The following is a 461,373-nucleotide window of genomic DNA, read 5'->3' on the forward strand; positions in this document are numbered from 1 at the left end:
TTGGCCAGTTGCTACGCCGTAAAGTGTCCTTAATTCCGCTTTGTTTAATCGGTGTAGCGATTCTTTATTACACCATTTACCTTGGTAGTAGCATGCCGATTGCGTTACCTGATGAAATGTTCGGCTTAAGTGCTAATGCGAACTGGATCATTATCTTATTTATTTATGCGGCTATTGCTTCATTATTGCCGGTATGGATGCTGTTACAGCCACGTGACTTCATCAACGGTATGCAGTTATTAGTGGGATTAGTGCTGCTTTATGGTGCGGTATTTATTTCAATGCCTGATATCACAGCGCCTGCGTTTAATACCCAAACGGCGGTAGATACACCAAGTATTATTCCATTGCTATTCGTGACCATAGCCTGTGGTGCGGTATCTGGTTTCCACGGTATTGTGTCATCAGGTACTAGCTCTAAGCAGCTTAATAAAGAAACTGATGGTCGCTTTGTTGGTTACTTAGGTGCAGTAGGCGAAGGTATGCTTGCGCTTATTACATTGGTTGCAGTAAGTGGTGTTGCACTTGCGGTATCACCAGAAGAATGGCACGAAATATACAGTCACTTAGGTGCCGGTAGTGTGAGCGCCTTCATTAATGGTGGCGCTAACTTAATTGAAAATGGTTGGGGTATCTCACAAGAAGTGGCATCAACCTTACTTGCTGTAATGGTTGTGTTGTTTGCGGGCACTACGATGGACTCTGGCGTGCGTCTGCAGCGTTATATCATCCAAGAGTGGGGCGATATTTATAATATCAGTATCATTCGTAACGGTATTGTAGCTACGCTAGTTGCAGTACTTAGCTGTTTATTACTTGCCTTTGGTGCTGGTGGTGCTGACGGTAGCGGCGGTATGATCATTTGGCCGTTATTCGGTTCGACTAACCAAATCCTTGCAAGCTTAACCTTACTGGTTATCTCGGTAATGCTAATTAAAGCGAATCGTCCGGCTAAATACACCTTGATCCCAATGAGCTTCGTATTAGTTATGGCGTTCTTTGCTGGTGTTATCAAACTTGGTGAATACTACCAACAAAGTAACTGGTTACTGGTGACACTTGATTTGTTAGTACTGGTAGTGAGTGTTCTGGTTATGCTTGAAGCTTGGTCTGTGATTGTTAAACATCGTAAAGATTCAACACAGGTTACAGAGCAGTAAACTTAGCTTGCCAGCCTTATAGTTAGCTATCTTACTTGGCTGGCAATAGCGCTCTAAATCAATGATAATAAGGTCCTATGTTTCTAACAGCAGGACCTTTTTTATGGCATACCCTCATGCAGTTGCAGCCCCTCAATTAGCGGATGCAGATCACGATGCATTGATTATTATCGGTGATGATTTTTCTTCTTTAGCGGACGCAAGCTTAAGCCAAGCTATTAACACTCAACAAGCTGTAGACGCGCGTATTGGCAAACAAGTTACATTACTTGTAATTGACTCTAAACGCGTTATTTTAGCGCCTACAGGCCCTCTAAACCGTGATTATGATGATGTACGTCGTTACTTTGACGCGGCAAAGCAAGGTGTACTAGAAGCGAAAGCATCGGGTAGCACTCAGCCTGCTATTTTACTTGCAAATGTAAATCAAGACAGCCGTTACAAGCATGCCCTTGAAGTGGCGTATTTAGGTGCTTGCCAAGCGCTGTGGCAACCTCTTGAAGCACGTGAGTTCCACGGTCAGGCGATTGAACCAATCAGCCAAATTAGCTTAGTGGGCGCAGATGACGCGATGAGCAAAGCCCTTAATGCCATTGCAGCAGGTCAATACGCTGCACGTGACTTATGTGGTACAGAACCTGAGCGTATGGCACCACCTCGTTTTGCAGATTATTGCGTTGAGTTATTTGCAGGTAGTAAGGTGTCTGTAGAAGTGATTTCAGATATCAACACCATCGATAAAGATTACCCAATGATGAGCACCGTAGCACGCGCATCTTACGCTGTTGAGCGTCATCACCCAAGAGTTGTAAAACTAGAGTATGTTCCTGAAGGCGACGTTGAGCGCACCTTAATGTTTGTTGGTAAAGGTTTAGTTTACGATACCGGTGGTGCAGACCTTAAAGTGGGTGGCTTTATGGCAGGTATGAGCCGCGATAAAGGCGGTGCAGCTTCGGTTGCAGGTTTTATGAAATCAGTGGCTGACTTTGCTCCTAAAGGCGTAAAAGTAATTGCTTACTTAGCCGTAGTTCGTAACTCAATTGGTTCTGATTGTTTCGTACCGGATGAAATCATTACCAGCCGTGAAGGTGTTCGTGTTCGTATCGGTAACACAGATGCTGAAGGTCGTTTAGCAATGGGCGACTTACTAAGCGAAATGAAAGATCGCGCCCTAAACGAAGTGAACCCTGAGCTATTCACTGTTGCAACTCTAACAGGCCACGCAGCACGTGCTATGGGCCCTTACAGTGCGTATGTTGAAAATGGTCCTGCTCGTGCAGCTAAAATTTCTCGTCAAATTGCTGACCTAGGCGATTTATGGGCTGATGGTGCAGAAGTATCACGCAGCCGTCGTGAAGATTATGACTTCATTCGCCCTCGCACGTTAGCTGACGATGTATTATCAAGTAACAATGCAGCTTCTGCAGTGACAGCTCGTGGTCACCAATTCCCAATGGCATTCTTAGCGATTGTCGGTGGTTTAGATAAACATGGCACTGAATCAGCACAACCATTACCGTATGTTCATATGGACATCGCAGGCAGTGGTGTAGAAGGCGGTGATTGGCAACATGGTAAGCCTACCGCAGCAACAGTAAGCAGCTTATTCGCTCGTTATTGTTTATAAGCTAAAAGCTATAAGTTTGAAAAGCCCCGCACAGCTGTGCGGGGCTTTTTTTGTGGTGTTAGTCGAGCTTGAAACGGTTAACGACATCACTTAACGCTTGTGAGCTTTGCTTTAAGTTTTCACTGGCGTTTGAAAGCCCTTCGGTATTCGACAGTGATTGCTCAGTTGATTGCGAAAGCTCATTAATCCGTAAATTAACCTCATCTGCGGCGCTGGTTTGTTGCTCGGTAGCGCGGGCGATTTGGCTGTTCATATCTTTGATAATAGTGACAAGTCGCTCAATCTCACTCAGTGAACTATTTGCTTCACCTGCCTGTGAAACGGTTTCGCTTGATAATTGTTGGCTTGCCGATACAGCATCAACAGCAGCTTGTGCGCCGGTTTGTAGTTTACTGATCATGGCTTGAATTTCGTCAGTACTTTTACCTGTGCGACTTGCTAATGTACGTACTTCGTCAGCTACAACAGCAAAGCCTCGACCTTGCTCGCCAGCACGTGCTGCTTCAATGGCTGCATTGAGTGCCAGTAAGTTGGTTTGCTCTGCAATGCTGCGGATAACATCAAGTACTGAGCCTATGTTGTTACTCTCTGCAGCGAGGTCGGCTGTTACCTTACTAACTTGTTCAATATTATGCGACAGGGTCTCAATGGCGGTAATGGTCTTGTTAAGAACCTGCTTACCCGCTTCTGCATTTTGCGCGGCTTCATTAGCGGCATGCTCAGCTTGATCGGCATTTTGACTGACATCGTGAATTTGATGAGTCATTTGTTCCATTGCGGTTGCTACTTGAGTCGAGCTGTCGTTTTGTAGCTCAATAAAAGAGTGATTTGTTTTACTGGCATCATCAACGCTATGGGCAAACTGATTTACTTGATCTGCATTGTGGGCAACATGTTTCAGTGACTCACGCATTTTTGCGGTGTACAAATTAAAGTAGCGCGATAAACGAGATACTTCATCATTGCCATTTTCATCAAGCTTTTGGGTTAAGTCGCCTTCACCTTGTGATATGTCTTTCATCATGTCGGCAGCAAGTTGTGTCGGTCGAAGAATGCTATTGGCAATTAGGTAGCTTAGCGCAACTAGTAGGGCAATGATCACTAGCGCGGTAATAATCACATGATTACGTAGCGAAGAGAATGCCTCTTCAATGGTATCGATGTAGACACCAGAGCCTACAATCCATTGCCATTTATCAAAGCCTTTTACGTAGGCAATTTTATCAACTGGCTCGTCTTTACCTGGCTTTGGCCATTTATAGGGAATAAAACCTTCACCTTGTTTTTTGACAATATTAACCATGTTGACAAATAACGGCACGCCGTCTGGATCTTTACTGCCGGCTAGTGATTTACCATTTAATTCGGGCTTAAATGGGTGCATGACCATAACGGGTTGATAATCATTAATCCAAAAGTAATTGTTATCGTCGTAACGAAGTGCAGAAATTGTTTCGAGGGCTGCTTGTTTGGCTTGTTGTTCACTCAGCTTACCTTGCTCGAATAAAGCATAGTTATGCTCGATAATAGAGTGAGCAGACTCAACAAGGTTTTTGGTTTTTATGTATTGCTCTTGTTTTAGCGAGCTAAACTGCTGCATCAAACTTGAGACACTCAAAAATATTAAACCTATCACTACCACACTCACTAACATGGCGAGGCGCTGAAAGATCGTAAAACGGCGTAAGTAATTCATGTGTATTCCTTCGTCATGCTCTTAAGAGCAATGTATTAAGCGTAGCCAAAATAGGTCGAAAATCTAGTTAAATAGTAGAATACATTGAGACAAAAAAAAGGCTGATTTAACAATCAGCCTTTAGTCTAAGTTACCGAAATTAAAAGTGATTACTCAACGTTAAAGTGTCGGTTAAAGAAACTTGTGATAGTTTGGTGTAAGTGCGTTTGTACGCTTTTGCCACGTAAACTGTGTTTTGAGCCTGGGTAAGTCATCATTTCGAACTGCTTTTCTTGATCTTGCAGTTGTTTGAATAACTTAGTGGCATGAGTGAATAACACGTTATCATCAGCCATCCCGTGATAAATCATCAGCGGGCCTTTTAAACCTTCAGCATAAGGGAAAACAGCACTTGCTTCGTAACCTTTAGCATTCGTTGCAGGGTGACCTACATAACGCTCTGTGTAGTGAGTGTCGTAGAGTGCCCAATCAGTTACTGGCGCTCCAGAAACACCCGCTTTGAAGTAATCGCCCGCTTTAAACATGGTCATAAGCGCCATGTAACCACCGTAGCTGTGGCCATAAATGCCAATACGCTCAGGATCAACGTAATCAAGGGTACGTAAAAACTCAACGCCTTTGATTTGATCTGCTACTTCTGCAACACCTAAATGTTTATAAATTACGTCTTCAAACTTTTTACCACGGTTGTATGAACCACGGTTATCAAGTTGGAAAATAACATAGCCTTGTTGTGCCATGTACTGGAAGTACAAGTTTTTACTACGCCAGCTGTTCGTTACACGTTGGGCATGAGGACCGCCGTAAACGTTAACAATAACCGGGTGCTTTTTACCATCTTGGTAATTAGTTGGCTTGAATAAACGATAATGCATGATTTGCCCGTCTTCAGCCGTTAACGTGCCGTACTCTGGAGTGATTAAATCAGCTAGGTAAGGCGTTAATGGGTGTGATTTATCTAACTTGTTTTCTTCAAGCCAAGTGATAAATTCGCCATTAATTTTACGTAATGCCGCAGAGCCAGGCTTATTCACTGATGAGCTGTTATCGATAAAGGTTTTGTTATCTTTAGCAATTACTACATTGTGGTAAGCACCAAGCTCAGTTACGCGTTTAATTTCGCCTTTTTTGAATAGCGGTACGCTGTAAAGGTGGCTCTCGAGAGCTGTGTCTTTACGACCCGCAAAATAAACGATGCCTTTTTTCTCGTCGATACCTTTTAAGCTATCAACTACCCATTCACCTTGGGTGATTTGACGGATCATTTCACCGTTTGTGCGATATAAATAAAGGTGTTTAAAACCGTCGCGCTCAGATGCCCAAACAAAATGTTTTTTATCGTTTAAGAACTGCAAATCAAAGTGCAGGTTAATCCAAGTATCGCTGGTTTCTTTTAGGGCAACTGTTTGCTTTTTAGTTTCGCTATTATAAAAACGCAATTCTAAGTTATGTTGCGAGCGGTCTTGCCACTGGTAAGAAAGCGTTTTGTTATCCTTTAACCATTTAGCTCTGGCAATATAAATATCTTGCTCGTCGCCTAAATCAACCCAGTCGGTTTTTTGATTGTTGATGCTCACAACACCTAACTGGATTTTAACGTTGTCGGTACCAGTAAACGGGTAGCGTTGGTTGAAAAGCTTTACTTCATCAGCGTAAATTTCATTACGAATAGCTTCTTTTACTGGGCTCTCATCAACACGGGTATAAGCGATTTTAGATTCATCACCTGACCACCAGTAGCCAGTCATACGGCCCATTTCTTCTTGCGCAACAAACTCGGCCATACCATTTTTAATTACGCCGCCGCCATCTTTACTTAATTGGATTTCTTGACCCGTCTTTAAGTTAAGAGCGTACAGGTTTTGCTCACGAATAAATGACACATAGTGCCCTTTTGGTGAGAAACGCGCATCGGTTTCAAATGCTTCTGTGTCCGTTAATTTACGGCTTTTAGCTGAATTAAGCTCATAATAGTAAAGGTCGCCATTAAGCGGGAATAAAAGCGCTTTACCATCTTTTGACCATTTATATTCTAAAATCCCTTTGCCAAAAATACGCTGGCGCTCACGACGTGCTTTTTCTTCGTCAGATAAGTTTTCAGGGCCAGAAAATAGTGCTGCAGAATCAACTAATAGGCGGTTTTTGTTATCTTTTAAATTGTACTCCCATAAGTCGTAGCGGTTGTAATCATCCGTTTTACCTTGCAGGTAAGTTACACGACTGCCGTCTGGAGAAAATTTAAGTTGTACAGGGGCTTTGCCTGCTAAGCTTGGATCGTCAAAAATACGTTCAAGAGTGAGGGGGTCAGCGGTCACACTGAATGCTGTTGCCACGACTGGCAAAGCAAGTGAGAGAGATTTAATTTTTTTTAGCACAGGAGTACCTTCGCTCGAATAAAAACTGCAACGATGGTAATGGTAAGCTTAGTCAACTGCAACAAAATGCTATAAAGTAGGGTATGTTTACCCAATATCAAAGGATTTATTGATGAAAAATACTGACACGCCGTTTTCTTTGGCCCCAGAATTACAACGCGACTGCATCGAACTTGCTGATTGGCCACTGTGTAAAGTATTGCTGATGAATGATAGCCAATACCCTTGGTTTATTTTAGTGCCAAGAGTCGCTGGTGTTAAAGAAATTATTGATCTTTCTGAAGAACTACAAATTACCTTATTACAAGAATCGGGCAAACTCAGTAAACTATTACAACAGGTATTCAACCCAGACAAACTAAATGTGGCGGCATTGGGTAACATGGTGCCGCAATTACATGTTCATCATATTGCACGTTTTACAGCCGATGCGGCTTGGCCAACACCAGTTTGGGGAAAATTACCCGCAGTGCCTTACACTGATGAACAAATTTCCGCATTAAAAGCGCATTTTTAAACTATTTGTTCTAGTAAGATTGGACTAAGCTAAATGAGTGATGCGTAAAGGGGTACAGAATAAATGAAACACACAGTGTTTGCCATGTTGCTTATTCTGAGCTCTTTTTCGTGTTTAGCAAAAAGCTATTACTTTGTTGGTAGTCATTTTCCTGCGATTTTAGAACAAGATCAGCAGGGCACAGTGGTTGGCTTAGGTGCCGATATTGCCCACGAAATTTGCAGGCGTTTAGGGCACGAGTTGGTTATCGATATCATGCCACTAAAACGCGCTTTAAAAATGGTAGAGCAAGGTCAAGCTGATGCCATTATAGGTCCTTACAAATCTATTATACGTCAGCAGTATATGCAATTTAGTGACTTACCTTTTTACGAAGACCCGATTGTTTTATATACCAAAAAGAACAATGATGTGACTTGGGTTGGAAACTTTGCCAGTTTACGAAAAGATATTATTGGTACCATTCGAGGTTGGAACTATGGTCCTGAATTTAAACGTAACGAGGCAAATTTATCGCTATCTGAAGTGGGTAATGTGCGGGCTAGTTTTTTACAGTTGATGCATAACCGAGTTGATTTAATACTTACCCATCCTCGCGCAGCAATGCCTGTGATCGAAAGCTTAGGTATCGATGATAAAGTCATAATGTTATCGCCGCCGGTGACGGTTAATCAGGGCTACTACGGCTTTAGTAAGCAACGCGAACTCGATGAATTTATTGAAGCTTTTAATACTGAGTTTCAAAAGATGCTGATCAACGGGGATATTGTAGAGCTAAACTCCAAATATGGTTTGAACTTCATCGCACACTAGTCGTGTTTTACTAGGGGTCAGGCAATAAAAAACGCTGCAATTGCAGCGTTTTTAATATTAAAGAAGCATTAACCTTAAAGGCCTAATACTTCTTTACCTTGTTTGAAAGTAACATCAACAGGGATGTTAGCTTGGCTTAGTTTTTCTAAGTCTTTAGCTAGTTCAGCTTTGATATCGCCATGAGTTGCGATTAGCTGATCAACTTTTTGGTAATCACCGTCACCTTGAATAGTAAGGATTAGGTTAGATAGTTTCTCCATTGCTTGACTCATTTTCTCCATGTTAACGCTGTATAAGCCGTCAGCATTTTTAGAGAAGGCGCCTTCTTCAGCGAAGAAGTTAAAGCGGATCATGTTCGCTTTACCGTGTGCGCTTGATGCACCAAAACGCACTGAGCGGAAGATACCGGCCATAAAGGTGATGTAGTAATCTTCTAATGTGCCCTCTGTGATCTCACCTTTCTTAAGCAATTGCTCAACCATGTAAAGACCTAAGATATCCGCTTTACCTTCTTCAAGGGCACTTGCATGCTCTTGGAGTGATTGGCGAACAGTTCCTTTACCAGTGATCGTGTTTTTAATACCTAAACCGTGCGCTACTTCGTGGAACATAGTGTTTGCGAAGAAAGCATCAAAGGTAATGTGTTTACGTTGTTCAGGAACAATTAACTGCTCTGAAATTGGCACTAAGATTTTATCGAATTTAGCGCGCATTGCGTTTTTAAGCTGTAAACGACGTGTGCCTTTTTCTAGCTGTACTTGTTCATCATTTGGCAGGTTGATAGCAATTGTTTTACTACCTGCATTTGAGTGGCCTGCGTAATACACAACATCATAAGCATTTAGGTCAGCATCAGAGCCAGGGACTTCTTGTTTGTATTTTTCGTCTACAGGTAAACCTTTTTGTAGCTCAGGTAAGAAAGCGGCAAATTTAGCTAAGCGCTCGCTCCATGCTAAATCTTTAATAAGTACATAAGATTCATACGCTGCACGGTAACCGAATAGTTGATCTTCATAAGTTTCGATAGGACCAATAACCACGTCAATTGGATTATTCTTCATATCCATCCATGCAAAATCAGAAGGTTGGAAGTCATCACTTACTAGTGCTTCTGCGCGCATGCTAAGATAGTTAGCGAATTCTTTGTCATCAGCAAGCGTACTTGCTTCACGTAACAAGTTAGCTGCTTTTTCAAGTTCTTGTGCGTACTCAACTGAGTAAGCCACACTGTAAAGCTGGCCTTTTTCGTCACGTTTTATCACCGAATAAAGACCTGTTTTGTCATCAACCGTTGCGTTGTTTAACTCTTCTTTAGTGATATCGCTTGGATAAAATTCAGCACCTAGTGGTTTTTCTTCATAGCCCGATAAGAAAACTTGGTCGCCGTTTAAGCGATCCCAAGGGCCATAGTTGATATCTGCAAACTTCTGAACTTTTTCATCATTAATTTTTGCAAGGAAAGCGTCTTTGTTATCACCAAATGCTTGACGCCAGAATAGCTCATCCATAATTTTTGATGCATCAATTAATTTGCCAACCATTTGCTTTTGGTTGTCACTTAAATGGCTTAGGTCAGAAGTAAGCGTGAAGTCTGTGTATATGTCTAAACGGCTTTTCTCTGCATTGATTAGTTGTGGGTTGTTTTGTTCAGTACTTTGTTTTGTTTGCTCTGCAGCAGGCTTAGTTTGAGAAGTGCTAGCTTGCTCGTCAGAACATGCACCAAGAAAAACAGCACCTGATAAGATAAGTGCTTGGCTAATTTTATTTAATGTCATTTTTTTGCCCGTTAAAAAGTGAGAGTCATTGCTTAGAAAACGAAAAGTCTATGCATTAAAGCAAACCTGACATATATATGGCAAGTTTACTACGCTAGAAGCAATATTTATTTATGAGTTAGGAAGTTAAAAAATATAAAAAATAGATAATTTCTGTGAATTTCTTAACTTTAGCGCTAAGTTAGACAATACTAAAACTATAACTAATCTAATAATGTCAGTCATTAGTCTGTCTTTGTTTGGGCGGGCTAATCCAAGAGGGTGGCACACATATGTCAACAGAAAATGCATTACTGACCATATTGGTCGACAGAATAAATAACGACACTTTAGTGTTACCTACCTTACCGGAAGTTGCAGTAAAGGTTAGGCAAGCCGCGGATAACCCCGAGGTAAACTTGATGGATATGGCAGATGTCATTTCTCATGATCCAGCATTATCAGCACGAATGATCAAAGTTGCGAATAGTGCATTTATGGGGCGCTCAGTTAAAGTCACAAATCTACACCAAGCGGTAACACGAATTGGTCTTCGTCAAATCAAAAACATTGCTACCGCAATGGCAATGGAACAGCTGTTTGTATCGCACAATGAGCTGATCAAAGGCTATATGGACAAGGCATGGCAAAAAACGCTTAAAGTAGCGTGCCACTCAATTACCTTAATGGACTTCTTTTTACGCAGAAACAAGCAAACCTCGCTTAATCGCGACACAATCACCTTAGCGGCATTAGTTTATAACATTGGTGTACTGCCAATTTTAACTGAAGCCGAAAAGCACCCAGAGGTGTTCGCAAACCCAAGTTTCCTTGCACATGCTATCCAAAAATTAGGTGGTAAAGTAGGTGGTGCAATTATGCGTGCTTGGGGCTTTACTGATGAGTTTGTAGAAGTTGCTGAAAGTTGGGCAAATCCAAACTATCGTCCAGAACATATCTGCTATGTTGATTTCATTCGTATTGGCGCAATTTTAGAAGGGATTTTACAGGTTTCTGATAAGTCTGCAGCATTACAAACCTACATGGATAAAGGCGTGATTGAATCACTTGATATGTTCAGTGAAGATGAATATCACGATATGCTTAACGAAGTAAAAGCGATTTTTACTGACTAATTTAAACAAAAAGCGCGACTTAGTTAGTCGCGCTTTTAGTGTTAATTAACCTAAGAGTTAATTTTATAAATCTTCCTTGTCGCCTAAGCCTTGAGTCAGCTCTTCTAGCATTTGCTTAATTTCTTCTGACGCTAAGATAAAGTCAGCATCAAGTTTTACTGCCATATCTTCTTTTGGAATGTCAGCGTTTTCTTCTTTTAGTGTTTCTGAGTAGCTTAAACGTTTAATCGAGCCATCGTTTTGCAGCATGAATTTGACGCGCTCTTGCCAATCAAGAGCAAGCTTAGTTACACGCTTACCATTTTCTAAATGAGACTTAACTTCGTCACATGATAAATCATGGCCTTTTAATTTAACCTGAGCGCCACTGTCATCTGCTTCTTCAAGTTCTGCATCGTTACCGATTGAAAAGCCTTCAGGCGTACTGAAATTAGTTAACCAATCAGTTAAAAATACATCTAAATCATAATTAGCAAATGCAGGTACGACAGGAAGTGTGCCAAGTGATTTACGAAGTAGGGCTAAAAGCTCTTCTGCTTTATTAAAGCTTGCGCTGTTAACAACAACCCAGCCATTCTTTTGGTCGATAAACGCAAACTGTAGGCTCGATTTTTTGAATGCTTGAGGTAGTAACGTGTGTAGAATATTTTCTTTTAGTTCGTCTTTTTCTTTTTTCTTAACTGGGCGGTTTTCTTCCGCTTCTATTTGCTCAACTTTTTCTGCAACCATTTCATTGATAACGGCAGCTGGCAGCACTTTTTCTTCACGCTTTGCGCATACTAAAATGCTGTCTTGAGAGAAGTGAGACAGGGTTTGCCCATGCTTACCAAACGCTTTTGTCCAACCAAAAGTTGAAAGCTCTTGGCCGGTACATGAACGAAACAGGTCTTGCTCTAGGGCTTTGTCGAAGTCTTCTTGAGAGTATGAAACGTCTTGTTTAAAACGGTAACAGATAAGGTTACTAAACCACATAATTAGGCTAATCCTTTCAATAAATTTGCCCAATCATAGCAATAAAAAACTGATGCCGAAATGAATCATTTCGGCATCAGCTCTATTTGCTTATGAGTTAAACATTGAAAGAGGTTTTGGCATGTTTTTCGGAAAACTAATATGGTAGTGCAAGCCTTTACCGACTTCGCTTGATACCTCAATATCGCCACTTAGGGTTTGTTTAACGAGGTTAAAGGTAATATGTGTGCCCAAACCACTGCCGCCTTGGTCGCGTTTAGTAGTAAAGAATGGGTCGAAGAGCTTTTCTAATTGCTCTTTTGATACGCCATTACCATTGTCTTTAAAGTCGATGACAACTTCGTCATCTTCTTCTTTGATAACAATATCAATAACACCACTTTCAATACCTTCAAAACCATGAATGAGTGAGTTCATAATCAAGTTTGTGAAAATTTGGCTGATAGCACCCGCAGGTAGGTTAAGCGTTAAATCATCAGGGCAATCTAAATTAATGTGATGCGATGTTTTTTTGAGTTTTGGATGTAAAGAGCGGATCACTTCACCTAAATACTCTTTAAAATTAATTGTTCGTACCGCTTCACTGGCTTGGTCTACTGCAATTTGCTTGAAGCTTGCAACCAGCTCAGAAGCACGGTCTAAGTTACTGGTGAGTAAGCTGGTGCTTTGTTTAGCATCATTAATAAATTCTTCCAGTGCTTTTGGCGACAGAGTCTTATCTTTGTAAGCTGCTTCAATTTGGTCTAAGCGCTCTTGTAAAAAGGAAGTTGCAGTAACACCAATCCCAATAGGTGTATTAACATCATGAGTAATACCTGCAACTAAGCCACCTAATGCAGCCATTTTTTCTGAGCCTACTAAGCGCTCTTGTGCCATATTAAGTTCATCAAGGTAGCGTTGTAACTCAGTTTGCTTAGTTATTAGCTCTTGTTCAGTTTGCTTACGTAAATCGATTTCTTCAGTAAGTGTTAGCTTTTGTTTTTCAAGCTCGTATTTTTGTTGCTGCAAGTCCATCATAGCTTGGCTTAGGTTTGATGTTTTGCGTGCGACTTCTTGTTCTAACTGCAAGTTATGTTGGTCGAGCTTTTCATTACTTATCAAAAGTTCTTTTTGGGTATGTTCGAGCTCTTCACGGTAAAGTACCACTTTATCAATTAAGCGGTTGAAAGATTCTTCCATTACTTTTAATTCGTTATGCTCAACGGTTTTGATCTCGATATGGCGACCTTCTAAGTCGTTTAGTTCTAGATCTTCAATTTGTTCTGTGAACTGTGCCAATGGCTCGGTTAAGCGCTTTCTAAATGCGAGTAAGAAAAGAATGATCAAAAAGGTGGTTTTGATCATCGCATTTCCGATTAAAAAATAGATAGAAATCATGATGCGGCTAAATACCACTTCACGGCTTGAGAATAGGGTTACGTCGCCTACTTGGGTTGTTTTACCCGAGAATTCAAAAATAAGTGGGAATGTATAACCAAATAAACCCGACGGCGTATCTTCGATAATTGCTTCTTCTTGAACTAACTGTTGACTGTAAAGCTCATGAATATCTAACGAACGCCCTAATTGTGAGAGTACCTCACCACTATCATCACGCACAATAATGCCTTCGATCATAGGGATTGCCAGTAGGCCCTCAGCCGTCGTGATGGTTTGTTTATCGTTCAGTTCCCAAATTGCACGGGTTAAACTACGGCTAAATGTTTTTTGTAAAGTAGTTAACTCGTCGCGAATGTAATCTTTTGTATTAACGTACTCAGCAATAACCTGTCCACACGTCACCACGAAGGTTAGTAAAAAGTAGACAGAGAGCACATTTGTTAATAATTCTTTTGACAGGCTTTTTTGTAGCATGGAATATCCATAGCTCCTTGGTGACAATTGTAATACATTCAGCTAGTTCTAAAGTTAGCTAATAAATGGTTAAAAAGAAATAAATATATCCTTTTTTACTGGAACATTTATAAATTGTTAGTATTTTTTGAAAAAGCTTAGCCTTACTGCGCTTTAAAAATTGTGTTATAAATTTATTTCACCTTTAACTTTTTTAACATTAGCCTTTTTTAATGTTGTATTTGCTACAGCAAAGATTTTTATTTCATGAATAATCCTAATTTTTCAGTACTGGTCTGTGATGACTCAAATATTGCCCGCAAGCAGGTAGTGCGCTGTTTAGGGGATTGCTTGAATGCAGATATTCAACAAGCAACCAATGGGCGTGAAGCACTTGCGTTACTGCGCGAACATAATTTTGATCTACTCTGTTTAGATTTAACCATGCCTGAACTGGATGGAGTCGCTGTGCTTGAATCTATTAAAGCAGAGAAAATAGAATGCTTTGTAATAGTTATTTCGGCTGATATTCAGACTGAAATGAAGCAAAGAGTAGTAAAGTTGGGCGCCATTGATTTCATTGATAAGCCAATAGATCTTGTTCGTCTAAAAGCAACTTTGCATAAATTTGGTATTCATTAATCTTTTAAATAACACAAACGCATAATTTATCTTTTCTTTAAGGGTTGACAGCCTGACTACATTTAAGGCAGTCTAGAGTCTATGAAAACATTTAATCACGCAACGACCATTATTATTACAACCATCATCCTTACTGGATAGTGGCATAGGTCGGTGCAACAAATTTATAGGCCTGTGTTCACTAGAACACAGGCCTTTTTCGTTTATGGAATGAGGAAACATAAATAATGCGAGTATTAAAATTTGGTGGGTCGTCCTTGGCCGACTACGCATGTTTGCAACAGGTAGCTCAGTTAGTCAAAGAAGAATTACGCGATGAAATGCTGTTAGTGCTATCAGCTCCAGGTGGTATGACTGATTCATTAGTCGCGTTAGCAAGTACTGCAGAACATGGGCAGGACTTTAGTGAGCTATGGCAAGCATTGGTTGCGCGCTGTGAACAACTAAAAGCTGCTGTTGAAGCTGATTTTGGTCAGGTAGCAAGTTGGCCTAACTTGAATGAACTGAAGAATAAGCTTGATGGTGTTGCACTTTTAAAGTGCTGCCCAGACCAAGTACGTGCCTATACTATTAGCTTTGGTGAGCGCGTAAGTGTTGCTTTGATGGAGTGCATGCTTAAACAAAGCAATGCTCGCTATCTAGAAGCGACTGATTGTATTGCCTCTGTGGGCGGCTACATTGATGCTGAAGCTGACTTGGCTGCAAGTAAGTTGCGTTTTCAAGAAGCACTAAAAGCTGCACCAAGCACTATTTATATCATGCCGGGCTTTACTGCTGCTAACGAACAAGGTGAGCTAACAACACTTGGTCGAAATGGCTCAGACTACTCAGCGGCAATTGCTGCAGCATGTTTAGAAGCCGATGTATGTCAGATCTGGACTGATGTTGATGGCGTTTATAATGCTGATCCGCGTTATATCAAAAAAGCGTCTAAGGTTGATTCACTATCATATAAAGAAGCGATGGAGCTTTCTTATTTTGGGGCGAAGGTATTGCACCCGAAAACGATTTTACCTTGTGCCAAAGCGGGTGTGCCGTGTGAGATCAAAAATACACATAATCCACGTGCTGAAGGCTCAGTGATCAGTAACGACAGTGTATCTAACGAGCCTGTTAAAGCGCTATCAAGTCTACAAAACCTTGCTATGTTAACTGTTTCAGGCCCAGGTATGAAAGGTAAAGTGGGCATGGCATCAAAAGTATTTAATGCACTTGCTCATGACAATGTTTCAATTGTTTTAATCACTCAATCTTCATGTGAATTTAGCATCAGTTTTTGTGTTCATGAAAGCGACCTATCGCTTGCCCTTGAAGCACTTCAGACTGCTTTCGAATTAGAATCACAAGCTGGCCTAATCGAACCAGTTCAAGTGCAGCGTAACCTTGCTATTGTCACTTTAGTAGGCGATAACATGCGTGCTCACAAAGGGTTAGCGGCTAAGTTCTTTGCTTCGTTAGCACAAGCGCAGGTTAACATCGTTGCAATTGCACAAGATTCCACTGAAAGTGCAATTTCAGCGGTCATCGACGGTGAGTTTTGCAACGACGCTGTAAAAGTTTGCCATGAAAATTTCTTTACCCACATTCCTTCAATTGATGTTTTTTTACTTGGTTGTGGTTTGGTTGGTCAAGAGCTTATTCAGCAGTTACAACGCCAACAAGCGTGGCTTGAAAAGCGTAACATTAAGCTGAACTTATACGGTGTTGCTAACTCAAGACAGCTTTACCTTGATAGCGAAGGTATTGCTTTTAATGGCTGGCAAGACAAACTAGCCGAGTCAGAGCAAGCATTTGATTTAAGTTTGGTGGAGCAATTTGTAAAACAAAACCACTTAATCAACCCTGTGATAGTTGACTGTAGTTCGGCCGATAAGCTTGCTGCGCAATATGTGGATTTCTTGAATGCCGGTTTTCATGTTGTTGCTGCTAACAAAAAAGCCAATACTAGCTCATATGCTTACTACCAAGATTTAGTTGCAGCAACACAAAAGAATAATCGTAAATTTTTATACGAAACAAACGTAGGTGCAGGTTTACCGGTACTTGATAATCTTAAATCGCTATTTGGTGCGGGCGATGAACTCATTAAATTCAGCGGTATCTTATCGGGTTCATTATCGTATATGTTTGGTGCACTACAAGATGGTTTATCACTTAGTGAAGCAACATTAAAAGCAAAAGAAAGTGGATTTACAGAGCCTGATCCGCGTGATGATTTATCTGGAACTGATGTTGCTCGAAAACTACTGATCATTGCCCGTGAATCTGGTCTTGAATTAGAACTAAGCGATATCGAAGTTGAATCTGTTTTACCTTTAGGGTTTGCAGAAGATGATTCTGTAGCAGATTTCATGGCAAAACTGCCATCGCTTGATAGCGAGTTTAACGACCGCATCCAAAGTGCTGCAAGTGAAGGTAAAGTACTTCGTTATGTGGGCACTATTGAAAATGGTCAATGCAAAGTCGGTATAGAAGCCGTTGATAGCAGCCATGCTTTATACGATATTCGTGACGGTGAAAATGCACTGGCAATTTTAAGTCAGTATTATCAACCTCGTCCGTTTGTGATTCGTGGTTATGGCGCAGGTGCTGAAGTAACGGCTGCAGGCGTATTTGCTGATATCTTAAAAACGTTAACACGTTAGGAGCTGGTCATGATCCGTGTATATGCACCCGCTTCAATCGGGAATTTTGCTGTCGGCTTTGATGCACTCGGTGCCGCGCTCGCACCTATCGATGGTACTTTATTAGGCGATGTTGTAGAGGTTAGTGCCGCAGAGCAAGATACTTTTGTATGCTCTGGCGACTATGCCAGTAAATTGCCTGCAAATGCTGAAGAAAACTTAGCTTATCAATGTTTAATTCACTTTAAAGAGCACGTTGCGCCGACTATGTCAGCGGTAAAGCTTGAGCTTAAAAAGAATCTACCGATTGGCTCTGGTTTAGGTTCAAGTGCTTGTTCTGTAGTGGCTGCGTTCGCGGCCCTCGATAAGTTCGCCGAAACGAATTTATCCCAAGAGCAACTTATCGAGTTGATGGCTGACTTTGAAGCCATTGTTAGTGGCGGCCGTCATTACGATAACATCACGCCGTGTTATTTAGGTGGTTTGCAATTAACGGGTGAACTCATTCCGAACAAGTCAATTTCGTTACCTGTTGATAATCAATGGTATTACGTAGCGGCTTTCCCTGGTTTTTCACTGAATACCGCAAAAGCGCGTTCGGTCTTGCCAACGCAATTATCAATGCACGACAGTGTTGAATTTGCACAGCGGCTTTCTGCGTTTAGTAGCTTATTGCTCACTGGCCGTTTTGATGCTGCATTATCAATTATGTCTGATGAAATAGCCGAACCGTATCGTGCACCGCTTATTCAAGGCTTTGTCGAAGCGAAAAGTGCTTTACCAGAGCTTGGCGCTGAAATTGTCAGTATTTCAGGTGCTGGGCCAACATTATTTACCGTGTGTAAGAGTCTTGAAGCTGCACAAAAGTGTGCAGCGTGGCTGAATGATAATTACATTAATGAGCAGGGCTTCTGCCATATCTGCCAACTTGATCAACTTGGCACGCGACAGCTTTAAAGAATTTAAGGAATAAACATGCAATTACATAATTTAAAAGATGAAACACAACAGGTGTCGTTTGTTGAAGCGGTAAAAACGGGTTTAGGCCGTAATCAAGGTGTGTTCTTCCCTGATAGCCTATCGCCAATACAAGACATTGATTCTTTATTAGATTTGGACTTTGTTAGTCGGAGTAGTAAGATTTTATCGCACTTAATTGGTGATGAATTACCTGCTGATACCGTCGCACAGATGGTGCAAAACGCTTTTAACTTCGATGTGAAGTTGGTAGAAGTTGAAAAAGACATTTATTGTTTGGAGTTATTTCATGGCCCAACGCTTGCTTTTAAGGACTTTGGCGGTCGTTTTATGGCTGAGTGTCTTGCCCAATTTAACCAAGGCGAAAAAGTCACTATTTTAACGGCCACATCGGGCGATACTGGCGCAGCCGTTGCTCATGCATTTTATAACAAGCCAAATATAGATGTCGTGATCTTATACCCAAAAGGTAAAATATCATTAGCGCAGCAAAAACTATTCACTACTTTAGGTAATAACATTCACTGCTACGCCGTTGATGGTAGCTTTGATGACTGCCAAAGTATGGTAAAACAAGCTTTCTTAGACGATGAAATTAAACAAAAGCTAGGTTTAAACTCAGCGAATTCAATCAACATCAGTCGTTTAGTTGCGCAAGTATGCTATTACTTTGAAGCAATTGCGCAATTACCAAAAGAGCAGCGTAGTAAAGCGCATATCTCAGTACCTAGTGGTAACTTTGGTAATGTATGTGCGGCGATGATTGGTGCTGTACTTGGAATGCCTGTTGCTAAATTAAGTGCCACAACTAATCAAAACGACACTGTGCCACGCTTCTTGCGAAATAAAGAGTGGGCGCCAAATGACACACTTGAGTCTTTATCGAACGCAATGGATGTGAGTAAACCGAATAACTGGCCACGCGTTCAATTTATGCTAGATAACGAATGGTTTAGCTATGATGACTTTTATTCAAGCTGTGTTGGTGAAGAAGAAACAAAAGAGGTGATGAAAAAAATTCATCAGACTGGTTATATTGCAGAACCTCATACTGCAATTGCTTATCAAGGCTTGAAAGAAAATCTAGCCGACGGTAGTGCAGGTATATTTTTAGCGACCGCACACCCTGCTAAATTCAAAGACAGTGTAGAGCAAATTTTAGACATTGAACTGCCAATGCCAAAACCGCTTGCTGATGCATTGGCAAAGCAGTGTTTGGCCGAAGATATTAAGTTTGATTATCAATTGCTTCGAACAGAGTTGCTAAATAAATTAGCTTAATACTAAAAAAAGAGCGGCGAAGCCGCTCTTTTCTAATGAAGTAATGAATGACTATGACGGTTTAAAACTCGCATGCATAAAATGACCACCGCAGCAATACATAGCAAAATACTGATCACTGAGACTAATTCATTTTGTGTCCATTGCATCAAAGTGAAAGCCGAAATAAAAATAATAAATGGTTTAAATTCATAGTAGTAGTTGGATTTTTTTTGTTTAACTCGCTGGCTTATATGATCTGTTCTTCTAGCTTCTGAGCGCATTCGCCAAATGTTAGCGCCTAATAAAAATAAAGTTACACCAATTAATGTTGGTACATAATTATTTGCTAATGTGATGCAGCTCATGCCGAGAAAGAAGTATCCGTAGGGGACTAATTCATATATAGGTTTAGCTAACATGTACTTATACCATCCTTGATATTGACTAGGAATATAAGCTTAGTTCGCTTCTATTGAAACGCAATAAAGCGTTGATAATTTTATCTAGAGTGACATTTTAAAAATATATGTAATATTTTAAATCTATAATTTTTTTTTATGTATCAATAAAAAAATATCATTATTAAAACACTGTGAAATAAATTCAATCCCTGTTTAAATATGTTCATCTTTACAAGATAGGCAAAAGTGCGTTTTAAGCGTACAATACAGCCTTCAAAAAACACCATACACGTTGCCTTAGGAGACCCCATGTTAGAACGTAGCATGAATATTTCGGATTTCGATCCAGAGTTATTTGCAGCCATCACTAAAGAGACGGCTCGTCAAGAAGAGCACATCGAACTGATCGCGTCTGAAAACTACTGTAGCCCACGCGTACTTGAAGCGCAGGGTTCTCAGCTTACCAACAAATACGCTGAAGGTTACCCAGGCAAACGTTACTATGGCGGTTGTGAGCATGTTGACGTTGTTGAGCAACTAGCAATTGATCGTGCAAACGAATTATTCGGCACAGATTACGCTAACGTCCAACCGCATGCGGGTTCACAAGCAAACGCAGCTGTTTTCCAAGCTCTTCTTCAGCCGCATGATACAGTACTAGGTATGAGCTTAGCTCATGGTGGTCACTTAACTCACGGTTCACACGTTAACTTTTCTGGTAAAACGTATAATGCAATTCAATACGGCCTAAATGACGAAACTGGCGAAATTGATTACGCTCAAGTTGAAGCACTTGCATTAGAGCATAAGCCAAAAATGATCATCGCTGGTTTCTCTGCATACTCAGGCGTTGTTGACTGGGCTAAATTCCGTGAAATCGCTGATAAAGTTGGTGCATATTTATTCGTAGATATGGCTCACGTTGCTGGTCTTATCGCAGCGGGTGTATACCCTAGCCCAATTCCTCATGCACACGTTGTTACTACGACAACTCACAAAACATTAGCAGGCCCTCGTGGCGGTCTAATCGTTTCTGCATGTGGTGATGAAGAGATCTACAAAAAGCTAAACAGTGCTGTTTTCCCTGGTGGTCAAGGTGGTCCTTTATGCCACATCATCGCTGCTAAAGCGGTTGCTTTCAAAGAAGCATTACAGCCAGAGTTCAAAGCGTACCAAGCACAAGTTGTTAAGAACGCTCAAGCTATGGTTGAAGTACTTCAAGAGCGTGGCTATAAAGTTGTTTCTGGTAAAACAGACAACCACTTATTCCTTCTTGACCTAATTGACAAAGATATCACAGGTAAAGATGCTGACGCTGCACTAGGTAACGCTAACATCACTGTTAACAAAAACTCAGTACCAAACGACCCACGTTCACCGTTCGTAACGTCTGGTCTTCGTATTGGTTTCTCCGGCTATTACTCGCCGTGGTTTCAAAGAAGCTGAGTCAAAAGAGCTTGCAGGCTGGATCTGTGACGTACTAGACAACATCAACGATGAGTCTGTACAAGCAGAAGTAAAAGAGAAAGTTAAAGCTATCTGTAAAAAATTACCAGTTTACGCTTAATTACTGGTTAAACCGTAATTAAGATAACAATAGCGTTGTTTTTTGCTATTATAAAGGCCGCTTAGTAAGCGGCCTTTTTTTGTTTTTTATAAACGGAAGTTGAACCCTATGCATTGCCCTTTTTGCACCGCAAAAGATACCAAAGTAATTGATTCTCGACTTGTTGGCGGTGGTCACCAAGTTAGACGTCGACGTGAATGTAACGAATGCCATGAGCGCTTTACCACCTTTGAAGGCGCTGAACTTGTGATGCCAAGAGTGATTAAGCAAGACGGTAGTCGCGAACCATTTAACGAAGATAAGTTACTCAATGGCTTGCATCGAGCTTTAGAGAAACGCCCAGTTAGCACTGAGCAGGTCGACGAAGTCGTTAACATTATTAAATCTCAACTTCGTGCTACTGGTGAGCGTGAAATATCTAGCCATTTAATTGGCGAGTGCATCATGGAGTCACTGAAGAAACTCGACAAAGTGGCCTATGTGCGTTTTGCATCTGTATATCGTTCATTTGAAGATATTCGCGAGTTTGGTGAAGAAATCGCTCGTTTAGGTGATTAACTATGTCATTCACAGAGCTTGATACTGCTTATATGGCGCGTGCCATTGAGCTTGCTAAACAAGGGCGTTTTACCACGACTCCAAACCCTAATGTTGGCTGTGTACTGGTTAAAGATGGCGAAATAGTCGGTGAAGGGTTTCATCAACTAGCAGGGCAGGGCCATGCTGAAGTAAATGCCTTGGCTGTGGCTGGCGACAATGCGAAAGGCGCCACAGCATATGTAACTTTAGAGCCTTGTAGTCATTATGGACGCACTCCGCCTTGTGCCGAAGGTTTAAAAGCAGCTGGTGTCAGTAAGGTTATTGCTGCCATGGTCGATCCTAACCCTGCGGTGAGTGGTCGTGGTCTACAGATTTTAGCCGATGCTGGTATTTCAGTGGCATCCGGTTTACTTGAGCAACAAGCGCGTGACCTAAACAAAGGCTTTTTAAAGCGTATGGAAACAGGGGTACCATATGTGACTTGTAAAATGGCCTGTAGTTTAGATGGCAAAACCGCGCTAAATAATGGTCAAAGTAAATGGATTACTGGTCCTAAAGCGCGCCAAGATGTGCAAGCATATCGTGCGCAAAGTTGTGCTATCTTGACGGGGGCTGACACAGTCATTACTGATAATGCAAAACTCAATGTGCGCGTTGATGAACTGCCATTTGCTATGCCTACATCCTTGCCTTTGCGCCAGCCTACTCGAGTGATTATTGATTCACAAAATAGGTTAACGCCTGAACTTACATTATTTAGCATTGAAAGTCCGGTGATTATTTTCACTACATCGCTTGATAAACAACATCAATGGCCTCACTTTGTTAAACACGAAGTTGTACCAGCAGTTAATAATAAAGTTGATTTATCCGCGGTTTTAAAGCGTCTTGCTGAACTACAATTTAATCAGATATGGCTCGAAGCAGGAGCGACCCTTGCAGGGGTGTTTGCTGAGCAGGATTTAATTGACGAATACATCGTTTATATTGCCCCTAAGTTAATAGGTGATATGGGCAAAAGCTTACTAAACTTTGCAGAAGTTACCGTGATGAGTGATATCACTGAACTGACCTTTACTGATACAGTGATGATTGGCGACGATATTCGCTTAACAGCTACAAAGCAAAGCAAGCCACAAAAATTGAAAAATAAAGAGTAGCACTATGTTTACTGGAATTATTGAAGCAACAGGTAAAATTGTTGAACTAACACAAAAGCAAGGCGATCTGGCTATTCGTATTCAAAGCACTAATTTGGATATGAAAGACGTCAAGCTCGGTGACAGTATTGCCACTAATGGTGTGTGTTTAACGGTTGTCGCTAAACATAGCGATGGTTTTAGTGCTGACTTATCTAACGAAACAATCAGCTTAACTGGGTTTGCGCATTATAAAAAAGGACAAACAGTCAACCTCGAAAAAGCCATGCAACCCGTTTCTCGCCTAGGCGGGCATTTAGTATCAGGTCATGTTGATGGTATTGCGACTGTAGAAAGTATCAGTCCTAATGCCCGTGCAACAGAGTACTGGTTAAGTACAGACAATGATTTAATGAAATACATTCCGTACAAAGGTTCGGTATGTATTGATGGCATTAGCTTAACGGTCAATGAGGTCGAACAAAACCGCTTTAAGCTTACTATTGTTCCGCATACCGCTGAGCAAACAACGATTGCAGAATTTCAGGTGGGTACTCAGGTGAACTTAGAAGTTGACCAGATTGCTCGCTATTTAGAGCGCCTAATAAAAGGGGCCGAACAACCTTCCCGTTCAGACATATCAATGAGCTTGCTAGCACAAGCTGGCTTTATTAAATAAGCAAAGATAGTCACTATTAATAATACTCTCATGGGCATATTATGAATTTACACAGCGCGCAAGAAATTATCGATGACATTAAAGCCGGTAAAATGGTTATTTTAATGGACGATGAAGACAGAGAAAACGAAGGCGATTTAATCATCGCAGCAGAGCATATCAGTGCAGATGCCATCAACTTTATGGCAACGCATGGCCGTGGTTTAATTTGTTTAACTATGACACAAGAGCGTTGTCAACAGTTAGAGTTACCACTCATGGTTAAAAATAATGGTGCTGCTTTTTCGACTAACTTCACCATGTCTATTGAAGCGGCGAAAGGCGTAACGACAGGTATTTCTGCAGCTGATCGTGCTCGTACAGTACAAGCTGCTATTGCTAAAGGTGCCGTGCCAAGCGATATTGTTCAACCGGGGCATATCTTTCCTATTATGGCGCAGCCAGGTGGCGTGCTAACTCGAGCGGGTCATACCGAAGCGGGTTGTGATTTAGCGCGTTTAGCGGGCCTTGAGCCTTCATCAGTGATTGTTGAAATCTTAAATGCTGATGGCACTATGGCACGTCGCCCAGATCTTGAAATTTTTGCTAAAGAGCATGACTTAAAGATTGGCACTATTGCAGATTTAATCGAATACAGAAACCTAAACGAAACCACCATCGAGCGTGTTGCCAAGTGTAAATTGCCAACAGATCACGGCGAATTTGATTTAGTTACTTACAAAGACACCATTGATGGTCAACTTCACTATGTCCTACAAAAAGGTGAAGTATCTAAAGATGAGCCGACGTTAGTTCGTGTTCACTTACAAAGTACCTTCAATGACATCTTATTATCAGATAGAAGTGCTGATCGTAGCTGGGGCTTATCAGATGCTATGGCTTATATCGCTGAGCACAACGGCGTACTGGTTATTTTAGGTAAGCAAGAATCAACGGAAGACCTAGAAGCAACCGTTAAAGCATTTGCTGCACAAGATGCTGGCGAAAATGTTAGTCACCGTAAATTCCAAGGTACATCGCGTACTGTGGGGGTGGGTTCACAGATCCTTGCTGATTTAGGTATTGAAAAGATGCGCTTGATGAGCCGTCCTAAAAAGTACCATGCGTTATCTGGTTTCCACTTAGAAGTGGTTGACTACGTTGAGCCGCAGTCATAATTAGGCAAATTGTTGGAAAACAGATTTACTAGGCTACTTTTATATTTTTGTGGTATTATGCGCCGTAATTTTTGCGCAATCGCAACCGCTTAAACTTATTTTTTAGGGTTATTAAATGAAAATTATTGAAGGTAACAAATACGCACCGGGCAAAAAGTTTGCCATTGTCATTTCTCGCTTTAATGACTTTATTGGTAGCAGCCTATTAGCAGGTGCTGTTGATGAGCTTAAGCGCACAGGTGGCGTATCTGAAGACGACATTACTGTTGTTTACGTACCAGGTGCCGTTGAATTACCTTTAGCAGCGAAACGCGTTGCAGCAAAGAAAGAACACGATGCAATCATCGCTTTAGGCGTAGTGATCAGAGGTGGTACGCCACACTTTGATTTAGTCGCTGGCGAATCAAACAAAGGTCTTGCGCAAGTATCTCTTGAGTATGATATCCCGGTTGCATTTGGCGTATTAACCACTGAAAGCATTGAGCAAGCAATTGAGCGCGCAGGTACCAAAATGGGTAATAAAGGCGGCGAAGCTGCTTTAGGTGCGCTTGAAATGGTTAATGTGTTAGACAAAATTTAAGTTTAAGGAATCTCTGTGAAACCAGCAGCAAGACGTAAAGCACGTATCTTAGCACTTCAAGCCGTATACTCTTGGCAGTTAAGCGGTAACCCGATTGCTGATATTGAACAGCAAATGTTAATTGAAAATGATGTGACTAAGATCGACGTCGAATATTTCAAAGACCTAGCACGCGGTGTTGTTGTTAACTGTAAGCAATTAGATGAAATCGTTGCGCCACATTTAGCACGCCCAGCAGATGAGTTAGACATGGTCGAAAAAGCAATTTTACGTCTGTCTGGCTATGAGCTGAAATTCCGTGAAGACGTACCTTACAAAGTAGCAATCAATGAAGGCATTGAGCTTGCTAAGATGTTTGGTGCTGAAGACAGTCATAAGTTTGTCAACGGTGTACTTGATAAAGCAGTGAAAGAACTGCGTAAGTAAGTAGCACCGTAAAAGGAGAGCCGGCTTGGGCCGGCTTTTTTGTGTATGAAGGAATTTGAATTAATCAATCGTTACTTTAAAGGCCGTGGTATTATTCGCCATGATGTGAACCTAGGTATTGGTGACGATTGTGCCTTGGTATCTGTGCCTGAAAACTGCCAATTGGCAGTAACAACAGACACGTTAGTTGCGGGGGTACACTTTTTTGATGACATCTCTCCTCGTGCTCTTGGGCATCGAGCTTTAGCTGTTAACTTAAGTGATCTGGCGGCTATGGGTGCAGAACCAACGTGGATTTCGGTTGGCTTAACTTTGCCAGAAGTAAACATAGAATGGCTTGAAGAGTTCACCGAAGGTATGCATGAAATTGCAGAGTACTTCAATGTGCAGATCATTGGCGGTGATACCACCCAAGGCCCTTTAACTATTACAATTTGTGCTAAAGGCATCGTACCTGAAGGCAAAGCACTACGTCGTAGTGGTGCTAAAGTTGGCGATTGGATTTATGTAACAGGCCCATTAGGTGATGCTGGTGTGGCAATTGAAGCTCGTAAACAAGGACTTGATATTGCCCCTGAACATTTAAATTATTTAAATAATCGCTTTGATTACCCGACTCCGCGTGTTGCAGCGGGGCAGGTGTTACGAGGTGCAGCCTCTGCGGCGATTGATATATCTGATGGCTTATTAGCTGATTTAGGACATATTTTAGCGCTATCGCAAGTCAGTGCTGTGATCAATGTCGATAAAGTGCCAGTCTCTGATGCACTAAACTCTTCAATTCCACGTGCAGAGCAGTTTGATTATATCTTAAATTACGGTGACGATTATGAGTTGCTGTTTACTGTGCCTGAAAGTAATAAAAGCATGGTTGATATGAAGTTGCGCCAATATGGTGTTGAAGCAAGTTGTGTTGGGCAAATTAAAAGTGGCGAAAGTGACATTGAACTATTACTTGATGGTGAAAAATTTAACTATCAAGGCAAGGGTTTTCAGCACTTCACGAAGGAGCCGGTTTGAGCAATAACCGTTTATTCAATTTAAAACGCCCACACCAATTTTTTGGTTTGGGTTTTGGCTTAGGCCTTGCGCCTAAAGCTCCAGGCACCTTTGGTACCTTTGCTGCATTGCCGTTTATTTTTACCACAATGTACTTTCCGCTATGGTTACAGATTGTGTTTGCAATCGTGATCAGCGTATTTGGTATTTGGGCATGTGGTAAAACGGCAGATGACTTAGGGGTACACGATCATCCTGCCATTGTTTGGGATGAAGTTGCTGGTTATTATATCACCATGATTGGTGCTGCACTGAATTGGCAGTCACTGTTGGTTGGTTTTTTGTTGTTTCGTTTTTTTGATATCGCTAAACCAGGTCCTATCAGAATTCTCGATAGACGTTTACACGGTGGCTTGGGCATCATGGCTGATGATATTTTAGCAGGTATATTTTCATTAATTTGTGTTCAAGCCTTGTTTAAAGCTGGCTATTTGCCTTTTTAAACGATGAGTTAAGTGTTACTTGGTGGCAAGTATATGATGCGATTTCTAGTTGTCTGTTTGTTGATGCTTTGCAGCATGCCTGTGTTTGCATCTATTACTGACTATGTCGTTAAACAGTGGAACATCCAAAATGGCTTGCCATCACAATCTTTAAAAAGTATTGCTCAAGATGAGCAAGGCTATATGTGGCTAGGCACACAGTTTGGATTAAGCCGATTTGATGGTAATACTTTCACCAACTTCAATACGCAAAATAGCGACTTCCTGCCAAGTAACGGTATTAATAAGTTATTGGTTGATAGCACTGGATTACTTTGGGTAGGTACCAAAAATGGCTTGGTGACACTTGATCCTAAAACTATGATGTCGCAAACCTTTAATGTCAAAGGCCCTGTGCGGGATATTCTTGAAGACTCCAAAGGTAGTATCTGGATTGCCGCGAACGGCCTTTATTATGTTGCTCGAAATCAAGTCACACTAAATCAAAACTCAGCGTTAATCGTACCGGTATCTAATGCCACTGCAATTACGCAAATTGTTGGTTCAGTGAGTCAAATGGCTTTGTCGCCAGAAGGTATTTGGCTGGTTAATGAGCGTCACTTACTGCGCTTAACTAATACCTCTTCTGACTTTGCAAAATTACGATTAGAACTCACTGCAAAAGTGTCATTACCTGAACGATTAGCACAAACCATTATTCATGATATGGCTTGGCTTGAAGGTAACTTATACCTAGCCTCTGAGCTAGGTGCTTATTTTCTTGATTTAGATGATGAGCTGCGTCCATTCCCACTTCCAAATGCGAGTAACTCTGCTGTTTATAAGTTTATGAGTGACTCTGATGGGGCGTTATGGATTTCGACCTATGGCAGGCTGTTATTTCGTGATAACTCAGGTGATTGGCAATGGGTTGAGCCAAGTCAGCTAGATCAGAGTATTTGGTTTGCTGATATCTTTCGTGATAATCAAAATAATATTTGGCTGGCAAGCTTCAGTGAAGGTTTATGGCTTGCTCATGAGGGGCGTATTGAACGTCACTCTGCTATTTCAAATATGACAGAAGCGGTGATGGCTATTAGCCAAGCACCTGATGGCAAATTATGGGTGGCCAATCGAAGTGGTGTTGGCTACTTCGATTATAACAAAAATTTTGTAAATCAAATTCCGAGTAATCAATTTGGTCGAGCTGCGGTGCACGACTTACAATTTGATGGTGACCGTTTGTACATCGCAACTGGTCGCGGTGTGTTTTATTACGAAAACCAAAACTTATATACAGTCCCTGGGCGAGCGCTACGAGATAACCCTGTATTCGCAATTAGCCGTTCTAGCAAAGGCGGTTTTTGGCTTGGTACTGGCCGAGGTATGTATCGCTTAAGTTATGGTGGTTTAACACCATTTGCTTACAATGCATTCTTAAGCAGTAAATTTATAACCTATGTTCTTGATGAGCAAAACTTTGGCTTAATTGGTACCAGTAAAGGGGCTTATTACTTTACCGACCGAGGTATTGAGAAAATTGGCGACCAAACTAGTTTAGAAAGTGCTTACGTCACCAGTATTTTAAATATTGAAGGGGTGGGGATATTAATAGGCTCACTTAACGATGGTCTATTTTATCGCAGTACCAAAGGTCAGTGGCGTCAGTTAGATGCGACCGATGGTCTACCGTATGGGTCTATTTTTAGTCTCGTTTACGATAAGCAGTTAAAGCGTATTTGGGTAAGTACCATGAAAGGCGTATATCGCATGCCGGTAGAGCAGTTTGGTACTGACATTGAGAGCTTAAAAGTAGAACAAGTGATCTCATCGTTTGACCGTCAGCTCGATGGTAAAGCTAGTCAATGTTGTGCCGGTCTTGGCCATGATGCTGTGGCAGATACAGGTAACTCTATTTGGTACCCAAGCCTACAAGGTGTTGTTGAAATTCCAAAGAGTGTTGAGCTCTTTGGTGTGCAAGCTCTGAAACCTCGTATTGAAAGCCTGATCACGCCGCTTCGTCATTTAAGTACGGCAACCTTAGGTAATAAACCTGAGCTGCAAATTGATGAGCGTGATGTGACATTAAAATATACTGCGATTGATTATTATGCCCCTTCAAGTATTGAGTTCCGTTACCGCTTAAGTGGCTTGGACAGTGACTGGCGTTATGCTAATACTCGTCGTGAGGCAATTTATACCAACTTACCGCCGGGTTCTTTTTTATTCCAGCTTGAAGCAAAACGCCGTGGTGAAGATTGGCAAAAAGCACGTCGTACTGAGTATAGTTTTGTGGTGCCGCGTCGCTTTGACGAGACTATCTATTTCAGACTTTTGATCACCAGCAGCTTTATTTTATTGTTTTATCTTGTGTTCTGGGTATTTAGAGCGCAAGAGAAACGTAAACAATTAGCTCTTGAGAGCTTAGTAACAGAACGAACTGTTGAGCTTCGTGAAGCCAACGATAAGCTTAATCAAGTAAATTCACAGCTTAAGTTAGTTAGCCATTCTGATGAGCTTACTGGATTACGTAGCCGCCGTTTCTTGTTTGATCAACTACCAAAAGATATCGAGCACTTCCAGCGAAACTCGCAGTCATTACAAGCGCAGGGCAAATCATTGGTATTGTTGATCATTAACTTTGATAACTTTAGCCGAATTAATGATGCTTATGGGCCACTTGCAGGCGATAGCTGTTTACAGCAAATGGCAACCTTACTTAATAGCCGTACACAAGGTTCTGACTATGTCGCACGTTGGAGTGGTGATGAGTTTTTACTCTTACTACGTGATTTCAAACGTACAGCGATAGACAATTATGTTGCTGATTTATGTGAAGCAATTGCAGCAAATCCATTTAGATTACCAAATGGTGAGTCAACCACCATTACTGCGTCGATTGGCTGGTCTTTCTACCCATTACCTTTATTGGGTGGACAAGTTATTGGTTGGGAAACTTCAGTCAATCTTGCTGATATCGCATTACATCAAGTTAAAAAGCGTGGTGGTGATGGTGTTGCAAACATTACCTTTGATGAGCAATTAGATGCCTTTGAGTTCGAGCAAAGCAATAATGTTGATCAGCAGCTCAGTGCATTACAAGCTAATGGCTTAGCCGATATAAAAATTTGGATGCGATAGAGTTTCTATTGGTATTATACCAACCCGCAATAATACTTAATCATTTTGAGGGATTAAACCTGTCGCTAACTGCGTTAAAAATTTCTCATTTAGAACAACTAAAGAACGAAATTTTTGCCTTGTTATCAACGAGGTTTAATTGCCTCAAAATAGACTACTTAATTAAGCGGATTGGTATTAAAAAAGGAGCTTTAAAGCTCCTTTTTTGTGAATGCTGTTTGGCTTAAGCCATGAACTCTTTGATGCTAGCTAAGATGCCATTAGCATCTAAGCCCATTTCGGCGTGCATTTCATCTTGCGTGCCATGCTTAATGAATTCATCTGGAATACCTAAGTTTAAGATAGACACGTTAGCCTTAATTGCAGCTAGGTGCTCATTCACAGCAGAACCTGCACCGCCCGCAATGGCGTTGTCTTCTAAGGTAACAATCACATCATGGCTAGCTAGTAATTCGCTAATAGCATCAGTATCAAGAGGCTTAATAAAGCGCATATCAATCACTGTTGCGTTAAGTTCATCGGCGACTACTTTGGCGTTCTCTAATAGCGTACCAAACGACAAGATTGCCACTTTGCTACCTAGCTTGATGCTACGCGCTTTACCAATTTCAATCGCGCTCATTGTCGATTCAACGTCACAATTACCCGCACTACCTCGAGGGTAACGAACAGCAACAGGTTGATTGCATTGGTAACCTGTATACAACATTTGGCGACACTCATTAGTATCGCTTGGTGCCATGATAATCATGTTAGGAATACAGCGCATAAAGCTCAAGTCATAGGCTCCTTGGTGAGTTTCACCATCTGCACCTACAATTCCCGCACGGTCAATAGCAAATAAAACAGGTAAGTTTTGTAATGCCACATCGTGGATAAGTTGGTCGTAAGCGCGTTGCAAAAAGCTTGAATAAATAGCAACAACAGGTTTTAAGCCTTCACAGGCAAGGCCAGCTGCAAGCGTTACAGCATGTTGTTCAGCAATAGCTACATCAAAGTATTGCGCAGGGTACTCTTTAGAAAAGCGCACCATGCCAGAACCTTCACGCATCGCTGGGGTAATTGCCATCAGCTTGTCGTCTTGTGCTGCCATATCGCATAACCAGTCACCAAATACATTAGAAAATGTAGCCGCGCCAGGTTTTGATTTTGGTAATTTAGACATGCTAGGATCAAATTTTGGTACGCCATGGTAGCCAATTGGATCCGCTTCAGCAGGTTTATAACCTTTACCTTTTTGTGTTTTGATATGCAGTAATTGCGGACCTTTAAGGTTACGCATGTTACGTAAGGTATCGACCAACATATTAACATCATGACCATCGATTGGGCCGATGTAATTTAGGCCTAACTCTTCAAAGAAAGTACCTGGAATGACCATACCTTTTAAATGTTCTTCCATTCGGCTGGCAAGCTCTTTCACAGGTGGTAAGCCTGAAAGAAGTTTTTTGCTACCTTCACGAATATTGGTGTAGAAGCTACCAGACAAAATACGTGCAAAGTGATTGTTTAGTGCACCCACGTTTTCAGAGATCGACATTTCATTATCATTTAAGATAATTAGCACATTAGGGTTTACATCACCCATGTGGTTCATCGCTTCAAATGCCATACCTGCAGTAATCGCACCATCGCCAATAACAGCAACTGTTTTACGATCTTTACCTTCTTTTTCAGCAGCAATGGCCATACCTAGTGCAGCCGAAATTGAAGTGCTCGAATGACCTACACTGAAGGTGTCGTAAGGGCTTTCTTCACGGAATGGGAAAGGGTGTAAGCCGTCTTTTTGACGAATAGTATGCATTTGGTCACGACGACCAGTTAAGATTTTGTGTGGGTATGCTTGATGACCCACGTCCCATACTAAACGATCTTCAGGCGTGTTATAAACATAATGAAGCGCAACCGTTAGTTCAACAGTGCCTAAACCTGATGCTAAATGACCACTACTTTGCGAAACTGAGTTAAGTAGGTATTCGCGTAACTCTTTACTAAACGCAGGTAACTTGTCTTGCGCTAATTCACGCAGTTGTGCTGGTTCGTCAACCAAACTTAATAATGGATACTTGCTACTATCAAGTGTCATGATTTTATATACATCCTTCGCTAACCAGAGTGCATTATAGCCCATTGCTGCTCTGATTTTTTAGTTATTTTGTCTTTCTTTTTTAGGCATTAATAATTACGTTCAACGATATAGCTAGCAAGGCTTGCCAGTTCGCTGGTGTCGTAATCAATTGCCTCAAGAGCTTGATGAGCTTGAGCTAGTAAGTCTTGTGCTTTTTGCTTTGCACCTGCCATTCCCAATAAAGCAGGGTAAGTTGCTTTATTGGCGGCAATATCTGAACCTTGTGGCTTACCTAATGTTTCAGTATCAGCTTCTACATCTAGGATATCGTCTTGTACCTGAAAAGCCAGACCTATTGCTTGGCCGAATAAGTTCAACTGCTTTAGAGTATGCTCATCGCAGCTATTAGCACTTAATGCACCAAGTGTAATTGCACAGTTGAGTAAGGCGCCCGTTTTTAACTGATGAATACGCTCTAGCTGAGACACGCTAATTTCTTTATCAGTCGCTTCTATATCCAGTGCCTGTCCACCTACCATACCTTCAATACCTGAGGCTTTGCTTAACGAGGCTATCATTTTTACCTGCTGGCTCGCAGGAACTGAAAATCGGTGGTTGGCGATTAAATCAAATGCTAGTGTTTGTAATGCATCACCAGCGAGTATTGCTTGCGCTTCACCATAGACAATATGACAGGTGGGACGACCACGTCTTAAGTCATCGTCATCCATTGCAGGTAGGTCATCATGGACTAATGAGTAGCTATGAATACATTCAATGGCAGCAGCAAGAATATCGAGATCGGCCTTGTTAGCACCCATCATTCGGCCCGTCGCATATACAAGGTAAGGACGTAAGCGCTTACCACCATTTAAAACACCATAATGAGTAGCTTCTTTAATGTTCTTTTCGGTATTAAGTGGCTGTTCGAAATAGCGATTTAAATGTGCCTCAACGTCTTCTCGAGCGCGTTGTAATTGTTCTTTTAGTTGCACTTAATTAGTCCAAGTTTGAATCAAAATTGCTAAGAGGAGCTTGGCTATCGTTACCCATTAAGATGGCAACTTTTTGTTCGGCTTGTTGCAACTTACCGGATGAAGCATTCGCCAGCGCAATACCACGTTCAAATTGTTTTAGTGATTGTTCTAAAGACAATTCACCTTGCTCCATTTGTGCAACTATTTGAGATAATTCATCCAGCGCTTCTTCAAAGCTTAAGTTTTCTGGTTTCTTTGTTGCCATTGTGGCCTCGATAGCTGTTAGAAAGTGAGGCCAATTTTAGGGGGAATGCTAAACTAGGTCAAAGAATGATGTGTTTTTTTACGCATAATCCATTTTCAATATGTTATTTTTACGCTTTTACATACAGCTTAAACTTGTAGCTTAAAAATCTTACATTAAAATATAATTAATTCATTTAATGATTTAAGTATTTCAATTGCTTGCCGATAAGCAGTTAATAATAAAAATTTGATGCCTGAGGGTGTCGTGTAATTGTTCCTCTGGAGGGGTATGTGGATTTAGCAACCATAATAGGTATTCTTGGTGCCATAGGCTTAATTGCTATGTCGATGGTGTTAAGTAGTGACGGCCAAGTTGCAATGTTTTACAACACGCCTTCGGTGGTCATTGTATTTGGTGGTTCGATTTTTATCGTGTTATCGAATTTCACCATGGGGCAATTTTTGGGCATAGGTAAAGTGGCTGCTAAAGCCTTTATGTTCAAAATCGAATCTCCAGAAGAATTAATTGAAAAAGCAGTAGAATTAGCTGACTCAGCACGTAAAGGCGGTTTTCTAGCATTAGAAGAAGCCGAAATCCCCAACGGTTTTATGCGTAAAGGGGTGGATATGTTAGTGGATGGTCATGATGCTGATGTTGTTCGTGCCACGCTGCAAAAAGATATTTCTCTCACCGCTAATCGTCATGAACTTGGCGCAGGCTTATTCAAGTCACTTGCTGATATTGCCCCTGCGATGGGTATGATCGGTACGCTAATAGGTCTGGTTGCTATGCTATCAAACATGGATGACCCGAAAGCAATCGGTCCTGCGATGGCGGTTGCACTTTTAACAACATTATATGGTGCTTTCTTAGCAAACGTTGTAGCAATTCCTATTCAGGTAAAGCTAGAACTACGTAAAGATGAAGAAGCTCTTAACCAACGCTTAATTCTCGATGCAGTACTAGGTATTCAAGATGGCCAAAATCCGAAAGTCATTGAAGGTATATTGAAAAATTACCTAGCTGAATCAAAACGTAAAGTTGATACCGAGGAGTAGGGCATGTCCGATCAAGAGTGCAAATGTCCACCACCAGGTTTACCAGCCTGGATGGGAACCTTCGCAGATTTAATGTCATTATTAATGTGCTTCTTTGTACTCTTACTTGCTTTCTCGGAAATGGATGTACTGAAGTTTAAGCAAATTGCTGGTTCAATGAAGTTTGCATTTGGTGTGCAAAACAAAATTGAAGTAAAAGATATTCCAAAAGGGACCTCAGTAATAGCAATGGAGTTTACCCCTGGTAAACCTGAACCTACCCCTATCGAAACGATTCAACAACAAACTGTAGAAATGACTCAGCAAATGCTTGAGTTTCAAGCTGGTGATGAAAGCTCTGCCGGTGGTCGTCAAGAGCAACGTGGTAATAAGCGTGGTGGTGAATCGCAAAGCACGGCTCAGCAACAAGCATTGGAGCAGTCAATTTCTGCGGCTGACCAAGAACAGACTAATGAGCTTGTGAAGAAAATTGCCCAGCAGCTTGAACAGCAAATTATGGATGGTGCGATTGAACTTGAGTCATTAGGTCAACAAATTATTATTCGCATCCGTGAGAATGGCTCATTCCCATCTGGCAGCGCCTTTTTACAGCCTAAGTTTAAGCCTATTATTCGTGATATTGCGACACTATTAAAAGATGTGCCGGGTGAAATAACCGTGTCAGGACATACTGACGACTTCCAAGTATCAAATGAGCTTTATACTAATAATTGGGATTTATCTTCAAAACGTGCAGTTGCCGTTGCAAGCGAAATGGAAAAAGCCCCTGGTTTTGATAAATCTCGTATGATGGTTGTAGGTCACGCAGAAACTAGGCCTCTTGTACCGAATGTGACTGATGAAGATCGCAAGCGGAATCGTCGTGTCGAAATATCTATCATGCAAGGTAAAGCTCACGAATCTGACCCTATTGATGTAAGACAATAAATCAATTAAAGTGAAACTTCATTAACACATGTAATGGAGTATAAAAATGAAAAAAGTTGATAAGTACAGCTATATGCCAGGTAATGGCGGCGGTGGCGATGACAATGATGATGGTAAAACGCAAGGTGAGTAACTTTGCCTCATTGGATTGATTCTGTCATTGTGACATTAGATCATAGCTGGGTGTTCATTCTGAGCCCGGCTATTTTTGTATTTTATCTTCGTAAAGATTGGCCCGCACTTTACTTTGCTGTTATCACGGCAGCCTTCTTCTTGTTCGGAACTCTTATTTATTCTGCTCTAAAAGCATTTGATGATATTTATGTGTGGCGCTATGTTGTGTGGGCTTTTAATGATATTGCTTGGATGGCCTTAATTGCCTACTTGGGGATTAAAGACAAAGTCTATTTATGGCAAAGTGCTTTAGGGCAACTGGTCGTTATAATGGCTCCCATATTACAGTTGTTTCGTTTAGTCGATCGTCATCTTTGGGACTTATCGTACAGCACCTATATGTATAAAACCCTGTTACCTTTAATCAATGTTGGTACAGTGGTTGTGTGTTATCTACCTCTTATTTACCTTTTCACCCGACGCCGGCAGCAGGCGTAAGCCATTCCTAAGTTAAAATTCCTGTGCTAGAATACTGTTTATAAAAACAGTATTAGTGTTGCGTTATGAAACTTTACATTGCCGAAAAACCGTCATTGGCGCGAGCCATTGCGGATGCACTGCCTAAACCTCATAAAAAACAGGATGGTTATATAGAGCTTGGTAATGGTGATTGTGTCTCTTGGTGTATAGGGCATTTACTTGAACAAGCCGAGCCAGATGATTACGACACAAGTTTTAAAAAGTGGCGATTCGAGCATTTACCTATTGTGCCTGAGCAATGGCAATTAAAACCTAAAGCAAAAACACGTAAACAACTCACCGTATTAAAAAAGCTTATTAAGCAGGCAAGCGTAATTGTTCATGCTGGCGACCCTGACCGTGAAGGCCAGCTATTGGTTGATGAAGTGATCGAGCAGGTCAAACTGAGCAAAGCCAAAAAACAGCAAATTCAACGACTATTAATAAGCGATTTAAACTTAAGTGCAGTTAAAAAAGCACTTAATAATTTAAAGTCGAATCGCGATTTTATTCCCTTGAGTGTGTCTGCATTAGCTCGCTCACGTGCTGATTGGTTATTTGGCATGAATCTAACTCGGGCTTATACGCTTGCTGGGCAAAAAGCAGGGTTTGGTAATGTGTTATCTGTAGGTCGTGTTCAAACACCTATTTTAGGTCTTGTTGTAAATCGTGATAATGAAATAGCTAACTTTGTAGCGAAACCTTTTTACGAAGTATTAGCTCATCTTGAAACTGAGCAGCAGCAAACATTTTCAGCTAAGTGGCAACCAAGTAAAGCATGCGAACCTTATCAAGATGAGGAGGGGAGAGTATTACATAGAGGGCTTGCTGAAAATGTTGTATCACGTATAACTAATCAACCAGCTAAAGTGGTTGACCTTGAGCAAAAACAAAAAAAACAACAAGCACCGTTACCTTATAATTTATCAGCTTTACAAATCGATGCGGCAAAAGCGTTTTCAATGCCTGCACAAAAGGTGTTAGATACCTGCCAAAGCTTGTATGAGCGTCATAAGTTAATTACTTATCCTCGTTCAGATAATCGCTATTTACCAAAAGAGCATCATAAAGATGCAGCGAGTATTATTGCTGCTATTGCTAATAATGAAGGCCAAGCAAGTGAAGCTTGCAAGCAAGCTGACACCAGCAAGCGGAGTAAATGTTTTAATGACAGCAAAGTTGCGGCACACCACGCTATTGTTCCTACCGAAAAACAACTTCGCTCAGCATCATTAAATAGTGATGAACAAAAAATCTATCGGTTGATCTGTCGTCATTATTTAATCCAGTTTTATTCTGACTATGTCTTTAACGAAACCAAAGTAACAGTCGAGATTGCTGGTGGACTTTTTAAAGCCGCTGCTAAGCAAGATGTTAGCTTAGGCTTCAAAACATTAATGGGCAAAACAGAGTTAAAAGATGAGCAAACCTTACCTGCTCTTGAAAAAGGTAAGCAGCTGCATTGTAATCAGGGGGACGTGGTAGACAAAATGACTACACCGCCAGCGCATTTTACTGATGCTACCTTATTAAGTGCTATGACAGGCATCAGCCGCTATGTGAAAGACCCTGAGATTAAAAAGATCCTTAAAGAAACTGATGGACTAGGTACTGAGGCTACACGGGCAGGTATTCTCGAGCTTTTATTTAAGCGCCGCTTTTTAGAGCGTCAGGGTAAAAATATTTTAGCTACGGCAACAGGTAAAGCGCTTATTAGCACTTTACCTGAGCAGCTTGCTAGCCCTGACTTAACTGCTAAGTGGGAAGCATCATTAGGGAATATAGCTGAACAGCATATGAGTTATCAGCAATTTTTAACGCCATTACTGACTGAGTTACATGCTTTAGTTGATCAAGCCAAACAGTGCGACAGCCAAGTTTTTGCCCAATTACCAAAAACGCCGCAAAAGCGACGTTTTAAAAGAAAGGCTAAGCCTAGAGCTAGGTCAGCCTAAACTACTTTTTGTTAAATAGGGCAACCGCGGCATTACTCATTGCAGTTATCCCTGTAGGAAGCGCCTTTTTGTAATCAGGTGCAAACTTACTTGAATGTAAAGAAGGTAATGTTGCGCCAGATTGCATTGCAGCATCATATTGACTAGGTTCAACACCCCCTAACCAAAACAAAGTAATTGGTACATTTTGTTCTGTACGACCATAAAGGCCAAAGTCTTCACCAGCCATTACAGCTTCAGTTTCAAGTACATTGTCTTCACCAATCGCATTAGCAATCGCTGAACGTACTAAGTTGGTTTGAGTTGGATTATTGTATGTTGAAGGAATTGACTCATCTTCATGCACATATACTTCAGGTGCTAAACTTTTATCAAGTCCCGCACTTAATGCGATGCCTTTCGAAATTCGTTTGATCGCTGCAATTTGTTGTAAGCGAACTTCAGGGTTATAACTGCGCAGTGTAAGTTGTAGTTTTACTTCATCTGAAATGACATTGTGTTTGGAGCCACCGTGAATTGAGCCTACCGTGATCACTGATGGCTCTAGTGGTGACAATTCGCGACTAGTAATTGTTTGTAGTGCCAACACAATACGTGAAGCAATCACAACTGGATCTATTGTTGTGTGTGGATAGGCACCGTGACCCCCTTTACCTTTTACAGTAATATCAACAGAGTCAACACTAGCCATCGTGTATTCTGTTTTCATACTGACTTTACCAGCAGGAACACTGGCACTTACATGTAACCCAATAACATGATCTGGAGTAGGGTACTTAGTAAAAAGCCCTTCTTTAAGCATGGCTTTTGCACCACCACCTACTTCCTCTGCTGGTTGTGCGACCATCATTAAAGTACCTTGCCACTGATCTTTATGTGTCATTAACTGTTGAGCTGTGCCAATAAATGAACTCATGTGAATATCATGACCACAACCATGCATTACGCCAACGGTTGCACCAGCATCATTTGTTACAGTAACTTTAGAGGCATAGGGTTTACCAGTTTGCTCAACAATTGGTAATCCATCAGTATCAGTGCGGATCATTACTGTTGGGCCATCACCGTTTTTATAAATCCCAACAACGCCAAAACCACCCACGTTATCTGTAACAGTAAAGCCTAGTTGCTTTAATTTTTTTGCTAGCTTCTGGCCTGTTTGTTTTTCGTGGTAAGACAGCTCAGGAGATTGATGTAAATCTAAATAAAGCTTTTCAATCTCAGGCATGGTTTTTTGAAGGTTTAAATCTAGTGTTATTGCTTGCGCGAATGGACTAAGAAGTAACAAAGCTGCAGAAATAGTAGATAATTTCATAATGACCTCGACCCGTGGGGCTTGTAATTGTTATGTTTGCCACTATATAAAAACCTAAATACTTATATAGTGCAATCGATCAAATGAATAATATGATAAAACTTACCCAGCAAAATTTGCAGCAAGCATTGGGTGAAACGTCCGCTGAAAAATTAGTATTACTTACTTTTTACTCTTCGCAAAACCCAGAGTGTCATCAGCAAGCTACTATTTTAGAAAAAATCGCACATGAATATGGTGAGCATTTATTAGTAGCAACATTAGATTGTGATGTTGAGCAGGCACTTGCAGGACAACTTGCACAGCAAATCGGTTTACAAGCATTACCTACACTTGTGATGTTAAAAGATTCAGCGCCTGTAGATATGTTACCTGGCGCTCAAACAGAGCAGCAAATTCGCGATGCGCTAGCCAAACATTTACCAGCTCAACACGAGTTATTACTAGAGCAGGCTAAGCAAGCGTTAATTAATCAAGACTTAAACAATGCTTTTAACTATGCAAAGCAGGCTTATGAGCTTGATCCAAACCATACGCGTGTAAAGTTAGTTTTAGCTGATATCTGCATTCAAATTCATAAATTGGAAGATGCACAAGCATTATTAGATTCGGTTGCAGAAAGTGAACGAGATGCGTATTTCACAAATATTCAAGCAAAGTGTGAACAAGCATTAGCTGCAACAGATTCACCAGAAATAAAAGCACTGCAAGATAAAGTTGAAAAATATCCAAATGATTTAGAGATAAAAGTAGAACTAAGTAATGCTCTTAATAGTGCGGGCCGTAAAGAAGAAGCTTTAGAGATGTTATTTAATGTACTTAAAAAAGATCTTAACTACGCAGATGCAAAACCAACCTATCTAGAAATTATCGCTTCATTACCTGATGGTGATGCCTTGGCATCTAAGTATCGCCGTAAGTTATATAGTATCTTGTACTAATTCAGAGTTGATTGATAAAGGCGCCATTAAAATTAGTGGCGCTTTTTTTATTTAAAAACTTGCGTATTACCTAATATCGATAATACTTAAGATCCTCTCGAGAAAAGTTGGCTGTATTTTGTACAGTAAACTGTGTTTTTTACTGCCTTTAGCTTGTTTTTTGCGCGAAAGGTAAGTTTTTAGTAGTTTTCTACAAAAAGTGCTTGCGTTAATTCTTCGCATCCCTATAATGCGCATCCACTGACACGGCGGGCAGCAACGAAAGACGCTGAACAACGTAGCAGAGAGTTAAGTGAAACTTCGGTTTCAAATTATCGAAAGAAAGTTTGAAATTAAGTGTTGACTCGAAAAATTAAGGATGTATTATACGCATCCCTAGCGACAACGTCGCAACGTTCTTTAACAATATAAAGCAATCATCTGTGTGGGCACTCGTACAGATTGAGTTCTAACAGCCGATTCTAGTTCGCTAGATGACGCAAACAAATTTAGAGTCTCAATTGAACTGAGTGAACAACGGAAACAAGTTTACTTGTTTCAGCACAGTCAATTCGATTCGAAAGAATCAAAATCAGAATTCATTGAGCATGTCCTTCGGGACAGAAAAAACTTTTAATTGAAGAGTTTGATCATGGCTCAGATTGAACGCTGGCGGCAGGCCTAACACATGCAAGTCGAGCGGAAACGAAGAGGTGCTTGCACCTCTGGCGTCGAGCGGCGGACGGGTGAGTAATGCTTGGGAATATGCCTTATGGTGGGGGACAACAGTTGGAAACGACTGCTAATACCGCATGATGTCTACGGACCAAAGTGGGGGACCTTCGGGCCTCACGCCATAAGATTAGCCCAAGTGGGATTAGCTAGTTGGTGAGGTAATGGCTCACCAAGGCGACGATCCCTAGCTGGTTTGAGAGGATGATCAGCCACACTGGGACTGAGACACGGCCCAGACTCCTACGGGAGGCAGCAGTGGGGAATATTGCACAATGGGCGCAAGCCTGATGCAGCCATGCCGCGTGTGTGAAGAAGGCCTTCGGGTTGTAAAGCACTTTCAGTAAGGAGGAAAGGTTAAGTGTTAATAGCACTTAGCTGTGACGTTACTTACAGAAGAAGCACCGGCTAACTCCGTGCCAGCAGCCGCGGTAATACGGAGGGTGCGAGCGTTAATCGGAATTACTGGGCGTAAAGCGTACGCAGGCGGTTTGTTAAGCGAGATGTGAAAGCCCCGGGCTCAACCTGGGAACTGCATTTCGAACTGGCAAACTAGAGTGTGATAGAGGGTGGTAGAATTTCAGGTGTAGCGGTGAAATGCGTAGAGATCTGAAGGAATACCGATGGCGAAGGCAGCCACCTGGGTCAACACTGACGCTCATGTACGAAAGCGTGGGGAGCAAACAGGATTAGATACCCTGGTAGTCCACGCCGTAAACGATGTCTACTAGAAGCTCGGGTCTTCGGACTTGTTTTTCAAAGCTAACGCATTAAGTAGACCGCCTGGGGAGTACGGCCGCAAGGTTAAAACTCAAATGAATTGACGGGGGCCCGCACAAGCGGTGGAGCATGTGGTTTAATTCGATGCAACGCGAAGAACCTTACCTACACTTGACATACAGAGAACTTACCAGAGATGGTTTGGTGCCTTCGGGAACTCTGATACAGGTGCTGCATGGCTGTCGTCAGCTCGTGTTGTGAGATGTTGGGTTAAGTCCCGCAACGAGCGCAACCCCTATCCTTAGTTGCCAGCGATTCGGTCGGGAACTCTAAGGAGACTGCCGGTGATAAACCGGAGGAAGGTGGGGACGACGTCAAGTCATCATGGCCCTTACGTGTAGGGCTACACACGTGCTACAATGGCGCATACAGAGTGCTGCGAACCTGCGAGGGTAAGCGAATCACTTAAAGTGCGTCGTAGTCCGGATTGGAGTCTGCAACTCGACTCCATGAAGTCGGAATCGCTAGTAATCGCATATCAGAATGATGCGGTGAATACGTTCCCGGGCCTTGTACACACCGCCCGTCACACCATGGGAGTGGGTTGCTCCAGAAGTGGATAGTCTAACCTTCGGGAGGACGTTCACCACGGAGTGATTCATGACTGGGGTGAAGTCGTAACAAGGTAGCCCTAGGGGAACCTGGGGCTGGATCACCTCCTTATACGATTTAGAACTTATTTGTTCGTAGTGTCCACACAGATGATTGTTAGTTAGCTAAACCGCTTGGTTTAACTAATTAATATGCTCTTTAAAAATTTGGAAAGCTGATATTAAAATTCTTATAGATACTTGTATCTATAAAGAGTTTTCAAAAGTAAAAATATGCCATTAATCGAAAGATTAATTGGTATCTACTTTAGTATTCTCATCATTATTTGATGAATTAACTTCTGGCGAAGTTAACAGCTGTCACTAACAAAGACCCGTTTGGGTTGTATGGTTAAGTGACTAAGCGTACACGGTGGATGCCTTGGCAGTTGGAGGCGATGAAGGACGTATTAACTTGCGATAAGCCTAGTCAAGCTAGTAAAAAGCGCTTGAGACTAGGATTTCCGAATGGGGAAACCCACCTGCTTGCAGGTATCGTTAACTGAATACATAGGTTAACGAGGCGAACGCGGAGAACTGAAACATCTAAGTACCCGTAGGAACAGAAATCAACCGAGATTCCGGAAGTAGCGGCGAGCGAAACCGGACCAGCCCTTAAGCTTATTATGTGTTAGTGAAACATTCTGGAAAGTTTGACGATACAGGGTGATAGTCCCGTACACGAAAATGCATCTTAAGTGAAATCGAGTAGGTCGGAGCACGTGAAACTTTGACTGAATATAGGTGGACCATCATCTAAGGCTAAATACTCCCAACTGACCGATAGTGAACCAGTACCGTGAGGGAAAGGCGAAAAGAACCCCTGTGAGGGGAGTGAAATAGAACCTGAAACCGTGTACGTACAAGCAGTAGGAGCCCCTCGAGGGTGACTGCGTACCTTTTGTATAATGGGTCAGCGACTTATATTTTGTAGCGAGGTTAACCGATTAGGGTAGCCGTAGTGAAAGCGAGCGTTAACTGCGCGTTTAGTTGCAAGGTATAGACCCGAAACCCGGTGATCTAGCCATGGGCAGGTTGAAGGTTGAGTAACATCAACTGGAGGACCGAACCCACTAACGTTGAAAAGTTAGGGGATGACCTGTGGCTAGGAGTGAAAGGCTAATCAAACCGGGAGATAGCTGGTTCTCCCCGAAATCTATTTAGGTAGAGCCTCGGACGAATACTTACGGGGGTAGAGCACTGTTAAGGCTAGGGGGTCATCCCGACTTACCAACCCTTTGCAAACTCCGAATACCGTAAAGTACTATCCGGGAGACACACGGCGGGTGCTAACGTCCGTCGTGAAGAGGGAAACAACCCAGACCGCCAGCTAAGGTCCCAAAGTCATAGTTAAGTGGGAAACGATGTGGAAAGGCCCAGACAGCCAGGAGGTTGGCTTAGAAGCAGCCATCCTTTAAAGAAAGCGTAATAGCTCACTGGTCGAGTCGGTCTGCGCGGAAGATGTAACGGGGCTAAACTATGCACCGAAGCTGCGGATTCAAACTTTGTTTGAGTGGTAGGGGAGCGTTCTGTAAGCCGTTGAAGGTGTACCGGGAGGTATGCTGGAGGTATCAGAAGTGCGAATGCTGACATGAGTAACGATAATGCGGGTGAAAAACCCGCACGCCGGAAGACCAAGGGTTCCTATCCCATGTTAATCAGGGTAGGGTAAGTCGACCCCTAAGGCGAGGCCGAAAGGCGTAGTCGATGGGAAACGGGTTAATATTCCCGTACTTGGTATAATTGCGATGGGGGGACGGAGCAGGCTAAACAAGCATGGCGTTGGTTGTCCATGTGAAAGTGAGTAGGTTGAGAGTTTAGGAAAATCCGGACTCTTAAGACTGAGACACGAGACGAGCACCCAAGGGTGTGAAGTTGTTGATGCCATACTTCCAGGAAAAGCCTCTAAGCTTCAGATTATACCGAATCGTACCCCAAACCGACACAGGTGGTCAGGTAGAGAATACTAAGGCGCTTGAGAGAACTCGGGTGAAGGAACTAGGCAAAATCGTACCGTAACTTCGGGAGAAGGTACGCTCCTATCTGTGATGAGACTTGCTCTCTAAGCGGACGGGAGCCGCAGTGACCAGGTGGCTGGGACTGTTTATTAAAAACACAGCACTGTGCAAAATCGCAAGATGACGTATACGGTGTGACACCTGCCCGGTGCCGGAAGGTTAATTGATGGGGTTAGTTTTCGGACGAAGCTCTTGATCGAAGCCCCGGTAAACGGCGGCCGTAACTATAACGGTCCTAAGGTAGCGAAATTCCTTGTCGGGTAAGTTCCGACCTGCACGAATGGTGTAACCATGGCCACGCTGTCTCCACCCGAGACTCAGTGAAATTGAAATCGCAGTGAAGATGCTGTGTACCCGCGGCTAGACGGAAAGACCCCGTGAACCTTTACTACAGCTTGGCACTGAACATTGAACCTACATGTGTAGGATAGGTGGGAGGCTTTGAAGCAGAGACGCTAGTCTTTGTGGAGCCGTCCTTGAAATACCACCCTTGTAGTTTTGATGTTCTAACGTTGGTCCCTAATCGGGATTACGGACAGTGCCTGGTGGGTAGTTTGACTGGGGCGGTCTCCTCCCAAAGAGTAACGGAGGAGCACGAAGGTTGGCTAAGTACGGTCGGACATCGTACGGTTAGTGTAATGGTAGAAGCCAGCTTAACTGCGAGACAGACACGTCGAGCAGGTACGAAAGTAGGTCATAGTGATCCGGTGGTTCTGAATGGAAGGGCCATCGCTCAACGGATAAAAGGTACTCCGGGGATAACAGGCTGATACCGCCCAAGAGTTCATATCGACGGCGGTGTTTGGCACCTCGATGTCGGCTCATCACATCCTGGGGCTGAAGTCGGTCCCAAGGGTATGGCTGTTCGCCATTTAAAGTGGTACGCGAGCTGGGTTTAGAACGTCGTGAGACAGTTCGGTCCCTATCTGCCGTGGGCGTTTGAGAATTGAGAGGGGTTGCTCCTAGTACGAGAGGACCGGAGTGAACGAACCGCTGGTGTTCGGGTTGTCATGCCAATGGCACTGCCCGGTAGCTACGTTCGGAACTGATAAGCGCTGAAAGCATCTAAGCGCGAAGCAGGCCTCGAGATGAGTTCTCACTAGACTTTTAAAGTCTCTGAAGGGCCGTTGAAGACTACAACGTTGATAGGCAGGATGTGGAAGTGGTGCGAGCCATTAAGCTAACCTGTACTAATTACCCGTGAGGCTTAACCATACAACGCCAAACGCGTTTTATGACAGCGTAACAGACAGAAGTTAAGAAACTAAAGTAGACATTTACTGATATCAGAATTCCAGATTTATTAATTTGCTCAAAAGAGCGAATTAAAACCAAATTTGCTTGGTGACAATAGCGTTTTGGACCCACCTGACCCCATGCCGAACTCAGTAGTGAAACGAAACAGCGCCGATGATAGTGTGGCATTTGCCATGTGAAAGTAGGACATTGCCAGGCTCCAAATTCAGTCGTAAGACTTAAAATTTAAAATAATAAGAAAATTGAAAAGAATTTTCTTGGTGACAATAGCGTTTTGGACCCACCTGACCCCATGCCGAACTCAGTAGTGAAACGAAACAGCGCCGATGATAGTGTGGCATTTGCCATGTGAAAGTAGGACATTGCCAGGATCCTATTAAAGAAAGCCCGATTCGAAAGAGTCGGGCTTTTTTGCGTTTTAGCTGTCAGCTGAATGATCGCTGACGGCTGAAAGCTGATAGCTCTGTATTGGGTTTCGCTGAGCTCTACCCAACCTACGCCAGACCCTCAAACTTTCCCTTTTCTAACTCGTATCTTTCCCCTTTCTAGCTTGTAACTTTACTCTCGCTAACTCGCTACAGACGATACTTGTCCTTGCTTCACTGACTTTGTTATGCGATAAAGCGTTTTAAATTTGTAATACAATTAAGGTTTGATGTGTCTCGTAAGAAAACAACCAAGTCGAAAGGCTCTTCAGGTTTAAATCGTAAAAATAGTGAAGCATTTATTGCTAAGTTCTCATCTCATCCTGATACACATCTATGTTCGTCGGGTTTAATGTATAAAGTGATTGATGAGCTTGAAGGGGAGCGAATTACAGAGTTCGACACAGTAGTCATTAATCAGCGCATTATGCTTGCTGATGGCACTGTGATTGCCGACAGTTACAAAGCGGGTATGCCAGAGGTGTTTGCATTATCTGAAGCAATCGAAGGGTTAAAAGAAGGCTTGTTGCTAATGAATATTGGTTCTCGTTATGAATTTGTGATCCCTCCAGAGCTTGCCTGGGGTAAAAAAGGTAACGGTGGCAAGATTGGCGCAAATGCAGTGCTTCATTTTGACGTTCGATTAATGCGTTTAGCATGACTTCCTTAGCATAACTCGACAGAGTAATTAAAACGCGTTAACGTTCACTATTGGTTACTGAGGAACATTATGGACGCATTTGCTTCACGAGTTTACTTTCTTCGCCATGGCGAAATAGCTACGCCTGGAATTCTTTCTGGGCAAGTCGATGTTGATTTATCTGAACAAGGCTATAGACAAATGCGCCAAGCCTCAGCTGAACTCAAAAATTTAAATGCCATATATAGCTCACCGCTGAAGCGTTGCTCAGTTCATGCTGACTATTTAGCAAATCAACACAGATTGAACGTTCGGTATTATAACGCTCTGAAAGAGTTCAATTTTGGTGATTGGGATGGCCAAGACTACCAGCAGCTTTGGCAGCAAACAAGTAAACCTCATATCGGTGATTTTTGGCAGCATCCTTGGCAAGTAAAAGTACCGAATGGTGAAGCTATGGCTGATTTTTATACTCGAGTAGATACATGGTGGCAAACGTTTTTAGAATCATTGTGTGAATCTAAACATACTCAGTCACTAGTAATTAGCCACGCTGGTGTGATCAAACAAATTCTAGCTATTGTTTGTCAAATGCCTAAACAATCAGCTACACATTTAAATGTTTTCCATCTCCCATATGCTGGGCTTATAACACTCGATGTATATATTGATGAACAAGGACAGGCTTGGCCAAAAATTGTTTTTTAGCCATCTAGAGCGATATTCATTGAATTATTTACTTAGCCCGCCATAATACTCATATGCTATGGAATGGAGTGCAATTCTCCAGCTGTTCCCGCAACTGTAATCCATCTAAATAATGGTTAGCCAGATACTTAGCACTAACAATTAATCATCGAGCGGGTCAACTCACATCATTTTCTGGTACTTACCAGTGCTTTCTTGTGCGTTGCTATTACTCGCCAAGAGAGAATAAACTTGCAACAAAATAGCCTTAGCGCTGCGCCATTAATATCAGTTTCTGATTTAAGTTGGGGTACTGCGAATAAAACCATACTTAAATCAATTAGCCTTGAATTAAAAGCAGGGCAATTTATCGGTTTACTCGGCCCTAATGGTGCTGGTAAATCAAGTCTGCTGCGCTGTCTTTATCGTTACTTGAAACCTCAGCAAGGAGCCGTGCTGCTAAGCGGTGAAGATATTTGGCAAATCAGTGCTGATGAATATGCAAAGCAGGTTGCGGTGGTTTTACAAGAGTCTCCATCGCAGTTTAATTTGTCATTATTTGATGTTGTGAGTCTGGGCTTAACCCCTCATAAACGACTTTTCAGCGGTACCTCTGTCAAAGATAAGCAGCGAATATATCAAGCGATTAAGCAGGTTGGTTTGTCGCATCATAGTGAGCAAGCATTTGATTCTCTCTCTGGTGGCGAAAAGCAAAGAGCGCTCATTGCACGCTCTATCGTACAGCAGCCTAAGCTGTTGATCATGGATGAACCAACTAGCCACCTTGATGTTAAATACCAAATTCAAATAATGGAATTAGCAAAGTCCCTCGATGTGACTGTGCTTGCTTCTTTCCATGATTTAAATCTCGCAGCAAGTTTATGTGATGAATTACTGGTGATTGATGAAGGTCGCTTGATTTGTCAGGGACAACCAAAAGCGGTGCTAACAGAGCAGCTGTTAAGTGATGTATTTGGTGTATGCGCAACAGTATCTGCTCATCCCCAATCAAACAATGATAAGTATATTCCTCACATTACTTACTTCTATGGTTATCAGACTCAGGAGTATCAACGTGACTGATGCAATACGTTTAAGTGTCTGTATCCTAGTTGGGCTTATTAGTTGCTTTTTAGCTCTTAGCTTTGGTGCTGCAAATACACCACTGAGAGAAGTATTTGATGGCTTATTTAGCCAAGGTAGCGATGAGTTTGTGCAGCGTATTATTTGGCAGCTACGCATGCCAAGAACCGTACTGGCATTTTTAGCGGGATCTGGGCTTGCCCTTGCGGGATTAATTTTGCAGACCGTAACCCGAAACCCACTTGCTGATCCTTATTTGTTTGGAATTTCTTCGGGAGCTTCATTCGGTGTCGTGTGCTTTATAGCCCTAACAGGCGTGAGTTTTGGTTTTAGTATGTCAATTGCAGCATTTGCCGGAAGCTTACTCTCTATGCTGTTGCTCATTGCTATTGCAGGCCGTCGCCATGTTGGCCAAGTTGAAGCCATGTTACTTGCCGGCGTTGCTTTATCATTCTTATTTAGTGCTATGACTAGTTTGCTACTTTATTTTAGTGATCCTCAAGCCATTACAGCTATTTTATTTTGGACCATGGGCAGTTTTTCTCGTGCGCAGTGGGATACTCTTTGGATGCCATTTATAGTTATTACTGCCTGTATGGCACTGATGATTGCTTTTCGTCGTCAGCTTAATGCAATGCTACTTGGTGATGAAAGTGCCGCGACTTTGGGGATTCATGTACAGCGCTTTCGGATCATGATGCTACTGCTAAGTTCATTAATAACTGCAGTGCTTGTTGCTATGTGTGGTGGCGTCGGTTTTGTTGGCCTGATGATCCCACATATTGTGCGTTACTTTTCGCCACAAGGCAGCAGCCATAACTTAATCATGACTTCGCTAGTCGGCGGTATTTTTATGGTGTGGGTTGATGTGCTATGCCGAACCTTATTGAATAATCAAGAATTACCCGTTGGTGTGATCACAGCAGCTATCGGCAGCGTGTTTTTTTTATTCTTACTGTATTTTCGTAAACAGAGCAGGTAGTTAATGTTTAATATCATGCCAATTAACCAGCAGTTTTCAGCTATTATTCAACAAAAAATAGACCTTAAAACGAAGCCGCTTGGTGCGTTAGGTCAGCTTGAAAGCTGTGCTAAACAATTAACGCTTATTTTCTCAAAGCAGCTCGATAGAGAGCAGGCGCTTCTAGCCTTCAAACCGGTTATTTCTAGCCCTACTCTGGTTGTATTTGCTGGCGACCATGGTGTTGCAAGCCAAGGGGTGTCAATTGCTCCTAGCTGCGTTACATCACAAATGGTGGCAAACTTTGCAGCAGGAGGCGCAGCGATCAATGTATTTTGTCGTCAGCTAGGTTGGCAGCTCGAAATTGTTGATGCCGGAACCCTCAGTACTGCACATGGTAAAGGTGTGCATAACCAGCGTTTAGGTGAAATCACCGCACCTTTAAATACCGAAATGGCGATGTCTCTTAGCCAAGTTAAGAAAGGGGTTGAATTAGCAAAGCAGCGGGTTCATTCACTCTATGAGCAAGGCTGCAATACCATCGCGTTTGGTGAGATGGGCATTGGCAATACCACAAGTGCTGCGGCATTGATGGCTGCCTTGTTGTCGTTACCTGCCAGTCAATGTGTTGGTAAAGGCACAGGCGTGAGTGACGAGGTTGTTGCTAAAAAAATCAAGGTTGTCGAGCAAGCCCTTCAATTACACCAAGCTCATTTTAGCGATCCACTAATGACGCTTGCGGCATTAGGTGGTTTTGAAATTGTTCAGATCACCGGTGCTATTTTAGCTGCTGCCGAGCTTGGCATGGCTGTGATCGTTGATGGCTTTATTTGTACTGCAGCTGCACTTGTTGCAACTCGTATAAATGCAAATGCTCGCGATTACATGCTATTTGCCCATGCCTCTGATGAGCAAGGGCATAAAGCAATGCTCAATGCCTTGCACGCATCCCCTTTATTGCAGCTTGATTTACGTTTAGGAGAGGGCACCGGGGCTGCGCTTGCCTTACCTTTATTGCAAGCATCTTTGGCGTTTTACAATGACATGGCAAGTTTTGCCGATGCCAATGTTGAGCAAGTAGTTTAATATGAGCACTGAACTTAACACATCAAATACTACCTCAAGTCAGCTTCAGCTATTTTTACTGGCGCTTAGCTTTTTAACGCGCATACCCGTTAAATTAAACTTTGTAGTATCGAGCACGGCACTCAATCAGGCCAGCCGTTATTTTGCATTAGTCGGGGTGTTATTAGGTGTACTTTTAGCGCTAAGCTTTTTGTTGTTGAACTGGTTATTCCCCGCTGCTATAGCAATAGCGTTAGTTATGGCCTTTAGCTTGATAATTACAGGGGCATTTCATGAAGATGGCCTTGCTGATGTGTGGGATGGCTTTGGTGGTGGTTGGCAAGTTGCAGATAAACTCAGCATTATGAAAGATAGTCGCTTAGGGACGTATGGTGCAGCGGCGTTAGTGATGGTTTTATTAATTAAGTACCAAACACTCGTCGCACTCACCGAAGCAACCAGTATTCTTGTTATTGCACTTGTTCTAGGGCAAAGCCTAAGCCGAGTTGTAGCAACAAGCTTAATTGCAGATATGGATTATGTAAGTCAGGATGCCACATCTAAAGTAAAACCAATAGCGATGCATTTAAGCACACAAAGTTATCAAATACTGCTAGCAACTGGCGGCGCAGTCTTGGCAATAGCATGGTTGTTTTTTGGCTTCACTCTAGGGCAATTACTGATACTCATTAGCGTGCTTTTTGTTACTCGATTATTATTAAAGCGCTGGTTTGAAAAACAATTATCTGGCTATACCGGCGATTGCCTAGGTGCTGCCCAGCAAGTGTCAGAGCTTGTTACCTACCTTTGCTTGGTGAGTCTATTATGAACCAACAACATACTTTAATTTTAGGCGGTGCTCGCAGTGGTAAAAGTCGTTTTGCTGAGCAGTTGGCAACTAATTCAAACAAACCGCTTATCTACGTTGCTACCGCAAACGCTGGCGATGAGGAAATGGCTGCCCGAATTAGTAAACATCAAATAGAACGAAGTAAGCATTGGCAACTTGTTGAAGAGCCTTTGTATTTAGCCAAAGCATTACAACAGCTTAGCCAGACTGAAAACTGTATTTTAGTGGATTGTTTAACGCTGTGGTTAAGTAATTGCTTATGCCAGCATGGTGAGGCATTTTGGCTTGAGCAAAAAGCGGCCTTACTCGATGCGCTAGTGCAATTGCCGGGTGAGGTGATCTTGGTCAGCAATGAAGTGGGTCATGGTATCGTGCCGCTAGGTGAATTAAGCCGTCAGTTTGTTGATCATTCAGGTTGGTTGCATCAAGCCTTAGCACAGCAAGTTGCACGTGTTGAGTTTGTGATTGCAGGTCTTGCACAAACCTTAAAAAGAGAACAATGATGAAAACATTAATGGTGCAAGGCACGACCTCAGATGCAGGTAAAAGTACCCTTGTAGCAGCTCTTTGCCGGATCTTTGCAGAGCGAGGCATTAAGGTTGCCCCCTTTAAGCCACAAAATATGGCATTAAATAGCGCTGTAACCGCTGATGGTGGCGAGATAGGTCGAGCACAAGCTCTGCAGGCTATAGCAGCAAAAGTGCCCGCAGAAGTCGATTTTAACCCTATCTTGTTAAAGCCCAATAGCGATACAGGGGCGCAGGTTATCGTCCATGGCAAAGCGCTTTCGAATATGGAAGCGGGCAGTTACCACGATTACAAAAAAGTGGCTATGGATGCGGTTCTTACTTCGCAGCAGCGCTTAAGTGAGCGTTTTGAGTTATTGGTCGTTGAAGGAGCTGGCAGTCCTGCAGAAATCAACCTACGTGAAAATGACATTGCTAATATGGGTTACGCTGAAGCGGTGGACTGCCCGGTAATTATTATTGCTGATATCGACAAAGGCGGTGTGTTTGCTCACTTAGTTGGGACGTTAGCGTTATTGTCTGAGTCGGAGCAGGCGCGAGTTAAAGGCTTTGTAATTAACCGCTTTCGGGGTGATATTGCGTTATTGCAAGGCGGTTTAGATTGGTTAGAACAATATACAAATAAGCCCGTGCTTGGGGTTTTACCTTATTTACATGACTTAGCGTTAGATGCAGAGGATGCTGTTGCTATAAGTAATCAGGTCGATAAACCGCAATTACGGATAGCAGTTTTGTTATTGCCTCATATTAGTAATCATACCGACTTTGATGCACTGCGATTACAACCAGAAATCGATTTACAGTATGTACGTCATACTCAAGCTATTCCTAATGTCGATTTGATCATTATCCCTGGTAGCAAAAATGTTTTAAGTGACCTAGCCTTTTTAAAAAATGAAGGTTGGCATAAACAAATAACACGTCATTTACGCTATGGCGGTAAAATACTCGGTATATGTGGTGGACTACAAATGTTAGGCAATTACCTAGAAGATCCACATGCTGTTGAATCTAATTTAGGTAGTGCAGAAGGACTAGGGCTTGCTGACTTTAAAACGCAATTAGGGCAGCAAAAAGTACTAAGCCAAGTATCTGGCATACTTCATTTAAATAATAGCGATAACGCAATTTCAGGTTATGAAATTCACGCCGGGATAAGCCAAGGAGCAGCACTTAAAAAGCCATTTTTGAGTTTTAATAATCACCCGAGTGGATTTAAAGAGGATGGTTTTATTAGCGATGATAACCAAGTGGCGGGTACTTACTTACACGGCTTGTTCGATACGCCAGAGGGCGTGGGCGAGTTAACAACTTGGCTTGCTCCAAATAGCCAAATTAAGCCAATTGATATTAATTTAAACCGTGAACAACAGTTAAGCCGTTTAGCGAACGTGGTAGCAGAGAATCTCGATATTGAACAAATCATCAATATTTATGAGAACTTCAATTTAGAGCATAAGGAACAACAATGAGCGAACAGAATCAAGATAAGCACCAACAACGCCAGCAAAAAGTAAAAGAAAAAGTAGACGAACGTATTGCTGCGGCACAAAAAGAGCAGGGGATTTTTCAAGTTATAACTGGCAACGGTAAGGGCAAATCTACCTCTGGTTTTGGCACTGTAGCACGTGCGGTGGGTCACGGAATGAAAGCGGCTGTGTGCCAGTTTATTAAAGGCACATGGGAGTGTGGTGAACGTAACTTACTCGAAAAAGCAGGGGTTGAATTTGTCATTATGAACACAGGTTTTACCTGGGAAACACAAAATAAAGAGTCAGATACCGCGGCTGCGCAAGTGACGTGGCAAGAAGCAAAAAGAATGCTGAAGGATGAGTCGATTAACCTCGTTATGCTAGATGAAATAACCTACATGATCACCTACGGCTATATTGATTTAGACGAAGTGCTAGAGGCAATTAGCTCTCGCCCTGCTATGCAATCGGTGATTATTACAGGTCGTGGTGCGCACCGTAAACTAACCGACTTAGCTGATACAGTCAGTGAAGTCAGAAACGTAAAACATGCTTTTGATGCCGGTATCAAAGCGCAAAAAGGATTCGATTATTAACATGAAGGCCATTAAGTTTGCACTCTTAGGTTTTTTATTTTATTTACCGGCACTTACACAGGCCCATGAAATAAACAAGCCACAGCGCATTGTTGCTTTAGCGCCGCATATCGTTGAAAACCTGTTTGCGATTGGTGCAGGTGAGCGCATTGTTGGTACCGTTGACTATGCTGACTTTCCTTTGCAAGCGAATGATATTGAACGAGTAGGTGGCTATTACGGCATTAACATGGAAAAACTGTTGTCGTTAAAACCGGATCTTGTACTAGCTTGGAAAACGGGTAACAAAGCTGAAGATCTCGCTTATATTGAAAAGCTAGGTATTCCAGTTGCTTACAGTAATCCTAATCAGGTTGATAATGTTGCCGATGAACTACGTAAACTGGGTACGCTTACGCATTTGCAAACAAAGGCAAATAAAGTTGCCAAAGAGTTTGAAGATAAACTCAATGCTATTCGTACAGCTCAAAAGGGCAAACCGAAAGTTTCGGTGTTTTATCAATTATGGCCTGAACCTATGATGACAGTTGGTGGAAACACTTGGATCAATCAGTTATTAACCATTTGCCATGCCGACAATGTGTTTGCTAATAGTGATACCGACTATCCGCGTATTAGTATTGAAAATGTATTGGTTGCCAAACCTGAAGTGGTGATTATTCCAGATGAAAAATCGAAAAAGCCTCAGCCTAAAATTGATTGGCGCCAATGGCCCGAATTGCCAGCTGTGCAGCATAACCAGTTTATTAGTGTGAATGCTGACTTATTGCACCGTTTTACAACTCGTATGCTTGATGGCTTGACTGATATGTGTGGTAAAATAGACATTTCTCGTCAGCAAATACAGGCTTCAAAATGATCGACTGGCAAACATTTCTAGATACCGAACTTGCGAAACCTTACATGCAAGAAACCTTGCAATATGTGGCAGATAGGCGAGCAGAGGGTGTTACCGTTTATCCAAAAGATGAGCAGGTTTTCTCTGCTTTTGATGTCACACCACTAAATGAAATCAAAGTGGTTATTTTAGGGCAAGACCCATACCACGGAGAAGGTCAGGCCCATGGTCTTTGTTTTTCGGTATTGCCTGAAGTTAAAAAGTTACCTCCGTCATTGAAAAATATGTACAAAGAATTGGCGACAGATATTGAAGGTTTTGAGATACCACATCATGGTTATTTGCAAAGTTGGGCAGAACAAGGTGTGTTTTTACTCAACACTGTACTGACTGTTGAGCAAGGGCAGGCTCATTCTCATAAGCACCTTGGCTGGGAGCAATTTACCGATGCAGTGATTGCGCTTATCAACCAGCACTGTGACGGTGTGGTGTTTGTATTATGGGGCGCACATGCTCAGAAAAAAGGTAAACACATAGATACCTCGCGTCATCATGTGATTCAAGGTCCGCATCCATCACCGCTTTCTGCTCATCGTGGCTTTTTTGGTTGTCAGCATTTTTCAAAGGCAAACCAGCTACTTATTGATCAAAACAAAGTGCCGATCAATTGGTCGTTGCCACAAATTCTATAGCACAAATGCAAAAGGCCCTTGCGGGCCTTTAATTAAAAGTCTAATTCATCAAGCTCAACGCTGTCTGTGAAATAGTCTAACTCCTGTAGTTCTTTGCGAAGTCTATGCTTATCTTTTAGAGCTTCGATTTCGCGCCATTTTCTCTTTTTATTTTTTGTAGAGGTCTTTTTTGTTGTGCTAGGACCTTCTAATATTTCTAAAATATCGTCTAGGCTATCCATGAACTTCTCCTATTGATTTTTTGAACCTCGGAAATACCTATACCACAGGCTGCTCAAAAATAGAATAAAAAAGTGACAATACTGTTACGGAAGTGTGATTGATAGATGAATAGATCAAAGGTTTAGTTATTTTAGAAACAAAAACGCCACCTAGCGGTGGCGTTTCAAAAAATGCTGTAATTTAAATTACATTGCTTTAAAACGAGCTTCTAATTCAAGCTGCGCTTGTGCAAAAGAACGAATACCCTCAGCAAGCTTTTCTGTTGCCATCGCGTCTTGGTTATGTAACCAACGGAACTGGCTTTCAGTCAGTGGTGCTGGTTTTTCTTCAACAGCAAAGTCGCTTTCTAATAAGTACTCTTGTGCATCAGTTAATTGGCCAAGCTCTTCTAAAAGTGCAGGGCTGATAGTTAACTTATCACAGCCAGTAAGCGCGATGATCTCGCCTGTGTTACGGAAGCTTGCGCCCATAACTACAGTTTTGTAATCATGGCGTTTGTAGAACTCGTAAATGCTACGTACTGATTGCACGCCTGGATCGTTTAGCGGATCAGTTGGTTTTTCCATACCATTAGCAACATGCCAATCCAGGATACGGCCAACGAATGGTGAAATTAAAAATACATTCGCATCGGCACATGCGCGAGCTTGTGCTTCAGAGAATAACAGCGTTAAGTTACACTTAGTGCCTTCTTTTTCAAGCTGTTCAGCGGCTTTGATGCCTTCCCACGTTGATGCAACTTTGATTAGGATTTTATCTTTGCTAACACCTTCTTTTTCGTAAAGGCTCAGTAAAGTGTGGGCTTTATCGATAGTCGCTTGGGTATCAAATGATAAACGTGCGTCTACTTCTGTTGAGATATAGCCCGGTACGATTTCGCTAATTTCTTTACCAATTAATACAGCAAAGTAATCACATGCTAACTCAAGTTGTTTAGCTGCATCTTGCTCGGTTTCTTTGGCATATTGCCACGCTTTATCTAAATAAGGCTTATACGCTTCAATTTCACTGGCTTTTAAAAGTAGAGATGGGTTTGTTGTTGCATCTTCTGGTTGGTGCTTTTTGATAGCTTCGATATCACCCGTATCTGCAACAATAGATGAATGTTGTTTAAGCCTTTGTAGTGCTGAAGTCATTTGCTTTCCTCATTCCAAGCAAGTTAAAAGAAAATCCATTATAGCGGCCTTTATGCTGCAACACTATGACAGTGTTTAATAGGTCAAATGTCCTTAATACAGAAAACTAGAACATTATGTATGAAAGAACAGCGGATAAAGGCAGGACGAAACAAAACGTGCATTTTGATTCAATTAATGTTGAAATTGACATCAAACAAATTACAAGTCAATAGCTAAGTATGATCACTGTTATTTCACCTGCAAAAAATTTAGATTATGAAACACCAGCCACGACCGATAAATTCACTCAACCTGAATTACTCGAGCACAGCGAAGAGTTAATGTCAGTTTGCCGTGATTTAACCCCAGCGCAAATTGGCACCCTAATGAAAATCAGCGATAAACTAGCGGGTTTGAATGCGGCACGTTTCGCCGAGTGGTCACAGCCATTTACGCAACATAACGCAAAACAAGCAGTGCTAGCCTTTAATGGCGATGTGTACGGTGGATTAGATGCACAAACTCTTAGTGATACCGACCTAGATTACGCACAGTCGCACTTACGTATTTTGTCAGGCCTTTATGGCGTACTGAAGCCACTCGATTTAATGCAAGCTTACCGCCTTGAAATGGGCACTAAACTAGAAAACCCTCGTGGTAAAAACTTATACCAGTTTTGGGGCAGTGTTATCGCCGAAAAGCTTAATACAGTGCTTGCTGAACAAGATAGCAAATATTTGGTAAACCTTGCTTCGAATGAGTATTTTAAAGCGGTTGATAAAAAAGCCTTAAACGCTCAAATTATTACTCCACATTTTAAAGACTGTAAAAACGGCCAATATAAAGTGATCAGCTTTTATGCGAAAAAAGCTCGCGGCATGATGGCACGTTACATCATTGAAAATAAAATTACCCAATTAAGTGATTTAAAAGATTTCACCGTTGCAGGATATTACTTTAGCAGCGATGCAACAGCAAAAGAATTAGAGCCTGTTTTCTTACGGGAAGAGCAGAACTAATTTTTTAGTAAAATGAATTAGAAGAGCCGTGCTAAGCACGGCTTTTTTGTGCCTGTATGAAACTGGCGCTTATTTTGCAGACCACTCGCTATGTTTCTTAAATGATCAGGTAATCGTATGTTAAAAATACCAACCGTAGGTGAGGCCGAAAAACTTATAGAAGAAAAACTCGGTGGCTGGGTTGATATCATTATAAGCCATATTCCAAACTTTATTGTCGCAGTAGTCATCACTATCGTATTTTCATTACTGGCGCGTATCGTTGGCTCAATGCTTAGAAAGCTATTACGCCGCTCGTTAGAGTCTTCGCAAATAGCAGACTTAATGTCATCGATAGCCAAGGTTATTGTGTTATGTGTAGGCTTATTCGTAGCTCTTGATTTCCTGGGCCTCAGAGGCACGGTCACCTCATTACTTGCCGGTGCTGGTATTGTTGGTCTTGCGATTGGTTTTGCCTTTCAGGATATGACAGAGAATCTTATAGCTGGTATTGCTATGGGGATCCGCAAACCATTTAAAACAGGTGATGTAATTCGCACCGAAAGCGTGTTCGGTACAGTACGGGCGATTAATCTTAGAAACACCCTCATTGAGAACTTTTATGGGCAACTTATCTTAGTGCCTAACAAGATTCTATTTAGAAATATACTCAGTAATTACAGCACGTTAGGTGTGCGTCGTATTGAGGTGCCAGTGGGTATTTCGTATGCTGACGACCCAGAACAAGCCGCAGAAGTGATTGTTAAAAAAATCAATGAGTTTGATTTTGTTATTAAACAAGAAGAAACCGCCGTTTACGCCGAAAGCTTTGGTGATAGCAGCGTTAACCTACTGGTTTGGTTTTGGATTAAATACCCTGGCGAAGCGGATTTCATGACCGTTCGTCACAAGGCTGTTGTGGCAGTAAGAAACGCGCTAAGTGAAGCTGACATGACCATTCCATTCCCAATCCGCACGTTAGATTTTGGTATCAAAGGCGGTGAGAAATTAAACGCCATGATAAGCGAAAAACACCAAGATAAAGACGCAGAACCACAAGCGACTGATGAGTAAAATTTACTGACTCATCGGCGTGATTTACACAGGGAAGTGTGGCTGAGGAGGGGGGGGAGTTTATTTTCGCCGACATAGAGTGAATCGTTTTTGCCTCTAAAAACTTTTTGTCCAAATACAAGCTTGTTCTCATTTTTACTGTTTTTTAGAAATGATTGGTGTTTTATTTGTTAGAAATAAGCCTTCGCGCGAAATAAATTTCACGCCTACGGTGAGCTATTTTTGACTTAGAGCTTAAAATTTAAGGCTTAAAGCTAGGTTCTTGTGTTTGGTTTCGCTGCGCTCAAACCAACGGGCTTTCAGCTTAGCTCTACAAACAAAAAAAGCGCAAGCAGTTTAACTGTTTGCGCTTTTTATTTATTCGATATGCCAATGATTAGTGAAGGATACGTGCTCTGATTGTCCCTTCAACAGCACTTAGCTCTTTAAGAGCTACTTCTGATTGATCTGTATCTACATCAATTACTACGTAACCAATCGCTTCGTCTGTTTGTAAGTACTGGGCTGCGATGTTGATTCCGTGCTGTGCAAACGCTTGGTTAATTTGCGTTAGAACACCTGGGCGGTTGTGGTGTACGTGTAATAAACGGCTGCGGTTTGCAAGCTCAGGTAATGATACTTCAGGGAAGTTAACTGCTGTAATAGTTGAACCATTATCTGAGTACTTAGCAAGTTTGCCTGCTACTTCAATACCAATATTTTCTTGTGCTTCTTGTGTTGAACCACCAATGTGTGGAGTCAAAATCACGTTATCGAACTCGCGCAGCGGTGATACGAACTCTTCATCATTTGATTTTGGTTCTACAGGGAACACGTCGATTGCTGCGCCGCTCAGCTTTTTATCACGCAGTGATTCTGCTAGAGCATCAATATCAACAACAGTACCGCGAGAAGCATTGATCAAGATGGCGCCTTGCTTCATTACTTCAAGCTCTGCCATACCAATTAGGTTCTTCGTTTGCGGTGTTTCTGGTACGTGTAAGCTAATAACATCGGCACGTTGTAATAACTGAGTTAGGTTATGAACTTGCGTTGCATTACCCAGTGTTAGTTTGTCTTCGATATCGTAAAACTCAACGTTCATACCGATATTTTCAGCCATGATACCTAGTTGTGTACCAATGTGGCCGTAACCAATAATACCTAACGTTTTACCACGTGCTTCGAATGAACCGTTGGCTGATTTTAACCAACCACCGCGGTGCGCTAGGGCATTACGCTCTGGAATACCACGGAGTAATAATAAGATTTCACCAAGTACTAATTCTGCCACAGAGCGTGTGTTTGAGAATGGCGCGTTAAATACCGCAATACCACGTTCACGGGCACCTTGCAGGTCGACTTGGTTAGTCCCGATACAGAAGCAGCCGATTGCGACTAGCTTTTCAGCTGCTTCTAATACCGCTTCATTAATATGAGTGCGAGAGCGAAGGCCTACAAAATGCACATCTTTAATGCGCTCAATGAGCTCGTCTTCAGGTAAGGATGTTTTTACGTAATCAATATTACTGTAGCCATTACGCTTAAGCGTTTCTACAGCACTTTGGTGCACGCCTTCCAGCAAGAGAATTTTAATTTTGTCTTTTGCTAACGATACCTTACTCATATCCTCATTCCTATTTACTTTATTTGCGGCCCATTTTTGGTGCCGATAATGACTTTATCTGCGCCACGATGGGCAAATAAGCCGTTTGTTACTACGCCAACAATCTGGTTGATTGTTAGTTCTAATTCTTTGGCGTTGCTGATATCTAAATTGTGCACGTCTAAAATGACGTTACCGTTATCTGTTACAACACCTTCACGGTAAACAGGGTCACCGCCTAGTTTTACTAGTTCACGAGCTACATAGCTGCGTGCCATTGGGATCACTTCAACCGGTAGTGGAAATGCGCCTAATGTTGTAACTTCTTTAGATTCATCAACAATACAAACAAATTGTTTTGCTACCGCTGAAACGATTTTCTCGCGTGTCAGCGCTGCACCACCGCCTTTGATCATTTCATTTTGTGGGTTGATTTCGTCTGCGCCATCAACATACACATCAAGGCTTGATACATCGTTTAGCTCGAATACTTCTATACCCAGTGCTTTTAACTTTTCAGTTGAAGCCTCAGAGCTAGAAACCGCACCAGTAATGGTGTCTTTTACTGTATCAAGTGCATCAATAAAGTGATTCACTGTAGAGCCTGTACCTACACCAACAATGGTATTTTCGTTTACAAACTCAAGGGCTGCCCAGGCAGCGGCTTTTTTTAATTCATCTTGCGTCATAATTATGTGCTCAGTTAGCTGTCAGAGAGGGTCTATAGTATACAAACAGTTTGCTTACCATTGGTAGATTTTCTCTGGGGTTATAATGTGTTTTAACGGTACATCCCACGATTCAATAGGCAATGCTGGAACATGCTGACATTGATGGGCAAGGCCTATCAATATCGGTTTTTGCCAGTTTTCTTGGTAATACCGAGCCAACGTTTTGTCATAAAACCCGCCGCCCATTCCTAAACGGTTACCTTGATCATCAAATGCCACTAATGGCATAAGTAAAATATCAAGCTTGTCTAGAGGACATATTTGACTGCAATTTAACTTGGGTTCCAAGATACCATAGCGGTTTGCAGTCATGGGTGAATTTTCTTCATACCTTTGAAAGTATAAAGTTGCACCATTGAAGGGGTGGATTATAGGCAGGTATAAATGCTGTCCTTGCACCCATAATTCTTTAATTAACAATGAGGTGTCTAACTCTCCGTCATTACTAAAATAAATGCCGATATGGGCGTTTTTAGGTGTTTTTAACGATTTTAAGTGTTGAGTAAAATTCACTTTTAGCGCAATCGCTGCATTTTTTTGTTGTTCAACAGTCAGTGAATTGCGCTTTTTTCGAATGGATTGTCTGATTTCTGCTCGTGTGTTGCTCATGTCAATATTAGTGTTAACTTTCTCAAAAGGAGAAAAGTTCAGGAAAAAGCTCCACTACACCCAAAATGATTAATAATAAAATGACCATCGCAATAAGCGAATAGAGTAGTGTGTTTGAGCGTTTTTTAACGGGCTCTGTTAATTCGTCTTCAAGCAGCAGAGCATCTTCTTGCCAGCTATCGTCGCTATCAGCAACACTATTATTTTCTGGCTCAGGTAAACGTTGCTCTAGGTCATCTAGCTTTTCTTCTAGGCGAATAAGGCTACTGGTAATGTAATCGAGGGCATCGAAAATACGTTCTTCACGCTCTTTGGCTTGTGCGGCTAAATTTGTTGATTGGCTGCTGGTGGCTGTTTGATTAACGCTTTGGAGTTTAGCTTTAATGCCTACACTGGCAAGCAACTTAGCTTGTTTAAGTGCTTTATCTTGCTCGCTCGGCGCAAATAATGGCTTATGCTCAAACAGGGTCGCTACTTTGTCTGTTGTTGTTTTTAGTTTTGCGGCTAGTTGTTCTGTTGCTTGTGTTTGGTCGACACCGGCTTCAAGGCCTGCAAACATCACACGAAATTTTTCTGCCATTTGCTGATTATCCAAATCCTTAAATCAATGACTTGAGTATATACCCAAATAGATTGGTGGAAAAACAAAAGCCCGCATAAAACGGGCTTTTTCTATTATGGGTTTGCAAATACGCTGTTTAGTATTTTGCTGATTTGCTTTCGGCTGGTAGAGATTTAAGGATAAAATCACGTAAGTCATTATTTGATGACTCTAAATCAGCATGACGTAAATACATCATGTGACCACTACGATAGCCTTTAAAGCTTAAGCGATCTTTCATTTTGCCACTTGGATCTAACTGCCACATTGTGTATTTAGCATCAAAGTAGTTTGTTGCACCGTCATAGTAGCCAGATTGGATCATCACGTTTAAGTATGGGTTTTGTGCCATTGCTAAACGTAAGTTTTCACCTGTGTTGTTGCCTGAGCGGTCCCAAGGGTGAACATTACCAAATAGGTTATATTTGATATCTGTTTTGTAGTTAAGCTCTTCACGAAGATAATAGTTAATTGCAGGCGTGAATGAGTGTAACCAAGAAGTCAGTTCTGCCCAGTAATCAGGAGACTCACCTGCATCACGTTTGTCGATACCTAGGTAACGAGAATCTAAACGACCCACTGTTTGGCCGCGCTCACGTAATAACTCTTTCCAAAAGAAATTAGTAGGAATATCAAGGTTGTTTTGCTCAACAAACTTCTCAGATAAGCCTGCGTATTTTGCTGCTTGCTTAATGATTGCTCGCTTTTCATCTGCAGGTAAAAAACCACCTTTAGCAATTGCTGGTAAAAACTTATTAACGGTGAACTGTTCAACTTCAGGTAGTAACTCGTCTAAGTCTTTTGCTTGTAAGTCTGCGCTGAGGGCTTTGTGGTACCAAGCTGTCGCTGCAAAGTAAGGTAGGCGATTAGCTGCTTCTACCGGGCCTTCTCGTTTAATACCAATTTCAGTTGGTGATACTAAAATAACGCCGTTGATATACATCCATTGGCGATTTTGTAATTCGTGAGCAAGACCAGATACACGCGTTGTACCATAGCTCTCACCAATTAAGAACTTAGGCGAACGCCAGCGCTCATTGCGAGAAACAAAAGTATTTAACCACTCTGCTAAGTATTTGATGTCAGCGTTAACACCAAAGAACATTTTTTGTTGGTCTGATTTACTCGGCAGCTCACCTTTTTCGTTTTCAAGAACACGTGAGTAACCCGTGTTAACTGGGTTGATATAAACAATATCAGCCACGTCTAAAATTGAGTAAGGGTTATCTTTTACGCCATAAGGTTGAACTGGGTAGCCTTCGTCATCAATTTTTAATACACGTGGTCCAGTATAGGCAAGGTGCATCCATACTGATGCAGAGCCTGGGCCACCATTGAAAGAAAAGACCAAAGGACGTTTTGTTCTATCGTCTACTTTATCACGGGTATAATAAGTATATTGCAGCGTTGCTACGGCATCACCTTGTTCATTCCAAACCGGTTGTGTGCCAGTGGTTGCGGTATATGAAAAGCGCTCACCATTAATGCGAGCTTTATGCTCTGTCACTACTTTGCTGTCAACGTCAATACGACGTCCATTATCTGCAAAGCTTGGAGTACTGAAGGTCAGTGTTAGTGCTGTCACTGACAAGCCAATAAAACTAACTAGTTTCATGTTGATTCCTTATTATTCGAATTGCAGCTATTAAAAAGTAAAGCCAACTCGATGACAAACTAATGAGACTAGTGACCAATATTAGCTGTTAAACAGAAAAATAACCGGAAATGCTGAACGATTACAAAAAAGTGCATTTTTTTAGCAAAGATATTTTGCTTAATTATTTAGCTAGATTAAAAAATGACGTATATTTAGCGTGTTTATAATCTGTGTACACGTGCTTAGAAAAGAGAAGTTGCAATGCAAAGAGTATTAGTCGTCGAAGACAGTAAAGTAGTACAGCAAGTGTTACGTCATCTCGCTGCTCACTATTTAGATGTAGCTGTTGACTTTGCGTGGTCTTTAAAAGAGGGCGTCTCTTTAATATCAGAGCACGATTACACCTTAGCCTTAGTCGATTTAACGCTACCTGATGCGATGAATGGCGAAGTAGCTAAATACACCTTATCAAAAAATATTCCAACCGTGGTCCTGACATCAAAGATTGATGAATATATTCGCCAGCAAATGTTAGAGCTTGGTGTAGTAGATTACGTGGTTAAAGATAACCGTGATTCATATCATTATGCGATAAAGCTTGTTGCGCAACTACTTAGAAATGATGGGAGTAAAGCGCTAGTAGCCGATGACTCAGTACTAAGCCGCACTTTAATGAAGCAAATGCTCGAAAAGCAATTATTTGATGTACGCGATGCCCAAGATGGTGAGCAAGCATTGCAAATGTTAAAAGACGACCCTGAGATTAAGTTGTTACTTACAGACTATGCAATGCCAACAATGGACGGTTTTGAGCTAGTTAAAGCGGTACGAAATTTCCGTGGTCGTGATGATTTAGCAATTATCGGTTTATCAGGTGCCGGTAAGCATGGTTTATCGGCGCGATTTATTAAATACGGCGCTAACGACTTTTTAACTAAGCCGTTTATGAATGAAGAATTTCATTGCCGTGTTATGCAAACCATGGAGCAGCTTGCTTTAATAGCCGATATAAAAGAAAGCGCCTACCGCGACCATTTAACTGGCTTGCATAATCGTCGCTATTTTTATCAATACGCAGAAAAATTACTTAAAAATGTTGAGCAAGAAAACGTACTGGCCTTGCTTGATATCGACTTCTTTAAAAATGTGAATGACCAGTTTGGTCATGAAGCAGGTGATCAGGCTCTAAAACAAGTGTCTTCATTTTTAAAGACTAAATTTGATGACTTCACTATCGCTAGAATTGGCGGCGAAGAATTTGCAGTGGTTCTGCACAATATGAATTTAGCTAACGCAGAATCTAAACTCAATATTTTCAGAGAGCAGTTAGCGAGTCATGCTTTTTCAATTAACGGTGAGCCTTATTCATTAACGATGAGCATCGGTATGACCCTATTCCAAAAAGTATCACTTACAGCTGCGATGCGCATTGCTGACAAAGCCTTATATCAAGCCAAACAGCAAGATCGGAACTGCTTAGTTCAGTTATAGTTGTGCTTACTGCACCAGCGCTGGCTAATTGTTAAAAAAATGCACCATTAGGGTGCATTTTTTTTGTGCAAAAACTAGTTTTTATTCATAATCAATTGAAATTAAAGAATAAAAAATAATGGCACAAAGGTTGGATTGTATAAACCAACAGGATAACAATAAGCGTCCGAAGGGGGCCACTATGAAAATGATTAGTGCAATAATAAAGCCATTCAAACTTGATGATGTACGTGAAGCATTGGCTGATTTAGGCATTGAGGGGATGACAGTTGTTGATGTAAAAGGCTTTGGTCGTCAACGCGGTCATACTGAACTATATCGTGGAGCTGAATACCAAGTCGATTTTATTCCAAAAATCAAACTTGAAATTGCAACTCGTAGCGAAAATTGTCAACGCGTAGTTGAAACCATCACAAAAATTGCTTCAACAGGCAAAATTGGTGACGGCAAAATTTTTGTTTACGACTTAGACCAAATCGTTCGTATTCGTACGGGCGAACTAGATGAAGAAGCAATTTAAGGGGGAATTATGGAAAACACTATCGTAGAGTTGAAGTTCTCACTCGACACTTTTTACTTTTTAATGTCGGGTGTTTTAGTAATGTGGATGGCGGCTGGTTTCGCTATGCTGGAAGCAGGTTTAGTGCGTGCAAAAAATACAACAGAAATCCTAACTAAAAACGTTGCACTATTTTCTATTGCCTGCACTATGTTTTTATTAGTGGGTTACAACATCATGTATGTTGATAATGCAGAAGGCGGTTTCATTCCTTCATTTGGCGCATTAATTGGCACTCAAGCTGCTGATGCGGACCACTCTTTAGAGTCTGATTTCTTCTTCCAAGTTGTGTTCGTAGCAACGGCTATGTCAATCGTATCTGGCGCGGTGGCTGAGCGTATGAAGTTATGGGCATTCTTAGTTTTTACTGTTGTTTTAACTGGTTTTATCTACCCAATCGAAGGTTACTGGACTTGGGGCGCAGGCTTCTTATCTGAAATGGGCTTTGTTGATTTCGCTGGTTCTGCAATCGTTCATGGTGCAGGTGCTGCGGCAGCGCTAGCTGGTGTACTTTTCCTAGGTGCTCGTAAAGGTAAATACGGTAAAAACGGTGAAATCTATCCAATTCCTGGTTCTAACTTACCGTTAGCAACACTTGGCACACTAATCCTTTGGATGGGGTGGTTTGGTTTTAACGGTGGTTCACAACTACTTGTTTCTGACGCCGAAAATGCAACAGCAGTAGGTAAAATCTTCTTAAACACTAATGCAGCAGCAGCGTGCGGCGCTATTGCAGCACTATTCGTATGTAAAGTGTTATGGGGTAAAGCTGATTTAACTATGGTTCTAAATGGTGCATTAGCAGGTCTTGTAACAATTACTGCTGAGCCAGCATCACCAACTCCATTACTTGCTTGTTTACTTGGTCTATTAGGTGGCTCACTGGTTGTGTTTAGTATTGTTGCGCTTGATAAAGCAAAAATTGATGATCCAGTGGGTGCTATCTCTGTACATGGTGTGTGTGGTTCATTAGGTATCATGCTAGTACCACTTTCAAACTCAGATGCAACCTTTGTTAATCAATTAATTGGCTTAGTATGTATCTTAGGGTTTGTGTTCATCGCATCATCAATCGTGTGGGCAATTCTGAAAAATACCATGGGTATCCGTGTTACCGAAGAAGAAGAGTTGAACGGTATGGATCAACATGACTGTGGTATTGATGCTTACCCTGAGTTTGTATCAGTTCGCAGTAACTAATCTCAGTGCGTGCAGTAGCACGTACCTAACAATATCATTGTGTGTTCAAATCAAAGCTCTACTTAGGTAGGGCTTTTTTGCATTTAAATAACTTTTTTCTAATAAGCGAAATAGTTATTTTTGAACTATGCTTTAAATTCCAAACTAATAAGGAAAAACTATGGATAACAAACTCTTACTTATAATCATTTCACTATTTTTACCGCCTGTGGCAGTATTTTTAAAAGCAGGTGCAGGCAAAGACTTAGTGATTAACATTATTTTATGCTTCATCTTTTTTATACCAGCAGTGATCCACTCGCTATGGCTGTGTACACGCTAAACGAGTTTAAGTGACTGTTAATTTTACAGGTGTTAACATTGCGCTGTTCAAGGTGTATTCCTGTAAAATTAACTGACCAATAGCGAACTCAATGGCTGATAAAAAAACTCCTGCAAAAAAATCGTCTAGCAAACCTAAGGCGACATCAAAGAAAAATACCACTAAGCGCTCACGCGCATCCAAAGGCCCAGCTAAAGCCAGTGTAACAAGAAAACTTTGGTCAATCTTTTGGAAGCTTTCGCTCGCATTGATTATTGCTATGGTGCTGTATCTAATTTATTTAGATGCCAAAATTACCCGTCAGTTTGAAGGCAATAAATGGCAGTTACCAGCACAAGTTTATGCCCGTGCAATGAGCTTTTATCCTGGGCAATACTTGTCTCAGCAAGAGGTTATTTGGGAATTGAACCGCTTAAATTACTCATCTGTAAATAAGCTAAGCCGTACCGGTCAGTATGTTAAATCAGCCAATAGTATTAAAGTGTATCGCCGTGAGTTTGAGTTTTATGATGGCCTAGAAGATTCACAAGTAATTGAGCTGCGCTTTTCGGGGCAAAAGTTAGCAACAATCAAAGATAAGTTTGGTCGTCGTTTAAACAGCGCGCGATTAGAGCCGGTACAAATTGCCCGAATTGGTAATGACTCAAAACAAGATCGTGAGTTTGTACCGCTTGATAAATTTCCACCGATGCTAAAAGACACCTTGCTGGTGGTTGAGGACCGTAATTTTTATCAACACCACGGCGTATCTGTGTGGTCAATTATGCGCGCTCTATACAGTAATATTAAAGCTGGTAGAACAGTGCAAGGCGGTAGTACCTTAACTCAGCAATTAGCAAAGAATATTTATTTAACCCGTGAGCGATCGCTGGTGCGTAAGTTTAATGAAGCTCTTATCGCTTTAATATTAGATTATCGCTACAGCAAAGATGAAATATTAGAAGCCTACCTCAATGAAGTGTATTTGGGTCAGTCTTACAATCAAGGTGTTCACGGTATGGGTCTTGCCGCTGAGTTTTATTTCTCAAAACCTGTGGATGAACTTGAATACGATCAAATTGCACTGCTTGTGGCTATGGTCAAAGGTCCCTCGTATTACAACCCGCGTCGTTATAGCGAACGTGCAATGGAGCGCCGTGATCTCGTACTTCGTTTAATGGTTGAAAATAAGCTTATTGATACTCGAGAATACCGCGCGGCGTTAAAGCGTCCTATTGATATTGCACCGATGAAAGACAGCCTGCAAAAGTCATATCCGGGTTACTTAGAGTTGGTTAATCGCGAATTAAAACGTTTGTTACCAGATCAGCAGGTGTTAGATGCTGGGGTACGTGTCTTCACCTATTTTGACTTACAAAAGCAAACAGCAATGGAAGAGTCTATTGAAGCAAGTTTACCTTACCTAGAAAGACGCCCAAAAACAGAAGAGCTTGAGGCGGCGATGATCTCTGTTAATGTTGAAAAGGGTGGGGTCTCAGCATTAGTTGCAGGTCGTGACGTACGTTATTTTGGTTTTAACCGAGTGCTAGATACTAAGCGTAACATTGGCTCATTAGTTAAGCCCGCAGTTTATTTAACTGCATTTGAAAGTGGCAAATTTAATGTTGCCACTTTAGTGGATGACTCGCCGCTGCAAGTGACTAATGAGCAAGGTAAAGTATGGCAACCTGAGAACTTCGACAAGCAGTTCCGCGGATATATGCCATTATATAAAGCATTTAGTAATAGTATTAATATTCCTGCAGTTAATACTGGTCTTGATGTTGGTGTAGATAAAGTGGCCGATACCTTGAAGCGTTTAGGTGTAGAAGGGCGTATTGATCAATACCCATCATTGCTTTTAGGTGCACTTGAGCTTTCTAGTTTTGAAGTGGCACAGCTTTATACTACCCTTGCCGCAGATGGCCAGTATCGCGAGTTAACATCTATTTCAGCGCTGACAGATTCAGTCGGTAAAGTACTTTATAAACATGAAGTGGCTTCGCAAAAACGCTTCGACGATGCATCAATTTACATGACTAAGTACGCAATGAAACGGGTGACCAAAGACGGCACAGCTAAACGTTTAAATGCTCATTTTCCATCAATTCAGCTTGCTGGTAAAACAGGCACCAGTAATGACTTACGCGACAGTTGGTTTGCAGGTTTTGACCAAAACACAGTTACTGTTGCATGGATTGGTCGCGACGATAACAAGAGCACAGGTTTAACAGGCAGTGTTGGTGCACTAGAAGCCTATATTCGCTACCTTAAACCACTCAACCCTGAAGCCATAGCGGATACTCGTCCTGCTTCTATTCGTTGGGCATTCATTAATGAAGAAACCGGTTTACAAGCACCTCCTGGGTGCGGCAAAGTGGTGCAGCTCCCAATTCGAGCCAGCGAGTTTGAGCCGAGACCTAGTTGTCAGCGTTAAACTTGGTCCTTCAAGTATTTAGCTCAATGTATAATTGAGCTAAATTTGTATGTTGTAGATTGCAATGAATGTACTTTTTTCAGTGCTTCTGGCAAGCGAAATGACGTTTATAGAGCTTGAATTGCAGTACTTTATTGAATGATTTGTACAATAATTTGTTATTCTTGTATGCCTAAATCAGACATTAATGCCGCGAAAACTATTAACCTACCATTAGTATGGTTTTATTTTGAAGCCTTGTTCCTTCCTCATGCTTTCACTTGTATTTTATAAGGTTGCTTGATTCACTTTAAATAAATATCGACCAATTATTGCAGCACTATTTAGTTGTAAATATTAAAAAATAAAAGCCTCATAATGAGGCTTTTAGAATCGTTGCTTATCTTACTAATTTAATCGAAATTAAAAGTCGTAAGAAGCAGATAGTTGGACTCTACGAGGAGATTGATAACTTTCAGCTAAACCAAATGTTGCACTGTCATCACCAGCCGCTATTTCAGCAACTTCGTCATAACGAGTTGCTGTAGCTGCATCAAATATATTGAAAAAATCTAATGCGAAGCGTACTTTTTGGTCATTAAAGTGCAAGTTGTACGTAAAGTTAAGATCTAATCGCGCTGTCCAGGGAGTTGTTCCCATACTGCCGCGAGGATAGCGTTTATCACCTACATAATAAGTATCGCCATAATCATATAAGTCTGGGTTTGGTGTATAGCCCGCACCTAGTGCTGTCCAAGGACGACCAGAAGCAATATTTAGATTTGCGCCTACTAAGAAGTTTTCAGTAACTGCGTATGCACCGTAAACTTTAATATTGTGACGACGGTCTGCTGGTAAGTTACCGTTAGCACCATCCATAAGATAAGGGTAATCCCAGTCTTGTGTTAAACCAGCATCATCTTGACCATTATCAGATTTAACAAAACCTTCTGTGTTACCGTAGTTATGTGACCAAGTGTATAGTGCTTTTAAAGACCACACCTCATCCCAACTTTTCTCAATTGAAAGGTCAACTGCAGCGTAACGACGTTTAGCTTCAGGATAACCTAGCTCTTCAGCTGTGAAGCTATACTCTTCAGTTACACCGTCCCCATCTAAGTCAAAATTAAATGTTGCGCCATTACCTGGGTTAAATAGGAACCAGTTTTCACCAATTTTTTCACCATTTTCATCAGTAAAGATGTATGAGCCATCATCAATTTGATTACCAAGTGTGCGGTATGTACCTTTGATGCTCCAAGACCAGTCATCATTAATCGCTGCTTGATAACCTACAATGATTTCATCATTGTACATAGGCTCAAGATCTTTATCTGCTAGGGTGTTTGAAGGTTTTGCTGTGCCATCACCACCATTTGAAATAGCGATATCACCTAATTGATTGCTCAAACCAACAGGAGTACCATCAGCATTAAGGCCTTCATACTCGTACCAAGTGTGAATATAAGTTTCGGCACCTGCAAGGCGAATGTTCGTATTTGCAGCAACAGGTAAGTAATATCGACCTGCTGTAATAAATAATTTACTGTCACCGTCACCATTGATATCCCAAGATGCACCTAATCTTGGCGCAATTTGGTTATCAATAGATACAAATTCATCGCCATCAGCATTGTAGTTTGTGAAACTGTCATTACGTAGACCTAAAGTTAACGTTAAGTTATCTGTAACAGCCCATTGATCTTCGATATAAATCGCCCAGTTTTCAACTTCGAATGCACCACCATTCTTATAGTTACGTACACGAGTTGTTTTCATTTCTTCTGGAAGAATATAACCGTTTGGAAGGCGAGCACCTTCTTCGTATGTTCTGTAGTAGTAGTAAATACCACCAGAGTTAATCGTAGTTGCATCTGATGTATTGGTTTCTGAGTCATAACCAAATCTTAATGTATGCTCATCATTTAAGTACCAATCAAAGTCAACGCGCAATTGCTCGCGCTTATCTTCATTGGCGCCTACAGTGAAGTTTACATAACAGGTAGTATCAACACCTAAGTCTGCGTCATAGCCAGTAGGGCAGTCATCAAAGTCAGAATAATCAGTTTCTGAGAATTTAACTTCACCATACATAGCAGACATGCTTAAGTCATCAGTCAGGTTACCTGTATAACGTACTGCAAAACTTTCACCACCGCGTTTGTGATAAGCTGTACCGCCATCTACTGTGTAGTTGCCAACGCCATTAGGATCTTCGATTGTGCTTTCTGAGTATGTGCGTTCATCGCTAAAACCCCAAAGCATTAATTGATGATCATCATTGATGTTCCAGTCAATACGCGCTAGATAGTAAGGGTCATCATCTTTTTCTTTTGTTAGAGAGGTTTGAGAAGCATTACCGTACTCTTGTTCGATATCACGGAATGTATAAATTCCGTAGAAGAAAAGCGTATCTTCAATTAGTGCACCTGAAGCATAAATATTTGTTTCAAATGAGTTTACATAGTCATCTTGGTTGTTAACAAATAAATCACCAATACAGTGACCATCAGCAGCCTCACAACGATCATTTTGTAAGTAAACTGAATTTGGTGCTTGTTCTCTTAATGAATCAGGAGAGTAAATTGACTCAACACCAAAGTGAAAGTTATTTGTACCTGATTTTGTTACTGCAGAGATTAGGCCACCAGTTGTTCGACCAAACTCAGACGAATAACCACCAGTCTTAATTTGGAAGCTATCATATGCTGAGAATGGGATGGTTGCGCCACCTAAACCGTTACGGAAGTTAGTCATATTAAGACCATTTACGTAATATGCGTTTTCTGCGACAGATGAGCCACCGAATGATGCTTGATCACCAAAGCGACTATCACCTTCAGTTGCACCAGGAGCTAGTAAAGCAACTGATGTTAATGAACGAGCAACCGGTAATAATTCAAGTTCTTCTGAACTAATGTTCAATGATGATTCCGTAACCGAAACGTCAACAGCACGAACTGCGCCACCAACAACTGCAATACGTTCTATATTACCTTCAACCAATGGAATCTCGAGTAGTGCAGTTTTACCAACACCGATAATTACATCGTTGATCTGTGCTTTTTCAAAACCAGCCTGTGACACTGTTACATTATATTTACCAACAGGTACTTGGTTAAGATTAAACTGGCCATTTGCATCTGCAATGAGAGTTTTTTCATAACCTTTTGACTTATCGGTAATGGTGATTGTTGCACCAGCTAAAGAAACGCCAGTCTGAGTAACGATGTTACCTTTGATTGCACCATTAACATTGTCAGCCATAGCAGGCATTGCTGCACTTAAGGTCATAGCAACAGCTGCAGCTGTGAATGAACGCTTAAATGTTTTTGAAAAGTTGTTTTTCATTGAGCTTTCCCTGTGAAATTTTAGATTTTGATTTGTTATTGTTTGTTAATAACTACCACGCTTTGTTTTTTATTTATTTGGGGTTTTAACTATTAAATAAAGCGTGAAACAAATTGGTAACACATTGGGGACATACAGATCAATTTTTTATATTATAAATACGATAAACTTACAAAAAAACGCCTTGGAACGATCTAAAATTGACTTTTTTTGCTTGTTTATACAAAAAATACACAGATGTAATTTGATGTAATTGCGTTAAGTAAATTTTAATTCTACTTTTAATTCTTATAAAACAGTTTGTTGGGTTTTTTATGTCGCTTTCGTTATATTTTAAAATATAAATGCAGGGAAAAATCATTTGGTTTGTATAAATGATGTTTTAATTATAATATTTTTGGTTTTTAATTTTCGAAAATAATCTTATCTATTATTTTCTGATGGGGTAAACGTTTGGAAGTATAGGCCACCGATTAAAAGTGACCTATATTATTTTCGGTTTAAAGCTTCGCGAATGCGCGCTCTGCTGCTGCAATAGTATCGTTGATCTCTTTTTCAGAGTGTTCAGCACATACAAAGCCAGCTTCGAAAGCTGAAGGAGCAAGGTAAACGCCTTCTTCAAGCATTAAGTGGAAGAACTTTTTAAAGCGCTCTAAATCACACTCAGTCGCTTGTTGGTAGCTAGTTACTTTTTCTTTGTCAGTAAAGAAGAAGCCGTACATGCCACCTGCGTAGTTTGTTGTAAGTGGAATACCTGCTTTTTTCGCTGCGGCTTCAAAGCCTTCACAAATTGCTTTGCTCTTAGCTTCTAGTTCATCGTGTAGACCTTCAGCGCATAATAACTCAAGCGACTTTAAGCCTGCAGCCATGGCAATTGGGTTACCTGATAATGTACCTGCTTGATAAACTGGGCCGACAGGTGCGATGAAATCCATGATTTCTTTCTTACCGCCAAATGCACCCACTGGCATACCGCCACCGATTACTTTACCTAGGCAAGTAAGGTCTGGTTTGATGTTGTAGTAAGCTTGTGCGCCACCTAAAGCAACACGGAAACCTGTCATTACTTCATCAAAAATAAGCACTGATTTGTATTCATCACACACTTCACGTAGACCTTCTAAGAAGCCAGGTACAGGTGGAATACAGTTCATGTTGCCAGCAACTGGCTCAACGATGATACAGGCAATGTCATCAGCGTATTTTTCGAAAATTGCTTTGACTTCATCAAGGTTATTAAACGACACCGTTAATGTGTGCTTAGCAAAATCTTCAGGGATGCCCGGTGAATTAGGAAACGCCCATTGTAAGCGCGCCTGAGCCTGCTTTTACTAGTAGTGAGTCGGCATGACCGTGGTAACAGCCTTCAAACTTTAAGATTTTGTCACGGCCAGTGAAGCCACGCGCTAAGCGAATTGCACTCATGGTTGCTTCAGTGCCTGAGCTCACCATACGTACTTTTTCGATTGATGGTACGAGCTCTTTTACTTTCTCGGCCATTAAGATTTCAGTTTCGGTTGGCGCACCATAGCTTAAGCCATTTTCAACGGCTTCTAATACCGCTTGTTTAATAGCTGGGTGGTTGTGACCCATGATCATTGGTCCCCATGAACCAACGTAATCGATATAACGGTTACCATCAGCATCAAAGGTAAAAGGACCTTCAGCTTTAGTGATGAATAAAGGAGTACCGCCAACGCCATTGAAGGCACGAACTGGTGAGTTAACACCGCCTGGGATTGATTCTTGTGCGCGATTAAAAAGATCTTGGCTAATTGTCATGAATAGTCCTATTGGGTTGTCACGTTAAATGAGTTGGTTTGCAAGGGCTCAAAGAACCCAAAACGAAGCGTGTTAGCTATTACGTTTACGGCTGAACCAAGGCACGTCGACTTCATATTGCTCAACTTTGTCGGCAACATCTAAGGTTAGAGCAAACAACGCCATGCGAATTAACACGCCATTTTGTACTTGGCGAAAAATTGCTAGGTTGTCGTTGCTATTTAAATCGTTATCTAGCTCGTTTGCTTCTAAACGGCTATCTCTAGGAAGTGGGTGCATCAGTACTGAGTTGGGCTTACAGTGTGCGTTGTAAATTGCTTGGCTGATACGGAAACCACCACGGTATTTGTTAGCTTCTTCTTGTGAAGGGAAGCGTTCCTCTTGGATACGGGTTTGATACACAATATCTGCCGCCAAGTTGCCTTCCATTTTATCCACTACTTGTATTTTATGACCAGCGTTATCAACAGCATCCAAAATGTAGTCTGGCATTTGCAAGCCACCAGGTGCCACCATAGAGAATTTTACGTCTTTATAATGACAAAGTAGTTTAGATAGAGAATGTACAGTACGGCCATATTTTAAATCACCTACAAGGGCAATGTGCATACCGTCGATACCTTGGTCGAAACGACCAAGTTCACGTTCGATGGTTAGTAAGTCAAGCAAGGCTTGTGTCGGGTGCTCATTCGAACCGTCACCGCCATTGATAACAGGTACATCGCAACCTGTGGCAAATTCAGAAACAGAGCCTGCGTCTGGGTGGCGCATTGCAACTGCATCTGCATACGCTGAGATTACGCGAGCTGTATCATATAAAGACTCACCTTTTGCTAACGCAGAGCTTTGCATGCCCGTGGTTTCACGAACTAAGCCACCAAGTAAGTTAAATGCAGTGCCGAAGCTTACACGGGTACGTGTACTTGGCTCAAAGAACAAGTTCGCTAAAATTGCGCCTTCTAAAACATTGGTGCGCTTTTGCTTTTTAGCATAAGGCTCCATTTTCTTAGCAACTGCAAAAATACGTTCAATACAATCTCGATCAAGCTGATTGACCGACAGGATATTTTCACCTTGGAAACTTAGCATGGGGTTTGTTCCTAATTACATTTATTGGGCGCTGGCGCTCGGTATGGGAGGCCGCATAAATTTGCGCAGTACTATAGCAAATTTTTAGCGTACACAGCAGCAAATTATAAGTTAGGTTTAATAATTGCCAGTGCCACTATAGCTAAAAGGATGAGTACTGGAACTTCATTAAAAATACGGTAAAAGCGATCGCTTCGTGTATTACGGTCATGCTTAAAGTCAGCCAGTAATTTAAAGCAGTAGCCATGGTAGATGTAAAGAATAATTACTAACACAAGTTTGTAGTGCAGCCACATGCTATATCTAAACCAATCACGGCCATATTCAAAAATAGTGAGTACGCCAAACACCAGTGTTAAAACGGCAAACGGTGTAACAAAATAAAGTAAACGACGCTCCATTACTTTAAGCATTGAGTTGCAGGCTTTTTCTTCACTCATTGCATGGTATACAAATAGTCTTGGCAGGTAAAAAATACCTGCAAACCAAGCAATCATAAAAAATACGTGGAAAGTTTTATAAACTAATAGTGCAGTCATTTAAGCATCCATTTTAATTGTTATAACAAGCTGTTACGTATGGTAAGGATATGTCTGATTTGGTCCCAACGCAAAAGTCCCATAATTTGTTGGTTATCAAGCAGGTTGTAAATATACACTGCACCGCTGCGCTTATCTTTTAGTAAGTCAAAGGCATCGGCTAAAGTGGCTTGGCTACTTAAGCCCGCAAGGCTAACATATTTGATATTACTTTCTTGGTCAGACATCAAACTTAAATCATACTCTGCGAGGCGGTAGCCATTTTCTTCATCATGAACAATAAGAGGGGTTTGGCTATCAAGGGCATCCAGCGACTCTTTGATTTGTTGTTTGTCGTCACTGTAGAGTAGCTTGAATTGTTCATCCATTTCATCCATCACCCCGACTTTTTGCAATGCTTCGGTGGCTGGTGATATTTGATATTCAAGCCCTTGGAAATCGAGTTGTTGCATAAAAATAGAGCGGTTACCAAAAAACTGCAGTGCAGTGACATAGGCCGTTGAGATCACAATCATCGCAGGCACAATAATCTCAGGACTTGAAGTTAACTCCATAACCGTGGTTAAAGCTGCAAGTGGTGCGTGTAATGTCGCGGCCAATAACCCTGCCATGCCAAGCATGCTATAGGTACCTGTGATATCAACGCCTGGGCTAATAAACTGTGCAAAAAAGGCCATTAAGGTGCCCATCAAAACTCCTAGCCCAATAACAGGGCCGATGATTCCGCCGGGGATACCTAAACCAATAGCAAACAAGGTGGCGAGTAATTTGGCAATCAAGATGGTTGTTAAAAACTGCACATCGTCAGGTGATTCAATAGCAATAGTAATAGCACTCATACCAGAGCCCATTGCATGAGGGACCATATAAGCAATCAAGCCCGCGATAAATCCTGCCAGTAATAGGCGAGGAAACATGCTAAGTGGTTTAAATGTGCGAATTATGAGCATTAAGTTTTGGTTAAACGCATAAGCAACAGCGCCAAGTGCCATACCAAAAATGATTAAAAATGGATAATGCCAACCACTCAATGGGTTTCATGGTGATAAGCGCAAGCTCTGAAGCATCACCGAAGACAAATTGAGTTGCTAATGCCCCTGTAACCGCTGCAAGCATGATGGGCACGAAAATATGCACTTTATATTCCCTGAGCACCACCTCCATTACAAATATGACGGCTGCTAGTGGTGTATTAAACGATGCGGCAATACCAGCCGCGACACCACAACCCGTAAGAGTGCGCATTGCATTATGGGGAAGGTGTAACTTGTCGGCGAGTAAACTGGCACCTGTTGCGCCCATATGTACTGATGGACCTTCTCGACCAACTGAAAAACCACTAATTAGAGCTAGTGCACCACCGACAAATTGGTTGACCGTGTTATAGAGCGGCATATGACCATAATGTTTTTTAATGCGGTGTATTACGAATGGGATGCCAAGGCGATAATGCTTAAAGCCTGTTAAGGCGGCAAATAAGGCAATTAATAAGGCTGCACCAACAGGCATTATCACCCGTTCGTAAGTTGGTAAAGTGGTAAAATCGTCGGGCTTATCTAAAAATAAGCTTTGAAAAAACATGATGGTGAGGCGAAAAAGTATGATCAACACTGCCGCAATTAACCCTGCACTTACACCAAGTAAGCACAATTGCACAGATGTTTTAGGCTTTGCTAGGCGACGTCTTAGTCTCTCAAGCCACATGCATATTTCCTCACAGCACTTTTGAGCCGCATTTTAGCAAATCAAATTCACTAAGTCGTTGGGATTTTATAATTTATCCGCATTTTGGGTAAATTTAGCTAATCTGTGCTGTTGTTAATTTGCTTCGTTAATTCAGGTAAGCGAGCGGTAATTGCTTTAGATAATTCATCTACAAGCGGTGCGTGTTTTTTATGAATAACTGTGTTTATAGCCAATTGTCTTAAGATAACCACAGAGAAGTCATTTTGAAAAATGTTGATATCGCTATTCAGTGCAGGGTAGAGCGCATAATCTAGACGGCCTTTTTTTAACATTTTAAGGGTATGGCTTAAGTCTTCGTTATTAATAATTTCTGCCTTTATATCAAACTCGCTGAGAATCTCGGTATCACCAATAGAACTAATAATTCGATTATTTGGTTTAGCTAAAATATCCCGGTCACATGGCCTTGATTTTCGACACAAAAGTACCAAGTTTATAATGCCAAGACTTGGCTCAACGACAATCACGTTGTCGAACTTTTTTAGGTTGCTTTTTGAACGCACAATATCACCGTCAACCACGCCTGCGTTCAATAGCAATACGCCTCTTCTAGCCGGGGTTGCTTGCATCTGAACCTTGATATTTAAATCACTATAAACATCAGCCATTATTTCTTTAAAAGGCGTGATGCGAGGTATATCTATATAGGTTAACAACAATTTTTTTGGCCGAGAGTAGTTTGTTGCTAAAGAACTAGTGCCAGCAAATAAATCATTGAGTAAAGTGATTTTAGCCTGATTCTCCGCATTATCTCTCATACCAATCACTAACGGGAAGTCTGGAAACTGAGTCACTATTTTTGGCTCTGGGAAGTTCTGCTGCCTTGCAAAGTAATTAAGAACTTTTGGCGCACTAATCGCAAAATTAATTTGCTTAGTTTGCATTAAGTGAAACAACTCTTTATCGTTTGTTGTTTTTACTATGCTGTCTTCATAGGATTTGATTACTTTTTTGATAACATCAGGGTAGGTGTAGGGCCCAACAACTCCTACTTTATTTTCACTAAAAAGCTGTTCAATATTTTCAAAATCCTGTGGGTTTGACTGGGTAGTAATAACCGCTATTTGGGAGTTTAAGATAGTTGGTGAGGCAATAAAACCAGGCATTACTTCTGAAGGCCAAGCAGGATAATAACCAAGGTAGCCTGTTAACTCGGCTTTTTTTATAGCATCCTGCCAAGGTAAGTATTCAACCTCAAGACTTATAGATTGTTTAGCAAGCGAGCTTCTTAAAAAAGCGATGGCATCTCCGCCATTTTCCATTTCACTGCTAGCATATGGAGGGAATTCTAGTGAGGTTATTTTCCAAGTTTCTTGTAACCTTGTACTAGCAGCTGAAGATGAGCTGAAAACAAGTATAATAAGAGCATAAAAACAAGTGCGCATGGTAAAAAGTTATTATTAATTGTTTAATAAGTATACGTCTAAATTAGATTTATTATCAGTATTTATTTGCTTATTTACAGCTCATAACATTACAGCTAAAGCAGTGATGCTTTTGGTTATACATGCGTTTGTCGGCCATGCTTAGCAATTCATCAAATGATTGAGCATCGTCGGGGTATAGTGCAAAACCAACACTCGCTTCAACTTGCAAATCACCAAACTCAGATTTTATAGGCGCTTTAATTGCACATATCAAGCGTGATAGCGCACGGTTTATTTGTGCTTGGCTCTCTATGTCGGTAACAATAACCACAAACTCATCTCCACCAATGCGTGCAACGCAATCGGTCTTGCTAGCTGTATCTTGTAAGCGTTTGGCAACCTCTACCAAAACTTTATCCCCCATAGCATGGCCATGGCTATCGTTAATCGGCTTAAACTTATCAAGATCAAAGTACAAGCAACCTACTTTAGAGCCTGTCTTTTCAACCCGAGCAAATTCTTGTTTGATGAAACGCTCAAGCGCATTTCGGTTCGCTAAACCAGTAAGATGGTCTGTTTGTGCCAGCTGTCGTATTTTTTTCTCTGCCATAACTCGTTTCGTAATATCGAAATTAACGCCAATCATACGGTTGCCGTATATTCTGCCATCAGCATTGATATAGCGGGTTTTGCCAGAAGGCAGAACTATTTGAAACTCTGCGTGGAACTCTTCGCCATTTAAGATCGCGAGTTTTAGCTTGTTGGTCACGTCTTCATATTCATCTGGATGCAGGCTATTTGCCCAAGCTGAATAGTCCCCTTTAAATTCTGATTTTGGGATCTCGAATAAGGTATGCATCCAGTCATCCCAAATCAGTTCGTTAGTATCAAAGTTCCATTCCCATATGCCAATATGTGCGGCATCAGCTGCCATAGACATACGCTGGTGTAAGCTTTCAAGCTCGCTTTTAGCTTGTTTTAATTCAGTCACATCTTCAGATACATCCAGTAAATATTGTGCTTTACCGTTGCTGTCTTTTATTGCGAGTTTACGGGTTTTTAGGTAGTGAGTATTGCCATCGATAGTGATTGGATTTTCATCGATAGTAAGGGTGTCATCTCCTTTTAATACATCGCGATCGGTTTGCACGAAGCTGACTGCTTGTTCATTACTAAAAATATCAAAGTCATTTAAGCCGATTAGTTGATTCTTACTTTTACCAAGTAGTTGCTCACCGGCCTTATTTACATGGCTAAATGTTAAATGCCCAGCTTCTTTCACAAACAACATAATTGGCAAATTATCGAAAATAGTTTGCGTAAAGGCTTCTTGATTTCGAATATCAGAGAGATCTTTTATGGTTGCAACATAAGGTCCGGACTCTTTTTTACCAATTGAACTGATTGCTAAAGTTATAGGAAACCGCTTTTTGTTCACTCGTTGTCCTTTTAAAAGTCGGCTGGTCCCTTTACCAGCACTTTTTTTGCTAAGCTGTGAGTCTCGTAAAATTTCATCAAGTTCTATAGAATTTTCCGGTATGAGAGTGCGAATATGTTTACCAATTAAGTCGTGTGGTTGGTAACCAAAAATGTGGATAACAGCAGGGTTGGCAAATTCAATTCTCCCTTCATTATTAAAGCTAATAACCGCATCTTTTACCGTACTAAGCACAGCTTTTAATTTTGCCGATAACAAGCTCCTTGCTCTGAGCTCAACAACACCCAGTACAAGCAGGCTTAATGCTGCAAGAATAAAAATAATAAGTTGAGCTAACGTTGAGTAGTCATGGTTCGTAACATAAGTGGTATATTCAGTTTCAAAAACCGACATCGATATCATGCCGATGTAATGCATCCCCGAGATTGCACTGCCCATTATCAAGGCAACGACCAGATTCATTCGTGTTTTATGAACGCCTTTGGCAAGTCGAAAATCATTAATCTTTAGTGCGATACCTGATAAAACAATAGCTACGAGAATAGACAAAGAGAACAGCCAAGGTTCATAGGCCATTTTTGCAGGTATAACCATCGCCATCATACCAACAAAATGCATACAACCGATTCCTGCACCCATTAAAATACTTCTGAAGAATAATCCTTTATCCGTTTGTAAGGCAGGGGATAGTACGATGTAACTGGCAAATACACTTGGTAAAATTGAGACCAAGGTGATGCTAATATTGTATTCAATAGGGATGGGTAAGTTATATGCAAGCATACCAACAAAGTGCATTCCCCAAATCCCTATTCCTAAAAAGCAAGAAGCCATGATGGTCCAGACCTGACTTTCATTTTTTAGATAAGAGTGCTTGATACGGGCAGATAATAAAAAAGAAATATAGGAAGCGAATATGGCTATGAGGATTGAAGCAGAAACGAGTAGTAAATCGTAGTCTGCCGGAATGACCTGTGCACTGTTTAAGTGATCAGTTATAAAGTGAAGCTTGAAGTGCTCTATCACAATTACCTTTCCTCAGTGCAAAATATCGCCAGCTAAAATGTAGTACAAATTAACTTTAGTCCAATACAAATAGGTTAGCCAATTGTCCCGCTAAATTGAGTTGCCCCATGTGGATACTTGATTAAAACACTCGGGTATTAGATAATTGCAACCATTATAGGTTTTGAGGGTTTTGGTATGTCAGATGAGTTGCCAATCAAGTTCAGCGATGCAGCGGCTGTTCGTGTTAAACAGTTAATCGAAGAAGAAGAGAATCCAGATCTTAAACTGCGTGTTTACGTAACGGGCGGTGGTTGCTCAGGATTTCAATATGGTTTTACTTTTGATGAAAAAGCTAACCCTGGCGATTTAGAAATTGTAAAAAATGGTGTGACACTAGTTGTTGATCCCATGAGTATTCAATATCTGGTTGATGGTACTGTTGATTACACTGAAGGGCTTGAAGGTGCACGCTTTTTTGTGAATAACCCGAATGCAACAACTACCTGTGGTTGCGGAGCCAGCTTCAGCGTTTAATTAGGTATTTATGAAAGCCACTTGATGTGGCTTTTTTATTGCTTTAACTTCTCATAAAACCCCGTCTCAGCTAAATATTACGTATTATTAGCAGGATTTTTTGCGTAGCCACGCTTACAGACATAGTTAGAGCAGCAAGGGCTCATTCCTCGTGTGACAAGTAAAGTGTGTGGTGAAACGCAAGAGCGAGATGTGTAAGAAGCCTTTATTGAGCATGCATTTGTGTCTGCGCTGTTCGTGATGGGTATCATATTGTGAAGGCAATTTAACAGCTTTTATCAGGCGTTTTTGATTTTAAGTGCCATGCTATTTTCAACTGTGGTTTGATCTTAGTTTAATTGTATTAAAGCAACCTTTTGGTATTGTGATAAATAACAATATAGTATTGATTAATACTCATAATGTTTAACACAACCTAGGTCTAGCAACAAAAGAGGCGATTTAGCGAACCGGTGCCCAGCGTTTGCATCCGGTACTGTTAACTACCTTTTTGTGACTACTGCCGATGGTGAGTGCATTGGCAACGGTTGTTGCCAGTGAGTTAACATTTGTCACAGAGTACTTTCGCCATTTTGTTGATGCTCAGAGATCGTCATTAGTTATCGGTAAATTCGTTACTGTTTAATTAAAAATGAGTGACCCTAGTGTTGGGTCACTTTAATCATCAGTAAAAAGAAGCCTAAAACTAACGCAGATGCGATTAAAATATATACAAATCCTTTCTTGCCTTGCTTAATTGGTACGCCATTTTGTTTTAAAAACAGGTACCATACCGCACACAGTACAATTGGCAACAAAAATAATATACGAAACATTTCCTAGCCTTTTTCAGTATTTACATACACTTTAAGCATAAATATGCAGAATTTAAAGCGATACTTTCATCTTGTTACGCTTCCAATTGATCAATTTTTTGGTACAGTTAACCAGTTAACTATAGAGCACTTGCTTTTATTTTAGCTACACTTTGACTTGTGTACAAAAACGGTTCATACCTAAAAGGTAGACATTTGTATCATTAATTACTCAAAGTGAAAGTTATTAGTATATAATGTATCCAAGAGTGAGACGGGCAAATTTCGCTCTTAAATTATTAACTTGAATCATCTAGTAGGAGATGTATTTTATGATGGGTAAAACTGTTTCTTCTGAAGAAAACTCGAAATTAACGAAATGGCTTAAAACTAAACGTCACGAAAAAGGTCACACAATGCGTAGCCTTGCTCAGGTTTTAGGTACACCACATTCTTTCATTGGTAAAATTGAAAACCAAGAACGTCGTTTAGATGTTATTGAATTCATGCGTTATTGTGATGCTCTAGAAGTTGACCCATATGAAGGTCTTAACTTGCTAAAAGACGCTTAATTATTCATTACTAAAAGCGAAACGCCGCTTTTAAAGTAATATAAATAGTGCAAGGAAGCACTGTTTAATCCCCTCCCTTGCACTTTTTCAAATTAATCACATTCGTATAAAATATGTTAATTACTCTGATGATAGTTGTTTTCTAACGCATAAAGCTTATGGCGAATTAAGAATAAAAATACGAGTGATGGGATCACCATTAGTGCTGTTAGTACAAAGAACATCGCCCAATTACCCGCTAACCAGTCGTCAATAACCACGCCGCTATAGCTTGAAAGCAAGGTTCTTCCTAAATTACCTAATGAAGCAAGTAACGCATAGTGAGTGGCACTAAAAGCTCTGTCGCAAAGCATAGATATGAATGCCACCATGGCAACCAGAGACCAAGCTTGGGTAAAACCATCAACGATAATAGCAAACGCGTATAGGCTTAGTTTAGGACCAGCAATTGCAATCCAAGCAAAGGCAAGATTTGAGGCTGCCATCGCAATACCACTAATAAATAAGCCTTTAACAATGCCATAGCGTTGATTGAATAAGCTACCTAAAAAGGTAAAGGCGATGGTGAGAACAGCAGTGCCAACTTTAGAGAAGGTTGCAATATCGCTATTTGAAAAGCCCACTTCTTTATAAAACACGATAGACATTCGACCCAAAAAGGCTTCACCGATTTTAAATAAGAAGATAAAGGCCAATAATGCCAATGCTGTTTTTACGCCATTACGGGCGAAGAAGGTTCTAAACGGATCAAAAACGGTTACAGCAAGCCAGGCAACGATTTTAGCAAAGCGAGTTTGTGTACTGCCAGCAAGCTTTTGTTGATATGTTTGTTCAAGCTCAGCTTGAACTGCTTCGCGATTTGATTCTGGCTCTTTTGCCCACAATACGCTGCTCATCAATAGCAACATAACTCCAGACAAGAAAAAATAGACTTGCGGCCAATCAATCGAAGGAATGTCAGCCATATAAAATGGCAGGGCGCCTAATAAGGCATAGCCGCTCCACCATCCTGAAGTGGCCATTGCTGCAGCTGCGGTGGTTTTATGGCTCTCATTTTCGGCCAAAGTATCGATACGAAACGCATCAATAGCAATATCTTGAGTCGCTGAGGCAATCGCAATAACAAAACACAATGCGGCTGCGAACCAGAGGTTGGTTTTGATATCGAGCCCTGCAAGCGAAAAGGTACCAATAAAAATGACCGACTGACAGAGTAAAATCCAGCTGCGTCGCTGGCCTAGCCAATTATATAAAAAAGGTAACTTTATACGGTCAACGAGCGGTGACCATAAAAAGTTAATGCTATACGCACCAAACACGATGCCGAATAAACCAATCATGCTACGGCTCAGGCCTTCATCTTTTAACCAAGCCGACATGACAGAGCCAATCAATACCCAAGGAAAGCCGCTACTAATACCAAAAATAAAAATATTTATTAAACGTTTGTCTTTGAAGTACGAGAAATACTCTGAAATAGAAAGGGTTTTTGTCATAGTGTTGCCAGTTTTAAGGGGCTTGCGCCCCTATTTATTATTGATTAGCGTCTAGCACTTTTACGTTTAAGATAACAACCGGTGTTTTTGGTACAAAGCTGTAACCAATTTTTTCGTTGAATGCAGTTTCGACACGCATGATTTTATCTAATGTGTCATAGCCATCCATTACCATACCAAATACAGCAAAACCCCAATCACGGCCTGGGTTAAGGTGATCGTTATCGTCCATGTTGAAGAAAAACTGACGCGTACCTGAGTGTGGTTTTCGGTCTTGGTATGCCATAGCGATACTATACATATCATTTTTTAAACCGTTGCCGCTTTCATTAAAAATAGGGTCGTTTTCGTGCAGACCATCGTAATCTTTATCGTAACCACCGCCTTGAATAACAAAATCACGTTCGTTGTCTTCATCACGCTCAACACGGTGAAATACACTCCCCTGATAACTGCCATCCGCAACGTAAGTTAAAAAATTATTTACTGTAATTGGCGCTCTTGAGCGATCCATTTCGACCACAATACTGCCAAGCGTGGTGACAATTTCAACGCGTGGAAACATGTTGTCTTTTTGAATAAATTTACCCTCAGTCGCTGCGAATGAACTGTGAGCAAACAACAATACAAAACTAAGTAAAAAAATACGCTTCATAGTTAACCTTCTAAGTAGGCGATTAATTCTGGGTCAGATACAATGCGGGTAATTATTTGTTCAGTCAACTTATTAAGCTGACCTTCTATTTTTGCGCGATCATGTCTGAGCGGCCCTTCAAGAGTCGCATTACCTTGGTAAATTTTATTGAAAGTGCTCGCATTTTTGACCACTCGTACCCCAAATTCTATTGTTGCATTGCTGCTATGGGACATCATTTTTTCTGTAACAACCGCTTGTAGCTTGTGAATATCTAATTCAAAACGCGTTGTTGATAAGTTTGAAATGTTTGCACCATTTCGGCTTAAAGCACTGTCTAAGGTGCTTTTTACAGAATCAGTAATTCCTGGGCTTGCAAGAGTTTTAATCTTGTCAGATTCAATTATTTTTAGGGTTACGTTGTCACCACGTAAGTCAATCACGCTAGTACTAACATTGGCACTAATATTTGAAATTTTCCCGCCTTGATATACTGGGTTAAAAATTAATTGATTAGGCTGGTTGCTACACGCAGTAAGTGCGGCTAACAAACATAAAGGAAGTAATTTTTTCATGAAGTAAGCTCCATTAATTATTTTTTGTAGCACTCAGTACTACAAACTTCTTGTTTGACCCAAGTAACTTACAATTGCCGAACATGCGTTTTAATTTTTCATGGTAGTCAAGGTGACGATTACCAATTATTCTTAATTCACCGCCTTGTTTTAATGTTTGTTTTGCCTGTTTAAACATTTGCCAAGCAATGTGATCCGTGACGGCTTGTGCTTGGTGGAATGGTGGGTTACATAATACAAGGTCAGTACTATTCGGCTTAAAATCGGTTAAACAGTCGTTTTGGACAAATTCACACTGCGCTAATTGCTCTGGTAAATTGTGAGTGACGTTTAATTTAGCTGATTCAACGGCCATATACGACTCATCAACGAACGTTATATGGGCGTTAGGGCAACGATTTAAGGTCATCAAGCCAACAACACCGTTACCACAGCCTAAATCAATGATACTGCGTGTTTTGCTTGTTTGCGGTAAATAGTTAAAGAAAAAACGCGCGCCAATATCTAATGAATCTCGTGAAAAAACATTTGCATGGTTTTGTATTTCAAATTCACTACCTTCTAGAGGCCAGTTAACAGGGTAGGGAGCTACTTTATTAAGACCACTGGTTTTACTGATGACTAAACGAGATTTTTTTACCGCTAAACTCGTCGATGTTTCACCAATATACTGGCTAAAGGCTTTGATGGTTGAATTATGGATATCTTTCGTTTTACCAGCAGCAATAACATCGATGTCACTAGGCAAAGCTGCACTAATTGCAGCAAGTTGATGCTGAAGATAGCCTAAATTGCGTGGCACTTTTAAAATCACTAAATCAACCTGATTAGGTAACGCTGCTAATGAGTCCAATTGTGTTAAAGATTCTGTTGATAGCTCATTGGCTTGTAAATTATAACGAGTAGCTTGGTGGGCAATATACGAGTCGTTAACTGAATGAACTGTTAATGTATTTAAAGCACAGGCTAACGCGCCAAAGCTGTCATTGAGTATTAGGATTGAATTTGCATGTGGATAGTGCTCTTGTACATAATTGACAAGGTACTCATCGCCTGAGTCCCACGCTTGAAGACTGCGATTTTTTTGATCTAACGGAAAGCGTTCTAGGGTATAGGTGTTATCACCGAGCTGTGCTTGGGTGGTCATCATGATTTTACGAAAGTATTAATGTATAGGTAAATTCTAACATGCAACAGCCAAACGCCAACCCTAATCATTTGCCTGAGGGGTTTTATTATCAAGCTAATGCATTAAGTGCACAAAAAAGCCTCGAGTTATTTTACTATCTACAGCAGCACCTAAATTGGCAGCAACCAACGATAAAGGTATATGGAAAAAGCCATGTGATCCCGCGTTTGCAATGCTTTATTGCTGATCCGAATGTTAACTATGGCTATTCAGGGTCACAGCTAATTGTTGAACCGTGGCCAGAGGTGCTTGATGCTATGCGTGCGCGTTTATCTAAAGCAATGCATATTCCATTTAATGCATTATTGGTAAATTTATACCGTGATGGGCAAGATTGTATGGGCTGGCATAGTGATGATGAGAAAGAACTTGGTGAGCAACCAACAATCGCTTCTGTATCACTAGGGGCCGAACGGATATTTAAAATAAAACATAAACACAATAATGAACAACATAGTGTTGTGCTGCAAAGTGGTAGTTGTTTAATTATGAATGGATTTAGCCAGCGAGATTACCAACATAGTTTACCAAAGCAGCAAAAACTTAAACACCCTCGAATTAACCTTACCTTTCGTTCAATCGTATAAAATCATTGGCAAAATGAGTCATGCCCTTGATATAGTAGCTAACAATTATTTTGCTATTAAAGGTTCATGACACATGTCAATGCAACAACAAATTGAGGAAAAGCTCGCGGCAGGTATCGAATGTAAACACCTAAATGTTGTCAACGAAAGTCATATGCATAGCCGTGGAACCGAATCGCACTTTAAAGTGGTTGTTGTGAGTGAAGAGTTTGCTGGTAAACGTTTGCTTGCCCGTCATCGTCAAATAAATGAGCTATTAAAAGATGAATTAGCAAACCATATTCATGCATTAGCAATTCACACTTTTACTCCAGAAGAGTTCAGTGAACAACATGGACAGGCACCTGAGTCACCGAAATGCTTAGGTGGCTCAAAGTTCGATTAAATTAGCAGGACAGTCACCTAAAATTAGATGGACAGTCACTGTAACTAGCTTGTTACTTGGGTATTTTAAGCTCGAAAGATTTAAGTGGGTCTGAAAAGTTTTTACTGATCAGACCTGTATTTTAACTATTAGCCTTTAAACTAGCGCTAATTTTTATTGTGATAGATATAGGATGATCAATGGTCATTAAGCCGAAAATTCGTGGATTTATCTGCACTAACGCGCATCCAGTAGGGTGTGCTGAGCACGTACAAGAACAAATTAATTATGTGAAAGCGCAAGGACCACTAAGCAATGCACCTAAAAATGTATTAGTGATTGGTGCGTCTACAGGTTACGGCCTAGCATCACGTATCACAGCTGCATTTGGTGGCGGTGCTAAAACGCTAGGTATTTTCTTTGAAAAAGAAGGTAGCGAACGCAAAACAGGTTCTGCAGGTTGGTACAACACTGCGGCATTCCAAGCAGCTGCTGAAGAAGCCGGTTTATGGTCTAAGAATATCAATGGTGATGCGTTTTCTAACGAAATTAAGCAAAAAGCAATTGATACAATCAAAGCTGATTTAGGTAAAATTGATTTAGTTATCTACAGCCTTGCGTCACCTCGTCGTACTGATCCAAATACAGGTGAAACTTACTCATCAACACTTAAGCCAATCGGCTCTGATATCACAACGAAGAACTTAAATACTTCAAAGCGCGTGATTGATGAAGTAACCGTTGAAGCGGCAAGCCAAGAAGACATCGACAATACAATTAAAGTAATGGGCGGTGAAGATTGGGAAATGTGGATTGACGCGCTTAAAGAAGCAGATGTTCTTGCTGATAATTTTAAAACAACAGCTTACACTTATATCGGTAAAGAGTTAACATGGCCAATTTACGGTCATGCGACAATTGGTAAAGCGAAAGAAGATCTTGACCGTGCAACACAAGCAATCAAAGAGTCTACAAAAGACTTAAATGGCGAAGCGTATGTTTCTTCATTAAATGCGGTTGTGACACAAGCAAGCTCAGCAATTCCAATTATGCCTTTATATATCTCTGCTTTATTCAAAGTAATGAAAGCAGACGGCACATACGAAGGTACCATTGAGCAAATTCATTCGCTATTTACTGAGAACCTTTACGGTGAAACGCCACGTTTTGACGAAGGTGGTCATTTATTCCAAAACTACAAAGAGTTAGGAGATGATGTTCAAGCTCGTGTACAACATGTTTGGGATACAGTAGATACAGATACAATCGACGAATTAACGGATTACGTGGGTTACCACAATGAGTTTTTACGTTTATTCGGTTTTGGTATCGACAGTGTAGATTACGAGCAAGATGTGAATCCTGATGTTGCGATTTCACAACTAATCGATTAATTGCTAAACAAACTGATTTTGAAAAGTCGCTTTTTTAAGCGACTTTTTTGTTTCTGGGTGAAAATAAAACACCATCAATAGCACTTTGGTCTATATTGAATTTTATTCAAATGGTTTTTGTAGTCTAAATAACCGTATCTGTCGTATAAATTTCATATTTGCTCTCGCATAGTCACCCTGATTGATGTTAAAATTCGGGCAATATATGTGAGGAGTTTACTGCGTTGCTTGTTTGGGGTGTTAAACAGGCTATTCTTTGATATTTAGAGTTTAACTTGAGCATATCAAATGGCGACGTGGTTGGTACGATTTTTCAGTTTCTTTCCGTTAATGTAATGCAAGTGCGTATGATCAACATAAAAAAAGGTCTGGATTTACCGATAGAGGGCGCACCTCAGCAAGTTATTCATGATGGTTCTGCCGTCAAACGTGTAGCTGTGCTAGGTGAAGAATATATTGGTATGCGTCCAACCATGCATGTTCGCGTGGATGACCAAGTCAAAAAAGGCCAGGTACTTTTTGAAGACAAAAAGAACCCAGGCGTCTTATTTACTGCACCAGCTTCTGGGGTAGTAAAAGAAATTAATCGTGGTGCTAAACGTGTGCTGCAATCTGTTGTTATTGAAGTTAATGGCAGTGAGCAAATCACCTTTGACTCTTTCAAGGCCGACGAGCTTTCGAGCTTAGACCGTGAAAAAGTTAAAGAAGTACTAGTTCAGTCAGGTCAATGGACAGCACTTCGTGCTCGCCCATTTAGCAGAGTAGCTGCTTTGGATGCAAATCCTAGCTCTATCTTTGTTACGGCTATCGACACTAACCCGCTAGCTGCAGATCCTGCAGTAATCATTGCTGAGAATACTCAAGCATTTGAAGCTGGATTAGCTGTGGTATCTCGTTTAACTGACGGTAAAGTATTTGTTTGTAAACAAGCTGGTAGCCAAGTGCCTAGTTCATCAATCCCTCAAGTAGAAGTACATGAGTTTGGTGGCAAGCATCCGGCTGGTCTTGTTGGTACACACATTCATAACTTAGACCCAGTTTCTGCAAGCAAGCAGGTTTGGCACTTAGGTTACCAAGACGTAATTGCGTTTGGTAATTTATTCCTAACAGGTGAAATTTTCACAGACCGTGTAGTTTCTCTTGCAGGTCCTCGTGTTAAAAACCCACGCTTAGTGAAAACTCAGTTAGGTGCATCTTTAGATGATTTAGTTGCTGGCGAATTAGAAGACGGTGATAACCGTGTAATTTCTGGTTCTGTATTATCTGGCGCTATTTCTCAAGGTCCACACGCGTTCTTAGGTCGTTATCATGTTCAAGTATCTGTATTACTTGAAGGTCGCGAAAAAGAGCTGTTCGGTTGGATTGCACCAGGTGCTAACAAGTTCTCAGTAACACGTACCTTCTTATCTCACCTTGCTCCTAGCCGTCTATTTAACATGACGACTTCAACAGGTGGTTCGAAGCGTGCCATGGTTCCAATTGGTAGCTATGAGCGTGTTATGCCTTTAGACATCCTACCTACACTATTATTACGTGATCTAATCGCACGTGATCTTGATGGTGCAATTTCGTTAGGTGCGCTAGAGCTTGATGAAGAAGATTTAGCATTATGTACCTTCGTTTGTCCAGGTAAATACGAGTACGGTTCAATCCTACGCGATTGCTTGACTACGATCGAGAAGGAAGGCTAGAGAGATGGGTTTAAAGAAATTTCTAGAAGATATTGAGCCGCATTTTGAACCGGGTGGTAAACACGAAAAATGGTATGCGCTTTACGAAGCAGCTGCGACTATTTTCTACACGCCAGGTTACGTAAATAAAGGCAAAACACACGTTCGTGATAACATCGACCTAAAACGTATGATGATTTTAGTGTGGATGGCGACGTTCCCTGCAATGTTTTTTGGTATGTTCAACATCGGCCATCAGGCTGCAGGTGCTTTAGCGCAAGGTTTTGAACTAGCAAATACATGGCAAGTTGGTCTGTTCCAATTATTCGGTGGTGAATTAACTGCTGACTCTGGTTGGGGCGCGAAAATGTTTTACGGTGCCTGCTTCTTCCTACCTATCTACGCAGTAACGTTTGCTGTAGGTGGTTTCTGGGAAGTACTATTTGCTTCAGTGCGTAAGCACGAAGTAAATGAAGGTTTCTTCGTAACATCTGTACTATTCGCACTAATCCTGCCTGCAACGATTCCTTTATGGCAAGTTGCACTAGGTATTACGTTTGGTGTTGTAATCGCTAAAGAAATCTTTGGTGGTACAGGTCGTAACTTCCTTAACCCTGCTCTTGCCGGTCGTGCGTTCTTATTCTTCGCATACCCAGCGCAAATTTCAGGTGACACAGTATGGACAGCCGTAGATTCATTCTCTGGTGCGACTATGCTAGGTCAAGCAGTGGTTGGTTCACTTGATTACAGCAACATGGAACTATGGTGGAATGCGTTCTACGGTTTCATTCAAGGTTCTGTAGGTGAAACGTCAACACTAGCACTATTAATCGGTGGTTTATTCCTAATTTATGTGCGTATCGCTTCTTGGCGTATCGTTCTAGGTGTATTCCTAGGTATGGTTGCAACGGCATTCTTACTAAATACAGTTGGTTCTGAAACTAACGCAGTATTTGCTATGCCTTGGCACTGGCACTTAGTTCTTGGTGGTTTTGCATTTGGTATGTTCTTCATGGCAACAGACCCAGTATCTGCATCATTCACAGACAAAGGTAAGTTCGCTTACGGTGCGTTAATCGGCTTTATGGTTGTAATGATCCGTGTTGTTAACCCGGCATTCCCAGAAGGTATGATGCTAGCAATCTTATTTGCTAACTTATTTGCACCATTATTCGATCACTTTGTAGTGCAAGCTAATATCAAGCGGAGGTTGGCACGTAATGTCTAGTAATAACGAATCAATCGGCAAAACGCTAACCGTTGTTGTTGCACTATGTTTAGTGTGTGCAATCATCGTATCGTTTGCTTCAGTTCAGCTTCGTCCTTTACAGCAAGCTAACAAAACACAAGATATTCAACGTAATATCTTAGCGGCTGCAGGCATTGAAGTATCAGGTACTGTGTCAGATACCTTTAACTCAAAAATTGAAGCTCGTGTTGTAGACATGAACACAGGTGAGTTTGTTGAAGGTGCTGATCCTAACTCATTTGACTTCGAGAAAACAAAATTCGACCAAGCTCGTAGCTTTGCGTTGAAAGCAGAAGGAATTAAAGACATCGCTGGTATTCAGCGTATGACAAAAAATTCACCTGTTTATATTTCGAAGAAACCTGATGGTTCTACAGATGCAATCATTCTACCAATCCAAGGTTATGGCCTTTGGGGTGTAATGTACGGCTTCTTAGCGCTTGAAAGCGATGGTGAAACAGTTAAAAACATCAACTTCTTCAAGCACAACGAAACGCCAGGTCTAGGTGGTGAAATCCAAAATCCACAATGGACTGCTAAATGGCAAGGTAAAGAGTTACCAATCAATATCATGAAGAGCGGTGCAAAGAATGAACATCAAATCGATGGTCTTTCTGGTGCAACATTAACTTCAAACGGTGTTGATCACACAGTTGACTTCTGGACTGGCGAGCATGGCTTTGGTCCATTCCTTGCGAAAGTACGTGAAGGAGCGTTGAAATAATGGCTGATACTAAAGAAATGAAGTCGGTCCTATTTGGCCCGGTATTCGCAAATAACCCGATCGCATTACAAGTACTAGGTATTTGTTCTGCGCTAGCGGTAACATCAAGCTTAAAAAATGCACTAATCATGTCAATCGCATTGACACTAGTAACAGCGTTTTCTAGCTTGTTTATTTCGTCAATTCGTAATCACATCCCATCATCTGTACGTATCATCGTGCAAATGACGATCATCGCATCACTTGTAATCGTTGTTGACCAAGTACTGCAAGCGTTCTCTTATGCAACAGCTAAAGAGCTTTCAGTATTCGTTGGTCTAATCATTACAAACTGTATCGTAATGGGTCGTGCTGAAGCATACGCAATGAAGTCACCACCGTTAATGTCTTTCCTAGACGGTATCGGTAACGGTTTAGGCTACTCAGTAGTACTATTAACTGTTGGTTTCATCCGTGAGTTATTCGGTAAAGGTTCACTATTCGGTGTTGATATTATTCCACTTGTACAAAATGGTGGCTGGTATCAACCAATGGGTCTATTGATTTTACCACCGAGTGCATTCTTCATTATTGGTTTATTCATCTGGGTACTTCGTACCTTTAAGAAAGACCAAGTAGAAGCAAAAGCGTAAGGGGCGAGCAGTGGAACATTATATTAGTTTATTTGTAAAAGCGGTTTTCATTGAAAACTTAGCTTTAGCCTTCTTCCTAGGTATGTGTACTTTCCTTGCTGTATCGAAGAAAGTAACAACATCAATCGGCCTAGGTGTGGCAGTTATCGTGGTACTAGGTATCTCAGTACCTGTAAATAACTTGGTTTATCATGCTGTTCTTGCACCAGGTGCATTAGAGTGGCTTGGCTACCCAGAGGCAGACCTTAGCTTCTTACGTTTCTTGACTTTCATCGGTGTTATTGCAGCACTTGTACAAATTCTTGAAATGGCATTAGATAAGTTCTTCCCTGCACTTTATAACGCGTTAGGTATCTTCTTACCATTGATCACAGTTAACTGTGCGATCTTCGGTGCGGTATCTTTCATGGTTGAGCGTAACTATAACTTCGGCGAGTCTGTTGTTTATGGTATCGGTTCAGGTGTGGGCTGGGCACTAGCAATTACTTTACTTGCTGGTATCCGTGAAAAAATGAAGTACTCAGACGTTCCTGATGGCTTACGTGGTTTAGGTATTACTTTCATCACTGTTGGTCTGATGGGTCTTGGCTTTATGTCATTCTCTGGTATTTCACTTTAAAAGGTAGCGAGGATAAATCATGAATGAGATTTTCTTAGGCGTTGGTGTTTTCATCGCTATCGTTGTTATTTTAGTTTTAGTTATCATTGGTGCTAAATCTAAATTAGTAGCAAGCGGCGATATCATCATCGGAATTAATGGCGACCCAGAAAAAGCTATTAAAACATCTGCAGGTAGCAAGCTATTAGGTGCGCTAGCTGATTCAGGTATCTTCGTTTCATCTGCATGTGGTGGCGGTGGCTCTTGTGGTCAGTGTCGTGTTCACATCAAAGAAGGTGGCGGCGATATCCTACCAACAGAACTTGATCACATCTCTAAAGGTGAAGCTCGTGAAGGCTGCCGTTTAGCGTGTCAGGTAAATGTTAAGAACGACATGGAAATTGAGCTTGAAGAGTCAATTTTCGGTGTTAAAAAGTGGGACTGTACAGTTATCTCTAACGATAACAAAGCAACTTTCATCAAGGAGCTTAAGTTACAAATTCCTGATGGCGAGTCAGTACCGTTCCGTGCCGGTGGTTATATTCAAATTGAAGCGCCAGCACACCACGTTAAATACGCTGACTTCGATATTCCAGAAGAGTATCGTGGCGACTGGAACCACTTCGGTTTCTTCGATCTGGAGTCTAAAGTAGACGACGAAACAATTCGTGCATACTCAATGGCTAACTACCCAGAAGAAGAAGGCATCATCATGCTTAACGTGCGTATCGCTACGCCGCCGCCAAGAGACCTAAGCCTTCCATGTGGTAAAATGTCTTCGTACATTTGGTCACTAAAAGAAGGTGATAAAGTGACTATTTCTGGCCCATTCGGTGAGTTCTTCGCGAAAGACACTGATGCAGAAATGGTATTCGTAGGTGGTGGTGCAGGTATGGCACCAATGCGTTCACATATCTTTGACCAACTTAAGCGTTTACAATCTAAGCGTAAGATGAGCTTCTGGTATGGTGCGCGTTCTAAGCGTGAAATGTTCTACGTAGAAGATTTCGACGGCTTAGCTGCAGAAAACGATAACTTTGTATGGCACACAGCACTGTCTGATCCACAACCAGAAGATAACTGGGAAGGTTATACAGGCTTCATCCATAACGTACTTTATGAAAACTACTTGAAAGATCATGAAGCGCCGGAAGATTGTGAGTTCTACATGTGTGGTCCTCCAATGATGAACGCGGCTGTTATCAACATGCTTAAAGATCTTGGTGTAGAAGACGAAAACATCTTATTAGATGACTTCGGTGGCTAACACCATACACAAAACAATAAGTTTTGGTTAGAATACAGGCCTCGTAGCACATAGTGTTACGAGGCTTTTTTATTTCTATACCTAACCCTGTGGTATCTAAAAGGTGAATGCTATGAATAGAGTGTTTTATCGCCAAGGCTTGATGGCCTTTTTTCTATTAACTATGACTTTACTCATGGCTGGCTGCAGCCAAGCAGATAAGGCAGAAGAGCTTTATTTTGAAGGTAAGACAATGGGCACCACTTATCACATTAAGGTGTTTGCAGAGTCTTCAAAGGTTGCAGGTGTTGATTTACATCCTGAGATTAAGCAAGTGCTTAAAGACGTAAATCAGTCAATGTCGACATACATTCCAGATTCAGAAATTAATCAGTTTAACAATTTACCTGCGGGGCAGGTGATGCCAATTAGCGCTGATTTCAGAAACGTAGTAGCTGAATCAATCCGCCTTGGCGAATCAACGAAAACCTTAGATGTCACTATGGGACCACTTATTGATTTATGGGGCTTTGGCCCAGATAAAAAGCCGACTAAACGCCCAAGCGATGAAGCTTTGGCAGCAATGGTTGCAAAGATAGGAGTTGATAAGCTTAAACTTACTGATGCGGGTTTAATGAAAACAATTGATGGTTTAGAACTCTCGTTTTCTGCAACCGCAAAAGGCTATGGTATCGATAGAGTCGCACAAGTGATAGAAAGTCATGGCTTGAAGAATTATATGGTAGAAATTGGTGGCGAGTTGCGTGTATCGGGTATTAAGCCAGACAACATCACTTGGAAAATCGCTATTGAGCAGCCTGATGCTGAGCCTGGCGTTCGTAAAGTGCATAAAGTGATTGAGCCTGGTACCAATGGTATTGCAACATCAGGTGATTACCGCATTTTTTACGAAATGGATGGTGTTACGTATAGTCATCTAATTGACCCAGAAACAGGTATGCCTAGTCGCCATGATTTGGTATCTGTTACAGTTTTGCACCCATCAGCGATGACTGCTGATGGCTTAGCGACAGCGCTTACTGTGATGGGCATGGAACGTGCGCAGCAATACGCTGAGCAGCATGATCTTCCAGTTTATTTAATTGGTAAGTCAGACAATGGCTTAGTAACTTATTCAAGCCCTGCTTTCAAACCTTATTTGTAGCAGGGCAAGAAGCAGTGCATACCCAAGCCACCTCAAGATGCAGAATTCAGCGTTTCACAGGTGCTTAATATCAAGGCGTTACTTTGCAACAATGGCAGTCCCTTTTAAGAAGTAATAACGATGAGAGTAAGCGCCTGTGAAGCGCCCAACGGGTTGGTTTAAAAGCGATTTATACTGCGTTATTGATTTTAACAATAGAACCACTATTGCTTGCAATCAATGCCTTGCCTAAATCGCTTTTAATTCCAACTGAAACTCGCACCTTGAGGTGGTTTGGGTATATAATACACGCAGCCTAATAAATTAGGCTCGATTTAATTGCTGACGATAGGGGCAAAGCAATGTCACTTTTTCTTCTTACATTTGGTCTACTTATTTTAATTGTGGCAGCGATGGCTGTCGGCATGATTGTGCAAAAGAAATCAATGGCCAGTAGTTGCGGTGGCTTAGGCGCTGTTGGTATAGACAAAGCCTGCGACTGTGACGACCCATGTGACAAGCGTAAAAAGCGCATGGCAAAAGAACAAGCCTGGAAAGAGAATCAAATTCTCTAATCAGAAAAAAGCGCCCAAAGGCGCTTTTTTAATACCTACCTTTATGTAGACAGTCACTGTAATTTCTTATCACAATCTTGCGGCAGAATATATCTTGTCTAAACTTTAGTTACAGCCCATGCATTTTAAATTATCAGTTCAAGGAGTGGACGATGGCTTTAGCAAGGAAGCGGCAAATCTGTTTGTCGAATACTAAATACTATCACTGTGTATCCCGATGCGTTAGACGCGCCTACCTTTGCGGAGAAGACACTCTTACAGGTAAATCATATGAACACCGCCGAGGGTGGGTTGAAGATCGTCTGCTTGTTCTTGCGAAGGTATTTTGTATTGATGTGTGTGCTTATGCAGTGATGAGTAATCATACTCATATTGTGCTTTATGTAGATGATAAAAAAGCAAATAGGTTAACCGATAAGGCCGTTCTTTTACGCTGGAATAAGCTCAGTAAAATGACGCCTTTAGGTCAAAACTTCCTCCGTGGTGAGCAATTGAGTGACGTTCAACAGGCCTTTTTAAATAAAGAGGTTGTAGAATACAGAGCGCGCCTTTCTAGTATTAGTTGGTTCATGCGAATGAGTATATTGCCAGGCGTGCAAATAAAGAAGACGAATGTACCGGGCATTTTTGGGAAGGGCGCTTCAAGAGCCAAGCACTACTTGATGAATCTGCTCTTTTATCGTGCATGGCCTATGTTGATTTAAACCCTGTTCGTGCAGAGGTTGCGAGGACCCCAGAGCAATCTAACTATACAAGTTTTAAAAAGCGAAGCCAAAGTGTGAAGAATTCAAAACAACCTAAGCTACTAGCTCGTTTTGTTGGTGGTATGAACAAGAATAAATCAAAGGGGATACCTTTTGAGTTAAAGTCATACCTGTTACTTGTAGAGCAAACAGGCCGCTGTATTAGCACGGATAAACGCGGATATATAGATCATCATTTACCTCCTGTCCTTGAGAGGCTTAATCTCGAGCCAGCAAGTTGGCTAACATTAACAACACAGTTTGAACATTTATTTCACGGTGCTGTAGGACGAATACAAGCTATTGAAAACTACTGTAGTAAAACTGCTCGAAAGCGGCGAAGTAATATAACAAGTTGTAAGTTATTACTTGCTAGCTAATCTTAAATTTCTCTCAACTTTTATTTTTTGCAAAACATTGCAGCTAACTCGTACTTTCAATTTTCAGAAAGCTAAATCTTTTATCTTGGTTTTTACTAGTGGATTAAGCTAATAGGGAGGTTGCCTACAAAACGAGTATTTTAGGTTAAAAAATCTAAAGTATTTGAAGATTTAGTAGGCACTTTTAAGAGTGCCTGTCTTTCAAAGCGTGTTTTTAATTATGGGTGACTGTCTTTTGTTATTAACTTTCTAGATTAATTAACTCAGTCCCCAAAATAGCATACTTATTTATGCCGTCGGCTTGTAAGAAAAAAGCAGCAGGGGCGTGAAGAGATGGTATTGATGTAAATATACTTTTGCACGCGTAAACTGGCCATTTTGAGGTGTTTTTTAATTTGTTCATATCACCCGAAAAACAGCTATAGCCTTGTTTTAAAATATTTTTATAGCTACTTTCTGTAAGCGTTAACGATTTATTTAAAACAAAGCTGTTACCTGCCTTAAAGCTTAGGCTGCTTGCATCTAAACTCGTATAACCTTGGCGGATACTACTTATATCACCTAGCTCTTTGATTACAGGTGACTGTCCTTTATTGTTAATTGCAATATCTATCTGGTAATCACCTAGCTCACTATTTACGATTATGTCGTCTATTAGTAAGTCGACCCAATTGTCTTTAGCGTTAAATGGAATAGCGTGATATTGCGATATCCTCGCGTCTTTCCACTCCCCCGAAGTTAACGAATCAATCGTCTTTTTGTATAAAACACGGTTAACCTTGCGTGCTATTTGTCGGTTTGGATCATTAGGGTACGCTCCTGATTCAATTAATATTGTTCTAATACCCTTTTCCGAAAAAGTATCCCCAAAGCTACGGTATGAGTAACTGTCGTTGTACTTTCCTAAGTGGCCTGGGATTATTGTTTCAACCGTTTTAGCTAAGTGGGCTATAAACTGCATAGCCTCGCCGCGACTTTTATTTACTTCTCTCGCTTCGTTATAGGCTGGCGCTAGCACTGAAATGGTGGCTTGTTTACCTTTTTTTCCTGCTCCGTAATATGCGTTCTGATCATGTAAATTAAAGCCAAAGTCAGGTTTAAACTGATTTGCGGCAGCCATTAGTATTTGCCCTTCTTTTGTGCGAAGAGCTTTAGCATCGCGATTTAAATCAATTCCTTGAGCATTATAACGGGTTTGTACGGCCGCGCCGTCAGGGTTCACCATAGGGATTATGAGAAGGGATATTTTCTGTCGCCAGCTTTTTAGCCATTGTGCGTTTTCATCAGCTGTTATGAAGCTTAAAAAGTCCATAAGTGCGGCAGTTGCAGTGTTTTCGTCGCCGTGCATTTGGCTCCACATCATCACTTTGATTGGGCCTGTGCCAATTTTAAGAGAATTGAGTGCCTGTCCTTGAAATGAGGTACCAATTTGTTCTAGTTTGACGCTAGGATGCTTTGCTACTTTTTTTAAGTGTGGCTCAATATCGGTGTAATAAATCGCGGGTTTATTTAATCCATTCACTACGGTGTCTTCAATCGTATTTGCGAGTACGCTGTTACTTAATGCTAAAATGGCTGCAGCGAGTGCATATTGACGCATAACTATCTCTTTTATTCTTTATTTTTGGTTTTGTTAGAATATTATATTTTAATGGGTTTGGCTAATCCTTGCTCAGTATTTAATCTTCAGTTATTACTGACTTAGTATGCTTAAAACGGTATTTATGCTTTAAAACGTTATTAATATGCTATTTTCATTTTCTTCATTGCTTTTAGCTATATAAAATAAAGTATTAATTTTAAATACTTAGCTTTAATTAAATCGGTTTTTTACACATTGATAGCGTGTGGTTAAACAATACTTAACTTTGTGCTGCCAAATTCTACTTGTACCGTCTGTTGACTTTGTTATACTCCACACCGAAATTTCAGTAATTACTGAAACTTTATTGATGAAGATCATATTACCGCATTTAAAAATAGGGTAAGCCACTTACCTAAAATGCAGTAAAAGCGATAAAAAGGCGTGGGTTTTGCGAGCAATTAATCAGTCACAAGGTGCCAAACAGTCTAGCTTAGCTAGGTTGCAACTGGCTGCGCGTGCATTTTTTGCTGGTAAAGAACTAATGTCAGTTTTAGCCTTGTTGCTGATTAATTCAGCCATGCTAATCAACGGTACATTAGAAGATGCTCAAGGGCTAAGAAGCTTATTAAGTGAAGGTGCTTTATACGAAATCCCACTACTTAATGTGTTGAGTTTTTTAGCTTACCCTGTGGTGTCTTGCCAATTACTTATTGGTTTATGCTGGTTGGTCTTCCATTTCTTTCCTGCGCGTCGTGCAGGTGTCATTTTACGTAAAGCGGCCTTCGCTGCGCGTGAAACGATAAAGTCTTTAGTAGTACACAGTGCTCATGGCTGTCGTGCTCCTCCTCGTGTAAGTGGTTGTCTGTAAATAAGCTTTGTTGCTTAAGTTCAGCCATTTTAGTCGTTTTCTAAGTTGTCTTTACTAAAGCACCTAGTGGGTTTTTTACGCCCAAATTTCAGTCAGCCAACCTAAATTCCCTTACTTTTTAGCGTGTCGATTTGTCGTGCTCGTTATTCAGCCGAGGGATATCTGTAGCATCTGTTGCAGAAAAGCGTCGTGTACTTATTTCGACAAGTGTTAACTTTTAGGTTGTAGGATATTCCTTTGTCAATTCGAAACCTTTGTAATATTGCTCTAGCGTCTTTAGTGCTGGCTTTGTCTGGCTGTAAAGGCGGGGTACTCGATCCAAAAGGTCAAATTGGTGTCGACGAGAAGTATTTAATTATCGTAGCTACGGTATTAATGCTGATTGTTGTAATTCCAGTTATTGCCATGACAATTTATTTTGCATGGAAATACCGTGATGGACGAGATCAAGAAATTTACGCTCCAAAATGGGCGCACTCAAACAAGATTGAAGCTGTAGTTTGGACCATTCCTATCATTATCGTTGCGATTTTAGGTGTGATCACATGGCAGTCAACGCAACAACTTGACCCATATAAACCACTTGAAGGTAAAGGTGAGCACCTTACTGTTGAAGTTGTTTCTTTGAACTGGAAATGGTTATTCATTTATCCAGAGCAAGGCATCGCCACAGTGAATGAGCTTGTTTTTCCTGCCAATGTGCCTGTGCAGTACAAGATCACCTCAGAAAGCACCATGAATTCGTTTTTCATTCCACAGCTTGGTAGCCAAATTTATTCAATGGCAGGTATGGAAACAAAGCTTCACTTAATAGCTGATGAACCGGGTACTTTTAAAGGCTTCTCTGCTAACTACAGTGGTGCAGGTTTCACCGGTATGAAGTTCGATGCCATTGCAACAGCTACTGAAGCTGATTTCGATGAATGGGTAAACAAAGTAAAAAATACCGGTTCTGCACTGACTAAGCAAAGCTATGTTGAACTAGCAAAACCAAGTGAATACGACCCAGTTAAATACTATGCCAGCGTAGATAAAGATATGTTCCATTCAATCGTAATGAAATATATGCAAGCGCATGGCTCTCACGGTGCAATGCAACACGCTATGCCAGAGCACTCAGCTCATAAGAAGCACAGCGAGGACGAGGAATAATCATGTCGTTGTTAGGTAAATTAACATTAGACGCAATCCCGTTTCATGAACCAATTATCATGGTTACCATGACGGTTGTTGCTGTCTTAGGTCTGTTAGTGGCAGGCTTAGTAACAAAATATAAAAAGTGGGGCGTGATTTGGCACGACTGGATCACCTCAATTGACCATAAGCGTTTAGGTGTTATGTACATCATTCTTGCGCTTATCATGCTTTTCCGTGGTTTCGCGGATGCCATTATGATGCGACTGCAATTAGCAATGGCTACCGGCGGTGCAAGTGGTTACTTACCACCAGAGCACTATGACCAAATCTTTACGGCGCACGGGGTGATCATGATCATCTTTATGGCGATGCCGTTTATGATTGGTTTAATGAACATCATTTTACCTTTGCAAATTGGTGCCCGTGATGTTGCATTCCCATTCTTAAATAACCTTAGCTTTTGGTTAACTGCTGGCGGTGCAATCCTGATTAATATCTCACTATTCTTTGGTGAGTTTGCGAAAACAGGTTGGGTTGCATATCCACCGCTGTCTGAGCTGTCATTTAGTCCAGGTGTCGGGGTCGACTATTATATATGGGCCTTGCAGATATCCGGCTTGGGTACCTTATTAACATCGGTAAACTTCTTAGCGACTGTATTTAAAATGCGTGCACCAGGCATGACATTAATGAAAATGCCTATTTTTACTTGGGCATGTACGTGGGCGAATATCTTAATTGCCGCATCGTTCCCAATTTTAACTGCGGTACTGGCAATGCTAACGCTTGACCGTTATCTCGATTTCCACTTTTTCACCAATGAATTAGGTGGTAACGCGATGATGTACATCAACTTATTTTGGGCATGGGGTCACCCTGAAGTTTACATTTTGATCTTACCTGCGTTTGGTATTTTCTCAGAAGTTATCTCAACTTTTGCTGGTAAACGCCTGTTTGGTTATAAGTCGATGGTTTATGCAAGCGGTGCGATTTCTATTTTAGGTTTTATCGTTTGGCTTCATCATTTCTTTACTATGGGCTCAAGCGCTAACGTTAATGCCTTCTTTGGTGTTATGACCATGGTTATTGCGGTACCGACCGGGGTTAAGTTGTTTAACTGGTTATTCACTATGTACCGTGGTCGTTTACGTATTACTGTGCCTGTCCTTTGGACTTTAGGTTTCATGGTGACTTTCACTATCGGTGGTATGACCGGTGTGTTACTTGCTATTCCTGGTGCTGACTACGTATTACATAACAGCTTATTCTTAATTGCTCACTTCCATAACACCATTATTGGTGGTGCGGTATTTGGTTATTTAGCTGGTTTTGCGTTTTGGTTCCCTAAAGCAATGGGCTTCAAACTTGACGAGAGCTGGGGCAGAAGATCTTTCTGGTGTTGGTTAATAGGTTTCTTCGTTGCATTCATGCCGTTATATGTACTTGGTTTCTTAGGTATGACACGTCGCTTAAATCACACTAACAACCCTGATTGGAATATTTGGTTATACATTGCAGCTGGCGGTGCGGTAATCATTATGTTCGGTATCTTGTTCCAAGTTGTGCAACTTGTAGTGAGCTTCAAAAATCGCGAGCAACTTGATGATACAACGGGCGATCCGTGGAATGGTCATACCCTTGAGTGGGCATCTGCTTCACCTCCGCAGTACTACAACTTTGCGAAAATTCCACATGTTGATGACATTGATGCGTGGACAGATATGAAAGAAAAAGGCTTAGCTTACAAACAAGAAGCCTCTTATAGCCCAATTCATATGCCAAAAAATACATCGGCAGGTGTATTAATGAGCGCAGCTTTAACAACCTTCTGTTTTGCCATGATCTGGCACATTTGGTGGCTTGCAGCCTTTGGATTACTGGGTGCTATCGTGGTGTTCATCAAACGTTGTTACACCAGCGATGTTGATTACTACGTGCAACCAGATGAAATTGTTGAACTAGAAACGGCTCACAATACAGCCGCTACGAAGGAGGTGAATGCATGAGTACCATTTCTGCAGGGCTCGACACCTTAAACAGCGCACACGGTCATGTCGATGCACATGACCATGAGCACCACGATACAGGTGGTAACACCGTATTTGGTTTCTGGCTTTACCTAATGACTGACTGCCTGTTGTTTGCATCATTCTTTGCAACCTATGCAGTATTGTTCATGAATACTGCTGGCGGTGTGTCCGGTAAAGACATTTTTGAACTTGATTTTGTTGCGGTTGAAACCGCAGCACTACTACTCAGTAGTATCACTTTTGGTTTTGCGATGATCTCTGCTCACGGGCAGAAAAAGGCGGCTACTTTAACTTGGTTGCTGGTTACCTTTGCCTTTGGTGCTGTGTTTATTGGTATGGAAGTATATGAATTCCATCACCTAATTGCGCATGGCAATGGCCCTCAGCAAAGTGCCTTTTTAACATCGTTCTTCTCTTTAGTGGGCTTACACGGTCTTCACGTTACAGCAGGTCTTATTTGGATGACTGTCCTGATGATTGAAGTTGTGCGCCGTGGTTTAAACCCACAAACAGTGACACGCCTAAGTTGTTTAAGCTTATTCTGGCACTTCTTAGATGTGGTGTGGATCTGTGTATTTACCGTTGTTTATTTAATGGGAGCAATGTAATGAGTCACAGTGAATCACATGTAATTAATAACTTAGAAGTTCATGCACATAATGATCAATCACATGGCAGCGTTAAAGACTATTTAATTGGTTTTGTATTGTCAGTGGTTTTAACGGCTATTCCATTTTGGGCTGTGATGAGTGGCTCGTTTTCTAAAACGACCACTGCATGGTGCATCGTGAGCATGGCGATTGTGCAAATTTGGGTGCATTTGAAATATTTCTTACACCTAAACTTCAAAACAGAAGACGGCAAAGCAAGTTCATTGTCGTTTATCTTTAGTGCTTTAATCATCGTGATGGTGGTTGGTTTGTCGGTGTGGATCATCTACGAATCGAACGCCATGATGATGTACTAATAACAATTACTTTGTAATTGGTAAAAAGATTTACGAAAGGAGCTGGTTAGTCTGAGGTTGTGTCTCCAGTTCTTACAGTCTGTTACTAACTAGTTTCTTTCGTAATATTGCGTTTGTGCTGAAAATTAGAGGAGTCGAGGAAGTGTTTCGACGTTATTTAAATGTCACTAAACCTGGCATTATCATGGGCAATTTGATCTCTGTCGCGGGGGGATTCTTGCTAGCCTCTCGCGGTGATATTGACCCATGGTTAATGATCGCAACCTTACTAGGGTTATCTTTAGTAGTGGCATCAGGATGCGCGATCAATAACGTAATTGATCGTGATATTGATGTTGCTATGGCGCGCACTCGCAAACGCGTCACAGTAACTGGCGAAATGTCAGCAAAGGCAGCTATGGCACATGGCATCGTGCTTGGTGTTATTGGTTTCGGCTTATTAGCTGTGTATACCAACGTAGTGGCACTCTTATTTGCTACTTTTGGTTACGTCATCTACGTAGGTGTGTACAGCTTATATATGAAACGTCGTTCTGTGTACGGCACCTTTGTAGGAAGTTTATCTGGCGCAGTACCGCCTGTAGTGGGGTATTGTGCCGTGACTGGGCAGTTTGATGCTGGTGCTGTGATTTTATTGGTTATGTTTAGTCTATGGCAAATGCCTCATTCATATGCAATTGCAATCTTTCGTTATAACGACTACCAAGCGGCCAGAATTCCTGTGTTACCTGTAGCGCAGGGGATCGAGAAGGCAAAGCATCACATTGTTTTATATATCGCCGTGTATGCGTTGGTTGTGATGTTATTAACCATTAGTGGTTATACAGGTTTAGCCTTTATGGCTGTAGCTTGTACAACGAGTTTTTGGTGGTTGCTAATGGCGCTTCGTGGCTATCGTCGCAATATTGATGTAAGCGGCTGGGCGCGCCAAGTGTTTGCTTTTTCAATTGTAAACATCACGGTTTTGAGCATAGCTATGGCTTTAGATTACCATTCGGTAGCTCCACAGCTACTTGTTTTAACTTAGAAAAAAGTTGCTAACATATCCCAATGTTACAGTAGCAAAGGCCCGGTTTTTTTCTCCACCGGGCCTTTTTTCTTTGTCGTTATTAAAAGCGAGCCGCTTGTTCAACTACAATGCCGTGACGAGCCGCTAAACGGCGATGATCTTTATCATAACCCCCACCAATTACTGTTGCGACAGGTACATTGCGCTCAAGGCAGCGCTTGAAGACTAAATGGTCGCGTTGCTCTATCCCTTGCCAGCTTATATCAAGTTTACCTAAACCATCTTGCTGCCATACATCAACACCTGCATCATAAAGTACTAAATCTGGGTTTAAGGTGTTTAATAAATAACTCAGAGTATCGTCAACAACGCCTAGGTATTCACTGTCAGCGACATTCGGTGCTAAACCTATGTCTAAGTCGCTGGCTGATTTTCGAAACGGAAAATTCTTTTCACAGTGAATAGAGCAGGTATAGGCGTAGGGCTGATGTTCCAGCATTGCTGCGGTACCATCACCTTGATGAACATCTAAATCAAAAATAAGTATATTGGTCACTTCGCCACTTTTTATCAGGGTTTCGCTGGTGAAAGCTAAGTCGTTTACCATGCAATAGCCTGAGCCAAAGTCAGTATGAGCATGGTGAGTGCCACCGGCTAAGTGACAAGCGATGCCATGTTTAAGTGCTAAGCGTGCTGCTTGTAAGGTGCCAAGTGGGGCGGTAAAAGTACGTGCCATCAGCTCTTTTGACCAAGGTAAGCCAATGCGGCGCATCGCCTTTTCATCTAATCTATTATGCCAAAGGTCGTTGATGTAATTTTCACAGTGCACTAATTCAAGGGGCTCTGGGGTGCCAAGCACCGGCTGTGTTAGGTTGTCATTTATTAATCCAAGGCTTTGTACATGCTCATATAAATAAGCAAACTTACTCATCACAAAGCGATGGTTAGGATCGAAACTAAACGAGTAATTTGGGTGATACACCAAGGGTAAGTGGGGATTTAACTGCATAGCTCATTGGATAGCTGAATTTGCTACAGCATAACGAATCTACTGGCAAATGTTTACTCTGGTGCGTGAATTAAATGGCCTAACTCGCGATGTAATAATGCTTCATCACCCAAGTTTAGCTCAATCAGTCGTTTTAAGTGAGTAATACTATCAATATCTATATGTTCACAGCGAAGGCCTGCATGCTGATGCTCAATATGGCACAGCTCCACTTGCATTTTTATCTCGATATTTGACTCTGGCAGGGTAAAGATTAAGTCTGCCTTACTATGAATAGGCACTAAAAATGAATCACTTTTAGTAATAAGCGCACCTTGCAAAGATAGATCAAGTAACTGACAGTGGTAGTCGTTATCTTCGATGCGAAGAATCGCAGGGCAAGAAAATAATACCCGCGAAAACTCTCTGCGTTCATTCATAACTTTATCTCCACCTATATTAACTTAATGAGTATAGATCATTATGAAATTAGTGAGAGAAATGATTATAGCAACAAAAAAGCCCCTAAATCGGGGCTTTTTGAGTATCAGCTAATTAGCCAATTTTTTTGTATTTAATACGCTTAGGTTGTGCCGCTTCTGCGCCTAAGGTTTTCTTCAGCCACTCTTCGTATTCTGTGTAGTTACCATCGAAGAAGTTAATTTGGCCTTCGTCACGGTAATCAAGAATATGTGTAGCAATACGGTCAAGGAACCAACGGTCATGCGAGATACACATTACACAGCCTGGGAACTCTAAAATAGCGTTCTCAAGTGCACGTAATGTTTCAACGTCTAGGTCATTGGTAGGCTCATCCAGTAGTAACACGTTACCACCTGCTTTTAATAACTTAGCTAGATGTAAACGGTTGCGCTCACCACCTGATAAGTCTTTAACGAATTTTTGTTGGTCGTTACCTTTGAAGTTAAAGCGGCCAACATAGGCACGGCTTGGGAATTCAAAGTTACCAATTTTTAATACGTCTTGGCCGTTTGAGATTTCTTGGAAAACGGTGTTGCTTTCGTCCATGTCACCACGGAACTGATCAACGGTTGCAAGCTCAACAGTATCACCAACAAGGATCTCACCGCTATCTGGCGTTTCTTCACCACTTAGCATTTTGAACAGGGTTGATTTACCCGCACCATTAGCGCCGATAATACCTACGATAGCGCCTTTTGGCATTGCAAAGTTTAAGTCATCGATTAATACGCGATCGCCAAAGCTTTTCTTCAGACCTTTCACTTCGATAACTTGGTCACCTAAGCGTGGACCCGGTGGAATGAATAGTTCATTCGTTTCGTTACGCTTTTGGTAATCGTTTTGCTGTAGCTCAGAGAACTGTGCCATACGTGCTTTAGACTTAGCTTGACGGCCTTTCGGGTTTGAACGAACCCATTCAAGTTCTTGCGCGATTGATTTTTGACGTGCTTTTTCAGATTTCTGTTCTTGTTGTAAACGTAAATCTTTTTGCTCAAGCCACGATGAGTAGTTACCTTCCCAAGGAATACCTTCACCACGGTCAAGTTCTAAAATCCAACCTGCTACGTTATCTAAGAAGTAACGGTCGTGGGTTACAGCAACCACGGTACCTTCGTAATCGTGTAAGAAGCGCTCTAACCAAGCAACTGACTCAGCATCTAAGTGGTTGGTTGGCTCGTCAAGAATAAGCATATCTGGTTTTTCAAGTAGTAAACGACAGATCGCAACACGGCGACGCTCACCACCCGAAAGGTGTTCAATTTTTGCATCCCAAGGTGGAAGACGTAATGCATCAGCTGCACGCTCTAACACGTTGTCGATATTGTGACCGTCGTGCGCTTGGATGATAGCTTCAAGTTCACCTTGCTCTTTAGCAAGTGCATCGAAGTCAGCACCGTCCATTGCATACTCGTTGTATACTTCATCAAGGCGGTTTAGTGCATTTTTAACTTCGCTTACTGCTTCTTCTACTGTTTCGCGAACTGTTTTGCTTTCGTCAAGCACTGGCTCTTGCGGTAAGTAACCGATTTTAGTGCCAGGTTGAGGGCGAGCTTCACCTTCAAAGTCTTGATCAACACCAGCCATAATGCGAAGTAACGTTGATTTACCTGCACCGTTTAGACCTAGCACACCAATTTTTGCGCCTGGGAAAAAGTGTAAAGAAATATCTTTTAAGATAGTGCGCTTAGGTGGCACAACCTTAGAAACTCGACTCATCGAGAATATAAACTTATCTGGTAACACCATGAAAGGAGCCTTCAATTTATAAGAAAAATTAACAGCGTATATTGTAGAGGCTCTGTCGCGTATACGTCAACGAAACAGGCTTTTATGGGCTTTGCTTTCAAACAAATAAAATTCATTTGGACATCTAAACATCTAGAGGTTGAAATTTCTAACTATCCGTTCATAATTAGCAGTCAGATAAGTATGCTCGGAGCCAGCTATGCCCATTACAGTAAAAGATGAATTGCCAGCCATTGCAAAATTACGTCAAGAGAACGTGTTTGTAATGCCAAAAAGTCGTGCTAAAACGCAAGAGATTCGTCCAATGCGTTTGGCTATCTTAAACTTAATGCCAAACAAAGTTGAAACCGAAGTGCAATTTATTCGATTATTAGCTAACTCACCGTTACAAGTTAATGTTGAGTTGCTGAGGTTGGATACTCATCGCACGAGTAGTAACTCTGAGCAGCATATGGATACTTTCTATCGTTATTTTTCAGAAGTGAAAGATAATAACTACGATGCCATGATCATAACAGGCGCGCCGCTTGCTCATTTAGAGTATGACGAAGTTGCTTACTGGGATGAACTAAAAGTTATTTTAGATTGGGCAGAGCAGCATGTTACGTCTACGTTGTTTTCGTGTTGGGCGGCCCATGCTGGGCTTTATCATCACTATGGTCTGAAACGTGAGCTGAAACCAAATAAACTCAGTGGCGTATTTACCCATAAAAGTTATTTTGATCATGCGGCACTTACCCGAGGCTTTGATGACACCTTTTTAGTGCCACATTCTCGCTATGGTCATATTGATATCGAGAAGATCAATGCCTGCGATGAGCTGGTTGTGTTAGCAGGCTCTGAGCGAGTAGGTGCCTATTTAATTAAAAATAAATCAGGTAGCCAAGTATATATTACGGGCCATCCAGAGTACGATGCCCATACCCTAAAAGGGGAGTATTTGCGTGACCAAGAAAAATCAGCTGATGCGCCTAAGCCAGAAAACTACTTCCCTTACGATAACCCAGATAACGAACCGTCGAAAACGTGGCAAAGCCATGCCTTTTTATTGTTTTCGAATTGGTTAAACTATTATGTGTACCAAACTACACCGTATGATATTAACTTAGTTAGCCAAGATGTAAGGACTAACAACTATGCCGAGTAATGCAGTGAATAAACGCGAACAATTAACCGAGGCGCTAAAACAGCGAATTTTAATCCTCGATGGCGCGATGGGCACCATGATCCAAGAACATAAATTAGAAGAACAGGATTATCGCGGTGAGCGCTTTAAAGACTGGCATGTACTTATTAAAGGCAATAACGACTTATTAAGCCTGACTCAGCCAAAAATCATTGCTGATATTCACCGTGCTTACTTAGAAGCCGGTGCCGATATCATCGAAACCAATACTTTTAATGCCACGACTATTTCGATGGAAGATTACGACATGGCTAGCCTTAGCCGCGAAATCAACCTAGAGTCAGCTAAGCTTGCACGCAGCGTATGTGATGAGTTTGAAGCAAAAGATCCAAGCAAGCCTCGTTATGTTGCAGGCGTACTTGGACCAACATCAAAAACCTGTTCTATTTCGCCAGATGTAAACGATCCAGGTTATCGAAATATCAACTTTGATAAGCTGGTGGCCGCGTATGTTGAGTCAACACTTGCACTTATGGAAGGCGGTGCAGACCTCATTTTGATTGAAACTATCTTTGATACGCTTAATGCAAAAGCTGCTTCGTTCGCTGTGGAAGAAGCATTCGAACAGGCTGGTCGTAGTTTACCTGTGATGATCTCAGGCACCATTACCGATGCCTCAGGCCGTACTTTATCAGGCCAAACAACAGAAGCATTTTATAACTCAATTCGCCATATTAAGCCGCTATCAATCGGCCTTAACTGCGCCCTTGGCCCTGACTTACTGCGCCAGTATGTTGAAGAGTTATCCCGTGTTTGTGAAACCTTTACCTCGGTGCATCCAAATGCAGGTTTACCGAACGAGTTTGGCGAATATGATTTAGAAGCCCCTGAAATGGCAAAAGAAATTATTGATTGGGGCAAGTCTGGCTTTATCAACATTGTAGGTGGTTGTTGCGGCACCACACCGGCTCATATAAAGGCGTTTGCGAAAGGCCTTGAAGGTGTTAAACCTCGCCAATTACCTGAGCTTGAAGTGCGTATGCGCTTATCGGGCCTTGAAGCGTGTAACTTAAACTAGGAAACCGACATGACTGACCAAATTGCTGTATTTACTAACGTCGGTGAGCGTACCAATGTAACAGGCTCGGCTAAGTTTAAACGCTTAATCATGGAAGAAGATTACGAGACTGCCCTCGATGTTGCCCGTGAACAAGTAGAAAATGGTGCGCAAGTGATTGATATCAATATGGATGAAGCCATGTTGGATTCGAAAGCTGCGATGGTAAAGTTTTTAAATTTAATTGCATCAGAGCCTGATATCTCAAAAGTACCTATCATGGTCGACTCATCGAAATGGGACGTTATTGAAGCAGGCTTAAAATGTATTCAAGGTAAAGCCATTGTTAATTCAATTTCACTTAAAGAAGGTGAAGAACCGTTCATACGGCAAGCCAAAATAATAAAACGTTTTGGTGCCGCTGCGGTTGTTATGGCGTTTGATGAAGCCGGTCAAGCTGAAACCGCTGATCGTAAGTTCGAGATTTGTCAGCGTAGCTACAAAATACTTGTTGATGATATTGGCTTCCCGCCAGAAGATATTATTTTTGATCCAAATATTTTTGCTGTAGCAACGGGCATTGAAGAGCACGATAATTACGCTGTTGAATTTATTGAAGGTACGCGTCGAATCAAGCAAGGCTTACCGCATTGTAAAGTGTCGGGCGGTGTATCGAATGTATCGTTTTCGTTCCGTGGTAACAACCCGGTACGCGAAGCTATCCACTCAGTGTTTTTATACCATGCGATTAAAGCGGGTATGGATATGGGTATTGTAAATGCTGGCCAATTAGCGGTTTACGACGATATCCCCGAAGAGCTGCGTAAAGCAGTGGAAGATGTGATCCTCAATACCGACCCCGGTGCAGGTGAGCGACTTGTTGAACTTGCACCAAAATACTCAGGTATGGCCCAAGCAGAAAAAGTTGAAGATTTAGAATGGCGTACATGGCCTGTTGAAAAGCGCCTTGAACACGCGCTAGTAAAAGGCATTACTGAGTATATCGACGAAGATACTGAAGAGTGCCGTAAGAGCAAAGCTAAGCCAATTGAAGTTATCGAAGGCCCGCTTATGGATGGCATGAACGTAGTAGGTGACTTATTCGGTGCGGGTAAAATGTTCTTACCTCAGGTTGTTAAATCTGCCCGTGTGATGAAGCGTGCCGTTGCCTATCTTGACCCTTTCATTGAAGCTGAAAAAGAAGAAGGCGCAACGAACGGTAAAGTGGTTATGGCAACCGTTAAGGGCGACGTGCACGATATTGGTAAGAATATCGTAGGCGTAGTACTGCAATGTAATAACTACGAGGTCATTGATCTTGGTGTGATGGTGCCGGCAGAGAAAATTTTGCAAACTGCTATTGACGAGAAAGCCGATATTATTGGTTTATCAGGGCTTATTACCCCTTCGCTAGATGAAATGGTGCATGTTGCTAAAGAAATGACTCGCCGTGGTTTTGAATTACCGCTACTGATTGGTGGTGCAACAACCTCTAAAGCGCATACCGCGGTTAAAATTGAGCCGCAGTATGATAAAGGTGTGGTTTACGTAAATAATGCTAGCCGTGCTGTGGGTGTGGTCTCTAATTTATTGTCTAAAGAATTAAAGCCAGCTTTTTTAGAGAAAACTAAAACTGAGTATGAAAAAGTACGTGAACAACAAGCACGTAAAAAGCCGCGCTCAAAACCAGTTACTTTACAGCGTGCTCGCGACAACGCAGCTAAACTCGATTGGGACAACTACACGCCACCTGTACCGAAAAAGCTGGGTGTGACTGAGTTTAAAAATGTTTCGATTGCGACGTTAAGACAGTACATCGACTGGACACCTTATTTCATGACGTGGTCAATCGCTGGTAAGTACCCACGTATTCTTGAAGATGAAATTGTTGGTGAACAAGCTAAAAGCTTATTCGCTGATGCCAACGCAATGCTTGATGAGCTTGAGCAGTCAGGTGCGCTACAACCTCTAGGTGTCATTGGGTTATTCCCTGCAAACCGAGTAGGGGATGACATTGAGATTTATACCGATGAGTCACGTACAACGCTTTTAACTACATCGTGTCATTTGCGTCAGCAAACGGAAAAAACCGACTTTGCTAACTACTGCTTAGCTGATTATATTGCGCCAAAAGGCACCCCCGATTACTTCGGGGCCTTTGCGGTAACTGGTGGTCTTGAAGAAGATGACCTTGCCGATGCCTTCGATGCTAAGCAAGATGATTACAATAAGATCATGGTTAAAGCAGTTGCAGACCGTTTAGCAGAAGCCTTTGCTGAGTATTTGCATGAGCAAGTGCGTAAAGAGTATTGGGGCTATGCGGTAGATGAGAATCTATCGAATGACGAACTTATCCGTGAAAACTACCAAGGTATTCGCCCAGCGCCAGGTTACCCTGCCTGTCCTGAGCATACAGAGAAGAAGAAAATTTGGCAGTTACTCGATACCGAGCAGCGTATTGGTATGAAGCTAACCAGTTCATACGCAATGTGGCCGGGAGCTGCTGTATCTGGCTGGTATTTTTCTCATCCTGAAGCTAAGTACTATGCTGTGGCGCAAATTCAAAAGGATCAGGTTGAAGATTATGCCAAGCGGACCAACATGACACTTGCAGAAGCTGAGCGTTGGTTGTCGCCTAATTTAGGCTATGAACCTGAATAGTAGTTAGTTATTAGCTTTAAATTTTAAATGAAACGAGCCAAATCTGGCTCGTTTTTTTACTGCTATATTGCCATTATTTTGTGCCCATTTTTTGATCATACTTTTTTATCTTTAATGCATTTTCATAGCTTAATTATTGGTAATTTCCTTCTAATTTAAATATTTGTGTTAAAGTTATTGAGGTTGAGCAAGGAGTCTAAGGTGGAATTGTGATTGATACTGTGAATGCAAGCGAGAGAGATAAAGCGCGATTCTTACGCGTATTTGCATTTATTGGTGCAGTGACCTCTTTGTTGATGTCGGTCACAAGTTATCAAGATGGCTACATCGCGTTAAGTTATTTATTAATTGTTGGCGTTGTAATTTTTGCTTTGCCTTTTTTAATAAAGGGGCGTGATCAATTTATCTCAGTACTCATGCTATACGCACTTTATGCAATGATGTGCTTCTTAACTGTCTCGGGTGGCAGCAATGGCACAGGGCCGTTATGGCTATTTATTGTATCTCCCGTGACCTTTTTTATTCGTGGCTTAAAGCGCGGTGCCTTTGATCTTATATTACTCGCCATTATTATCTCGGTGCTTTTCTACTTTACCGATCAATTAGGTTATTACAGTTATCCGAGCTACTACTTTCCTACACGGGTCATGCTGTGTTTCTCGATTTTATGTATTTTGGCCGGCTTCTACGAATATTACCGTAATAAATACAGTTTGCAGTTAATGGAGCAACTTAAGCTTAATCAAAAGCTTGCTCGCACAGACGCGATGACAGAACTCGCTAATCGTCGCTATGCAACAGAATGTTTGCAAGATGAGCGCTTTGGTGAAGGGTCAGTGTTTTTACTGATGGATGTAGATAACTTTAAGCAGATAAACGATACCTACGGACATCAAGTGGGCGATGAGGTGCTGATATTTTTTGCTGATGTATTTAAAAAAGTGTGCGAAGAAGGAGATGTTATTTCCCGTTGGGGGGGCGAAGAGTTTTTAATTGTGATCCCGACAGGCTATGAACTTAGGGCCAGAAAAGTAGCTGAAAAAATACATAAAAAACTCGCTGAAAAGCCATTTAAGAGTGGCCAGCATCGTTTTCATGTCACCTTAAGTATTGGCTTGTACGTGCGCGTTGCTGGTGAGAGCATGGATCATTGTTTAAACATTGCCGACAAACGGCTATACCGTGCTAAATCACAAGGTAAAAATCAAACGGTCGCTGAAGTAGATTTAGCAAAGCATGAGCCAGCTTAAAATATAAAGCCGCAATAAGCGGCTTTATTGATTGCTCAAATTAATGGCCTTTTTCAAAGTCGCTGACTTCACGCTCAGCTTCTTCTTTCGATTTACCGTATTTTTGCTGAAGCTTACCAACCAGCTCTTTACGGCTACCTTCAATTTTATCTAAATCATCATTGGTAAGGTCACCCCATTTACGTTGTGCTTTACCTTTAAGCTCTTTCCAATTGCCTTCTAAACGATCGCTGTTCATCATAATCTCCTTACTTTGTTAAACATTCACTTTAATAAAAGCAATCGCTGTACCATATGTTTTATTTGGTTAACTTGTTGATTAGTAGTTGTTTTATTTTTTATGATAGTAAGAAGGGAGGATAGAAAGTTGCAATTACTACGTAGTTTTTAAAGAAAGTCTGTAAAATTTTCTGTTCCGGTAGTGCTTTATGCTGCTCAGTGACTTTTAGATGTATAGCGATTTATTATACGTATATATTCTTCAGTTGATTTGAGCTTACGTAAGCTCTCGTTAAATAGGTCTCTTAAGGCTTCGTCACGAAATAAAAAGCCGTTCGAATTCTTGCCAAATAATGCAAATCGTTGCACTGGTTCAGAGACATCAATTTCCCCCTTGATGTTAATTAATGCTCGGTAATAGTCAAAAATTTTACCGTCCATCTGGATCACCTCATAGCGCTTTCGATACAAAAGTTGAACTTGTGCTAATTGATCATAAGTTTCTGCGTATTGTGGATTTTCTCTGGCCATTACTTGATATTCTGGCGAGAGTAATTCTTTAGCACCTTGCCATGAAAGAACACTAAAGTGTTTTAATTGGCCAATAGAATTAAGCTGAAGGTTTTGTTTGGTTAGGCTAAAAGCAAAGTTCTCATAGCTGTAAGCAATATCTGAAAAGTAGCCGCTCATTCTATGAGTCTCGATAACTTTTTCATTTATATCATAAACAACATCAACTAAGTTTTCATTGTATAAAGTGATCCGTCTTGCATAGGGGACGTAGACGAATTGTATTTGATAACCATGTGCACCGAGTGTCGCGCGAAGCAAGTCCGGAATAATGCCGGAGTTGTCTTCAACCATTACCCAAGGCGGCATGGTATTTCCAAGTGCTACCGTAATTTTTTGCTGACTAAACGCATTTTGAAACGGCAAAACCAAAAGTAGCAAGGTGATTAAAATGTGAAAGTAAATCCTGAACAAGTTAATTCCTTATCCTGATTTTTGTTTGGTTGCTTAATCAAGAATAAGCCTAAACAGGCAGAATGCAATGTTTTCACTTGTAAAACTCGATACAGAAAATAAGCCTCTATTCATCGCAACTTTTGATTTTTTGATACAATGCGCGAAAAGAAAGTAAGAGATACCTAACGTGCTGCCAGTTCAAGATATTTATCAATCCCTGTTAACCACATTACAGAGTAACCCTATGGCCTTATTGCAAGCGCCACCGGGAGCGGGTAAATCAACATGGCTGCCTCTTACCTTGATGCGCGAAGGGCACTTTAAACGCATTGTAATGTTAGAGCCAAGACGACTCGCCGCTCGCAATATTGCTCAGTACTTGGCAAGTCAGCAAAATGAAAAAGTCGGCGGAAGTGTCGGCTTACGTATTCGTGGCGAATCAAAAGTAAGCGCTGCAACAAAGCTCGAAATAGTCACCGAAGGCATGCTGACGCGTATGTTACAAAATGACCCAGAGCTAAGTGATGTTGATTTACTTATATTTGATGAATTTCACGAGCGCTCAATTGCTGCAGATACAGCTTTGGCATTTGCCCTCGAAACACAGGCGGCACTTCGCGATGATTTAAAAATCTTACTGATGTCGGCAACCTTAGACGGCGATCGTTACAGTGACTTTTTTAGCTGCCCTATTATCTCATCTCAAGGGCGAAGCTACCCCATTGATGAAGTGTATATTCCACGTAAAGACGAAAGCCGCTGGCTTGATGATATACCCGCCGTGATAAAACAGGCGCTTAGTGAGCAAACGGGTAGTGCTTTAGTATTCTTACCAGGACAGCGTGAAATCATACGCGTTCAGCAATCTCTAAACGATTTAGCTGATAGTGTCGAAGTATTTAGCTTGTATGGTGAGCAAAATAAAAACGAGCAACAAGCTGCTATAGCGCCAGCTAAAAATGGCAAACGCAAAGTGGTATTAACCACCAATGTGGCTGAAACCAGTTTGACCATTGAAGGAATACGCATTGTGGTTGATAGCGGCAAACGCCGTGCTGCTAATTTCAATTTAAAAACCGGTGTCACTGAACTTGTTACTCAAAGTATCTCTCGTTCTTCAGCTATACAGCGCGGTGGTCGTGCTGGACGTATTGAGCCGGGGGTTGTGTATCGATTAGGCTCTAAGCAAACCTTTGAGCGCCGTAACAGCCATGATACGCCAGAAATTCTTACCAGTGATATTAGTCAGTTGTTATTAGAGACAAAACAGTGGGGGGCATCACTTGCTGAGCTAAGCTTACTCGACCCACCAAGTAGCCAGCAAATTAAGCAGGCAACGGCACTTTTGAAAATGCTCGAAGCTATTGATGAAAATGAAAAGCTGACCTCGCTTGGCAGCCAAATGCTGAGCTATGGAGCCGATATTCGCCTCTCGCACATGCTTATTAAAGCAAAGCAACTAGAGCAGCGCATGCCTGGTATTTATATATTAGCGGGGTATTTAACAGCGTTGCTTGAAAGCCGAATTAGTATGCCTTCTGATCTTAATTTGGCATTACATAGTCAGCACAGCAAACCGCACCCAGTATTTAAGCAGCAATTAACTTATTGGCTATCACGCTTGCAGCTCAAGCCGGTTGATGAGCTTAAAACAGAGTATTTAGCGGTGCTGGTGGCGCTTGCTTTTCCTGACCGGCTAGCAAAAAAGCGCGGTAATGGTTATTTACTTGCCAATGGTGCGGGCGCAGACTTAAGTGAGGAGTTTTGGCATAACGATGATTATATTGCCATTGCTCACATGGGCGGTCATAAGGGAAACCGTGTTTTCGCTGCTGTTGCCTTTATGCCAAGTGAGCTTGAAGATGAGCTTTCGCATTTATTTACTGAGCAAACTCGCTGCGAATACGATGAGAAAGCAGGGCGCTTTATCCATCAAGATGAGCTCAAGCTTGGTGCTATCACAATAGCGAGTCAGCCAAGTAAACACCCCTTAGATAAGAGCGAGCGCACTAAAGCGTGGTTAAACTTATTTAGTAAGCAGGGTTTTTCGTTATTTAATGAACAGCCCGACAGTGAGCAGTTACTGATTCGAATGAGCTTAGCAAGTAAGCTATTACCCGAATCATTCCCACTTTTTAATCGTGATGAATTAATCGTTGATAACCAATGGCTTGCACCTTATTTTGATGATATTAAAAACCTTGAGCAGTTAAAAAAGTTTAACTACAGCGAAGCGATTAAAAGCTGTTTTGATTGGCAGCAGCAAAGCTTATTAAATGAATTACTGCCCTTACGATTAATCGTGCCAAGTGGTTCAAATGTAAAAGTGACTTATCAGCTTGATGGCCCTGCAAAGCTAAGTGTTCGTATGCAAGAAGTGTATGGCATGACCAGTACGCCTTTACTTGCGCAAGGTAAGTTGCCGTTATTAATGGAGTTATTATCGCCAGCTCGGCGACCGCTGCAGCTAACCCAAGACTTAGCTAACTTTTGGCAAACAAGTTACCGCGACGTGCAAAAAGAAATGAAAGGGCGTTACCCAAAACATTTTTGGCCAGACAACCCTGCCATCAGTCAAGCGACCAACAAAGTGAAAAGTAAAATGTGACTGTAATGAAGTGAGCGCTTAGCTCAGCTTTATTGCCTACCTTAGAGCTGCTCACTTCATAAACCGTTACAATTTCTAGCCTTGTTTTGGTTTCTCTTTTACTGGTTGTTTAGTAGTCTGAATTAGTCATTAGTAAAAAAGAGAAAGTCGGTGTCTGCTGCTATAACCCTTACTCAATACGTTAAAAAACGCACAGGTGTGCCCATTGGCCATAAAGATTCGCTGCGCAATATGCTGACACGTTCGCTGGGGGCTAGCTCATTTTATTTATTTTGGCGATATTGGAATCCGGTGTGGAGCTATTATTTATCTCGTTATGTGATGAAGCCTTGCAATGACATTATGCCGGTTTGGTGTGCCGTTGTTGTGACCTTTGCCGTAAGCGGAGCGCTGCACGATTTAGCCGTGAGTTTAGTGAAGTTAAAGCCAATATTCTTTTTTACTCCTTGGTTTACTGTGATGGGCGCTTTGGTATTGCTAAGCAAGTACAGCCAACTTCAGTTTGGCTCTGCTCCTTGGTGGTTAAGAGCGCTCGCCAACATCTGCTTTATTGTGCTGGGCTATTGGTTGACGAGCTTACTTTTTTAGCGTGTTATTACGTTGCTAAAGGGTAGTCGGTGTAGCCTTTAGCACCGCCTCCAAATAAGGTATCTGGATCATGCTGAGCAAGCTCAATACCTTGTTCAATACGAGCTGGCAGATCTGGGTTGGCAACAAACGGACGACCAAAGCCAATTAAATCAGCCCAACCTGCGGCTAATGCTTGCTCTGCTTTATCGCCAGTGTACTTGCCTGCATAAATCATTAATCCGGCATAGTTTTCACGTAGTGCTTGCTTAAAGCTTTGCTCCATTAGTGGCGCGTCATCCCAATCAGCTTCGGCAATGTGCAAGTAAGCAACGTTTAGGTCATTGAGTACTTTTGCTGCGCCAATATAGGTTTCAAAGGGGTTATCATCAACCGTACCATTGAGTGTTGTGAGTGGTGCAAGGCGCACGCCTACACGCTCAGCGCCAATTTCATCGCAAACCGCTTGTGTCACTTGTTGTAAAAAACGTAAGCGGTTTTCTAAACTGCCGCCGTATTCATCAGTGCGTTGGTTCGACTCTGAATCAATAAATTGATTAATTAAATAACCATTAGCAGCATGTAGTTCAATACCATCAAACCCTGCATCAACTGCATTACGGGCAGCTTGGCGGTATTCGTTTATAACCTGTTTGATGTCGTCATGGCTCATTGCGAGTGGCAGTGATGTGGCAACAAAGTCGGGTTTGTCATCTTCATCAATAAAAACTTTTACGTCCTTGGCTGCAATAGCTGATGGCGCAATGGGTTGCTCGCCACCCGTGTTACTTGGGTGAGACACTCGGCCAACATGCCAAAGCTGAGCGAACATAATGCCACCAGCTTGATGAACTTTGTCGGTTACTTTCTTCCAACCGACAATTTGCTCGGGAGTATAAATACCCGGCGTCCAAGCATAGCCCTTACCTAGTGCTGATATTTGTGTACCTTCGCTAATGATTAAGCCTGCGCTGGCACGTTGGGCATAGTAGTCGGCCATTAACTCATTGGCGATATCACCCGGTTGTGATGAGCGAGAGCGTGTCATTGGTGGCATAACAATGCGGTTTTTTAATGTATGACCGGCAAGTTGTACGGTTTCGAATAATTTGTTCATTACGGCTCCTTAAAAGCGAATATGCTTTCAGCATAACGAAAGTTATTTATGAAATTAATGCCAGTAATCACAAAACACTTTTGCTAAAAATGAAAAAACTATAGCGTTAACCTTGGTGCTATAAAGTCTAAAAATGCTAATACTCGTGATGACACACCGCTGTTTTGATAATACACCGCATGCACTTTTTCGCGGCGATTAGGGCTCAGCACTTCGCCTTCGAGCACTTTTACTAAACGGCCTGCTTTTAAATCTTCATTGATCATAAATTCCGACAACAAGGTAATGCCGTGACCTTGAATACAAAGCTGGCGAACAGTTTCACCACTTGAAGCACTGATTGAAAATTTAAGCTCTAAAGGCGTGGTTAGCGGCCAGTGGTTTAAATGCGGTGCATCGGTAAAACCAATAAGTTGTTGTGAGGCTAAATCGGTTAGCTCATTTAATGGTGGTGCAGCTTGTAAATAATCAGGGCTTGCTACTAGCTGTAGTTTGCTTATGCCCAAAGTGCGCGCATGCAAGTTTGAGTCAGCAAGTTCGCCAATACGAATGGCAATATCGGTTTTATGTTCAAGCAAATCGATAATGTTGTCGTGGCTGGTGATCTCGAGCTTTATATCAGGATAAGCGTGATTAAAGGCTTTTAAATGTGGCGCTAATTGGTGAAACACAAAGGGGCTCGCGGCATCGACTCTTAACTTTCCTGATGGGGCACTGTGTAGGAGTTTTAAGGCTTCTTCGCCTTGTGCAAGCTGACTCAGTGCTTCTCTAGCATAGCCTAAAAATAACTCGCCTTCTTCGGTCAGCTCAATGCGCCTTGTGGTGCGATTGAATAAAGTAACGTTTAAGGATTTTTCGAGCCGAGTCACCGCCCGTGATATTTTTGCTACTTGCTCATCTAAGGCATTGGCTGCACTTGAGAACCCGCCGGTATCAACCACGCTAATAAATGCTTCTAAATCTTGGGTATTGGAGACCACACTCATGGCTTTACCTTTTCATTTTTGACAAAAGTATTTTGTCACTACCGCTATTTTTTGCAAATTTAATTTTAGCCACAATAGTCGCACTTTCAAAAATTAATAGAGGATATGTGATGCCAATAGCATTACTTGCGTTAACTCTCAGTGCGTTTGCCATAGGCACCACTGAGTTTGTGATTGTCGGCTTAGTACCAACTATCGCTGATGATTTGATGGTTTCGTTACCGAGTGCTGGGTTACTTGTTAGCTTGTATGCATTAGGGGTTGCGGTGGGGGCGCCAGTACTAACTGCGCTTACCGGGCGCTGGAATCGAAAACATGTATTACTTAGTTTAATGAGTCTTTTTGTTATCGGTAACTTACTGGCTTGGCAAGCACCTAGTTATGGTAGTTTGATCACCGCAAGGGTTCTAACAGGCCTTGCTCATGGGGTATTTTTCTCGATTGGTTCAACCATCGCTACCGGGCTTGTCAGTAAAGATAAAGAAGCCAGTGCTATCGCGATTATGTTTACTGGTTTAACGGTTGCATTAGTAACTGGTGTGCCATTAGGGACTTGGATTGGTCAACATTTTGGCTGGCGAGCGACCTTTTTAGTGGTGTCTTTGTTGGGTTTAATAGCACTTATTGGCAGTGCATTTTTAATTCCAAGCAACTTAAAGCAAAGTAAAGCAGCCACGTTGGGTGAGCAATTAAAGGTAATGGTGCAACCTAGGCTTTTACTGGTGTATTTGATGACCATACTTGGTTATGGTGGGACATTTACTGCCTTCACTTATTTAGCGCCTATTTTAGAGCAGCAAACTGGTTTTGCATCTGCCACCATTAGCTTAATCATGCTGGTTTACGGGGTATCGGTTGCTGTTGGGAATATATACGGTGGTAAGTTAGCCGATAAAAAGGGCCCGATTAGTGCGCTTACTATTATCTTTAGTGCTTTAAGTATTGTGCTATTAGTACTGACCTTTACTATGCAATCTAAAGTAGCAGCGGTACTAACCATACTCGTATGGGGTGCATTTGCATTTGGTAATGTTCCTGGGCTGCAAGTTTATGTGGTTAAACTTGCTGAAAAATTCACACCCAATGCCGTTGATGTGGCCTCTGGGTTAAACATTGCAGCGTTTAATATCGGTATTGCGCTAGGTTCAGTGTTAGGAGGCGTTGTCGTTGAAAACTACTCATTACAAGACACTGCTTGGATTGGTGCTATTATTAGTTTAGCGGCGTTAATTGCAACAAGATACAGCGGTTATTTAGATAAACGAGCGCTTATAAAGCCACAAACAGCTTAAAAATAAACTATTGATAGTTAGGGGTTTTGTCGTTATTTTAGGTTCGTAATTTGATTCTTAGTCAATAACTAAAACCACAAGGAATAACGATGAAGCACCTTTATTTTCTGGCTATTTGTTTGCTAAGCGCATTTAGCAGCCATGCAAAGCAAGCTAACCCAGAGCTGACAGCATTAGCACAGCAGTACTTCAATACCATGGTTGCAACACAAGCACCTAATGCCACCAAAAAAGAGTTAGAAGCCTTTTTAGCTTTATTAACTGACGACGTAGCAAACCAACACTTACCTTATCAAACTGATGATTCAAGAGAACCAGATGGTAAAGCCATGATGCGCAAAGGCATGACTTTTTACCTTGGGGCGCACACTGAATATCAAGCAAACTTACTCGATACCTTTATTTTTAATGATTCGGCCATTGCTTTACGTTATACCCATCACGCTAAAGGTATACACCCACAAAACCAGCAAGAAATTGAATACACGCAAACCATTATGGATGTGCTCGAAATAGAAGATGGCAAGATAGCGGTTATTCGTAAATACCACGAATGAATCCATCAATTTTGAATTAGGCTACTTTTCTACGATCCTTTTTCATATAAATAACCTAAACTTAATGATGATAAATTTAGTTCGTATCAATGACATTGGCTTAAATTTAGACTGAGTAAAATTTTATTTGTGCGGTGATGTAATTTAAGTGCATCCCAAAAATGATGTTTTATCTGTAATTGAGAATGATGCTAAACATAACTGCATTAAGTTTAGGAAACCAACATGACAACAAGACAAACAGTATTAGCGGCAGCGTTGCCATTGGCATTACTATCGACATCAGCAATGGCTGACTTATCGGCTACGGTTACATTGGCGTCAGATTACACCTTTAACGGTGTGAGCCAAACCATGAATGATCCAGCGATTCAAGGCAGCTTAGATTATGCCTTTGCGGATTCAGGTATGTATGTGGGGACTTGGGCTTCAAATGTAGATTTTGGCGATGGTACTGACATTGAGTGGGATGCGTATTTCGGTAATTATGTTGAGATAAACGACGCCCTTAGTGTTGATTATGGTATTGCTTACTATTCATACCATGGTGAAGATTACTCAAGCGACGGTAACTATTTTGAGACTTATGCAAAGTTTGGCTATACCAATAGCCTAGGTTTCACAGAACTTAACTTTTGGTACGCTTGGGATTACTTTGGTACCGATGCAGGGCATGTGATTTCTATGGTTGCCCATACCTTTGAAATTGCACCAAATCATGCAATTCGTGCCAGCTTTGATATTTCTAATTCTCTCGATGGTAATAAGTTTGCCTGGGATGGCAACGATAAATCATACAATCATTATCGTTTAGCTTATCAAACAAGCTTTGCAGGTTTTGATTTCGAGCTTGCTGGCGAAAACACCAGCCTTGACTGGGATACCGCAGATGAGCGAATTGTAGCGTCTATTTCACGCAGCTTTGATTTATAAGCTCTGCTTTAATAAACGAAACGGCTAACCTTGGTTAGCCGTTTTTTATGCTTAGAGTATCTTAATGGATGAGGATTAAATCTCTTCGCCTTCGTGCTGCATCGCTAAATCATCAAGCTCAGCAAGGGTGTAATCAAAGTCACTCGTATCGACTTCGTAACGTATTTTCACGCCATAACCACCTTGGCAAAGTGTCGCAGTGACTTTAGCCACTGACCAATGTTTAAGCTTGTTTAAAAACCGATTGGCGGTTTGCTGTGAGTCAAAGCGATAACTGACTTGCGATTCCATCTCTTTTCTAGCCTAAAATTTTTTCGAGAGTGTATGAAATTGCTCTGTTTAAATCAATTGCTCATTGAAAAAAGCCAATGTGCGTTGCCATGAAAGCTCCGCCTGCTTTTCATCATAACGCGATGTGGAGTCGTTATGAAAACCATGATTTGCTTGTTCATACATATGCATAGTGTAAGGCACTTGATGGGCTTTTAAGTCGCTCTCGTATTCTGGCCATGTTGCATTAACGCGGTTATCAAACTCAGCTAAATGCACTAGTAGAGGGGCTTTGATGTTTTGTCTGAGCTCTTTGACTGCGGGTGTTCCGTAGTAGGGTACGCCTGCATTAATTAGTTTGCTATCAACTGCTGCTAGGTAGTTGACCATATAACCACCAAAGCAAAAGCCTACCGCACCGAGTTTGTCATTACTATTTGGGTGTCTTTTTATATATTCAGCTGCGGCGATAAAATCTTGTTGGATTTTTTGTTTATCCATAGAGCGCTGCATTGCACGCCCTTCATCATCGTTGCCAGGGTAGCCACCAAGAGGGTGTAATGCATCTGGCGCAAAGGCAATAAAACCGGCTTTGGCAAGGCGACGAGCAACATCTTTAATATAAGGGTTTAAGCCTCTGTTTTCGTGGATCACTAAGACTAATGGGTGCTTACCGGTTAAATTAGCGGGTTCGACTAAATAACCTTTTCCTTCGCCATGACCTTTAAACGAATCAAAGGTTTTATAGCTGGCTTTAATATCAGGGTCATTAAAGGATACTTGCTCAGCTAATGCGTAGTTTGGCAGTAAAGCGCTACTTAGCATTGCCATTGAATAACCAAGGGCTGCTAAGCCACCAAGCTTTTTCATAAAGGTGCGGCGATCCATTAAGCCATGGGCGTATTCATCGTACCAATCGAAAGCTTCTTGGGGAATGTGGTTATGGCGTTGCTCAGTCATACTTATATCCTTTAAAAACGAGTTAGGTTTATAACTTTAGCTGAAATATCAGCGATTAACAGCCAATTGCTTTGTTTGCATTAGTACATCCATAAAGCGGCGCTGCCAAATAGCCTTAAAGGCTTTGTTAAATAGGAATAAAAATATTAGCGGCATTAGCAACAGCTTTAAAATCAGCAGTGACAAGATATTCAAAAAGTCGATAAATAAGTCTTCGACGGCAGCCACCATGTTGCTAATGCCAGAGGTAACGGTATCAATAATTTTACTCACCTGTGACGATTGGTTTTGATTGAGTGATGCGTTAAGGTTTTCTAGTTGCTCGTTTAAGGCGTCTTTGTCTAGGTTAAGCGCTCTTTGTTGCGCGAGTACAGCATTAAATTGCTTTGTTAATTGCTGCTTTTTATCAAGTAGTGGCTTGGCTTGTTCAAGCTCAGTAAAAGTGAGTCTTTCAGACAAGCTGCGGGTTGCTTGAATCGCTTCTATTTGTGTTTCGATCTCTGCCAAATCACCTTTGAGCTCTGTGGCTCGCTGGTGGTTTTTAATTTGCTGTTCATTTAATAGCGATAACTTGTCGAAGATAGTTTGTTTTTCACTATCGACCTCAGCTTTTAGCTTAGCCGATAGGGCAGAGGCATTATTTGCACTGCTATTAACAGTCTCTACTTTTTCGCTCACAATTTCACTTTGCTGGTTTATTTGCTCATCTAAGAATATCTGGCTAACGAGGCCTGTTGTAAGCACCACCGCAGGTACTAAAAAGCGAATTAAAATCAAGCTTGCCATAATCTTATGACGTACGTTAGGCAAATAATTACGCCATTCACAAATAAAGTAAGCGACAACTGAAACTGTAAATACACCGCTAAAAATAACTCCAGAAGAAATGGTGTATAAAATGCGCTGTAAGAATAACGAGCCTATCGCAAGGCGCATGGCATCCGACATGTATTCTGCTAAGTCATTTACTGGGTCAAGAAGCTGTGCAGGTTGAATACTGGCAATACCAATGCCCACTTCGGCTGATTGCAACAGCGATATAGCAGCATTGACTGTTCGAGATGAAGCATAGACAAGTGTTGATTGCACAAGGGCGCTGTCGATAAAGCGCATGATGAAATGGTTATAATGCTCTAGCCAACAAAAAAGTAGCAGTATTGAAAGAGATAAATACTTGATAAGATGTTGCTTAGTTAGCATAACGCCCCCCGACAGTTTTTACGCTTACTCACGCTACACTATTCATAGTCGTAGAAGCAATCTAATAGGATTGAATTATTTTGCCGCTTAACTGTCTATGAATTGCTATTAATCGTTTTAGAGGAAATATGAAAGAACCTGCATCAATTGGTCAGTGCTGTATTGAAGATTTAGATCCCGTGCAAGACTTAGGTCGCTTAGTCTCTTATTTACGTTCAAACCTCGTTACTCACCTTGATGATGCTTTAGAGGATAAAGAGCTAACGTCGGCCCAATATATTGTGGTTGTGCTACTTGCGCGTGGTAAGGTAAATACCTTGGCTGAGCTTTGTGAGCACATGATGTATGACCGTGGCGCTATGAGTCGGTTACTTTCTCGTTTAGAAGACAAGGGCTTGGTTGCTAAAAAGCAGTCAGTTGAAGATCGCCGTTCAACTCTTTTATGCCTCACAAAAAAGGGCCAACAACTCTATCCTGAAATTTTACCAACCGTAAATGATATCTATCGCAAAGCACTTACAGGCTTCTCTGATGATGAGCAAAAGCAACTCGCAAGCTTGCTGTTTAGAGCAATTCATAATTTAAAAGCATAAATTTCTCTAAGCGGTACATTGTCGCTGTTAGAGCATTTTGATAATATAGTTGCCTAGGCATTTAATTTTAACAAGTCCGGGTTGTTATGTTTGAATCATCTTTGCTCGCGCAGCTTCACGCGCAATTTCCAGCTCATCAATTTAGCCCAGAAGGTTTGTCGGTTGTTCATACAGGCCGCTTTGCTAATGCCATTGTTTATCGTTACAAAGATGCGAAATTTGATTTAATTATTAAAGACTTTCAGCACAGCCCATGGTGGGTGAGAAAAACTATCGCGCCGCTTTTTATCAATCAGGAGTACAAGGGGCTGGCACGCCTGCAAGACGTAGACGGAGTGGTCGATAACTTTTGTCGTTTGTCATCTATTGCCATTGTTTACGATTTTATAGAAGGCACGCCACTTCGCCAGCTTGCCTTGCAACAGCAGCACTTACCGAGTGATTTCTTTAAAGAGTTTGAGCGTTTAGTTGCAAAAATGCACCGCCGCGGCGTGGTGCATCTGGATTTACGTAATTTGGGAAATGTGATTTGTTCAAAAGACGGTAAGCCTTACATCATTGATTTTCAGTCAGCGATTCGCTTTGCACGCTTTCCGCGCTGGTTACAGCGTTTTATGCGTGGTGCTGATATGAGTGGGGTTTATAAAGCGTGGCAGAAGTTAGCCAATGATTCATTACCACAAACGAAGGCTGATTATTTACACGACTTTAATCATGTTCGTAAGCGTTGGATTTTTAAAGGTTATCCCATACAACGCGCCTACTTATGGTGTAGTGGGGCAGTGACTCAGATACTCAACTCTGACTTTATTCGCAGTATATTAGATAGATTATAAAAAGCGCGCTTGCACGCGCTTAATGGGGAGAACTAGTATTTAGGCCAGCCATTAGCATCCCAATTAAGGGTGCTTATGAGCAATTTTGGCGTGCCATTATCACCTGCATCATAGGCATGACGAACAATCACATCGGTATTTAAAATGTCTTGTCCTCCTGGGCCTACCCATTGGCTATTACCCGCATCAAGAATGCTGCCGCCGCTGGCTAACATGTTGATGCCATTTTTATCTAGATATGGACCACGAATGTCAGTAGAGCGACCGTAAGCAATGCGGTATGTACTATTGGTACCATCACAGCATTTGCCAACCGAAACAAACAAATAGTAGTAGCCCTGGCGATACACTATGGTAGGTGCTTCGATCCCACCTGAGCGACTAGCTAACGAATAGATTTGGCCAAATGGTTTCATGGTCATCGGGTTAATACGTGTGAGTTTAATGCCCGAATTCCATGAGCCAAAGGCAAGCCATGGTGCACCATCTTTTGCCACTACAAGATCTGGGTCGATGGCGTTGTAATTATTGCTATTGGTGGTATTGATTACTAAACCATCATCACGCCAATCACCTGTTGCCACACTACTTGCAGAAGTAAGGCCAATAGCACTAACACGTGAACCAAAGGTCGAAATAGAATAATAAAGCCAGCTGCGGCCATTGTAGCTTTTTAATTCAGGCGCCCAGACATCAATTCCATCATGATCTGGCACGTAGTTACTCCACCAGCTTAAACCATTTGAGAAAATCGGTTGCGCATCATTCCAATCTACACCGTTGCTTGAATACTTACCGTAGATACCTGGGCCCGTTTGAAAAACCCACCAGGTGCCATTTTCATAGCCAAGGGTTGGATCGTGGGTGACTAAATTACCTGTAAGTGGCCAGTGATCTGCAGTGCCATTTGTCGTTGATGGATCAAATGGTGTTGATTCAACATTAGCAAGCTTGGTTAGTTGCCATTGCTGCGCATCGCTGCCGTTGTAGCTCCACTGGCTAATATTCGCTCCATCGTTGCCATCAAAAGCATATAAGTCGAGTGCTTTACCACTGTGTTCATTTATGAAGCTGTAGTAGCCGCTACCTTCATCATTAATTTGCCAATGTTGACTGGCAAGATTAGCGTATTCATATTGCACAACATTGCCACCATCGGCAGTTGAGAAGTCAAACACTTCGAGGGCTTTACCACTATTTAGATTAATAACCGAATAGTTGCTGCCACCTATGTTGGTAATTAACCAGCGCTGAGTATCGTGATTAGTGTTAGCCCATTGACTGACATTCGCACCATCATTGGTTTGTGCGCTGGCAACTTCAACAAACTTAGCACTGTACTTTGATTTAATCGTGTATACGCCATTATCAATCGCATAGGCACAGGGAAGTATCAGTGTTGATGCAAAGCTAAGCGCAGCGAGCGCTTTTTTTGAAAGTATCATTGTGTCTCCAAATCATTGTTATTGAGCTTTCCTTGTGTGTTCTGCTCCTTGGATGAGTTTTGATCAACACCAATCAATTAATAGCAGTGGTGCAGATTAAAACTATTTATAATACTTTATTATATTATTACCTTTGTAAAGGTTTTAGTGGGAATAATTAACAAAAAATTTACTTTCAACTGTTTTAGAGGGGGCGAAAGTGTTTTAAAGAGATACAAAAAAACCACTCAGTGAGTGGCTTTTCGGATGTTATTGAGTAATAAACTGACTGGGAATATCCCATTTCAGGGTATGTAGTTGACCTTGCCAAGTTTGAATGGTGATCCATAGTTTATCGTCTGCTGAGATGGTTTTTGGGGCAATAGCATGGGCATGCTGACCATGATTTGTACCATGCATTATGCCTTCTTCATCTTTGGCAAACTCAGTCAGTGACAAAGGCGCTTTACCAATATTTAGGTAAGCCTGGCGGATATTGCTGATGTCACCTTGATTAAAAGCAATAAAAAAATCTTTTACGTATTCATTGTGGTGTGAGTAAGGAGCATCTTCATTGAGCGGCATCGGCGCGATTTTAAATTCACCCGCTTGTTGCTCTTGCCAAAGAGCAGGAAACTGGGGATTTAATGATTGATAAATAAACCATACAGGCAAAGCTAGTATTACAGCATGCAAAATGTACTTTTTACGTTGCCACCAAGTTGCTTGTAAACGAGCCATTAGTTTGCCTCCTGAACATTATTTACTGGCGCAGCTTGGCGCGCTTTTACCGATTTGCTATTAACTAATTTAGCGGCATACATCATAAAACCTGTGATTGACATTCCACTTAAAATTAAACCAAAAATAAACCAAATAACTTTTGTCCAAAGACCGCCAATACTACCGTAATGCAGTGGATCGGCGATATGCGACAGGGTTTGTAAAGCGTTCATCGTCTCAGGGCTTTTGCTTACTGCAATTTCACCAGTCCATGGATTGACTGATGTTGAGTAGGCGTAGTTATCATAGAAAATAGTATCGCCACTTCCCATGATGTTAAACATGCCACGGTTATGCTCAGGGAGCATCACATAGCTTGCTTTGAAATCTGGGTATTTCTCTTTGGTAATCGCTAATGCCGCTTTTAAGTCTGTAGGCGGTGTTTGTTTATCTGCAGGTAAGGCTGACACAGCCACTAGCGGTGCGTGCTCTTCTATGTCTATTTCGTTATGCCACATGATGGCTTGTACTAAATACCACAGTCCAGTTAAAGCCATCACAGCCATAAACCAAATTGACCAAACGCCACTTAGGGTATGTAAATCTTTTAGAAAGGTTTTTTTACCTTGGTTAAAACGTAGTTTTGGCTGACTAAATGCACGCCAAAAGTTTTTATAAATCACTAAGCCTGTTACTAGCGCACCTAAAATGACAAAAGCCATGGCGCTGACTAGGTAGTAACCTACGCTGTAACCTTCTTGCCAAGGGAAGAATAGCCAGCCGTGTAGGGTACGCATAAATTCAATAAAAGAGATCGTGTCATTAACCGCTTGTACTTCGCCTGTATATTGATTGACGTAGGCCACAGCATAAGGTTTGTCAGTATCGGTGAAAATAACAGCATTCACCAGATAAGGCTCATAAGTGAGAACACTCATCACATCAGCTGTAGGGTAGGCTTTTTCAACGCTACTAATAACTTGATCAACACCTAGTGCTGGTAAGTCATTTGGGTTGTTTGCACGTGCTTCACTGTTAGTGAGCCAAGTAAGCTCATGGCTTATCACAGACACAGTACCTGTGATACAGATAAAGCAAAATAGCACCCACAAAGGGAGCGAAAACCAACCATGTAGTTGGAACCAAAGACGTTTACTCATGGTAAAAATAGCTCGACGTTAATTGATGATAGTAATTGTTATCATTTAAATTGTACTACAATGTTTTAAACAAACACAATCACTGTCGTCGAACTAGTAAAAAGGCTATTAAGCGCCTTTTTCGGAATTTTGATTCAGGGTAACAATCCGTTGTGGGAAAGGAATTTCGATATCCGCCCCCTGAATTGCTTTAAATACATTGCGGTTAACCGCTAATTTAGTCTCTATAATTTTGGTGGTTGGCACCCAAAAGCGATAGCTCAAGGTAACACCGCTTTGTGCAAAGCGCTCAATACCTACTTGTGCGTGAGGAGAGTCACTAACTAGCTCATGATCGTTTAAGACTTTTTCGATAAGCTCAATAGCTAGGTCAGCATTTGCATCATAAGCTATGTCTATTTCGCCTTTGACTAGTGAATAGCTAAACGAGTTATGTAAAATCTCGCCAACAATATGTTTGTTAGGAATGGTGATTTCGACTTTTTCTTCGTTAATAAGAATCGTGTGGCCAAGCTCAATGGTTTTAACTTGTCCGCTTACTCCTTTCACTTCGATAGTATCGCCAACGACAAATGGCCTTGTTGCAATGATCGCAAGACCAGCGCCGTAGTTTGAGAGCATGCCTTGCATTGCTAAACCTGCACCTAATGATGCGGCACCAATCGCTGCCACAAAAGGCGTGACGCTAATGCCTATTTTACCAAGGGCAATAACTAAGAACATGATGATCAGCAATACTTTTATGACATTACTGACAAAGTTGGTGAGGGTGATATCGATATTATGACGCTGCATGAGGCCAGCCACCATATTCGATACTTTTTGCGCAATCCATAAGCCAAAAAATAGAATTAAGATGGCACCTACAATTTGCATGCTATAGGTGACTAAATATTCCATTATCAGATTGTAGTATTTTTCGACTTGTTGTATTTCTGAGTCAATCATGTGTTTTCCTAACAAGGTTACTGCGAGCGTTGACTATACCAGAATATGCTGAATAACAGGATAGAGTATTGGCACTATAATAGCGCTTAGTAGTGCGCTTAATGCCATAGCTACAGAGGCAAAGGCGCCAGCTTTTGGCTGATCAGCAATCAATGACGCTGTACCAATGGCGTGACATGCAGTGCCAATGGCAACGCCTTTTGCTTGAGCGTTGCGAATATTTATCAGCGAGAAAATCAAATTACCAAAAATAGCCCCTAATACGCCAATAAAGATCACCATTGCTGCGGCCAAAGAGGGAATGCCCCCCAGTGATTCTGTCACTAATAAAGTGATCGGTGTCGTTACTGACAAGCTGGCAAGTGATGCACTTAACTGCGTGGGTGCGTCAAAAATATAGCATATTAGCGATGCTACCAGCGTCGCATTGAATACCCCTAAACTACAACTTATAAGAATTAATAGTAGGTTCTTTTTTACATGTATAAATTGCTGATAAAGCGGTAAAGCTAAAGCCACAATCGCAGGCTCAAGTAACCAACTTAAAATTTTACTGTGTTCGGCAAAAGGTGCATAAGGGAGTTTAAATATCACTAACAGCGCCGCAATTAAGACAATTGCCCAGCACACAGGGTTGCTAAGTGCTTTAGGAATGGCATGGTGTGCTTTAGAGTTCAAAAAGCGTAACACTAAGAAAAGAGCAATAATAAAAGGAACGCTTAGCCACCATAAACTAACTGTCATTTTCACGTCCTTTAAAGTAAGCAATAACAGAGCCTATTAGTAAAACACTGGTCAGTGGCACTACAAAAAAAATAGTCAGTAATAAAGGCCAATTCTGTGTAATTAAACCTAGGTGCTCAATAATGCCAACCCCAGCTGGGATGAAAAATAACGGCATATAATTAAGTAAAGGGCTGGCTGTCGGTTTTAAGTGTTGTTCTTTCACTAGGCCCGTTAACAGTAATACAAGCAGTAACACCATACCTAGCAATGGGGCAGGGAAAGAGCTTTCAAGCAAAGCCGTCAAATATTTAGCAACGGCTAAACAGCCAAGAATAATGATACTACTGATGAGGTATTTCATGAGTCAGGATGATTGCGAATAAAGTACAACTACATCATACCCTTGTCAGTTGTACTATGCGACTTTAGCTTACCATGATTTTGCATTATTAAATTTGATGTCTTCAGCGCCTTTCGCCTTCGCAATAGCCTTTTTGGTATTAGGGTTCATCAGTAAACGAATTTGACTCCATGTTTCTTTAGCGAGAATTTTGCGCTGCTGTGAGCGATAGCTTTGCTGAGTAATTCGTTTAATTGCAGCAAGGGTATCCGGCGAGCGGGCCATCAGTGTTTCGAGTACAGCGTCTGTTTGTTTATCAATGTCATCAGTTAGTTGCGTAACTAAGCCATATTCTTTTGCGTCTTCAGCCGAGATAGGGCCTGCATGACTTGCCAACCAAAGAGCTTGGTCGCGTTTCATCAAGCCAGCAAGTACCACGTTAGCCCCCATATCTGGGCAAAGGCCCCAACGCGCTTCCATTATGGCTAATTTGGCATTTTTATCGACGATGCGGTAATCAGCACCGAGTGCGATTTGCATGCCGCCACCAAAGCAATGTCCGTTAATTTTAGCAATCACTGGAATACTTAAATCTTGCCAACCTAACACGACTTTCTGCGCTAGGTTTTGGTTTCCTGGTAACCATTTGAATAAGAGTTTGACGATATTACTCGGCTTTTTCATCACCGCAGCAACATCTAGCCCAGAGCAAAAGTGTCCACCTTCGCCAGATATAACGACAGCGCGTAAATTGCGATCGCGTTTAATTTTTTTTATTGCGTTTGAAAGCTCAACAAACATAGCAAAACTTAGTGCATTTTGTTTCTCGGGACGAACAAGGCTAACCCATGCGACTTGTTGTTTTATTTCTAGTTTTATCATGGTAACTCCTCTGACCTGTTTGCTAGAGCTTACGAGTTAATTACAACTAAGTAAAGAATTGCTGATGTGTCGCAAGGAATCACTATATTTTCCAAAAATGGGTAACCTTGTCATATATTTAGTTACAAATTGATGTATATTTTTAAAACAAAGATGCTAGTTCATAGCTAGTTTGGTTTTGTGAATAGTTAGATACTTTCACAAAATCCCATGACACGACTAGACTTAGCTTTAAGTCGCGCTACAAGGAGTAAAAATATGCTGATGCGCAACACAGCTCGCATAACTAAACAATCATCTCGTTCTTTGGCTTTTGCTGCTTTTTCAGTAGCTTTAACAACCACAATGGTTGGCTGTTCAGATGATAAAGCACAACAACAAGCTACGCCGCTACCGGCCGTATCAGTATTTAATGTCGTCACACAAGAAGTTGGTAATTACCGAGAATTTGTTGCGCGTACTGAAGCATTCCAAGAGGTCGCAATTAGAGCCCGAGTTGAGGGGGAGTTAATAGAACGTCACTTTAATGAAGGCTCGTCTGTTGAAAAAGATCAGCTTTTACTAAGGATTGACCCATCTGAATATCGCTCAACGGTCGCAGAAGTTGAAGCTGACCTGAAAAGTAAAATTGCTGCAGCGGATGCTGCTGAACGTGATTTAAAGCGCGGAAGAGATGTGGCCGCACAAGGTTTTATTTCACAATCAGACCTCGATAAACTCACTACTAACTTTGAGCAAACGGCTGCAGCTGTAAAAGCGGCTGAGGCAGAGCTTGAAAAAGCAAAGCTTAATTTAAGTTATACAGATATTCGTGCACCGTTTGCAGGGCGTATTGGTAAAGTAAATTATGATGTTGGCAATATTGTTGGTCCATCATCAAATGAACTCGCAGAGCTTACCGATGTTGACCCAATTTACGTGAGCTTTCAGGTTGAAGAAGCAGATTACATCTCTTATCGCCAGCAACATCAAGCACCTTCAGATAAAGACCCTCGTGATGTGCCCATTGACTTAACTTTGCGTTTACCGAATAACTCGACATTTCCTGACAAAGGTGTACTGGATTTCGCAGATACTAAAATTAATCGAAACACAGGTACGGTTGAGCTTAGAGCTGAATTTGATAACCCTGATGGCATAGTTATGCCTGGCTTATTTGTTACCTTAATCGTTGAAAGTACCAATAAACAGGAGCTGGCACTCATTCCTCAAGTAGCGGTACAAGAAAACCAGCAAGGTAAGTTTGTACTTGTTGTTGATGATGAAAATAAAGTTGCTATGCGTATCGTCAAACTTGGTCGTCGCATTAATGCTATGTGGGTGGTTGAGTCAGGCTTAGAAGCTGGTGAAAAAGTCATAATCGAAGGTTTACAAAAAGTTCGCCAAGGTGCTGAAGTGAAAGCGGTTGAAAAAAACGTCGATGAGACAACTGGCACTATTTCTAGCAAAGCTAACTCTTAGGATTGAGATATGATCAGTAAAACTTTTATATCTCGCCCAAAGTTTGCCTTGGTAATATCGATTGTTATTACTATTGCGGGTTTAATTTCAATGGCATTGTTGCCAGTGAATATGTACCCGCAAATTACACCTCCGCAAGTTCAAATTAGTGCCAGTTACCCAGGTGCAAGTGCACAAATAGTTGAAGAGTCGGTGATCAGGCCCATAGAAGAGCAGGTTAATGGTGTTGAAGATATGATGTATATCGAATCAACATCTTCTAATAACGGTACGGCTAATATAACCGTGTACTTTAAGGTCGGAACAGACACAGATATAGCCCAAGTTAACGTACAAAACCGCGTCGCACTCGCTGAAGCAGGCTTACCTGAAGAGGTGAAACGTCAAGGTGTGTCGGTTAAGAAAAAATCGAGCTCGATGCTACTGGGTATTAACTTATATTCGAACCAAGAAAATATCGACGCAATTTTCTTGAGTAATTATGCGACAAACTATTTAACAGAGCCATTAGGGCGTATTAATGGAGTTGCATCTGCTGAAGTAATGGGCGAGCAAACTTATTCTATGCGCTTGTGGTTACGCCCTGATCGGATGGCATCACTTGGATTAACGGTGTCAGAGGTTCGAGCTGCGTTGCAAGAGCAAAATACCATAGTCGCTGCGGGTAAGCTTGGTGCTGCGCCTTCTGAACCGAGTCAGCAGTTTGAATATTCAATTCAAGCTAAAGGGCGCTTAAAAACCCCTGAAGAATTTGGTCAAACCATTATTCGCTCAAGCAAAGATGGCAACTTTGTACGCTTAAACGATATTGCACGTATTGAATTAGGTGCAGCAAGTTACAGTACAACAGCAAAGCTAAACCAGCAAGACACTGCGTTTATTGTTATTTATCAGCTGACAGAAGCGAATGCGACTCAAGTTGCTGCTGATGTAAAAGCACGTATGGCAGAGCTTGCTAAACAGCTACCGGATGGTGTTGAGTACTCAATCCCTTACGACACAACAGAGTTCATCAATCGTTCTATTGACGAAGTGGTTATTACTCTTGTTCAAGCGGTCGGCTTGGTTATTTTAGTCGTGTTTTTATTCTTACAAAATTGGCGCGCTACGCTTATTCCAACGGTTGCTATTCCAGTATCGTTAGTGGGGACTTTCGCGTTTATGATGATGATGGATTACTCCATCAACTTGATCACTTTATTCGGTTTAGTCCTTGCAATAGGTATTGTTGTGGATGATGCCATTATTGTAATTGAAAACGTTGAGCGAATACTTAAAGAAGAAAAATTGCCAATTAAAGAAGCGGTCACAAAAGCGATGGAGCAGGTATCGGGGCCGATAGTGGCAACGACCTTAGTATTGCTTGCGGTGTTTGTGCCTGTTGGCTTTATGCCCGGAATAACAGGGGAGCTTTATAAACAGTTCTCGGTGACTATTTCGTTTGCGGTACTCATTTCTTCTTTAAACGCACTGACATTAAGCCCAGCTTTGTGTGCTTTATTGTTAAATGAAAAGGCCATGAAGCCGATTAAATGGTTAGCGCCTTTCGAAAATATTATTACTCGCTCGACCAGTGGCTACAGTAAGGTTATTCAATTTATCTTAAAACGCACAGCAAGAATGGCGCTGTTTGCAGTGGTTATTTTTGCTGCGGCAGGGTGGTTGGTGAAAACAGTTCCTACGGGCTTTGTTCCAGCAGAAGACCAAGGATTTCTTTTTGTTGATGTGCAATTACCTGATGCCGCAGCAAGCGGTCGTACTAAAGAAGTGATGCACAAACTGGGTGATATAGTGAAAAATGAACCTGCCGCAACCGATTTTATTGCGGTATCTGGCTTTTCATTACTAGGTGGTGCAGGTTCTAATAATGCTTTGGGTATCGTCGTGCTCAAAGATTGGGAAGAGCGTACAAGTCCGGAGCTTGGATTACGCGCGGTACTGACGCGTTTAATGGGTCAGTTTTGGGCTATGCCAGATGCGCAAATCATGGCATTTAATCCTCCTTCAATACCGGGTCTTGGCACGAGTGCTGGCTTTGAGTTTAGATTACAAGACAGCGAAGGGCGTGAGCCTGCTGAGCTTGCACAAGTGTTAAATGGCCTGATTTATGAAGCCAACCAGCGTCCAGAGCTTTCTAATGTTTACAGTACATTTAGAGCGAACGTTCCACAGTATTTTCTTGAAATTGACCGTAATAAGGCAAAAGCTCAAGGGGTAGCGCTTAGTGATATTTTCTTAACTTTACAGGCGCAATTAGGGTCGTTATACATTAATGACTTTAACCAATTTAGCCGTACTTACCGCGTTATCATGCAGGCGGAAAGCCGTTTTCGTCAAAACCCTGCAGACTTGCAGTACTACTATGTACGAAATGATGAGGGGGCAATGGTGCCGCTCACCACTTTAGCTAAACTTGAGCCAATTCTTGGTCCAACAAGTTTGACCCATTTTAATTTATATCGCAGCGCCAGTATTAGCGGACAGCCAGCAGCGGGTTATGCCAGTGGTGATGCTATTAAAGCAATGCAAGAGTTGGCTGAGCAGCTACCAACGGGCTATGTCTATGAGTGGGCTGGGCAATCGAAACAAGAGATTGAAGCCGGAAATATGGCGCCCATCTTGTTTGGCTTAGCGGTGGTGTTTGTTTATCTATTCTTAGTAGCGCAATACGAAAGTTGGACAATTCCGTTCTCGGTAATTGCAGCGGTACCGCTGGCGTTATTTGGCGCCATGCTTGCGCTATATGTGATTGGTATGGAAAACAACATCTATGCGCAGGTTGGTTTAGTGCTCCTGATTGGTCTATCCACCAAGACCGCTATTTTAATTGTTGAATTTGCTATGGAAGAGCGCGCGGCAGGTAAAAGTATTTTTGAAGCGGCTCTTAACGCTGCAAGATTACGCTTTAGGGCTGTATTAATGACGGCACTCTCGTTTGTGCTTGGTGTATTACCGCTGGTGTTTGCAAGTGGCGCAGGGGCAGGTAGTCGTATATCGCTCGGTATTACCGTGTTATTTGGGATGCTAGCTGCAACCATCTTTGGCACCTTGTTAGTTCCGCTATTTTATACATTAGTGCAATCAATGCGTGAAAAAATAAAAGGCACAGCGAGTTCAGAGTAAAAATTCTTAAAATTACAAAAAAGTCAGGGTAACCTGGCTTTTTTTTTGGTAAAACTCAAAAGAGGTTTGTTATCATAGCCGAATTCAAAGCGATACACATGTGCAGAGGTTTAAGGAATGGCTGGTCCACGCTTATACAGTGAAGAAGAAGTAACTCATCAGGCTTATGATATCTTTTTAGAGTTAGCGCCTGATAACTTAAGCGAGCAAGATATTGCTTATTTTAACGAGCACAGAGAAGAGCTTGGCTTTATTGAAGAAGGTGAGCCTGACGAGCAGTGGCAAGATTTTGTTGCACTAGAAATTGAACCTGAGCTGTTTGTGCAAGTCTTAGTAGGGCTTGAATTCGACAATCAAGATATTTTATTTGCGAAAATATTAATTAGCCGAGACAAAGATGCACCGTTTTGCCACATCCTATGGAAAGATAGCGAATAACTCTCCAGCCGATGTTTGACTCTACTTTTAGTTGTTTTAATTCAATAAAACGAATTATTTTGCCCGCCCTGCTCGTATGCAGTTGGCAGGCTTTTGCTGTTGATCCGTTTGAAGACTTTCATGAATACGGACAATTATCAGAAGAAGAAATTCATAAAATTCATAAAGGCGAGTTGCTGTATGGAGATATGGAGTTTGGCTTTATGGTAAGTCGTGGCAATACCAACTCAACTAGTTTCAAACTCAAAGGTAATCTCTACCAAGACTTTGAAAAATGGCGCAACCAATTTAAGCTCGATACTTTATACAAACGTGACCGCAATGAAGAAACCGGTGATGAAGAAGTCTCAGCTGATCGAATATTTGTATCAGGCCAAGGCAACTATAAGTTAAATGTGAAAAATGAGTCGTTTTTCATTTATGGTGACTACGAGCGAGATAAATTTAGTGGTCTTGAGTTTAAGAGCACAGTAGCGACTGGTTACGGTAATCGCATTTATCAAGGCAGTAAGAATAAAGTCGATATCGATGTTGGCCCTGGTTTATATCGATCGGTGGCTGATCAAGATACGGCTACAGAAGAAGATCAAACAAAAACGGGTTATCTACTTCGTTTAGCGCTGCAGTGGGAGCGTACGGTCTCTGCGCGAACTCGCTTTAATCAAGACGTTAGTTATGAGCAATCGTTGTCAGGGTTAAACTCGCGTTTAAAATCAGAAACCTCATTGATCAGCAAAATCATGGGTGATGTTTCACTCAAATTTACCTATATGTATCGCTATAACTCAAAACCAGAGGAAGATAAGCTTAAGTACGATTCTGAGCTGAGTGCGACCTTTGTTTATAGCTTTTAAGAGAATACCTCACTATGTATCAACATAAGCAGTACGCTATTTTTATTTTTGTTATATTAGGCTGGATTGGCGGCTTCATCGCCTTAGCTTGGAATTTAATTGGTGCAGATATTCCGCTCATGGTGTTTAGCGCTATTTTGGTGCTGGTGGCCTTTTTATTCCATGGTTTAACCATCAAGGTCAACGATAAAACCGTAAGCTGGGCATTTGGACCTGGTGTATTTGGTAAAACAGTAGCTTTTGATGAGATTGAGTCTGTTCGAGCGGTAAGTAACTCATTTCGACATGGCATAGGCCTTCGTATTACTCATGATGGTTGGGTTTATAGTGTATCAGGATTCAGTGCTGTAGAACTGGCAATGAAAGACGGTACTCACTATCGCTTAGGAACCAACGACCAAGATGGTTTACTTGCTGCACTTAAATTGCATATTACTGAAGCTGTACCAGAAATTAGCAAAGAGGCTACGTCAGAAGCAGAGTAAATGATCAGCTATTTGACAGCAGTATATAGACATAAAAAAAGCGCCATAGGCGCTTTTTTTATGTCTATATTTTAATGGCTGTGACCACAACCACCTTCACCGTGCACATGACCATGTGCTAACTCTTCTTCAGTTGCATCGCGTACTTCAAGTACTTCAACATCAAAATGTAGCGTAATACCTGAAAGAGGGTGGTTACCATCTACAATGACGTCTTCGTCTTGAATTTCGATGATCATCACTGATTGGTCGCCAGCATCTGTCGTAGCGCGGAACTGCATACCAACTTCAATTTCCATACCTTCAAACATTGATTTTGGTACTGCTTGCATTAGGTCATCGTGACGCTCACCATAGCCTTGCTCTGGTTCAACGGTTACGCTGAATGTGTCGCCTGCTTCTTTACCTAATAGCGCATTTTCGAGGCCTGGAATTAAGTAACCTGTGCCAACGATGAACACTAGTGGCTCACCATCGAAAGAGTTGTCGATGGTGTTTTTGTTATTATCCAATACTGAATAATGCATTTTTACCACTTTGTTTGCTGCTACGATCATAGTCATTCCTATTTATTCATCTTCGAGAGAGTAAGGCAGAGCTTGAATTGATAACTCTACCTGAGGGAGGTGTTTTGCCCGCAAAATTTGGCCTGCTTCATTATCGTTAGGAAGCACAACCAGACCCATTAAGGTTTGCGTTTGTTGATTATAACTTTGGCTGATAAGCTTGCCGGCACGGCGCCAGTTTTCGCCCATTTGTGTTTCAAGCTCAAGCTCATCAAGTAAGCCTTCAGCTTTGCCTGACACGATATACATAGCACGTTTATTTTTGCCTAGGTATTTCATACGGGCTACGGTTTCTTGCCCTGTGTAGCAGCCTTTTCTGAAACTGATACCACCGAGCGCTTGCAAGTTAACCATTTGCGGTACGTATTCACCAATAGCATCGCTATTTAATGATGGCTCACCAGCAGCAATAGCTGCTTGTTGCCATGGAGCGTCATCTTCAAGCGCTATTACGTTATCAGGTAAGCTAAACTCATCATTGACCATAAGTAATACGCGGTTATTTGCAAGCTTGAGGGCTTTACCGTCAGCAAAATCGACTGCGTTATGCTCATCATCAAAAGTAATTGCTAAGGTTTCTAAAGCCGCTGTTAGGTCATCACCTAATAAGCCAATTAGCTGTTTTTCAGATTGCTGAATTTCTACTTGCGAAAATACAGCATATTTTTTTAACTCGACTAGAGATTGTTCTACCTCAGGCTTTGAACCTGCCAGGTAATAGCTGTCAAGGTGAGAAAACAACCTAAACACACCCCAAAGCTTGCCTTTTGCATTACAGTGGCCAGCCCAAAGGAAGTTGTCATTGCTTAACTTGTTGATATCTTGCGTGATTTGTCCGTGAAGGTAAGATAACTTATCTTTGCCTGTCAGGCTGATAAGTGAATAAGATAAAGGACATGCGTAAACAGTCGACATAAAAACCTTCTTTACGATATGAGTGAGCGCTAATGATAACTTAGTTAGGGTAGCAATTTAAATAGCTGTTTATTCGATAGCAATTTGGTAAACTGCAGACAAATAAGTACGAGGTTTAAAATGACTGAAATTCACAGTAAAGAACGTATTCGTTGGGCATGCCGTCGCGGTATGTTAGAACTAGATGTTTTATTTATGCCATTCGTTGAAGAAGCGTTTGACTCACTATCAAAAGAACAGCAAGCTGTTTTTCAACGCTTACTTGAGTGCGATGATCCTGATTTATTCGCATGGTTTATGGGTCACGAAGAGTGTAAGGACCCAGAGTTAAACGGTATGGTCGCGTTAATTTTAGACCGAGTTCGTGTATAGATTTACCGTTACAAATAACACCACAGACCACAAACCCTTTGTGGTCTTTTTTTGCTTGATAGCCATCATATTATGCTTTGCTTACCAGCATGTTATTGCTCAGCTTTTGGCGTGTTTAGCTTGTCTTTTTCTAGCCATTCTGTGTTTTAAAAAAGCCCAACATGCGCAGCCTGAAAATGGCGTTATTATTTTAGAGCAAGCAGAGCTTAGGTTCGTGAACGACAATCTTAAAATTCAAGGCCAGATAATGGCTAAAAGTTATGTGTTTGCTAATTTTGTAGTGCTAAGGCTGGCGGGGTTTTATAAATCACACTGGCTGATAATTAATGCAGCCAGTGTTGATGAAATGAGTTATTCGCGGTTAAAGCGTGCGATTATTGCAGTGCAGCAACCGTCTTAGGGGTTAAAATTGTTGGTGAGGGATTCTCGTTTTGCTCAGGATAATCAATAGTGTAATGAAGGCCACGGCTTTCTTTGCGCTCAAGTGCGCTGCGAATAATAAGCTCTGCGACCTGCACTAAGTTTCGAAGTTCTAACAAATTATTTGTAACCCTAAAGTTAGCGTAGTAATCATGAATTTCTTGCTGTAGTAACTCTACTCGGTGAAGCGCGCGCTCTAAGCGTTTTGTAGAACGGACAATACCGACGTAATCCCACATAAATAATCTTAGCTCATGCCAATTATGGGTAATAACAATTTCTTCGTCTGAGTTAGTTACACGACTTTCATCCCATAGTGGTAAAGCTTCAAGGGCTGGGCTTGAATCTATTTTGCTTAAAATATCCTTTGCGGCAGCATGAGCAAATACAATACATTCAAGTAGTGAGTTACTGGCCATGCGATTAGCACCATGTAAGCCTGTGTAAGCTACTTCGCCAACCGCATAAAGGTTGTCTAAATCTGTGCGGCCATTGAAGTCGGTCATAACACCACCGCAGGTATAGTGTGCAGCGGGTACTACCGGAATGGCTTCTTTGGTAATGTCGAGACCAACACTTAAGCATTTTGCGTAGATAGTCGGGAAATGCTCAATGATAAAATCTTTTTCTTTATGACTAATATCAAGGTATACACAGTTCGCGCCAAGGCGTTTCATTTCAAAATCGATAGCGCGAGCAACGATATCGCGAGGAGCAAGTTCTCCGCGTTCGTCAAAATCTTTCATAAAGCGGGTGCCGTCAGGGCGTTTTAAGTAAGCTCCCTCACCTCGCATTGCTTCTGTGATTAAAAAGTTTTGCAGTTCTGGGTGATATAAACTAGTTGGGTGGAATTGATTAAACTCCATATTAGCGACACGACACCCAGCGCGCCATGCCATAGCGATACCATCACCACTGGATACATCAGGGTTAGAGGTATATAAGTACACTTTACTTGCACCACCTGTTGCAAGTGAAACGAACTTTGCTTTAATTGTTTCAACTTTTTTATCGACACAGTTCCAAACATATAAGCCATGAACATGTTTGCCTTTTTTAGCTAGGCTTTTATCAGTGATTAAATCAATGGCATTGTAGTTTTCTAATAGGGTGATATTAGGGTGTGCTTGAACTTGGCTAATTAAGGTCGTTTGTACTGCACGACCTGTAGCATCAGCAGCATGTAATATGCGACGATGACTGTGACCGCCTTCGCGGGTTAAATGGAAACGTTCTTTACCTTTTGAATCAAATTCCATATCAAAAGGCACGCCTTGTTCAATGAGCCACTTTAAACACTTTTTAGCATTGCTAGCGGTGTAGTGGACTGCGTCGCGGTCACATAATCCGCCACCTGCATCCAACGTGTCTTCAACATGAGATTCAATGCTGTCATTCTTTTTGTCAAATACTGCTGCAATACCACCTTGAGCATATAAGGTAGAACCTTCGGTTAACGCTCCTTTACTAAGTACTGTCACTTTACAGTGATTAGCTAGAGATAAAGCAAGAGAAAGGCCAGCGGCGCCGCTGCCAATGATAGCGACATCAGTAATGTGATGTTTATTTTGGTTCATGTCTGTGGTCTTTGCGGTTACAATGCTCGGCTAGTAGTGCCAAAAGTTTGAGCAAATAAATTTTTATGTGGTATACGTATATGTACCATATTTGCTTTAACACTATTAGTCATTTTAATACGTTATACCAATCTTATTAGTTTTATCGTCACATAAACAGTTTATTGTTAACTGTTTTGAATTGTGAATTTAATATAGATAACCGTTGATTTTTAGGCAGTTATTAGGATTTCCGTGTAATAAGATTGGTATGACTCAATTTATTTGCGTGCTATTTTATAAAAAAATCATTTTAAACTGAACTTTTATATTCATGGTGCAGTCAGAGTTTGTGTAAACAATGGCGAGTATATGAATAGCAAGCAAGAATCAAACAGAGGAGTACCGGCTCGAATGAGCGAGCAGGATTTGGATTTAGCGCTAGTTAAAAGGGTCCAGCAAGGAGATAAAAACGCCTTCAACCTATTAGTTAGAAAATATCAGAATAAAATTGCAGGTTTGATTTCACGTTATGTATCAAACCAAGGTGATGTTGCTGATGTCGCACAAGAAGCCTTTATTAAAGCCTACCGTGCATTGCCTAACTTTAGAGGGGATAGCGCCTTTTATACTTGGTTATACCGTATCGCCGTAAATTGTGCTAAAAATTACTTAGTTGCTCAGGGCCGTAAGCCCCCAGCTAACGATGTTGATGCCGAAGAGGCAGAGTTTTATGACAGTGCTGATGCTATGCGTTCAAACGCATCGCCAGAAAACCTGTTATTAAGTGACGAAGTACGTGCTGTAATTTTTAATACGATTGATAGTTTGCCTGAAGATCTTAAAACCGCGATTACCCTTCGTGAAATTGAAGGTATGAGCTATGAAGAAATAGCCGTGGTTATGGATTGTCCTGTGGGAACGGTACGTTCACGTATTTTCCGTGCCCGTGAGGCGATTGATAATAAATTGAATCCATTAATAGGTGAGTCTTAGTATGACAAAAGCAGACGTTAACAAGTTGGATAATGAGCAGTTATCCGCGTTACTTGACGGCGAGCAGCAATTAACTGATCAAGCGATCACAAACGACGATGTGTCTACATTTGGTCGTTACGCAATGATTGGTGATGTAATGCGTGCTGAGGCAAATAATAACGCTTTTAACTTTGACATTGCAGATGCAGTGGCTGAAGCACTTGAGCAAGAACCTGTATACGCTGATTTCGCGAATAAAACAACGGTACCAAAAAGCGAAGAAATCGTGGCGGCAACAGGCACAGATAACGTAGTAGCATTTAATTGGCGTCGTCCATTTGCCCAAGTGGCAATTGCTGCCAGTGTTGCTATGTTTGCGATTGTGGGCGTACAAACTTTGCCACAAAACACCGAAGTACCACAAAATGACATTCCAACCTTACAAACAGTACCGTTAACCGGTATGGCTTCTCCGGTAAGTTACTCATCTGAGCAACCTGCGTTAGAGAATGCTCAGCAAGGTTTACGTGAATTACAACAGCAACGTATTGGTGCATTAGTTCTTGAACATCAACGTCAAGCGCGTGTTGCATATTCGCTAGAAGAATCGCAAACTGCAGAAAATGCAGAAGAGGAAAAAAACTAATTAAATGAAAGTTTTTACTTTTATTTTGTCGCTGGTATTAACGGCCCCTGCCATTGCTAGCGACGAAAATCCCGCCAAAACATTATTACATGATATGGCTACGGCCGTTCATACTCGCAATTTTGATGCATCGTTTGTAGTTGTAAAAGGCCAAGCGATGGAACCGTATCGATGGTTACATGCAAAACAAAATGATATCGAACTTGAGCATTTAAGTTTGCTTAACGGTGCTGGTCTTGAAATGGTGCGTGTTGATGATCAAGTTACTTATTTTGAACCGCATTCTGAGCCTTATTCAGTCAAAACAGACTCTATAGCTGGACCTATTCCCGAAGTGCTTTTTAAAGACATAGATAGACTAAGTGCTCATTATGACTTTGTTCTTGGCGGAAAAGGTCGTATTGCTGGTCGTTCTGCACAGTTAGTGCGCATCGAATCTAAAGATGAATACAAATACAACTATTGGATCTGGCTTGATACAGAGTCTTCGTTGTTACTTAAATCAGCCTATGTAAATCACAAAGGTGAAATGCTAGAGCAATTACAACTAACTCATATTAGCGTTACAGAGCAACCTGCGCCGATGTTAGTTGAAATGCAAAACCGTGAGTTTCCTGCTGTGCTTTCAACGAATGATATTGCCAGTGATAGCGACGGCGCAGCGAATGATTGGAAAATTGGCTGGCTCCCTGATGGCTTTAAGCTGTTAAAATCAGACCGTCATAAACTCGACTTAAACAATGAACTTGCTGACTATTATTTATATTCAGATGGGTTTGTTGAAGTATCTGTTTTTATTCAAAGACCCTTACCCGGTAAACGTGCAAGTGGTGCTTTAACATCAGGTGCGACGACGGTCTATGTTCACAATGGTGGTAGCTTTGATGTATCGGTTGTTGGTAATATCCCAGCTATGACAGCCAAAGCTATAGCAGAGTCGGTAGCGCGACCTCTTTAAATTATGATTGAACAAACACTCTCTGTCGTGTCAGTTAAAGGCACGACAGCGAATTTAGAAGCAGAGCAAAAGCAAGCTTGCGCAGGCTGTAATGGTCGCTGCGGTTCGCAGATCTTTGCTAAGCTGTTCGGAACAGCAAAAAAAACCTTTCCGTATACATTCGAAAAAGAGCTACAGGTAGGGCAAAAAGTAACCTTGGCACTCGATGATAGCCACTTGGTCAAACATGCAATGGCTGTTTATATGCTACCACTTTTGTTTAGTTTAGGGTTTGCTTTAATCGCATTTGCGGCTTTTTCGCTTGCTGAGGGCTGGCAAATTTTAGCAGCCGCCATTGGTGGCTTAACGGGCTATGTGATAGCTAAATCAAGGGTTAAGAGCCTAAAGCATGATATTAAAGTAATAAAAATTCACCCAATTGCTATTCCTTTCACTCAAATAGATGGTGATTAAAGCCAATTAAATGTAAAATTGCCGCTTTATACACTTAGTCCATTTTATATAGAAGTTTAGAATCCAGTTTATGAAGCATATCCGTAATTTTTCGATCATCGCCCATATTGACCATGGTAAATCGACTCTCTCTGACCGTCTTATCCAAGTTTGTGGTGGTTTAACAGACCGTGAAATGCAGCAGCAGGTGTTAGATTCAATGGACATTGAGCGTGAGCGTGGTATTACCATCAAAGCGCAAAGTGTAACGCTAAATTATAAAGCTAAAGACGGCGAAACATACCAGTTAAACTTTATCGACACGCCAGGACACGTTGACTTCACATACGAAGTATCACGCTCACTTGCAGCCTGTGAAGGTGCACTTTTAGTTGTTGATGCGGGTCAAGGTGTAGAAGCACAAACCTTAGCTAACTGCTACACAGCAATTGAAATGGACTTAGAAGTTATTCCAGTTCTAAATAAGATCGACTTACCACAAGCTGATCCACTTCGTGTAGCAGAAGAAATAGAAGACATCATTGGTATCGATGCCCTAGATGCTGTGCAATGTAGTGCTAAAACAGGTATTGGTATTGAAGAAGTACTCGAAATCATTGTTAAAGATATCCCGCCACCAGAAGGCGACAAAGATAAGCCACTACAAGCGCTTATCATTGACTCATGGTTTGACCCATACCAAGGTGTTGTATCATTAGTACGTATTAAACACGGTGAACTACGCTCAGGCGATAAAATTAAGATCATGTCGAATGATCAAGTTCATATCGCAGATAAAGTAGGTATTTTTACACCAAAGCAAACTAACACGGGCATCTTGAAAACCGGTGAAGTTGGCTTCGTAATTGCGGGTATTAAAGAAATTCATGGTGCACCAGTAGGTGATACTATTACTTTACAGCGTAACTCTGCTCCAGAGCGCTTACCAGGCTTCCAGCGTATTAAACCACAGGTTTACGCAGGTATGTTCCCAATTTCATCTGATGACTATGAATCATTCCGTGATGCGCTTGATAAACTGAGTTTGAACGATGCTTCGTTATTCTTCGAGCCAGAAAACTCAACAGCACTAGGCTTTGGTTTCCGATGTGGCTTCTTAGGTATGCTTCACATGGAAATCATCCAAGAGCGTCTTGAGCGTGAATACGACATTGATCTTATTACAACTGCACCAACAGTAATTTACGAAGTAGAGACTAAAGACGGAACTAAACAGATAGATAACCCGTCTGACTTACCGCCGGTGAATAATATTCTTGAAATCCGTGAGCCAATTGTTGAAGCTAACATATTAGTACCGCAAGAATTTTTAGGTAACGTAATTACGCTTTGTGTTGAAAAGCGTGGTATGCAAACTAAAATGAGCTACCATGGTAAGCAAGTTGCGGTGACGTACGAATTACCGATGGCTGAAGTAGTAATGGACTTCTTCGATAAGTTAAAATCAACAAGCCGTGGTTTTGCATCACTTGATTATAACTTTAAACATTTCCAAGCTTCAGACATGGTACGTGTTGACGTATTGATTAATGGTGAGCGTGTTGATGCGTTAGCTATTATTGTACACCGCGATATTGCACAATCACGTGGTCGTCAGTTAGCTGAAGCACTGAAAGACTTAATTCCACGTCAGCAGTTTGATATTGCGATTCAAGCAGCGATTGGGCAGCATGTTATTGCGCGTACAACAGTTAAGCAATTACGTAAAAACGTAATCGCGAAATGTTACGGTGGTGACGTGAGTCGTAAGAAAAAACTGCTACAAAAACAAAAAGAAGGTAAAAAGCGAATGAAGCAACTAGGTAACGTTGAAGTACCTCAAGATGCATTCTTAGCTATCCTTAAAGTTGGTAAATAATTAGAAGTAAATAAAGGAATTAATGCATGGCGGGTTACTTTTCTATTTTCTTAGTGTTGTTAACGCTAGGCTCAGGATTAATTTGGTTAATTGACCACTTTATGTTTGCGCCAAAGCGTCAGCAACGCATTGCCCTTGCTCAAAACGCGGCAGGTGGTGAGTTAGACGAAGAAACTGCTGCATTAATTGCGCCTGAGCCAAGTATCACTGAAACGGCTAAATCAATTTTTCCAATGATTGCGGCAATTACTATTTTCCGCTCTTTCATTTTTGAACCGTTTCAAATTCCATCGGGCTCAATGATGCCAACCTTATTGGTGGGTGACTTCATTTTGGTACAGAAGTACTCATATGGCATCAAAGATCCAATTTGGCGTAGTCAGTTAGTTGACGTTGATGAACCTGAACGTGGTGATATTGTGGTATTTAAATACCCATTAGACGAGCGTGTGGATTACATTAAACGTACGATTGGTTTACCAGGCGATAAAATTGTATATCGCAATAAGCACCTTTATATTCAGCCGAAATGCGCCGAAGGTGTGACTCAGCAAGGTGATTTGCTGTGTAATGAATACAACAAAATTGATATGGAAATCCTCAATAGTGACGAGTTCAAGCAGGGTTCTATGAATTTAGTGCGTTTAGAAGAAAACCTAAGCACAGTAAATCATAATATTTTGATTAACCCGCAAGCTCCTGAAATGAAAGGCCGTTATTATCAACAACCAGGTACACGCTCAGACGAGTGGGTTGTTCCTGCCGATCATTATTTCATGATGGGTGATAACCGTGATAATAGCCAAGATAGTCGCTTTTGGGGCTTTGTACCTAAAGAAAACTTGGTAGGTAAAGCCGTCTTTATATGGATGAGTTTTGAATTTGAAAATGGCCCAGATGACTTTTTACCAGGCTGGGTTCCAACTGGTGTTCGCTTTGAACGCCTAGGTAATATTCAGTAACGATGAAAAAAAACGTAACAGAGTTATACAACAGAATAGGTTATACATTTACTGATCAAGCTTTGCTTGAGCAGGCAATGACGCACCGTAGTCATAAAGGCCAACATAACGAGCGCTTAGAGTTTCTTGGCGACTCAATTTTGAGCTTTGTGATTGCAAATGCGCTATATACTAAATTTCCAAAAGCACGCGAAGGTGATTTAAGCCGTATGCGTTCGACCTTAGTTCGTGGTCAAACATTAGCTGAATTCGGCCTTGAATTTGGCTTAGGCGATTACTTACGCTTAGGTCCAGGTGAGCTTAAAAGCGGTGGTTTTCGCCGTGAATCAACCCTAGCTGATGCCGTTGAGGCGATTATTGGGGCAGTGTTCTTAGACTCAAACATTGAACAATGTGGTGAGTTAATTTTAAGCTGGTACGAGTCGCGTCTTGACGCAATTTCGCCGGGCTTAAATCAAAAAGATCCTAAAACATTACTTCAAGAATACTTACAAGCGCGCAAATTATCGTTACCTGGCTACACTGTAATAGATACAAAAGGCCAAGCGCACAATCAAACATTCACGGTTGAATGTATTGTTGAAGGGATGGATAGCATTATCTCAGTAGGTAGCTCTCGTCGTAAAGCTGAGCAAAAAGCCGCTGAAAAAGCCTTAAAGATACTTAAAAATGAATCTTGATGATTTAATTAGCAAAGAACCTGCAGAGCTAGACACGCACTGCGGGATGGTTGCCATTGTTGGCCGCCCAAATGTAGGTAAATCAACCTTACTTAACTATATTGTTGAGCAGAAGGTGTCGATTACTTCTCGTAAGCCACAAACTACACGTCACCGTATCATGGGTATTCATACCGAAGGTAAATACCAAGCTGTTTATGTGGATACACCTGGCTTACACGTTGAAGAAAAACGCGCTATTAACCGATTAATGAATCGTGCTGCATCAAGCTCAATTGGCGATGTAGAACTTATAATCTTTGTGGTTGAAGGCACACACTGGAATGAAGATGATGAGATGGTGCTAAACAAAGTACGTCAAAGTGGTCGTCCAGTGTTATTAGTTATGAATAAAATTGACCAAGTTAAAGACCGTGATTTAGTGCTTCCGCACATGCAGTTTTTGGGTGGTAAATTTGATTTTGTGGCTATTATTCCAGTCTCTGCAAAGCAGGGTAAAAATATTGATTTAATCAAAGATGAAGTGAAAAAGCGTTTACCGCTTTGTGAGTTTTACTTTCCTGAAGACTACGTAACAGACCGTTCAATGCGCTTTATGGCGGCAGAAGTTATTCGTGAAAAGCTGATGCGTTTTATGGGTGATGAGCTTCCATATTCAGTCACCGTTGAAATCGAGCAGTTTAAATGGCTAGAAAACGGTGTTTGGCAAATTAATGGCTTGATCCTTGTTGAGCGTGAAACGCAAAAACGCATGGTGATCGGCAATAAAGGCGAAAAGTTGAAAGTGATTGGCCGTGAAGCTCGTAAAGACCTTGAAGACATGCTGGATAACAAAGTCTTTTTAGAACTTTGGGTAAAAGTGAAGTCTGGCTGGGCTGACGATGAGCGTGCGCTACGTAGCCTTGGCTATGGTGAAGACTAAGTAAAGTCTTACACGCCATGGACAGCGAATTCTACACAGCATACTTGCTGCACCGACGTCCTTTTAGTGACTCGCAAGTAATGCTTGATATGCTGGTAGAAGGCGTAGGTCAGCTGAGAATGCTGGCGCGCATTAGTGGTCGCCAGGCCACTAAACATAAAGCACAACTACAACCTTTTCAATCTCTGCTCGTGCAATACAGCGGTAAGTCAGATTTAAAATACATCAATCGTTTTGAGCCCCATGGCGGGCAAACCGTACTGTCGGGTACTCAACTCTATTGCGGTTTTTATTTGAACGAATTAACCAACCGTATCGTACCTATCAATGAGCCGATGGAAAGTGTTTATCATCTTTATAAGAAGCATCTCGACGAATTATCAACGACTAAAAACCTACAAGCTGTACTACGCTCTTATGAGTTTCAACTGTTAGAGATGCTTGGATATGGCGTAGATTTTAGTGTTGATGCTGAAGGTGATGTAATTAACGATGCAGCAAATTATCAGTACTTTGCTGAATACGGTTTCTTGCTGCATGACGACCCCCATAGTGGCTTTTCAGGGAAGCAATTAAATGCCATAGCAGCTCATGACTTTAGCGCCCCTGATGTGTTATATATGGCAAAGCAATTAAGTCGATACTTACTCAAGCCTTTACTTGGCAAAAAGCCATTAAAAAGCCGTGAGTTATTTATTAAGTAGGCTGATGAGCAGCCTTGAATCGTTGTTTTAAACAGGTAAAAAAATGAAAGATATTCTTCTTGGTGTAAACGTTGATCACATTGCCACTTTACGCCAAGCGCGTGGCACGAGTTACCCAGATCCTGCGCATGCCGCAGCTGTTGCAGAGCATGCTGGTGCAGATGGTATCACCATCCATTTGCGGGAAGACCGTCGTCATATTCAAGACCGTGATGTATATGTGATGGCAAAAACGATTCAAACACGTATGAATCTTGAAATTGCAGTCACTGATGAAATGATCGGCATCGCCCTTGAAGTAAAACCTGCTTATGTTTGTTTAGTGCCTGAAAAACGTGAAGAGCTAACTACTGAGGGTGGTCTTGACGTTGTGGGTAATTTTGAAAAGGTAAAAGCAGCAACAGAAAAACTGACAGCTGCGGGAATTAAGGTTTCGTTATTTATTGATGCTGACAATGCACAACTTGACGCTGCAAAAGCTTGTAATGCACCATACGTTGAAATTCACACAGGTGCTTATGCCGATGCAGAGAATGACGAAGAACTTCACACAGAACTTGAACGTATTCGTAACGGCGTACAATATGCCAATAGCTTGGGTTTAATTGTTAATGCAGGCCATGGTCTTCATTATCACAATGTAAAACCAATTGCTGCAATGCCAGAAATTTACGAATTAAACATTGGTCATGCGATTATTGCGCGTGCAGCGATTGATGGCTTAGAAAAAGCAGTAAGCGATATGAAGCGCCTGATGATTGAAGCGCGTTTGTAAACATACGCTTTAATCTGTCAGCCCTTTATTGGCGCTGGCAAGTTTTGAATCGAGAGCGCGATGGATGCGATATCCACCGCGCTTTTTATTTACTTAAGTAAACTATCAATTGTGCAAGCAATGAAGCTAGCCAAGGTGAAAGGCAAAGTAGGGCGACTAAATACTGATGTTTTTTCTTAAAATTTTTTAAAACACCATCATCTATTGCCGACAATTCGCCTTTCTTGATTGAATGAAACACAATTGAGTTAGGTTTTGCTTTCATTAAGCGGGCTTGGCTTTCGTATGTTTGCCACTGCTCTGTGTAATTGGTTTTTACGTAATTATTAGCTTCAATACTTAGTTTTTTATAGCGGAGAAAAAACCAAGTGAGTGAAATAGCACTAAAGACGATAAGTAAGATAAAGTACAAAGCAAGTTACCTCGTATATTTAACAACGCGTGTACCCGTAGAATAAATAATATCGTTACTAGGGCATGAATAGTTAGGCTTGAGTGCTTTGCAAGATTGCTCAGGTGTATCAAAACAAAAATCAAAGCGGGTTTGGGTTTTCACAGCTTTATCAGTAATATTTTTCGCAAGCTCATTCCAATGCCAATCAGTGACAACATCTTTTGCCGCACTGGCAAATACAGGGTTTGTAGAGGCTATTACTTGAATATCTTTAATCTCATTTTTTGGCGTAATGACATACTCAATGGTCGCGCAGCCTTCTGCTGCTTGGAGCACCGCTTTTTTCGGATATCTGGCAGGAAAACGCTCAAGTTGCTGCCATTTTGTTGCTTTTAATTCATCATAGCTAACAGCTAAATCCGCATACTCTAGTTCCATTGGTTTATTTGTAGTTGAAGTACAGCCAAACACAAGTAAACAGCCAGCTAGAATTAGATAGTTTTTCATTAATATACTCCTTTATATCTTTTTTTGAGTGCTTTTTATCGTTGCGGCTCAACCATACCTGCATCACTTAACAAATTATTTAGCTCATCAATCAGCTCAAACAATTCAGGTTCAATGTAATTTAAATCGCAATCGCTTTTTAGTGATGTTTCGAGTGTTTCGGCAAGTGATTTTAGTTTTGGTACGCCGGTGTAACAACACGCGCCATGGAATTTGTGCACTATGCTAAGTACATGTTCACAATCTTCTTTTTCTATAGCTTCATTAAGTAGGCGTAAGGTTTCAGGTACACTGAGTAACAACATGTTGAGCATTTCTAGTGCTAACTCTTCTTTACCGCCAGCGCGTTGTAGCGCTAATTGCCAATCAAGGCGGGCACTTTCAAATGGAGGTTCTGAGTCAACTGTGGCAGCTTTGCTTCGTTCGCGATTAATCGGCGATTGTGGGCTATGATCGCTAATTATTTGTTTTAGCATATCTTCATCAATAGGCTTAGTTAAGTAACCTTTAAAACCATCTTTAAGCAGCTGTTCTTTTTCACCCGCTAATGCGTGAGCAGTAACTGCAATGATTGGCGTATCTTCATTGAGAGATGACTCGCGGATAAGTTTACATGCGGTAATACCATCCATAATTGGCATTTGGATGTCCATGAAGATCAAGTCATACTTATGGCTTTTACTTAGACTGTAGGCTTGTGAGCCGTTGTGTGCCGTATCAATTAGCTCAATCTGTTCTTCAAGTAAGGTGCAAATAAGCTTTAGGTTGGCATCATTATCGTCTACAACTAGTACTTTTAGAGGTAATAACTTTTCAGTGCCTTGTTCAATGTTATGCACTGGATGGTCAAGACGATAAGGGGCAGCAAGTACTTCACATAATTTACGATGGTTAAGTGGTTTGCTTAAGCAAGCATCTGCGCCACTACCCACAAAGGCTTCGCGCATATTGTGCGAGACCGTATTGAGCATAATATATAAATAATCAGTGACTGGGCGCACTGCTTTTACATAACTCTTAAGTTGCTGCATATCGTCAATTGTGGCGGTATGACCAATGATACAAATATCGTAACTGAAGTCTTTATTGATCTCATTTAAGAAGCTTTCTTCATCTATACAAGCGGTAACGCGAGTTTGCCATTCATGTAAAAGCGATAAGGTTGCTTGATGTGTATGCTCATGAGGCTCAAGGTAAAGAATACGTTTATTAATCAATGATTGGGTCGGTAAGTCACTAGTAATTGAGTTACTTGGCGTTCTGAATACGGCATTGAATGTAAAGCAGGTGCCATTACCAGGTGCTGAGTTCAGGGTAATACGACCATTCATCGCTTCAACAATGTGTTTGGTGATGATTAAACCAAGACCTGTGCCACCAAATTTACGGGTGATACTTGAGTCTGCTTGGCCAAATGGTGTAAACAAGGCATCTTGTTTATCCATTGGGATGCCCACACCAGTATCGGTGACAGACACTAAAATAGAGGCGCGCTCTTCATCTAATAAGCGGTAGCCAACATCAACCTTGATTGAGCCTTTTTCAGTAAATTTAACGGCATTACTTATAAGATTTATCAAAATTTGTTTAAAGCGGGTCGGGTCGCCAGTTAGATTGTCAGGTACTTGTGGATGGATAAATATCGATAGCTCAAGTTGTTTTTCGTGTGCACTTGGTGCTAACAAGGTCATAACTTCATTAATATTGTCACGGAGCTGGAATTGCATTGACTCAAGCTCCATGGCACCGGCTTCTAATTTAGAAAAGTCTAAAATGTCACTGATAATCGTTAATAAGCTATTTGCAGATAGCTCAATAGTATCGAGGTAATCTTTTTGATGCTTATTAAGCGGGGTTTTATAAAGCTGACGCGTAAAGCCAATTACACCATTTAAAGGCGTACGTAATTCGTGACTCATTTTGGCTAAAAAGTCTGATTTAACACGGTTAGCGTCTTGCGCGTCTTTTTTGGCAATACTTAACTGAATATTCTGAGTTTCGTATTGTTCTAAGGTCTCGCGGTAATCAGAGGTTGCCTGATCAATATGCTTTTGCATCTCATCACGTTGCACTACCATGGTTTCTGAAATGGTATTTAAGCCTGTGCGTAATAACTCAAACTCACCAAACATTTTTTTATCAAGACCTGTATCTACTTTCCCTTCAATTAATTTGTCGGTAGCTAGTACTAACTTATTAAGTGGTTGAATAAACATGCGGGTCAACCTAAATGCTAATACGCTCGCAAGTACTAGTGCTATGAGTATCACCACGCCACTGACCAGTAAGGCGCGTTGCTGGCCGATAATGGCTTGTTGTTTATTAAGCATGATCACCACATTACCTAGTGATGCTTGATAGCTATTATGATTCCAAATCGTGTCTTGACGGCTATGATTAATAATGGCGGTAGAAAATGTTAGATAGTGATCAGAGTTGTGTACTTGAATCCCATCCATACTGTTAACATTGCTTTTAACAATTTCTTTGAATTCACTTTGATATTTACTAAAAATCACTAACTCATTGTTTTCATCGAAAATAGCAATTGATTGGATCGCAGGGGAGTGTTTGTTATGAGTATGGCTAACTAAGCGGGTTAGTAAGGCTTTATCACGCTTTAGTAATGGTTGTTCAACAGCAATGGCTAAGGGCTCAATAATAGTAACGCCCTGCTGATATAAAATTTCATCGAGCTCAATGTAACGATTTATTGTAAAATAACCGCCCAGCAACAAGCCTATGATCACAGTCGGTATAAGTGTAAGTATTAAGACTGAGTCACGTAAGCCAAATTTAGTCATAAAGAATGTTGTTATCATTATAATCGTTGTTTAAGAGTATATACTTAATCCCGCTTTATCAATAATTAAGGTGTTGCCCAATGGCACAGATTTTCAAAGCAAAAAAGAAATCCGTTTCGCAAAAAATGCTAATCCTAAATGTCACTGCTATGGACCATCAAGGACGAGGCGTTGCTAAGCAGGGAAGTAAAGTCTGTTTTGTTAATGGTGCTTTGCCGGGTGAAGAAGTAAAAGCGTTATTGATTGAAGATAAGGCACGCTTTGCCAGTGCTGATTGTAAAAAAGTACTATCAGCCTCAGCGCATAGGGTTACTCCTTTTTGTCAGCATTATCAGATTTGTGGTGGTTGTCAGTTACAGCACCTTAATGCAGAACAACAATTGGTTGAAAAGCAAGCTGCGGTTAGTCAGCTGTTTAGCAAGTTTGCCAAAGTTGATGACTTAAATTGGCAAGCACCTCTGCTTAGTGAAGAGCGCCATTACCGTCGCTCTGCGCGTATTGCTGTAATGCATGACAAAGCCGCAAAGAAAATGCGCGTAGGGTATCGAGCTCAAGGGTCTAAACAATTGGTGAGCATTGAAAGCTGTGATGTGCTGAGCAGTACTTTTAAAGACGTTTTTTCAGTTTTTGATGTTCTTATCAACAGCCATTCAGGTCTTAGTAGTATTAGTCACCTACAATTATGTGAAGCTGATAATGCGGCCTTTGTGGTTATTAGGCATACCAAAGCTATTAATGCAGAGTTAAAAGCCATTGTCGTAACGGCGTGTGATGAATATAGCTGGCGTGTTGTGTGGCAATCACACAGTGGTGAAATTGATCACAGTGACCATCCAATGCCGTACTACCAGATACCAGCTTATGATTTACGCTTTGAATTTGGCCTTGAAAACTTTATTCAAGTTAACCCCCAAGTGAACCAAGCTATGCTTCATCAAGCAAAACAGTGGCTTGATTTACAAGGTCATGAGCAGGTATTAGATTTATTTTGTGGTATTGGTAACTTTTCATTATTGATTGCAAAGTATGCTAAATATGTTATTGGTGTTGAAGGGGTCGATTCTGCGGTTGCATTAGCAAAACAAAATGCGCAAACTAACTCATTGTCGAATACCGATTTTTATTGTTTTGATTTAACAAAATCAATGCAATCAGCTGCTTGGTTTAGTGCCGAACTTGATGTGTTAGTGCTTGATCCATCACGTACTGGCGCAATGGCAATTTTAGAGCAGTTACCACTTACTCAGTTTAAAACGATTTTATACGTCTCTTGTGATCCTGTTACTTTAGCCCGTGACAGTGCACTTATTTTACAAGCAGGCTTTAGCATTGAAAAAATTGGGCTTATGAATATGTTCCCGCATACTGGGCATATTGAAACGATGGCGTTATTTCACAGGAGGTAAAGCGCACATGGTAGCCACTAGACAGTCACATCAGCTTACAAAGCCGAGTGATTTTGCCAGCCGTATCGAGCTGTTAGCGCTAACAGAAGACAAACATACCTTATTAGAGCAAGCTCACCAATTGTGTCTGCATTGCGATGATGCAAAACGTGAAAACACAGCCATTGAAATGGTAGAGATTTTAGCCGAGCTAAATTTAGATGCAGATTCACTTGCCACGGCTTTTTTAACACCTTATTTCCTAGCCGAAAAAATCTCGATTGAAACTGTGACCGACAAGCTTGGTGATCACGTGGCGTTATTACTAACAGGTGTAAGCCAAATGGCTACCATCAGCACCTTAGCCCATCAAGGCAAGGGCACTGTTCAAATTGATAATATCCGCCGTATGCTGCTAGCCATGGTTGAAGATGTGCGTGCAGTGGTGATAAAACTCGCTGAACAAGTATGCCATTTGCGTGATGTTAAAGACGCCAGTGAAGAAGAGCGTGTAATTGCCGCTAAAGAAACACGTGACATTTTTGCACCCCTTGCTAACCGCTTAGGAATAGGTCAGCTTAAATGGGAACTTGAAGATCTTTCGTTTCGTTACCTGCACCCCGACACCTATAAAAATATCGCAAAACAGCTCGATGATAAGCGACTTGCTCGTGAAGCCTATATGGAAAATATGGTTGCTTTAGTAAAAGCACGCTTGGCCGAAGCGGGTATTGAGGGTGAAGTGTATGGCCGCCCGAAGCATATCTACAGTATCTACAAAAAAATGGCGCAGAAGAATTACGAATTCGATCAGCTGTTTGATATTCGTGCTATGCGCATTGTGGTGGAACGCCTGCAAGATTGTTACGCAGCATTAGGTATCGTGCATACCAATTGGCGGCATTTAAATAAAGAATTTGATGATTACATCGCAACACCTAAACAAAACGGCTATCAGTCAATTCATACAGTGGTATTTGGCCCTGAAGGTAAAACCGTTGAAATCCAAATTCGTACTAGCGAAATGCATCAAGATGCTGAGTTAGGTGTTGCTGCGCATTGGATGTATAAAGAAGGTGCATTGCCAGGACGTGGTTCTGGCTATGAGCAAAAAATTAGTTGGTTACGTAAGTTACTACAATGGCAAGAAGAAGTAGTTGATGGTAGTGACTTAGCTGAAGAGCTCAAAAATCAAGTAGTTGAAGACCGAGTTTATGTGTTTACACCAAAAGGTGATATTTTCGATTTACCACTGGGTGCGACGCCACTTGATTTTGCTTATTACATTCACTCAAACGTTGGTCACCGTTGTATTGGTGCAAAAGTGTTTGGCAAAATCGTGCCCTTTACTCATCAGCTCAGTACTGGTGATCAGGTTGAAATTTTAACTCAAAAGCAACCTAACCCAAGTCGTGATTGGTTGAACCCATCGCTAGGTTATATTAAGTCATCGCGAGCACGCTCTAAAATCCATCATTGGTTTAAACAGCTTGATCGCGATAAAAACTTGAGCGCCGGTAAAGAAATATTAGAGAACGAGCTGCAAAAACTAGACTTAACAACCAAAGACCTTGCGCCAGCAATTGAGCGATTCAATCTTAAAGGCATTGATGACCTGATGGTTGCGGTAGGCGCAGGTGATGTTCGCTTAAACCAATTATTAAACTTTATTAGTGACCGTGATGATGACGAACCACAAATTAAGTTTAAAAAACCAAAAAGTGTCACAGGTGATAAAAACGGCATTGTTGTTGATGGGGTAGGTAGCTTAATGAGCCATGTTGCTAAATGCTGCCGACCTGTGCCGGGCGATGAAATCATTGGCTATATTACTCAAGGCCGTGGGATTGCAGTTCACCGTGAGGATTGTGATTCGTTTGAAAAACTTCGTGATAAACATCCTGAGCGGGTGATATCAGTAAGTTGGTCAGACGATGTAAATGGCTCTTACTCACTAACTATTAAAGTAGAAGCCACAGATCGCTCAGGCCTTATTAGAGATATCAGCTCTGTCCTTGCAAACGAAAAGGTGAATGTGCTTAACATGAATGTCAACACCGTTGAAGATAAGCAGCTTGCGCTGTTTTCAATGCAGGTTGAAGTACATGACTTATCGAGTACTAACCGATTATTGTCTAAGTTACACCAAATCGAAGGTGTACATGATGCAAAGCGTGGTCATTCGTAATGAGTGATAAACATGCCATTGAGCAGTCGTTATCAATTATGGCCAAACTACGGGACCCAGAATCTGGGTGCCCGTGGGATCTAAAACAAGACTTTAAATCGATAGTGCCGCATACCCTCGAAGAAGCTTACGAAGTAGCAGACTGCATTGAAAAAGGTGAACTCACTGAGCTTAAAAGTGAGCTTGGCGATTTACTTTTTCAAATCATCTTTTATGCCCAACTTGCTAAAGAGCAGGGCTTATTTGATTTTGCAGATGTGGCAAATACACTAAACGATAAATTAATTCGTCGGCATCCGCATGTCTTTGCAAAGCAAAGTGAGCTGTCGGACGCAGAGCTTTCGGCGCAGTGGCAGGCTATTAAAGCGCAAGAACGAGCAGAAAAATCTACTTCACCTCAAATGAGTCTTTGGCAGGATATTCCTGATGCGATGCCAGGTCTTTCAAAAGCTAAGAAAATTCAACAGCGCGTAGCAAGCCTAGGTTTTGATTGGCCAAGTTATCATGGGGCCCTCGATAAAGTCGCTGAAGAAGTCGACGAAGTAAAAGAAGCGCTGGCTCATGACCCTTATTCAGAACACAGTGCAGAAGAGCTTGGCGATTTACTGTTTGCAACGGTAAATGTAGCCCGTCATATTAAACGCGATCCTGAGCAATTATTACGAAGTGCCAATGCTAAATTCGCGTCACGCTTTGAAAAAGTGGCTGTCTACTTAGATGAACGTGGCCAAAGTTTAGAAACGGCCAGTCTCGAAGAAATGGACAACGCATGGGAAGCCATTAAAAAGCAGGCCAAGTGAGCCTGTTTTGATACAGCTTGGGTACAGTGTAACCAAGCTCGTTTTTTGTGCACTTATTTGCTAATTTTATCTGGATTGATAGCAGCCCCTTTGCTATAATTTCGCCCCGTCTTGATTCTATATTATTCCTTTTAATTCCTGATATTCTAGGGTTCGCATGAGTACAAAATTTATCTTCGTAACTGGCGGGGTTGTTTCTTCGTTGGGTAAGGGTATTGCAGCAGCGTCATTAGCCGCTATTTTAGAAGCACGTGGTCTTAACGTGACTATTTTAAAGCTGGATCCTTACATTAACGTTGACCCAGGCACTATGAGCCCAATTCAGCACGGTGAAGTATTTGTAACTGAAGACGGTGCAGAGACTGACCTTGACTTAGGTCACTATGAGCGTTTCATCCGTACCAAAATGACTAGCCGCAACAACTTCACACAAGGTCGTGTTTATGAAGATGTATTACGACGTGAGCGTCGTGGTGAGTACCTTGGTGCAACAATTCAGGTTATTCCACACATCACAAACGACATTAAGCAACGTGTATATGACGGTGCTGAAGGTCGCGATGTAGCAATCGTTGAAATTGGCGGTACAGTTGGTGACATCGAGTCACAACCATTCTTAGAAGCAATTCGTCAGCTTGGCACTGAAATTGGCCGTGAGCGCGCATTGTTTATCCACCTAACGCTAGTGCCATTCTTAGGCCCTGCAGGTGAAGTTAAAACTAAGCCAACACAACATTCAGTAAAAGAATTACGTTCGATTGGTATCCAACCAGATATCTTAATCTGTCGTTCTGATCGTAAACTTCCAAATAACGAGCGCGCGAAGATCGCACTTTTCACTAATGTTGAAGAGAAAGCTGTTATTTCATTACCAGACGTAGAAAGCATCTATAAGATCCCTGCGTTACTTAAATCACAAGAACTAGATAACTTCGTATGTCGTCGTTTCTACCTTGAATGCCCAGAAGCAGATTTATCTGAGTGGGAACAAGTGTTATATCAAGAGTCTAACCCAACGGGTGAAGTGACGATTGGTATGGTTGGTAAGTACATCGAACTACCAGATGCTTATAAATCAGTAAACGAAGCATTAAAGCACGCAGGTCTGAAAAACCGTCTAACCGTGAACATCGAATATGTTGATTCACAAGACTTAGAAAGCAAAGGTACAGAGTTACTCTCTCACCTTGATGCTATCTTAGTACCAGGCGGCTTCGGAGGCCGTGGTGTTGAAGGTAAGATTTTAGCGGCTAAATATGCACGTGAAAACAAAGTTCCTTACTTAGGCATTTGTTTAGGTATGCAAGTAGCGCTTATTGAATATGCGCGTAACGTTGCAGGCCTTGAAGATGCAAACTCAACTGAGTTTAACGCAAAATCAGCACATCCAGTTGTTGGTTTAATCACTGAATGGCAAGATGCTGACGGTAACGTTGAAATCCGTGATGAGCAATCTGATCTAGGTGGTACTATGCGTTTAGGTGCTCAGAAATGTCACTTAACACCTGGCTCTAAAGTAAGTGAAGTATACGGTAGTGACGAAATTGTTGAACGTCACCGTCACCGTTACGAAGTGAATAACCACTTTGTAGAGCAGCTTGAAAAAGCAGGCTTAAGTTTCACAGGCTTATCTGAAGATAAGAAACTAGTCGAAATTATCGAGAATAAAGATCACCCTTGGTTCATTGCCGCGCAATTCCACCCGGAATTCACGTCAACACCACGTGATGGTCACCCGCTATTTGAAGGGTTTGTTGCAGCAGCACACACTCACCAAAAAGCGTCATCGTAATTTAAGTAGGCCGTGCTATATGCACGGCTTATTTGTTTTAAAAGCCAGCAGCAATAAAGCTGGCACTAACTCACCATTTTCGGGAAAAGAGGAATCAAGATGTCAGAAATCGTAAAAGTGATTGGTCGCGAAATCATGGACTCGCGTGGTAACCCAACTGTTGAAGCTGATGTACATTTAGCTGATGGTTCATGGGGCCGTGCTGCAGCACCATCTGGTGCATCAACAGGTACTCGCGAAGCGCTTGAATTACGTGATGGTGATAAAGCACGCTACCTAGGTAAAGGTGTTTTAAAAGCAGTAGGCTATATCAATAACGAAATCGCTGAAGCTCTTAAAGGTCAAAACGCAGTTGATCAAAAAGCTGTTGACCAAGTTATGCTTGACTTAGATGGTACTGAAAACAAAGAGAAACTAGGTGCGAATGCTATCTTAGCTGTGTCTTTAGCAACAGCTAAAGCGGCTGCAAACTCAAAAGGCGTAGAGCTTTATGAGCACATTGCAGATCTAAACGGCACACCAGGTGTTTACTCAATGCCATTACCTATGATGAACATCATCAATGGTGGTGAGCACGCTGATAACTCTGTAGATATTCAAGAGTTCATGATCCAGCCAGTTGGCGCGACAAACTTCCGTGAAGCGTTACGTATGGGCGCTGAAGTATTCCACAGCTTAGCAAAAGTACTTAAAGCTGAAGGTCACTCTACATCAGTAGGTGATGAAGGTGGTTTTGCTCCTAACCTTGAATCAAACGAAGCGGCACTTGCTGCAATCAAGGTAGCTGTTGCAAATGCAGGTTATGAGCTTGGTAAAGATATCACTCTAGCTCTAGACTGTGCGGCATCAGAGTTCTACGACAAAGAAGCAAATATCTACGACCTTAAAGGTGAAGGTAAAAAATTCACTTCTGAAGAATTCAACCACTTCCTTAAGGGCCTTACTGAGCAATACCCAATTGTTTCAATTGAAGACGGCTTAGACGAGTCTGATTGGGATGGTTTCGCACACCAAACACAACTAATTGGCGACAAAGTACAATTAGTAGGTGACGATCTGTTCGTAACTAACACGAAGATCTTAAAGCGTGGTATTGATAACGGTATTGCTAACTCAATCCTTATCAAGTTCAACCAAATCGGTTCATTAACTGAAACGCTTGCAGCTATTAAAATGGCTAAAGATGCTGGCTTCACAGCTGTTATCTCTCACCGTTCAGGTGAAACAGAAGATGCAACAATTGCTGATTTAGCAGTGGGTACTGCGGCAGGTCAAATCAAAACGGGTTCATTAAGCCGTTCTGACCGTATTGCTAAGTACAACCAATTACTTCGCATTGAAGAAGTATTAGGTGAGAAAGCACCTTACAATGGTCTTAAAGAAGTTAAAGGTCAGTAATCAGCCCTAACTATTTAGACTTTAAAAGCCTCCTTCGGGAGGTTTTTTTATATTTTAATTAAAGCTGAAATTGCTGTTTTAGGATCTCGCCGGTGAAGCTGGTTTTTAGATAAAAACCGCGAGGCAAGGTTTGTATTATTTGACCATTCGGGCCAATTGCATCAGTCAGCGCTTTGCTATTGGCTGCTTTTGGCCTTATTTGCATAACATCGCCTAAGTGGCCCGAAATCTCATCCACTCGACCTAGAGCTATTAGCTCCATTTGTTCTTCCCAATCACGTTGTAAGAGTGCGTCTTGCTCGGCCGTTGGCTGCCACAAAAAGCCGCTGCCTATGGTGCGGTGAAAAGGTAGAATTTCGCGTTCGCCTAAAATAGGTAACCATAAAACATGATTCAACTTTTTACGAACCGTACTTTGCTGCCATTTCATCCCAGTTACATTCAGTAGTGGTGTTACAGAAACAAACGTCGTTTCGAGTGGTTTGCCTTTAAATGAAATGGGCAGAGTTTTTAACTCAATTCCTAATTCTTCAAAATCAGGCGTTGGCTTTGAGCCTGCAGTTGCGCCAAGCACATATTCGATAAGTTGCCCGGTCCAGCCTTTTTCACGTAGCAAGTCTTCAGGTGTTTTAAAATGATATTGCTCGGCTAATTGCCCTAAAGTAAGGCCTGCTATAGCATCAACACGTTGCATTAATTCATTTATAGAAGCGGGTTTTATCGGTCGCATAAGGCGTTTATTTGATTGTCTAATTAACCGGATCATGATAGCAAATGTGCGCCTTAGTGGATATCTTTGTGTTTGAGTGTTTTTTGCGCACGTTAAGTGTGAGCTAAAAATAACCAATTAATTTTTTGGATATCCAGGCCTAAGTATATGATATTTAATTTAATTATTGTTTTTGTGTGTTGTTTCTATTTCATTAATTAGACAGTTGTTTGTATAAATACAGATATATAAACATGTTTATCCACAGTTTCTGTGGAGAAAGTGGATATTTTAACTGTGGATTGTGGATTTGTTTGCAATTTAGGCATGGTTTACAAAAGTTATGCACAAGCTGTGGGTAAGGTGATAAAAATGCGGTTGTAAATAGTTATTTTAATCAAATAGGGTATTTTTATAATAATTACATCGTAACGCCTTGATTAAACATGTTTGTTAAAAAATAAATTTTCAATCTAATTTAGGCTTAGGTGTAAAGTGTTTGCTGTATCGCAGGTTATGTGGAACAATCAATAAAAATCGACTTACAAATGAGGCACTAAGGTGATTGATGCCGAAGGTTTTCGTGCCAATGTCGGAATTGTAATTTGCAATAATCAGGGACAAGTATTTTGGGCTCGTCGCTATGGTCAACACTCTTGGCAATTTCCCCAAGGTGGTGTTGATGACGGTGAAACAGCAGAGCAAACCATGTACAGAGAATTACACGAAGAAGTGGGCTTGCTTCCTGAAGACGTTGAGATCGTCGCAAGTTCTAAACATTGGTTACGCTATAAATTACCCAAGCGTTTAATTCGCAGAGACTCAAGTCCTGTGTGTATTGGGCAAAAACAAAAATGGTTTTTACTGAAACTTCGTTGTAAAGATGAAGATGTAAATTTACTTAAAACTCATCACCCTGAATTTGATGATTGGCGATGGGTGAGTTATTGGTATCCGGTTAGGCAAGTTGTTTCGTTTAAGCGCGATGTATATCGTAGAGTAATGAAAGAGTTTGCCCCGTTTGCAATGCCGTTTAATAAACGAGAGCAACACAAAGATCATTGGCGACATAAACGATAAGGGTAACCTTATTTAAATTAAAGGAGCAGCATCATGTTAGCCACGCTCAGATCAATTGCTGAGGCAGTGTCGCAACAGGCGGACTTAACTAGTGCGCTAGCGTGTTTTGTGCAAATGGTAAAAGATGCCATGCAAACACAGTGCTGCTCGATTTATTTTGCAGATTATAGTCAAGACAATTTTGTACTGATGGCAACTCAAGGCTTAAACCCTGATGCGGTCGGTAAATTTCGTATAGGCTTTACTGAAGGTCTTGTAGGTCTCGTTGCGCAGCGCGAAGAGCCTATCAATATTGCTTTTGCAAAGTCTCATCCACGTTTCAAACTCTCACCCGAAGTTAATGAAGAAGGCTACAACGCGTTTTTGTCAGTACCAGTGGTGCACCAGAAAAAGGTTTTGGGTGTTATCGTTGTTCAGCAGAAGCTGGCGCGAGTATTTAGCCCTGATGAAGAATCGTTTTTAATTACTTTATCGGCGCAGCTTGCCTCTCAGTTAGCCCATGCAGAAATAAAAGAGCTGTTAAGGGTAGATGAGTTTTCTCATCAAACTTCTGTTTTAAAAGGTGTTTCTGGTGCTCCCGGTATAGCAATCGGCGAAGCTTTTGTAGTAATTCCAAAGCTAGACTTTACTTCTATTGAGTTGCAAAAAGATGAAGACATCACCACTCAACGTAAGTTATTTACTCAAGCGGTTGCTGCCACTAGAAATGAGTTTAGCACTTTATCAATGACCCTCAGTGATTCGATACCGCAAGAAGCCCTTGCTGTGTTTGATGTTTACCAACAGTTACTGGATGCAAAAAGCTTAGGGCAAAATGTAGAAGCGCAACTTCAGCAGGGCTGGAGCGCTAAAAGTGCACTTAAAATAGTCATCGAAAAACTAATTTCACAGTTTAATGCTATGCAAGACCCATACATCAAAGAGCGTGCAGTTGATGTTAAAGATATTGGGTTGAGGGTTTTGCATCACTTAGTCAATACAGAGCATGCAGCAAAGCCTTATCCTAAAGAGACTATTTTAATTGCCAGTACACTCACACCAGCCATGCTCGCAGAAGTGCCAAAAGGTCATTTAGCTGGGGTGGTGAGTGTCAATGGAGCTGCAAACAGTCATGCATCAATTTTAACGCGTGCAATGGGGATCCCTGCAATATGGGGTATAGAAGATTTACCTTTACTGCAATTTGAAGGTAAACCAATGATTCTAGACGCTTATGCAGGGCGTTTATATATTTCACCTTCGCAAGTGTTACATCAGGAATATAGCCAACTTAAATACCAAGAAACGCTATTGAATGATCGCTTTTTTGCAGAGCAAAGTTTAGATGCTGTTACATGTGATGGCGAACATATAAGCTTGTTAGTTAATGCTGGACTTGAGTTAAATATAGAGCATGACAATAAACCTTTCTGTGATGGCGTTGGACTTTATCGTACTGAAGCTTGGTTTATGCAAAAAGGTCAGTTTCCTTCACAGTCAGAACAAGAAAATTGGTATCGTGAAGTGCTTACTAGTTATCACCCCAATCCAGTGGTGATGCGTACACTCGATATTGGTGGCGATAAAGTTTTAGATTACTTCAATATAACCGAAGAAAATCCATTTTTAGGTTGGCGTGGTATTCGCGTGACCTTAGACCACCCTGAGCTATTTTTAGATCAACTCAAGGCGATGCTTAAAGCCAATATTGGTTTAGGTAATCTAAAAATTATGCTGCCGATGATCAGTGGCTCAGAAGAAGTGGATGAATCATTAAAACTGCTCGAACAAGCCTATTTTGAACTAAGTGAGCAATATCCTGAGCAGGCAATTGAACGACCAGAAATCGGTGTAATGTTGGAAGTTCCTTCGAGCGTATTTATGCTTGAAGAGTGGTCGCAAAAAGTCGATTTTTGTTCTGTAGGTAGTAACGATTTAACTCAGTATATGCTTGCAGTTGACCGATCAAATGCGCGTGTTGCAGAGCTGTTTAATCCTTATCACCCAAGTGTACTTCGGGTGCTGTTAAAAATTGCCCAAGAGTGTCAGCAGCATGAGCTGCCATTTAGTTTATGTGGTGAGTTAGGCGGCGACCCAGAAGGTGCATTACTGCTTATTGCTATGGGTTATCGAAGCTTGAGTATGAACTATTCTTCGATTAGTAAAATTAAGTTTGTGCTTAGACGTTTAAATGTTAGCGATATGGAAAAGTTACTTGCCGAGTGTTTATTACAACCCACTGCAAAACATGTACTTAGGTTAACGCGTAACTTTATGATTGAACATCAGCTCGGTGAGCTATTTTACACCCCAAGCCAAGGTCAATCATGAGGGAAAATTGTGCTGTGAAACGCCCAAAGGGTTGGTTTAAAAGCGATTTATACTGCGTTATTGATTTTAACAATAGAACCACTATTACTTGCAATCAATGCCTTGCCTAAATCGCTTTTAATTCCAACTGAAACTCGCATCTTGAGGTGGTTTGGGTATATATATTAGTTTAGTATATGTATATAACAAATTGAATATATGAGTGTGCTATGCATGACGTAATACTTTTAATGGTGTACTGCGCAATTTTGGGCTGTGTGGTTGGATTTTTAGCAGGTTTATTAGGCATTGGTGGCGGTCTTATTATCGTACCGGTACTTAGTGCGCTACTGGTTTCGTTTGATGTTGCAGACCCAAGCCATGTATTAGTTATCGCGATAGCGACATCGTTAGCATCCATTATTTTTACCTCGACATCTTCAGCCCTTGCTCATCATCGTAATGCTAACGTACCGTGGGAAATTGCTCCTTGGGTCATGACTGGGGTTGGACTGGGTGCATTAATAAGCGGATTTGCAGCAAGCTTTATTCCTGAACAACTATTGCGCTTTGTTTTTGCTGGTAGCGTTGTGTTTATAGCCTTGAGAATGGTGTTATCAACACGCACCAAAGCTGCCAGTGAAAAGCCGCTTCCTTCAGGACCTATTCTTGGCTTTTTATGTGCCATAATGGGGGCGTTGTCAGGACTAATAGGTATTGGTGGTGGAGCGCTGATTGTGCCGCTACTGCATTATTTTTCTGTTGATATTAAAAAGGCCATTGGTTGTGCTGCTGCATGTGGTATTGTCATTGCGCTGTTTGGCTCGGTGGGTTATGTATCTGCTGGGTGGCAATTAACATCGTTCAGTGATGGATTTGCCGGATTTGTGTATTTACCTGCTTTAGTCGGGATTGTGGTTACCTCGTCGCTAATTGCGCCTATAGGTGCCAAAGCCACGCATTACTTGCCAGTGGCAACAATAAAAAAAGTATTCGCGCTATTACTTGTAATAATTGCGCTTAAAATGGTGTTTAGTTAAAGGTTTTTAATTTTATGGCTCTTCAATTTCCAGATATCGATCCGGTTATTTTTTCGGTAGGCCCGCTCAGCGTACGTTGGTACGGTTTGATGTATTTAATTGGTTTTGCTTTAGCAATGTGGCTTGCTAATCGTCAAGCTGAAAAACCAAACTCAGGTTGGACAAAAGAACAAGTAAGCGACTTGTTATTTTACGGCATGCTCGGTGTGATACTCGGTGGTCGTATTGGTTATGTGTTGTTTTATCAGTTCAGTTATTTTATTGAAAACCCACTGTATTTATTCAGAATTGACCAAGGTGGTATGTCGTTCCATGGCGGTACCTTAGGTGTGATTACCGCAATCGCCATATTTGCTTGGACACGTAAAAAGTCATTATTTGAAGTAGGTGACTTTGTGGTGCCATTAGTGCCACTCGGTTTATTAGCAGGACGTATTGGTAACTTTATTAATGGTGAGCTGTGGGGCCGAGTAACTGACGTACCTTGGGCGTTTATCTTCCCTACTGGTGGGCCAGAGCCTCGTCATCCATCTCAACTGTACGAAGCCTTTTTAGAAGGTCTGGTGCTGTTTTTAATTTTACAATGGTTTATTAAAAAGCCTCGTCCAGCGGGAAGTGTTGCTGGGGTGTTCTTGCTTGGCTATGGTGTGTTTAGATTTATTGTTGAATATTTCCGAGAGCCAGATGCCCATTTAGGTTTATTCGCAGGCGTTATTTCAATGGGGCAAATACTGTCATTGCCGATGGTAATTGGTGGTCTTGGTTTGTTAATATGGGCCTATAAAAAGCCGCAACACAGCGTGGCAAGCAAAGCATAATATGAGCTAATCAATGAAACAGTATTTAGATTTATGTCAGCGCATAGTTGACGAAGGTGTGTGGGTTGAGAATAAACGCACAGGTACCAAATGTTTAACCGTTATTAACGCTGATCTTGAGTATGATGTAGCGAATAACAAGTTTCCGCTAATTACAACACGCAAAAGCTTTTACAAAGCCGCCATAGCTGAATTACTTGGTTATTTACGAGGTTACGATAGTGCTGCACAGTTTCGTGATATCGGCTGTATGACTTGGAATGCAAACGCAAACGAAAACAAAGCTTGGCTTGAAAACCCACATCGTCGTGGTGAAGATGATATGGGGCGTGTCTATGGTGTTCAAGGCCGCAGCTGGCAGCGCCCTGACGGTAGTCACCTAGACCAACTTAAAAAAGTTATCGATAACTTATCTAAAGGCATAGATGATCGCGGTGAAATAGTCACTTTTTATAACCCAGGTGAGTTTGAGCTAGGCTGTTTACGCCCTTGTATGCACACGCACACCTTTTCTTTGTTAGGTGATACTCTATACTTAACTTCATACCAACGCAGCTGCGATGTGCCGCTAGGTTTAAACTTTAATCAGATACAATGTTTTGTGCTACTTGCTTTAGTTGCACAAATTACCGGACATAAACCAGGTAAGGCGTATCATAAGATAGCCAATGCACATATTTACGAAAACCAACTTGAGTTGATGCGTGATGTGCAGCTAAAGCGTGAGCCTTTCGCGTCGCCAGAATTAAAAATAAACCCAAACATTAAATCACTTGAAGACATTGAAACCTGGGTTACAAAAGACGATTTTGAAGTAGTAGGTTATCAGTGTCACGATGCAATTAAGTATCCGTTTTCAGTGTAAGAACAATAAAATTTAAGGAGAAATCAATGAAAGCTGTGATCCCAGTTGCTGGTCTTGGCACGCGTATGTTACCTGCGACAAAAGCAATTCCTAAAGAAATGCTTCCTATTGTTGACCGACCACTGATTCAATACGTTGTAAATGAAGCAATTTCTGCAGGAATTAAAGAAATTGTTTTAGTGACGCATTCAAGTAAAAACTCAATAGAAAACCACTTTGATACCAGTTTTGAGTTAGAAGCAACGCTTGAAAAGCGTGTTAAGCGTCAGTTACTTGCAGAAGTACAATCAATCTGCCCGAAAGATGTAACGATTATTCAAGTTCGTCAGGGTGAAGCTAAAGGCCTTGGCCATGCTATCAACTGCGCAGCACCTATCATAGGTAATGAACCATTTGTAGTTATCTTACCGGATGTGATCATTGATGATGTGGCCAGCGACCTTAAAAAAGATAACTTAGCCGAAATGATCCAGCGCTTTGAAAGCACAGGTGAGAGCCAAATTATGGTGGAGCCTGTTCCGCAAAATGAAGTAGATAAATTTGGTGTAGTGGACTTAGGTGATGTAAAAATCCAGCAAGGTGAAAGTGCTGCAATTTTAAACATGGTTGAGAAGCCTCCGATTGAGCAAGCACCTTCAAATCTTGCTGTTGTTGGCCGTTATGTATTGAGCAAAAATATTTGGCCATTACTTGCAAAAACTCCTGCAGGCGCAGGCGATGAAATCCAATTAACAGATGCGATTGCTATGCTAATGGAAAAAGAAACTGTCGATGCCTACTCAATGAAAGGTAAAAGCCATGACTGCGGCAGTAAAATTGGTTATTTAAAAGCGATTGTTGAGTTTGCACTGCGTCGTGATGAATTCAAAGGTGAGCTTACAGACTTCATAAAGTCGCTGGTAAAATAAGCAATTTAGATTTCTAGTCAAAAATTACTTCATAAAAGTGCCTATATGGCACTTTTTTATTATTTACATAAACCTTACAATTGTCGATCATTACCCAATAAAGGATTTTTCTGATATACCTTTGTCTTAACGCATTGTTACCATTGAATGTAAATGAATAGTTTCGTTTATGGCTGTTTTCCAAAAATAACTAACACAAAGGTTATAGTCGAAACGTTAATACGTTAGTGGTTACGTTTTATATCTCAAATTATCTTTTAAGTGTTGATGTACAGGTAAGTACTAACAATATGCTCTTCTTTTAATAAGAAGCTAATTTTAATGGTACTTTAAAGAATCCTGATTATGAAATGTTACTTAAAGTCTTTGCGTTACAGTTTATACCTGATGGTGTTACTAGCTGTAGCTGGCTGTAGTAATAACCCATTGCCTTCTATTCTTAAAAATAAAAATATTAATATTACTTACCTTTTTAACAAAGCGTTTAAGCAATCAGATACTTTTAGTGTACTAATTCAAACGAGCCCAGATAAAGCAGCAATAAACTATAAATCAGTTGAAAATGTTAAGCAGATTCAAGATAACGATCTCAACTCTGTCTCTGAGCCATCAAACAAAACGGAGTTTCCTGAGCACAATTACAGTTTTGCTTTACAGCTTATGTCTGTTGAATCAGAACAAAGCCTTGCCTATTCATTTAAAAAAATGGTTAAGCGTGCGCCGAATATCTTCCAAGGAAAACCGATACTTAATATCGAAGTTGCTAAAGTAAATGAGCATACTTATTATCGCCTTAAGTTTGGCCGTTATAAGTACTTTAAAAATGCCAAAGCCGATTGTGAGGCTATTAAGCGGCAAGGAATTGATTGCTGGGTTGGTAACTACACTGACAACCGAATATATTTTTAGGGTCAAAGTTCATTCTAAAGGTGGCATTTTTATTGCTAAGTTTTAAGTCTGTTTTTGAGAATCGACGTAATCATGCATTTTTCTATTTTTTCTAAATACCTATTGATAGCCATCAGCTTAACTGTTTTAACAGCCTGTATGATGAGCCAAGAGCATAGCCAGCCTGAGCAACCATTTACGCATTCACAAAGCGCAGCTATTGCAGCAGCCAAAGCAGTAGAACCGGCCGTGCAATTAGGTTTATATTTAACACCGACAAAAGTAAGTCACCGTGTATTAGAGCTAAAGCGAGACTACCCTGATGTTTTGCATGGCCTGGATTTTCGTTTTAAAAAGCGTGAGCACAAAGGCGTAACCGTGTATGGACTAAGAGCTGGTCCATTTACAAACTATACTCAAGCTACTGCATTTTGTGAAATAGTAAAAAAGCTAGGGCAAACTTGTGTGACAGCTCCTTTTGTTGGACAGGTGCTGTAGCTACTGCTTTTGCGTCAACTAACTTTGCTATTCCTGTTTTAACAACCTCACATACTCAGTCTGAGTAGCGATTAATAACTTAAAACAGATCCATTACAAAGCGGCTTACTTCCTTTAATCACAGAGTTTCTTGCTTCACTATTATCTAGCTATATCTAGCAAATAATAATACTTAGGCATAATTATTGCTTTGTACTTACTAAGTTTAGTGAGGATGGCAATTATGCGCCTGTTATTTTATTCAGTTTTTTTAGTGTTGGTGGGTTGTAGCTTAACTGAAGAGCCACAAAGTGCGCCCCCTAGAGAAACCCCAAAATCGCCAATGGCACCATATACGGTGCATCAATACGTTGCTGATTTAAGCAGTCAGTTGAGCCGTATTCAAGGCCCTTATAAAGGTAATGCTCGTATTGCTGTTACCAGTTTTTATATGGCTGATGGCTTAGGAACTGATTTAGCAGAAGATCAGGGCAGTGGCTTAAGTCAGCAAATTCAAGAAAGTTTATTAACGCAATTTACTCAACTTGGTTTTCATACTATCGAGTATCGGTTAGAAAATACTTTAAATTTGCAGCAATCGGCCGATAGTGTACTTAGTCGTGATGTAAATACCTTACGTCAACGTCAGAATATTGACTTTGTTATTACCGGCACACTGACGCGGCAACAACATGCCTACATAGTTAACGCCCGATTGGTAAATACCAAAGATCTGCGAATAGTGTCAGCAGCAAGCACCGAGATCCCCATTAATGTCATGTGGGGAGCTGAAAAAGTTCAGCAGCGTGATGGCCAGTTGTATCGAAGCGAATATTAAGAGGAACTCATTTAATGAAACGTTTAATTTTAACTTTATGTTTGCCTTTAGGCTTTGGTTGCTCTTCGATGTTATCAGGTGATGCAACACAGCAAGATAATGAGCCTCAGTTAGCTGCGCAAAGAGAAGTCGCCGCGCCGCATAGTAACGACAGTGTGTTCCAAACTAATAAGGCGGTGATGAACAACAGCACTTTTACCGCTGCACCAACGCGTAAAAATATTAATCATTATGTGCGTGGCATCATGCAAGACTTAGTTGAAAATTTGCAATATGTTAGCGATACCACGCCGGTTGCTGTTTCAAGTTTTGTGTACCTTGATGCTGATTACAACTCAACGAATTTGCTAGGTAATCAAATTGCCGAAAGTTTCATTCATGAACTGCACGCATTTGGTGTACCTGTCATTGACTTTAAAACTACTGATTATATGCGTGTCACGCCAAGTGGTGACTATGTTTTCAGTCGTGATTATTTAGAGCTAAGCCAAGATCAAAATTTTAATTATGTATTGGCAGGTACCTTGGTTAATCATCAAAGTGGTGTGCTCGTTAATGCCCGTATTGTTGGCTTAGCAAGTAAAGCGGTTGTAGGGTCAGCGCAGGGTTTTATCCCGCAATCAGTGGTTGATGCCCTTGATAGCACCAACCGTAGTGATGGTATTACACTAAAACAAGCAAGTGAGTAAGCTATGAAAGGTTTTATCTTAGCATCGTTAACGCTCGCGCTATCCGGCTGCCAATTGCTGCCAGAGCAATCAGCAGAGCCGAAAAACGCACAGGCTTCAGCAAATGGTCAGTTAGATTACGTTGCTATGCTGCAAGCAGTTGAACAAAACGACATGCAGCAGGATAACGCTAACCATCGTCTATTTGTGCCATATCAACATCATAAAACAGTTGTCAATTATGTCGAGCAAATGGCGCTTGAGTTAGTTGATACTATGCAACAAGAAAGTGAGTTAGGAATTGCTATTACTTCTTTTGTCGATTTAGATGCAAGCTTAAAAACCAGCTCTCAACTTGGTAATCAACTATCGGAAACAATGCTGCACCAGCTGCAGAAATTTGGCTTTGGGGTTGTTGATTTTAAAGCGATGGATGTAATTAGTGTGACCTCACGTGGTGATTTTGTGATGTCGCGTGATATAGAAGAGTTAGCCGAGCGTCGCATTGCCAGCCATGTACTTACAGGCACGCTTATATATCGCCCTAACGGCGTTGAAGTGAATGCTCGAGTGATTAATTTAAACTCAAAACTTGTTATTGCCAGCGCACAAAAAGTGATCCCGTATTTTGTGCTAAAAAATGAGTCAATCCAATCTGCAACAGCTAGCGTTAATTAGCTCTTGCATTACACCAATCGGCTATTCTCGAGTCGATTGGTTTATTCTCCTTGATTAGCAAAGCCTTAGACCGTTATAATTTTAGTTACAAGTTACAAGTTACAAGTTACAAGTTACAAGTTACAAGTTACAAGTTACAAGTTACAAGTTACAAGTTACAAGTTACAAGCAATCCCTCAGCTTTTGAGTGGCCTCTTAGTTAAATGGATATAACGGCCCCCTCCTAAGGGGCAGTTACAGGTTCGATTCCTGTAGGGGCTACCAAGTTACCTCAGCACCCCTTAAGCTTAATTAACCCGTTACTTTTTCAAGCTCACCTGTGCGCCATGGTTCAATGATGATTTTGATATGGTCGTTTGGTTTAAACAAGGTATCAAAGGCACCTTGTACGCCGTCGATGCCGACTTTTCCTGTGCGCATTTTTTGCCATGCAATTTTACCTGAAGCGATGTTCTCGAGTGATTGAGCAAATTCTTCTGGTTGATAGTAATAAGAGAAAATAAGGTCTAACTCTTTGACAGTTGCATAGGCAAAATTAACGTTAAGTGGTGCAGTATGTACACCTGTTACAACGATTTTTGCTTTTGCTGGCGCACGTAAAATGTAGTCGTTTAATAAGCAGCTGACACCGGCGCATTCAAAAATAACGACCTTGTTGCTACCTGCAAGCACAGCGGCTTTAGCGACTTCATCATCCGCCATAGGGTTAACATATTCAGTAGCGCCAAATTCAAGGGCAATTTGTTTTTTGCTTTCTTGCGGATCAGAGGCAACGATGTGTTTTACGCCTTGTAACTTTAATGCGGCAATCGCGGCAAGGCCAATTGGGCCACAACCAACTACGATTGCAACATCATCATTATGCATTTGTGCGCGGTTCACTGCATGCAGGCCAACAGCAAGTGGTTCTGTAATGGCTGCCGCTTCTGATGGAACTGCATCAGGAATAGGTAATAGCAAGGCTTCATCAACAATAAAGTATTCAGAATAGGCACCATACAGCCCTGGAGTTACACCTACGCCAGCACCGCCAGCAGAGAGTAAGATTGGCACTGAGGTTACACGGGTTCCTTTAGCAAGTTCGCCTTTGGTATTTGGGCCGTAGCTGACGATTTCTGCCGCGTACTCATGACCTAATAATATTTCTTGGTCGTCACCTGCATCATTAGCCATTATGCCAAGGTTTTTATAGATATCGAATACATCACTGGTGTGGCGTGTAATATGAATATCTGAACCGCAAATACCGCAAGCTAGGCTTTTTACTAATACTTGGCCGGGTCCAGGAGTGGGAATATCAATTTGTTTTACATGCAACTTGCCATTTTGCATGGCAACAGAATTCATTTGGCTCATATGTGTGTCCTCAATTCACCTTATTTGTGAATTATTAGACTAAAGTAAAGTACCTGCCTTAATCTTGACTTTTTGCGACAAAAACACCGCTTATTGCGACATTGCTGTTTATAAACCGCTCATTGTGGAGTGTTTAAAGTTAAAACCCTAAAAACGATTAGGGTTTTAACTTTAACATTACAGAGGCTTAGCTGAAGTAGGCAGTATTGAGATATAAGTGAGTTAATACACCTGCAAAGTAACCGAGTAAAATAACCGGTGACCATTTTAAGTGGCTATTAAAGGTGTAGATCCCTCGCGCTTGACCCATTAGTGCAACCCCTGCCGCAGAGCCAATTGATAACAGGCTGCCACCTATACCTGCTGTTAAGGTGATAAGCAGCCATTGACCATGCGACATATCTGGCATCATTTGTAACACCGCAAACATCACAGGAATGTTATCTACAACGGCTGACATTAAACCAAGAATAATGTTCGCACCGGTAGCAGACCAGTTGTTATAAAGTAAATCAGAAAGCAGCGCTAAGTAGCCGATAAACCCTAAGCCACCAACACAAATTACAATGCCATAGAAGAACAAGAGCGTGTCCCATTCTGCTCTTGATACACGGCTAAATACATCAAAAGGAACAACGTTACCTAAGCGAGATAAGCGCTCTTTATCACCTTCGCGCTCTGCCATAGCGCGTTTTCTGGCAAGGGAGCCGGGTAGGGTGACGCGTAAGAAGTAGCCAAAAAACTGTAAATAGCCAAGGCCCATCATCATGCCTACAACTGGAGGTAAACCAAAGGCGGTTTTTAACACCACGGCGGTTAGTATTGTCAGTAAGAATAAGCACAATATGCGAAGCGCACCACGTTTAAGTTCAATCTCTTCGCCTACGATATCAGGGTGTTGATTATTGATATATAAAGACATAATAAATGCTGGAATAATATAACTTACTAAAGCAGGTAGGAATAAAACAAAGAACTCGGTAAAGGCGACAACATCGGCTTGCCAAACCATGAGTGTCGTGATGTCACCAAATGGGCTGAAGGCGCCCCCTGCATTTGCGGCTATTACAATGTTTACGCATGACATAGCAATAAAGCGGTTATCATTTGCTGCAACTTTCATTACTACGGCACATAGAAGTAATGCGGTTGTTAAGTTATCGGCTACAGGTGAAATACAAAATGCCAGTACACCGCTTATCCAAAATAATTGTTTGTAGCTAAAGCCCCTCGCAACCAGCCAGCTTCTTAGGCCATCAAATAAACGGCGCTCTTCTAGTGCATTGATGTAGGTCATCGCAACGAGCAAAAATAGCATTAACTCTGAAAATTCTAACAGGGCGTGACGAAACGCGTTAGTGCTCAGAACAGATAAGTTTTGTGCACTGTACTGCCAAGCAATAAGGGTCCAAATAATCCCGGCTGCAACCAATACGGGTTTTGATTTGCGTAAGTGAATTTTTTCTTCGAGTATGACGAGCACATAAGCAAAGATAAAAATAACAAGGCATATAATGCCAACAGGGTGGGTGAGTAAATCGATCGTACCAGTGGACGCAGCATGAGCTTGGCCACCGAAACATAGCAAGGAAAGGAGCAGTCCTTGTATTAGTTTTTTCATTTTATATTCCAATTAAATCATCTTAATTTCGTTACGGTTTGAGTAAATGTAGCTGCAGACATTTTAGGTTCATTCTTTGCTTTATGTAATAAATTGGTAACTAAGATGTTGGTATTTTGAATATAAATATCGGTGATGGTGAGAGCAGACCAGTTGGTTAATTTGTTTTTTAATCAATAGGTTGTAGGTGTTTAAATAATGTAAGGGCTGCATTCAGCAGCCCCAACTTGAAAATTATGCAAAGTGTTTTTCTAAATCGTCAGAGCCACCAATGTGCTCACCGCCTATGAATACTTGCGGTACTGTCTCACGACCTGAAATAGCTTTTAAGCTGGTTAATGATGCGTGTTGACCTAATATAATTTCTTCGTACACATAACCCTTTGCTTCTAATAGTGCTTTAGCTTTTGTACAGAATGGGCAATTAGGTTTCGTAATAATGCTCACTGACTCTGGTTTTATTTGCGCAGGGTTAATGTATTCAAGCATGGTATCAGCGTCAGATACTTCAAATGGGTCGCCTGGCTTTTGCGGTTCAATAAACATTTTTTCGATAACACCGTCTTTTACAAGCATAGAATAACGCCAGCTGCGCTTACCAAAGCCTAAGTCGTTTTTATCAACTAACATACCCATGCCATCAGTAAACTCACCGTTGCCGTCGGGCAGTAGGGTAATATTTTGGGCTTCTTGGTTTTGCGCCCAAGCATTCATCACGAATGTATCGTTTACAGAAATACAGACAATGTCATCAACCCCGTTTTGTTTAAATACAGCAGCAAGCTCGTTATAACGTGGTAAATGTGTTGATGAACAAGTAGGTGTAAATGCGCCAGGTAATGCAAATAGCACAACCGTTTTATCTTTAAAGATTTCGTCAGTAGTAACGGATTTCCACTGCTCGTCTACACGTGTTGCGAATGTAACGTTTGGTACTTTTTGGCCTTCAATATTGTTTAACATGTTTTTGATTCCTCTTGATTTGTTGAGTGCTATTATGCGGTTTGATTTTTGATAGTTCCAATCGTTTGTTTGTATTAATATGATAGATAAAAGCTATTAAAGGTGCGGTTATGAATTTAAAAGACTTCGAATATGTAAAAGCGGTTGCACAGTACAAGCACTTTAGAAAAGCAGCAGATGCCTGCTATATCAGCCAACCTACGCTAAGCGGGCAAGTTAAAAAGCTTGAACAAGAATTGGGTGTTGTTATTTTTGACCGTTCAACTAAGCAGGTCACAATCACCGCTCAAGGTGAGCAATTACTTAAACAGATCACACTTATTCTTGAGCAAACGCAAGTGCTCAAAGAAATTGCCGCCAGCTCACACGATCCACTAAAAGGTAAAATAAATGTAGGGATTATTCCTACCATCGCACCTTATTTACTGCCAACGCTATTAACATCAATGAAGCAAGCTTTCAGTGAAACCCAATTTTCATTTACTGAAATGCAAACAGCACAAACGCTGCTGGCCCTTGATAATGGAGAGATTGATATTGCAATTGTTGCTGATGTAGCCGATTTAGCGCCTTATCATGTTTCACCGCTTTATAAAGAAGATTTTTTGGTCGCGGTGTCAGAGCAACACGTATTGGCAAAACACACTGAAGTCGCTTTAGCTCAATTACAGGATTGTGATTTATTAATGTTAAATGAAGGTCATTGCTTTAAAGAACAAGCAGAACAATTTTGTTTTTCAGCAGGGGTCGAGGTGTCAAATCAATATAAAGGTAACAGTATTGAAACCTTACTCGCGCTGGTGGCAATGGATGATGGTGTCACTTTTGTTCCTAAGCTTGCATGTACACCACGTGAAGGAGTGAAGTACTTAGCTATAACACCAAACCAGCAACGCCAAATTGTCATTGCAACTCGTAAGCACTACCCGCACATAGCAGGTGTTGAGCAATTAGCTAACTGGCTAAATGCTCATGAAGGCCTACAAGCTCATTTACTCGCTAGCAGCTAATTCAACAATATCATTAATTTGAATGTTAGGCAGAGGTTGCTGATCAATACTCACGGCAACCGCTGATTGCTGATAAAGCTGAGTCACTTTTACCTGATTAAGTGTCGTGATTTTATGCGGGAGTTTATTACCCTGTGCATCCGTTAGGTAATTATGATGGGCAATATTTAAAACTTGCCCTTGCTCGAGACCATGAGCCTTACCAAGGTTTATAATCAGCCTATCGTTTTCGATATGCAGTATTTTACCTTGCGTGGGCAAACAGGCCATGGCTGCTTGTAAGTCATAGGTTAGAGTTTGGTTTATATCACTAATAGCTTGGCCATAGTCGGTTGCCCAAAATCGGTCACTATAAACATCGATGATCTCAGTCTTTTTATACGGCCAAATGCCTTCAGTTTGGTAGCTTTTTTGCCAAAGTTTTTCGTAAGTTGTGCCATCAAAGAGCACATAATCAACTTTATATGCACGCTTAAAACTGTCATCCTGCCAAAATGCATAGTCGTTATTAATTTTATGGTTGACCGACAAATCACGAATACGACTTAGTAACACATATTGCGAGTTACTTCGGCTAGTGATTTCCTCAAGTAGTGCATTACTATAATCGTATTGCTGAGTGAAAAAGTGATCTACCCTTAGCGGCATGTTGTAATAAGCCGTTGGCTTAGCTGCCATTTGTGTATTGCTTAAGCTATTATATAGGTGTTCGCTTATTGCTTTGTTTACGTCAAAAATTTGGCCCATACGAGCTTGCTCGCGATTGGCAAGTTGGCTTTGTGTAACAGCAATAAATTTAGTGTATTGGTTTGCAGGGCACTCTTCTGCTTGAGCAAAGATGTCTAAGCGAAGCGTAATAGCATAGGTGTCGTTATGACGATCTTCGCTGATTAATTCTATTTTCTGGATTTCACCGTGGCTACTTATTTTCAGCTGATCTTGCGTCAAAACCCCGTCAACTAGAGTCTGTACAGAGCTTACTCGAGCGCCAGAAAACACTAACGCCTGAGTAATGGCATCTTTAATGGCGGCAGATTTGGCTTGGCTAGTATCGCCATTTTTTACAACTGCATGGCCTGTAGATTCAAACCATTGCGCTAAACTATTGTTAGAAAACAAAATTGTAAAAGCTAAGCCAAGGCTTTTTAAGCAGGCTATTGTTTTATTGTTCATGCTGACACCTAGCATTAAAACTATTGAATAACCTAAATGAGCAAGGACTGTACCACAGTGGCATTAAACGTGCATATTTGTAGACAAGAGTTTTAAGCGGAAGCAAATTATGCGAGTACTTCTATTAGGTGGGCTAGTTGCCTGCGCAGCATTAACAGGCTGCAGTAGTATTTTTGATAAACATGTAGAATACACTTACATTGAGCCAGATAGCTACCCGGTGCTAAAAGCTGTGGGTTATGCGCCAATAAGTGCTCAGCCTGGCAGTAATGAATCGCAACGTACTCTACTTGCGATTAAAGCCTCAAAGCTTGAAGCTTACCGCGAGCTTGCTGAGCAAGTTTACGGGCAAAGAATTTCCGCAGGCACTACAGTGCAAAACAGCATTGCTCATAATGATCAATTACAAAGCCAAGTACAAGGTGTGATCAAAGGTGCACAGGTTATTAAAACCTATGCAGTAGGGGACACCTACGCAACTGAATTACAGCTCGATATGAAACGAGTGCACGATTTATACATCGGCGAAGTAAAACCGCGCCAAGTGAAAAAAGTAACATATTATTAGGTGCAACTTAGTCTAGTTGTAACCTATTGGCTTGCCGCATAAGTCCAGCAAATTCTGCAAGCATAAAAAAACGCGATAACTTAGTTATCGCGCTTTTTTAATGGAATAGTATTTAGGCTTTCAAGTTGTGAACGATTTTCTTATCGCCTTGAATAACACTTCCGCCTTGGTCGTAGGTCATCGATGATGGCGCACCGATTAAAATATCCTTAAGTTGTTTAACACTCAGCTGTGCTTGATGGGCTGCATGGGCATTAACATCGTTTTTCTTTTTGCAGCTTGATAGTAAAGTGTTAACTTGCTTGATAAGTGAACTCACTTCGTCATCTTGCGAATCATTGTGCGCAACAAGCTTTTGAACTTCTTTATCAATTGTTTGGATTTGTTGTAACAGAGAGATTTTTTGTTGGGCAATACTCTTTAATCCATCGCCACGTTTTGCAGCAATGGCTGTCAATTCATCATCTAACAGCGCAGCAATAGACTCTAAGCACGAAACTTGTTGTGTTAGTTTACTGGCAATTAAATGATTATGATCAGCCATAGACATCAAACTCGAATGCAGCAATGTTCTTTGCTAACTTCTCAGCATCAATTTGGTATTTACCTTCGCTGATTGCTTTTTTCAGCTCAGCTACTTTATTGCTGTCAAAGCCAGATGATTGCTCAGCTTTTTCTTGCAAAGACTTAAGCTGTTTAGCTTGAGGTGTTAAGCTCACAGAATCTGCACTTGCTTTAGGTGCGGCTGACTTTGCAGCAGCTGCATTAGCATTATCTTTTTGTAAATCAAGCTTCTTTTGCTTGGTATTTGTCAACACAGAAGGCTGTTGTTGACCATTATTGACATTGCTTACCATAATTTTGACCTATACATTACCCAACATATGCCTTTATATCGGCGGGCACAGCGGATACTTTAGCATAAATATAAAAAATTAAATATTTACTTGTACAGACTCGACCCCATCCACACGTGCATTTAATACTTTACCTGATTTTTTGTTTTTTACACGTACTAATTCGTCTAACGTGCCATCTTCTAAAGCAATCCCAGTGGTCTTAATTCTTAAACCGCGTAATGAGGCATAAATAGTGACATTATCGCCTTTGCAAACCATACACACCTGACGCATTACAATAGGGCTGCCATCACGCAAGTTACGTTTGCTACGGCTGCCAATAAGTATAGACTCATCTTGTACGTATTGCGTTCTAACAAACTGCTTTGGTTTCATTTCAACACGTAAATGCTCTGGACGGATGACTTCACCACGAGCAAGGTTGGTTGTTACAACAACCACAGGTTCGAGCTCAATTATGCGGACATGGACGTATTGAGTCCAACTATTTAGGTCTTGGCACTTAAGTTGTACAGTTACCTGCCGATTAAAAGGAGGTTCTGTTGGTAACTCTTTGTTTATTGGCGACTCACAAAACCTCTCTGGAATGCGACCATCTAATGGTAAAGCACTTATTTGTGGTTTGGTGTCCAGATCAGGGAGCTGTTCGCTAACAAAATCGATAGCGATTTGTTGAAGTTGCTCGTTATTATAAACTTCTGCCTGCAGTTGTGTTGCAAACAACAGGCTAGTAAGAAAATAAAAAACACTGTATCTTCGGCTTTTTTTTAACAAACTCATATTGTTTCGACTATGCTTATGGTTGAAAACAAGGTATAAATATTTTGCGTCAAAAAACAGACGCTTCGTAACCTTATGTAGCTTTAACACAAAGAAGGCAATTATTGTTCCAGCTCTGATTGTTTATCTTTAGGAGATTGAAATGGCAGGCATTTTAGACTCAGTTAACCAGCGTACTCAGTTGGTTGGGCAAAACCGCCTTGAATTACTATTATTCAAACTCAGAGGGCGACAACGCTTTGGTATCAACGTGTTTAAAGTAAGAGAGGTTTTGCAATGCCCACCACTTACTAACATGCCAAAATCAAATGCGTATATTCGCGGCGTTGCGCACATTCGTGGCCAAACTATCTCTGTTATTGATTTATCGATGGCCGTAGGTGGTCCGGCAATTGAAAATATCAAAGACAGTTTTATCATCATTGCTGAGTACAACCGTTCTGTGCAAGGGTTCTTGGTTGGCGGAGTTGAGCGCATCGTTAATATGAACTGGGAAAAAATAATGCCACCGCCTTCAGGTGCGGGACGTTATTCATACTTAACAGCGGTCACTGAGATTGAAAATGAGTTAGTTGAGATACTTGATGTAGAAAAGATCTTAAACGAAATTTGTCCAGTTAACACTGAAGTGAGTGCTGAAGTGGTTGGTGAGGGTGAAATTCAGCGTGATTTAGGTGAGCGTATTGTCTTTATTGCTGACGATTCAGCGGTAGCTCGAAACCAAGTTAAACGTGCGCTTGAACCTTTAGGTGTACAAACTGAGTTAGCTAAAAACGGCAAAGAAGCATTATTACGTTTACGTGAGATTGCTCAGCTTGATTGTAAAAATGATATTACTGAGCGCGTTGGCTTATTGATATCTGACGTAGAGATGCCGGAAATGGATGGTTATACCTTAACCGCCGAAATTAAAGCAGATCCAAAATTATCACCTCTTCATGTGATCTTGCATACCTCTTTAAGTGGGGTATTTAACCAGGCAATGATTGAAAAAGTAGGTGCCGATGATTTTATTGCAAAATTTAACCCAGATGAATTAGCAACAGCTGTGAAAAAGTGGGTTCATTGTGATTAATTATTTATAGGTGGTATTACTTTGGAAAATAAGCATTTACAACAAAGCGAATACGATCAATTCCGCTCTTTCTTAGAACAACAATGTGGCATCGTGCTTGGTGATAACAAACTTTACTTAGTAAAAAGTCGCCTAGCGCCGCTTATGGCACGTTTTAATGTCGAGTCTTTATCACAGTTGGTAAGTAAAACCTTAAGTCCTCATGAGAGGCAGCTTCGTGCCGCTGTGGTTGATGCGATGACCACCAATGAGACGCTTTGGTTTCGAGACCAATACCCATTTGAGCTATTGAAAACGAAGCTATTCCCTGAACTTAAAGATGTTCGTCGACCATTGAAAATATGGTCAGCGGCAAGTTCATCAGGGCAGGAGCCATACTCTATTGCCATGTCGGTCGCTGAGTTTCAGGCTAAAAACCCTGGCGTATTAAAGATGGGAGCGCAAATAATTGGCACAGACATTTCTAATACCATGCTTGATATGTGTAAGAACGCTGAGTACGACTCGTTAGCCCTTGCTCGTGGTTTGTCGATGGAACGACGTCAGAAGTTCTTTAAGGACAGCGGTAATGGAATGGCTCAGGTTGTTGAACCTATTCGCAAAATGGTGAGCTTTAGACATTTAAACTTACTAGATTCATACGCCTTAATGGGCAAGTTTGACATTATATTTTGTCGTAATGTGTTAATTTACTTCTCACCAGAAGTAAAAGCTAAAATCATTTCGCAATTTGCTCAAGCTTTAAACCCTAAAGGTTATCTATTTTTAGGTGCATCTGAATCAATGGCGGGCCTTAGTGACAGCTTTGATATGGTTCGTTGTAACCCTGGTATTATCTATCAAAAAAAGTAAACTCTCCTTAGCAACCTAGTCCTTAGGTTGCTAAATTTATCTATTTTTCAGTCTGTTATACAAATAAAGCTTACTCCTTATTTTTGGCTTATCTTTTGCATTGTTCACTGCAGAGTCAATTTTTTGGAGATGGTTATGGCTATCAGTTTTGATAAAGCATTTGGAGTTCATCCGCATGCGATGTTGATCCGTTCACAACGCGCTGAGTTATTAGCGACAAATATCGCTAATGCTGATACGCCGGGCTATAAAGCGAAAGACATCGATTTTGCCTCGGCATTAAAAGCGGCAAAAAGCAACCAGCAAGGTGGCAATAGTATGGTAAGAACCGATGCTAAACATATTGCCGGAGGCAGTCGTTTTGTTGGTAATGCAGAAATGTTTCGTACGCCAAATCAAGCAGATACAGGTGATGGCAACTCAGTTGATATACAAGTGGAACGAAACTTGTATGTACAGAACTCATTAGAGTATCAGGCAAGCCTGCAATTTATGAGTAGTAAAATTAAAGGCCTTAAAAAAGCCCTCGGTAGTCAAGGAGCATAATCATGAGTTTGTATAATGTTTTTGATATTTCAGCAACCGGTATGAGCGCGCAAAATGTCCGCTTAAATACTACTGCCAGTAATATCTCGAATGCGAATTCGATTAGTTCTAGCCAAGATCAGACGTATCGAGCGCGCCATCCTGTTTTTGCTGCAGAGTTGACTAAAGCGTCAGCATCACAAAGCAATCCTCAGGGCTCTTCTGTTGGCGTTAAAGTACTAGGCATTGTAGAGAGTGATAAGCCTCTGCAAATTGAATATAACCCAAACCATCCAAGTGCGGATGAAAATGGTTACATCTATAAGCCTAACGTTAATGTTGTAGAAGAAATGGCAAATATGATTTCTGCCTCTCGCTCTTACCAAACAAATGTGCAAGTTGCTGATGCAGCTAAGCAAATGTTAAGTAAAACACTGTTGCTTGGGCAGCGGTAACCGAGGATAAGTTATGAGTAACGACATCAGCAGTGCGTCATCCACGTATTTAGATAATTTACGTTGGCAAGACAATCAAAATAAAACAGAAGAGAAAGATGATACTTTAACGCAAGAAGACTTCTTCTCACTTTTAACACAACAGTTGTCGTTTCAAGACCCAAGCAAGCCAGCTGATAATGATCAAATGATTGCGCAGATGACGAACTTCACTATGGCTGAGGGTATTTCAAACTTAAATGAGAAGTTTGAATCACTGACTGCTTCAATGACATCAAATTCTGCGTTACAGGCTTCTACCCTTGTTGGTAAGCAAGCATTACTTGAGTCTGACACGATTGATTTTGATGGTGAAAATCTCGCTAAAGGGTCGGTAGTTGCAGAAACTGCCGTTGAGTCTCTAACGTTAAGAATAACAGATTCATCGGGCCAGTTAGTGCGCACGATTGAATTAGGTTCGCAGTCAGCGGGTGCTCTTCGTTTTGAATGGGATGGTAAAGATAACGATGGCAATGTACTCCCTGAAGGTGAGTATGACATTAGTGCTGAAGGCTTCGTAAATGGAGACTACAGCAGTATGCCAATGGCGACCTTTAAGAATATTGAAAGTGTCAATATTAATGGCGCCAGCGGCATTATCGTAAATACAAAAGAGGGTGCGGTTAGGCTAACTGATATAGCTGAAATCGCATAAGTAAAAAAGGTTTGGGTTAGCTTAGGCTAAGAGATAGGTTAGAGGTGAGTTATGAGCTTCAATATTGCATTAACAGGCTTAGCAGCCGCGCAAAAAGATTTAGACGTTACAGCAAATAATATTGCTAACGTCAATACCACGGGCTTTAAGGAGTCTCGTGCAGAGTTCGCTGATGTGTACGCATCATCAGTATTTAGTTCTGGTAAAACAAAAAATGGTGACGGTGTAAGAACAACAATGGTGGCACAGCAATTCCACCAAGGTTCATTATCTTTCACTAATAACTCACTGGACTTAGCAATTACTGGTGAAGGTTACTTTGCCATGGCAAATGACCTAGGTGCACAAGATTTTACATATACTCGTGCTGGTGCGTTCAAACTTAATAAAGACAACTTTATTGTGGATGCTAGCGGAAACTACTTACAAGGTTTCCCTGTTGATGAAGCAACGGGTGATACAACTTCTGTTAGTTTAAGCACATCTTCTGCGCTACAAATTCCTGATGCATCAGGTTCTCCACGCGCTACGACCAATGTTTATTCGTCGTTTAACTTAGATTCGCGTGCATTAACGCCAGCAGTTACACCATTTGACCCAGAGACAAGTGCATCGTACAACAGTTCAACATCAACAACGGTGTATGATTCTTTAGGTGAGCCACACATTTTACAGTTCTTCTTTGTTAAAACTGACGCAGCAGTGACTGGTAATGACAATGAATGGCAAGTGTTTGCAACGCTTGATGAAAAGCCGTTTGCTGCTAATGGTACTGAGCAAACTGCGTCGCCATATACACCTATTTCAACTTTTCAGTTTGACTCAAGTGGTTTACCACAAAGCACAGATGGGACTGCAAATACGGATGCTACGTTTAATCCATTAACAATACCTTCAGGCGGTATATCTGGTTTACTGTCTAATGGTGCGAGTTTCCCTGATGATGTAAACATTAACTGGCGCGATGAAGCTGGTACAACGAATAAAATACCGACTCAATATGCAAGTAACTTTGAAGTGAAAGCGCTTGAGCAAGATGGTGCGACTGTAGGTCGTCTATCAGGTATCGATATTGGTACCGATGGTAAAATTGTTGCTTCATACAGTAATGGTGATACTTCTTTCCTTGGCCAAGTTGCGATGGTACGTTTTTCGAACTCACAAGGCTTGCAACAAGTAGGTAATACTGCTTGGAAGAAGAGTTTAACATCAGGTGAGCCGATTGCTGGCGAACCAGGTTCAGGTACTTTAGGTTCAATTAACTCATCTGCGCTTGAGCAGTCGAATGTTAACTTAACTAGTGAACTTGTTGATTTGATCAGTGCGCAGCGTAACTTCCAGGCAAATTCACGTGCGCTTGAGGTTAACTCAACACTACAACAAAATATCCTACAGATCCGTTAATTTTAGCGGCTCTAAGCTAAATCCGACACGAAGGCTGCTCCCTCTATTGGCAGCCTTTTTTCATTTTACCGACCTCATTTTTCTTTCCTATTTTAGCGTCAATTTTACTTTGGCACTTTTATTGCATTTCTTAGTTATCGTATTTTTAGTGAGTCAATGTTATGGACAAAATGGTCTACATTGCCATGTCGGGTGCAAAGCAAAGTTTGCGAGGTCTTGAACTCAAGGCCAACAATCTTGCTAATGCTAACACCACTGGCTTTAAAGCTGATTTTGCACAAGCTCGCTCTATGCAAGCCTTCGGTGAAGGTTTGCCATCTAGGGTGTTTGCAATGCAAGAACGCCCTGGATCTAATATGGAATCGGGTGGCTTTGTTGAAACTGGCCGCGAGCTTGATATCGCGATGAGTGACCGTGGTTGGTTGAGTGTACAAGATGCATCAGGCAATGAGGCGTACACCAAAACTGGCACATTAAACATTACTCCAGATGGCGCGTTGATCACTAGCCACGGCCGTCAAGTAATTGGCGAAGGTGGTCCAATTATTTTGCCGTTACCTATCGAGAAAGTTGAGTTTAGTGAAGATGGCGCTATTCAGGTTCGCCCACAAGGTGCGCCTGCTAACTTTTTAGAAGTAGTTGATCGGCTGAAAGTGATTGAGGCTGATAACACCATGCTCGAAAAAGGCAATGACGGATTATTCCGACCAAAAGAAGATATGTTGGTAAATGATCTATGTGGTTTTTGTGATATTTCACCTAACGTGAAAGTACTGTCGGGAACGCTTGAGATGTCGAATGTAAACCCAGTGCATGAAATGGTCGACATGATCAGCAATCAACGCCAATTTGAATTACAAGTTAAATTGATGAAAACAGCCGAAGAGCTCGATGAGCGTCAAGATCAGCTGTTACGCATTGTTTAAGATGACTGAGAGGGTAGAGTTATGAATCCTGCATTATGGATCAGTAAAACCGGGCTTGACGCCCAGCAAACCGATATTTCGGTGATCTCAAATAATCTCGCGAATGCCAGCACGGTCGGTTACAAAAAAAGCCGCGCCGTATTTGAAGATTTACTATATCAAAACATTAACCAACCAGGTGGTCGTTCGTCACAAGACACTGAAATGCCATCGGGCTTAATGCTAGGTGCCGGTGCCAAAGTGGTTGCTAACCAAAAGAACTTTTCACAAGGTAACATGCTTACCACAGAAAATTCATTGGATTGGATGATTTCAGGTCCTGGTTTTTTTGAAGTGCAATTACCTGATGGCAATATTGCCTATTCACGTAATGGTCAATTCACGACTGACGAAGATGGTCGAATTGTGACATCGGGAGCGGGTTTTCCGTTGCAGCCTGAAATGAATGTTCCAGATGATGCACAATCAATCACTGTTTCGCAAGACGGTGAAGTGTCAGTTTCGTATCGCAGGGCAACCAGACAATGTGGTAATTGGTCAGCTAACTATTAGTGATTTTATTAATCCATCGGGTCTTGAGCCCATGGGGCAAAACTTATACACAGAAACCGCTGTTAGTGGTGCGCCTGTGCAAGGTAACCCAGGTATCGATGGTTTAGGCAGTGTGGTTCAAGGTTCTCTTGAAACGTCTAACGTGAATGTGACAGAAGAGCTCGTTAACTTGATTGAAACACAACGAATTTATGAAATGAATTCAAAAGTGATTTCAGCGGTTGATGAAATGCTTAGTTACATTAATCAGCAGCTTTAATGGGTAGGAGGCAGCATGCGTAATATTATCTTAGTCACATCGGCAGCATTAATGCTGGGTGGTTGTATGACAACGCAAAATCATCATGTGGTTCAGGATGACCCTTACTATGCGCCTATGTACCCGGAGCCTACAACAGAGCCTATGGTACCAACGGGGTCGTTGTTTGATAGTTATTCATCAAATGACTTGTACTCAGATAAAAAGGCTCTACGCGCTGGCGATATCATCACTGTTAAATTGCAAGAGTCTACTCAAGCGACCAAAGCAGCTAAAACCGAAACAGATAAAGAAACGGATGCGAGTTTAGATCCAGTAATTGGTCTGGGAGGTAATCCAGTTAACATTGGTGGTGATAGTATTCAATTTGGTATTGGCTCGGGGGCATCGTTTAAAGGTGACTCAAAGTCTAATCAATCAAACAGCTTATTTGGTGATATTTCTGTCAACGTGATGCGTGTTTTACCCAATGGAAACTTAGTTATTCGCGGTGAAAAATGGCTTACGTTGAACACTGGCGAAGAGTTTATTCGCCTTGAAGGCTTAGTTCGTCCAGAAGATGTTTCAGCTAGTAATACAGTAACATCAAACCGAATTGCCAATGCGCGAATTCAATATTCAGGTAAAGGGCAAATTCAAGAAACACAAAGCGCAGGTTGGCTGTCTCGTTTCTTTAGTAGTTCGCTTTTCCCATTTTAGAGGAACAAAGTCATGAATGGGTTTAAATACATCATCGCTCTTTGCTTAATTAGCCTGCAGTTTTCTGCACAGGCTGAGCGAGTCAAAGATGTATCTATGGTTGAAGGTGTTCGTGCAAACCAATTAGTCGGTTATGGTTTGGTTGTAGGTTTGCCAGGCACAGGTGAACAAAGCAGATTTACTCAACAGAGCTTTAAAGCCATGTTAAATGGCTTTGGTATTACTTTACCAGATAGCTTAAAACCTAAAATTAAAAATGTTGCAGCCGTTGCTGTTCATGCAGAGCTACCAGCATTCAGAAAACCAGGGCAAACCATAGATATTACGGTTTCGTCTATCGGGAGTGCAGGTAGTTTACGCGGTGGTACCTTATTACAAACCTTTTTAAAAGGGGTTGATGGTAATACGTATGCGATTGCACAAGGCAGCTTAGTTGTTGGTGGTCTAGGTGCTGAAGGAGCTGATGGTAGCCGGGTCATTATTAACACGCCAACGGTAGGTCGTATTCCAAACGGTGCCATTGTAGAGCGTGCTATTAAGAGCCCGTTTATGCAAGGTGACTACATTACCTTTAATTTAAACCGCCCTGATTTCACAACGGCAAAACGCTTAGAGCAAACAATTAATGATTTAGTTGGCCCTGATAGCGCGCAGGCAATCGATGCAGCCTCAGTTCGTGTATTGGCACCGCGTGATGCATCTCAACGTGTTGCGTATTTGTCTACTCTTGAAAACTTAGAGTTTAAGCCGGCAGACACCGCTGCAAAAATTATTGTTAACTCGCGCACTGGTACAATTGTGATTGGTAAAAATGTGAAGCTGCAGCCTGCGGCTATTACGCACGGTGGTTTGACGGTCACTATTGCTGAGCAGCAAAATGTGTCACAACCAAATGCCTTAAGTGAAGGTGAAACAGCTGTCACAAATCAAAGCATTATTGATGTTAATGAAGATGACTCACGTGCTTTTGTATTTAACCCAGGTGTTAATCTTGATGATCTCGTTCGAGCCATCAATGAGGTTGGAGCCGCACCGGGTGATTTAATGGCGATTCTAGAAGCTTTAAAAGAAGCGGGGGCGATAAACGGGCAACTGGTTATCATTTAAATTAAAGCGCGCTTTCGAGCGCGTTTTTGTTTCTAGTAGTTATTAAATCATTTAGCTCACAGATATCAGTCAAATCTTTGTTCTGAAGTTACTTCATTCCACTATCAGTTATTAGCTATTCATTTATAAAGTTTTTTATTGGCGCAATTTTTGCATTTTATTTTTCATTATTAACTATTGTGTCAAAAAGCTGATGGATACTAATCATCTCGACAAGCAAAACTTTTTTGATTTAGGTAACTTAGACTCATTACGTCAAAGTGCTTTGAAAAGTGATGCCTCTAGCGATGCGTCAAAAGAGGCGCTGAAAAAAGCGGCGGCACAATTCGAGTCTATCTTCACTCAAATGCTTCTTAAAAGTATGCGTAAAGCAAATGAAGCGTTTGAAGATAAAGACAGCCCATTTAACTCAAGCGGCGTTAAGTTTTTTGAAGAGATGCATGATCAACAAATGTCGGTTGAGCTTTCATCTAATGGCTCGCTCGGTCTAGCTGATTTGATAGTGCAGCAGCTTTCGCCTGACGGTAAGAAATTTACTCCTGGTTCTGTGCTTAGAACTACTGCTGACTTTGATAGTGATAAACGGGCAAGCGGTGTGGTTGATAGCAAAACTGATGTTAAGGCTGAACCGCAAGCTGTCGCAGATACAACAGCAAACGAGCAAACAGAAAACCGCTTTGAAGATGTGGAGTCTTTTATTAGCTCTGTTTGGGAGCACGCAAAAAATGCTGCACAGAAGATTGGTTTAAATCCTGCTGTGATGGTTGCTCAAGCAGCCCTTGAAACAGGTTGGGGTAAACACATTATCAGTAAAGCTGATGGCACAAGTAGTAACAACTTATTCAATATTAAATCGGATACGAGCTGGCAAGGTGATAAAGCGAGCAAAGTCACGCTTGAGTTTGAACAAGGCGTGCCAGTTAAAAAGCAAGCAAGTTTCCGTTCTTATCAATCGATTAAAGACAGTGTTAACGACTTTGTGGATTTCTTAAATGAAAACCCACGTTATCAAGAAGCACTCAATAATACTGCAGAGCCTGCAGCCTTTTTAGATTCGTTACAAAAAGCAGGTTATGCAACTGATCCAAATTATGCCGATAAAATTAAGCAGGTATTGAAGCGTGTTGAGCTTCAAAGTGTCGCTGCTTCATTGGTACGTTAAGGAGTAGACCCTGATGTCATTTAGCTTATATGACATAGCAAATGCCGGTGTAAGAGCTAACTCTGAGCTTTTACAAACCACCAGTAAAAACATCGCCAACGTTAATACCGAGGGTTATGTGCGTGAGCGTACTGAGTTCACAACCATGATCGACAACCAAGTGGGTCGTGGTGAAACGTATCGCTTACTGAATGAATTTGCGCAAAAGCAATTAAATAGAGATACCTCTAATAAAACATTCTTTGATCAGTTTGTAACTGAAGCAAGCCGTGTAGATAGCTTGTTTTCTGAAGAGTCAAACAGCTTATCAACGAGTGTCAATTCGTTTTTTAACAATGTACAAGAAAGCTTAAATCAACCGTCATCAACAGTAGCTCGTTCACTGGTAATGACTGATGCACAAAACTTAATTGATCAAATGGACAGATTATCGAGCATTGTGGTTGACCAAAAAGCAGTGGTAAATGAGCAACTAGAGATTTTTTCTGAAGAAGCAAATAACCTGATCCAAAATATCAGTGATTTGAATACTAAGATTGCGTCGGTTCATGGTACTGATCGTGAGTCAGTATCAAGTGGTTTATACAATGAACGCGATAAAGCGATTCGTGACTTATCTGAGCTGATTGATATTGAAACCCTTGATGGTAATAACGGCGAAAAGCAAGTGTATTTAGGCTCAGGCCAAGCTCTTGTCATGCAAAGTGGTACATTTAACTTGTTTTCATTCAGTGGCGATCCTGATCCGAACTTTAAAGAGCTGAAACTTGATGTAAACGGTGGCAAAGCTGTGCCGCTTGAAGTTGATGTGAGTAAGTTGAAAGGCAAAATAGGCGGATTATTGGCATTTCGTGACGACATTTTAGTGCCAGCGCAAAACCAGCTAGGTCAAATGGGGTTAGCGTTAGCTGATGCCTTTAACCAACAAAATAGCTTAGGTATGGACGCTAATGGTGAAATTGGTGGTGATATTTTTGCTATTCCAACCGTTGATGCGTTCGGTTATCAAGCCAACACGGGCACATCAACAATGACGGCAACTCTTGAGCCAGGTAAAGGCAGCGAATTGCCAGCAAGTGATTTTATCGTTACTTATACCAGTGCTACGACTGTTGAGATTCAGGCAATCGATAATAAAGGCGAACCAATTGGCACCGCGTCAACAGCGAATGTGACAGCAGGTGTGATTGATTCATCAACCATCACTGGCGGCGAAGCGTTTGGTTTACAGCTCAATGTATCGGGTGCTGCCAATACCGGTGACCAATTTATGGTTAAGTTGAACTCTCAGGCTTCTACGAGCCTAGAGCTTGCGACGGAACGCCCTGAAGACTTAGCATTAGCATCACCTATTCGAACTGCGAACGATATTAATAACACCAGTGACGCAAGTATTTCTGCTGGTACAGTCTCAGATATTGATAACTCAACGGGTATTACCGTAGGCCCACCACCTAGTTTGGCGAATGGCGATATCACGTTAGTGAAAACGGCGAATGCTAACGAATATCAAATCACAGATGGCAACGGCACATCAACGTTTACTATTACACCACCTGCTGAGAATATTCTTGCTCAAGCGGGAGCTCCTTATGATGCTTATGGCTTCGATTTTAATATCGAAGGCTCTCCAGCTACAGGCGACACTTTCACACTTGAGTTTAACACTGGTGGTTTTGATGATAACCGTAATGGTTTGCTATTGGCTGATTTACAAAATGGTGAACTAGTTCGTCAAAATGTTGAAGCAAGTAGTACTGCTGATAATCATAAAACCTTTAATCAAGCATATTCTGGAATTGTTACTGATATTGGTGTTGTGACTAGTCAAGCTCAAACCAATGGTGCAGCCTTTACAGCATTGGCTGATCAATCAGAAGCTTGGTATGAATCACTCTCAGGTGTAAACCTTGATGAAGAGGCGGCAAACTTACTGCGTTTTCAACAATCGTATGCGGCATCTGCACAGGTACTTTCAACAGCACGTACTATTTTTGACACCTTATTAAGTGCGGCGAGGTAATTATGCGTATTTCAAATAACATGATGTATAAGAATAACCTTAATTCTATTCTTAACTCACAGCAAAACGTTAATAAAGCACAAGAGCAGGTTAATACTCAAAAGCGTGTATTGACTGCTGCTGACGATCCTTCAGCAACGGCTCGCGCTTTACTTTATAACGATCGCATTCAGGGTAATGAACAGTTCACAAAAAATATCACTATGTTGAATAGCCGCCTGACGACAGAAGAAAGTGTGCTGCAAAATATTAAAGGTGCACTTGAGTCTGCTTATACTTTATCTATTCAAGCGGGTAATGGTGCCTATAGTGATATCGACCGTGAAGGTATTGCTGAAGAAGTTAAGGCACTACAAAGCACCGTTCTTGATTTAATGAATGCAAAAACCGAAGACGGTAAGTTTATCTTTTCGGGCTATCAAGATAATACCCCTTCTTATAGTTACAATAGTACGTCTGGTCGCTATGAATATGGCGGCGATCAGGGGCAACACAAAATCAAAGTGGCTGAAGGTGTAGAAATAAAGTCGAGTGACAATGGTTTTGATACGTTCGAAAAAGTTGATGCGCGCCTAAATGTGGCCTCAAACGACGGCACAGTTTCGGGCGGGATAACAAGCTCAAAAGTTTATGTTACTGAACAAGCTGATTTTGATAAATTCCATCAGGCAAATTACAACGCTGATCCTGCCGCCGCTGCAAATGCCAATACACTAAGCTTTATTACTACAACAGGGACACCTAATACATTTGTTGTGCAGCAAGCGGGTGTAACGATTGACAGTGGCAGCTTTGAAGACGGCAAAATTGAATATCAAGGTATGGAAATTTCTGTTTCGCCTGTTGCAAACGGCCAAATCGATGTTGACCTTGAAGCGCCACAAAAAGAGAATGCGTTAAATACTTTGGATGATCTGATAGCAGGACTAACCAATCCTGATTTAACTCAGGAAGAGTTTGATCAAGTTTTAGCGGATGCCATTGTACAACTCGATAATGCTAAAAATCAGGTTTCACTTGTACAGGCAGGTTTGGGTGGTCGCTTAAATACAGCCAAGAAAATTGAACAATCAAACGGTGACTTAGATACCAGTAATAAAGCAGCGAAAGCTGAGCTTGTTGAGCTTGATATGGCTGAAGCGATTACTGAACTTACCAAACAGGAAACATCACTGCAAGCTGCACAAGCAACATTTGGCCGTTTGGCTAACCTTTCCTTATTTGATTATTTATAATTTTTGTAGGTTAAGCTTAATTAATAAGCTTAACCTACAAAACCTACCTTAAGCTTCCTACTTTAAAAGTGCTTTTAGCTCACTCTTTATTTTGTTTTTACCCTCATTAACACATCGTGATAGCGGCTTTTATGGTAACCAGAAGCCATATTTAGTTAAAAGGTTAAAATATTTCTTATTTAAATACAGTGGTTTGTATAAAATTTTAAAAATTGTTTAAAAATTCACTAAAGGATTTTTTGAGCGGACCGATAACTTAATTAACCAAGCAGAGTAACAAATAACAGTTACCGCTTAATTAGAGTAAGTTTGAGAGTAAATGATAAGTTTACTTCGGGAGAAATATCATGGCACTTTATGTAAATACAAATGTTAGTTCATTAAACGCACAAAGACAATTAATGAATTCTGGTAACTCACTAGATACTTCATTCCAACGTTTATCATCAGGTCTGCGTATCAATAGCGCAAAAGATGATGCGGCAGGTCTACAAATTACAGACCGTTTATCATCGCAAATTAATGGTCTAAATCAAGGTAACCGTAACGCAAACGATGCGATCTCACTTGCACAAACAGCGGAAGGTGCACTAGACGAAGTTACGTCAATGTTTCAGCGTGTACGTACACTTTCTCAACAAGCGGCAAATGGTTCAAATACAGATGAAGACCGTTTAGCGATTCAAGAAGAGATTCGCTCGTTGATGAGTGAAGCGAACCGTGTGGCTCAAGATACTACCTTTGGTGGACAGAACCTTCTTGATGGAACTTATTCGGCTAGCTTCCAGGTAGGTGCTGATGCGGTGCAAACTATTGGCTTTAGTATGAAAACAGTGGGTGATACTGCTAATGGTGCAAATAGCCTTGCTGCAAATGGCGGGTTTACGTTGTCAGGCTTAGCAAACGTAGCTTCTGCAGTTACAGGAAAAGCTTTTGTAGCAGCAGCTTCTGGGAGTTCAGCAGCGGCTGTTAAGGGATTGCTTGATACTGAAGCTTTATCTGCTTTATCTGCACTTGATAGCTCATTTGCAACTTCTGATGCCGCATTTTCAGTTGTGTTTACTGAAACAGGTATCTCAGTATCAAGTCAGGTGGGTGCACAGCTAGTACTTGCTGGTATGGACTCACTAATAGCAGTAGTTGATAAAAAACGCGCAGAGTTAGGTGCGGTACAAAATCGTTTCCAATCAACAATTCGTAACCAATCGAATATTGCTGAGAACCTTAGCGCTGCTAAATCACGTATTAAAGATACTGACTTTGCTCAAGAAACAGCGAACTTAACTAAGATGCAAATCTTACAACAAGCTAGCCAAACAATCTTGAGTCAAGCTAACCAACGTCCTCAAGCGGCTTTAAGCTTACTAGGTTAATAGTTGGGGATTTGAGTTAAAATGAAGTCAAAACTTTGACTCAAAAGAAAAGCGCCTTTGTCTAATGGGGTATTAACAAAGGCGCTAAGATAGGATTATAAAGCGGAGGCGCTAAAAATCCTGACAGTAGTGTTCTAACATTTGTAAGAACATAAAGTTTATAGCACAAATTATGCCATAATTTGTGAAAAAGAACCCACTCTTAAACTTATCTCTTCCAAGGCTCCTGTTATAGGAGCCTTTTCTCATTCTTTAGTGTTTATTTAATAGTTGGCCTATTAATTGCTCTAGTTCTTTTAAGTTAATCAACTAATCAGCAAAGTGGCAGTTTTTTGCCCCAAGGCGACTTAGATTTGCCGCTGTAAGGGTCACTTTGTCAAGTTCACTTTTAAAAGTGACTTAACTTTGACAGATAAGAAGAGAGTAAATTATGGCTTTATATGTAAATACTAATGTTAGTGCACTAAATGCACAAAGACAGTTGGATAGAACAGGTACGGATTTAGATACTTCTTTTAAACGTCTTTCATCAGGCTTGCGTATTAATAGTGCAGCTGATGATGCTGCAGGTTTGCAAATTTCTGACCGCTTACAATCGCAAATCCTTGGACTAAGCCAAGGTAATCGAAATGCTAATGATGCTATATCACTTGCACAAACTGCCGAGGGTGCGATGGATGAGTTAACGAGCAACTTTCAACGTGTAAGAACATTAGCTCAACAAGCTGCGAATGGATCAAATACAGATGAAGATCGACTTGCGATTCAAGAAGAAATCAGACAGCTAATGGCTGAAGCAAACAGAATTGCTTCTGACACTACTTTTGGTGGGCAAAACTTACTAGATGGTACTTATGCCGCAAGTTTTCAAGTTGGTGCCGATGCTGTGCAGACAATTGGGTTTAGTATGCAAGAGGTGGGTGAGTCAACTAACGGTAATAATAGCTTAGCAGCTAACAATGGCTTTACTCTTTCAGGGATTGCCTCTGTTGCTTCAGCTGTTACAGGAAAAGCTTTTGTAGCAGCAGCTTCTGGAAGTTCAGCTGCGGCTGTTGCTGGCTTACTCGATGCGGATGCACTAGCAACATTATCAGCGCTGGATACAGCTTTTGCTAGTTCAGATGCTGCTTTCTCTGTTGTTTTTACGGAAACAGGTATTTCGGTATCAAGCCAAGTAGGTGCGCAACTTGTAATGGCTGGTATGGATTCACTAATAGCGGTAGTAGATAAAAAACGTGCGGAGCTTGGTGCTGTGCAGAACCGTTTTCAATCTACAATTCGTAACCAAGCAAATGTATCTGAAAACTTAAGTGCGGCAAAATCACGAATTAAAGATGCTGATTTTGCAGCTGAAACAGCAATACTAACTAAAAATCAAATCTTACAACAAGCAAGCCAAACAATCCTAGGTCAGGCAAATCAACGACCTCAAGCTGCTTTAAGCTTGTTACAAGGCTAAAATTTAAAAATTATTAAAAAATTTACAAATAAAGCTAAAGCTTTCGCTTAATCAGACGATAACTGATTTAGAGAACTATAAATCTAGGACTCTAAGTCGGTTAAATAGCAGGGTAGGGGTATCCCGCTGTTTAGCTATAAAATGATAAAGCGGAGGCTAATATGGCTTTATATGTAAACACAAATGTGAGTTCTTTGAACGCACAGCGCCAGTTAATGAAATCTGGCAACTCACTGGATACTTCATTCCAACGATTATCATCAGGTTTGCGCATTAATAGTGCTAAAGATGATGCTGCTGGTATGCAAATCTCTAACCGTTTGACAGGCCAACTTAATGGTTTGAATCAAGGTAATCGTAATGCTAACGATGCAATTTCACTGGCGCAAACCGCTGAAGGTGCACTAGACGAAGTTACATCAATGTTCCAGCGTGTACGTACGCTAGCTCAACAAGCATCAAATGGTTCAAATACTGATGAAGACCGTTTAGCGATTCAAGAAGAAATACGCTCTTTGATGAGTGAAGCAAATCGTGTTGCAGAAGATACTTCATTTGGTGGACAAAACCTCCTTGATGGTACTTACTCAGCAAGTTTCCAAGTGGGTGCTGATGCCGTTCAGACGATCGGCTTTAGTATGAAAACAGTGGGTGATACTGCTAATGGTGCAAACAGTATAGCTGCTAATGGCGGCTTTACATTATCAGGTCTTGCTAACGTAGCTTCTGCAGTTACAGGAAAAGCTTTTGTAGCAGCAGCTTCTGGGAGTTCAGCAGCGGCTGTTAAGGGATTACTAGATACTGAAGCTTTATCTGCTTTATCTGCACTTGATAGCTCATTTGCAACTTCTGATGCCGCATTTTCAGTTGTGTTTACTGAAACAGGTATCTCAGTATCAAGTCAGGTGGGTGCTCAGCTTGTACTAGCAGGAATGGATTCATTAATTGCTGTTGTTGACAAGAAACGTGCGGAGCTTGGTGCGGTACAAAATCGCTTTCAATCTACGATACGTAATCAGTCAAATGTCGCTGAAAATTTATCAGCTGCTCGTTCTCGTATTCAAGATACTGACTTTGCGACAGAAACAGCGAACTTAACTAAGATGCAAATCTTACAACAAGCTAGCCAGTCCATTTTAAGTCAAGCAAATCAACGCCCTCAAGTAGCGCTTTCATTACTAGGTTAATGTTTGTTTTATAAGTCACTTCAGAGCTCAGGAAATTTGCCCCGAAGTGGCTTATACTGACAGAGTAAGATATTAAGAGGTGCTACAATGATAGATCTTAATTCAATGCAAAGGTTGAATGATAACCACGCTACTAGTGGGAACTCTGCAAATTTAAATGCTGAAATAGTTGATACCAAAGCAGATAAAGGCACAGAACTTGCTGGCAGAGAGGCTGTAGACATTGAGCTGGATTCTAAACAGAATGAGCAAAAAGACAAAAAAGATCTGATTGCTGAAGTAAAGCAGAACTTAGAAAAGCTTAATAATTACATACCCGTCACTTCAACAAATTTAATTTTTGAATTTGATGAAAAAGGTGATCCGCCAATAATAAAAGTTTTAGATAGAGAAAACGATGAAGTTATTAGGGAGATCCCAACTGAAGAGTTTCGTGAAGTAGCTAAAGCTTTGGAAGAATTTGCCGATAAATTAACCAATAAAGGTTTGTTGTTCGATAGAACTGCATAAAGTTTAGTATTTAGGAGTATTAGAATGGCATTAATTACATCAGCAGGAGTTGGCTCAGGGCTCGATCTCGAAAGCATTATCAGTGCAACACTATCAGCTGAGAATACCCCTAAAATACAAGCATTTGCTGAAAAGCAAGAGTCGCTACAAGTGGAACTATCTTCGTTAGGCGAAGTTAAGTCTGCAATGTCTAAGCTGCAGGATACAATAGAAAAACTAGCCGATATTGATAATTTCAATAAACGTATTGCAAACATCAAGCAGCCGGCAAGTGATGATGGCGATCTGATATCAGTGACACCAACATCTGATATTTCACCTGGGGACTTCAACATTGAAGTGGTTGAGCTTGCGCAGGGTAGCCGGGCGACATCTAATGCCGGGCTATTTACCTCAACAGATGATGTTGTTACAGCTTCAGGTGGTACATTATCATTCGCTGCGGGTGATAAAAGCTTTGACTTAACTCTGGATGCAGGAGCTACGCTTGCTGACTTACGCGATGCAATCAATGATTCTGACGATAACTTTGGTGTAACAGCAAATATAATAAATACAGGTACCGAATCAAAATTAGTACTTACATCAAATGTGTCAGGTGAAGGTAATGACTTAGTTATTACTAATGACACTGCTGAACTAGATAATGTTTCGACACTTGCCAACGATGGTGTTAGTGCAGGTGGTATTGCTATTGCTGCAGGTGATGAAGCCAAAAGTGCAGAAATCAAAGTTGATGGTATTTCTATTGTTAATGATACCAATACATTTAAAGATGCTGTTCAAGATATGACTATTGTCGCTAAGCGTCAGAGTGTTGACAATGAAACAGCTAAACTTTCAGTTGAAGTAGATACTGCAAGTGTGACGAAATTGGTCGATGAGTTTATCTCTAATTATAACAATTTAATTGGTCAGATAGGCTTACAAACTAGGATCGGGAAGCCTTTAAATAGTGATGCGACCTTACGTTCATTTGATTCTCAATTAGTTAATGCTTTATCTACAGAGATAACTGATGCGGGCCCCTTCACGAGTATATTTGATATTGGTTTGGGTGTTAATAAGGAAGGCTATATTGAGAAATCTAGCCTAGTTCGTAGTTTGAATGAGGCAATGGATGAGAATTACGATGATATTGGTAAAGCATTCGCGGGTGAGGGCGGAATAGCTAAGCAGTTAGAGTCACTTCTTGAAAATTATGTTGAGAATGATGGTATTATGAAGCAGCGAGAAAATAGCTTAAACTCTCAACTAGAAGATCTAGAGGATGATGTTGCAAACCACGAATATAGAATGGAGTCTCTAGAGGCTCGATTAAGGCAGCAGTATGCAGGGCTAGATGTATTGCTAGCGCAAATGCAATCTACTCAAACTTATTTAAGTTCACAACTTTCAAGTTTACCTGGTTTCACGAAATCAAGTTCTTAACAAATTAATTAGGTGATTTATGTATAACGCTAAAGTGAAAAATTATCAAAAGGAAGCACTTAAAACTCGATTGGCTGGTGCTGATCGATATGAAGTGATTCAAATGTTATTTGCTGGGGTACTCGAAAAGTTGGTGCATGCTAAAGTATCAATAGAATCTAAAAATTATGAAGCAAAAGCTGAGCACATATCAAAAGCTACCGCAATAATTGAAGCCCTACGAGGTTGTTTGGATTTTAAACAAGGTGGAGAAGTAACTGAAAATTTATATGCATTATATAGCTATATGATTGATCGCTTAGTTGACGCAACTATGAATAATGATGCATCAATTTTAGAAGAAGTTGGTAACCTGATAAAAGAGATTAAATCGGCTTGGGATGCAATTCCTGTTGATGTAAGAATGCAAGCCCTTGATGAGCAGAGAGAAAGTCAAGTTGGATAAAGTTTTAGAGCTCAACACTGCTCTTGTGGGTATCAAGGCTAAACTCGCAGATAAAAGTAATTTAGATTTTGAGCTACTAACTCTTAAGTTTAAACAATTAGATAGTTTAGTGAGAGAATTCTCAGATAAAGAGTTAATTGAGAATAAGATTCAAATAGAAAGCTCGCTAAACGAAATGATAGAACTTATTAACTTGTTAGAAAGCAATAAAGAAACCGTTAAAATTGAATTAGGTGAGTTTATGAGAAATAATAATAAGTTAAGAGCATACAAAACCCCTAAGTAGAACTTAACATCTGACTAAGTTTTAGTACCTAGGCATAAAACTTGCTCTTTAAATGCTGATAGAGAAAATACTAGGTAATAAGATGAAAAACTATAGTAGTGAAATTAAAGAGCTCGAAGAGCTCTTGGTAGAAAAAGAACTGTTATTAAAAAGAGAGAGGATATTAGCTGACAAAGCCAATATTTTATTTTCAAATAACAAATCTATGTTCGAAGAGTATTACCCCGATATTGGAAAATTTATTTCGGGATACCAGCCTAGAGAAGATTTTTGTCTGCATGCAACAGCCGATGGTGCAGCTAACTTTGTACCATCAGGAAGTTCAATACCATTATATGGAAACACGCCTATAGAACAAGCCCAAAAACAGGTTGAATATTACACTAAAAATGCAAACTATAGCCGAAGAAATTATTTCTTGGGAAATGAAGTTAAAATTAATGACGAGCGTATTCATATTCAATACGTTGCCAAGTTATATAATAGTTTTTTAGAGTGTTCAGGGTTGGAAGTGCTTAAAGAGCTTCCTGAACATTATCCTACTTGTTTAGTTTTTGGGATTGGCCTTGGGTATCACTTACCAGCGCTTTTAGAAAAACATACGTTTGATTATTTATTTATTTGTGAACCAGATGAAGAGCTGTTTTATGCCAGTTTGTTTTGTATTGACTGGTCTAAAATAGTAAAAGATATTGATGATCAAGGTGGGTGTTTATTTTTAAATATAGGTATTGGTTATAATGAATTTTTCAATAGTGTTTCCGCAATTAGTGAAGATATAGGCGCCTTTTCACTCATAAACAGTTTTTGCTATCAGCATTATCCGTCTGATGAAATTAATAAAGCAATTAAAGAGTATTTTGATAATTACTACCATCTTCACCATGGCTATGGATTTTATAATGATGCAATTACAGGGTTGTCACACGCGATTCATAATATAGAAAATAATATTCCCTGCTTTATTCCTAATAGGCAAGGTCTACAATCAATGAAAAACGTTCCTATCTTTGTAATAGGGAATGGTCCTTCACTTGATGAAAGTCTTACTATTTTAAAGAAGTACCAAGGTAAAGCGATAATTTTGGCTGGTGGTACGGCACTACAAACTTTGGAAAAAGCGGGTATTGATTGCGACTTTCATATTTTAGTTGAAAGAACAAAGTTAACGCTTGATATTCAAAAGGCGATAAAGCCAGAGTCAGGATATCAACAGAAAAATTTATTGGCTGTAGATGTGATGTACCCAGATGTTTATGATTTATATAACTGGGGAGGAATGGGTATGAAGGGCCCTGAAGCTGCATCTTCTTTTGTTCGCTTACAAATTTTAAAGAATTTTAATGTGAATGTTCGCCCATTACCTGGAGCTGGACCCCTTGTTTGTAATACAGCACTATCTTATGCGTTAAATTTTGGCTCAAAGGATATTTATTTATTTGGTGTCGATAACGGAGCTGTCGACGTTAAGCAAAGTCATTCAAAGCTGAGCATATATAAAGATAAGAATTTTTCAGATAAGTTTAAACCATTAGAAGGTGCATCTATTAAGCTTAAAGGTAATTTAGACTCTGATGTTTACGCTACTACTTTTATGAGCACAGCAAAAAGAAATATGGATATTTTATTGTCTAACTTAAAAGACGTAAATGTATACAATGTTGGAGAAGGTGCCGAAATTGAAAATGCTTATCCAACGAGAGAAAATGAGTTGTTGTTGTCCAATTTACCAGATTTAGATAAGACAAAGGTAATTGCAGATATCAAAAAGAACTTTTTTAAAGCGATACCGAAGAATGACTTAGAAGCAGATTTAGCTTTTGATATGTTTGATGAGCTATGCGATCACCTTATTTCTATTGGTAAACGAGAGTTTAATTCTCGAAATGAAGCTCATGAACTTATGAAGGCACAGCAACGCGTTATTTATTCGTATCGCAAAACTAAATATGAACACCTTTTCCATATGCTTAAAGGATCTCTACTGTATATTCATTGTCCTTTAGTTACTTTGCTCTATTATTACAAGGATGAGAAAGAAACTTTAAAAGTATTTAGAAAAGCTTTTGATGTTTGGTTAGATTTTTTAGAAACAGTAAAAGTAGATTTTAGACTTAATTTTAAAACGAAATGTAATTGGTCAAGACCTGAATTCCTCGAAGAACAATGTGAAAATAATGAAGTTACTACATCTGCTTAATCGCAACGAAAATTTGTTTGATGATGACCTGGCTAGTTTTGACGACTATTTAAGTGACTTAGTTTCACAGTCTCGTTTTTTAGTTTTAGGAGGTGCAGGAACTATTGGTCAATCTGTCACTAAAGAACTATTCAAAAGACGACCACAAGTTCTACACGTTGTAGATATAAGTGAAAACAACTTAGTTGAGTTGGTGCGAGATATTCGTTCTTCATATGGATATATAGGAGGAGAATTTAAAACATTTTCACTCGATATTGGTTCGCTTGAGTTTGAGTCATTTATGGCTTATCAATCTGGCTATGATTATGTTTTGAATCTCTCAGCACTTAAACATGTTCGCAGTGAAAAAGACCCATTTACGCTCATGCGTATGGTTGAGACCAATATTTTTAATACGCAAAAATCTCTCTTCCAAGCGATAAATAAAAGCGCTAAGAAGTATTTCAGTGTATCAACAGATAAAGCAGCAAACCCGGTCAATATGATGGGGGCCAGTAAGCGTATTATGGAATTATTCTTAATGCAGGAAAGCAGGAGATTGCCAGTTTCCATGGCCCGGTTTGCAAATGTTGCATTTAGTGATGGTTCTTTAATGCATAGTTTTGATATGCGTATAATGAAAGAACAGCCGCTAGTTGCCCCAACTGACGTGCTTCGTTACTTTGTTACTCCAGAAGAATCAGGACAGTTATGTTTGCTATCGTGTCTATTGGGTAATAATTTAGAAATATTTTTTCCAAAACTAAACGATGCGTTACATTTACAAAGCTTTTCAAATTTAGCAAGCCGTTACTTAAAACTAAGGGGCTTTGAGCCTTACTTATGTGAATCTGAAGAACAGGCTAGGCAACTATCAAAAACCCTTCCAAAAAAAGGTAAGTGGCCTTGCTTATTTTCAAGCTCAGATACTTCTGGAGAAAAGCCTCAAGAGGAGTTTTACACAGAGCAAGAGATAATTGATTGGCACCGCTTTTCAAATGTGGGAGTTATTAAGCAGAGCCCTGTTTATGATGAGGAGCAGTTGCGCATTTTTTCTGAAGGTATTTCCGATCTAAGGCATTCTGGAAAATGGACATCTCAAGATATAGTGTATTTGTTTGAGAGTTTATTGCCTGAGTTTCAGCATTTGAATCTAGGTAAGTCATTAGAGGAAAAAATGTAGTGTTTTCCAGCAATGATTTAATTTCTTTTATTCGTAGTTACTATAATGATGATTCGTTTATTCCTTTACATAGACCTACATTTGATCACCACGAGAAAGAAAATGTATTGGACACAATTGAAAGCAGTTTTGTTTCAAGCGTTGGAGGTTATGTTAATGAGTTCGAAAAGCTTCTAGAGTCTTATACGGGAGCTACAAAGGCGGTTGCTATGGTTAATGGAACCGCTGCTTTACACTGTGCTCTGTATTCCGCAGGAGTAGAGCCAGGTGATATTGTAATTACTCAAGCTGTTACTTTTGTAGCTACATGTAATGTTATTCATTACTTGCATGCTACTCCTTTATTTATTGATGTGAACAAGTATAGCTTAGGGTTATGTCCAGATGCTCTTTCTCAGTACCTTGAAGAGAATGCTTTAATTGACATTGATGGACAATGTAGGCACAGAAAAACGAGTCAAATTATTCGTGCAATTGTGCCCATGCATACATTTGGCCATCCTGTTCAACTTTTTGAGTTAAACAATGTTTGTCAAAAATGGAATATAGTATTAGTTGAGGATGCTGCAGAGAGTCTAGGTTCATTGTATAAAGGTAAACATACAGGTACATTTGGTAAACTTGCAGCTTTAAGCTTTAATGGCAACAAAATTATTACGACTGGCGGAGGTGGGGCTACGTTATGCATGGACGAGAATTTAGGCAAACATGTAAAGCATTTATCTACAACAGCTAAAGTGCCACATCCTTTTGAATACTATCATGATGAAATGGGCTTTAACTATAGAATGCCTAACCTAAACGCTGCGCTTGGATGTGCTCAAGTTGGTAAACTCGACCAGTTTGTATTATCGAAAAGAGAACTTGCTAGAAAGTATCAATGCTTTTTTGATGGTTCCAAATTTTCGTTTGTTACAGAGCCAGAGTATGCGCGTTCAAATTACTGGTTGAATGCAATTATATGCCCATCTAAGATAGAAAAAGAACATCTATTAAAAGAAACAAACGCTAATGGTGTAATGACAAGGCCATTATGGCAATTGGCAAATACATTACCTATGTTCGAAGGGGCATTACGTGGAGCTCTACCTAATAGTGAATGGTTGATAGATCGAGTAGTTAACTTGCCTAGCACACCATTAGAAAAGAGTTGTATTTAATGTTTTGTAAATATGTCCTGATAGACGGTCATGTTGTCAGAAATGAAGATGCAAAGATAAATGTTACCGATATGGCTGTATTGTTTGGCTTTGGTGTCTTTGAATCAATACATGTTTCTAATCGACAACCAGTGTCAATTGTTAAGCATTTAGAAAGATTTACAAAAGCATTAGCTAAATGCAATTTTCAAAAATTGTTAAACCTACCTATTAGTGATTATGTTAGAGAATGTATCGAACATAATGATTTGGTTGATGGACAAATTTTAATTGTGGCTACAGCTGGTGTCGATGGTGAAGGGGGGAGAATTGTAATACTTGCTAAAGCATTTACGCTGCCAAAAAGTGAATTGAGGCTTGTAAAAGCGAAAGTGTTACCTGAATTTCGAAGTGCTCATTCGGATATGAAACTCACTAGTTGTGCTTCTACCCTGCTTACAAGAAATGACTTATTGAAATCAGGCTTTGATGAAGCAATTGCTTACCGGGGAGATTGTATTACAGAAGGTTTGTCATCTGCAATTTGTGTAGTATTCAAAGATAAAATTGTTGTGGTATCTAGCACACATCCTATTTTACCAAGTGTAAGTCTCAAAAATCTTTGCCAAGTATTTGATAGAAATCAACTTAATTATGTTTCACATGAAGTAAAACTAGATGATCTTAAAGATTGCGAAGAGATTTGGATGGTCTCTTCAACTTGGGGAATTCGTGCAGTAAAAATGTTTTTTTGGGATGGAATTGAACAAGAACTTCAATTCAATTTGGCCCAAAAAGTGCATGGTTACTATCAATTAATGTTAAATAATCAAGAATTTGATTAATAACATAATAAAGTTTTAGGTGAGTGTATGAATAATAGTTTTGATGATGTAATCGTCGGTGCTGGCATTGCAGGTATTGTTGCAGGTTTAGTGAAAGCTAAACAGGGGCGAAGAGTTTTATTGGTTGATAGTGCACATGTTGCTGGTGGTCTGATGAAGTCGATGCATACTGAAGAGGGGTATGTGTTTGACTACGGGACTCACCTTCTTAGCGAGCTTGCGATAGACGAACTTGATGATTTATTGTTTAGTGAAGTTAGAAAAGGTGACTGGCTGCAGTTCGATTATTTAAAATCTGGGCATTACATTAAGGGGGTGCTCGGAGAAAAATCCCCAGTAGTTGATGCAGGTACTATGGATTTAGCCAACTATTATAAGGGGCTTTATGAATTAGTAGAGACTGTTTCTCAACGCTCATCCAGTTACGAAAATCTTATCGAGCATCTTAACTGTACATTTGGTTCGACCATAACAAATCAGCTCATAGCACCTGCAGTAGAAAAGCTATTTTATGAACCTGCATCTAACTTAGCCCCCGACTCGCACCTACTCTTTGGATTGGCTAGAGTGCAGGGGTTTAGCGCTGAATCAGTTCGAATACTTAAACAATTTGAGCCATTAAATGAGGCTTTAGCGTTTCGATCGCATCATGAGGGAAAAACCGGGCAAACTCGTTTCTATCCAAGAACAGGTGGCATTGGTCAATGGGTGAATATTCTCCTTGAAAAACTTAGTGGTTTTGGAGCTCAGGTTTTACTTGGTACTCAAATTGAAAGTCTAGGCGTAGAAAATGGCATTGTTAACAAATTAACACTTTCAAATGGTGAACAAATTCAATGTAACTCTTTGACTTGGACTGTTCCTTTGTTTGGCTTGCTGCGATTACTCCCAATTGAGCTTACAAAACCCATTGAGCCACTAAAGTTCTTGGACTCTTATCTTGTACACCTGATTGTTGATAGAGCACCCATTACAGATTTACACTATTACTGTAATTATGATCCCGCTTTTAGTCACTTCAGAACAACTTTGTATTCGAATATGCAGAGTAAAGGAGATGAATTAGGTTATCGTGCAACTGTGGAAGTGTTTCGACCTAATGATTCTGACTCTTCAAAACCAACTGGGGATAGAATATTAAAAGAGCTCATTGATTGCGGTGTTTTCCCTTCTAATAGTAAAGTAGTGTATGAAAAAGCTGAACTACTTAAAAATAGTTTCCCTATACCGACGATTAACTTTAGAAAAATGCAAAGTGATCAGCTTTATATAGCTAAAAAGTACATCAAAAATATAGAGTTGTTTGGTAAAGCTAGGGGTGACATTTTCTTTATGAACGATGTAATTGTTGATGTATATGAAAATGCAACAAGATAATAAAAAATGTCCTGGTATGAAACGTTCATTTGAACGATGTGAGCGCTTTCTCGCTGATAATAATAAGTCAGCGGCATTCTTTGTCGCTGCACTTGCATTTCGTGATAGGCTTGAAGCAGTTTATGCGGTTTACCTACTCCAATGTGGGCATGAACTTTGCCGTTCATTTGGAGTTAAAGCAAAACTTAATGAGTTACAGCGATTGAATTTACTCTGCTCGCATGATTTAGAATTATTTTCTCGAGCATTAAGCGCCATAGAAAAATTTGAAAATGACGTTTTATGGACAGTTACGGATGTTGATTGTTCTTCTTTAGATTTAGTACTGGAAGCTGCGAAAATCGCAGACAGGCTAAGAAAATCAAATCTTGAAGGTTAAAATGAGCCTTATGGAGAACAAACAAATCCAGGCGCTACCCAAAGTTATGCTAGTGACGACTTCACGAGCTGAGTTTGGTCTGTTTTATTGGCTCATAAAAGAGCTAGAATCAAGTGATTCAGTAGAATTTCAACTTGTCGTTACAGGTAATCATCTGGTACCGGAACAAGGTTATACAGTCGCTGAAATTGAGTCTGAAGGTTTACCAATCGCAGAAAAAATTGACATCATTATTGCTGGGAGCAGTGCTGCTGCTAAAGCTAAATCATCAGCTTTAGGGATGATGAGCTTTACTGATATATTTTCTCGTAGGCAGCCAGATTTGGTAATCGTAATGGGTGATAGATATGAGCTATTAGGAATAGTATCTGCTGCGGCATTGATGTCAATTCCTGTAGCGCACTTTTCTGGTGGTGAAATTACAGCAGGTGTTGTTGATGATATTGTTAGGCACGCACTAACAAAGCTTTCGTACCTCCACTTTGTGACTCATGAAAGGCATCGGAAAAGAGTCATTCAACTAGGGGAGAGTCCAGAAAGAGTCTTTAACGTTGGTGAACCGGGGTTAGAGCACCTCTTTAAAACACCATTACTCAATAGAGAAGAATTATCGAAAAGTATAGGTTACTCATTAACTGAAAAGTTTATGCTCTTTACTTTTCATCCTGTTTCTTCAGATTGTTCTTTAAATCCTGCTGAGCAACTTCGAGAAGTTCTAAAAGCACTAGCACATCATGATAATTATCAAGTTTTGATGACATATCCTAATACGGATGAGGGAAGTGATTGCTTATTACCTCTACTTAGAGATTTTGAATCAAAAAATGCTAATAGGGTTAAGCTTGTCCCATCGCTTGGCTTTAGGCGATACCTTTCGGCTCTAAAGCATTGTCAGCTTGTTATTGGTAATTCATCCAGTGGACTTGTTGAAGCCCCATGTTATGGAAAAGCTACAGTCAATATAGGTTCAAGACAGGATGGAAGGCTGAGAGGGGTAAACGTTATTGATTGTGATGTATATTATAGAGAAATTGTTGACGCAGTTGCTAAAGCTTTGACTCCACAGCATCAATTAATCGCAAGAAATGGCAGTAACCCATATGGTGATGGTAAAACGGTTGGTAAAGTAATTGAAATAATTAATAAACTTAAGTTCCCATTGCCGAAAATTAAAAGTTTTTATGATCTTGAGGATTTATGAATAGTGTCAAAATAATTGCAGAGATAGGTGTAAATCACAATGGTAGCTTGGAGCTAGCTAAACAATTGATTGATCTTGCAGTTGAAGCAAAAGTTGACTTTGTTAAGTTTCAAACTTTTAAATCAGAAGCCGTTATCTGTAAAAATGCAGAAAAAGCTGAATACCAGAAAAATAATACTGGGTGTGGAGATAGTCAGTTAGACATGGTGAAGAAGTTAGAGTTAACTTTTGAACAGCATAGAGAGCTCAAAAAGTATGCCGAATCTAAAGGAAGCCAATACCTAAGTACACCTTTTGATCTTGAAAGCTTGAGTTTTTTACTGGATCTTGGCCTTAAAACAATAAAGATTCCTTCAGGGGAAATCACGAATTATTTTTTATTGACGGAAGTTGCTAAGCATGAAGTTAATATTATTTTATCTACTGGGATGTCAACAATAGATGAGATATGTCATGCTGTTAGGATTCTGAAATTTAATAATAAAATAAAAGAAATTACAGTGTTGCATTGTAACACTCAATACCCAACTCCTTATCATGATGTTAATCTAGCAGCAATGAAAACTATGGCAGATAAGCTTGGTTGTAAAGTGGGTTATTCTGACCATACTTTGGGCACGGAAGTGTCAGTAGCAGCTGTCGCTCTTGGGGCTTGTGTTATAGAAAAGCATTTTACATTATCACGCTTGTTACCTGGGCCAGATCATTCTGCATCAATTGAACCGTGCGAGTTAAGGAGTATGGTAAAGGAAATTCGAAATATCGAGAAGGCAATTGGTAAGCCTGAAAAAGTAATTACATCTAGCGAAGTGAATAACATAAACATCGCACGCAAATTCCTTGTAGCGTCTAGGTCAATTTTAGCTGGACAAGAGTTTAGCTTAGAAGATTTTAGCGCTAAGCGTACTGGAGTTGGTGGTATATCCCCCATGTTGGTAAAAAATCTAGTGGGTAAGATAGCAAAACATAACTATAAAATTGATGATGTTATCCAACACTCTGAGAACGATTCAAAGTGAAAATATTTGGGGGAGAGATAGGCATTCCTGAGCAGCATACAGAGATTTTCGCTTCAGGACGGAGTTCTTTGAGGCGTATTTTAAGCTGTTTTGAACAAGGTAGGAAAATTTTACTACCAGATTTTTTGTGCCCTATCGTTTTTGATGAGTGCAATCGTTTTGCTGCTTCAATTGAGTTTTATTCAGTCTTACCTGAATATAAAGTCGATTGGCAAAACTTGCCCTTGGAGAATTTCGATATTTTGTATGTGGTGCACTATTTTGGGTTCGTTACAGAACTTCCCAGTGATTTACCAGAAGACTTAGTTATTATTCATGACTGTGTTTTTTTACCTTGGATTGATCCTGTATTTTCTTCATTACCAAACCACCAGATAGGATTTACTAGCTTTCGCAAAATTCTCCCAATTGTAGAAGGGAGCTTATTAGTTTCGACAAGAGCTTTACCGGCTTTTGATAGTGATACGCGATTCTCAGTAAATGAGTTTAGTAAAGCCAAGTTTGAGGGAGCAAAGTATAAGGCACATTATCAAGCTTCAAAACAAAAAAATTCTGAGAGTGAGGAGCTATATTTAAGTCTACTAGCAGAAGGTGAGAGTCTGATTAATGGGGGAAGAGATATTGAGACTGTTTCAAAAAGTTATGTTGCAAATATCTCCAATTGTATGGGCTTAAGTCTAAAAGGTTTAAATGATAGGCAGCATAGATTTACAAAGGTTCAAACTATTCTAGAGCAAACTAAACAAAGCCCCATTTTTCCTAGCTTTTATCCTGTGAAAGTTCTTAATGCAGCGTCAGTCCGCATGAAATTAGCCTCTCAACGTATATATCTACCGCACTTTTGGCCATTAAATGATAGTTATTTAGGGGTTGGGATGAAACAATTTAATAATTTATTGTTTATTCCTCTCGCGCCGGAGCATGATATTGGCTTGTTTAATCAATTATTAGAGGTCGTCTCAGAGCATGTTTGTTAATTTTTATGTCGCTAAAAATTGGTTTGAGGGGCTCTCAGGTGAATATAGGTATCCAACTATTGATCCTGAATATATCCAGCTAGAAACAATATTTAATCCCAAACGAGAAGCAATTTATTATTTAGTTGAAAGCGGAGATAAGTTTTATTACGTCGCTGGATACTTGACTTACAGTGATAATGGAATTATTGATTTTGAGACCCCTAGAGGATATGGGGGGGTAGTAACAAACATTAAAGAGATGACTGAGCTTGAAAAGTTGCAAAGTAAGTGTGGGTTAAGCTTTAAAGAGCGAGGAGTGTTATGTGGTTTTATTAGAAATATTCCTATCTTAAACAACCATACAAAAACGTCTCTCAGGAGTTGGCGCGATAGGTCTACACTTCTTATTGACCTTGAGAACCCTGATTTATTGCAAAGCTATAAAGTTAGAGCCAGAACTGCAGTAAAGAAAGCGAAAAAGTCAGGTGTTGTTATTCATGAAGCTAACAGCACAGCGCAATGGCAAGAATTTGCTTCTCTTTATGCAAATCGTATGGCAGAGCTAAATGCTAGCAGCGAATACTGTTATGACATAGATTATTTCTCGGAATTAGAAAAGCTTAGCAGTGCATCTTTAATATTAGCGTACCTTGACGGTAAACTGATAAGCGGCTGTGTAATACTCAAGTGTGGAAATTATTCAGAATATTATTTATCTGCATCGAGTAAATGTGGAATGAAATATGCTTCAACTCAGGCGTGTTTGCACTATTCGGCACAAATGAGCCGGGAGAATGGAGCTAAATTCATGCATTTAGGTGGCGGATTAAGTGATAGCGAAAATGATTCTCTCTATTTTTTTAAATCTGGGTTTACAGATAAGCATTTGGACTTTTTTGTGAGTAGTTGGATATTCGATGGTGAAAGCTATCGGGTTCTAAAAGAGAAGTATAAAGCGCAAGTAAAAACTGTTAACAGGGTAATTTTTTACAGGTGATATATGGCTTGGAATAATGTTTGGGAGCAAGTGTTTTCTTCTCAAGAGTGGGGTAAATACCCAGGAGAAGATGTTATACGTTTTGTAGCGCGCAATTTTTATAATTTAAAAGATAGGCGAAGTGTTAAAATACTTGAAATTGGCAGCGGACCTGGTGCCAATTTATGGTTTTTGGCCCGAGAAGGGTTTAACGTATATGCAATAGAAGGCTCTGAAACTGCTGTAAAGCAATCTAAAAATCGTCTCAACAATGAGGTTCCTGGGTGGGCTGGAGAGATAACAGTTGGTGATTTCTCATCCCTACCGTATGAATCTGATTTTTTTGATGCAGTAATTGATATTGAAGCTGTAACCCACAACCCATTTATCGAGTCTAAGCAAATATACAAAGAAGTGCACCGAGTACTTAAAGCCGGCGGAAAGTTATATTCTCGTACATTTGCTAAGGGAACGATAGGTGATGGTTTCTGGTGAATTAATTAGTAAAGATTGTTATTTACCCGAGGAAGGTCCGATGGCAGGGAAAGGGCCAACTCGATTTACCCATGAAGATGATATAAAAGTGTTATTAAGCCCTTTTTCTAATGTGAGTTATGGTGCAATAAGTCGCGAAGAGGAGGGAGTATTAATCACTAAAGAATGGTGTATTACAGCAATAAAGTAAGGGGTATCAATTATGAATGATGGTTGGACCAAGTCTATTTTACCACTTCCAGCAACAATGCAAGATGCTATAAAAACATTAAATGAATCGTCTATTAAGTTAGTTTGCTTGACGAATGCTCATGGAGAGTTGAAGGGAGTAATTACTGATGGTGATATCCGTCGTGCAATTGTTTCCGGTAAAGGGTTAAGTACACCAGTTGTTGAGTTTATGTGCGAAACACCTATCACAATAAGTCCACAAGACAGCAGAATGTCTAGGAAAAAGGCATTCGAACACCACAAGTTACTATATATTCCAATAATCAGTTCACAAAATAAGGTGATCGATATTGAAATTTCTCAGTCAGTTACCACTTTAACACAAAGCAATACAGTGTTTTTGATGGCTGGGGGTTATGGTACTAGATTACGGCCGCTAACAGAAGAATGTCCTAAGCCGCTGCTCAAAGTTGGCTCTAAACCTATATTGGAAACGATAATCGAAAGTTTTGTGAATTACGGTTTCCAAGAATTTAAAGTATCGGTCCACTACTTAGCTGACCAGATCAAAGATTATTTTCAGGATGGTCTTAAGTTTGGCGTGGATATTGGTTACGTTGAGGAATCTAAACCATTAGGTACTGCAGGTGCATTAAGTTTGTTGCCAACACAAACGGATCCATTAATTCTAATGAATGGTGATTTGTTGACTAAAGTTGATTTCAAAGAACTGCTAACTTATCACCTAAATGAACAAGCTCAAATCACTATGTGTGTTCGAGAATATGAATATCAAGTGCCTTATGGTGTTATTAACGTAGAAAATAATCAGGTAAAAGAGATAATTGAAAAGCCTATTGAGAAGTACTTCGTAAACGCGGGGATATATGTGCTCTCTCCAGAGGTTGTCAATTCGTTAGAAAAAGGATTTTATAAGGATATGCCAGATCTTATTAATGAATACTTAGACAAGGGAGAAAAGGTAGCACTATTCCCTATACATGAATACTGGCTTGATATTGGTCGAATGGCTGATTTTGAGCGAGCTCAAATTGATTTTTTACATAACTTCTAGGGATTATTTTGAAAGTTTTAGTCTCTGGATATGGTGGTATAGCAAAACGTCATATCAAAAATTTAATGTCTCTAGTTAATGTTGAACTCATGGTAGTAGTTCGTCAAAGTGAAATGGATTTGGAACAAGAATACGGCGTCCCTATTTTTGTCTATCAAAGCTTTGAACAGGCATTGGAAGAACACATATTTGACCTTGCACTAATTTGTTCGCCAGCTTCAGAGCACTTTAAACAAGCCTGTATGCTTTTTCAGCTAGGTGTTCCTTGTTTTATTGAAAAACCTGTGTGTTTAAATTCAAAAGAAGCAAAAGAGCTATTGAAGTCATATAAATTGAACCCCGTTCCAGCATTGATTGGCTATGATTTGAGATACACTGAAGGTTATCTAAAGGTTAGCAAAATTTTGTCTGAATTGCGGCTAGGAACTATTTGGCGTTTATCAGTAGATGTGGGGCAATACTTACCTGATTGGCGACCCAATAAACCGTACCAAACTTGCGTATCTGCACAAAAAAAATTAGGCGGTGGTGTCTTAAGAGAGCTTAGTCATGAACTAGATTATTTAGTAGGTTTATTTGGATTAAAGCTAGATGATTTGAGTGTTCTTAAACGTAATCATTCTAATCTTGAGATGGATTGTGAGAATGAAGTAATAATTTTGAGTTTGGCATCAATCGAAAGTCAATTCCCTAAGGTTAGCTTAAACCTCAAAATGGACATGCTTTCCAGAAAACCTTTTCGTGTTTTGAAAGTAAGTGGAACTGAGGGGGAGTTAGTATGGGATTTGATAGCCCAGCAGATCATTGTTTTTCAGGCAGGAGTTGAGGAGACAATATCTACTTTTGATTCCACTGATCAGCCATATTTGCGTATGCTAAAAGACTTTATTGACAGAGTTGTTAACTCAAAATGTGATTCAGGTACCTTAAAACAAGGTATAAGAGTTATGGAATTGATTGAACAGGTTGAAAAAGAGGGAATACAGATCAGTGGCTAGAATCTTTGTAATAACATTTGCTAGAGAGGGATCAAAAGGCATAAAGGGAAAAAATATCAAGCACATGAATGGTAAACCATTACTTGCATATAGTATTGACTTGGCAAAAAAGATACCAACAGTACACGATATTTTTGTTTCTACAGATGGTACGGAAATTGCTGAAATTGCACGTGAATATGGTGCTGAAGTTATAATCAGGCCTGCTGAATTAGCAAGTGATAGTGCTAACGAATGGGATGCATGGCAACATGCCATTAAATATTTGAAGGCGAACTTTGGCATGCATGATGATGATCTATTGTTAAGTTTACCATGTACGTCTCCTCTAAGAAGTTTGCCAGATATTAATAAATTAATAGAAGAGTTCAAAGATTCTTCTAGTGATCTTGCGTTGTGCATCACAGAATCTGCAAGAAACCCTTATTTTAACATGGTTAATGCTGATAATAATGGAATTGTTAACTTGGTTTGTGATGCAGGAAAGTTTCACCGCAGGCAAGATGTACCGAAAGTCTATGATATTACAACCGTGGGTTATTTGACGACAGCTAGGTTTATATCATCAGCAAATGGAGTCCTTTCAGGTAAAACGCTGGGTGTCGTTGTTCCTCGAGCGAGCAGTATTGACATAGATGAACAATTGGACTTTGATTTTGCAGAATTATTGCTAAAAAAGCGGGAACAAATATGAGAGCTATTTCACAGTTGTTAGATTTGCATAAAACTTGGACACTAATTACTGGCGGTGCGGGGCATGTAGGTAGAGCTTCGGCAGAAACTATTTTGGAGTTAGGTGGAAATGTTATTTTAGCAGATCGCGATATAACTTCCTTAAATGAATTAGTTGAACATGAGTTCAACAAACCTTTTGCTACAGGTCGCTTATTTATATTACAAGTTGATCTAGCTGACCAAAATCAAATCCGTCATATGATGGATGAGGTGTCGAAAATCACTGGTGGTATACTTAATGGTTTAATAAATAATGCTGCCTTTGTTGGTACCGATAGATTGGATGGTTGGTGTGTACCTTTTGAGGAACAATCTACCAATACATTTAATGATTGTTTAGGCGTTAATTTATCTGCTCCATTTTTGTTAAGTCAACAAGCTTATGAGTTGATGAAGAATCAAACTCATGGCCCAAAGAGTATTATAAATATTTCCTCTATCTATGGGGTGGTAGGACCGAAAATGGAACTTTACGAAGGTACAGAAATGGGGAATCCTGCAGCATATGCTGCAAGTAAAGCTGGTTTAATGCAATTGACGCGCTGGATGTCAGCGAATGTAGCACCTGCAGTTAGAGTTAACAATATTGTTTTAGGTGGTATTGAAAGAGGTCAGCCTGAGAGCTTTTTAGAGAAATACAATGCTAATGTTCCAATGGGAAGGATGGCAAAAGAAGAAGATATTAAAGGTGCTATTGCATATCTAAGCTCTGAGCTTTCAAATTATATGACAGGGCAAAGTTTATTTTTAGATGGTGGTTGGACTGCTGTATAAATAGTCTATACTTCAAAATGACTATAATTTTTGGAGTTAGACATGAAAATAGATAACTCAAATTCCTACCTTAACCAAACTCAGCAAACGGGCAATAAGCTTGCTGAGCAATTAGCGTCAGGTAAAAAAGTAAACTCAGCGGCAGATGATGCTGCTGCACTACAAATTATTGATAGATTAACATCACAGCAAGATGGCTACAGTCAAGCAATTAACAATGCGTACGATGGCATCTCTTACTCGCAAGTAACGGAGTCAAACCTATCAGGTGTAAATGATGCCGTCTCGCGTATACGAGAGCTGTCCATTCAAGCGGGTAATGGTGCGCTTACAGACAGTGACAGGGCTGCACTTCAAGAAGAAGTGTCGCAATTGCAAACACAAGTTTCAGAAACATTCGAAAATGCCTCATTCGGTGGTAAACCTTTATTTGATGGTGAACAAGTGTCTTTTCAGGTTGGCCCAGATGCTAATACCACACAATCAGTGACGCCATCGGATGGTAGTATTGCTTCAGTTATTGCGGGAATCGATATTTCAACGCAAGCAGGGGCACAAGCTGCCATAGATATTAGCGACCAAGCAGCAGAGGAAATTAACGCTCAAAGAGCTGAGCTAGGCGCTTTTCAAAACACCTTAGCGAGTACGATAAAAGGTTTAGGTAACCAGCGAGAGAATATTGCTGCGAGCCAAAGCCGAATAGAAGATACTGACTATGCAAAATCAGTGTCTGATCAAGTAGCTAATGATATTTTGTCACAAGCATCTGTTACTTTGCGTGGTCAAGCAAATCGTTCAGCTGAATCCATTTTAGGTTTACTTTAATTCTTTAGTATTAAATTCAGGGGCTAAGTGACTATTTTTTGGCGTTGATGTCAATAAATTGCCGCTTAGCGCTTGCATCCCTCCTAAACTCGCTTACAATTTAGAAATTAACTAACCTCGTGGTAACTGTGGTTCGCCAATAATGATCTTAATTTTAGACAATAATAATAATCGTGCGATAGGTTTACATGCAGCACTTACCTTCATTGGTGAAACTGCACAATTAGTTGATGAGACTTCGTTACAGCCTTTTTGTGAAAAACATCAACAGCAAGAATGCATGGTCATTCTTGGTGCTTTACAGCAGCTAAATCACGAGGCTGTGATCAAACAGTTTCCTGCCATTCCGTTTTTATTAATTGGTGAAACACTCAAACCGTTACTAAGCATTGCTAATGTTGTTGGTTTAATTTGTGAGCCGTTTAACCATGACGTAACTACTCAGCTATTGCATGATTGTCAGCAATATCAGCGCATGCTACCGGGTGACCATAAACAAGCTAAATCCAATAAGTCATTTGATGGTTTAGTCGGTGAAACCGAAGCTGTAAAAGATGTGCGCTTTTTAATTGAGCAAGTAGCAAAAACCGATGCAAATGTGTTGATCTTAGGTGAGTCAGGCACAGGTAAAGAAGTTGTTGCACGTAACGTTCATTTACTCTCTAAACGCAATACAGGGCCATTCGTGCCGGTAAACTGTGGTGCTATCCCTGGCGAGCTTCTAGAAAGTGAGCTATTTGGCCATGAAAAGGGTGCTTTTACGGGCGCTATTTCTGCACGAAAAGGGCGCTTTGAATTAGCGCAAGGCGGCACGCTGTTTTTAGATGAAATTGGTGATATGCCTTTGCAAATGCAGGTTAAACTACTACGTGTGTTGCAAGAGCGTAGCTATGAGCGAGTAGGGGGTACTAAGCCTATTCAAGCTGACGTACGAATTATTGCTGCAACTCACCGTAACCTTGAAGAAATGATTGAAAAGGGCGACTTCCGTGAAGACCTTTTTTATCGCTTAAACGTGTTTCCAATTGAAAACCCTTCGCTAAGTGAGCGTGCTGACGATATTCCTCTACTTTTAAAAGAGTTAATGCGTCGTGTTAACGAGCAAAGTGGCACAACGGCCAAATTTACTGAGCGTGCGATTCAAAGCTTAAAAGAGCATGCGTGGCCGGGGAATATTCGTGAGCTTGCTAATTTAGTTGAGCGTATGGTGATCATGTTTCCTGATAAAGTGGTTGATGTGCCAGACCTTCCAGCTAAATATCGTTATATCGAAGTTGAGGCTTATGAACCTGAGTACCCTGAAGAGTTGATGGAGCGAGATGCGTTCAACGATATTTTCAGCACTGGCTTTAGTGATTATGATGATGAAGAACCTGATGTACCAGCAACAACGGTTGACTCAGGTTTACTCCCTGATGAAGGCATTGAGCTGAAAGAGTATCTTGCTGAGCTAGAAATCAGCTTAATCAGCCAAGCATTAGAGCGCTACGATTATGTTGTTGCACGTGCAGCAGAAATTTTAGGTGTTCGCCGTACCACACTGGTCGAAAAAATGAAGAAATATAACCTAACGCGCGACTAAGCCGCGTTAGGTGACTTCCTCGATTTTATCTATTCGTACTCACTGATTATCTCAGCCTTTCTAAAGCAATCATTGCTATGATCATTTACCATGCCGCAGGCTTGCATATGCGCATACACAGTGGTTGGACCTAAAAACTTAAAGCCGCGCTTTTTTAAATCTTTGGCAAATGCTCTTGAGGCTTCAGTAATAGCCGGATAGTCTTCTAATTTATCAAGGTTGTTTACCAAAGGCTTGCCATCGACAAACTGCCATTGGTAGTTTGAGAAGCTGCCAAACTCTTTTTGAATTTCAATAAAACGTTGTGCGTTATTGATAGTCGCAGCTATTTTGGCGCGATTACGAATAATGCCTTCAAACTGCATTAACCGTTCGACGTCGTCTTCGGTCATTTGGGCAACCTCTTCAACTACAAAGTTTTTGAAGGCACTGCGATAGCCATCACGCTTTTTAAGTATGGTATACCAACTCAGTCCCGCTTGTGCTGACTCTAGGGTTATAAACTCAAATAAACGGTGATCATCATATAATGGCACCCCCCATTCTTGGTCATGATAGGCCACATAATCTTCTTTGCTGGTATCGAGCCATGGGCAACGACAATGGTGTTCTTTTTGCATTATTTCCTCGCGATTGTCATTTTTTTGTCAGTGTTGTTTTTGTCTTTAATTTATTGAAATAAAACAAAAATAAATTTGGTACGAATTGTGCATTTAGCTAGGTAGACACGATTTTTTGAGTATTGATTATGGCCTTAGCAAATGTCCTAAAACCACAATTTATCACAGCCAAACAATATAACCCATGCTTACTACAAGAAGAGTATGTGGGTGAGTTGAGCGAGTTGCGCCAACAAGCCAGCTGGTTGGGTCATTTGGTGGATACTATGCCCGCAGGTGTAGTTGTTTTAGATGGCCGAGGTATGATCGCGAAAGCAAATCAAATTGCCATTGATATGCTAGGTGAGCCCCTTGAAGGTGAAAAGTGGTTTAGCGTTATTCAACGTTCATTTCGACCACAACAAGATGATGGGCATGAAGTATCACTCAAAGATGGTCGTTTAATTAAGCTTGATATTACTGCGCTTGCCCCAGAGCCAGGACAGTTAATTTTAATGACAGATTTAACTGAAACCAGACGTTTACAAAAGCGGATGGCACATATGCAGCGCTTAAGTGCGCTTGGCAAAATGGTTGCTTCGCTTGCTCATCAAGTCAGGACGCCGCTATCTGCTGCCATGTTATATGCCGCAAATTTAGGCTCAAAGCGTCTCCCAGAAAGTTCTCGTGGTAATTTTCATACAAAGCTAATGTCGCGTTTAAAAGATTTAGAAACCCAAGTGAATGACATGCTGTTATTTGCCAAAAGTGGCGAGCAACAAGTGGTCGAAAGTGTGTCGATGCAGCAGTTACTTAATGAAGTAAAAGCGGGTGCTGATGCTATGGTTGCTCAAAATAACAGTGAACTTAGCGTGAACTTACCAGAGCCAGATATTGAAATTGTGGGTAATAAAAGCGCTCTGGCGAGCGCTATTCAAAACCTGATCCATAACAGTATTCAAATCATTGGCTCTGAGGCTGTGGTAACACTGAGTGCTGAGCGTGACGAAACTAGCGAAAACTGTGTTCGCATCAGTGTCAGTGATAATGGCCCAGGTGTTGATTTACGCCATGCCAATAAATTATTCGAACCTTTTTACACTACCAAAAGCCAAGGCACGGGGCTTGGACTTGCAGTTGTAAGTTCAGTCGCCAATGCGCACCAAGGACGGGTTGAAGTGACTAATAATGCTCATGGGGGAGCATGTTTTAGTTTGATCTTGCCAATTAGTGCAGAACCAATGTCAGCGGAGGCAAAATGAATACTAACTCTATTTTAGTCGTTGAAGACGACGCAGGCTTACGAGAAGCGCTAATCGATACCCTTGAAATGTCGGGTATTGATTGCGTTGCTGCAGATAGCGCTGAACAAGCGATGATCTTGCTTAAGCAAAATAGCTATTCATTGGTTGTTAGCGACGTGCAAATGGGCGCTATGAGCGGCCTTGACCTACTACGTAGCATTAAACTTAATTATCCTGAGCTGCCGGTATTAATGATGACGGCCTATGCCACCATTGATGATGCTGTAGAAGCAATGCGTCTAGGCGCGATTGATTACATGGCTAAACCGTTTGCCCCAGAAGTGCTTCTTAACATGGTGAGCCGTTATTTGCCTGAAAAGGAAAAAGAAACTGATGGCCCAATTGTTGCCGATCCATCGAGCATTAAGCTATTAGAACTTGCGAGTAAAGTTGCGCGCTCCGATGCCAGTGTTATGGTACTCGGCCCAAGTGGCTCGGGTAAAGAAGTGTTGGCTCGTTTTATCCACGACAAATCAAATCGTAGCGATGCCCCCTTTGTTGCTATTAACTGCGCGGCTATTCCGGAAAATATGCTTGAAGCAACCTTATTTGGTTACGAAAAAGGGGCGTTTACCGGCGCTATTCAAGCCTGTCCTGGTAAATTTGAACAAGCTCAAGGTGGTACCATCTTACTTGATGAAATTACTGAGATGGATTTAGGCTTACAAGCTAAATTACTGCGTGTACTTCAAGAGCGCGAAGTAGAGCGCTTAGGCGGACGTAAAACTATTGAACTTGATGTTCGCGTACTCGCCACAAGTAACCGAGATTTAAAAGAAGCGGTGAGCGAAAATCTATTTAGAGAAGATTTATATTATCGCTTAAATGTGTTCCCGCTAATGTGGAAACCACTGGCTGAGCGTCCTGGCGATATTATTGTATTGGCTGAGCATTTGATAGAGCGTCATTGCCTTAAAAGTAAAGAGCCTATCGCTCAACTAAGTGAGAGTGCGAAACAAAAGCTACTATCGCATGCTTGGCCAGGTAACGTACGAGAGCTTGATAACGTTATTCAACGGGCGTTGATATTATGTGATGGTAATAGTATTCATCAAGACGATGTTTTTATTGAAGAGTTGTTATCTGCCGATATCAAGCCAGTCGCTACGCCATCACACAATGCACCGGCTTATCAAGAGCAGCCTGTAGAGGTTAATATAGATACCGTGCCACAAGTAAGCGAGCAAGGTAATTACAAAGACGAGCTGAAAGATAAAGAGCATCGTATTATTTTAGAAACCTTAGCGCGCTGTAATGGTAAGCGTAAAGAGGTTGCAGAAACCTTAGGTATTAGTCCACGCACTTTACGTTATAAACTGGCGCAAATGCGAGACTTAGGTATAGCCTTACCTGCATAGATTCCTTCCAAAAAGTTAAGCAAACAAGCTCACATTTTTGTGAGCTTGTTTGCTGTCAAAACTCTGACAAACCAAGATTGCTGCTTAAGCTATTGAAATTGCAGTTTTTATTTTGTGGCACGGTTTATGCTTTATCAGTTCATAAGTAAACTGCATTGTCAGAGAGTATTATGAAAGTTCAAAACAGCGCATTATTTCAAGAAATGCAATCTATGGCCTTAGAAGCAGGCCGTAGCAACTCAATTAATAATTTACCAACACAAACTCAGCCAACATCGTCGGCACAGTTTGGTGATTTACTTACTAATGCACTTGATACAGTGAATGGCTTACAACAAGACGCTAAGCAAAAAGTAACGGCAATGGAAATGGGTGACCGCAGTGTTTCTTTAGCTGATGTGATGATTGCTTCGCAAAAGTCATCAGTGGCATTTGAAGCAACGGTTCAGGTTCGAAACAAACTTGTTGAAGCTTATAAAGAAATCATGAACATGCCTGTGTAACTAGGTAGTGGAGAATTATTGTGGCGCAATCTAATCAATCAACTGATCTAGCCTTAGCAGGCGGTGGTATCGATTCAACCGATACCGATGATCAACAAGAGCAAAAGTCAGGCTACCTAAGTGCCTTAAACGGAGTAGACGTTTTACGTCAGGTTACCTTAGTGATTGCTTTGGCAATCTGTTTGGCTATCGCAATTTTCATTATTATTTGGGCTCGTCAGCCAGATATGCGTCCGCTTGGTAAAATGCCAACGGAAGAGCTTATTCAAACGTTGGACTTTTTAGACGCTCAAAAGATTGATTACGAACTCGATGGTAACGTCATCTCTGTTGAAGAAGGTGAATACCAAAACATAAAGCTATTGATGGCTCGTGAAGGCCTAGAGCAAGCGCCAAGCTCAGGTACTGACATCATCATGCAAGACATGGGATTTGGTGTAAGCCAACGCCTTGAACGTGAACGTTTAAAACATGGTCGTGAGCAACAGCTTGCGCGTACCATCGAAGAGCTAAAAAATGTTACTCGCGCCAAAGTACTTTTAGCTATTCCAAAAGAAAACGTATTCGCTCGTCGCGAAAAACAGCCCTCAGCTACAGTAGTGCTAACCTTAAAACGTGGCCGTTCGCTTGATGGTGAAGAAGTTGACTCAGTGGTTGATATTGTTGCCTCAGCGGTACAAGGTTTATCGCCAGAGCGTGTTACCGTGACTGATCAAAATGGTCGCTTACTTAATTCTGGTTCACAAAACTCACTCGCGGCACGCTCTCGTAAAGAGTATGAAATTGAGCGTAAGCGTGAAGAAGAGTACTTAAATAAAATCGATAGTATTCTAATTCCTGTAGTGGGCCTAGGTAACTATACTGCACAAGTCGATTTAAACATGGATTTCAGCGCAGTCGAAGAAACACAAAAACGTTATAACCCAGATTTACCGGCAGTGCGCAGTGAAACAACTTTCGAAGAAAATAACATAGGTGGCCTCGCTGTCGGCATTCCTGGTGCGCTAACTAATCAGCCGCCAGTAAACTCTAATATTCCTGAAATTGCTGGCCAAGGTAGTGCGGGTTCAGCAACGAATCCTAGCCGTTCGCATAAAGAAGCAACACGCAACTACGAGCTTGATACAACTATTTCGCATAAGCGTCAGCAAACCGGTGTTATCCGTCGCATAAGCGTTTCAGTTGCCGTTGATTATGTGCCGCAAGTGGGTGAAAACGGTGAAACAACCATGGTTCCTCGCTCTGTAGAAGCATTGTCAAATATTCGTCGCTTACTACAAGGTGGTGTTGGTTTTGATATGCAACGTGGTGATGCACTTGAAGTTGTAACAGTACCATTTGTTCGTGAAGATGTTGGGGAAGCAATTGAAGTTCCGCTTTGGGAGCAAGATTGGTTCATGAAGATGCTACGCTTAGCATTAGGTGCTCTGGTTATCATTGTATTGATTGTCTTTGTAGTAAGACCTATGTTGAAACGTCTAATTTACCCAGACGATACACTAGAGGAATATGATGAAGATGCATTAAGTGCTGGTGTAGATATTGGTGATAGCACGCTAGATATGCTAAATAAAGACTTTGACTCTGCTGCTGTAGGATTCTCAAGTGATGGTACACTACAGCTGCCAGACTTACATGGCGATGAAGATTTACTCAAAGCAGTTCGTGCATTGGTTGCAAATGAACCAGAACTGTCTTCTCAAGTAGTGAAAGCGTGGTTAACAGAAGATGACTGATCAAGAACAAAAACAATTACCACCGGCGTTTGATGTTGATAAATTAGACGGCGTTGATAAGGCGGCAATCTTATTGCTGAGCTTATCAGAAGAAGATGCTGCGCAAATCCTTAAACACTTAGAGCCTAAGCAAGTGCAAAAAGTGGGGATGGCAATGGCTGCGCTTGATGATTTATCGCAAGCGAAAATTAGTGCAGTCCATAATTTGTTTATTGAGCAAATTCAAAGCTTCAGTACCATTGGCTTCCAGTCTGAAGACTTTATCAAAAAAGCGCTTACCGCAGCGCTTGGTGAAGATAAAGCCGCCAGCCTTATTGACCAAATTGTCATGGGGTCAGGTGCGAAAGGTCTTGATTCACTGAAGTGGATGGACTCAAAACAAGTGGCGAATATTATTCGCAATGAGCACCCTCAGATTCAAACCATTGTTTTATCTTATTTAGAACCAGAGCAATCAGCAGAAATTTTGTCGCAATTCCCAGAGAAAGTGCGTTTAGATTTAACTATGCGTATTGCTAATCTTGAAGAAGTTCAACCGGCAGCATTACAAGAGTTGAATGAAATCATGGAGAAACAATTCGCCGGTCAAGCTGGTGCGCAAGCTGCGAAAATGGGCGGCTTGAAAGCTGCTGCTGATATCATGAACTACCTAGATACCAATGTTGAAGGTCAGTTAATGGATTCAATCCGTGAACACGATGAAGAGATGTCGCAGCAAATCCAAGACCTTATGTTTGTCTTTGAGAACTTAATGGATGTTGAAGACCGTGGTATTCAAGCGATTCTTCGTGAAGTACAGCAAGATGTATTAATGAAAGCAATTAAAGGCACAGATGAAGCATTGAAAGAGAAAATTTTAAGTAACATGTCAAAACGTGCCGCTGAATTACTCGCTGATGATCTTGAGGCGATGGGCCCTGTTCGTATTAGTGAAGTTGAAGCTGCACAGAAAGAAATTCTTTCTACGGCACGTCGTTTGGCTGACTCAGGCGAGATTATGCTTGGTGGCGGTGGTGGTGAGGAGTTCCTGTAAGCCATGAGTAAGTCTTCTTTTCATACCGGACGTCCAGTGCATGCCAGCGAAGCTGCTGATGAATTACTTGAAAACTGGCCAATCCCTGAAGTTACGCAAGATACAAAAAAACTTGCTGGGCGCTCAACTGCATACGGCACGCCTCTAGCTGATTTATATCGTAAAGAACAGCAAAAACAACAAGCTGACGAACAACCAGAAGAGCCTGAAATCCCGTCATTGACTATGGCTGAACTTGAAAAAATCCGTCAAGATGCCTTTGAAGAGGGACTAAAGCAAGGCCATGAGCAAGGTTACATAGACGGTTTTGAAAAAGGCGCTCATGAAGGTAAAGAAGCGGGGTTTAAAGAAGGTGTTGAGCTTGGTAAGGAGCAAGGCCAAGAAGAAATTAAGCCTATTTTAGAAGAGCAGCTCACTAACTTGAGAAGCTTGCTCGATAGCCTTTCTCAGCCTTTATCTAAAGTAGATGAAAGTGCAGAAAAGCAGTTAGTGCAGCTAGCGGTCATGTTAACTGAAGTATTAGTTTATCAAGAAATTAAAACTTCACCAGAAGTCATTTTGCATGCTTTAAAGCAGGCTATTGACGCTTTGGGTGAAGAACAAGCGAAAGTACGTATTCACTTACACCCTGATGATATCGATTTAATTACCCAAAGTTATGGCGAGCAAACCATCGCAGATAATCATTGGCAGTTAATCGCAGAACCCACATTAGATCGTGGTGGCTGTGAAATTAAAACCCCACAATCATCCTTAGATATGACAATTAAGACCCGCGTCAAAGAAACGTTGGAAAACTTTTTGCATAGCAGTGGTATCTAACACTTTTTAGGCTCATTATGAGTGCTCAATCTATGACTCTAAGCGAACGCTTACAGCGCTATGAAAAACATATCAAGGCTCCCAAACCTGCTGTTGCTGGTATTCTGACGCGTGTCGTTGGTTTAACACTTGAAGCAAAAGGGCTTAGAGCACCGGTTGGCAGTCAATGTAAAATTGAGACCATCAATGGATTTGTTGATGCTGAAGTGGTTGGTTTTAATGACCAAACACTTTACTTGATGCCGAATGATCATATCTCTGGTGTACTGCCAGGTGCGCGAGTTATTCCAAAAGTAAACGAAACAGGGTTGCCTGTAGGAATGAGCTTACTTGGCCGAGTGGTGGATGGTCTCGGTCGGCCGCTTGATGGCTTAGGTGCCATAAATGCTGAGCATCATCTAAAGTTTGCACAAAGTCCAATAAACCCGCTGGCAAGACGTCCTATTAGTCAGCCTATGGATGTAGGTGTTCGAGCCATCAACTCCGTTATTACTGTAGGTCAAGGCCAGCGTATGGGTCTGTTTGCAGGCTCAGGTGTCGGTAAATCAGTGCTACTAGGTATGATGACTCGCGGCTCTGAAGCTGATGTAATCGTTGTTGGCCTTGTGGGGGAACGTGGTCGTGAGGTAAAAGAGTTCATTGAAGAAATTTTAGGTGTTGAAGGTCGCAAGCGCTCGGTGGTAGTTGCCGCTCCAGCCGATGCCTCGCCATTAATGCGTTTAAAAGGTTGTGAAAGTGCAGTGACCATTGCTGAATATTTTCGTGATCAAGGTCTTAACGTGTTGTTATTACTTGACTCTGTTACCCGTTATGCCATGGCGCAACGTGAAATTGCCTTAGCGGTTGGTGAGCCTCCAGCTACGAAGGGTTATCCGCCTTCAGTATTTGCTAAACTGCCTGCGCTGGTGGAGCGTGCCGGTAATGGTGGTGAAGGGCAAGGTGCGATCACCGCGTTTTTCACTGTGCTTAGTGAAGGGGATGATATGCAAGACCCAATTGCTGACTCTGCCCGTGCTATTTTAGACGGCCACATTGTTTTATCTCGAGATTTAGCCGACAGTGGTCATTATCCTGCTATTGATATTGAAAAATCGATTTCTCGTGTTATGCCACAGGTTGTATCTGAAGCGCATATGCAACAAGCTCGCGTGCTAAAACAAGTGTATTCAATGTATCAACAGAACAAAGATATGATCACACTCGGTGCGTATCAAAAAGGCACCGACCCTATGCTTGACCAAGCAATTAATATGATGCCACGTGTGAATCAATTCCTTCAGCAAGGCATGAAAGATGTGATCAGTTATGATGATGGTCTACAAGGTCTTGCGCAGTTATTAGGACAAGGTTAATGGCAAAAAGTAAACTTGATTTATTGTTAAAGCTTGAGAGCGATAAAGAAGAGTCTCTACGCATGGATTACTTAAAAGCGCAGCAGCACTTACAAAGTAACCAACAAAAACTGCAAGGGCTGAATAACTTTCGCATGGAGTATTCTCAGCAGTTACATTTGAAAGGTCGCTCTGGTTTGTCTAGTGCCGGGTTTAGTCAATATCATGCCTTTATCGCAAAAATTGAAGAAGCGATACGTCAGCAAGCAAGCACTGTGAATACCGCAAAGCAAGTTGTTACGCAGCGAAAAGCACTGTGGTTAAAACAGCAAGTGAAAGCTAAAGCAGTTGCGAAGTTAATCGAAAAGCAAGCTGAAAAACAAGCGATGCAAGTGGCTAAAGCGGAGCAAAAAATGCTGGATGAGTTCGCTTCAAATCAGTTTTATCAACGTCAACTTAAAAACGCACTTCTCTAAAATACGACCTTTTTTAGGCATGTTAATTGCATTTACCTAACCAGTAGCATTAATTTTGGCACTTGCGGCGGCAAATTGCCTCTTTAGTTTTAGGTGAATTATGGCGATCAGTGATATCAATTTGCAGGTTAAAACTGAGCAAGGTACTGGTTTTTCAGGCAAAGAATCAGAGTCTAGCGACAAAGCATCGGGCTTAAGTTTTTTAACTTCACTAACACAAGCAAGTGAAGCGGCAAACGCGCAAGCAAAAAGTGATGCAGGTGCTGACTCAGTTGATGAAACTAAAGCTATCAGTACTTCTGAAGAGCCTAAATCAGGTGCTAAACCTGGTGATGAAAGCACAGCTGCTGATGCTAAAGCTGCAACTGCTACCACCTCTTCAGAACAGCAATCTAAAACAAGTCCAGATGTTCGTAATGAAGCTGTAACTAAAGAACAAAGCGATGAACTTGCTCTTGTAGAAGATGAGGAAAACTCACTGCTTTCGCAAATTAATGCGGCTCAAGCTATGAGTACGCGTGTTAATAAATTGATTGAAAATAATGATGTTAGCCCTGTAGTTGTTGATAAAAAACCATCCCCAATCGATACCATTACACCTGTTATACCTTCACCGATGACAGACGTTGCACAAACCGATGATTCAAAAGCCGACGCGGAAGGCGATAATTCAATAGCAAGCTTATTACATAAGTCTAAAGTTGCGACTGCGGTAGATAGCCAGCTAAAAGCGATGGGTGATTTACCACCAAAAGATAGCATAACCCCAGTTATTGACAGCCCATTAACCGATAAAGGAAAGCAGGGTGTTTCAGCTGTTAATACCCCTGATACAAAACCTCAGGTAAGTAATCTTAATAATGCAACTGAACAAACAGGCGGTAAAAAGGCTGATGTTGAATTAGATGCTCTGTTGAAATCTACTCAAAAACAGCAGACTGCGGATTTAGAAGGTAAAACGAGCGAAGTTAGTTCAAAACAAACTCAAAGCCACGTTGATAAATCTGCAGCAAGCATCATCGACAAGAAAGTGACAGATAACTCAATTGTTGGCCTATTCGCTAAGGTACAAAGTGGTGATGGAGAGGCTGTGAGTGAGTTCGCTAAAGGTTTGTCGCTAACCTCTGAACAGCAAAAGCAACTTGAGCAACAAATAAATCAACTGAAAGCTGATAATAAACTCAGCGCTGATGAGGTGGCAACAATCAAGTCGCTATTGTCTGAATTAAGCAATAGCAAGTCAGCAGCACAAAGCCCTGTATCACAATTTGCTGTAGAACAAGACATTGCTAATGAAAATCAGGCAAAACAAGATACTAAATTAGCTGACAATAAGGCTCTAGATAACAAGTTACCTACAGGCGTCGAAAAGCAAATCACGGCGTTGACTAAGGATGAACAGCAAGCGCTTTTAAATAAAGTGAATACTCAACTGCAAACGTTAACGCCGGGCACTGCTCAGTACGAAAAGCTCTCTGCGGCACAAACCTTGCTCACAGAGGCTATTAATGCTCCAGCCAAAGTAAATACAGCCACAGCAATGCCTGTTCCCGCAGCAACAGTCACAGCTGAACATAGCAAGGCGAAACAAAATAGCTCAGCGCAAGTTACAGCTGATGCAAGCAAAGCAATGATTGGTGATGACGTCACAACAGAACTGGATACAAAACTCAATACCGAACGCACACAAGAAGCTGTTACCCCGCGCGTAGCTCAGTTATTTACTCAGATTACGGCTCAAGCAAATGCAACAGTACAACCAGGTGCTTATGAAATGGCTCATCAACAATACGAGCAAGCGCTTGAAGTACAAACAATGCATACGCAAACAACAGCACAAACCCAGGCTCAATCTAAATCAGTGGCCCTTGACCCTGGAGTAATGCAAGCGATTAACATTATAAAAAGTGATGCAGCAAAAATGCTTCAAGAGCGTGTTAGTGCATTATTAAATATCAATAATAAAGAAGCTGAAATTCGCTTAGACCCGCCAGAAATGGGCAGTATGCAAATTCGTATACGTAGCGATGCAGAGCAAGCTCAAATTAATTTTGTTGTACAAAATCAGCAAGCAAAAGAAGCTTTAGAGCAGTCAATGCCACGTTTACGAGAGATGCTAGCGCAGCAAGGTATTGAACTTGGTGAGAGTAGTATTCAGCAGGGTAACCCTGAGCAACAACAAGAGCAGTCAGGGCAAGGGCAGTTCGCTGGAAAACAACAAACACAAGAGCAGCAACAAGAAGTAACAGCGCAAAGCTCAGAAACTTCTCGACAACAATCTTCATCATCAATAGATTACTATGCATAAGTCCTGCTATTATAAGAAATAAAATAGTTACAGCCTGATGAACAGATTGCTGTAACTTTGAGGGAAGTGACAATGGCCGAAGAAGCAAATTTAGAAATAGAAGATACGGGTAAAGGCAAAAAGAAACTAATAATCATCATTGCTGCTGTAGTGTTGATAGTTGGTGCAGCTGCAGGGTACTTTTTATTTATGGGCGATGATGCCCCTGAAGAAAGCCTAGCAGATGAAACCACAGTGACTGAGTCCGCTGCACCATCGAGCTCCGCACAAATTGGTTCGGCTTTATATGTCGCAATGCCACGTCCATTTGTATTTAATGTGCCCGGTGCTAGTCGAGACCGTATCGTACAGATAAAAGTTCAGCTACTAGTGCGCGGTGAAGTAAACGAAGAAACTGCCAAAAAACACATTCCACTTATCGAAAGTACCTTACTTGGCGTTCTTTCAACAACGACCGCAGATGAATTAGGTACTAGCGAAGGTAAAGAGTCAGTGCGTGTCGCTGCACTTGAAAAAGTACAATCAGCATTAAGTGATGTTGAAGGTAGCAAAGTGATAGAGCGGGTATTATTTACCGGCTTTGTGATGCAATAAGGGGTCAGCGTGAGCGATTTATTATCTCAAGACGAAATTGATGCGCTCTTACATGGCGTCGACGAAGTCGAAGAGGAAGATATTCACGAAGGTGATGACTTAGACAGTAATACCTTACAGTATGACTTCTCATCACAAGATCGTATTGTCCGTGGTCGTATGCCGACCCTGGAGATCGTGAATGAACGTTTTGCCCGTCATATGCGAATTAGCTTATTTAACATGATGCGCCGCACCGCAGAGGTGTCGATTAACGGCGTGCAAATGATTAAATTTGGCGAATATATTCACACCTTATTCGTGCCAACCAGTTTGAACATGGTACGTTTTCGTCCTTTGAAGGGCACAGGCCTAATTACCATGGAAGCCCGATTAGTATTCATTTTAGTGGATAACTTTTTTGGTGGAGATGGTCGCTATCATGCAAAAATTGAAGGCCGAGAATTTACCCCTACAGAGCGTCGTATCGTTCAAATGCTGCTTAAAATTATCTTTGAAGATTATAAAGAAGCATGGGCACCGGTAATGGATGTATCTTTTGAGTACCTTGACTCAGAAGTTAACCCTGCGATGGCTAACATCGTAAGTCCAACTGAAGTCGTTGTTATTAGCTCTTTCCATATTGAGCTAGATGGTGGTGGTGGTGATTTCCATATTGCACTGCCGTACTCTATGCTTGAGCCTATTCGTGAATTACTCGATGCCGGTGTGCAATCAGACACCGAAGACACTGACCTACGTTGGAGTAAAGCATTGCGTGATGAGATCATGGATGTTGAAGTGGATTTGTCGACTCAATTACTTGAGGTCGATTTAACACTACAACAAATCATGGAGCTTAAAGCTGGCGATATTATCCCTGTGGAAATGCCAGAACATATCACCGTCTTTGTAGAAGAATTGCCGACCTTTAGAGCAAAAATGGGTCGTTCTCGTGACAATGTTGCACTACAAATTAGCGAAAAAATTAAACGCCCTGAATCAGTTAAGTCAGAACTACATGTGTTCACAAAAGGTGGCAAAAAACTGGATTCAGATGCAGAATTAGCAGAACTAGAAGAAGATCTACATCTATCAGAAGGTGTGGATTTAGACTGGTAGTCGATTTATAAGGTTAAACATAATGAGTGATGATCAAGATACAATGGACGAATGGGCTGCGGCATTGGCCGAAGCTGAAGAAGCCGAAGGTGGTTCAGGTGATGCGGCTGTGGCTGAACTTGATGAACTAAAAGATGAAAGACATGAGCTGTCTGGCGACGAAAAACGTAAACTTGATACTATCTTGGACATTCCTGTTACTATTTCGATGGAAGTGGGTCGTTCAAAAATCAACATTCGTAATCTATTACAGCTCAACCAAGGTTCAGTGGTCGAACTAGATCGAGTAGCTGGTGAGCCACTTGATGTATTGGTTAATGGCACCCTGATTGCGCATGGTGAAGTAGTCGTAGTAAATGATAAGTTCGGTATTCGTTTAACTGACGTTATTAGCCAAGTTGAACGTATTAAAAAGTTACGATGAATGCTTTAGTTGTTTTAACAAGTGCGTCGAGCACTGTATTTCCCACGGCATCACCAACGGCAGATTTATTGTCTATGGTGATGTCTTTGCTTTTAGTGCTTGTGGTTATTATTGCCTTGGCTTTTTTGGTAAAAAAATTAAACCCAAACCTTGCCAACAGTGATGAGTTTAAAGTAGTGCGTAGCTTGCCCTTAGGCTCCCGTGAACGTTTGATGGTTATTGAAATTGATAACGCTCAACACTTAATTGGTGTTACCCCGCATAGTATTAATTACTTGCATAAGCTAGAGACACCTTTACAAGAAAAAGAACTCCCAGAACTTGCCAAGAAGTTTGGTAAGCTACTGAACCCACAATCACCTTCAAATAAAAAGAATTAACGCTATGATCAAGTGGATACTTATTTTAGCAAGTTTGCTGTTTTTGCCGTCGGTTAACGCTGAGGGTATAGAAGCCCTGACTATTACCACTAACCCTGATGGTTCTCAAGATTACTCTGTGACGCTACAAGTGTTAGCGATCATGACTGCGCTGAGCTTCATTCCAGCGGCAGTGATTATGATGACCTCATTTACACGGATTATTGTGGTTTTGGCGATATTACGCCAAGCAATAGGCTTACAACAGACGCCATCGAATCAGATTTTGTTAGGTATGTCGCTGTTTTTAAGTATTTTTATTATGGCGCCAATTTATCAGCAGGTGAATGAGCGCGCTATTGAGCCATACTTGAATGAGCAAGTTACCTCAGTACAAGCACTTGAGCTTGCCAAAGAGCCAATGAAAGCTTTTATGCTCTCGCAAGTTCGTATAAAAGATTTAGAGACCTTTGCGAAAATAGCTGGTTATGAGCAATTAGACTCGCCAGAAGACACCCCACTGATTGTTTTAATCCCAGCCTTTGTTACCAGTGAACTGCAAACGGCCTTTATCATTGGTTTTATGTTTTTCATTCCCTTTTTGATTGTGGATTTGGTTGTGGCCTCCGTATTAATGGCCATGGGTATGATGATGCTTTCGCCGATGATTGTATCTTTACCATTTAAGATCATGCTATTCGTGTTAGTTGATGGCTGGGGTCTTGTTATGGGCACACTTGCTAAGAGTTTCGGGCTCGGGGTGTAACAATGCACTTCAAGGCACATAATTAGTTAGGAGAGACAAAATGGAACCGGAAATTTTTGTCGATATTCTGAGTGATGCACTATTTTTAGTCATTAAATTGGTATCGGCAATTGTGGTGCCAGGCTTGTTAGTCGGTCTTGTGGTGGCAGTTTTTCAAGCGGCAACATCCATCAATGAGCAAACATTAAGCTTTTTACCCCGTTTGTTAATTACAATTAGTGCATTAATTTTAGGCGGTCACTGGTTCACTCAAGAGCTTATGGACTATTTTACTCGTTTAGTGATGTCGATACCGGAGATTGCAGGCTAAATGGAATTTCCATTTGCTGTCATTATTCAATGGCTCAGCGATTTTTTGCTACCATTGGTGCGTATTAGCTCCATGATCATGATTATGGCAGGCCTTGGTGCGAAGAATGTACCCACTCGAATTAAACTTGGTTTAGCGGTAGTCGTTACCTTTGTTGCTGTGCCTATGCTGCCACAAGCGACCTTCAATAACCTATTCTCCTTTGAAATGATCCTTGTCGTTATTCAGCAAATGCTTATTGGTGTGGCGATAGGCTTTGCTTCAGTACTATTACTAAACACTTTTGTACTAGCTGGGCAAATACTTGCAATGCAAACTGGTCTTGGTTTTGCGTCAGTTGTTGATCCATCTAACGGCATGAATGTCCCCGCGGTTGGTCAGTTCTATTTAATTTTGGCTACCTTGCTATTCTTCGTATTTAACGGTCATTTAATGATGATTCAAATGGTCATTCATAGCTTTGAGGTACTACCAATCGATGGAACTTGGTGGTCCGTTGATCATTACTGGGATATCGTCACATGGGGCGGTTGGATGTTTACTACTGCCTTGGTGCTTGCTTTAGCGCCACTGACGGCGATGCTTGTTATTAATATGTCATTTGGTGTAATGACCCGTGCGGCACCGCAATTAAATATTTTTTCGATAGGTTTTCCGTTTACCTTGGTGGCTGGTCTTGTGATTATTTGGGCTACTCTAGGTAACTTTATGACTCAATTTGAGTTTCAGTGGTTAAAAATGGTTGAGTTAATGTGCAGCCTAGTTGGTTGTACACCTTAGGAGCGCGCCATGGCTGAAGATTCAGGTCAAGAAAAAACCGAAGAACCCACAGGAAAAAAAATAGAAGACGCCAAGAAAAAAGGCCAGGTTGCTCGCTCAAAAGAGTTAGGCACTATGTTTGTGCTTATCTTCTCGGCAATTTCTTTATTATTGTATGGTCCTGAAATTGGTAAGGGACTTTATAATGTCATGGGGCGCTTATTAAGTCTTAATCGAAATGAAACCTACGACACCACTAAAATGTTCTCTGTGTGGGGAATAGTTGCGGATGCTTTACTATTCCCTATGGCAATGTTTGTTTTTATTATTGTAATTGCAGCTTTTATAGGCAATACACTATTAGGAGGATTTAACTTTAGTTGGCAAGCGGCGGCACCAAAAGCGAGTAAAATGTCACCAGCTAAAGGCATAAAACGTATGCTTGGCCCTCAAGCTGGGGTAGAGCTGGTCAAGTCTATTTTAAAGTTTGCTGTCGTTGCCGGTTTTGCGGTGTTTTTAATCAATACCTTCTTTGATGAAATACTACATTTAAGCCAAGAAAGCGCCCCTAGTAATTTTATTCATGCGCTTGAAATTTTATCTTGGATGTTCCTTGGGCTAACTTGTACATTAATTATTATTGCCGCCATTGACGCTCCTTACCAAAGTCATAAACACCATAAAGAGCTAAAAATGACCCTGCAAGAAGTGAAAGACGAATACAAAAACTCTGAGGGTGACCCGCAAATTAAAGCGCGTATTCGTCGAACCCAGCGGGAAATGTCGCAAAGGCGGATGATGCAAGATGTTCCTGATGCAGACGTTATTGTAACCAACCCGACTCACTATTCTGTTGCACTAAAATACGACACAGCTAAAGCTGGTGCGCCTATTGTTCTTGCCAAAGGCGTGGACGAGCTTGCTATGCAAATTCGTAAAGTGGGAAAGGGTAATGACGTGCCAATTGTCGAATCGCCAATGCTTACTCGTGCGTTGTATCACACTACCGATGTTGGTCAGCAAATACCTGATCAACTATTTACCGCAGTAGCGCAAGTGCTAGCTTATGTTTTCCAGTTAAAACGCTTCCAAAAAGGGCGCGGAAAACGTCCTGTTCCGCTCAATAAAAAGCTACCAATACCAGATGCTTACAAATATTAATTAATACCTTTATAACTTGGAATAGTTATTGCAAATTCCGTGTAGTGTCAATTTTTTGAAATTGTTGAATTATGGAATTTAAAGCGGTATTACAACAACTTAACAGAGATAAAAAAGAATATGCTAAGGGTATCGGTACGCCGTTAATGGTACTTGCTGCGCTGGGTATGGTGATATTACCTCTGCCTCCGTTTCTTTTAGATATTCTTTTTTCGTTTAATATTGCTTTAGCACTCGTGGTGTTACTGGTTACGGTTTATACCATGAAGCCCCTTGAATTTGGTATGTTCCCGGCGGTTCTACTGATTGCAACTATCATGCGCTTAGCGCTGAATGTTGCCAGTACCCGTGTGGTATTGCTAGAAGGTCATAATGGTGGAGATGCAGCTGGTAAAGTTATCGAGGCCTTTGGCTCGGTTGTTATCGGCGGTAACTATGCTGTTGGTTTAGTGGTCTTCCTTATTTTAATCATTATTAACTTTGTGGTTATCACCAAAGGTGCTGGCCGTATTTCTGAAGTATCAGCTCGCTTTACTCTTGACGCAATGCCTGGTAAACAAATGGCGATTGATGCTGACTTAAACGCAGGTTTTATCAGTGCAGAGCAAGCCCGTGAACGCCGTGAAGAAGTCACCCGTGAAGCCGACTTCTATGGTTCAATGGATGGTGCGAGTAAGTTCGTAAAAGGCGATGCAATAGCAGGTATCGTCATTCTAGTGATCAATATCGTTGGTGGTTTATTCGTCGGTATGATCCAACATGACTTATCTTTCAGCCGTGCGATGGAAGTATACACCTTGCTAACCATTGGTGATGGTCTAGTTGCACAGCTGCCTTCACTATTACTGTCTATCGGTACCGCAATCGTTGTTACTCGTCAGAATGAGTCGCACAATATGGGCGACCAAGTTAAGACACAGCTAGGTAACGAAAAGTCACTTTATATTGCATCAGGTATTCTGATCATCATGGGTCTAGTACCAGGTATGCCGCACATCGCATTTTTAAGCTTAGGTGCTTTACTTGGTTACCTTGCTTATTTCACACAACAACAAAAAGCGAAAGCAGAAGCTGAAAAAGCCGAGCAAGAAGCAAATGGTGGCGCACCAGGTACAGGGGTTGCCAACAAACAAGAGCAAAAAGAACTGGGTTGGGATGACGTTCAGCAAGTTGATGTTATTGGCTTAGAAGTAGGTTATCGCTTAATTCCACTCGTTGACCAATCTCAAGGTGGTGAACTGTTAAATCGTATTAAAGGTGTGCGTAAGAAACTGTCTCAGGAGCTTGGTTTCTTGGTGCCTCCTGTGCATATTCGCGATAACTTAGAACTTGACCCTAATGCATACAGAATCACTATGATGGGTGTTTCAAGTGGTGAGGGTGAGCTTAAACATGGTGATGAGCTAGCGATTAATCCAGGCCAAGTATTTGGTCCAATCAAAGGGGTTGCCACAAAAGACCCTGCATTTGGATTAGATGCGGTTTGGATCAAACCTGACCAAAAAGATGAAGCACAATCACTTGGCTATACCGTCGTTGATTCAGCAACGGTAGTTGCAACTCATATTAGTCAGTTACTCACGAACAGTGCTGCTTTACTACTTGGTCATGAAGAAGTACAAAACTTATTAGATATGTTAGCGAAGAGTCATCCTCGCCTTGTTGAAGGACTGGTTCCTGACGTATTACCACTTACTACTATCGTAAAAGTGCTACAAAACTTACTCAATGAAGGGGTGGCAATTCGCGATATGCGCTCGATTGTTCAAACCCTTGTTGAGTATGGTCCACGTAGCCAAGACCCTGATGTACTAACGGCTGCAGTGCGAATTTCACTTCGCAGACTTATCGTTCAAGACGCTGTTGGTATGTCTTCTGAGATCCCTGTCATTACCTTGGCGCCTGAGTTGGAACAGATGTTGCATCAGTCACTTCAGAATGCAGGTGACGAAGGTGCCGGAATAGAGCCAAGCCTTGCAGAGCGACTTCAACAATCATTGAATGAAGCGCATCAAAACCAAGAAATGGCCGGTGAACCTTCGATACTGTTAACGTCAGGAATGTTACGTACTGTGTTATCTCGTTTCGTTAAGTACACAATCCCAGGTTTAAGGGTGATGTCTTATCAAGAGGTACCAGACGAAAGACAGATTAAGATTGTCAGCTCAGTAGGCCAACAATAGGATAGTAAAGGGGTTGAACCATGAAAATTAAACGTTTTTTTGCTAAAGATATGCGCACTGCACTGAAAGAAGTGAAAGATGAGTTAGGTGTTGATGCGGTTATTATGTCGAACAAAAAGCTTGCTAACGGCGTTGAAATCGTTGCAGCTGTTGATTACGACAAAGCAGCCCCGAAAGCCGAAGCTAAACCTGCAGTGGCACAATCAGCACCTGCACCACAGCATAATTTTGTTAAGCCTGAGCCAATGCGTGCTAAACCTGAGCCGCAAGCGAAAGTTGCTGATAGCCTACAAGCGTTACTTGAGCGTCAAGCCCCACGCCCTCGTTCGCCAGAGCTGGCGTCAATGTTTAGTCAATCTGGTATTGATACGAGTGAACATTATCAACCAAAAGAACCAAGCTTTGAGCAGCAACAGCCTGAATATAAGCAAGCTCCTCGTTATCAGCAGCAAGCAGCACCTCGTGTACAAACTCAAGCTCATAGCCTAGGGTTTGATGACGATTTAGACGCAGGTTTTGATGATTTAGACTCACCCGCTGAGCATAAAAACTCAGCCCCAGCTAATCAATCAGAAATGACGACTATGCGCGAAGAAATGAATGCGATTCGTCAATTACTTGAACACCAAGTATCTGGATTAATGCAACAAGATATGGCGCGCCGTGATCCAACACGCGCTTGTATGATTGATCGTTTAGCTGGTATGGGGATTGAGCGTGATGTTGCTGAGCAAATGGCGTGTTTTATTCCTGATGATGTATCTCGCCAACAAGCATGGCAAGCGCTGCTGCAAATGGTTGAAAACCAAATGCATACAACTAACAACGAAATCCTACGCCAAGGTGGAGTTTTTGCACTAGTTGGTCCAACGGGCGTTGGTAAAACAACCACAGTTGCGAAATTAGCAGCACTTGGAGCACAAAAATATGGTGCTGATAAAGTTGCACTGATCACCACTGATACATACAGAATTGGTGCCTACGAACAATTGGCTACTTATGGTCGTATTATTGGTTGTGGTGTAAAGCAAGTAAAAGATGCGAATGAATTAGCTGAAGTGTTATACCATTTACGTAATAAGCGTCTAGTATTAATAGACACTGCGGGTATGAGCCAACGAGATTTACGCTTAACTGAACAATTAAACACCTTAATGCGTAATCAGCGCGTTGATATTCGTAGTTATTTAGTATTAAGTGCTACAGCGCAGATAAATGTTTTGCAAGAAACCGTAAGACACTTTAAAAAGGTTCACCTAAGTGGCTGTATCTTCACTAAATTGGATGAATCTTTAAGTTTAGGTGAGATTATTAGCATAGCGATTCAAAATCGTCTGCCAATAGGGTATCTTACTAACGGTCAGCGCGTTCCTGAGGATATTCGCGTAGCGAATGCTGAAAAACTAGTGAAAAAAGCTGAACAATTGTATTTAAAACGAGCAAAAGCACAACATTCAAGACGTCAAGCAGTAGCGTCGAACACAGTAGGGATGTATGATTAACACAGTATTAGATCAAGCAAGCGGCCTGCGCAAAATGAATCAAAATAATAATAGTGGCGTTAAAGTTATCGCTGTTACTGGCGGTAAAGGTGGAGTGGGTAAAACCAACGTCTCACTCAACACCGCAATCGCATTAGGCCAGCAAGGAAATCGTGTATTAGTATTAGATGCCGATTTAGGTTTGGCAAACTGTGACGTGATGCTTGGCCTTCGTGTTGAACGTAACTTATCTCATGTTTTGTCGGGCGAGTGTGAGCTTGATGAAATTCTCGTCGAAGGCCCTGCAGGAATCAAAATTGTACCAGCAACGTCTGGTTCTCAAAGTATGGTTGAATTATCGCCATCTGAGCATGCAGGTCTTATACGTGCATTTAGCGAGTTAAACACTGAGTTTGATATTTTAATTGTTGATACCGCCGCAGGTATTTCAGACATGGTATTAAGCTTTTCTCGTGCAGCCCAAGACGTTGTTGTAGTTGTATGTGATGAACCCACCTCAATTACTGATGCTTACGCACTTATAAAAGTACTTAGCCGTGAGCATGGCGTATATAAATTTAAAATTGTTGCCAATATGGTGCGCAGTTTGCGTGAAGGGCAAGAATTATTTGCTAAACTTTCAAAAGTAACGGATCGTTTTTTAGATGTTTCGATGGAGTTAGTAGCAACCATTCCTTATGACGAGAACATGCGTAAGTCTACGCGCCGTCAAAAAGTAATCGTTGAATTATTCCCGAATTCACCAGCAGCGGTGGCGTTTAAAACATTAGCAACAAAAGCAGTTAAATGGCCGATCCCTAATCAACCGTCTGGCCATTTAGAATTTTTTATTGAAAAACTAGTAAACGGCTAACTATGACAACATCGGTGAATAAAGCGATGGGATATCAATCAGCACAAAATTTAAATGCGATTGTTGAAAAACATGCCTCTTTAGTGAAAAAAGTGGCGTGCCATCTAATTGCTCGTTTACCTGCCAGTGTGCAACTCGATGATTTAATTCAATCAGGCATGATAGGCCTGATTGAAGCGTCAAAAAACTTTGATGCTAGCAAAGGTGCTAGTTTTGAAACCTTCGCAGGTATTCGTATTCGTGGTGCTATGCTGGATGAAATTCGCCGAGGTGACTGGGCTCCACGTTCAGTTCACCGAAATGCCCGCCTAGTGGCAGAAACCATTGCCGAATTAGAGAGCACGTTAAATCGTGAACCAAAAGACACTGAAGTAGCTGAAAAACTTGATATTACACTGGATGAGTACCATCATATTCTACATGATGTAAATTCTAGTAAAGTATTAGGCATTGAAGACTTAGGCGTGGATGAAGATGTCATCACACCAGTAGGTCAGGATTTAGGACTAGACAAACCGTTTAATAACGTTAAAAATGAGCGGTTTAACCAGTCTCTATTAACGGCTATCCAATCGTTACCAGAAAGAGATGCTCTCGTTTTGTCTTTGTACTACAACGACGAAATGAACTTAAAAGAAATAGGACACATACTCGATGTTAGCGAGTCGCGTGTGAGTCAAATACATGGTCAGGCGATGATTAAGCTCAAAGCAAAAATCAATGACTGGATTAATTAGTAGTAAGTAAATAAAGGTTCAAACCTCACCGGAGGATGTTTTGGATAAAAACATGAAAATTCTTGTTGTTGATGATTTTTCTACAATGAGACGTATCATTAAAAATCTATTAAGGGATTTAGGTTTTACCAATGTGCAGGAAGCTGACGACGGTTCAACAGCATTGCCAATGCTACAAAATCAAGAATTTGATTTTGTTGTAACAGATTGGAACATGCCTGGTATGCAAGGTATTGATTTGTTACGCGCAATTCGTGCTGATGATAGCCTTAAGCATATTCCTGTGTTAATGGTGACAGCTGAAGCGAAAAAAGAACAAATTGTTGCTGCTGCTCAAGCAGGTGTTAATGGCTATATCGTTAAACCATTCACTGCTGCGACACTTAAAACCAAATTGGAAAAAGTGTTTGAACGTTTAGGTTAATCTAAGGGGAGAGGCTTATGTCAGCACTTGCTGCGCCTCAAATAAGTTTAGAGCAAGCTCGTCAACTTGTTGAGTATCTTGAAAATGGTGAACAAGAAAAAGCTGATAAGCTAATTCTTGATGCTGCGTCAAAAGAGCAATCAGAGTTGTTTGCTGAAGTCGGTAAATTGACGCGTCAACTTCATGAAGCGTTAAAAAACTTTGACCTAGATACTCGTCTCGCTGATTTAACTACCGACGCTATCCCAGATGCTAAGCAGCGCTTAAATTATGTTATGGAAATGACAGAAAGTGCCGCCAATAAAACTATGGATGCAGTTGAAGCAAGTTTACCGATAGCGCAACAACTTGCTGATGAAATTGCTGCAATTAAGCCTACTTGGGATCGTTTAATGAACCGAGAAATTGAACTCGGTGAATTTAAATCGTTATGTCATAGCCTAGATAAGTTCATGAATAACTCGCACACAAAAACCGATGAGCTTCAAGGCTTGATGACCAATGTGCTGATGGCGCAGGATTATCAAGATTTAACTGGACAAGTTATTCGTCGTGTCATTGAACTAGTGCGAGAAGTAGAAGACAGTTTAATTAATCTCTTAACTGTGTTTGGCAGTCAAGAAGATGGTCATCAACAACAAGAAAAACAGGCCATAGAAAAAGCACCTGCACCAAGTGACACACTAGCAGGTCCTGAAGGGCCGATTATTGATAAAGAGTCTCGCGATGATGTTGTTTCAGGACAAGATGAAGTCGATGATCTATTATCAAGTCTGGGCTTCTAAGAGGAGAGTAGCTGCATGAGCTTTGAAGTCGATGAAGATATATTACAGGATTTCCTTGTTGAAGCAGGAGAAATCTTAGAGCTATTGTCGGAGCAATTAGTTGAGCTTGAAAACAACCCAGAAGACAAAGATCTATTAAACGCCATTTTTAGGGGCTTCCACACTGTTAAAGGTGGTGCAGGTTTCTTAAGTATGACTGAACTTGTTGATGCTTGTCATGGCGCAGAGAATGTTTTCGATTTATTACGCCAAGGTGTACGCACTGTTACGCCTGAGTTAATGGACGTAATATTACAAGCCCTTGATACTATTAATGAAATGTTCGCCACGATTCAAAATCGCGAACAACCAGAGCCTGCAGATCCAGCCCTATTAGAAGTCCTTCATAAATTAAGTCAGCCGCCTACTGCAGAAGAGCTTGCAGGTGAAGATTTATCTGTAGCAGAGGACGTTGCAGTTGCACCTGAAGAACCAGCAGTTGAAGAGGTTGTTGTTGATACGCCTGAAGTCACAGCAGATACAGCAACAGACAACATCGATGAAGATGACCCATTTGCGTTCGATATGTTATTTGATGGCGGCGGTCTTGCTGATAGCAGCGCTGAGTCTCAAAATATTGACGAAATCACTGAAGATGAATTCGAAAGCTTGTTAGATGAGCTGCATGGAAAAGGCCAAGGACCAGCAGCATCTGCTCCTGAGTCAAATAGCAGTGACAGTGATGATATTACCGATGATGAATTTGATAGTTTATTAGATGAATTGCACGGTGTTGGTAATTTTGGGGAAGTAAAACAAGATAATACTGCCAAGCCTGAAGCTACAAGTTCTATTGAGCCAGCCTCTGCCACCCCAACTGCGGAGGCAGCAAGCAGCGATTCAGACGATGAAATTAGTGATGATGAGTTTGAGGCACTTCTTGACGAGTTACATGGCAAAGGCACAGCTCCTCAATCATTGGAAAGTTCAACCGCGGAAAAAGCACCTGAGCCACCAAAAGCTGAACCAGCAAAACCTGCTCAGCCTGCAGCCTCTAAACCGGCACCTGCACCGAAACCTGCAGCTGCAGCTAGTAAACCTGCTCCAGCTCCTGCAAAAGCGCCAGCAGCTTCAGCGGCACCGAAAAAGGCTCCGCCTCCACAGGCAGAAACAACGGTTCGTGTTGATACCAAACGTCTTGACGAAATCATGAACATGGTTGGTGAGCTTGTATTGGTTCGTAACCGCTTGGTAAGTCTTGCGAATAACAGCAACAGTGAGTCAATGGGTAAAGCCATCTCGAACCTAGACGTGGTAACCGCAGACTTACAAGGTGCGGTAATGAAAACCCGGATGCAGCCAATTAAGAAAGTATTTGGTCGTTTCCCACGCGTAGTTCGTGACTTAGCTCGTAGCTTGAAAAAAGACATTAATCTGCAGCTAGTAGGTGAAGAAACCGATTTAGATAAAAACCTTGTTGAAGCACTTGCTGATCCATTGGTGCACTTAGTGCGTAACTCTGTAGACCATGGTATTGAAATGCCAGATGTGCGTGAAGCTGCAGGTAAACCGCGTACAGGTACAGTCACGCTCTCAGCATCACAAGAAGGTGATCATATTCTGCTTACCATTCGTGATGATGGTGCTGGTATGGATGCTGATAAGCTGAAAAAAATCGCAATCAGCAAGGGTGTAATTGATCATGATCAAGCAAGCCGTTTGTCGGATACAGAAGCATACAACCTAATATTTGCTCCTGGTTTCTCAACGAAAGAAGAGATCTCTGATATTTCAGGGCGCGGTGTCGGCATGGATGTGGTTAAAACTAAAATAACCCAGTTAAATGGTTCGGTTAACATCCAGTCGGAATTGGGCGTAGGTACTGCACTAGAAATTAAGGTGCCATTAACGCTTGCTATCTTACCAACTCTAATGGTTGTTGTAGGTGAGCAAACCTTTGCTCTACCGCTTGCTGGCGTAAGCGAAATTTTCCACCTTGATTTAACTAAAACTAACGTAGTTGATGGCCAACTGACAATAATAGTTCGTCAAAAAGCGATTCCGCTTTTCTATTTACAACATTGGTTAGTAAAAGGTGCCAACCGCCAAGAGCGTAAAGCAGAAGGTCACGTGGTGATTGTACAAATAGGTACTAAACAAGTGGGCTTTGTTGTTGACTCATTAATTGGTCAAGAAGAGGTGGTTATCAAACCTTTAGATGCCTTATTACAAGGCACGCCAGGAATGGCAGGTGCGACAATTACTTCTGATGGTGGGATTGCATTGATCCTTGATGTACCTAGTATGCTTAAACATTACGTTGGCTAATAATAAATAATAAAGTGCAGTGTTTAGCTGCACTTTAAATGATATAAAACAAGAGAGTGCCAATGGCAGTCAAAGTATTAGTTGTTGATGATTCAAGCTTTTTTCGCCGCAGAGTAAGCGAAATTTTAGAGCAAGACAGCAATATTCAGGTAATTGGTTTTGCCGTTAATGGTCGTGAGGCGGTAGATAAAACCCGTGAATTAAGACCTGATGTAATTACTATGGATGTTGAGATGCCAGTTCTTGATGGCATTAGTGCTGTGAAAGAAATAATGGCAGCAACACCGACTCCTATTTTAATGTTCTCATCACTCACCCGTGATGGTGCAACAGCAACCCTCGATGCACTTGATGCTGGTGCTTTAGATTTTTTACCGAAAAAATTCGAAGACATTGCACGTAATAATGAAGATGCAATCGCGCTTTTACAAAATAAAGTAAAAGAAATTGGTCGTCGTCGCCTCTCTCGTTTTTCGCGCCCAGCACCTATTTCGAGACCAACTCCGGCTCCTGCACCAAGGGGCAGTAGCGCTACAAGTACTAGCAGCGGTATTGTTCAGCCTGATCGCAGCTTTAGCCGTTCAGCTCCTGCTAGTTCGCCTGCGGAATCGTCATCGAGTACAAGTAAAATTCGAGCTTCGGGCAAGCAATATCAGTTGGTTGCTATTGGTACATCAACTGGTGGGCCGGTTGCGCTACAGACCATTTTAACTCAGCTGCCTGCTAACTTTCCGCATCCTATTTTGCTTATTCAACATATGCCAGCTGCGTTTACTCCTGCTTTTGCAGCACGCCTCAATGGTTTATGCAGAATCAATGTGAAAGAAGCGCAAAATGGTGACCGCTTAATGCCAGGTACAGCCTATTTAGCGCCAGGTGGTCAACAAATGTTGATTGAAGGGCGCAGCGGCTCTCGTACATTACGTGTGTTTGAAGATGATAGCCCACGTATTACTTATAAGCCAAGTGTTGATGTCACCTTTGCGAGTGCAGCAAAAACCTATGGCGGTGATGTTCTAGCCGTGGTGTTAACGGGTATGGGTGCTGATGGTCGTGATGGAGCGCGTATGCTTAAGCAAGTCGGTGCAACCATTTGGGCGCAAGATGAAAAAACCAGTGTAGTGTATGGTATGCCACAAGCCGTTGCGAATGCTGGTTTGGCTAGTGAAAGCTTAGCGCTCACAGATGTTGCAGCCCGCCTAACGCGTGAGACTGGCTGTGGATAAGCTGTCTTTTCTCGGCTTAATTATCGCAATTAGTGCTATTGCATTTGGTTATGCATTAGAAGGCGGCGTTGTCACAGCTTTGTTCAATGGACCTGCGCTGATTATTGTTCTTGGCGGTACGCTTGGGGCTGTTATGCTCCAGACCCCTGGTAGTGTTTTTGCAAAAACACTCAAAATTAGTCATTGGGTGTTCTTTCCGCCATATCATGATATTGATGCAGCTATCGAACAAGTAAAGCGCTGGTCGCACAAAGCACGCCAAGAAGGTTACTTAGCGCTTGAATCTGAGGCACTTACTCATACAGACCCATACGCGGCAAAAGGGTTGAGTCTACTCGTTGATGGTATCGATGAGCAAAAGCTTAGAGATACCCTTGAAATTGACTTAATGCTTGAACGAGAGCGCTTGTTAGAGGTTAGCCGAGTTTATGAAGCGATGGGGGGTTATAGTCCAACAATTGGTATTTTAGGTGCGGTACTTGGTTTGATTCAGGCAATGCAATTTATAACAGATCCTGAAAAATTGGGTGCGGGTGTCGCCACCGCTTTTATCGCTACCATCTACGGTGTAGGTTTAGCTAATTTATTATTCTTACCTATGGCCAATAAGTTAAAGCAGCAAATTGAACAAAAGATGCTGTATCATGAATTACTTGCTGAAGGCATTATTGCTATCTCGCAAGGTGAAAGCCCACTGAATATAGAACTAAAACTTGAGGCGTACCGTGTTGAGCGTCCAAGCTTAGTTGAAGAGTAATTTATTATGATGCGCCGTCGTCTGCGTCATAACACGTCAAAAAACCAACATACCGAGCGTTGGCTTGTTTCTTATGCCGATTACATGACTATCATGTTTGCTTTTTTTGTGGTCATGTATGCCATAGCAATTAATAAAAATGAAGACTTTCAAATTCTCTCCGATTCGCTTGAGCAGGTTTTCGAGAAATCAGCTCGTGAGCAACAGCAAGTTGGAACCGGAGTGAACGGCACCGGAATTTTAACAGACAGAGTCAGTCCAGAAAAAGACATCCTTTACGGTGAAAGTATCCGAAAGGATGAGCAAGGGCCTGAATTACTTGATGGGCAAAGTGAAACGAGTAATATTGATAAAAAGCATCTAGGCAAGCCCCTTGATAGTTTGCTAACTAAACTACAATCTGCACTAATTGATGAAATTCGTGATGGTGAAGCAAGTTTAGAGCTTCATCAAGACTGGCTTATTATTGAACTAAGCTCAGGTATGTTGTTTTCTTCGGGCAGTGCTGTTGCACAGCAACGTGCAAAGGAAGTTGTAGGTTTAGTTAGAGATATTATAGCGCCTGTTGATAACTATATCCGCGTGCGTGGTTATACTGATAACGAAGGTATTCGTAATGAAATGTTTCGCTCTAACTGGGAGTTATCGGTAGCCCGTGCAACATCAATACTTGTTGAACTTGAGAGTTTAGGTATTAATCCTGCTCGAATGGCTATTGAAGGTTATGGTGAATATTCACCTTTCGCTAGTAATGACACTGAGCAAGGTCGCGCGGAGAACCGTAAAGTGGTCGTAGCGTTATCGAAGTATGGTTTACCCCCCGAAGAGCCGCAAAGTACTGAACAAGAATCACAAAATCAACCGGAAAAGACGACAGAAATTGAGTTGCCAAGTGATGATAACAGCATTAAAGTGATTCAATTACCGCACGGTGGCATTAGGATTACCACGCGCAATGAACAATAATAAGGTGTGATGTGAAAGTTTGGACCGTAGCGAATCAAAAAGGTGGGGTAGGGAAAACAACAACAGCTGTTAGCCTTGCTGGCATTCTTGCTTTACAAGGAAAACGAGTGTTACTTATTGACACTGATCCGCACGCATCATTAACTTATTATTTTGGCATTGATTCTGAAGAGCTTGAAGTCAGCGTGTATGATATCTTTGCACGCGGCAATAGTATGGCCAGTGAAGAAGTTTTACAGGCTCTGTGCCCATCTACGCTAGAGAATCTTGACATTTTACCGGCGACAATGGCAATTGCTACGCTAGATAGAAGCATGGGCAATAAAAATGGTATGGGTCTGATACTTAAAAAAGCACTAGCTAAAATTAGTGACCATTACGATTATGCAATTATTGATTGCCCACCTGTTTTAGGTGTTTTAATGGTGAATGCACTTGCCGCGAGCGAACGGATATTAGTACCAGTACAAACAGAGTTTTTGGCCTTGAAAGGTCTTGACCGTATGATGCGTACGATGGAGCTAATGCAAACATCGCAAGCAAAACAGTACCAATATACGATTATTCCAACAATGTACGACAAACGTACTAAAGCATCACTTGAAGCTTATAAGACTCTGCAGGATAATTACAAAGATAAAGTATGGTCAGGCGTGGTGCCCGTCGATACAAAATTTCGAGATGCTAGTTTAGCACAACAGGTGCCGATTCAATTTTGCCCACGCTCACGTGGCGTGTTTGCATATCGCGCACTGCTTGATTACTTAATTGCACAGGGTTAAAGATGAGTAAGCATTTATTTGCCAATGAAAAAGTGATGACCCAATATTTGGGCGCTTTGTTGTGTGAAGATGAGCCTACTGAAGAAAATCTAGAGCCGGTTGCAAAGTTACTGGAGCAGGTTAAAGAGCCTGAAACTAAGACAGAAGAAAAGCTGACAGAGGTTCAGCCTACCCCAAAATCTGCTTTACCGACCCCTGAACCGACTAAAGAGCTTGAGAAAACCGAGAACCAAGCTAATATCAAAGATATAGTTGCAGAACCTAAAGCTGGACTGGTTGCAAAAACTTCGTCTGATCGTCAAGAAGACTATTTTGATGGTGAGTTTCAGGCGTTGTTCTTTGAAGTGGCGGGTTTAACTCTTGCTGTACCTTTAAAAGCATTAGGGGGAATTCATCAGCTGGGAGAGGTTAATCAATTATTTGGCAAGCCTAAATGGTTTAAAGGTGTAATGCTTAACCGAGAAGAAAAGCTTAATGTTGTTGACACAGCACGCTGGGTAATGCCAGAAAAATATGATGAAAAATTAGAACAATCACTAAATTATCAGTATTTAATCACCTTAGGCGACAGTCAATGGGGATTATTGGCTGAAAAGCTCGTAAATAATATTACGCTTCGTAAAGAAGATGTAAAATGGCGAGCGAAATCAGGTAAGCGGCCTTGGCTTGCAGGTGTCATCAAAGAGAAAATGTGCGCCTTGATTGACGTTGAAAATTTAAATCAATTGCTAGAGCAGGGCTTAGACAGCCGTGAGCAGTAACTATTTTTACGGAGTAATAGCATGAGTGAAGAAAGACTACTGTCAGCAAATAAAAACGCTGATAGCAACGATGAAGTGTTACAGTGGGTAACCTTTAAACTTGAAGAAGAAACGTACGGCATTAACGTAATGCAAGTACAAGAAGTACTTCGCTATACAGAAATTGCTCCTGTGCCAGGTGCGCCTTCTTATGTGTTAGGTATCATCAACTTACGCGGTAATGTTGTTACTGTTATCGATACTCGTGCGCGTTTTGGTCTGATGGGCGCAGAGGTAACTGATAATTCACGTATCGTCATCATCGAAGCAGAAAAGCAAGTGATCGGTATTTTAGTCGACAGTGTTGCTGAAGTGGTTTACCTACGTAGCTCTGAAATTGATAGTGCGCCAAATATTGGCACTGAAGAGAGTGCTAAGTTTATCCAAGGCGTATCAAACCGTGATGGTGAGTTATTGATCTTGGTTGATCTTAATAAATTATTAAATGACGATGAGTGGGACGAGCTAAGCGCACTATAAGCGTTTGGAAATTATATGCTGTTATACTCTTTGTTTGGTGCCTCAATCTTGCTTGTATTAGTGTGTTTGGGGCTTATTTTTGTCAATAACAATAAGCAAGCGCTGGCGATTCAAGCCAAGCAAAAACAGCTACAAGAAGCTCAGCAACAGTTGAGTATTTTGCGTAGCGAAGTGGCTGAAATGCGTGCCGGAATGCTTAGTATTGGCAAACGAGTTGTCGCTGTTGAAGAGAAAAGTAAAGAGCTTGAGCAGCTGCAAGATGCACAAAAATATGATGATCCGAATGCGAAAATTTATTCGCGAGCGGTAAAAATGGTTGAGCTAGGTGCTGATTTAGAAGAAATAATTCGTGAATGTGAATTACCCAGAGCCGAAGCAGAGCTGCTCATGTCACTTCATAAACAAAAAGGCGCCCAATGAGGCGCTTTTTTATTTGAGTTTTTGAACCCTAAGCTTGAATGTTGAGCTTACCCTGAAAATCTTGCCAACCCGGTGGAAATTTACCACGTAATACATATGAAAAAGCAATTAACTCAGCAATCACGTAGTAAAGCTCTTTTGGAATTTCTTCACCTAACTCAAGATGCGATAAGGTTTGTGCTAAGTCAGCATCTTGGTGTATCAAAATACCTTTTTGCTCAGCAAGTTTAACGATTTCTTCAGCCAATTCACCAAAGCCTTTACTGGTTACTCGTGGCGAGCTGCCTGCTTCATATAGTAGGCCAATTGCTGATTTATGCACCGATTGTTCACTCATAAATATTACACCTTAATATTAATAATCGCATGCGATTTATAAAAAGCTTGGTGGCTTGATGTACCTTGCTGCAAGTTTAGCTCGCCTACATTTAAGCCATGGCCAGCTAATTTATGACGCAGTGTTTCTAAGTGCGGATGAGCAAGTGCGGTTACTTCTTGTGAAGAAGCGAGTAACTGACAATCAACTGCTTTATCCATCACCTCTGCGGTAATTTGTAACTTGCCAAGCTGGGCATAATCAAAGTTCAACCGCACAAACCAGACATTCTTAGCTTCGAGTTTATTTTTACTTGGCTTTTTATACTGCCCTAAGCTGATTTCTGTTTGCCCAGTATCAGGAGGTAACTTCATCGGCAAGAAAAACTGCGCCAAAGCACTGTTATCTTGTTGCTGATTGATGGGCGTTGTTTGCACCTGAGCCAAAGTGTTTTTTAGTTGTGAAGCTTCAGCTGCCATAGCTTGCATCGCAGGCTGCTGTAGCTGTTCTAGTAACTTACTGCCGTTAACGGCTTTAAAGTTGGGCACTAACACTTGCAGTAAGGCATCAAGACCTGTCTGATTATTAAAACTAAGGTTGGTTGGTGCTTGGTTAATAATTGGTGCGGCAAGTGTAGCCACTGCTAATTGTTCTAACCCTTGGCTAAAGCTTGCTTGCTGAGTTTGGCTAGGCAGCGCTGTTGGCCTGAGGATACTTAAAAGTTCTCGTTCAATCGTTGTAGGGTGCATGTTTTGACTCGAGATCATGCGATTAAATGCTTGATTAACGAGTCGATTTAAATCTACTGAAGATAATGTATTTTGTTCACTCAGTGCTACAAGTTTTTCTGTTAATTGCACCGGTAGAGGTATGCTTGCTATAGGCTTGCTTTCAGGGAGCGGTAATAGTTTCGAAATCAGTGCCGCTTCAATCGGTCTTATCGGCAATAATGGCTGACTCAAGTTCGGTTCTTTCAAAGCTAAAAAAGGGGCGTGTAATTGAGTTTGCTGCTGAGCAACTTTTTGTAACCCTGCGGTTTGCTCACTAAGTGCTCGAGTCGCTGAGTTTAATGTCGCTTGTTTAGTTTGTATAACCTGCTCACTGCTATTTTTAACTACTGAATTTGCAAGATTACTTTTAACTTGAGCAAGCTGTTCAGGTACAGGCTTACCAGAACTCAGTGTATTAACAGCTTTGTTGTCTGTAGGCGCTGTTTGCAAAGTATTATCTGTGCTCAGCAAAGAAGGTTGTGTTTTGCTACTGTTTGTTGATGATTGACTCGCCTGAGTTTGTGCATTAACAAGCGGCTCTAAACTGACTTTTATTCGCTGCAATAGTTGTATTAAAGGTGCCGCCTTGTTATAGCTTACGGGTAAACTAACTTGCTTTGCAGACTGACTTTCGGTTAATGATTCTGTCTGTTTAGACGTAGGTAATGGCGTATTAGCTGTAACTGGCCCACTGGCTTTTTGCGCTACTTGGAACGCAGCGTGTTGTGGCGCGGTTTGTTGAACAGCGGCAAACTTTATTATATTGATTTTATTAGCATTAAAGCCTAGCTGGCTAATCATGTTTTTGCTTTCAATCAGCTGATGCGTTGACTGGTTAACAGCAGCTTTTGTGGTAGCAGGGAGTTTTTCAAAATAGCGCACTGCATCACTAATACGCGTTTTTAAATCAGCAAAACTGTCTTTTAGCCAAGAGCTAATTGGTGAATTTGAGCTGCTCGATGGTGCTAACAACGTATTCTTAGGTTCAACAGCTTGGCTTTTTAATGCTTGGTTAAATGTTTCAGACAGCGAATTCTTTAACAGTATTTGTTGCACAGGTGCTTTATTTATCAGTTCAACAGTATTTTTAACTTGCTGGGGGATTAGTTTTAATGCATGCGGGTGAAATTGCCACTGGGCTTGAATCTGTTTGGCTTGCTTTGGCGACATTCTTGAAAGAGGTAGAATTAATTCGTTTTGTTGTTTGTTAGCAACACTCAGTTGCACTTGCTGCCCAGCTAGTTTTAAGTTCATTTCAGGGGTTAGCTTAGCCACCAACTCGGCTACTTTTTGTTGGTTAACACTTTGTTGATGCAATGAATCGCCAAAGCGATTAATAATATTTAAGTTAAAGCTGTTTTGTTGATTGGTAGCAGGCAGCAAAATGGCTTTAAGTGGTGCTTCAGCTTTTAAAAGAGCAACGAGGCTATTGTTAAGAGTAAACTCTGTTTTTAATGTCGGTAGTTGTAGTAAAGGTTTGCTTGGTGCAATCTGAGCTGGGTGTGGCAGATTTGTATTTGCACTCCCTTGCGTTAGCAAGTTCAGTAGTGCTTGTAACTGCTGGCTTTTGCCAAGTGTAATCGTCAGCGGTGATGGTGTGATAGTCAGCTGTTTACCATCACTACTTAATTGAATGTTGGCCGCTAAAAAGCGCTCAGTTTTGAGATTCTCTTGCTCTGTTGATAAGCGTAATGTTTGCCATGAGTTATTGATTAGCACGTCCATTTGCACGCTGTGCTTACCAATCACAATATTACGGGCAGTTAGGCTCTGCTCAGCCAGCATTTTTAAGGCATCATTTGGTGAGTGTTCTGATGCACTGCTGATTGCTTTTGGGTCTAGATTAAGCTGAGTGCTGAGAGTCAACTGGCTTTGTTTATTCATTATTTTAGATCAAATATAAGTTAATCGTTTTAAAGCAATATTCGTATTACCCTATCATTATGGTAGACTAACGCCTAATTTTGGGTATAGAGAATCGTCATCTTGTTACACATTAAGGCCGTCACCTGCATCAAGCAAGATCGTTGTTTGTTTGCGGATCTTAATTTCAGCTTGAAATCGGGGCAAATTATGCAGTTAGCTGGTCCGAATGGGGCTGGTAAAACATCATTATTGCGCATTATCGCGGGTTTCGCTATGCCAGATGAAGGCGATGTTTTTTACCAAGAGCGTTCGATTACAAAATACTATGATGAATATGCACAAGAGCTAATGTTCATCGGCCATAAAACCGGTGTAAATACGCAACTCACTGCCCTTGAGAATGTTGCATTTTGGCTAAAAATTAATGGTTATGATTGCAAGCAAGACTTATATCCGATCCTAGCAAAAATAGGTTTAGTTGGCCTTGAAGATGTGCCTGTTCGCATGTTGTCAGCAGGACAGCAGCGCCGTGTAGCCTTAGTAAGGTTGTGGTTAAATAGTGCCAAGCTATGGATCCTTGATGAGCCATTTACGGCTCTTGATAAAAGCGGTGTAGCATTTTTGCAAGAACGCTTTGTTGAGCATTTAAATGCTGGCGGCGCAATTCTATTAACCACCCACCAAGATTTAACGACACAATTTAGTGACCTAAAAACAGTGACTTTGGAGTATCGCCACTGATGGTAAAGCAGCATTCGTATTGGCAATTATTCTCTGCGGTTTTTTCTAAAGATCTGAAATTAGCGTTTCGTCAGCGTGCTGAAATCGTTAACCCCATCTTGTTTTTTCTTATTGTTATTACACTTTTTCCGTTAGCAATTGGCCCTGAGCCTGGACTGCTAGCTCGCATGGCTCCGGGTATTATTTGGGTTGCTGCGTTACTATCGACAATGTTAGGCCTAGATAAACTATTTCGTGATGATTATCACGACGGAACATTAGAGCAATTAATTGCCTCTTCGTATCCATTACCGTTGACAGTGCTTGCAAAAGTTGCGGCTCATTGGGTTATTACGGGGCTGCCTTTAGTGTTAATGACACCGGTATTTGCTTTGTTATTGAATTTAGAAAGTTCAGCGCTTTTAGCAACTGTTCTCACGTTATTGTTGGGGACACCATTGCTTAGCTTCATTGGCGCAATTGGCGCTGGACTTACTGTGGGACTGCAAAAAGGCGGCATTCTAATGAGTTTGCTTGTTTTGCCTTTGTATATCCCTGTACTAATCTTTGCAACCTCTGCTATTGATACCAGCTCTATGGAGCTTGCCTATAGCGGACAGCTTGCAATTCTTGGTGCCATGCTAATCGTAGCGATTATAGCGGCGCCAATTGCCATATCGTCAGCATTGAAAGTGAGTGTAAGTTAATATGTGGAAGTGGTTACATCCCTACGCAAAAGCAGATCGTGCTTACCAATTGTGTAACACCTTACTGCCTTATTTCGCCGTCGTTACGGTGGTCTGTATGATTGTTGGATGGGTCTGGGGGCTTGCTTATGCTCCAGCCGATTACCAACAAAAAGATAGCTACCGAATTATTTTTATCCATGTGCCTTCAGCAATTTTATCAATGGGCGCTTATTCTTCTATGGCGATTGCAGCAGTGATCGCACTAGTATGGCAATTACGTAATGCTGAACTTGCTGTAATTGCAATTGCACCAGTTGGGGCATGTGTGACAGCGATAGCACTAATTACCGGCGCAGCATGGGGTAAACCTATGTGGGGCGCATGGTGGGTGTGGGATGCGCGTCTTACCTCTGAGCTCATTCTGTTATTTTTATACTTGGGTGTGTTATCGCTTTATCATGCTTTTGAAGATAAAAAAGCAGCGGGTCGTGCCGCCTGTATTTTAGCGATTGTTGGAGTTATCAACTTACCGATTATTCACTTCTCGGTAGAGTGGTGGAATACCTTGCACCAAGGTGCAACCATTACAAAGTTTGATACTAAAGCCATTGATCCAAGCATGTTTTGGCCATTAATGGTGAACATAGTTGCGTTTGCAGGTTTTGTTGGGGTTGTGACTTTAATCCGCCTTAAAAACGAAATTTTACAACGTGAAAAGCACCGCCCTTGGGTGCGTGATATGCTTAAGCGAGGTTAATCATGCAGTTTGATTCTTTTTCAGATTTTATTGCCATGGGTGGCTATGGCTTTTATGTGTGGTTGTCTTTTGGCAGCTGTGCATTGATTTTACTCGGTATTTTATTTAGTTCGTTAAACGATACAAAGCGTATTTTCTCTTCAGTTAGGCAGCAAGCACAACGTGAAGAGCGCATTAAGAAAGCGAAGCAAGAGGCAGGGCAATGAATCCAAGACGTAAAAAACGTTTATTAGCTGTTGTAGCCATTATTTTTGGTGTGGGTGCAACCATTGGTTTAGTGCTTTATGCACTGCAAGAAAACATCAATCTATTCTATACCCCAAGTGAACTTGTTGAGGGTAAAGGACCAAATAAAGAAAAACCGCACATCGGTCAGAAGCTACGTATAGGTGGCATGGTTGTTCCAGGCTCAGTTGTTCGAGATGAATCAAGCTTAAAGGTAAGCTTTAAGTTAATAGATAAAGGCCCTATGGTGACCATTAATTATCAAGGGATTTTGCCAGACTTATTTCGTGAAGGCCAAGGGATTGTGGCGCAGGGCGTGTTAGTAAAAGCGAATGAAATTGATGCCTTTGAAGTTCTTGCAAAGCATGATGAAGAGTATATGCCAGCAGAAGTTGCAGAAGCAGTGAAAGGTATTAAACACGAAAAACCGACGTATAACTTAGAGAACGGTAATTAATATGATCCCAGAACTCGGTTATTTTTCTTTAACACTGGCTATGGTGCTCAGTGTTTTACTGTGTATTTTTCCTTTGTGGGGGGCGCATACCGGCAATTTACGTTTAATGCGCGCAGCTCCATCATTAGCAATTGGGCAGTTCGTATTTGTACTTTTATCATTTGCAGCACTTATTTATGCCAGTTTAACCGACGACTTTACCGTATCGTACGTTGCTTATCACTCAAGTAGCACCTTACCTTGGTACTACAAAATCACTTCGACATGGGGTGGTCATGAAGGAGCAATTTTACTTTGGTTAGTGATGCAAGCAGGTTGGACAGCCGTTGTTGCTATGCGCTCGCAATCATTGCCTTGGGTTTTACGTGCCCGAGTGCTTGGTGTGTTAGGCTTTTTAGGTGTCGGCTTTATGCTGTATACCTTGTTAATGTCGAGCCCATTTGAACGTCTATTGCCGTATTTCCCAGTTGAAGGTCGCGATTTAAATCCATTACTGCAAGACCCAGGTATGATTATTCACCCGCCATTGCTTTATATGGGTTACGTAGGTCTATCAGTGTCTTTCTCATTCGCAATCGCTGCGCTACTTACTGGTAAACTCGATAATACTTGGGCCAAGTGGTCTCGTCCTTGGACTATGGCTGCATGGGGGTTTTTAACTTTAGGTATTACCATCGGTAGTTGGTGGGCATACTCAGAACTAGGCTGGGGCGGCTGGTGGTTCTGGGATCCCGTTGAAAACGCTTCTTTAATGCCATGGCTTGTGGCAACAGCGCTATTACACTCACTCTCAACCACAGAAAAACGTGGTGTATTTAAGTCATGGACAGTGTTACTGGCTATTGCGGCATTCTCTCTAAGCTTACTTGGTACTTTTATTGTTCGATCGGGCATTATTGTATCTGTGCATGCCTTTGCGTCAGATCCTAATCGCGGTATGTTCATTTTAGCTTTCTTAGCCATTGTTGTGGGTGGAGGTTTATCGCTGTATGCACTGCGTGTTTCACAGGTGAAAAGTGAGGGCCGTTATAAGTTTGCCTCACGTGAAGTTGCCCTTTGGTTAAACAATATATTTTTAGTTGTGGCAACGCTGATTGTACTTCTAGGTACTTTACTGCCAATGATCCACAAAGAGCTTGGCTTAGGCAGTATTTCGATTGGTGAGCCTTTCTTCAACAAGATGTTTGCTATTCTACTAGTGCCATTTGCCATTTTAATGGGTATGGGTCCACTGTTACGTTGGAAACAAAACAAATGGTCAATGCTGCAGAACAAACTTGTTCTGTCGGCAGCAGTAAGTTTAGTTGCAACGGCGGCATGGTTGTATTCAAGCTACGACGTGATTGCGCCAATTACTTTTATTGCAACAGCATTGGCGGTATGGATTTTTGTTACCACTCTTGTTGATTTAGCTGCAAAAGTGACTATTCATAGCTCTCTAGGCGAAGGCTTTAAACGACTAGGGCTAAGTTACTGGGCGATGGTTTTAGGTCACATTGGTTTAGCATTCGTGATTGCAGGTGTAACGTTAACTTCTGCTTACTCAGTTGAGCGTGATGTATCAATGAAGCCTGGCGAAACCGTGGCTTTAAATGAATACCAGTACCGATTTGACGGTGTTAAAACAATTCGTGGCGCAAACTATAGTGGTCATGCAGGTGTCGTCACTGTACTGAAAAATGATAAAAAAGTGACCGTTTTACATGCTGAAAAGCGTCGTTATGACATTGGTATGCAATTTATGACAGAAGCGGCTGTTGATGCCGGTTTTACACGAGACTTATACCTAGCACTGGGTGAGCAATTAAGCCAAGGTGCTTGGTCGTTACGTATTTATCATAAACCTTATGTTCGTTGGATGTGGCTCGGTGGTATCTTGATTTCACTGGCAGGCTTTTTAGTGCTTGGTGATAAACGCTATCGCCAGAAGTCGACTAAGCAGGAGGCTTTAGTATGAATCGCAAACTCATCGCACTAGCGCCTTTATTGGTGTTCGTTTTACTGTGTGTGTTTTTATATCAAGGTTTGTTTGCTAATCCTCGTGAGTTACAAACAGGGCGTATTGGGCAGGCTATGCCTACTTTTAACTTGCCAGATTTGATGGATGAGTCAAAGCGTTGGACTAACGCCGATTTAAAAGGTGAAGTTTACCTACTTAATGTATGGGGTACTTGGTGTCCGACTTGTTTAGCTGAGTTAGGTTACTTGACTGAGCTTAGAGAGCAGGGCGTTAAGATAGTTGGTTTATACTATGAACAAGGCTATGACCCTGATTTCGATGGTCAGTTTGATATTAACGCACTACGTGAAGACGTAACTAGCATGCTTAATCGTGCCGGCGACCCGTATCAATTTAATATCTTAGATTTAAAGCGCACTTTAGCTCTTGATTTAGGGGTTTCTGGTGCGCCAGAAACCTTCTTAGTCGATAAGCAAGGCACTATTTTGCTGCACCATACAGGCGATATTAATCCGCGTGTATGGCGTGCTAAATTCGCACCGTTAATGCAGGAGTTACAGTAATGAGACTCGTGATCTTTTTAGTAAGTTTGTTTATCACGTTTACAGCATTTGCAGAGCAAGACAAGTATCAATTTGATGATAAAGAACAAGCCGTTCGCTTTAGTGAGCTAACCAAAGAGCTGCGCTGTCCAAAATGTCAAAACCAAAATATAGCTGACTCAGACGCGGTTGTAGCCAAAGACTTACGCGATAAGGTGTTAGCGCTGGTAAAAGATGGCAAAAGCAAAGATGAAGTCATTGATTACATGATTGACCGTTATGGTTACTTCGTACACTACGATCCACCAGTCACACCAGCAACCTTGGTATTGTGGGTATTGCCTGTATTGATTGTGGTTCTTGGCTTTGGCTTTATTGTTTTACGCCAACGCAAGGCATCAGTGAAACAAACATGGACAGAGCAAGACGAAGCATTACTTGCAAAATTAATTGAACAAAATCAACGTCAGGAGCAAAGCTAGATGGCATTAATGTGGGCTTCTTTTGTTTTACTCACACTGATTGCATTGCTATTTGTTGTCGTACCGTTTTTTAAACGTGAGCGTATTCAACGTCTTGATCACAATGCAAACTCGGAGTTAATCCGAATTTATCATCAACGTTTAGATGAACTTAAAACTGAACTCGATAACCAACGTATTGATGCACAAATGCACGATGAGTCAGTTATCGAACAAAAACGTCGTTTACTCAATGAGTTGTCGCCTGAAAAAGCGTTGAACAGTAAAGGTAATAACCGTATTTTTGCCCTTACTGGCGCAGGCTTTTTGATTGTTTTAACAGCTATCTTTTATGGTTATACCGGTAGTCAGCAGCAAATTAAAGGCTGGCATGACGCGATGGCTAATCTTAAGTCATACGGTGAGCGTGCCGTTATGCAAGAAGGTGAGCCTTTAACACCGAATGAGCTACAAGCTTTTGCTTTAGCACTGCGTACTAAGCTTGATCAAAGTGGTGACGATGAAGTGGCGTGGATGCTACTAGGTCGTGTTGCTATGTCATTAAATGAATTTGATATGGCAATGCAGTCATTTGATAAAGTGCTTAAAATGAATCCTGATAACAAACAAGTGCTGATCAGCTACTCGCAAGTTTTGCTAATGGAAGGCAGTGATGCGAATATGTCTCGAGCAGCGACTATGTTATCAAGAGTGCTAAAAGCAGAGCCAACTAATATTGATGCAATCTCATTATTAGCATTGATTGCTTATGAGCGTAAAGATTGGCTTCAAGCTAAAACAGCATTTGAAGTATTGCTTGCAAGTATGCAGCAAAGCGACCCGCGTTATAGCATGATTGCAGAGCGTATTGCCGAAATCGATGCCCATTTAAGTAATGATCAGCAAGTCAAAAAGACTGAATTAGCAGAGGCTACAAGCAGTGAAATTAGCATCACAGTTGATTTAGACCCTGCACTTGCCGATTCACAGCCGCAAAACGGTACATTGTTTATTTTTGCTAAAGCGGCAAGTGGCCCGCAAATGCCATTGGCTGTAGTTAAAATGACAGAGTATAGTTTTCCGTTAACAGTGATGTTAAGTGATACTAATGCGATGGTTGAAGGTCTGAATCTATCTAGTGTCGATAAAATTATTTTAACTGCGCGTTTATCAAAAGATGCAACTGTGGTAACTTCAAGCGGCGAGTTGGAAGGCAAGTCGGATGTCTTAGAGCGTGCAAACGTTAAAGAATATTCACTGCTAATTAATGAGTTAATACCGTAAGGATAGCCGATGTTTAGGCACAGTATATTTTTTATCTTTTTTTTAGTACTTGCAGGATGCGCACAGATACCTGAAGAAAAAGTGGATGAGCGAGACCCATTACAGTCGTTTAACCGTCCTATGTATGATTTTAATATGGACGTGCTTGATGCCTATATTCTTCGTCCAGCAGCCGTTGGTTATGTTACAGTGACACCAACCCCTGTTAGACGCAGTATTGTTAATTTTACTGATAACATTACAGCGCCGACAGATATGGTCAATGCTGGTCTGCAGGGTAAACCAGGTAATATGGGTATTAGTTTAGCGCGCTTTCTAGTGAACTCTACGGTAGGTCTACTTGGCTTATTTGATGTAGCCTCATCGCTTGGTTTAGAAATTGTCGATGAAGATTTTGGTCAAACCCTAGGTGTATGGGGAGTCGGTGATGGTGCTTATTTAATGATCCCAGGTATGGGGCCAAGTACAGCACGAAATCTAACTGGTGATGTGGTAGATAACTTCGTTCTACCTGAAATTACACTAACCACACCACAAACTATTCTGGTATTTGCGCTAAAAGCCGTTGAAGCACGTGCCTCGTTGATGCCGCAAGAGAGCTTATTAAATGAGTCGTTAGACCCTTACATTTTTATGAAGGATATCTACTTCCAGCGTCAATTATATGAGCTACATGATGGTAATCCACCAGTAGAAAAAGAACCCGATGATTTTGATGAAGATTTCCTAGAAAATCTCTAACCTAAAAAATCAAACCAATAAAAATGCCAGCAATTGCTGGCATTTTTATGTTTATATGGGGGAAGTTAATCTCCAAATACACCCATTTGTTCATTAGACCAGCTTAATGCATCGTGGTAAGCATCAGGTACTTCTTCGGGTTTAAGACCCAGTTCTTCTTGAATATCCTTTGCTTTATCCCACTCAGCTTGTTCATAAAATTTTACTAAGCGTAAATAAGTCGCTAGTAATCCTTCACCATGAAGCAAAGCACCCTTGATTTCATTTGTAAGAGGAAGTTTACCCATTACGCTTGGCATATCTTCATCGAGGATAGCGTCCATTAACGACATCATACCAGTTAAAAATGCCATACCCGTATCACGTAACTTGCCATGGCTTATTGCTAATAACTCAGCAAAACGGGCGCGGGTTAGTGATAAACGTATCAGCTCTGCAGGTTTATCTGCCGCAACTTGTGCTGCAAATAAAAGTGATAAGAAACGTTTGATTTCTTCACTGCCTAAAACAATCAGCGCTTGTTTTATCGTGCTAATTTCAGCTCTGCGTTTGAAAGCTGCTGAGTTTGAATAGCGTAATAACTTGTAAGATAAGTTAACGTCTCGTTCAAACACCTCGGTGATTTTTCTGAGATTTAAATCAATACTTGAGGTTTCGTATAAAAGCTCGGCAAGAGCCATCTCAGAAGGAGGTAAAGTTTTACTTTGCACCATTTCAGGCTTTGAAAAGAAAAAGCCTTGAAAATAGCTAAACCCCATGTCCAAAGCAAGTTGGTATTTTTCGTATGTTTCAACTTTCTCGGCGAGTAACTTGATGTGCGGGTGAGGTTTGATTGCCTCAACGACGGATTCAATAGACTCTTTATCACAGGTTAAAAAGTCAATTTTGATAATATCGATATACGGATAAAAATGGCGCCAAACAGGTTGGTGTATGTAATCATCAAGGGCAAGCGTATATCCGCGCTCTTTTAAATCTTGAACCATTGCTAGTAAACGTTTACCCGGTTGAATCGTTTCAAGAATTTCGACAACTACTTGCTCTTTACCCAGTAAAAGTGGGTAGCCTTTTTGGAGTGTCTCTAAAGTGAAATTAATGTAGGCTGGTTTGTTATCCGTTAAATCTTCTAAACCAAAATTGAACTGACTACCTTCAATGAGTCGAGATGTCGCTTCATCACCGTCAATATCAGGAAAAACGTTATCTACGCCATCCCTAAACAAGAGTTCGTAGCCGACAAGTTTCTTTTCCTTATCTAAAATAGGTTGGCGTGCAGCGTAAAAATACATAGTCCTAGCAAGTCCACTTCGGTTAATTCATTTATCCATGAGCAATATAAGTCATCGTGCCTAAAATAGCATTAATTAAATATTCATTTTTGAGGATAAATACTGATTTTCTGTGATCCTAAGACTAGGATAAATTGTAATGAAATTCTATAACTAGCGATTAAATATCACATTTTTGTTATGAAAAGGTTGTAATTGTAAACCCTGCCACTGAACGGCTTGATTGGAGTTGTAGGGTAGAAGCATGTTATAGTCATGAGTGATATCGGTTTTTACCCCAATAATGTCTTAAAATTAAGTAACTTGCGAGTCATTATTCGGATTAAAAGCCAACATTAAACAATTATTGGAGGCTAATTTGGAAACAGGAATGATAATTTCGTTAGCATTGTACTTCATCGTAATGTTGGGGATTGGGCTATACGCTTATAAGCAATCCACAGACGATGTATCAGGTTATATGCTAGGTGGTCGTAATTTATCACCAAGTGTTGCTGCGCTTTCAGCAGGTGCATCAGATATGAGTGGTTGGCTGCTAATGGGCTTACCAGGTGCAATGTATCTGTTCGGCTTAAGCAAAGTTTGGATTGCTATAGGTCTAGTACTCGGTGCTTGGGCTAACTATTTCTTGGTAGCGCCTCGTTTACGTGTTTATACTGAGAAAGCGAATGACTCAATCACCATTCCAGATTATTTCGCAAACCGCTTTGATGATAATAAAAATATACTGCGTGTTATTTCTGCGATAGTAATCATTGTTTTCTTCACCTTGTATACTTCATCAGGTGTTGTCGCGGGTGGTAAGTTATTCGAAAACTCATTTAATATGAGCTATGAAATGGGTCTGTATATCACAACTGGCGTTGTGGTGTTATATACCTTGTTTGGTGGCTTCTTAGCAGTAAGCCTTACAGACTTTGTTCAAGGCTGTATCATGTTTATCTCGCTGCTTGCAGTACCAATTGCGACATATACTATGCTTGATCAACCATTCATGGATACACTCGCCAATGCACGCTATGATTTATTGTTAAGCTCACCAAAAGAAACTGAAATTCATGCACTTAATATGATGGACTGGTTTGCTGGTGGTTCGACGATTGCTATTATCTCTGCAATGGCATGGGGTCTTGGTTATTTTGGACAGCCGCATATTATTGTTCGTTTTATGTCTGTGCGTTCAGTTAAAGATATGCCAACTATGCGACGTGTGGGGATGTCGTGGATGACACTTTCAGCAATTGGTGCTGTGTTAACAGGTTTATTTGGTGCTGCTTATATGCTTGAAAACCAAATGCCAATTGATGATAAAGAAACTATTTTCTTGGTATTGTCTGAACTTATCTTCCATCCTCTAATTGCTGGTTTCTTATTGGCTGCTATTTTAGCTGCGATTATGAGTACCATCTCATCGCAATTACTAGTGTGTTCAAGCTCTCTAACAGAAGACTTCTATAAGATTTATTTAAACCGAAGTGCTTCTCAAAAAGAGCTAGTATTAGTCGGTCGTATTAGTGTTATCTTGGTTGCTCTATTTGCTATTTACCTAGCATATGACCGCGATAGCTCTATTTTGGATTTAGTAAGTAATGCATGGGCTGGTTTCGGTGCTGCATTTGGTCCATTAGTACTACTTAGCCTTTACTGGAAGCGCATGAACTTACAAGGCGCTATCAGTGGTATGGTTGTCGGTGCTGCAACAGTACTGTTTTGGATTTACGCGCCAATTAAGATCGATGGCCAATCGCTAAGTGCAATTATTTATGAGATTGTCCCTGGCTTTATTTTATCAACGATTGCCATTATTGTTGTGAGCCTAATGACGACTGAGCCGAAAAAAGAAATTACAGATTTATTTGATGAAGTTGAGTCATCACTTTAGTTTTGAGTAAGCACAAAAAAGGGCAACATTTGTTGCCCTTTTTTAATTTTATAACCAATGCTTAGCTTGCAGCTTTTTCTTTTATATCTGCAACGTTATCGTCTGATTTTGATTTTTTAGGCTTCGCAGGAACCTCTTTTGCACCTTTAAGTACAGCCATAAATTGGTCTTTTTCTTTTGCCATTTCAAGCGCTAGTGATTCAATTTGTTGCTCGCTTAATGGTACATCAACTTTTTCAAGCATTAATTCTAATGACTCAGCAATGTCGAGCATTTTGTCATACGCATCAGCTTCTTTCTTAGTAGTAAACGTCATGCGCTCGACTCCGTTTCTTTCTACAACATATTTAACAACAACAGCCATGATTTCTCCTGCATTTAAGCGTGGCATTTGCAGCGTAAAATCGCCACTTTGATTACTGTTTTTATATACAGTAATGCTTCGGGCCTTACTTTGCAAGTATCTAAAGAAATTTTTTATGGAACAAATTTGACAATAATAGGGGCATTAGCTTTATTTATATTGTTACCCAAAGTTAAACACAAGCGATGGAGTGAGTGTTGGGTAATAGCTAACTACCTGTCCAAGAGGGACATCACGGAGGAAATTATGAAATTACTATCAAGTCTTTTACTTGCCACGAGTATTGCGTTACTGCCTACAACACCGGCATTCGCCGTAAAACCAACCGAAGCAACACAAGTTAAAATGCAAAAGCTCAGTATTAACAAAGCTAGCATCGATCAACTTACTCAATTACCGGGTATTGGTGAGTCTAAAGCTAAAGCGATTGTTGAGCATCGCAATAAGCAAGGTCCGTTTAAGTCGGTAGAGCAATTAAAAGAAGTAAAAGGAATAGGCGATAAGGTATTTGCTAAACTTGAGGGGAAAATTACGCTTTAAAAGACTAGGGCGTGTTGACCTATTGTGATTAATTTTGCAGCAGTATGTTTGGTATTTAAGCAAGGCAGAGCCTATGTCGTGTGGTTGTTCAACATAAATAGGCGATAACGCAGCATCCATACCAAACACGCGCTACCTTTTGGGTTCTTCCTAGGGGCGATTATCTTTTTATTACTTAAATAGATGAAGCTAGAGGCCGTGGGCAGAACGCGGTAGCTTTGCTCGATTTTTACTTAGTCCACTAGGTTACAAATCTCGCGCCGCGATTAAATTGCCCCTAGAGTGAACAAACTTTAATCCACAAAGGTCAACACGCCCTAAACAGGGCGTTATTCGCCCTGTTTAAATTCATTGATAGCTTTGTCTAAATGCGCTAGTGCGAACAAATTTTCGATAGGTGTTGTGATAAGTGGGTAACTTAAGCCTGCTAATAATAACCAAGGTAACAGCATCCAGCCTTCAAAGTAGGCTAAACCTAAAAATAATGGCGCAAGAAAGGCAAGCTTACACACCGATAAAATAATCTTTTTACTTGGGCTTAAATGAGCCAGAGCAAGTGCAATTATTTGCTGGCGCTGCCTTACTTTAAAAGTTTTTAAAGCAGGGATTTGACTAGTAAAAAAATAAATCATTATAACGACTTTTTAGTTACTAAACGGCTAAATAAAACGGCTACAAAGACTATTGAAAACGCAGCGAAAATAATCTCCATCCATGCAGGCATACTCATTGATGCAAATTGCCAATCAATATTGCCGCAATCGCCAGTGGCTGCAAAAAAGCTAGGGATCCATTCATGCAGTGGCATAAAGCTTGGGAAATTAGGCTCAAATGCGCAGCTAAATGCAAAAGGGTCGGTATTGTTTTGCATTGCAATGTGTTCTTTAGCAATAAAGTAACCCCAGATTGCAGAGATACCCCAAGTAGCAAATGCAACAAGGCGAACAACCATATTTTGTGGGTTAATCGCTCCAATCACACCTGCTGCAAGTAAGCCTAAAACAGCGGTACGTTGATAAATGCACATAATACATGGTTCAAGTCCCATGCTGTATTGAAAAAACAACGCAGTGACTTCAAACGCTAGTGAAATAAATGCTAATAATAACCAAGGTGTTCTTTTAGTTGCTAATTCTGCTAACCAATTCATGAATGATCCAATTTGAAATTGTTTTCAAGATTATGCTTAGACGGGGCTGTGGGTGCAAGTATCTAAGATGAAATTATACGAAAAAGGAGCCAAGCGGCTCCTTTCATTAATCAGTAATGATCGTCAGTTAAACACTTACAGCTTGCAAAGACTCACTTTGATAACAACCAAGTACACGGGTGTACTGAGTATGTTCTTTTAGCTCTTCTAGTGCCTGTTTAACATGTAAGTCATCAAGGTTTGCTTCGAGATCTACATAAAACACTTCTTCCCAAGGGTTTCCAGGTACTGGACGTGACTCTAGTTTTACAAGGTTAATTTTGTGATGTTTAAAAATCATTAAGGCGTCAGCTAACGAACCCGCTTGTTGCTTGGTGGCCATAATTAAACTCGTTTTGGTTGGGATTTGTTTCGACACTTGAAGAGGTTTACGGGCTACTACAATGAAGCGGCTATGGTTTTCACTTTGATTGGCCAAGCCTGATTTAACCACTTCTAAACCGACGTTTTTCCCTGCTTGTGCAGAGCCGATAGCGGCACTGTTTGCGGTTTCAACTGCTGATTGCAATGCATGGAAAGTTGAATCACAGGTTTCATGTTGAATGTCACCTAAGCCCTGAATGAAACGGCTACATTGAGCAAAAGGCTGTGGGTGAGCAAATATTTTATTGATATGAGATAACTCAGTACCAGGCATCGCTAATAAACAGTGTTCAACGCTGTGCGTCACTTCACCAACAATTGATACTTGAGCGTGCTGTAATAAATCGAATACTTCATTGATACTACCAGAACTGGTGTTTTCAATGGGTAATAAACCAAAATCAGCTTGGCCACTTTCTACTTTACCGGTGATTTGGTCAAAGCTAGAACAACCCATTTCAATTACTTTACCCGGGCGGCGGCTGAAATATTTATGACAGGCTAATTGACTGTATGAACCTTGACCACCCAAATAAGCAACACGATGACTTTCGCTCATGGCTTCTGGGTTAAGGTTTTTTTGCAACATCGCTTGTTGGTTTAGAACAGAATCTTCAAGAATGGTTTGGAACACGTTATTAATGTAGTACGCATCAAGGCCTAATGATTTTCCATAACTAATGAGCTTTTCGAGTAATGCTTGTTCGCGAGCCTCATCGCGAATTGGTTTGTTATTGGCTATCTTGTACTCAACCACGCTGTGGCTGATACGACGTCTTTTTGCCAGTAAGACAAGTAAGTCGGAATCTATTTCATTAATATCGTGTCGTAACGCATTTAATGTATCAATGCTCATGTTGGTTTCCTCATTCCAAAACAGTGCGCAAACAAAAAAGCCTCCCAAGTGGGAGGCTTTAGCTATTCGGTGAATTTATCTCGCAAACAGTTAAGCCTCCTCTATTTAAAGAAGCTAAAAAACGAAAAGTAAGTGCGAGAGATAATTTGTTTCATTGAGTTAATGTAAAAACACTTGTATGTAAAGTCAACCGCCTATCGAGGCTAATTTTGAAATCATATGTGTTTATTCAGAAAATTCATTAATCTTCATAAAAAATTTATAAATATAAAAATGAATCTGGTATATTTGTTTTTGCACAATAAATAATAACAATTATTAATAAGGTAGTCCTGTGGTGTATCGACGACCGCCATCACGTTTTGGTGTGAATTCATTAAGTATGAAATTGTCGCTGCTGATCTCTGCGATTTGTTTGATTGCAGGTATATGTGCTGCGGCTTTGATGCTTAAATCTGAAGAAAAACAGCTTGTTTTTGAAGAGCATGAACTTTTAAAACACTCGAGTGAACGCTTGAGTCGTCAATTTAACCGCCTGATTAAAACTAAAATAAATATCGCTGAGCAGGCTAATAATGTTGTAAGCAGCCAACTGCTTCACAATGAGTCTCACTTACAAAGCAAACGAAGCGCCGATATTAAATTTTCCGTTGATGGCAGTATCCGCAGTACTTCAGAAAATGGTTTATCTGCAGCGTTTATCCCTCAAGATAAATATTCTGAATTTTATAAGCAGCTTATAAACGATTCTGAATCATTGTGGAAAATCGTTTCACCTACTTTAATTCAAGATTTCTTTAATTTTTACTTAGTTACGAAAGACAACTTTATTCGTATAGCGCCACCAAACTGGGCGCTAAATGTACCTGGCGACTTTGACTTCACCAAAGACGAAGCCTTCAATTATGCCCAAGCTGCAACTAATCCAAGCCGAGAAGCGGTATGGTCAAAAGTGTATTACGACACTATTTGGCATAAATGGGTCGTTAGTGTACTTGTGCCAATCTACCTTGATAACGAATTTTTTGGTGTAACAGGTAGCGATATTGCTCTTGAAACTTTATTGGCACAACTGCCTATTGGTGATCGTGAGCAACATCTATTTGTTTTCGATGCAAAAGGTCAGTTATTAGCTCACCCTGATTTAGATAGGACAACTTTAGAGCAATATGGACGAGAAGGTAAAAAATTACTGACAGAAGATTTTGTTAATCCCGATCTGCAAAAGCTAGTGTCTGAAACGATTCGCTTAAAATTACCTGAGTCTGCAAATTCATTTGTCCAAGATGGCGAAACTCACATTATCAATATTCGTAAAGTTGAGAACCTAAATTGGTATATTGGTATTTATAAAAAGCGTTCGTCGGCACTTTCAGCACTAGAAGAGCTAAAAGTAAAATTCTTTGGCTTGTTTATCTTGTACGCTATTTTAGTTGCCTTGTTATTGCATCAAGCACTTTACCAATTAGTACTGCGTCGTATTCACTCATTAGTTAACGCGGTGGTGAGTTTTGGCAAAGGGCAATTACAAACAGAGTTTCCAAAAGCCAATAAAGATGAAATTGGTACCTTAAATGGCTCTTTCAGAGACATGGCTATTGAAATTCGTAAATTAATTGATGGGCTAAACCAGCGCATTAGCGAAAAAGAAATAGCTGAAAAGGCAGCTAACCGCTTATCTAAAGCTGTGGCTTTCTCGGGCACCGGTGTAGTGATCACGAACCAAGATTTTGAGATCAAATACGTGAATCCGAAAATGGTTGAAATGACCGGTTTCGAAGAGCGTCATTTCATTGGTTCGCCGCTGTTAAATATCATCTCTCAAGAAATGGCTATTTTAGTTGATGATATTGATATTGACTTACGTAGCCGTAATTACTGGCGAGGGGATACCTTATTACAAGCTAATGAACGCCAATCTGTTTGGGTTTCGCTAAGTATTTCACCAATTCGTGAAGATGGTGGTGAGATCACCAGTTATGTGGCATCTGCGCAAGATATTTCGTTTGTGAAAGAAAGCCAACGTAAAATGGAACAACTGGCTTACTTTGATACTTTAACTGGACTTGCTAACCGCACTTTCTTCAGAATGCAGCTGCGCAAGTCAATGGCACTTGCTGAGCGTGGTCATTATGCATTTGCCTTATTCTATTTTGACTTAGACGAATTTAAACGTATCAACGATACGCTAGGTCATGATGCGGGTGATCAGTTGCTAGTAGAAGTTGCTAATCGCCTGAAAAAGCGTCTGCGTACAGAAGATACGATTGCGCGTTTAGGCGGCGATGAATTCGCGGTATTATTAAGTGGTATTGAGCATCAAACACACGCCATGGAAGTCGCAAATACGATTCAACGCACTCTCAATGAGCCTATCAAATTAGGTAATAATGAAGTGATCATTAGTGCCAGTATTGGTATCACTATGGCGCCATTTGATAGTCAAGAAGAAGATCAATTACTTAAACATGCTGACCTTGCGATGTATGAAGCAAAAGCCAAAGGGCGCAATACCTTCCACTTCTATAGCCAAGAATTAAATGCAGCTGCGAACGAGCGCTTATTTATTGAAAATGAGTTACGTACTGGTATCCGTGAAGGGCAGTTTAGAGTTTATTATCAGCCACAAGTGGATTGTCGCAATAATCAGGTAGTTGGGTACGAAGCGCTTATTCGTTGGTTCCACCCTGAAGAAGGAATGATCCCACCGACGAAATTTATTCCAATTGCTGAAGCAACCGGTTTAATTGTTGAGTTAGGTGCATGGATATTACGAGAAGCCTGTGAATTTGCGGCTCGTTTAGCAAGCCAAGATTTGAAGAATAATATTTCAATCAATCTATCGGCTCGCCAGTTTAAAGATGCCAACCTAGTGACGACTCTTGATACGATAATCAAGCAAACAGGGGTTGAGCCTAAACGCTTACACCTTGAGTTAACAGAAAGTATGCTGATGGGGCATGTTGAAGCCGCTATTTTACAACTGCATCAATTAAAAGCCTTGGGGGTATCAATTTCAATCGACGACTTTGGTACTGGCTACTCTTCATTAAGTTACCTAAAACGTTTCCCTGTGGATATCTTGAAAGTTGACCGCTCGTTTGTGAAAGATATCCCTGAGGATACTAATGATATGGAAATTACCGCTGCGATTATTGCTATGGCGCAAAAGTTGAAACTTAATGTTGTTGCCGAAGGGGTTGAGACCATTGAACAAATTGAGTTTTTACAAAACAACAACTGTTATATTGTGCAAGGTTACTACTATAGCAAGCCTATCCCTGAAGATGAGTTGCCTGCACTTTATGAACAGCTCAACTCGTTGAATTCATAAAATACAGAACTCAAAAATATAGGGGGCGACTAGCCCCCTGCAATTTTAACTTTAAATTTTAGTCCTTCGAGAATCGCTTTTAGCTTATCTCTGTCATCACCTTGAACTTCGATGATACCGTCTTTTACTGCACCGCCTTGGCCCATTTTACTTTTAATGGTCTTAGCTAATTTTTTTAAGTCGTGCTGTTCGCTGTCGATCCCAACAACTAACATGACACCCTTACCTTTGCGGCCTTTGGTTTGACGTTCAATACGCAAAAAGCCGTCTTTAAAAATTTTACCTTGGGTTGGTTTGCTTTCTTTAGGTTGCTCAATGCGACCCGTAGCAGTTGAATAAACTAGATTATTATCGCTCATAGTGGATCTCGTAGTAGAAGCTTGGCTAAATGATAACAAATTTCATCCTAAGTGTTTTAATTTTTGGCTTATTTGTTCTAAGCGGTTATATTTAATTAGGTATCAGGAAAGATTTGTTTATTAGGAGTTTATTATGAGTTTATCGCGCAGCACTTCTGCTGATGGCGCTATATTAACCGTACAAATCAAAGGAAAATTTGATTTTAATTTGGTGCAATCTTTTCGTCAGGCGTACGCCGATCTTAACGACAATATCGATAAAGTGGTTATTGACCTCAGAGAAACAGATTACATGGACAGCTCAGCGTTAGGCATGTTGCTGAACATGAAAAAAAACCTAACAGGCAAAGTTGAAACAATTCAAATTAGCAATTGCCAACCGCAACTGAAAAAAATCCTGCAAATCTCACGTTTTGATAAAAAGTTCGATATTGATTGATGCTTAATATTCTGGTTGTAGACGATCTAGCCTTAAATCGTCGCTTATTAACCGTGATGTTAGAGCAGCAGGGCTACCGTGTTTATACCGCTGAAAACGGGCTTGTTGCTTTAAACCTGCTCGAAGAACACACCATTGATATTGTGTTACTCGATGTCATTATGCCTGTGATGGACGGCTTTGAAACCGCAGCGATTATCAAAGAGCGCTTTAGCCAAGTTTACTTACCGATTATATTTATTACCTCTTTAGAAGATGAAGCGAGTTTTGAGCGTTGCTTAGCGGTTGGCGGCGATGACTTTTTACATAAGCCATTTCAAGAGGTCATTCTTAACGCGAAAATTAAAGCGCATAGCCGGATCCGTAATTTAAGCCAAAAGGCAAGAGAGCAAAATCTACAACTTGAATATCATCAAAATCAAGTCGAGCGCGAACATGAAATCGTCGAACATATTTTTAATAACGCCCTCGAAAACCAACAGTCATTTCCGTCGCATTTAGACTTTCATTTATCACCTGCCGCTATGTTTAATGGCGATATGTTTTTGGTAGCACAAAGCCCAATTGGCAGCTTGTACTGCATGCTTGGTGATTTTACCGGCCATGGTTTAGCTGCTGCGGTCGGAGCACTTCCTGCTTCAAGGGTATTTTATACAATGGTAAGTAAGGGGATGTCAGTCAGTGATATTGCTGCAGAAATTAATTCAGTACTAGGTAAATTACTGCCAGGACATATGTTTTGTGCTGCTACCATTCTAGAGCTCAGTAACACCGGGAAAAGTGTTTCGGCTTGGCTTGGAGGATTACCTGATACGTATATCATCGACCAAAATGGAGAACTCATTCGCACTCTTGAATCTCAACACATGGCACTGGGTATTTTAGAAGAGGATGAATTTGAACGTGCACTTATTCACATAGAGGTAGAAGATACTTCTCGTATCGTGATGGCGACCGATGGCATTATTGAAACGACTAGCCCAAATGATGAATATTTTGGTGAGCAGCGTTTTAAAAAGGTGCTTGGCTCAAAGCCAAATATTTCTTCAAATCAAGTATTAGAACGAGTAAACAAATTTGCCCGCGGCAATAAACAACAAGACGACTTAAGCTTAGTATTATTAAATTGTTTACCTATGGATGAGTCTGAGCAAAAGTCTGAACAGCTATCTGCATTACCCTTTAATTTTTCATTGAGCTTAAATTCAAAGCAAATCAAAAGCACAGATCCTGTGTTGGAAGTAGTTGATGTAATAAGTAAAGTGGCGGGGTTAAATGCCCATCGCGCAAATATCTTTTTGATACTCTCAGAGGCCTATAATAATGCCTTAGATCACGGTGTGTTAGGTCTCGACTCAGAGATTAAGAATCAAGAAGATGGCTTTTTAATTTATTATCAACAACGAGAAGAGGCCCTCGCAAATTTAACAGATGCTTTAATCATTATTGATATCCGTTATTGCCCCGAAGAGTGTGCTCTATATTTTACCGTTTGTGACTCAGGAAACGGTTTTAGTAAAGAGCAAACAAATCAACAAAGCCTTGCAAGGGAGCATGGTAGAGGCTTGTGCTTACTTAGAGAAGTTGCCTCAAAAGTGACATTTAATAGTGCTGGTAATCAAGTCGAAATTTATTATCAATTAACAGCAAGCAGTACTAGCTCACACTAAAATCGCATGTTATCATTCTGGCATTATAGATGTTTGGATGGCTAAATGATTTCTAACTACTTATCTACTGCACAGCTTGAATTACCAGAAAACTTGGTTGCTGAGCAATTATCGAACCTTGAACAATATCTTGCAGAGTCCGCTTCACCAGCAGTGCGTTGGGAGTATCAAATTCCTGAGCTAGGCGAGGGGGGGTCGTGTAGCTTATTTGGTTATTTGCAAGATGAACCATTCAAATTAAACGATTATGTTGCAGATGATGCTACAAATACTGAAAAGCTGACTAAGCTTCAACAAATCATCGATTTTGTCGTTGCTCAGACTCAAGTTGATTGGTTTGGTATTTATCAAGCAACAAATACTGACGAAGGCCCTCAGTTATTAAAACTGGTTTATCACGGGGCACCTAGCCGACCATTATTCCCGCTTACAGAAGCGTTTGCTAAAGGTAGTAACAATGTTCAAGTCGCGCTTTCTAAGCAAGGTCGCGTGATCAATAACGTTGCTGATTATCTTGCAAAAGGTGGTGAGTATTATACCTGCGATCCAAAGGTGAAAGCTGAAACCTGTTTACCCTTACTATCAGCTAAAAATGAATGCTTAGGTATTATAGATGCAGAAGCATTTAGTAATGATTTCTTTGATCAGCAGACCCTTGCATTACTTGTGGCTTGTTGTATTAAAATTCCTCAACTCTTGGTCTAATTTTACTAGTAATCAGGCTGGGTTTTTATGTTAAGCTAGTGGCAACGCTAACCCCTATAAAAAGAGATAGTCAATGTTCTCAGAATTAAAACCATTACCAACAGATCCTATTCTTGGCCTAATGGCGGCCTTTAAACAAGATACAAACCCAAAGAAAATTGATTTGGGTGTAGGTGTTTATAAGGATGAGCAAGGCAATACGCCTGTATTAAAAGCGGTTAAAAAAGCGGAAGCGTTTCGTTTAGAAAACGAAACCAGTAAATCGTACATTGGCTTGGCTGGTAACTTAGATTACTGTCAAAAAATGGAAAACTTATTACTGGGTGAGCATCCAGCACTTTTAGCTAACCGTGTTCGCACTGCACAAGCACCAGGTGGTACAGGTGCGCTACGTGTTGCTGCCGAATTCATTAAGCGTTGCAACAAAGATGCGACGGTATGGGTAACTACGCCAACGTGGGCAAACCACATCAGCTTATTTGAAGCGGCGGGCTTAACAGTAAAAGAATACCCTTACTACGATTACGAAAATAAAGACCTTTTATTTGATGACATGATTAATACCCTTAAGCAAGTGCCTAAAGGTGATGTTGTGTTATTCCACGCATGTTGTCACAACCCAAGCGGTATGGATTTAAATGCTGAGCAATGGAGCACAGTTGCTGATCTTGCTGTTGAAGTTGGTTTCACGCCACTGGTTGATATTGCTTACCAAGGGTTTGGTTCAAGCCTTGAAGAAGACGCAGCGGGTCTTCGTAAATTAGCAGCAGCGGTAGATGAGCTAATCATCTGTTCTTCTTGCTCGAAAAACTTCGGTTTATACCGCGAGCGTATCGGTGCATGTTCAATCATTGCTAAAGATGCAGCGACTGCTGATATCTCTAACTCTGTATTATTAAGTGTTGTACGTAGTATCTATTCTATGCCGCCTGCGCATGGTGCTGATATTGTTAGCACGATTTTAGGTAGCACTGAGCTGACGCAAATGTGGCATGACGAGCTTGATGAAATGCGTAATCGTATTAATGGCTTACGTACTTTAATCAAAGAAAGCTTAGCAGCGAAAGGCATTGAGCAAGACTTCTCATTTATTGATCGTCAAAATGGTATGTTCTCATTCCTAGGTATTAATAAAGAGCAAATCGAACGTTTACAAAAAGAGTACTCAATCTACATTGTTGGTTCTAGCCGTGTAAACGTTGCTGGTATCAGCGATGCAAACATTGACTACTTCGCAAATGCAGTAGCAGACGTTTGTAAGTAACCTGCTTTATAGTGATAAAAAAACCGCAGTGTGTGAAGTGACTGCGGTTTTTTTATGCCTGTAATATGTGTTACTACGAGTAGGTATTAATGCAGCCAGCGAATGGCGTCATTGATCATACTGTTGTAGCTATCAAGTGGAGCGCCAATACTCGCTATTAAGATAGTATCCGCTCGCTCACCGCGGTTGATGTGGCCAGCGAAACGCTCATCATTGAAATCGTCAGAGCCAGTGCCAAATGGTTGCTCGTCAGAAGGTACAATGAATACCGTCATCGGGCCAAAATCAGACTCAAATACCAAGTGCAGGCCTTTTTTGCCTTGAAAGTCACAAAACATCAAATAGGTTACTTTACCTGGTAGCTCATCTAGGTGTCCGCCAATAGTAGCAAACTTTTCATTTACATAAGCAAGGTCTATCGCTTCATGCTTATCTAACGCGCCAATCTCATGATAAAGGTGTGTAAAGGCATGCTCACCCACACTGTATAAAGTATGTTGTTTGTTAATGACAAAGAACACACTAATTGCCACTAAAAACGATGCTGCGGCGGCTAAATACAGGCGATTGAAGGCAAAGCGCGACTTAGCCTCAATAATAGTGTCTAGCGGCTGCTCATGGTTTTCTTCACAAGCATAGGTGTTATCAATAATTCGCTTTGCCAAATTTTCAGGCACGGGTACGTTAAGCGCTTTGCTTAGTTCATCATCGAGGGCACGTACATCATCAATAAACGCCTGTTTATCAGTGTCCTGCTCGGCAAACGCTTCAAGTTCCTTATCAATAGTGCTTGGCTCGGCGAGGATGCGGCGGCGAAACTCGAGTTCATCCATTAATTTGATGCTCCTCTAAGTTGATCATCATCACTGCTTAAAGCCTCTTTAAGCTGGTTTCTGGCACGAAAAAGTCGTGTCATGACAGTATTTTTATTTAAATCGAGGATCTGGGCAATCTCGTCGCCAGAGCAACCCATTACCACCTGCAGCAGTAATGGTTCTCGATACTCTTGTGATAACTTTCCAATTTGTCGTTGAATCACTGTTTGTTCCATTTCAGCATCAAGGGTTGTACTTTTTTCATCTACAAGGGTGTCGTTTTCAACATCGGCGTAATCAAATTGTTTACGTTCAAAGCGACGTGCATTCTCGCGACGTAAGATAGTTAACAACCAAGGTTTTACCGCTTGTTGATCTTGCAGTGAATCCAAGGCACGCCAAGCCCTCAGGAAAGTTTCCTGCACTAAGTCTTCAGCAATGTTCTGATCACGACACAACCAATACGCAAAGCGAAAAAGCTCACTGTGGTAGACATGAACCAGCGCTTCATATCGCTTTTGTTTTTCTGTCATAGTAACTAAGACCTGCCTATCAGAAAAAATCTTTCTGAGATTATTATTTTTTTCTTAAAAAAACGGCTAATTCAAGATTAGCCGTTTATATTCAATCTATTAGATTAATCGTTAATCGTAAAGATTTTTTAATTCAGTGTCATTACTTGTCGATTGAGTGTGCTTTGTTGCTTGGCTTAGCAAGTTTACAATTAAACTTAAATCAACTTGTTCATCTGCTGAACTATAAAGTTTAGTGCGTAATTTAGCAATTTCATCATTAAGTTGTGTGTTTTTGAGTGATGCGAGTAAATACTCAATGGCCGCTACATTCTTACCTGTGTACTGTTTTGCATAGAGGTTTAATGCGTTATAAAACGCTGAGCTATTGTTCTGTTTTGCAAACAGCTTTAACTCATTTAATGACACGGATGTAACACTCTTAGATAATGCTTTAGGCGTTGATTGTTGAGGGCGCTTTTTAATGTAAAGCACTAAGGTGACTAACCAAAGTCCATAGCCGACAACTGCCACGACAATAAGCCACATTGGCGTCGTGACTTGCGTAACGGTTTGCACATTAGTTGGCGTATGACTCAGCTCATTAGAGCTTGCTGTTTGCGGCTCTGCGATAGCAGGGGCTGTTGGTGTGAGTGGATTTGTACTTGGCACAACTGTTAATGTTCGAGCAGGTATTGTCGCGTAGCTAATACGATTGATTTTGGTATTAAACCAAGGCAGCTTTATTTCAGGCAATGTATAAGTGCCTGGTGTTTGCGGTAATAAAGCATAAGAAGCCGTTTGTTGTGAAATAACACGGCCATCACGTACCAGATGATTACTCTCTTTTTCATCAGGGTAACTTCTAAAACCTTGCACCTGCGGCATATCGATATCAGGAAGTTGCTCTTTAGTAACCCCCAATGCGGTTAAGGTGATAGTTCGAGTGATCGGCGTACCGACTTCCACGGTGTCATCTTTTGGTTGCCATTGCTCATCAAGGTTAACCAATTCACTCGGTAACCAAGCACCTGAGTAGTTTTCTGGAATTGGCTTGATTTCAATATCGACATCTTCGCCCATTGCTGAAACAGCCATTTGTCGGTAATTTTGACGAATACGGCCATTGAATACTGGGGCTGTGATGGTATTCACGCCACTTTTTTGTGGTTGCACTAAATACTCACGGGTGATCACTAAATAGCGTTTTCCATCAATTAACTCATAGTCTTCAGATTGCTTGTTAATTGGAGTTAGCTCAGCGTTTTCCATTTCTGGTGTGGTTAAGTTGCCATCAAGCAGTTCTTTGTTGTTGTCTAAATACAATTTAACCGTATAAACACCGGCTTCTTGCACGTATAAGCTAGTTGGCTTGATGCTTGTTTTAATGAAGGCTTCTTTATTTTGCTCAGAGGTTTGGCTGCGCTTAGCCACCGTTAGCTCAATCGGTTTTGAACTGACACCAGCAACGGTAAAAGCAGGAATGGTATAAGTGCCTTCTTTGCGGGTCATCAGTTTTACAGACCAGTTAGTTTGCTTACTGATTTCACCATTAATAATGTTGGTACGCGAGCTTACACTGGTAGGCCCTACAACAAAGTCTTTTAATAACACTGAAGTGTCGGGTTGTTCGCTGTTAATAGAGTCGTCTGCTGAGATGGTTAAAACAAAAAACTCACCGGCAAGGACTGGGTTTTTATCAACACTTGCCTGTAGCTGGGTGGCAGCCCAAAGCGGCGCTGCCGCGATTAGCAATAAACAACATAATAATCGCATTACCATGATTTTTCGGCTCCTCGTGGACGACGTTGATAGTTTCGTTTTTGTGCTTCTAATTGCATTTTATTTCTTAATAAGATCGCAGGATCATCGGGAACTTTACGCAGCAATTGATTAAGTTGCTGGGCTTTTTCTTTCTCTTCATTAGTCAGCTCAGCAGCTTGTGCCTGCATAGCCTGTTGCTCTGCTTGCTGTTTAGCTTGTTCATCGCTTTGCGATGGCTCTGGCTGGGCATCTTGTTGCTCAGGAGATTGCTCTGGCTTTTGCTCACCTGATTGTGGCGACTTTTCTGATTCAGATTGCATTTCAGGTTTGTTTTGTTGATCACTTTCAGAGTCACTTTGCTCACCTTTTTGATCTGACTGTTCGCCTTGCTCTGAGGGTTGTTGGCCATCTTGCTGCTCACTTTGCTCAGAGTTATCGCCTTGCTGGGAGTTTTCACCCTGTTGCTTTTGCTGGTTATCTTGCTGACCATCGGAGTTTTGTTGATCAGTGTTTTGCTGTTGATCTTGTTGCTGCTGTTGCTCTTGCTGCTGCATTAACTGTTCAACAAGGGCTTGGTTTTCTTTTGCTTCAGTGAAGTCATTTTTAAGCTGTTGGGCTTTCTTATAAGCTTCTATTGCTTGCTCTAGTTCACCTGCCTTTGCAAGGGCATTGCCATAGTTGTACAAACCCGTCGCAGATTTATCTTCACTAAACGCATCCATGGCAGCTTGGTAATTACCTTGCTGATAAAGGGCTGCGCCTTTTAATTGCGTGTTTTCAGCTTGGGCGGCTTGTTCAAATTGATTTTGCTGATAGGCATCGAGAGCGCGTTGGTCTTGGTTTTTAAACACCTCTGGTAACTCGGCGGCGTAAACCTGTTGCTGAGGTAATAGCATAACGAACAAAAAGCCAAGTACTAGGCTGCTTCGGCGAATTAAAAAGAGCGCTAATGGTAGTAAAATAACAAGACCGTATATACCAGCATCAACACGCCATAACGCTTGGCTTTGTTTCTCGTCTTTGAGTACTTCAGCATTGGCTGTTGGGGCAAATGTTTGAATATCTTGATTACTGGTTTGATAAAGTGCAAATTTGCCACCGCTGTTGCGCGCTAAAGCACTTAAGCGACTGATATTTAGCGTCGGAATAACAATCTGTCCTTGCGAATCTTTTAAAAAGCCACCTTCAGGTAACTTAATAGGCGCACCTTGCTCCGTGCCGACGCCATAGACATTCAAGCGATAACTCGACTGAGCGGTAAAGCGACTAATATCTTCTTGATCAAGGCTATCAACCCCATCGGTAACTAAAATAATATCACCATCTAAATAGCCTGCTTGTTTAAGTAAATCGTCGGCTTTTTCTAGGCCTTCAATAACATTTGAACCTTTGCTCGGCATGATATCTGGGCTTAGGCTTGGGATGAGGTTAGCTAAGGTGCTGGCGTCATTGGTTAGCGGTGAAATGGTAAATGCAGAACCTGCATAAGCAACCAATGCCGTATCACCTTCTTTGAAAAGTTCAATCATATCAAGTGCTTTAAAGCGAGCTTGAACTAATCTATTTGGTGCGATGTCGGTACTGAACATTGAGTACGACATATCCATCACAATAACCCGTGCGTTTTTCGCTTGAAACACTGGGACTTGTTTTTTCTCGAAGCTTGGACCTGCTGCAAACACAATGGCTAGCAAGGTAAAAATAGCAACTAGCCAAAGCGGTTGGCTTTGCTTTTTATGATTGTCGCTCATTACAAACTGCGCCAAATGGGGGGCAATTAAATCAGCTGGGGCGTTCTTTTTATTGCGTACTAACAACACACTAAAAATAATCAGTGCGGGGAGCAATAACCAAAGTAGTGCAGGGCGAATAAATTCAAAATCCATACTAGCTCTCCTGCTTAAGTTGGCGAATAAAACTTACTAATATTGTTAAGCTGATTAAGCCTAGCGCCACAAGCAGTGGAATATAAAACAATGAAATTTGTGGACGGAACGTCTGCTCATCGCTACTGATAGGCTCAAGTTTATCGAGCTCCTGATAAATTTGCTGCAAGCCAGCCACATCTTTTGCACGAAAATATAAGCCGCCAGTTTGTTCTGCAATACGTTTTAGTAAGCTTTCATCTAAGTTACCGCCACTCATTCCACCCATATTGAATAAGCTAAAACCACGCGGGTTATCGGAGCCAACACCTATGGTATAAACCTTGATGCCTTCTTCACGTGCTAACAGTAGTGCATCTTCTGGGTCAAGGTTACCTGCGGTGTTTTGACCATCAGTTAATAGCACTACGATACGGTTACTTTCATCTTTGTTAGCAAAGCGTTTTACTGACAAACCTAATGCATCTCCGATAGCTGTTGCTCGACCAACTAGACCGATTTGCGCCTCGCTCAGCATTTGGCTCACGGTTTTAACATCACGCGTAAGAGGTGTTTGTAAAAATGCGGTGTCGCCAAATAAAATGAGACCAAGGCGGTCGCCTTGACGTTGCTCAATAAAGTCACTCAGTACCGCTTTTACCATAGTTAGCCTGTCGACATACTGGTTTTGATAGGCCATATCTTGTTCTGTCATAGAACCAGATAAATCTACTGCAAGCATGATATCGCGGCCTTCATTGGGCAAGGTGATGGGGTCATCAAGCCAAGTCGGGTTTGCGATAGCAATAACTAATAATCCCCATACTGCCCATTCGAGCAAAGATACTTTACGACTATGTTGCTGCACCGCTTGATTATTCAAACCAAGCTTAGCAAAGCCAGGAATACGCAACCGTAATTGCCCTTGTTGCTTTAACGGCATAAAGCGACTTAAAAGCCAAGGTAGGGGTAAAAGCACAAAACACCATGGCCAACTAAACTCAAACATTAATTGGCTCCTTGAGTTTAAAGTTGCGAATGGCACTGCGTAATTTAGCTGCAAGTTCAGCATTATTACTTTGCTGCTGATAAAGCGGCATCAACTCGTCGTAACTAAAGTTATCGCCACTTAGCTTAGATAAATTTTCAGACCACTTTGCCAAAGGCTGAGAGGCAAGTTGACTGCTGTAATAATGACGGGTTAAACGTTTTAAAATAATGTGTAGCTCTTGTGCATCATCATCACTAAGGGTTTTACTTAATTTAATGGCTTGTTTCTTGGCTTTTTTGAACTGTTTGTTTTTATATAAAAGCACTAAGCCGATAATTAATAACGAACCAACTAAGGCGATGATCAGCCACCAAATTGGAGCAAGTGGCCACCATGCAACCTCGGTCGGTGCAATGACATCATGTAAGCCATCTAGCGGATTTTTTTGCATTGTTACTTTCTCACTAATTGCAGCTCAAGTGGAGTGGCTGCACTGAATGAAATTAAACTAAGCCCAGATTTTTGTAGGCGCTTTAACCTATTAGAAAAAGACTCTTCAGCAGATTTAGCGAAGCGCTCGCGAAATTGCTTGTCCATTAATGGTAAAGCAAGATCTTGTCCATTTGCAGACACAGTTACTGTTTGTTTAAAAGCAGGTAACTGATGTTCAAATGGGTCACTAATATGGCAACCAACCAACTCACAGTGTCTGCTCAGCATTTCAAGTTGTTTAAAGCTCGCTTCATCAAGGGCACTAAAATCAGAAACGATATAAACTAGGCTACCGGGTTTAGCCAAATGGTTAAGGCGTTTTAGGTTTTCACTAAATAGGCTGTTGGTTGTTTTGTCGATATTATTGAGCGCTTGGTTGTGAATATCACATAAGTTGTGACAGAGCTTTAACACCGCCTTTTCGCGTGACGTAGGCTTTAATTCGTGATGACTATGTTGATTAAACACCAGACCACCAATGCGGTCACCTCTTTGACACGCCGACCAAGCAACTAATGCGCTAATATGCGCTGCTTGCACCGATTTTAACAGTAACTTTGAGCCAAACAGCATCGAGTTAGAAAAGTCGGTAAATACAAAAACAGGGCGTTCTTTTTCTTCTTGAAACAGTTTAGTGTGGGTTTCGCCTGTACGGGCGGTAACACGCCAGTCGATAGAGCGTATGTCATCACCAGCTTGATAATGACGCACTTCAGCAAACTCCATCCCGCGACCTTTATGTGGCGCAAGGTATTGCCCAGCTAAACTGTTTTTGATTTTTACTTTGGGCGCAAGTTCTAGTAAACGAGCTTTGGCTTTGTAATACATCAACTCTTTGAGTGATAAATTGACGCCTTGACTATGGCTCGTTGCTAACCACGCCGCTGTATCAAATTGGCTCGACATAGCTTATGGCACTGCTACCAATTCTAAAATACGGCTGATCACGTCATCTTTACTGATGCCATCGGCCTGCGCTTCGTAGCTTAAAATGATACGGTGACGTAACACATTATGCAGCACCGCTTGGATATCATCTGGGGCTACAAAATCACGGCCTTCAAGCCAAGCATGAGCTCGTGCGCATTTATCAAGGGCAATGGTTGCACGCGGGCTTGCGCCATATTCAATCCAGCGGCCAAGTTGCTCATCAAGCTCTGAAGCTTCACGGGTTGCAACAATTAATTGCACTAGGTACTTTTCAAGTGGCTCAGCTAAGTACAAGCCTAAAATAGCTTTACGCGCAGCAAAAAGTTCACTTTGACTAATTTGTTGTGTCTCTGCTTGCTTATCAGAAATAGCCTCGCCACGGGTTAGGCGTAGGATATCTAATTCGTGTTCAGCACCCGGGTAATCAATGCTCAAATGCAATAAGAAGCGGTCAAGCTGTGCTTCTGGTAGTGGATAAGTGCCTTCTTGCTCTAGCGGGTTTTGGGTTGCCATAACCATAAATAGATCAGACAGTGGATAAGTGTTTTTACCAACCGTTACTTGGCGTTCAGCCATGGCTTCGAGTAGCGCAGATTGTACTTTAGCAGGGGCACGGTTAATTTCGTCAGCCAAAATTAGGTTATGAAATAACGGTCCTTTTTCAAATACAAATTCACTGGTTTGCTGACGATATATATCGGTACCTGTGACATCCGCAGGTAATAAGTCTGGGGTAAACTGAACACGTTGGAAGCTACCTTCAACCCCTTTTGCTAAGGCATTGACTGCACGGGTCTTTGCAAGACCTGGAGGGCCTTCTACTAATAAATGGCCATCTGCCAAAATCGCGATTAACAGTGCTTGGGTTAATTGTGGTTGGCCGATAATTTGCGTGTCTAAGTATGATTTTAATTGTGAAAATGCGTTAACTGCCATAATAAAAAGACTGTCCTAAAAGCGTGAGTCAAAAATTGTTTTTGCTATGCGCCAATGCGTTATATTCAGTACCGATAAATTCTTTACGCGGTACCGTGGTGGGGCGCTATTAACAAGTTATAAGGATTCAAAAGTTATAACACAAGTGTTAGACACAAAATCCTCAAATAGTTCGTTATTTTTTAAGGATTTTTAGCCTACCATATAAATACAGTGTTTTTTTGTAAATAGGCCAAAAAAAGCCTATGGTTGAAAACTTAATATTGGCATTCGTACACGGGTTGTTTTAGAATCAGGAAAAACAAACAGGTCAGACCTGTCAGCGGGAGAGCATAAATGTCTGAGCAAAATATACTTAAAACAGCAAAAGGCGATCGTATCGCTATCGTTAGCGGCCTGCGAACGCCATTCGCAAAGCAAGCCACAGCATTTCATCATGTACCAGCCCTTGATATGGGTAAGTTAGTTGTCAACGAAATGCTTGAACGACTTAACTTTAATAAATCTGAAATTGATCAACTTGTATTTGGTCAAGTAGTGCAAATGCCAGAAGCCCCAAATATTGCCCGTGAAATCGTATTAGGTACGGGCATGCCTGTTTCTGTTGATGCTTATTCTGTTTCGCGTGCGTGTGCGACAAGTTTCCAAGCCATTGCTAACGTAGCCGAGTCAATTATGGCAGGCTCAGTGCAAGTGGGTATCGCTGGTGGTGCTGACTCATCGTCTGTATTACCTATTGGTGTCAGCAAAAAATTAGCGGGTAGCCTTGTTGATTTAAACAAAGCACGCACGCTTGGTCAGCGATTAAAGATTTTCTCAAAACTACGTCTAAAAGATTTACTTCCTGTGCCGCCAGCGGTAGCTGAGTACTCTACAGGCTTATCTATGGGTCAAACGGCAGAGCAAATGGCTAAAACGCATAGTATTAGCCGTGAAGACCAAGATGCTTTAGCACATCGTTCTCATACTCTTGCAAGCCAAGCATGGGCTGATGGCAAACTTAAAGACGAAGTGATGACTGCGCATGTAGCGCCTTATAAGAGTTTTATTGAGCAAGATAATAACATTCGCCATAACTCGACTGTTGAAGGCTATGCGAAATTAAAACCAGTATTTGACCGTCAACACGGTTCAGTTACAGCCGCTAATGCTACGCCACTAACTGATGGTGCTGCTGCGGTATTAATGATGAGTGAAAGTAAAGCAAAAGCATTGGGTTACAATATCTTAGGTTATGTACGTAGCTTTGCTTTCTCGGCAATCGGTGTCCATGAGGACATGCTAATGGGTCCGGCTCACTCTACGCCAATTGCTCTTGACCGTGCAGGTATTACATTAGCAGATTTAGATTTAATCGAAATGCACGAAGCATTTGCAGCGCAAACACTGGCTAATATGAAGATGTTTGCGTCAGACAAATTTGCACAAGAAAAGCTTGGTCGCAGTAAAGCGATCGGCGAAATTAACATGGACAAGTTCAATGTATTAGGTGGCTCACTAGCATACGGTCACCCATTTGCGGCAACAGGTGCACGCCTGATCACGCAAAGCTTAAATGAACTTAATCGTCGCGGTGGCGGCTTAGCGCTTACGACTGCGTGTGCAGCGGGTGGCTTAGGCGCAGCCTTTGTATTGGAGAGTGCGTAATGACAGATTCAGTATTTAGTTTATCAGTGGCTGATGACGGCGTAGCCGTTGTAACCATTGATGTGCCGGGTGAGAAAATGAACACCCTGCGCAGCAGTTTCGCAGAAGATTTAAAAACCTTACTCAAAGACGCACAAGCGCAAGCTGTAAAAGGTATGGTATTTATTAGTGGTAAAAGCGATAACTTTATCGCTGGTGCTGATATTAAAATGCTTGATAGCGCGAATAGCCGTGAAGATGCATTAGCGTTAAGCGAAATGTGCCAACAAGCCTTTTTCGATATGAAAAAGCTACCTTTCCCAACAGTAAGTGCTATTCATGGTGCAGCGTTAGGCGGTGGTTTAGAGTTTGCTTTAGCATGTGATTATCGAGTGTGTTCTGACAGCGATATCACTAAGCTTGGTTTGCCAGAAGTACAGTTAGGCTTATTACCTGGTGGTGGCGGTACTCAACGTTTACCAAAATTAGTTGGCTTGCAAAAAGCACTTGAGTGGATGCTTACAGGTAAGCAAGTGCGTGCTAAGCAAGCGAAGAAAACAGGCTTAGTAAATGACTGTGTACCACACAGTGTATTACTTGACGTTGCTAAAGAGTTTGCTCTGAAAGGTAAGGCGAAGGCTACTAAACCTAAGCTAGACCGTTTGAGTCAATTACTTGAGTCAAACCCATTTGGTCGCAATATTATTTTCAAAAAAGCACAAGAAAACGTGCTGAAGAAAACAGGCGGTCACTACCCAGCACCTTTAGCCATTATTAAAGCGGTTCGTGCAAGTGTTGAGCTTGATCAGTTAAAAGCATACAAAACTGAAGCAGAAGGCTTTGCCACGCTGGTAATGAGTGATGAGTCAAAAGCATTGCGCGGTATTTTCTTTGCAACCACTGAAATGAAAAAAGAGTGGCGTAATGATGATGCACCAGCAATCGCTAAAGCGGCAGTATTAGGTGGCGGCCTCATGGGCGCGGGTATTGCCCATGTTAGTGCTGTAAAAGCGGGTGTTCCAGTGCGCATTAAAGATGTGGCTGAAAAGGGCATCAGCAATGCAATGAACTACAGCTATAAGATTTTAGATAAAAAGCAAAAGCGTCGTATTTTATCTAAAGCTGATTTACAACAAACCATGAACCGCATTACCGGTACAACCGATTACAGCGGTTTTAAACACATTGATATCGTTATCGAAGCAGTGTTTGAAGATCTTGCTTTAAAGCAAGGTATGGTGGCTGATGTTGAACGTGAATGCCAAGACAACACTATTTTTGCAAGTAATACCTCATCATTACCGATTGCACAAATCGCTGCTGATGCAGCACGCCCAGAAAATGTAATTGGTCTGCATTACTTCTCTCCAGTTGAAAAGATGCCACTTGTTGAGATCATTCCACACGCCGGTACGTCTGAAGAAACTATCGCACGCGTTGTTAACTTTGCCCGTAAGCAAGGTAAAACCCCGATTGTGGTTAAAGACATGGCTGGTTTTTATGTAAACCGTATCTTAGCGCCTTATGTTAATGAAGCGGCTAATTTACTGCTTGCAGGTGAGCCAATTGAAAAGATTGACCAAGCATTGGTTGAGTTTGGTTTCCCGGTAGGGCCTTTAGCGTTACTTGATGAAGTAGGGATTGATATAGGTTCTAAAATTGCGCCAATCCTTGAAAAAGAGTTGGGCGAGCGCTTTAAAGCACCTGACGCCTTTAATCGCTTAATCGATTCTAAGCGTTTAGGTCGTAAGACTGGCCGTGGTTTTTACCTTTACGACAAGAAAGATAAAAAAGTGGATGAGTCAGTATACGAGCTACTTGGTGTTACGCCATCACCTCGTTTAAACAAGAGCGAAATTGCTAAACGTTGTGTTGCGCAAATGCTTAACGAAGCGGTACGCTGTTTAGATGATGGCATTATTGCAAGCCCGCGTGACGGTGATATTGGTGCTATTTTTGGTATCGGTTTCCCACCATTCTTAGGCGGTCCATTTAGCTATATGGATAAACTGGGTGCAGCACAAGTGAGCTCAGAAATGGCGACTTTTGCTAACTACAACCCTATTTTCACACCTTGCGATACGTTAAAAGCAATGGCTGAAAAGGGGGGGCGTTTTTACCAAGCAGAAAGCGAAGAGCTGGCAATAGCTGAAGCTACGCCTGTCGATCCGGTTGAAGTAACCAAAGAAGTGGTTGAAGACGAGCAAGCGTCAGAAGAAGCTAATACAGAAACGACTAAAAGCTAATTCTTTAAATTAATTAGTTAATTTTAAAAGCCCTGCTTATTGAGCGGGGCTTTTTACTTATATATTGGCCATAAGTGGTATTTAATTCTCGAAATCAGTTTGTTATAACTAGGTTTATTTACTAAGCGATTAATCACCATGACTCTCACCACTTCGCGATTAACACTACGGCTGTTAAATGCCGATGACTGGCCATTGTTTTATACTTTGCATAATGATGCCCAAGTGATAGAGAAATGCTTCGATAAGCCCTCAGAGGCGCAGCTACGAGCAAAGTTTAATGAACGCTTAAAGCCTTGGCAGCCAAATTCGAATTCACCACTGTGCTTAGTTATTGTTGAAACCAGTACAGGTAAAGAGGTGGGTGTAACTGGGTTTACTTCATCAACAGTGCCTGATAGTCAAGAAGTCGGTTATTTGCTGCTGCCTAATTTTCATGGTCGTGGCTATGCCACAGAGTCTTTGCAAGCAGTGCTTGATTACGCCAAATCAGAACATGCTGTGCGGGAATTTAAAGCGGTTGTCACCGAAGGTAATATCGGTTCAGAAAAAGTACTTGAGAAATGTGGTTTTCAGTTAGTCGATAAGCAGCTAGATGCGTATGCTATTGGCGGTGTTTTGTATACCGATCATCATTTTTATTTAGGTTGCACTGATCACAGAGCGTGATCAGTGCGCAATTTTACAGATGAAGCTCAATCGCTTTTCTGTCTTTTTCTGGCATATTCGCAACCACTAAATCAAACGAATTATCAATCATCCGCTCAATCTCTCCTTGTGGTACGGTACCATCTAAAATAACCGTATTCCATAAACGTTTGTTCATGTGATAACCCGGGATCACCGACGGGAAAATATCACGCAATGCTTGGGCTTCATCTGGCTCGCATTTCAGATTTAGCCACCATACAAGATTACCTTCATCGTCTGTTTGGCCTTCTTTGCCCTCAGCAAGGGTGGCAAACATTTTATGATTCACCTTGTAAACGTCGACATCTTGGCCAAATGGTTGGGTGATCATCACCAATGGCTTTTTCATTAAATATTCGTGTACTGTGTGTTGATTCATGATCCAATCCTTGAAGTCATTTTTCGTAGTTATAAACATAGCAGCTTTTTCTTAGTTTTGAGACAACTAATATTATAATTTGCTGAAAAATCGAATAAATAACGGCTGTGAGTTAAAACTGCAAATTTTTATTGAACAATAGCCATTACGTGGTAAATTTCTGTCAACAAAAAACGATAGGAATACACCCATGCCTAAGGCAAGTGAAGTTAAAAAAGGCGCCGCTATCGAGCATAACGGCCGTGTTTTAGTAGTTAAAGATATTCAACGTTCTGTACCACAAGGTCGTGCTGGTGGCAGTTTATACCGTATGCGTTTATACGATGTGGTAACTGGTGGCAAAGTTGATGAAACATTCAAAGACAGCGACATGCTAAAGCTTGCTGATCTCATTCGTCGTGAAGCAATGTTCTCTTACATTGACGGTGAAGAGTATGTATTCATGGATAATGAAGACTACACGCCTTATAACTTAAATAAAGAAGCGATTAGCGAAGAGATTTTATTCGTAAATGAAGAAACTCAAGGTCTTCACGTAATTGTAATCGATGGCGCTCCGGTTGGCTTAGATTTGCCATCAAGTGTTGAGCTTGTTGTTGAAGAAACCGATCCTTCAATTAAGGGTGCTTCAGCAAGTGCACGTTCAAAGCCTGCACGTTTGACAACCGGTTTAACGATTCAGGTACCTGAGCATATTTCTACAGGCGATCGCATTCGTATCAACACGGTTGAACATAAGTTTATGGGCCGCGCAGAAAAATAACTTTGTGGCTCTTCAAAAACCGGCTTTTAGCCGGTTTTTTTGTTTTATTTGTAAGGCGCTTATAACAAAATGCATTGAAAAAGGGACTAAAAACGCGCATTATTATTGGCTTACGAAAACAACAATAAATACCAGTAGTAGATTAATGTTGAACCACGGATTGGAAAACAGAGAATACATCAAACTCCCCGAAGGCGTTAATATCGCTATCACTCCTGCAGGTGTTGTCGCCCGAAGCTATGCCTACACCATCGATTTTATTATCCGTAGTTTGGTTTTACTTGCTGTAGGCACTGTACTTGCCTTTTTTGGCGATGCAGGGCAAGGACTTATATTAATTGCTTACTTTTTAATTTCATGGGGCTATAACATCCTGTTTGAAATGGAAAGTGGCCAAACCCCAGGTAAAAAACGACTTAATATTCGTGTTGTGCAAGACAATGGCTTACCAGCGAGCTTTTCGCAAATAGTTGTGCGTAACTTGCTACGCCCCGCAGATATGCTACCGATAGGCTATTTTTTGGGCCTTGTAGTTATGTTGTTTAACAACCGCTTTAAACGCATTGGTGATTGGGCGGCAGGCACCATGGTTATTTACGACGATGAGTTCGCAGAGCGGCCTGAAATAGCTCAAGGTGAAGTGCATATTCCTTCAATTAGCTTAACTACCGAAGAGCAATTAGCTGTACTTGCTTTTGCTGAGCGCCATGGTGAATTATCTGATGCAAGGCGTCGTGAGTTGGCAGCTATTTTAGCTGCACCGTTTTCTACAGCAGAGCACGAGATTGAAGCGCAGCTCGTTAGTTACGCACGCCACTTCGCTGGGCAAGTTCAACACGATAACGATTACCCGCAGCAGGAGGGTAAACAATGAAGCAAACTCAATTTGTAAAATCAAATAGCGTAAGTTGGGATGAGTTCGAAGCCCTTTGTGAGCAAAATAATGCTGAGTCTTTACCTGTTAATTTTCCTAATTTATATCGCAAAGTTTGTAATGATTTAGCCATTGCCCAAAGTCGTCAATACAGCCCTGTGTTGATTGAGCAAATAAATAGGCTTGTGCAGTTAGGGCAAAAGCGCCTTTATTTGTCTCGAAGCAATCAATTCTCTGAAATATGGCATGTGGCGCGAACTGCATTTCCACGCGCACTGTATGAAAACCGTTTAATGCTGGCTGTAAACTTAATCGCGTTTTGGGGATTGGCCCTTATCGCTTTTATTTGGGTGACAATTGACCCTGATGCCGTTTATACATTTTTAGGGCAAGGCACAGTGCTTAATATCGAACAAATGTATAACCCCAGTGGCAGCGTTCAATCGGCTGAGCGCGGTGCACCGCAAGACTTAATGATGTTCGGTGTCTACATTTACAATAACATAGGAATTGCATTTCAGATGTTTGCAGGTGGTGTGCTGTTCTGTGTTGGCGCTGCTTTTTTCCTATTATTTAATAGTTTTTACTTTGGTGCAGTTGCTGCTCATATTGTTAATGTAGGTTTTGAAGGGCCATTTTTTTCGTTTGTTATCACTCATGGCTCGTTTGAGTTGACTGCTATCATCATTGCCTCAGCTGCAGGATGTCAGATTGGTTACGGCATATTAAGCCCTGGGCAGTATACCCGTGCATATGCAATGAAACAGGCTGCACAAAAGGCACTTCCGCTCATTGTTGGTGCTTTTTTAATGTTAGTAATTGCTGCTTTTATTGAAGCGTTTTGGTCACCTCGTGATATTGCTTACGAAATTAAATATATAGTTGGCAGCGGCTGTTGGTGTTATGTCATTTTCCGTTTGTACAAGGGAATGCGCTATGGAGCTTAATCGTCTTAGCTTCACACCCCGCAAGCGCAGTGCTTACGAGACCTTTGATTTAACTGTGTTGTTAGTTAAGCAGCATATTGTGGCGCTGATCACTTTGTATTTGATGATGGCTGTTCCAGTATTTTTAATTGTCGGCTTTTTATTAAATTGGGGCATAGGCGGATTTGTTGTTTGGTGGCTTAAACCTGTATTTGAACGACCTTTACTCGATTACATGTCAAAGGCGGTATTCAATCAACCGGTCAAAATAAGTAGTAGCTTAAAGTCACTTAAACAGTTAAAAGTTGCCGATATGCTAGCGCATTTAACCATTTTCAGGCTTAGCCCAAATAGAGCATTTTTAGCGCCCGTTGAGCAACTTGAGCGGCTATCAGGCGAGCGAAAAACAAAGCGCAAGCAGGTTTTATTTGCCTCAACGAAGCCAAAGCAAACGTTGTGGATGCTATTTTGTGTGCATTTTGAGTTTATCTTATTAATGGGGATTTCTGCGCTGACAATTGCACTTGTGCCCCATTCATTTTCAGCACAAGAAGCCATGTATCAAATTTTCGAAGCGCCAATCTGGGTTGAGATAGCGTTTAATTTTATATACATCCTTAGTATTTCCTTAGTGGCGCCGCTTTTCGTCACTGGCGGTTTCCTTGCTTATTTACATCGCCGTGTTGAACTTGAGGGCTGGGATATAGAGCTCGCATTCAAAAACATTCGTACCCGCCTTGCAGGCGTAGTCAGTGCTGTAGCACTACTTATACTTACAACGTTCACGCTGCAACCATCAACTAGCTATGCAGAGCAAATCGATAAGCAAGCGGTAAAAGAGCAAGTTACAGCTCTTTATAATGAGCCTAATGTCATTGAAACTGAGACTACCTGGCTGCCAAATATTGAAGCGAAAGCGAGTTCATCAGATAGTGATTGGTCGTGGCTTATCGATGTGTTTACAGCCATTGGTCAGATGTTTGGTATGTTGGTTTGGGTATTGGTAGGTTTATTAGTCATTTGGCTAGTTTATTACCTGATGCAAAAGCGCGGTTTTTTTGCCAATTTAAGCTTGCCTGAGCGTAGTAAAGTGAATGAAGAGTCGGTGATCCCGACCTTATTTGCAGAAATTAAAAGTAAAGATTTACCTACTGATTTAATTGCCGCTGCAAAGCAATGCTTTGAGCAAGGTCAGCATCGCTTGGCGCTAGCGTACTTGCTTCATCATGCGCTGACTTGGGCGCAGCAGCGACATGAAGTTCGCTTGCACCGCTCGATGACTGAGCGCGAATGTAAAGGTGCAATTGATGCAAAGGTACCTAGCCAAGGGCAAGCGATTTTTGCCCGCTTATTTTCTGCATGGGTCACAGTTGCTTGGGGCCATAAAACCCCTGATATCGACTTTATCGAGCTGACTGAGCAAATTACAGCAATGACAGCAGAGACTAAGGAGCAAGCCCGTGAAGCTTAAATATGTGCTGATTGCGGCGCTAGTGGTGTTTAGCATATTTGCTATTGCTGGTATTGCTTCTTTAGATTGGCAGAAAAAAGAAATCGAAATTGGTTTTCATAGTGATGTGGCAAAAGACAATTTCACGATGGCTCAACGACTACTCAAAGCCAATGGCATCGATTGGCAGAAGAATAAGCGCTTGGTAGAACAAGTACAAAGTGATGAGTTAAACATAGACCCGCAAAGTATCTTAATTTTGGATGAAGCAGTGCTTGCTGATTCTTACCAGTTAGATGTACAACTTGCTGATTGGGTCGCTGATGGCGGGCGTTTAATTTATGTATTAAATAGGCAACGCGATGAACTGGCGATTGATAACACGGTGTTTTTTAGTCAGCTTGGCATCAATGTGCAAAGCCAAGAAGATGTCTTTGAATATGACTTTGCGATGCTTAAAGAAGGGAATAAAAACAGTACGCTATCTATCGATGAAAACACTCAGCTCGATCTTGAGTTAAGTCGCGCGTTTTATATAGAAAATTGCCCCGGTGTTAGCACCAATAGTGAAAATAGTGACACCCTGATGTGTGACTTTGCATTTGGTCAAGGTCGGGTCATCGTTATGCCGTCACTGTTACCTTTTACCAATTACCGACTTCGCCATCTTGATCATGGCAGCTTATTACTTTGGCTAAGTAAAGGAGCTGATAAAGTCACTTATGTACCTTACCTAACTTACCCAAATTGGTTTGCCAAATTATGGCACTGGAGCTGGCAATTTGTGGTGACGTTGCTGTTATTAATTGTGCTTGCAGTGTGGCATATAAGTAGTCGCATTGGCCGCTCTTATACTCCTGAATTCGATATAAAAACTAGCTTTAATCAGCATATTCGTGCAGTAGCAAATTTCTATACAGAGCATGGTCACGAAGCCGTATTATTTACCGCACTAGAAAAAGATTTTTACGCCAAAGTAGAGTCGCGAGTGCCTAACTTTAAAATGCTCAGTGCTGAAAAACAGGCGCAGATCATCGCTAATTTAACTCATTTTGAAAAACAACATGTGGCTCAGTTACTTGCTAGCAAGTTGCCTGAGTCAAAAGAACAACGAACAGAATATATAAAACGATTCAAACAATTAAGGAATGCCTTATGAGCACGGAATTGGATACTAATCGCATGAGCTTAATTGAGGCAGCTGATGCAGTAAAACAAGTAAAGCATAACATTTCACGTGTGTTAGTTGGTCAAGATGCCATTGTTGAAGATGTACTTACCGTTCTATTTGCGGGTGGTCATGTGTTACTTGAAGGGGTTCCTGGACTTGGTAAAACGCTACTGGTTAGAGCCCTAGCAAAGAGCTTAAATGTAGATTTCTCGCGAGTGCAGTTTACGCCGGATCTAATGCCGTCAGATGTTGTTGGTCATAGTTTGTATGATATGAAATCAGGTGAATTTAATATCAAAAAAGGCCCAGCATTTACTAATATTTTGCTGGCTGATGAAATTAACCGTGCACCAGCTAAAACGCAATCAGCACTACTTGAGGTAATGCAAGAGCAACAAATCACCATTGATGGTGAGTCATTATCTATTGATTCACCGTTTATGGTACTCGCTACTCAAAACCCGTTAGATCAAGAAGGGACTTACCCACTGCCAGAGGCTGAATTAGACCGCTTTATGATGAAGGTCGAGCTTGGTTTTCCTTCACATGAATCGGAAGTTGAGCTTTTAAAACTGAATACACAAATAGTTTCTAATGAAACCAAAGTAGAGCAGCTCCCTACAGTATTGGATGCTAAGCGTATTGCTGAAATTAAACAGCTTTGTGCAGATATCTTAGTGGACGAACAAATACTTAATTATGCTGTTGATATTGTGCGAAGTTCACGAACTTGGCAGGGTGTGCTGCACGGCGCAGGGTTACGGGCCTCAATTAACATCATTAAAGCTGCAAAAGTAATGGCATTGATGAATGGCCGTGACTTTGTAACCCCAGATGACGTGAAGTCAGTGTCAGTGAATATTTTAAGGCACCGTTTAATTTTATCCGCTGATCTGGAGCTTGAAGGGGTATCATTTGATGAAGTGATCAGTGCCATTTTAGCCAGTGTTGAAGCGCCGCGCTCATGAATCGCATCAAGCATAGACCTGCAAAACGCTTAGTACAATTAACAGCTTTGCTGCTGTTATTGTTGCTTGTCTGTGCTATTGCATCGGTTGACAGCTTAGTGCTAACGGCCTTGTTATTAGTGCCCTTATTGGTGGTATTTGTAGATTATATGGCAGCGAAGTCAGAGCCTTTACTTGAAGTGAGTGCACAAACTAATCTCAACATGGCCTTATATCGACGCCAAGCATTAAATGTAGTCATTAAAAATAAAGCTAAGCATGCGACTATGTTAGATGTTAGTGTTCATTTAAGTAATGCGATTGAGCTGCAAAAACCACAGCAAACTGTGTTTATTGATGCGATGCAACAAGCTAAGCAGAGCTTTAATTTACGTGCTCACAAACGAGGCGATGCAGAGATTAGTGCGATTGAGCTTAGAGTTGGGTCCGCACTGGGTCTTTGGCAAACAAACTGGTTAACTGCTCAAGCTATCCAATTAAAGGTTTACCCAGATTTTAGCCGTGTTACTTCAAAGCAGCATTTAAATGGGGTGGTGAATAAGCCAATTTCAGGTTTAAAACTCTCTAAAAAGCGCGGTGATGGTATTGAGTTTCAGCAGTTACGTGAATATCGCCAAGGTGATAGCGTCAGGCAGATTGATTGGCAGGCGACTAGTAAGCGTCGAAAACTCATTTCTCGTGAGTATCAAGAAGAACAAAACCAACACGTCATAGTGATGCTAGACGCCTCTAAAAAAATGGCCATAGAAGCCAATGAAGGCAGTCACTTTGATCATGCTTTAAATGCATTATTATTGCTGTCACACACGGTTTTAAAGCAAGGTGACTGGTTTAGCATGCAAAGCTTTAACCAAAATTTGCGTTGGTTACCCGATGTAAAAGGCGCACAAAATGTATCAAGGGTGATGAATCACTTTTATGATCTATACCCAGATAAAAGCAGTAGTGACTATTTAGTGGCTGTGAACCAATTAATTGCCAAGCGCAGTAAACGCTCTCTAGTTTTATTAGTCACCACGCTCGATGAGCAAAGTATTGATGAATTAATGCCTGCAATTAAGCTATTACAAAAGCATCACTTAGTCGCACTTATTAATATTAACAATCGTGCAGTGAATGAAGTACTCGAAGAGCCTATAGAAAAGTACGAAGATGCAACCAGCTATTGTGCAGCATTAGCACTATTAAATTCACACAAAGCCAATATGGCTAAGCTTAAAAAACAAGGGGTGATAGCCATAGACTGTAACCCTGAGCAGCTACTACCGCATGTGCTTAACACCTATTTAAATGTGAAGCACTCAGGGGCATTGTAATACCAACCGGCAATAAAAAAGGCATTGAATTCAATGCCTTTTTTATTAGATAACGAAATGGTTATTTCTGATTATCAATAGCTTCATTAATTTTGTATTGGAAATAAATAGCATAAAAGAAAAATGTAAGTATGCCACTTAAGTGCACAGGTTCATTGCTGCCTTCATTAATAAGCTCTTGAAGTGAAGTTCTTAACGAGAAAATGAATACTAGACCAACAATAAAAGTAATGATTGAAAAGATAGAAGATATTACTTCTGGAATAGCTGTAAATGCTAAAGCAAAGTTGATTACATAAAGTACAATATAACCATAAACTAAGTTTTGGTTTACTTTATGTTTAGCAAGCATGTTTGCCTTATTTGTTCGGCTTACAAGCCAATATATTGAGTAAATTCCCAATGTGATAAGACTTAAAAAAAACACGCCCCAAGCTGAGAAACGATCAAAATTCAAAATTGGTTTATTTCCGCCATTATTTTGTTGAGTAAGTTCGGCTTCTGGCGCTGCATAAATGTTAGCTGATTCTTCAGACATAACGATTCCTCATGATTATTTTTGTATATTCCTTTGTGCTAACCGCACGTCCCTATAATAGCAAAATGGTTGGTTTTTGTACATTGTTTCAATAACCTAGATGACAAAGCTAAAGAGTATTAAAGCGAGCATAAATAGGCCTTATAGAGGCTATAGCATGCGTGAAGTTTCAATGCTTGATGAAATTATGTACACTGCCGCTGATTTTAATGAGGTGCTTTGTGCTATTTATATTTTTGAGCTGTATTTTTATAGTGGTTATGTATTTAGAGTCTCTTTCTAAAGGGATGCCAGTGAAACGTTGGATGCTGTTAGGTGGTGTGCTGGGGCCCGTAGCTTGGTGTTTGTTTAATGTGCACTATCGCCGCGCATTTGTACGCCATGTTGGCCGCAAGTCATGTGGCTGGCGACCTTAAGCTTTTACGGTTTTTAATAGACTCGGCGCTGACTTATCAAGTTGCTTTTGCAAGAATGCGGTAAATTCTGGCTGAGATAATGGCTTAGAATAATAGTAGCCTTGTATTGTTTGACACTTTAACTGTTCTAACATAGCTATTTGTTCAGCTTGTTCTACACCTTCTGCAACCACATGTAAATCAAGGTTATGAGCAATTGTCACAATAGAGTCGACCATATTGCGGCCTCGTTCAGATTGCATATCGTCAATAAAGGCTTTATCGACTTTCAAGGTATTAAGCGGAAACTGTTTTAGATACGCTAATGATGAATAACCCGTACCAAAGTCATCCATTGCAAGGTGTATACCACGGGCGCTGAGTGAACGCATTACGGCAATAGCTTCGTTTGGATCATCCATTACGGTGCCTTCTGTGATCTCAAGCTCAAGGAAGTAAGAGGGCAGTTCATTCTTTTGTAATATTACATCAATACGGGTGGTTAAATCAGGCAAGCTAAACTGTTTAGCCGATAAATTCACCGCGACACGACCATTAAATAAGCCTTGATCAATCCATGCTTTTACGTCTCGGCATGCCTTGTTTAAGACAACTTCACCAATTTCGATAATTTGCCCAGTTTCTTCAGCAATCGGTATAAACACACCTGGACTGATCACGCCTTTTTTTGGGGTAATGAAACGCACCAGTGCTTCCATACCATCTAGCTTACCTGTGCGAATGTTCATTTTCGGTTGATAGTAGACTTCGAAGTGATCTTCTTTTAGGCCGTAGCGCATCAAGTTTTCGATTTGTAGGCGTTTAACTGCTTCACGGTTCATAGTGTCATTGAAAAACAGGTAGCTATTACCTTTTTTCTTAGCGTGATACATGGCTGTATCGGCATTTTTAAGCAATAACTCTGGGGTATTCCCATCCTCAGGAAACAGCACAATACCCACACTTGAGGTGATCACAAGTTCATGGCCAGCCATATTAAACGGTGTGGCAATTGCCGCTAAAAAAAGTTTAGCCATACGAGTAATGGTATGAATATCGTTAGTTTCCGGACATTACCAGTGCAAATTCGTCTCCCCCTAGGCGATAGAACACATCTTTTTCACGGGTTAACTTATTCAAACGCATCGCAAGCTTAGATAGCAAACTATCACCGAGCTGATGACCGAGTGAGTCGTTGATCTTTTTGAAGTTATCTAAGTCGAAGACTAATAAAGCGTGATGATTATCTTGCTTAGCGAGCTTCTTCAAGTTTGTGAAAAACAAGTTTCTGTTTGGTAAGCCCGTTGTGCGGTCACGGTTCGATAAATTATGTAATTGTGATTCGGCTTTTTTACGCTCAGTTTGATCTGAAAAAACAACTACATAGTTGCAAATTTGATTGTGCTCATTTTTAATCTCATCAATTGAAATTTCAATCGGTAACAGCTGCCTCTTCGCATTGCGAAGTTTTACCTCTTGCTGCCAGTGTTCTGTCGCTTTTACAGTGGCTTTAATTTCATCTACATAGCTTTGATCGTAGCCATTTAGGGTAAATTCTTTCTTTAAGTATTGTTCGCGGCTACCACCAAACAAAGTTAAGAAGCTTGGATTTAAGTCAACCAGCTTGAAGTTTTTATCGTAAATAGCGATAGCATCAGTTAATGACTCAACGCATTTAGCAAATAGGTTTAATCGTGCTTCCGTTGATTTGAGCTGAGAAATATCTCGCACAGTTCCTGTCATTCGCAAAGGGTTTAGGTTTGCGTCTTTTTCTATGATCTTGCCGCGATCTAGAACCCAATGCCAACGACCTAGGGTGTCTTTAATGCGATAACTCGCTTCAAAAAAGGCGGTATGTTCGGCAAAGTGTTTTTTAAGAGCTTTTTCGACGTGTTGTAAATCGTGAGGGTGGATATGTTCGCGGTTAGGGGGGAAGCCACTGCTATTATTAGTATCTGAAGTGTATTTATCATTAATTCGTAACACTTCTCCGGTTTTAATATTCCAATCCCAGAGGGTGTCGCCACTGCCTTCTACGGTACTTTTTAAGCGATGTTCTGAAATACGCAGTTGCTTTCGAGAGCGCTTCAATTTAAAAATGACAAATAATAGGTACGGCAATAATAGCATCATAATAGCGCTTGGGATAAGCAGCAATGTGCTCTGTTCAAGCTCTATAGGACTAGCGGATGCTGAAAAAATCCCAGTCATAGTTATTGTTAAAAAAGCAGAAATCATTTTTATTATTTTTATCATTAATGCATTACCGTAATTCGCAACAATTAATCTAATCTAAGCTCGCGTTCGAGTCAAAGAGAATGCGAAGAAAGTGTTGCTTTTGGCTGTTTTTTGTCCTTAGGTTCGCTTAAAAGTTCTATTCTTGGCCTGTTGTCACTAAACGTTACGGCAATATATTGCTGCATTTGGGTTAGGCTTAACTTATCAAGCGCCTCTAAAAGCTGCTGTTGCATATTAAACTCTGTATCGCGATTGCCTATAGCTAGCCATAGACGCTGCGAACGTAAGCGTAAATTTTTATCTTTTTCAGCGATGTGAGTGACAAGACCTGCTTTGGTGTCGAGCCACTGCTGCTCAGATATGTTATTTATTTGCGACACATAATTATTAATAAATTGTTGGTGACGTTGAAGAATCTCATCAGCACTATGTTTAGGTGACTGAACATAAAAAGCGATACCAGCGCGTGTGTTAAAAGGTGCATAGCCAGCACCGACTAAATAGCCTAGTTGTTGCTTGGTTCTTAATTCATTAAAGTAGTCTTGATTTATCAGGTGATTAAGTACCATCATTTGCACTTTTTCGGTGGTGTTATCAGTTTGAGCTTGATAGTAAAGTACCATCGCATGATCACTACAATTTAACGTGAAGCGCTGTTGCTCCACTTCGGTAATATTATTAAGTGGTCGCGTTAAATCAATGATAGTGGTGCTACCAGACAAGTGTTCAGTAATTTGCTTTTGAAACTTAAGCGCATCACTTCGTTGCCAGTTACCATGTAAAAAACATTCAACATGCAAAGCTTTAAAAAACTCATTTCTAAAGCAATTGAATTGATGAAAGCTAGTATCCTTTAAAGCCTGTGCGAGCGCGTTAGGCTCTGGGTTCCACGGCATAACTTGCGCACCCAAAATACTAAATAATTCACTAACAGGCTTGTTTTGATTGCTGTTTCGCCAGTGTCTAACTAGTTGTTTTTTATATTCAGCAAAGCGTTTTGCACATATCTCAACATTAAATAGAGCTTCAAGTAATTCGTTAACTAGCTCTAACTGGCTCGATGAAAGACCTGCGGTATGCAAGGTCAAGCCGCCTTGGTGAGATGTTAAGTGATAACTAAGGCCTGCCAGTTCTGCCGGATAAAATTGCTCAGCAACACTGTCCATAAACAAGTCTGCAAACAAACGAGTGAGGGCCATATGTTTAACATCTTTAATGGCAAAGGTTGAGTCCATCGCTAAGTAAAAATGCCCTTTAGCCACTCGAAAAGTAGCATCTTGTTTAAACCAAAAGTCAAAGCCTTCTTTTTTGACTAACAATTCAGGCGATCTAGTTGGTTTCTCTAATGGCAGTAGTTCAACATCTTTAGTGAGGTATGGATTAGCACTTGGTAAGCACATCTGTGGCAATGGCGTGTTAATTTCACTGAGTGCTTCTAACCAACTTGTCGAGATATCTTCCACTTTATAGGGGGTGTTGTACCAAGCTGTGGTGTGCTCTGGTTCTACACCTGGATGAATTAAGACCAAGCGCATATTGTCAGGTGTGAGCCATTGCATGGCAATTTCGTGAGCGCAACGGTTAAAGCCGTCCATTAAATAATCGCCTTGTACATAATTAGCTTCATCGTAATGCTGCATATTTATGCTTAAATTACTAACCCAATCAATTAAGCGAGCTTTTTCTTGGTTATCAAAGGCAATTTGTAAGAGATTCTTTTTATCTTGATAAAGACGTGGCAATTTATCGCAGTTTTGGTTTATTAAACAGATATACTCAAACACCACCTCTACGATATCTTCATAGTACTCAATACCTTCATCAGTTAAAGCCATGCTGATGTTAAAGTCTTTAAAGTTACTACCGTTAATGCCCCCACCTGCAGAAAGGGCATTTATCCAGCCTTGCTCTTTTAAAATAGAGTACAGTGATCCTTTGCCTTCGTAACCGAGTAGGTGAGCAATAAAACTAACGGTTTTGTGACGATAAAAGTCGTCAATATTAGGCATTGCAAAGCTAATGATCAGCTTTTGCATATGTTTATGTGGTTCAATGTGTAACACCTTACCTAAGTCTTGTTTACGGTAAAGTGGCTGTTCTATGATCTCTTTGCTTTTTGGTTGACCTTTAATTTCGCTGAAAAACTGTTTTACCCAAGCAGTCATTGTCGCAATATCTTCATTGCTACATATCACAAGTGTCATCCACTGAGCTTGATAATGGCTATCGAAAAAAGCACGTAACTCATCACTTATGCAGCCTTCACGATCAGCGAGGGTTTGCTGGTTACCGACCGAGAACTTTGCAAAAGGGTGGGCTGGATTGACTGTTTCTTTGTGAGCCTGATAGATGCGTCGGCCATCATCTTTTATTTTTAGCTTAAACTCAGCATCTATGGCATTACGCTCTTTAGTTGTTTCTTTAGGGTTTAGTAACGGTGCTATGAAGAAACGGCTAAATTGTGCTAATGCTTCAGCAAACTGTTGGTTTTTAATATCAAAGAAGTAGCATGTGTGCTCTGTGCCTGTCCACGCGTTAGTGTTGCCACCAGATTGTGATACAAAATTAGAAAAACCACCCGACTCCGGGTACAGGTCTGTGCCTAAAAAAAGCATATGTTCCAAAAAATGTGCAAGGCCTTGTCTATCAAGAGGATCGTCAAAATGGCCTGCGTTGATAGCCATAGAAGCCGCTGATTTTGTTGATTCTAAGTCTTGCACTAAAAGTACTTTTAGACCATTGTCCAGTGTTAGGGGTTGATATGTTCTGTTATCATTGCGGCTGATATTCAAAAGATGCTCCTGAAAGAGTGCGTTAATGTCCTAACAACAGATGATATTTTCAGGAAAGCTAAAAAAGACAGAGCTACGAAAATCTACCTGAATATCATAAGCGGATGTTTAATGTATCTAGTGATGATATTCTAATATAGCGGACAATCAAGCAAACTGGCTACTGTTTTATATTCTTTAATCGGTTGATTTTTTATGAAAACAATCTTAATCATGCGCCATGGCGAAGCTACGCCAATGCAAGCAGATGATGCAGCAAGACAACTTACCGAGACCGGTCACTATGAAGCCAGTCGTATGGGGCAGTGGTTAGCAACCTATCATAAACCCGATGCCTTGTTGGTGAGTCCTTACATTCGTGCACAACAAACGGCTGCTGATGCTACACAACATATTTCGTTAAAATTTAATGAAACTTGCAGCGATATTACCCCTGATGGTGTTCCACAAATTGCTGCTGATTACTTGGAAACTCTGATTGCTATGCATCCACAATGCAACACCTGGTTAATCGTTGCCCATATGCCAATTGTTAGCTATTTAGTTGATCAGTTAAGTCCAGGTCATATGCCTATTTTCAATACAGGCGCGGTTGCAGTTATCGAATATGATGAACACAAACAGCGCAGCCACTACCTCAGTATTCACTCGCCAAATAACGTCGAAATCTAACAGTGGATTTGCTAAATTAGCGCCACTGTTAATTTTTCAAGTTCTTACTATGACAATCGAACGTTTACAAACCGGTGCGCGTATGAGCCGCATCGTCAAGCATAACGGCACAGTATACCTATGCGGACAAGTTTGTGCTGATGCTGAAAAAGATATCACCGAACAAACTCAAACTATGCTCGATAAGGTAGAAGCTTTACTTACTGAAGCGGGTAGTAGCAAAGAGCATATGCTAAGCGCCACCATCTATTTAAAAAGCATGGAAGACTTTGCAGCGATGAATGCAGTTTGGGATGCATGGGTACCTCAAGGGCATGCTCCAGCTCGCGCTTGTGTTGAGGCAAAAATGGCGCGTGATGTTCTGCTCGTAGAGATTTCTGTTGTTGCAGCAGTTAAGTAACGAACGGCGTAAAGCGCATTTGATTGCTCGATTTAACGAGCAATCAGGACGCGCAATTATTGAACTACCGAGTTGGCATTTTTGCGATAATGAGCAAGATGCCAATGACTGCGCATTGCTGGTTTTAAGTGGCGAAAAGCAAGCAACAACCCCTTCATTATATTGGTTCGAAGCAAATAATGAGGCTCTTCCTGAGGTCGGTGATTTAGCCATTTTTACCAATTGGCACGGACAGCCCTTAGGCATTATTGAAACTGTCTCAGTGACCATCATCCCATATAATCAAATAAGTGCAGATTACGCTGCATTAGAAGGCGAGGGCGACAAAAGTCTTGCATACTGGCAGCGTGTGCATTGGGATTATTATCAGCGAGAGCTAGCAGGTACGGATTATCAATGTCATCCTGATATGCCATTGGTGTGTGAGCAGTTTAAGTTAGTTTTCAAGGAATCAGAATGAGTTCGAATCCTGTGGTTTTTATTACCGGGGGCGGCCGTGGTATAGGCGCAGCAACGGCAAAGTTATTTGCCAAGCATGGTTATGATGTATGTATCAACTATAAGTCGGATCAGCACAGTGCTTTGCAAGTTGCCAAAGAAATAGAAAAACTGGGCGTTAAAGCGTTTACTATACAAGCCGATGTTGCTGATGAGCAGCAAGTGAAGGCAATGTTTGCGAAGCTTGATACTTGGGCACCACGTTTAGATGTACTGGTTAACAATGCAGCAATGATGATGCCGCAAATGCCGCTTTTAGAGATGGATGCAAAGCGCATTAACGCCATTTTAAGTTGCAATGTTACAGGCGCATTTTTGTGTGCACGAGAAGCAATTAAGCGTATGAATAAAGGCAGTATTGTGAATGTTTCATCAGGTGCGTCGCGCACAGGCTCGCCAAATGAATATTTAGATTATGCTGCATCTAAAGGAGCGCTTGATACTTTCACGATCGGCCTTGCTAAAGAAGTCGCCAGTAAAGCTATTCGGGTAAACGCGGTAAGGCCAGGCCTTATTTATACCGATATGCACCGCGATGGCGGTGAAGCAAACCGAGTTAATAGGTTAAAATCTAAGTTACCGCTAGGGCGAGGTGGTGAAGCTGACGAGGTCGCCTCAGCAATTTACTTTTTGGCAAGTGAGCAAGCATCATTCACAACGGGCAGTTTTATAGATGTATCAGGTGGCTTATAAAACTAAAGTAAAATACTTAACCAAACACTAAAGCTTACAACACTTAATACCGTTGAGAGCACCACAGCACTTGCGAGTGTTGCTTGATGTTGCTTAATTTGATTAGCGATTAGATAGGCGTTTACACCTAAAGGAGAAGCGCTCAAAAGTACCAGCACGTTTAGTAACGATTGTTCTAGATGAAAGACGTAGTTGGCAAAAAAGTAGACTCCACACGGTAACACGGCAAGCTTGATGATGGTTGCGATGAGTGATGCTTGTAAGTTGTCTGACACCTTATAAAACGCAAGGTTTGCTCCTAATACGAATAACGCACAGGCAATGGCAGGTTTGGCAAGTAGGGTGAGGCCATTTGCTAAATCATCAAAAAGTGTAAAACCAAGTAAGTTAACAGCAAGGCCGCTACTGATACTTAACACCACAGGGTTCAGCAGCATGTTTTTAGCAAATGCTCGCCAAGAAAAAGACTGCTGCGATTTAGCACTAAGTAAAAAGGTTAGGGTAAACAAAAGTGCACTATGAAAAGTAATGATCATAAACACAATACCGACCATTTGCTCGCCAAGTGCCGCAATAATAATTGGCAAACCTACCAGCACTGTATTTGAATAACTACTGCCAAGGGCAAAAACTGCGTGATGTGATGCTGCAGATTGTTTCTTAATGAAATAGCGGTCAATAACATAGCCAAGGGCGTAAATAGCCAATACCGGAAAGTAAAAACTTAAAAAGCCCGCAACAGAAACACTACTTTGTAAATCGGCTTGTGCCATATTTAAAAATAGAAACGCTGGCACGCTAATATAAAAAGTGAACTTACTTAACCCTGCTATATGTTCTTTCGATAAAAACCTGCTACGAGAACTGATATAACCACTTAACACGATAAAAATCAGTGGAAAGATAATCGAAAAAATATGCACATTAAGCCTTATGACAAGAAGACGTTAGCGTCTGAATTCATCACTTTGTGGAAGGTTAATTAAAATAAGCACAGCACCTTTACCGCCAAATTCAAGAGGTGCTTGGTGCATAGCAATCACATCAGGGTGTTGTACTAAATATTGCGGCACTTTGTGTTTGAGTATGCGTTCACCAATGCCATGCACGACACAGGCACAATAGTAATGCTGCTTTTTACACTCATGAATTAAACCAGCCAGCTCATCTTTGGCTAATTCTTTATTTAAGCCATGTAAATCAAGGGTTAAATCAGGTGGGTAATCTCCACGACGAAGTTGTTTTGCCAAATAGCTATCATGACCAGGTTTGACATAACTCACAGTTTCCATGAGTATCTATGTCTGGTACATATTCATCAGAAAAGAAAAATTCTGCCTGATGTTGCTTTTTTTGCTGGGAAAATTGTTTCGCTTGTGACACTTTAGGCTTATTGGTGAATCGAATAGTGTCTTGTTTAAATGCTTTGGCACCACTAATACTCTGACGAAATAAGTCAATATCGTCAGTGCTAATGTGATTGTTGGCGTGGGGATCTTTTTTCATGGCGGCAGTCTAAACAAAAAAACGCTAAAAATCGAGTAAAAACCAACTGAAAAGACGGTACAATACGCGTCAGAACAGACTTTGAAAGTTAAGGAACATACATGAACCATTTCCAGATAGAAGACGCAATTTTAGACGAGGCAATTGCAGAACTTTCAACGTTGCATGATTGGTTACGTTGGACAACCAGTCAATTCGCCAGCAGTGGTATTTTCTTTGGGCACGGCACAGACAACGCATGGGATGAAGCAGTTAGCCTTTTATTACCTGCACTTAGCTTGCCAATCGATGCACCTAAAGAGCTAATGCATGCGCGTTTAACCAGCACCGAGAAAAGCCGTTTAGCTGAACTAATTGCAGAGCGTATTAATGATTGTACGCCAGTACCATACCTGACCAACACCGCGTGGTTTGCAGGTATGCCGTTTTATGTTGATGAGCGTGTGTTAATCCCTCGCTCACCATTTGCAGAGCTAATTAATAATCGTTTTGCTCCTTGGTTAGAAGAGCCAGAGTCGGTAACGCGCATTCTTGATTTATGCACTGGCTCAGCATGTATTGCCATTGCCCTTGCACAAGCATTTGAAGATGCACAGGTTGATGCGGTTGATATTTCTTACGAGGCGCTAGAAGTTGCTGATATTAATATTAGCGATTACATGCTGAATGACCGCGTACTGCCAATTCAGTCAGACGTGTTTAGTGGTGTTCCGGGTCAAAAGTACGATCTGATCGTAGCTAACCCACCTTATGTTGATGCTGAAGATATGGCTGATTTACCACGTGAATTCCATCACGAGCCAGAGCTTGGTTTAGCATCGGGACATGATGGTCTTGATGTGACTCGTACCATTTTAGCGGAAGCCGCAGAGCATCTAACTGATAACGGTTTGTTATTTGTCGAAGTTGGTAACTCTATGGTACATATGGAAGCGCTGTACCCGGGTGCACCATTTGAGTGGGTTGAATTCGAACAAGGTGGCCTTGGCGTGTTTGTAATCAGCAAACAGCAGCTTGTGAAGTATTTCGCAGATTAACAGCATATTTTAAAAGCCGAGCCTGAGGGCTCGGTCTCAGTAGTCATTAGGAATGAGGAAAGTTAATGGCAGGTAATAGCATCGGACAACTATTTAAAGTGTCCACCTTTGGTGAGAGCCACGGCGTTGCATTAGGCGGCGTTGTAGATGGCACACCAGCAGGTCTTGAAATTAGCGAGGCCGATTTACAAATTGATTTAGACCGTCGCAAGCCGGGGCAAAGTCGTTATACAACACAGCGCCGCGAAAGTGATGAAGTAAAAATTCTTTCTGGTGTATTCGAAGGTAAAACCACAGGTACTAGCATTGGTTTACTGATTGAAAACACCGATCAGCGTTCAAAAGACTACGGCAAAATCGCTGAAGTGTTTCGCCCAGGTCATGGCGATTATACCTATTGGCATAAATACGGTATCCGTGATTATCGAGGTGGTGGTCGCTCCTCAGCCCGTGAAACGGCTATTCGTGTAGCGGCAGGTGCAATTGCGAAAAAATACTTAAAACAGTTTCATGGTATTGAAATTCGAGCATGTTTGAGCCAACTAGGGCCAATCAAAGCCGAAGACTATAACTGGGATGAGGTGGAAAACAATGCATTTTTCTTTCCAGACACCAGCAAGCTAGAAGCGCTTGATGAATACATGCGTGACCTAAAAAAACAAGGCGATTCGGTAGGCGCTAAAGTTAAAGTGGTTGCTAAAAATGTTCCTGTAGGTCTTGGTGAGCCAGTATTTGATCGCCTTGATGCAGAGCTTGCACACTCATTAATGAGTATTAATGCGGTAAAAGGCGTTGAGATTGGTGATGGCTTTGATGTGGTTGAGCAAAAAGGCTCTGAGCACCGTGATGAGTTAACCCCAGATGGTTTTACATCAAATCACGCAGGTGGTGTACTTGCAGGTATCTCGACAGGGCAAGATATCATTGCCTCAATCGCCCTTAAGCCAACTTCAAGCATCACCATACCGGGCAACAGCATTAATACTAGTAACGAAGCGGTAGAGATGATCACTAAAGGACGTCATGACCCATGTGTAGGTATTCGTGCCATTCCTATCGCTGAGGCGATGATGGCGATTACCTTAATGGATCACTTATTGCGCCAACGTGGCCAAAACCCACATGTTAGCCATGAACATGGACCAATCAAAGGTTCGATTTAAGCGCAGCTTTAAATAAAGTAAACGCAGTTAATAAGCGCGATAATATCATCGCGCTTTTTTTATGCCTGTTAGAATTTTAATAAGGGAAGTAGGCTGTGTTTGCTATCAGTCCACATTGCCAGCTCGTTATGTGGGTAGCGTTTAATGGGCGACAAATCACTGATAGATACACGATTTAAAAAAGCCTGATTATCAGTTAGCACCACCCAGTCTGAGCCTATGTCTGATGGGGTATGGCCTTGATAGCTAAACTTTAACATAGCCTTATTGAAGTGTTGGCTATGTGCCTGTAATACAGGCAGTAAGTCGATATGATTATTTGAAATATGCACAATCAATACGCCATTTTCATTGAGCCTCTGCCAATAAAGTGACATTGCTTCTTGGGTTAGCAAATGCGCAGGAATTACATCACTTGAAAACGCATCAATTATTAAGACATCAAATATTTCGTTTGCATTATTTTTTAGCGTAATACGACCATCCCCTAAGCTGACTGTGAGCTTGGCTTCACTGTTTTCAAGATATGAGAAATAACGTTTTGCCATCTCGTATACAGCAGGGTTTAACTCAAAAAAGTGAATACTATCCTGTTGGTCTGCAAACCGAGCTAATACGCCTGCACCTAAACCAATCACGCCAATGTTTAGTGCGCTGTGTTGCTTTAGTATGGCAAGTGATTTAGCGACACCAGTATGCTGGTGGTAATAACTTTGCCCAAACTGTTGGCTTGGATTTAGTGGCTCTGAGCCATGAATCGTGGTGCCGTCAATTAAGCGCCTTTCTTTTATTGATTGAGTGTTTATATCTTTAACCGCTAAATAGCCATAAAAGTTGCGGCTAGTCGCAACGTTATATTGGTTAAAGTTTACCGCTAAAAAACAATAGCATGCTAACCAAGTAACTGAGCTGGTTGCGAGAGTGAATTTGAGCTGTTTTGTCTTTGTTTTAGCTTTTATTTGGTAGTAACACACAAAACTAAAAATAACCGCTAATGTAAGTAAATACTCGTCAATCTGGACAAATAGCAATGGGGCAATGAGTGTACTGAAAAGCGAACCTAACACACCGCCAAGGGCGATATAAAAATAAAAAACGGTAAATTGCTCGTTTTCAGGGGCTTTGTTTCTCAGCTCACCATGACAGACCATACCGGCGGTTAATAGAATCATGCTGTAAATTATAAGCTGGGCTAGGGCATTGAATAAGCTGCCAAAATAAAACATCAGCAGGCCTGCAAAAGCCGAAAATATAAACGCATATGCCCAGACATGACGCTGATATTTTGCTTTGTTGGCAAACGTATAACTAAAGGTGAGCAAGTAAATTACAAGAGGTAACGACCAAAGTAATGGCATGGGGGGAATATTAGTGCTGATCATATGCGTGGTAGATACCAACATGGCTGAGCTTAAGGCACTTAATAACAGCCATTGACCTTTACCTTTTAATAGTGCGACAGGCCTAGTCTGAATAGACTCTCTTGATAAATCGGGTGCTTTTTTTAGTAAAAATATTACTAGAAGTGCTAATAACAAGCAGTAGCTGATAAGTCCAAATAGCCAGTAGGTAGTTTGCTGCTCTAAAGAAAATAGTAATTCATAAACGAGCGGGTAGCTCATTAACGCCAGTAAAGAACCCAAGTTTGAGATGGAATACCAATGGTAAGGCACCTGTGCTGAAGCAGTTTGCACATACCATCTTTGTAAAAGTACGCTGGTAGCGCTCAGTAGAGTAAATATTGGACCAATTTCTATAAATAAATTAACAAACACCGCAAGCGCAGGCGGCCAATTTGTGAGATTTGGGGCTGCAAATTCTGTCACAACAATGAGTGTGGCAAAGGTGACTAAAACTATATGGATGACTACCTGCAACTTAATATGAAAACGACCCATGTTATGCGCATAGAAATAGCCAATAAGTAACATGACTTGATAAAACACTAAACTCGCTGACCAGATAGAGGCACCACCACCAAATTGTGGTAGCAGTTGCTTTGAAAGCATCGGTTGGATTTGAAAAATTAAAAAAGCACTGATGAAAATAGTGAGCGTTGATAAATATTTATACATTGTTTTTATTACCTATTTTGAGATAGCAAAAACAATCCAATAGCCAGAGCAAAGTGACAATGGAGTAACCCTTGAGTTTCTCTTAAGAAAACCTTAATCTTTGATTCGTAAATATTTATTGGAGAAGTAAGTGGCGCGTTATCGAATCGGCAAGTTTGCAATTGATGAGAGTCGATGTTTAATTTCATCGCAAGATTATAAGCAAATAGTCGAGCCAAAGGTCATGGATGTATTACATACCCTTTATTTAAATAAAGGTGAAGTTGTAAGCCAAGAAGTAATCTTTGCAAAAGTGTGGCCTAATGCTACCTATAACCCCAGTTCGGTACAGCGTTGTATAGCATTGCTACGAAAAGCACTCCAAGAAGATGCCAAGAACCCACAGTTTATAATTACACACCCTAAGCGCGGTTATAGCCTTGAGAAAGTAACACAGGGGCCAGGCAAAAAATTAAAAGCGCAACATGTTCTGTTGCTGTTTGTTTTACTAGTTAGCTTTATTGCTATTGCGTGGCAACTAGTGCCTAAACAACAAGATACTGCTCACTTTACTCAGTTGATGCCACTCACTTCGAGTGAACTAAATGAAGCTAATTTGTCACTTTCACATAGTGGTAAGTACCTTGCTTTTGTTCGAGGTAATAAAGGAAGTCAGCAGATTTGGATTAAAGAGCTTGAGACTGAGCGAGAGGTGAGGCTGACTGAAGATGCTGCAAGCTACTTCGCTTTGGGGTGGTCGACCTCCGATAATGCGATTGCATTTGTGAAAAGTACAGAGCAGAAACAACATCTAAACACTATAAGCATTGATTTATCTAAATTTCAGCCATTAGAACAAGCGACTGTGAGTGTTTTTAATGACACCGTTTTAACCAGTCACCACATCGATTGGCATGTTGATAAGCTGCTCTATTACATAGAAAAAGATAAACTAAACAACGATACTCGACTCGTTTCACTTAACTTAGAATCTAAACAAAAGACACAGTTACTAGCTGCTACACAGCAAGATTGGTTGCTCGTTAATGCGTTATCGAAAGATGGTAGTAAAGTCGCGATGGGGATTGAGGCTGGGCAAAATAAATACCGTATTGATGTACTCGACCTTGCCAGTAAAAAAATACAAACTATTGCTATCATAGAAAACGGTATTCAAGGGTTAAGTTGGCACCCGAATAATCAAGCGCTATTAATTAGCCAACGAAATCAGCTTGTAAATCTAGATCTTGATGGTGAGCTTCAGTTAATTTCATTTAATAATTATCAAATAATTCGTGATGCACAGTACACACCAGACGCTGAAGCCATTTTGATGGAGTTAGTGAATGTTGATGTAGATATTGTTAGCCAAACACGGGCCAACCCTGACAAATTGACTAAACTCGTTGATACCTCATCAATCGACTTTCTACCCGTGTTTTCGCCAGACTCAACGAAATTTGTTTTTGAGTCTCATCGTTTTGGATTAAAACAATTATTTTTATACGATAGTGGCAAGCAAACGCGCATTTTTGCTAACCCTGATAACCATGAGTTATTTGGCATTGTTTGGAGCCAAGACGCACGGCTGGTTTACACCGCAAGTAAAGATACACTGTTTAAAATTGATTTAAACAGTGGCACTTATGAAACAATACCTCATGGAAATCACTCTTTTTATTTGAGAGAAATGTATCACAATGAAGACGCGATTTTAGTTTCGTATCGAGCAGAGGATGGACAGACGTTTCATCCAGCAAAATTCGATTTAACAAGCTTAACGTTGACACCATTCACAGGCTCAGGGAAACGTTTAAGCTGTTATGGTATGGATTTAGATGAGCAAGATCAGATCTACTTCTCAAATAGCAATGAAGTGTTTCGAGTTAATACCCGTGGAGATATAGAAACTGTTTGGCAAGCAGCTAGCAATGACATTATTGGTATATCTGTTAGTAACCAGCAATTAGCAGTAACAATGGAGCATGCAGATACAATTAATTTCCAGCGTATCGATTTGGCAACTGCTGAAACAGAAAGTTGGCAGTTAACACAACCTAAGCAACATATGTTGATCAACAGTGCTCATGATTTAAAAGAGTTTTTATATCTTACAGAACCTTATAGAACTCGTAAGTTAGTAAAACTTCAGTAGCTTGATATGTTCTTTACGTCTTAATCAACTCCACAAGCTGCTTAAGCTGTTCATGATTGAGTGGATTGTGGGCATGATTACCGTACAACAGTACGATATCAATCATAGGCAGTACTGGTAACGAATTATCGCTGATTTCTTCCAAACCTTTTTGCATGCTTATTCGCGCCATGCTGCCGATTGCCAACCCTTGTTCAATTAAGCCATGTAATGCACCTGCTGATCCACAGCAGGCAATAATATTAAAACGACGCTCGGTTTTTAAGAGACCTTCAATACTGGCTTGGTGAAACTTACAGTCTCGTTGAAACAGGGCAATAGGAAGTGGGGTTGAATCTTCAATCTCAAAAGCGGGGCTTTTCACCCATACGCCTTGGCTTGATTGCAATAAGTAACCTTCTTCGCTGTCTGGTGAGCGAGTGGCAACAACTAAATCGAGCATACCTTGGTCTAGTTTGGCTCTAAGCTCAGAACTTGGGGCGCAGCTTATCTGTATATCTAAGGCATCAAACTGTTGGTGTAGGGCACAAACAAGCTGTGGTAGCAAAGAGTGGACATAGTCGTCAGGACAGCCGATGCGCACACGTAAATTGCCAGTACCTGCTTTTAATTGTTTAAAGGCTTCATCATGAAGGGCTATCAGTTGCTTCGCATAACTTGCTAGCTGGTGGCCTTGATGGGTTAGCACCAGCTGACGACCTTGCTTTTCAAATAGTGAACTTGCGAGGTCCTGTTCAAGCTTTTTCATTTGCATACTTACCGCAGATTGGGTTCTGGAAATTTGTGCTGCAGCACGGGTGAAACTACCTGTATCGACGAAGGCGCAAAATGTTCTAAGGGCATCAATATCCATAATGTATCAGCTTTTCTTATAGGTACTATAAAAACAATTGGCGAGTAATTGCCCAATTGCTGTTTTATAGTGAGCCTAATCTAAACGTTAAAGGAAGTACAATGCAATTATTTATTGGCAATAAAAACTACTCAACTTGGTCATTGCGAGCGTGGTATTTACTAAGTAAATTCAATGTTTCTTTTAAAGAGCAACAATTGGTTTTAGATACGCCTGAATTTTATGAAGCATTAAAAAATAAGTTTCCCGTGCAAAAAGTGCCGGCACTTATTGATGCTGAGTTAACCGTGTGGGACTCACTCGCTATTTGTGAATACATCAATGATGCTTATCTAAATGGTGCCGCTTGGCCTAGTGAAATAGCCCAAAGAGCAAAAGCGCGCAGTTTAGCTGCCGAGATGCACTCTGGTTTTGCTGCACTTCGTAATGAAATGCCAATGAATATTCGTGCTAAAAGGCATGTTGAATTATCAGAACAAGCTAAAAAAGATATCGCTCGTATCGATGAGATATTTTCTTCTCAGCAACAAAGTTATCCTAATATGTGGTTATTTGGCGATTTCTCTATTGTTGATGCGATGTTCGCACCTGTAGTACTTCGTTTTAAAACGTATCAAGTTGAGCTATCGTGTGCTGCACAAACTTATTGCCAGCATCTACTTGCTTGCCCGGTTATCAAAATCTGGATTAGCGAAGCTCTTAAGGAAACAGATATCGTTGACTGTGATGAAGCAGGTGAGGAAATTAACTAGCCGATATTGAGAATTTCTAACTATTAATTTTATTGCCTATTATACTTTTGCGTGGGATTTTTTGGCATATTTTTATACAAAAATACTAGTTCAATTAATGAGCACACACACTATACTAGAGTAGTTGCTCTTTAATCGAACATCCCACATTTCCTTTCGTAGTAGGCATTTATTTATGGGCGCTTTTGCAGCAAAATTATTAAATCAAGATATGACAATTGAGCGCTATGCCTGTCAATTTAAGTCGCTTGAGGTAGAGCATGTCTTTTTACAAAGTAAATTCGGTCAAGATAAAAAAATAGCACAATTTTTGTGCTGTACAATTGCATTAGTCACTGCGCTTGTAACCTTCTTCGATAAGATGATTATACAGGCTTCATTTTGGCCAGAAACCGCTTTAATCGGCCGAGCTATTATGGTCTCAGTTTGTATTCTTAGTGCTTTTGCTCTGAATTATATTAAAAGCATCCAGTCATTTCGTTTGGTGATATCTGTGTTTATGCTGTTTTTATTTTTGAACATGCAATTTATGGCTATCACTTATGAGCGTTTCTATATTTTGCATATGTTTTTTGATGTGATCATCTTGATCACATTTTATTTCTCGACCTTGGTTTCAATTAAGTTATCGGTATTTTTAAGTATTTCATATAGTGCTCTTGCTATCTCTGTTATCTATTTCAGTAAAGAAATATCTAACCACTCTTTTTACATGGTGGTTTTAGCGCATGTGGCAGCAAACTTAGCAGGTATGATCATGGCTGCTCATGAACATATTATCCGTAGAGAACTTTTTGTAAGGAACACCCAGCTTGCTCAGCTTGCCCATGAGATGAAAAGCCAAGCCCTTAAAGATGCCCTTACTCAGTTACCTAACCGTCGTGCTTTTGATAATGCCTATGAAGAATATCAGCGGATGGTTAAACAGCAGCAAGGTGAGTCCAAGCAAGTATGTGTTATTTTAGCTGATATTGATTACTTCAAACGTGTTAACGATACCCATGGTCACGAGGTAGGTGATGTTGTATTGCAGCGTTTTTCTGCTTTTTTAACTGACTCATTACGTTCCTCTGATGATGTATATCGATTTGGCGGTGAAGAATTTGTTATTGTGCTACCACTATGCTCAGTGTCAGATGCAACTGTTATTATTAATACTATGATCGCAAGGATGAATAGTGAAATGTGCGAGGTTGGTGAGTTATCTTTAGCAATACGTGCAAGTTTTGGCTTAACCGTAATGAAAGAAGAGGAGCAAAAGTCAGTTATCTCCAGAGCTGATGCTGCACTTTATCAGGCTAAAGATGCAGGACGGAATCAATTAGTTATTAAATTTTAATAGCCTAAATATAAGTACAAAATATGTACCTTATGCTCGTTTAAGTATAATCTTTATACATTCTTTTCTATTAATTTAATCTGAATTATTAGCAAGCAAGGAGTCGCGAATGCTAACACGCCAGGCGGAAGGCTATAAAATTTCAATTAGGGCAAGTGTATTGCTGGTTTTTGCCCTTGCTAGCTTACTCACCGGTATCGTGGCGATAAGTTTGCATTATTACTTTAGTGAAAAGTTATTACTGCAATCTAAATCAGAACAGTTCAAACAAACTAGTCAGCAAATAGCCGATCACATAACAAGAATCAATCAGCGTGCTGATAATACCTTAAGCGTGATGATCCACGACACTAGGCTATTATCAGAGAGCCAAAATAACAAAGAAATTTTACAGCAAGTGCTGATCGAAATTTTAACGCGTCATCCAGACTTTTATTCGCTAATTCTTGGTCATGCTAATGGTGACTTATTACAGGTTATTAATTTAAAAGGGTATGCAAAGCTTCCCCCATCAATCCAGCTCGATGAAGACGATCATTGGTTAGTGTATCAAATTTCTGGGCAGGGGGGGGAGCGTAAGCAGGTAACCACGTATTTAGATGAGTCGTTGGTCATTCGTAAAAGAGACACCCAAACTACGGATTACGACCCACGGAATAGAGTTTGGTTTCTGGATGCAACGAGTGACTCTGTAACGAAAACCGAGCTGTATGTGTTTAAAGTACTTGAGGTACCAGGTTACACCTATGCAATAAAGTCAGCGCAAACAGGCGATGTATTAGCGATTGATATAGCCAGTGCAAGTTTGAATCACTTTTTAACCGACCAACAATCTAAAATGAAGCACCTTGTTGAAAGCGAAATGTATGTTTATCGGGGGAATGGTGAAATTATCGCAAGCAGTAAAAATCAAAGTCATCAGCATAGTTTTGCTGACCTATCTAAGTTAGTTAAATTGGATGAACAAAAATCAGGGCTTGCTAACAAAGAACATCAATTCGGCAAAATGTTAAATGTGCATGAAAAGGGCATAGAAAAATACATGTTTGTATTGCCGCTGCCGCTTAGTAGCGATATGCAATCAGATGAAGTTGATTATTTCACGGTGCTGGTATCTAAAGATGACGTGCTGGCGGTTATAAGAGATAAAATTCGTATTTCAATTTTAGTGACTGGTTTATTTTTAATTTTGCTGCTGCCAGTCTCTTGGTTTTTTGCCTCTTCAATCGTCAACCCGATTCTCAAATTAGTAGGTGAAAATAAAAAAATTCAGCAGCGAGATTATAATGAAGTTTCAACACTCTCTAGCCACATTTTAGAAATCCATTATTTGGCAAGTTCGATGGTGGATATGAGCCGCTCTATTGAGCAACATGAAAACTCACAAAAAGCCCTGATGGAGTCATTTGTAGAGCTTATCGCCCAAGCGATTGATGACAAATCACCATATACGGCAGGGCACTGTGAGCGGGTCCCTGAGCTGGGTATTTGGCTTGCTGATGCTGCGTCAGACTCAAAAAATGAGGCGTTTTCTGAGTTCAGCTTTAAAACGTCTGATGAACGACGAGAGTTTCGCTTAGCTGCGTGGTTGCACGACTGTGGTAAAATTACTACGCCTGAGCATATCGTTGATAAAGGCACTAAGCTTGAAACCATTTATAACCGTATTCATGAAGTACGTACTCGATTTGAGGTGCTGCTACGTGATGCAAAAATTACTTATTATGAGCAGTTATTAGCCCATCCTGAGCAACAATCTAAGCTCCAGCAAACGCTTGACCAACGAACCAAAAAGTTACACGCAGACTTTAGCTTTATTGCTGCCTGTAATGTTGGTGGTGAGTTTATGGATGAAGTGCAGCTGTCTCGTTTACATGAGGTTGCTAGCATTAAGTGGCAGCGCCATTTTGACGCAAGTTTAGGTTTATCGCCCCTTGAAGAAATGCGTATGGCTGATTTGAAGAATCAGCATTTACCTGTCGAAGAGTCACTCCTGAGCGATAAGCTAAGTGATTTAATTCCACACGAAAAAGCCGTTGAGTACCCAGAAAGTTTGGGCATTAATATGGCGATTCCGGAGTATAAATATAACCTTGGCGAAGTGTATAACTTGTCGGTGGCGCGGGGCACGCTTACAGCGGAAGACCGGTTTAAGATCAATGAGCATGTGATCAGTACAATTCGTATGCTTGGTAGTGTGCCATTCCCGAAAGAATTAGCGAAAGTTCCGCGTTATGCATCAACCCACCACGAAACCTTAAAAGGGACTGGCTACCCACGAAAATTAACCGCGGAACAATTATCAATACCTGAACGTGTGTTAGTACTTGCTGATATCTTCGAAGCATTAACCGCGGCAGACCGCCCATATAAAAAAGCCAAACCTTTGAGTGTTGCTATTGATATTTTAGCGAAAATGGTTGATGACGATCATATTGACCGTGACGTATTTGAGCTCTTTTTAACTTCCGGCATTTACCTAAAATATGCAAAACAGTTTTTACATGAGTCGCAAATTGATTCTGTCAATTTAACAAAATATCTAAGGTAATTATTTGCTTATGCTTTAGGATAAAATTGCAGAGTTTTGTTTGTAATACAAAATTATTGGTGTATAAAAGATATACAAGCTAATATTACTAACGAACAAAGCATTGCAAGGAGATGCATAAGTGCTGGTATCTGCTTTTCAAAAACTTAAATCGAGAATTCGTTTTTCGATTCGCCTTACCGTTGTTGCCGTGTTCGTTTTAGCAACTTCACTAACAGCTCTCATTGCAATTAGTCTGCAATATTATTTCAGCGAAAAAATGGCTATAGAGGCCAGTGTCAAAAACTTTAATTTAGCCACAGGTTCAGTGGTTGATTACCTTGCAAGGGTGAATGAAAAGTCAGAAAACACGCTAAGTGTAATGGTTCAAAATAGTAGCTTGATCAGTGCCAACAGCGAAGATAAAAGTGAGCTGAGAAATGTCATGAGTGAAATCATGCAGCTCAATCCATTGTTTTATGCGTTGTATGTAGGCTATGAAAATGGTGACTTTTATGAATTAATTAATTTAGAAAGCAGTGAAATAGTGCGTCAGCAGTTGCAGGCCATTGAAGCAGACCGTTGGGTGGTGATCCACATTAGCGGTGAAGGGGCAGAGCGTGTTCAGCATACTCATTATTTTGACCAGCAATTTAATTTACGTATCTCGCAAACCAAAGGCACCAGCTATGATCCGCGAGAGCGCTTGTGGTTTAAGCAAGCAAACTCAACACGCGTGAAAAAAACAAAGCCATATTTCTTTACTCACCTGCAAGCACCTGGGCAAACCTACTCAATAAAGTCAGCAAATGAAAATAGTGTGTTGGCGTTAGACGTTAGCTTGTCGAGTATTTCTGAATATTTGAGTCAACAGCAAAGTAAAATGAGCAGCCAGTATTTAAGTGAGCTATACATTTACAATAAAGAAGGTGAAATTGTTGCCTCTAACCAACAAAAAAATAGCTTACTTTTGCCAAGGCTTGAAAAACTTCCCTTAACAGAACAGCAGCAAAGTGTATTGGCGAAGTACCCTTATTTGAGCGTTTCTAACGAAACTAATTGGCCACCAATGGACTTTAGTGTCGGCGGTAACCCGAAAGGCTATAGCATTGATTATATTAATGCCTTGGCTGAGTTACTCGGAATTAAGGTAACTTTTATTAACGGTTTTACATGGACTGAGTTTTTAACTCAATTTGCAAAAGATGAAATAGATATTGTACAGCCTATTTTTAAAACCCCAGCAAATGAGTCGCTCGGTCTTATGAGCCAAACAATGGCAACTTTGCCGTTCAGTATCATTACTGCAAAAGGTTCAACACCGGTCGTTAGCATGAAGCAGTTAGCGGGCAAACAGTTAGCAATTGGTGAAGGCTGGTCGGTAATTAAAGTGATTAAAGAGCACTTTCCTGATATCGACATTGTTGAGCTGCCAAGTACCAAAGCGGTGCTCGATGCGGTAAGCCAAGGACGTGTGTATGCAGGGTTAGATAACGAAGCAGTGTTCAAATACACTCAAAATCAGTTTTTTATTGAAGGGATTCAATATAATCAGCTTGATAGTTATAGTCATGATCTCCTACCAGATACTCTGCATTTATTGTTTCATCCTGATGATGCAGAGCTAAAAGATTTAATTAATATGGCGATAGAGCAGCTCCCAAATTCGTATATTGCTGCACTAGAGCGTAAATGGTTAGGGAGCGATCCTAGTCAGCAATCACAAGTGATTGGCACAGTGCCATACCCTGAATTTCTTACTCTAATTACAGATCGGGCAAACTTCGCCCATTTACGTTTAATGACTCTAAATGGCGTTGAGAAGTACGTGTATATTACCCCTGTTTCAGAAGGGGGGAGCAATAGCGATTACTTAGCGATAGTGGTGCCCAAAGAGGGCGTATTGAGCTCTACCCGTGAAAAAATTAAGCTGTCTATTTTTATCACCGCGGCCTGTTTGATTATGGTACTGCCTGTATCATGGTTTTTTGCCTCACCAATTGTTTCGCCAATTAAGACCTTAGAGGGTGAAAATTTAAAAATTAAACACCGTCAGTTTGATCAGGTTTCAACGCTAAAAAGCAGTATTAAAGAAATCAATAATTTAGCCAACTCCATGGTGCAAATGAGCCAATCAATTCAGCAGCATGAGCAAAAGCAAAAAGCCTTAATGGAGTCATTTATTGAGCTTATAGCTCAGGCTATCGATGATAAGTCTCCTTATACAGCAGGACATTGTGAACGGGTACCTGAACTTGGGATCATGCTGGCCAAAGCAGCTTCAAACTCAAATGAGGATGCGTTTAAACAGTTTGCGTTTAAAAATAAAGACGAACTAAGGGAATTTAGCCTCGCAGCTTGGTTACATGACTGCGGCAAAATCACTACTCCAGAGCATATCGTAGACAAGGGCACAAAGTTAGAAACTATTTATAACCGTATCCACGAAGTGAGAACGCGTTTTGAGGTACTTTGGCGGGATGCAGAAATTGCTTATTTAAAAGACGTGCTAGTGTCACCTGAAAAGCAACCAGAGCTTGAGGCTGAACTTATTAAACGCCAAGCAGAGTTACGTAGTGATTTTTCGTTTATAGCAGCCTGTAATGTTGGCGGTGAGTTTATGGATGAAGCAAGCCTTGGACGTTTAGAGGCGCTTAGCAACATCACTTGGCAGCGAAATTTTGATGATAAAATAGGCCTTTCACCAGTTGAAGAGTTAAGGGTTCAAAGCAATGATGAGCAATTGCCTGTCACTGAAAAGCTACTTTCAGATAAGCCTGAGCATTTGATTGCCCACGATAAACCTATACAGTATGACGAGCGTTTAGGGATAAAAGTAACCATTCCAGAATACAAGTATAATCTTGGCGAACTGTATAACTTACAAATTCAGCGCGGTACTTTAACAAACGAAGATCGATTTAAAATTAATGAGCATATTATCAGTACTATTCGGATGCTAGATAACGTCCCATTTCCTGATGAATTAGCCCGTGTGCCGCGTTATGCCTCGACCCATCACGAAACATTAAAAGGCACGGGTTATCCCCGTAAATTGTCTGCAGATGATTTATCGATACCTGAGCGTGTGTTAGTGCTGGCCGATATATTTGAAGCATTGACCGCAGCCGATAGACCTTATAAAAAAGCCAAACCATTGAGTGTTGCGATTGATATTTTAGCGAAGATGGTTGCCGATCAACATGTAGATGAAGATGTGTTCAAATTGTTCTTAACGTCAGGTATCTATCTTGAGTATGCAAAACGCTATTTAAATCCAGATCAAATCGATGATGTAGATATTGCGAAATACCTGTGATTGGAAGCGCTTGCTTTTACTTTAGAGGGAAAAGTCCGTACAATTCGCCTCGTTTTTAGTGACGCTTTTAACGAGATAAATTCAAGCCGTATGCATCAGATTGCTGACTTAATCGCTATTTTTGAAAACACCTTTTATCAAAGCCATAATACGCGTTTGATAAAGGGTGATGATGAACCTATATACCTGCCTGCTGATGAGCAAACGTCTTATCATCAAATTGTGTTTGCCCACGGTTTTTATGCCAGTGCCTTACATGAGATTGCTCACTGGTTAGTTGCTGGAGAGGCACGTAGATTAAAAGAAGATTATGGCTATTGGTATTGTCCTGATGGTCGTGATAAACACCAACAAGCTGAATTTGAAGCGGTTGAAGTAAAGCCTCAAGCTATTGAATGGGCGCTAAGTACAGCAGCTGGTTTCGATTTTAATGTATCGGTTGATAATTTAAATGGTGAACAAACCTGTCGATTTGATTTTCAGGCTCGGGTTCACCAGCAAGTGTTGAGTTTTTTAGCAACAGGTTTTAATCAGCGCACTACAGCACTCCTCAAAGCATTGAGCGATTTTTATAATACCCCATGGCCATTAACGGCTACACAGTTTTCATGGCAGCGCGATTTTCAAAGCAACCCAGGAGCTTTATCTGATGCAGTTTAAATTAGGTTTGATTGTAAATCCGGTTGCCGGCTTAGGTGGCAGTGTGGCACTGAAGGGAAGTGATGGCGCAGATACCGCTGCAAGGGCGATGCAACTTGGCGCAGAGCCAAAAGCAAACTTACGCACCCGAGCAGCTCTTGAAGTTCTGCTTGCACATCAAGGCGACTTAACCATTTACACAGTAGACGGTGAAATGGGCGAGCAGACGGCGCGCCAGCTTGGTTTTAAAACTCAAGTGATTTACCAAACAAATGAAATCACCACCCCCGATGACACTGAGCAGGCTGCCAAGTTATTAGTTGAGCAAGGTGTCGACCTTATTTTATTTGCTGGTGGTGATGGTACTGCACGTAATATTTGTCATGCGGTTGGTGATAGCACCCCTGTGTTAGGTATTCCTGCAGGCTGTAAAATACATTCTGGCGTTTACGCTATTACTCCTAAAGCAGCAGGTCGCGTTGTCGAGATGCTAGTCAAAGGTGAACTCGTCAGCCTTGGCGATGCCGATGTTATGGATATCGATGAAGATGCATTTCGTGAAGGTACAGTAAAAGCTAAGCGCTATGGTGAAATGCAAGTTCCGAGTGAAGTGCGATATGTGCAAGCAGTTAAAAATGGCGGTAAAGAAACCAATGAATTAGTGCTTGCTGACATTGCTGCCTATGTTGTCAGTGAAATGGACGAAGACTGCTTATATGTAATGGGCAGTGGTTCAACCGTGGCTGCAATAATGGAAGAGATGGGTCTTGAAAATACCTTATTAGGTGTTGATTTAGTAGCAGACCAAGAGCTAGTTGCGCAGGATTTAACTGCACAGCAATTACTTGAGCTCACACAAGGTAAAGATACTAAGTTGGTGATCACCTTAATTGGTGGACAAGGGCATATATTCGGCCGAGGAAATCAACAATTGAGTCCTGCACTTATCCGTGCGATTGGTCGCGACAACATTATTGTAGTGGCAACTAAAACTAAATTACAGGCCTTAAATGGCCGACCATTGATTGCCGATACAGGTGATAGTGAGTTAGACGATGAATTAAGTGGTTATATTCGCGTAACCACAGGTTTTAATGACCATATTATGTATGCAGTGGGTCATCAAGATGGGCTGCACCCAGAGGAGAAGTAACAATGATTTTAGTAAGTTATATTGATGCAGCGCAGCAATATTTTGATGATTTAGTCGATAAAGCAACTGACGACGAGCTATTTGCTGGTGGCTATTTGCGTGGTCACTTTGACTTAGCGGTAGGCTACGCACAAGTAGAAGAATTAAATTTATCGATTGATGAACTTAATAATCAAGTTGAATCAAGTCTGGTTAAAGCTTATCGCAATGGTGAGCTAAACGAAGAAGATAAAGAGCTTGTTGTGCGCCTTTGGGATGAGGTTAAAGCACTAGCGGTTTAGTTGAGTATTAAAATGAGTACTGTAAAGCGACCTGTGTCGCTTTTTTTACATCAAGTAATTACCTTTATTAGGGAATTCTATTAACTTAAAATTTACCTTAGAACTTAGATACGTTAAGGTTAACGAGATATTTTTCCAGGGAATTTGAAAATGAATAACAATAATGATGTGCAGGCACCAAGTGGTGCAATCGCACGTTTTCTGAATACGATTGAAAGGGTGGGCAACAAGCTCCCTGATCCTGCGATTATCTTCTTAGTCGCAATGCTGCTTATTTGGTTCTTATCTTGGCTCTTCTCGGGCACCACATTTGATGCAATCGACCCGCGAACAGGCGAAGCCATAGTTGTAAATAATCTATTAGCAGGGGATTCCCTTGCTACTTTCTTGTCTTCGATGGTGAAAACTTTTACCAGTTTTGCGCCACTTGGCGTGGTGCTTGTTGCCATGTTAGGTGTTGGTGTTGCTGAGCACTCTGGCTTTATCAACACTGGCCTTAAATTAATGCTAAAAGTAACACCTAAGCAGCTTTTAACACCCTCTATTATCTTAGTGGCGATTGTCAGCCATACGGCAACTGATGCCGGTTATGTATTAGTCATCCCTCTGGCTGGGGTCATTTTTTATGCTATGGGTCGTCATCCGCTTGCTGGTATTGCTGCGGCGTTTGCTGGGGTAAGTGGTGGCTTTAGCGCAAACTTTATTCCGTCAGGGATTGATCCGTTACTGCAAAGCTTTACCCAAAGTGCAGCACAAATTATTAATCCTGATATGGCGATTAATCCGCTTAATAACTGGTTTTTCACTTCTGCTTCAAGCTTATTTATTATCTTATTAGGCTGGTATATCACAGATAAAATTATCGAGCCGCGTTTACAAAACACGCCACTTGATGGTGATACAGAAGATTTACCTGCTTTTGATGAAGCGCGCAGTGATGAAAAACGTGCATTCTATATCGCAAGCACAGTGATGATTGTTGGCCTTGTATTACTTTGGTTTGTCTCTGCTCCAGCTGACTCAGCAATGCGAAGTAGTGATGGTTCTTTAACTAATTTCCGCTCACCGTTAATGCAATCAATTGTTCCACTTATATTCTTACTGTTTTGGATCCCAGGTGCAGTTTACGGTTTTGTAGTTGGTACATTCAAAAGTTCTAAAGATATGATCGATGCCATGAGTAAAGCCATGAGCGGTATGGCTTACTACATTGTTATGGCGTTCTTCTGCGCGTTATTTATTGCCGCATTTAGTAAATCAAATCTAGGTGCATTACTTGCTATTGAAGGTGCACAGCTACTTAAAGCGATGGCATTACCAAGTTCGGTGACTGTGGTAGGTATTATCTTCTTAACGGCGTTTGTGAATCTATTTGTAGGTTCAAGTTCAGCAAAATGGGCGCTGTTAGGGCCAATCTTTGTACCAATGCTGATGCAACTAGGTATTTCACCTGATTTGACTCAAGCTGCGTACCGTGTAGGTGACTCAAGCTCTAATATCATTACCCCACTGATGCCATACTTCCCACTGGTTGTGGTGTACTGCCAGAAGTATGTTAAAGGCACAGGTATTGGTACGTTAATCGCCATGATGTTGCCGTATTCAATCGCCTTCTTAATCGGTTGGAGTATCTTCTTACTCGCGTACTGGGGCTTAGGCATCCCACTTGGCCTACAATCAAGCTACGCATACCCAGCCATTGGCTCATAACGATTTAAGTAATAAAGCCTCAGCCACCCAGCTGAGGCTTTAAAAACTTTAGGCTGATAGCCTAACTTCAGACACAAAAAAACCTTGTCACTTTCATGACAAGGTTTTTTTATTGCTTACAGCTTTGATTAGTTCGCAGTGAAGCTCACTGGGCGACGCTCTTTACGTGGGCCGCCACGTTTTTCACCACGATCTTTGTCTTTGAAGCTACGCTTTTTGTCACCACGATCACCGCTTGGGCGTTCAGAGCGAGGAGCCGCAGGACCTTGGTCTTGCGTTAGCGTCATATTCATCGGACGTTTACAGATGAACACCTTTTGGAAGTGATCAAGCACATCTTTTGGCATGTTCTGTGGTAACTGTACCGTACTGTGACTGTCGTGTAAGCGGATATCACCAATGAATTTGCTTGAGATATCAGCTTCGTTAGCAATCGCACCAACGATATTTTTAACTTGTACACCGTGCTCACGACCAACTTCGATACGGTAAGTATCCATAGGGCCCATGCTGCGGCTATTGCGCTCACGTGGCTCGCGAGGTTTACGCTCACGTCCTTGACGGTCGCCACGCTCAGCACGATCACCTCGTTCGTTACGACGACGCTCGTTACGTTCGCCACGCGGTTGAACTTTAACTTCTTCAACCTTGATTGGTGATTGTTGCTGCGCTAAACAAAGTAATGCACCGGCTAAATCTTCAGCACTTAGCTCAAGCTTTTCTGCCATGTCAGCAGCTACTTGGTTAAAGAAAGTGATATCTTTGTTTTCAAGAGCAATAGTTAATTTGTCTTGAAGAGCTTTAATACGTTTTTCTTCAACTACTTTTGCTGTTGGTAAATCAACTTGTGCGATCTCTGACTTCGTATGACGAATGATATTTTTAAGTAAATAACGCTCGTTATGTTTTACGAAAAGAATCGCTTTACCTGTACGACCCGCACGACCAGTACGACCAATACGGTGAACGTAGGCTTCTGAGTCTTGTGGAATATCGTAGTTGATTACTAAGCTTAAACGGTCTACATCAAGACCACGTGCAGCAACGTCTGTTGCAATAACGATATCAACTAGGCCGTTTTTCAAACGGTCTACTGTTCGCTCACGTGCTTGTTGGTTCATATCACCATTAAGTGGTGCGGCAGAGAAACCTTCGCGCTCAAGTAATTCAGCTAACTGTACAGTGTCGTTACGTGTACGTACGAAAACAATTGCACCATCGTATTGTTCAGCTTCTAAGAAGCGAACGATAGCTTTGTTTTTGTGTACATGTGCATTCCAAAATACTTGCTCAACAGTAGATACAGTTGAGTTACGAGCAGAGATATGAACTTGCTCAGGCTCATTCATGTACTTGCTGCTGATATTTTGAATTTGCTTAGGCATGGTCGCAGAGAAAAGACATGTTTGCTTTTCACGTGGCGTTTTCTCCATGATGCTTTCTACATCATCAATGAAGCCCATGCGTAACATTTCGTCTGCTTCATCAAGAACAAGGGCTTGTAAGCTCTCAAACTTGATTGTGCCACGGTTAATGTGGTCAATTAAGCGACCTGGCGTTGCAACAATGATTTGCGCGCCACGACGAAGTGCACTTAGTTGGATGCTGTAGCTTTGGCCACCATAAAGGGCTAAAACTTCAACACCACGAGTATGCTTAGCATATTGTTCGAATGCCTCAGCTACTTGGATCGCAAGTTCACGCGTAGGCGTTAAAACAAGGATCTGTGGCTGCTTCACAGACGGGTCAATATTATTTAGTAACGGCAGTGCAAATGCTGCTGTTTTACCTGTACCCGTTTGCGCTAGTCCCAGTACGTCCTTTCTTTCTAGCAATAACGGTATACATTGAGCTTGGATTTCAGATGGAGTCTTGTAACCCAACTCTTCAACTGCTTTAAGGATTGCAGGAGAAAGATTTAGAGATTCAAACGTGACTGGTTCTGACATTAATACGCCTCAACGAATTTAAAGAGGCGCGCATTGTATAGGAAATACGAGGCAATTGCTTGTATAAATTACAACTAATTTGTATGTGGTTGATGTTGGTCATAATTTAATCAGTTTGAATTTGCCAAAATCAACCACGTTTACAATTTATTGATATAACCCTAAATTTTCTTTAGCGTATGCTTCGAATTCAGTGAAGCCACCAATGTGAGCTTGGTCAATAAAAATCTGTGGTACAGTTGGGCAAGGTTTGCCAGCAGACTGCTCTAGATCCGCTTTGCTGATGCCTTCTTTGATTATGTCAATATAACGATATTTAAAATCGTCACGCTCATTTGCAAGTTTTTCAGCAACATCTTTTGCACGAACACAGTATGGGCAGCCTTCACGGCCAAAAATTACAGTTAACATATCGCTCTCCTCGATGTGAATGTGTTTATCTAGTTGTTATCTTAACGAATAAAATGAATAAAAACAGCGCATAAAATCGATTGTACTATTCTGTTTTTCTCATCATAGTAATTTAGCTAATCAAGTGTCCGCATCCTAAGACCAAGTTCTGTTGAGTAACCCATAGAGTGAGCAGTAATAGCCAACTGTTCATCAATAACATAATAAGTTGGATAGGCACTTACTTTATAATCTTGACCCGTACTTTTACTGCCAAGTAACACTGGCATGGTCAGTTCCAGTGAATCGGTAAACTGTTTAACTTCAGCAATGTTTTGGTAATCGAGGGCAATTGCTATGGCATTTAACTTACCTTGCTGATGGGACTTTTCTAAATTTGGCATGCTGTAGCGACAAATTGAGCACCAAGGCGCAAAGAAATACACCACTGTTTGCTTTCCTTGTAATTGTGCGATGGTCATCCGCTCTGTCGGGTCATTTAGCGTGGCTAAATTAAAATAGGGGGCAGGAGTTTTATCAGTTGAGAGTAAATTACGTTGCTGAAATGCGGTCACGGCATACACAACGACAGCCATTAACACGACATTTTTTAGCACACTGATAAATTTTTTTAAAAAAGTTGGATTTTTTTTCATTGTTATTTTGTACGTGTTTAGCCCTTTAAAATCAACTTATTCAGACCCGTTTGCGATGGTATAAATTTCATTTAATTTAAAAAAGTTGTAATTTTTTTTGCTAAAAATCTTGAAAAGATTTTGCCCGCCCATAGATAGTTTAGTGAGGACGCCTGATGGGTCCCAAACAAACTAAAGTAATTGAAATATATAATATTAATTTAACTTTGTTAGCGCTGGTTCTATAGAAGAGCACTAACAAAATATCGCTTAAATATGAGGATATAATTATGCGTACAGTAGACTTATCACCACTTTATCGTTCATTCATCGGTTTCGATCACTTAGCATCATTAATGGATGCGGCAGCGCGTACAGACAAGCAGCCAAGTTTTCCTCCATATAACATCGAAGCACTCGATAAAGACAAATATCGTATCACTATGGCTGTAGCAGGTTTTAGTGACAGTGAATTGACCATTGAGTCAGAAAATAACACTTTAAAAGTCAGCGGTACGAAAGCTGATAAAGAAGATAATGCTGAACGTAAGTTCATACATCAAGGCATTGCGGAGCGTAACTTTGAGCGTAAGTTCCAATTAGGTGACCACGTTAAAGTACTTGGCGCAGACCTTGAAAATGGCTTACTAAGTATCGATTTAGAGCGTGAGATTCCAGAAGCATTAAAACCACGCAAAATTGAAATTGGTAATGGTAAATTACTCGAAAACAAGTAATTCCCAACAGCATTGTTTCCCCTAGTTAGTTTTGCCGCCTCATTTGAGGCGGCTTTTTTGTTGTTAAAGCTTTTCTAAATTATCCAAGCACCAGTTAGCCCGTTTGAGTGTGGCTTGCCTAACAGATTCATCTTGCTTATACCAGTTGTTATAAATCATACCAATCCGTGGGTTTTGTGATAGTTGCTGTTTATGCTCTAACATAAAATGCCAATATAAACTGTTAAACGGACATGCATCATCAGTCGCTTTTTCTTTAATGTTGTAGTGACAGTGTTTGCAATAATCACTCATTTTGTTGATGTAATTACCACTGGCAGCGTAAGGCTTAGTGGCAATTAAGCCACCATCAGCAAATTGACTCATGCCACGAGTGTTTGGCATTTCAACCCATTCTATGGCATCGATATAAATGCCTAGATACCATTCATCTACTTCGCTTGGCTCAATAGCGGTTAATAAGCAAAAGTTACCGGTTATCATTAAACGTTGTATGTGGTGTGCATAAGCCGTTTGCAGGCTTTGTGAAATAGCATGGTGCATACAATTCATGTTCGTTTTGCCGTGCCAAAAGTAATCGGGTAGGGCACGCTTGGCATTTAAGGCATTTTTGCTTGCGTAATCAGGCATATTTTGCCAATAAATCCCACGTACATATTCACGCCAGCCGAGAATTTGCCGAATAAAGCCTTCCACTTGCGCAATATCAATATGTTGCTTTTCAAAGCTCGTTAACACTTGTTCTATGACCTGCATTGGGTGCAACATTTTAGTATTGAGGGCAAACGATAAACGGCTGTGATACAAAGACCATTGATACTTTGACTGGCATGTCATGGCATCTTGAAATTGACCAAAATTAACAAGCAAATGTTCACAGAAAAAATCGAGCAATTGTTTTGCTTCAGAACGAGTGGTTGGCCAAATGAGAGTATTGCTACACTCGCCAAAGGTGTTTACTTTGTGCTTTTCTATCCGTTTGAGGGTTTGGCTAATATCATGACCAAAACACAAAGGTTCTGGGATTTCTTTAAGATCACTCGGTTTTAACTTATTTCTGTTTTGCTGATCAAAATTCCATTTCCCACCACGAGGTTGGTTATTATCGTCCATTAATATATTAAATCGCTTACGCATAGCACGATAAAAAAACTCCATTTTAACTGGCTTATCTTGCTTAAAATACTGGTCAATATCATCGAAAGGTAGTAGAAAATGCTCCGAGTCAACGGCATTAACATTAAATTCGCTCTGCTTTGAAAATTCTACAAGTTGCTTTTTGAGGCGGTATTCGTCTGGATATTGATACTCAATATTTTGGCATCGATAGTGCTTTGCTAAACGGGTGAGTAGATCAGGTAATGTAGCATCATTTTTTGTGTCATCAAGTGTTAGATGTAGGCAGTTTAAATTTGCTTTTGTAAGTGCATTAGCAAAGTTTTCCATTGCAGCAAAGAAAGCGGCCACTTTTTGTAGGTGATGTTTTACATAGTCGGTTTCTTGTTTTAATTCGGCGATGACATACAGTGTGTCTGGTTGTGATTTATCTTTAAACCAACTGTGGCTTGCATTAAGTTGGTCGCCAAAAATAAATCTTAAGGTGGTGTATTGCACTTTTAATTACCTTTGCAGCAAGTAATCTAAGGTGTTACGAAACAAACACTAAGATAGATCGATTAATATAGTCTATAAAAAAGGTATATTAATGGCATAATTAATGAGTAATAAACTAGGGATGGTACGACATGAAAATTAACTTACATTTACTATTTATAAGCCTACTAGTTTGCCCTTTGGCGCACAGCACTGTTTATCACTGTGAGAAAAATGGTGTTGCTGAGTTTAGCCAACAACCTTGTGGCAAAGATGCAAAGTTGATTACTATTAAAGAGCAAAGGCCACACCTTTCGTATACTTCAAATAATGATGCACAAACATCAACAGATAAAGATTCCGCGGAAGTCGAGCGTTATATCCGCTTAAAGCAAATTGATGCGAAAATTGCAGAACATAACAATAAAATTGATACATTTAAGCTCAAAATGAACAGGGAAATTGCGGCCTTATCTGAGCAATCTGATTCTCAGCTGCGTAACTTGGTGGGTGCTAAGAAACAGGCAGCCATTGCCAAACAGATGAGCGCCGCATCTGAGCGTTACGGCCTACTTATTAACGGCGAGCAGCGTAGTATTGATAGGCTCATGGCTGAAAAGTACACCTTAACATCATATGCTAACAAGGTTGCCAATAATGAGGTCGCTAGTTTTATTCGCTCAAAACAGATTATGCGTAAAATTTCAGAGCACGAGAATAAAATAGATACCTATCAAGCTGAGCTTAACATGCAAATGTCAGAGCTTGAGCAACAACTAAGTAGCCGCCCTCGCAATTTAGCTGATGCAAATAGCGACAATGCATTAGCAGACAAAATGACAGCTCTAACTAGTCGCTTTAATACTCTTATCGCTATTGAGCAAAAACAAATCGACAGACTCAACAGCGAGTTAACGAAGCTATGAACTTAATCGTGCGGGACAATACGCGCTAAAAGACACCACATTTGAATAAGAAAACAAGTAACTTTTGACAATATTTGCAAACACTCTCGTAGCTTGCAGCCAAGCGCGATGCAATTGAGAGTCAATTGGGTGAATGTATGATTTGCGGGTTTCGATAAAGGCTCTGCAAAGCGAATCGATATCGTTAAAGGATACTTTTAAAAAGCTTAGGTTATTTGCTAAGTAATGGATAAATGGTGTGACTTGATGTAAGTCATCAAGATGACTGATTATCTTATTCAAAGCACAATACAAGATATAACTGCGCTTAGTTATGCTTTCATGATCTGGCACCACCATAGTTAACTTATATGAACTAAGATTGCGATGATAGGCGCTTGTATACTGATGAAAATCAGGTTTTAGCAATTCAATGTCTTGTAGTAACAGTCTTTTTTGAAATGAAGATAGACTCATAGTACATCGCTTAATAGCCGAGGCTATAGGTTGTTCTTATTATTTGATTAAATATAGACAAGAATTTCCAGTTTTGGAAAATTTATGATAAGGTTGTCATAAATTTTTTAGGCAAAAAATAGTCTAACTAATTCATGCTGGAAGGTTGCTAATTGAGCGCTACATGCTTATAATGGCCGCCATTGAATTGAGGTGTTTTGCACTCGATTAGATGATATTAAGTTACTTTTAATATCTATTGGCGCGGGATGGAGCAGCCTGGTAGCTCGTCGGGCTCATAACCCGAAGGTCGTCGGTTCAAATCCGGCTCCCGCAACCAAATACATGCTAAGGCATTGTAAGTGTACTTAGTATGCACAGTAATTTTTACTGTATGAAGTCGCGCATTCTGGTAATGCGCGTTTTGCGTTTAGGCTATCTAGTTTAATTTGGTCAGGTAATTGACTCGCAACCAAGCTTGGCCCTAGGCCACACAGTTTTATGCTTTAGGTGTGACGCCCCGCTTGGTTCGGGGCGTTGTTGTATCTGCTTGGCGGTGATTTTAAATCATTATTAAACTCAGTATTTCAGGGCTATATGCCCTTTTTTTGTTTGTATGGAGGATTTTCGTGACAAAACTTGAGCAAGATTTAGTAGCCATGCTCTCACCGGCCGTTGAAATGTTAGGCTTTGAGTTACATGGTCTTGAGTTTGTGCAAGCTGGTCGCCACTCTACATTACGTGTTTATATCGATCACGATGCAGGGATTACGGTTGACAATTGTGCCGACGTTAGTCGTCAAGTTAGCGCAATTTTAGATGTCGAAGACCCAATTACAAATGAATATGATTTGGAAGTTTCGTCTCCTGGTGTTGATCGTCCATTATTCAAACAAGATCACTACGAGAAGGCGCAAGGAGAAGAAGTACGCGTGCGTACTAAGCTTCCGCAAGATGGTCGTCGTAACTTTAAAGGCGATTTAGTATCAGTTAGCAGTGATATGATCACACTTTCAGCAGATGGCACTGAGCATATGATTATGATCAGTAACATTGAACGTGCGAACATCATCGCAAAGTTTTAATTCGAGTGCGAAGGAATAGGGCAAGCGAGGCATAACCCATGGCAAAAGAAATATTATTGGTTGCTGAAGCCGTCTCCAATGAGAAAGCGGTTCCAAAAGAAAAGATTTTTGAAGCGTTAGAGTTCGCATTAGCGACTGCAACAAAGAAAAAACACGATGGCGAAATTGACGTTCGCGTATCAATCGATCGTAAAACTGGTGATTACGACACGTTCCGTCGCTGGAAAATCGCTGAAGTTCTTGAAGATGGTTCTTTAGAACATCCATACAGCGAAATCACGCTTGAAGCAGCACAAGTTGAAGACGAAAACTTACAACTAGGTGATTACGTCGAAGAACAAATTGAGTCAATCAAGTTCGACCGTATTACGACACAAATGGCAAAGCAAGTTATCGTACAAAAAGTACGTGAAGCTGAGCGTGCTTTAGTTGTTGAAGAATATAAAGATCAACAAGGCGAATTGGTAACTGGTGTTGTTAAAAAAGCAACACGTGATGCAATCGTACTTGACCTTGGTAACAATGCTGAAGCGGTTATCTACCGTGATGATATGTTACCACGTGAGAACTTCCGTCCAGGTGACCGTATCCGTGGTTTACTTTACGAAGTTAAGCCGGAAGCTCGTGGCGCGCAATTATTTGTAACGCGTTCTAAACCTGAAATGCTAATGGAGTTATTCCGCATTGAGGTACCTGAAATTGGCGAAGAGATGATTGAATTACGTGCTGCAGCACGTGATCCAGGTTCTCGTGCAAAAATCGCAGTAAAATCTAACGATAAACGTATCGACCCAGTGGGTGCGTGTGTTGGTATGCGTGGTGCTCGAGTACAAGCTGTTTCAACTGAGCTTGGTGGTGAGCGTGTTGATATCGTTCTTTACGATGATAACCCAGCACAATTCGTTATCAATGCAATGGCGCCAGCAGAAGTTGCGTCAATCGTAATGGACGAAGATACTCATTCAATGGATATTGCTGTTGAAGCAGATAATCTAGCACAAGCAATTGGTCGTAACGGTCAAAATGTTCGTCTTGCTAGCCAGTTAACTGGTTGGGAATTAAACGTAATGACAGTTGATGACATGCGTGCGAAGAACGAAGCTGAATCAGACAAGCTAATTAACTTATTCACTGAATACCTAGATATCGATGATGAGTTTGCAACATTACTTATCAACGAAGGTTTCTCAACACTTGAAGAAGTTGCTTACGTTCCTGCATCGGAATTCCTAGAAATCGACGGTTTAGATGAAGAAACAGTTGATATCTTACGTTCACGTGCAAAAGACGCATTAACAACTAAAGCGCTTAAAACGGAAGAAAGTTTAGAAGGTGCTGAACCTGCAGAAGACCTACTAGCACTTGAGGGCTTAGAGCGTCATCTTGCATTTGTTATGGCAAGCAAAGGTGTAGTAACACTTGAAGACTTAGCTGAGCAAGGTATTGATGAGTTAGTAGACATCACTGAGCTATCAGAAGAAGAAGCTGGTAAGCTAATTATGGCTGCGCGTAACATTTGTTGGTTCGCAGACGAGTAATTTATTAACGGAGGTATTACACACTATGGCAGAAGTAAATGTTGAAAAACTAGCCGGAGATATTGGTACAACTGTTGATAAGTTATTACAGCAGCTTGAGCAAGCCGGTATATCTAAAAAAGCAGGTGATATGGTAACGGAGGCTGAAAAGTCAACATTACTTGATCACTTAAGCAAGCAGCACGGCGGTACAGGGTCTGAAGGCCCTGCTCGCATGACTTTGCAACGTAAAAGCAAGAGCACTCTAAGTGTGACTGGCTCAACAGGTAAAGCAAAGTCTGTGCAAGTTGAAGTACGTAAAACACGTACTTACGTCAAGAAAAGCGCCATTGAGCAACAGCAAGAAGAAGAGCGTTTAGCTGCAGAAGAAGCTGCACGTAAAGCAGCAGAGCTTAAAGCCCAGCAAGAAGCTGAAGAGCTAAAAGCGAAACAAGAGGCAGAACGCAAAGCGAAAGAAGAAGCTGAGCGTAAAGCCAAAGAAGAGGCTAAACGTAAAGCTGAAGCTGAGCGTAAAGCGAAACAGAAGCAGATGACCCCAGAGCAAAGTGCTAAGTCTGAACAAGATCGCGCCGAAGCTGAGCGTCTGCAAAAAGAAGCAGAAGAGGCCGCATTGAGAAAAGCTGAAGAAGAAGCGAAACGTCAAGCAGAAGAGGCAAGAAAGCTAGCTGAAGAAAATGAAGCTCGCTGGAAAAAGGAAGAAGAAGAGCGTAAGAAGCGTGAAGAAAGCGCTGATCACCACCTTACGACTTCAACTTACGCACGTGAAGCAGAAGATGAATCTGACGCACGTGAAGAGCATAGCGCTCGTCGTAAGAAAAAGAAAAAAGGACCTCAAAAAGATAAACAGGCTGCCGGTCCTAAAGGTAAGAAAGGCAAGCTAAAAGCACCAACTTCTTTACAACATGGTTTCCAAAAACCAACCGCTGACGTGAAAAATGAAGTTCGTATCAGTGAAACAATCACTGTTGCTGAGCTTGCATCACGTATGGCAGTTAAAGGTGCTGAAGTTGTTAAAACAATGATGAAGATGGGTGACATGGTTACCATTAACCAAGTGATTGACCAAGAAACAGCACAGCTTGTTGCTGAAGAAATGGGTCACAAGGTTATCATTGTTAAAGAAAATGAATTAGAAGAGAAAGTACTAAACGACCGTAGCGAAGAAGGTAAAGCCATTCCTCGTGCACCGGTTGTGACAGTAATGGGTCACGTTGACCACGGTAAAACGTCAACACTTGATTACATTCGTTCAGCAAAAGTTGCTTCTGGTGAAGCCGGTGGTATTACTCAGCACATTGGTGCATATCACGTTGAAACAAATGGTCATATGATCACATTCTTAGATACGCCAGGTCACGCCGCGTTTACATCAATGCGTGCTCGTGGTGCTAAAGCTACGGATATTGTAATTCTTGTTGTTGCAGCCGATGATGGTGTAATGCCACAGACTAAAGAAGCGGTTCAGCACGCCCGTGCTGCAGGCGTTCCTTTAATCATCGCAGTAAACAAGATGGATAAAGAAGGCATCGACCCAGATCGCGTTAAGAACGAGCTAGCACAATTAGATGTTATCCCAGAAGAGTGGGGTGGTGAAACACAGTTTGTGCATATCTCTGCGAAAACAGGTTTAGGTATTGATGACCTACTTGAAGCAGTATTAATGCAAGCTGAGCTACTTGAGCTAACTGCGCCAGCTGAAGGTATGGCTGCAGGTGTTGTAATTGAATCGCGTCTTGATAAAGGTCGTGGTCCAGTTGCTTCAATCCTAGTTCAGTCTGGTACGCTTAACCAAGGTGATATCGTACTTTGTGGTCTTGAATATGGCCGTGTACGTGCGATGAAAGATGAGAACGGACAAGACATTAAGTCTGCTGGTCCATCTATTCCAGTAGAGATTTTAGGTCTATCTGGTATCCCTGCTGCTGGTGATGAAGCAACAGTAGTTAAAGATGAGCGTAAAGCGCGTGAAGTAGCACTTTACCGTCAAGGTAAATTCCGTGAAGTGAAGCTTGCTCGTCAACAAAAAGCGAAGCTTGAAAACATGTTTACGAACATGGCTGAAGGTGATGTATCAGAAGTTAACATCGTTCTTAAAGCTGACGTACAAGGTTCAATCGAAGCAATCGCTGATTCATTAACTAAGCTTTCTACTGATGAAGTTAAAGTGAAGATTGTAGGTTCAGGTGTAGGTGGTATCACTGAAACTGATGCAACTCTTGCAGCAGCGTCTAACGCGATTGTTGTTGGCTTTAACGTACGTGCTGATGCATCAGCTCGTAAAGTGATTGAGTCAGAAAACCTAGACTTACGTTACTACAGCGTAATCTACAGCCTGATTGAAGAAGTTAAACAAGCGATGTCAGGTATGCTTGCTCCAGAATTCAAGCAAGAGATCATTGGTCTTGCTGAAGTTCGTGACGTGTTCAAGTCACCTAAGATTGGTGCAATCGCAGGTTGTATGGTTACTGAAGGTATCGTTAAGCGTAGCGCACCTATCCGTGTACTTCGTGATAACGTGGTTATCTACGAAGGTGAACTTGAGTCACTACGTCGCTTTAAAGACGACGTTCAAGAAGTTCGTAACGGTATGGAGTGTGGTATCGGCGTTAAGAACTACAACGATGTTAAAGTTGGCGACCAAATCGAGGTATTCGAGACGGTTGAAGTACAACGTTCACTTTAATTTCGTTTAAGTTATTGCTTTAAATGGGGGCCTAGCCCCCATTTGTGCATTCGTAATTAAATTAACTTATTCTTTAACATCAATAAGTTATTATTTTAGAGTGAAATGAAATGAGAGAATTTTCTCGCACTGATCGTGTTGCTCAGCAAATTCAAAAAGAGATTGCTGTTATTCTTCAACGCGAAATCAAAGATCCACGCCTAGGCATGGTAACAGTGTCTGCGGTTGAGGTATCTCGCGACTTATCTTACGCAAAAGTATTTATCACGGTATTCAACACGGATGATGAAGATAAAGCCAAGCAAAGCGCTAAAATCTTAAATGAAGCAACGGGTTATATTCGTTCTTTATTAGGTAAACGCATTCGTGCGCGCATCATGCCAGAGTTACGTTTTGTAATCGATAACTCACTGATGGAAGGTATGCGTATTTCAAACTTGGTTGATTCTGTTATTCGTGAAGACAATGCTAAGCATGTAGACGAAGACGACGGCGAAGAAGGCACTAAAGGCTAATGGCTAGACGCAGTAAAGGTCGTGCTATTGACGGCATCTTATTACTTAATAAGCCGCAAGGTATTTCATCAAACAAAGCATTGCAGCAAGCAAAGGGAATATACTTTGCTCAAAAAGCAGGCCACACCGGTGCGCTTGATCCGCTCGCGACGGGTATGCTGCCTATTTGTTTTGGTGAGGCGACTAAGTTTACCCAGTTTTTGCTCGATACAGACAAAACCTATATTGTTCGTGCCAAACTTGGTGAGCGAACTACAACGTCTGATTCAGATGGTGAAGTGGTTGAAACGCGTGAAGTATCGGTAACACCTGAGCAATTAGCTGAGCAAATTGCCAGTTTCTTAGGTGAGTCGGATCAATACCCTTCGATGTACTCTGCGCTTAAATACCAAGGTCAGCCTTTGTATAAATATGCCCGCGAAGGCATTGAAGTGCCGCGTAAGTGTCGAAAAATTAATGTATTTAGTTTAACGCTTGATGAGTTTGATGAAGCTAATAACGAAGTACAAATGACGGCACATGTATCTAAAGGCACTTATATTCGTACTATTGTTGACGACTTAGGTGAAAAGCTTGGCTGTGGTGCTCATGTTATCATGTTACACCGCAGTGCAGTTGGCCATTATCCAAGTGAGAAAATGGTCACTCTTGAGCAACTTGAAGAAAAGCTACAGCAAGCAAAAGCAGACGATGTTGCGCCTTCAAGCTACCTCGATGAGCTACTATTGCCAATGGGTACTGCTTTGGTTGACTTACCTGTGATTGAGATTACCCAAGAGCAGGGCGTGGCATTTAGTCATGGTCAAACAGTAGTGATTGGTAGGCCTGTACCAGATGGGGTAGTTAAGGTAATGGCTGATGGGGTGTTCATTGGTACCGGTGAGCGCCATAAAGATGGTCACTTAAAATCAAAGCGTGGCTTATCAAATCAGCTGCCTGAGTAAAGATTACCTTGTAGTTATAAGCAAAGCTGGGTAGAATACGCCCCGCTCAATCGTTTTGGCTGAATTAGTGATCGGCTAAAACACAATTTAAATTAATTTTTGGAGTTACTATGTCACTAAGCAATCAAGAAAAAGTTGAGATCATCGGTAAATTTGCACGCGCTGAAGGCGACACTGGTTCACCTGAAGTACAAGTTGCACTTCTAACTTTCGATATCAACAAGCTTCAAGGTCACTTTGCTAGCCACAAGCACGACTTCCACTCACGTCGTGGTCTTCTTCGCAAAGTAAGCCAACGCCGTAAACTGCTTGACTACCTTAAAGGTAAAGACATTGCACGTTACACTGCGTTAATCCAAGAGCTTGGCCTACGTCGCTAAGAACTAGATTACGAGAAAAGGGGCTATTTAGCCCCTTTTTTTGTGCGCGCATGAAAGGTATACTAGCGCACATCTTAGTAGGTGAATCTACTAAGTAATTGAAAAAACATCATTGCCAATTGTAGTACTTAATCGTGTTTTCATAAGCACAATTAAGTACTGTAATTGGTACTTTGATGGACTATTTTTTACCAATTCGGAGCACTGCTCTGAGTTGCTTTTACATTTAAAGGATATTTTTAAGTGCAAGCAATTATTAAAGAATTTCAACTAGGTCAACACACTGTGACTCTAGAAACTGGTGCTATCGCTCGTCAAGCTGACGGCGCAGTACTAGCAAGCATTGGCGATACTTCAGTATTAGTTACTGTTGTAGGCAAGCGCGATGCACAACCAGGTCAAGACTTCTTTCCACTAACAGTTAACTACCAAGAGCGTATGTACGCTGCGGGTCGTATCCCTGGTGGTTTCCTTAAGCGTGAAGGTCGTCCTAACGATGGCGAAACGCTTATCGCTCGTTTAATCGACCGTCCAATCCGTCCACTTTTCCCAGACGGTTTCGTAAACGAAGTACAAGTAATTGCGACAGTTGTTTCTGTTAATCCAGAAATCCAACCTGACATGGTTGCTATGATTGGTACTTCAGCAGCTCTTGCTATCTCTGGTATCCCATTCAATGGTCCTATCGGTGCATCACGCGTTGGTTTCATCAACGGCGAATATGTACTTAACCCAACACTAGCTGAGCTTGAAGAGAGCCAATTAGACCTAGTTGTTGCAGGTACTGATAACGCAGTACTTATGGTTGAATCAGAAGCTGAAACACTATCTGAAGAAGTAATGTTAGGTGCGGTTGTTTATGGTCATGAGCAATCTCAAGCTATCATCAACGCAATCAACGAATTCAAAGCTGAAGCAGGTAAACCAGCTTGGGATTGGACTGCACCAGAGAAAAACGTAACACTTGCTGAGAAAATCTCTGCAATCGCTGCTGAAAAAGTAGGTGAAGCATACCGCATCACTGACAAAGTAGCGCGTAAAGAAGCACTAGGTGTAGCGAAAGAAGAAGTTGTTGCTACTTTAACTGCAGAGCTTGCTGAAGGCGAAGAGCTAGATACACAAGAAGTTGGTAAACTATTTGGTTCTTTAGAAAAAGAAATCGTTCGTGGCCGTATCATCGCAGGTGAGAAGCGTATCGATGGTCGTGAACCAGATATGATCCGTGCACTAGACGTAATGACAGGGGTTTTACCTCGTACTCACGGTTCTGCAATCTTTACTCGTGGTGAGACGCAAGCGCTTGTTACTGCAACACTTGGTACAGAGCGTGATTCACAGTTAATCGATGATTTAACTGGTACTAACAAAAACCACTTTATGCTGCACTATAACTTCCCTCCGTTCTGCGTAGGTGAAACTGGTTTTGTTGGCTCACCTAAGCGTCGTGAGATCGGTCACGGTAACTTAGCTAAGCGTGGTATTGCAGCTGTATTACCAACGTTAACTGACTTCCCATACTCAATCCGTGTTGTTTCAGAAATCACTGAATCAAATGGTTCATCGTCTATGGCATCAGTATGTGGTACGTCATTAGCTCTTATGAATGCTGGTGTACCAATTAAAGCATCTGTTGCTGGTATTGCGATGGGTCTAGTTAAAGAAGGCGAAGATTTCGTTGTTCTTTCTGACATCTTAGGTGATGAAGATCACTTAGGTGACATGGACTTTAAAGTAGCGGGTACTTCTAATGGTATCACTGCATTACAAATGGATATCAAGATCGAAGGTATCACTAAAGAAATCATGCAAATCGCTCTTAAACAGGCGAAAGCAGCACGTTTACACATCTTAGGTGTTATGGACGAAGCGATTTCAGCACCTTCTGAAGAGTTATCTCAGTTCGCGCCACGCATTTACACAATGCAAATCCCTGCGAAGAAAATTGCTGAAGTTATCGGTAAAGGTGGCGCAACTATCCGTCAACTTACAGAAGAAACTGGTACTACGATTGAAATCGAAGATGACGGTACAATCAAGATCGCAGCAACTGATGGCATCAGCGCCAACGATGCTATTAAGCGTATCGAGCAATTAACTGCTGAGCTAGAAGTAGGTACTATCTACACTGGTAAAGTTGTTCGTATCGTTGATTTTGGTGCGTTCGTTAATATTCTTCCAGGTAAAGATGGTCTAGTGCACATTTCACAAATCAGCACTGAGCGTGTTAACAACGTGACTGACCACCTGAGCGAAGGCCAAGAAGTTAAAGTTAAAGTTCTTGAAGTAGATCGCCAAGGTCGTGTACGTCTAAGCATCAAAGAAGCTATGGAATCAGCTGCTGAAGAAAAAGCAGAAGAGTCTAAAGACGCTTAATCATGATTGAATAACCAGTTATTTGCTGGATATAAGAAAAAGGGGCTGTTTAGCCCCTTTTTTTATGCTTTAATGAAACCTATCCGCTTCGATTTTGTCTACAGAGAATTCAGGTATTAAGGAATTTAATGATTTTTAAACACTTAGCATTGACCGCTGTGGCTATTTTTTCTTTAAGTGCATGCCAAACCACCACACAATCTGAGTCAGTCCCTATTGTTAATGTGCCTTTTACCGCACCATTGGCGCCTGATTTTCGTAATGAAATTACGATTGCTCGTTACTCTGAGTTGTTAAACCGTGCAGATTTAAGTGCTGAGCAACAGGCTAAGCTTTATTACGATCGCGGCGTGTTATTTGACAGCTTAGGTATGTCGACGTTAGCGCGAATAGACTTTAACCGTGCGATTAAGCTCAAACCAGATTTGGCTGAGGTATATAACTTTTTAGGTATTCACCACACACTGATGCAGCAGTATGAACAAGCCTACGAATTTTTTGATTCTGCACTTGAGCTTAATGAGCAGCATGAGTACGCCTATTTAAATCGTGGGATTGCACTTTACTATGGTGAGCGCCCATTACTTGCACAAGATGATTTACAACAGTTTTTAAATCGTTCACCCAGCGATCCTTATCGTGTGTTATGGCTTTATTTAGCGCAATCAGAAGCTGATAAAAAGCAAGCCTTAATTGATTTAAAAGCTAACTCACAAGGTGTAGATGAGTCACAGTGGGGTTACCAACTCTTGGCACTTTACTTAGGTGACATTAGTGAGTTTGAATTTTTATCTGGCATTATTGAAGGCGTTACTTCAGAGCAAGAGTATGCACATCGATTATGTGAAGCTTATTTCTATCTAGCTAAAATGCATCAAGCAGCTGGTGATAACTACCTTGCTGCTGACTATTTTAGGCTTGCCCTTGCCACCAATGTACATGAATTTGTTGAATACAAATATGCCCGTTTAGAGCTTGAGTTAATGGCTGGTGAAAACGCAAGCTAAGGTTTCTTTAATTGTGATTCTATTACTGAGCTTGGGTCTTGTTTCAAGCTCAGTGTCTCGTTTTATTCCCGCTTATTTTTATTACGCAAATACCAGCCCTTCACAAGTGACAGCTATCTATCATTTAGCGCCGAGTGCTATTAATTTGCAGCATTTAGTGTTGAGTAACTCGCAACTTCGCCAGCTGGCAAAGCTCGATGATAGCAATGCCGTGTATCAGCTTGCGCTTAGGTTTTTGCAGCAACAAGACTACACTGCAGCAAAATTATGGTGGCAGCCTTACTTTGCTGAATTTACTTTATTGCAGCAGCAAGCCTTAGCGGATCAGCTAGTCCAAACGCAACAGTGGCACGATATAAGCAGTTTAGGCCAAGCTGGCAAGTTACCCGAGGGGAATGCTAAGCAAGCTTGGCTATTGCAACAACAAATGCCGGTAGCTCAAATTGCCCCTGCTTATGCGAAGCAACAGCAATTTGCTTTATCAACAGCGACTTTACAAGCAAGCAGCCAGTGCAAATTTAATGTTTTAATGATGACAGATCACTACAAAGGGATTCAGGCTTTAAACCAGTATAAGCAGCAATACAGCAAAGCTCCTGAGCCCGCCAAAGACAGCTTTTGCTTCACTGAGGTTGTTTATGTAGCCGATAAATTTAAGTGTGATGCAAGTGGTGGGGCGCTTAGTTGTAATTGGCAAAATGCTGCAGAGCAAAAATGGCCTGAAGGTTTTGACTTTATTGTGATGATGTCGAATCAAGGGGCAGCAAATGTTCAAGGCGGTATTATGCATATTAACTCATCGCAACCTTATGCGGTGTTTTTACATGAATTAATGCACTTTAGTGGTTTTGAAGATGAATATGCTTTAGCAGAGAAAAAACAGCAGTGGCTGTGCAAGCAGCAAGGGTTAGTCGCTCCAAATTTATTTATCGCAAATGGCGTTCTTCCACCAAAAAGCTGGCAAAAAAGTGTCGCTTGCGACAATGAAAAGGCCTATAAACCTAGCCCTAATTGGTCGATTATGCAGTACCAAACTATGGGGTTATCTGAGCAATACAGAGCGCTTTGGCAAAAACAAATTAACCAGCCCTTAACAAAGCCGGTTCGGTTTTCTGAATATTTTGCCTTTTTAGGCTTAAAGCCAGTGTTTACAACAGCTTCCAAAGAGCAGAATTTTTCTGACTAATCGACTATTTATTGCTATTTTAGTATGCAAAGCGGTTAAATATTGTGCAAATAGGAGTGTCTCCTATAGACAAAATAGCACCTGATCAGTATAACTATACGCATTGTAAGCTTTTTTTGAAGCCAACTTTTAACCATCCAAATGAACAGTACGCAACTAATTAAAACTAGAGCGGTATTGATATTCTTATGACACTAAAAGGCTCCTAATTATGACTTTGCTCTGGATACCCCTGTTATCCTTAATCGGCAGTGTTATTTCATCCTGCACTTCAAAACTAACACGTAACCAAAGCACTGCTTTGACCATGTTAGCGCCTTTGATTGCCCTTGGAATTGTATTTTCGTATACCCCTGCAGTCTTTTCTGGTGAAACAATTCGCTACACTGCTGAGTGGATCCCGCTTTTAAACATGCAAGTCTCGTTTCGACTTGATGGTTTAACGTTACTCTTTTTATATATGATCTTGGGTATTGGTACCCTAGTGATTTTTTATGCGCGTTATTACTTGAGTAATAGCGACTCAATGCCAAAGCTATACTGCTATTTAATGCTATTTATGACCGCAATGGTCGGCATCGTGATGTCGAACAATGTGATTCAGCTTTGGTTTTTCTGGGAGCTCACCAGTATTAGCTCGTTCTTATTGATTAGCTATTGGTGGCATAAATCAGAAGCTCGAAAAGGCGCGCGCATGGCGCTTGCTATTACCGGTGCCGGTGGTCTTGCATTACTAGCTGGTTTATTACTTATTGGTGATATTGTTGGTAGTTATAATCTTGACGTTATTTTAGCAAGCAAAGCGCTTATTCAATCTCATGAACTCTATGAAGTTGCGCTGGTATTAGTGCTATTAGGTGCTTTTACCAAATCTGCGCAATTTCCATTTCATTTCTGGTTACCACATGCGATGGCGGCACCGACACCAGTCAGTGCCTACTTACACTCTGCAACCATGGTTAAAGCGGGTATCTTTCTATTAGCGCGTTTTTATCCAGCGCTATCAGGCACAGATACTTGGTTTATCTTAGTGGCGATGACGGGTCTGGCGACTTTATTGGTCGGCGCTTATATCGCGTTGTTTAAGCATGATTTAAAAGGCTTGTTGGCTTATTCAACAATCAGCCATTTAGGTTTAATTACATTACTCTTAGGTTTAGACACTGAGCTTGCTACAGTGGCTGCTATTTTCCACATTATTAACCACGCTACGTTTAAAGCGTCGTTATTTATGGCAACGGGTATCATTGATCATGAAACTGGCACCCGTGATATGCGTAAACTTAATGGTATGTGGCGATTTATGCCGTATACCGCCACACTTGCTATGGTGGCAGCTGCAGCCATGGCGGGCGTGCCACTGTTAAATGGTTTCTTGTCGAAAGAAATGTTCTTTGCCGAAACACTACATCAACAAGTGCTTGGCTCTATGTCGTGGTTAATTCCAGTGTTAGCAACGATTGCTGGTGCACTATCTGTGGCGTATTCAGCGCGCTTTATTCATGACGTGTTTTTCAATGGCGACCCAATTGATTTGCCAAAACAGCCCCATGAGCCACCACGCTATATGCGTGTACCAATCGAAATTTTGGTTGTGCTGTGTTTACTCGTTGGTATGTTCCCGCACTTTGCAGTAAGCGATATTTTAGCTTCGGCATCTTTCGCAGTGCTTGGTAATGTAGCCCCGGATTATAAGCTATCAGTATGGCATGGCTTTAACTTACCTCTGTTAATGAGCTTTATTGCAACAAGCGTTGGTGTGATGATTTATGTGCAGCGTAAGCACCTGTTCCACTTCCAAGCGTCATTACCAACTTTGAATGCTAAAAAAGGCTTTGAGCGTGGCTTATATAGCTTGATTAAGTGGTCACAAGAAAAGATTAAACGTATCGAAAATGGCTCCTTACAGCGTTATGCCTTTGTGATGATTGCGGTGGTGCTCATGTGTGCGGGTTGGCCTTTATTTGAAATGCGCCAGTTAGCAGGAGCAAGCGAGTTAACCCCAATCGATTTCCATAATGCAATAGGTGCAGGCTTACTAATAATTGGTGCGTTGGCAACGGTTATTTGGCACCGCTCACGAATGATATCTTTGATTATGATTTCAATTGTAGGCCTGATGGTATCTGTTGCTTTCACTCGATTCTCTGCGCCAGATTTAGCACTGACTCAGTTAACGGTTGAAGTTGTCACCGTGATGCTACTGATGCTTGCACTGTTCTTTTTACCGCAGCGTACTCCGAAAGAATCGAGCTCACTGCGTATTCTGCGTGACTTGGGTATCTCATCGGCAATTGGTGTGGTTGTGGCAAGTATTTGTTATGCGCTTCTGACAAGACCACTTGAGTCAATTTCTGACTTCTTTGTTGCCAATGCAAAAACTGGCGGTGGTGGTACTAACGTTGTAAACGTTATTCTCGTTGACTTTAGGGGTTTTGATACCCTAGGTGAAATTACCGTATTGGGTATTGCTGCATTAGGTATTTATAAACTGCTTATTAACTTGCCGCTGTTTATGCCAGCAAGTGATAGCGAAGGGCGTCCATGGGCAAGAGAGCGTTACCCAATTCTACTCTCGAGTATTTCACAAAGCTTGTTACCACTTGCATTACTTGTGTCTGCGTATATTTTCTTACGTGGTCATAACTTACCAGGTGGTGGCTTTATTGCAGGACTCGTTACCGCGATTGCATTTATTTTGCAATATATGGCCAATGGTTCGCATTGGATTGCAGACAGATTTGACGTGAATTATCGTAAGATTATTGCGTCAGGTATTGCTATTGCATTGTTTACAGGTATTGGAAGTTGGTTCTTCGAACGTTCATTCCTAACAACCTGGTTTGATTATTTTGATATTCCGTTAGTCGGCAAAACAGAACTTGCTAGTGCTATCGTATTTGATTTAGGTGTGTATTTAACTGTTGTAGGTGCAACGCTGATGATTTTAGCAAGTTTAGGTAAATTAACTGCTGATACACCCAAGCAAGAGGTAAATATTTAATGGAAGTATTGTACGCATCGTGCGTCGGCGTGCTGGTTGCATGCGGAATTTACTTAATATTGCGGGCTCGTACCTTCCCTGTGGTACTCGGCCTGACTATGTTGTCGTATGCAGTTAACCTGTTTTTATTCTCTTCAGGTCGCTTAACAATTAACAAAGCGGCTGTACTTGGTACAGGCAGTGAGTATGCCGACCCACTCCCTCAAGCGTTGGTTTTAACAGCAATTGTAATTGGCTTTGCGATGACCGCTTTTGTGGTTATTTTAGCGATTCGTGGTCGTGCAGATTTGGGTAATGACCATGTTGATGGTCACCTTGTTAAATCATCGAAGGAGCAAAAATGATTCAGCATTTAGCTTCTTTACCGATTCTAATTCCGATGTTGGCAGGTGTTATTTTACTCATGCCGCCATGTGGTAAAAACTTACATATCCGTCGTGTTTCGTCGGTTATTTTGTCGATTGTCACATTATCAGTAAGTGCTTACTTATTATACCACGTTAATAGTACAGCACCGCTTGTTTACGCAATCGGTGACTGGTCTGCACCATTTGGTATTGTGCTGGTTGCCGATAGACTAGCAACACTACTGGTGTTACTTACCAGTTTCCTTGGTGCGGTTGTAGTGCTCTATAGCTGTGCAGGTGATGATAAAAAAGGGAGCTTTTTCCACCCATTAGTGCACTTTTTAGTGTTAGGTGTTAATGGTGCCTTTTTGACTGGCGATGTGTTTAACTTATTCGTATTCTTTGAAGTCTTGTTAATTGCCTCATACTCATTATTGATGCATGCAGGTAACAAACACAGTACACGTGCTGCACTGCAATATGTGATTTTAAACTTAATTGGTTCAAGTGTGTTCTTGATTGCGCTAGGTGTACTTTATGGTGTACTAGGCACATTGAATATTGCTGATTTAGCGCAAAAAGTCCCGCAATTGACGGGTGACGATGTTTACCTCGCTAAAATTGGTGGTTTGTTATTAATTGTGGTATTTGCTTTAAAAGGCGCGTTATTACCATTGCATTTATGGTTACCGAATACCTACGCAAGTGCAATGCCATTGGTGGCTGCATTATTTGCGATTATGACCAAGGTAGGTGTTTATGCCATGCTACGTGTGTATACCGTAATATTTGGTGATAATGCTGGCGAGCTTGCTCACATGGCACAACCTTGGTTATGGGGCTTAGCACTAGCGACCATAGTTATGGGTGGTATTGGTGTATTAGCGAGTCAAGACCTTAGAAAGCTTGTTGCGAATCTGGTTGTTGTATCTGTAGGTACTTTAGTGGCATTGGTTGCGATTCAAAATGTCTCTGCAACAGCTGCATTACTTTACTACTTAGTGCATTCAACTATTATTTGCGCAGCACTATTTTTAATTGCAGATTTAATTGCTCAACAACGCGGTAAAGTTGCCGACCGATTAGTAGCAGGTCGTGCCGTTGCACAGCCATACTTGCTTGGTGCTTGTTTCATAGTTGCTGCTCTTGCCGTTGTTGGTATGCCGCCGTTATCTGGCTTTGTAGGTAAAGTATGGATTTTAAAGAGCACGCTAGATAGTGAAAAAGCCATGTTGTTTTGGCCAATTTACCTAGTATCTAGTTTGGCGTTATTAGTGGCGGTTTCACGCGCTGGTACAAGCTTATTCTGGGATCATACTCATAAAGACAGTGAAGCAATTGAAGGCACCAAAGCACATCCTCTTAAAGTGATTTCAGTAGTTGCGCTACTTGCATGTTCACCTTTAATGGTTGTATTTGCAGGACCTATTTCAGACTATATGCTAGCAACATCAGAGCAGTTGTTTGATATCAACACTAGCATCAACACTGTATTACAAGGAGGCCATTGATGCGTTTAGAAGCTCGCTTTCGTTGGTTGCCAACACCATTTCGCAGTGTTTTATTATTTATTGTATGGCTGTTGTTAAATAACAGTGTGTCGCCTGGACACCTGTTTTTAGCTGCATTTTTCGCAATTACCATTCCGTGGATAACTTTCCCATTTCGTGATCCTCAGCCGCTAATTGTAAGGCCGGGTCTTGCGTTTAGGCACTTATTGTTGGTGCTTTATGATATTGTGACTGCCAATTTACAAGTGGCACTGTTGATTCTCGGGCCCACTAAAAAATTGCGCCCAGGTTTTATAAAAGTGCCTTTGGATTTAAGCCACGAAATGCCAATTACTATTTTGGCAAGTACAGTGTCGTTAACGCCGGGTACTGTGAGCGCAGAGGTTTACCCTATTCCTGAGTCCCTCGAAGAGGGGGCAGAGATTGAGCAGCGCTATTTATTAATCCATGTGCTCGATTTAGCTGATGAACAAGCGTTAATTAAAACGATTAAGCAGCGCTATGAAGCACCGCTTAAGGAGATTTTTCGATGCTAGATACTGTTTTTTTAATAGTTTACGCCATGATAGCTATATCTTTATTACTAAACGTGTGGCGGTTAATTGTAGGGCCGTCGGTACCTGATCGTATTTTGGCTTTAGATACTATGTTTATTAACACCATCGCTTTAATTATTCTGTATGGCATGAGCATGGGAACAGATTTATATTTTGAAGCCGCATTATTAATCGCTATGCTTGGCTTTGTTAGCACGGTAGCTGTATGTAAGTATTTGCTACGTGGCGATATTATTGAATAGGGTAGCAAATGATGAGTGAATGGATTGTATCAATCTTACTATTAATTGGTGGTTGCTTTATTCTAATAGGCTCAATAGGCCTTGTGAAAATGCCTGATTTTTTTATGCGTTTACACGGTCCAACTAAAGCAACAACCCTAGGAATGGCATCGTTATTGATTGCTGCGATGGTGTATTTTAGCTATACCAATGAAGGGATGAGCGTAAAAGAAATTCTCATTTCAATTTTCTTACTGATCACCGCGCCTATTAGCGGCTATATGCTGATTAAGTCAGCAATCCATCATAAGCTTCGTGCTAAAGATGGCACTAAGGGCCTCGATAACATCGAAGAAGATTAATACCAGCTCGCAATAATACTTAAGGAATTGGTGTGATATCTGAGTAACAGAACAATGTGATCTACTCGAGTGGCTTTTATTGAGCTCGTAGATCGCATAAAATGCCCCGTCATTTAGTACAGTAGGTAAATAGAGCATTATGCGAGTAGCACTTGGAGTAGAATACAACGGCGCGCGTTACAGTGGTTGGCAACGTCAATCACACGTCAATAGCGTACAACAAGAAGTAGAAACGGCGTTGTCGCGTATTTGTAATCATCCAGTCGAAATTGTTTGTGCAGGCCGCACCGATGCGGGTGTACATGGCACCGGGCAAGTGATCCATTTTGATACTCACGCTGAGCGTGAAATGGTCGCGTTCACTATGGGTATGAATACCTTACTGCCAAAAGATATTGCTATTCGCTTTGCCCAGCCTGTAAGCGAAGACTTTCACGCTCGTTTTAGTGCTACAGCTCGTCGCTACCGCTATGTGATTTATAATTACACCTATCGCGGCGCTATCATGAGTGAAGGGGTGACACACTTTCATCACCCATTAGACGAAACTAAAATGCAAGAAGCCTGTCAGTATTTAATAGGCGAGCATGACTTTACTTCGTTTAGAGCACTACATTGCCAAGCAAATACAGCAAATCGTACTATTCACCACCTGTCGGTAAAACGCCAAGGTGATTATGTGATTATTGATATTAAAGCCAATGCGTTTTTACATCACATGGTACGAAACATCACAGGGTGTTTGATGGACATTGGTCTTCATAAGCATGAACCCGTGTGGTTAAAAGAATTACTCGATTTAAAAGAGCGCGCTAAGGCAAGTGCGACAGCGAAAGCTGCTGGCCTTTACTTAGTTGACGTGGATTACCCAGAACATTTTGGCATTCCTAAAACACCATTAGGGCCTTTGTTTTTACCTGATTCAGACAGTTAGACTTTAGTAGACTACTACTAAGACCAGTTTTTTATATCGTCTGCGGGTAATTCATGTTTTAATTGAAAAAATCTGTCTGTTTATTTGTTATCAGAAACACAAGTGAGTGTTTCCAATTAAACAGACTGCGACACAGAACAGCATTAAGAGAGTTGCAAATGAGTTGGTTAGAAAAAATCTTACCTAAAACGACTAAATCGTCAGGTCGTAAAGAAATCCCTGAAGGGGTTTGGGCTAAGTGTACAGACTGTGATTCAATTTTATATAAAGCAGAATTAGAAAAAGCACTCAACGTGTGTCCTAAGTGTGATCACCACATGCGTTTAAGTGGCCGTAAACGTCTTGAAAACTTTTTAGACGATGCTGATCGTCAAGAACTTGGTGCAGAGCACGAACCAAAAGACGTATTAAAGTTTAAAGATTCTAAAAAATACTCTGACCGTATTACCCAAGCACAAAAAGCAAGCGGCGAAAAAGACGCACTTGTGGCAATGAAAGGCCGTTTAAAAGGCATTCCTGTTGCTGCTGTTGCTTTTGAGTTCTCGTTTATGGGTGGTTCAATGGCGTCAGTAGTAGGTGCTCGTTTTGTTGAAGCTGTAGACCAATGTTTAGAGCACGACATGCCACTTATTTGTTTCTCTGCATCAGGCGGTGCACGTATGCAAGAAGCACTTATGTCATTAATGCAAATGGCTAAAACAAGTGCTGCGCTTGCGAAAATGAGCGAAAAAGGCTTACCGTTTATTTCAGTATTAACTGATCCGACAATGGGTGGTGTATCTGCATCACTGGCAATGCTTGGTGATGTAAACGTTGCTGAACCTAAAGCGCTTATCGGTTTTGCGGGTCCTCGCGTAATCGAGCAAACAGTACGTGAAACGCTTCCTGAAGGTTTCCAACGCAGTGAATTCTTGCTAGAGCACGGTGCAATCGACATGATTGTTGACCGTCGTGAAATGCGTGACACCCTTGCACGTATCTTAGCGAAATTTATGAACTTGCCTTCTACTGAACAAGAGCATAGAGTAGCGTAAATTTCAGCTTAACTGATTAAACGCTATGACAGAAATCCTTCCTAGCCAATCATCAAGCCTTGATGATTGGCTTTGTTATTTAGAAAATGTCCATCCTGCCAATATCGAAATGGGTTTAGAGCGCGTAGAACGCGTGGCAAACCAAGTCGGTTTACTTGATACATCAAGCAAAATAATCCTTATTGCAGGCACTAACGGTAAAGGGACCACTGCCCGTTGCCTAGAAAGCTTATTACTTGCACAGGGTTTTAGTGTGGGTACTTATGCTTCGCCGCATCTTATTCGTTACAACGAGCGCGTACGTATTAATGGCCAAGAGCTTGATGATCAATTCCATGTTGATGCTTTTGATATGCTAGAAAAAGGCCGTGCTGACACGCAACTAACTTATTTTGAGTACGGTACCTTAGGTGCACTGGCTATTTTTAAACGTCACGCCGTTGATTATGTACTGTTAGAAGTCGGCCTTGGTGGTCGTTACGATGCCACTAATATCGTTAAACCACATGCTTGTGTGATCACCACCATAGATTTAGACCATAAAGAATATCTAGGTGATACCCGTGAACTTGTTGGTTACGATAAAGCTGGCATTTTCCGTACCAATACGCCTGCTATTGTTGGCGATTTAGCCATTCCACACACAGTAACTGATTATGGCAACGAAATTAACGCTGATATGGTGCTATCAGGTCGTGACTTCATATTCACAGAAGACAGTGAAGGCTTTAAATGGCAGTACCAAGATAAAGACTGGCGCTTAGCTAAGCCTGCGATCCCTTGTCAAAATGCAGCAACCGCGTTGACCTTACTAGCAAAACTTGACCTACTGCCAAGCGAGCAACAAGTGCGTGACTGCTTAGCTAACCTTATTGTCGAAGGTCGCTTTCAGCAGTTAAGTGAGCAACCGCTTATTTTTACCGATGTTGCGCATAATCCTGAATCTGCTCGATATTTGGCACGCAAATTAAGCGTGTATAAAGATCAAGGGTTTAAAATTCATGCATTAGTCGCTATGCTTGCAGATAAAGATAAGGTGGCTGCTATGTCGGCCATGGCGAATGTTGTTGATCAGTGGTCGTTAGCAAGCTTAGATTGTTTCCGTGGAGACAAGGTTGAGAATCTTGCTAAAGCATTAGCCGAAACCGCATCAACAGCGCCAAGCACGCACTATGCGAGTGTTGAAACTGCGCTAGATACGTTATTACCAAATGTCGATGAAAACACGTTAGTGATTGTGTTTGGTTCATTTATAACTGTGGCTGCAGCCATCAATTACTTTAAAAAATAGAGAGGAAATCGGTGAACGCAGGGTTTATTAATCGCTTAGTAGGAACCACGATTGTGGTTGTGGCGGCTATTGTCTTCATCCCAAACATTTTGGATGGTGAAAAGGTTCATTATAAAGAAGGCTTTAAAGCAATTCCTGAACGTCCTGAGTTCACTACCATTGACTTGCAAGAGGCGATTGATAATAAAGTATCTTCAGCGGAGCAACCTTCGCAAATTTCGGTTGAAGATATTCAAGCAAACGATACTGAACTTGTTACTAATGAAACCCAGCAAATTGATGATGCGCCGAAAATGGTTGAAGCCTCAACAGATGAGCCTGTCATTACCAAAGCTGAGCCAAAAGTTGTAGTGCAAGAACCAGCAAAGCCAATCGCTAAAACCCCAGAGCCAACTCGTAAGCCAGAAGAGAACCTCACACAAATGGCTTATGTCATTCAGCTGGGGAGTTTTTCCCACGCACCTAATGTGAAATCTCTACAGGAAAAATTAAAAGCGAATGGTTTCAAAACCTTCACTCGGCCAGTCAAAACCCCGAACGGCACACTTACAAAAGTCTTTGTAGGCCCTTCACTTAGCAAGAAAGAGTTAGAGAGTAAGCTTACTGAGTTAAAGCAGTTAACCAAGTTAAATGGCAAAGTTACTCAGTTTGAAATTACAAAATGATCTGGCAAAGGATACCCAAACTACCTGTGGATCCAAGTTTCAGCACTATTACAGGGATTAAAACTCAGGGCTTGGCATTCAAGTAGTAGGTACCTTGCTACAACGCAGTAGTGGAAGCCCTGTGAAGCGCCCGAAGGGCATGGCTAAAACGCATTTATTCTGCGTTATTGATTTTGACAAGGGGACACCATTCCCTACAATCAATGCCTTGCCTAAATGCGTTTTATCTCATGCTGAATTCTTGGATCCACAGGTGGTTCAAATACCCAAACCACCTGTGGATCCATGATTCAGCGCTATCACAGGGTTTTCAATACAAGGCGTGGCGATGCAGGAATGTAGGTACCTTTCAAATTGCTACAACGCAGTAGTGGAAGCCCTGTGAAGCGCCCGAAGGGCATGGCTAAAACGCATTTATTCTGCGTTATTGATTTTGACAAGGGGACACCATTCCCTACAATCAATGCCTTGCCTAAATGCGTTTTATCTCATGCTGAATTCTTGCATCCACAGGTGGTTTGGGTATAGAATGCGCCCCAAATTAACGACTAGTTGGTTCTTATGATCTGGGTTGATTACGCCGTACTTGGTATTATTGCACTATCCACTATCATCGGCTTAATACGTGGCTTTGTAAAAGAAGCAATGTCATTAGCTGTATGGGCTGGCGCATTTATCATCTCTAGCTTGTTTTACCAATATTTAGCATCCTTCCTAACAAGTATTTCAGAACCCCTTTTAAGAAATGCAGCCGCAATAGCCATATTATTCTTTGCGACACTCCTGTTGGGTGGGTTACTAAACTATATTTTAGGTGAACTTGTACAACGTACTGGTTTATCTGGCACAGACCGTGTGTTCGGCATAGTGTTTGGTGCTCTTCGTGGCGTGTTGGTCGTAAGCGCGTTACTCTTCTTTCTTGATGCTTTTACCGGTGCACCTAATACGCATTGGTGGGGCAACTCTATTTTGATTCCAGAATTTGGCTTTGTTGTTGAGTGGTTCTTCTCGTACCTCGAAAACAACTCGAGCTTTTTAAATTCTGTAAACCGTTAATCGGCGAGGATAAATTTAATGTGTGGTATCGTTGGCATAGTCGGAACTTCTCCTGTTAATCAGGCGTTATATGACGGCTTAACTGTTTTGCAACACCGCGGTCAAGATGCAGCTGGCATCATTACCATTGAAAACAACACGTTTAGCTTACGTAAAGCCAATGGCCTAGTAAAAGACGTATTTCATACCCGTCATATGAAACGTCTGCAAGGTACAATTGGTATTGGCCATGTTCGCTACCCGACAGCTGGTTCTTCTAGCTCGTCAGAAGCGCAACCTTTCTATGTTAACTCGCCATTTGGTATCGCACTTGCGCACAATGGTAACTTAACAAACGCAGAAGCATTAAAGCAGCAACTATTTTCAGAAGCTCGCCGTCATGTTAATACAACGTCTGACTCTGAAATTTTACTTAACATCATGGCGCATGAGTTAAGTAAATCAAACAAGCTGAAACTTGATGCGGAAGATATCTTCACTGCGGTAACTGAAGTTAATAATAAAGTAACAGGTGGCTATGCAACGATTGCGATGATCATTGGTCATGGTATTGTTGCATTTCGTGACCCTAACGGCATTCGCCCACTGGTTTTTGGTAAGCGCGAAACAGCAAACGGTACTGAGTACATGTTTGCATCAGAAAGCGTTGCTTTAAAAACCGACGGCTTTGAGTTTGTTCGTGATGTTGCACCAGGTGAAGCAATTTACGTAACTGAAGATGGTCAGCTGTTCTCACAATCGTGTGCTGAAAAAGCAACTTACGCACCGTGTATCTTTGAATTCGTTTACTTTGCGCGCCCAGATTCAACGATTGACCGTATGTCTGTTTATGCAACACGTGTAAACATGGGAACTAAGTTAGGTGAAAAAATTGCACGTGAATGGGCTGATAAAGACATCGACGTTGTCATTCCTATCCCTGAAACATCATGTGATGTAGCGCTTGAGATTGCCTCTGCTCTTAACCTGCCATACCGCCAAGGTTTCGTTAAAAATCGCTACATTGGTCGTACGTTCATCATGCCAGGCCAAGAAATGCGTAAGAAGTCAGTACGTCAAAAACTGAATGCCATTGACCGCGAGTTCAAGGGTAAAAACGTATTGCTTGTTGATGATTCAATTGTGCGTGGTACAACGTCAGCACAAATCGTTGAGATGGCTCGTGAGTCAGGTGCGAAGAACGTTTACTTCGCTTCAGCTGCGCCAGAGATTCGTTTCCCGAACGTTTATGGTATCGACATGCCATCGGCAGCTGAGCTAATTGCTCATGGCCGTGAAGTTGAAGATATTAACGCAAGCATTGGTGCAGATGGTCTTATCTATCAATCGCTAGATGACTTAATCTCGGCAGTAAGCCAAGAAAATCCAGAAATCACCCGTTTTGAAACATCAGTATTTGATGGTCAATATATCACTGGTGATATCGACCAAGACTACCTGAACCACATTGACCGTTTACGTAATGATTCAGCGAAATCAACGCGTGAAAATGCGATGTCTGCGAGTTTAGAGTTACACAATCAAGAAGAAAACAGCGCTGATTAATCAGTCCTGATTTGATTGATATAAAAAAGGAGCTAAACAGCTCCTTTTTTGTTTTATATTTGAGAGTGTTGCATTTTTTTCAGCTTAAGTGCTAATAGTACCATCATTATGCCAAACACGATGGCGTAGCTGGCAACGAGCCAAAGCAGGGTGATTATGCCCGCGCCAGGGTTAAATATCAGATATCCACCAAAGATAATCGAAATAATACCGCTGCCAATTAACAGCCACTCATTAGTGATTTCTTTGCGTAGTTTACTGGCAATAACAATCTCAATCACACCAATAGCAATAGCCCATGCGGCAATAAAGTACAGCATTAAGATAGCCGTTACGTTGGGAGCAAACAGGGTCACAAGTGCAGCTGCAATTGAAATTAGACCACCAACTAATAGCATCCACCAAAGTGGGTTTTCATTTTTTGAAGCAATAGCTAACCAAGTTCTAATGGCACCATCGACAAAAAAGTAAGCGGCGAAAATAAACATCAAAATCGCTAATGAGGCTTCTGGGGCAAACCAACCACAAATACCAAAAATGATAGCGATGACACCGTGGATCATTAATGATGACCAATGGGGGATTAGTGAACTTGAAATCTGCATTATCGTTTTCCTTTGCTTTAGTCTCTATATAACTAACATCTCAGCGCTTACTTGCAAAGATTTTTAATTATTTTTTGTACAGTTACACAAACCGTGCTCTAATTTAATTAGCTGATTATTTCAGCGATTTAATGTTTATAAGACAAGGAACAAAGTGTGAGCCGTTGTAATACAAAGTTTTCATTACAATTTAGTAAGTTATTAGTGTGCTTTTTACTGTTGTTCAATGCGCCATTATGGGCAACAACCACACCTGAAGTTACCGTTAAGTCCTTAATAGATAAAGACAACAAGGAAGAGCAAAGTGAACAAAAAGCAGCTAAGCAAGAGCCTGAAGTCAGTTCTCCTGCAGCCAGCGAAGAAAAAGAAACGGCTTTAGAGGATGATTTACCTTTCGACACATTTGGTCGTATGACACCAAGAAGTTCAATGCAGGGTTACTTGATAGCGGCCAGAGCTCGTGACTTTGAACGGGCTGCTCAGTATCTTGATTTTCGAAATTTACCTAAGGATGTGTCTATTATAGGGCAGCTTCAACTAGCTGAGAACTTATCTGTAGTACTTGATCGTACACTCTGGATCGACATTGATAACTTAAGTAATAAACCCGAAGGAAAACAAAAAGAAAGTGTGCCAAGTTATCGTGATTTAGTGGGGGAAATCTCAACCTCACAAGGTACTGTGCAAATCTTATTACAGTTGATTCCAGACCCAGAAAGTGGCAATCGCATCTGGAAAATATCGAATGCGACGGTAAGCCAAATTCCCTTATTGACGAAAGAGTATGGCTATAGCCATGTCGGCGAGTGGTTATATAAAAACTTGCCAGATGTTGAGTTTTTAGGTGTGCTACTTTGGCAATGGGTATATTTTGTTTTTAGTTTTTTGCTTTTCCTTGCAATAGCAATCATCTTGACGCGTATTATTACTTTTATACTTGCCCATTTAAAAGTGCCAGTCGAAAAAGATGTGATAGCGTTCATCAATGGGCCAGTTTGCTTATTGCTGGCTGTATTAATGTCGCGTTCTTTGAGTGATCAGTCGAATGTAACGATTGCTGTACTCGCTTTATTTCATGGTGCAACAGTACTTTTGATTGCATGGGGTTGGATATGCCTTCGTACAGTTGACATAGTGAAGCATAGACTTGGTCAGCGCTTCATTAAGCAAGATAGGCCCCAAGTGGTTTTTTTACTTCGCCCAATTAGTAACGTTGTAAAAACCTCAATAGTAATTATTTTGCTATTTATGTGGTTTGAAAACTTAGGATTCAATGCCACAACGCTATTAGCTGGTTTAGGGATCGGTGGTTTAGCCATCGCGCTGGCTGCGCAAAAAACGGTGGAAAATATTATAGCGGCCATCACACTTTATATTTCAGCACCAGTTAAAATTGGCAGTTTATGTAAATTTGGTAGCCAGCTAGGCACAATTGAAGAAATAGGACTGAGAGCAACTCGAATTCGCACTCTTGACCGCTCTGTAATATATGTGGCGAATGCAAAGTTCGTTGATATGCAGCTTGAGAATGTTTCTGAAAGAGAGCGTATTTCTTATAGGCCGAAATTGATGCTCAGTGCGAATACCAAGCAACAAAATCTAATCTCGTTTATGCAAGCGGTAAGAGAGCTTTTAGAACAACATAAACATATCGCCTTTGAGCCTTGCAGGGTTCGTTTCAAAGCTTTCTCGCCTTGGGCTTTACAAGTGGATGTACTAAGCTACGTAGAGACTGTCGACTTTGCATTTTATATGGAAGTAATAGAAGAATTAAACTTAGCAATTTTAGGCTTATTAAATGAGCATGAGTGCGAATTAGCTAATCCAGAATTCGCACGTGTAACTGATTAGTTGCTAAAAAAGGGGTAAATGAAAGTGGCTCTCATTTGCGTGTGATGTCTACACATTGTCGTAATTAGATGGACAGGACATATGTCCGCTTTGGTTAAAAATAATTGCATAAAATCTTCTAAATGCGGCGATGTTGCCGCTAATTGTTGTAAAATAATTGTATATTTATAATTTTTAATGCAGTAAAAGTGTCATAAAGTGTTATAATCATCAGCGTTCGTTCAGCCTCTTTACTTCGTTTTGCACTCTCGATTAAGAGGTCCGCGCAGCTTATTACAAGGCGCGAAAAATTGGCCGAGCCCGTCAAATGAATTGACGCAACATCATCACCGTTGAATAAGAGTGCATAAAAAAGGTTAAAACCCGACATGAAAGCAATGAAAAGATCTACGTTAGCAACACTTATCAATGCAACGTTGTTCTCTGCCGTAGCAGGTACTTCATTTTCAACTCTTGCTGCAGACGAAGCCTCAGCAGCAAAAAACAACCAATTAGAAGTTATTCAAATCACCGCTCGTAAACGTGTAGAAAACGCACAGGAAGTACCTGTAGCTGTATCCGCTTTACAAGGTGACAGCTTAGATGCATACAGCTCAGCTGGTATGGATATTCGTTTCATGAACGCGAAGATCCCAAGCTTATCAATTGAATCTTCGTTTGGTCGTTCATTCCCACGCTTTTATGTTCGTGGTCTAGGTAATACTGACTTTGACCTAAATGCTTCACAACCTGTTTCTTTAGTGGTAGATGAAGTAGTTCAAGAGAACGCTATCTTAAAAGGTTTCCCTGTATTTGACGTAGCACGCGTAGAAGTTCTTCGTGGCCCACAAGGTACTTTATTCGGCCGTAATACACCGGCTGGTCTTGTTAAATTTGATACAGTTAAACCATCACAAGAATTTGAAGGCTATGGCTCAGTATCTTACGGTAGCCGTGGCGCAGTTGATTTTGAAGGTGCTGTTGGCGGTGGCTTAACAGATCGTTTATCAACACGTGTTTCTGTTCTTTGGCAAGAAAAAGATGATTATATTGATAATCGTGCACCAGGTTTTGAACAAGATGACGTATTAGGTGGTTACACTGAGAAAGCGGCACGTGTTCAATTCTTATATGAAGGCGACGACTTCACTGGTCTTTTCAATTACCATGTACGTGATATGGATGGTACGCCAATCGCATTCCGTGGTAATGCTATCAAAGCTGGTACTAACGATTTAGTAGATAATTTTGAGCACGACGTGGTTTACCACGATGCTGCTTCTCGTGCGACTCAGCAAGTTGAATCTCAAGGTGCAAGCTTAAAGCTTGAGTGGGATATCAACGATTTAACACTTACGTCAATCTCTGCATGGGAAAGTGCTGAAATCTATTCTCGCGCTGATATCGACGGCGGTTACGGTGCTAGCTACTTACCAGATATGGGTCCTGGTTTTATTCCATTCTATTCTGAAAGTGCTGACGGTATTCCAGATCAAGACCAGTACACGCAAGAACTTCGTTTATCTAGCAACTATGCTGGCGACGTAAATTTCCAAGTAGGTGTATTCTACTTTGATGAAGCGCTAACGATCGAAAACTTCAGCTACGACACTTATGGTTCAACGCCAGGTGAGTTAAACGGCTATGTTATCCAGCAACAAGATACCAAAGCATGGGCGGTATTCGGCTCATTAGATTACACAATCACTGATGATCTAAAAATCACTGCGGGTCTTCGTTACTCAGATGACGAGAAAGAATTCTCTGCGAACCGTACTTTAAGCCCTGCTGGTGGCGGTGCGCTTTTCCTTACAGAAAACCCAAGTGACGATCACGTTAGCTGGGATCTATCTGCTAACTATAAGATCAACGACGACGTAAACTGGTACGCACGTGTTGCGAACAGCTTCCGTGCACCAAGTATTCAGGGTCGTATCTTATTCGGTGATGAAGTAACTGTTGCTGAGTCTGAAACTGTGACGTCTTTCGAGACAGGTATCAAATCAGACGTTCTTGACGGCCAAGGTCGTGTAAATGCCACTGTGTTCTATTACACAATGGATGACCAACAATTAACAGCTGTAGGTGGTGGTGCAAACTTCAACCGTTTAGTTAATGCTGATAAGACAACTGGTTACGGTTTTGAGTTAGACACTGAGTGGGTATTAACTGACAACCTAAACGCAACATTTAACTTAAGCTACAACAATACTGAGCTTGACGATAAAGACTTAGCCGTTGACGTATGTGCTCAGTGTACTGTTACAAATTCTTTAAACAGCGCAGGTCAAGCTATTCTTGATGGTAATAGTTTACCGCACGCACCTGAGTGGATCTCTAACCTAACATTACGTTATAGCCGCGAAGTAGCTGACGGTGAATTTTTCACATACGCTGACGTGTCTTACCGTAGCGAAATCAATTACTTCTTATACGAGTCAGTTGAATTTGAAGGTAAGCCATTAACTGAAGTTGGTTTACGTGCCGGTTACGCTTGGGCTGAAGGCGACAACGAATATGAAGTATCAGCATTCGTTCGTAACATGTTCGACGAGCAACAATCAATCGGCGCTATCGATTTTAATAACAACACAGCAATGGTGAACGAAGAGCGTTACATCGGTGCTGAGTTCAAAGTAAGCTTCTTCTAAGCTGAAAGAATAAGTCCTATCAAAACCCGCTGTATAGCGGGTTTTTTCGTTTATAATCGTGTTTGTAACTGCTAAAGTGGCAGCATTAAATTTTGAGAAAGAGAAGAAGTATGGCTGGATTTTGGAACTACCGTGTAATTTTTTGTGAAGCAACAAAAGATGAAGCGGCACAATATCAAATACATGAAGTTGAATATAACTTAAATGGCAAAGTGACTAACTGGTCAGAAACCGGTGCAGCGCCATTTGGTAATACAGTCGAAGAACTTGAAGCAGACGCTGATCGTTTAAAAACAGCGTTTTCTAAGCCAGTATTAAAAGTGGTAAGAAAACAACGCGGTTACGAGCTGGTTGATGTAGAAACAGGCGAAGAAGCGTTTGCTGAGCCACCTGCGGGTTTAACTGAGTAACAAATTATATTTATCGAAGGTGCCACATGGCACCTTTTATTTTTTAGACTGTAAAAGGAATGAGGATGACTTTAAAAGCAGTATTGTTTGATATGGATGGCACACTTGTCGACTCTGAAAGTGTGCATTTTAATATTTGGAATGATTTACTAGCCCCTTTTGGCGTGCAGTATGATGAGGCCACGTTTTGTCAGCGCTTTTCTGGTAGACCAACTCTTGAAGCTGCAAAGGAAGTTGTTGAAAATTATGGGCTTAGTATCACTCCACAGCAGCTAACCGATGATAAATATGCTGCATTTGGGCGCTTTGTTAGTACTAATTTACCCGCCTATATGCCTCATGCAAAAGCAGTGCTTGAGCAAGTAAAAGCCAGTGGTTTAAAAATGGCATTAGTAACAGGCAGTGCAAAAGATGAAGCCTATCCTATTTTAAAAGGCTATGGCATTTTTGATTGGTTTGATTGTGTGGTTACCAAAGATGATGTTAACAATCCTAAACCATCTGGCGACCCATACCAATTGGCACTTGATACGTTAAATATAACCGCTAATGAAGCCGTTGCAGTCGAAGATACCTTTACCGGTGTCACCGCCGCAAGTAATGCCGCTGTTGCTGTGTATGCGGTGCCAAATCATTTCACTTTAGAACATGACTTTAGTAAAGCGGCGGGGGTGTTTGCTGATTTGGGCGAATTTTTCAAATGGCTACAAACTAACCTATAATTAAACGGCTATTACTAAGCAGCATTTATTAAGTCGTGAAAGCTACTTAAAACTTACAAATTTGCAAGGAAGCAATGATGGTTATGATCACTCGTGCGCTGATGTGCGCAATCACTTTATTATTAAGCCTCTCGGTCGAAGCTCAACAAGCCCCTTCAGTACTTTTAGCAAACGTCTATGAAGCTGACAAGGTCAATGTAAGCGAGTATTTAGTTAGTGAAAAATATGATGGCGTTCGGGCCATCTGGACTGGTAGTCAATTAGTAACCCGAAACGGTAACCCAATTTATGCCCCTGACTGGTTTACTGAGCCACTTCCTAGGGTTTGGCTTGATGGAGAACTTTGGACTAAGCGCCAAGATTTTGCCACTTTGAGCGGTATCGTTCGAAAAGCCATTCCTATTGATACTGAATGGCAAACAGTAAGCTATATGATATTTGATATGCCTGATGCGACAAAACCATTTAGTCAGCGCTTTGAGGACTACTCGCGGTTAGTAAATCAGCTGCAAAGTGAACATATTAAAGCAGTGGAGCAAACGCACTTTAACGATAACAAGCAACTTAGTTTGTTTATGGATGAGCTAATAGCGCAAGGTGCTGAGGGCGTGATGCTGCATCTAGCGGCTGCTAAGCATAGTGCGGGACGCAGTGATGCATTGTTAAAGTTAAAACCCTATTTTGACGCTGAAGCGGTTGTAATCGGTTATGTTGCAGGAAAAGGTAAGTATAAAAATATGCTTGGCGCACTCAAGGTGCGCAACAGTGATGGTACTGAATTTAAAATTGGCTCGGGGTTTTCTGATCAGCAAAGAAAGTCACCGCCAGCTATAGGTAGTACTATTACCTACAAATATCATGGTTTTACTAAAAATGGTTTGCCACGATTTGCAAGCTTTTTACATGAAACACCTTAGCGTCATTCAAAAATGGCTGCGACTATGGTAAATTTCGCGGCCTTTTTATTGATGTATAGGTGCTAGAATGTTTGCAGGCTTTGATTACGGTAGCTCAAATTGTGCAATCGGTGTAATGGATAACGAGCAACAAGTGTCATTAGTGCCGCTTGAACAAGGTAAGCAGTATTTACCCTCAACACTTTATACTCATCACAGTGCTTTAGTTGTCGATTTTGTGGCAAAGCACCTCACTGGTAGCCCATTTGAGCATGACTTTAAAACTGAGCGCAATGCGCTTTTAAATACCATTCCTCGCATTAAATCAGATTTAGATATTCAAGCTGGTGATGAGACCTTATTCATCGGTCGTGAAGCAATTAGCGAGTATGTGCAATTTCCTGAAGAAGGTTACTTTGTAAAATCACCTAAATCATTCTTTGGTGCTGTGGGCTTAAAGCAAGGTCAAATAAACTTCTTTGAAGACATTGCTACGGCGATGATCTTAAAAATTAAGCAGCGTGCAGAGCAGTCACTGCAAGAGTCATTAACAGAAACGGTAATCGGACGACCGGTAAACTTTCAATCAGTTGGTGGTGAAGAATCTAATCAGCAAGCACTGGGAATTTTAGAACGAGCAGCAAAGCGCGCAGGCTTTAAAGAGGTGTCGTTTTTATATGAGCCGCTAGCGGCAGGGATTGATTATGAAACTTCATTACAGCAAGACCAAAAAGTATTGGTTGTAGATATTGGCGGGGGTACTAGTGATTGTTCATTCGTACAAATGGGGCCGAGCTTCCGTGAAAAGCAGTGTCGTGATAATGATTTCTTAGCCCACAGTGGCAAGCGTGTGGGTGGAAATGATTTAGATATTGCCCTGAGCTTTCATGGTTTAATGCCATTATTAGGTTTAGGTACTGAGTTTAAATCGGGTCTTCCGCTGCCGAACCAACCGTTTTGGCAAGCGTGTAAAATCAATGATGTAAACCTGCAAAGCCAGTTTTATAGCGATGCCCATCATCGTGAGTTATTGACTCAAGTTCGTGAAGTTAAAGAGCCTGCGCTTTTTAAACGCTTAATTCAATTGCAGCAAAATAAGCAGGGTCATCAATTAGTGCAGCAAGGCGAAGCGGCAAAAATTGCACTCTCGTCAGCGAACGAATTTACCACAGACTTGCGTTTCTTAGATTCAGATTTAATGCAATGCTTAACGCTAAAAGACTTAGCTTTAGCTGTTGATGACTCAATAAGCCAGATAGTGAGCTTAGCTAAACAAGCGATTCAAGAGGCAGGCATAACACCGGATGTAATTTACTTAACGGGTGGTAGTGCGCAATCACCGCTGATCAAGGCTGCGTTAAAATCACATTTAGGTGATATTAATATGCTGAACGGGGATCACTTTGGTAGTGTTACTGCAGGTTTAACTAAGTGGGCGCACAAGCTTTATAGCTAATCGCCCCACTTAGGTATACAACTTTAATAATTTTAGGTATACAACTTTAATAATTAAAGAGTCACTTGGCGCGTTGCGAGGTATTTTTCGTAATCTGGCAACGTGCGGCAAAGCTCTGTCTCCATCATAGGGGAGCTTAATAGCATATCGGCACTAACTTCATTACAGGCAACAGGAATATTCCAAACAGCAGCTAAACGAAGTAATGCTTTTACATCAGGGTCGTGGGGCTGCGATGCAAGTGGATCCCAGAAAAAAACTAACACATGCACCTCATGTTCAGCAATTTTAGCACCTAATTGTTGATCGCCACCCATAGGACCACTTAATAGCTTTATCACTTCAAGCCCTGTTGTGCGCTCGATTAAATGACCCGTTGTGCCTGTACCATATAGCGTGTGCTTACTTAAAATATCCAGGTGCTTTTCACACCATGCCTGAAGGGCAGCTTTTTTGCCATCATGGGCTACGAGGGCAATATTCTTTTTGGCGGGTAAAGCTTGTTGTTTTTGTTCCATAAGTGCTCTTATATCAATAGGTTAATTGCTAACGTAATAAAAACTAGTCCCGTGATCCGATCAATCCAAATTTGGGCTTGTGGATGTTCACGAAAATAACTGGCTATCTTATCGCCGAAATAAATATACGTGCAGTCGATTGGAAAAGCAAAAAGCGGGTAGAGTAATCCAAAGAAAGCGAGTTGAAATGTCGTTGAAGACAAGCTCGGATCGACGAACTGAGGAATAAAAGCAATAAAGAATAAGGCAACTTTCGGATTGAGTACCTCGGTCATCATGGCTTGAAACATCACATTTTGTTTTTTACTGGTGCTAACATGAGGCTTTTCGCTGCAGTCTGGCTCAGGCCCTGTGAAGGTATCCTTTAAGGTCATTATACCTAGGTAGCAAAGGTAGGCCGCGCCTAAATACTGAACTGTGGTATATGCTACCGTGGATGCTTTTAAAATTGCCGTTAAACCTACTACTGCCAAAATAGTATGCACCACACCACCTAAGGCAAAACCAAAGGCACTTTGCATTCCGGCTTTACGGCCATTTGCAAAGGTTTGCGCCATTAAAAATGCATTAGAAGGGCCGGGAGCTACGGCAATTAAAAAACTGGCGCCTAAAAACGACAGTAACGATTCTGGATTGATCATTGGCACAAAGTTAAAAAGCTAGGTATTTGATCTTAACAAGCTTTTAGAAAAAGAAAAAGCGGGCAATCAATGCCCGCTGATTTGGGTTGGGGAAAGTATTAGAAGGTCACTGAGCTATTGTTTGAACAAACAGTTGTGCTTTGTGCTTCACATACTTGGTAAGTGTAAGTACCACCGCCTTTCGATGTGATAGTGTCAGTATAGCTGTTAGTGTTTGCCACTGAGCCTACCTTGCTACCATTACGGTATACATCAACTGTGCTTGTTGCTGCGCCATTCCAGCTTAAATCAACATACGCAGTGCCTTTTGATTTATAACCTGACGTAGAAAGGCTAATATCATCGCTACCAGGAGTTGTGCCGCCGCCATTATTGCCACCTGCACAGCCATTTGCCATTAGGTATGCATCTGCATCAGCGGCTTTAACAATACCGTGACCGAAGTAAACATCGTGACCAGAAGCGCCTTGGTCTTGTGCTGTCGCTTTTAAGGCATCACGAATTTCTGTCCCAGTACACTCAGGATGGTTTGACCAAACTAGTGCTGCAATACCAGATACAGCAGGCGTCGCCATTGATGTACCGCTCATGAAACCATAATCACTGGTACCAATTGCGATATCAATTGTTGTACTTGAAAGAAGTGCTGAACGGTCTTCAAGTGCTGCACCTACAGCAGGAATTGTTGTATCGTTAGTATCGCCTAATGTAGCGTATAACATGCCTGCTTCGTTATTAATGATAACAGCGCCGATACCACCTGAGTTTTCACAGTTATTCACTTTGTCATAGAACGAGATATTACCGCGGTCAATCATACAGATTTTGCCAGCTGCGCCAGAATCTACACTTTCAGCAGTACCCATGTAATAAGCCGTGCCTGATGCATTTCCTGAGTTCTCCATTGATGAAGTTGCAAAGCCCGCACCATCTGCTGCTAAGCTAGCCGAAGTGGCCATACCTGCAGGGTAAGTAGAAAGAGTATCAACACCACCTGCTGTTACTTCAACACAGATAGTTTCATCTGTAGTAGCGCGTTTACCACGACCAGACGTACAGCTAGGGAACTGCGAGAAATCTGCAATTTGGTTGTTCGCATCATTTGCACCTACCATCATTACTGATGGATAGCCTGCAGGGTATGAACGTACGTTATTACCATCATTACCTGCCGCAGCAACGACTAAGCCGCCTGCACTTGTGAAGTTAGCAAACGCGTTAGACTCGGTGCTATTTGAACCACCGCCACCTAGGCTCATGCTAATAATATTTGCACCTGCTTGAGAGCATAAGTCCGCTGCGTGTGCTAAATCTGAAGAGTAACCCCAGCCTTCAGCATTAAATACTTTGATGATGTGCATTGCAACGCCAGGAGCCATACCAACCACACCTACATTATTATCTGCTGCGCCAATTGTTCCGGCGACGTGAGTACCATGAGGACCACCATTATCGAACCAGTTACCAGTACCACTGTCGTTGTCACCAGTAATATTACCCCAAATGAAATCAGGATTCGAAGCATCTAGACCTGAGTCAATTACACACACTTTCATGCCAGCATTTGCATCAAAAGTAACTTGGTCTGCTTGTGATTGGTAAACTGCGTAAGGGGTCAGCTGCTGCTGCATAGCATTACCCGCGTCATCGTTATAAAGCGCCATTGGCACACGTTTTTGGTCTTCTTCAATCAGTTTTATGTGAGGGTTGTTTAATAAGCCTTTCACGCTCGCTAGGTCATGACCTGAGAATTGCGCTGCAATGAAGCCATTACCATCAACTTTAATATCACCACCGAGCTTTTTAGCGAGTGCTTTAACTACGCCTTTTTTATTGTTGTCTACTTGGATGATGTAACGGTCATTTGCTGCGTTTGCAGTTCCTGCTGCACATAGTCCACTGATGATCAGTGCTAATGCTAATTTATTCTTTTTCATAATTCGTATCCCAAACATGTCATTTAGTTAACCAATTGTTAACGTGGGTAAACAATAGTTTAATATGTGGTTGGGTACAAGAAAAATAATCCGCAAAAACGGAACAAATTATTCTAGAAAGGTGATTTTTATAACTGTGAGATATAAAAGGATGGCTAAATGGGCAAATGAAGTATAACGATTCTCATTTACCCATATTAGCTAAAAGTATGGTAAAACTTTTTTATGACAAGCGCTTATGTTTAAGTAATAAGTAAGTAAAAGGAGTGAGCATCAAAAAATGTACGCCAATTAATACAGGTGTCGTTAAATTTAAAAATTGCGTTATAAACACTAATAAACTTGCGCCACTCATTTGCATCAAGCCGATAAGTGCAGAAGCTGTGCCTGCTTGTTTAGGAAACATACTCAATGCACGACCTGCCGATGAGCCAAGTGTTAAGGCATAACCAAAAGCTGCCAAGAACATAGGAAACATTAAAGCTAAAACTGAATTTTGCTGACTAAAAGCCAGCATTATGCAGCCAGACAATACTAACAACATAAGTCCTGCTTTTAAGGCTCGTTTGGGCTGGCGCTTTATATATATGGGCATGACGAAGCTTGCAAAAATGCTCAGGGCGGCATTACAGGTAAACCAAAAAGTAAAGTCGGTGACACTGCCACCAAGCTCTGTGATTATCCAACCCGGAGCAAGGGTTACAAAGACTAAAATAGCGGACATAGTCACTAAACAAATTAAGCTATGAAATAGAAAGAGTGGTGTGGAGATAATAGGTATAAAGCGCCTTAAGTCGAGAATATGACCACTGTAAACACTGTCTTTAGGGCGGGTTTCTTTATAGAGAAACAAAACTATAAATAGGCCAACAAGTGCAAAACTGACCATGAATAAAAAGTTCATGCGCCAACCAAATTGTACGGTTAACCAAGCACCAAGAATAGGCGCAAGGGCAGGAATAAAGCAGACAATGCCATTTAAGTAAGTAATGATTTGTCCGCTACGCTCACTACCAAATTTGTCTCTAACTATTGCAAAAGCGACGACAAAAGTTGCGCATGCTCCTAAGCCTTGTAATGCTCTTGCTATCATTAAGGTGGTAAAGTCTGGCGCCAAATATGCCCAGAATGCAGCTAGCCCATAAATCGTAACACCGCTAATCGCAACAGGTTTACGGCCAAATTTATCTGCAAGTGGTCCCGCAATAAGCTGCCCAAGACCGACTGTAAGCAAAAAAATAGCCACGGTTTGCTGAAGTTGCTTTTCTGACGCATTCAATTGTTCAGCGATAGTAGGAAATGCTGGAAGATAAATATCAATACCTAATGGGCAAAAAACAACCAGAAGGCCGAGGATAAATAATAAACTGAGGTTTTTGTGCTGGCGTGACTGCATTCGCTCTCCTTTAAAACGGTATTTTATGTGCCCCTAAAGGAAAAGAAAAGCATTCACTTAGCTAAAAGTGTAATCTTTAAAACTGCTTACAAAAATTTTCCATTTCGCTATCTGGTCTGATGTGTTAGTTTTTTATCTCACATCATAAAAATAATGGATAAACGTCGTGAGCTCACAATCATCATTATTAAAAATTTGGACTAAATGTCAGTCACTGCCAAAAGGTAATTGGTTATTTAGTAAAGCTGTCTGTTTTAAAGCTCCTTATTTCGGCTCAATAAAGCCATTGATCACAGGTTTAACAGCAGGGCATTGCAGTGCAACCGTTAAAAACCGCCGAGCAATCCATAATCACATTGGTACTATCCATGCTATTGCCCAGTGTAATATAGCTGAGTTGTGCGCAGGTTTAATGGTCGATGCGACGGTGCCGGCAAAAACACACCGCTGGATCCCAAAAGGCATGACAGTGAATTATATAGCAAAAATTGACACAGACATGCGTGCAGTTGCAGATATAGAAGTACCGAGTGAGTGGTTAGAAAAGCAAGATTTGTTAGTACCGGTGAAGGTTTTTAACAGCCGCGATGAATTGGTGTTTACAGCAGATATCACAATGTATGTAACTGCTAAAAAACGTTAAGACTTATCAGCGGCTTGTTTGTTTACAAACGACAAGTCGTTGTCATCATCGGGGAGTAATGATGAACTGGTTTGTTCTTCAGGCTTAATAGGCGCCACATTATCTTCTTCATGACGATGTTTTAAGCTGCCTTCAATGATTGCTCCCGCTTCAATGCTAAGGGTGTCATGAAATACGTCACCATGGACTTCTGCGGTGCTTTCAATTACCACTTGATTGGCGATGAGTGTTCCGAAGATTTTACCTTTGACAGTTACACTATCAGCCTCAATCACGCCTTCAATCACACCAGTATGACCAATCACTAGGTGTTTAACATGTAAATCACCATCGACCCGACCATCAAGTTGGACTTCACCTTGGCAAGTAAGGCTACCAGTTAAACGGACGTCTTCAGAAATAATTGAAGGAGTATGGTTGGTTCTTTTTAAAGATGAGCCAGACGAGCTAGCTGCTGGTTGCTTTTTTCTACCGAACACGAGAAAGGGCCTTTGTTATTTTAACTGGATTGACATGTTTGCCATTCACTAAAACTTCGTAATGTAAGTGCGTACTGGTGCTACGGCCAGTACTTCCCATTAAGCCAATGACATCATCTTTTGTTACCGTTTGGCCTTTTTTTACTTTAATTTTATTTAGGTGGCCAAAGCGAGTGATGAAACCATTTTTGTGTTGTAGTTCGATAAAATTACCATAACCACCATTACGACCAGCACGAAGAACCGTACCATTAGCGGGCGCAAAAATTTCGGTTTTATGCCAACCAGCTAAATCAACCCCTTTATGAAATGCACGACGACCATTCAATGGGTCTTTACGAAGGCCAAAACTACTTGAAATGTAGTAATCGGCAGCAGGGAGCGTTTGTGGCAATTCACTCAGCAAACTTTCTAGGTTGTTTAATGCTAATAAGTTATCTGCAATCGCTAAAAATTCAGCCGGTATTTTTGATTCATCAAATAAATCGAGTGGACCACCTTGAGCTGTATCTGAACTTTCTAGCGTCGAGGCATTGGCAAGGCTGCTATCAAGGCCTGCACCCTCTAATATGGCAACGATTTCTTGATGGCGAAGTTTTATTTGCTCATCCAATACCACAAAGCTGTTGTTATAAGCGGCATCAAGGCGCACTAAGCGTTCAGGAATACTTTCTAAGCGTTTAACTTGTTTTGGCTGCTGTTCACCTTCTAAAGGAGCATGAAATTCCTCAGAGTGTTCCTTAACAGGTAAAAGCAATGGCTCTGCATTAGTTGGTAGTGCAGGTTTGTTCATTGATTCTGGTAGCGACTCAATCATGCTTTGCAATAACGCTTGTTTTTGCTCAAGAATAGCCAACTGCTCTAATTGTTTTTCATAGGCAGCTTGTTGCTGGTAGCGTTGTTTTTGCCACTGTTGTTGTTTGCTGAGTTGGTTTTGTTCGATGCTGATGATTTGGTCGGCTTGTGACATGATCTGGAGCGTTGAAATACTTAACCAAGCAATAGCTGTTAAAATGACCAGAAGTGTTGTTAATTGTAACCAAGGCGCTAACACTAAGTGCTTTACTTCGCCATTTTGACGGATCAACAGCTGTCTAGCTGGAAAAATCGTGCGGTAAAAAGACTTAAGTTTAACTAACATGGCGTACAAAATTTAACTAATAACCGAGTTAAGATAGCAATCTGATTTAAAAAAGCCAGAAAAAAATTGTAACTCAAGAGAGAAATGGCAAATAAAAAAGGGCAAATAATGCCCTTAATACTTGTTTTGTAAATGAAAATAGCGAGTTATTTTCATTTGGCAGGTAGCACTGTACCCTCAACTGAACCAAAACCAATGCGTGCAAAACCGTCTTTTTCACACCAACCACGCATGATTACGTTGTCGCCATCTTCTAAGAAAGTACGTTGCTCGCCATTAGCAAGGGTGATTTTTTCTTTACCGCCGCGTGATAGCTCTAACAATGAACCTGCTTCTTCGTGCTCTGGGCCTGATTGAGTGCCAGAACCTAACATGTCGCCAGGTTGGAAGTTACAGCCATTTACAGTGTGGTGAGTCACCATTTGCGCCACAGTCCAGTAAGAGTGTTTGAAGCTAGATTTAGATACTTGTGTTGGCGCTTCGCCAGCTGCACGCATCTTTTCAGTTTCGATTTGTACATCCATTTTGATATCGAATGCACCAAACTCACGGTTATGAGAAGACTCTAAATAGTCCATTGGTTGCGGGTCATTTTCATCACGTGTCCAGTTTGTTCTAAATGGCGCCAGTGCTTCTGTAGTAACAATCCAAGGAGATACAGTCGATGCGAAGTTTTTCGCAAGGAACGGACCAAGTGGTTGGTATTCCCATGCTTGTAAGTCACGTGCAGACCAGTCATTGAATACACAGAAACCAAATACGTGGTTTTCAGCATTCTCAATGGCAATTGCATCGCCTAATTCATTACCTTTACCAAGGTAAATACCTAATTCAAGTTCATAGTCTAGGCGTTTACAAGGGCCGAATGACGGTACTTCAGCATCTGGTGCTTTAGTTTGACCGTTAGGACGGTGGAACGTTTGACCTGATACATCAATTGACGATGAACGGCCATGATAACCAATTGGTACCCATTTGTAGTTAGGTAAAAGTGGGTTATCAGGGCGGAATAGGCTGCCTACTGCTGTTGCGTGGTAAATAGAGGTATAGAAGTCAGTGTAATCACCAATGCGACAAGGCAGCGCAAATTCGATATCTGCTTGAGCAATAAGTGCTTCGCTTAATTGCGCTTGCTCACTGGCACCTTCACGGAGTGCTTTTGATAACGCAAGACGAAGTGCTGACCAATATTGCTGACCAAGGCCCATAAATTCATTTAATGTAGCTTGGCTCGCTGCTTTAACGGCAACTTGTGCATCACCTGAGAATAAACCAAGGTCGTTTACTTTCGCTAAATCGATAACTTGATCACCAATTGCTACAGCGCCACGGAACGCTTCGTCTGAATTTTTACGACGTACTTCTGCAAAAGGAAGGTTTTGAATTGGGAAGTCACAGTTCGCTTCGTTAGCAGATGCAACCCAGCTTTTTAGATTAATATCGTGGGTTTCGTTAATTAGGCTCATACTCTTTCCTTATTTGTTCGCGCTGATGTGTTAGTTATCTATATGGAGGCAATCAACGCAATTTAAACAGTTAGTTTAAAACAGAATTTAAAACGACAAAAAGCAGCGTGTGAATATAGCCAAACCACACGCTGCTTTTTATTCATAATGATGATTTAGATTACACCACGACGCTCTTGATCTCGTTCGATTGATTCGAAAAGCGCTTGGAAGTTACCTTCACCGAAACCGCCGTCATCTACACGTTGGATCATCTCGATAAAGATTGGACCAAATAGGTTCTTCGAGAAGATTTGTAGTAGGTAACAATTTTCGCTTTGGCTATCTACTAGAATTTGATGCTTACGGATCTTCTCTTTGTCTTCTTTAACCCAAGGCACACGGTCAAAAATTGTATCGTAGTACTCAGGGATGATATCAAGCGTAGCAATCGTTGATTGGTCAAGCTTATCAAGTGAGCTTACTAGGTCATTAGTAAGGAATGCTAAATGTTGTACACCCGGACCATTGTACTCATTTAAGTACTCATCGATTTGGTTGTTGTTGTTATCTTTGCCTTCGTTGATTGGAATCGAGAAAGTACCGCATGGAGATTTAAGTGCGTAAGATAATAACGCTGTTTTTTGGCCTTTAATGTCGAAGTAACGTACTTCAGTAAAACCAAATACGTCTTTGTAGAAGTTAGCCCATGTTTCCATAGTGCCTTTATAAACGTTATTAGTTAAATGGTCGATACGGATGAAGCCTTTGTCTTCAACAATGTTTTGCTCACTTAAATCTTCGAAGTCTGACTCATAGATAGAACCTTTGTCACCAAATTGCTCGATGAAATAGATTAAGCTGTCGCCGATACCGTAGATAGCTGGGTAAGGTAAATCTTTGTGTGTTGAGTCTGTCGCAGGTTTTGCACCGCGCTCAACAGCAACATCGAATGCTTTTTGCGCATTTTCTACACGCCAACCCATAGAACAGATTGCTGGACCGTGGCTTTTAGCAAATTCAGCAGAGAAACCATCACGCTCATTATTTAGTAAGAAATGAATGTCATGTTGGTTGTAGTAAACAATGTCTTTACCTTTGAATTTTTTTAGCTTTGAAAAGCCAAAATCAGTAAACACTTTGTCCATGTAATCTGCATCAGGTGTTGCGTATTCAGTGAATTCAATGCCCATTAGGCCTAATGGATTATTTACTTCGCTCATTGTCATTACTCCCGCAATTATAAGCACTGCGCTAAAAAAGAATTATTGTTCTGTAATGAGCGGATGATTAACCAGAAATTCGATAAGGGGAAGATCCCAGCACTATTTAGCTAAAGCCTTCTTTGTAAATTAAATGGGACAATGATTTTAATTTCAGCAATTGCCCTAACAAAGGCAGTGAGTAAGCCACTAGGTTGACTAAAAGAGGTTAACCATCTTTATGGTTATCTATATGTATTTAATAGTAAATTTCAGCGTTTTTCAGGCAATAAAAAAGGCCTGAAACGGCCTTTTTTATTAAGGCGATTGTATAGTTTAGTTTACGGTTTGGCGCGCTTTGTTAAAAAACTTGCTGCGTTGTTGTAACCAAGGGTTATTCATAATTTGTGGTGCAGCTTGATAATGACGCTCAACTACTTGATTTAAGGTACGGGTTGATTGCGTAAAATTAAGTTGTTGCTGGGCAGCACCCATATTGGCAATCTCGGCATCAGTCATCGCACGACCTGCAAATAACAAGGCGTTTAAGTAACCCGACTTAGTTTCGTAGTCATTATCGGTTAAAAGTAAGGCCGCATTGTTTATTGCCCAGCGCTCATTGATTTCACCTTCATCTTTAATACCAATTAGCTCGCCATCAAGATAAATTTTTAGTGCACCATTGTTTGGAGCAGCATAAAACACAAAAGCAATACGGTGCCAGCTGTTTGCTGTAAGCTCGCCAAAGTAACCGCTATCACTGGTGGCAATACCGATGGCGTTATCTCGGCTGACGTAAAGGTCTGCGTCATCACTATTAGTGATATCGGTTTGTAGTAATGAGCGCCACTCATTGGTGCTTTGTTCTGGCCACATAATATCCATCACTAAGGTGTAATCAGCGATAAGGCCTTCTGTTTGATAATCACCATTAGCAGCACTATTAGCCGTTAAGGTTAAGCCTTGTGTTGGGCTATGACGAGCAAAGGACAACACGCCAGAGGCTCCACTTGGTAAATCAGTAATTTCAAGTTCAGTGGTGGTCGCAAATTGGCTATTCTCTGGCCCCCAGTTTTTGTCTTCAGGGTCATAAAAGCTGAGTGTTGCAGGGCCAAAGTCACTGCTAAACCCTTGCTTAGGATTATTAAAATTCCATACTGTGACTGCATCATCCGTTTTACACGCATTAAGCGTGTTATCGGTATCGAGATATAAACATTGGCTGGTGCGTGCTCGTGCGTAATTATGAAGCAGCCACCAACTTTCAGCGACCAATTGCGCTTCTAAGTTTGGCAGAGCTGGAAAGAATAATTCGCTATTAAGCGCTGGGCCTTTAAATAGAGCTACGTGGTAATTACTTGCATCATTAATGTTATCAGGCACTAAAGAGACCCATTCAGGTCGGCTTTCGAGCATGTTTTTTAATTGGCTGCCTGTCACCGCGACTTGATAAATTGAATTAAAGCCCGGGGTATTCGATGGTTGGCGTTCAACCTTAAACGCGGCATGGAAGTCTTCTTGGGTTAACGTTCCTGGTAGCCAGCGATCTTGTACTTGGCTTGCATCAAGCAAGGCCGCATCAATAGCAGGGAACTGCTGCATGGCAGCTTTGGCAGTAATCGTCGTGAGTTCTTCTGCAGTGGGGTAATTTTCTGAAACGGCAATTTCGGTATTTGCATCTGGGGCATAGCGACCCATGATTTCATCAATGGCGGCTTTAGTGCTTTCATCTCGGGTCGTAATGCTGGTTGTTGCTACGGTATTGTAATCAACATCTGCAAGCGTTTTGTCATCAAGGTTAAAGGTTAAGGTAAGATCAGTTAGCCCTTGAGCAAAAAAGTTTGGCTGAATGACAATGCTGCCGTTATCTAAGGTTTGATAGCTTTCACCGCCATGGGTATGTCCACCAAGTACTAAATCAATTCCTGCAACATTTTGTGCAATACGGGTGTCAGTGCCTTCACCTAAGTGACTCACCATGACCATGTAATCAACATCTTGACGGTATTGGTTAACAATCTGCTCAGCCACTTCTTGCCACTGCCAATTCATTTTGAAATTAGCGATAAAATCAGGGATCGGTTCCTCTTCGATAGGATCATCAAGTTCATTCCAAGGCACTGAAGTCATACCAAAAAAGCCAATTCGAAGACAACCAACTTGGACAACTGAAAAATCGACACCGGCAAATGGCGTTTCGCTGCTACCATCATATTCGGTATTACTTGAAAGCACGATGGCATTATCGTCATCGGCAAAGTCCAGCAGTTGCTCAGGTCCCCACGCATAGTCGTGGTTACCAATCACTCGTACGTCAAAGGCCATAGCTTTTATTGCTTCGACTGTGGCTAACCCTTGTGAGGTTTGTTCAGCTACAGTGCCTTTTTCATAATCGTCACCGCCATTGGTGAATAAGGTGTTAGGGTTTTCAAGTTTTGCATTGTCGTAGTAACTGCGAATACGGCTGAATAATTGCTCTTTAAAGCCAAAGCGCGCGTGTAAATCAGCAACATGAATAAAGCGTACAGTTTGGTTACTGGCTGTGTCATTACATTGCTCGCCAATGGTTTTACTAACCGAAGGAATGGTGCGAGAAATTAAAGCAAAGCTACCAAATTCTGTGATAGCACTGACTGCAAATCCATCATCGCTTTGTTCAGTAGTGAGAGTTTGCCATTGCTCATCGACTAACTGCACTATGCTAAAGGCAAGGTTGGTTTGTTCATTTGGTAACTTAATCGCTAAACTTAATGGCTCAGCAAATATCAGGTTATTGGGGCGAAAGGTATGAATGCTCGAGACAATACCTTGCTCTATATCTGTGCTTGAAGCGCTTGTCTCAGTGTAAGTAAATGTGGTGTCTGTTGTAACCGTGTTACTTATTGCATTAAGTGTGACATCGCCCTGTGCAAATTCAGCCGATAAACCATTTTCAACAGAAATAATTAAACCAGACTGATCAGGAGCTGCTGCGACTTCTTTTGTTGTTTTATCGCCACCACATGCTGTCAGTAATAAGCTAGTCAGAATAATGACCAGTAGTTGAGTGTTAGAGCGCACTTACTCAGTTCCTTTGCCATACCAAATTAGTATAAGAATATAGTATCAGTTTTAAGGGCACAGAGGGAATAGGGGAGAGAGAAATTCCCCGCAGCGGGCGCTACGGGGAATAAATATTATTGCTTCTCAGCTGTCACTTCTAGCTCTTCAGCTAGGATGTGCTCAGTAGTTTGTGGCTCGTGTTGGCCTTCAGCACCGTGCATCCAAGCTACAAGTTTGTCGCTTAGTAAGTACATGATAACAGCAGAAAGAACCGCAGTTGCGCCTAAACCAATGAAGATACCCATCGCGTTGTCTAACGCTTCTTCACCTTCACCTAGGAATGAACCTACGAAACCAGCAATTTTGTTTGCAACGGCTGTACATAGGAACCAGATACCCATAAGCATTGAAGCTAAACGTAGTGGTGCAAGTTTACTCACCATAGATAAGCCAATTGGAGATAAACACAACTCACCTAGCGTGTGGAATAAGTAGAATAATACTAACCACATCATGCTGATTTGTAGGTGCTCACCTTGACCTTGTGTCATAAGCGCCAGGATCATAGTAATGAAACCAAGTGCTAAGAAAATAAGTGCAATAGCAAACTTAACTGGTGAATTTGGTTCACGTTTATCAAGCTTTAACCAAATAATGGCAACTAAAGGTGCAAATACAATGATGAAAATTGAGTTTAATGACTGGAACCAAGAAGCAGGCACTTCAAAACCAAGTAACATACGGTCAGTGTAATCGTTAGCGAAAAGGTTCATTAAACCACCCGCTTGTTCAAAGCCCATCCAGAAGATGATGCTGAATACACTCATAGTGAAGATAACTTTAATACGGTCAGTTTCAACTTTAGTTAATGGCTCTTTAGTATTTGATTCAGACTGCGCTTGAGAAAGCTTAGCTGAAGGTACAACACCGATGTTGCCTAAGTATTTGTTGCTTAATGCAAGCTGTAAAAGTACAGATAAAACCATACCTACACCAGCTACGATGAAACCCCATTGCCAGCCCATTGCTGCAGCAGCATAACCCGCAACTAGAGGACCTAATGCACCACCTAAGTTGATACCCATGTAAAAGATAGTAAATGCGCCATCACGACGTTGGTCACCTTCTTTATATAAATCGCCAACCATGGTTGAGATGTTTGGCTTGAATAAACCGTTACCAATACAAAGAAGGGTTAAACCAATATAGAATACGTTTTCTTCTTGGCCAGCTAAGTAGCTGTGCGGAATACCCATAGTGAAGTGGCCAGCAGCCATTAATAAACCACCAAGGATAATTGCTTTACGTTGCCCCAATACGTTATCGGCTAACCAACCACCAAACAGTGGTGTAATGTATACAGCCATTGTGAAGGTACCATAAAGGCTTAATGCATCTGCATTTGACCAACCAAAACCACCTTCTTGAACAAGCGCTACTAAGTATAAAACTAAGATGGCGCGCATGCCGTAATAACCGAAACGTTCCCACATTTCTGTGCCGAACAACAGGAACAACCCTTTAGGATGCCCTAAAAAGTCACCTGCTTTTGGTAATGAACTCATATTTACTTCCTAACTCTAAGTTTTTATTTGAGGCCTTATTGTTTTTGCTTTGGTCGTTCTATGTATTTATTTAGTGAACGGGCGGCCATGTTTTTTGATGCAGCTAAGATAATGGTTTGTTGCTCAAGTTTTATACTTGAAGGTAAGAGACACACCCTTATCCTAGCTACAAGTGCGCTACAGTATACATAGACCTTATGGTGAGGGGAAGATCTTGCGACACTTGCCCCTCGGGATGCGATGGTTAGTAGCTTGCATAAGGCACAACAGGTTTCCCAGGGAATGCCAGCTCGCTATACACCGGATTAAAGTAATAACGGAAGTACAGCTGAGCGTAATTCGGTTCGTAAAAATCGGCTCTATCTAGGTTGAAGTAACCACCAAAGAACCAATGAGGAGTGAATCGATACTCAAAACTTGCCCCTAAGTTATACGATAAGCCGCTGCTGGTATCGCCCTCAAAGTATGGCACAACACCTGTTACGGCTGTTTGAGCTTCTGCTTGGCCTTGCAAAATAGGGTCGTTCGGGAAAAATGCGATGTCGTCAGTGGTAGTGGTAGACCAAGATACCCCAGCACGAAGCCTATAAATAAAATTATGACCAACCCGTTTATCAAAAATAACAGGTAAAGAAGCACCCAAGTAGTTTTGCGGACTGTAATAGCCACCATGTCCCCAGGTTTCTTCACTTAAATTATACTTATATGACCAGTGTAATAAGTTAAGACCTAGGCTTAATTCGGCGTTTCTTTCGCGAATATAGCGATAGTAACTACCACCCATTAGGCTGTAGCTTTGGTTGTCTTTTACATTTTTACCTTGCAAGATTTGATAGTTGGTGCTGCCCCAAAAACCCCAGTCTAGGCCTAGGTCATGGGATAGGCTAAGTTGTAATTGCGTTGCTCTAACGCCACCCCATACTTGGTTGGTAAAGACATCTTCAAGTCCGGCGTAAGATAATACAGAGCTAGTTACTGGGCGTTTATTAAACGTGACGCCATAACCAAAGTCGCCTAAATCACCTTTGTAATTAACGCCCCACACGATATCTTCGACTAGAAAGCCAAGTGGAGTAGTACCAACATCAATGCGCCATTGCTCGTTTTGCCAAGCAAGGCCAATATCCATACCTTGTTGCTTTGGTTTTATACTTAAAAGTGGGCAATCAAAAATACAGAGGGCCCCTTGACCATAGCGACTACCAGCAAAGGTTTCATCAAAGCGGGTTTCTTGGCTTGATATTGTCATCGGGTCTAATTTCACAATCCCTGTGCCACCCCACAAAGGGAAACCTGCTTCAATAGGGCTTGCACCAGCGCCGAGGGTTGACTCATTTTGCGTACTGGTTTGGCTACTTAAGTTGATTGCGGCGGTAATATACGCTTGCTCATCTCGCTCGATGCCTTGCAATTGGCGCTTAGCATTATTGACATACCACGCTTCATTTTCATCAAGGGCATAAAGCTCATAGTTCTGCTCATCACTTAAGTTGCTCGTAGCAGCGTATGGGTCAACTGCCGCACGGTACCAGCTTTGAGCAAGCTTATTCTGGTGCTTAGCTTGTGCAACCGCAGCAGCTTGATAATAGAGCTCTTGGTTATTGTTGGATTTAGCCAGCAATTGCTCAGCTAGATTTATTGCGCTCTGAGTATCTTCAAATGGTTCAAGTGCAGCCATTAATTGCTGCTGACGATAGCTTTGCTCACTCGAAACTTGATTAATTTGCCCAGCAATGATGCGATCAGCTAGATCATCTCTTTGCTGCTGACGAGCAAGTGTTGCAATAGCCAAAGCGGTATCCGTTGACACTGTTTGATCTTTTGCGATGTGCTGCTCAAAGCGAGTAATGGCTTCGTTACTATTGCCTTGCTCGATATGAGCATTGATTAACGCTTCTGACAGTTCTGAGTTATCAGGGTATTGTGATGCAAGGGCAGACAGCTTGGTAACTCTTTGGTTACTATCGCTAAAGCGATTAATATAGTTTATTTGCAGTGCTAGCCATTGTGACTGCTCAGCATCGGTTGCGTTACTCGGCAGTTGATAGTCAGCAAACCAGATATCAGAGGCATTTTTATCGTCGCTTTCAATAAGCCAAGCTGCATAGGTCATATGCCAATAAGGGCTCAAGCTTGGATCACGAATTAGGGCTTTTTTCAGCTGCCTAATCGCATATTGTTGCTCATTAATTTGTTGCCATTGGCTGGCAAGCTCTGCTTGCATTAAAGGCGTTAATGGTTGTGCTTCTAACTCGGTGAGCTTATAAATCACCGTGGCCTTATTAGTGGCTGTATTATTGGCAGAGAGTCTTTCAAGCTTGGTATTAATGCTCAATTGCTCTGTGAGTACATTGATTTGTTCAGTACGCGCGTTATTTGGAATGTAATCTAAGGTTGCCAATGCTCCTTGAAAATCATTCAACGAACGTAAAAATAAAGCATGGCTATAGCGTAGCTCTGCATCTAACGGAAATTGCCACAAGGTTTTTTTATAAAGAGCTTTGGCATGATCAACCAAACCTTGTTGTTGGTATAAATTTGCAAGGTCATAATAGAGCCAACTTTGACGAGGGCTTTGTTTGATTGCCAAAAGTAACACATCAACTGCTTCATCTAGCTTACCTTTGGCAGTAAGGTCATCAGCGCGGGCTCGCAATTGTTGTGTTTGTAATAGCGTGTAATCTTCAGTAATCAATGCCCGTTGTTGTTGATTTAAGCGGTTATAAAAACGATGACTACGAGCATAATTACCATCTGAGGCAGTTAATTCGAGCATGGCGCTCAAGGTAGCCTGTTGCAAGGGATCGTCTTTTAGCACTTGCTTATAGAAATTCATCGCGTTTTGGTATTGCCCAGCTTGCTTGGCAAGTTCTGCGCGGTAAAACAGCACGGTATTCGGGTCTTCATTTAAGGTATCAGCTAAATCAAGTTTGAGATCTGCACGTTTCAATTCATTGCTATTGATGGCCGATTTAGCTTCATCTATGTATTGCCAAAAACGTGCGGTATTGGCCAAACCTATAAATACAGTAATACGATTTGTATCGATACTATATTGTTGGGCTTTTTTAAAGTACTGGTACGCTTTGGCATTTCTACCTTGTCTAAGATTTAATAACCCAAGACTATTGTATATTTCAGGGTCTTGAGGTCGGCCTTGTAGAGCTTTTTTAAATAGTTTTTCAGCTGTATTAAAATGGCGTTTTTCAAGCTCTGTGCTGCCTTTAAGCCATGTTTGGTAAGCTGGATCGGCTTGTTTCTTTTGCTCAGCTAAATGTGCTTTTTTAAAGTCACTAAATTGCAACTGACCTTTACTGCTTTTTGGGTAAGCAGCAAAGTAACGCTGATATTCGCGTTCAGTTTGTTTATTAAGCGGCATATTTTCAAGTGCCGCAAGCCAAGCAAATTCAGCTTCAACACCGTATTGGTTACTGTGTGCATAATGGCTCAGTAATGCAATGGCTTCTTTATTTGTTGGGTTTTGCTTTAATAAGTGACGTGCATAGGCAAGCTCAAAACGGCCGCTATTTGGGTAGCGTTTTAGTAAAGAACGATAACCACGTAATGCTTGCTGATATTGATTTGGATCTTGAGCAAGCCAGTTTATGTGCTCCAGCTCATATTCAATATTAGGGTAGGCGGATTTAAATAGCCGATTGTAGATTTTTACCGCGTCACTGTATTGTCCGGCCCTGGCACGAAGTCTGGCTTGTTGAACCGCTTCTTTGTCTTGATTATTGACGCGTGCAAGTAGGGTTAAGCTTGTTACGCACGGATGCGACAGATTACTAAGCTCTGCTAACCGAGCATTGGCTTTGTCATTTTCTTTTAGACTATATAAAACGCGCACCTCGGCGCATTGCACTTGAGTATTTTTAGGTGCAATGCTTTGCAGTTTTTCTAAGCTGTCGCTCATTAATTGATTATCGCGCTCAATTTCACCAAGTTGTATTTGGCTAATTAACCAATCAATTGATTGACTATTAAGGTCCTTGTTATTTGCTGCGGATGCACTGGAGCTCGCTAAAACTGCTGCAAGTAGCCACTTTATCGGCATTCATTGCTCCAGTTAGTTGTTAATGTTCCTTTTTTATCAATACTAAAACGCTTATTCAGGGCGCTATTAGCAAATAAATACAATACGCTGTCGTAATAGCGGCTGGTGGTAAAGCGTTTATCCATCATGATTTGCTGCTGTAGCGCAGTGACAGTTTGTGAAGCATTATCTTCTGCAAGCAGTGGTAGTAATGCCGCAATAAAGCCACTTGGGGCATTGCCTGATGTTTTTCCCGTTAGCGCATTGGTTTCAAGTGGCACTTTGCCTGAAGAGACGATGCTATCAACAAAAGGTTTAAACTGTTCAGTGAGGTTTTTTTTATATGCAGCATTATTAGCCATCATGCTAGCCCAAAGGTAGACACGAATCGCATTATAACTGCCGGTTGCTGGAGCTTTTTTATCATGATAAAAGCCTTTTTCAACACTGTAATTAACCCAGTCAGGGCTAACACCTTTAGGTGCTGTATCTATTAATAACTGCGCAGAGTTATCGTGTAATGTTTGCCAAGGTGAATGCGGGTATAGGTGCGCAAATTGCGCAAATATAAATAGCGGTGCATAGCTTGGGTTTAACTTCCAGTGACTGTCTTTTTTAAAGCCTGTTGGCCCAGGTAATAGAGTCAGGCCAAGGCTTGGTATCTGCGCTGTTTCTTCGCGAATGATGCGCTCAGCAAGTACTGAGCTGAGCACTGCATAGCGTCTTTCATTCCATAATATTGCAGCTTGTGAAAGGCTATAAGCAATCCATAAATCTGAATCAGACGCTGGATTTGAATCAAGGATTTGTCCTTGGTTTTGCTTTATTCCCCATTGCCATGCTGGTAAACGGGTGCTTAAATCACCTTCAGAAAGGTGCACTTCGGTCCATTCAAGTAATTTATCAAAGCTGGCTTTATCATTTGCAAGTAAAGCAAAGAATAGCGCATAAGATTGCCCCTCTGAAGTGGTGATGCTGTATTCACTGCCTAAATCAATCACTCGTCCTTCGGGTGTAATGAAGTGAGTTTTAAAGTTATTCCACTGCGGCCATGTACTACAACTTAACTGAGCCAATGCATTGGTAGAATAAATAAAAACGAATAATAAAGAAGCGATAGTTTTCATTATGCTTTATCTCCTTCAGATAAACGTTTTTTGGTTAGTAGTGCGAGCACTCGCCACAACATAAATGAAATAAGTAATAGTGTTAGTAGCGATAAAATCGCTAACAGTACTGGACGGTCTGAAAAGTGAAACCAAATGAGCGTATGAATAGGCACGTGACCGACAAAATACTGCTCATCGGTTTTAATCGTTTTGATGCCTTGGCTATTAATAATTGCTGAACTACCTGTAATTTGAACCGTTTTTTCTTCATTTAATAGGGCATCAGTTAGTAGTGCATAAGCACTTTCATTACTGGCAATCAAAGAAACAACTGAGCGGTCTGAATCGAACGGTGACTGGAATCCTGACATCACGGCTAAACGACCAATGCTACTTATGTTTACTTTAATTTTTTCAGCGCCTTTGGTGTCATATGCACCATTGTAGATAGCTTGATCGACAATGCGTTGGTTGTTGTTGAACAGCACACTTAACGCGCTGTCTTTGGCAAGCGATGTTAAGAAAGAATCAGGCTTACCAATGATAATAATGTCTTTATCTTTTAGCGCAAATTGGTTGCTTGGAAATTGAATGTCTAAACGGTGCGCAGGATAGCCAGTAATAGCGCCTAAATGACCTGTGAAGTTAAGTAATAAGCTAATCGCATTAACTGAGCTGTTAGCTTCCATTACTAAAGTACTTTGGTGTAAATCGGCATATTTGGTGAATGGAAAACCACCATTTGCAAAAGCGCGTAAGTTTGGCATGGCAATGTAGTGATGGAAGTCACTTACATCAATCGTTGAGCTGCCATCAATTGCACCAAACTCACCACCGGCAGGAATGGCACTACACTCACCTGTTTTTACTACTGCAAAATTAAAATCATAAGTTAGTTGATTCTTAGTTGTTAAATCAAGGCCTGTTAATTCAAAGTCTTGGCGAGTTTTTGTTGGGTTGTAATCTGAAAGTAGAGGCAATAAGGTATTGGTTGTAATAGTCTTACCACCTTCATTATCAAGAATAAAGCCATCCACAAATTTATCGTTTATCAGCATATTTAAACGCGACAACATGTTTTTCTCAACTGGTGTGTTGCGGTAATTCAAAGTAATAGGAATACCGTTTTCACGCCAAGTGAATAAATCGGGTGCAAAGCGTAAATCTAAACGAACTGGCAGACCGCGATAACCCTCTGACTGAAGTTGGGTTGGGTATTCAATAAACTCATCAAAACTCACTGCGCGATCAGAACGCACCCACAGTGGCGCATCATAAGCTTCTCTAAGTGGTAAGTTGCTAATTGCATCAATAGTCGCACTGCGACCTGTCATCACTTTATAGCCAAAGACTAAACCAACAACGGCTTCTTTTAATTGTGCTGTGTCTTTACCTAAAACCAGAAGTATTTTGGCGTAGCGCTGAGTCGGGCTGCTGATAATTTCTACGGTAGGCTTTTCAACATCTGGGTAATTCAATAAAAAATCAGGTTTGTTGTCGTTTGTTGCAAAGACGACACTATGCTCTGTTGGTGTTGCATTGATTTGTACAGGGAATTGCGCTTTGCGCCATTTTGCTTGTGCGCCAAAAAAGCTTGATAGCGCTGCAGCTGCTTCTAGCGTATTTTCATCCGGTTGTGATGCAAAAACAAATGGTAAGGTTAGTCTGCTGTAATCACGTGAATCAAAAAATGGCGCAGGGAAATACTCAAGTAAGCTTTCTAGAGCTAGTGACTGGCGGTCAATTGAAATACGGCTACTTTTACTTAGCTCTGCCCAAATTGTGTCACTGTAGCCATCTTGACAAACCATGTCGTAATAACCTACTAGCTCAAAACGTATTTGGTTGAAGTCTTTAATCAACTTAGGATTAAGTACAACACTCTGCTCAGACACTTTGCCAATTGGAGAGTCTTTCTTATCAAAAGGTAACACTGTTACTAAGTTTTCATTTAAGAAAATCTTTAAATGTGACACTCGGGCAAGAAGTGATGGTGACGATGTGTATGAAAAGTCTAGGGTTAGCTTTTTACCTAGCTTATCTAAGCGATTCGTAAAATCAACACGCGTACTGTTGCTAATACCATCAAGTTTAAACTTGCTTAAACCAAGCTTTTCAAAGCTTAATGTCATGGTTTCAATTGGCGCTTGTTCAGGGTAACCATCATCAAAAATAGCTTTATTAGGGAGAGGCTCAGCACTTATCGCCCAGCTAGATGTGCTGAGTGTGGCAACAGCTAATAACAAGGTCAAAATAGTTTTTATCATGATATTTTTAGTACTTTTGTTGGTTTTTTAGGTAATAATGACGCCACAAAGTACAAGACCCTGGATACAAAGGAAATCACTGGTCTTAATTCATTTGGAGCATGGAAAATCAAGTTCTTAAAGCCTTTTAGGCTGGTATAAAAAACGTGAGAAAAACTGTATGAAGGCTTATCGTGTTTAAAGTTCTCTTGCCAATCAAGCCAAGCATCGGCACGTGAGAAAGTGCATTGAATAAAGGCTTTTTGTTTTTCTAAATCTAAATCTCTTAGGGTAAGACCCAGCTGCTTATCGCGGGTGTTACAGATATAAGTTGGAAATGAAAACTGCTTTAAGCCACGACTCATTAACAGCTCTACCTTATCGTTTACACGGCAAAGATGGGTATGTTCAGTTTCCAGACCAACACCATTGTTTGAGTAATCAGTAATTTTAACTTTAATGGTACGGCCATTAGCCAGACGAATGGCTGCAGGGAAGTTTGCTTTTATACGATGTGAGCTGCGCACTTGTTTTGCTTCAGCGGCAACGGCCACAGCTGCACCTAGAATTATCACGTTATAGCTTGCCCATAACATGCTAATGACCAGTACACCTATTTGTGAGCTGTCACCAAAGAACAATCTGAACACGCCATAGGCCATACCCAACACGTTAACAAGTAACAAGATGATATAGGGCTTTGAAATCGTCCAGTCGTAGTGATCTTGTTTGTTTAAACCACCTTTTTCAGTCACGTTAAATTTGCCCTTATTCGGGTTGATAAGCGCAACTGTGGTGGGTTTTAAGATATACCAAGCAAGTACTGACTCATAAACTTCGCCCCAAAATGAATAGCGGTACTTACCTTGAATTCGGGAATTGGTTATTTTTACTTGCAATAAGGTCGGTACAATATAAAGAAAGATGGCAACAAACGGTGCATAGATAATTTGCGCATTAAAATAAATTAATGCCAGTGGCGCTGTTAAGAACACAATACGCGGGATACCCGATAAAAAGTGCAGCATGGCGTTTAAGTAGCATAACCGCTGGGCAATATTTAAGCCTTTACCAAGCAGTGGGTTATCTAATCGGAATATTTGTGCCATGCCGCGTGCCCAGCGAATACGCTGACCAACGTGGGCAGATAAACTGTCAGTGGCAAGGCCGGCAGCTTGCGGAATATTAATATACGTTGTTTTGTAACCAGCGCGCTGCATTCTCAAAGCAGTGTGGGCATCTTCTGTGACGGTTTCTACGGCAAAACCACCAATTTCTTCAAGGGCACTGCGCCTTAAAACAGCACACGAACCACAAAAGAAGGTCGCATCCCACATATCGTTGCCATCTTGAATTAAGCCATAGAACAACATATTTTCATTTGGGATTTTCCGATGGTTTTTGAGGTTGCGCTCAAATGGATCGGCAGAAAAAAAGTGGTGAGGTGTTTGTACTAAACACACTTTACTGTCATTGATGAATTGTCCCATAGTCATTTGTAAAAATGAGCGAGCAGGGATATGGTCACAGTCAAAAATAGCAATGTAGTCGCCATTAGTTACTTTCATCGCATGGTTCATGTTACCGGCTTTGGCATGGTTGTTATCAGGGCGAGTTAAATAACCAACACCAATTTGCTTTGCGAATTCGGCAAATTCAGGGCGCTTACCATCATCTAAAATATAAATGTTAAGCTTATCTGCAGGCCAATCAATACTTTGCGCGGCGATTGTAGTCGGTTTAACAACATCAAGCGGCTCATTATAAGTAGGAATATAAATATCAACTGTTGGCCAGTTTGCTGTGTCTTTTCCTAACGCGATTGGTTTACGGTTTAATGGATTGATGGTTTGGAAAAAGCCTAATATTAGTACTAACCAAGCGTAACTTTCAGCAAGCAGCAAACCAATCCCTAGGGTAAGGGCTAAAGGGTCACCCCAGTTAAGAGTGTCAGTGTAGCGCCACCATAGATAACGTGTAGAGGTTGTCACAGAAAGGGTGATCATCACAATAGTGGCTATTTTCCCTTCAACGCGTCTAAGTGAGTAAGCAACAATTAAAATTAAACTAATAAACACCGCTTGTGCTTCAATACTAAATGGTACAGTCACAAATATAGCTACGGCAAAAACAATGAAAGTGAAAAACGCGACTTTTAATGTGCTGTTTTTCCAAAGTGAAGAGCGGGTTAGTGTTTTATATGAGTTAGTATTTGTTTGATCTCTTGCAATTAACCAAAGCCCTTTAAAAGAGCGAACTAACTTATTATCTGCAAGTCTTAATAAGCGGGCTGATCGCGTGATTTTACGCCAAGATTTACGCTGCTCCGCGGCTATTTGTTGTTGTGAGGTTGTGGTGGTGTTGAAAAGCGCAAGGTACACACTTTGCAATACGATCCGAATGCAGTTAGTCGGTGTCAAAACAGGTTGTGAAACATGAGGGTATAAGCGTTTAAGTTTAAGCTTTAGTTCACGTTTTTTATTGTTATCTAATTTAATAAATAATGACAAAAAAAGTACAAAGAAAGGAAGTAAAAACGCACCCAACAAGCTCATTTTATGCTGATTGTAATAACTATAAAATTTAATAAATACAAAGCGCACAAGTTGTTTCGTTAAAAACAAACTTAAAAGGCCCTTGAGCAGGCGATGCGAAACCCCGTTTGAACTTGTATTATTACTCATTCTGACTCGCACGGCTTACAAGCCAACCAGCTAGCGTTTCAAAATCGTCATTGGCAACGCTATATGGCGCACAATTAATTGCCACATTACGAAACGCAGTGGCTTCTTTGATAACTTCATCTCTATTGATATATAAAGGTGCAATTAATGGTAATTCAGTTTGCCAAAGCTGCAATAAATCTGATTCAAGCTCAGAGGCTGAATTATATTTATTGGTTAAAAAATAATGCTGCCATGATGATTCAGCCTGCTTTAGAGTGTTTAAACGTTTGAAAGCAAAACTGTGACAAATTGCATCACAATTAATAATCTCAAGGAATATATCGTCTTCATTTAGCGAATAGCGGTGCACATCAACATGGGCTGGGCAGTCAAATAAAAACCAGCTGTCATCGCTGTCATTAAGCTGCTGACAACTCTCTATAATACATGAAAAGTCTAACCCTAAGTTCGAACGGCTGCCATAGGGTAAAAACTTTACGCCATCGTTATCTTGGTGAAACTGCTCACATGCAGAGGCAAAGTTTGGGTAATCACTCCAGCCTAGCTGATGCTCCCACGCAAGACCAAGATGTAGGCCTAAGTCGCTCTTTGGGTCTAAATCGATGGCATACACAGGCACATTTGATTTTCTCAAAGCACAAGCAAGGTTGGCCACAATAGATGTTGTACCTGTTCCACCCTTAATACCTTTCAAGAAAACTCGTTTCATTTATGATTCTTTATTGCGTTTTTGTTAATTTTTTCTGTGCGCAGGGCTTCTTTGGTCGCTAGTGCAATATCGTTAAGCAAAGGGTACTTTTCAATCGTTTTGCGATTTTTTTCAACATCAACAATTTCAACATAATCCGTTTCCTTGCCGCCAAATTGTCGTAACAGCTTTTCAATATCGTATTGAGTTAAGGTGTGTGAATTTTTTACTGCAAAGTCATTCATCTAAAAAACCGTTATGAGAAAAATTAGCTTAAAAATGTTCACGATCCATGGACATAATCTGCATTATATATAGAATAGCGTTTAAAACTAGTACTAAAGTATCTTTTTTAAGGGTTTGTTGGTGCCTCATTTAAATATTACAGGACTAAACGGAGCTTTCTCTGAGCTAAAGCGAGGCGCAAACTATGCTTTACTTGCCCCGCTAGATAATCAGCTATTAGAGTTAACAAGGCATCTTTTAACCAATCATAAAGACTCTGTTTTTTTGCTTTCTGAACAAGTCGAATTATTTTTCGAAGGAGAGGGAAGCGAGTTATTATTTACTTTGTTCGAACAAAAGGTGCTGCACCCATTCCATTTACATCATAATGAGAATGTATCAAAAAGTTTGCATTTTTCCCGTGGTGTTATTAACGAAATAAAACAGTATGAGCAACTGAAAAACAGTACGGTTATCGTGCATGTCGATTCAGAACATTTAGTCTCTTTGAACGAACAGCAGCTTGGTGAAAAACTCAAGCTCTATGTTGCTTTGTCACAATCAAAAAATGTCACTTTAGTGTTTTTAATGTCAGGTGCTTATGTCAGTGAATTGAGACGTCAGTTATTAGCCTTAAACCGTTTCTTTGATGGCCTTATTTATATAACTCAAGAGGCATCAATTCGCACTCTTGAGTATGATTATTGGTGTCATAAAGAAGGAGTTATCGCTGGGCGTTCGGTTAATTTACAGCTTCATGATGGTCAACTTGCATTAGTTGAGGTAGAGCAAGAGGCTGATGATAAGTCGCAAGCAACGGAGCAAGACTTTGATGAAGACGAGGTATGGCTAACTCAGAGTGCTGTACCTGAGGGTACAAAGCTACCCGTGTTTTATAAAATAATTGATGATAATGATGCTCTTTTTTCTAAAGGGCTTACCAAAAAATCAGCGACGTTAGTTTTTGCAGTTACCCGATACACTGATTTAAAAGCGTTAGCCAAAGATTGTTTCTCTCTTCGAAAGAAATGTGGTCGCCGACTGAAATTAGTAATTCAAAATGTTGATGGCATAATTCGTCATCAGGACGAGTGCTTATTTTTAACTTTAGGGGTTAACCTTATTTTATATAGTTATTCTGAGCCTTCGCGTTTGCTATCACAAATTCAGTCAATTCAAGGATTTCAATTTTCAAGACCACTCCCTAAATCAATTGATGATGTTCTGAAATACAGTGAAAATACCTTAGCAAAAGGCTATCTACCAATCACCAAGTTTGCACAGCAGGTTACCAAGCATAGCGATTCTGCGGCAAATCTTGGTGTAAGTGGGGTGCTTGTTATGCTAGAGCTTTTACCTCGCATTGATGCTATACACCCATTGCATTTATTTCATGTGAAACGTGAAGGAGATATTTTTAGTTTTGCAGATGGCTCGATTTATCTATATCTGCATGCTTGTCGAGAGCATGATGTAGAAAGTGCGATTAAGCATTTATTTAAATTACAGGTGAGTGACTTTTTTATGTCTAAAAATGTCATTGCCGATCATTTTTATATTCAGCAAGAATGTCGCCGTATACAACGTAATTTTGCAAATGTTGAAATAACTGATTTTACTCAACAATTACAAGAAAATGTGAGTTATATTTTTGATGCAAAAGGTTCAGATATAGCGACTTTAAATACAGAGACACCGGAATTCAAAAAAGTGATTCGACCAATATCCGAGCCAGTAAAAGTGACCTTAAAAGGTGATCTATCATGAGCTTAAATCAGTTTTTTATCACTTTTATTGTTGCAATGCTTATCGGTATTTTATTGAGTAATATAGGTAAGGCATTGTTTAATAAAGCAGTAGTGCTCTACCGAAAACTAACATTTAGGCATGTATTATTAACCCCTTATACGCCAAAACGACACAAGAAGGATAACAAGTGAGGCTTTCAGGATTAGGTGTTTGGAATTTATACTTTTTAGTTAAGTTTGTTCTGTATAGCCGAGGTGACATTTCTTTTGATTTAATTGCAAACTTAGCATTTTTTGCTTTTCTAGCTATCTCTTTTCAACATATATGGTTGTCTCGTTTTAAACACGCTGTGAGTGTGGTGGTAGGTGCGGCCTTGTTATATTACGATTCGTGGTTACCTCCAATTTCTCGGCTCACTAAGCAAGCCGGTAATGTACAAGATTTCAGTATTGACTATTTTTTTGAAATTACAGCGCGTGTCATCAGTCTTGATATGGTGTTGGCACTTTTCACTTTGGTGGTTTTTTATTGGTTAACTGTAAAATGGTTGCGCTATACCAGTATATCAATCATCGGCTTTGTTTATGCGTATTGGTTAGGGGGAGTCGCTACCGGTAATGAGGTTATGCCTCAAGTGGCAACTAATAGCCAAACTACAAAAAAACAAGTACCCGTTTTAGTTTCTGATACAGCAAAACAAAAGACACCGGATCAACAGTTACAAGACTTTTACCAGCAACAGAATTTACTACAAAGCCAGTTTCCTGACGTATTTAATGGCCAGCCATTTGATGTTGTTGTGCTAAATATTTGCTCTTTAGCGACGGCTGATTTAAAAGCGATAGGTGTTGAGCCACGTAACTTATTTGCTGATTTTGATATTCTGTTTAGCCAATTTAACTCAGCAACGTCGTACAGTGGCCCTGCGGCAATTCGTTTATTACGAGCAAGTTGCGGGCAAACAAGTCAAGAGCAACTATTTAAACCTGTTGATGAGCAATGTCAGCTATTCACTAACCTTGCTGAGCTTGGCTATAAAACCAGTGTGGCTCTTAACCACGATGGACATTTTGATGACTTTATAGGTTTGATCAGGCAATACGGTGGTGTCTCTGTGCCAAAACTGGATTTTAGCAAATTTAGTGCTGCGCAATATGGCTTCGATGGTAAACCGATTTATTCTGATGCGGATATACTCACTAATTGGTTGAAAAAGCAAGGTTCGAGTGAGCAGCCTAGGGCTCTTTATTACAACACCATTAGCTTACACGATGGCAATCAACTTGCTGGTCGTGAACGTATGAATAGCTTTGAAAGCTATCCGCTTAGACAACAGCGCTTATTTAATGACATCGATAAGTTTATAACTGAGTTAAAAGCGCAAGGTCGAAATGTAATGCTGGTGGTTGTGCCGGAACATGGGGCTGCCTTACAGGGTGATAAACTACAATTCTCTGGTTTGCGCGAAATTCCGAGCCCTTCAATAGTTTCAGTGCCAACTGCGGTTAAATTCATCGGTCCTGATATAAAGCATGATGGGCTGAATGTCGTTGATGAAACAATGAGTTATTTTTCACTGTCAGAGTTAATCAACAATACGATGAAGCTTGACTTGTTCACAGGTACGGTACCCATTAACCGAGTGCTTGATAATTTACCAACTTCAGCCAAGGTCGCCGAGAATGAAGATACGGTAATGATGTATATAAAAGGGCAGCCTTACATCCAATTAGATGGTGGAGAATGGACCAAGTACCCGACTAATTAAGTTATTTGTCCAAAATTGTTTACAATAGACTACCCAGTTGCAGGGAGTTAGCGTATCATTCTCATACTATAGGTTCCCGTTTTTTGAGGATGTAATGCGTTTAGATATCCACTGTGCTGACCGAATTGGTATCGCACAAGAGATTCTCAATATCTTGGTGAGTTACCAAGTTGATTTAAAAGGCATCGAAGTAGATTCGATTAATTGTCGAATGTATGTCAGCTTTCCGCCTATTGAATTTGAACAATTCCAAAAAATTATGCCATCTATCCGCTTGATAGATGGTGTGAAAGACGTTCGTACGACTGCATTCTTACCTTCTGAGCGAGAGCATAATGAGTTAAATACATTACTGCGTGCATTACCTGATGGTGTTATATCTATTGATGCTAAAGGGTGGGTGCGTTTATGTAATGATGCTGCTTGTCGCGACTTACAACTATCCGAAAGTGAAGTTATTGGCGCTAATATAAATAACTTGCTTAAAGGCTTTAACTTTACTCGCTGGTTAGAAGGTAAAGAAGTACTTGGCCAAACAACCCGAGTTGAAGTAGCTGGCGAAGACTTTATTGCTGATATTCTGCCAATTTCAGTACCACAAGGTGCAGAAGGGGATGTGTTAGCCGGTGCAGTTATCAATATCAAATCACAAAGTAGACTAGGTCAGCAAGTAAGTGCGTTTCGCCGTTATGGCCAAGAAAGCTTTGCAACTATACATAATTTTAGTACTGCAATGCGTCGTGTTGTTCGTGAAGCACGCAAAATGGCACAGCTTGAAGCGCCGATCCTCATTACTGGTGAAACAGGCACAGGTAAAGAGTTACTCGCCCGTGCTTGCCACTACGCATCAAACCGTTCAGTAAAACCATTTATCGCTTTATCATGTGCTTCTTTGCCAGATGATGTCGCTGAGTCAGAATTATTTGGTTATGCAGGCTATGAAGAGAATGCAGCACCTAAACGTGGTGTGCTAGAGCAAGCTGATGGTGGTACAGTGTTTTTAGATGAAGTCGGTGAAATGTCGACTCAGCTGCAAACTAAGTTACTACGTTTTTTACAAGACGGTACCTTCCGTAAGGTCGGTGATGAAAACGAAGTTAAAGTTAATGTGAGGATTATTGCAGCAACACAAAAAGACTTACCTGCAATGGTCCAAGAAGGAACATTTCGAGAAGATCTTTACTATCGAATTAACGTGTTAACCCTTGAAATTGCGCCATTACGTGATAGAAAAGCAGATATTGGCCCTTTGGCTGAGCACTTTATTCAAAAGTATGCCCAGCAAAATGGTCATTCTGTGCCTGTAATGTCTGAAGATTGTTTACGCTTTTTACAAGATTACCCATGGCCAGGTAATGTACGCCAATTAGAAAATGCGATTTATCGAGCAGTATCATTATTAGATGATAATGAATTGCGCATTGAGCATCTGCAGTTACCAACGTTTACCCATGATTTAGGTTATCTAGAGTCTGACTTTGAAGGAACCTTAGACCAAGCGGTAAAACGCTTTGAAGCGACTTTACTTCGCAAGCTTTACCCTGCTTATCCAAGCTCTCGTCAGCTTGCAAAGCGGTTAGGTTTAAGTCATACAGCAGTAGCAAATAAGCTTCGAGATTATGGGATTAATCGTAAGACTGTAAAGGTTTAATGATACTAACTTAATTTATTAAATAAAAAAGGCTTGGGTGAAAACTCAAGCCTTTTTCTTTGTTGTTCAATATCATACCAATCCGCAATAATACTTGACCATTTTGAGGTATTATAGCTGTCGCTACCTGCGTTAAAAATTTCTGATTTAGAACTACTAAATAACAAATTTTTTTGAAATCAACGAGGTTTTATTGCCTAAAAATAGACCAATTAATTAAGCGAATGGTATTACTGTTTGGTACCCATATCTTTGGTGACACCATCAATGGCGATATTCTTAATACCATCATTGTCGAATTTAATAACAATACTGATGTTATTGCGAGAAAAAAAGTAATCTCGGTTATCCAGGCTAATAACATAATCGCCTTTTACAGTATCGCTAAATTTGCGCTTTTCGAGTTTTAGGGTGTGATCGGCAATTTGCCAAGTGAATCCCTCAATAAAGCCATTATTAAACTCCTGCACCCATACTTGTTCCTCGTCTTTGCTAAGTGTAATTGCCACTGAATATGACTCTGGCAGAGACATGTCATAGCTTTTATCACCAATCGAGAATTTTTCAGCATCTTGTTGCCACGCAAAGCCAAAATTAAAGGCCTTTTCTACACCCGTTGGGTACTTTAAAGTACCTTCACCAGGAAAGTTAAAGTCAGCAAATGCTGAAGTGGTGAATAAACTCGCACTAAATAAAGTTACCAAACTAAAAAATTTCATTAGGTTATTCTTTTTTTATACTAATATATGCACAGATTAGAGCAGAATATTCGCCTTAGCAATATGCTGTGATACACTTTGTGCATCATCAACTGGTTAGACCTTTGCCGTGAACCTCTATTTTCGACTAATACTACTGTTTTTTAAAATTAAACGTAATCGTGATTATCAACAACTGTTAGACACAATTGATATTGAATTCAAAGCGTTACCAACGGATTGCGATATTAATTTCCATCTGACTAATTCTCGTTATTTAGCGATGATGGATCTTGCCCGTACCTGGATGACTGAGCGAGTAGGTTTATTAAAGCACATTATGAAACGCCGTTGGTTTCCAATCGTTAACGCAACTGCAATTACCTATATTCGCGATATTAAACCAATGCAAAGGTACACGGTTAGTACACGTTTGGTTGGCTGGGATCATAAATACTTTTATATTGAGCAAAAGTTTCATTCTGATCGTGGCCTGCACGCGATTGCTTATGTGCGCGGTGTTTTTAAACGCAAAAAAGGCGTTGTAAGTGTCGAAGAGATGCTTGAGGTTGCTGGTTTTAATGGTGTAGCACCTATTCTGCCTGCAGAAGTAATGCACTGGAAAGAAATGTTAGAACAAAAGAAACTCACAAATAAGTGATGCCAAAGGTCAGTAAAAAAATGCCAGCTAAGCTGGCATTTTATGGCTTTAAACACAGTTTACTCTGCTGCGCAAACTGCTTCACTAACAAACGTTAAGTCGTTTACGTGGGCTGGGCCATCCATTACGAATGTCGCTTCAGCGGTGTTTTGATCTAAGGTGTAGATTTTTGCATTTTCGCCGCTTTCTCTACCTGAGATATAAATTGTCCCGTTATCTGCAATTGCAAGGCCTGATGCCCAGTTTATACCGTGCTCACCGATTAGTGTTAACTCTAGGCTACCTTCATCTAGAGTATATAGCGCCTTTCCTGTTAACACGTAAAGTACGTTGTAGTCACTTGAGTATGCGATGTCGCCGTCTGCAAATGTGTCACCTTCATACGAAAGCTTACCTAATACTGTTTTCTCACCTGTAGTTAGATCAAAGTCATACAAATACGTTTTGCTTGTCGCACGTAAAAACAGGCCATCTGCAGTTACCGTTGAGCGGTAAATAGGGAATGATGTCGCATCTACAACTTCAGCTTGTGTGTTAGTGGCTAAATTTAGGCTATAGATTTTTGATGCTTTGCTATTCTTATCAAGTTGCTCCATGAAATACAGCATACCGTCTTTGTTGGCAATATTTGATGCTGTATTGTTAAGGCCTGCAACAACAGTTACAGCGCTTGATTCTGGGTTAAAGTGGTATACATAGCCTTCAGTCTCAGAGCCAAAGTTATTAATACCATATAAACCTGTTGCAACAGCACATGGTTCAGCAACTTCAGTGACTACTACGTTATCGATGAATGCACCTACTGAATCAGATGTACCAGTACCTGCAAAGCTTAATACCGAGCTTGTGCTATCAGCTTCAACGATGAAGCTATATTTTGTCCAGCCTTTACTTGAGCTATTAACAACAGCTAAAGAGCTACCATTCCAAAAAACTTCAGCTTTATTTGTTGTTTCATTACCTTCCTTACGGGCAGAATAGTAAAAGGTTAACTCGTACTGTTTGCCTGGTTGTGTAGTAATATTTTGAGAAATACTGTAATTGGCTGTTGAGTCAAGCTCTAGATATTGGTTACCTTCTTGTGCAGTCACGATCCCTAGTTTATTTGTTTGAATTTCGAATTTAGCATGAGTACTTCTTGTCCAGCCAGGAATCTCGTTAAATAACTGCCATTGACCATTGTGATCGGTCACTGTATCTGTGTTTTCGAATGATCCGTTTTCTACTAAATTTGTGCCAGCCATTGCAATACCCGATACAATAGTTAGAGGTAAAACAGCCAGTTTAGTAACAAAGTTTTTCATGAATTTCTCCATTATTTTTTAATATTAAAATTTTAATGTTATTAATTTAAATATCAAATATTTATATTTTATATTTTTTATTTTAATTGTTTTTTGTGTTTAAGTGCTTGAATCTTAATATTGTTTTTTAGGGTAGGAAATTTCTTATTTTACTTTTATGTTTTTTTATAATTTTTTGTCTGATATTTTTTTATTGCTTTAAGATTTTTTATTGATATTTTGTTTTTATTTTTTGAGAGCGTTAGCTGAGTGTTTCGTGTTGAAGTTTTTATAGTTATAAATGCCAGTATTTAACTGGCATTTATAATATTAAAAGTTTACTGTGTTGAGCAAGTTGACCCACTAATAAATGTTAGATCATTTAGATTAGCTGGACCTCGCATTATATATGTTGCTTCAGCAGTGTTTTGATCTAGCGTATAAAGCTTCGCGCTTTGACCACTCTTTCTTCCAGTAACATAGATCGTACCATCATCGGCAACTGCAAGGCCTGATGCCCAGTTAACTCCATGCTCACCTACTAATGTAAGTTCTAAAGTATCTTGATCAACTGTGTATAGTGCTTGTTCAGTTAATGCATAAAGTACGTTATTGTCACTTGAGTATGCAATATCACCACCTATGAACTCTTCACCTTCGTAGCTTAGTTTTCCTAGAACTGTCTTTTCACCAGTTTCAAGGTTGAAGTCATACATGTAGGTTTTGCTTGTTGCACGTAAGTTAAGACCATCAGGAGAAACTGTAGAACGAATAATAGTATAAGAGTTAGTATCTGCGACTTCGCTTTGCGTATTTGATGCTAAATCTAGACTGTAAATTTTTGAGTCTCTAGTCTCACTATCTAGCTTTTCCATAAAGTATAGCTTACCGTCCATACCTGCTATGTTTGCAGCTGTATTAGTAACACCAGCAACTTTTGTTACAGCTGATGTTTCAGGGTCTAAGTGGTAAATATAGCCTTCTGAATCAGAACCATATTTATTAATTGCATACAAACCCGCTTGGACTGAGCAGTATTCTGTAGCTTCACTTACAGAAACATTATCGATGAAGCCACCCACACTACTTCTGCTACCAACGCCAGCTAATGTAATCTCTGAACTTGTGCCAGTTGCCTCTACAGTAAAGCTGTACTTAGTCCAACCTTTAAATTTAGCATTAACAACACCTAAGGATTCACCATTCCACAGCACTTCAACTGTACTCGCTGTATCATCACCAGACACACGTGCTGAGTAATAGAAGCTAATTTCATACATTTTACCAGCTGTTGTAGCTACGGCTTGAGACACGCTATATTGCTGCGTAGAGCCAAGTTCTAGATATTTTTGGCCTTCTTTCGCTTTGAGAATTCCTAGACTACTCGTTTGTATTTCAAAAGGTGCGTTTTCGCTGCGTGTCCAACCAGTGATTTCATTGAATAATTGCCATTGGCCATTATGATCAGTGACAACCTCGGCTTCGAATGATCCATTTTCAATCAAATTTGTGTTAGCCACGGCAAGTGCAGAGGTAATAGCAAGTGGTAATACAGCTAACTTATAAAATAAACTTTTCATATAACTATCCTTTGTATTAGATAAAATGTTTTATCAGTTATATTTTTATCTTTTATAAAGTTATTTTCAATTTAGGTACGATGTTTTATTTTGTTTTATTTTTAATTTGCACATAATATATTGATGATGCTGGTTATTTTTGTTTGTAGGAAATTTCTTATTTTTGTTTTTGTTTTATTTGTGTTTTCTTTTTTGAATTTATTTTTATTATTTTTCATTATTTTTTTATTTTTATTGATAATAAAGTTCTCTTATTTTTTGTCGTAAAGTTTTCGTTTATTTGTGAACCAACCTGACTTTTGGTTACGGTTCATCTCGCTAAGTAATTTAATTGCTTTTTCTAATGTTATGCGCTGTTCTGCTATATCATTGTATATTTGAATAGCACGTTTTTTACGTTTTACAGCAGCACCTGCATCTAAAAATGATTCGATCACTTGGTTAAAGTAACGAGTAGGGCGAGATTGCGAATTTTCTTCGTCTACTTTTAAATACTCCTCATTAACTTTTTCTTGAAGAGTCGTTATTTCTGCTTGGCAGAACTCATTTTGAGCAAGCTGACTTTTCTTCAATATATCTAACTTTTGTTTTAAGTAGTCAGTTTCAAGTAAGTTAAATGACACTATCATATTTAAACTAGTTAATGCCGTTCTGAACTCTTTAGCTGTGCAGTGCTTACTCAGCATATTCGTAATAGTTTGTGATATTTTTTGCCATTGCTGCCAGGCATAAACGTAATTTAACCCTGCCCCTTTAATGTTTTGCATACCAACAACGACCTGATGAGTATTGGGCAAAGCTAAATCCGCAATCGAATTGGTTATTTCATCTGCAGATATATTGCTATCGTCAAGTAATGTGACTTTAGATTGGAGGATGGAAATCAAGCGTTCTTTTATTTCTTTACTATTCTTTGCGATATCACTTTTTAGGTAATCCAGGTGCATACGCTGATAATAAATACGCAGGGTATAGAGAATTGTGGTTAGTTCTTGATCAGGGATCTCTCCTGTGATCTCTTTTATGTAAGATTTATTAACAACCCCCTCGCTAAGTGTAAGTAAATTCTCAGCTGCTACACTGCCATATGCAATTCTAAACCTTGCTCTAACTTCAGCTCTGGTGAGTAAATTAAATTGCTCTAGAAGCTTATCTAGGCTTTCGAGATCATTAATTTCAATTAACTTTTCTACTCTTTCTATAAATGCATCGAGAAAGTAACTGTAGAATCCCTCTACATTACTTCCTATTACCACAACACGGTCAAAACGTAGGTCATTACTGAGCATCGCAGCAAAAACTTTTGAGCGCGCGACACGGTCGTTACGATTATTTATAAGCGCGATTACCTGGTTTTTTGGGTCGTTATTTAATCTTTCAAGCTTAAGGCGCTGCCAGTTTTCTAATGTAGCTAAGCGTTCGTTTGCAGACATGCTATTGACGAACGATTGACTAATTTTTCCGATAGGCGCTTCAGTAAAGTGCTTTAATACGCCAATATCAGGCACTATTCGTGCGGATGTTTCTTTGAATACATAATCTTTATTTAAGCCGATATGTTCCGCCATTTTGCACACGAGTGCTATATTGGATGGATGTTCCTGGTAGGGGTATAAAGAGCGAATGTCATCAGTTATTTGCAAACCATCGGCCCAGTGAACTTGAATTAAGTTAGCGTTTTTTTGTTTTGCATTTAATTCAAGAATTGGGTTCATATTTTGTTCGCTGGTGAACACTAAACTATTCTCACCGATAAAATGGCTTGTTTCATTTGCAACATCAATTCCTGTTGGACCTAATGTATCCTCATGGTCTGGGTAAGCATTGGTAATAGTTGAAAAGTTATCATCCATCCAATTCCTTAATATTTTTACATAGCGCGGGGTCAATCCCATACATTCCCAAAGAAATACATCGGCTTTTACTTTTGTTGCAAAATGCAAAACATCGCTTTGTTCCCAAATACTCGCTTTATCAAAAGGTCTGAATAATGGAATTTCGAATTGCTCTCCACTTGCTCTTGCATAAATAAGAGTTGCTTCACAACCTGTTGTTTTACTAATCACTTTAAGAGTTAAACTACTAAATAATGCTGCTTTTAATCGTTCAGTTCCTGACTTTCCTCGTGTTCCCCAACCCCCGATTGAAACGGGAATTTTGGCTCTATCTGACTTTATTTGCCTACTTATTTTTATGTGGCGAGCCCAAAAGTAGGCTGAGAAAGCCATAACGAAAAAGATCAGTTGACCAATACTATTTTGATAAAGCGAATAGGCATATTCTTTAAAGCTTGACCACATATTAAACAAGAAGGGCGTGAGGGATAGTTTTTGATATAAGTTGGCAATACTCGGCTCAACAGGGAATTCGGCATTAAGCACGGATCCATATTGTTGGAAATCAAGTATGAAGCCTCTTGCTTTTATTAACTCTAGAAAGTCTTGTTGTTCGTGGTCAGAACCATTTCGTAAATCATCTAATTTTTCAAAGTTGAAAGAAATCCAGCTATACGCAAACATGCGTTGGAGTACGTTACAGGGAGGGGTGACGATTAAAATACCATCAGGAGTGAACGATTTAGCTGGCGTTTTCAGATTGTCTTGTGACAATGTACTCAGTAGAAAATCTAACATAGGTAAATGAGGTCGAGCACTAAACTGTTTAGCATCAAACCGGGGCTCTCCAGGTACCTCCGTTTGGCTAATCTCCGCGACGGTGCAGCTCGGCACATGCATAAATGCACTTGGTTTTCTGGCTTGTACATGATTAAAGCTTTGGCGTTTACCTGTACTTGGATTTTTAAATTCATGCCATAGCCGCCAAAAACGAAAGCCCCGCCTGTAACCTCGTTGTATGTGCCAGCCTTTATTTTTCATTGCTACATTAAAGGCTACATTATTCTGCGCTTGCTTACTCAAAAGTCGGCCTAATAAATCTTGCTCAACCCATTCAGAGTTTAAATTAATGGTAAAGTTTGAGTTTAAGTTAAACTCGAGCTCAGCGACTTGTTGCTGGTACACAAAGCTGACAAGCTGCTCTCTGACACGGCTAATAATTCGCTTTACGGCAGTATCTTTCTCATTTTCAAGCTGCGTATTTAAGACATTGATAAAAGACTTAAACAATATATCTGCTTGGCTTTGCTGATCATAATCAACTTGTAAGTTGAACATTATCCTTGGCGTTAACTCGAGTAATAAACGCTTCTGGGCAAAGCTTTGTGCAATTTTCAGTTGTTTTCGCCATATGTGAAAAACTTGCAACTCTTTGGTTAAACGAGGATCTGTTAATTGCTTAATGAGTGTTAGTCGTACCGCTTCATGGGTTTCTTTTTGGAGCCGAACTGTTAATAGTTTGAGAGCAAATGCCCTGGGTAATAATGAGCATTGTTCAATGACGCTTTGCCTTACTCGAGGGTAAGTGTGCTTAGCAAGTAAAATGAGAAGCTTATAATTAGCTTCACTTAATTTAGGCTGTTTACATATAATTTTTGAAAATGACGCCAATAAAAACAGGTGCTGAGCTTCGATTTTTTCATTTGGTAAAACATCTAAATCAATTTGAGAGCGCATAAAATAGTGAGTAAAAGTGGGTCTTAAATTGATCAGAATTTCTAAAATATCTACTTTTGCAGCATGTGGGGTTGATTGTTTTTCAAGAGATAGTAATAACAGCTCAACAAGATCAGAATCGAATTGAGTTTCACTTACATATTCGCTAATTAAGTTTACCTGGTTGGCAAGGGCGCGAAAAATAGAGTTACGAATAGCTTCGTTCTCACTTTTTTCTAGTAGCCCCAAAAAGAAGCTTTCTAAATTGAGTGTTAACCATGATTTGGTTATTTCCCCCGAGTGGATCCGTAAATAGCGATTAGTTAAATCACCCAGTTTACCTATTAAAAACTTAAGAGATTGCTCAAGTTCAGAGAGTTTATCTTGGTATCTGTTGATGATAGCTCCCTCATCAAACCAGCGTTGAAAAGCATCTTGATCTTTTTTTAATTGTTCTCGGTTTGCACCTAAAGTATACGCGTAATCGAGAATATGAAACTCACGCTCAGCTTTTAATTCGGCATGATTTAAACGCTCGATAAAGCGCCTGTGATCGGCATCAATTTTGATTAATTGACTTTGTAGGGTATCAATTTTATGAGTTAAAAATGAAATAGTTTGCAGTAGTAACCAATCATCTTCCTCATAGTCATCAGGCTGATTTTTTATTAATTCCCATTCACTTAATTCATCAACTAGTTCGCGGTATTTTTGGCGATATAAGTCTAACCAAAAACTGGCAATGTCTGCGAAAAGCAAGTTTTCAAGGCGTTTTGTAAGTAAGTGGTTACTCATAGTCAGTGTGCTCTAGCAAATGATTTAATTGAAGTGCTGGGAAAATGATTTCATCATGGGCAAAAGGGGTAAATCCGGTATGTTGGTTGTTACCAGATGAAAACTCGATGCTGATATTGTGGTTGTCCCATACCCAATCCTGTTGTAGTCGCACCTTTAGCCAACCATGTGAAAAATCACCTAAACTAATTTGTGTTTGCCAAGCAAACTGTGTGATGTATTGCCACGTAGCTGTGGCACGGTTGTCATCTTTAAAGCGGTAATAGCTATCAATGCCAAGTTGGAAAATGTGATCTTGATAATATTGATTCCAACTGGTGTTGAAGTGCAGATAGTCTAAGCTCGTCCAATCATCATTTGAGCTTGATGACACACCAAAATTTAAATAATTATCGACCCAAGGATGATAACGATATTGATAAAACCCTTGCCATCCCGAGGCATGGTTTTCACGGTAAAAATTAAATACATTTGAATTAAGTAGGTCGTCACTGAGGTAATCATTTAAATCAGCGCTACTGTAACGAATAAATGGAGTTAGTTGCCACTGATGACGATGTGTAGAATCACGTTGCCATTTTTGTCCTACACTGAAACTACTATCAAGGGCATATTGAAGATCAAATCCATTATGACTTGGTTGCCAACGGCTTTGAATTTGCGCATCAACATACCAAGGAGTTGTATCATCTTGCCATGAATAGTAACCATTGAGTGCAATTAGATCCGTTTGTTCTTTACTAAATGAGTAGTAACCTTCTAATTGGTACCAATCATTGTCGTCGTTAAAACGTAAACGAGCGCCAATATCAATGCTTTGTTGGGTTGGGATATTTTCAGCGGTTTGAAATATTTCTTGTTGATCAAATTGTATAAAACCTTGCCAATTAAGATCATCACTTTGAAATGACTTTTGATCACTTACAATTGTTTGCTTTTCTGGTACTCGATAAGTTACTAAATCAGGCAAAGGAATTTGTGCTTGTGTAAATTCTGAAATCTTATTATTGAGATCACTAAGCTCCCAAGTATACAGGCGAACATGTTCAAGTTCCGATGATTTGACTTCAATTTTGCCTGCAGGATGGAAAAATTGGCGTTCACTTCGACTATAGCTATTTATCTTTTCTAACTTGATTAAACGATCTGCATTTAAAGTCGCAAGCAAAGGGGTAGTGGGAATAACAGAATAAAATAGTAGCGTTGTAGGTAATTCTATCTTTCTCCACCGACCCGCAATAGATTGCTGTACTTCAACTTTTAGTTGTTGAGATAAATAGGGGTTAAGCCAGTGTAGGGCAATGACATTATTATCTAACTCCCGTTTATTAAATGTAAAGGGAATGCTTTGCTGCTCCGTAACAGACCATATTTTTAAACTGTTAGCCAGTTGTATGGATAAGTTTGCCACATTAGCTTGGGCAAGCTCTGCGGTAGAAAAATTAAATACAAAGCGAATTTGTTCTGCCTCTGTTTCGGCCAAATCTATATAAAGGGTATGAAATGGGCGAATCAATAAACCATCATTATTTTTTAGATGCGTCTTGAATTGGTTAAACCTATCAGCAAAGCTAGTTTGTGCTGTACTTTGAATATTAAAAAGACGCGTACCTGCATAATCGATTAGGCTATCTAAGGGTTGCCAGTGGCCAAAACTTTCTATTCTATTTTGTAAAAAGGTCGATGAGGCACTCGCAGGAATTGTAGCTATTCGCTGTAATAGTTGCGTATATTCATTATTGTTTAAACGCTTTTTAGATAATAGATATAAGCCATTAATTAAAAGGTCGTTTTGTGTGGCATCATAGGCATAAACTAATGACATAATATCGTCTGTAGCAAGCTGGTTTGCAGCATCAGAGCGGTAATCAAAAGCTTCATATAATGCGTCAGGTATATTTTTAAACTCTATAAAGGCTTTCTGATCAGCTGATAGAGTGAGTGTCTCTCCTGCTTTCAGACTCACAATCATTGTTGATGCAACAGAAGCCGCTTGTTGGCTTTCAACAATGAGTGTTGTTGATGGAATATCGCTGTATATTGGCATTAATTTATGTTGGTATTGACTATCAGCCTTTAACCAAGCAGTTTGATACTCGCCGTTTTGTTTGGCTTCTGTGCGCGCTTTTATACTTAAATTAACCGCTTCTATCGCAGTGTACTTCCAGGGCATATGCTGTGAAAGCACAGTGTTTTGCAATTTTCCTTGAGAGTTTATTAATGTTTCTTGGGCTCCAGAAAGTAATTCATATTGCTTATCTTCAGCTTTTAATCCAGGACTTAAACTGTGGTAGTCAAGTGCCATATAAGCTTGCTTAGTTGTGTGAGTTTCATCCTTTTTGTTTAAAAGCCATATTGCGAGTCTATTTTTCTGTTGTTTAGTTGCAAGCTTAGTGAGAATACTATTACATTCTTCCAATAAGCTTTGGTTTCCTGCGCACAGAGCAAACAACTTTATTTCTTGGTGCTCATCTTGGTAGGTTTTTAATAGAGACTTTAAAGCAAACTCCTGTAATTCCCTTTGTTGAGTACTCTTGTATAGTCCTTCTAAGTAACTTGTTGCAAGATGAAACTGTTGTTGTTCACGCAAAATACTTATTTTAATTTGCCATGCTTCAATAGCTACCTGTGGATTTGGATTTTGGGTTAATGGTTTTAAAAAGGCAAGCGCATCTAGAGGCGCAGATTTTGCCAGCTCCTTGGCTGTTAGCAAAGATTGCTGCCAATTAAGTAATTTAATTTTTTTTCTTGCTGGGGCATAAGGCTGAATTAGCGCTAAATAGTCACTATATAGCTTCCTTAAGTGCTCAGTTATTAACTGTTTTGTAATAGGGCTTTTTTCAGAAAGGGTTCCCGGTTGTAAATAAAGTACTTCATTACTTGGAAAATCTGTAAGTGTCCGGGCATAAACAGCAAAATCAATACTAGGCACATCATCAGTGGTTTTCTTAATTGTCATCGTTTTACTGTCTAGTGGCACCGAGACATGAATTGTTTGGTATTCTTGTGTAGCTTTAATATTAACCAACCAGCTTTTGTCACCGACATTAAGTTTAAATTGACAATCTTTATTGCTACGGGCAACGAAGGTAAGCCACGGCGTGACTCGTTTTTGGCTAGATAAGTCAAAACTCAAAGCCATCTGTGAAAGCGACGTAATATGTCTGACCTGTTTATTAATGCGTGGATAAAACTGATCATCAACTAATCGCTGCTCTTCAAGTTCAGTAATTAGCAATTTTTTTGAAGAGCTCGAAGCATGAACTACGCTGCTCCCTTCTAGTAAAGTTTGTGTGGACATTAAGCCAAGCAAATCATAGTAGCGCTTAACTGCGAGGGAGTTATTTTTTGTAAATACACTGTCACTAAAAACATTCAGCGAATACTTGTTGTAAACTGATTCCATTGCATCGTTGGCAGTTTTTAACCAGTAGGGGAGCAGTAGTTTTTCTTCAACTTTTATGGCTGTCGAATCATCGTATATGGCTCTGTGGCTTTGCGATATTTTTACATACGTGTCGGCTTGGCTTTTAATCGTTAAATATTGCCCCGCATCAATAGCTAAATAGTCACTATTCACTAGTCCTACCTGCTGATTTTGGTATTCAAGGGCCGGGTTATTGATGATGTTAACTTTTGCAGTAAGAACTTCATCTACGTAGGCATAGACAGCACCATGACTATCTAAAGATGTCATGTTTTTTCTGACCGAAAGCTTAATTTTTTTTGCATCAGGAAAATATAGAGTGACCTCATCACCTTTATCGAATTGATAAAACCGTTCGCTGCCTTTTCTTGAAGAAAGTAATACTGATGGCTTAGCAAGTTTTAGGGCTCGTTTAAAGCTATCAACAGTGGTTTGATAGTGACCGACTTGCGCAGAAAATTCAGCCCGCTCATTTTGACGGTTTTGAATCGCTACAACACGGTTATGCCCAAGAGCAGGAAGTTGACAGCGTTTTTCTAAACATAATAAGTCACGATCCATTTGAACTCGTTGCTGTATATATTGTGTGTTGCCCACACTCATAATGAACTTGTCGAATAACTCAGGGTTGAACTCTAACCAGTGCCCTTCGGGTAGCCATAAATATTGATGCTCATACGAATCAAATTGCATCTGTTGTGTGGTTGCGAGCACGTCTAACTTTGGAGAGGTTTTTAACCAAATAGGAGGCTGCAGTACAGCATGCTCTTGTTGTACGGCAAGAGCAGGTTTAAAGGCCAGCAGCGTTAATGTTATGAAGGCTATTATGAAATAAGGCATAGGCTAAACTGTTTTAAAAGTTGGTTGTTAGTTATTAACTGCTCTCGCAGCTCGCGACTTAACTCGATATGGAAAAACTGACTATTAACAGGAGCCAGCGAATTTAGAACATTGTGTGTTCCGCCCAACTCATGCACACCGCGCCCATAAACCAATGCATTAATACCCAGTTTATTGTTAAGGCATTGAGCAATATTTATAGTTCGTTTAGAGGCGAACACATGGCCTTCGCTTAAAATGATATCTGCTTTTCGTCCTTGCTCTGTAGTTCGCTTTTCCTTTGCAAATCCATGGATTTGATAAATCGAAAATGATTTAACTGAACTGCTGTACGCAAGTATAAATGCGTTACTACTGCTATTTTTATATTTGCTAAAATCGATTATTTTGCCATCGGAATCACGGCTATTTCGGTGTTTCGTATTAGTCAATAACACTTGGCACTCACTAAATAAGGCTTTAGCAATTTGCAATGTGTGTTTATCAAAATATCTATGTGGAGCATAAGAAATACAGGTGTTCCCTTTTGCTTTAAAATGTATTTCACCACCCGAAAAAAGAGACTTATTGGCTACTAAAGCCCCATTCTTAATGGAAAAGTGCTCTGGTACACGTTGTTGGTTATTCAACCAAACTCGTAGGCTGGAAGTGAGTTTTTCTAGCTGAGCGGCCTCACAACATGCAGCGGTAAATAATATAAGAACAGTAACGATAATTTTATTGTTCATTATTCCACCACCTTACTTTTTGGTCCTTTTCCGGGTACTCTTCAAGTATAGATAGCCAGATCGTTTCGGAAGAGGTTAAAGTCACGGACTGCAAAGAATCTATATCATTAGCGACTTTGAATGTAACGCTAGGATAGCTAGCTAATTGGCTCTTTTTAGGGTGAATTAAAAATGATTCTAATAGCTCAGAGTTATGTAGCTGATAACTTTGCTTTGCAATACTGTACTCACTAGTCAGGCCAAGTTTGTAATTAGCAGTATGTTCAAGACTCAATGTAATAGGTTTATTACTTTGAGTACGAAATGCTTTAAAGACAATGCTTATTGGGTGTTTGTTCTTCGAATAAAGCAGCTTAATTGGCTTATTTTTATCTAATTGGTAAAGGCGTTGTTTTACCCAAGGGCGATGACCGTACCAATTTTGATAAACAGTATTTGCTTCATCAATTAATTTCATTTTTTCTGACAAAGAGATATCAGCGGTTTTGACTTCATTAGCACTTTTGTTATTTATTTTTAATATCAGTCGGTTATCGTTTTCGCCAGAAGAGGGGAAGTAGTGATTGTTATTATAGATCCCAAAATTAAATTCTTGTGATGGCTCTGGCTTTTCATAATATCGTTTTGGACTTAAACCAAGTGCCACATTTGATAATGGCAAAACATTAAATAATTCCTTAGATTGGTAGTATGTTGTTGTTTCCTCAATATCTCTAGGTGGAGTGAAAGTACGAATATTTACGAAATGTTCTCGCTGCGCCAAGTCGTAATGGTTACTTGCTTTTTGCTCATACCAGGCTGCAATATCATAAAAGCCATCTGTTGATTCAGTCGTAAGCGGTTGATGTGCAGTGCGGTGTTGATAATGAAAGTTAGCGAGTCTTGACTTTACACGCAGGTATACATCGTCGCTAGATTCAACTTTAATATAGCGTGCTTGTTGCGGTGAACGTAGGTAATACGATGTGAGCATGCCTACCGCTTGTCTCTGGGTATTGCTAGCAATTAACCGGTCAAATTTAGATGCTTCACCTTTTATAGTGACGGCATATCGTTCGATTTGTTTTTTATTATTGTCGTATAAAGTTACGTCTATTTGGCTGCTATTTAATGTTCTAAGTTCTAAATTTAGATGGCTTTCAGGGACGATATCAAATTCAACTGACACTTTTGGGTTTATCAAATAACTGCCAACATAACTTGTTAAAATAACTGCCCCAGACTCTGTTCGCCATTGAGTTAACAATTCTTTTTCACTGCAGATTGTAATTAACCCCGCATTAAGTAATGGGGTTTTGTACGTGTTTACTTCATCAGTTTGAGTAAAGTTTATTTCTTTTGGCGCTTCAAACTGAAGTTTGTCATACCAGATCAATGAAGGGGGTTTTTGGTTATCACTGACAGTGAAAATTAAGCTATCACTTTCATCTAACTTGACACTGGCACACAAACTACCTCTAGTATAATAAGCTGCAAGGTTATACTGCTGCTGACTGAAGTCATAACTAATTACATTATACGGTAAGCTTTCGTATAGAATGTCTGACTTAAAGTCGATTTCAGGAATACCTTGTGGTGCAATTTTTTGCCACCAAAATGCCATTGCATTCGTTATTTCAGTATTTGTTAGAGTATTTTCACCCATGGTAAGGTAATCAGTTGCGCGCTTACGTCTATCTAGAGGCCGTTTTAACCAACTATTAAGTGGGTCAACGTTTTGAACGGGGGTTTTCGCATGAACTCGAACTACCACGCCTTGAATTGATTTTTCTTCAGGGATAAGTAATAACGCTACGCTTTTTGCCGTAGGGTAATGAGCTATTGGCAGGTAAAATGATTGCCCAGACGCAACATTAAGCGATTGTTTATTCTCAATGATTTGTTTGATCTGTTGCTCTTCACTATGGTTAACTAGCTTTGAAGCGTGGTGGTAAGTTTCATCTAAGATCACCTCTTTTTTATCATTATAAAGAGTATATTTGATGGCATAATTAACTGGTTTATCAAGAGTAACCGATTGATCAAATACAGCATTTGAAAGTATACGCAGTGAGTGAGTCCGCTGATTAGAAAATGTATAAGTCAGTGGCTTTTTAGTACTTAACCATTGAACTTTTGAGCGAGTCTCTTTACTGGTTTTTGGGTTTACCGGTTCTGCTGAATCCAGCCAAATCAAAAAGTTATTCCAAGTAAATAAGGCGATTAATAAAACAGTGATAATAGCTAAGATGGCTAGGAAGCGTTTAATTAGATACATTAAAGCCTCCAACCATCATGTTGTTAAAAACATCTATATCAATCAGTTGATTGCTAGCTGGGTTATAGATGGCGATGAGGTTATTTTGCTTTTTGATCATCAGTACGAATTTATTCAACTGTTCTAATTTTATTGTTTGTAATACACACTCATTTAGTTCAGAACATATCGTCTTTAAGGCCGCAGTTTGTTTATCAGCAGTATATTTATTAATTTTTCGTTGGATTATTTGTTTATCATGGCTAGTGAGCGCTGCCCAGTTTGAAGGCGACAAAGTAGCTAGATTTATTGTGGTTACAGTCGGGTTATTCGAGATAGCGAGAAGGCGCATCAGAAGGCTGTTTTGATCAATTGAAAACTGTTCTTTAAAGTCAGATGCAATCCATAAGGTTGCCAGTTCACTGTTTGAATTAAACTGTTGATATCCATATTGTGGCGAACTACCAATTTCGAGGCCCCTAGTGGCTTTTTGACCTTCTACTACTTGATAGCTGACTCCTAGACTGCTTAAGTCTTTAGTGAGCTTTTCCATTAGAGGAGTTGCGATATCCCTTACTTGGGTATTTGAAAATGCAATTGCGTTAGGGCGGATCCATGATGGCGCACTGTGGCTACGGATCTGAATGTTTAAGCTTGGTTGTTGTGCTTTAAAACGTGAATAGCTTTGATGAACAACATTGAATAATGAACCGACATTATTCGCTGCAAGAACATTTGCCTCAGGGTGAGCGTAGGGATGTGCACCTGCAATTAATAAGTTGGCAGCATTTGAATTAGTGAAAAGCTCACTTGCGAAACTTAACGTATTCCCTTCGAATATTGGCCTTGGGACACTTAAACTGATTGCTTCATGTTTACTCAGTGAAAATGCATATATACCTTGCCCAAGAGCCTGTGCATCATTACTTTGCAATGGGCTAAGCAGTATGTATCGCCCATTACTATTTTGTACAAGTTGTAGCTGGTAATTGAGTAATTCGGCTGTGCCATTAATCTGTTTTAAGTGATTTAATACATCTTCATTAAGTGATGAGTTGCCAATTTGCTAAATTAACTTATAAAGTGGTGTTAAGACTTCAAATTCCCAAAGGGCTACTTGGCTGTGAGTTAATGGCTGATAATTGAAACTGCCTTTACTGCTGATATAAGCGGAAAAGTCATCGACAATATGAGCCATATCTTCATTGATAATATTAAGTTTTAAATTACTATAGCGATAATTTTCACGGTAAATATACGCCAAAATATTGGTGTAATTATCTCCATCAAGAAAGACCTCAAGCATAGACCCGGTAAAGTCTGTTGCTGGTAAACTACTTTTGGCGGCTTTACCAAAATAAGTTGCTTCACTGCCTAAAAATTCATGGATCTCGCGCTGACTTATAGATTCTGGAAGTCGATTAAAGATCCAATATTGGCTTTTTACATCACTAGGAGTGCTTTTGAGTAAAGCTGCAGTATGACGGTTAGATTCGCGAACCTGTAACAGCTCATTAATTTCCAATGCATTAATGAAAGCTTGGTAAAATGGACTTTGTTGATTTTCTTTCGTCAACGTTACTTGAGGCGTCCTTGTGGCTCCAAAAACGAGTGCTTTGCTTTTTAAGTGTTGAAAGATAAGAGCTGCAGAGTCACTAGCAAGGCCCTCAGTTATAGGGTAGGGCACAGTGATTATTAAATTTGTCTGTGGTTTTTTATTAATTACAAATAAACCACGTTGTTGATTCTCAACAATATCTATTAGATATACATAATTATCATCACTCACAAGCTTAAAGCCGATAGAATTGAACATGGCACTGAGATGCCCCATTTTTTGCTTATTCTCGATGGCTTTGTTCAGTTGATAAATAGCATATTTGAAGTCAGATACAGCTTGACTTGCTTTATAGCTACTTACCGTTACTCTATTGGAGCGAGTGGTATATAAATAGCTTTTATACTGACTCACTTGCTGGTTAAGTGTTATGACTTGTAAGTTTTCTGCTTCAGGGCTAATACTTTGTTTTATTAGTAAAGAAGGCACAAGCATGACTAAAAAGCCAACAATAATGGCAAGGCTTCCACCTATTACAGAAGTTTGAAATGTAGCTCTAAGTACCAGACCCAGTGCATTTTTTTGATAAATCTTAAGGGCAAGTAAGGTAGCGAGCATATACCCAAATGCAAAGGTGTCGGTTACTTTAACCGTTGGAAAGAACCAAACGACGATATAGTTTAAAACAAGCTTAAAAATAAAGCCTATGGTAAAAAATAGCATCAGTAATCTGGCACCTTCAATATGTGCATGCCTTAGGCGAGTATAATGAATCAGAGAGCTTCCTACCGTTAATATAACGGCAGTTTCTATAAATGAGGTTAAAATTTTACTTGGTTGCGTTAGCTGTAAAGCTAATAACGCAGGTAGCATGATACCGTTAAATTCCCAGCCATACTTTAAATTTGCACGAGAGGCCAAAAAGGCTGTAATAACCAAAATAATATAGGCTTTAGGGGCAGCAATAATAGATGCGGCAACAGCTTCATACATTATACCTAAATTAGCGATGCTAAAATTGGTAAACGGCATGAGTACAAATCGCACCAATATATAAGTGATGAATAACTGAATAAAACTTACTTTCAGACCATACTTAAAACCGCCATTCCACATTACGTTAGCTGTTAATGCGATAATAATAAGACCTAAAGAATAAAGCTGAGATGCATAATCAAAAGTAATATCCCATAGGCTTAACTGGTCAGCTATGATTGGCCAAAATAGAGTATCCATACAAACACGGACTAAGATACTGATTAAGATGATGGCAAAAAAGCGGTCTCTGCCAAACATTTCACTGTAACCAAAGCGCTCCATCAAGTAACTTGCACTTATACGCATAAACCCATATACAACAATAGCTTCTATAATGATAACTGCTGCTGAGGTGGGGCTAATTATGAGTAATGGCACAAGGTAACCCGGAACTACAAGGCCTGTAAGTGGAAATCCAAAGCGCAAATTGAGTAGGCATACAACGGCAGTCCCAACCCAAACAGTTGTAATAACGGATTGACCCAGTCCGCTACCTGCAGGAAAAAGCGCTAAAACGAAGTCCATTAAAGTCTAGCCTCCGGAATTACTTCTGGAGTGTCTTTAATAAATTCAAATAATATTCCAGACACTTGAAAAGGCGCACCGGATGCGGTTTGCGAGTTATCGGAATGAAGTGCTCTAATAATAAGCGTATAACTATGTTTATCTAGGTTAGCAGGTAGCTCAACAGTGGCTTTATTTAGAGTTATGTAGCGTAATTTCCCTTTTGCAGTTTCGATATCAAGTGCGCAACTTCGACAAAGTAAATCAAGGGCTGTCGTTTCAAAAATAGCAATTTGGTGCAGCTTAGCAAAGTGCTCTAAAGAAGCATTGGTTTGAATAATTTGACCAAACAAATTAAATAACACTGTAGCAGGACTGGTATGGTTAAATACCATTTCTAAGGTGGTTAGCTTTTGCTCCATTTCATTAAGTGAGCTTTTAACCTTCTGGCTAACCGATTCGTGAAGCTTAAATGTAAGTAGTCTATTAAGTAGAGTTCGATTCTTAGCCTGTGTTGTTTTAAATATATGGTAATGGAATAGGAGCTCAGCAACTTGGGCAGCAAACTTATTAACGTTTTTTTCAAACGCTTGCTGATGAAAGCTTTGGTTAGGAACAATTGATAGAGCCCAAAAGCCACGTACATCACCAGCGTATACAAGTGGCGCAATGAATTCAATTTCACCTTTAATGACCTGTTTAAAAAAAGGACGGTTTATTTTCACAATGCCTAATGACTTTAACGCATTACTATAAGGTGTGCGTTGATAGTCTCTTCTCATTTCTTGGATATCATCGAGTTGGCAATTTATTGCGCGAATTTCAACTACTCGGTGGTCGTCTTCTTTACGGGCTAAAAAGATTGATTTTTCCAGATCTAATTGCTGACTTATTAATTGAATAATGGGATCCCATGGGGATGGGTGCTCAATAAAACTTTGAGGAATATAACGGCCCATCATCATCTGCTGAATGTTATTTACATCAGCTGTGAGCTCTTTGTCTTCAGAAATTTTTCGAGCAACTACAACCCAAATTAAAGTTGCAAAGGTCAGTGTGATGTATTGACCAATTGGAATGAAAAGTTTTGTAAAGTTCACTAAAAAGTAGCCGGCAGCACACCAAAATATAGTTATGCCGAAAGCGACTAGAAATGAATAACTTATAGATATTTTTTGATAGAAAAACAGCAAAGTAAACACAAAAACCTGTGCAAATACTACCGATATAGCAAAATTAAGCTCATTTATAGTGCTGTTTTTCTCAATACTATCAGCGATGTAAGCAAAAAGAAGTAAAGGATCATTTAGGCCTTCAAGTTTAGGAGCATGTATATTTACATTAAATTCAGCAGCTTGTTGACCAACAATGAGCACTTTATCTTCAAGTTGTTCACTCATAACGTCGAAGTTAAGTATTCGCTTAGCGGTAAATTTTGGAAGCGCAGATACGTCTAATCTGAAATTAATCAGTTTAGATTTGTCATGGTTATAATTAAAAACAGCTTGCCATACACTTTCACATTCAAGATTATCAGCAGCGGGGATACGCAATTGATAGGTTGCCCAAATCTCTACCTTTGGCATGCAATACTCACTACCAGCATAAGGATAGAAAACCCCTTCCTTGGTTGCAGGCTGTAGTGGCTCATCAGCTAACATGATGATTGCTCTTGGCTGATACTCGGATAGCTGAGTGACTAAGTCTGAATGATTAGTGCTGAGACTTTCACTTGTGATGAGCACAACGTTTGTTTTCTGAGTGCTACTAAACGAGCTTATTTTTTTATAGAAAAAAGCATCACTCGCTTGAAATATGTTCAGCAGGTTACTAAAAAGCACAATCGCAAATAAGAAAACAGTGAACCAAAAGGCTCTTTGCTGCGTTAATCGCAACAACTGTTGTAATGCAGCCAAAATTCCTCCTTAATCAAGTACAGTGAATGTAAGCTTTAAACTTACCTCACCACTTGAATTGACTTTTAAAAAGTCGAAACCGTGCATTTTATCGGTCTTCCATTGTCCGTTTTTTAGATTAATTTTTTGTTGCCAGCTAATCATAGCGACATCATCTAGGCGAATGATAGCTTCACCTGTATTGGGTGGATAGTGCCTAAACTGTAACTTAACACCACGAGGTGGGAGTTCTTTAGGCCCAAGAGTAAGTTCATCTGAAGGTAAACTAAAATCATAGCTAAAAGCGTGCCATGGCTGATCGCCTCCTTCGCTGACTGGAACTATGTTTTCTGCAAAGGTAAGGTCATCGATTTCAGTGGTATAGGTCAGTAATGCCTCGAATTGTCCACCATTTTCAGACTGTAAATAGGTTAGTAATGAAAAGTCTTTACTGAGATCAAGCTCGCCTGCTTCATCGGTTAATTCCATGACTCGCATTGTATGTCTAAATGGAATAATAGAAGGGGTATTATCAAATCTATCACGCGTTGAGCACAGAGCCTGCAAGCCATTAAGTGGCTTATCAGTGCAAGGTAAAACACTTTCACTGCTGTGATCCCATCGACTTACTTCAAACGCTTCGGTGTCATTGTCCCAATCTTCAAAATCACCAAACACCATAATATCACGGCCAAGTAAAAGGTTATCAAGCGCTTCATTGTTCACTTCAATAGATGAAACATAGGCTGCTGAAGATGGCGAATACTGTCTTAAATCGATGATGTCTGTAGTCGCGTCAATATCAATGGTCACTTGCTGAGATTTTTTACTTGCTTGATTAGCTGTAAAGTATATCTCTGCGTAGTTTTCACGGGGGATAAGGGTAATATTATCATCAGAAAGCTCAGCGATTCTTCTCAATAAATAATGACTTAAAAAACCGTTTGTGAATCGAGGCTTATAGTCCTCTAAATATATTGGGTAGGCAAAGCCGCGATTAATAGTTTGGCTTTGGGTATCAAGATCGAGCATGACAGCAAGACCCAATAAGGTGTCAAGTCTAGGCTGGTCAAATACAAAATTACCTAAACCTAATATGGCCGGTATTTTATTATATACAGCAAACCCTTGAGCAATATGAGGATGATGGCCAATTAATAAATCGGTGTTCTGCGAAGAAAGAACCTTAAATCGGCTACCTATATAGGGTGAAGGCGTATATGAGTATTCATCGCCACCATGCATTTGTGCGATTACAAAATCATTAGGATCAAGTTGCTCAAGTACTGCTCTAACTTCTTCTGAGTTAGTCAAATCCGCAGCCCCACCTTTATTCGCATCAGCGACATACGTATATTGGTGCTCTTTTCCCGTAATTGTGGTTGCTGCAAAAAGTGTTAAGTTAACATCTTCAAGGTTATGTGAGACAGTTTTAAATGCTTCAGAGTCGTTAAGGCCTGCACCGCTATTAAGAAATCCTGCACTTGAGACTTCAAGCAAGGTATCTTCAAGGCCATTTTGCAAATAGTCATAGATGTGATTATTACCGAGGCCGACATAATCAATGCCAATTTCAGTTAGGCTTTGCAATGATTCTGGTAATGAAAAGAAACTGAACTCTTTGGTTGGGTGTACATTCGTTGGCATTGTCGTCACTGGCGACTCAAGATTGACTGATGAAAAGTCAGCAGCCCTAAACAGTGCTGCCACTTGGTTGGTAATCGCAATACTGTCTTCTCGCGCTGAGTCAGGTCTAATTAGCGCATTACTAACATCAGGTACTGATGTACCCATGGTGTCTAACTTGGGGTCTAGAAAACGTCGACCAAACATTGTATCACCTGCAAATAGCAAACTCTTTGAGTTAGCAGGCTTTGTTTCTAACTGAATATGGGAAGTGAAAAAGTTAGGCTGATTTACTAAAATGCTCGCTTTAGGGAAATAGCCTAGTTGTGTAATGAAAATTGCATGGTTACCAAATGAAAGGTTATTGATAGAGACTCGTCCATTTACATCAGAGAGATACTCTTGAGCTGCTACAGAAACAGTTACATTACTAAGAGGCGCTTGATTCTCATCTGTTATAGTAAATTCGACGTCAGTAGAACCAGCAATTAATGCTTCACGGTCACTAATTGAATCTTGCTTTTGTTGTTGTGGTTTATCTTCATTGGGGTCTTTTACTTTACATGATAATAAAGTTGCGCAAAGAATTAACACCAAGGAATTAATAACTATTCTCAATTAACACCTCAAGCTGACACCTAGTTTAGTTTAAATAGGTCAAAATTATTACGGTCATTTTATAATTGCGTAGGGGTGGGAACAACACGTCTAGGGCTCTGAAAATTCAGATATTGCAGTCAAAAACGGTAAAAATGAGAAGCGTTAACTAAATAAAAATTAAAAACTAATGATATAAAATGGTTTATTTTTGAGGCGCAACCTAAATTCATTAGTTGGTCAGAGAGGATACACTAAGCTAGTTTTTAATATGGAATTGGCTATGAGAATTAAATAAAAAAGGCCAATATATGGCCTTTTTGTGCGTATGGGCTTTCACAAAATGAAAGTTAGAATTTGTATTTAACACCGAACATAGCAACAACTGGGTCGATTTCTACAGTTGAAGTTAATGCTTTTGCGCCGTCAGCATAAACTGTAGCGTCTGTATCGATGTCGATTAGTGAAACCATGCCATGAAGGCCCCAGTTTTCACTCATCATGTAGTTAAAACCAGCTTGAGCTGCAAAGCCAAATGAATCATCTAGTTTAACTTCTACATCGTCAGTACCTAGTGTTGCTTTTAAAGCTGCTGAAGGTTTCTCATCAAAGAAAGTTGTATAATTAAGACCAACACCCACAAATGGACGGAACTTATAAGTTGAGTCTAAGAAGTGGTATTGCGCTAAAAGTGTTGGTGGTAAATGTTTGATTGTCGCAATTTTGTTACCTGCTAAACCACCAGCACCTTGAACATCATGACTAAAAGGTGTTGCTGCTACTAATTCAATTACCCAATTGTCATCAAGCGCATAATCTACAGTAATACCTAATTGAGTATCATCATCTGCACGTAGACCTAATGTTGGTGCTTCATTGATTTTTGAACTGTCGTTATCAGGGTTTACATTAATTGCACCTACGTTCACGCTTAAGTTTGCGTTTGCAACAGGAGAGAGTGCTAATAGTGAAGTAAGTAATGCAATGCTTAATTTAGTTTTCATGTTGTTCTCCGCGAACTACTTGTCTTATTTGGTTGACGCTATTATTACCAAGTTGAAGCGGACAAAACCTGTTCTAGATCAAAGTTTCAAAAATGTTTGAACTAAGTGAAGGCATTTATTGATTTAGATTAAGTTTTTAAGCGGGTACAGCAAAAAAAAGATTGACTCTTATTGACTCTATATTCATTTACGGCTGGTAAACTAACGGTGTTATTTGCTTATTAGGTGTTTTTCATGGCTGATCCCCAGCATTTATTTCTTCATGGCTCGATTTCAAAAGCGCTACTTAAATTAGGTATCCCGATCATCTTAATCAATATTTTGCAGTCGGCTTATCAGCTGACCGATGCATTTTGGGTAGGACGTTTAGGGGCAGAGCAAGTAGCTGCTGTTTCTGTCAGTATGCCTGTTACTTTTTTAGTGATTGCTATTGGCTCTGGGTTGGCTATGGCGGGCGCTATTTTATCTGCTCAATATATGGGAGCTGGCCAGCAAGATAAGGTAAATCATGTTGCTGCGCAAACCATGTTAATGGTGACAATAACCGCAGCCTTACTTGGCTTAATTGGCTATGTGCTATCACCTTACTTTTTGACTTTATTAGGTGTTGAAGAGCAAGTGTTTGGTGATGCCCTTAAATTTATGCATGTATCATTTATTGGCGTTGTGTTTGTGTTTATTTATGCCATGTTTCAAGCTCTAATGCGTGGCATAGGGCAAACCAAGGTGCCGCTTTATATTGTAAGCGGTACTGTGTTACTCAATTTTGTGCTCGATCCCTTACTGATTTTTGGTTTTGGTGAGTTCTCTGGCTTTGGCGTAATGGGGGCTGCATTAGCTACACTTATCACGCAAAGCTTAGCGGCTGCAATCGGAGTATGGGTGTTTTTACGTGGCCGTCATGGTATTCAACTTAAACTCTCTAGTTTTAAACCAGACTGGCAATATATGAAGCAAGCCTTCTTTTTAGGGGCTCCTGGGTCGGTTGAACTATCAGCGAGAGCATTTGGTTTAATCATTATGTCGTTTTTGGTGGCTAGCTTTGGTACGCATACCATTGCCTCTTATGGTGTAGGATCTAATATTTTGCAAATGGTGATGATCCCAGCAATGGGTCTTTCAATGGCTGTTTCGACCTTGGTTGGTCAAAATATGGGGGCGAGAAACCCACAGCGTGCTGCACAAATAACACGTTTAGCCTCGCTTTGGGGGCTGCTAGGCCTGACATTAGTAGGCGTTATAGCTTATGTATTCGCTGAATACTTGGTGGCTTTTTTCATTCCCGATGATGAATCTGTGATTGCTGGTGGTGCAGAGTTTATCCGCGTTATGTGTTTAACTTGGGGCGGAATAGGCGTACAGCTTTGCGTGGTTGCTGCATTTAGAGCTTCAGGTAACATGCTTAATGCTATGGTTGTCTCACTGCTTTCACAGTGTGTTATCCAATTTCCAACAGCGTATATTTTGTCTAAACATACCTCACTTGGACCGCAGGGCATATGGTATTCCTTTGCAATCACCAATGTACTCGTGGCGCTAATTACTTATCTTTGGTTCGCAGCAGGTCGTTGGCAACGAACACAATTAACGAAAGAAGACAAAGAGATTGCTAAGGTGACCCAAGAAACACTCATCGAAGAAGGAAATCATTAATTTAACTTTCACACTGCGGTCATAATCTCTCGTTGTAATAACCCAAGCTTTCTAAATGACTAGGGTTATTATGAGTTTGGTATCAAATGTTGAATTAGTATCACACCCATCAGCACAGTTTGAGGTGGTAAAAGCATTACAAACCTTGATTCGATTTAAATCGGTAACACCTGCTCAAGCAGGCGCGATTGATTGGCTTGAGGACAAGTTAAGCCAATTGGGCTTTGAATGTGAGGTGTTTAGCTTTAATCACGTTACTAACTTAATCGCTAAAGTAACCTTTGGTGATGGGCCTGTTGTTGCTTTTTCGGGTCATATTGATGTGGTGCCTGCCGCTCAAGGTGATTGGCGAGTTGACCCTTTTAGCGGCGAAATAGTTGAAGGCAATATTTATGGCCGTGGCGCGGCAGATATGAAAGGTGGTGTTGCTGCAATGTTTTGCGCAACCAAACGCTTTTTAGCGCAAAATAGCAATAAACGCGGCACATTTTACTGGTTAATAACCTCAGATGAAGAGGGCGAGGCTGAATACGGCTCTTTATTGATTGCTGAGCGTCTAGCCAAACAAGGCGTCGTGCTTGATGGTTGCCTAGTTGGCGAGCCGACGAGTCACTTGCATGTTGGTGATACCATTAAAAATGGCAGACGTGGCGCATTGTCTGCTCGATTATCTATTCAAGGTAAAGCAGGACATGTTGCCTATCCAGAAAACACCATAAACGCAGCGCATTTAAGTGCAGAGGTTGTGAAGCGCTTAACGGCAATTTGCTGGCACAAAGATGAAGCTGGCTCGGCAACAACACTGCAAGTGACCGGAATTAATATTGCTAATGTGGTAGATAACCTTGTTCCTGCTCAATGTGAGCTCAGTTTTAACGTGCGTTATAGTCATGGCTATAAAAGTAAAGACGTTAAAGAAGAAATTCAGTTTGCATTGGCAGATTTAGCATCGCAGCTAACGCTTGTTTGGGAGCGCCCGTGCGAATCATTTTATACCATGCATCAAGCAAGCAATTGCTTATTGCAGCAGCTTGAACAAGCTGTGCATGAAGTAACTGGCAGCTTTCCTATGCTTAGTACCAGTGGTGGCACATCTGATGGCCGCTTTTTTGCTAATGAGCACACGCAAGTGATTGAATGTGGCGTGAGAAACCATACTATTCATCAAGTTAATGAACACGTTCCCATTGCAGATTTAAAAGCCATTGAGCAAATATATTTAGCTGCGCTTAGAAATATATTTAATTAAAAAAGAAAAAGTCGGCGCGCTTGCCGACTTTTTTTAGTTATTTTATAACGACTATTCGCGTATCTGTCCTAAGTAGCGTTTGGCTTTACTCGCTTTCACTTTATCTAAGTCGACAAGCACTAAACCATCAATGCAGTTATTAAACTCAGGGTCGATACTAAAACTTAAAAATTGTACGCCACCTGGCTCACAAAGTTCTGTATATTGTTTGAATAAGGTAGGGACTTGCGCGCCAATATTGGCGAGTACATGCTTAAGTTCAACAAAATCTTCTTTAATATCATCCCCAGCGAATAACTGAGCACATTGTTCTTTTTGTGATTCGGTATGACGATATTCATTGTTTGGAATTGCTAACACTTGTTTTGCACTATAATAATGCTGGTAATAATGAACGAGTAGCGATTTAGCTTGCTCGGGGAGTGCGTTAGATACACTGACTGCACCAAACAAGTAGCGGTATTGTGGGTAACGATTAACAAAGGCGCCGATGCCGAACCACAAATAGTCTAGGCTCTTTCTGCCCCAGTATTTGGGTTGCACAAAGCTGCGACCTAGCTCAATGCCTTTTTCAAAATACGGATCCATATCATCGCTGTAGCTAAATAGGCTATCAGTATATAAACCTTTGCGGCCATGTTTTTCTATAATATCTTGTGCGCAGGCAAGTCGGTATGCGCCGACTAGTTCAAGTTGCTTAGCATCCCACAGTACGAGGTGTTGATAATCCATGTCGTATTTATCTATATCTCGGCGTTTACCACTGCCTTCACCGACTGCACGAAACGCAATTTCACGAAGTCGTCCTAGCTCACGGAAAATTGGTGAGCTACCACAGTATTGATATAGGTAAATTTTCATACCATCAGAGGTTTCACCCAATAACTCACACTCTTCAATGGCTTTTTTTAGATCTTTTGTCGCTTCTGGGCTTGCAATGGGGGTTTGCGTCTTTAACGGCAGAGGTTTTTTAGTGATAAGTCGATACAGTTGCTTTCTTATAAGCTGGGCTATTTCTTTATCTTTTAAATTCTCAATTAAATATGACTCAGGAGGGATGGATGCCCCAATTTCAAACTCTAGTGACTTCTGTCGCTGTTTAAACATTTCTTTGACTAATAATAAACTAGCTAATGGTTTATAAATCATTGAAGTGCCATAAAATAGTGGGCTGTTTTTCGCTTTGATATAAATTGGCAAAATTGGTGCCTTGGCTTTTTTTGCCATCCTTAAAAAGCCAGAGTTCCATTTACAGTCTTTTATTCCGGTTGGACTTAACCTTGAAACTTCACCGGCAGGGAAGATTAATAGCGCACCGTCTGATTTTAAATGCTGTTGGATATTAGCAAGCTCTTTCTTTTTACTTGTGCCAGAGAGGTTATCAACGGGAAGAAGTAACGAGTGCATAGGGGTAATAGACATCAGCATACGGTTTGCAACGACTTTTAAGTCAGGGCGCACACTTGATAATACTTTTATCAGCGCTAATGCATCGAGTGAACCAATAGGGTGGTTAGCCACAATGACGACATTACCCTCACTCGGAATATGTTCCATTTGCTTAGGCTTGTAGCGCGTGTCAAAGTCCAGCTCATCAAGTACTTGCTCTACAAACTCTAGTCCTTGTAAGTGTGGGTATGCATCACCAAAGGCAACAAACTCTTGCTCATGTAATAAATAACCCAGACCTTTCTTTACTAAGCCTTTTACTTTTGGTGAATTTTCTAACTGTGGTAAATTTGCTTCTATTACTTTATCAACACTGATCATACAAACCTCAAACATAAACGCATTCAGCGATGAGGTTAGGGTAAGAGTTCGCTGTGACAGTTAGGTTGCAGTTGTGTGACTTTTTAAAGAGCGCTTCGAGTACGAGGCAAAATGGAGAAGACAATGATTTTACTTGTAGCTGTAACTGGCCGAGATTGCAGCCAATTAATTGCCCGATTACAAGCGTTATTACCAGAGGTTGAGGTGCAGCTTTGGTCTGAGTGTACTGACTACGAAGCAGTTGAGTTTGTACTGGCTTGGAATGCCCCTGCTGATTTATGGCCTAAGCTGGTAAATTTAAAAGCGGTTTCTTCATTCGGTGCAGGCGTTGATAGCATCGACTTAACGAAGATAGCAGCGCATGTTCCCGTTGTTAGAATTGTTGATGATAACCTTGCAAATGACATGGCAGAGTATGTGTTGACTCATGTGTTAGCACACAAGCTTAGGCTTAAAGAATATTATTTAAAACAATCAGCCTGCACTTGGAAGCCAAAGCGAGCGTATTCACATCAACATGTGGGTATCTTGGGTTATGGCGAACTAGGTAAAGCCTGCGCTAAGCGTTTACTTCGCAACGGTTTTCAAGTAAGTGCTTGGTCTAATAGTGAAAAACATGATTCTGAGGTGAATACGTATTACACGCAGCAGGGTTTATATGAAATGCTTGGTCAAATTGATTTTCTCGTTTGCTTACTTCCACTTAATCAACACACTCAGGGCATTATCAATAAATCACTTCTTAGTAAACTGCAAACCCATGCAGTGCTAATTAATGTTGCCAGAGGCAAACATGTGGTTGATGAAGATTTACTGAGGGCACTTGATAGTGAGCAATTACGAGGTGCAACGCTTGATGTATTTAGTGAAGAGCCCTTACCTAAAACACATCCATTTTGGTCTCATGAAAAGATAACCTTAACGCCTCATTGCGGTGCATTATCAGATTTAGAGTCAGTCACTTTGCAAATTGCGGGTAATGTTAAAAGATTAATTGAGGGTAAAAATCTAATAAATCAGGTTGATAGAACAAAAGGTTATTGACGCATTACAAATTAGTTTAATAAACACCTTGTTAACATCTGTAACTTTGCTATTCTGTTGTTGCTCAATAAAAAAACAATAAAAAGAGGCGTTATGAAATCTAATCAAGGTGGGGCTAAATTTAGCCTAGTCGTAGTGTCAGTTATCGTTTTAGGTGTGTCAGCATGGTTCAATCAAGCTAATGCATCTGAGCAACCAGCTCAGGCCATTGATATTAGCCAATCATAACCACAAATCATTGTCAGCTAGTGCAGCATGTATAATACCAATCCGTAATAATACTTAATCTTTTTGAGGGATTAAACATGTCGCTAACTAGGTTAAAATTTTTCATTTAGAACAACTAAATAACGAAATTTTTGCCTTGTTATCAACGAGGCTATGTTGCCTCAAAATAGACTAATAAATTAAGCGTATTGGTATAAATGCTGCACTTCAATCGCTTATTCAACTAACTTCTTTTTGAATGTATTTCTCTATTCTCGTGTTTTTTCTCGTCTGACTTTTTAATCATTACATACGTTGCACCGCTACCACCATGATGTTTAAGAGCACTATGAAACGCTAAAACGGCTGGAATTTCTTGCAGCCACTTGTTGGTGTAACTCTTTAAAATACCCGGCTGTGATTTATTTTTAATGCCAATGCCATGGCGAATTAGTACAACCCGAATATTTCTTTTATGGCAGTCATCAATAAAGTTAAATAGTGTGCTGCGAGCTCGTTGCAAGGGCTGACCATGTAAATCAAGGGTAGCGTCAAGTTGATATTTAGCTAAGCGCAGATTTTTATATACTTGCCCTTGAACACCATCTTTCTTAAATGCCAATATGCTATGCGGATCTAACAGCTCGACGTATTCACTACGTAAATAATTTTCATCAATTGCTAAATCACACTCTGCGGCTTTACGTTTTTCTTGTTGTGCTAACGAAGGACCTTGCTTTTTGGAATCAAATTGAACTGTGTCATGTTCAAGAGGTTTGACGTCTTCCATTGATGAGAGAAATAAGTCGAAGTCGTTTAATGACATAAGGTACCTCCAAATTATTTATATACGCCGTTTATGGTATCTCAGTTCAATTATTTTGTAAGTAAAAAAAAGCCCAAACAGAAGGCTGTTTGGGCATAAAAGATGATAGATGGGATAGCCTATTCTATCAATTTATCTTAGGAGAAGATTAACCTTGATTGATATTCAATTGGCCAAATGTGTAGACCTTGAATAAATAAAATGTGTTGATCAACACCAAGCTCATATTCGAGATAACGCTTGATGACATCAGATCTAAACTAAACGATAAAAATAATAAACTACACGCGCTAATTGCCGCAAAACGCAGTAATGTGAGCTGGTTAATAAAAAATGCACCTAGCCCTAGTGCAAGTAATGTAAAGTTTAAAAGCCAATCTAGCTCGTTTAGCATGGTCGTATCTGATCGTGTCTGTGTTGAAAAAGGAGCGCCATTATGGTGATCTTTTACACAGCTTTCAACCAAGTAATTTTTAATTTTCGGATTAGATTTTTTAATCTATTAATAGCTTTTTCATTGCTGCAATAAAACCGCTTTGTTCTGTTACACGATACTTCTGACAAGTATCTGGTTTATGCTTATCTTGGCATAAGTATATAGTGTTGCGGCTTAGGTCTGCGCGCGGGCTGAGGCTTGAATCAAATAAGTTTGCACCATAGCCAAAAACACCTGGCCAAAATACACTTTGTGAGACCATACCAAGCTTTTCATAAGTGATTAACATCGGTTTTGGTGTAATTAATAGAATTAATACAACAGCTGCGAGTGCGTACCAACGTGTTTTGCTTTTTTTAAGTTCTACTTCAGGGGCTGTTTGTTGCGCTACTTGTGCGCGAGCTTGTTGTTGATTTGACGGTCTTTGACGCTTGGCTTGCGTTGGTTTTTTTCGTTCAGGTGTTTTACCAAGCAAAGATTGTTTTTTTATTTTATTAGACATAAAGCTTATCTGGCCTTTTAAATGTAGGTATCTATAATGAGATTATAACGAAGTTTTTGATATAATAGTCAAATTCAAATCACTTATAGGTTAAATGCGTTACACTCTTGAGTGCAATGAGTGTTTATCTTCATAGTTTAAGAGGAATAGTATGGATACGCAGCTTTCAATTCTTATTGTGGACGACGTAGGCACGGTTCGCAGTTTTTTAAATCAAACATTAATGCACCTAGGTATAGACAATGTGCGTGAGGCTTCTACGGCCGCGCAATGTTTAAGCGCATGCAAAGAAAAAGAATTCAATATTATCTTTTTAGATATTGAATTACCTGATGGTGACGGTAAAGAGATTATCTCACAAATCAATGAAATTTCGCCTGAAGCAAATGTGGTCATGGTTTCGGCCCATTCGACAGTAGAAAATGTTAAAGAGGCGATCGAAAAGGGGGCTAAAGGATTTGTTGTTAAACCTTTTACACCTAAGAAAATTGCAGCGATGCTGAAGAAGTTTTACCCTGAGCTGGAAATTGTCTAGCGAATTAATTTAATGAGGTAAATTGAGCGATTACTTTGTTAAATTCTAAATAAAAAAAAACCGGCATAAGCCGGTTTTTTATATATTCATCAAAAACAAATTATAGCGCTTTGATTTTAGCTGCTAAACGGCTCTTATGACGAGCTGCTTTGTTCTTGTGGATTAGACCTTTAGTTGCGTAACGGTCTAGGATAGGTGTTGCAACAGCGAATGCTGCTTGTGCAGCTTCTTTGTCGCCCGCTTCAATAGCAGTAACTACTTTTTTGAAGTAAGTACGCATCATTGAACGACGGCTTGCGTTATGTTGACGATTTTTTTCGCTCGTAATAGCGCGTTTTTTTGCAGACTTGATGTTAGCCAAGGTTTGCTCCTAACAATCTTAAAATAAGCTTAATTTAAAGGCCGTGGAATATGCCTGTTTTTATCATGAATGTCAACGAAATTTTGACATCTCAAGAAAAACTGCTCCTTATAACGAACATCAATTTGCCGCTTTAGCAGTTAATATCGCCATTGTAACAAAGGGTCGGGTTCGAGCCTAGTGCTTTAAAGATATTTTAGGCATAATCGCCCATCTTAGAGGTTTTTTGATAATAGGTTTAAGGTGGCAAAAGGATTATTTCGTTCTGGGATGATTGTCAGTGCAATGACAATGATTTCGCGTATTTTAGGATTAGTGCGAGATGCTGTTGTAGCGAACCTGCTTGGCGCCAGTGCCGCTGCAGATGTATTTTTGTTTGCCAATCGTATTCCTAACTTTTTAAGACGTTTGTTTGCCGAAGGTGCATTTGCACAAGCCTTTGTGCCGGTTTTATCTGAAATAAAAGAGCAACAAGGTGATGACAAAGTCAGGCTGTTTGTTGCTCAAGCTGCTGGCACTTTAGGAACTATTTTATTAATTGTTACCTTGTTTGGGGTCGTTGCTTCCCCTGTCATAGCAGCCCTATTTGGCACTGGCTGGTTTATCGATTGGTGGCAAGGAGGCGAAAATGCTGAAAAGTTCGTACTTGCCAGTGCACTTTTAAAACTGACTTTCCCGTATTTATTTTTTGTAAGTTTAGTTGCCCTTAGTGGTGCGGTAATGAACGTATATAATCGTTTTGCTGTTGCGGCGTTTACTCCAGTGCTGTTGAATATATCGATCATTAGTTGCGCTATCTTACTTCATGATAAATTTTCGGTAGGGGCATATGCGCTTGCTATCGGCGTGTTTGTCGGTGGTTTAGTGCAGTTGCTATTTCAATTGCCATTTTTATACCGTGCACGCATGCTGAGCCGCCCAAAGTGGGGATGGCAAGATGAAAACGTTAAAAAAGTCCGAAAACTAATGCTTCCTGCGTTGTTTGGTGTTTCTATCAGTCAAATAAATTTGTTACTCGACACCATGATTGCCTCAATGTTGATGACAGGCTCTATCGCTTGGCTTTACTACTCAGACCGTTTAATTGAGTTTCCTCTTGGCTTATTTGGTATCGGTATCGCAACGGTAATTTTGCCGGCACTGTCAAAGTTGCATAGCACCAAAAGTACTAGAGATTTTCAGCTGACCTTAGACTGGGGAGTACGGTTTGTTATATTTTTAGGTTTGCCTGCCATGTTTGGTTTAATGGTGATAAGCCCGCTAATTATTACGGTTTTATTTGACCATGGCGCGTTTCAGGACGGTGAAATTGATCATGTGAAAGCGGTAAGTTACGGTGTGATGGCCTATTCTGTTGGATTGGTTAGTTTCATGTTGATCAAGGTGTTAGCACCCGGCTTTTACTCTCGCCAAGATACTAAAACCCCCGTAAAAATAGGCATAAAAACACTCGTGTTGAATATGGTGTTTAATATTATGCTAGCACCATTTATCGGTTATTTGGGGTTAGCGTTGGCAACAGCGATGTCGGCCAGTTGTAATGCTTATTTGTTGTATCATCAACTGCGTAAAGAAGGGGTCTATCAGTTTTCAGTGATGAGTTTAGGTTTTACATTTAAGTGTTTGTTTTCAAGTATATTAATGGCTGCTTCGGTGTGGTTTGTTGGTCAGCAATTTGCGTGGAGAACATGGCACTTTACTGAGCAAGTGCTGCTGTTGAGCGGGTTATTAGTGTTGGCGGTTTTTGTGTACTTTGCGGCCTTATTCATTTTAGGTGTGCGACTAAATACGATAAAAAGTGTTGCAACTACTGAATCAAACTAAAAAAAAGATTATAATCTGCGTTTCAAGCTCGATATCAATGTTTTGGGCTCGCTTATAAAGGCAAAAAGGTGGCATGGAGTTAATTAGAGGTATTCACAATATTCGCGCGCAGCACTATGGCTGTGTGTTGACCATTGGTAATTTTGATGGCGTGCATTTAGGTCATGCTGAAGTGATTAAAGGCTTGCTTCAAGACGCACAAAAACATCAGTTGCCAAGTACCGTGATGTTATTTGAGCCTCAGCCACAAGAGTTTTTTGCCAAAGATAATGCACCAGCGCGTTTGACTCGACTTCGTGATAAGCTCAGCTTACTTGCTAAATTAGGAGTGGAGCGGGTGATTTGCATTAGTTTCAATCAGCAATTTGCCAATATGGAAGCCGAGCAGTTTGTTAGTCATGTACTGGTTGAGAAATTAGGTGTCAAAGCATTAACCGTGGGCGATGACTTTTGCTTTGGTAAACGTCGCCGTGGTGATTTTGCGCTACTGAAAACTATGGGCGCTGAGTTAAACATGGATGTGAAAAGTACTGCAAGTTTTCGCAGACTCAATGATAGAGTAAGCAGTACTCTTATTCGTCATGCGCTTGCTGCAGGGCAATTAGAAGATGCTAAGACCATGTTAGGTCATGGATACGCAATTTCTGGGCGCGTTATTCATGGTTGGGCAAAAGGCCGTGAATTAGGGTTCAGAACCGCCAATATTGCATTGAAACGCCAAGTATGCCCTGTGAATGGGGTGTTTGCGGTGCGAGCAAAAGTTGGTAATAAAGAATTATTTGGGGTTGCAAATATTGGCAACAAACCCACATTTAATGGGACACGTGCATTGTTAGAAGTTCATCTCTTCGACTTTGCGCAAGACATTTATGGACAATTCATGCACGTGGAGCTAATCAAGAAGCTTCGCGATGAGAAAAAATTCGAGACATTAACACAACTGACGGCGCAGATTGCAGATGATGTAACCGCCGCTAAGCAGTGTTTTGGTTTAAATTAGGTAGCCGATACGGAAAGTAGGATTAATGAGCGACTACAAACATACTTTGAATTTACCGGAAACAGCGTTTCCAATGCGCGGCAATTTGGCACAACGTGAACCAAAGATGCTTAAGACATGGTATGAAGACGATCTATATGGTCAAATTCGCAGCGCTAAAAAAGGTAAAAAAACCTTCATTTTGCATGACGGCCCTCCGTATGCAAACGGTGATATCCATTTAGGCCACTCGGTAAACAAAATTCTTAAAGATATTATTGTTAAGTCAAAAACTTTGTCTGACTTCGACGCACCTTACGTGCCGGGTTGGGACTGTCACGGTTTACCAATTGAATTAATGGTTGAAAAGAAAGTAGGCAAGCCAGGCGTTAAGGTATCTGCTGCTGAGTTCCGTGAAAAATGTCGGGCATACGCAAAAAAACAAGTCGAAGGTCAAAAAACAGACTTTAAACGTCTTGGTGTATTTGGTGACTGGGACAAGCCTTACTTAACAATGAACTTTGACTTTGAAGCGAATGCAATTCGTGTACTTGGTCGCATCATTAAAAATGGTCACTTACACAAAGGTGCTAAGCCTGTTCACTGGTGTACAGATTGTGGTTCAGCACTTGCTGAAGCGGAAGTTGAATACCAAGATAAACAGTCTCCAGCAATCGATGTGCGTTTTCAGTTTGCTGATCAAGATGCTGTAATCAATGCGTTTGAACTTGCTGAAGGCCATGAAGGTACAGGTGCAGTTAGTACCGCCATTTGGACGACAACACCTTGGACATTACCAGCTAACCGTGCAGTAGCGGTTCACGAAAAGCTTGAATATGCCCTTGTTCAAATTGATGACGAAGGTGCGCAGCAACGTCTAATTTTAGGTTCTGAGCTAGTAAAAGATGCAATGGACCGTTATGGCTTTAAGCATTACCATGTACTAGGTTATGTAAAAGGTGCGGCACTTGAGAATTTACAGGTTGCTCACCCGTTCTATGACTTCACAGTGCCTGTAATTGTTGCTGATCACGTAACGACTGATTCTGGTACTGGTGTTGTTCATACTGCGCCTGGTCACGGTCAAGAGGATTTCGCGGCAGGTCTTGCTTATGGTTTAGAAGTTGCTAACCCTGTTGGTGCAAACGGTGTTTACTTACCTGACACACCTATGTTTGCTGGTCAGCACGTATTTAAAGCAAATGCGAGCGTGATTGACGTATTAACTGAAAACAATGCGTTATTACACCATCATGCGCTTACACATAGCTACCCACATTGCTGGCGTCATAAAACACCAATTATCTTCCGTGCTACGCCACAGTGGTTTGTAAGTATGGATCAAGCTAACCTTCGTCAAGATTCATTAAATGAAATCAAAAAGACTGAGTGGTTACCTGAGTGGGGCGAGAGCCGCATTGCTAACATGGTTGAAGGCCGTCCTGATTGGTGTATTTCACGCCAACGTACATGGGGTGTGCCAATTGCACTATTCGTTGATAAAGATACTGGTGCTCTTCATCCAAATACGCAAGAGCTAATCGAAGAAGCTGCGAAACTGGTTGAAAAATCAGGTATTCAAGCTTGGTATGACTTAGACCCTGCAACCTTACTTGGTGATGACTCTGAGCAATACATGAAGGTACAAGATACCCTAGATGTATGGTTTGATTCAGGCGTGACTCACGCATGTGTGGTTGATGCTCGTGAAGATTTAACGAGTCCGGCAGATCTTTATTTAGAAGGCTCTGATCAACACCGTGGTTGGTTCATGTCGTCAATGATGACTTCGGTTGCTATCAATGGTCATGCGCCATATAAGCAAGTGTTAACACACGGTTTCACAGTTGATGAAAACGGCCGCAAGATGTCTAAATCATTAGGCAATGTAATTTCGCCACAAAACGTGATGAACAAACTAGGTGCTGACATCTTACGTTTATGGGTTGCATCAACTGACTTTACAGCCGAAATGACTGTATCTGATGAAATCTTTAAACGTTCAGCTGACCGTTACCGTCGTATCCGTAACACCAGCCGTTACTTACTTGCGAACCTTAATGGTTTTGATCCTAAAACGGATCAAGTTGCAATTGAAGACATGGTTGAGCTTGATCGTTGGATTGTGGGTCGTGCAGCTGAGCTGCAAGATGAAATCTTAGCGGCTTATGACAAGTACCAAATGCTGCTTGTAACGCAAAAGCTAATGAACTTCTGTACTGGTGAGCTTGGTTCGTTCTACCTAGACGTAATCAAAGATCGTCAATACACAGCGAAAAGCGACAGCCATGCACGTCGTTCATGTCAAACTGCGCTTTACCACATTGCTGAAGCAATGACGCGTTGGATGGCACCGATTTTAAGCTTCACTGCGCAAGAAATTTGGGAAGCATTACCAGGTGAGCGTGACAAATTTGTATTCACCTCAGTATGGTACGATGGCTTGCAAGCCTCTTCACAAGGTAAGTTCAGCAATGATGATTGGTTAACAATCCTTAATGTTCGTGATGAAGTAAACCGTGTGCTAGAAGCTGCTCGTAAAGAAGACGTTATTGGTGCAACACTACAAGCAAACGTAAGCATCTACGCTAGTGAAGAGCTAAGCTCGAAATTAGCTGCATTAGGTGATGAGCTGCGCTTTGTACTATTAACTTCAGGCGTGACAGTTGAAACAGTGACAGCTCAGCCTGAAGGTACTCAGGCGACTGAGATTGATGGCTTATACATTAAAGTTGCTGCAACAACTGCTGAAAAATGTGAGCGTTGTTGGCATTACTGTGATGATGTAGGTGCTGATCCAGCACACCCTGAAATCTGTGGCCGTTGTGTAAGTAATGTTGACGGCGATGGTGAACAGCGTCAGTTCGCATAGGAGTTGTTAGTGAGCAAACTAGCCGGAAAAAGTGGCTTGGTTTGGTTATGGCTGAGTCTACTACTTTTAGTAGTAGACCATGCGACAAAAACACTTGTCGTTAATACCATGGCCTACAAAGAGTCGATAGATATTCTGCCGTTCTTTAATTTCACCTATGTACATAACTATGGTGCAGCATTTAGCTTTTTAAGTGATTCTGGTGGTTGGCAGCGCTGGTTTTTTAGTTTGATTGCTGTGTCGATCAGTGTGTTATTAGTGTGGTGGCTTAAACGCTTACCAGCGACGAACAAGGTCTTGTGTTCTGCTTATGCGTTAGTGTTAGCCGGCGCGATTGGCAATTTATACGACCGCATCGCTTATGGCTATGTTATTGACTTCTTACACGTATATTATGAAAATTGGCACTTTCCTGTTTTTAATATTGCCGATTGTGCGATTTGTATCGGTGCCGCATTACTTTTATTTGATGCCTTCACAGGCGAAAGTCCTAAGGAGCAACAAGCATGAGCCAAGCTGTAATTGGTGAAAACTCTGAAGTGATCTTTCATTTCTCAATTAAATTAGAGGATGGCTCAGCAGCCGATTCAACTAAGGTGCATAATAAACCTGCAAAATTGCGAATGGGTGATGGTAGCCTGACAGAAAACTTTGAAAAATGTTTACTAGGTTTAGCTGCTGGTGACAGTAAGTCATTTGCGTTGGAGCCAGAGGATGCATTTGGTCAGCCAAATCCAGATAACATTTATTATGTAGACCGCAGCAAGTTTGGTGCAGAGACCCCTGCTGAAGTAGGTAATATTATAGCTTTTACTCAGCCTGATGGTACTGAATTACCAGGACTTGTTCGTGAAGTGCAAGGTGACTCTGTCACGATTGATTTTAATCACCCACTTGCGGGACAACGCTTAACCTTTGAAGTCGATATTTTAGAGGTAACAGGTTAATGGATATTTTATTAGCAAATCCACGTGGTTTTTGTGCCGGTGTTGATCGTGCAATTAGTATTGTGGAACGTGCACTTGATATCTTTGAAAAACCTATCTATGTGCGCCATGAAGTGGTTCATAATCGATATGTTGTTGATGGACTTAAAAATCGTGGTGCAGTATTTGTTGAAGAGCTAGATCAGGTGCCTGACGACAGCATTGTTATTTTTAGCGCTCATGGTGTATCGCAAGCTGTTCGCAACGAAGCAAAACGTCGTGATCTTAAAGTGTTTGATGCAACTTGCCCACTAGTAACAAAAGTACATATGGAAGTAACACGTGCAAGCCGCAAAGGGACTGAGTGCGTGTTAATCGGTCACCATGGGCATCCTGAAGTCGAAGGTACAATGGGGCAGTATGACAACGAAAAGGGTGGTATTTATTTAGTAGAAACCCCTGAGGATGTTGCTAGCTTAACGGTTAAAAACCCTGAAAATCTGTTTTACTGTAGCCAAACAACCTTATCTGTTGATGATACGGCAGATGTGATTGATGCACTTCGTACTAAGTTTCCGGCGATTGATGGTCCGCGTAAAGATGACATTTGTTATGCTACGCAAAACCGTCAAGATGCCGTTCGTGACTTGGCAGATAAAGTAGATGTACTGCTTGTTGTGGGGGCTAAAAATAGCTCTAACTCAAATCGTTTACGTGAGCTTGCTGACAAAATGGGAACGACCGCTTATTTAATCGATGATGCGAGTAATGTTGAAGCTGATTGGTTTAACAATGTAAATGCTGTCGGTGTCACTGCAGGCGCATCTGCACCAGAAGTTTTAGTCCAGCAGGTAATTGCCCGTCTAAAAGAATTAGGTGGTAATCAAGTTGTTGAAAATCCAGGTGAAGAAGAGAACATAGTATTTGCTGTTCCCGTTGAGCTACGCTAATCTAAACAGTTAGTAGACAATAATAAAAGAGGAGCCCATGAGCAAACAGCCAAATTCAAACGGCTTGCTGATTGCGGCTCTTTTTCAATCCCGTGGTGTCCTTGCCACACTGATCGTCAGCCAAGCCATTGCTATTTTACTTGCTTTCTCGCCAATGAGTTTAGGTGATGTGTGGTCACGTCTTGCAATATTTAGCTGCTTTTTACACCTTATCTTTCTTTCTAGTTTATCTTTACTTTATTTGAGTCGAGTTATACTCATAAAGTTATCACAGACGCATCAGCTGACCATTTTAATTTTATCCTTACTTGGATTAACTTACGTTTATAGCTGGCTGTTTTTGACTCTATTTTCAGATGTTTTTTCTATGGAGTCGAGAGCAAACTTTATTGGCAGTAACCTACTAATTGTGTTTTTAGTAGCGGCACTATTTGGTCAGTTTTTGCATATTCATAATCAAAAAGAGCTGCAAACTAAAGCGTTAGCTCAGGCTGAGCTAGATGCATTGCAAGCAAGAATTCGGCCCCATTTTTTGTTTAATAGTTTGAATACGGCCGCTGAGCTTACACATTATGATGCTGACGCCGCAGAGCAGGCAATTTTAGCACTGGCGGCGCTATCACAGGCAGCTATGCGAAGCGGTAAAGCGATTAAGCTTGTTGACGAAATCACCTTGTGCCAACAGTATGTAGCACTTGAACGTTGGCGCTACGGTGAACGGTTAGCTTTAAGTTGGAAATTACCTGAGGCGCTGCCAGATATTGATATTCCCTGTTTAACAATTCAACCAATTATTGAAAATGCCGTATTTTATGGTGTGGAGCCCGCTGAGCTGGGAAATATCTCGGTCGAAATGCATCAATCAGACAAAGCTTATACCTTCATTATAACTAACCCAGTCGCAGCACAAGTGAGCCATTCGCGAACAGGTAATGGTATGGCGCTTGATAATATTCGTCAGCGCTTGGCGCTGTTTTATAATCAAAGAGCGCAACTTACGACTACTATTCGTGATGGAATTTTTAGAGTGAAGCTAGTTATACCAAAGCAGAGGGGCGCATGATAAAAGTATTGATTGCTGATGATGAGCCTTTAGCAAGGGCACGTATCAAACGTTTATTATCTACTAATGAGGGTTATACTGTGGTTGGTGAAGCAAGTAATGGTGAACAAGCGATAGAGCTTTGTAAGTGCTTGCAACCTGATTTAGTCATGCTTGATATTAATATGCCTAAGCTGACTGGGTTAGAGGTAGCAGCAGAGCTAAAGCAGTTTTCTATCCCTCCTGCAGTTATGTTTTTAACAGCACATGCCGAGCATGCGTTAACTGCATTTGAGCTCGCTGTTGATGGTTATTTAGTTAAACCTGTTTCTGAGCAAGCATTAACCAAAGCAATGGCTCAACTCAGTAAATTAAACCGGACTCAAGTAAGCCCACTTGAAAATAACTATATTAGTTATCAACTTGCTGGCGTATTGAGAAGGATAAATGTGGATGATGTTATATGCTGTATCGCTGAACAAAAATACACTCGAGTTGTATTTTTCAAAGGTGAAGCGCTTATTGAACAGAGTTTAAAGCAACTCGAGCAAACCTATCCGTTACAGTTACTGCGAATTCATCGCAACACGCTTGTGAATTCACAGCATATTGTAAGTCTTAATAACTCGTTGACGGGTGGTCATACCGTGATTATGAAGCAATTTGAAGAGCCGTTAGCTGTTAGTCGTCGAGAGCTTAAAAATGTTAAAGCTGCGATGGGTAAGTAAAAGTCACCTAATTAGTCTTTCCTATTAGTTTTGGCTCTTTCTGGGTCAATGGTATTAGCTTCAATGAGGGAGGAATACCGCTTATCGAGCATTTTGACCGCTTATCCATATTCAGATTGTGATTTATTAGTGTTCTTTTATTCTTACGGTATGTAAAAGTATCCGTAATTTCATCATGTTTAAACATCCTGACCAGCAAGGTTTTACTTTAATCGAAGTACTTATTGCCTTTGTTATTTTAAGTTTTGGTTTATTAGGCGCTGTGGCCCTCCAAGCAAAAGCTAAGCAAGCAAGCTTCGATGCATTGCAACGCTCTGCTGCAATTGCGTTAGGCAATGACATTATTCAACGCATGCGAGCTAATGATTCTTCAGGCTTTGCAGGTTTGTATAATGGAGAATTTAGCAGTGAATCTTCGGCTGGTGCAGTACAACCGTGTCTTAACGCTAGATGTTCTGCGCAACAAATCGCAGCATTCGATAAACAACAGTGGATACGAGCCATTCAAGCCCGTGAAAATACAGGTGCTTTAGATGACGCAACAGTGTGTATAAGTAGCACCCCTGTCGCTGCAGGGAGTGCAAATGAGTTCAATATTCAAGTTGTGATCAGTTGGCGAGGTAGACAAGAGTTATCAGCTAGCAAAGAAAATAATGCTGTCAAATGTGGCGCTGCTACTGATAAGCGTCGTTTGGTTGTTCTTGATAGTTATATCTATTTAAGGTCTTGATATGAATAAACATAATGGATTTACGCTGGTTGAGGTAATGGTCGCTTTATTTATAGGTGGCCTGGTTCTTGGTGGCGTGATGTTTACTTATATCAGTATGAAAGTAACTACAAAAGATACAATGGCTATTGGTGAGTTACAAGAAACAGGTCGTTTAGCATTAAATATAATGCAACGAGATATAGAACAAATCGGCTTTTGGGGCACCTTTTATGAAGACTCGTTTTCGAGTGATAACACTGATACCACACGGGTTAATAACCCAGGTAATGACTGTTCAGCAGGCTTGAACAATGCAAGCTTTCCAGATGCTAATGCAAATACAAACTTTCGCTCGGTTTATGCAATAGAAGCAAGTTCAGCCAATGCTTTAGGCTGTATTAACGATGCTAATCAAAACTCCGATATTTTACAGGTTAAGTTTTTAGAAGGACTACAAATCCAACCTAACAGTACTAATAACAGAAACTTTTATTTTGTTGCTGAGCAAGAGTTTGGGCTTTTTTCTCGAGGACCGATAGCTGCAGGCGCAATAAATGGGAATGCAACAATTTGGCGTTACAGGCACCATGTCTACTACATTTCAGAGCAAACGTTTAGTTTTAACAAAAAGACAGTCAAAGTACCCGCTCTAAAACGAATGAGGCTAACAGTAAATGAAGGTATGAGAAAAGAAACCATCATGGAAGGGGTTGAGAATTTACATTTTGTTTTTGGCTTGGATACGACTAATAACAGTCGTGTAGACACTTATAAAAGTATTACTGATATGACAGAAAGTGACTGGGAAAATCGCCGAGGAATTTTAACGGTTCAGGTGTTTTTATTAGCCAGAACGCTAATGCCTGATGCAAATTTAAAGGTTACTAATCAAACATACACGTTAGGAGAAGGTACTAGCGGTAGGGTGCTTAAATTTAATGACAATTACAGACGAGCTCTTTTTACAACAACAATTAGGCTTAACAATGTGGGGGCAAATTTATGGCGCATGTAACCTTAGCAAAAAAGCAACAAGGCGTTGTATTAATTGTAGCATTGATAATGGTGGTAGCTGTTACAGGGATTGCTGTTACTTTAATGAATAGTAGTTCTATTGATATAAAAATAACAAACGCAGTACAAGAACGTGAAGTCGCTGAAAATGAGTTATTTGGTAATGTTCAGCAAGTAATTGCAGCAGAGGCCACAAAAGGCGGCGATAGTGCTTTTCTGATGAAAGCTGCAGAAATACCTGAGGGGGGCTTTGTAATTGGAAGGGTTGGCAATACAACTAACACCATGACTAACTTAAATAATGGTGCCTTAGATTTACCTTGTCCTCGAAAATATAATTTCACCTCAGGCGTAGCATGCAACATGATTCAGGTTAATAGCACAATAACTTATGGCAAGAAAAGTACTCATGTTCTGACAATAACTACGGGGGTTGCCCAAGAAATGGCAAGCCTAAATACGGGTGGTTAGAGAAGGAAAGCAAAATGAAAGCCAGTACTATTTTACTTTTTTTTATGTGTATATTTGCCTTAGTATTTATCGTGCCAGGGTATGCTGATGATACAGAGCTATATGTAAATTACGATAAAGATTTAGCTGAAAAGACACGAGTATTATTTGTGTTAGATACATCAGGAAGTATGCTCCGTTCAGCAGAAACTGGTTTACAATGTCGTGATCCATACACTAGCTTTTTATTAGAGTGTCCAGATAGCCGAATAAATGCAGCCCGAAATGTAATTACAAGAGTTATTAACTCCAACCCCGATATGGATTTTGGTTTATTTCGTTTTTCAGCGAATGAAGGTGGATATTTAAAAGCAAAGTTAGGAACAGATCACAAAACAATAAAAAATATTATTAGTAACATATCAGCTGGGGGATCTACTCCAGTCACAGAGACTTTATGGGAAACTTATCGGTATTTAACCGGGCAAAGTGTTGATTTTGCGAAACTAATTGATCCTTCAATGCGAGATACTACAGCGGAAAAAGCTCAGCAATATGTGTCGCCTTTTAGTTCTCCAAATAAACGGTGTGATAATACAGTCAATATTATTCTTATTTCTGATGGTGAGCCTCAGTGGGATAATAGCCGTGATGCTTATATACAAAATATTTACCGAAACTATTTTGGTACAACAGCGCCTTCTTATCCTGTGAATGATTATGAACCAGATAGCCATTTAGCTGCATTAGCAAAAATTATTCATGGAACAAAGAATGTAAAGGTTGATTTGTATACCAAAACATCATCTGTAAATGACCAAGGGGTAATTTATACCGTAGGTTTTGGCAGTGGTATCACTGATAACAATGAAGCACTGCTTACGAAAACTGCTGAGTTTGGTGGCGGCCAATATCTTTTTGCAAATAATGCGAAAGGGTTATCTGAAGCAATCGATAAGGCCTTCGCAGTCATTAGAGAGGATAGTGGAGATTTTACTGCACCCGCTATTACTTCGAATAATAGAGATCAGACTCGTAGTAGAGATGCTTTGTATTACACGATGTTCTATCCAAGCACTAACGCTCGTTGGCGAGGAAACCTAAAGAAATTGAAAGTGTCGGGTGATTCAATCGTTGATGCAACTGGTAAGTCTGCATTGAATACTCAAGGACTAATTGCTAAGAATGCAAGAACATTTTGGCTTCCAGATGAAGAGAGCCCTGATGGTAATTCTGTTGAATTAGGTGGGGTCAACCTTTACTTATCAAGTATTTCAAGTTTACCAAAAGGTGGACGCAAAGTTTTAAGTAACCTTAGTGGGCGTATGCTTAACTTTACCCGCTACCGTGTTGTTTATCACTATAAGACAATTGCAAAGGCTGCTGCAGTTTTTGAAGCAAAACCAGAAGAAGTTGAAGATTTAATTAATTGGTCAAGAGGTCTCGATGTAGATGATGAGAATAATGATTACTCAACATCTGACTCACGAAAAGATATTTTTGGTGACCCACTTCACTCTAGGCCTGTCACTATTGATTATGGTAACGATGACGTTCGTATTTTAATAGGTACAAATGCTGGCTACTTACATATGTTTCAAGATAAGAACGATGTGTTAAGTGAAAGTTGGGCTTTCATTCCTAGACATCTATATAAAATTATAAAACCGCTGAGAGATAACCAGAGAAATAATAAAGTTTATGGTATCGATGGGCCTATCTCGGTATTTTTTGATGATAAAAATAAGGATGGTATTGTTGGTAAAGGTGATCGAGTTTGGGCATTTTTTGGTTTAAGGCGAGGCGGTAATAATTACTACGGACTTGATATTACAAAGCCTGATTCACCAAAAGTATTGTGGGGGGGACCAATTGTTGGCGGTTCTGGTGATTTTCAAGAACTAGCTCAAACATGGTCTAAAGCACAAGTAGCCTATATAAATTTGCGAGGCTATAAAGACCGTCCTGTACTCATCTTTGGTGCGGGCTATGATACCAACAAAGATAATAGACAACGTTCATCAGACTCTAAAGGAAGGGGAATATATATTGTTGATGCAGAGACAGGAAAAAAAATCTGGGCGCTGACACCATCGCAAAATGGTTTCCAAGGAAAGCATAGTATAGCTTCTGATATTGCTCTTGTTGACTCTGACTATGATGGTTATATAGATCGTTTGTATGCGAGCGACACAGGTGGAGATATTTGGCGAATTGATATGGCTACAGATAACTCCAATAATTGGACACACTTCAAGTTAGCGAGCCTTGGAGGTACTTATGCTAGTACAGATCGGCGTTTCTTCTATAAACCAACTATTGCAAGAAGTGTGTACAGTAAAGTTTCTGAGGTTGTTGTTAATGGTAAGTCAACAATAACACGTTTAGATACTCCGTTTGATGCGGTTTTAATAGGCAGTGGGAACCGTGCAAAGCCGACTTTGACATCGGTAAAAGATCAGTTATTTATGATCCGGGATATAAATACTGTGACTAAGTCTTTCACTGGGAATAATGTCCCTACTACAATTACTCACTCTGATTTAATGAATGTAAGTTCTGATCCATTTGCCAAGCAACTAGATGATATTAAAGGCTTTGTTAACCTTGAAGTTGAGTTATCTCGTTTTCATGGTTGGTATTATAACTTGCCGATAAAAGGAGAGAAATCGTTAGCCGCAAGTACTGTTGTGGGTGGTGTCGCCTACTTTACAAGTTTTTCACCGGGTTCGACAAGTAATATTACAGACCAATGTAGTCTAAGCGGGGGAAGTGGGGGGCTCTATGCTTTTCACTTGCATTATGGAACAAAAGTATATGATGAACTTAAGTACGAAACTGGGAATGATGTACCTGATACACCGCAATTATTTTTCGGTGAAAATGATAAAGGTGAAAGCCAGTTCATGTTGATTGGAAACTGGAATCATTGGTGAAAAAGCGCCATTTGTGGCAAAAGGGGTTTTGGGTCCCGGATTGAATATTGAAAATGGTAAAGTCAAATTAGTCAGTAATGATCGGCTTGGATTTGAAGTTCAACAAACTTATATATATAAACAAGAAAGGTTTGACCAAAGTCAGTGAAAATTAATGGTTTATAATTGATTGCTGATGATAACCTTTATTTGTGGTGTTATTTCTCTCTTTTTGGGATATTAAATACCATTATAATATTTTTGTGAGGCCTTTGGGTTTATAAATTAATATCTACTGGAATATGAAAACAATCCTTTTAGGTTGTTTGGGTTTTGTTTTTTGGTTATTTTTTACTGCTTTTTTAAGGTGTTAACTAACCCTTTGAATGTTACTTATAGCTAATGAATACTTTTTCAAATGGTTAAATGTTTATTGTGGTGAATGTCTGTATTAAAAAGTGGTGTTTTCTATAAACAAATTTCAGTACTTATGTTTTAATTCAATATAATTGGTTATAATTAATGTAATCTAGATTTTAGTTTTAATTATACATATTAAGTTATATCTTTATCAAAGAGTAACTAGATTTTAAGTTTGAAAAATAACTTAGTACTATGAACAATTGCAGGCAAGTAAGTTAAGCATTGGGCTACTTGAACTGCACTCTTTTTTAACATTGGCATCGAGTTGGGTTTTGTGATGAAAATAGGAAAATTAATTAGCAAACTCTTGCTAAATTGTGCTGTGATTTTCAGTATGATGACCCATGCGGAAGACATCGAATTGTATGTTAATCACAATGTTGATTTAGATGAAAAACCACGCGTACTCATTGTTTTTGACACCTCAGGTAGTATGGCGTTTTCAACCAGCTCAGGTAATAGTTGCGGTTATTCTGGTGGCTATATTTTGTGCAGCGATAGCCGATTAGGCGTTGCACAAGATGCGATAACTAAACTTGTAGATGGTAATGATGATATTGATTTTGGTCTTATGCGTTTTAATAGTACTAGCGGTGGTTATGTACTAGCGGGTATTGGTTCGCCAATGTCAACGCTGAAAACGACGATCGCCAATTTACCTGCTGATGGAGGGACACCGCTAACTGAAACTCTCTGGGAAGCGTATCTATATATTACTGGGCAAAGTTTATATTATGGCGAGAAAGTTAATGAGCTATTTCGCGATACTTCTGTAGAAAGTAAAACATCAACAACAAATAGAGTCAGGAAGTGTAACTGGTGGGGGTGCTGGTGGGAAAATGAAACAGTTACTAATTACACTTATATCTCTCCTTTTGATAACCCTGATGAAGTAAAGCGCTGTGATAACTCAGTTAATGTAATTTACATGACTGATGGTGACCCATCTGCGGGCTCTGATAATGAGCAAGACTCAAACATAAGCAGTTTACACAAGTCTTATTTCGGTAGCTCTCTATCAGATAGCGATAAAATTGCTGGTGTGTATTTGCACAAGCTTGCAAAAATTATCCATGGAACTGACAATGTTGAAGTTGATCTACGTCCAGATACTTCCGAAATTCATGAAACAGGTCGGGTTTACACCATAGGTTTTGGCTCTGGAATGAGTGACAATGGTAAACGTTTGTTGTCTGAAACCGCTCGCCTTGGAGGTGGTAAGTACCTTCATGCCAATACCTCTGATCAATTATCAGAGGCTTTAAAAAATACCATAACTCAAATTCGAGAGGTCAATGACAGTTTTACAGCTCCCTCTGTAGCGAGTAACAACGTAGATCAAACTCGCAGCCGAGAATCAATTTATTATGCGATGTTTTATCCTAAAACAGGAGCTCGTTGGCGTGGTAACTTGAAAAAGTTAAAAGTGTCTGGTGACCAAATTATTGATAAAGATGGTAAACAGGCTCTAAATGAAGATGGTCTTATAGATAAAAATGCAAAAACATTTTGGTTACCAAGTGGTGAAAATGCTGATGGCAATTCAGTAGAGCTAGGTGGCGTGAACTTATATCTTTCTAATTCTTCAAGCGTTCCTAATCAAGGCAGAAAGGTTATCACCAATGTTAATGGCCGATTACTTAATTTCACACGTTACCGAGTTGTTTTTCATTATGGAACAATAGCAAAAGCAGCAGTCGATTTTGAAGCGGACGCCAATGAAGTTGAGGATCTTATAAATTGGTCAAGAGGTCTTGATATTGATGATGAAGATAAAGATGGTTCAACAACTGATTCGCGCAAAGATATCTTTGGTGATCCACTACATTCAAAACCTGTAACGATTGATTATGGAAATGATGATATCCGTATTTTAATCGGAACTAATGCAGGTTATTTGCATATGTTTCAAGATAAAAATGATGTACTAAGTGAAAGCTGGGCATTTATCCCTAGAAGCTTATATAAAATTATAAAGCCACTTCGTGAGAATCAAGCAGATACAAAGGTCTATGGTGTTGACGGGCCAATTTCAATATTTTTTGATGATAAAAATAATGATGGGATAGTTAATGACTCAGATCGTGTTTGGGCATTTTTTGGCCTAAGACGAGGTGGTAACAAGTATTATGGCCTTGATATTACTAATCCTGATTCTCCCAAATTATTATGGGATGAGCCTATTACAGGTGGAACAGGCGACTTTTCAGAGCTGGCACAAACATGGTCTAAGCCAACGGTGACGTACATTAACTTAAGTGGATACAAAGATAAACCTGTGCTTATATTTGGTGCAGGTTATGATACCAACAAAGATAATGTTATTCGTACAAACGATAGTAAAGGACGAGGCGTTTTTATTGTTGATGCCGAAACAGGAAAGAAAATATGGGCCTTAACGCCAAATGAAAATGGATTTACAGGTAATCACAGTATTGCCTCAGATATAACGGTTTTAGATTCTGACTACGATGGTTATGTTGATCGTTTATACGCAACAGATACAGGTGGAGATATTTGGCGAATTGATATGCCATCTGAGAATTATAATGATTCAACAGAGCCATGGACACATTTTAAGTTAGCTAGTTTAGGCAGTACATTAGCTACCCAAGATCGTCGTTTTTTCTATAAGCCTATGATTGCCAGGACCATGTTTAGCAAAGTATCTAAAACAACTTATCAAGGTGAATCAATTACAACACGTATTGATACGCCATTTGATGCCGTATTAATAGGTAGCGGGAATCGCTCAAAACCGTTATCAACAGCAACAAATGATCAGCTTTTTATGATACGCGATATCAATACGGTAACTCAGTCATTTATGGGAACGGATGTACCAGCGCCTATCACTCAAGCTGATTTAATGGATGTGGGGTCAGATCCATTCGGTAATGCACTAGATGACCTGGATAAATTTACTGAGCTTGAAGTAGAACTGGGTGAATTTAGCGGTTGGTATTATAACCTACCAACTACCGGTGAAAAGTCACTAGCGGCAAGTACCGTAATAGGTGGCGTTGCTTACTTTACAAGTTTTTCACCAGCATCCACTACTGATTTAGTAAATCAATGTTCACTTACCGGGGGCTCTGGTAGCTTGTATGCTTTCCACTTACATTACGGCACTAAGGTATATGATAACTTAAAATTCACTACTTCTAATGATGTGCCTGACACACCTCAGCTCTACTTTGGTATAGGCGATAGCTGTGTCGATGGTAATAGTGATGGTTTCTGCGATGACAATACAAGTGAAAAGGTAAAAGAGCAAAGCCAATTCTTGTCTATAGGACCAGGTATTAAAGGTGAGCAAAACCCGTTTAAGGTTCAAGAAATTTTAGGTCCAGGGCTTACAATTGAAGATGGTAAAATCAAATTAGTGAGTGATGCAGTGCCAATTGGCTTTGGATTTAAAACACAACAGACATTTATTTATAAGCAAGAAATAAACGATAACAGTAATTAATTCCCGTTCAAAGACTCTGCTTAACAGTTTAAAACTAACTTAGGCAGCGTTGTATGATGGAATTGAGTATTTATCTAATTGCATAATCGCGACTCTAAACCTATGATAAGTTTAAAGCGAAGAATGCTCTGAATTAACAAAAGCATAGGTATTAATTATATGAATATAATAAGGAAAAAAAACCTAAAAGGTTTTACATTAATCGAGCTGATGATTGCTGTAGCAATCTTAGGAATTATTGCGAGCATTGCTATCCCAAGTTATTTTGAACATGTAAAACGTACAGCAAGAACAGAGGCAATAACCTCATTATTAGACGCGGCTAATAAACAAGAACAATACTTTGTTGATAATCGTGAGTACACAACTTCACTTTCTGCTCTAGGTGTTGCAGAAACAACAGAAAACAATTTTTATAAGTTAAAGGCGACTGTCAATAATAATGCCGGTACCTTTGAATTAGAGGCAACACCAGTATCAGGTCCGCCACTACAAGATTCAGAATGCACTAAATTAATAATTACAGACACAGGCCTTAAAAAATCTCAAGGTTCTGCTGATTCGAGCACTTGTTGGGGGAAATAGGCTTTAGCACTTATCAGTATCAATCATTCTGACTCGACCTATTGTACTGACCCTAATAGCAAGCCCTTTGAGGCTTGCTTTTATATATTCTGGGCAGTATATAAAAGTGCCATTGTTTAAACCCACTGGCATACCTGTTGGGCTAAATGTTACTGAGTGACGTGGGTAAGTCAGCATATCTAATTTATTTATTGCTTCAACTTCCAATAATTTGGTATCGCCACTTTCAAACACACCAAGCTCGCCTTTATCGACAAAGACAGTTAAAGATTTATGCCACATCGCCTTGTTACAACGGTTAAGCTTTAAAGCACAAAATGTCACATAGGCATTATTAGTTTGTGCCTTGAGGCGAGTAAATTGTAGTGCTCTTTTAACTGTATGCATATTACTTTCTAAGCGGTTATTGGCGAGGAGTGGCTTATATTCAAATAAAGCGAAATGCAGTAAAAACGAAAAAATTGATAAGACTATTAGGATTTCAATTAACATAGCACCTTTAAGGCTACGCAAGTAATTATTTGTCTTCATCCTTGAAGACTCCAAATCGCGACTATTTATTAAAATGTAATAGGAGCTTTGTATTTGTCAATTAAATAGGGTTAATTACATGTTTTTGTTGTTGTTCCTTCATACATTGCGGTGCCAGACTGTGAAATAGATAAGGCTTTATTGTTATCATTATTGCTACTTGAAGGGCAATATACGAATGTGCCTGGATCAGTTCTAATCATACCGCTAGTTTCAAATCTTATAACTCTTGCACCAGAAAAACTGAGCGAGCTATTATTGGGTATCTCTTCCATTACGCGCAAAATGATATCCCCTTGGCCAGGATTAAAAGTACCGTTAGGGCTTTTATCTACAAATACAAAAATACTTCCCAGGCTCCAGTCTCTTGAACAAAATATAGATTTATTTTGTTCAATTGATTCTGTATCGCCTGCGCAAACAATGACTAATTCATCACTACTCGTCGCTTTTGCTCGTGCAAAGCTGAGCGTGCGTTTTAATTCAAGCAAGTAGCTTTCGGCGCGGTCGCTTTCTAACATATCTGAGCTATCCCATAGCGCAATGACAGCAACGATGCCAACAATGGCAATCGTGACCATTAGTTCCAATAATGTAAAACCCCGTTGTAATGATTTCATTGTTATCTCTATTCTGAATCACTTTGTTTAATAATATCATGATTGCTGATTTAATCACCGTAATTCATAGCTTTGTTTGCCATCAGCAATTGGATTGTCTAAAATCGAGTCAATCGAGAAATAATAAGTAACCCTTAAAATGAAAAAAATCGAAGCAATTATTAAACCATTCAAGCTTGATGACGTGCGTGAAGCATTATCAGATGTTGGCATCACAGGGATGACGGTAAGTGAAGTTAAAGGCTTTGGCCGTCAAAAAGGACACACCGAGCTTTATCGTGGCGCTGAGTACATGGTGGACTTTTTACCTAAAGTAAAATTAGACATCGTTTTAAGCGATGAAGATGTTGACCGTGCAATTGATGTTATCGTTAAAACATCGCAGACAGGAAAAATTGGTGACGGTAAAATCTTTGTCACTGATGTTGAGCGAGTAGTGCGTATTCGTACCGCGGAAGAAGATGAAGACGCGATTTGATAAAATATTAGATTAATCGCAAACATTAAAAAGGCGCCCTAGGCGCCTTTTTTGCTTTTTAAATTATTTTAACGCTTGTTTGCTTCTCGCGTTGCTTTAGCGTGTTCACTTAGCTCAGATAAGCCAAGTTTATTGTAGCTTTTTTCCATGATCTCAAGCGCTTGATCAAGGTAACTACTTTGTGAGTAGTGCTCAACTACATATTTGCCACGGTTAGCAGCAGCAAGGTATGCTTCACGCTCATAGTAGTACTCAGCAACTTTTAACTCGTAGCGTGCCATTTTATTGAGTAACCACACAACACGTCTTTTTGCCTCTGGTGCATAAACACTATTAGGAAAACGTTTTAATAGTGTTGATAAATCAGTAAATGCAACACGAGTACGGTTTGCATCTCTGTCTGCACGGTCTACACCAAAATATTCTTGGAAGGCGTTTTCATCCGCTTTGATATTCACTAAGCCACGCATGTAGTACATATAGTCTAAATCTTTGTGGTTTGGATTTAAGCGAATAAAACGGTCGATAGTTGCCAGTGCTTGCTCAGTATTACCTGCTTGATAATGTGCATACACTAAGTCCATTTGTACTTGTTTTGATAGAGGACCAAAAGGGTAGCGAGAATCAATAGCGCTTAATAGCTCAATTGCACGAGCATATAAGCCAGAATCTAATGTTTGTTTGGCATCTTCATATAAAGCTTGCGCAGATTTATTAGGAACGCGTTGGATATCTTCTTGGTCGGGTGCTGATGAACAGGCACCTAAGCCAAGTACAGATACTGAAAAAACTATGGCGAACGCACGTTTCCCTATTTTATTTATCATTTTATTTCTTACCTTCGATGTCTTCGGCTAGGCCAAGTGAGGAAAACCGAGTAAACTATACGTATTATATTAAAGCGATTCTAACCCAGTCGAGCACAGCTTGCACTGGTAAATTGGGTAAAGTTACTAATGTCAGAGCAAATTTCTCTCCAAGCCGAGGTTCCAATTGACCTTGGCGGTAAACGTCTAGACCAAGTATTAGCGCAATTGTTCCCTGATTATTCTCGTTCACGTATAAAAACGTGGATTTTGGATGATAAAATCACTGTGAACGGCGAAATTTTAAACACACCACGTGAAAAACTACTCGGTGGCGAAACGGTGAGTGTTGAAACAACCATCGAAGCCCCTCGTGAATATGAAGCACAAAATATCAAATTAAACATCGTTTATGAAGACGATGATATTTTGGTAATTAATAAACCTATGGGGTTAGTGGTACATCCTGGTGCAGGTAACCCAGATGGCACAGTATTAAATGCTTTATTACACCATTACCCAGAGATCATCAATGTACCCCGTGCAGGTATTGTCCATCGTCTAGATAAAGACACCACAGGATTAATGGTGGTGGCTAAAACTATTCCGGCACAAACACATTTAGTATCTGCACTGCAAAAGCGTGAAAACTTCACCCGTGAATATGAAGCAATTTGTAATGGCACAATGACTGCTGGTGGTATGGTTGAAAAACCAATTGGTCGACATGCAACAAAACGTACTCACATGGCCGTGCATGAAATGGGCAAACCAGCGATAACACATTACCGTGTAGCAGAAAAATTCCGTGCTCATACACGCTTACGTTTACGATTAGAAACTGGTCGTACTCACCAAATTCGTGTACACATGGCTTACTTGAACCATCCATTGGTTGGTGATCAACTATATGGAGGTCGCCCGCGTCCGCCAAAAGGGGCTACACCTGAGCTGTTTCAAATGCTACGTGATTTTAAACGTCAAGCCTTACATGCCGTTAAGCTCTCTATTGCGCATCCAATTACGGGTGAGTTGATGACATGGCAAGCTCCAATTCCAGATGATATGGCTGCCATGACAGAAGCATTACGCGCAGATACCAAAGCAAACCCAAATATCGAGCTTTAATTGTGATGATCACACCAGCATGGACTGCACCCAAAACTGTTAGCGCAATCAGTACCACTCGAAAGGGGGGGGGGTCATTCGCACCGTTTGATAGTTTCAATTTGGGTTTACATGTTGGTGATGATGAACAAGCTGTACTTGCAAATCGTGCGCTACTAGCAAGTCACTTACCAAATCCCGCGGTTTGGTTAAACCAAGTTCATAGCAGTGATGTGGTTGTGGTTGATGAAAGGTGTGATTTAAGCCTAGTTCATTCTGCTGATGCGCTGTATACCAATAAAGTAAAACAGCCGCTTGCGATAATGACAGCTGATTGTTTGCCTGTGTTACTTTGCTCGAATTCTGGCAATGAAATTGCAGCAGTGCATGGTGGCTGGCGTGGCTTATCACAAGGTATATTGGCAAAAACCATTTCGCATTTCAAAGTGCCTACAAGCGATATTATTGCTTGGTTAGGCCCTGCTATTGGTCCCTTACAATTTGAAGTTGGGCAAGAGGTTAAAGATTGCTTTTGTTCGCAAAACCCGCTTCACGAACTGGCATTTACAGCCAAACATGAAAAATACATGGCTGATATCTACTTATTAGCACGTCAGCAATTAGCGCAATTAGGCGTGGCCAATATTTCAGGTGGTGAATACTGTACAGTCAGTGATAAGTCACAATTTTTCTCTTATCGCCGCGACGGACAAACTGGTCGCATGGCTAGCTTGATCTGGCGCAATTAATACGCCTTTTTTGTGATTAAATTTTCTTCTCTTACTTGAACAAATCACTAACCATACCCATTAATTAAGCAATTAGATTTTTTAATAGGTAAACCCTTATGCGTTTAGATAGATTTACAAGTAAATTTCAATCTGCGCTTTCAGATGCGCAGTCATTAGCACTTGGGCGAGATCATCAATTTATTGAGCCTGTGCATTTAATGTATTCATTGCTTCAACAAAATGGCTCGAGTGTGCGTGCGCTACTTGCACAAGCCGGTGTGAGTGCTGATGAGTTAAACACCAAGTTATCTCAAGAAATCGAAAAACTGTTTAAAGTTGAAGGCATTGGTGGCGATGTTCAGCTGTCAAACAACCTGATTTCGTTAATTAACTTGTGTGATAAATATGCTCAAAAGCGAAAAGATAAATTCATTTCGAGTGAGTTATTTGTTCTTGCCGCGTGTGACGATAAAGGCCCATTAGGCGACATTTTTAAAGCGCTAAATATTACTTCTAGCAAAATTGAAGCAGCAATCGAAGCTATTCGTGGTGGTCAAAAGGTTGATGATCCGAATGCTGAAGAAACCCGTCAGGCATTAAAAAAATTCACAATCGATTTAACTGAGCGAGCAGAGCAAGGCAAGCTAGACCCTGTAATTGGCCGGGATGACGAAATTCGTCGTACTATTCAAGTATTACAACGCCGTACTAAAAATAATCCGGTATTAATTGGTGAGCCGGGCGTGGGTAAAACGGCGATTGCCGAAGGTTTAGCACAGCGGATCATCAATGGAGAGGTACCTGAAGGCTTAAAGAATAAGCGAGTATTATCGCTTGATTTAGGTGCTTTAGTTGCTGGTGCTAAATACCGTGGTGAATTCGAAGAGCGTTTAAAGTCAGTGTTGAATGAACTAGCCAAAGAAGAAGGGCAAGTCATCCTCTTTATTGATGAAATCCATACTATGGTAGGCGCAGGTAAGACAGACGGCGCAATGGATGCAGGTAATATGCTAAAACCAGCACTTGCCCGTGGTGAGTTACATTGTGTGGGTGCCACAACTCTTGATGAGTATCGTCAATATATTGAAAAAGATGCCGCTTTAGAGCGTCGTTTCCAAAAAGTATTTGTTGATGAACCATCGGTTGAAGACACCATTGCGATTTTACGTGGTTTAAAAGAGCGTTATGAGCTTCATCACTCAGTTGATATTACCGATCCGGCCATTGTTGCTGCGGCGCAGCTGTCGCACCGTTACATTAGTGATCGCCAATTGCCAGATAAAGCGATTGATTTAATTGACGAAGCGGGCTCTTCAATTCGTTTGCAAATTGACTCAAAACCGGAATCTTTAGATAAGCTAGAGCGTCGTATTATTCAGTTAAAACTGGAAGATAACGCCCTTGCAAAAGAGAAAGACGAAGCGAGCCAAAAACGTCGTACTGAGATGCAAGAGTTGATCACTGAGCTTGAAGCCCAATACCGCGAACTAGACGAAGTTTGGAATGCTGAGAAGGCTTCATTACAGGGCACACAAGTCATTAAAGCTGAGCTTGAGCAAGCGCGTCTTGATTTAGATGTTGCGCGTCGTGCAAGTGATTTACAGCGCATGTCTGAACTCCAGTATGGTCGTATTCCTGAACTTGAGCGTAAACTTGACCTTGCTTCACAGGCCGAAATGCAAGAAATGAGCTTGCTTAAAAACCAAGTTGGTGAAGACGAAATCGCAGAGATTTTATCGCGTTGGACAGGTATTCCTGTATCCAAAATGTTGCAAGGGGAGCGCGAAAAGCTACTTAAGATGGAAGATGAACTGCATCATAAAGTGATTGGTCAAGATGAAGCCGTTGTCGCGGTTGCGAATGCAATTCGTCGCTCTCGAGCAGGGCTTGCTGATCCAAATCGCCCAATCGGTTCATTCTTATTCTTAGGCCCGACAGGGGTAGGTAAAACTGAGCTGACCAAAGCACTAGCCAGCTTCATGTTTGACACTGAAGATGCCATGGTGCGCATTGATATGTCGGAGTTTATGGAGAAACACTCGGTGGCACGTTTAGTGGGTGCACCTCCGGGTTATGTTGGCTATGAAGAGGGGGGCTATTTAACTGAAGCAGTTCGCCGTCGTCCGTATTCAGTCATTTTATTGGATGAGGTCGAAAAAGCGCACCCTGATGTATTTAACATCTTACTGCAAGTACTTGATGATGGCCGCTTAACGGATGGTCAGGGCCGTACCGTTGATTTCAAAAATACGGTTATCATTATGACTTCTAACTTAGGCTCTGACATTATCCAAGAGCAAGCTGGTTCAAATGATTATGCAGGCTTAAAAGAAAAAGTGATGGGCGTATTGGTTAGTCAGTTCCGTCCTGAGTTTATTAACCGAATCGACGAAACCGTGGTATTCCATCCACTTGCTAATGAACACATTAAAGAAATTGCTGACATTCAGTTAAGTAAGCTACGTGAGCGATTAACTGAAAAAGGCTACATTCTTGAAGTAACGGATGCAGCCCTAGACCGCATCGCTGAAAGTGGTTTTGATCCAGTGTATGGGGCAAGGCCTTTAAAACGTGCTATACAACATACCATTGAAAATCCATTAGCACAGCGATTATTAGGTGGGGATTATCAGCCGGGTGCCATCATCCATATTGATGCTGATGAGAATGGACTTGTTTTCTCGAGTCGTTAATTAGCCCTAAAAACAAAAGCCGCATCATTTTGAAGCGGCTTTTTTGTATCAGTTAAGTTTAAACTTTAAAGGTTAACAGCATATCGTTAACTTTGCGCGAGCCTTCAACAAGCCCCGCTGCATCTTTAGCTACGTTGTAGCTAAGCTTTAAGTTCTCTTCGCTGTGTCCTTTTATGCTTTCTACATTTTCGCGTATATCGGTGCTAACAACTTGTTGTTCCTCTGCAGCCGTCGAAATCTCAGTCGCAAGGCCTGATATTTCATCAATTTGTGCGAAGATGCTCGCTAGCTCAGTTTGAGTGTGAGCAGTAGTATCAACACAATTATCTGCTTGCGCTTTAGTTGATTGCATCACTTTAGACCAGCTAAATAACGTATCTTGGATCTCTTTAATTGAGCTGTGAATTTGTGCTGTCGCATTTTGAGTACGTGAAGAAAGTGCGCGTACTTCATCTGCTACAACCGCAAAACCACGGCCATGCTCACCTGCACGTGCTGCTTCAATTGCAGCATTCAGCGCTAATAAGTTTGTTTGTTCAGCAATGCCTTCAATCTCACTCATTACTTGGCCTATTTTGTCAGCTTCACTAGCAAGAGAGTTAGCGGTAGTGGCTGCTTGCTCTACTTGGTTAGCTAGATCAGACACCATGCTGCTATTATCTTCAATATGCAGTTTGATATCGTTACAGCTTTGGTAAGTTGTTTTAACCTTGTCTGCAGTGTGATGAGTATTTGCTGAAATCTCGCCAATAGTTGCACTCATTTGTGTCATTGCCGTAGCAATATCACTTAAACGTTGACCTTGTGCAGCAATACCTTGCTCGGTTAGTGACGATTGTTTATCTAAGTTGGTAGCAATGTCTTTGAATGAGTAAGTAGAGTCTTTAACACGACCTAATACAGTTCTAAGCTTAGCGAACAGCATTTGCTGATTATAGGCAGCAATACTAAAAGGATGTGAACCTGAATACACATAGCGTGATACTGAATCAAACTCTGCACGTTGCTGCTTTAAATGGCTTGGGGTTACAACGAGCTCGTCATAATTTAATGCAAAAAGGAGTGCTACAACGGCACAGCTCGCTAAGGCAACCATCCATGAAGTAGTAAACGCTAAGCCGACAATGCCTGCAAATAAAATAACCGCAGACAAAATTTGTCTCAGCGAAATATTTTCACGAAATGACGCGACTGATTTTCCATTATTAATCTTAGTGTACAGTGCCGTTGCACGGTCTTTTAATTGTTCAGATGGCTTAGTTCGAACTGACTGATAGCCAACCAACTGACCATGTTCATAAATGGGTGTAACAAATGCATCAACCCAATAGTAACGACCATCTTTACAGAGATTTTTAACCATGCCACGCCAAGAATGGCCTTGCTTTAGTTTTTCCCACATTTCTTTAAATGCCGCTTTTGGCATGTCAGGGTGGCGAACAATATTATGATTTTTTCCGAGTAGCTCTTCCTCGGTGTAACCTGCAATCGTACAAAATTCCTTATTTACGTATGTGATGACACCGCGTAAATCTGTAGTAGAGACAAGCTCTTGATTATCAGAGTATGTCACTTCTTGATTAATGATTTCTTGCCCACGACGCATATGAGTCCTCGAAATATACTTTTTTATGGTGTGCGGATTATAGTCTCAGAAAAATGTAAGGGAAGGGGGTGCATATAGATAACTATGAAAGTTTTAAAAATTTCATCTTCCCTTTGATCTAAAACAATATCTTGCTTGAATTATTATGTTTAGCCTCAGTCTTTTATATTAGTTAAAAGGCTCAGTATCCTCAAGAAATAAGTCTAAATAGTATTTTAAATGTTTTTAGCAACAATGAAGTGCCGCCAAAGCAATTGTATATTGTCCCTCACAATGGCAAGATTGAGCATCAAGTGAACGGGTACTAAATGAAACTGATTTTTCTGACTTGAGTAATTACTTTTTGCCCCCATACACTTAGGATTACAGCCACGTGGCTCGAGGAAGCATTTTTGATAAAACATGATTTAAATAAAACGCTAGAGGCGTTAACAGTACAATTTCCTAACGCAATTAATGGGATTAAACGTGGTATCGAGCGAGAAGCATTAAGGATCAAACCAAATGGTGTTATCTCACAGCAAGGTCATCCAAAAGGCGTTGGTAGCGCTTTAACTAATGATCATGTCACCACTGATTTTTCGGAATCGCTATTAGAATTTATTACACCGGTAAGTACGTCTGCAGAGCAAACCTTAGCTCAGCTAAAAGATCTGCAAAAGTTCACCTTGTCTCAGATGGATGATGAGCTCTTATGGCCTATCAGCATGCCGTGTTTTATTGAGCATCAAGACGACATCGTACTGGCACAGTTTGGTGACTCAAATATTGGCCGCATGAAAACACTTTATCGTGAAGGTTTAAAGAATCGCTATGGCAGTATGATGCAAGCAATTGCTGGTGTGCATTTTAATATTTCTTTTCCTGAGAGCTTATGGCAAAGCTTGTATAGTTTAAACGGCAGCCAAGGCACACTCGCTGATTCTATTTCGAATGGGTATTTGGGACTTATTCGTAACTTTAAACGTGAGCTTTGGTTGATCAGCTTTTTATTTGGTGCATCGCCAGCATTGTGTAGTTCATTTTTGCAAGGGCGCGAAACAGACTTACCATTTAAAAAACTAGGTAAAGGTACTCTTTACTTAGAAGTTGGCACTGCGCTGCGTTTGGGGAACCTTGGTTATACCAACAGTGCGCAATCGTCTTTGCGTGTTATGTACAACTCATTAGAAGAATATGTAGCAGGTTTAAAAGAAGCGATTCATACGCCATCTGATATTTATGACCATATTGATGATTACACAAGTGCTGAACCAAAGCAGTTAAACAAAAATATTCTGCAAATCGAAAATGAGTTTTATTCACCAATTCGTCCTAAGCGCAACGCAGCATCAGGCGAAACTCCTACAGATGCATTACTTCGTGGTGGTATAGAATACATTGAGGTAAGGGCATTAGATGTTAACCCATTTAGTGAAACGGGTATCGACTTACAGCAAATACGCTTTTTAGACGTATTCCTAACTTACTGCTTATTAAATGACTCTCCAGAGATGGATTGGCAAGAACAAAAGTTGAGCACTACCAACCTCGATGCGGTTGTTAATGAAGGCCGAGATCCAGAATTAACACTTAACAAGCAAGGCGAAATAGTTCGCCTGACAGATTGGGCTAAAACAATTTTTAGTAATTTAACTGCCGTTGCATGTTATATGGATAATGCATACGGGGTAAGTTATTACAGTGAAACTATTGCTGAGCTTGCAACCTGGGTACAAGATCCTAGAAAAACATACTCTGGCAAATACGTAGCAACACTTGCAAAAGAGAACCTAGATAATGGTAATTTTGCATTAGCACTTGCACAGCAGTACAAGCAAAGCCATCTTGCGTCACAGTATCAATTTTATGATCATGCATTTTTAGCGAAACAAGCTGCTGACTCTGTGCTTAAAGAGCGTGAAGTTAAAGCTGCCGATAGCGAAACGTTTACTGCTTTTTTAGATGACTATTTTGCTAAAGCTTAGTAAGGTGAAGACATAAAAAAACGCAGCCTATGGTGGCTGCGTCAAAGATTCTTCAGGGATGAAACAATGCTATACTGCTGCATTCATAAGTTCAGACTGACCTGATAAGAAAAAGTTCAGCGAGATCCAAAAAAAAATGAAAAAAAGTATAATTATTTTATCGCTGGCCGCATCATTGGCTGGATGTGCAACCGCTCCTCCAGAGCAACCCCATGATATCTGTAAGATTTTTGAAGAAAAGCCTGATTGGTACTACGATGCCCGCGATGCTCAAGAAAAATGGGGATCGCCTAAACATGTGCTAATGAGCATGATGTATCAAGAAAGCTCATTTCGTCATGATGCTGCTCCGCCAATGGAATACTTCTTATGGGTTATTCCAATAGGTCGTGCCAGTTCTGCCTATGGCTATTCACAAGCGAAAACACCTACTTGGTCAGATTACATCCGAGAAACAGGCAACAGCGGTGCAGACAGGGATGATTTTGATGATGCTATCGACTTTATGGCGTGGTTTGTTTACAAAACTC

393 protein-coding genes, 2 tRNA genes, 4 rRNA genes, 10 pseudogenes and 1 riboswitch (2 of these 410 cut by a window edge) are annotated in these 461,373 nt (G+C 40.8%); of the genes and pseudogenes, 282 read left to right on the forward strand and 127 right to left on the reverse strand.

Annotated elements, in window-relative coordinates:
• Both HYD28_06095 and HYD28_06100 read left to right on the forward strand, forming a co-directional pair.
• Positions 1–1,160 carry the 3' portion of a carbon starvation protein A gene (locus HYD28_06095; GenBank protein ID QLE08572.1) on the forward strand. It extends 523 nt beyond the left edge of the window, so only the last 1,160 of its 1,683 coding nucleotides appear in the window; the start codon falls outside the window, past its left edge; its stop codon occupies positions 1,158–1,160.
• Between the two features lie 103 nt (positions 1,161–1,263).
• Positions 1,264–2,787 carry a leucyl aminopeptidase family protein gene (locus HYD28_06100; protein ID QLE08573.1) on the forward strand — a complete coding sequence of 508 codons (1,524 nt, stop codon included), beginning with the start codon at positions 1,264–1,266 and terminating at the stop codon, positions 2,785–2,787.
• 58 nt (positions 2,788–2,845) lie between these two features.
• Here the strand turns inward: HYD28_06100 and HYD28_06105 are convergent, their stop codons facing one another.
• Together HYD28_06105 and HYD28_06110 are read right to left on the reverse strand one after the other, a co-directional pair.
• A complete protein-coding gene (locus tag HYD28_06105) occupies positions 2,846–4,483 on the reverse strand; it encodes a methyl-accepting chemotaxis protein (GenBank protein QLE08574.1) in 1,638 nt (545 codons plus the stop codon).
• Between the two features lie 149 nt (positions 4,484–4,632).
• Positions 4,633–6,858: a DPP IV N-terminal domain-containing protein gene (locus HYD28_06110; GenBank protein ID QLE08575.1), complete on the reverse strand. Its 2,226-nt coding sequence runs from the start codon at positions 6,856–6,858 to the stop codon at positions 4,633–4,635.
• 112 nt (positions 6,859–6,970) lie between these two features.
• On the opposite strand from HYD28_06110, the gene HYD28_06115 reads away from it, so the two are divergent.
• Together HYD28_06115 and HYD28_06120 are read left to right on the forward strand one after the other, a co-directional pair.
• A complete protein-coding gene (locus HYD28_06115; GenBank protein ID QLE08576.1) occupies positions 6,971–7,375 on the forward strand; it encodes an HIT domain-containing protein in 405 nt (134 codons plus the stop codon).
• Positions 7,376–7,438: 63 nt separating this feature from the next.
• Positions 7,439–8,188, forward strand: a complete 750-nt coding sequence (locus tag HYD28_06120; protein QLE08577.1) for a transporter substrate-binding domain-containing protein — start codon at positions 7,439–7,441, stop codon at positions 8,186–8,188.
• A 74-nt stretch (positions 8,189–8,262) separates the two neighbouring features.
• On the opposite strand, the gene HYD28_06125 is transcribed toward HYD28_06120, so the two are convergent.
• Positions 8,263–9,963 (reverse strand): Zn-dependent hydrolase, encoded by a 1,701-nt coding sequence (locus tag HYD28_06125; protein ID QLE08578.1) that lies wholly within the window; start codon positions 9,961–9,963, stop codon positions 8,263–8,265.
• Positions 9,964–10,235: 272 nt separating this feature from the next.
• On the opposite strand from HYD28_06125, the gene HYD28_06130 reads away from it, so the two are divergent.
• On the forward strand, positions 10,236–11,078 hold the full coding sequence (locus tag HYD28_06130) for an HDOD domain-containing protein (GenBank protein QLE08579.1): 843 nt from the start codon (positions 10,236–10,238) through the stop codon (positions 11,076–11,078).
• Positions 11,079–11,141: 63 nt separating this feature from the next.
• On the opposite strand, the gene rdgC is transcribed toward HYD28_06130, so the two are convergent.
• Both rdgC and HYD28_06140 read right to left on the reverse strand, forming a co-directional pair.
• A complete protein-coding gene (rdgC, locus tag HYD28_06135; protein ID QLE08580.1) occupies positions 11,142–12,050 on the reverse strand; it encodes a recombination-associated protein RdgC in 909 nt (302 codons plus the stop codon).
• 90 nt (positions 12,051–12,140) lie between these two features.
• Positions 12,141–13,904 (reverse strand): sensor histidine kinase, encoded by a 1,764-nt coding sequence (locus HYD28_06140; protein ID QLE08581.1) that lies wholly within the window; start codon positions 13,902–13,904, stop codon positions 12,141–12,143.
• Between the two features lie 246 nt (positions 13,905–14,150).
• Between HYD28_06140 and HYD28_06145 the strand changes: the two genes are divergently transcribed.
• The 4 genes from HYD28_06145 (at position 14,151) to thrC (ending at position 19,408) form a co-directional block, all read left to right on the forward strand.
• Positions 14,151–14,525: a response regulator gene (locus tag HYD28_06145; GenBank protein ID QLE08582.1), complete on the forward strand. Its 375-nt coding sequence runs from the start codon at positions 14,151–14,153 to the stop codon at positions 14,523–14,525.
• A gap of 227 nt (positions 14,526–14,752) precedes the next feature.
• Complete coding sequence (gene thrA, locus HYD28_06150; GenBank protein ID QLE08583.1) at positions 14,753–17,170, forward strand: bifunctional aspartate kinase/homoserine dehydrogenase I; 2,418 nt, start codon at positions 14,753–14,755, stop codon at positions 17,168–17,170.
• Between the two features lie 9 nt (positions 17,171–17,179).
• Entirely contained in the window at positions 17,180–18,106 is a 927-nt protein-coding gene (gene thrB / locus HYD28_06155) for a homoserine kinase (GenBank protein QLE08584.1), read from the forward strand.
• 18 nt (positions 18,107–18,124) lie between these two features.
• On the forward strand, positions 18,125–19,408 hold the full coding sequence (gene thrC / locus HYD28_06160; GenBank protein QLE08585.1) for a threonine synthase: 1,284 nt from the start codon (positions 18,125–18,127) through the stop codon (positions 19,406–19,408).
• 32 nt (positions 19,409–19,440) lie between these two features.
• Here the strand turns inward: thrC and HYD28_06165 are convergent, their stop codons facing one another.
• On the reverse strand, positions 19,441–19,809 hold the full coding sequence (locus HYD28_06165; GenBank protein QLE08586.1) for a hypothetical protein: 369 nt from the start codon (positions 19,807–19,809) through the stop codon (positions 19,441–19,443).
• 291 nt (positions 19,810–20,100) lie between these two features.
• Between HYD28_06165 and HYD28_06170 the strand changes: the two are divergent.
• The 10 genes and pseudogenes from HYD28_06170 (at position 20,101) to HYD28_06215 (ending at position 30,501) form a co-directional block, all read left to right on the forward strand.
• Positions 20,101–21,358: pseudogene (locus tag HYD28_06170) on the forward strand (serine hydroxymethyltransferase).
• A gap of 108 nt (positions 21,359–21,466) precedes the next feature.
• The gene (nrdR, locus tag HYD28_06175) at positions 21,467–21,916 is read left to right on the forward strand and encodes a transcriptional regulator NrdR (protein QLE08587.1); all 450 of its coding nucleotides are present in this window, start codon (positions 21,467–21,469) and stop codon (positions 21,914–21,916) included.
• A 2-nt stretch (positions 21,917–21,918) separates the two neighbouring features.
• Positions 21,919–23,058: a bifunctional diaminohydroxyphosphoribosylaminopyrimidine deaminase/5-amino-6-(5-phosphoribosylamino)uracil reductase RibD gene (ribD, locus tag HYD28_06180; GenBank protein QLE08588.1), complete on the forward strand. Its 1,140-nt coding sequence runs from the start codon at positions 21,919–21,921 to the stop codon at positions 23,056–23,058.
• Between the two features lie 4 nt (positions 23,059–23,062).
• Complete coding sequence (locus HYD28_06185) at positions 23,063–23,716, forward strand: riboflavin synthase (protein ID QLE08589.1); 654 nt, start codon at positions 23,063–23,065, stop codon at positions 23,714–23,716.
• Positions 23,717–23,757: 41 nt separating this feature from the next.
• Positions 23,758–24,873, forward strand: a complete 1,116-nt coding sequence (gene ribB, locus HYD28_06190) for a 3,4-dihydroxy-2-butanone-4-phosphate synthase (GenBank protein QLE08590.1) — start codon at positions 23,758–23,760, stop codon at positions 24,871–24,873.
• Positions 24,874–24,988: 115 nt separating this feature from the next.
• On the forward strand, positions 24,989–25,453 hold the full coding sequence (ribE, locus tag HYD28_06195) for a 6,7-dimethyl-8-ribityllumazine synthase (GenBank protein ID QLE08591.1): 465 nt from the start codon (positions 24,989–24,991) through the stop codon (positions 25,451–25,453).
• Between the two features lie 15 nt (positions 25,454–25,468).
• A complete protein-coding gene (gene nusB, locus HYD28_06200) occupies positions 25,469–25,879 on the forward strand; it encodes a transcription antitermination factor NusB (GenBank protein QLE08592.1) in 411 nt (136 codons plus the stop codon).
• 45 nt (positions 25,880–25,924) lie between these two features.
• Positions 25,925–26,899 carry a thiamine-phosphate kinase gene (gene thiL, locus HYD28_06205; protein QLE08593.1) on the forward strand — a complete coding sequence of 325 codons (975 nt, stop codon included), beginning with the start codon at positions 25,925–25,927 and terminating at the stop codon, positions 26,897–26,899.
• Positions 26,896–27,381, forward strand: a complete 486-nt coding sequence (locus HYD28_06210) for a phosphatidylglycerophosphatase A (GenBank protein QLE08594.1) — start codon at positions 26,896–26,898, stop codon at positions 27,379–27,381. The genes thiL and HYD28_06210 overlap by 4 nt, the downstream gene beginning before the upstream one ends.
• A 33-nt stretch (positions 27,382–27,414) precedes the next feature.
• Positions 27,415–30,501 (forward strand): diguanylate cyclase, encoded by a 3,087-nt coding sequence (locus HYD28_06215; protein QLE08595.1) that lies wholly within the window; start codon positions 27,415–27,417, stop codon positions 30,499–30,501.
• A 223-nt stretch (positions 30,502–30,724) separates the two neighbouring features.
• Here the strand turns inward: HYD28_06215 and dxs are convergent, their stop codons facing one another.
• From dxs to xseB, 3 genes are all read right to left on the reverse strand, one after another.
• Complete coding sequence (dxs, locus tag HYD28_06220) at positions 30,725–32,587, reverse strand: 1-deoxy-D-xylulose-5-phosphate synthase (protein QLE08596.1); 1,863 nt, start codon at positions 32,585–32,587, stop codon at positions 30,725–30,727.
• 89 nt (positions 32,588–32,676) lie between these two features.
• Positions 32,677–33,564, reverse strand: a complete 888-nt coding sequence (ispA, locus tag HYD28_06225; protein QLE08597.1) for a (2E,6E)-farnesyl diphosphate synthase — start codon at positions 33,562–33,564, stop codon at positions 32,677–32,679.
• 4 nt (positions 33,565–33,568) lie between these two features.
• Positions 33,569–33,811 carry an exodeoxyribonuclease VII small subunit gene (gene xseB / locus HYD28_06230; protein QLE08598.1) on the reverse strand — a complete coding sequence of 81 codons (243 nt, stop codon included), beginning with the start codon at positions 33,809–33,811 and terminating at the stop codon, positions 33,569–33,571.
• A 272-nt stretch (positions 33,812–34,083) separates the two neighbouring features.
• On the opposite strand from xseB, the gene pomA reads away from it, so the two are divergent.
• The 4 genes from pomA (at position 34,084) to HYD28_06250 (ending at position 38,366) form a co-directional block, all read left to right on the forward strand.
• The gene (gene pomA / locus HYD28_06235; protein ID QLE08599.1) at positions 34,084–34,851 is read left to right on the forward strand and encodes a flagellar motor protein PomA; all 768 of its coding nucleotides are present in this window, start codon (positions 34,084–34,086) and stop codon (positions 34,849–34,851) included.
• A 3-nt stretch (positions 34,852–34,854) separates the two neighbouring features.
• On the forward strand, positions 34,855–35,778 hold the full coding sequence (locus tag HYD28_06240) for a flagellar motor protein MotB (GenBank protein QLE08600.1): 924 nt from the start codon (positions 34,855–34,857) through the stop codon (positions 35,776–35,778).
• Between the two features lie 135 nt (positions 35,779–35,913).
• On the forward strand, positions 35,914–36,390 hold the full coding sequence (locus tag HYD28_06245; protein QLE08601.1) for a hypothetical protein: 477 nt from the start codon (positions 35,914–35,916) through the stop codon (positions 36,388–36,390).
• A 65-nt stretch (positions 36,391–36,455) separates the two neighbouring features.
• Entirely contained in the window at positions 36,456–38,366 is a 1,911-nt protein-coding gene (locus HYD28_06250) for a DNA topoisomerase III (GenBank protein ID QLE08602.1), read from the forward strand.
• A gap of 1 nt (position 38,367) precedes the next feature.
• Here the strand turns inward: HYD28_06250 and HYD28_06255 are convergent, their stop codons facing one another.
• Entirely contained in the window at positions 38,368–39,681 is a 1,314-nt protein-coding gene (locus tag HYD28_06255) for an amidohydrolase (protein ID QLE08603.1), read from the reverse strand.
• Positions 39,682–39,764: 83 nt separating this feature from the next.
• Here HYD28_06255 and HYD28_06260 point away from each other — a divergent pair, with 83 nt between their 5' ends.
• The 16 genes from HYD28_06260 (at position 39,765) to ung (ending at position 55,814) form a co-directional block, all read left to right on the forward strand.
• Positions 39,765–40,622 carry a tetratricopeptide repeat protein gene (locus HYD28_06260; GenBank protein ID QLE08604.1) on the forward strand — a complete coding sequence of 286 codons (858 nt, stop codon included), beginning with the start codon at positions 39,765–39,767 and terminating at the stop codon, positions 40,620–40,622.
• Positions 40,623–41,234: 612 nt separating this feature from the next.
• A 16S ribosomal RNA gene (locus HYD28_06265) occupies positions 41,235–42,776 on the forward strand.
• 270 nt (positions 42,777–43,046) lie between these two features.
• Positions 43,047–45,954: ribosomal RNA gene (locus tag HYD28_06270) — 23S ribosomal RNA — on the forward strand.
• A 107-nt stretch (positions 45,955–46,061) separates the two neighbouring features.
• Positions 46,062–46,176 (forward strand): 5S ribosomal RNA (gene rrf / locus HYD28_06275).
• 58 nt (positions 46,177–46,234) lie between these two features.
• Positions 46,235–46,349, forward strand: a 5S ribosomal RNA gene (gene rrf, locus HYD28_06280).
• Together the 16S, 23S and 5S rRNA genes form the textbook arrangement of a ribosomal RNA operon.
• A 286-nt stretch (positions 46,350–46,635) precedes the next feature.
• Positions 46,636–47,064 (forward strand): FKBP-type peptidyl-prolyl cis-trans isomerase, encoded by a 429-nt coding sequence (locus tag HYD28_06285; protein ID QLE08605.1) that lies wholly within the window; start codon positions 46,636–46,638, stop codon positions 47,062–47,064.
• A gap of 69 nt (positions 47,065–47,133) precedes the next feature.
• On the forward strand, positions 47,134–47,751 hold the full coding sequence (locus tag HYD28_06290) for a histidine phosphatase family protein (protein QLE08606.1): 618 nt from the start codon (positions 47,134–47,136) through the stop codon (positions 47,749–47,751).
• A gap of 12 nt (positions 47,752–47,763) precedes the next feature.
• Positions 47,764–47,902: riboswitch (cobalamin riboswitch) on the forward strand.
• An 80-nt stretch (positions 47,903–47,982) separates the two neighbouring features.
• Entirely contained in the window at positions 47,983–48,813 is an 831-nt protein-coding gene (locus HYD28_06295) for an ABC transporter ATP-binding protein (protein ID QLE08607.1), read from the forward strand.
• Positions 48,779–49,795 carry an iron ABC transporter permease gene (locus tag HYD28_06300; GenBank protein ID QLE08608.1) on the forward strand — a complete coding sequence of 339 codons (1,017 nt, stop codon included), beginning with the start codon at positions 48,779–48,781 and terminating at the stop codon, positions 49,793–49,795. The genes HYD28_06295 and HYD28_06300 overlap by 35 nt, the downstream gene beginning before the upstream one ends.
• 3 nt (positions 49,796–49,798) lie before the next feature.
• Positions 49,799–50,860, forward strand: a complete 1,062-nt coding sequence (gene cobT / locus HYD28_06305) for a nicotinate-nucleotide--dimethylbenzimidazole phosphoribosyltransferase (GenBank protein ID QLE08609.1) — start codon at positions 49,799–49,801, stop codon at positions 50,858–50,860.
• Between the two features lies 1 nt (position 50,861).
• Positions 50,862–51,668: an adenosylcobinamide-GDP ribazoletransferase gene (locus HYD28_06310; GenBank protein QLE08610.1), complete on the forward strand. Its 807-nt coding sequence runs from the start codon at positions 50,862–50,864 to the stop codon at positions 51,666–51,668.
• Positions 51,665–52,192 carry a bifunctional adenosylcobinamide kinase/adenosylcobinamide-phosphate guanylyltransferase gene (gene cobU, locus HYD28_06315; GenBank protein QLE08611.1) on the forward strand — a complete coding sequence of 176 codons (528 nt, stop codon included), beginning with the start codon at positions 51,665–51,667 and terminating at the stop codon, positions 52,190–52,192. Before HYD28_06310 ends, cobU begins: the two co-directional genes overlap by 4 nt.
• Entirely contained in the window at positions 52,192–53,688 is a 1,497-nt protein-coding gene (locus tag HYD28_06320; protein QLE10499.1) for a cobyric acid synthase, read from the forward strand. Before cobU ends, HYD28_06320 begins: the two co-directional genes overlap by 1 nt.
• Positions 53,685–54,284, forward strand: coding sequence for a cob(I)yrinic acid a,c-diamide adenosyltransferase (cobO, locus tag HYD28_06325; protein ID QLE08612.1), 600 nt, complete (start codon positions 53,685–53,687; stop codon positions 54,282–54,284). The genes HYD28_06320 and cobO overlap by 4 nt, the downstream gene beginning before the upstream one ends.
• A gap of 1 nt (position 54,285) precedes the next feature.
• Positions 54,286–55,143 carry a cobalamin-binding protein gene (locus HYD28_06330; protein QLE08613.1) on the forward strand — a complete coding sequence of 286 codons (858 nt, stop codon included), beginning with the start codon at positions 54,286–54,288 and terminating at the stop codon, positions 55,141–55,143.
• Positions 55,140–55,814, forward strand: a complete 675-nt coding sequence (gene ung, locus HYD28_06335; GenBank protein QLE08614.1) for a uracil-DNA glycosylase — start codon at positions 55,140–55,142, stop codon at positions 55,812–55,814. Before HYD28_06330 ends, ung begins: the two co-directional genes overlap by 4 nt.
• Positions 55,815–55,846: 32 nt before the next feature.
• Here the strand turns inward: ung and HYD28_06340 are convergent, their stop codons facing one another.
• Positions 55,847–56,035: a DUF3545 family protein gene (locus tag HYD28_06340; GenBank protein ID QLE08615.1), complete on the reverse strand. Its 189-nt coding sequence runs from the start codon at positions 56,033–56,035 to the stop codon at positions 55,847–55,849.
• Positions 56,036–56,221: 186 nt separating this feature from the next.
• Positions 56,222–57,172, reverse strand: coding sequence for a transaldolase (gene tal / locus HYD28_06345; GenBank protein ID QLE08616.1), 951 nt, complete (start codon positions 57,170–57,172; stop codon positions 56,222–56,224).
• Positions 57,173–57,393: 221 nt separating this feature from the next.
• Between tal and yaaA the strand changes: the two genes are divergently transcribed.
• Positions 57,394–58,173 carry a peroxide stress protein YaaA gene (gene yaaA, locus HYD28_06350; protein QLE08617.1) on the forward strand — a complete coding sequence of 260 codons (780 nt, stop codon included), beginning with the start codon at positions 57,394–57,396 and terminating at the stop codon, positions 58,171–58,173.
• 117 nt (positions 58,174–58,290) lie between these two features.
• Positions 58,291–59,226 (forward strand): mechanosensitive ion channel family protein, encoded by a 936-nt coding sequence (locus HYD28_06355; GenBank protein QLE08618.1) that lies wholly within the window; start codon positions 58,291–58,293, stop codon positions 59,224–59,226.
• 376 nt (positions 59,227–59,602) lie between these two features.
• Here HYD28_06355 and serA read toward each other — a convergent pair whose 3' ends face one another.
• The 5 genes from serA to HYD28_06380 form a co-directional block, all read right to left on the reverse strand.
• The gene (gene serA, locus HYD28_06360; protein QLE08619.1) at positions 59,603–60,832 is read right to left on the reverse strand and encodes a phosphoglycerate dehydrogenase; all 1,230 of its coding nucleotides are present in this window, start codon (positions 60,830–60,832) and stop codon (positions 59,603–59,605) included.
• Positions 60,833–60,846: 14 nt separating this feature from the next.
• Entirely contained in the window at positions 60,847–61,500 is a 654-nt protein-coding gene (gene rpiA, locus HYD28_06365; protein QLE08620.1) for a ribose-5-phosphate isomerase RpiA, read from the reverse strand.
• A 54-nt stretch (positions 61,501–61,554) separates the two neighbouring features.
• Positions 61,555–62,151: a 5-formyltetrahydrofolate cyclo-ligase gene (locus HYD28_06370; protein QLE08621.1), complete on the reverse strand. Its 597-nt coding sequence runs from the start codon at positions 62,149–62,151 to the stop codon at positions 61,555–61,557.
• 22 nt (positions 62,152–62,173) lie between these two features.
• Positions 62,174–62,731 carry a hypothetical protein gene (locus tag HYD28_06375; GenBank protein QLE08622.1) on the reverse strand — a complete coding sequence of 186 codons (558 nt, stop codon included), beginning with the start codon at positions 62,729–62,731 and terminating at the stop codon, positions 62,174–62,176.
• A 118-nt stretch (positions 62,732–62,849) separates the two neighbouring features.
• Positions 62,850–64,367, reverse strand: coding sequence for a carboxypeptidase (locus HYD28_06380; protein ID QLE08623.1), 1,518 nt, complete (start codon positions 64,365–64,367; stop codon positions 62,850–62,852).
• Positions 64,368–64,610: 243 nt separating this feature from the next.
• Between HYD28_06380 and HYD28_06385 the strand changes: the two genes are divergently transcribed.
• From HYD28_06385 to mrcB, 5 genes are all read left to right on the forward strand, one after another.
• Positions 64,611–65,840, forward strand: a complete 1,230-nt coding sequence (locus HYD28_06385) for a diguanylate cyclase (protein QLE08624.1) — start codon at positions 64,611–64,613, stop codon at positions 65,838–65,840.
• A gap of 181 nt (positions 65,841–66,021) precedes the next feature.
• Complete coding sequence (locus tag HYD28_06390) at positions 66,022–66,360, forward strand: P-II family nitrogen regulator (protein QLE08625.1); 339 nt, start codon at positions 66,022–66,024, stop codon at positions 66,358–66,360.
• 9 nt (positions 66,361–66,369) lie between these two features.
• Positions 66,370–67,599, forward strand: a complete 1,230-nt coding sequence (locus tag HYD28_06395) for an ammonium transporter (protein QLE08626.1) — start codon at positions 66,370–66,372, stop codon at positions 67,597–67,599.
• Positions 67,600–67,759: 160 nt separating this feature from the next.
• A complete protein-coding gene (locus HYD28_06400) occupies positions 67,760–67,921 on the forward strand; it encodes a YqaE/Pmp3 family membrane protein (protein ID QLE08627.1) in 162 nt (53 codons plus the stop codon).
• A gap of 91 nt (positions 67,922–68,012) precedes the next feature.
• Positions 68,013–70,337 (forward strand): penicillin-binding protein 1B, encoded by a 2,325-nt coding sequence (gene mrcB / locus HYD28_06405; GenBank protein QLE08628.1) that lies wholly within the window; start codon positions 68,013–68,015, stop codon positions 70,335–70,337.
• Between the two features lie 402 nt (positions 70,338–70,739).
• On the opposite strand, the gene HYD28_06410 is transcribed toward mrcB, so the two are convergent.
• The 7 genes and pseudogenes from HYD28_06410 to HYD28_06440 form a co-directional block, all read right to left on the reverse strand.
• Positions 70,740–73,667, reverse strand: coding sequence for a TonB-dependent receptor (locus HYD28_06410; protein QLE08629.1), 2,928 nt, complete (start codon positions 73,665–73,667; stop codon positions 70,740–70,742).
• Positions 73,668–74,167: 500 nt separating this feature from the next.
• Positions 74,168–75,449, reverse strand: a pseudogene (hemL, locus tag HYD28_06415) (glutamate-1-semialdehyde 2,1-aminomutase).
• A 72-nt stretch (positions 75,450–75,521) separates the two neighbouring features.
• Positions 75,522–76,538: an aspartate carbamoyltransferase gene (locus HYD28_06420; GenBank protein QLE08630.1), complete on the reverse strand. Its 1,017-nt coding sequence runs from the start codon at positions 76,536–76,538 to the stop codon at positions 75,522–75,524.
• 104 nt (positions 76,539–76,642) lie between these two features.
• Complete coding sequence (locus tag HYD28_06425; GenBank protein ID QLE08631.1) at positions 76,643–77,077, reverse strand: CopD family protein; 435 nt, start codon at positions 77,075–77,077, stop codon at positions 76,643–76,645.
• A 20-nt stretch (positions 77,078–77,097) separates the two neighbouring features.
• A pseudogene (locus HYD28_06430) lies at positions 77,098–78,781 on the reverse strand (chloride channel protein).
• A 98-nt stretch (positions 78,782–78,879) separates the two neighbouring features.
• Entirely contained in the window at positions 78,880–80,085 is a 1,206-nt protein-coding gene (locus HYD28_06435; GenBank protein ID QLE08632.1) for a transporter substrate-binding domain-containing protein, read from the reverse strand.
• A gap of 193 nt (positions 80,086–80,278) precedes the next feature.
• Positions 80,279–82,654: a diguanylate cyclase gene (locus HYD28_06440; protein ID QLE08633.1), complete on the reverse strand. Its 2,376-nt coding sequence runs from the start codon at positions 82,652–82,654 to the stop codon at positions 80,279–80,281.
• A gap of 177 nt (positions 82,655–82,831) precedes the next feature.
• On the opposite strand from HYD28_06440, the gene erpA reads away from it, so the two are divergent.
• The gene (erpA, locus tag HYD28_06445) at positions 82,832–83,170 is read left to right on the forward strand and encodes an iron-sulfur cluster insertion protein ErpA (protein QLE08634.1); all 339 of its coding nucleotides are present in this window, start codon (positions 82,832–82,834) and stop codon (positions 83,168–83,170) included.
• Between the two features lie 641 nt (positions 83,171–83,811).
• On the opposite strand, the gene HYD28_06450 is transcribed toward erpA, so the two are convergent.
• Complete coding sequence (locus HYD28_06450) at positions 83,812–83,985, reverse strand: hypothetical protein (GenBank protein ID QLE08635.1); 174 nt, start codon at positions 83,983–83,985, stop codon at positions 83,812–83,814.
• 311 nt (positions 83,986–84,296) lie between these two features.
• Between HYD28_06450 and HYD28_06455 the strand changes: the two genes are divergently transcribed.
• A complete protein-coding gene (locus tag HYD28_06455) occupies positions 84,297–84,536 on the forward strand; it encodes a helix-turn-helix transcriptional regulator (protein ID QLE08636.1) in 240 nt (79 codons plus the stop codon).
• Positions 84,537–84,652: 116 nt separating this feature from the next.
• Here the strand turns inward: HYD28_06455 and HYD28_06460 are convergent, their stop codons facing one another.
• The 4 genes from HYD28_06460 to HYD28_06475 are packed head-to-tail and all read right to left on the reverse strand — an operon-like array spanning position 84,653 to position 88,388.
• Positions 84,653–86,032: an MFS transporter gene (locus HYD28_06460; GenBank protein ID QLE08637.1), complete on the reverse strand. Its 1,380-nt coding sequence runs from the start codon at positions 86,030–86,032 to the stop codon at positions 84,653–84,655.
• A gap of 37 nt (positions 86,033–86,069) precedes the next feature.
• On the reverse strand, positions 86,070–86,687 hold the full coding sequence (locus tag HYD28_06465; GenBank protein QLE08638.1) for a peptidylprolyl isomerase: 618 nt from the start codon (positions 86,685–86,687) through the stop codon (positions 86,070–86,072).
• 2 nt (positions 86,688–86,689) lie between these two features.
• Positions 86,690–87,241, reverse strand: coding sequence for a hypothetical protein (locus HYD28_06470; protein ID QLE08639.1), 552 nt, complete (start codon positions 87,239–87,241; stop codon positions 86,690–86,692).
• 13 nt (positions 87,242–87,254) lie between these two features.
• Complete coding sequence (locus HYD28_06475) at positions 87,255–88,388, reverse strand: methyltransferase (protein ID QLE10500.1); 1,134 nt, start codon at positions 88,386–88,388, stop codon at positions 87,255–87,257.
• Between the two features lie 41 nt (positions 88,389–88,429).
• On the opposite strand from HYD28_06475, the gene HYD28_06480 reads away from it, so the two are divergent.
• The 12 genes and pseudogenes from HYD28_06480 to HYD28_06535 all read left to right on the forward strand — a co-directional run bounded on the left by HYD28_06480 (position 88,430) and on the right by HYD28_06535 (position 99,736).
• The gene (locus HYD28_06480; protein ID QLE08640.1) at positions 88,430–89,017 is read left to right on the forward strand and encodes an alpha-ketoglutarate-dependent dioxygenase AlkB; all 588 of its coding nucleotides are present in this window, start codon (positions 88,430–88,432) and stop codon (positions 89,015–89,017) included.
• Positions 89,018–89,090: 73 nt separating this feature from the next.
• The gene (locus HYD28_06485) at positions 89,091–89,402 is read left to right on the forward strand and encodes a BolA/IbaG family iron-sulfur metabolism protein (GenBank protein QLE08641.1); all 312 of its coding nucleotides are present in this window, start codon (positions 89,091–89,093) and stop codon (positions 89,400–89,402) included.
• 179 nt (positions 89,403–89,581) lie between these two features.
• On the forward strand, positions 89,582–90,775 hold the full coding sequence (locus tag HYD28_06490; protein QLE08642.1) for a trans-2-enoyl-CoA reductase family protein: 1,194 nt from the start codon (positions 89,582–89,584) through the stop codon (positions 90,773–90,775).
• Positions 90,776–91,122: 347 nt separating this feature from the next.
• Complete coding sequence (locus tag HYD28_06495) at positions 91,123–92,466, forward strand: Na(+)-translocating NADH-quinone reductase subunit A (GenBank protein QLE10501.1); 1,344 nt, start codon at positions 91,123–91,125, stop codon at positions 92,464–92,466.
• Between the two features lie 4 nt (positions 92,467–92,470).
• Complete coding sequence (locus HYD28_06500; protein QLE08643.1) at positions 92,471–93,673, forward strand: NADH:ubiquinone reductase (Na(+)-transporting) subunit B; 1,203 nt, start codon at positions 92,471–92,473, stop codon at positions 93,671–93,673.
• Positions 93,666–94,418 (forward strand): Na(+)-translocating NADH-quinone reductase subunit C, encoded by a 753-nt coding sequence (locus HYD28_06505; protein ID QLE08644.1) that lies wholly within the window; start codon positions 93,666–93,668, stop codon positions 94,416–94,418. The genes HYD28_06500 and HYD28_06505 overlap by 8 nt, the downstream gene beginning before the upstream one ends.
• Positions 94,418–95,050, forward strand: a complete 633-nt coding sequence (locus tag HYD28_06510; GenBank protein QLE08645.1) for an NADH:ubiquinone reductase (Na(+)-transporting) subunit D — start codon at positions 94,418–94,420, stop codon at positions 95,048–95,050. The genes HYD28_06505 and HYD28_06510 overlap by 1 nt, the downstream gene beginning before the upstream one ends.
• Before the next feature lie 10 nt (positions 95,051–95,060).
• Entirely contained in the window at positions 95,061–95,669 is a 609-nt protein-coding gene (gene nqrE, locus HYD28_06515; GenBank protein QLE08646.1) for an NADH:ubiquinone reductase (Na(+)-transporting) subunit E, read from the forward strand.
• Between the two features lie 19 nt (positions 95,670–95,688).
• On the forward strand, positions 95,689–96,915 hold the full coding sequence (gene nqrF / locus HYD28_06520) for an NADH:ubiquinone reductase (Na(+)-transporting) subunit F (protein QLE08647.1): 1,227 nt from the start codon (positions 95,689–95,691) through the stop codon (positions 96,913–96,915).
• A 112-nt stretch (positions 96,916–97,027) separates the two neighbouring features.
• The gene (locus tag HYD28_06525; GenBank protein ID QLE08648.1) at positions 97,028–98,059 is read left to right on the forward strand and encodes an FAD:protein FMN transferase; all 1,032 of its coding nucleotides are present in this window, start codon (positions 97,028–97,030) and stop codon (positions 98,057–98,059) included.
• Positions 98,060–98,400: 341 nt separating this feature from the next.
• On the forward strand, positions 98,401–98,613 hold the full coding sequence (gene nqrM, locus HYD28_06530) for a (Na+)-NQR maturation NqrM (protein ID QLE08649.1): 213 nt from the start codon (positions 98,401–98,403) through the stop codon (positions 98,611–98,613).
• Between the two features lie 152 nt (positions 98,614–98,765).
• Positions 98,766–99,736: pseudogene (locus HYD28_06535) on the forward strand (transposase).
• Positions 99,737–99,977: 241 nt separating this feature from the next.
• On the opposite strand, the gene HYD28_06540 reads toward HYD28_06535, so the two are convergent.
• A complete protein-coding gene (locus HYD28_06540) occupies positions 99,978–101,336 on the reverse strand; it encodes a DUF2817 domain-containing protein (GenBank protein ID QLE08650.1) in 1,359 nt (452 codons plus the stop codon).
• A 433-nt stretch (positions 101,337–101,769) separates the two neighbouring features.
• On the opposite strand from HYD28_06540, the gene HYD28_06545 reads away from it, so the two are divergent.
• The 6 genes from HYD28_06545 (at position 101,770) to HYD28_06570 (ending at position 107,350) form a co-directional block, all read left to right on the forward strand.
• Entirely contained in the window at positions 101,770–102,189 is a 420-nt protein-coding gene (locus HYD28_06545) for a hypothetical protein (protein QLE08651.1), read from the forward strand.
• A gap of 237 nt (positions 102,190–102,426) precedes the next feature.
• On the forward strand, positions 102,427–103,341 hold the full coding sequence (cyoA, locus tag HYD28_06550; GenBank protein ID QLE08652.1) for a ubiquinol oxidase subunit II: 915 nt from the start codon (positions 102,427–102,429) through the stop codon (positions 103,339–103,341).
• Positions 103,342–103,343: 2 nt separating this feature from the next.
• The gene (cyoB, locus tag HYD28_06555) at positions 103,344–105,332 is read left to right on the forward strand and encodes a cytochrome o ubiquinol oxidase subunit I (GenBank protein QLE08653.1); all 1,989 of its coding nucleotides are present in this window, start codon (positions 103,344–103,346) and stop codon (positions 105,330–105,332) included.
• Positions 105,329–105,964, forward strand: coding sequence for a cytochrome o ubiquinol oxidase subunit III (gene cyoC / locus HYD28_06560; GenBank protein ID QLE08654.1), 636 nt, complete (start codon positions 105,329–105,331; stop codon positions 105,962–105,964). The genes cyoB and cyoC overlap by 4 nt, the downstream gene beginning before the upstream one ends.
• A complete protein-coding gene (cyoD, locus tag HYD28_06565; GenBank protein QLE08655.1) occupies positions 105,964–106,323 on the forward strand; it encodes a cytochrome o ubiquinol oxidase subunit IV in 360 nt (119 codons plus the stop codon). Before cyoC ends, cyoD begins: the two co-directional genes overlap by 1 nt.
• Before the next feature lie 142 nt (positions 106,324–106,465).
• A complete protein-coding gene (locus HYD28_06570; protein QLE08656.1) occupies positions 106,466–107,350 on the forward strand; it encodes a protoheme IX farnesyltransferase in 885 nt (294 codons plus the stop codon).
• 82 nt (positions 107,351–107,432) lie between these two features.
• Here HYD28_06570 and HYD28_06575 read toward each other — a convergent pair whose 3' ends face one another.
• The 3 genes from HYD28_06575 to ettA all read right to left on the reverse strand — a co-directional run bounded on the left by HYD28_06575 (position 107,433) and on the right by ettA (position 110,549).
• Positions 107,433–108,341: a histone deacetylase gene (locus HYD28_06575; protein ID QLE08657.1), complete on the reverse strand. Its 909-nt coding sequence runs from the start codon at positions 108,339–108,341 to the stop codon at positions 107,433–107,435.
• A 53-nt stretch (positions 108,342–108,394) separates the two neighbouring features.
• On the reverse strand, positions 108,395–108,760 hold the full coding sequence (locus HYD28_06580) for a PilZ domain-containing protein (protein ID QLE08658.1): 366 nt from the start codon (positions 108,758–108,760) through the stop codon (positions 108,395–108,397).
• A gap of 115 nt (positions 108,761–108,875) precedes the next feature.
• Entirely contained in the window at positions 108,876–110,549 is a 1,674-nt protein-coding gene (gene ettA, locus HYD28_06585) for an energy-dependent translational throttle protein EttA (protein ID QLE08659.1), read from the reverse strand.
• A gap of 199 nt (positions 110,550–110,748) precedes the next feature.
• Here ettA and metA point away from each other — a divergent pair, with 199 nt between their 5' ends.
• From metA to HYD28_06605, 4 genes are all read left to right on the forward strand, one after another.
• Positions 110,749–111,696, forward strand: a complete 948-nt coding sequence (gene metA, locus HYD28_06590; protein ID QLE08660.1) for a homoserine O-succinyltransferase — start codon at positions 110,749–110,751, stop codon at positions 111,694–111,696.
• A complete protein-coding gene (locus HYD28_06595; protein QLE08661.1) occupies positions 111,686–112,753 on the forward strand; it encodes a homocysteine S-methyltransferase family protein in 1,068 nt (355 codons plus the stop codon). Before metA ends, HYD28_06595 begins: the two co-directional genes overlap by 11 nt.
• 9 nt (positions 112,754–112,762) lie before the next feature.
• A complete protein-coding gene (gene metH / locus HYD28_06600) occupies positions 112,763–115,393 on the forward strand; it encodes a methionine synthase (protein QLE08662.1) in 2,631 nt (876 codons plus the stop codon).
• Between the two features lie 209 nt (positions 115,394–115,602).
• Positions 115,603–116,643 carry a diguanylate cyclase gene (locus HYD28_06605; protein QLE08663.1) on the forward strand — a complete coding sequence of 347 codons (1,041 nt, stop codon included), beginning with the start codon at positions 115,603–115,605 and terminating at the stop codon, positions 116,641–116,643.
• A 40-nt stretch (positions 116,644–116,683) separates the two neighbouring features.
• Here HYD28_06605 and HYD28_06610 read toward each other — a convergent pair whose 3' ends face one another.
• Positions 116,684–116,881, reverse strand: coding sequence for a CsbD family protein (locus tag HYD28_06610; protein QLE10502.1), 198 nt, complete (start codon positions 116,879–116,881; stop codon positions 116,684–116,686).
• Between the two features lie 197 nt (positions 116,882–117,078).
• Positions 117,079–117,741 (reverse strand): transporter substrate-binding domain-containing protein, encoded by a 663-nt coding sequence (locus HYD28_06615; protein ID QLE10503.1) that lies wholly within the window; start codon positions 117,739–117,741, stop codon positions 117,079–117,081.
• A gap of 274 nt (positions 117,742–118,015) precedes the next feature.
• Between HYD28_06615 and hrpB the strand changes: the two genes are divergently transcribed.
• Positions 118,016–120,436: an ATP-dependent helicase HrpB gene (hrpB, locus tag HYD28_06620; protein QLE08664.1), complete on the forward strand. Its 2,421-nt coding sequence runs from the start codon at positions 118,016–118,018 to the stop codon at positions 120,434–120,436.
• A 150-nt stretch (positions 120,437–120,586) separates the two neighbouring features.
• The gene (locus tag HYD28_06625) at positions 120,587–121,024 is read left to right on the forward strand and encodes an acyltransferase (protein QLE08665.1); all 438 of its coding nucleotides are present in this window, start codon (positions 120,587–120,589) and stop codon (positions 121,022–121,024) included.
• A gap of 7 nt (positions 121,025–121,031) precedes the next feature.
• On the opposite strand, the gene HYD28_06630 is transcribed toward HYD28_06625, so the two are convergent.
• Both HYD28_06630 and HYD28_06635 read right to left on the reverse strand, forming a co-directional pair.
• Positions 121,032–122,120 carry an alkene reductase gene (locus tag HYD28_06630; GenBank protein QLE08666.1) on the reverse strand — a complete coding sequence of 363 codons (1,089 nt, stop codon included), beginning with the start codon at positions 122,118–122,120 and terminating at the stop codon, positions 121,032–121,034.
• 98 nt (positions 122,121–122,218) lie between these two features.
• Positions 122,219–123,106 carry a LysR family transcriptional regulator gene (locus HYD28_06635; protein QLE08667.1) on the reverse strand — a complete coding sequence of 296 codons (888 nt, stop codon included), beginning with the start codon at positions 123,104–123,106 and terminating at the stop codon, positions 122,219–122,221.
• A 110-nt stretch (positions 123,107–123,216) separates the two neighbouring features.
• Between HYD28_06635 and HYD28_06640 the strand changes: the two genes are divergently transcribed.
• From HYD28_06640 to HYD28_06650, 3 genes are all read left to right on the forward strand, one after another.
• Positions 123,217–124,398 (forward strand): MFS transporter, encoded by a 1,182-nt coding sequence (locus HYD28_06640; GenBank protein QLE08668.1) that lies wholly within the window; start codon positions 123,217–123,219, stop codon positions 124,396–124,398.
• Between the two features lie 89 nt (positions 124,399–124,487).
• On the forward strand, positions 124,488–124,955 hold the full coding sequence (locus HYD28_06645; GenBank protein ID QLE08669.1) for a nuclear transport factor 2 family protein: 468 nt from the start codon (positions 124,488–124,490) through the stop codon (positions 124,953–124,955).
• A gap of 225 nt (positions 124,956–125,180) precedes the next feature.
• Entirely contained in the window at positions 125,181–125,888 is a 708-nt protein-coding gene (locus HYD28_06650) for a hypothetical protein (GenBank protein QLE08670.1), read from the forward strand.
• Between the two features lie 75 nt (positions 125,889–125,963).
• On the opposite strand, the gene HYD28_06655 is transcribed toward HYD28_06650, so the two are convergent.
• Genes HYD28_06655 through HYD28_06665 form a run of 3 tightly spaced genes read right to left on the reverse strand, consistent with a single transcriptional unit; the run spans position 125,964 to position 128,318 of the window.
• The gene (locus HYD28_06655; protein ID QLE08671.1) at positions 125,964–126,179 is read right to left on the reverse strand and encodes a hypothetical protein; all 216 of its coding nucleotides are present in this window, start codon (positions 126,177–126,179) and stop codon (positions 125,964–125,966) included.
• 48 nt (positions 126,180–126,227) lie between these two features.
• Positions 126,228–127,118 (reverse strand): dienelactone hydrolase family protein, encoded by an 891-nt coding sequence (locus tag HYD28_06660; GenBank protein ID QLE08672.1) that lies wholly within the window; start codon positions 127,116–127,118, stop codon positions 126,228–126,230.
• 48 nt (positions 127,119–127,166) lie between these two features.
• Positions 127,167–128,318: a hypothetical protein gene (locus tag HYD28_06665; GenBank protein QLE08673.1), complete on the reverse strand. Its 1,152-nt coding sequence runs from the start codon at positions 128,316–128,318 to the stop codon at positions 127,167–127,169.
• A gap of 128 nt (positions 128,319–128,446) precedes the next feature.
• On the opposite strand from HYD28_06665, the gene HYD28_06670 reads away from it, so the two are divergent.
• Positions 128,447–128,911 carry a MarR family transcriptional regulator gene (locus HYD28_06670; protein QLE08674.1) on the forward strand — a complete coding sequence of 155 codons (465 nt, stop codon included), beginning with the start codon at positions 128,447–128,449 and terminating at the stop codon, positions 128,909–128,911.
• Between the two features lie 86 nt (positions 128,912–128,997).
• Entirely contained in the window at positions 128,998–129,747 is a 750-nt protein-coding gene (locus HYD28_06675; protein QLE08675.1) for a serine/threonine protein kinase, read from the forward strand.
• Between the two features lie 32 nt (positions 129,748–129,779).
• On the opposite strand, the gene HYD28_06680 is transcribed toward HYD28_06675, so the two are convergent.
• The 7 genes from HYD28_06680 to HYD28_06710 form a co-directional block, all read right to left on the reverse strand.
• The gene (locus tag HYD28_06680; GenBank protein ID QLE08676.1) at positions 129,780–131,192 is read right to left on the reverse strand and encodes a family 43 glycosylhydrolase; all 1,413 of its coding nucleotides are present in this window, start codon (positions 131,190–131,192) and stop codon (positions 129,780–129,782) included.
• A gap of 249 nt (positions 131,193–131,441) precedes the next feature.
• A complete protein-coding gene (locus HYD28_06685; GenBank protein QLE08677.1) occupies positions 131,442–131,912 on the reverse strand; it encodes a hypothetical protein in 471 nt (156 codons plus the stop codon).
• The gene (locus tag HYD28_06690; protein QLE10504.1) at positions 131,912–133,063 is read right to left on the reverse strand and encodes a PepSY domain-containing protein; all 1,152 of its coding nucleotides are present in this window, start codon (positions 133,061–133,063) and stop codon (positions 131,912–131,914) included. The genes HYD28_06685 and HYD28_06690 overlap by 1 nt, the downstream gene beginning before the upstream one ends.
• A gap of 99 nt (positions 133,064–133,162) precedes the next feature.
• Positions 133,163–134,002, reverse strand: coding sequence for a mechanosensitive ion channel family protein (locus HYD28_06695; GenBank protein QLE08678.1), 840 nt, complete (start codon positions 134,000–134,002; stop codon positions 133,163–133,165).
• Between the two features lie 33 nt (positions 134,003–134,035).
• The gene (locus tag HYD28_06700) at positions 134,036–134,746 is read right to left on the reverse strand and encodes an LrgB family protein (GenBank protein QLE08679.1); all 711 of its coding nucleotides are present in this window, start codon (positions 134,744–134,746) and stop codon (positions 134,036–134,038) included.
• Positions 134,736–135,089 carry a CidA/LrgA family protein gene (locus tag HYD28_06705; GenBank protein QLE08680.1) on the reverse strand — a complete coding sequence of 118 codons (354 nt, stop codon included), beginning with the start codon at positions 135,087–135,089 and terminating at the stop codon, positions 134,736–134,738. Before HYD28_06705 ends, HYD28_06700 begins: the two co-directional genes overlap by 11 nt.
• Positions 135,090–135,158: 69 nt before the next feature.
• On the reverse strand, positions 135,159–135,950 hold the full coding sequence (locus tag HYD28_06710) for a crotonase/enoyl-CoA hydratase family protein (protein QLE08681.1): 792 nt from the start codon (positions 135,948–135,950) through the stop codon (positions 135,159–135,161).
• 264 nt (positions 135,951–136,214) lie between these two features.
• Between HYD28_06710 and HYD28_06715 the strand changes: the two genes are divergently transcribed.
• The 5 genes from HYD28_06715 to HYD28_06735 all read left to right on the forward strand — a co-directional run bounded on the left by HYD28_06715 (position 136,215) and on the right by HYD28_06735 (position 142,311).
• Entirely contained in the window at positions 136,215–137,411 is a 1,197-nt protein-coding gene (locus tag HYD28_06715; GenBank protein QLE10505.1) for an efflux RND transporter periplasmic adaptor subunit, read from the forward strand.
• 9 nt (positions 137,412–137,420) lie between these two features.
• Entirely contained in the window at positions 137,421–140,534 is a 3,114-nt protein-coding gene (locus HYD28_06720) for a multidrug efflux RND transporter permease subunit (protein QLE08682.1), read from the forward strand.
• 117 nt (positions 140,535–140,651) lie between these two features.
• Entirely contained in the window at positions 140,652–140,972 is a 321-nt protein-coding gene (locus HYD28_06725; protein QLE08683.1) for a DUF440 family protein, read from the forward strand.
• A gap of 11 nt (positions 140,973–140,983) precedes the next feature.
• A complete protein-coding gene (locus tag HYD28_06730; GenBank protein ID QLE08684.1) occupies positions 140,984–141,826 on the forward strand; it encodes a DUF481 domain-containing protein in 843 nt (280 codons plus the stop codon).
• 14 nt (positions 141,827–141,840) lie between these two features.
• Positions 141,841–142,311: a hypothetical protein gene (locus HYD28_06735; protein QLE08685.1), complete on the forward strand. Its 471-nt coding sequence runs from the start codon at positions 141,841–141,843 to the stop codon at positions 142,309–142,311.
• A 71-nt stretch (positions 142,312–142,382) separates the two neighbouring features.
• Here HYD28_06735 and HYD28_06740 read toward each other — a convergent pair whose 3' ends face one another.
• Together HYD28_06740 and ygfZ are read right to left on the reverse strand one after the other, a co-directional pair.
• Positions 142,383–142,868, reverse strand: coding sequence for a peptidylprolyl isomerase (locus HYD28_06740; GenBank protein QLE08686.1), 486 nt, complete (start codon positions 142,866–142,868; stop codon positions 142,383–142,385).
• Positions 142,869–142,880: 12 nt separating this feature from the next.
• Positions 142,881–143,792 carry a tRNA-modifying protein YgfZ gene (gene ygfZ / locus HYD28_06745; GenBank protein ID QLE08687.1) on the reverse strand — a complete coding sequence of 304 codons (912 nt, stop codon included), beginning with the start codon at positions 143,790–143,792 and terminating at the stop codon, positions 142,881–142,883.
• 120 nt (positions 143,793–143,912) lie between these two features.
• Here ygfZ and HYD28_06750 point away from each other — a divergent pair, with 120 nt between their 5' ends.
• Both HYD28_06750 and HYD28_06755 read left to right on the forward strand, forming a co-directional pair.
• Positions 143,913–144,164, forward strand: a complete 252-nt coding sequence (locus HYD28_06750) for a succinate dehydrogenase assembly factor 2 (GenBank protein ID QLE08688.1) — start codon at positions 143,913–143,915, stop codon at positions 144,162–144,164.
• 247 nt (positions 144,165–144,411) lie between these two features.
• On the forward strand, positions 144,412–144,564 hold the full coding sequence (locus HYD28_06755) for a hypothetical protein (protein ID QLE08689.1): 153 nt from the start codon (positions 144,412–144,414) through the stop codon (positions 144,562–144,564).
• Here the strand turns inward: HYD28_06755 and nadB are convergent.
• Complete coding sequence (gene nadB, locus HYD28_06760; GenBank protein ID QLE08690.1) at positions 144,539–146,161, reverse strand: L-aspartate oxidase; 1,623 nt, start codon at positions 146,159–146,161, stop codon at positions 144,539–144,541. The genes HYD28_06755 and nadB overlap by 26 nt on opposite strands.
• Positions 146,162–146,554: 393 nt before the next feature.
• Here nadB and rpoE point away from each other — a divergent pair, with 393 nt between their 5' ends.
• The 10 genes from rpoE (at position 146,555) to pdxJ (ending at position 155,076) form a co-directional block, all read left to right on the forward strand.
• Entirely contained in the window at positions 146,555–147,136 is a 582-nt protein-coding gene (gene rpoE / locus HYD28_06765; protein QLE08691.1) for an RNA polymerase sigma factor RpoE, read from the forward strand.
• 1 nt (position 147,137) lies between these two features.
• Complete coding sequence (locus HYD28_06770) at positions 147,138–147,764, forward strand: metal ABC transporter ATP-binding protein (protein QLE08692.1); 627 nt, start codon at positions 147,138–147,140, stop codon at positions 147,762–147,764.
• Between the two features lie 4 nt (positions 147,765–147,768).
• A complete protein-coding gene (locus HYD28_06775; protein QLE08693.1) occupies positions 147,769–148,722 on the forward strand; it encodes a MucB/RseB C-terminal domain-containing protein in 954 nt (317 codons plus the stop codon).
• Positions 148,723–148,725: 3 nt separating this feature from the next.
• Positions 148,726–149,175, forward strand: a complete 450-nt coding sequence (locus HYD28_06780; protein ID QLE08694.1) for a SoxR reducing system RseC family protein — start codon at positions 148,726–148,728, stop codon at positions 149,173–149,175.
• Between the two features lie 70 nt (positions 149,176–149,245).
• A complete protein-coding gene (lepA, locus tag HYD28_06785) occupies positions 149,246–151,033 on the forward strand; it encodes an elongation factor 4 (GenBank protein QLE08695.1) in 1,788 nt (595 codons plus the stop codon).
• A 26-nt stretch (positions 151,034–151,059) separates the two neighbouring features.
• Positions 151,060–151,995, forward strand: a complete 936-nt coding sequence (lepB, locus tag HYD28_06790) for a signal peptidase I (protein ID QLE08696.1) — start codon at positions 151,060–151,062, stop codon at positions 151,993–151,995.
• Between the two features lie 2 nt (positions 151,996–151,997).
• Complete coding sequence (gene rnc, locus HYD28_06795) at positions 151,998–152,675, forward strand: ribonuclease III (protein ID QLE08697.1); 678 nt, start codon at positions 151,998–152,000, stop codon at positions 152,673–152,675.
• Positions 152,665–153,597: a GTPase Era gene (era, locus tag HYD28_06800; protein QLE08698.1), complete on the forward strand. Its 933-nt coding sequence runs from the start codon at positions 152,665–152,667 to the stop codon at positions 153,595–153,597. Before rnc ends, era begins: the two co-directional genes overlap by 11 nt.
• 17 nt (positions 153,598–153,614) lie before the next feature.
• Complete coding sequence (recO, locus tag HYD28_06805; protein QLE08699.1) at positions 153,615–154,301, forward strand: DNA repair protein RecO; 687 nt, start codon at positions 153,615–153,617, stop codon at positions 154,299–154,301.
• Positions 154,302–154,344: 43 nt separating this feature from the next.
• Entirely contained in the window at positions 154,345–155,076 is a 732-nt protein-coding gene (gene pdxJ / locus HYD28_06810; protein ID QLE08700.1) for a pyridoxine 5'-phosphate synthase, read from the forward strand.
• A gap of 85 nt (positions 155,077–155,161) precedes the next feature.
• On the opposite strand, the gene HYD28_06815 is transcribed toward pdxJ, so the two are convergent.
• From HYD28_06815 to barA, 3 genes are read right to left on the reverse strand one after another with little or no spacing between them, the layout of a single operon-like run.
• Positions 155,162–155,488 (reverse strand): hypothetical protein, encoded by a 327-nt coding sequence (locus HYD28_06815; protein ID QLE08701.1) that lies wholly within the window; start codon positions 155,486–155,488, stop codon positions 155,162–155,164.
• A 6-nt stretch (positions 155,489–155,494) separates the two neighbouring features.
• Positions 155,495–155,977, reverse strand: a complete 483-nt coding sequence (locus tag HYD28_06820; protein ID QLE08702.1) for an energy transducer TonB — start codon at positions 155,975–155,977, stop codon at positions 155,495–155,497.
• A 35-nt stretch (positions 155,978–156,012) separates the two neighbouring features.
• Complete coding sequence (gene barA, locus HYD28_06825) at positions 156,013–158,781, reverse strand: two-component sensor histidine kinase BarA (GenBank protein ID QLE10506.1); 2,769 nt, start codon at positions 158,779–158,781, stop codon at positions 156,013–156,015.
• 80 nt (positions 158,782–158,861) lie between these two features.
• Between barA and rlmD the strand changes: the two genes are divergently transcribed.
• The 5 genes from rlmD (at position 158,862) to eno (ending at position 166,344) form a co-directional block, all read left to right on the forward strand.
• Entirely contained in the window at positions 158,862–160,187 is a 1,326-nt protein-coding gene (gene rlmD / locus HYD28_06830; protein ID QLE08703.1) for a 23S rRNA (uracil(1939)-C(5))-methyltransferase RlmD, read from the forward strand.
• A gap of 7 nt (positions 160,188–160,194) precedes the next feature.
• Positions 160,195–162,354, forward strand: coding sequence for a GTP diphosphokinase (relA, locus tag HYD28_06835; GenBank protein QLE08704.1), 2,160 nt, complete (start codon positions 160,195–160,197; stop codon positions 162,352–162,354).
• Positions 162,354–163,154 carry a nucleoside triphosphate pyrophosphohydrolase gene (mazG, locus tag HYD28_06840; GenBank protein QLE08705.1) on the forward strand — a complete coding sequence of 267 codons (801 nt, stop codon included), beginning with the start codon at positions 162,354–162,356 and terminating at the stop codon, positions 163,152–163,154. Before relA ends, mazG begins: the two co-directional genes overlap by 1 nt.
• 157 nt (positions 163,155–163,311) lie before the next feature.
• Positions 163,312–164,946: a CTP synthase gene (locus tag HYD28_06845; protein QLE08706.1), complete on the forward strand. Its 1,635-nt coding sequence runs from the start codon at positions 163,312–163,314 to the stop codon at positions 164,944–164,946.
• Between the two features lie 99 nt (positions 164,947–165,045).
• The gene (gene eno / locus HYD28_06850) at positions 165,046–166,344 is read left to right on the forward strand and encodes a phosphopyruvate hydratase (protein QLE08707.1); all 1,299 of its coding nucleotides are present in this window, start codon (positions 165,046–165,048) and stop codon (positions 166,342–166,344) included.
• A 58-nt stretch (positions 166,345–166,402) separates the two neighbouring features.
• Here eno and mutH read toward each other — a convergent pair whose 3' ends face one another.
• Complete coding sequence (mutH, locus tag HYD28_06855) at positions 166,403–167,074, reverse strand: DNA mismatch repair endonuclease MutH (protein ID QLE08708.1); 672 nt, start codon at positions 167,072–167,074, stop codon at positions 166,403–166,405.
• 540 nt (positions 167,075–167,614) lie between these two features.
• On the opposite strand from mutH, the gene rppH reads away from it, so the two are divergent.
• The 12 genes from rppH to HYD28_06915 all read left to right on the forward strand — a co-directional run bounded on the left by rppH (position 167,615) and on the right by HYD28_06915 (position 177,866).
• Complete coding sequence (gene rppH / locus HYD28_06860; GenBank protein ID QLE08709.1) at positions 167,615–168,133, forward strand: RNA pyrophosphohydrolase; 519 nt, start codon at positions 167,615–167,617, stop codon at positions 168,131–168,133.
• A 33-nt stretch (positions 168,134–168,166) separates the two neighbouring features.
• Positions 168,167–170,443 carry a phosphoenolpyruvate--protein phosphotransferase gene (gene ptsP, locus HYD28_06865; protein ID QLE08710.1) on the forward strand — a complete coding sequence of 759 codons (2,277 nt, stop codon included), beginning with the start codon at positions 168,167–168,169 and terminating at the stop codon, positions 170,441–170,443.
• 209 nt (positions 170,444–170,652) lie between these two features.
• Positions 170,653–171,462: a sulfite exporter TauE/SafE family protein gene (locus tag HYD28_06870; GenBank protein ID QLE08711.1), complete on the forward strand. Its 810-nt coding sequence runs from the start codon at positions 170,653–170,655 to the stop codon at positions 171,460–171,462.
• A gap of 14 nt (positions 171,463–171,476) precedes the next feature.
• Entirely contained in the window at positions 171,477–172,280 is an 804-nt protein-coding gene (gene lgt, locus HYD28_06875) for a prolipoprotein diacylglyceryl transferase (GenBank protein ID QLE08712.1), read from the forward strand.
• A gap of 13 nt (positions 172,281–172,293) precedes the next feature.
• Complete coding sequence (locus HYD28_06880; protein QLE08713.1) at positions 172,294–173,145, forward strand: thymidylate synthase; 852 nt, start codon at positions 172,294–172,296, stop codon at positions 173,143–173,145.
• Positions 173,146–173,171: 26 nt separating this feature from the next.
• Positions 173,172–174,053, forward strand: coding sequence for a UTP--glucose-1-phosphate uridylyltransferase GalU (gene galU / locus HYD28_06885; GenBank protein ID QLE08714.1), 882 nt, complete (start codon positions 173,172–173,174; stop codon positions 174,051–174,053).
• A 345-nt stretch (positions 174,054–174,398) separates the two neighbouring features.
• The gene (locus HYD28_06890) at positions 174,399–174,962 is read left to right on the forward strand and encodes an SPOR domain-containing protein (GenBank protein ID QLE08715.1); all 564 of its coding nucleotides are present in this window, start codon (positions 174,399–174,401) and stop codon (positions 174,960–174,962) included.
• 72 nt (positions 174,963–175,034) lie between these two features.
• Positions 175,035–175,439, forward strand: coding sequence for an SPOR domain-containing protein (locus HYD28_06895; GenBank protein QLE08716.1), 405 nt, complete (start codon positions 175,035–175,037; stop codon positions 175,437–175,439).
• A gap of 223 nt (positions 175,440–175,662) precedes the next feature.
• On the forward strand, positions 175,663–176,256 hold the full coding sequence (locus HYD28_06900) for a hypothetical protein (protein QLE08717.1): 594 nt from the start codon (positions 175,663–175,665) through the stop codon (positions 176,254–176,256).
• 14 nt (positions 176,257–176,270) lie between these two features.
• A complete protein-coding gene (locus HYD28_06905; GenBank protein ID QLE08718.1) occupies positions 176,271–176,945 on the forward strand; it encodes a hypothetical protein in 675 nt (224 codons plus the stop codon).
• Positions 176,946–176,948: 3 nt separating this feature from the next.
• A complete protein-coding gene (locus tag HYD28_06910) occupies positions 176,949–177,602 on the forward strand; it encodes a flagellar biosynthesis protein FlgO (protein QLE08719.1) in 654 nt (217 codons plus the stop codon).
• A gap of 189 nt (positions 177,603–177,791) precedes the next feature.
• Positions 177,792–177,866 (forward strand) — tRNA-Arg (locus tag HYD28_06915).
• Between the two features lie 27 nt (positions 177,867–177,893).
• Here the strand turns inward: HYD28_06915 and HYD28_06920 are convergent.
• From HYD28_06920 to HYD28_06930, 3 genes are all read right to left on the reverse strand, one after another.
• A complete protein-coding gene (locus HYD28_06920; GenBank protein ID QLE08720.1) occupies positions 177,894–178,958 on the reverse strand; it encodes a zinc-binding dehydrogenase in 1,065 nt (354 codons plus the stop codon).
• 187 nt (positions 178,959–179,145) lie between these two features.
• Positions 179,146–180,579, reverse strand: a complete 1,434-nt coding sequence (gene nhaD, locus HYD28_06925; protein ID QLE08721.1) for a sodium:proton antiporter NhaD — start codon at positions 180,577–180,579, stop codon at positions 179,146–179,148.
• Positions 180,580–180,813: 234 nt separating this feature from the next.
• The gene (locus HYD28_06930) at positions 180,814–181,542 is read right to left on the reverse strand and encodes a glutathione peroxidase (GenBank protein ID QLE08722.1); all 729 of its coding nucleotides are present in this window, start codon (positions 181,540–181,542) and stop codon (positions 180,814–180,816) included.
• Between the two features lie 110 nt (positions 181,543–181,652).
• Here HYD28_06930 and HYD28_06935 point away from each other — a divergent pair, with 110 nt between their 5' ends.
• Positions 181,653–182,552: a LysR family transcriptional regulator gene (locus tag HYD28_06935; protein QLE08723.1), complete on the forward strand. Its 900-nt coding sequence runs from the start codon at positions 181,653–181,655 to the stop codon at positions 182,550–182,552.
• On the opposite strand, the gene HYD28_06940 is transcribed toward HYD28_06935, so the two are convergent.
• On the reverse strand, positions 182,535–183,725 hold the full coding sequence (locus HYD28_06940; protein QLE08724.1) for a flagella assembly protein FlgT: 1,191 nt from the start codon (positions 183,723–183,725) through the stop codon (positions 182,535–182,537). The two genes, HYD28_06935 and HYD28_06940, sit on opposite strands and share 18 nt — an antisense overlap.
• Before the next feature lie 109 nt (positions 183,726–183,834).
• Between HYD28_06940 and HYD28_06945 the strand changes: the two genes are divergently transcribed.
• Complete coding sequence (locus HYD28_06945) at positions 183,835–184,293, forward strand: LPP20 family lipoprotein (protein ID QLE08725.1); 459 nt, start codon at positions 183,835–183,837, stop codon at positions 184,291–184,293.
• Between the two features lie 112 nt (positions 184,294–184,405).
• On the opposite strand, the gene HYD28_06950 is transcribed toward HYD28_06945, so the two are convergent.
• The 3 genes from HYD28_06950 to flgA form a co-directional block, all read right to left on the reverse strand.
• Entirely contained in the window at positions 184,406–184,837 is a 432-nt protein-coding gene (locus HYD28_06950) for a flagellar protein FlgN (protein ID QLE08726.1), read from the reverse strand.
• The gene (gene flgM, locus HYD28_06955; GenBank protein QLE08727.1) at positions 184,830–185,150 is read right to left on the reverse strand and encodes a flagellar biosynthesis anti-sigma factor FlgM; all 321 of its coding nucleotides are present in this window, start codon (positions 185,148–185,150) and stop codon (positions 184,830–184,832) included. Before flgM ends, HYD28_06950 begins: the two co-directional genes overlap by 8 nt.
• Positions 185,151–185,228: 78 nt before the next feature.
• The gene (gene flgA / locus HYD28_06960) at positions 185,229–185,933 is read right to left on the reverse strand and encodes a flagellar basal body P-ring formation protein FlgA (GenBank protein QLE08728.1); all 705 of its coding nucleotides are present in this window, start codon (positions 185,931–185,933) and stop codon (positions 185,229–185,231) included.
• A 142-nt stretch (positions 185,934–186,075) separates the two neighbouring features.
• On the opposite strand from flgA, the gene HYD28_06965 reads away from it, so the two are divergent.
• The 37 genes and pseudogenes from HYD28_06965 to HYD28_07145 all read left to right on the forward strand — a co-directional run bounded on the left by HYD28_06965 (position 186,076) and on the right by HYD28_07145 (position 223,507).
• A complete protein-coding gene (locus HYD28_06965) occupies positions 186,076–187,008 on the forward strand; it encodes a chemotaxis protein CheV (protein ID QLE08729.1) in 933 nt (310 codons plus the stop codon).
• Between the two features lie 21 nt (positions 187,009–187,029).
• Entirely contained in the window at positions 187,030–187,860 is an 831-nt protein-coding gene (locus HYD28_06970; protein ID QLE08730.1) for a protein-glutamate O-methyltransferase CheR, read from the forward strand.
• Between the two features lie 135 nt (positions 187,861–187,995).
• On the forward strand, positions 187,996–188,406 hold the full coding sequence (flgB, locus tag HYD28_06975; GenBank protein ID QLE08731.1) for a flagellar basal body rod protein FlgB: 411 nt from the start codon (positions 187,996–187,998) through the stop codon (positions 188,404–188,406).
• A 2-nt stretch (positions 188,407–188,408) separates the two neighbouring features.
• A complete protein-coding gene (flgC, locus tag HYD28_06980) occupies positions 188,409–188,840 on the forward strand; it encodes a flagellar basal body rod protein FlgC (protein QLE08732.1) in 432 nt (143 codons plus the stop codon).
• A gap of 13 nt (positions 188,841–188,853) precedes the next feature.
• Positions 188,854–189,534 carry a flagellar hook assembly protein FlgD gene (gene flgD / locus HYD28_06985; GenBank protein ID QLE08733.1) on the forward strand — a complete coding sequence of 227 codons (681 nt, stop codon included), beginning with the start codon at positions 188,854–188,856 and terminating at the stop codon, positions 189,532–189,534.
• A gap of 51 nt (positions 189,535–189,585) precedes the next feature.
• Complete coding sequence (gene flgE / locus HYD28_06990; GenBank protein ID QLE08734.1) at positions 189,586–190,938, forward strand: flagellar hook protein FlgE; 1,353 nt, start codon at positions 189,586–189,588, stop codon at positions 190,936–190,938.
• A gap of 161 nt (positions 190,939–191,099) precedes the next feature.
• Positions 191,100–191,864 (forward strand): flagellar basal body rod protein FlgF, encoded by a 765-nt coding sequence (locus HYD28_06995; GenBank protein QLE08735.1) that lies wholly within the window; start codon positions 191,100–191,102, stop codon positions 191,862–191,864.
• Positions 191,865–191,885: 21 nt separating this feature from the next.
• Positions 191,886–192,675: pseudogene (gene flgG, locus HYD28_07000) on the forward strand (flagellar basal-body rod protein FlgG).
• Between the two features lie 15 nt (positions 192,676–192,690).
• Positions 192,691–193,374, forward strand: a complete 684-nt coding sequence (flgH, locus tag HYD28_07005; protein QLE08736.1) for a flagellar basal body L-ring protein FlgH — start codon at positions 192,691–192,693, stop codon at positions 193,372–193,374.
• A 12-nt stretch (positions 193,375–193,386) separates the two neighbouring features.
• Positions 193,387–194,481 (forward strand): flagellar basal body P-ring protein FlgI, encoded by a 1,095-nt coding sequence (locus HYD28_07010; GenBank protein QLE08737.1) that lies wholly within the window; start codon positions 193,387–193,389, stop codon positions 194,479–194,481.
• 193 nt (positions 194,482–194,674) lie between these two features.
• Positions 194,675–195,643: a flagellar assembly peptidoglycan hydrolase FlgJ gene (gene flgJ, locus HYD28_07015; GenBank protein ID QLE08738.1), complete on the forward strand. Its 969-nt coding sequence runs from the start codon at positions 194,675–194,677 to the stop codon at positions 195,641–195,643.
• Positions 195,644–195,656: 13 nt separating this feature from the next.
• A complete protein-coding gene (gene flgK, locus HYD28_07020) occupies positions 195,657–197,666 on the forward strand; it encodes a flagellar hook-associated protein FlgK (protein QLE08739.1) in 2,010 nt (669 codons plus the stop codon).
• Between the two features lie 2 nt (positions 197,667–197,668).
• On the forward strand, positions 197,669–198,901 hold the full coding sequence (gene flgL / locus HYD28_07025) for a flagellar hook-associated protein FlgL (GenBank protein ID QLE08740.1): 1,233 nt from the start codon (positions 197,669–197,671) through the stop codon (positions 198,899–198,901).
• A 347-nt stretch (positions 198,902–199,248) separates the two neighbouring features.
• Complete coding sequence (locus HYD28_07030; GenBank protein ID QLE08741.1) at positions 199,249–200,274, forward strand: flagellin; 1,026 nt, start codon at positions 199,249–199,251, stop codon at positions 200,272–200,274.
• Between the two features lie 430 nt (positions 200,275–200,704).
• The gene (locus tag HYD28_07035) at positions 200,705–201,733 is read left to right on the forward strand and encodes a flagellin (GenBank protein QLE08742.1); all 1,029 of its coding nucleotides are present in this window, start codon (positions 200,705–200,707) and stop codon (positions 201,731–201,733) included.
• Between the two features lie 161 nt (positions 201,734–201,894).
• Entirely contained in the window at positions 201,895–202,920 is a 1,026-nt protein-coding gene (locus tag HYD28_07040) for a flagellin (GenBank protein QLE08743.1), read from the forward strand.
• An 87-nt stretch (positions 202,921–203,007) separates the two neighbouring features.
• Positions 203,008–203,430: a flagellar protein FlaG gene (locus HYD28_07045; protein ID QLE08744.1), complete on the forward strand. Its 423-nt coding sequence runs from the start codon at positions 203,008–203,010 to the stop codon at positions 203,428–203,430.
• 24 nt (positions 203,431–203,454) lie between these two features.
• The gene (fliD, locus tag HYD28_07050; protein QLE08745.1) at positions 203,455–204,861 is read left to right on the forward strand and encodes a flagellar filament capping protein FliD; all 1,407 of its coding nucleotides are present in this window, start codon (positions 203,455–203,457) and stop codon (positions 204,859–204,861) included.
• Positions 204,862–204,880: 19 nt separating this feature from the next.
• The gene (fliS, locus tag HYD28_07055) at positions 204,881–205,306 is read left to right on the forward strand and encodes a flagellar export chaperone FliS (GenBank protein ID QLE08746.1); all 426 of its coding nucleotides are present in this window, start codon (positions 204,881–204,883) and stop codon (positions 205,304–205,306) included.
• A complete protein-coding gene (locus tag HYD28_07060; GenBank protein QLE08747.1) occupies positions 205,299–205,592 on the forward strand; it encodes a hypothetical protein in 294 nt (97 codons plus the stop codon). Before fliS ends, HYD28_07060 begins: the two co-directional genes overlap by 8 nt.
• 82 nt (positions 205,593–205,674) lie before the next feature.
• Positions 205,675–207,792, forward strand: coding sequence for a motility associated factor glycosyltransferase family protein (locus HYD28_07065; protein ID QLE08748.1), 2,118 nt, complete (start codon positions 205,675–205,677; stop codon positions 207,790–207,792).
• Positions 207,767–208,957, forward strand: coding sequence for a UDP-N-acetylglucosamine 4,6-dehydratase (locus HYD28_07070; GenBank protein ID QLE10507.1), 1,191 nt, complete (start codon positions 207,767–207,769; stop codon positions 208,955–208,957). The genes HYD28_07065 and HYD28_07070 overlap by 26 nt, the downstream gene beginning before the upstream one ends.
• Complete coding sequence (locus HYD28_07075) at positions 208,957–210,117, forward strand: LegC family aminotransferase (protein ID QLE08749.1); 1,161 nt, start codon at positions 208,957–208,959, stop codon at positions 210,115–210,117. Before HYD28_07070 ends, HYD28_07075 begins: the two co-directional genes overlap by 1 nt.
• On the forward strand, positions 210,117–210,941 hold the full coding sequence (locus HYD28_07080) for an aminotransferase class IV (protein ID QLE08750.1): 825 nt from the start codon (positions 210,117–210,119) through the stop codon (positions 210,939–210,941). Before HYD28_07075 ends, HYD28_07080 begins: the two co-directional genes overlap by 1 nt.
• Positions 210,942–210,968: 27 nt before the next feature.
• Positions 210,969–212,318, forward strand: a complete 1,350-nt coding sequence (locus tag HYD28_07085; protein ID QLE08751.1) for an NAD(P)-binding protein — start codon at positions 210,969–210,971, stop codon at positions 212,316–212,318.
• A complete protein-coding gene (locus tag HYD28_07090; protein QLE08752.1) occupies positions 212,299–212,697 on the forward strand; it encodes a hypothetical protein in 399 nt (132 codons plus the stop codon). The genes HYD28_07085 and HYD28_07090 overlap by 20 nt, the downstream gene beginning before the upstream one ends.
• Before the next feature lie 10 nt (positions 212,698–212,707).
• Entirely contained in the window at positions 212,708–213,898 is a 1,191-nt protein-coding gene (gene neuC, locus HYD28_07095) for a UDP-N-acetylglucosamine 2-epimerase (hydrolyzing) (GenBank protein ID QLE08753.1), read from the forward strand.
• Entirely contained in the window at positions 213,895–214,917 is a 1,023-nt protein-coding gene (neuB, locus tag HYD28_07100) for an N-acetylneuraminate synthase (protein QLE08754.1), read from the forward strand. The genes neuC and neuB overlap by 4 nt, the downstream gene beginning before the upstream one ends.
• Entirely contained in the window at positions 214,914–215,894 is a 981-nt protein-coding gene (locus HYD28_07105; protein ID QLE08755.1) for a hypothetical protein, read from the forward strand. Before neuB ends, HYD28_07105 begins: the two co-directional genes overlap by 4 nt.
• Positions 215,884–216,873, forward strand: a complete 990-nt coding sequence (locus tag HYD28_07110) for a GNAT family N-acetyltransferase (protein ID QLE08756.1) — start codon at positions 215,884–215,886, stop codon at positions 216,871–216,873. Before HYD28_07105 ends, HYD28_07110 begins: the two co-directional genes overlap by 11 nt.
• Positions 216,874–216,876: 3 nt before the next feature.
• Positions 216,877–217,537 (forward strand): annotated as a pseudogene (locus HYD28_07115) (class I SAM-dependent methyltransferase).
• Between the two features lie 12 nt (positions 217,538–217,549).
• On the forward strand, positions 217,550–218,593 hold the full coding sequence (locus tag HYD28_07120; protein QLE08757.1) for an NTP transferase domain-containing protein: 1,044 nt from the start codon (positions 217,550–217,552) through the stop codon (positions 218,591–218,593).
• A gap of 8 nt (positions 218,594–218,601) precedes the next feature.
• A complete protein-coding gene (locus HYD28_07125) occupies positions 218,602–219,591 on the forward strand; it encodes a Gfo/Idh/MocA family oxidoreductase (protein ID QLE08758.1) in 990 nt (329 codons plus the stop codon).
• A 1-nt stretch (position 219,592) separates the two neighbouring features.
• On the forward strand, positions 219,593–220,285 hold the full coding sequence (locus tag HYD28_07130; protein ID QLE10508.1) for an acylneuraminate cytidylyltransferase family protein: 693 nt from the start codon (positions 219,593–219,595) through the stop codon (positions 220,283–220,285).
• Positions 220,282–221,100 carry an SDR family oxidoreductase gene (locus HYD28_07135; GenBank protein ID QLE08759.1) on the forward strand — a complete coding sequence of 273 codons (819 nt, stop codon included), beginning with the start codon at positions 220,282–220,284 and terminating at the stop codon, positions 221,098–221,100. The genes HYD28_07130 and HYD28_07135 overlap by 4 nt, the downstream gene beginning before the upstream one ends.
• Before the next feature lie 42 nt (positions 221,101–221,142).
• Positions 221,143–221,925: a flagellin gene (locus tag HYD28_07140; GenBank protein QLE08760.1), complete on the forward strand. Its 783-nt coding sequence runs from the start codon at positions 221,143–221,145 to the stop codon at positions 221,923–221,925.
• A gap of 142 nt (positions 221,926–222,067) precedes the next feature.
• Positions 222,068–223,507 carry a sigma-54-dependent Fis family transcriptional regulator gene (locus tag HYD28_07145; protein QLE08761.1) on the forward strand — a complete coding sequence of 480 codons (1,440 nt, stop codon included), beginning with the start codon at positions 222,068–222,070 and terminating at the stop codon, positions 223,505–223,507.
• A gap of 29 nt (positions 223,508–223,536) precedes the next feature.
• Here HYD28_07145 and HYD28_07150 read toward each other — a convergent pair whose 3' ends face one another.
• Positions 223,537–224,127, reverse strand: coding sequence for a DNA-3-methyladenine glycosylase I (locus HYD28_07150; GenBank protein ID QLE08762.1), 591 nt, complete (start codon positions 224,125–224,127; stop codon positions 223,537–223,539).
• A gap of 128 nt (positions 224,128–224,255) precedes the next feature.
• Between HYD28_07150 and HYD28_07155 the strand changes: the two genes are divergently transcribed.
• The 31 genes from HYD28_07155 to HYD28_07305 all read left to right on the forward strand — a co-directional run bounded on the left by HYD28_07155 (position 224,256) and on the right by HYD28_07305 (position 254,673).
• Positions 224,256–225,368 carry a PAS domain-containing protein gene (locus HYD28_07155; protein QLE08763.1) on the forward strand — a complete coding sequence of 371 codons (1,113 nt, stop codon included), beginning with the start codon at positions 224,256–224,258 and terminating at the stop codon, positions 225,366–225,368.
• On the forward strand, positions 225,365–226,768 hold the full coding sequence (locus HYD28_07160; GenBank protein ID QLE08764.1) for a sigma-54-dependent Fis family transcriptional regulator: 1,404 nt from the start codon (positions 225,365–225,367) through the stop codon (positions 226,766–226,768). The genes HYD28_07155 and HYD28_07160 overlap by 4 nt, the downstream gene beginning before the upstream one ends.
• A gap of 170 nt (positions 226,769–226,938) precedes the next feature.
• On the forward strand, positions 226,939–227,271 hold the full coding sequence (fliE, locus tag HYD28_07165) for a flagellar hook-basal body complex protein FliE (protein QLE08765.1): 333 nt from the start codon (positions 226,939–226,941) through the stop codon (positions 227,269–227,271).
• Positions 227,272–227,291: 20 nt separating this feature from the next.
• The gene (gene fliF / locus HYD28_07170; protein ID QLE08766.1) at positions 227,292–229,007 is read left to right on the forward strand and encodes a flagellar M-ring protein FliF; all 1,716 of its coding nucleotides are present in this window, start codon (positions 227,292–227,294) and stop codon (positions 229,005–229,007) included.
• Positions 229,000–230,040: a flagellar motor switch protein FliG gene (gene fliG / locus HYD28_07175; protein QLE08767.1), complete on the forward strand. Its 1,041-nt coding sequence runs from the start codon at positions 229,000–229,002 to the stop codon at positions 230,038–230,040. The genes fliF and fliG overlap by 8 nt, the downstream gene beginning before the upstream one ends.
• Positions 230,041–230,043: 3 nt before the next feature.
• Complete coding sequence (gene fliH / locus HYD28_07180) at positions 230,044–230,862, forward strand: flagellar assembly protein FliH (GenBank protein ID QLE08768.1); 819 nt, start codon at positions 230,044–230,046, stop codon at positions 230,860–230,862.
• Between the two features lie 17 nt (positions 230,863–230,879).
• Positions 230,880–232,214: a flagellar protein export ATPase FliI gene (gene fliI / locus HYD28_07185; protein QLE08769.1), complete on the forward strand. Its 1,335-nt coding sequence runs from the start codon at positions 230,880–230,882 to the stop codon at positions 232,212–232,214.
• Positions 232,214–232,669, forward strand: coding sequence for a flagellar export protein FliJ (gene fliJ / locus HYD28_07190; GenBank protein QLE08770.1), 456 nt, complete (start codon positions 232,214–232,216; stop codon positions 232,667–232,669). The genes fliI and fliJ overlap by 1 nt, the downstream gene beginning before the upstream one ends.
• A gap of 100 nt (positions 232,670–232,769) precedes the next feature.
• A complete protein-coding gene (locus HYD28_07195) occupies positions 232,770–234,977 on the forward strand; it encodes a flagellar hook-length control protein FliK (GenBank protein ID QLE08771.1) in 2,208 nt (735 codons plus the stop codon).
• A gap of 72 nt (positions 234,978–235,049) precedes the next feature.
• A complete protein-coding gene (gene fliL, locus HYD28_07200; protein QLE08772.1) occupies positions 235,050–235,571 on the forward strand; it encodes a flagellar basal body-associated protein FliL in 522 nt (173 codons plus the stop codon).
• Between the two features lie 9 nt (positions 235,572–235,580).
• Positions 235,581–236,672, forward strand: coding sequence for a flagellar motor switch protein FliM (fliM, locus tag HYD28_07205; protein ID QLE08773.1), 1,092 nt, complete (start codon positions 235,581–235,583; stop codon positions 236,670–236,672).
• A gap of 22 nt (positions 236,673–236,694) precedes the next feature.
• On the forward strand, positions 236,695–237,096 hold the full coding sequence (gene fliN / locus HYD28_07210) for a flagellar motor switch protein FliN (protein QLE08774.1): 402 nt from the start codon (positions 236,695–236,697) through the stop codon (positions 237,094–237,096).
• Positions 237,093–237,476, forward strand: a complete 384-nt coding sequence (gene fliO / locus HYD28_07215) for a flagellar biosynthetic protein FliO (protein QLE08775.1) — start codon at positions 237,093–237,095, stop codon at positions 237,474–237,476. The genes fliN and fliO overlap by 4 nt, the downstream gene beginning before the upstream one ends.
• Positions 237,477–237,480: 4 nt before the next feature.
• Entirely contained in the window at positions 237,481–238,221 is a 741-nt protein-coding gene (gene fliP / locus HYD28_07220; GenBank protein ID QLE08776.1) for a flagellar type III secretion system pore protein FliP, read from the forward strand.
• A 40-nt stretch (positions 238,222–238,261) separates the two neighbouring features.
• Positions 238,262–238,531 (forward strand): flagellar biosynthesis protein FliQ, encoded by a 270-nt coding sequence (gene fliQ, locus HYD28_07225; protein ID QLE08777.1) that lies wholly within the window; start codon positions 238,262–238,264, stop codon positions 238,529–238,531.
• On the forward strand, positions 238,532–239,311 hold the full coding sequence (fliR, locus tag HYD28_07230) for a flagellar type III secretion system protein FliR (protein ID QLE08778.1): 780 nt from the start codon (positions 238,532–238,534) through the stop codon (positions 239,309–239,311).
• A 9-nt stretch (positions 239,312–239,320) separates the two neighbouring features.
• Positions 239,321–240,451, forward strand: coding sequence for a flagellar biosynthesis protein FlhB (gene flhB / locus HYD28_07235; protein QLE08779.1), 1,131 nt, complete (start codon positions 239,321–239,323; stop codon positions 240,449–240,451).
• Positions 240,452–240,522: 71 nt separating this feature from the next.
• Positions 240,523–242,634 (forward strand): flagellar biosynthesis protein FlhA, encoded by a 2,112-nt coding sequence (flhA, locus tag HYD28_07240; protein QLE08780.1) that lies wholly within the window; start codon positions 240,523–240,525, stop codon positions 242,632–242,634.
• 20 nt (positions 242,635–242,654) lie between these two features.
• Positions 242,655–244,136: a flagellar biosynthesis protein FlhF gene (flhF, locus tag HYD28_07245; protein ID QLE08781.1), complete on the forward strand. Its 1,482-nt coding sequence runs from the start codon at positions 242,655–242,657 to the stop codon at positions 244,134–244,136.
• The gene (locus tag HYD28_07250) at positions 244,129–244,989 is read left to right on the forward strand and encodes a MinD/ParA family protein (GenBank protein QLE08782.1); all 861 of its coding nucleotides are present in this window, start codon (positions 244,129–244,131) and stop codon (positions 244,987–244,989) included. Before flhF ends, HYD28_07250 begins: the two co-directional genes overlap by 8 nt.
• Before the next feature lie 26 nt (positions 244,990–245,015).
• Entirely contained in the window at positions 245,016–245,726 is a 711-nt protein-coding gene (locus HYD28_07255; protein ID QLE10509.1) for an RNA polymerase sigma factor FliA, read from the forward strand.
• 40 nt (positions 245,727–245,766) lie between these two features.
• Positions 245,767–246,150 carry a chemotaxis response regulator CheY gene (gene cheY / locus HYD28_07260; protein QLE08783.1) on the forward strand — a complete coding sequence of 128 codons (384 nt, stop codon included), beginning with the start codon at positions 245,767–245,769 and terminating at the stop codon, positions 246,148–246,150.
• Between the two features lie 17 nt (positions 246,151–246,167).
• Positions 246,168–246,935: a protein phosphatase CheZ gene (locus HYD28_07265; protein ID QLE08784.1), complete on the forward strand. Its 768-nt coding sequence runs from the start codon at positions 246,168–246,170 to the stop codon at positions 246,933–246,935.
• 15 nt (positions 246,936–246,950) lie between these two features.
• Positions 246,951–249,242, forward strand: coding sequence for a chemotaxis protein CheA (locus HYD28_07270; protein ID QLE08785.1), 2,292 nt, complete (start codon positions 246,951–246,953; stop codon positions 249,240–249,242).
• Positions 249,243–249,304: 62 nt separating this feature from the next.
• On the forward strand, positions 249,305–250,468 hold the full coding sequence (locus tag HYD28_07275) for a chemotaxis response regulator protein-glutamate methylesterase (GenBank protein ID QLE08786.1): 1,164 nt from the start codon (positions 249,305–249,307) through the stop codon (positions 250,466–250,468).
• On the forward strand, positions 250,461–251,225 hold the full coding sequence (locus HYD28_07280) for a flagellar motor protein (GenBank protein QLE08787.1): 765 nt from the start codon (positions 250,461–250,463) through the stop codon (positions 251,223–251,225). Before HYD28_07275 ends, HYD28_07280 begins: the two co-directional genes overlap by 8 nt.
• A gap of 6 nt (positions 251,226–251,231) precedes the next feature.
• Positions 251,232–252,191, forward strand: coding sequence for an OmpA family protein (locus tag HYD28_07285; GenBank protein ID QLE08788.1), 960 nt, complete (start codon positions 251,232–251,234; stop codon positions 252,189–252,191).
• An 11-nt stretch (positions 252,192–252,202) separates the two neighbouring features.
• Positions 252,203–252,973, forward strand: coding sequence for a ParA family protein (locus tag HYD28_07290; protein ID QLE08789.1), 771 nt, complete (start codon positions 252,203–252,205; stop codon positions 252,971–252,973).
• Between the two features lie 2 nt (positions 252,974–252,975).
• On the forward strand, positions 252,976–253,734 hold the full coding sequence (locus tag HYD28_07295) for a chemotaxis protein CheW (protein QLE08790.1): 759 nt from the start codon (positions 252,976–252,978) through the stop codon (positions 253,732–253,734).
• 21 nt (positions 253,735–253,755) lie between these two features.
• Complete coding sequence (locus HYD28_07300) at positions 253,756–254,253, forward strand: chemotaxis protein CheW (protein QLE08791.1); 498 nt, start codon at positions 253,756–253,758, stop codon at positions 254,251–254,253.
• Between the two features lie 15 nt (positions 254,254–254,268).
• Positions 254,269–254,673: a DUF2802 domain-containing protein gene (locus tag HYD28_07305; protein QLE08792.1), complete on the forward strand. Its 405-nt coding sequence runs from the start codon at positions 254,269–254,271 to the stop codon at positions 254,671–254,673.
• 28 nt (positions 254,674–254,701) lie between these two features.
• Here the strand turns inward: HYD28_07305 and HYD28_07310 are convergent, their stop codons facing one another.
• Positions 254,702–255,010: an EscU/YscU/HrcU family type III secretion system export apparatus switch protein gene (locus HYD28_07310; GenBank protein QLE08793.1), complete on the reverse strand. Its 309-nt coding sequence runs from the start codon at positions 255,008–255,010 to the stop codon at positions 254,702–254,704.
• A gap of 5 nt (positions 255,011–255,015) precedes the next feature.
• Positions 255,016–257,013, reverse strand: coding sequence for a flagellar hook-length control protein FliK (locus HYD28_07315; protein QLE10510.1), 1,998 nt, complete (start codon positions 257,011–257,013; stop codon positions 255,016–255,018).
• A gap of 732 nt (positions 257,014–257,745) precedes the next feature.
• Here HYD28_07315 and ccmA point away from each other — a divergent pair.
• From ccmA to HYD28_07365, 10 genes are read left to right on the forward strand one after another with little or no spacing between them, the layout of a single operon-like run.
• On the forward strand, positions 257,746–258,366 hold the full coding sequence (ccmA, locus tag HYD28_07320) for a cytochrome c biogenesis heme-transporting ATPase CcmA (GenBank protein ID QLE08794.1): 621 nt from the start codon (positions 257,746–257,748) through the stop codon (positions 258,364–258,366).
• Positions 258,366–259,052, forward strand: coding sequence for a heme exporter protein CcmB (gene ccmB / locus HYD28_07325; GenBank protein ID QLE08795.1), 687 nt, complete (start codon positions 258,366–258,368; stop codon positions 259,050–259,052). Before ccmA ends, ccmB begins: the two co-directional genes overlap by 1 nt.
• 1 nt (position 259,053) lies before the next feature.
• Entirely contained in the window at positions 259,054–259,791 is a 738-nt protein-coding gene (locus tag HYD28_07330) for a heme ABC transporter permease (GenBank protein QLE08796.1), read from the forward strand.
• Positions 259,792–259,793: 2 nt separating this feature from the next.
• On the forward strand, positions 259,794–259,997 hold the full coding sequence (gene ccmD, locus HYD28_07335; GenBank protein QLE08797.1) for a heme exporter protein CcmD: 204 nt from the start codon (positions 259,794–259,796) through the stop codon (positions 259,995–259,997).
• Positions 259,994–260,473 (forward strand): cytochrome c maturation protein CcmE, encoded by a 480-nt coding sequence (ccmE, locus tag HYD28_07340; GenBank protein QLE08798.1) that lies wholly within the window; start codon positions 259,994–259,996, stop codon positions 260,471–260,473. The genes ccmD and ccmE overlap by 4 nt, the downstream gene beginning before the upstream one ends.
• A gap of 1 nt (position 260,474) precedes the next feature.
• Positions 260,475–262,430 carry a heme lyase CcmF/NrfE family subunit gene (locus HYD28_07345; protein QLE08799.1) on the forward strand — a complete coding sequence of 652 codons (1,956 nt, stop codon included), beginning with the start codon at positions 260,475–260,477 and terminating at the stop codon, positions 262,428–262,430.
• A complete protein-coding gene (locus tag HYD28_07350; GenBank protein QLE08800.1) occupies positions 262,427–262,996 on the forward strand; it encodes a DsbE family thiol:disulfide interchange protein in 570 nt (189 codons plus the stop codon). Before HYD28_07345 ends, HYD28_07350 begins: the two co-directional genes overlap by 4 nt.
• On the forward strand, positions 262,996–263,457 hold the full coding sequence (locus HYD28_07355) for a cytochrome c-type biogenesis protein CcmH (protein ID QLE08801.1): 462 nt from the start codon (positions 262,996–262,998) through the stop codon (positions 263,455–263,457). Before HYD28_07350 ends, HYD28_07355 begins: the two co-directional genes overlap by 1 nt.
• A complete protein-coding gene (gene ccmI, locus HYD28_07360; protein ID QLE08802.1) occupies positions 263,458–264,720 on the forward strand; it encodes a c-type cytochrome biogenesis protein CcmI in 1,263 nt (420 codons plus the stop codon). It abuts the gene before it with no gap.
• 9 nt (positions 264,721–264,729) lie between these two features.
• Positions 264,730–265,461: a VacJ family lipoprotein gene (locus HYD28_07365; protein QLE08803.1), complete on the forward strand. Its 732-nt coding sequence runs from the start codon at positions 264,730–264,732 to the stop codon at positions 265,459–265,461.
• Between the two features lie 65 nt (positions 265,462–265,526).
• Here the strand turns inward: HYD28_07365 and HYD28_07370 are convergent, their stop codons facing one another.
• Positions 265,527–266,750 carry an HDOD domain-containing protein gene (locus tag HYD28_07370; GenBank protein QLE08804.1) on the reverse strand — a complete coding sequence of 408 codons (1,224 nt, stop codon included), beginning with the start codon at positions 266,748–266,750 and terminating at the stop codon, positions 265,527–265,529.
• A gap of 370 nt (positions 266,751–267,120) precedes the next feature.
• Here HYD28_07370 and putP point away from each other — a divergent pair, with 370 nt between their 5' ends.
• Positions 267,121–268,632: a sodium/proline symporter PutP gene (gene putP, locus HYD28_07375; GenBank protein QLE08805.1), complete on the forward strand. Its 1,512-nt coding sequence runs from the start codon at positions 267,121–267,123 to the stop codon at positions 268,630–268,632.
• A gap of 61 nt (positions 268,633–268,693) precedes the next feature.
• On the opposite strand, the gene HYD28_07380 is transcribed toward putP, so the two are convergent.
• Positions 268,694–268,996 carry a YebG family protein gene (locus HYD28_07380; protein QLE08806.1) on the reverse strand — a complete coding sequence of 101 codons (303 nt, stop codon included), beginning with the start codon at positions 268,994–268,996 and terminating at the stop codon, positions 268,694–268,696.
• A 246-nt stretch (positions 268,997–269,242) separates the two neighbouring features.
• On the opposite strand from HYD28_07380, the gene HYD28_07385 reads away from it, so the two are divergent.
• A complete protein-coding gene (locus HYD28_07385; GenBank protein QLE08807.1) occupies positions 269,243–269,536 on the forward strand; it encodes a helix-hairpin-helix domain-containing protein in 294 nt (97 codons plus the stop codon).
• 329 nt (positions 269,537–269,865) lie between these two features.
• Here HYD28_07385 and HYD28_07390 read toward each other — a convergent pair whose 3' ends face one another.
• The 3 genes from HYD28_07390 to HYD28_07400 all read right to left on the reverse strand — a co-directional run bounded on the left by HYD28_07390 (position 269,866) and on the right by HYD28_07400 (position 271,965).
• A complete protein-coding gene (locus HYD28_07390) occupies positions 269,866–270,168 on the reverse strand; it encodes a hypothetical protein (protein QLE08808.1) in 303 nt (100 codons plus the stop codon).
• A complete protein-coding gene (gene dsbB / locus HYD28_07395; protein ID QLE08809.1) occupies positions 270,168–270,686 on the reverse strand; it encodes a disulfide bond formation protein DsbB in 519 nt (172 codons plus the stop codon). The genes HYD28_07390 and dsbB overlap by 1 nt, the downstream gene beginning before the upstream one ends.
• A 127-nt stretch (positions 270,687–270,813) precedes the next feature.
• On the reverse strand, positions 270,814–271,965 hold the full coding sequence (locus HYD28_07400) for a chorismate mutase (GenBank protein QLE08810.1): 1,152 nt from the start codon (positions 271,963–271,965) through the stop codon (positions 270,814–270,816).
• A gap of 334 nt (positions 271,966–272,299) precedes the next feature.
• Between HYD28_07400 and HYD28_07405 the strand changes: the two genes are divergently transcribed.
• Positions 272,300–275,299, forward strand: coding sequence for an EAL domain-containing protein (locus HYD28_07405; protein ID QLE08811.1), 3,000 nt, complete (start codon positions 272,300–272,302; stop codon positions 275,297–275,299).
• Positions 275,300–275,328: 29 nt separating this feature from the next.
• On the opposite strand, the gene HYD28_07410 is transcribed toward HYD28_07405, so the two are convergent.
• On the reverse strand, positions 275,329–275,658 hold the full coding sequence (locus tag HYD28_07410; protein QLE08812.1) for a stress response translation initiation inhibitor YciH: 330 nt from the start codon (positions 275,656–275,658) through the stop codon (positions 275,329–275,331).
• 133 nt (positions 275,659–275,791) lie between these two features.
• On the opposite strand from HYD28_07410, the gene HYD28_07415 reads away from it, so the two are divergent.
• The 4 genes from HYD28_07415 (at position 275,792) to HYD28_07430 (ending at position 279,736) form a co-directional block, all read left to right on the forward strand.
• A complete protein-coding gene (locus HYD28_07415; GenBank protein ID QLE08813.1) occupies positions 275,792–276,097 on the forward strand; it encodes an STAS domain-containing protein in 306 nt (101 codons plus the stop codon).
• Positions 276,097–277,767: a fused response regulator/phosphatase gene (locus HYD28_07420; GenBank protein QLE08814.1), complete on the forward strand. Its 1,671-nt coding sequence runs from the start codon at positions 276,097–276,099 to the stop codon at positions 277,765–277,767. The genes HYD28_07415 and HYD28_07420 overlap by 1 nt, the downstream gene beginning before the upstream one ends.
• A 45-nt stretch (positions 277,768–277,812) precedes the next feature.
• Positions 277,813–278,472, forward strand: coding sequence for a histidine kinase (locus tag HYD28_07425; protein ID QLE08815.1), 660 nt, complete (start codon positions 277,813–277,815; stop codon positions 278,470–278,472).
• A 73-nt stretch (positions 278,473–278,545) separates the two neighbouring features.
• The gene (locus HYD28_07430) at positions 278,546–279,736 is read left to right on the forward strand and encodes an aspartate/tyrosine/aromatic aminotransferase (protein QLE08816.1); all 1,191 of its coding nucleotides are present in this window, start codon (positions 278,546–278,548) and stop codon (positions 279,734–279,736) included.
• An 86-nt stretch (positions 279,737–279,822) separates the two neighbouring features.
• Here HYD28_07430 and HYD28_07435 read toward each other — a convergent pair whose 3' ends face one another.
• The 8 genes from HYD28_07435 to HYD28_07470 form a co-directional block, all read right to left on the reverse strand.
• Entirely contained in the window at positions 279,823–280,569 is a 747-nt protein-coding gene (locus HYD28_07435) for a DUF3379 family protein (protein ID QLE08817.1), read from the reverse strand.
• Positions 280,569–281,084 carry a sigma-70 family RNA polymerase sigma factor gene (locus HYD28_07440; protein ID QLE08818.1) on the reverse strand — a complete coding sequence of 172 codons (516 nt, stop codon included), beginning with the start codon at positions 281,082–281,084 and terminating at the stop codon, positions 280,569–280,571. Before HYD28_07440 ends, HYD28_07435 begins: the two co-directional genes overlap by 1 nt.
• 111 nt (positions 281,085–281,195) lie before the next feature.
• A complete protein-coding gene (locus tag HYD28_07445) occupies positions 281,196–282,845 on the reverse strand; it encodes a protein BatD (protein QLE08819.1) in 1,650 nt (549 codons plus the stop codon).
• Entirely contained in the window at positions 282,839–284,713 is a 1,875-nt protein-coding gene (locus HYD28_07450; protein QLE08820.1) for a VWA domain-containing protein, read from the reverse strand. The genes HYD28_07445 and HYD28_07450 overlap by 7 nt, the downstream gene beginning before the upstream one ends.
• Position 284,714: 1 nt before the next feature.
• Entirely contained in the window at positions 284,715–285,701 is a 987-nt protein-coding gene (locus tag HYD28_07455; protein ID QLE08821.1) for a VWA domain-containing protein, read from the reverse strand.
• Positions 285,694–286,134: a DUF4381 domain-containing protein gene (locus HYD28_07460; protein QLE08822.1), complete on the reverse strand. Its 441-nt coding sequence runs from the start codon at positions 286,132–286,134 to the stop codon at positions 285,694–285,696. Before HYD28_07460 ends, HYD28_07455 begins: the two co-directional genes overlap by 8 nt.
• A 2-nt stretch (positions 286,135–286,136) precedes the next feature.
• Positions 286,137–287,081 (reverse strand): DUF58 domain-containing protein, encoded by a 945-nt coding sequence (locus tag HYD28_07465; GenBank protein ID QLE08823.1) that lies wholly within the window; start codon positions 287,079–287,081, stop codon positions 286,137–286,139.
• A 3-nt stretch (positions 287,082–287,084) separates the two neighbouring features.
• Complete coding sequence (locus HYD28_07470; GenBank protein ID QLE08824.1) at positions 287,085–288,041, reverse strand: MoxR family ATPase; 957 nt, start codon at positions 288,039–288,041, stop codon at positions 287,085–287,087.
• A 336-nt stretch (positions 288,042–288,377) separates the two neighbouring features.
• Between HYD28_07470 and fadI the strand changes: the two genes are divergently transcribed.
• From fadI to HYD28_07485, 3 genes are all read left to right on the forward strand, one after another.
• A complete protein-coding gene (fadI, locus tag HYD28_07475; protein ID QLE08825.1) occupies positions 288,378–289,688 on the forward strand; it encodes an acetyl-CoA C-acyltransferase FadI in 1,311 nt (436 codons plus the stop codon).
• The gene (fadJ, locus tag HYD28_07480) at positions 289,688–291,913 is read left to right on the forward strand and encodes a fatty acid oxidation complex subunit alpha FadJ (protein ID QLE08826.1); all 2,226 of its coding nucleotides are present in this window, start codon (positions 289,688–289,690) and stop codon (positions 291,911–291,913) included. Before fadI ends, fadJ begins: the two co-directional genes overlap by 1 nt.
• 138 nt (positions 291,914–292,051) lie before the next feature.
• Positions 292,052–292,582, forward strand: coding sequence for a GNAT family N-acetyltransferase (locus HYD28_07485; protein QLE08827.1), 531 nt, complete (start codon positions 292,052–292,054; stop codon positions 292,580–292,582).
• A 13-nt stretch (positions 292,583–292,595) separates the two neighbouring features.
• On the opposite strand, the gene HYD28_07490 is transcribed toward HYD28_07485, so the two are convergent.
• On the reverse strand, positions 292,596–292,982 hold the full coding sequence (locus HYD28_07490; GenBank protein QLE08828.1) for an MmcQ/YjbR family DNA-binding protein: 387 nt from the start codon (positions 292,980–292,982) through the stop codon (positions 292,596–292,598).
• A 190-nt stretch (positions 292,983–293,172) separates the two neighbouring features.
• Here HYD28_07490 and yeiP point away from each other — a divergent pair, with 190 nt between their 5' ends.
• The 7 genes from yeiP (at position 293,173) to HYD28_07525 (ending at position 300,450) form a co-directional block, all read left to right on the forward strand.
• Positions 293,173–293,745: an elongation factor P-like protein YeiP gene (yeiP, locus tag HYD28_07495; GenBank protein ID QLE08829.1), complete on the forward strand. Its 573-nt coding sequence runs from the start codon at positions 293,173–293,175 to the stop codon at positions 293,743–293,745.
• 145 nt (positions 293,746–293,890) lie between these two features.
• The gene (locus tag HYD28_07500) at positions 293,891–294,619 is read left to right on the forward strand and encodes an RDD family protein (protein ID QLE08830.1); all 729 of its coding nucleotides are present in this window, start codon (positions 293,891–293,893) and stop codon (positions 294,617–294,619) included.
• Positions 294,616–295,566: a stage II sporulation protein M gene (locus HYD28_07505; protein ID QLE08831.1), complete on the forward strand. Its 951-nt coding sequence runs from the start codon at positions 294,616–294,618 to the stop codon at positions 295,564–295,566. Before HYD28_07500 ends, HYD28_07505 begins: the two co-directional genes overlap by 4 nt.
• Positions 295,556–297,016, forward strand: a complete 1,461-nt coding sequence (locus HYD28_07510; protein QLE08832.1) for a hypothetical protein — start codon at positions 295,556–295,558, stop codon at positions 297,014–297,016. The genes HYD28_07505 and HYD28_07510 overlap by 11 nt, the downstream gene beginning before the upstream one ends.
• Positions 297,006–298,154, forward strand: coding sequence for a hypothetical protein (locus HYD28_07515; protein ID QLE08833.1), 1,149 nt, complete (start codon positions 297,006–297,008; stop codon positions 298,152–298,154). The genes HYD28_07510 and HYD28_07515 overlap by 11 nt, the downstream gene beginning before the upstream one ends.
• Positions 298,151–299,134, forward strand: coding sequence for a MoxR family ATPase (locus tag HYD28_07520; protein QLE08834.1), 984 nt, complete (start codon positions 298,151–298,153; stop codon positions 299,132–299,134). Before HYD28_07515 ends, HYD28_07520 begins: the two co-directional genes overlap by 4 nt.
• Positions 299,131–300,450 (forward strand): DUF58 domain-containing protein, encoded by a 1,320-nt coding sequence (locus tag HYD28_07525; GenBank protein QLE08835.1) that lies wholly within the window; start codon positions 299,131–299,133, stop codon positions 300,448–300,450. Before HYD28_07520 ends, HYD28_07525 begins: the two co-directional genes overlap by 4 nt.
• A gap of 61 nt (positions 300,451–300,511) precedes the next feature.
• Here the strand turns inward: HYD28_07525 and HYD28_07530 are convergent, their stop codons facing one another.
• The 3 genes and pseudogenes from HYD28_07530 to HYD28_07540 all read right to left on the reverse strand — a co-directional run bounded on the left by HYD28_07530 (position 300,512) and on the right by HYD28_07540 (position 306,413).
• On the reverse strand, positions 300,512–300,988 hold the full coding sequence (locus HYD28_07530; protein QLE08836.1) for a DUF4234 domain-containing protein: 477 nt from the start codon (positions 300,986–300,988) through the stop codon (positions 300,512–300,514).
• Positions 300,989–301,400: 412 nt separating this feature from the next.
• Positions 301,401–303,639: pseudogene (locus HYD28_07535) on the reverse strand (EAL domain-containing protein).
• Positions 303,640–303,692: 53 nt separating this feature from the next.
• Positions 303,693–306,413: an insulinase family protein gene (locus HYD28_07540; GenBank protein ID QLE08837.1), complete on the reverse strand. Its 2,721-nt coding sequence runs from the start codon at positions 306,411–306,413 to the stop codon at positions 303,693–303,695.
• A gap of 195 nt (positions 306,414–306,608) precedes the next feature.
• Here HYD28_07540 and sixA point away from each other — a divergent pair, with 195 nt between their 5' ends.
• The 4 genes from sixA to HYD28_07560 are packed head-to-tail and all read left to right on the forward strand — an operon-like array spanning position 306,609 to position 308,676.
• Positions 306,609–307,085, forward strand: a complete 477-nt coding sequence (gene sixA / locus HYD28_07545) for a phosphohistidine phosphatase SixA (GenBank protein ID QLE08838.1) — start codon at positions 306,609–306,611, stop codon at positions 307,083–307,085.
• A gap of 49 nt (positions 307,086–307,134) precedes the next feature.
• On the forward strand, positions 307,135–307,485 hold the full coding sequence (locus HYD28_07550) for a RidA family protein (GenBank protein ID QLE08839.1): 351 nt from the start codon (positions 307,135–307,137) through the stop codon (positions 307,483–307,485).
• On the forward strand, positions 307,466–307,945 hold the full coding sequence (locus tag HYD28_07555; GenBank protein ID QLE08840.1) for an ASCH domain-containing protein: 480 nt from the start codon (positions 307,466–307,468) through the stop codon (positions 307,943–307,945). Before HYD28_07550 ends, HYD28_07555 begins: the two co-directional genes overlap by 20 nt.
• Complete coding sequence (locus HYD28_07560; GenBank protein ID QLE08841.1) at positions 307,942–308,676, forward strand: SDR family oxidoreductase; 735 nt, start codon at positions 307,942–307,944, stop codon at positions 308,674–308,676. The genes HYD28_07555 and HYD28_07560 overlap by 4 nt, the downstream gene beginning before the upstream one ends.
• A 2-nt stretch (positions 308,677–308,678) precedes the next feature.
• Here the strand turns inward: HYD28_07560 and HYD28_07565 are convergent, their stop codons facing one another.
• Together HYD28_07565 and smrB are read right to left on the reverse strand one after the other, a co-directional pair.
• A complete protein-coding gene (locus HYD28_07565) occupies positions 308,679–309,599 on the reverse strand; it encodes an AEC family transporter (GenBank protein ID QLE08842.1) in 921 nt (306 codons plus the stop codon).
• Positions 309,600–309,623: 24 nt separating this feature from the next.
• Positions 309,624–310,182 (reverse strand): annotated as a pseudogene (gene smrB / locus HYD28_07570) (endonuclease SmrB).
• A 101-nt stretch (positions 310,183–310,283) separates the two neighbouring features.
• Here smrB and prmB point away from each other — a divergent pair.
• The gene (prmB, locus tag HYD28_07575) at positions 310,284–311,219 is read left to right on the forward strand and encodes a 50S ribosomal protein L3 N(5)-glutamine methyltransferase (protein ID QLE08843.1); all 936 of its coding nucleotides are present in this window, start codon (positions 310,284–310,286) and stop codon (positions 311,217–311,219) included.
• A 65-nt stretch (positions 311,220–311,284) separates the two neighbouring features.
• The gene (gene aroC, locus HYD28_07580) at positions 311,285–312,382 is read left to right on the forward strand and encodes a chorismate synthase (GenBank protein QLE08844.1); all 1,098 of its coding nucleotides are present in this window, start codon (positions 311,285–311,287) and stop codon (positions 312,380–312,382) included.
• Positions 312,383–312,450: 68 nt separating this feature from the next.
• Here aroC and HYD28_07585 read toward each other — a convergent pair whose 3' ends face one another.
• Positions 312,451–314,457, reverse strand: coding sequence for a fused MFS/spermidine synthase (locus HYD28_07585; GenBank protein QLE08845.1), 2,007 nt, complete (start codon positions 314,455–314,457; stop codon positions 312,451–312,453).
• A 130-nt stretch (positions 314,458–314,587) separates the two neighbouring features.
• Here HYD28_07585 and HYD28_07590 point away from each other — a divergent pair, with 130 nt between their 5' ends.
• Entirely contained in the window at positions 314,588–316,591 is a 2,004-nt protein-coding gene (locus tag HYD28_07590) for a winged helix-turn-helix domain-containing protein (GenBank protein QLE08846.1), read from the forward strand.
• Positions 316,592–316,604: 13 nt separating this feature from the next.
• On the opposite strand, the gene HYD28_07595 is transcribed toward HYD28_07590, so the two are convergent.
• Positions 316,605–317,444, reverse strand: a complete 840-nt coding sequence (locus tag HYD28_07595; GenBank protein QLE08847.1) for a LysR family transcriptional regulator — start codon at positions 317,442–317,444, stop codon at positions 316,605–316,607.
• A 101-nt stretch (positions 317,445–317,545) separates the two neighbouring features.
• Here HYD28_07595 and HYD28_07600 point away from each other — a divergent pair, with 101 nt between their 5' ends.
• The 8 genes from HYD28_07600 to HYD28_07635 all read left to right on the forward strand — a co-directional run bounded on the left by HYD28_07600 (position 317,546) and on the right by HYD28_07635 (position 329,167).
• On the forward strand, positions 317,546–318,196 hold the full coding sequence (locus HYD28_07600) for a glutathione S-transferase family protein (GenBank protein ID QLE08848.1): 651 nt from the start codon (positions 317,546–317,548) through the stop codon (positions 318,194–318,196).
• Positions 318,197–318,371: 175 nt separating this feature from the next.
• On the forward strand, positions 318,372–319,535 hold the full coding sequence (locus HYD28_07605) for a GGDEF domain-containing protein (protein QLE08849.1): 1,164 nt from the start codon (positions 318,372–318,374) through the stop codon (positions 319,533–319,535).
• Between the two features lie 109 nt (positions 319,536–319,644).
• Positions 319,645–322,086 (forward strand): hypothetical protein, encoded by a 2,442-nt coding sequence (locus HYD28_07610; protein QLE08850.1) that lies wholly within the window; start codon positions 319,645–319,647, stop codon positions 322,084–322,086.
• Between the two features lie 121 nt (positions 322,087–322,207).
• The gene (locus tag HYD28_07615; protein QLE08851.1) at positions 322,208–325,384 is read left to right on the forward strand and encodes a transporter substrate-binding domain-containing protein; all 3,177 of its coding nucleotides are present in this window, start codon (positions 322,208–322,210) and stop codon (positions 325,382–325,384) included.
• A gap of 90 nt (positions 325,385–325,474) precedes the next feature.
• Positions 325,475–326,044, forward strand: a complete 570-nt coding sequence (locus HYD28_07620; GenBank protein QLE08852.1) for an elongation factor P hydroxylase — start codon at positions 325,475–325,477, stop codon at positions 326,042–326,044.
• On the forward strand, positions 326,034–327,176 hold the full coding sequence (locus HYD28_07625) for an ATP-NAD kinase family protein (protein QLE08853.1): 1,143 nt from the start codon (positions 326,034–326,036) through the stop codon (positions 327,174–327,176). The genes HYD28_07620 and HYD28_07625 overlap by 11 nt, the downstream gene beginning before the upstream one ends.
• 2 nt (positions 327,177–327,178) lie before the next feature.
• Positions 327,179–327,457, forward strand: coding sequence for a YfcL family protein (locus tag HYD28_07630; protein ID QLE08854.1), 279 nt, complete (start codon positions 327,179–327,181; stop codon positions 327,455–327,457).
• A 150-nt stretch (positions 327,458–327,607) separates the two neighbouring features.
• Positions 327,608–329,167: an AbgT family transporter gene (locus tag HYD28_07635; GenBank protein QLE08855.1), complete on the forward strand. Its 1,560-nt coding sequence runs from the start codon at positions 327,608–327,610 to the stop codon at positions 329,165–329,167.
• A 128-nt stretch (positions 329,168–329,295) separates the two neighbouring features.
• On the opposite strand, the gene HYD28_07640 is transcribed toward HYD28_07635, so the two are convergent.
• The 3 genes from HYD28_07640 to HYD28_07650 all read right to left on the reverse strand — a co-directional run bounded on the left by HYD28_07640 (position 329,296) and on the right by HYD28_07650 (position 332,162).
• Complete coding sequence (locus HYD28_07640) at positions 329,296–331,116, reverse strand: DEAD/DEAH box helicase (GenBank protein ID QLE08856.1); 1,821 nt, start codon at positions 331,114–331,116, stop codon at positions 329,296–329,298.
• A 147-nt stretch (positions 331,117–331,263) separates the two neighbouring features.
• Positions 331,264–331,527 (reverse strand): GrxA family glutaredoxin, encoded by a 264-nt coding sequence (locus HYD28_07645; protein QLE08857.1) that lies wholly within the window; start codon positions 331,525–331,527, stop codon positions 331,264–331,266.
• Positions 331,528–331,643: 116 nt separating this feature from the next.
• A complete protein-coding gene (locus HYD28_07650; protein ID QLE08858.1) occupies positions 331,644–332,162 on the reverse strand; it encodes a TlpA family protein disulfide reductase in 519 nt (172 codons plus the stop codon).
• A 269-nt stretch (positions 332,163–332,431) separates the two neighbouring features.
• Between HYD28_07650 and HYD28_07655 the strand changes: the two genes are divergently transcribed.
• On the forward strand, positions 332,432–332,878 hold the full coding sequence (locus HYD28_07655; protein QLE08859.1) for an Hsp20 family protein: 447 nt from the start codon (positions 332,432–332,434) through the stop codon (positions 332,876–332,878).
• 63 nt (positions 332,879–332,941) lie between these two features.
• Here the strand turns inward: HYD28_07655 and HYD28_07660 are convergent, their stop codons facing one another.
• Positions 332,942–334,492, reverse strand: coding sequence for a cryptochrome/photolyase family protein (locus tag HYD28_07660; protein QLE08860.1), 1,551 nt, complete (start codon positions 334,490–334,492; stop codon positions 332,942–332,944).
• 131 nt (positions 334,493–334,623) lie between these two features.
• Between HYD28_07660 and HYD28_07665 the strand changes: the two genes are divergently transcribed.
• The 23 genes from HYD28_07665 (at position 334,624) to purF (ending at position 360,070) form a co-directional block, all read left to right on the forward strand.
• Positions 334,624–335,397, forward strand: coding sequence for a DUF4124 domain-containing protein (locus HYD28_07665; protein QLE08861.1), 774 nt, complete (start codon positions 334,624–334,626; stop codon positions 335,395–335,397).
• A 698-nt stretch (positions 335,398–336,095) separates the two neighbouring features.
• A tRNA-Met gene (locus HYD28_07670) sits at positions 336,096–336,172 on the forward strand.
• A 289-nt stretch (positions 336,173–336,461) separates the two neighbouring features.
• On the forward strand, positions 336,462–336,917 hold the full coding sequence (gene rimP / locus HYD28_07675) for a ribosome maturation factor RimP (GenBank protein ID QLE08862.1): 456 nt from the start codon (positions 336,462–336,464) through the stop codon (positions 336,915–336,917).
• Positions 336,918–336,955: 38 nt separating this feature from the next.
• Positions 336,956–338,455 carry a transcription termination/antitermination protein NusA gene (gene nusA, locus HYD28_07680; GenBank protein ID QLE08863.1) on the forward strand — a complete coding sequence of 500 codons (1,500 nt, stop codon included), beginning with the start codon at positions 336,956–336,958 and terminating at the stop codon, positions 338,453–338,455.
• 25 nt (positions 338,456–338,480) lie between these two features.
• Positions 338,481–341,138 carry a translation initiation factor IF-2 gene (infB, locus tag HYD28_07685; protein QLE08864.1) on the forward strand — a complete coding sequence of 886 codons (2,658 nt, stop codon included), beginning with the start codon at positions 338,481–338,483 and terminating at the stop codon, positions 341,136–341,138.
• Positions 341,139–341,248: 110 nt separating this feature from the next.
• Positions 341,249–341,653 (forward strand): 30S ribosome-binding factor RbfA, encoded by a 405-nt coding sequence (gene rbfA, locus HYD28_07690; protein ID QLE08865.1) that lies wholly within the window; start codon positions 341,249–341,251, stop codon positions 341,651–341,653.
• Complete coding sequence (gene truB / locus HYD28_07695) at positions 341,653–342,597, forward strand: tRNA pseudouridine(55) synthase TruB (GenBank protein ID QLE08866.1); 945 nt, start codon at positions 341,653–341,655, stop codon at positions 342,595–342,597. Before rbfA ends, truB begins: the two co-directional genes overlap by 1 nt.
• 110 nt (positions 342,598–342,707) lie before the next feature.
• Complete coding sequence (gene rpsO / locus HYD28_07700; GenBank protein QLE08867.1) at positions 342,708–342,977, forward strand: 30S ribosomal protein S15; 270 nt, start codon at positions 342,708–342,710, stop codon at positions 342,975–342,977.
• Between the two features lie 243 nt (positions 342,978–343,220).
• A complete protein-coding gene (gene pnp / locus HYD28_07705) occupies positions 343,221–345,350 on the forward strand; it encodes a polyribonucleotide nucleotidyltransferase (GenBank protein ID QLE08868.1) in 2,130 nt (709 codons plus the stop codon).
• A gap of 128 nt (positions 345,351–345,478) precedes the next feature.
• On the forward strand, positions 345,479–346,357 hold the full coding sequence (gene nlpI / locus HYD28_07710) for a lipoprotein NlpI (GenBank protein ID QLE08869.1): 879 nt from the start codon (positions 345,479–345,481) through the stop codon (positions 346,355–346,357).
• A gap of 13 nt (positions 346,358–346,370) precedes the next feature.
• Positions 346,371–347,543 (forward strand): hypothetical protein, encoded by a 1,173-nt coding sequence (locus HYD28_07715; protein QLE08870.1) that lies wholly within the window; start codon positions 346,371–346,373, stop codon positions 347,541–347,543.
• Between the two features lie 211 nt (positions 347,544–347,754).
• Positions 347,755–350,547, forward strand: coding sequence for a monovalent cation/H+ antiporter subunit A (locus HYD28_07720; protein ID QLE08871.1), 2,793 nt, complete (start codon positions 347,755–347,757; stop codon positions 350,545–350,547).
• Positions 350,547–350,891: a Na+/H+ antiporter subunit C gene (locus HYD28_07725; GenBank protein ID QLE08872.1), complete on the forward strand. Its 345-nt coding sequence runs from the start codon at positions 350,547–350,549 to the stop codon at positions 350,889–350,891. The genes HYD28_07720 and HYD28_07725 overlap by 1 nt, the downstream gene beginning before the upstream one ends.
• Complete coding sequence (locus tag HYD28_07730) at positions 350,888–352,405, forward strand: monovalent cation/H+ antiporter subunit D (protein QLE08873.1); 1,518 nt, start codon at positions 350,888–350,890, stop codon at positions 352,403–352,405. The genes HYD28_07725 and HYD28_07730 overlap by 4 nt, the downstream gene beginning before the upstream one ends.
• Complete coding sequence (locus HYD28_07735; GenBank protein ID QLE08874.1) at positions 352,405–352,941, forward strand: Na+/H+ antiporter subunit E; 537 nt, start codon at positions 352,405–352,407, stop codon at positions 352,939–352,941. The genes HYD28_07730 and HYD28_07735 overlap by 1 nt, the downstream gene beginning before the upstream one ends.
• Positions 352,935–353,204 carry a K+/H+ antiporter subunit F gene (locus HYD28_07740; GenBank protein ID QLE08875.1) on the forward strand — a complete coding sequence of 90 codons (270 nt, stop codon included), beginning with the start codon at positions 352,935–352,937 and terminating at the stop codon, positions 353,202–353,204. Before HYD28_07735 ends, HYD28_07740 begins: the two co-directional genes overlap by 7 nt.
• Before the next feature lie 8 nt (positions 353,205–353,212).
• Entirely contained in the window at positions 353,213–353,545 is a 333-nt protein-coding gene (locus HYD28_07745; protein QLE08876.1) for a Na+/H+ antiporter subunit G, read from the forward strand.
• A gap of 139 nt (positions 353,546–353,684) precedes the next feature.
• Positions 353,685–354,479, forward strand: coding sequence for a tRNA pseudouridine(38-40) synthase TruA (gene truA, locus HYD28_07750; GenBank protein ID QLE08877.1), 795 nt, complete (start codon positions 353,685–353,687; stop codon positions 354,477–354,479).
• A gap of 158 nt (positions 354,480–354,637) precedes the next feature.
• Entirely contained in the window at positions 354,638–355,513 is an 876-nt protein-coding gene (locus HYD28_07755) for an acetyl-CoA carboxylase carboxyltransferase subunit beta (protein ID QLE08878.1), read from the forward strand.
• 25 nt (positions 355,514–355,538) lie between these two features.
• Positions 355,539–356,804, forward strand: coding sequence for a bifunctional tetrahydrofolate synthase/dihydrofolate synthase (gene folC / locus HYD28_07760; protein QLE08879.1), 1,266 nt, complete (start codon positions 355,539–355,541; stop codon positions 356,802–356,804).
• Positions 356,805–356,815: 11 nt separating this feature from the next.
• On the forward strand, positions 356,816–357,469 hold the full coding sequence (locus tag HYD28_07765) for an SPOR domain-containing protein (GenBank protein ID QLE08880.1): 654 nt from the start codon (positions 356,816–356,818) through the stop codon (positions 357,467–357,469).
• Positions 357,470–358,030: 561 nt separating this feature from the next.
• On the forward strand, positions 358,031–358,525 hold the full coding sequence (locus HYD28_07770) for a CvpA family protein (GenBank protein ID QLE08881.1): 495 nt from the start codon (positions 358,031–358,033) through the stop codon (positions 358,523–358,525).
• Positions 358,526–358,543: 18 nt separating this feature from the next.
• Positions 358,544–360,070, forward strand: coding sequence for an amidophosphoribosyltransferase (gene purF / locus HYD28_07775; GenBank protein ID QLE08882.1), 1,527 nt, complete (start codon positions 358,544–358,546; stop codon positions 360,068–360,070).
• Between the two features lie 53 nt (positions 360,071–360,123).
• Here the strand turns inward: purF and HYD28_07780 are convergent, their stop codons facing one another.
• Complete coding sequence (locus tag HYD28_07780; GenBank protein ID QLE08883.1) at positions 360,124–360,675, reverse strand: DUF308 domain-containing protein; 552 nt, start codon at positions 360,673–360,675, stop codon at positions 360,124–360,126.
• A gap of 204 nt (positions 360,676–360,879) precedes the next feature.
• On the opposite strand from HYD28_07780, the gene HYD28_07785 reads away from it, so the two are divergent.
• The 6 genes from HYD28_07785 (at position 360,880) to yegD (ending at position 368,640) form a co-directional block, all read left to right on the forward strand.
• Complete coding sequence (locus tag HYD28_07785; GenBank protein ID QLE10511.1) at positions 360,880–362,526, forward strand: mechanosensitive ion channel; 1,647 nt, start codon at positions 360,880–360,882, stop codon at positions 362,524–362,526.
• A 368-nt stretch (positions 362,527–362,894) separates the two neighbouring features.
• Complete coding sequence (locus HYD28_07790; GenBank protein ID QLE08884.1) at positions 362,895–365,156, forward strand: TonB-dependent receptor; 2,262 nt, start codon at positions 362,895–362,897, stop codon at positions 365,154–365,156.
• 110 nt (positions 365,157–365,266) lie between these two features.
• Positions 365,267–365,566, forward strand: coding sequence for a hypothetical protein (locus HYD28_07795; GenBank protein QLE08885.1), 300 nt, complete (start codon positions 365,267–365,269; stop codon positions 365,564–365,566).
• 65 nt (positions 365,567–365,631) lie between these two features.
• Positions 365,632–366,288 carry an HAD family phosphatase gene (locus HYD28_07800; GenBank protein ID QLE08886.1) on the forward strand — a complete coding sequence of 219 codons (657 nt, stop codon included), beginning with the start codon at positions 365,632–365,634 and terminating at the stop codon, positions 366,286–366,288.
• Positions 366,289–366,365: 77 nt separating this feature from the next.
• Entirely contained in the window at positions 366,366–367,205 is an 840-nt protein-coding gene (locus tag HYD28_07805) for a DNA ligase (GenBank protein QLE10512.1), read from the forward strand.
• Between the two features lie 67 nt (positions 367,206–367,272).
• Entirely contained in the window at positions 367,273–368,640 is a 1,368-nt protein-coding gene (gene yegD, locus HYD28_07810; protein ID QLE08887.1) for a molecular chaperone, read from the forward strand.
• Between the two features lie 53 nt (positions 368,641–368,693).
• Here the strand turns inward: yegD and HYD28_07815 are convergent, their stop codons facing one another.
• The 4 genes from HYD28_07815 to HYD28_07830 all read right to left on the reverse strand — a co-directional run bounded on the left by HYD28_07815 (position 368,694) and on the right by HYD28_07830 (position 373,132).
• The gene (locus HYD28_07815) at positions 368,694–369,158 is read right to left on the reverse strand and encodes a methylglyoxal synthase (protein QLE08888.1); all 465 of its coding nucleotides are present in this window, start codon (positions 369,156–369,158) and stop codon (positions 368,694–368,696) included.
• Between the two features lie 8 nt (positions 369,159–369,166).
• The gene (locus HYD28_07820; protein ID QLE08889.1) at positions 369,167–369,799 is read right to left on the reverse strand and encodes a LysE family translocator; all 633 of its coding nucleotides are present in this window, start codon (positions 369,797–369,799) and stop codon (positions 369,167–369,169) included.
• 98 nt (positions 369,800–369,897) lie between these two features.
• The gene (locus HYD28_07825; GenBank protein QLE08890.1) at positions 369,898–371,736 is read right to left on the reverse strand and encodes a S8 family serine peptidase; all 1,839 of its coding nucleotides are present in this window, start codon (positions 371,734–371,736) and stop codon (positions 369,898–369,900) included.
• A gap of 223 nt (positions 371,737–371,959) precedes the next feature.
• The gene (locus HYD28_07830; protein ID QLE08891.1) at positions 371,960–373,132 is read right to left on the reverse strand and encodes a multidrug effflux MFS transporter; all 1,173 of its coding nucleotides are present in this window, start codon (positions 373,130–373,132) and stop codon (positions 371,960–371,962) included.
• A 166-nt stretch (positions 373,133–373,298) separates the two neighbouring features.
• Between HYD28_07830 and HYD28_07835 the strand changes: the two genes are divergently transcribed.
• A complete protein-coding gene (locus HYD28_07835; GenBank protein QLE08892.1) occupies positions 373,299–373,775 on the forward strand; it encodes a DUF4442 domain-containing protein in 477 nt (158 codons plus the stop codon).
• On the opposite strand, the gene HYD28_07840 is transcribed toward HYD28_07835, so the two are convergent.
• The 12 genes from HYD28_07840 to HYD28_07895 all read right to left on the reverse strand — a co-directional run bounded on the left by HYD28_07840 (position 373,772) and on the right by HYD28_07895 (position 393,660).
• The gene (locus HYD28_07840) at positions 373,772–374,254 is read right to left on the reverse strand and encodes a polymer-forming cytoskeletal protein (protein QLE08893.1); all 483 of its coding nucleotides are present in this window, start codon (positions 374,252–374,254) and stop codon (positions 373,772–373,774) included. The two genes, HYD28_07835 and HYD28_07840, sit on opposite strands and share 4 nt — an antisense overlap.
• Positions 374,244–375,395, reverse strand: coding sequence for a M23 family metallopeptidase (locus HYD28_07845; protein QLE08894.1), 1,152 nt, complete (start codon positions 375,393–375,395; stop codon positions 374,244–374,246). Before HYD28_07845 ends, HYD28_07840 begins: the two co-directional genes overlap by 11 nt.
• A gap of 152 nt (positions 375,396–375,547) precedes the next feature.
• A complete protein-coding gene (gene fahA, locus HYD28_07850) occupies positions 375,548–376,861 on the reverse strand; it encodes a fumarylacetoacetase (protein QLE08895.1) in 1,314 nt (437 codons plus the stop codon).
• A gap of 155 nt (positions 376,862–377,016) precedes the next feature.
• Positions 377,017–378,063: a 4-hydroxyphenylpyruvate dioxygenase gene (hppD, locus tag HYD28_07855; GenBank protein QLE08896.1), complete on the reverse strand. Its 1,047-nt coding sequence runs from the start codon at positions 378,061–378,063 to the stop codon at positions 377,017–377,019.
• A 315-nt stretch (positions 378,064–378,378) separates the two neighbouring features.
• Positions 378,379–381,102: a metallophosphoesterase gene (locus tag HYD28_07860; GenBank protein ID QLE08897.1), complete on the reverse strand. Its 2,724-nt coding sequence runs from the start codon at positions 381,100–381,102 to the stop codon at positions 378,379–378,381.
• A gap of 116 nt (positions 381,103–381,218) precedes the next feature.
• Positions 381,219–382,649, reverse strand: coding sequence for a peptide MFS transporter (locus HYD28_07865; protein ID QLE08898.1), 1,431 nt, complete (start codon positions 382,647–382,649; stop codon positions 381,219–381,221).
• A 244-nt stretch (positions 382,650–382,893) separates the two neighbouring features.
• Positions 382,894–386,706 carry a BCSC C-terminal domain-containing protein gene (locus HYD28_07870; GenBank protein ID QLE08899.1) on the reverse strand — a complete coding sequence of 1,271 codons (3,813 nt, stop codon included), beginning with the start codon at positions 386,704–386,706 and terminating at the stop codon, positions 382,894–382,896.
• Positions 386,697–387,812 (reverse strand): cellulase, encoded by a 1,116-nt coding sequence (gene bcsZ / locus HYD28_07875; protein ID QLE08900.1) that lies wholly within the window; start codon positions 387,810–387,812, stop codon positions 386,697–386,699. The genes HYD28_07870 and bcsZ overlap by 10 nt, the downstream gene beginning before the upstream one ends.
• Positions 387,812–390,061, reverse strand: a complete 2,250-nt coding sequence (locus tag HYD28_07880; GenBank protein QLE08901.1) for a cellulose biosynthesis cyclic di-GMP-binding regulatory protein BcsB — start codon at positions 390,059–390,061, stop codon at positions 387,812–387,814. Before HYD28_07880 ends, bcsZ begins: the two co-directional genes overlap by 1 nt.
• Positions 390,058–392,724: a UDP-forming cellulose synthase catalytic subunit gene (gene bcsA, locus HYD28_07885; GenBank protein ID QLE08902.1), complete on the reverse strand. Its 2,667-nt coding sequence runs from the start codon at positions 392,722–392,724 to the stop codon at positions 390,058–390,060. The genes HYD28_07880 and bcsA overlap by 4 nt, the downstream gene beginning before the upstream one ends.
• The gene (gene yhjQ / locus HYD28_07890) at positions 392,717–393,436 is read right to left on the reverse strand and encodes a cellulose synthase operon protein YhjQ (GenBank protein QLE08903.1); all 720 of its coding nucleotides are present in this window, start codon (positions 393,434–393,436) and stop codon (positions 392,717–392,719) included. The genes bcsA and yhjQ overlap by 8 nt, the downstream gene beginning before the upstream one ends.
• Positions 393,433–393,660: a hypothetical protein gene (locus tag HYD28_07895; GenBank protein ID QLE08904.1), complete on the reverse strand. Its 228-nt coding sequence runs from the start codon at positions 393,658–393,660 to the stop codon at positions 393,433–393,435. Before HYD28_07895 ends, yhjQ begins: the two co-directional genes overlap by 4 nt.
• Before the next feature lie 121 nt (positions 393,661–393,781).
• Between HYD28_07895 and bcsE the strand changes: the two genes are divergently transcribed.
• The 3 genes from bcsE (at position 393,782) to tyrR (ending at position 398,808) form a co-directional block, all read left to right on the forward strand.
• Positions 393,782–395,407 carry a cellulose biosynthesis protein BcsE gene (gene bcsE / locus HYD28_07900; GenBank protein QLE08905.1) on the forward strand — a complete coding sequence of 542 codons (1,626 nt, stop codon included), beginning with the start codon at positions 393,782–393,784 and terminating at the stop codon, positions 395,405–395,407.
• A gap of 169 nt (positions 395,408–395,576) precedes the next feature.
• Positions 395,577–397,157 carry a cellulose biosynthesis protein BcsG gene (gene bcsG / locus HYD28_07905; GenBank protein ID QLE08906.1) on the forward strand — a complete coding sequence of 527 codons (1,581 nt, stop codon included), beginning with the start codon at positions 395,577–395,579 and terminating at the stop codon, positions 397,155–397,157.
• 94 nt (positions 397,158–397,251) lie between these two features.
• On the forward strand, positions 397,252–398,808 hold the full coding sequence (tyrR, locus tag HYD28_07910) for a transcriptional regulator TyrR (protein ID QLE08907.1): 1,557 nt from the start codon (positions 397,252–397,254) through the stop codon (positions 398,806–398,808).
• Positions 398,809–399,038: 230 nt separating this feature from the next.
• Here the strand turns inward: tyrR and HYD28_07915 are convergent, their stop codons facing one another.
• Positions 399,039–399,527 carry a hypothetical protein gene (locus HYD28_07915; protein ID QLE08908.1) on the reverse strand — a complete coding sequence of 163 codons (489 nt, stop codon included), beginning with the start codon at positions 399,525–399,527 and terminating at the stop codon, positions 399,039–399,041.
• A 109-nt stretch (positions 399,528–399,636) separates the two neighbouring features.
• Between HYD28_07915 and HYD28_07920 the strand changes: the two genes are divergently transcribed.
• Positions 399,637–400,167: a thioesterase family protein gene (locus HYD28_07920; GenBank protein ID QLE08909.1), complete on the forward strand. Its 531-nt coding sequence runs from the start codon at positions 399,637–399,639 to the stop codon at positions 400,165–400,167.
• Between the two features lie 59 nt (positions 400,168–400,226).
• On the opposite strand, the gene HYD28_07925 is transcribed toward HYD28_07920, so the two are convergent.
• From HYD28_07925 to HYD28_07970, 10 genes and pseudogenes are all read right to left on the reverse strand, one after another.
• The gene (locus HYD28_07925; protein QLE08910.1) at positions 400,227–401,471 is read right to left on the reverse strand and encodes a DUF642 domain-containing protein; all 1,245 of its coding nucleotides are present in this window, start codon (positions 401,469–401,471) and stop codon (positions 400,227–400,229) included.
• A gap of 317 nt (positions 401,472–401,788) precedes the next feature.
• Positions 401,789–403,030: a DUF642 domain-containing protein gene (locus HYD28_07930; protein QLE08911.1), complete on the reverse strand. Its 1,242-nt coding sequence runs from the start codon at positions 403,028–403,030 to the stop codon at positions 401,789–401,791.
• 251 nt (positions 403,031–403,281) lie between these two features.
• Positions 403,282–407,376, reverse strand: coding sequence for a poly-gamma-glutamate synthase PgsB (locus HYD28_07935; protein ID QLE08912.1), 4,095 nt, complete (start codon positions 407,374–407,376; stop codon positions 403,282–403,284).
• Positions 407,369–411,643 (reverse strand): TonB-dependent receptor, encoded by a 4,275-nt coding sequence (locus HYD28_07940; protein ID QLE08913.1) that lies wholly within the window; start codon positions 411,641–411,643, stop codon positions 407,369–407,371. The genes HYD28_07935 and HYD28_07940 overlap by 8 nt, the downstream gene beginning before the upstream one ends.
• Positions 411,628–412,371 (reverse strand): hypothetical protein, encoded by a 744-nt coding sequence (locus HYD28_07945; GenBank protein QLE08914.1) that lies wholly within the window; start codon positions 412,369–412,371, stop codon positions 411,628–411,630. Before HYD28_07945 ends, HYD28_07940 begins: the two co-directional genes overlap by 16 nt.
• Entirely contained in the window at positions 412,361–414,628 is a 2,268-nt protein-coding gene (locus tag HYD28_07950; protein ID QLE08915.1) for a hypothetical protein, read from the reverse strand. Before HYD28_07950 ends, HYD28_07945 begins: the two co-directional genes overlap by 11 nt.
• Positions 414,615–417,728: pseudogene (locus tag HYD28_07955) on the reverse strand (poly-gamma-glutamate biosynthesis protein PgsC/CapC). Before HYD28_07955 ends, HYD28_07950 begins: the two are co-directional and overlap by 14 nt.
• Positions 417,728–419,623, reverse strand: coding sequence for a hypothetical protein (locus HYD28_07960; protein QLE08916.1), 1,896 nt, complete (start codon positions 419,621–419,623; stop codon positions 417,728–417,730). The pseudogene HYD28_07955 and the gene HYD28_07960 overlap by 1 nt, the downstream one beginning before the upstream one ends.
• Positions 419,624–419,632: 9 nt before the next feature.
• A complete protein-coding gene (locus tag HYD28_07965; protein QLE08917.1) occupies positions 419,633–421,846 on the reverse strand; it encodes a CapA family protein in 2,214 nt (737 codons plus the stop codon).
• 329 nt (positions 421,847–422,175) lie between these two features.
• Positions 422,176–422,829 (reverse strand): outer membrane beta-barrel protein, encoded by a 654-nt coding sequence (locus HYD28_07970; GenBank protein ID QLE08918.1) that lies wholly within the window; start codon positions 422,827–422,829, stop codon positions 422,176–422,178.
• A 234-nt stretch (positions 422,830–423,063) separates the two neighbouring features.
• Between HYD28_07970 and HYD28_07975 the strand changes: the two genes are divergently transcribed.
• Together HYD28_07975 and dapE are read left to right on the forward strand one after the other, a co-directional pair.
• Entirely contained in the window at positions 423,064–424,482 is a 1,419-nt protein-coding gene (locus HYD28_07975) for an MATE family efflux transporter (GenBank protein QLE08919.1), read from the forward strand.
• Between the two features lie 70 nt (positions 424,483–424,552).
• Positions 424,553–425,731, forward strand: a complete 1,179-nt coding sequence (dapE, locus tag HYD28_07980) for a succinyl-diaminopimelate desuccinylase (protein QLE08920.1) — start codon at positions 424,553–424,555, stop codon at positions 425,729–425,731.
• A gap of 51 nt (positions 425,732–425,782) precedes the next feature.
• Here dapE and HYD28_07985 read toward each other — a convergent pair whose 3' ends face one another.
• Positions 425,783–427,501, reverse strand: coding sequence for a lysophospholipid acyltransferase family protein (locus tag HYD28_07985; protein QLE08921.1), 1,719 nt, complete (start codon positions 427,499–427,501; stop codon positions 425,783–425,785).
• A gap of 123 nt (positions 427,502–427,624) precedes the next feature.
• Between HYD28_07985 and HYD28_07990 the strand changes: the two genes are divergently transcribed.
• Positions 427,625–428,545: a glyoxylate/hydroxypyruvate reductase A gene (locus HYD28_07990; GenBank protein ID QLE08922.1), complete on the forward strand. Its 921-nt coding sequence runs from the start codon at positions 427,625–427,627 to the stop codon at positions 428,543–428,545.
• A 451-nt stretch (positions 428,546–428,996) separates the two neighbouring features.
• Here HYD28_07990 and smrA read toward each other — a convergent pair whose 3' ends face one another.
• The 3 genes from smrA to HYD28_08005 form a co-directional block, all read right to left on the reverse strand.
• Positions 428,997–429,578: a DNA endonuclease SmrA gene (gene smrA, locus HYD28_07995; protein QLE08923.1), complete on the reverse strand. Its 582-nt coding sequence runs from the start codon at positions 429,576–429,578 to the stop codon at positions 428,997–428,999.
• 148 nt (positions 429,579–429,726) lie between these two features.
• Positions 429,727–429,972, reverse strand: coding sequence for a hypothetical protein (locus tag HYD28_08000; protein ID QLE08924.1), 246 nt, complete (start codon positions 429,970–429,972; stop codon positions 429,727–429,729).
• 100 nt (positions 429,973–430,072) lie between these two features.
• The gene (locus HYD28_08005; protein QLE08925.1) at positions 430,073–430,516 is read right to left on the reverse strand and encodes a hypothetical protein; all 444 of its coding nucleotides are present in this window, start codon (positions 430,514–430,516) and stop codon (positions 430,073–430,075) included.
• 151 nt (positions 430,517–430,667) lie between these two features.
• Here HYD28_08005 and HYD28_08010 point away from each other — a divergent pair, with 151 nt between their 5' ends.
• Positions 430,668–431,051, forward strand: coding sequence for a response regulator (locus tag HYD28_08010; GenBank protein ID QLE08926.1), 384 nt, complete (start codon positions 430,668–430,670; stop codon positions 431,049–431,051).
• 100 nt (positions 431,052–431,151) lie between these two features.
• Here HYD28_08010 and rpsT read toward each other — a convergent pair whose 3' ends face one another.
• Positions 431,152–431,412 (reverse strand): 30S ribosomal protein S20, encoded by a 261-nt coding sequence (gene rpsT, locus HYD28_08015; protein ID QLE08927.1) that lies wholly within the window; start codon positions 431,410–431,412, stop codon positions 431,152–431,154.
• 270 nt (positions 431,413–431,682) lie between these two features.
• On the opposite strand from rpsT, the gene murJ reads away from it, so the two are divergent.
• The 14 genes and pseudogenes from murJ (at position 431,683) to HYD28_08085 (ending at position 450,304) form a co-directional block, all read left to right on the forward strand.
• On the forward strand, positions 431,683–433,236 hold the full coding sequence (gene murJ / locus HYD28_08020) for a murein biosynthesis integral membrane protein MurJ (protein QLE10513.1): 1,554 nt from the start codon (positions 431,683–431,685) through the stop codon (positions 433,234–433,236).
• 73 nt (positions 433,237–433,309) lie between these two features.
• Positions 433,310–434,236, forward strand: a complete 927-nt coding sequence (ribF, locus tag HYD28_08025; GenBank protein QLE08928.1) for a bifunctional riboflavin kinase/FAD synthetase — start codon at positions 433,310–433,312, stop codon at positions 434,234–434,236.
• A 25-nt stretch (positions 434,237–434,261) separates the two neighbouring features.
• Complete coding sequence (gene ileS, locus HYD28_08030; protein QLE08929.1) at positions 434,262–437,087, forward strand: isoleucine--tRNA ligase; 2,826 nt, start codon at positions 434,262–434,264, stop codon at positions 437,085–437,087.
• A gap of 9 nt (positions 437,088–437,096) precedes the next feature.
• Complete coding sequence (gene lspA / locus HYD28_08035; GenBank protein ID QLE08930.1) at positions 437,097–437,597, forward strand: signal peptidase II; 501 nt, start codon at positions 437,097–437,099, stop codon at positions 437,595–437,597.
• Positions 437,594–438,034: an FKBP-type peptidyl-prolyl cis-trans isomerase gene (gene fkpB, locus HYD28_08040; GenBank protein ID QLE08931.1), complete on the forward strand. Its 441-nt coding sequence runs from the start codon at positions 437,594–437,596 to the stop codon at positions 438,032–438,034. Before lspA ends, fkpB begins: the two co-directional genes overlap by 4 nt.
• Complete coding sequence (gene ispH / locus HYD28_08045; GenBank protein QLE08932.1) at positions 438,034–438,963, forward strand: 4-hydroxy-3-methylbut-2-enyl diphosphate reductase; 930 nt, start codon at positions 438,034–438,036, stop codon at positions 438,961–438,963. Before fkpB ends, ispH begins: the two co-directional genes overlap by 1 nt.
• Before the next feature lie 37 nt (positions 438,964–439,000).
• Complete coding sequence (locus tag HYD28_08050) at positions 439,001–440,026, forward strand: histidine kinase (protein ID QLE08933.1); 1,026 nt, start codon at positions 439,001–439,003, stop codon at positions 440,024–440,026.
• A complete protein-coding gene (locus HYD28_08055) occupies positions 440,026–440,733 on the forward strand; it encodes a response regulator transcription factor (protein QLE10514.1) in 708 nt (235 codons plus the stop codon). The genes HYD28_08050 and HYD28_08055 overlap by 1 nt, the downstream gene beginning before the upstream one ends.
• Positions 440,734–440,908: 175 nt before the next feature.
• Positions 440,909–441,463: a type IV pilus modification protein PilV gene (pilV, locus tag HYD28_08060; protein QLE08934.1), complete on the forward strand. Its 555-nt coding sequence runs from the start codon at positions 440,909–440,911 to the stop codon at positions 441,461–441,463.
• Between the two features lies 1 nt (position 441,464).
• Positions 441,465–442,460: a PilW family protein gene (locus HYD28_08065; GenBank protein ID QLE08935.1), complete on the forward strand. Its 996-nt coding sequence runs from the start codon at positions 441,465–441,467 to the stop codon at positions 442,458–442,460.
• Positions 442,448–442,930, forward strand: coding sequence for a pilus assembly protein PilX (locus tag HYD28_08070; GenBank protein QLE08936.1), 483 nt, complete (start codon positions 442,448–442,450; stop codon positions 442,928–442,930). Before HYD28_08065 ends, HYD28_08070 begins: the two co-directional genes overlap by 13 nt.
• Before the next feature lie 44 nt (positions 442,931–442,974).
• Positions 442,975–445,993, forward strand: a pseudogene (locus tag HYD28_08075) (VWA domain-containing protein).
• Positions 445,994–446,524: 531 nt separating this feature from the next.
• Entirely contained in the window at positions 446,525–449,719 is a 3,195-nt protein-coding gene (locus HYD28_08080) for a pilin biogenesis protein (GenBank protein ID QLE08937.1), read from the forward strand.
• Positions 449,720–449,878: 159 nt separating this feature from the next.
• Entirely contained in the window at positions 449,879–450,304 is a 426-nt protein-coding gene (locus tag HYD28_08085) for a type IV pilin protein (protein ID QLE08938.1), read from the forward strand.
• A gap of 3 nt (positions 450,305–450,307) precedes the next feature.
• Here HYD28_08085 and HYD28_08090 read toward each other — a convergent pair whose 3' ends face one another.
• A complete protein-coding gene (locus tag HYD28_08090; GenBank protein ID QLE08939.1) occupies positions 450,308–450,835 on the reverse strand; it encodes a GspH/FimT family pseudopilin in 528 nt (175 codons plus the stop codon).
• A 71-nt stretch (positions 450,836–450,906) separates the two neighbouring features.
• Complete coding sequence (locus tag HYD28_08095) at positions 450,907–451,455, reverse strand: GspH/FimT family pseudopilin (GenBank protein ID QLE08940.1); 549 nt, start codon at positions 451,453–451,455, stop codon at positions 450,907–450,909.
• 139 nt (positions 451,456–451,594) lie between these two features.
• On the opposite strand from HYD28_08095, the gene HYD28_08100 reads away from it, so the two are divergent.
• A complete protein-coding gene (locus HYD28_08100) occupies positions 451,595–451,933 on the forward strand; it encodes a P-II family nitrogen regulator (GenBank protein QLE08941.1) in 339 nt (112 codons plus the stop codon).
• Between the two features lie 68 nt (positions 451,934–452,001).
• On the opposite strand, the gene HYD28_08105 is transcribed toward HYD28_08100, so the two are convergent.
• On the reverse strand, positions 452,002–452,760 hold the full coding sequence (locus HYD28_08105) for an outer membrane protein assembly factor BamD (protein ID QLE08942.1): 759 nt from the start codon (positions 452,758–452,760) through the stop codon (positions 452,002–452,004).
• Positions 452,761–452,889: 129 nt separating this feature from the next.
• Between HYD28_08105 and rluD the strand changes: the two genes are divergently transcribed.
• The 3 genes from rluD to clpB all read left to right on the forward strand — a co-directional run bounded on the left by rluD (position 452,890) and on the right by clpB (position 457,270).
• Positions 452,890–453,867, forward strand: coding sequence for a 23S rRNA pseudouridine(1911/1915/1917) synthase RluD (rluD, locus tag HYD28_08110; GenBank protein ID QLE08943.1), 978 nt, complete (start codon positions 452,890–452,892; stop codon positions 453,865–453,867).
• Positions 453,868–453,872: 5 nt separating this feature from the next.
• Complete coding sequence (pgeF, locus tag HYD28_08115) at positions 453,873–454,595, forward strand: peptidoglycan editing factor PgeF (protein QLE10515.1); 723 nt, start codon at positions 453,873–453,875, stop codon at positions 454,593–454,595.
• A 98-nt stretch (positions 454,596–454,693) separates the two neighbouring features.
• A complete protein-coding gene (gene clpB, locus HYD28_08120; GenBank protein QLE08944.1) occupies positions 454,694–457,270 on the forward strand; it encodes an ATP-dependent chaperone ClpB in 2,577 nt (858 codons plus the stop codon).
• Positions 457,271–457,328: 58 nt separating this feature from the next.
• On the opposite strand, the gene HYD28_08125 is transcribed toward clpB, so the two are convergent.
• The gene (locus HYD28_08125) at positions 457,329–458,876 is read right to left on the reverse strand and encodes a PAS domain-containing protein (protein QLE08945.1); all 1,548 of its coding nucleotides are present in this window, start codon (positions 458,874–458,876) and stop codon (positions 457,329–457,331) included.
• Positions 458,877–459,268: 392 nt separating this feature from the next.
• Here HYD28_08125 and HYD28_08130 point away from each other — a divergent pair, with 392 nt between their 5' ends.
• Entirely contained in the window at positions 459,269–460,843 is a 1,575-nt protein-coding gene (locus HYD28_08130) for a glutamate--cysteine ligase (GenBank protein ID QLE08946.1), read from the forward strand.
• A 136-nt stretch (positions 460,844–460,979) separates the two neighbouring features.
• Positions 460,980–461,373 carry the 5' portion of a hypothetical protein gene (locus HYD28_08135; GenBank protein ID QLE08947.1) on the forward strand. The gene runs 215 nt beyond the window's last position, so only the first 394 of its 609 coding nucleotides appear in the window; its start codon is at positions 460,980–460,982; its stop codon lies beyond the right edge, outside the window.

Origin of the sequence: Pseudoalteromonas shioyasakiensis (genome assembly GCA_013391845.1) — a bacterium.
Taxonomy (GTDB): domain Bacteria; phylum Pseudomonadota; class Gammaproteobacteria; order Enterobacterales; family Alteromonadaceae; genus Pseudoalteromonas; species Pseudoalteromonas apostichopi.

Bases quoted from the DNA above. Each gene is read 5' to 3' on its own strand.
- HYD28_06100 (QLE08573.1), top strand. From the start codon at position 1,264: ATGGCATACCCTCATGCAGTTGCAGCCCCTCAATTAGCGGATGCAGAT.
- HYD28_06105 (QLE08574.1), bottom strand. From the start codon at position 4,483: ATGAATTACTTACGCCGTTTTACGATCTTTCAGCGCCTCGCCATGTTA.
- HYD28_06115 (QLE08576.1), top strand. From the start codon at position 6,971: ATGAAAAATACTGACACGCCGTTTTCTTTGGCCCCAGAATTACAACGC.
- HYD28_06120 (QLE08577.1), top strand. From the start codon at position 7,439: ATGAAACACACAGTGTTTGCCATGTTGCTTATTCTGAGCTCTTTTTCG.
- HYD28_06125 (QLE08578.1), bottom strand. From the start codon at position 9,963: ATGACATTAAATAAAATTAGCCAAGCACTTATCTTATCAGGTGCTGTT.
- HYD28_06130 (QLE08579.1), top strand. From the start codon at position 10,236: ATGTCAACAGAAAATGCATTACTGACCATATTGGTCGACAGAATAAAT.
- rdgC (QLE08580.1), bottom strand. From the start codon at position 12,050: ATGTGGTTTAGTAACCTTATCTGTTACCGTTTTAAACAAGACGTTTCA.
- HYD28_06140 (QLE08581.1), bottom strand. From the start codon at position 13,904: ATGCTACAAAAAAGCCTGTCAAAAGAATTATTAACAAATGTGCTCTCT.
- HYD28_06145 (QLE08582.1), top strand. From the start codon at position 14,151: ATGAATAATCCTAATTTTTCAGTACTGGTCTGTGATGACTCAAATATT.
- thrA (QLE08583.1), top strand. From the start codon at position 14,753: ATGCGAGTATTAAAATTTGGTGGGTCGTCCTTGGCCGACTACGCATGT.
- thrB (QLE08584.1), top strand. From the start codon at position 17,180: ATGATCCGTGTATATGCACCCGCTTCAATCGGGAATTTTGCTGTCGGC.
- thrC (QLE08585.1), top strand. From the start codon at position 18,125: ATGCAATTACATAATTTAAAAGATGAAACACAACAGGTGTCGTTTGTT.
- HYD28_06165 (QLE08586.1), bottom strand. From the start codon at position 19,809: ATGTTAGCTAAACCTATATATGAATTAGTCCCCTACGGATACTTCTTT.
- nrdR (QLE08587.1), top strand. From the start codon at position 21,467: ATGCATTGCCCTTTTTGCACCGCAAAAGATACCAAAGTAATTGATTCT.
- ribD (QLE08588.1), top strand. From the start codon at position 21,919: ATGTCATTCACAGAGCTTGATACTGCTTATATGGCGCGTGCCATTGAG.
- HYD28_06185 (QLE08589.1), top strand. From the start codon at position 23,063: ATGTTTACTGGAATTATTGAAGCAACAGGTAAAATTGTTGAACTAACA.
- ribB (QLE08590.1), top strand. From the start codon at position 23,758: ATGAATTTACACAGCGCGCAAGAAATTATCGATGACATTAAAGCCGGT.
- ribE (QLE08591.1), top strand. From the start codon at position 24,989: ATGAAAATTATTGAAGGTAACAAATACGCACCGGGCAAAAAGTTTGCC.
- thiL (QLE08593.1), top strand. From the start codon at position 25,925: ATGAAGGAATTTGAATTAATCAATCGTTACTTTAAAGGCCGTGGTATT.
- HYD28_06215 (QLE08595.1), top strand. From the start codon at position 27,415: ATGATGCGATTTCTAGTTGTCTGTTTGTTGATGCTTTGCAGCATGCCT.
- dxs (QLE08596.1), bottom strand. From the start codon at position 32,587: ATGACACTTGATAGTAGCAAGTATCCATTATTAAGTTTGGTTGACGAA.
- xseB (QLE08598.1), bottom strand. From the start codon at position 33,811: ATGGCAACAAAGAAACCAGAAAACTTAAGCTTTGAAGAAGCGCTGGAT.
- HYD28_06240 (QLE08600.1), top strand. From the start codon at position 34,855: ATGTCCGATCAAGAGTGCAAATGTCCACCACCAGGTTTACCAGCCTGG.
- HYD28_06250 (QLE08602.1), top strand. From the start codon at position 36,456: ATGAAACTTTACATTGCCGAAAAACCGTCATTGGCGCGAGCCATTGCG.
- HYD28_06255 (QLE08603.1), bottom strand. From the start codon at position 39,681: ATGAAATTATCTACTATTTCTGCAGCTTTGTTACTTCTTAGTCCATTC.
- HYD28_06260 (QLE08604.1), top strand. From the start codon at position 39,765: ATGAATAATATGATAAAACTTACCCAGCAAAATTTGCAGCAAGCATTG.
- HYD28_06290 (QLE08606.1), top strand. From the start codon at position 47,134: ATGGACGCATTTGCTTCACGAGTTTACTTTCTTCGCCATGGCGAAATA.
- HYD28_06300 (QLE08608.1), top strand. From the start codon at position 48,779: ATGGTTATCAGACTCAGGAGTATCAACGTGACTGATGCAATACGTTTA.
- cobT (QLE08609.1), top strand. From the start codon at position 49,799: ATGTTTAATATCATGCCAATTAACCAGCAGTTTTCAGCTATTATTCAA.
- HYD28_06310 (QLE08610.1), top strand. From the start codon at position 50,862: ATGAGCACTGAACTTAACACATCAAATACTACCTCAAGTCAGCTTCAG.
- cobU (QLE08611.1), top strand. From the start codon at position 51,665: ATGAACCAACAACATACTTTAATTTTAGGCGGTGCTCGCAGTGGTAAA.
- HYD28_06320 (QLE10499.1), top strand. From the start codon at position 52,192: ATGAAAACATTAATGGTGCAAGGCACGACCTCAGATGCAGGTAAAAGT.
- cobO (QLE08612.1), top strand. From the start codon at position 53,685: ATGAGCGAACAGAATCAAGATAAGCACCAACAACGCCAGCAAAAAGTA.
- HYD28_06330 (QLE08613.1), top strand. From the start codon at position 54,286: ATGAAGGCCATTAAGTTTGCACTCTTAGGTTTTTTATTTTATTTACCG.
- ung (QLE08614.1), top strand. From the start codon at position 55,140: ATGATCGACTGGCAAACATTTCTAGATACCGAACTTGCGAAACCTTAC.
- HYD28_06340 (QLE08615.1), bottom strand. From the start codon at position 56,035: ATGGATAGCCTAGACGATATTTTAGAAATATTAGAAGGTCCTAGCACA.
- tal (QLE08616.1), bottom strand. From the start codon at position 57,172: ATGACTTCAGCACTACAAAGGCTTAAACAACATTCATCTATTGTTGCA.
- yaaA (QLE08617.1), top strand. From the start codon at position 57,394: ATGATCACTGTTATTTCACCTGCAAAAAATTTAGATTATGAAACACCA.
- HYD28_06355 (QLE08618.1), top strand. From the start codon at position 58,291: ATGTTAAAAATACCAACCGTAGGTGAGGCCGAAAAACTTATAGAAGAA.
- serA (QLE08619.1), bottom strand. From the start codon at position 60,832: ATGAGTAAGGTATCGTTAGCAAAAGACAAAATTAAAATTCTCTTGCTG.
- rpiA (QLE08620.1), bottom strand. From the start codon at position 61,500: ATGACGCAAGATGAATTAAAAAAAGCCGCTGCCTGGGCAGCCCTTGAG.
- HYD28_06370 (QLE08621.1), bottom strand. From the start codon at position 62,151: ATGAGCAACACACGAGCAGAAATCAGACAATCCATTCGAAAAAAGCGC.
- HYD28_06375 (QLE08622.1), bottom strand. From the start codon at position 62,731: ATGGCAGAAAAATTTCGTGTGATGTTTGCAGGCCTTGAAGCCGGTGTC.
- HYD28_06380 (QLE08623.1), bottom strand. From the start codon at position 64,367: ATGAAACTAGTTAGTTTTATTGGCTTGTCAGTGACAGCACTAACACTG.
- HYD28_06385 (QLE08624.1), top strand. From the start codon at position 64,611: ATGCAAAGAGTATTAGTCGTCGAAGACAGTAAAGTAGTACAGCAAGTG.
- HYD28_06390 (QLE08625.1), top strand. From the start codon at position 66,022: ATGAAAATGATTAGTGCAATAATAAAGCCATTCAAACTTGATGATGTA.
- HYD28_06395 (QLE08626.1), top strand. From the start codon at position 66,370: ATGGAAAACACTATCGTAGAGTTGAAGTTCTCACTCGACACTTTTTAC.
- HYD28_06400 (QLE08627.1), top strand. From the start codon at position 67,760: ATGGATAACAAACTCTTACTTATAATCATTTCACTATTTTTACCGCCT.
- mrcB (QLE08628.1), top strand. From the start codon at position 68,013: ATGGCTGATAAAAAAACTCCTGCAAAAAAATCGTCTAGCAAACCTAAG.
- HYD28_06410 (QLE08629.1), bottom strand. From the start codon at position 73,667: ATGAAAAACAACTTTTCAAAAACATTTAAGCGTTCATTCACAGCTGCA.
- HYD28_06420 (QLE08630.1), bottom strand. From the start codon at position 76,538: ATGCTAAGTTTCCAAGGTGAAAATATCCTGTCGGTCAATCAGCTTGAT.
- HYD28_06425 (QLE08631.1), bottom strand. From the start codon at position 77,077: ATGACTGCACTATTAGTTTATAAAACTTTCCACGTATTTTTTATGATT.
- HYD28_06435 (QLE08632.1), bottom strand. From the start codon at position 80,085: ATGGAAAATGGCGGAGATGCCATCGCTTTTTTAAGAAGCTCGCTTGCT.
- erpA (QLE08634.1), top strand. From the start codon at position 82,832: ATGTCAGATGAGTTGCCAATCAAGTTCAGCGATGCAGCGGCTGTTCGT.
- HYD28_06450 (QLE08635.1), bottom strand. From the start codon at position 83,985: ATGTTTCGTATATTATTTTTGTTGCCAATTGTACTGTGTGCGGTATGG.
- HYD28_06455 (QLE08636.1), top strand. From the start codon at position 84,297: ATGATGGGTAAAACTGTTTCTTCTGAAGAAAACTCGAAATTAACGAAA.
- HYD28_06460 (QLE08637.1), bottom strand. From the start codon at position 86,032: ATGACAAAAACCCTTTCTATTTCAGAGTATTTCTCGTACTTCAAAGAC.
- HYD28_06465 (QLE08638.1), bottom strand. From the start codon at position 86,687: ATGAAGCGTATTTTTTTACTTAGTTTTGTATTGTTGTTTGCTCACAGT.
- HYD28_06470 (QLE08639.1), bottom strand. From the start codon at position 87,241: ATGAAAAAATTACTTCCTTTATGTTTGTTAGCCGCACTTACTGCGTGT.
- HYD28_06475 (QLE10500.1), bottom strand. From the start codon at position 88,388: ATGACCACCCAAGCACAGCTCGGTGATAACACCTATACCCTAGAACGC.
- HYD28_06480 (QLE08640.1), top strand. From the start codon at position 88,430: ATGCAACAGCCAAACGCCAACCCTAATCATTTGCCTGAGGGGTTTTAT.
- HYD28_06485 (QLE08641.1), top strand. From the start codon at position 89,091: ATGTCAATGCAACAACAAATTGAGGAAAAGCTCGCGGCAGGTATCGAA.
- HYD28_06490 (QLE08642.1), top strand. From the start codon at position 89,582: ATGGTCATTAAGCCGAAAATTCGTGGATTTATCTGCACTAACGCGCAT.
- HYD28_06495 (QLE10501.1), top strand. From the start codon at position 91,123: ATGATCAACATAAAAAAAGGTCTGGATTTACCGATAGAGGGCGCACCT.
- HYD28_06500 (QLE08643.1), top strand. From the start codon at position 92,471: ATGGGTTTAAAGAAATTTCTAGAAGATATTGAGCCGCATTTTGAACCG.
- HYD28_06505 (QLE08644.1), top strand. From the start codon at position 93,666: ATGTCTAGTAATAACGAATCAATCGGCAAAACGCTAACCGTTGTTGTT.
- HYD28_06510 (QLE08645.1), top strand. From the start codon at position 94,418: ATGGCTGATACTAAAGAAATGAAGTCGGTCCTATTTGGCCCGGTATTC.
- nqrF (QLE08647.1), top strand. From the start codon at position 95,689: ATGAATGAGATTTTCTTAGGCGTTGGTGTTTTCATCGCTATCGTTGTT.
- HYD28_06525 (QLE08648.1), top strand. From the start codon at position 97,028: ATGAATAGAGTGTTTTATCGCCAAGGCTTGATGGCCTTTTTTCTATTA.
- nqrM (QLE08649.1), top strand. From the start codon at position 98,401: ATGTCACTTTTTCTTCTTACATTTGGTCTACTTATTTTAATTGTGGCA.
- HYD28_06540 (QLE08650.1), bottom strand. From the start codon at position 101,336: ATGCGTCAATATGCACTCGCTGCAGCCATTTTAGCATTAAGTAACAGC.
- cyoB (QLE08653.1), top strand. From the start codon at position 103,344: ATGTCGTTGTTAGGTAAATTAACATTAGACGCAATCCCGTTTCATGAA.
- cyoC (QLE08654.1), top strand. From the start codon at position 105,329: ATGAGTACCATTTCTGCAGGGCTCGACACCTTAAACAGCGCACACGGT.
- cyoD (QLE08655.1), top strand. From the start codon at position 105,964: ATGAGTCACAGTGAATCACATGTAATTAATAACTTAGAAGTTCATGCA.
- HYD28_06575 (QLE08657.1), bottom strand. From the start codon at position 108,341: ATGCAGTTAAATCCCCACTTACCCTTGGTGTATCACCCAAATTACTCG.
- HYD28_06580 (QLE08658.1), bottom strand. From the start codon at position 108,760: ATGAATGAACGCAGAGAGTTTTCGCGGGTATTATTTTCTTGCCCTGCG.
- ettA (QLE08659.1), bottom strand. From the start codon at position 110,549: ATGGTGTTACCAGATAAGTTTATATTCTCGATGAGTCGAGTTTCTAAG.
- metA (QLE08660.1), top strand. From the start codon at position 110,749: ATGCCCATTACAGTAAAAGATGAATTGCCAGCCATTGCAAAATTACGT.
- HYD28_06595 (QLE08661.1), top strand. From the start codon at position 111,686: ATGCCGAGTAATGCAGTGAATAAACGCGAACAATTAACCGAGGCGCTA.
- metH (QLE08662.1), top strand. From the start codon at position 112,763: ATGACTGACCAAATTGCTGTATTTACTAACGTCGGTGAGCGTACCAAT.
- HYD28_06610 (QLE10502.1), bottom strand. From the start codon at position 116,881: ATGAACAGCGATCGTTTAGAAGGCAATTGGAAAGAGCTTAAAGGTAAA.
- HYD28_06615 (QLE10503.1), bottom strand. From the start codon at position 117,741: ATGCCGCCTTGGGTAATGGTTGAAGACAACTCCGGCATTATTCCGGAC.
- HYD28_06630 (QLE08666.1), bottom strand. From the start codon at position 122,120: ATGAACAAATTATTCGAAACCGTACAACTTGCCGGTCATACATTAAAA.
- HYD28_06635 (QLE08667.1), bottom strand. From the start codon at position 123,106: ATGAGTGTGGTCTCCAATACCCAAGATTTAGAAGCATTTATTAGCGTG.
- HYD28_06640 (QLE08668.1), top strand. From the start codon at position 123,217: ATGCCAATAGCATTACTTGCGTTAACTCTCAGTGCGTTTGCCATAGGC.
- HYD28_06645 (QLE08669.1), top strand. From the start codon at position 124,488: ATGAAGCACCTTTATTTTCTGGCTATTTGTTTGCTAAGCGCATTTAGC.
- HYD28_06650 (QLE08670.1), top strand. From the start codon at position 125,181: ATGACAACAAGACAAACAGTATTAGCGGCAGCGTTGCCATTGGCATTA.
- HYD28_06655 (QLE08671.1), bottom strand. From the start codon at position 126,179: ATGGAATCGCAAGTCAGTTATCGCTTTGACTCACAGCAAACCGCCAAT.
- HYD28_06660 (QLE08672.1), bottom strand. From the start codon at position 127,118: ATGACTGAGCAACGCCATAACCACATTCCCCAAGAAGCTTTCGATTGG.
- HYD28_06665 (QLE08673.1), bottom strand. From the start codon at position 128,318: ATGCTAACTAAGCAACATCTTATCAAGTATTTATCTCTTTCAATACTG.
- HYD28_06670 (QLE08674.1), top strand. From the start codon at position 128,447: ATGAAAGAACCTGCATCAATTGGTCAGTGCTGTATTGAAGATTTAGAT.
- HYD28_06675 (QLE08675.1), top strand. From the start codon at position 128,998: ATGTTTGAATCATCTTTGCTCGCGCAGCTTCACGCGCAATTTCCAGCT.
- HYD28_06680 (QLE08676.1), bottom strand. From the start codon at position 131,192: ATGATACTTTCAAAAAAAGCGCTCGCTGCGCTTAGCTTTGCATCAACA.
- HYD28_06685 (QLE08677.1), bottom strand. From the start codon at position 131,912: ATGGCTCGTTTACAAGCAACTTGGTGGCAACGTAAAAAGTACATTTTG.
- HYD28_06695 (QLE08678.1), bottom strand. From the start codon at position 134,002: ATGATTGACTCAGAAATACAACAAGTCGAAAAATACTACAATCTGATA.
- HYD28_06700 (QLE08679.1), bottom strand. From the start codon at position 134,746: ATGACAGTTAGTTTATGGTGGCTAAGCGTTCCTTTTATTATTGCTCTT.
- HYD28_06705 (QLE08680.1), bottom strand. From the start codon at position 135,089: ATGAAATACCTCATCAGTAGTATCATTATTCTTGGCTGTTTAGCCGTT.
- HYD28_06710 (QLE08681.1), bottom strand. From the start codon at position 135,950: ATGATAAAACTAGAAATAAAACAACAAGTCGCATGGGTTAGCCTTGTT.
- HYD28_06715 (QLE10505.1), top strand. From the start codon at position 136,215: ATGCGCAACACAGCTCGCATAACTAAACAATCATCTCGTTCTTTGGCT.
- HYD28_06720 (QLE08682.1), top strand. From the start codon at position 137,421: ATGATCAGTAAAACTTTTATATCTCGCCCAAAGTTTGCCTTGGTAATA.
- HYD28_06725 (QLE08683.1), top strand. From the start codon at position 140,652: ATGGCTGGTCCACGCTTATACAGTGAAGAAGAAGTAACTCATCAGGCT.
- HYD28_06730 (QLE08684.1), top strand. From the start codon at position 140,984: ATGTTTGACTCTACTTTTAGTTGTTTTAATTCAATAAAACGAATTATT.
- HYD28_06735 (QLE08685.1), top strand. From the start codon at position 141,841: ATGTATCAACATAAGCAGTACGCTATTTTTATTTTTGTTATATTAGGC.
- HYD28_06740 (QLE08686.1), bottom strand. From the start codon at position 142,868: ATGATCGTAGCAGCAAACAAAGTGGTAAAAATGCATTATTCAGTATTG.
- ygfZ (QLE08687.1), bottom strand. From the start codon at position 143,792: ATGTCGACTGTTTACGCATGTCCTTTATCTTATTCACTTATCAGCCTG.
- HYD28_06750 (QLE08688.1), top strand. From the start codon at position 143,913: ATGACTGAAATTCACAGTAAAGAACGTATTCGTTGGGCATGCCGTCGC.
- HYD28_06755 (QLE08689.1), top strand. From the start codon at position 144,412: ATGGCTAAAAGTTATGTGTTTGCTAATTTTGTAGTGCTAAGGCTGGCG.
- nadB (QLE08690.1), bottom strand. From the start codon at position 146,161: ATGAACCAAAATAAACATCACATTACTGATGTCGCTATCATTGGCAGC.
- rpoE (QLE08691.1), top strand. From the start codon at position 146,555: ATGAGCGAGCAGGATTTGGATTTAGCGCTAGTTAAAAGGGTCCAGCAA.
- HYD28_06770 (QLE08692.1), top strand. From the start codon at position 147,138: ATGACAAAAGCAGACGTTAACAAGTTGGATAATGAGCAGTTATCCGCG.
- HYD28_06775 (QLE08693.1), top strand. From the start codon at position 147,769: ATGAAAGTTTTTACTTTTATTTTGTCGCTGGTATTAACGGCCCCTGCC.
- HYD28_06780 (QLE08694.1), top strand. From the start codon at position 148,726: ATGATTGAACAAACACTCTCTGTCGTGTCAGTTAAAGGCACGACAGCG.
- lepA (QLE08695.1), top strand. From the start codon at position 149,246: ATGAAGCATATCCGTAATTTTTCGATCATCGCCCATATTGACCATGGT.
- lepB (QLE08696.1), top strand. From the start codon at position 151,060: ATGGCGGGTTACTTTTCTATTTTCTTAGTGTTGTTAACGCTAGGCTCA.
- rnc (QLE08697.1), top strand. From the start codon at position 151,998: ATGAAAAAAAACGTAACAGAGTTATACAACAGAATAGGTTATACATTT.
- era (QLE08698.1), top strand. From the start codon at position 152,665: ATGAATCTTGATGATTTAATTAGCAAAGAACCTGCAGAGCTAGACACG.
- recO (QLE08699.1), top strand. From the start codon at position 153,615: ATGGACAGCGAATTCTACACAGCATACTTGCTGCACCGACGTCCTTTT.
- pdxJ (QLE08700.1), top strand. From the start codon at position 154,345: ATGAAAGATATTCTTCTTGGTGTAAACGTTGATCACATTGCCACTTTA.
- HYD28_06820 (QLE08702.1), bottom strand. From the start codon at position 155,977: ATGAAAAACTATCTAATTCTAGCTGGCTGTTTACTTGTGTTTGGCTGT.
- barA (QLE10506.1), bottom strand. From the start codon at position 158,781: ATGACTAAATTTGGCTTACGTGACTCAGTCTTAATACTTACACTTATA.
- rlmD (QLE08703.1), top strand. From the start codon at position 158,862: ATGGCACAGATTTTCAAAGCAAAAAAGAAATCCGTTTCGCAAAAAATG.
- relA (QLE08704.1), top strand. From the start codon at position 160,195: ATGGTAGCCACTAGACAGTCACATCAGCTTACAAAGCCGAGTGATTTT.
- mazG (QLE08705.1), top strand. From the start codon at position 162,354: ATGAGTGATAAACATGCCATTGAGCAGTCGTTATCAATTATGGCCAAA.
- HYD28_06845 (QLE08706.1), top strand. From the start codon at position 163,312: ATGAGTACAAAATTTATCTTCGTAACTGGCGGGGTTGTTTCTTCGTTG.
- eno (QLE08707.1), top strand. From the start codon at position 165,046: ATGTCAGAAATCGTAAAAGTGATTGGTCGCGAAATCATGGACTCGCGT.
- mutH (QLE08708.1), bottom strand. From the start codon at position 167,074: ATGCGACCGATAAAACCCGCTTCTATAAATGAATTAATGCAACGTGTT.
- ptsP (QLE08710.1), top strand. From the start codon at position 168,167: ATGTTAGCCACGCTCAGATCAATTGCTGAGGCAGTGTCGCAACAGGCG.
- HYD28_06870 (QLE08711.1), top strand. From the start codon at position 170,653: ATGCATGACGTAATACTTTTAATGGTGTACTGCGCAATTTTGGGCTGT.
- lgt (QLE08712.1), top strand. From the start codon at position 171,477: ATGGCTCTTCAATTTCCAGATATCGATCCGGTTATTTTTTCGGTAGGC.
- HYD28_06880 (QLE08713.1), top strand. From the start codon at position 172,294: ATGAAACAGTATTTAGATTTATGTCAGCGCATAGTTGACGAAGGTGTG.
- galU (QLE08714.1), top strand. From the start codon at position 173,172: ATGAAAGCTGTGATCCCAGTTGCTGGTCTTGGCACGCGTATGTTACCT.
- HYD28_06890 (QLE08715.1), top strand. From the start codon at position 174,399: ATGAAATGTTACTTAAAGTCTTTGCGTTACAGTTTATACCTGATGGTG.
- HYD28_06895 (QLE08716.1), top strand. From the start codon at position 175,035: ATGCATTTTTCTATTTTTTCTAAATACCTATTGATAGCCATCAGCTTA.
- HYD28_06900 (QLE08717.1), top strand. From the start codon at position 175,663: ATGCGCCTGTTATTTTATTCAGTTTTTTTAGTGTTGGTGGGTTGTAGC.
- HYD28_06905 (QLE08718.1), top strand. From the start codon at position 176,271: ATGAAACGTTTAATTTTAACTTTATGTTTGCCTTTAGGCTTTGGTTGC.
- HYD28_06910 (QLE08719.1), top strand. From the start codon at position 176,949: ATGAAAGGTTTTATCTTAGCATCGTTAACGCTCGCGCTATCCGGCTGC.
- HYD28_06920 (QLE08720.1), bottom strand. From the start codon at position 178,958: ATGAGCCAAATGAATTCTGTTGCCATGCAAAATGGCAAGTTGCATGTA.
- nhaD (QLE08721.1), bottom strand. From the start codon at position 180,579: ATGAAAAAACTAATACAAGGACTGCTCCTTTCCTTGCTATGTTTCGGT.
- HYD28_06930 (QLE08722.1), bottom strand. From the start codon at position 181,542: ATGTTAAACAATATTGAAGGCCAAAAAGTACCAAACGTTACATTCGCA.
- HYD28_06935 (QLE08723.1), top strand. From the start codon at position 181,653: ATGAATTTAAAAGACTTCGAATATGTAAAAGCGGTTGCACAGTACAAG.
- HYD28_06940 (QLE08724.1), bottom strand. From the start codon at position 183,725: ATGAACAATAAAACAATAGCCTGCTTAAAAAGCCTTGGCTTAGCTTTT.
- HYD28_06945 (QLE08725.1), top strand. From the start codon at position 183,835: ATGCGAGTACTTCTATTAGGTGGGCTAGTTGCCTGCGCAGCATTAACA.
- HYD28_06950 (QLE08726.1), bottom strand. From the start codon at position 184,837: ATGGCTGATCATAATCATTTAATTGCCAGTAAACTAACACAACAAGTT.
- flgM (QLE08727.1), bottom strand. From the start codon at position 185,150: ATGGTAAGCAATGTCAATAATGGTCAACAACAGCCTTCTGTGTTGACA.
- flgA (QLE08728.1), bottom strand. From the start codon at position 185,933: ATGAGTTTGTTAAAAAAAAGCCGAAGATACAGTGTTTTTTATTTTCTT.
- HYD28_06965 (QLE08729.1), top strand. From the start codon at position 186,076: ATGGCAGGCATTTTAGACTCAGTTAACCAGCGTACTCAGTTGGTTGGG.
- flgB (QLE08731.1), top strand. From the start codon at position 187,996: ATGGCTATCAGTTTTGATAAAGCATTTGGAGTTCATCCGCATGCGATG.
- flgC (QLE08732.1), top strand. From the start codon at position 188,409: ATGAGTTTGTATAATGTTTTTGATATTTCAGCAACCGGTATGAGCGCG.
- flgD (QLE08733.1), top strand. From the start codon at position 188,854: ATGAGTAACGACATCAGCAGTGCGTCATCCACGTATTTAGATAATTTA.
- flgE (QLE08734.1), top strand. From the start codon at position 189,586: ATGAGCTTCAATATTGCATTAACAGGCTTAGCAGCCGCGCAAAAAGAT.
- HYD28_06995 (QLE08735.1), top strand. From the start codon at position 191,100: ATGGACAAAATGGTCTACATTGCCATGTCGGGTGCAAAGCAAAGTTTG.
- flgH (QLE08736.1), top strand. From the start codon at position 192,691: ATGCGTAATATTATCTTAGTCACATCGGCAGCATTAATGCTGGGTGGT.
- HYD28_07010 (QLE08737.1), top strand. From the start codon at position 193,387: ATGAATGGGTTTAAATACATCATCGCTCTTTGCTTAATTAGCCTGCAG.
- flgJ (QLE08738.1), top strand. From the start codon at position 194,675: ATGGATACTAATCATCTCGACAAGCAAAACTTTTTTGATTTAGGTAAC.
- flgK (QLE08739.1), top strand. From the start codon at position 195,657: ATGTCATTTAGCTTATATGACATAGCAAATGCCGGTGTAAGAGCTAAC.
- flgL (QLE08740.1), top strand. From the start codon at position 197,669: ATGCGTATTTCAAATAACATGATGTATAAGAATAACCTTAATTCTATT.
- HYD28_07030 (QLE08741.1), top strand. From the start codon at position 199,249: ATGGCACTTTATGTAAATACAAATGTTAGTTCATTAAACGCACAAAGA.
- HYD28_07035 (QLE08742.1), top strand. From the start codon at position 200,705: ATGGCTTTATATGTAAATACTAATGTTAGTGCACTAAATGCACAAAGA.
- HYD28_07040 (QLE08743.1), top strand. From the start codon at position 201,895: ATGGCTTTATATGTAAACACAAATGTGAGTTCTTTGAACGCACAGCGC.
- HYD28_07045 (QLE08744.1), top strand. From the start codon at position 203,008: ATGATAGATCTTAATTCAATGCAAAGGTTGAATGATAACCACGCTACT.
- fliD (QLE08745.1), top strand. From the start codon at position 203,455: ATGGCATTAATTACATCAGCAGGAGTTGGCTCAGGGCTCGATCTCGAA.
- fliS (QLE08746.1), top strand. From the start codon at position 204,881: ATGTATAACGCTAAAGTGAAAAATTATCAAAAGGAAGCACTTAAAACT.
- HYD28_07065 (QLE08748.1), top strand. From the start codon at position 205,675: ATGAAAAACTATAGTAGTGAAATTAAAGAGCTCGAAGAGCTCTTGGTA.
- HYD28_07080 (QLE08750.1), top strand. From the start codon at position 210,117: ATGTTTTGTAAATATGTCCTGATAGACGGTCATGTTGTCAGAAATGAA.
- HYD28_07085 (QLE08751.1), top strand. From the start codon at position 210,969: ATGAATAATAGTTTTGATGATGTAATCGTCGGTGCTGGCATTGCAGGT.
- HYD28_07090 (QLE08752.1), top strand. From the start codon at position 212,299: ATGAAAATGCAACAAGATAATAAAAAATGTCCTGGTATGAAACGTTCA.
- neuC (QLE08753.1), top strand. From the start codon at position 212,708: ATGGAGAACAAACAAATCCAGGCGCTACCCAAAGTTATGCTAGTGACG.
- neuB (QLE08754.1), top strand. From the start codon at position 213,895: ATGAATAGTGTCAAAATAATTGCAGAGATAGGTGTAAATCACAATGGT.
- HYD28_07110 (QLE08756.1), top strand. From the start codon at position 215,884: ATGTTTGTTAATTTTTATGTCGCTAAAAATTGGTTTGAGGGGCTCTCA.
- HYD28_07120 (QLE08757.1), top strand. From the start codon at position 217,550: ATGAATGATGGTTGGACCAAGTCTATTTTACCACTTCCAGCAACAATG.
- HYD28_07135 (QLE08759.1), top strand. From the start codon at position 220,282: ATGAGAGCTATTTCACAGTTGTTAGATTTGCATAAAACTTGGACACTA.
- HYD28_07140 (QLE08760.1), top strand. From the start codon at position 221,143: ATGAAAATAGATAACTCAAATTCCTACCTTAACCAAACTCAGCAAACG.
- HYD28_07145 (QLE08761.1), top strand. From the start codon at position 222,068: ATGATCTTAATTTTAGACAATAATAATAATCGTGCGATAGGTTTACAT.
- HYD28_07150 (QLE08762.1), bottom strand. From the start codon at position 224,127: ATGCAAAAAGAACACCATTGTCGTTGCCCATGGCTCGATACCAGCAAA.
- HYD28_07155 (QLE08763.1), top strand. From the start codon at position 224,256: ATGGCCTTAGCAAATGTCCTAAAACCACAATTTATCACAGCCAAACAA.
- HYD28_07160 (QLE08764.1), top strand. From the start codon at position 225,365: ATGAATACTAACTCTATTTTAGTCGTTGAAGACGACGCAGGCTTACGA.
- fliE (QLE08765.1), top strand. From the start codon at position 226,939: ATGAAAGTTCAAAACAGCGCATTATTTCAAGAAATGCAATCTATGGCC.
- fliG (QLE08767.1), top strand. From the start codon at position 229,000: ATGACTGATCAAGAACAAAAACAATTACCACCGGCGTTTGATGTTGAT.
- fliH (QLE08768.1), top strand. From the start codon at position 230,044: ATGAGTAAGTCTTCTTTTCATACCGGACGTCCAGTGCATGCCAGCGAA.
- fliI (QLE08769.1), top strand. From the start codon at position 230,880: ATGAGTGCTCAATCTATGACTCTAAGCGAACGCTTACAGCGCTATGAA.
- fliJ (QLE08770.1), top strand. From the start codon at position 232,214: ATGGCAAAAAGTAAACTTGATTTATTGTTAAAGCTTGAGAGCGATAAA.
- HYD28_07195 (QLE08771.1), top strand. From the start codon at position 232,770: ATGGCGATCAGTGATATCAATTTGCAGGTTAAAACTGAGCAAGGTACT.
- fliL (QLE08772.1), top strand. From the start codon at position 235,050: ATGGCCGAAGAAGCAAATTTAGAAATAGAAGATACGGGTAAAGGCAAA.
- fliN (QLE08774.1), top strand. From the start codon at position 236,695: ATGAGTGATGATCAAGATACAATGGACGAATGGGCTGCGGCATTGGCC.
- fliO (QLE08775.1), top strand. From the start codon at position 237,093: ATGAATGCTTTAGTTGTTTTAACAAGTGCGTCGAGCACTGTATTTCCC.
- fliP (QLE08776.1), top strand. From the start codon at position 237,481: ATGATCAAGTGGATACTTATTTTAGCAAGTTTGCTGTTTTTGCCGTCG.
- fliQ (QLE08777.1), top strand. From the start codon at position 238,262: ATGGAACCGGAAATTTTTGTCGATATTCTGAGTGATGCACTATTTTTA.
- fliR (QLE08778.1), top strand. From the start codon at position 238,532: ATGGAATTTCCATTTGCTGTCATTATTCAATGGCTCAGCGATTTTTTG.
- flhB (QLE08779.1), top strand. From the start codon at position 239,321: ATGGCTGAAGATTCAGGTCAAGAAAAAACCGAAGAACCCACAGGAAAA.
- flhA (QLE08780.1), top strand. From the start codon at position 240,523: ATGGAATTTAAAGCGGTATTACAACAACTTAACAGAGATAAAAAAGAA.
- flhF (QLE08781.1), top strand. From the start codon at position 242,655: ATGAAAATTAAACGTTTTTTTGCTAAAGATATGCGCACTGCACTGAAA.
- HYD28_07250 (QLE08782.1), top strand. From the start codon at position 244,129: ATGATTAACACAGTATTAGATCAAGCAAGCGGCCTGCGCAAAATGAAT.
- HYD28_07255 (QLE10509.1), top strand. From the start codon at position 245,016: ATGGGATATCAATCAGCACAAAATTTAAATGCGATTGTTGAAAAACAT.
- HYD28_07265 (QLE08784.1), top strand. From the start codon at position 246,168: ATGTCAGCACTTGCTGCGCCTCAAATAAGTTTAGAGCAAGCTCGTCAA.
- HYD28_07270 (QLE08785.1), top strand. From the start codon at position 246,951: ATGAGCTTTGAAGTCGATGAAGATATATTACAGGATTTCCTTGTTGAA.
- HYD28_07275 (QLE08786.1), top strand. From the start codon at position 249,305: ATGGCAGTCAAAGTATTAGTTGTTGATGATTCAAGCTTTTTTCGCCGC.
- HYD28_07285 (QLE08788.1), top strand. From the start codon at position 251,232: ATGATGCGCCGTCGTCTGCGTCATAACACGTCAAAAAACCAACATACC.
- HYD28_07295 (QLE08790.1), top strand. From the start codon at position 252,976: ATGAGTAAGCATTTATTTGCCAATGAAAAAGTGATGACCCAATATTTG.
- HYD28_07300 (QLE08791.1), top strand. From the start codon at position 253,756: ATGAGTGAAGAAAGACTACTGTCAGCAAATAAAAACGCTGATAGCAAC.
- HYD28_07305 (QLE08792.1), top strand. From the start codon at position 254,269: ATGCTGTTATACTCTTTGTTTGGTGCCTCAATCTTGCTTGTATTAGTG.
- HYD28_07310 (QLE08793.1), bottom strand. From the start codon at position 255,010: ATGAGTGAACAATCGGTGCATAAATCAGCAATTGGCCTACTATATGAA.
- HYD28_07315 (QLE10510.1), bottom strand. From the start codon at position 257,013: ATGAACTTAAAACTAGCTGGGCAGCAAGTGCAACTGAGTGTTGCTAAC.
- ccmB (QLE08795.1), top strand. From the start codon at position 258,366: ATGGTAAAGCAGCATTCGTATTGGCAATTATTCTCTGCGGTTTTTTCT.
- HYD28_07330 (QLE08796.1), top strand. From the start codon at position 259,054: ATGTGGAAGTGGTTACATCCCTACGCAAAAGCAGATCGTGCTTACCAA.
- ccmD (QLE08797.1), top strand. From the start codon at position 259,794: ATGCAGTTTGATTCTTTTTCAGATTTTATTGCCATGGGTGGCTATGGC.
- ccmE (QLE08798.1), top strand. From the start codon at position 259,994: ATGAATCCAAGACGTAAAAAACGTTTATTAGCTGTTGTAGCCATTATT.
- HYD28_07345 (QLE08799.1), top strand. From the start codon at position 260,475: ATGATCCCAGAACTCGGTTATTTTTCTTTAACACTGGCTATGGTGCTC.
- HYD28_07350 (QLE08800.1), top strand. From the start codon at position 262,427: ATGAATCGCAAACTCATCGCACTAGCGCCTTTATTGGTGTTCGTTTTA.
- HYD28_07355 (QLE08801.1), top strand. From the start codon at position 262,996: ATGAGACTCGTGATCTTTTTAGTAAGTTTGTTTATCACGTTTACAGCA.
- ccmI (QLE08802.1), top strand. From the start codon at position 263,458: ATGGCATTAATGTGGGCTTCTTTTGTTTTACTCACACTGATTGCATTG.
- HYD28_07365 (QLE08803.1), top strand. From the start codon at position 264,730: ATGTTTAGGCACAGTATATTTTTTATCTTTTTTTTAGTACTTGCAGGA.
- HYD28_07370 (QLE08804.1), bottom strand. From the start codon at position 266,750: ATGTATTTTTACGCTGCACGCCAACCTATTTTAGATAAGGAAAAGAAA.
- putP (QLE08805.1), top strand. From the start codon at position 267,121: ATGATAATTTCGTTAGCATTGTACTTCATCGTAATGTTGGGGATTGGG.
- HYD28_07380 (QLE08806.1), bottom strand. From the start codon at position 268,996: ATGGCTGTTGTTGTTAAATATGTTGTAGAAAGAAACGGAGTCGAGCGC.
- HYD28_07385 (QLE08807.1), top strand. From the start codon at position 269,243: ATGAAATTACTATCAAGTCTTTTACTTGCCACGAGTATTGCGTTACTG.
- HYD28_07390 (QLE08808.1), bottom strand. From the start codon at position 270,168: ATGATTTATTTTTTTACTAGTCAAATCCCTGCTTTAAAAACTTTTAAA.
- dsbB (QLE08809.1), bottom strand. From the start codon at position 270,686: ATGAATTGGTTAGCAGAATTAGCAACTAAAAGAACACCTTGGTTATTA.
- HYD28_07400 (QLE08810.1), bottom strand. From the start codon at position 271,965: ATGAGCATTGATACATTAAATGCGTTACGACACGATATTAATGAAATA.
- HYD28_07410 (QLE08812.1), bottom strand. From the start codon at position 275,658: ATGAGCGATAATAATCTAGTTTATTCAACTGCTACGGGTCGCATTGAG.
- HYD28_07415 (QLE08813.1), top strand. From the start codon at position 275,792: ATGAGTTTATCGCGCAGCACTTCTGCTGATGGCGCTATATTAACCGTA.
- HYD28_07420 (QLE08814.1), top strand. From the start codon at position 276,097: ATGCTTAATATTCTGGTTGTAGACGATCTAGCCTTAAATCGTCGCTTA.
- HYD28_07425 (QLE08815.1), top strand. From the start codon at position 277,813: ATGATTTCTAACTACTTATCTACTGCACAGCTTGAATTACCAGAAAAC.
- HYD28_07430 (QLE08816.1), top strand. From the start codon at position 278,546: ATGTTCTCAGAATTAAAACCATTACCAACAGATCCTATTCTTGGCCTA.
- HYD28_07435 (QLE08817.1), bottom strand. From the start codon at position 280,569: ATGGATGAACTCGAGTTTCGCCGCCGCATCCTCGCCGAGCCAAGCACT.
- HYD28_07440 (QLE08818.1), bottom strand. From the start codon at position 281,084: ATGACAGAAAAACAAAAGCGATATGAAGCGCTGGTTCATGTCTACCAC.
- HYD28_07445 (QLE08819.1), bottom strand. From the start codon at position 282,845: ATGGTAATGCGATTATTATGTTGTTTATTGCTAATCGCGGCAGCGCCG.
- HYD28_07450 (QLE08820.1), bottom strand. From the start codon at position 284,713: ATGGATTTTGAATTTATTCGCCCTGCACTACTTTGGTTATTGCTCCCC.
- HYD28_07455 (QLE08821.1), bottom strand. From the start codon at position 285,701: ATGTTTGAGTTTAGTTGGCCATGGTGTTTTGTGCTTTTACCCCTACCT.
- HYD28_07460 (QLE08822.1), bottom strand. From the start codon at position 286,134: ATGCAAAAAAATCCGCTAGATGGCTTACATGATGTCATTGCACCGACC.
- HYD28_07465 (QLE08823.1), bottom strand. From the start codon at position 287,081: ATGTCGAGCCAATTTGATACAGCGGCGTGGTTAGCAACGAGCCATAGT.
- HYD28_07470 (QLE08824.1), bottom strand. From the start codon at position 288,041: ATGGCAGTTAACGCATTTTCACAATTAAAATCATACTTAGACACGCAA.
- fadI (QLE08825.1), top strand. From the start codon at position 288,378: ATGTCTGAGCAAAATATACTTAAAACAGCAAAAGGCGATCGTATCGCT.
- fadJ (QLE08826.1), top strand. From the start codon at position 289,688: ATGACAGATTCAGTATTTAGTTTATCAGTGGCTGATGACGGCGTAGCC.
- HYD28_07485 (QLE08827.1), top strand. From the start codon at position 292,052: ATGACTCTCACCACTTCGCGATTAACACTACGGCTGTTAAATGCCGAT.
- HYD28_07490 (QLE08828.1), bottom strand. From the start codon at position 292,982: ATGAATCAACACACAGTACACGAATATTTAATGAAAAAGCCATTGGTG.
- yeiP (QLE08829.1), top strand. From the start codon at position 293,173: ATGCCTAAGGCAAGTGAAGTTAAAAAAGGCGCCGCTATCGAGCATAAC.
- HYD28_07500 (QLE08830.1), top strand. From the start codon at position 293,891: ATGTTGAACCACGGATTGGAAAACAGAGAATACATCAAACTCCCCGAA.
- HYD28_07505 (QLE08831.1), top strand. From the start codon at position 294,616: ATGAAGCAAACTCAATTTGTAAAATCAAATAGCGTAAGTTGGGATGAG.
- HYD28_07510 (QLE08832.1), top strand. From the start codon at position 295,556: ATGGAGCTTAATCGTCTTAGCTTCACACCCCGCAAGCGCAGTGCTTAC.
- HYD28_07520 (QLE08834.1), top strand. From the start codon at position 298,151: ATGAGCACGGAATTGGATACTAATCGCATGAGCTTAATTGAGGCAGCT.
- HYD28_07525 (QLE08835.1), top strand. From the start codon at position 299,131: ATGAATCGCATCAAGCATAGACCTGCAAAACGCTTAGTACAATTAACA.
- HYD28_07530 (QLE08836.1), bottom strand. From the start codon at position 300,988: ATGTCTGAAGAATCAGCTAACATTTATGCAGCGCCAGAAGCCGAACTT.
- sixA (QLE08838.1), top strand. From the start codon at position 306,609: ATGAAAACAATCTTAATCATGCGCCATGGCGAAGCTACGCCAATGCAA.
- HYD28_07550 (QLE08839.1), top strand. From the start codon at position 307,135: ATGACAATCGAACGTTTACAAACCGGTGCGCGTATGAGCCGCATCGTC.
- HYD28_07560 (QLE08841.1), top strand. From the start codon at position 307,942: ATGAGTTCGAATCCTGTGGTTTTTATTACCGGGGGCGGCCGTGGTATA.
- prmB (QLE08843.1), top strand. From the start codon at position 310,284: ATGAACCATTTCCAGATAGAAGACGCAATTTTAGACGAGGCAATTGCA.
- aroC (QLE08844.1), top strand. From the start codon at position 311,285: ATGGCAGGTAATAGCATCGGACAACTATTTAAAGTGTCCACCTTTGGT.
- HYD28_07585 (QLE08845.1), bottom strand. From the start codon at position 314,457: ATGTATAAATATTTATCAACGCTCACTATTTTCATCAGTGCTTTTTTA.
- HYD28_07595 (QLE08847.1), bottom strand. From the start codon at position 317,444: ATGGATATTGATGCCCTTAGAACATTTTGCGCCTTCGTCGATACAGGT.
- HYD28_07600 (QLE08848.1), top strand. From the start codon at position 317,546: ATGCAATTATTTATTGGCAATAAAAACTACTCAACTTGGTCATTGCGA.
- HYD28_07605 (QLE08849.1), top strand. From the start codon at position 318,372: ATGGGCGCTTTTGCAGCAAAATTATTAAATCAAGATATGACAATTGAG.
- HYD28_07610 (QLE08850.1), top strand. From the start codon at position 319,645: ATGCTAACACGCCAGGCGGAAGGCTATAAAATTTCAATTAGGGCAAGT.
- HYD28_07620 (QLE08852.1), top strand. From the start codon at position 325,475: ATGCATCAGATTGCTGACTTAATCGCTATTTTTGAAAACACCTTTTAT.
- HYD28_07625 (QLE08853.1), top strand. From the start codon at position 326,034: ATGCAGTTTAAATTAGGTTTGATTGTAAATCCGGTTGCCGGCTTAGGT.
- HYD28_07630 (QLE08854.1), top strand. From the start codon at position 327,179: ATGATTTTAGTAAGTTATATTGATGCAGCGCAGCAATATTTTGATGAT.
- HYD28_07635 (QLE08855.1), top strand. From the start codon at position 327,608: ATGAATAACAATAATGATGTGCAGGCACCAAGTGGTGCAATCGCACGT.
- HYD28_07640 (QLE08856.1), bottom strand. From the start codon at position 331,116: ATGTCAGAACCAGTCACGTTTGAATCTCTAAATCTTTCTCCTGCAATC.
- HYD28_07645 (QLE08857.1), bottom strand. From the start codon at position 331,527: ATGTTAACTGTAATTTTTGGCCGTGAAGGCTGCCCATACTGTGTTCGT.
- HYD28_07650 (QLE08858.1), bottom strand. From the start codon at position 332,162: ATGAAAAAAAATCCAACTTTTTTAAAAAAATTTATCAGTGTGCTAAAA.
- HYD28_07655 (QLE08859.1), top strand. From the start codon at position 332,432: ATGCGTACAGTAGACTTATCACCACTTTATCGTTCATTCATCGGTTTC.
- HYD28_07665 (QLE08861.1), top strand. From the start codon at position 334,624: ATGAAAATTAACTTACATTTACTATTTATAAGCCTACTAGTTTGCCCT.
- nusA (QLE08863.1), top strand. From the start codon at position 336,956: ATGGCAAAAGAAATATTATTGGTTGCTGAAGCCGTCTCCAATGAGAAA.
- infB (QLE08864.1), top strand. From the start codon at position 338,481: ATGGCAGAAGTAAATGTTGAAAAACTAGCCGGAGATATTGGTACAACT.
- rbfA (QLE08865.1), top strand. From the start codon at position 341,249: ATGAGAGAATTTTCTCGCACTGATCGTGTTGCTCAGCAAATTCAAAAA.
- truB (QLE08866.1), top strand. From the start codon at position 341,653: ATGGCTAGACGCAGTAAAGGTCGTGCTATTGACGGCATCTTATTACTT.
- rpsO (QLE08867.1), top strand. From the start codon at position 342,708: ATGTCACTAAGCAATCAAGAAAAAGTTGAGATCATCGGTAAATTTGCA.
- nlpI (QLE08869.1), top strand. From the start codon at position 345,479: ATGATTTTTAAACACTTAGCATTGACCGCTGTGGCTATTTTTTCTTTA.
- HYD28_07720 (QLE08871.1), top strand. From the start codon at position 347,755: ATGACTTTGCTCTGGATACCCCTGTTATCCTTAATCGGCAGTGTTATT.
- HYD28_07725 (QLE08872.1), top strand. From the start codon at position 350,547: ATGGAAGTATTGTACGCATCGTGCGTCGGCGTGCTGGTTGCATGCGGA.
- HYD28_07730 (QLE08873.1), top strand. From the start codon at position 350,888: ATGATTCAGCATTTAGCTTCTTTACCGATTCTAATTCCGATGTTGGCA.
- HYD28_07735 (QLE08874.1), top strand. From the start codon at position 352,405: ATGCGTTTAGAAGCTCGCTTTCGTTGGTTGCCAACACCATTTCGCAGT.
- HYD28_07740 (QLE08875.1), top strand. From the start codon at position 352,935: ATGCTAGATACTGTTTTTTTAATAGTTTACGCCATGATAGCTATATCT.
- HYD28_07745 (QLE08876.1), top strand. From the start codon at position 353,213: ATGATGAGTGAATGGATTGTATCAATCTTACTATTAATTGGTGGTTGC.
- truA (QLE08877.1), top strand. From the start codon at position 353,685: ATGCGAGTAGCACTTGGAGTAGAATACAACGGCGCGCGTTACAGTGGT.
- HYD28_07755 (QLE08878.1), top strand. From the start codon at position 354,638: ATGAGTTGGTTAGAAAAAATCTTACCTAAAACGACTAAATCGTCAGGT.
- folC (QLE08879.1), top strand. From the start codon at position 355,539: ATGACAGAAATCCTTCCTAGCCAATCATCAAGCCTTGATGATTGGCTT.
- HYD28_07770 (QLE08881.1), top strand. From the start codon at position 358,031: ATGATCTGGGTTGATTACGCCGTACTTGGTATTATTGCACTATCCACT.
- purF (QLE08882.1), top strand. From the start codon at position 358,544: ATGTGTGGTATCGTTGGCATAGTCGGAACTTCTCCTGTTAATCAGGCG.
- HYD28_07780 (QLE08883.1), bottom strand. From the start codon at position 360,675: ATGCAGATTTCAAGTTCACTAATCCCCCATTGGTCATCATTAATGATC.
- HYD28_07790 (QLE08884.1), top strand. From the start codon at position 362,895: ATGAAAGCAATGAAAAGATCTACGTTAGCAACACTTATCAATGCAACG.
- HYD28_07795 (QLE08885.1), top strand. From the start codon at position 365,267: ATGGCTGGATTTTGGAACTACCGTGTAATTTTTTGTGAAGCAACAAAA.
- HYD28_07800 (QLE08886.1), top strand. From the start codon at position 365,632: ATGACTTTAAAAGCAGTATTGTTTGATATGGATGGCACACTTGTCGAC.
- HYD28_07805 (QLE10512.1), top strand. From the start codon at position 366,366: ATGGTTATGATCACTCGTGCGCTGATGTGCGCAATCACTTTATTATTA.
- yegD (QLE08887.1), top strand. From the start codon at position 367,273: ATGTTTGCAGGCTTTGATTACGGTAGCTCAAATTGTGCAATCGGTGTA.
- HYD28_07815 (QLE08888.1), bottom strand. From the start codon at position 369,158: ATGGAACAAAAACAACAAGCTTTACCCGCCAAAAAGAATATTGCCCTC.
- HYD28_07820 (QLE08889.1), bottom strand. From the start codon at position 369,799: ATGATCAATCCAGAATCGTTACTGTCGTTTTTAGGCGCCAGTTTTTTA.
- HYD28_07825 (QLE08890.1), bottom strand. From the start codon at position 371,736: ATGAAAAAGAATAAATTAGCATTAGCACTGATCATCAGTGGACTATGT.
- HYD28_07830 (QLE08891.1), bottom strand. From the start codon at position 373,132: ATGCAGTCACGCCAGCACAAAAACCTCAGTTTATTATTTATCCTCGGC.
- HYD28_07845 (QLE08894.1), bottom strand. From the start codon at position 375,395: ATGTTAGTTAAACTTAAGTCTTTTTACCGCACGATTTTTCCAGCTAGA.
- fahA (QLE08895.1), bottom strand. From the start codon at position 376,861: ATGAGCCTAATTAACGAAACCCACGATATTAATCTAAAAAGCTGGGTT.
- hppD (QLE08896.1), bottom strand. From the start codon at position 378,063: ATGAGCGAAGTAAATAATCCATTAGGCCTAATGGGCATTGAATTCACT.
- HYD28_07865 (QLE08898.1), bottom strand. From the start codon at position 382,649: ATGAGTTCATTACCAAAAGCAGGTGACTTTTTAGGGCATCCTAAAGGG.
- HYD28_07870 (QLE08899.1), bottom strand. From the start codon at position 386,706: ATGCCGATAAAGTGGCTACTTGCAGCAGTTTTAGCGAGCTCCAGTGCA.
- bcsZ (QLE08900.1), bottom strand. From the start codon at position 387,812: ATGAAAACTATCGCTTCTTTATTATTCGTTTTTATTTATTCTACCAAT.
- HYD28_07880 (QLE08901.1), bottom strand. From the start codon at position 390,061: ATGATAAAAACTATTTTGACCTTGTTATTAGCTGTTGCCACACTCAGC.
- bcsA (QLE08902.1), bottom strand. From the start codon at position 392,724: ATGAGTAATAATACAAGTTCAAACGGGGTTTCGCATCGCCTGCTCAAG.
- yhjQ (QLE08903.1), bottom strand. From the start codon at position 393,436: ATGAAACGAGTTTTCTTGAAAGGTATTAAGGGTGGAACAGGTACAACA.
- HYD28_07895 (QLE08904.1), bottom strand. From the start codon at position 393,660: ATGAATGACTTTGCAGTAAAAAATTCACACACCTTAACTCAATACGAT.
- tyrR (QLE08907.1), top strand. From the start codon at position 397,252: ATGCGTTTAGATATCCACTGTGCTGACCGAATTGGTATCGCACAAGAG.
- HYD28_07915 (QLE08908.1), bottom strand. From the start codon at position 399,527: ATGAAATTTTTTAGTTTGGTAACTTTATTTAGTGCGAGTTTATTCACC.
- HYD28_07925 (QLE08910.1), bottom strand. From the start codon at position 401,471: ATGAAAAACTTTGTTACTAAACTGGCTGTTTTACCTCTAACTATTGTA.
- HYD28_07930 (QLE08911.1), bottom strand. From the start codon at position 403,030: ATGAAAAGTTTATTTTATAAGTTAGCTGTATTACCACTTGCTATTACC.
- HYD28_07935 (QLE08912.1), bottom strand. From the start codon at position 407,376: ATGAGTAACCACTTACTTACAAAACGCCTTGAAAACTTGCTTTTCGCA.
- HYD28_07940 (QLE08913.1), bottom strand. From the start codon at position 411,643: ATGCCTTATTTCATAATAGCCTTCATAACATTAACGCTGCTGGCCTTT.
- HYD28_07945 (QLE08914.1), bottom strand. From the start codon at position 412,371: ATGAACAATAAAATTATCGTTACTGTTCTTATATTATTTACCGCTGCA.
- HYD28_07950 (QLE08915.1), bottom strand. From the start codon at position 414,628: ATGTATCTAATTAAACGCTTCCTAGCCATCTTAGCTATTATCACTGTT.
- HYD28_07970 (QLE08918.1), bottom strand. From the start codon at position 422,829: ATGAAAACTAAATTAAGCATTGCATTACTTACTTCACTATTAGCACTC.
- HYD28_07975 (QLE08919.1), top strand. From the start codon at position 423,064: ATGGCTGATCCCCAGCATTTATTTCTTCATGGCTCGATTTCAAAAGCG.
- dapE (QLE08920.1), top strand. From the start codon at position 424,553: ATGAGTTTGGTATCAAATGTTGAATTAGTATCACACCCATCAGCACAG.
- HYD28_07985 (QLE08921.1), bottom strand. From the start codon at position 427,501: ATGATCAGTGTTGATAAAGTAATAGAAGCAAATTTACCACAGTTAGAA.
- HYD28_07990 (QLE08922.1), top strand. From the start codon at position 427,625: ATGATTTTACTTGTAGCTGTAACTGGCCGAGATTGCAGCCAATTAATT.
- smrA (QLE08923.1), bottom strand. From the start codon at position 429,578: ATGTCATTAAACGACTTCGACTTATTTCTCTCATCAATGGAAGACGTC.
- HYD28_08000 (QLE08924.1), bottom strand. From the start codon at position 429,972: ATGCTAAACGAGCTAGATTGGCTTTTAAACTTTACATTACTTGCACTA.
- HYD28_08005 (QLE08925.1), bottom strand. From the start codon at position 430,516: ATGTCTAATAAAATAAAAAAACAATCTTTGCTTGGTAAAACACCTGAA.
- HYD28_08010 (QLE08926.1), top strand. From the start codon at position 430,668: ATGGATACGCAGCTTTCAATTCTTATTGTGGACGACGTAGGCACGGTT.
- murJ (QLE10513.1), top strand. From the start codon at position 431,683: ATGATTGTCAGTGCAATGACAATGATTTCGCGTATTTTAGGATTAGTG.
- ribF (QLE08928.1), top strand. From the start codon at position 433,310: ATGGAGTTAATTAGAGGTATTCACAATATTCGCGCGCAGCACTATGGC.
- ileS (QLE08929.1), top strand. From the start codon at position 434,262: ATGAGCGACTACAAACATACTTTGAATTTACCGGAAACAGCGTTTCCA.
- fkpB (QLE08931.1), top strand. From the start codon at position 437,594: ATGAGCCAAGCTGTAATTGGTGAAAACTCTGAAGTGATCTTTCATTTC.
- ispH (QLE08932.1), top strand. From the start codon at position 438,034: ATGGATATTTTATTAGCAAATCCACGTGGTTTTTGTGCCGGTGTTGAT.
- HYD28_08050 (QLE08933.1), top strand. From the start codon at position 439,001: ATGAGCAAACAGCCAAATTCAAACGGCTTGCTGATTGCGGCTCTTTTT.
- pilV (QLE08934.1), top strand. From the start codon at position 440,909: ATGTTTAAACATCCTGACCAGCAAGGTTTTACTTTAATCGAAGTACTT.
- HYD28_08065 (QLE08935.1), top strand. From the start codon at position 441,465: ATGAATAAACATAATGGATTTACGCTGGTTGAGGTAATGGTCGCTTTA.
- HYD28_08070 (QLE08936.1), top strand. From the start codon at position 442,448: ATGGCGCATGTAACCTTAGCAAAAAAGCAACAAGGCGTTGTATTAATT.
- HYD28_08080 (QLE08937.1), top strand. From the start codon at position 446,525: ATGAAAATAGGAAAATTAATTAGCAAACTCTTGCTAAATTGTGCTGTG.
- HYD28_08085 (QLE08938.1), top strand. From the start codon at position 449,879: ATGAATATAATAAGGAAAAAAAACCTAAAAGGTTTTACATTAATCGAG.
- HYD28_08090 (QLE08939.1), bottom strand. From the start codon at position 450,835: ATGAAGACAAATAATTACTTGCGTAGCCTTAAAGGTGCTATGTTAATT.
- HYD28_08095 (QLE08940.1), bottom strand. From the start codon at position 451,455: ATGAAATCATTACAACGGGGTTTTACATTATTGGAACTAATGGTCACG.
- HYD28_08100 (QLE08941.1), top strand. From the start codon at position 451,595: ATGAAAAAAATCGAAGCAATTATTAAACCATTCAAGCTTGATGACGTG.
- HYD28_08105 (QLE08942.1), bottom strand. From the start codon at position 452,760: ATGATAAATAAAATAGGGAAACGTGCGTTCGCCATAGTTTTTTCAGTA.
- rluD (QLE08943.1), top strand. From the start codon at position 452,890: ATGTCAGAGCAAATTTCTCTCCAAGCCGAGGTTCCAATTGACCTTGGC.
- pgeF (QLE10515.1), top strand. From the start codon at position 453,873: ATGATCACACCAGCATGGACTGCACCCAAAACTGTTAGCGCAATCAGT.
- clpB (QLE08944.1), top strand. From the start codon at position 454,694: ATGCGTTTAGATAGATTTACAAGTAAATTTCAATCTGCGCTTTCAGAT.
- HYD28_08125 (QLE08945.1), bottom strand. From the start codon at position 458,876: ATGCGTCGTGGGCAAGAAATCATTAATCAAGAAGTGACATACTCTGAT.